Annotated in this window: 395 protein-coding genes and 18 pseudogenes (2 of these 413 only partly in view); 183 read left to right on the top strand and 230 right to left on the bottom strand. The window is 61.4% G+C overall.

Going from position 1 to position 461373, the window contains the following annotated elements; genetic code table 11:
• Positions 1–268 carry the 3' portion of an FUSC family protein gene (locus ABIE53_RS28565; protein WP_006046949.1) on the top strand. It extends 305 nt beyond the left edge of the window, so the window shows 268 of its 573 coding nt (coding positions 306–573); its start codon lies off the left edge, out of view; its stop codon occupies positions 266–268.
• A gap of 22 nt (positions 269–290) precedes the next feature.
• On the opposite strand, the pseudogene ABIE53_RS32040 reads toward ABIE53_RS28565, so the two are convergent.
• Both ABIE53_RS32040 and ABIE53_RS28555 read right to left on the bottom strand, forming a co-directional pair.
• Positions 291–474 (bottom strand): annotated as a pseudogene (locus ABIE53_RS32040) (AraC family transcriptional regulator); the annotation flags it as partial.
• A 109-nt stretch (positions 475–583) separates the two neighbouring features.
• Complete coding sequence (locus ABIE53_RS28555; protein WP_006046948.1) at positions 584–1633, bottom strand: aldo/keto reductase; 1050 nt, start codon at positions 1631–1633, stop codon at positions 584–586.
• Between the two features lie 241 nt (positions 1634–1874).
• Here ABIE53_RS28555 and ABIE53_RS28550 point away from each other — a divergent pair, with 241 nt between their 5' ends.
• Together ABIE53_RS28550 and pdeR are read left to right on the top strand one after the other, a co-directional pair.
• Positions 1875–6593, top strand: a complete 4719-nt coding sequence (locus ABIE53_RS28550; RefSeq protein ID WP_192699034.1) for a DEAD/DEAH box helicase — start codon at positions 1875–1877, stop codon at positions 6591–6593.
• 275 nt (positions 6594–6868) lie between these two features.
• A complete protein-coding gene (gene pdeR / locus ABIE53_RS28545) occupies positions 6869–8872 on the top strand; it encodes a cyclic di-GMP phosphodiesterase (protein WP_192699035.1) in 2004 nt (667 codons plus the stop codon).
• Between the two features lie 73 nt (positions 8873–8945).
• Here the strand turns inward: pdeR and ABIE53_RS28540 are convergent, their stop codons facing one another.
• The 3 genes and pseudogenes from ABIE53_RS28540 to ABIE53_RS28530 form a co-directional block, all read right to left on the bottom strand.
• Positions 8946–9833 carry a crotonase/enoyl-CoA hydratase family protein gene (locus tag ABIE53_RS28540; protein ID WP_192699036.1) on the bottom strand — a complete coding sequence of 296 codons (888 nt, stop codon included), beginning with the start codon at positions 9831–9833 and terminating at the stop codon, positions 8946–8948.
• Between the two features lie 404 nt (positions 9834–10237).
• A pseudogene (locus tag ABIE53_RS28535) lies at positions 10238–11342 on the bottom strand (malate/lactate/ureidoglycolate dehydrogenase).
• Between the two features lie 91 nt (positions 11343–11433).
• On the bottom strand, positions 11434–12897 hold the full coding sequence (locus ABIE53_RS28530) for a M20 family metallopeptidase (protein WP_192699038.1): 1464 nt from the start codon (positions 12895–12897) through the stop codon (positions 11434–11436).
• A gap of 218 nt (positions 12898–13115) precedes the next feature.
• Here ABIE53_RS28530 and ABIE53_RS28525 point away from each other — a divergent pair, with 218 nt between their 5' ends.
• Positions 13116–13427, top strand: a complete 312-nt coding sequence (locus ABIE53_RS28525) for a superinfection immunity protein (RefSeq protein WP_192699039.1) — start codon at positions 13116–13118, stop codon at positions 13425–13427.
• 34 nt (positions 13428–13461) lie between these two features.
• On the opposite strand, the gene ABIE53_RS28520 is transcribed toward ABIE53_RS28525, so the two are convergent.
• The 3 genes from ABIE53_RS28520 to ABIE53_RS28510 all read right to left on the bottom strand — a co-directional run bounded on the left by ABIE53_RS28520 (position 13462) and on the right by ABIE53_RS28510 (position 16501).
• Entirely contained in the window at positions 13462–13731 is a 270-nt protein-coding gene (locus ABIE53_RS28520; protein WP_006046941.1) for a YodC family protein, read from the bottom strand.
• A 495-nt stretch (positions 13732–14226) separates the two neighbouring features.
• Complete coding sequence (locus ABIE53_RS28515) at positions 14227–15831, bottom strand: MFS transporter (protein ID WP_192699040.1); 1605 nt, start codon at positions 15829–15831, stop codon at positions 14227–14229.
• A gap of 31 nt (positions 15832–15862) precedes the next feature.
• The gene (locus tag ABIE53_RS28510; RefSeq protein WP_006046939.1) at positions 15863–16501 is read right to left on the bottom strand and encodes a TetR/AcrR family transcriptional regulator; all 639 of its coding nucleotides are present in this window, start codon (positions 16499–16501) and stop codon (positions 15863–15865) included.
• 450 nt (positions 16502–16951) lie between these two features.
• Here ABIE53_RS28510 and ABIE53_RS28505 point away from each other — a divergent pair, with 450 nt between their 5' ends.
• A complete protein-coding gene (locus ABIE53_RS28505) occupies positions 16952–19366 on the top strand; it encodes a two-partner secretion domain-containing protein (protein WP_192699041.1) in 2415 nt (804 codons plus the stop codon).
• A gap of 218 nt (positions 19367–19584) precedes the next feature.
• Positions 19585–21018 (top strand): DEAD/DEAH box helicase, encoded by a 1434-nt coding sequence (locus ABIE53_RS28500; RefSeq protein ID WP_192699042.1) that lies wholly within the window; start codon positions 19585–19587, stop codon positions 21016–21018.
• 76 nt (positions 21019–21094) lie between these two features.
• Here ABIE53_RS28500 and ABIE53_RS28495 read toward each other — a convergent pair whose 3' ends face one another.
• Entirely contained in the window at positions 21095–21976 is an 882-nt protein-coding gene (locus tag ABIE53_RS28495; protein ID WP_192699043.1) for a LysR family transcriptional regulator, read from the bottom strand.
• A gap of 294 nt (positions 21977–22270) precedes the next feature.
• Here ABIE53_RS28495 and ABIE53_RS28490 point away from each other — a divergent pair, with 294 nt between their 5' ends.
• The 3 genes from ABIE53_RS28490 to ABIE53_RS28480 are packed head-to-tail and all read left to right on the top strand — an operon-like array spanning position 22271 to position 24096.
• Positions 22271–22765 carry an SRPBCC domain-containing protein gene (locus ABIE53_RS28490; RefSeq protein ID WP_029965688.1) on the top strand — a complete coding sequence of 165 codons (495 nt, stop codon included), beginning with the start codon at positions 22271–22273 and terminating at the stop codon, positions 22763–22765.
• Positions 22766–22792: 27 nt separating this feature from the next.
• Positions 22793–23296: an SRPBCC domain-containing protein gene (locus ABIE53_RS28485; protein WP_053859191.1), complete on the top strand. Its 504-nt coding sequence runs from the start codon at positions 22793–22795 to the stop codon at positions 23294–23296.
• A gap of 5 nt (positions 23297–23301) precedes the next feature.
• Positions 23302–24096, top strand: a complete 795-nt coding sequence (locus tag ABIE53_RS28480) for an SDR family NAD(P)-dependent oxidoreductase (protein WP_192699044.1) — start codon at positions 23302–23304, stop codon at positions 24094–24096.
• A gap of 19 nt (positions 24097–24115) precedes the next feature.
• On the opposite strand, the gene ABIE53_RS28475 is transcribed toward ABIE53_RS28480, so the two are convergent.
• From ABIE53_RS28475 to ABIE53_RS28430, 10 genes are all read right to left on the bottom strand, one after another.
• Positions 24116–25294 (bottom strand): alpha-hydroxy acid oxidase, encoded by a 1179-nt coding sequence (locus tag ABIE53_RS28475; protein WP_192699045.1) that lies wholly within the window; start codon positions 25292–25294, stop codon positions 24116–24118.
• Entirely contained in the window at positions 25294–26964 is a 1671-nt protein-coding gene (locus ABIE53_RS28470; RefSeq protein ID WP_192699046.1) for a thiamine pyrophosphate-binding protein, read from the bottom strand. The genes ABIE53_RS28475 and ABIE53_RS28470 overlap by 1 nt, the downstream gene beginning before the upstream one ends.
• A gap of 72 nt (positions 26965–27036) precedes the next feature.
• On the bottom strand, positions 27037–28407 hold the full coding sequence (locus tag ABIE53_RS28465; protein ID WP_192699047.1) for an MFS transporter: 1371 nt from the start codon (positions 28405–28407) through the stop codon (positions 27037–27039).
• A gap of 113 nt (positions 28408–28520) precedes the next feature.
• Positions 28521–29327: an enoyl-CoA hydratase/isomerase family protein gene (locus ABIE53_RS28460; RefSeq protein ID WP_192699048.1), complete on the bottom strand. Its 807-nt coding sequence runs from the start codon at positions 29325–29327 to the stop codon at positions 28521–28523.
• Between the two features lie 6 nt (positions 29328–29333).
• A complete protein-coding gene (locus ABIE53_RS28455; protein ID WP_192699049.1) occupies positions 29334–30914 on the bottom strand; it encodes an AMP-binding protein in 1581 nt (526 codons plus the stop codon).
• Positions 30907–31440 carry a (2Fe-2S)-binding protein gene (locus ABIE53_RS28450; RefSeq protein ID WP_192699050.1) on the bottom strand — a complete coding sequence of 178 codons (534 nt, stop codon included), beginning with the start codon at positions 31438–31440 and terminating at the stop codon, positions 30907–30909. The genes ABIE53_RS28455 and ABIE53_RS28450 overlap by 8 nt, the downstream gene beginning before the upstream one ends.
• A complete protein-coding gene (locus ABIE53_RS28445; protein WP_192699051.1) occupies positions 31437–32258 on the bottom strand; it encodes an FAD binding domain-containing protein in 822 nt (273 codons plus the stop codon). Before ABIE53_RS28445 ends, ABIE53_RS28450 begins: the two co-directional genes overlap by 4 nt.
• Positions 32255–35296 carry a xanthine dehydrogenase family protein molybdopterin-binding subunit gene (locus ABIE53_RS28440; RefSeq protein WP_192699052.1) on the bottom strand — a complete coding sequence of 1014 codons (3042 nt, stop codon included), beginning with the start codon at positions 35294–35296 and terminating at the stop codon, positions 32255–32257. Before ABIE53_RS28440 ends, ABIE53_RS28445 begins: the two co-directional genes overlap by 4 nt.
• A gap of 4 nt (positions 35297–35300) precedes the next feature.
• Positions 35301–35915 carry a UbiX family flavin prenyltransferase gene (locus ABIE53_RS28435; protein WP_192699053.1) on the bottom strand — a complete coding sequence of 205 codons (615 nt, stop codon included), beginning with the start codon at positions 35913–35915 and terminating at the stop codon, positions 35301–35303.
• A complete protein-coding gene (locus ABIE53_RS28430) occupies positions 35908–37368 on the bottom strand; it encodes a UbiD family decarboxylase (RefSeq protein ID WP_085962904.1) in 1461 nt (486 codons plus the stop codon). Before ABIE53_RS28430 ends, ABIE53_RS28435 begins: the two co-directional genes overlap by 8 nt.
• A gap of 337 nt (positions 37369–37705) precedes the next feature.
• On the opposite strand from ABIE53_RS28430, the gene ABIE53_RS28425 reads away from it, so the two are divergent.
• Both ABIE53_RS28425 and ABIE53_RS28420 read left to right on the top strand, forming a co-directional pair.
• On the top strand, positions 37706–38626 hold the full coding sequence (locus tag ABIE53_RS28425) for a LysR family transcriptional regulator (protein ID WP_006046919.1): 921 nt from the start codon (positions 37706–37708) through the stop codon (positions 38624–38626).
• Between the two features lie 24 nt (positions 38627–38650).
• The gene (locus ABIE53_RS28420; protein ID WP_192699054.1) at positions 38651–40102 is read left to right on the top strand and encodes an aldehyde dehydrogenase family protein; all 1452 of its coding nucleotides are present in this window, start codon (positions 38651–38653) and stop codon (positions 40100–40102) included.
• A 5-nt stretch (positions 40103–40107) separates the two neighbouring features.
• Here the strand turns inward: ABIE53_RS28420 and ABIE53_RS28415 are convergent, their stop codons facing one another.
• On the bottom strand, positions 40108–40230 hold the full coding sequence (locus ABIE53_RS28415; protein ID WP_192699441.1) for a hypothetical protein: 123 nt from the start codon (positions 40228–40230) through the stop codon (positions 40108–40110).
• Positions 40231–40272: 42 nt separating this feature from the next.
• Positions 40273–41217, bottom strand: coding sequence for an AraC family transcriptional regulator (locus tag ABIE53_RS28410; RefSeq protein WP_192699055.1), 945 nt, complete (start codon positions 41215–41217; stop codon positions 40273–40275).
• 185 nt (positions 41218–41402) lie between these two features.
• Between ABIE53_RS28410 and ABIE53_RS28405 the strand changes: the two genes are divergently transcribed.
• The 3 genes from ABIE53_RS28405 to ABIE53_RS28395 all read left to right on the top strand — a co-directional run bounded on the left by ABIE53_RS28405 (position 41403) and on the right by ABIE53_RS28395 (position 44791).
• Positions 41403–41864: a (2Fe-2S)-binding protein gene (locus ABIE53_RS28405; RefSeq protein ID WP_029965711.1), complete on the top strand. Its 462-nt coding sequence runs from the start codon at positions 41403–41405 to the stop codon at positions 41862–41864.
• Positions 41865–41866: 2 nt separating this feature from the next.
• On the top strand, positions 41867–44074 hold the full coding sequence (locus ABIE53_RS28400) for a xanthine dehydrogenase family protein molybdopterin-binding subunit (RefSeq protein ID WP_192699056.1): 2208 nt from the start codon (positions 41867–41869) through the stop codon (positions 44072–44074).
• A 345-nt stretch (positions 44075–44419) separates the two neighbouring features.
• Positions 44420–44791: a YciI family protein gene (locus tag ABIE53_RS28395; RefSeq protein WP_029965714.1), complete on the top strand. Its 372-nt coding sequence runs from the start codon at positions 44420–44422 to the stop codon at positions 44789–44791.
• A gap of 156 nt (positions 44792–44947) precedes the next feature.
• On the opposite strand, the gene ABIE53_RS28390 is transcribed toward ABIE53_RS28395, so the two are convergent.
• From ABIE53_RS28390 to ABIE53_RS28380, 3 genes and pseudogenes are all read right to left on the bottom strand, one after another.
• The gene (locus tag ABIE53_RS28390; protein WP_192699057.1) at positions 44948–46021 is read right to left on the bottom strand and encodes a porin; all 1074 of its coding nucleotides are present in this window, start codon (positions 46019–46021) and stop codon (positions 44948–44950) included.
• Between the two features lie 186 nt (positions 46022–46207).
• Positions 46208–47649: pseudogene (locus ABIE53_RS28385) on the bottom strand (MFS transporter).
• A gap of 240 nt (positions 47650–47889) precedes the next feature.
• Entirely contained in the window at positions 47890–48813 is a 924-nt protein-coding gene (locus tag ABIE53_RS28380) for a dihydrodipicolinate synthase family protein (protein ID WP_029965717.1), read from the bottom strand.
• 182 nt (positions 48814–48995) lie between these two features.
• Between ABIE53_RS28380 and ABIE53_RS28375 the strand changes: the two genes are divergently transcribed.
• The gene (locus ABIE53_RS28375; protein WP_192699058.1) at positions 48996–49940 is read left to right on the top strand and encodes a LysR family transcriptional regulator; all 945 of its coding nucleotides are present in this window, start codon (positions 48996–48998) and stop codon (positions 49938–49940) included.
• A gap of 46 nt (positions 49941–49986) precedes the next feature.
• Here the strand turns inward: ABIE53_RS28375 and ABIE53_RS28370 are convergent, their stop codons facing one another.
• From ABIE53_RS28370 to ABIE53_RS28345, 6 genes are all read right to left on the bottom strand, one after another.
• Positions 49987–50835 carry an isocitrate lyase/PEP mutase family protein gene (locus tag ABIE53_RS28370; protein WP_053859201.1) on the bottom strand — a complete coding sequence of 283 codons (849 nt, stop codon included), beginning with the start codon at positions 50833–50835 and terminating at the stop codon, positions 49987–49989.
• Positions 50836–50973: 138 nt separating this feature from the next.
• Complete coding sequence (locus ABIE53_RS28365) at positions 50974–51399, bottom strand: OsmC family protein (protein WP_029965723.1); 426 nt, start codon at positions 51397–51399, stop codon at positions 50974–50976.
• Positions 51400–51647: 248 nt separating this feature from the next.
• Positions 51648–52202, bottom strand: a complete 555-nt coding sequence (locus tag ABIE53_RS28360; protein WP_107707397.1) for a carboxymuconolactone decarboxylase family protein — start codon at positions 52200–52202, stop codon at positions 51648–51650.
• Between the two features lie 56 nt (positions 52203–52258).
• Positions 52259–53587 carry an aspartate aminotransferase family protein gene (locus ABIE53_RS28355; RefSeq protein WP_192699059.1) on the bottom strand — a complete coding sequence of 443 codons (1329 nt, stop codon included), beginning with the start codon at positions 53585–53587 and terminating at the stop codon, positions 52259–52261.
• Positions 53588–53592: 5 nt separating this feature from the next.
• On the bottom strand, positions 53593–54666 hold the full coding sequence (locus ABIE53_RS28350) for a C45 family autoproteolytic acyltransferase/hydrolase (protein WP_192699060.1): 1074 nt from the start codon (positions 54664–54666) through the stop codon (positions 53593–53595).
• Between the two features lie 109 nt (positions 54667–54775).
• Positions 54776–55630: a MurR/RpiR family transcriptional regulator gene (locus tag ABIE53_RS28345; protein ID WP_006046906.1), complete on the bottom strand. Its 855-nt coding sequence runs from the start codon at positions 55628–55630 to the stop codon at positions 54776–54778.
• Between the two features lie 180 nt (positions 55631–55810).
• Between ABIE53_RS28345 and ABIE53_RS28340 the strand changes: the two genes are divergently transcribed.
• Positions 55811–57379, top strand: coding sequence for a sensor domain-containing diguanylate cyclase (locus ABIE53_RS28340; RefSeq protein ID WP_053859224.1), 1569 nt, complete (start codon positions 55811–55813; stop codon positions 57377–57379).
• Positions 57380–57717: 338 nt separating this feature from the next.
• On the opposite strand, the gene ABIE53_RS28335 is transcribed toward ABIE53_RS28340, so the two are convergent.
• Entirely contained in the window at positions 57718–57975 is a 258-nt protein-coding gene (locus ABIE53_RS28335; RefSeq protein ID WP_029965734.1) for a hypothetical protein, read from the bottom strand.
• A gap of 270 nt (positions 57976–58245) precedes the next feature.
• On the opposite strand from ABIE53_RS28335, the gene ABIE53_RS28330 reads away from it, so the two are divergent.
• Positions 58246–58554 (top strand): hypothetical protein, encoded by a 309-nt coding sequence (locus tag ABIE53_RS28330; RefSeq protein ID WP_081652968.1) that lies wholly within the window; start codon positions 58246–58248, stop codon positions 58552–58554.
• 101 nt (positions 58555–58655) lie between these two features.
• Here the strand turns inward: ABIE53_RS28330 and ABIE53_RS28325 are convergent, their stop codons facing one another.
• Positions 58656–60938: an amylo-alpha-1,6-glucosidase gene (locus tag ABIE53_RS28325; RefSeq protein ID WP_006046807.1), complete on the bottom strand. Its 2283-nt coding sequence runs from the start codon at positions 60936–60938 to the stop codon at positions 58656–58658.
• Positions 60939–61325: 387 nt separating this feature from the next.
• Here ABIE53_RS28325 and ABIE53_RS28320 point away from each other — a divergent pair, with 387 nt between their 5' ends.
• A complete protein-coding gene (locus tag ABIE53_RS28320) occupies positions 61326–61727 on the top strand; it encodes a hypothetical protein (protein WP_006046806.1) in 402 nt (133 codons plus the stop codon).
• 110 nt (positions 61728–61837) lie between these two features.
• On the opposite strand, the gene ABIE53_RS28315 is transcribed toward ABIE53_RS28320, so the two are convergent.
• Both ABIE53_RS28315 and ABIE53_RS28310 read right to left on the bottom strand, forming a co-directional pair.
• Positions 61838–62890: a rod shape-determining protein gene (locus tag ABIE53_RS28315; protein ID WP_114157175.1), complete on the bottom strand. Its 1053-nt coding sequence runs from the start codon at positions 62888–62890 to the stop codon at positions 61838–61840.
• A 203-nt stretch (positions 62891–63093) separates the two neighbouring features.
• Positions 63094–63753 carry an alpha/beta hydrolase gene (locus ABIE53_RS28310; protein ID WP_029965739.1) on the bottom strand — a complete coding sequence of 220 codons (660 nt, stop codon included), beginning with the start codon at positions 63751–63753 and terminating at the stop codon, positions 63094–63096.
• A 324-nt stretch (positions 63754–64077) separates the two neighbouring features.
• Between ABIE53_RS28310 and ABIE53_RS28305 the strand changes: the two genes are divergently transcribed.
• Together ABIE53_RS28305 and ABIE53_RS28300 are read left to right on the top strand one after the other, a co-directional pair.
• A complete protein-coding gene (locus ABIE53_RS28305) occupies positions 64078–65670 on the top strand; it encodes a DHA2 family efflux MFS transporter permease subunit (protein WP_006046803.1) in 1593 nt (530 codons plus the stop codon).
• 92 nt (positions 65671–65762) lie between these two features.
• Positions 65763–66677: a glutaminase gene (locus tag ABIE53_RS28300; RefSeq protein WP_192699061.1), complete on the top strand. Its 915-nt coding sequence runs from the start codon at positions 65763–65765 to the stop codon at positions 66675–66677.
• A gap of 143 nt (positions 66678–66820) precedes the next feature.
• Here ABIE53_RS28300 and ABIE53_RS28295 read toward each other — a convergent pair whose 3' ends face one another.
• Positions 66821–67702, bottom strand: a complete 882-nt coding sequence (locus ABIE53_RS28295) for an NmrA family NAD(P)-binding protein (RefSeq protein ID WP_192699062.1) — start codon at positions 67700–67702, stop codon at positions 66821–66823.
• 296 nt (positions 67703–67998) lie between these two features.
• Here ABIE53_RS28295 and glmS point away from each other — a divergent pair, with 296 nt between their 5' ends.
• From glmS to ABIE53_RS28260, 7 genes are all read left to right on the top strand, one after another.
• Positions 67999–69837, top strand: coding sequence for a glutamine--fructose-6-phosphate transaminase (isomerizing) (gene glmS, locus ABIE53_RS28290; RefSeq protein WP_192699063.1), 1839 nt, complete (start codon positions 67999–68001; stop codon positions 69835–69837).
• A 133-nt stretch (positions 69838–69970) separates the two neighbouring features.
• Positions 69971–71503: a N,N-dimethylformamidase beta subunit family domain-containing protein gene (locus ABIE53_RS28285; RefSeq protein WP_192699064.1), complete on the top strand. Its 1533-nt coding sequence runs from the start codon at positions 69971–69973 to the stop codon at positions 71501–71503.
• A gap of 478 nt (positions 71504–71981) precedes the next feature.
• Positions 71982–72719 (top strand): AraC family transcriptional regulator, encoded by a 738-nt coding sequence (locus ABIE53_RS28280; RefSeq protein WP_192699065.1) that lies wholly within the window; start codon positions 71982–71984, stop codon positions 72717–72719.
• A gap of 12 nt (positions 72720–72731) precedes the next feature.
• The gene (locus tag ABIE53_RS28275) at positions 72732–72944 is read left to right on the top strand and encodes a hypothetical protein (RefSeq protein WP_029965746.1); all 213 of its coding nucleotides are present in this window, start codon (positions 72732–72734) and stop codon (positions 72942–72944) included.
• A 158-nt stretch (positions 72945–73102) separates the two neighbouring features.
• On the top strand, positions 73103–74056 hold the full coding sequence (locus ABIE53_RS28270) for a GlxA family transcriptional regulator (protein ID WP_006046796.1): 954 nt from the start codon (positions 73103–73105) through the stop codon (positions 74054–74056).
• Between the two features lie 48 nt (positions 74057–74104).
• Positions 74105–75409, top strand: coding sequence for a flippase (locus ABIE53_RS28265; protein WP_006046795.1), 1305 nt, complete (start codon positions 74105–74107; stop codon positions 75407–75409).
• Between the two features lie 36 nt (positions 75410–75445).
• Positions 75446–76405, top strand: a complete 960-nt coding sequence (locus ABIE53_RS28260; protein WP_192699066.1) for a glycosyltransferase family 2 protein — start codon at positions 75446–75448, stop codon at positions 76403–76405.
• A 90-nt stretch (positions 76406–76495) separates the two neighbouring features.
• On the opposite strand, the gene ABIE53_RS28255 is transcribed toward ABIE53_RS28260, so the two are convergent.
• The 5 genes from ABIE53_RS28255 to ABIE53_RS28235 all read right to left on the bottom strand — a co-directional run bounded on the left by ABIE53_RS28255 (position 76496) and on the right by ABIE53_RS28235 (position 80622).
• The gene (locus tag ABIE53_RS28255) at positions 76496–77650 is read right to left on the bottom strand and encodes a lipase family protein (protein WP_374710210.1); all 1155 of its coding nucleotides are present in this window, start codon (positions 77648–77650) and stop codon (positions 76496–76498) included.
• Positions 77637–78191, bottom strand: a complete 555-nt coding sequence (locus ABIE53_RS28250; protein ID WP_376916744.1) for an LssY C-terminal domain-containing protein — start codon at positions 78189–78191, stop codon at positions 77637–77639. Before ABIE53_RS28250 ends, ABIE53_RS28255 begins: the two co-directional genes overlap by 14 nt.
• Positions 78139–78891 carry a hypothetical protein gene (locus ABIE53_RS28245; RefSeq protein ID WP_376916463.1) on the bottom strand — a complete coding sequence of 251 codons (753 nt, stop codon included), beginning with the start codon at positions 78889–78891 and terminating at the stop codon, positions 78139–78141. Before ABIE53_RS28245 ends, ABIE53_RS28250 begins: the two co-directional genes overlap by 53 nt.
• Positions 78888–80177: an LssY C-terminal domain-containing protein gene (locus ABIE53_RS28240; RefSeq protein ID WP_192699068.1), complete on the bottom strand. Its 1290-nt coding sequence runs from the start codon at positions 80175–80177 to the stop codon at positions 78888–78890. The genes ABIE53_RS28245 and ABIE53_RS28240 overlap by 4 nt, the downstream gene beginning before the upstream one ends.
• Positions 80178–80274: 97 nt before the next feature.
• The gene (locus ABIE53_RS28235) at positions 80275–80622 is read right to left on the bottom strand and encodes a hypothetical protein (RefSeq protein ID WP_107707407.1); all 348 of its coding nucleotides are present in this window, start codon (positions 80620–80622) and stop codon (positions 80275–80277) included.
• 554 nt (positions 80623–81176) lie between these two features.
• On the opposite strand from ABIE53_RS28235, the gene ABIE53_RS28230 reads away from it, so the two are divergent.
• Positions 81177–81530: a BON domain-containing protein gene (locus ABIE53_RS28230; RefSeq protein ID WP_192699069.1), complete on the top strand. Its 354-nt coding sequence runs from the start codon at positions 81177–81179 to the stop codon at positions 81528–81530.
• 38 nt (positions 81531–81568) lie between these two features.
• Here ABIE53_RS28230 and ABIE53_RS28225 read toward each other — a convergent pair whose 3' ends face one another.
• The 3 genes from ABIE53_RS28225 to ABIE53_RS28215 form a co-directional block, all read right to left on the bottom strand.
• A complete protein-coding gene (locus ABIE53_RS28225; protein ID WP_006046788.1) occupies positions 81569–82402 on the bottom strand; it encodes a class II glutamine amidotransferase in 834 nt (277 codons plus the stop codon).
• Between the two features lie 139 nt (positions 82403–82541).
• Positions 82542–82907 carry a DUF2964 family protein gene (locus ABIE53_RS28220; RefSeq protein ID WP_307259017.1) on the bottom strand — a complete coding sequence of 122 codons (366 nt, stop codon included), beginning with the start codon at positions 82905–82907 and terminating at the stop codon, positions 82542–82544.
• Positions 82908–82928: 21 nt separating this feature from the next.
• Positions 82929–83948 (bottom strand): hypothetical protein, encoded by a 1020-nt coding sequence (locus ABIE53_RS28215; RefSeq protein WP_006046786.1) that lies wholly within the window; start codon positions 83946–83948, stop codon positions 82929–82931.
• Positions 83949–84308: 360 nt separating this feature from the next.
• Here ABIE53_RS28215 and ABIE53_RS28210 point away from each other — a divergent pair, with 360 nt between their 5' ends.
• Together ABIE53_RS28210 and ABIE53_RS28205 are read left to right on the top strand one after the other, a co-directional pair.
• Complete coding sequence (locus ABIE53_RS28210) at positions 84309–85724, top strand: DUF3300 domain-containing protein (RefSeq protein WP_192699443.1); 1416 nt, start codon at positions 84309–84311, stop codon at positions 85722–85724.
• A 12-nt stretch (positions 85725–85736) separates the two neighbouring features.
• Positions 85737–86660, top strand: coding sequence for a DUF2950 domain-containing protein (locus ABIE53_RS28205; RefSeq protein WP_192699070.1), 924 nt, complete (start codon positions 85737–85739; stop codon positions 86658–86660).
• 173 nt (positions 86661–86833) lie between these two features.
• On the opposite strand, the gene ABIE53_RS28200 is transcribed toward ABIE53_RS28205, so the two are convergent.
• The 10 genes from ABIE53_RS28200 to ppk2 form a co-directional block, all read right to left on the bottom strand.
• Entirely contained in the window at positions 86834–87451 is a 618-nt protein-coding gene (locus tag ABIE53_RS28200) for a PqiC family protein (RefSeq protein ID WP_006046783.1), read from the bottom strand.
• The gene (locus tag ABIE53_RS28195) at positions 87448–89067 is read right to left on the bottom strand and encodes a PqiB family protein (RefSeq protein ID WP_029965767.1); all 1620 of its coding nucleotides are present in this window, start codon (positions 89065–89067) and stop codon (positions 87448–87450) included. The genes ABIE53_RS28200 and ABIE53_RS28195 overlap by 4 nt, the downstream gene beginning before the upstream one ends.
• Entirely contained in the window at positions 89042–90331 is a 1290-nt protein-coding gene (locus ABIE53_RS28190) for a paraquat-inducible protein A (RefSeq protein ID WP_006046781.1), read from the bottom strand. The genes ABIE53_RS28195 and ABIE53_RS28190 overlap by 26 nt, the downstream gene beginning before the upstream one ends.
• Positions 90328–91803 (bottom strand): efflux transporter outer membrane subunit, encoded by a 1476-nt coding sequence (locus ABIE53_RS28185; protein WP_192699071.1) that lies wholly within the window; start codon positions 91801–91803, stop codon positions 90328–90330. Before ABIE53_RS28185 ends, ABIE53_RS28190 begins: the two co-directional genes overlap by 4 nt.
• Before the next feature lies 1 nt (position 91804).
• Entirely contained in the window at positions 91805–95050 is a 3246-nt protein-coding gene (locus ABIE53_RS28180) for an efflux RND transporter permease subunit (protein ID WP_006046779.1), read from the bottom strand.
• Positions 95051–95062: 12 nt separating this feature from the next.
• Positions 95063–96328 (bottom strand): efflux RND transporter periplasmic adaptor subunit, encoded by a 1266-nt coding sequence (locus ABIE53_RS28175; RefSeq protein WP_006046778.1) that lies wholly within the window; start codon positions 96326–96328, stop codon positions 95063–95065.
• A gap of 177 nt (positions 96329–96505) precedes the next feature.
• Positions 96506–96892 carry a response regulator transcription factor gene (locus ABIE53_RS28170; protein WP_029965773.1) on the bottom strand — a complete coding sequence of 129 codons (387 nt, stop codon included), beginning with the start codon at positions 96890–96892 and terminating at the stop codon, positions 96506–96508.
• Positions 96893–97078: 186 nt separating this feature from the next.
• Positions 97079–97708 (bottom strand): response regulator transcription factor, encoded by a 630-nt coding sequence (locus tag ABIE53_RS28165; RefSeq protein WP_006046776.1) that lies wholly within the window; start codon positions 97706–97708, stop codon positions 97079–97081.
• On the bottom strand, positions 97705–98916 hold the full coding sequence (locus tag ABIE53_RS28160) for an ATP-binding protein (protein WP_310075256.1): 1212 nt from the start codon (positions 98914–98916) through the stop codon (positions 97705–97707). Before ABIE53_RS28160 ends, ABIE53_RS28165 begins: the two co-directional genes overlap by 4 nt.
• Positions 98917–99679: 763 nt before the next feature.
• Entirely contained in the window at positions 99680–100501 is an 822-nt protein-coding gene (gene ppk2 / locus ABIE53_RS28155) for a polyphosphate kinase 2 (protein WP_192699073.1), read from the bottom strand.
• A 228-nt stretch (positions 100502–100729) separates the two neighbouring features.
• Between ppk2 and ABIE53_RS28150 the strand changes: the two genes are divergently transcribed.
• The 3 genes from ABIE53_RS28150 (at position 100730) to ABIE53_RS28140 (ending at position 101882) form a co-directional block, all read left to right on the top strand.
• Positions 100730–100912 carry a hypothetical protein gene (locus tag ABIE53_RS28150; RefSeq protein ID WP_192699074.1) on the top strand — a complete coding sequence of 61 codons (183 nt, stop codon included), beginning with the start codon at positions 100730–100732 and terminating at the stop codon, positions 100910–100912.
• A 7-nt stretch (positions 100913–100919) separates the two neighbouring features.
• A complete protein-coding gene (locus ABIE53_RS28145; RefSeq protein ID WP_192699075.1) occupies positions 100920–101381 on the top strand; it encodes a VIT1/CCC1 transporter family protein in 462 nt (153 codons plus the stop codon).
• Positions 101382–101624: 243 nt separating this feature from the next.
• The gene (locus tag ABIE53_RS28140; protein ID WP_006046771.1) at positions 101625–101882 is read left to right on the top strand and encodes an RNA recognition motif domain-containing protein; all 258 of its coding nucleotides are present in this window, start codon (positions 101625–101627) and stop codon (positions 101880–101882) included.
• Between the two features lie 28 nt (positions 101883–101910).
• On the opposite strand, the gene ABIE53_RS28135 is transcribed toward ABIE53_RS28140, so the two are convergent.
• Entirely contained in the window at positions 101911–102498 is a 588-nt protein-coding gene (locus ABIE53_RS28135; RefSeq protein WP_006046770.1) for a BPSL1445 family SYLF domain-containing lipoprotein, read from the bottom strand.
• A 161-nt stretch (positions 102499–102659) separates the two neighbouring features.
• A complete protein-coding gene (locus ABIE53_RS28130; protein WP_044020158.1) occupies positions 102660–103100 on the bottom strand; it encodes a glycine zipper family protein in 441 nt (146 codons plus the stop codon).
• Positions 103101–103622: 522 nt separating this feature from the next.
• Between ABIE53_RS28130 and ABIE53_RS28125 the strand changes: the two genes are divergently transcribed.
• The 5 genes from ABIE53_RS28125 (at position 103623) to gad (ending at position 111189) form a co-directional block, all read left to right on the top strand.
• Positions 103623–105374, top strand: a complete 1752-nt coding sequence (locus tag ABIE53_RS28125) for a SulP family inorganic anion transporter (RefSeq protein ID WP_192699076.1) — start codon at positions 103623–103625, stop codon at positions 105372–105374.
• A 163-nt stretch (positions 105375–105537) separates the two neighbouring features.
• On the top strand, positions 105538–106125 hold the full coding sequence (locus ABIE53_RS28120; RefSeq protein ID WP_006046767.1) for a hypothetical protein: 588 nt from the start codon (positions 105538–105540) through the stop codon (positions 106123–106125).
• A gap of 194 nt (positions 106126–106319) precedes the next feature.
• On the top strand, positions 106320–108011 hold the full coding sequence (gene aspT, locus ABIE53_RS28115; protein WP_192699077.1) for an aspartate-alanine antiporter: 1692 nt from the start codon (positions 106320–106322) through the stop codon (positions 108009–108011).
• Between the two features lie 56 nt (positions 108012–108067).
• Positions 108068–109723, top strand: a complete 1656-nt coding sequence (locus tag ABIE53_RS28110; RefSeq protein ID WP_029965785.1) for a bifunctional aspartate transaminase/aspartate 4-decarboxylase — start codon at positions 108068–108070, stop codon at positions 109721–109723.
• Between the two features lie 107 nt (positions 109724–109830).
• Positions 109831–111189 (top strand): glutamate decarboxylase, encoded by a 1359-nt coding sequence (gene gad / locus ABIE53_RS28105; protein ID WP_376916454.1) that lies wholly within the window; start codon positions 109831–109833, stop codon positions 111187–111189.
• A gap of 45 nt (positions 111190–111234) precedes the next feature.
• Here the strand turns inward: gad and ABIE53_RS28100 are convergent, their stop codons facing one another.
• From ABIE53_RS28100 to ABIE53_RS28075, 6 genes are all read right to left on the bottom strand, one after another.
• Positions 111235–112380 (bottom strand): AI-2E family transporter, encoded by a 1146-nt coding sequence (locus ABIE53_RS28100; protein ID WP_192699078.1) that lies wholly within the window; start codon positions 112378–112380, stop codon positions 111235–111237.
• A 193-nt stretch (positions 112381–112573) separates the two neighbouring features.
• Positions 112574–112846: a hypothetical protein gene (locus ABIE53_RS28095; protein WP_192699079.1), complete on the bottom strand. Its 273-nt coding sequence runs from the start codon at positions 112844–112846 to the stop codon at positions 112574–112576.
• 164 nt (positions 112847–113010) lie between these two features.
• A complete protein-coding gene (locus ABIE53_RS28090) occupies positions 113011–114351 on the bottom strand; it encodes an ArsB/NhaD family transporter (RefSeq protein ID WP_192699080.1) in 1341 nt (446 codons plus the stop codon).
• A 17-nt stretch (positions 114352–114368) separates the two neighbouring features.
• Positions 114369–114545, bottom strand: a complete 177-nt coding sequence (locus ABIE53_RS28085; RefSeq protein WP_376916451.1) for a hypothetical protein — start codon at positions 114543–114545, stop codon at positions 114369–114371.
• A gap of 52 nt (positions 114546–114597) precedes the next feature.
• Complete coding sequence (locus ABIE53_RS28080) at positions 114598–115407, bottom strand: transporter substrate-binding domain-containing protein (protein ID WP_376916449.1); 810 nt, start codon at positions 115405–115407, stop codon at positions 114598–114600.
• Positions 115408–115771: 364 nt separating this feature from the next.
• A complete protein-coding gene (locus tag ABIE53_RS28075; RefSeq protein ID WP_029965792.1) occupies positions 115772–116656 on the bottom strand; it encodes a LysR family transcriptional regulator in 885 nt (294 codons plus the stop codon).
• 122 nt (positions 116657–116778) lie between these two features.
• Between ABIE53_RS28075 and argC the strand changes: the two genes are divergently transcribed.
• The gene (argC, locus tag ABIE53_RS28070) at positions 116779–117705 is read left to right on the top strand and encodes an N-acetyl-gamma-glutamyl-phosphate reductase (protein ID WP_192699082.1); all 927 of its coding nucleotides are present in this window, start codon (positions 116779–116781) and stop codon (positions 117703–117705) included.
• 92 nt (positions 117706–117797) lie between these two features.
• Here argC and ABIE53_RS28065 read toward each other — a convergent pair whose 3' ends face one another.
• Entirely contained in the window at positions 117798–119192 is a 1395-nt protein-coding gene (locus tag ABIE53_RS28065) for an MFS transporter (RefSeq protein ID WP_192699083.1), read from the bottom strand.
• 130 nt (positions 119193–119322) lie between these two features.
• Between ABIE53_RS28065 and ABIE53_RS28060 the strand changes: the two genes are divergently transcribed.
• A complete protein-coding gene (locus ABIE53_RS28060; protein WP_192699084.1) occupies positions 119323–120237 on the top strand; it encodes a LysR family transcriptional regulator in 915 nt (304 codons plus the stop codon).
• Positions 120238–120294: 57 nt separating this feature from the next.
• Positions 120295–120612: a YnfA family protein gene (locus ABIE53_RS28055; protein WP_029965799.1), complete on the top strand. Its 318-nt coding sequence runs from the start codon at positions 120295–120297 to the stop codon at positions 120610–120612.
• 80 nt (positions 120613–120692) lie between these two features.
• On the opposite strand, the gene ABIE53_RS28050 is transcribed toward ABIE53_RS28055, so the two are convergent.
• The 3 genes from ABIE53_RS28050 to ABIE53_RS28040 all read right to left on the bottom strand — a co-directional run bounded on the left by ABIE53_RS28050 (position 120693) and on the right by ABIE53_RS28040 (position 123883).
• On the bottom strand, positions 120693–121148 hold the full coding sequence (locus ABIE53_RS28050) for a TIGR02594 family protein (protein ID WP_006046753.1): 456 nt from the start codon (positions 121146–121148) through the stop codon (positions 120693–120695).
• A gap of 11 nt (positions 121149–121159) precedes the next feature.
• Positions 121160–121825, bottom strand: a complete 666-nt coding sequence (locus ABIE53_RS28045; protein ID WP_310074990.1) for a M15 family metallopeptidase — start codon at positions 121823–121825, stop codon at positions 121160–121162.
• An 804-nt stretch (positions 121826–122629) separates the two neighbouring features.
• Complete coding sequence (locus tag ABIE53_RS28040) at positions 122630–123883, bottom strand: LysR family transcriptional regulator (protein WP_192699086.1); 1254 nt, start codon at positions 123881–123883, stop codon at positions 122630–122632.
• 140 nt (positions 123884–124023) lie between these two features.
• Between ABIE53_RS28040 and ABIE53_RS28035 the strand changes: the two genes are divergently transcribed.
• The 5 genes and pseudogenes from ABIE53_RS28035 (at position 124024) to dld (ending at position 130538) form a co-directional block, all read left to right on the top strand.
• On the top strand, positions 124024–124875 hold the full coding sequence (locus ABIE53_RS28035) for an amidohydrolase family protein (RefSeq protein ID WP_029965805.1): 852 nt from the start codon (positions 124024–124026) through the stop codon (positions 124873–124875).
• Positions 124876–124886: 11 nt separating this feature from the next.
• Positions 124887–125819, top strand: coding sequence for a substrate-binding domain-containing protein (locus ABIE53_RS28030; protein WP_192699087.1), 933 nt, complete (start codon positions 124887–124889; stop codon positions 125817–125819).
• Positions 125820–125909: 90 nt separating this feature from the next.
• Entirely contained in the window at positions 125910–127262 is a 1353-nt protein-coding gene (gene dctA / locus ABIE53_RS28025) for a C4-dicarboxylate transporter DctA (RefSeq protein WP_192699088.1), read from the top strand.
• A gap of 136 nt (positions 127263–127398) precedes the next feature.
• A complete protein-coding gene (locus ABIE53_RS28020; RefSeq protein ID WP_310074986.1) occupies positions 127399–128436 on the top strand; it encodes a porin in 1038 nt (345 codons plus the stop codon).
• Between the two features lie 361 nt (positions 128437–128797).
• Positions 128798–130538: pseudogene (dld, locus tag ABIE53_RS28015) on the top strand (D-lactate dehydrogenase).
• A gap of 86 nt (positions 130539–130624) precedes the next feature.
• Here dld and ABIE53_RS28010 read toward each other — a convergent pair.
• Complete coding sequence (locus ABIE53_RS28010) at positions 130625–130894, bottom strand: hypothetical protein (protein ID WP_006046744.1); 270 nt, start codon at positions 130892–130894, stop codon at positions 130625–130627.
• Positions 130895–131108: 214 nt separating this feature from the next.
• On the opposite strand from ABIE53_RS28010, the gene ABIE53_RS28005 reads away from it, so the two are divergent.
• Both ABIE53_RS28005 and ABIE53_RS28000 read left to right on the top strand, forming a co-directional pair.
• Positions 131109–131930 (top strand): PadR family transcriptional regulator, encoded by an 822-nt coding sequence (locus tag ABIE53_RS28005; RefSeq protein ID WP_192699090.1) that lies wholly within the window; start codon positions 131109–131111, stop codon positions 131928–131930.
• Positions 131931–131977: 47 nt separating this feature from the next.
• Positions 131978–132832 (top strand): siderophore-interacting protein, encoded by an 855-nt coding sequence (locus ABIE53_RS28000; RefSeq protein ID WP_192699091.1) that lies wholly within the window; start codon positions 131978–131980, stop codon positions 132830–132832.
• Positions 132833–133000: 168 nt separating this feature from the next.
• Here ABIE53_RS28000 and ABIE53_RS27995 read toward each other — a convergent pair whose 3' ends face one another.
• Entirely contained in the window at positions 133001–133438 is a 438-nt protein-coding gene (locus ABIE53_RS27995) for a winged helix-turn-helix transcriptional regulator (protein WP_232292199.1), read from the bottom strand.
• Between the two features lie 96 nt (positions 133439–133534).
• Between ABIE53_RS27995 and ABIE53_RS27990 the strand changes: the two genes are divergently transcribed.
• The 4 genes from ABIE53_RS27990 (at position 133535) to ABIE53_RS27975 (ending at position 136995) form a co-directional block, all read left to right on the top strand.
• Positions 133535–134419 (top strand): alpha/beta fold hydrolase, encoded by an 885-nt coding sequence (locus ABIE53_RS27990; protein ID WP_192699092.1) that lies wholly within the window; start codon positions 133535–133537, stop codon positions 134417–134419.
• A gap of 36 nt (positions 134420–134455) precedes the next feature.
• On the top strand, positions 134456–135571 hold the full coding sequence (locus ABIE53_RS27985; protein WP_192699093.1) for an NADH:flavin oxidoreductase: 1116 nt from the start codon (positions 134456–134458) through the stop codon (positions 135569–135571).
• Between the two features lie 132 nt (positions 135572–135703).
• Positions 135704–136318: a hypothetical protein gene (locus tag ABIE53_RS27980; RefSeq protein ID WP_114157143.1), complete on the top strand. Its 615-nt coding sequence runs from the start codon at positions 135704–135706 to the stop codon at positions 136316–136318.
• Positions 136319–136419: 101 nt separating this feature from the next.
• Positions 136420–136995, top strand: coding sequence for a DUF308 domain-containing protein (locus ABIE53_RS27975; protein WP_192699094.1), 576 nt, complete (start codon positions 136420–136422; stop codon positions 136993–136995).
• Between the two features lie 92 nt (positions 136996–137087).
• Here the strand turns inward: ABIE53_RS27975 and ABIE53_RS27970 are convergent, their stop codons facing one another.
• From ABIE53_RS27970 to ABIE53_RS27950, 5 genes are all read right to left on the bottom strand, one after another.
• Positions 137088–138509 (bottom strand): amidohydrolase family protein, encoded by a 1422-nt coding sequence (locus tag ABIE53_RS27970; RefSeq protein WP_053859253.1) that lies wholly within the window; start codon positions 138507–138509, stop codon positions 137088–137090.
• Positions 138510–138522: 13 nt separating this feature from the next.
• Positions 138523–139371, bottom strand: a complete 849-nt coding sequence (locus tag ABIE53_RS27965) for an ABC transporter permease (protein ID WP_374710209.1) — start codon at positions 139369–139371, stop codon at positions 138523–138525.
• A gap of 2 nt (positions 139372–139373) precedes the next feature.
• Complete coding sequence (locus ABIE53_RS27960; RefSeq protein WP_029965821.1) at positions 139374–140171, bottom strand: ABC transporter ATP-binding protein; 798 nt, start codon at positions 140169–140171, stop codon at positions 139374–139376.
• 3 nt (positions 140172–140174) lie between these two features.
• Positions 140175–141209 carry a Rieske 2Fe-2S domain-containing protein gene (locus ABIE53_RS27955; RefSeq protein WP_114157139.1) on the bottom strand — a complete coding sequence of 345 codons (1035 nt, stop codon included), beginning with the start codon at positions 141207–141209 and terminating at the stop codon, positions 140175–140177.
• A 70-nt stretch (positions 141210–141279) separates the two neighbouring features.
• Entirely contained in the window at positions 141280–142251 is a 972-nt protein-coding gene (locus ABIE53_RS27950) for an ABC transporter substrate-binding protein (protein WP_192699095.1), read from the bottom strand.
• Between the two features lie 552 nt (positions 142252–142803).
• Here ABIE53_RS27950 and ABIE53_RS27945 point away from each other — a divergent pair.
• From ABIE53_RS27945 to ABIE53_RS27935, 3 genes are all read left to right on the top strand, one after another.
• Positions 142804–143772: a helix-turn-helix domain-containing protein gene (locus ABIE53_RS27945; protein WP_310074973.1), complete on the top strand. Its 969-nt coding sequence runs from the start codon at positions 142804–142806 to the stop codon at positions 143770–143772.
• A 176-nt stretch (positions 143773–143948) separates the two neighbouring features.
• Positions 143949–144545 carry a tetratricopeptide repeat protein gene (locus ABIE53_RS27940; protein WP_006046730.1) on the top strand — a complete coding sequence of 199 codons (597 nt, stop codon included), beginning with the start codon at positions 143949–143951 and terminating at the stop codon, positions 144543–144545.
• Between the two features lie 84 nt (positions 144546–144629).
• Entirely contained in the window at positions 144630–145457 is an 828-nt protein-coding gene (locus tag ABIE53_RS27935) for a hypothetical protein (protein WP_006046729.1), read from the top strand.
• Between the two features lie 80 nt (positions 145458–145537).
• Here the strand turns inward: ABIE53_RS27935 and ABIE53_RS27930 are convergent, their stop codons facing one another.
• The 6 genes and pseudogenes from ABIE53_RS27930 to ABIE53_RS27905 form a co-directional block, all read right to left on the bottom strand.
• A complete protein-coding gene (locus ABIE53_RS27930; protein WP_192699096.1) occupies positions 145538–146698 on the bottom strand; it encodes an enoyl-CoA hydratase/isomerase family protein in 1161 nt (386 codons plus the stop codon).
• Complete coding sequence (locus tag ABIE53_RS27925) at positions 146695–147513, bottom strand: enoyl-CoA hydratase (RefSeq protein WP_192699097.1); 819 nt, start codon at positions 147511–147513, stop codon at positions 146695–146697. The genes ABIE53_RS27930 and ABIE53_RS27925 overlap by 4 nt, the downstream gene beginning before the upstream one ends.
• On the bottom strand, positions 147513–148445 hold the full coding sequence (gene mmsB / locus ABIE53_RS27920) for a 3-hydroxyisobutyrate dehydrogenase (protein WP_192699098.1): 933 nt from the start codon (positions 148443–148445) through the stop codon (positions 147513–147515). Before mmsB ends, ABIE53_RS27925 begins: the two co-directional genes overlap by 1 nt.
• A gap of 27 nt (positions 148446–148472) precedes the next feature.
• Positions 148473–149982 (bottom strand): annotated as a pseudogene (locus ABIE53_RS27915) (CoA-acylating methylmalonate-semialdehyde dehydrogenase).
• Positions 149983–150084: 102 nt separating this feature from the next.
• The gene (locus ABIE53_RS27910; protein ID WP_107707436.1) at positions 150085–151788 is read right to left on the bottom strand and encodes an AMP-binding protein; all 1704 of its coding nucleotides are present in this window, start codon (positions 151786–151788) and stop codon (positions 150085–150087) included.
• A 95-nt stretch (positions 151789–151883) separates the two neighbouring features.
• Entirely contained in the window at positions 151884–153017 is a 1134-nt protein-coding gene (locus tag ABIE53_RS27905; RefSeq protein WP_107707437.1) for an acyl-CoA dehydrogenase family protein, read from the bottom strand.
• Positions 153018–153227: 210 nt separating this feature from the next.
• On the opposite strand from ABIE53_RS27905, the gene ABIE53_RS27900 reads away from it, so the two are divergent.
• The 4 genes and pseudogenes from ABIE53_RS27900 to ABIE53_RS27885 all read left to right on the top strand — a co-directional run bounded on the left by ABIE53_RS27900 (position 153228) and on the right by ABIE53_RS27885 (position 158285).
• Positions 153228–154265 carry an AraC family transcriptional regulator gene (locus ABIE53_RS27900; RefSeq protein WP_192699100.1) on the top strand — a complete coding sequence of 346 codons (1038 nt, stop codon included), beginning with the start codon at positions 153228–153230 and terminating at the stop codon, positions 154263–154265.
• A gap of 88 nt (positions 154266–154353) precedes the next feature.
• Positions 154354–156111, top strand: a complete 1758-nt coding sequence (locus ABIE53_RS27895) for an NfeD family protein (protein WP_192699101.1) — start codon at positions 154354–154356, stop codon at positions 156109–156111.
• Positions 156108–156882, top strand: a pseudogene (locus tag ABIE53_RS27890) (slipin family protein). The gene ABIE53_RS27895 and the pseudogene ABIE53_RS27890 overlap by 4 nt, the downstream one beginning before the upstream one ends.
• Positions 156883–156983: 101 nt before the next feature.
• On the top strand, positions 156984–158285 hold the full coding sequence (locus ABIE53_RS27885) for an NCS2 family permease (RefSeq protein ID WP_006046719.1): 1302 nt from the start codon (positions 156984–156986) through the stop codon (positions 158283–158285).
• Positions 158286–158315: 30 nt separating this feature from the next.
• Here ABIE53_RS27885 and ABIE53_RS27880 read toward each other — a convergent pair whose 3' ends face one another.
• Positions 158316–158606, bottom strand: a complete 291-nt coding sequence (locus tag ABIE53_RS27880; protein ID WP_006046718.1) for a DUF1488 family protein — start codon at positions 158604–158606, stop codon at positions 158316–158318.
• A gap of 436 nt (positions 158607–159042) precedes the next feature.
• Here ABIE53_RS27880 and ABIE53_RS27875 point away from each other — a divergent pair, with 436 nt between their 5' ends.
• Together ABIE53_RS27875 and ABIE53_RS27870 are read left to right on the top strand one after the other, a co-directional pair.
• Positions 159043–161031 (top strand): sigma-54-dependent Fis family transcriptional regulator, encoded by a 1989-nt coding sequence (locus tag ABIE53_RS27875; protein WP_192699102.1) that lies wholly within the window; start codon positions 159043–159045, stop codon positions 161029–161031.
• A gap of 79 nt (positions 161032–161110) precedes the next feature.
• Positions 161111–161428, top strand: coding sequence for a 2Fe-2S iron-sulfur cluster-binding protein (locus tag ABIE53_RS27870; protein WP_192699103.1), 318 nt, complete (start codon positions 161111–161113; stop codon positions 161426–161428).
• Positions 161429–161448: 20 nt separating this feature from the next.
• Here ABIE53_RS27870 and ABIE53_RS27865 read toward each other — a convergent pair whose 3' ends face one another.
• Both ABIE53_RS27865 and ABIE53_RS27860 read right to left on the bottom strand, forming a co-directional pair.
• A complete protein-coding gene (locus ABIE53_RS27865; protein WP_107707443.1) occupies positions 161449–161652 on the bottom strand; it encodes a DUF1653 domain-containing protein in 204 nt (67 codons plus the stop codon).
• A 32-nt stretch (positions 161653–161684) separates the two neighbouring features.
• On the bottom strand, positions 161685–162329 hold the full coding sequence (locus ABIE53_RS27860) for a helix-turn-helix transcriptional regulator (protein WP_006046714.1): 645 nt from the start codon (positions 162327–162329) through the stop codon (positions 161685–161687).
• Positions 162330–162837: 508 nt separating this feature from the next.
• Here ABIE53_RS27860 and ABIE53_RS27855 point away from each other — a divergent pair.
• The 4 genes and pseudogenes from ABIE53_RS27855 to ABIE53_RS27840 all read left to right on the top strand — a co-directional run bounded on the left by ABIE53_RS27855 (position 162838) and on the right by ABIE53_RS27840 (position 165723).
• Entirely contained in the window at positions 162838–163119 is a 282-nt protein-coding gene (locus ABIE53_RS27855; RefSeq protein WP_029965846.1) for a hypothetical protein, read from the top strand.
• A gap of 125 nt (positions 163120–163244) precedes the next feature.
• Entirely contained in the window at positions 163245–163517 is a 273-nt protein-coding gene (infA, locus tag ABIE53_RS27850; RefSeq protein WP_006046712.1) for a translation initiation factor IF-1, read from the top strand.
• Positions 163518–163961: 444 nt separating this feature from the next.
• Positions 163962–164538: pseudogene (locus ABIE53_RS27845) on the top strand (ANTAR domain-containing response regulator).
• 9 nt (positions 164539–164547) lie between these two features.
• Positions 164548–165723, top strand: a complete 1176-nt coding sequence (locus tag ABIE53_RS27840; RefSeq protein ID WP_192699104.1) for a CmpA/NrtA family ABC transporter substrate-binding protein — start codon at positions 164548–164550, stop codon at positions 165721–165723.
• 47 nt (positions 165724–165770) lie between these two features.
• Here the strand turns inward: ABIE53_RS27840 and ABIE53_RS32035 are convergent, their stop codons facing one another.
• The 3 genes from ABIE53_RS32035 to ABIE53_RS27830 are packed head-to-tail and all read right to left on the bottom strand — an operon-like array spanning position 165771 to position 167889.
• Positions 165771–166313, bottom strand: coding sequence for a sensor histidine kinase (locus ABIE53_RS32035; RefSeq protein ID WP_502922751.1), 543 nt, complete (start codon positions 166311–166313; stop codon positions 165771–165773).
• 8 nt (positions 166314–166321) lie between these two features.
• A complete protein-coding gene (locus tag ABIE53_RS32030; RefSeq protein ID WP_502922750.1) occupies positions 166322–167197 on the bottom strand; it encodes a sensor histidine kinase N-terminal domain-containing protein in 876 nt (291 codons plus the stop codon).
• Complete coding sequence (locus ABIE53_RS27830) at positions 167194–167889, bottom strand: response regulator (RefSeq protein WP_006046708.1); 696 nt, start codon at positions 167887–167889, stop codon at positions 167194–167196. The genes ABIE53_RS32030 and ABIE53_RS27830 overlap by 4 nt, the downstream gene beginning before the upstream one ends.
• A 115-nt stretch (positions 167890–168004) precedes the next feature.
• Here ABIE53_RS27830 and ABIE53_RS27825 point away from each other — a divergent pair, with 115 nt between their 5' ends.
• The 4 genes from ABIE53_RS27825 to ABIE53_RS27810 all read left to right on the top strand — a co-directional run bounded on the left by ABIE53_RS27825 (position 168005) and on the right by ABIE53_RS27810 (position 173185).
• Positions 168005–169093 carry an ABC transporter substrate-binding protein gene (locus ABIE53_RS27825; protein WP_006046707.1) on the top strand — a complete coding sequence of 363 codons (1089 nt, stop codon included), beginning with the start codon at positions 168005–168007 and terminating at the stop codon, positions 169091–169093.
• A 112-nt stretch (positions 169094–169205) separates the two neighbouring features.
• Entirely contained in the window at positions 169206–170975 is a 1770-nt protein-coding gene (locus ABIE53_RS27820; RefSeq protein ID WP_006046706.1) for an ABC transporter permease, read from the top strand.
• Complete coding sequence (locus ABIE53_RS27815; RefSeq protein ID WP_192699105.1) at positions 170968–172035, top strand: ABC transporter ATP-binding protein; 1068 nt, start codon at positions 170968–170970, stop codon at positions 172033–172035. Before ABIE53_RS27820 ends, ABIE53_RS27815 begins: the two co-directional genes overlap by 8 nt.
• A gap of 46 nt (positions 172036–172081) precedes the next feature.
• Positions 172082–173185 (top strand): porin, encoded by a 1104-nt coding sequence (locus ABIE53_RS27810; RefSeq protein ID WP_192699106.1) that lies wholly within the window; start codon positions 172082–172084, stop codon positions 173183–173185.
• Between the two features lie 205 nt (positions 173186–173390).
• Here ABIE53_RS27810 and ABIE53_RS27805 read toward each other — a convergent pair whose 3' ends face one another.
• From ABIE53_RS27805 to ABIE53_RS27780, 6 genes are all read right to left on the bottom strand, one after another.
• Entirely contained in the window at positions 173391–174335 is a 945-nt protein-coding gene (locus ABIE53_RS27805) for a CopD family protein (RefSeq protein WP_192699107.1), read from the bottom strand.
• Entirely contained in the window at positions 174335–174709 is a 375-nt protein-coding gene (gene copC / locus ABIE53_RS27800; protein ID WP_192699108.1) for a copper homeostasis periplasmic binding protein CopC, read from the bottom strand. Before copC ends, ABIE53_RS27805 begins: the two co-directional genes overlap by 1 nt.
• A gap of 64 nt (positions 174710–174773) precedes the next feature.
• On the bottom strand, positions 174774–175133 hold the full coding sequence (locus ABIE53_RS27795; protein ID WP_192699109.1) for a copper-binding protein: 360 nt from the start codon (positions 175131–175133) through the stop codon (positions 174774–174776).
• A gap of 66 nt (positions 175134–175199) precedes the next feature.
• Positions 175200–176495, bottom strand: a complete 1296-nt coding sequence (locus ABIE53_RS27790) for a copper oxidase (RefSeq protein WP_192699110.1) — start codon at positions 176493–176495, stop codon at positions 175200–175202.
• A 2-nt stretch (positions 176496–176497) separates the two neighbouring features.
• Complete coding sequence (locus ABIE53_RS27785) at positions 176498–177913, bottom strand: TolC family protein (protein ID WP_192699111.1); 1416 nt, start codon at positions 177911–177913, stop codon at positions 176498–176500.
• Entirely contained in the window at positions 177910–178194 is a 285-nt protein-coding gene (locus tag ABIE53_RS27780; RefSeq protein WP_192699112.1) for a hypothetical protein, read from the bottom strand. Before ABIE53_RS27780 ends, ABIE53_RS27785 begins: the two co-directional genes overlap by 4 nt.
• A gap of 264 nt (positions 178195–178458) precedes the next feature.
• On the opposite strand from ABIE53_RS27780, the gene ABIE53_RS27775 reads away from it, so the two are divergent.
• The 4 genes from ABIE53_RS27775 (at position 178459) to ABIE53_RS27760 (ending at position 182206) form a co-directional block, all read left to right on the top strand.
• Positions 178459–178683, top strand: coding sequence for a hypothetical protein (locus ABIE53_RS27775; RefSeq protein ID WP_157140563.1), 225 nt, complete (start codon positions 178459–178461; stop codon positions 178681–178683).
• 233 nt (positions 178684–178916) lie between these two features.
• Positions 178917–179588, top strand: coding sequence for a heavy metal response regulator transcription factor (locus tag ABIE53_RS27770; RefSeq protein WP_006046695.1), 672 nt, complete (start codon positions 178917–178919; stop codon positions 179586–179588).
• Entirely contained in the window at positions 179585–180985 is a 1401-nt protein-coding gene (locus tag ABIE53_RS27765) for a heavy metal sensor histidine kinase (RefSeq protein ID WP_192699113.1), read from the top strand. The genes ABIE53_RS27770 and ABIE53_RS27765 overlap by 4 nt, the downstream gene beginning before the upstream one ends.
• Before the next feature lie 33 nt (positions 180986–181018).
• The gene (locus tag ABIE53_RS27760; RefSeq protein WP_192699114.1) at positions 181019–182206 is read left to right on the top strand and encodes a permease; all 1188 of its coding nucleotides are present in this window, start codon (positions 181019–181021) and stop codon (positions 182204–182206) included.
• Positions 182207–182277: 71 nt separating this feature from the next.
• On the opposite strand, the gene rhaS is transcribed toward ABIE53_RS27760, so the two are convergent.
• The 6 genes from rhaS to rhaM form a co-directional block, all read right to left on the bottom strand.
• Positions 182278–183285, bottom strand: coding sequence for a rhamnose ABC transporter substrate-binding protein (gene rhaS, locus ABIE53_RS27755; protein ID WP_006046692.1), 1008 nt, complete (start codon positions 183283–183285; stop codon positions 182278–182280).
• Positions 183286–183350: 65 nt separating this feature from the next.
• The gene (locus ABIE53_RS27750; protein WP_006046691.1) at positions 183351–184367 is read right to left on the bottom strand and encodes an ABC transporter permease; all 1017 of its coding nucleotides are present in this window, start codon (positions 184365–184367) and stop codon (positions 183351–183353) included.
• Positions 184360–185424: an ABC transporter permease gene (locus tag ABIE53_RS27745; RefSeq protein WP_107707456.1), complete on the bottom strand. Its 1065-nt coding sequence runs from the start codon at positions 185422–185424 to the stop codon at positions 184360–184362. Before ABIE53_RS27745 ends, ABIE53_RS27750 begins: the two co-directional genes overlap by 8 nt.
• On the bottom strand, positions 185421–186950 hold the full coding sequence (locus tag ABIE53_RS27740) for a sugar ABC transporter ATP-binding protein (RefSeq protein WP_192699115.1): 1530 nt from the start codon (positions 186948–186950) through the stop codon (positions 185421–185423). Before ABIE53_RS27740 ends, ABIE53_RS27745 begins: the two co-directional genes overlap by 4 nt.
• A 56-nt stretch (positions 186951–187006) precedes the next feature.
• Positions 187007–187900, bottom strand: a complete 894-nt coding sequence (locus ABIE53_RS27735) for an amidohydrolase family protein (RefSeq protein ID WP_107707458.1) — start codon at positions 187898–187900, stop codon at positions 187007–187009.
• A gap of 37 nt (positions 187901–187937) precedes the next feature.
• Complete coding sequence (gene rhaM / locus ABIE53_RS27730) at positions 187938–188261, bottom strand: L-rhamnose mutarotase (protein ID WP_114157115.1); 324 nt, start codon at positions 188259–188261, stop codon at positions 187938–187940.
• Positions 188262–188399: 138 nt separating this feature from the next.
• Between rhaM and ABIE53_RS27725 the strand changes: the two genes are divergently transcribed.
• On the top strand, positions 188400–189395 hold the full coding sequence (locus ABIE53_RS27725; RefSeq protein WP_006046686.1) for a LysR family transcriptional regulator: 996 nt from the start codon (positions 188400–188402) through the stop codon (positions 189393–189395).
• A gap of 15 nt (positions 189396–189410) precedes the next feature.
• Here the strand turns inward: ABIE53_RS27725 and lra1 are convergent, their stop codons facing one another.
• The 16 genes from lra1 to ABIE53_RS27645 all read right to left on the bottom strand — a co-directional run bounded on the left by lra1 (position 189411) and on the right by ABIE53_RS27645 (position 203935).
• Positions 189411–190193, bottom strand: coding sequence for an L-rhamnose 1-dehydrogenase Lra1 (gene lra1, locus ABIE53_RS27720; RefSeq protein ID WP_053859279.1), 783 nt, complete (start codon positions 190191–190193; stop codon positions 189411–189413).
• A 42-nt stretch (positions 190194–190235) separates the two neighbouring features.
• On the bottom strand, positions 190236–191414 hold the full coding sequence (gene rhmD / locus ABIE53_RS27715) for an L-rhamnonate dehydratase (protein ID WP_006046684.1): 1179 nt from the start codon (positions 191412–191414) through the stop codon (positions 190236–190238).
• A gap of 48 nt (positions 191415–191462) precedes the next feature.
• Positions 191463–192791, bottom strand: coding sequence for an MFS transporter (locus ABIE53_RS27710; protein WP_192699116.1), 1329 nt, complete (start codon positions 192789–192791; stop codon positions 191463–191465).
• Between the two features lie 88 nt (positions 192792–192879).
• Entirely contained in the window at positions 192880–193632 is a 753-nt protein-coding gene (locus tag ABIE53_RS27705; RefSeq protein ID WP_192699117.1) for an SDR family NAD(P)-dependent oxidoreductase, read from the bottom strand.
• Positions 193633–194705: 1073 nt separating this feature from the next.
• The gene (locus ABIE53_RS27700; protein WP_192699118.1) at positions 194706–195125 is read right to left on the bottom strand and encodes a hypothetical protein; all 420 of its coding nucleotides are present in this window, start codon (positions 195123–195125) and stop codon (positions 194706–194708) included.
• Between the two features lie 301 nt (positions 195126–195426).
• Positions 195427–196266, bottom strand: coding sequence for an oxidoreductase (locus ABIE53_RS27695; protein ID WP_192699119.1), 840 nt, complete (start codon positions 196264–196266; stop codon positions 195427–195429).
• A 244-nt stretch (positions 196267–196510) separates the two neighbouring features.
• On the bottom strand, positions 196511–196765 hold the full coding sequence (locus ABIE53_RS27690) for an SRPBCC family protein (protein ID WP_310074935.1): 255 nt from the start codon (positions 196763–196765) through the stop codon (positions 196511–196513).
• A 148-nt stretch (positions 196766–196913) separates the two neighbouring features.
• Entirely contained in the window at positions 196914–197885 is a 972-nt protein-coding gene (locus tag ABIE53_RS27685; RefSeq protein WP_376916423.1) for a patatin-like phospholipase family protein, read from the bottom strand.
• A complete protein-coding gene (locus tag ABIE53_RS27680) occupies positions 197875–198546 on the bottom strand; it encodes a Rossmann-fold NAD(P)-binding domain-containing protein (protein ID WP_192699121.1) in 672 nt (223 codons plus the stop codon). Before ABIE53_RS27680 ends, ABIE53_RS27685 begins: the two co-directional genes overlap by 11 nt.
• 11 nt (positions 198547–198557) lie before the next feature.
• The gene (locus ABIE53_RS27675; RefSeq protein WP_192699122.1) at positions 198558–199568 is read right to left on the bottom strand and encodes an AraC family transcriptional regulator; all 1011 of its coding nucleotides are present in this window, start codon (positions 199566–199568) and stop codon (positions 198558–198560) included.
• A 376-nt stretch (positions 199569–199944) separates the two neighbouring features.
• Positions 199945–200208, bottom strand: coding sequence for an EexN family lipoprotein (locus ABIE53_RS27670; protein WP_192699123.1), 264 nt, complete (start codon positions 200206–200208; stop codon positions 199945–199947).
• 54 nt (positions 200209–200262) lie between these two features.
• Positions 200263–200592, bottom strand: coding sequence for a type 2 periplasmic-binding domain-containing protein (locus ABIE53_RS27665; protein ID WP_192699124.1), 330 nt, complete (start codon positions 200590–200592; stop codon positions 200263–200265).
• 116 nt (positions 200593–200708) lie between these two features.
• Positions 200709–200807, bottom strand: coding sequence for a helix-turn-helix domain-containing protein (locus ABIE53_RS32025; RefSeq protein WP_374710208.1), 99 nt, complete (start codon positions 200805–200807; stop codon positions 200709–200711).
• A gap of 248 nt (positions 200808–201055) precedes the next feature.
• Positions 201056–201604: a kinase inhibitor gene (locus tag ABIE53_RS27655; protein ID WP_192699125.1), complete on the bottom strand. Its 549-nt coding sequence runs from the start codon at positions 201602–201604 to the stop codon at positions 201056–201058.
• Positions 201605–201823: 219 nt separating this feature from the next.
• Positions 201824–202849 carry an alpha/beta hydrolase gene (locus tag ABIE53_RS27650; RefSeq protein ID WP_192699126.1) on the bottom strand — a complete coding sequence of 342 codons (1026 nt, stop codon included), beginning with the start codon at positions 202847–202849 and terminating at the stop codon, positions 201824–201826.
• 30 nt (positions 202850–202879) lie between these two features.
• Positions 202880–203935 carry an NAD(P)-dependent alcohol dehydrogenase gene (locus tag ABIE53_RS27645; RefSeq protein ID WP_192699446.1) on the bottom strand — a complete coding sequence of 352 codons (1056 nt, stop codon included), beginning with the start codon at positions 203933–203935 and terminating at the stop codon, positions 202880–202882.
• Positions 203936–204101: 166 nt separating this feature from the next.
• Here ABIE53_RS27645 and ABIE53_RS27640 point away from each other — a divergent pair, with 166 nt between their 5' ends.
• A complete protein-coding gene (locus ABIE53_RS27640; RefSeq protein WP_192699127.1) occupies positions 204102–204455 on the top strand; it encodes an AraC family transcriptional regulator in 354 nt (117 codons plus the stop codon).
• Positions 204456–204638: 183 nt separating this feature from the next.
• Here the strand turns inward: ABIE53_RS27640 and ABIE53_RS27635 are convergent.
• Positions 204639–206080 (bottom strand): annotated as a pseudogene (locus ABIE53_RS27635) (IS1182 family transposase).
• 70 nt (positions 206081–206150) lie between these two features.
• On the opposite strand from ABIE53_RS27635, the pseudogene ABIE53_RS27630 reads away from it, so the two are divergent.
• A pseudogene (locus ABIE53_RS27630) lies at positions 206151–206668 on the top strand (helix-turn-helix domain-containing protein); the annotation flags it as partial.
• Positions 206669–206755: 87 nt separating this feature from the next.
• Here ABIE53_RS27630 and ABIE53_RS27625 read toward each other — a convergent pair.
• The 17 genes and pseudogenes from ABIE53_RS27625 to ABIE53_RS27545 all read right to left on the bottom strand — a co-directional run bounded on the left by ABIE53_RS27625 (position 206756) and on the right by ABIE53_RS27545 (position 223664).
• Entirely contained in the window at positions 206756–207493 is a 738-nt protein-coding gene (locus tag ABIE53_RS27625; protein WP_192699128.1) for an IclR family transcriptional regulator, read from the bottom strand.
• A gap of 96 nt (positions 207494–207589) precedes the next feature.
• Complete coding sequence (locus ABIE53_RS27620) at positions 207590–208834, bottom strand: MFS transporter (RefSeq protein ID WP_192699129.1); 1245 nt, start codon at positions 208832–208834, stop codon at positions 207590–207592.
• 40 nt (positions 208835–208874) lie between these two features.
• Entirely contained in the window at positions 208875–209297 is a 423-nt protein-coding gene (locus tag ABIE53_RS27615) for a nuclear transport factor 2 family protein (protein WP_192699130.1), read from the bottom strand.
• On the bottom strand, positions 209281–209565 hold the full coding sequence (locus tag ABIE53_RS27610) for a hypothetical protein (protein WP_192699131.1): 285 nt from the start codon (positions 209563–209565) through the stop codon (positions 209281–209283). The genes ABIE53_RS27615 and ABIE53_RS27610 overlap by 17 nt, the downstream gene beginning before the upstream one ends.
• Before the next feature lie 92 nt (positions 209566–209657).
• On the bottom strand, positions 209658–210113 hold the full coding sequence (locus ABIE53_RS27605) for a YciI family protein (RefSeq protein ID WP_192699132.1): 456 nt from the start codon (positions 210111–210113) through the stop codon (positions 209658–209660).
• 198 nt (positions 210114–210311) lie between these two features.
• Complete coding sequence (locus ABIE53_RS27600; RefSeq protein ID WP_192699133.1) at positions 210312–211325, bottom strand: zinc-binding alcohol dehydrogenase family protein; 1014 nt, start codon at positions 211323–211325, stop codon at positions 210312–210314.
• A 91-nt stretch (positions 211326–211416) separates the two neighbouring features.
• Positions 211417–212103, bottom strand: coding sequence for an SDR family NAD(P)-dependent oxidoreductase (locus ABIE53_RS27595; protein WP_192699134.1), 687 nt, complete (start codon positions 212101–212103; stop codon positions 211417–211419).
• A gap of 630 nt (positions 212104–212733) precedes the next feature.
• Positions 212734–213048 (bottom strand): NAD(P)-binding domain-containing protein, encoded by a 315-nt coding sequence (locus ABIE53_RS27590; protein ID WP_376916417.1) that lies wholly within the window; start codon positions 213046–213048, stop codon positions 212734–212736.
• Between the two features lie 129 nt (positions 213049–213177).
• Positions 213178–213803: pseudogene (locus tag ABIE53_RS27585) on the bottom strand (DUF3363 domain-containing protein); the annotation flags it as partial.
• A gap of 75 nt (positions 213804–213878) precedes the next feature.
• A pseudogene (locus tag ABIE53_RS27580) lies at positions 213879–214375 on the bottom strand (ATP-binding protein); the annotation flags it as partial.
• A 41-nt stretch (positions 214376–214416) separates the two neighbouring features.
• A complete protein-coding gene (locus tag ABIE53_RS27575) occupies positions 214417–215778 on the bottom strand; it encodes an IS110 family RNA-guided transposase (RefSeq protein ID WP_171800825.1) in 1362 nt (453 codons plus the stop codon).
• Between the two features lie 429 nt (positions 215779–216207).
• Positions 216208–216570: pseudogene (locus ABIE53_RS27570) on the bottom strand (ATP-binding protein); the annotation flags it as partial.
• Complete coding sequence (gene istA, locus ABIE53_RS27565; RefSeq protein WP_445376134.1) at positions 216567–217634, bottom strand: IS21 family transposase; 1068 nt, start codon at positions 217632–217634, stop codon at positions 216567–216569. The pseudogene ABIE53_RS27570 and the gene istA (ABIE53_RS27565), both read right to left, overlap by 4 nt.
• Positions 217635–217718: 84 nt before the next feature.
• A pseudogene (locus ABIE53_RS27560) lies at positions 217719–218392 on the bottom strand (DUF3363 domain-containing protein); the annotation flags it as partial.
• 561 nt (positions 218393–218953) lie between these two features.
• Positions 218954–220282 carry an alkyl sulfatase dimerization domain-containing protein gene (locus tag ABIE53_RS27555; RefSeq protein ID WP_310074915.1) on the bottom strand — a complete coding sequence of 443 codons (1329 nt, stop codon included), beginning with the start codon at positions 220280–220282 and terminating at the stop codon, positions 218954–218956.
• 346 nt (positions 220283–220628) lie between these two features.
• Positions 220629–221801 carry a multidrug effflux MFS transporter gene (locus ABIE53_RS27550; RefSeq protein ID WP_374710213.1) on the bottom strand — a complete coding sequence of 391 codons (1173 nt, stop codon included), beginning with the start codon at positions 221799–221801 and terminating at the stop codon, positions 220629–220631.
• 819 nt (positions 221802–222620) lie between these two features.
• The gene (locus ABIE53_RS27545; protein WP_310074912.1) at positions 222621–223664 is read right to left on the bottom strand and encodes an SMP-30/gluconolactonase/LRE family protein; all 1044 of its coding nucleotides are present in this window, start codon (positions 223662–223664) and stop codon (positions 222621–222623) included.
• Positions 223665–224230: 566 nt separating this feature from the next.
• On the opposite strand from ABIE53_RS27545, the gene ABIE53_RS27540 reads away from it, so the two are divergent.
• The 7 genes from ABIE53_RS27540 to ABIE53_RS27510 all read left to right on the top strand — a co-directional run bounded on the left by ABIE53_RS27540 (position 224231) and on the right by ABIE53_RS27510 (position 233751).
• Positions 224231–225400 carry a porin gene (locus ABIE53_RS27540; protein WP_192699137.1) on the top strand — a complete coding sequence of 390 codons (1170 nt, stop codon included), beginning with the start codon at positions 224231–224233 and terminating at the stop codon, positions 225398–225400.
• 313 nt (positions 225401–225713) lie between these two features.
• Entirely contained in the window at positions 225714–226904 is a 1191-nt protein-coding gene (locus ABIE53_RS27535; protein WP_192699138.1) for an ABC transporter substrate-binding protein, read from the top strand.
• A gap of 86 nt (positions 226905–226990) precedes the next feature.
• The gene (locus ABIE53_RS27530) at positions 226991–227908 is read left to right on the top strand and encodes a branched-chain amino acid ABC transporter permease (protein WP_192699139.1); all 918 of its coding nucleotides are present in this window, start codon (positions 226991–226993) and stop codon (positions 227906–227908) included.
• Positions 227905–229692 (top strand): branched-chain amino acid ABC transporter ATP-binding protein/permease, encoded by a 1788-nt coding sequence (locus tag ABIE53_RS27525; RefSeq protein WP_192699140.1) that lies wholly within the window; start codon positions 227905–227907, stop codon positions 229690–229692. The genes ABIE53_RS27530 and ABIE53_RS27525 overlap by 4 nt, the downstream gene beginning before the upstream one ends.
• Before the next feature lie 15 nt (positions 229693–229707).
• Positions 229708–230418 (top strand): ABC transporter ATP-binding protein, encoded by a 711-nt coding sequence (locus ABIE53_RS27520; RefSeq protein WP_192699141.1) that lies wholly within the window; start codon positions 229708–229710, stop codon positions 230416–230418.
• Positions 230419–230607: 189 nt separating this feature from the next.
• Positions 230608–232095 (top strand): aldehyde dehydrogenase, encoded by a 1488-nt coding sequence (locus ABIE53_RS27515; protein ID WP_192699142.1) that lies wholly within the window; start codon positions 230608–230610, stop codon positions 232093–232095.
• A 63-nt stretch (positions 232096–232158) separates the two neighbouring features.
• Positions 232159–233751 carry a GMC family oxidoreductase gene (locus ABIE53_RS27510; protein WP_192699143.1) on the top strand — a complete coding sequence of 531 codons (1593 nt, stop codon included), beginning with the start codon at positions 232159–232161 and terminating at the stop codon, positions 233749–233751.
• Between the two features lie 986 nt (positions 233752–234737).
• Here ABIE53_RS27510 and ABIE53_RS27505 read toward each other — a convergent pair.
• The 5 genes and pseudogenes from ABIE53_RS27505 to ABIE53_RS27485 all read right to left on the bottom strand — a co-directional run.
• Positions 234738–235683, bottom strand: a pseudogene (locus ABIE53_RS27505) (XdhC family protein); the annotation flags it as partial.
• 85 nt (positions 235684–235768) lie between these two features.
• Entirely contained in the window at positions 235769–236536 is a 768-nt protein-coding gene (gene istB, locus ABIE53_RS27500) for an IS21-like element helper ATPase IstB (protein ID WP_192699144.1), read from the bottom strand.
• A 12-nt stretch (positions 236537–236548) separates the two neighbouring features.
• Positions 236549–238072: an IS21 family transposase gene (gene istA / locus ABIE53_RS27495; protein WP_192699145.1), complete on the bottom strand. Its 1524-nt coding sequence runs from the start codon at positions 238070–238072 to the stop codon at positions 236549–236551.
• Between the two features lie 45 nt (positions 238073–238117).
• Positions 238118–238309 carry a hypothetical protein gene (locus ABIE53_RS27490; RefSeq protein WP_192699476.1) on the bottom strand — a complete coding sequence of 64 codons (192 nt, stop codon included), beginning with the start codon at positions 238307–238309 and terminating at the stop codon, positions 238118–238120.
• Positions 238310–238561: 252 nt separating this feature from the next.
• Entirely contained in the window at positions 238562–238834 is a 273-nt protein-coding gene (locus ABIE53_RS27485; protein WP_310076521.1) for a DUF4148 domain-containing protein, read from the bottom strand.
• A 365-nt stretch (positions 238835–239199) separates the two neighbouring features.
• Between ABIE53_RS27485 and ABIE53_RS27480 the strand changes: the two genes are divergently transcribed.
• The gene (locus tag ABIE53_RS27480) at positions 239200–240105 is read left to right on the top strand and encodes a LysR family transcriptional regulator (protein ID WP_192699146.1); all 906 of its coding nucleotides are present in this window, start codon (positions 239200–239202) and stop codon (positions 240103–240105) included.
• Between the two features lie 35 nt (positions 240106–240140).
• On the opposite strand, the gene ABIE53_RS27475 is transcribed toward ABIE53_RS27480, so the two are convergent.
• Positions 240141–241088 carry an AraC family transcriptional regulator gene (locus ABIE53_RS27475; protein ID WP_192699450.1) on the bottom strand — a complete coding sequence of 316 codons (948 nt, stop codon included), beginning with the start codon at positions 241086–241088 and terminating at the stop codon, positions 240141–240143.
• 438 nt (positions 241089–241526) lie between these two features.
• On the opposite strand from ABIE53_RS27475, the gene ABIE53_RS27470 reads away from it, so the two are divergent.
• The 6 genes from ABIE53_RS27470 to ABIE53_RS27445 all read left to right on the top strand — a co-directional run bounded on the left by ABIE53_RS27470 (position 241527) and on the right by ABIE53_RS27445 (position 249978).
• A complete protein-coding gene (locus ABIE53_RS27470; protein WP_192699147.1) occupies positions 241527–242552 on the top strand; it encodes an alpha/beta hydrolase in 1026 nt (341 codons plus the stop codon).
• 381 nt (positions 242553–242933) lie between these two features.
• Positions 242934–243545: a (2Fe-2S)-binding protein gene (locus ABIE53_RS27465; protein WP_192699148.1), complete on the top strand. Its 612-nt coding sequence runs from the start codon at positions 242934–242936 to the stop codon at positions 243543–243545.
• Positions 243545–245806 (top strand): xanthine dehydrogenase family protein molybdopterin-binding subunit, encoded by a 2262-nt coding sequence (locus tag ABIE53_RS27460; RefSeq protein ID WP_192699149.1) that lies wholly within the window; start codon positions 243545–243547, stop codon positions 245804–245806. Before ABIE53_RS27465 ends, ABIE53_RS27460 begins: the two co-directional genes overlap by 1 nt.
• A gap of 47 nt (positions 245807–245853) precedes the next feature.
• Positions 245854–247209 carry a c-type cytochrome gene (locus ABIE53_RS27455; RefSeq protein WP_376916405.1) on the top strand — a complete coding sequence of 452 codons (1356 nt, stop codon included), beginning with the start codon at positions 245854–245856 and terminating at the stop codon, positions 247207–247209.
• Positions 247210–247524: 315 nt separating this feature from the next.
• Positions 247525–248574 (top strand): NAD(P)-dependent alcohol dehydrogenase, encoded by a 1050-nt coding sequence (locus ABIE53_RS27450; protein WP_192699151.1) that lies wholly within the window; start codon positions 247525–247527, stop codon positions 248572–248574.
• Positions 248575–248739: 165 nt separating this feature from the next.
• Positions 248740–249978, top strand: a complete 1239-nt coding sequence (locus ABIE53_RS27445; RefSeq protein WP_192699152.1) for an MFS transporter — start codon at positions 248740–248742, stop codon at positions 249976–249978.
• A gap of 70 nt (positions 249979–250048) precedes the next feature.
• On the opposite strand, the gene ABIE53_RS27440 is transcribed toward ABIE53_RS27445, so the two are convergent.
• Positions 250049–250711, bottom strand: coding sequence for an NADPH-dependent F420 reductase (locus tag ABIE53_RS27440; protein ID WP_192699153.1), 663 nt, complete (start codon positions 250709–250711; stop codon positions 250049–250051).
• A 355-nt stretch (positions 250712–251066) separates the two neighbouring features.
• On the opposite strand from ABIE53_RS27440, the gene ABIE53_RS27435 reads away from it, so the two are divergent.
• Entirely contained in the window at positions 251067–251966 is a 900-nt protein-coding gene (locus ABIE53_RS27435; RefSeq protein WP_192699154.1) for a LysR family transcriptional regulator, read from the top strand.
• Positions 251967–252224: 258 nt separating this feature from the next.
• Here ABIE53_RS27435 and ABIE53_RS27430 read toward each other — a convergent pair whose 3' ends face one another.
• The 6 genes from ABIE53_RS27430 to ABIE53_RS27405 form a co-directional block, all read right to left on the bottom strand.
• On the bottom strand, positions 252225–252356 hold the full coding sequence (locus ABIE53_RS27430; RefSeq protein ID WP_192699155.1) for a hypothetical protein: 132 nt from the start codon (positions 252354–252356) through the stop codon (positions 252225–252227).
• Positions 252357–252562: 206 nt separating this feature from the next.
• Positions 252563–254068 carry an amidase gene (locus tag ABIE53_RS27425; protein ID WP_192699156.1) on the bottom strand — a complete coding sequence of 502 codons (1506 nt, stop codon included), beginning with the start codon at positions 254066–254068 and terminating at the stop codon, positions 252563–252565.
• Positions 254069–254574: 506 nt separating this feature from the next.
• The gene (locus tag ABIE53_RS27420; RefSeq protein WP_192699157.1) at positions 254575–256074 is read right to left on the bottom strand and encodes an aldehyde dehydrogenase family protein; all 1500 of its coding nucleotides are present in this window, start codon (positions 256072–256074) and stop codon (positions 254575–254577) included.
• Positions 256075–256156: 82 nt separating this feature from the next.
• Positions 256157–257179 (bottom strand): zinc-dependent alcohol dehydrogenase family protein, encoded by a 1023-nt coding sequence (locus tag ABIE53_RS27415; protein WP_192699158.1) that lies wholly within the window; start codon positions 257177–257179, stop codon positions 256157–256159.
• Positions 257180–257251: 72 nt separating this feature from the next.
• Positions 257252–258061 carry an SDR family NAD(P)-dependent oxidoreductase gene (locus ABIE53_RS27410; RefSeq protein ID WP_192699159.1) on the bottom strand — a complete coding sequence of 270 codons (810 nt, stop codon included), beginning with the start codon at positions 258059–258061 and terminating at the stop codon, positions 257252–257254.
• A gap of 220 nt (positions 258062–258281) precedes the next feature.
• Entirely contained in the window at positions 258282–259616 is a 1335-nt protein-coding gene (locus tag ABIE53_RS27405; protein WP_192699160.1) for an MFS transporter, read from the bottom strand.
• A gap of 515 nt (positions 259617–260131) precedes the next feature.
• On the opposite strand from ABIE53_RS27405, the gene ABIE53_RS27400 reads away from it, so the two are divergent.
• The 3 genes from ABIE53_RS27400 (at position 260132) to ABIE53_RS27390 (ending at position 264580) form a co-directional block, all read left to right on the top strand.
• Entirely contained in the window at positions 260132–260890 is a 759-nt protein-coding gene (locus tag ABIE53_RS27400) for an SDR family oxidoreductase (protein WP_192699161.1), read from the top strand.
• Positions 260891–261865: 975 nt separating this feature from the next.
• Entirely contained in the window at positions 261866–263188 is a 1323-nt protein-coding gene (locus ABIE53_RS27395; RefSeq protein WP_192699162.1) for an MFS transporter, read from the top strand.
• Positions 263189–263221: 33 nt separating this feature from the next.
• Entirely contained in the window at positions 263222–264580 is a 1359-nt protein-coding gene (locus ABIE53_RS27390) for an MFS transporter (protein WP_192699163.1), read from the top strand.
• 294 nt (positions 264581–264874) lie between these two features.
• Here ABIE53_RS27390 and ABIE53_RS27385 read toward each other — a convergent pair whose 3' ends face one another.
• From ABIE53_RS27385 to ABIE53_RS27365, 5 genes are all read right to left on the bottom strand, one after another.
• Positions 264875–265477, bottom strand: a complete 603-nt coding sequence (locus tag ABIE53_RS27385) for a VOC family protein (protein ID WP_192699164.1) — start codon at positions 265475–265477, stop codon at positions 264875–264877.
• Between the two features lie 94 nt (positions 265478–265571).
• Positions 265572–267671 carry an acetate--CoA ligase family protein gene (locus ABIE53_RS27380; RefSeq protein ID WP_310076518.1) on the bottom strand — a complete coding sequence of 700 codons (2100 nt, stop codon included), beginning with the start codon at positions 267669–267671 and terminating at the stop codon, positions 265572–265574.
• Positions 267672–267833: 162 nt separating this feature from the next.
• Positions 267834–269300, bottom strand: a complete 1467-nt coding sequence (locus ABIE53_RS27375) for an NAD-dependent succinate-semialdehyde dehydrogenase (protein WP_192699165.1) — start codon at positions 269298–269300, stop codon at positions 267834–267836.
• A gap of 10 nt (positions 269301–269310) precedes the next feature.
• Positions 269311–271128 (bottom strand): thiamine pyrophosphate-binding protein, encoded by a 1818-nt coding sequence (locus tag ABIE53_RS27370; protein ID WP_192699166.1) that lies wholly within the window; start codon positions 271126–271128, stop codon positions 269311–269313.
• 62 nt (positions 271129–271190) lie between these two features.
• Positions 271191–272558 (bottom strand): MmgE/PrpD family protein, encoded by a 1368-nt coding sequence (locus ABIE53_RS27365; protein WP_192699167.1) that lies wholly within the window; start codon positions 272556–272558, stop codon positions 271191–271193.
• Positions 272559–272770: 212 nt separating this feature from the next.
• On the opposite strand from ABIE53_RS27365, the gene ABIE53_RS27360 reads away from it, so the two are divergent.
• The 5 genes from ABIE53_RS27360 (at position 272771) to ABIE53_RS27340 (ending at position 276950) form a co-directional block, all read left to right on the top strand.
• Positions 272771–273517: an SDR family oxidoreductase gene (locus tag ABIE53_RS27360; RefSeq protein ID WP_192699168.1), complete on the top strand. Its 747-nt coding sequence runs from the start codon at positions 272771–272773 to the stop codon at positions 273515–273517.
• A 117-nt stretch (positions 273518–273634) separates the two neighbouring features.
• Entirely contained in the window at positions 273635–274885 is a 1251-nt protein-coding gene (locus ABIE53_RS27355; RefSeq protein ID WP_192699169.1) for a thiolase family protein, read from the top strand.
• Position 274886: 1 nt separating this feature from the next.
• Entirely contained in the window at positions 274887–275756 is an 870-nt protein-coding gene (locus ABIE53_RS27350) for a MaoC/PaaZ C-terminal domain-containing protein (protein WP_192699170.1), read from the top strand.
• 97 nt (positions 275757–275853) lie between these two features.
• Entirely contained in the window at positions 275854–276243 is a 390-nt protein-coding gene (locus ABIE53_RS27345; protein ID WP_192699171.1) for a carboxymuconolactone decarboxylase family protein, read from the top strand.
• Positions 276240–276950 (top strand): NIPSNAP family protein, encoded by a 711-nt coding sequence (locus tag ABIE53_RS27340; RefSeq protein WP_376916396.1) that lies wholly within the window; start codon positions 276240–276242, stop codon positions 276948–276950. Before ABIE53_RS27345 ends, ABIE53_RS27340 begins: the two co-directional genes overlap by 4 nt.
• Before the next feature lie 183 nt (positions 276951–277133).
• On the opposite strand, the gene ABIE53_RS27335 is transcribed toward ABIE53_RS27340, so the two are convergent.
• Both ABIE53_RS27335 and ABIE53_RS27330 read right to left on the bottom strand, forming a co-directional pair.
• Positions 277134–277703: a VOC family protein gene (locus tag ABIE53_RS27335; RefSeq protein ID WP_192699173.1), complete on the bottom strand. Its 570-nt coding sequence runs from the start codon at positions 277701–277703 to the stop codon at positions 277134–277136.
• Between the two features lie 111 nt (positions 277704–277814).
• The gene (locus ABIE53_RS27330) at positions 277815–279218 is read right to left on the bottom strand and encodes an MmgE/PrpD family protein (protein ID WP_310076517.1); all 1404 of its coding nucleotides are present in this window, start codon (positions 279216–279218) and stop codon (positions 277815–277817) included.
• 487 nt (positions 279219–279705) lie between these two features.
• Here ABIE53_RS27330 and ABIE53_RS27325 point away from each other — a divergent pair, with 487 nt between their 5' ends.
• From ABIE53_RS27325 to ABIE53_RS27310, 4 genes are all read left to right on the top strand, one after another.
• A complete protein-coding gene (locus tag ABIE53_RS27325; protein ID WP_192699174.1) occupies positions 279706–280878 on the top strand; it encodes an acyl-CoA dehydrogenase family protein in 1173 nt (390 codons plus the stop codon).
• A 159-nt stretch (positions 280879–281037) separates the two neighbouring features.
• Positions 281038–282387: an MFS transporter gene (locus tag ABIE53_RS27320; RefSeq protein ID WP_192699175.1), complete on the top strand. Its 1350-nt coding sequence runs from the start codon at positions 281038–281040 to the stop codon at positions 282385–282387.
• A gap of 11 nt (positions 282388–282398) precedes the next feature.
• Positions 282399–284021: a GMC family oxidoreductase gene (locus ABIE53_RS27315; RefSeq protein WP_192699176.1), complete on the top strand. Its 1623-nt coding sequence runs from the start codon at positions 282399–282401 to the stop codon at positions 284019–284021.
• Between the two features lie 98 nt (positions 284022–284119).
• Entirely contained in the window at positions 284120–285598 is a 1479-nt protein-coding gene (locus tag ABIE53_RS27310) for an NAD-dependent succinate-semialdehyde dehydrogenase (RefSeq protein WP_192699177.1), read from the top strand.
• 71 nt (positions 285599–285669) lie between these two features.
• Here ABIE53_RS27310 and ABIE53_RS27305 read toward each other — a convergent pair whose 3' ends face one another.
• The 12 genes from ABIE53_RS27305 to ABIE53_RS27250 form a co-directional block, all read right to left on the bottom strand.
• The gene (locus tag ABIE53_RS27305) at positions 285670–286605 is read right to left on the bottom strand and encodes an electron transfer flavoprotein subunit alpha/FixB family protein (RefSeq protein ID WP_192699178.1); all 936 of its coding nucleotides are present in this window, start codon (positions 286603–286605) and stop codon (positions 285670–285672) included.
• 36 nt (positions 286606–286641) lie between these two features.
• Positions 286642–287391: an electron transfer flavoprotein subunit beta/FixA family protein gene (locus ABIE53_RS27300; RefSeq protein ID WP_192699179.1), complete on the bottom strand. Its 750-nt coding sequence runs from the start codon at positions 287389–287391 to the stop codon at positions 286642–286644.
• 366 nt (positions 287392–287757) lie between these two features.
• The gene (locus tag ABIE53_RS27295; RefSeq protein ID WP_374710236.1) at positions 287758–288054 is read right to left on the bottom strand and encodes a putative quinol monooxygenase; all 297 of its coding nucleotides are present in this window, start codon (positions 288052–288054) and stop codon (positions 287758–287760) included.
• A 37-nt stretch (positions 288055–288091) separates the two neighbouring features.
• Positions 288092–288949 (bottom strand): SMP-30/gluconolactonase/LRE family protein, encoded by an 858-nt coding sequence (locus ABIE53_RS27290; protein WP_192699181.1) that lies wholly within the window; start codon positions 288947–288949, stop codon positions 288092–288094.
• A gap of 95 nt (positions 288950–289044) precedes the next feature.
• Positions 289045–289824, bottom strand: a complete 780-nt coding sequence (locus ABIE53_RS27285; RefSeq protein ID WP_192699182.1) for an SDR family NAD(P)-dependent oxidoreductase — start codon at positions 289822–289824, stop codon at positions 289045–289047.
• Between the two features lie 380 nt (positions 289825–290204).
• Complete coding sequence (locus ABIE53_RS27280; protein ID WP_310076516.1) at positions 290205–291425, bottom strand: porin; 1221 nt, start codon at positions 291423–291425, stop codon at positions 290205–290207.
• Between the two features lie 217 nt (positions 291426–291642).
• Positions 291643–293022, bottom strand: coding sequence for an MmgE/PrpD family protein (locus tag ABIE53_RS27275; RefSeq protein WP_192699184.1), 1380 nt, complete (start codon positions 293020–293022; stop codon positions 291643–291645).
• Positions 293023–293089: 67 nt separating this feature from the next.
• On the bottom strand, positions 293090–293866 hold the full coding sequence (locus tag ABIE53_RS27270) for an enoyl-CoA hydratase-related protein (RefSeq protein WP_192699185.1): 777 nt from the start codon (positions 293864–293866) through the stop codon (positions 293090–293092).
• A 10-nt stretch (positions 293867–293876) separates the two neighbouring features.
• Entirely contained in the window at positions 293877–294638 is a 762-nt protein-coding gene (locus ABIE53_RS27265) for an SDR family NAD(P)-dependent oxidoreductase (protein ID WP_192699186.1), read from the bottom strand.
• Positions 294639–294701: 63 nt separating this feature from the next.
• Positions 294702–295946 carry an ABC transporter permease gene (locus tag ABIE53_RS27260; protein ID WP_376916389.1) on the bottom strand — a complete coding sequence of 415 codons (1245 nt, stop codon included), beginning with the start codon at positions 295944–295946 and terminating at the stop codon, positions 294702–294704.
• The gene (locus tag ABIE53_RS27255; RefSeq protein ID WP_192699187.1) at positions 295927–297495 is read right to left on the bottom strand and encodes a sugar ABC transporter ATP-binding protein; all 1569 of its coding nucleotides are present in this window, start codon (positions 297493–297495) and stop codon (positions 295927–295929) included. Before ABIE53_RS27255 ends, ABIE53_RS27260 begins: the two co-directional genes overlap by 20 nt.
• 32 nt (positions 297496–297527) lie before the next feature.
• Entirely contained in the window at positions 297528–298505 is a 978-nt protein-coding gene (locus ABIE53_RS27250; RefSeq protein ID WP_310076514.1) for a sugar ABC transporter substrate-binding protein, read from the bottom strand.
• A gap of 487 nt (positions 298506–298992) precedes the next feature.
• On the opposite strand from ABIE53_RS27250, the gene ABIE53_RS27245 reads away from it, so the two are divergent.
• Together ABIE53_RS27245 and prpC are read left to right on the top strand one after the other, a co-directional pair.
• Positions 298993–299859 (top strand): IclR family transcriptional regulator, encoded by an 867-nt coding sequence (locus ABIE53_RS27245; RefSeq protein ID WP_192699188.1) that lies wholly within the window; start codon positions 298993–298995, stop codon positions 299857–299859.
• Between the two features lie 734 nt (positions 299860–300593).
• Entirely contained in the window at positions 300594–301757 is a 1164-nt protein-coding gene (gene prpC / locus ABIE53_RS27240; RefSeq protein ID WP_192699189.1) for a bifunctional 2-methylcitrate synthase/citrate synthase, read from the top strand.
• 433 nt (positions 301758–302190) lie between these two features.
• On the opposite strand, the gene ABIE53_RS27235 is transcribed toward prpC, so the two are convergent.
• Positions 302191–302904 (bottom strand): H-NS family nucleoid-associated regulatory protein, encoded by a 714-nt coding sequence (locus ABIE53_RS27235; protein WP_192699190.1) that lies wholly within the window; start codon positions 302902–302904, stop codon positions 302191–302193.
• Positions 302905–303247: 343 nt separating this feature from the next.
• On the opposite strand from ABIE53_RS27235, the gene ABIE53_RS32020 reads away from it, so the two are divergent.
• The 3 genes from ABIE53_RS32020 (at position 303248) to tnpB (ABIE53_RS27220) (ending at position 304360) form a co-directional block, all read left to right on the top strand.
• The gene (locus ABIE53_RS32020; protein ID WP_374710233.1) at positions 303248–303421 is read left to right on the top strand and encodes a hypothetical protein; all 174 of its coding nucleotides are present in this window, start codon (positions 303248–303250) and stop codon (positions 303419–303421) included.
• A gap of 337 nt (positions 303422–303758) precedes the next feature.
• Positions 303759–304154, top strand: a complete 396-nt coding sequence (gene tnpA / locus ABIE53_RS27225; RefSeq protein ID WP_171800717.1) for an IS66-like element accessory protein TnpA — start codon at positions 303759–303761, stop codon at positions 304152–304154.
• Positions 304151–304360 carry an IS66 family insertion sequence element accessory protein TnpB gene (tnpB, locus tag ABIE53_RS27220; protein ID WP_192699191.1) on the top strand — a complete coding sequence of 70 codons (210 nt, stop codon included), beginning with the start codon at positions 304151–304153 and terminating at the stop codon, positions 304358–304360. Before tnpA ends, tnpB (ABIE53_RS27220) begins: the two co-directional genes overlap by 4 nt.
• Before the next feature lie 31 nt (positions 304361–304391).
• On the opposite strand, the gene ABIE53_RS27215 is transcribed toward tnpB (ABIE53_RS27220), so the two are convergent.
• The 3 genes from ABIE53_RS27215 to ABIE53_RS27205 all read right to left on the bottom strand — a co-directional run bounded on the left by ABIE53_RS27215 (position 304392) and on the right by ABIE53_RS27205 (position 307788).
• Entirely contained in the window at positions 304392–306485 is a 2094-nt protein-coding gene (locus ABIE53_RS27215; RefSeq protein WP_192699192.1) for a recombinase family protein, read from the bottom strand.
• 286 nt (positions 306486–306771) lie between these two features.
• A complete protein-coding gene (locus tag ABIE53_RS27210) occupies positions 306772–307236 on the bottom strand; it encodes a helix-turn-helix domain-containing protein (protein WP_120296684.1) in 465 nt (154 codons plus the stop codon).
• Positions 307237–307410: 174 nt separating this feature from the next.
• On the bottom strand, positions 307411–307788 hold the full coding sequence (locus tag ABIE53_RS27205; protein WP_376916384.1) for a DUF5372 family protein: 378 nt from the start codon (positions 307786–307788) through the stop codon (positions 307411–307413).
• Here ABIE53_RS27205 and tnpB (ABIE53_RS27200) point away from each other — a divergent pair.
• The 3 genes from tnpB (ABIE53_RS27200) (at position 307710) to ABIE53_RS27190 (ending at position 316134) form a co-directional block, all read left to right on the top strand.
• Positions 307710–307874 (top strand): IS66 family insertion sequence element accessory protein TnpB, encoded by a 165-nt coding sequence (tnpB, locus tag ABIE53_RS27200; protein ID WP_376916738.1) that lies wholly within the window; start codon positions 307710–307712, stop codon positions 307872–307874. The two genes, ABIE53_RS27205 and tnpB (ABIE53_RS27200), sit on opposite strands and share 79 nt — an antisense overlap.
• A 51-nt stretch (positions 307875–307925) precedes the next feature.
• Positions 307926–309524 (top strand): IS66 family transposase, encoded by a 1599-nt coding sequence (gene tnpC / locus ABIE53_RS27195; RefSeq protein ID WP_171800719.1) that lies wholly within the window; start codon positions 307926–307928, stop codon positions 309522–309524.
• A 1345-nt stretch (positions 309525–310869) separates the two neighbouring features.
• Positions 310870–316134, top strand: coding sequence for a hypothetical protein (locus tag ABIE53_RS27190; protein ID WP_192699477.1), 5265 nt, complete (start codon positions 310870–310872; stop codon positions 316132–316134).
• 333 nt (positions 316135–316467) lie between these two features.
• Here the strand turns inward: ABIE53_RS27190 and ABIE53_RS27185 are convergent, their stop codons facing one another.
• The 3 genes from ABIE53_RS27185 to ABIE53_RS27175 all read right to left on the bottom strand — a co-directional run bounded on the left by ABIE53_RS27185 (position 316468) and on the right by ABIE53_RS27175 (position 319319).
• Positions 316468–316812: a hypothetical protein gene (locus ABIE53_RS27185; protein ID WP_006046681.1), complete on the bottom strand. Its 345-nt coding sequence runs from the start codon at positions 316810–316812 to the stop codon at positions 316468–316470.
• Positions 316813–316958: 146 nt separating this feature from the next.
• Positions 316959–318218, bottom strand: coding sequence for an MFS transporter (locus tag ABIE53_RS27180; RefSeq protein WP_192699193.1), 1260 nt, complete (start codon positions 318216–318218; stop codon positions 316959–316961).
• 198 nt (positions 318219–318416) lie between these two features.
• Entirely contained in the window at positions 318417–319319 is a 903-nt protein-coding gene (locus tag ABIE53_RS27175; protein WP_053859282.1) for a LysR family transcriptional regulator, read from the bottom strand.
• Between the two features lie 114 nt (positions 319320–319433).
• Between ABIE53_RS27175 and ABIE53_RS27170 the strand changes: the two genes are divergently transcribed.
• Together ABIE53_RS27170 and ABIE53_RS27165 are read left to right on the top strand one after the other, a co-directional pair.
• Positions 319434–319859, top strand: a complete 426-nt coding sequence (locus ABIE53_RS27170; RefSeq protein WP_192699194.1) for a (R)-mandelonitrile lyase — start codon at positions 319434–319436, stop codon at positions 319857–319859.
• On the top strand, positions 319837–320649 hold the full coding sequence (locus ABIE53_RS27165; RefSeq protein ID WP_192699195.1) for a carboxymuconolactone decarboxylase family protein: 813 nt from the start codon (positions 319837–319839) through the stop codon (positions 320647–320649). The genes ABIE53_RS27170 and ABIE53_RS27165 overlap by 23 nt, the downstream gene beginning before the upstream one ends.
• Positions 320650–320673: 24 nt before the next feature.
• On the opposite strand, the gene ABIE53_RS27160 is transcribed toward ABIE53_RS27165, so the two are convergent.
• The 8 genes from ABIE53_RS27160 to ABIE53_RS27125 all read right to left on the bottom strand — a co-directional run bounded on the left by ABIE53_RS27160 (position 320674) and on the right by ABIE53_RS27125 (position 329417).
• Positions 320674–321258: a cation efflux transmembrane domain-containing protein gene (locus ABIE53_RS27160; protein WP_192699456.1), complete on the bottom strand. Its 585-nt coding sequence runs from the start codon at positions 321256–321258 to the stop codon at positions 320674–320676.
• Between the two features lie 28 nt (positions 321259–321286).
• On the bottom strand, positions 321287–322333 hold the full coding sequence (locus ABIE53_RS27155; RefSeq protein WP_192699196.1) for a LacI family DNA-binding transcriptional regulator: 1047 nt from the start codon (positions 322331–322333) through the stop codon (positions 321287–321289).
• Positions 322334–322379: 46 nt separating this feature from the next.
• Positions 322380–323585, bottom strand: a complete 1206-nt coding sequence (locus tag ABIE53_RS27150) for an ABC transporter ATP-binding protein (RefSeq protein ID WP_192699197.1) — start codon at positions 323583–323585, stop codon at positions 322380–322382.
• Between the two features lie 4 nt (positions 323586–323589).
• The gene (locus ABIE53_RS27145; RefSeq protein ID WP_192699198.1) at positions 323590–324507 is read right to left on the bottom strand and encodes a carbohydrate ABC transporter permease; all 918 of its coding nucleotides are present in this window, start codon (positions 324505–324507) and stop codon (positions 323590–323592) included.
• On the bottom strand, positions 324507–325457 hold the full coding sequence (locus ABIE53_RS27140; RefSeq protein WP_114157106.1) for a carbohydrate ABC transporter permease: 951 nt from the start codon (positions 325455–325457) through the stop codon (positions 324507–324509). The genes ABIE53_RS27145 and ABIE53_RS27140 overlap by 1 nt, the downstream gene beginning before the upstream one ends.
• Before the next feature lie 7 nt (positions 325458–325464).
• Positions 325465–326703, bottom strand: coding sequence for an ABC transporter substrate-binding protein (locus ABIE53_RS27135; protein WP_006046671.1), 1239 nt, complete (start codon positions 326701–326703; stop codon positions 325465–325467).
• A gap of 89 nt (positions 326704–326792) precedes the next feature.
• On the bottom strand, positions 326793–328187 hold the full coding sequence (locus ABIE53_RS27130; RefSeq protein WP_192699199.1) for a GH1 family beta-glucosidase: 1395 nt from the start codon (positions 328185–328187) through the stop codon (positions 326793–326795).
• Between the two features lie 240 nt (positions 328188–328427).
• A complete protein-coding gene (locus ABIE53_RS27125) occupies positions 328428–329417 on the bottom strand; it encodes a LysR substrate-binding domain-containing protein (RefSeq protein WP_192699200.1) in 990 nt (329 codons plus the stop codon).
• 75 nt (positions 329418–329492) lie between these two features.
• Between ABIE53_RS27125 and ABIE53_RS27120 the strand changes: the two genes are divergently transcribed.
• Together ABIE53_RS27120 and ABIE53_RS27115 are read left to right on the top strand one after the other, a co-directional pair.
• The gene (locus ABIE53_RS27120; RefSeq protein ID WP_192699201.1) at positions 329493–329891 is read left to right on the top strand and encodes a nuclear transport factor 2 family protein; all 399 of its coding nucleotides are present in this window, start codon (positions 329493–329495) and stop codon (positions 329889–329891) included.
• Between the two features lie 98 nt (positions 329892–329989).
• Positions 329990–330262, top strand: a complete 273-nt coding sequence (locus tag ABIE53_RS27115; RefSeq protein WP_006046667.1) for a hypothetical protein — start codon at positions 329990–329992, stop codon at positions 330260–330262.
• Positions 330263–330338: 76 nt separating this feature from the next.
• Here ABIE53_RS27115 and ABIE53_RS27110 read toward each other — a convergent pair whose 3' ends face one another.
• Positions 330339–330659 carry a hypothetical protein gene (locus ABIE53_RS27110; protein ID WP_029965897.1) on the bottom strand — a complete coding sequence of 107 codons (321 nt, stop codon included), beginning with the start codon at positions 330657–330659 and terminating at the stop codon, positions 330339–330341.
• A gap of 619 nt (positions 330660–331278) precedes the next feature.
• Between ABIE53_RS27110 and ABIE53_RS27105 the strand changes: the two genes are divergently transcribed.
• Positions 331279–331605, top strand: coding sequence for an H-NS histone family protein (locus ABIE53_RS27105; protein WP_006046665.1), 327 nt, complete (start codon positions 331279–331281; stop codon positions 331603–331605).
• Between the two features lie 28 nt (positions 331606–331633).
• On the opposite strand, the gene ABIE53_RS27100 is transcribed toward ABIE53_RS27105, so the two are convergent.
• Positions 331634–332086, bottom strand: coding sequence for a low molecular weight phosphatase family protein (locus tag ABIE53_RS27100; RefSeq protein WP_244231069.1), 453 nt, complete (start codon positions 332084–332086; stop codon positions 331634–331636).
• A gap of 205 nt (positions 332087–332291) precedes the next feature.
• Positions 332292–332990 (bottom strand): J domain-containing protein, encoded by a 699-nt coding sequence (locus tag ABIE53_RS27095; protein WP_192699202.1) that lies wholly within the window; start codon positions 332988–332990, stop codon positions 332292–332294.
• 446 nt (positions 332991–333436) lie between these two features.
• On the opposite strand from ABIE53_RS27095, the gene ABIE53_RS27090 reads away from it, so the two are divergent.
• The 5 genes from ABIE53_RS27090 (at position 333437) to ABIE53_RS27070 (ending at position 338097) form a co-directional block, all read left to right on the top strand.
• The gene (locus ABIE53_RS27090; protein ID WP_006046662.1) at positions 333437–334096 is read left to right on the top strand and encodes an NADPH-dependent FMN reductase; all 660 of its coding nucleotides are present in this window, start codon (positions 333437–333439) and stop codon (positions 334094–334096) included.
• Positions 334097–334478: 382 nt separating this feature from the next.
• Positions 334479–334694: a hypothetical protein gene (locus ABIE53_RS27085; RefSeq protein WP_029965901.1), complete on the top strand. Its 216-nt coding sequence runs from the start codon at positions 334479–334481 to the stop codon at positions 334692–334694.
• A 151-nt stretch (positions 334695–334845) separates the two neighbouring features.
• The gene (locus tag ABIE53_RS27080) at positions 334846–335769 is read left to right on the top strand and encodes a hypothetical protein (RefSeq protein WP_029965902.1); all 924 of its coding nucleotides are present in this window, start codon (positions 334846–334848) and stop codon (positions 335767–335769) included.
• Positions 335770–335780: 11 nt separating this feature from the next.
• Positions 335781–337235, top strand: a complete 1455-nt coding sequence (gene iaaH / locus ABIE53_RS27075; protein WP_192699203.1) for an indoleacetamide hydrolase — start codon at positions 335781–335783, stop codon at positions 337233–337235.
• 73 nt (positions 337236–337308) lie between these two features.
• Positions 337309–338097 carry a CDP-diacylglycerol diphosphatase gene (locus ABIE53_RS27070; RefSeq protein WP_376916373.1) on the top strand — a complete coding sequence of 263 codons (789 nt, stop codon included), beginning with the start codon at positions 337309–337311 and terminating at the stop codon, positions 338095–338097.
• 43 nt (positions 338098–338140) lie between these two features.
• On the opposite strand, the gene ABIE53_RS27065 is transcribed toward ABIE53_RS27070, so the two are convergent.
• From ABIE53_RS27065 to ABIE53_RS27040, 6 genes are all read right to left on the bottom strand, one after another.
• Positions 338141–338947, bottom strand: a complete 807-nt coding sequence (locus tag ABIE53_RS27065) for a MetQ/NlpA family lipoprotein (RefSeq protein WP_374710202.1) — start codon at positions 338945–338947, stop codon at positions 338141–338143.
• Positions 338948–338961: 14 nt separating this feature from the next.
• Positions 338962–340035 carry a formylglycine-generating enzyme family protein gene (locus ABIE53_RS27060; RefSeq protein WP_192699206.1) on the bottom strand — a complete coding sequence of 358 codons (1074 nt, stop codon included), beginning with the start codon at positions 340033–340035 and terminating at the stop codon, positions 338962–338964.
• Positions 340036–340072: 37 nt separating this feature from the next.
• On the bottom strand, positions 340073–342043 hold the full coding sequence (locus ABIE53_RS27055; RefSeq protein WP_192699207.1) for an arylsulfatase: 1971 nt from the start codon (positions 342041–342043) through the stop codon (positions 340073–340075).
• A 132-nt stretch (positions 342044–342175) separates the two neighbouring features.
• Positions 342176–342607 (bottom strand): hypothetical protein, encoded by a 432-nt coding sequence (locus ABIE53_RS27050; RefSeq protein ID WP_192699208.1) that lies wholly within the window; start codon positions 342605–342607, stop codon positions 342176–342178.
• A 213-nt stretch (positions 342608–342820) separates the two neighbouring features.
• Complete coding sequence (locus ABIE53_RS27045; RefSeq protein ID WP_502922749.1) at positions 342821–344005, bottom strand: porin; 1185 nt, start codon at positions 344003–344005, stop codon at positions 342821–342823.
• A 46-nt stretch (positions 344006–344051) separates the two neighbouring features.
• On the bottom strand, positions 344052–344723 hold the full coding sequence (locus ABIE53_RS27040) for a response regulator (RefSeq protein WP_192699210.1): 672 nt from the start codon (positions 344721–344723) through the stop codon (positions 344052–344054).
• A gap of 504 nt (positions 344724–345227) precedes the next feature.
• On the opposite strand from ABIE53_RS27040, the gene ABIE53_RS27035 reads away from it, so the two are divergent.
• From ABIE53_RS27035 to ABIE53_RS27025, 3 genes are all read left to right on the top strand, one after another.
• Entirely contained in the window at positions 345228–346259 is a 1032-nt protein-coding gene (locus ABIE53_RS27035; protein WP_192699211.1) for a fatty acid desaturase, read from the top strand.
• Between the two features lie 79 nt (positions 346260–346338).
• Positions 346339–346980: a TetR/AcrR family transcriptional regulator gene (locus ABIE53_RS27030; protein ID WP_192699212.1), complete on the top strand. Its 642-nt coding sequence runs from the start codon at positions 346339–346341 to the stop codon at positions 346978–346980.
• Between the two features lie 205 nt (positions 346981–347185).
• Positions 347186–347581: a VOC family protein gene (locus tag ABIE53_RS27025; protein WP_192699213.1), complete on the top strand. Its 396-nt coding sequence runs from the start codon at positions 347186–347188 to the stop codon at positions 347579–347581.
• A gap of 34 nt (positions 347582–347615) precedes the next feature.
• On the opposite strand, the gene ABIE53_RS27020 is transcribed toward ABIE53_RS27025, so the two are convergent.
• Positions 347616–348314 carry an SDR family NAD(P)-dependent oxidoreductase gene (locus ABIE53_RS27020; RefSeq protein WP_192699457.1) on the bottom strand — a complete coding sequence of 233 codons (699 nt, stop codon included), beginning with the start codon at positions 348312–348314 and terminating at the stop codon, positions 347616–347618.
• A gap of 126 nt (positions 348315–348440) precedes the next feature.
• On the opposite strand from ABIE53_RS27020, the gene ABIE53_RS27015 reads away from it, so the two are divergent.
• On the top strand, positions 348441–349370 hold the full coding sequence (locus tag ABIE53_RS27015) for a LysR family transcriptional regulator (protein ID WP_192699214.1): 930 nt from the start codon (positions 348441–348443) through the stop codon (positions 349368–349370).
• A 48-nt stretch (positions 349371–349418) separates the two neighbouring features.
• Here ABIE53_RS27015 and ABIE53_RS27010 read toward each other — a convergent pair whose 3' ends face one another.
• Positions 349419–350597: a GGDEF domain-containing protein gene (locus ABIE53_RS27010; protein WP_192699215.1), complete on the bottom strand. Its 1179-nt coding sequence runs from the start codon at positions 350595–350597 to the stop codon at positions 349419–349421.
• A gap of 329 nt (positions 350598–350926) precedes the next feature.
• Between ABIE53_RS27010 and ABIE53_RS27005 the strand changes: the two genes are divergently transcribed.
• Complete coding sequence (locus tag ABIE53_RS27005) at positions 350927–352129, top strand: hypothetical protein (RefSeq protein ID WP_192699216.1); 1203 nt, start codon at positions 350927–350929, stop codon at positions 352127–352129.
• A gap of 56 nt (positions 352130–352185) precedes the next feature.
• Here ABIE53_RS27005 and ABIE53_RS27000 read toward each other — a convergent pair whose 3' ends face one another.
• The 3 genes and pseudogenes from ABIE53_RS27000 to mhpT all read right to left on the bottom strand — a co-directional run bounded on the left by ABIE53_RS27000 (position 352186) and on the right by mhpT (position 356345).
• Positions 352186–353892 (bottom strand): tannase/feruloyl esterase family alpha/beta hydrolase, encoded by a 1707-nt coding sequence (locus ABIE53_RS27000; RefSeq protein ID WP_192699217.1) that lies wholly within the window; start codon positions 353890–353892, stop codon positions 352186–352188.
• 10 nt (positions 353893–353902) lie between these two features.
• Positions 353903–355046, bottom strand: a pseudogene (locus ABIE53_RS26995) (porin).
• 57 nt (positions 355047–355103) lie between these two features.
• Complete coding sequence (gene mhpT, locus ABIE53_RS26990; protein ID WP_310074803.1) at positions 355104–356345, bottom strand: 3-(3-hydroxy-phenyl)propionate transporter MhpT; 1242 nt, start codon at positions 356343–356345, stop codon at positions 355104–355106.
• Between the two features lie 443 nt (positions 356346–356788).
• Here mhpT and ABIE53_RS26985 point away from each other — a divergent pair, with 443 nt between their 5' ends.
• The 3 genes and pseudogenes from ABIE53_RS26985 (at position 356789) to ABIE53_RS26975 (ending at position 361142) form a co-directional block, all read left to right on the top strand.
• Positions 356789–357625 (top strand): p-hydroxycinnamoyl CoA hydratase/lyase, encoded by an 837-nt coding sequence (locus tag ABIE53_RS26985; protein ID WP_192699219.1) that lies wholly within the window; start codon positions 356789–356791, stop codon positions 357623–357625.
• Positions 357626–357720: 95 nt separating this feature from the next.
• A pseudogene (locus tag ABIE53_RS26980) lies at positions 357721–359175 on the top strand (aldehyde dehydrogenase).
• 77 nt (positions 359176–359252) lie between these two features.
• Complete coding sequence (locus ABIE53_RS26975; protein ID WP_192699220.1) at positions 359253–361142, top strand: feruloyl-CoA synthase; 1890 nt, start codon at positions 359253–359255, stop codon at positions 361140–361142.
• Positions 361143–361217: 75 nt separating this feature from the next.
• Here ABIE53_RS26975 and ABIE53_RS26970 read toward each other — a convergent pair whose 3' ends face one another.
• The gene (locus ABIE53_RS26970; RefSeq protein ID WP_006046634.1) at positions 361218–361907 is read right to left on the bottom strand and encodes a hydrolase; all 690 of its coding nucleotides are present in this window, start codon (positions 361905–361907) and stop codon (positions 361218–361220) included.
• A gap of 436 nt (positions 361908–362343) precedes the next feature.
• Here ABIE53_RS26970 and ABIE53_RS26965 point away from each other — a divergent pair, with 436 nt between their 5' ends.
• From ABIE53_RS26965 to ABIE53_RS26950, 4 genes are all read left to right on the top strand, one after another.
• Entirely contained in the window at positions 362344–364599 is a 2256-nt protein-coding gene (locus ABIE53_RS26965) for a hybrid sensor histidine kinase/response regulator (protein ID WP_192699221.1), read from the top strand.
• 317 nt (positions 364600–364916) lie between these two features.
• Entirely contained in the window at positions 364917–365933 is a 1017-nt protein-coding gene (locus tag ABIE53_RS26960) for an ATP-grasp fold amidoligase family protein (RefSeq protein WP_192699222.1), read from the top strand.
• Between the two features lie 235 nt (positions 365934–366168).
• Positions 366169–367170 carry a glycosyltransferase family 2 protein gene (locus ABIE53_RS26955; protein ID WP_006046631.1) on the top strand — a complete coding sequence of 334 codons (1002 nt, stop codon included), beginning with the start codon at positions 366169–366171 and terminating at the stop codon, positions 367168–367170.
• 54 nt (positions 367171–367224) lie between these two features.
• Complete coding sequence (locus tag ABIE53_RS26950; protein WP_192699223.1) at positions 367225–368448, top strand: acyltransferase family protein; 1224 nt, start codon at positions 367225–367227, stop codon at positions 368446–368448.
• A gap of 18 nt (positions 368449–368466) precedes the next feature.
• Here ABIE53_RS26950 and ABIE53_RS26945 read toward each other — a convergent pair whose 3' ends face one another.
• A complete protein-coding gene (locus tag ABIE53_RS26945; protein ID WP_029965944.1) occupies positions 368467–369318 on the bottom strand; it encodes an alpha/beta fold hydrolase in 852 nt (283 codons plus the stop codon).
• A 124-nt stretch (positions 369319–369442) separates the two neighbouring features.
• Between ABIE53_RS26945 and ABIE53_RS26940 the strand changes: the two genes are divergently transcribed.
• Positions 369443–370264 (top strand): LysR substrate-binding domain-containing protein, encoded by an 822-nt coding sequence (locus ABIE53_RS26940; protein ID WP_171800019.1) that lies wholly within the window; start codon positions 369443–369445, stop codon positions 370262–370264.
• A 68-nt stretch (positions 370265–370332) separates the two neighbouring features.
• Positions 370333–371253 (top strand): ATP adenylyltransferase family protein, encoded by a 921-nt coding sequence (locus tag ABIE53_RS26935; RefSeq protein ID WP_192699224.1) that lies wholly within the window; start codon positions 370333–370335, stop codon positions 371251–371253.
• Positions 371254–371291: 38 nt separating this feature from the next.
• Here the strand turns inward: ABIE53_RS26935 and ABIE53_RS26930 are convergent, their stop codons facing one another.
• Positions 371292–372533, bottom strand: coding sequence for an NAD(P)/FAD-dependent oxidoreductase (locus ABIE53_RS26930; protein ID WP_192699225.1), 1242 nt, complete (start codon positions 372531–372533; stop codon positions 371292–371294).
• 28 nt (positions 372534–372561) lie between these two features.
• Positions 372562–373362 (bottom strand): ABC transporter substrate-binding protein, encoded by an 801-nt coding sequence (locus ABIE53_RS26925; RefSeq protein ID WP_006046625.1) that lies wholly within the window; start codon positions 373360–373362, stop codon positions 372562–372564.
• 238 nt (positions 373363–373600) lie between these two features.
• On the opposite strand from ABIE53_RS26925, the gene ABIE53_RS26920 reads away from it, so the two are divergent.
• Together ABIE53_RS26920 and ABIE53_RS26915 are read left to right on the top strand one after the other, a co-directional pair.
• Positions 373601–374569, top strand: coding sequence for an ornithine cyclodeaminase family protein (locus ABIE53_RS26920; protein ID WP_310074792.1), 969 nt, complete (start codon positions 373601–373603; stop codon positions 374567–374569).
• Positions 374570–374675: 106 nt separating this feature from the next.
• Positions 374676–375320, top strand: coding sequence for a helix-turn-helix transcriptional regulator (locus ABIE53_RS26915; protein WP_006046623.1), 645 nt, complete (start codon positions 374676–374678; stop codon positions 375318–375320).
• Between the two features lie 18 nt (positions 375321–375338).
• Here the strand turns inward: ABIE53_RS26915 and ABIE53_RS26910 are convergent, their stop codons facing one another.
• The 11 genes from ABIE53_RS26910 to ABIE53_RS26860 form a co-directional block, all read right to left on the bottom strand.
• Positions 375339–376346, bottom strand: coding sequence for a vWA domain-containing protein (locus ABIE53_RS26910; RefSeq protein WP_006046622.1), 1008 nt, complete (start codon positions 376344–376346; stop codon positions 375339–375341).
• Between the two features lie 44 nt (positions 376347–376390).
• Positions 376391–376966 (bottom strand): hypothetical protein, encoded by a 576-nt coding sequence (locus ABIE53_RS26905; RefSeq protein WP_006046621.1) that lies wholly within the window; start codon positions 376964–376966, stop codon positions 376391–376393.
• Positions 376963–377952: a vWA domain-containing protein gene (locus ABIE53_RS26900; RefSeq protein ID WP_006046620.1), complete on the bottom strand. Its 990-nt coding sequence runs from the start codon at positions 377950–377952 to the stop codon at positions 376963–376965. Before ABIE53_RS26900 ends, ABIE53_RS26905 begins: the two co-directional genes overlap by 4 nt.
• Entirely contained in the window at positions 377949–378884 is a 936-nt protein-coding gene (locus ABIE53_RS26895; protein WP_006046619.1) for a hypothetical protein, read from the bottom strand. The genes ABIE53_RS26900 and ABIE53_RS26895 overlap by 4 nt, the downstream gene beginning before the upstream one ends.
• The gene (locus ABIE53_RS26890; protein ID WP_192699226.1) at positions 378881–379750 is read right to left on the bottom strand and encodes a DUF58 domain-containing protein; all 870 of its coding nucleotides are present in this window, start codon (positions 379748–379750) and stop codon (positions 378881–378883) included. The genes ABIE53_RS26895 and ABIE53_RS26890 overlap by 4 nt, the downstream gene beginning before the upstream one ends.
• Before the next feature lie 3 nt (positions 379751–379753).
• Complete coding sequence (locus ABIE53_RS26885) at positions 379754–380773, bottom strand: AAA family ATPase (protein ID WP_006046617.1); 1020 nt, start codon at positions 380771–380773, stop codon at positions 379754–379756.
• A 53-nt stretch (positions 380774–380826) separates the two neighbouring features.
• Positions 380827–381813 (bottom strand): LysR family transcriptional regulator, encoded by a 987-nt coding sequence (locus ABIE53_RS26880; RefSeq protein WP_029965957.1) that lies wholly within the window; start codon positions 381811–381813, stop codon positions 380827–380829.
• 12 nt (positions 381814–381825) lie between these two features.
• On the bottom strand, positions 381826–382593 hold the full coding sequence (locus ABIE53_RS26875; protein WP_051153870.1) for a hypothetical protein: 768 nt from the start codon (positions 382591–382593) through the stop codon (positions 381826–381828).
• 122 nt (positions 382594–382715) lie between these two features.
• Positions 382716–383627 carry a substrate-binding domain-containing protein gene (locus ABIE53_RS26870; protein WP_006046614.1) on the bottom strand — a complete coding sequence of 304 codons (912 nt, stop codon included), beginning with the start codon at positions 383625–383627 and terminating at the stop codon, positions 382716–382718.
• A gap of 28 nt (positions 383628–383655) precedes the next feature.
• Positions 383656–384075: a c-type cytochrome gene (locus ABIE53_RS26865; RefSeq protein WP_006046613.1), complete on the bottom strand. Its 420-nt coding sequence runs from the start codon at positions 384073–384075 to the stop codon at positions 383656–383658.
• Positions 384076–384181: 106 nt separating this feature from the next.
• The gene (locus ABIE53_RS26860; RefSeq protein ID WP_006046612.1) at positions 384182–386002 is read right to left on the bottom strand and encodes a methanol/ethanol family PQQ-dependent dehydrogenase; all 1821 of its coding nucleotides are present in this window, start codon (positions 386000–386002) and stop codon (positions 384182–384184) included.
• 547 nt (positions 386003–386549) lie between these two features.
• Between ABIE53_RS26860 and ABIE53_RS26855 the strand changes: the two genes are divergently transcribed.
• From ABIE53_RS26855 to ABIE53_RS26815, 9 genes and pseudogenes are all read left to right on the top strand, one after another.
• The gene (locus ABIE53_RS26855) at positions 386550–386966 is read left to right on the top strand and encodes a 4a-hydroxytetrahydrobiopterin dehydratase (protein ID WP_006046611.1); all 417 of its coding nucleotides are present in this window, start codon (positions 386550–386552) and stop codon (positions 386964–386966) included.
• 192 nt (positions 386967–387158) lie between these two features.
• Complete coding sequence (locus ABIE53_RS26850) at positions 387159–388187, top strand: beta-ribofuranosylaminobenzene 5'-phosphate synthase family protein (RefSeq protein ID WP_006046610.1); 1029 nt, start codon at positions 387159–387161, stop codon at positions 388185–388187.
• A gap of 285 nt (positions 388188–388472) precedes the next feature.
• Positions 388473–389414 (top strand): NAD(P)-dependent methylenetetrahydromethanopterin dehydrogenase, encoded by a 942-nt coding sequence (locus ABIE53_RS26845; protein ID WP_006046609.1) that lies wholly within the window; start codon positions 388473–388475, stop codon positions 389412–389414.
• A gap of 87 nt (positions 389415–389501) precedes the next feature.
• Complete coding sequence (locus ABIE53_RS26840) at positions 389502–390731, top strand: ATP-grasp domain-containing protein (RefSeq protein WP_192699227.1); 1230 nt, start codon at positions 389502–389504, stop codon at positions 390729–390731.
• Complete coding sequence (gene mch, locus ABIE53_RS26835) at positions 390694–391743, top strand: methenyltetrahydromethanopterin cyclohydrolase (protein ID WP_192699228.1); 1050 nt, start codon at positions 390694–390696, stop codon at positions 391741–391743. Before ABIE53_RS26840 ends, mch begins: the two co-directional genes overlap by 38 nt.
• A pseudogene (locus ABIE53_RS26830) lies at positions 391740–392817 on the top strand (ATP-grasp domain-containing protein). The gene mch and the pseudogene ABIE53_RS26830 overlap by 4 nt, the downstream one beginning before the upstream one ends.
• Complete coding sequence (locus ABIE53_RS26825; RefSeq protein ID WP_006046605.1) at positions 392801–393844, top strand: triphosphoribosyl-dephospho-CoA synthase; 1044 nt, start codon at positions 392801–392803, stop codon at positions 393842–393844. Before ABIE53_RS26830 ends, ABIE53_RS26825 begins: the two are co-directional and overlap by 17 nt.
• Before the next feature lie 146 nt (positions 393845–393990).
• Positions 393991–394500, top strand: a complete 510-nt coding sequence (gene fae / locus ABIE53_RS26820) for a formaldehyde-activating enzyme (protein WP_006046604.1) — start codon at positions 393991–393993, stop codon at positions 394498–394500.
• Between the two features lie 94 nt (positions 394501–394594).
• Positions 394595–395002 carry a hypothetical protein gene (locus ABIE53_RS26815; RefSeq protein ID WP_006046603.1) on the top strand — a complete coding sequence of 136 codons (408 nt, stop codon included), beginning with the start codon at positions 394595–394597 and terminating at the stop codon, positions 395000–395002.
• A 93-nt stretch (positions 395003–395095) separates the two neighbouring features.
• Here the strand turns inward: ABIE53_RS26815 and ABIE53_RS26810 are convergent, their stop codons facing one another.
• Positions 395096–395647, bottom strand: a complete 552-nt coding sequence (locus tag ABIE53_RS26810) for a dihydroneopterin aldolase (RefSeq protein WP_006046602.1) — start codon at positions 395645–395647, stop codon at positions 395096–395098.
• Between the two features lie 412 nt (positions 395648–396059).
• Here ABIE53_RS26810 and ABIE53_RS26805 point away from each other — a divergent pair, with 412 nt between their 5' ends.
• From ABIE53_RS26805 to ABIE53_RS26795, 3 genes are read left to right on the top strand one after another with little or no spacing between them, the layout of a single operon-like run.
• Positions 396060–398198 (top strand): sigma-54-dependent Fis family transcriptional regulator, encoded by a 2139-nt coding sequence (locus ABIE53_RS26805; protein WP_192699229.1) that lies wholly within the window; start codon positions 396060–396062, stop codon positions 398196–398198.
• Positions 398195–398773, top strand: coding sequence for a flavoprotein (locus ABIE53_RS26800; RefSeq protein WP_006046600.1), 579 nt, complete (start codon positions 398195–398197; stop codon positions 398771–398773). Before ABIE53_RS26805 ends, ABIE53_RS26800 begins: the two co-directional genes overlap by 4 nt.
• 48 nt (positions 398774–398821) lie before the next feature.
• The gene (locus tag ABIE53_RS26795; protein ID WP_006046598.1) at positions 398822–400204 is read left to right on the top strand and encodes a DUF6513 domain-containing protein; all 1383 of its coding nucleotides are present in this window, start codon (positions 398822–398824) and stop codon (positions 400202–400204) included.
• 47 nt (positions 400205–400251) lie between these two features.
• Here ABIE53_RS26795 and rpe read toward each other — a convergent pair whose 3' ends face one another.
• The 8 genes from rpe to ABIE53_RS26755 all read right to left on the bottom strand — a co-directional run bounded on the left by rpe (position 400252) and on the right by ABIE53_RS26755 (position 409294).
• Complete coding sequence (gene rpe / locus ABIE53_RS26790; RefSeq protein ID WP_006046597.1) at positions 400252–400965, bottom strand: ribulose-phosphate 3-epimerase; 714 nt, start codon at positions 400963–400965, stop codon at positions 400252–400254.
• Between the two features lie 15 nt (positions 400966–400980).
• Positions 400981–402018 carry a class II fructose-bisphosphate aldolase gene (fba, locus tag ABIE53_RS26785; RefSeq protein WP_006046596.1) on the bottom strand — a complete coding sequence of 346 codons (1038 nt, stop codon included), beginning with the start codon at positions 402016–402018 and terminating at the stop codon, positions 400981–400983.
• Between the two features lie 21 nt (positions 402019–402039).
• Positions 402040–404109, bottom strand: coding sequence for a transketolase (gene tkt / locus ABIE53_RS26780; protein WP_006046595.1), 2070 nt, complete (start codon positions 404107–404109; stop codon positions 402040–402042).
• 69 nt (positions 404110–404178) lie between these two features.
• On the bottom strand, positions 404179–405051 hold the full coding sequence (locus ABIE53_RS26775) for a phosphoribulokinase (RefSeq protein ID WP_006046594.1): 873 nt from the start codon (positions 405049–405051) through the stop codon (positions 404179–404181).
• 69 nt (positions 405052–405120) lie between these two features.
• Positions 405121–406236: a class 1 fructose-bisphosphatase gene (locus ABIE53_RS26770; RefSeq protein ID WP_006046593.1), complete on the bottom strand. Its 1116-nt coding sequence runs from the start codon at positions 406234–406236 to the stop codon at positions 405121–405123.
• Positions 406237–406261: 25 nt separating this feature from the next.
• Positions 406262–407236 (bottom strand): CbbX protein, encoded by a 975-nt coding sequence (gene cbbX / locus ABIE53_RS26765; RefSeq protein ID WP_006046592.1) that lies wholly within the window; start codon positions 407234–407236, stop codon positions 406262–406264.
• A gap of 3 nt (positions 407237–407239) precedes the next feature.
• Positions 407240–407668 carry a ribulose bisphosphate carboxylase small subunit gene (locus ABIE53_RS26760; protein ID WP_006046591.1) on the bottom strand — a complete coding sequence of 143 codons (429 nt, stop codon included), beginning with the start codon at positions 407666–407668 and terminating at the stop codon, positions 407240–407242.
• A 126-nt stretch (positions 407669–407794) separates the two neighbouring features.
• Complete coding sequence (locus tag ABIE53_RS26755) at positions 407795–409294, bottom strand: form I ribulose bisphosphate carboxylase large subunit (RefSeq protein ID WP_006046590.1); 1500 nt, start codon at positions 409292–409294, stop codon at positions 407795–407797.
• A gap of 489 nt (positions 409295–409783) precedes the next feature.
• On the opposite strand from ABIE53_RS26755, the gene pqqA reads away from it, so the two are divergent.
• The 3 genes from pqqA to ABIE53_RS26740 all read left to right on the top strand — a co-directional run bounded on the left by pqqA (position 409784) and on the right by ABIE53_RS26740 (position 411338).
• A complete protein-coding gene (gene pqqA, locus ABIE53_RS26750) occupies positions 409784–409858 on the top strand; it encodes a pyrroloquinoline quinone precursor peptide PqqA (protein WP_013342881.1) in 75 nt (24 codons plus the stop codon).
• 99 nt (positions 409859–409957) lie between these two features.
• A complete protein-coding gene (locus ABIE53_RS26745; protein ID WP_006046588.1) occupies positions 409958–410542 on the top strand; it encodes a DUF447 domain-containing protein in 585 nt (194 codons plus the stop codon).
• 52 nt (positions 410543–410594) lie between these two features.
• Positions 410595–411338, top strand: coding sequence for a (5-formylfuran-3-yl)methyl phosphate synthase (locus ABIE53_RS26740; RefSeq protein ID WP_006046587.1), 744 nt, complete (start codon positions 410595–410597; stop codon positions 411336–411338).
• 77 nt (positions 411339–411415) lie between these two features.
• On the opposite strand, the gene ABIE53_RS26735 is transcribed toward ABIE53_RS26740, so the two are convergent.
• The 3 genes from ABIE53_RS26735 to ABIE53_RS26725 all read right to left on the bottom strand — a co-directional run bounded on the left by ABIE53_RS26735 (position 411416) and on the right by ABIE53_RS26725 (position 414360).
• Positions 411416–412006 (bottom strand): amino acid kinase family protein, encoded by a 591-nt coding sequence (locus ABIE53_RS26735; RefSeq protein ID WP_006046586.1) that lies wholly within the window; start codon positions 412004–412006, stop codon positions 411416–411418.
• A 144-nt stretch (positions 412007–412150) separates the two neighbouring features.
• Entirely contained in the window at positions 412151–413290 is a 1140-nt protein-coding gene (locus ABIE53_RS26730; protein WP_192699230.1) for a hydantoinase/oxoprolinase family protein, read from the bottom strand.
• Positions 413287–414360 carry an ATP-grasp domain-containing protein gene (locus ABIE53_RS26725; RefSeq protein WP_006046584.1) on the bottom strand — a complete coding sequence of 358 codons (1074 nt, stop codon included), beginning with the start codon at positions 414358–414360 and terminating at the stop codon, positions 413287–413289. Before ABIE53_RS26725 ends, ABIE53_RS26730 begins: the two co-directional genes overlap by 4 nt.
• A 13-nt stretch (positions 414361–414373) precedes the next feature.
• Between ABIE53_RS26725 and ABIE53_RS26720 the strand changes: the two genes are divergently transcribed.
• The 12 genes and pseudogenes from ABIE53_RS26720 to ABIE53_RS26665 all read left to right on the top strand — a co-directional run bounded on the left by ABIE53_RS26720 (position 414374) and on the right by ABIE53_RS26665 (position 425938).
• Positions 414374–415162 (top strand): HisA/HisF-related TIM barrel protein, encoded by a 789-nt coding sequence (locus ABIE53_RS26720; protein ID WP_006046583.1) that lies wholly within the window; start codon positions 414374–414376, stop codon positions 415160–415162.
• A 356-nt stretch (positions 415163–415518) separates the two neighbouring features.
• Positions 415519–416928 (top strand): molybdopterin-binding domain-containing protein, encoded by a 1410-nt coding sequence (locus tag ABIE53_RS26715; protein ID WP_044020004.1) that lies wholly within the window; start codon positions 415519–415521, stop codon positions 416926–416928.
• Complete coding sequence (locus ABIE53_RS26710) at positions 416925–418637, top strand: formylmethanofuran dehydrogenase subunit A (protein WP_006046581.1); 1713 nt, start codon at positions 416925–416927, stop codon at positions 418635–418637. The genes ABIE53_RS26715 and ABIE53_RS26710 overlap by 4 nt, the downstream gene beginning before the upstream one ends.
• A 46-nt stretch (positions 418638–418683) precedes the next feature.
• Positions 418684–419643 carry a formylmethanofuran--tetrahydromethanopterin N-formyltransferase gene (gene fhcD, locus ABIE53_RS26705; protein ID WP_107707606.1) on the top strand — a complete coding sequence of 320 codons (960 nt, stop codon included), beginning with the start codon at positions 418684–418686 and terminating at the stop codon, positions 419641–419643.
• On the top strand, positions 419640–420500 hold the full coding sequence (locus ABIE53_RS26700) for a formylmethanofuran dehydrogenase subunit C (RefSeq protein ID WP_006046579.1): 861 nt from the start codon (positions 419640–419642) through the stop codon (positions 420498–420500). The genes fhcD and ABIE53_RS26700 overlap by 4 nt, the downstream gene beginning before the upstream one ends.
• A gap of 14 nt (positions 420501–420514) precedes the next feature.
• Complete coding sequence (locus ABIE53_RS26695) at positions 420515–421081, top strand: cytochrome b (protein ID WP_006046578.1); 567 nt, start codon at positions 420515–420517, stop codon at positions 421079–421081.
• The gene (locus ABIE53_RS26690) at positions 421078–422058 is read left to right on the top strand and encodes an alpha/beta fold hydrolase (protein WP_310074776.1); all 981 of its coding nucleotides are present in this window, start codon (positions 421078–421080) and stop codon (positions 422056–422058) included. The genes ABIE53_RS26695 and ABIE53_RS26690 overlap by 4 nt, the downstream gene beginning before the upstream one ends.
• Positions 422055–422975: a pyrroloquinoline quinone biosynthesis protein PqqB gene (pqqB, locus tag ABIE53_RS26685; RefSeq protein WP_006046575.1), complete on the top strand. Its 921-nt coding sequence runs from the start codon at positions 422055–422057 to the stop codon at positions 422973–422975. The genes ABIE53_RS26690 and pqqB overlap by 4 nt, the downstream gene beginning before the upstream one ends.
• A 43-nt stretch (positions 422976–423018) precedes the next feature.
• Positions 423019–423758 (top strand): annotated as a pseudogene (pqqC, locus tag ABIE53_RS26680) (pyrroloquinoline-quinone synthase PqqC).
• Entirely contained in the window at positions 423755–424024 is a 270-nt protein-coding gene (pqqD, locus tag ABIE53_RS26675; RefSeq protein WP_006046573.1) for a pyrroloquinoline quinone biosynthesis peptide chaperone PqqD, read from the top strand. Before pqqC ends, pqqD begins: the two are co-directional and overlap by 4 nt.
• 4 nt (positions 424025–424028) lie before the next feature.
• Positions 424029–425273, top strand: a complete 1245-nt coding sequence (pqqE, locus tag ABIE53_RS26670; protein ID WP_006046572.1) for a pyrroloquinoline quinone biosynthesis protein PqqE — start codon at positions 424029–424031, stop codon at positions 425271–425273.
• 2 nt (positions 425274–425275) lie between these two features.
• Entirely contained in the window at positions 425276–425938 is a 663-nt protein-coding gene (locus ABIE53_RS26665; RefSeq protein WP_006046571.1) for a response regulator, read from the top strand.
• On the opposite strand, the gene ABIE53_RS26660 is transcribed toward ABIE53_RS26665, so the two are convergent.
• A complete protein-coding gene (locus tag ABIE53_RS26660) occupies positions 425908–426942 on the bottom strand; it encodes a histidine kinase (RefSeq protein ID WP_044020000.1) in 1035 nt (344 codons plus the stop codon). The two genes, ABIE53_RS26665 and ABIE53_RS26660, sit on opposite strands and share 31 nt — an antisense overlap.
• A 202-nt stretch (positions 426943–427144) precedes the next feature.
• On the opposite strand from ABIE53_RS26660, the gene ABIE53_RS26655 reads away from it, so the two are divergent.
• Positions 427145–429535 (top strand): TonB-dependent receptor, encoded by a 2391-nt coding sequence (locus ABIE53_RS26655; protein WP_175130843.1) that lies wholly within the window; start codon positions 427145–427147, stop codon positions 429533–429535.
• Positions 429536–429584: 49 nt separating this feature from the next.
• On the opposite strand, the gene ABIE53_RS26650 is transcribed toward ABIE53_RS26655, so the two are convergent.
• Positions 429585–430724 (bottom strand): YVTN family beta-propeller repeat protein, encoded by a 1140-nt coding sequence (locus ABIE53_RS26650; protein WP_006046566.1) that lies wholly within the window; start codon positions 430722–430724, stop codon positions 429585–429587.
• A 197-nt stretch (positions 430725–430921) separates the two neighbouring features.
• Between ABIE53_RS26650 and ABIE53_RS26645 the strand changes: the two genes are divergently transcribed.
• From ABIE53_RS26645 to gph, 3 genes are all read left to right on the top strand, one after another.
• Positions 430922–431638 carry a MotA/TolQ/ExbB proton channel family protein gene (locus tag ABIE53_RS26645; protein ID WP_006046565.1) on the top strand — a complete coding sequence of 239 codons (717 nt, stop codon included), beginning with the start codon at positions 430922–430924 and terminating at the stop codon, positions 431636–431638.
• Positions 431639–431796: 158 nt separating this feature from the next.
• The gene (locus tag ABIE53_RS26640; RefSeq protein WP_006046564.1) at positions 431797–432573 is read left to right on the top strand and encodes an HAD family hydrolase; all 777 of its coding nucleotides are present in this window, start codon (positions 431797–431799) and stop codon (positions 432571–432573) included.
• Entirely contained in the window at positions 432570–433322 is a 753-nt protein-coding gene (gene gph, locus ABIE53_RS26635) for a phosphoglycolate phosphatase (RefSeq protein ID WP_006046563.1), read from the top strand. Before ABIE53_RS26640 ends, gph begins: the two co-directional genes overlap by 4 nt.
• A gap of 128 nt (positions 433323–433450) precedes the next feature.
• Here gph and ABIE53_RS26630 read toward each other — a convergent pair whose 3' ends face one another.
• Positions 433451–434602 carry a porin gene (locus ABIE53_RS26630; protein ID WP_006046562.1) on the bottom strand — a complete coding sequence of 384 codons (1152 nt, stop codon included), beginning with the start codon at positions 434600–434602 and terminating at the stop codon, positions 433451–433453.
• A gap of 526 nt (positions 434603–435128) precedes the next feature.
• Between ABIE53_RS26630 and ABIE53_RS26625 the strand changes: the two genes are divergently transcribed.
• Entirely contained in the window at positions 435129–435407 is a 279-nt protein-coding gene (locus ABIE53_RS26625) for a DUF1488 family protein (RefSeq protein WP_006046561.1), read from the top strand.
• Between the two features lie 30 nt (positions 435408–435437).
• On the top strand, positions 435438–436229 hold the full coding sequence (locus ABIE53_RS26620; protein WP_006046560.1) for a phosphate/phosphite/phosphonate ABC transporter substrate-binding protein: 792 nt from the start codon (positions 435438–435440) through the stop codon (positions 436227–436229).
• Between the two features lie 44 nt (positions 436230–436273).
• Here ABIE53_RS26620 and ABIE53_RS26615 read toward each other — a convergent pair whose 3' ends face one another.
• The 4 genes from ABIE53_RS26615 to ABIE53_RS26600 all read right to left on the bottom strand — a co-directional run bounded on the left by ABIE53_RS26615 (position 436274) and on the right by ABIE53_RS26600 (position 442003).
• Positions 436274–438301, bottom strand: a complete 2028-nt coding sequence (locus tag ABIE53_RS26615; RefSeq protein ID WP_192699232.1) for an acetyl/propionyl/methylcrotonyl-CoA carboxylase subunit alpha — start codon at positions 438299–438301, stop codon at positions 436274–436276.
• Positions 438302–438373: 72 nt separating this feature from the next.
• Positions 438374–439159 carry an enoyl-CoA hydratase/isomerase family protein gene (locus ABIE53_RS26610; protein ID WP_006046558.1) on the bottom strand — a complete coding sequence of 262 codons (786 nt, stop codon included), beginning with the start codon at positions 439157–439159 and terminating at the stop codon, positions 438374–438376.
• Positions 439160–439187: 28 nt separating this feature from the next.
• Complete coding sequence (locus tag ABIE53_RS26605) at positions 439188–440795, bottom strand: carboxyl transferase domain-containing protein (protein WP_006046557.1); 1608 nt, start codon at positions 440793–440795, stop codon at positions 439188–439190.
• A gap of 26 nt (positions 440796–440821) precedes the next feature.
• Positions 440822–442003 (bottom strand): isovaleryl-CoA dehydrogenase, encoded by a 1182-nt coding sequence (locus tag ABIE53_RS26600; RefSeq protein ID WP_006046556.1) that lies wholly within the window; start codon positions 442001–442003, stop codon positions 440822–440824.
• A gap of 275 nt (positions 442004–442278) precedes the next feature.
• On the opposite strand from ABIE53_RS26600, the gene ABIE53_RS26595 reads away from it, so the two are divergent.
• The 9 genes from ABIE53_RS26595 (at position 442279) to ABIE53_RS26555 (ending at position 450332) form a co-directional block, all read left to right on the top strand.
• On the top strand, positions 442279–443037 hold the full coding sequence (locus tag ABIE53_RS26595; RefSeq protein WP_006046555.1) for a TetR/AcrR family transcriptional regulator: 759 nt from the start codon (positions 442279–442281) through the stop codon (positions 443035–443037).
• Positions 443038–443149: 112 nt separating this feature from the next.
• Entirely contained in the window at positions 443150–443572 is a 423-nt protein-coding gene (locus ABIE53_RS26590) for a MarR family winged helix-turn-helix transcriptional regulator (RefSeq protein ID WP_006046554.1), read from the top strand.
• 82 nt (positions 443573–443654) lie between these two features.
• Positions 443655–444077 carry a MarR family winged helix-turn-helix transcriptional regulator gene (locus ABIE53_RS26585; RefSeq protein ID WP_006046553.1) on the top strand — a complete coding sequence of 141 codons (423 nt, stop codon included), beginning with the start codon at positions 443655–443657 and terminating at the stop codon, positions 444075–444077.
• 86 nt (positions 444078–444163) lie between these two features.
• Positions 444164–445264 (top strand): HlyD family secretion protein, encoded by a 1101-nt coding sequence (locus tag ABIE53_RS26580; RefSeq protein ID WP_006046552.1) that lies wholly within the window; start codon positions 444164–444166, stop codon positions 445262–445264.
• Positions 445265–445271: 7 nt separating this feature from the next.
• Positions 445272–446888, top strand: a complete 1617-nt coding sequence (locus tag ABIE53_RS26575; RefSeq protein ID WP_006046551.1) for a DHA2 family efflux MFS transporter permease subunit — start codon at positions 445272–445274, stop codon at positions 446886–446888.
• A 10-nt stretch (positions 446889–446898) separates the two neighbouring features.
• Complete coding sequence (locus tag ABIE53_RS26570; protein WP_006046550.1) at positions 446899–448332, top strand: efflux transporter outer membrane subunit; 1434 nt, start codon at positions 446899–446901, stop codon at positions 448330–448332.
• 55 nt (positions 448333–448387) lie between these two features.
• Positions 448388–449638, top strand: coding sequence for an NRAMP family divalent metal transporter (locus tag ABIE53_RS26565; protein WP_006046549.1), 1251 nt, complete (start codon positions 448388–448390; stop codon positions 449636–449638).
• The gene (locus ABIE53_RS26560) at positions 449635–450003 is read left to right on the top strand and encodes a hypothetical protein (protein WP_198143895.1); all 369 of its coding nucleotides are present in this window, start codon (positions 449635–449637) and stop codon (positions 450001–450003) included. Before ABIE53_RS26565 ends, ABIE53_RS26560 begins: the two co-directional genes overlap by 4 nt.
• Positions 450000–450332 carry a hypothetical protein gene (locus ABIE53_RS26555; RefSeq protein ID WP_006046547.1) on the top strand — a complete coding sequence of 111 codons (333 nt, stop codon included), beginning with the start codon at positions 450000–450002 and terminating at the stop codon, positions 450330–450332. Before ABIE53_RS26560 ends, ABIE53_RS26555 begins: the two co-directional genes overlap by 4 nt.
• 66 nt (positions 450333–450398) lie before the next feature.
• On the opposite strand, the gene ABIE53_RS26550 is transcribed toward ABIE53_RS26555, so the two are convergent.
• Positions 450399–451304, bottom strand: coding sequence for a LysR family transcriptional regulator (locus ABIE53_RS26550; protein ID WP_006046546.1), 906 nt, complete (start codon positions 451302–451304; stop codon positions 450399–450401).
• 146 nt (positions 451305–451450) lie between these two features.
• Between ABIE53_RS26550 and ABIE53_RS26545 the strand changes: the two genes are divergently transcribed.
• The 3 genes from ABIE53_RS26545 to ABIE53_RS26535 are packed head-to-tail and all read left to right on the top strand — an operon-like array spanning position 451451 to position 455289.
• Complete coding sequence (locus ABIE53_RS26545) at positions 451451–452899, top strand: M20 family metallopeptidase (RefSeq protein WP_192699461.1); 1449 nt, start codon at positions 451451–451453, stop codon at positions 452897–452899.
• Positions 452896–454188 carry an MFS transporter gene (locus ABIE53_RS26540; protein ID WP_192699233.1) on the top strand — a complete coding sequence of 431 codons (1293 nt, stop codon included), beginning with the start codon at positions 452896–452898 and terminating at the stop codon, positions 454186–454188. The genes ABIE53_RS26545 and ABIE53_RS26540 overlap by 4 nt, the downstream gene beginning before the upstream one ends.
• A 42-nt stretch (positions 454189–454230) precedes the next feature.
• Positions 454231–455289, top strand: a complete 1059-nt coding sequence (locus tag ABIE53_RS26535) for a serine hydrolase domain-containing protein (RefSeq protein ID WP_175130842.1) — start codon at positions 454231–454233, stop codon at positions 455287–455289.
• Positions 455290–455355: 66 nt separating this feature from the next.
• Here the strand turns inward: ABIE53_RS26535 and ABIE53_RS26530 are convergent, their stop codons facing one another.
• The 3 genes from ABIE53_RS26530 to ABIE53_RS26520 form a co-directional block, all read right to left on the bottom strand.
• Positions 455356–456147 carry an SDR family NAD(P)-dependent oxidoreductase gene (locus tag ABIE53_RS26530; protein WP_006052123.1) on the bottom strand — a complete coding sequence of 264 codons (792 nt, stop codon included), beginning with the start codon at positions 456145–456147 and terminating at the stop codon, positions 455356–455358.
• 118 nt (positions 456148–456265) lie between these two features.
• A complete protein-coding gene (dctA, locus tag ABIE53_RS26525) occupies positions 456266–457624 on the bottom strand; it encodes a C4-dicarboxylate transporter DctA (protein ID WP_006052122.1) in 1359 nt (452 codons plus the stop codon).
• Positions 457625–457774: 150 nt separating this feature from the next.
• Positions 457775–458941 (bottom strand): mandelate racemase/muconate lactonizing enzyme family protein, encoded by a 1167-nt coding sequence (locus tag ABIE53_RS26520; protein ID WP_006052121.1) that lies wholly within the window; start codon positions 458939–458941, stop codon positions 457775–457777.
• 119 nt (positions 458942–459060) lie between these two features.
• Here ABIE53_RS26520 and ABIE53_RS26515 point away from each other — a divergent pair, with 119 nt between their 5' ends.
• On the top strand, positions 459061–460023 hold the full coding sequence (locus ABIE53_RS26515) for a LysR family transcriptional regulator (protein WP_006052120.1): 963 nt from the start codon (positions 459061–459063) through the stop codon (positions 460021–460023).
• 28 nt (positions 460024–460051) lie between these two features.
• Here ABIE53_RS26515 and ABIE53_RS26510 read toward each other — a convergent pair whose 3' ends face one another.
• On the bottom strand, positions 460052–461373 hold the 3' portion of the coding sequence (locus tag ABIE53_RS26510; RefSeq protein WP_053859365.1) for an MFS transporter. It continues 10 nt past the right edge of the window; only the last 1322 of its 1332 coding nucleotides appear in the window; its start codon lies off the right edge, out of view; it ends in the stop codon at positions 460052–460054.

Genomic DNA, 461373 nt, shown 5'->3' with positions numbered 1-461373 from the left:
GCTCGGCGACGGCTATTTCGCGGCCTACGCGGCGACGGTGGCGGCGGCCATCGTGATCTGCTGGATCGTCAACGTGGGCAGCGCGGCGCGGCTCGGCGGCATCACCGCGACCATCATGCTGCTGGTGCCGGGCATCGGTCCCGCGTGGGACAGGGCGATCCTGCGCCTCGGCGAAGTGACGCTCGGCACCGTGTGCGCGTTGCTGGTCGCATGGTTGATGTCGGTTGTCGAAAAACGCGTGTTCGGCGCGGGCGACGATGGGCGCTGAGGGCCAGGGTTCGCCGTCCGCGCTAGTTAGTTGCAGAGCCGGCGCCGCTGTAGTACGGCAGACGCCGGTAGCGGCACGGCGTCACGCCGACGTTTTGCTGAAACGCCTTGCCGAACGCCGCTTCCGATTGATGGCGCATCGTTTCGCCGATTCTCGCGGCGCTGCGCTGCGGTCCGGCGCTGCAGGTCGCAGGCGATCGTCGATCGTCATACGGACCTGCGTGCGGAAAGCCGTGCAACGGATCGCGCAGCGCGTTCAGCAGCAAGGCCGACGAGCCCGGCGTATCGACGAAGCGGCCGCACTTCACGCAAAGCGTCACACCAGACGGCGCGCTTCCTCCAGTTGCTTGCGGCGCGCCTCGCCCTGGCGCGCGAGCATCCAGCCCGGATACTCGGCGGGCAGCGCGCTCACCTGATCGAGCTTCGCCAGGTCGTCAGCGGTGAGCGCGACGCCGGTGGCCGCGATGTTGTCGTCGAGTTGCTCGACTTTCTTCGCGCCGACGATCACCGACGTCACCACCCGCTGATGCAGCAGCCACGCCAGCGCGATCTGCGCGACCGACACGCGCTTAGCTTCGGCGATCTCGCGCATCGCGTCGATACAACCGTACGCGCGCTCGCGATCGACCGGCGGGAAGTCAAACGTGGTGCGACGGCTGCCCGCTTCGCCCTGCTGCTCGCGGCCGTATTTGCCGCTCAGCAGCCCGCCCGCGAGCGGACTCCATACCATCAGTCCGAGGCCCTCGCTTTGCAGCATCGGCACGAGTTCGCGCTCGAGGTCGCGGCCCGCGACGGTGTAATAAGCCTGAAGGGTTTCGAAGCGCGCGAGCCCCAGACGCTCGGCGATGCCAAGCGCCTTCACGATCTGCCAGGCCGCCCAGTTCGACACGCCGACATAGCGCACGTGGCCGTGCTGCACGAGCGTATCGAGCGCGCGCACGGTTTCCTCGATCGGCGTGGCCGGATCGAAACCGTGAATCTGATACAGATCGACGTGATCGAGTTGCAGGCGCTTCAAACTGGCCTTCACTCCGTCGATGATGTGATACCGCGACGCGCCCCGCGCATTCGGAAACTCTCCCGTCGGGCCGAACACCTTGGTGGCCACCACGACCTTGTCGCGCGGCACCTTGAGATTTTTTAGCGCCTGGCCTGTGATCTGCTCGGACAGGCCTTCGGCATAGACGTCGGCGGTGTCGATGAAATTGATGCCCGCGTCGAGCGCCCGGCCGACCAGCCGCTCGGCGTCCGCCTGCTGCAAATCGCCGATCTGCTTCCACATGCCTTCGCCGCCGCCGAAGGTCATCGTGCCGAGGCACAGTTCTGAAACGAAGACGCCGGTGCGGCCAAGCTGGTTGTATCGCATTGTCGAAACTCCGTTGTGGTGAGTGGACGGGTTAGCCGTAAAGGGTACTGCAAATGGGTGGGGTCGGTTGGGTGGCGGGCGCAGCAGAGTTTGCGGTTGAAACATCGACCGATGCAGCATTTGGCAAACCCCATCAAAACCTGCGAGACTGATTTCCCCATCCCGCGATTGCGGTTTTCTCGCAACGCAGGGGGTGTTCCGTCGTCTGGATATTGGGCATCGCGTCCCCATCTAAGCGAATATGACTTCAGCCGCCACCGCCACCACGACAGCCACCACGCCACCCGCCACCCCGCCCGTTGCGCATGCAGCCGAGCACGGCGGCCCGCTCGCGGCCTTCCACCCCGTGGTGGCCGGCTGGTTCCTGAAGACCTTCCCCGCGCCGACCGACGCGCAAGCCGCCGCGTGGCCGCAGATCCGCCGTGGCCGCTCGACGCTCGTCGCCGCGCCGACGGGTTCCGGCAAAACGCTCACCGCGTTCCTGTCCGCGCTCGACGATCTCGTCCAGCAAGGTCTCGCGAACCACGGCGCGCTGCCCGACGAAACGCTGGTGGTCTACGTGTCGCCGCTCAAGGCGCTTTCCAACGACATCCGCCTCAACCTGCAGATACCGTTGCAAGGCATCGCCGCCGAACTCGACGCGCGCGGGCTGCCGCCGCTCGACATCCGCACCGCCGTGCGCACCGGCGACACTACGCAGCAGGAGCGCAACGCGCTCCGAAAGCGCGCGCCGCACATTCTCGTCACCACGCCGGAATCGCTATACGTGCTGCTCGGCTCGGACTCGGGCCGGCGGATGCTGTCGACCGTGCGCACGGTGATCGTCGATGAAATTCATGCGCTCGCGGGCAGCAAGCGCGGCAGCCATCTCGCGCTCAGCCTCGAGCGGCTCGACGCGTTGTGCGGGCGCCGTCTGCCGCGTATCGGCCTGTCCGCGACGCAAAAACCGGTGAGCGCGGTTGCGCGATTTCTCGTAGGCGGCGCGAGTATCGACAGCGACGTTCCGGCTGATTGCGCGATGATCGACGTCGGCCATATCCGCGCGCGCGATCTCGCGCTGGAAATCCCGCCCGTGCCGCTCGAAGCGGTGATGCCGAACGAAGTCTGGGAGCGCGTCTACGACCGGCTCGCCGAACTCGTCGCGCTGCATCGCACGACGCTGATCTTCGTCAACACGCGGCGCATGGCCGAACGCGCCGCGCGTCATCTGACCGAGCGGCTCGGCAAGGAGGCCGTCGCCGCGCACCACGGCAGCCTCGCGAAAGAGCATCGCTTCGACGCCGAACAGCGGCTCAAGCGCGGCGAACTGCGCGTGCTGATCGCGACGGCGTCGCTGGAACTCGGCATCGACATCGGCGACGTCGATCTGGTCTGCCAGATGGGTTCGCCGCGCGCGATCGCGCCGTTTCTGCAACGCGTCGGACGCTCAGGCCACCAGGTCGGCGGCATGCCCAAAGGCCGGCTTTTCCCGACTTCGCGCGACGATCTGATCGAATGCGCCGCGCTGCTCGATTGCGTGCGGCGCGGCGAACTGGACGCGCTGCGCATTCCGCGCGCGCCGCTCGACGTGCTCGCGCAACAGATCGTCGCCGAGGTGTCGAGCGCCGAATGGAGCGAGGACGCGCTGTTCGACCTGATGCGACGCGCCGCGCCCTACGCGGAACTCACGCGCGAGCAGTACGACGCGGTGCTGCGCATGCTCGCCGAGGGCTACACGAGCCGCAACGGACCGCGCGCCGCCTACCTCCATCGCGACGTGGTGAGCGGCACGTTGCGCGGGCGGCGCGGCGGCAAACTCGTCGCGGTCACGTCGGGCGGCACGATTCCCGAGAACGCCGACTATGCGGTCGTGCTCGAGCCGCAAGCGATCAACATCGGTACGGTCAACGAAGATTTCGCGGTCGAAAGTCTCGCGGGCGATGTGTTCCAGCTCGGCAACGCGTCGTACCGGATTCTGCGGATCGAAAGCGGCCGCGTGCGCGTCGAGGATGCGCAAGGCCAGCCGCCGAACATCCCGTTCTGGCTCGGCGAGGCGCCGGGCCGCAGCGATGAATTGTCGTTGGGCGTCGCGCGGCTGCGCGAGCAGATCGGGCGGCTGCTGGAGGCGGACGAGCCGACGGCGTCGGCTGCGCTGCTCGACGCGGACGAGGCGGCGACGGCCTCCGCGGCGCCGCTCATTGCGCAGTCGCCGAAGACGCGAGCGCGGTTGCAAAGCAAGCGGACAACGAATGGCGAATCGCCCGCCGAAGCCAAGCAAGCCAAGCAAGCCACAGAGGTCACAGAGGTCACAGAGGTCACAGAGGTCACAGAAGTCACAGAAGTCACCCAGCCGACACAAACCCCCAACAACCCCATGCCCGCGCGCCTCGAACGCGCGATCGACTGGCTCATCGCCGAGCTCGGCCTCGACGAAGCCGCGGCGCGTCAGATCGTCGACTATCTCGCACGGGCGCGCGCCGCGCTCGGCGTATTGCCGACGCATGACACGCTCGTGATGGAGCGTTTCTTCGACGAATCGGGCGGCACCCAGCTCGTGATTCATGCGCCGTTCGGCAGCCGCGTGAATCGCGCGTGGGGCCTCGCGCTGCGCAAGCGCTTTTGCCGCCAGTTCAACTTCGAGCTGCAAGCGGCCGCGACCGAAGACGCGATCGTGCTGTCGCTGACCGGCAGCCACTCGTTCGTGCTCGACGAAGTGTGGCGCTATCTGCATTCGGCGAGCGCCGAACATCTGCTGATCCAGGCGCTGCTCGACGCGCCGCTTTTCGGCGTGCGCTGGCGCTGGAACGCGACGACCGCGCTCGGACTGCCGCGCTACACCGGTGGACGCAAGACGGCGCCGCAATTGCAGCGCATGCGCAGCGAGGATCTGCTGACGAGCGTCTTTCCCGAACAGGCCGCGTGTCTCGAGAACGTGGTCGGCGAGCGCGAACTGCCGCGTCATCCGCTAGTCGATCAGACCGTCGACGACTGTCTGCACGACGCGATGGACAGCGAGCGGTGGATCGCGCTGTTGCGCCGTATCGAAAGCGGCGAGGTGCGGCTCGTCGCGCGCGATCTGCCTGCGCCCTCGCCGCTTGCCGCCGAAATCCTCAACGCGAAGCCGTACGCTTATCTCGACGACGCGCCCATCGAGGAGCGTCGCACGCAGGCCGTGCTCAACCGCCGCTGGACCGATCCGTCGAGTGCCGACGACCTCGGCGCGCTCGACCCCGACGCGATTGCGAGCGTGCGCGACGAAGCCTGGCCGCAGGCGCGCAGCGTCGACGAAATGCACGAGGCGCTCACGGGCCTCGCGTGCATCACCGAGGCCGAGGCACGCGGGAACGAAGGCTGGCCGCAATGGCTCGAGTCGCTCGCGCAGTCGGGCCGCGCGACCCGCCTGCAGATTGCCGCCGACGCCGCCGACGCCGCGCTGTGGCTGCCCGCCGAACGGCTCACCTGCTTCGCCGCGCTTTATCCGGAGCCGGACGGCCCGCGCTTCGCGCCGCCGCTGAGCGCGCCGAAGGGCTACACCGACGAGTGGACCGCCGACGACGCCCTCGTCGACGTGCTGCGCGCGCGGCTGACCGGCTTCGGCCCGCTGCCCGCCGCTGCGATTGCGGACACGCTGCGGCTGCCGCAGACATCGGTCGAACAGGCGCTCATCCGCCTCGAAGCCGAAGGCTATGTGATGCGAGGCCGCTTCACGCCGCAAGCGCTCCAGGCACCCGACGCACCCGGCGACGAATGGTGCGAGCGGCACCTGCTCGCGCGCATCCACCGCTACACGGTCAAGCGCTTGCGCCGCGAAATCGAGCCGGTCGAACGCCACGACTTCATGCGTTTCCTGTTCGAGTGGCAGCATCTGACGCCGGACACGCGCAGCGAAGGCCGCGATGCGCTCGCGGCCGTGCTCGAACAACTGGAAGGTTTCGAAGCCGCGGCCAGCGCCTGGGAGGAAGACATTCTGCCCGCGCGCGTGAAGGCATACACGAATACTTCGCTCGACGAACTATGCCGCGCCGGCAAGATCGTCTGGACGCGGCTCACCGAGCGCTCGCGCAGCGCAGCGGGCCCCGTGCGCGGCACGCCTATCGTGTTGCTGCCGCGTCCACAGGTGCGCGTGTGGAGCGCACTGATCGATCCGGCGCGTCAGCCGGAGTTGTCGCCGCGTGCGCAAGCGGTTCACGACGCGCTGTCGCAACACGGCGCGATGTTCTTCGACGAATTGCTGCACGAACTTCGCGTCTTGCGTATCGAACTGGAAAACGCGCTCGGCGAACTGGTGGCGGCCGGTCTCGTGAACTCGGACAGTTTCGCGGGCCTTCGCGCGCTGCTGAAGCCGGCCGCCAAACGCAATGCTTATTCCGGCAGCCGGCGTGTGCGCTCGACGGCGCTGATCGGCGGAATGGACGATGCCGGGCGCTGGGCGCTCGTCAACCGCCCTGTTCCTGCGGCCGTCAGCGCGAACGAGGCGCCGCCGCAATCACTGCAAAGTCCGCGGCGGCGCACGTTGCCGCCCGAGATCGTCGAACATGTCGCGATGACGTTGCTGCGGCGCTACGGCGTCGTTTTCTGGCGCCTGCTCGAGCGCGAAGCCGATTGGCTGCCGCCGTGGCGCGATCTGCTTCGTGTGTATCAGCGGCTCGAAGCGCGCGGCGTGATTCGCGGCGGCCGCTTCGTCAATGGATTGGCCGGCGAGCAATTCGCGTTGCCCGAAGCGATTCCGTTGCTGCGCGAAGTACGAAGGCATGCGAACGATGGTGCTTTTGTGTGCGTCGGCGGCACCGATCCGTTGAATCTGGCGGGCACGCTGCTGGTCGGGGAACGGGTGCCGGCTGTGGGCGGCAACCGCGTTCTGTATCGTGACGGCGTCGTCGTGGCCACGCTGGTCGCGGGTGCGTTCTGTTTCGACGCGTCGCTTGAGGCAAGCCCGGCTGAGCGCGAGCGCGCGCGGAGCTGGCTGACGCGGCGCTTCTGATGCCTGGCGCCGCGTAAGCGGCGTAAGCAGCGTGAGCCGCATCAGCCGCGCGCCCCATGCCCCATGCGCGACGCCCCGATGTAAAGAATGCCTCACCACGCACCTCCCCACTCCCTTTTACCGATCGACGCGCGCGCCACACAACCGCGCGTCCTTCATTGTTTTATGGCCCGAATTTCAGTGGCTTCGCTACAATGGGCCCGTCTTTAAGTATGATGAAGACTGTCTGCCGCTATCCGCCATCAGGGCCGAACGGCACACCGCCCGGGGATTCCATGAATGACGACCAACACGAGCAGGTGCTTTTTGCGCAGTTCGGCACAAGCAGCCCTTGCTGGCGTCTGTCGAGCGACAGCAACGCGCTCGAACTGACGCCAGTCACCGGGGACGTGCCGGCCAACGTGGCCATTCCGCTGAATCCCCAGCAGGCATCGCAAATCCGTTGCCTCACGGGCATCACCTCGCATGTGGTTCTCGACGTTCGCCTGTTCGGCGAGCCGCTGCGGCTGCATCTCGTCGGCAGAAAAATCAACAGCATCAGTTGGGCGGGCACGGCCTCGGCTTATGACGACACGGAGTCGGTCGCGCGCGATCTGATGCACGGTTTGTCGTTCGCCGAGCAGGTCGTCTCGGAAGTGAATTCAGTGGTCGTGATCGTCGACCGGCATGGGCAAATCCAGCGCTTTAACCGCCTCGCCGAAGAACTGACGGGCGTGAAGGAAGAGAACATCATCGGGCGCAATGTGTGGGCGCTGTTCATGTCCTCGGAAGACGGCGCGGCGTCGAGTCAGAACATTGCGGGCTTCTTCAATCGCGGCGTGTCGTACGAAGTCGAGCGGCGCGTGAAGACGCTGCACGGCGAGCGGCTCTTCCTGTTTCGCAACAAGTTCGTGCAAAGCGGCAGCGGCATCGACGAGCAATATCTGATCTGCTCGGGCACCGACATCACCGAAGAACGTCTCGCGCAGGAACGCCTGAGGCAACTCGCCAACACCGACTCGCTCACCGGCCTGCCGAATCGCAATGCGATTCAGGACTACATTCGCACCGCGATCGAAGAAGCGGCGCCGGGCGAATCGGTGGGCGTGCTGTTTCTCGATCTCGACAACTTCAAGAAGGTCAACGATCACTACGGTCACGTATTCGGCGACCGTCTGATTCGCGACGTGTCGGCCGCCATCGGCATGTGCCTGAACGAAGGCGACACGCTCGCGCGGCTCGGCGGCGACGAGTTCATCGTGCTTGCGGCAAAAGGCACGGCGCACGAACTGGAAGCGACCGCGCAGCGCATCCTCGAACGCATGCGTACGCCGTTCAGCCTCGGGCTCGTCGAAGTCTATACGGGCTGCTCGATCGGCATCGCGCGCTATCCGGAACACGGCGACAACCTGGAGTCGCTGATCCGCTCGGCCGATACCGCCATGTACGTCGCCAAGGACGAAGGCAAGCGCACGCATCGCGTGTTCTCGCCGGAGATGAACCGCAAGGTCGCCGAGTACATGTGGCTCGACACGAACTTGCGGCGCGGCCTCGACGAAGGCCAACTGACGCTGCACTATCAGCCGAAGCTGGTGCTTTCAACCGGCGTGGTGCAAGGCGTCGAAGCGCTGGTCCGCTGGAATTCGCCGGAGCGCGGGCAGATCATGCCGGCCGAATTCATTCGTTATGCCGAGGAGTCGGGACTGATCGGCGTGCTCGGCCGCTGGGTCATGGAAACGGCCGCCAAACAGGCCGCGAAATGGAAAGCGGACGGCTACAACCTGCGCATCGCCATCAACGTGTCGGCGCGGCAACTGGTGGACACTGCCGTGGTCCGGCACTTCACCGAAGCGCTCGCCGCGGCCAATCTCGAACCGTGCCTCGTCGATGTCGAGTTGACCGAGAGCTGCCTGATCGAAGACGAAGCCGCGGCCATCGACCTCATCAAGCACTTCCGCCAGATCGGCGCGCAGGTGCATCTGGACGACTTCGGCACCGGCTATTCGTCGCTGTCGCAACTGGGCCGCATTCCGCTCGACGTCATCAAGCTCGACCGCAGCTTCGTGCGCTCGATCAACGCCGACACGAAAGCGCAAGCGCTGGTGCGCTCGATGGTCGTGGTCGCGCAGGAACTCGGCTTCAAGGTGGTCGCCGAAGGCATCGAGACCGAATCGGAAGAAGCCTTCATGAAGGGGCTGGGCGTCGAGTACGTGCAAGGCTACCTGTACGCTCACCCGATGCCCGCCGCCGATTTCGAGCGCTGGTTGCAGGACCGGCAGAAGCTCAGGCTGATCGCCTGAGCCTGTCAGCCGCGACGGGCACGGCGGGCCGCATCGCGATTGAGTGCGCTTGAATGCGCTTGGTGCGATAGAGTCAGCCGAAATTGGCCGCGCTCGCGGCCGTCTGCCGCAGGTTGGACGTGCGGCGGTTTTGCAGCATCACGAGCCGTTCCATGAAGGCGAGATCCTTCTCTTCGATCATGAACGCGGCGTCGACCCAATCCTCGGTGATCTCCATCAACTCGGCGCGCGGCAGTTGCAGCACGCGCTGACGTGCACGCAGCATCGCGCGGATGCCGTTCATTTTCGGCTTGAGCGTGTCCATGAACGTGCGGGTCGCCACATACGCGTCGCCGGGTTCGAACAACTGATCGACGAGCCCTTTTTCCTGATGCCACTCGGCCGTATGCGATTCGCCGCCGCCGATCAGTTCCTCGGCGAGGCGCATGCCGGCCTTGCGCGCGACGAGCGAATAGCCGCCCATGCCGGGGAACAGATTGAAGGCGATTTCGGGGAAGCCCATGCGCGCGTCCGACTGCGCGAGCAGGAAGTGATGCGCGAGCGCCGCCTCGAAGCCGCCGCCGAGCGCGGTGCCCTCCACCATTGCAATCGAGATCGCGCCGGTGTCGAAACCGCGCGCCGCCGCATGAACGCAGTCGACGCAAGCGCGTGCGTAGGCCATCAGCGCCTGACGCTTGCCCGAGCGGATCGCGTCGGCGAAGAAATCGAGGTCGCCGCCCACGTTGTAGATGTTCGGAATCAGCGAACCCGTCACCCAGAAATCGATCGGCAAGCCCGACTCGCGCGCTGCCTGCGCGAGCCCGAGAATGTCGTGCACCAGATCGAGATTGAAACAGGGACGCGGCTGCGCACGCAGCATCATCCACATGACATTGCGGCCTTCTTCGTAGTAAGCGGCGATTTGCGACAGATTGCCGGCTTCGAGGAACGGGCGGCAGGCGTGGTGGTTATGCAGATTCATTTTGAACGGTCCTTTAAGGTTAAACACTGATATTGCAGTGCGAGCCTAAAACAGACCGGAATCCGATGGGAGCGGGATAACCAACAGAGCAACGCAAGGAAATGTCAAACCCTTGCGCGGCGGGCGTCGCAGCGGGGCCATTCCGTGCCGTGACGTGCGCTGGCGCGCAAACGCTTGCGCGGCCAAAATGGTGCGAGATAGCGCGATGTTTTGCGCTATCGATGGAATGGCCCGGTGGCGCGTGTGAGTGGAAATGCGCGTTGAAAAGGTGAAAGAAAAAGCAATAAAGGCCGATTAGACGAGCCAGTCGAAATTGCTGCTTGCGAATGGGGTTTTGTTGGTGGGGTGGCAGACGGAATATGTATATTGCATGAATGCGCAACCGCTCGTCGGCATGATGAAGGCTATTGGAGCAACGCCGACCAGCGCGCGGCTTCATCCGCGCTCATCCCGACCGCGAGTGCCGCCGCGGAGATCTGCGTCCACGTGGCGGCGTCGACGGGAATGCCGTTGGCTTCGCGCTCCGCGCGCGTGACGCGTTCCGGTTCGCCCGGCTCATAGATGCGCTCGGTGCCCACCGCGAGCGGCGAAGCCTTGACCCATGCGATGAAGGCGTCGGCTTCGGCTTGCGCGTCGGGGGCATCGAACGCGGCCGGATCGACGATGACCGACAGCATGCAGTTGATGATCGCGTTAGTCGTGCCGAGCGTGTCCGCATGCGTGGTGAAGCCGCCCGCGAGCGCGCCGCTGAATATCTCGCACATGGCCGCGAGCCCGAAGCCCTTGTGGCCGCCGAACGGCGTCAGCGATCCGAACGGCGCCTCGTGCATGACCTTGGGATCGGCGGTCGGCACGCCTTCATGGTCGATGAGCGCGCCGGCCGGCACCTGCTTGCGCTGGTTATACGCGACCCGCGTCTTGCCGTAAGCCACGGTGCTGGTCGCGAAGTCGAGCACGAGCGGCGGCTTGCCGGGCCGCGGATAAGCCGCGCAAAAACGGATTCGTGCCGATGCGGCGGTCGGCGCCGCCGAACGGCGCGACGAGCGGATCGCCGGCCACGTTAACGAAGTGAAACGACACGAGCCCCGCACGCGCGCACTGCTCGGCCCAGTGACCGATGCGGCCAATGTGATGCGCGCCGCGCAAGCCCACCGCGCAAACGCCGATGCGCTGCGCGCGAGCGATGCCCGCTTCCATCGCCTCGAAGGCAACCACCTGGCCGAAGCCCTTGTGGCCTTCCACGGTGAGCACGGCGCCCGCGTCCTTGACGACTTCAGCATGCAGATTCAGTTGCAGTTGCCCGTCGGCCAGCGAAGCCGCATAGCGCGGAATCATGCCGACGCCGTGCGAGTCGTGCCCCGTGAGGTTCGCCGCCACCAGATGATCCGCGACCAGCTCGGCTTCGCGCGGCGCGCTGCCGGCCCGCTCCCAGATCGCCCTCACGTAGGCGTGCAGTTGGTCGGCCGCGATGCGGGGCGTGCTGGATCGAGCGAGATTGTTATCGGTCATGCGAAGTTGGGCGCTCGAAATCGAGCGCTCGAGTTGGGCACTTATCGGCAGCGAAATTCGCGACGAAGATCAGCAACGAAAATCCGCCCCCTCAAGGCGCGGCTGCAATCACCTCAGCCACCGCCGCCGTAAGTTTCCTGCCATACGGCACATGCAGAAACTCATTCGGGCCGTGTGCGTTCGACTTCGGTCCCAACACGCCGCACACCATGAATTGCGACTTCGGGAAGCCCGCCTTGAGCACGTTCATCAGCGGGATCGTGCCGCCCTGCCCCATGTAGGCGACATCGGCGCCGTAATGCTCGAGCGATGCGTCGTTGAGCGCGGTGGCGAGCCACGGCGCGAGGTCGGGCGCGCTCCAGCCGCTCGCCGCGCCCGCGTCCGGCTTGAACGTCACCTTCGCGTTGTACGGCGGGTCGAATTCGAGCAGCGCCTTGAGTTCCGCGACGGCCTTCTCCGCTTCGATCAGCGGCGGCAGCCGCAGCGACAGCTTGAATGCGGTACGCGGACGCAGCACATTGCCGGCGTCGGCGAGCGCGGGCAAGCCGGCCGCGCCGGTCACCGACAGCGACGGACGCCACGTCGAATTAAGCAACGCCTCTTTCGGATCGGTCGTGGTGGGCAGCACCTGACGGCCGTCCTGGCCGCAAGCCCACGGCAGCTTCTTCCACACATCGTCGCCGAGGATTTGTGCAGTGGCTTCGGCTTCACGCAGACGGTCGGCGGGAATCGGGCTGTGAAAACCCTTCGGCAGCAGCGTGCCGTTAGCGGCGTCTTCAAGCCGGTCGAACAGTTGCCGCATGATGCGGAAGCTCGACGGCGCGATGCCGCCGTAGCCGCCCGAGTGAATGCCTTCGTCGAGCACCTGCACCTCGAGATCGCCGGCGACGAGTCCGCGCAGCGACGTCGTAAGCCACAATTGATCGTAATTGCCCGCGCCCGAGTCGAGGCACACGACGAGCCCGACGTTGCCGAGCCGTTCGCGCAGCGCGTCGACGTAAGGCAGCAGATCGTAGCTGCCGGACTCCTCGCAGGTTTCGATCAGGCCGACGCAGCGCGGCCGCTCGACGCCTTGCGCGTCCAGCGCGGCGATCGCGGTGATGCTCGCGTAGATCGCGTAGCCGTCGTCGGCGCCACCGCGCCCATAGAGCTTGTCGTTCTCGAGCTTCGGCGTCCACGGACCCAGGTCGCTGCGCCAGCCGTCGAACTCCGGCTGCTTGTCCAGATGGCCGTACAGCACGATGGTTTCGTCGCTGCCGGAACGCGTGGCCGGCGTCTCGAAGAAAATCACCGGCGTGCGGCCCGGCAAGCGCACGATCTCCAGCTTCAGGCCGCGCACCGGCTGCTGCTCGACCCATTGCGCGGCGTCGGTAATCACGCGCTCCAGGTAACCGTGCTTGACCCACTCGGGATCGAACGCCGGGCTCTTGGCCGGCACCGCGATGTAGTCGGTCAGCGCGGGCACGATCTCGTCGTTCCATTTGCGGTCCACGAACTCGCGGAGTGTGTCGGGATTAAGGCGCTGCGTCTGCTGGGTCGTATCGTCGGAGATCATGGTCGCGGTCCGTAACGGTTTCGTTCACTCGAAACGAACATGATAGTCCTGATGGCGAATGTGCTGAAGGGCTCGTCGCTTATCGGTGCAACGCAGCGCGGGGCTGCACGCGCGGAAGCCTTTCAACGAAGCTGCACGTGGCAAACAATCGCGCGACAATCGATGTGAGGTGCCTACGTCGCGTAAGACACGCAGGTCGCGTTTCGGGGAGGCGGCATATGAATGAGCGTGTTGCCATTCAGATCATCGCCGTGGTGATCGCGCTGGCGCTGTATTTCCTGCCGGCGATTCTGGCCGACCGCCGCAAGCGCGTCGACGTGCTGACGCTCGCGCTGTTCAACGCGTGCATGGGCTGGACGGTGCTTGGCTGGCTGCTCGCGCTCTACTGGGCGTTGCAGCCGAACCCGCCGAAGGATCTCGCGGGCGAGGTGGTGGAAAAACGGAAGCTGGTGTGGATGCGCGCGTTTTCGTCGGCGCTGCTGCTACGCGTGCAAAGACGCGACACGGCGCGCGATCATCCCGACAGATAACAAGCGCGCAGCCGTGCGCTCACAGACGACGGCCTTACGCCGCGCGGCCGATCCGGTTCCACTGCACGGAGCCGGCCGGAATACAGCGCGGCTCGGCGCGCACGCTGGAAGGCGAAAACATCTCGCGACGCAGTTCGCCGTGGTCGTCGAACCATTCGCAGATCAGCCACTCGCCAGGATTGAGCGCCACCGGTCCCGCATACGTGACAGTCATGCGCGGGCCTCCGTCTTTCAACGTGACGACGTCGCCGGCGGTGAAGCAGGCGGGCGGCGCGGCAAGTGCGTCAATGGTAGCGGTTAGCATTTTCAATCCTCTACGGAACCGTTGGCAGTATTTGAATGATTGCGCCAGGCATCGGTCCGACTTGTTCAGGACCGACTGAAGAACACCTCTAAAGCGCGTTCAGATTAACAATCGAAATTAAAGACGGCAAGCGCTTTTTATTGAAAGCGATTTCATAGCGACGATAAAGACATTATGACGCACTGCAATTGCGGGTTAAACCGGAGGCGCTCCCCGCAAGGCCCACGGACAGCCGTGTGCGGGAGCGCACAGACCGCAAGAATTACTGCCACGGGCCGTGGTGCGGGTAGAAAATGCATGGCCAAAAATGCTTCATAAGTGAAACAGATTTCGGCGCGGATAACGACGCGATGCTATTTGCCAGCGATTCTCAATTACCTATGAATGACTCGCTCATCGGTAAATGCGCTGCAATTAAAAATGAAAACCGTGTGAAACAGCTTAATAATTTTCGCGATGTTATAGCGATGAAAACGATTACCTGGCGCGTCGTTTTCAAAGCGTGCGCGCCGAGCGCCGCAACACGAGCTGCTGATGGCGCACGAGCAGCACGCTCAAGCCGATGCAAACAAACATCAGCACCGCGTTAATGGCCAGGCTCAACTGGAACGCGTGGGCGTACGCGGCCGGCGTCGGGCCTGCGCCGCTCCCGCCGAGCGCGCCGAAGAATGCGCCGCTGATCGCTGCGGTGCCGAACGCCGAGCCGATCTGCAAGGTCGATGAAACCACGCCCGACGCAAGCCCCGCTTTTTCGGGTGCGACTTCGAGCAGCACGATGCGCATGATCGACGGCAGCAGCAAACCATGACCGACGCCCGCGCACACGAGACCCGCGTAGAACGCGAGGTCCGGCGCGGCGGCTTCGCTTGCGGCCCAGCCGGTTATCGTGAAGCCTAGCGTCATCATCGAAAAGCCCAGCGTGAGCACATGCCCGCCGATGCGCTTCACGACCGCCGGCGAAGTCAGCGGCCCGATCACGAAGCCGATCGCGAACGGCATGATGGCGATACCGGACGCGAGCGGCGTCCAGTGCAGGCCGGTTTGCAGATAGATGCCGTAGGTCAGGAAAAACGCGCTGTTGCAATAGAACAGAAACGCGAGCACGAGGCCGAGCGCGAACGCGCGATTGCGGAACAATTGCAGATCGACGAGCGGATGCCCGCCGCCGCGCTCCACGCGCTTTTCGGTGGCGACGAAGAGCGCGAACGCCGGCACCGCGAGAGCGAACATCGCGAAGGTCCATGCGGGCCAGCCGGCTTCGCGACCGTGCGTCATCGGATAGATCACGAGCAGCAACACTGCGGAAAGCAGCGCGACGCCCTTCATGTCGAGGCCGGTGCGCGTGGCCGGCTGGTTCTCGGGCACGAACTTCCAGGTGCCGAAAAACGCCGCGACGCCGATCGGAATATTGATCAGGAAGATGATTCGCCAGTCGAGGCCGAACGGGTGATAAGTGATCAGCGCGCCGCCGCCGAGCTGCCCGACGATCGACGAGAGGCCGAACACGAAGCCGTAAAAACTCATCACGCGGGTTTGCTGATGCAGCGGCACGACGGCGCGGATCGTGGCGAGCACTTGCGGCGCCATGATCGCCGCGGCCATGCCCTGGACGATGCGCGAGATCACCAGCATGTGGCCGCTCGTCGCGAAACCGCACAGCGCCGACGCGATCACGAAGGCGGCCATGCCCGTCATGAACATGCGGCGCCGGCCGAACAGATCGCCGAGCCGTCCGCCGGTGATCAGCAGCACCGCGTACACCGACGCGTAGGCGGACACGACGAGCTGCAGTTGCGCGTCGGTCGCGTTCAGGCCGGTGCGAATCGACGGCAGCGCGAGGTTGACGATGAAGTAATCGAGCGGCGCGAGAAAAGCGCCGACGAACAGCACGGCCAGCGCGAGCCCCTGGCGCGCGAAGCGCGGCGCGGGCGGGTCGGCGGCGGGCGCGGTGTGCGCGGTGTGCGCGGCGCTCGCCGCAACCGAGCCGGGACACACGGCGACACGCGAGGCGCTGCAACCTGCTGCGCGTGACACGCCGGCCAAAGCAGCGGACGAAGAGGACGAGATAGACGAAGACGGCGAAATAGGCTCAGATTTCATGACTGATCGTTCAATAAATCGGCAAAAAAATTTAGACGAGGGCTCGCATCGCGACATCGACGATGCCGGTCAGCGCGTCTTCCTTATGGGCGACGCGGCCCAGCACACGCAGACCCTGCATGACGCACAGCAGGAAATCGCCGACGGCTTTTTCGTCGAGCGTGGAATTGAATGCGCCGCTTGCCTGACCGCGGATCACCGATGCGGCCAGCAACGTAGCCATGCGGCGCTGGATGGCGGCGACGCGGCTGCGCAACTCATCGTCGCCGGGCTGCATTTCGAGCGTGGTGTTGGTGATGAAGCAGCTCCGCTCGCCGGACAACCCGCACGCGACCCGCGCGTAATGCAGTAATGCGTTGCGCAGCGCCTCTTCCGGCGGCACCGGCGCGTTCAGCCGCTCGGCGAGACGCGCCACCGAGCCCTCGGCGTAGTGATCGAGCGCGGCGAGCATGATGCCGTGCTTGTCGCCGAATACGCCGTACAGACTGCCCCGCTGCAGACCGGTGGCTTTGCAAAGGTCGTCGATGGAGGTGGCGTGATAGCCGTGGTTCCAGAACACCTGGCTCGCGCTCGCGAGCACGGCGTGCGTGTCGAACTCGCGCGGACGACCGCGCGAGCCGATAGGCCCCGCCTTCTTCGGCGACGAATGGGGTTGACCGGTTGGCTTCATGCAACCGATATTATGACTAACCGTTCAACAAATCAACCCGGAATCTCGTAGGCTGCACGGCGCGTGCATTGTCACTTGTCCCTGCACAATAGACCGCAAAAATTGAGCAATAGACTCGCAAACGCCGCTGGACTGCCGCGCAGTAGACCTCGAAAAATGAAAGCTGTTTTGAATCTTTAGTGGTCGGCTGCTTTCGCGCAGGGTCGACCATGGATACTCACCGTTGCAATAGTTCCAGACGTCTTTGCCTCGCCCGCAGAGCCGCACCGACGCTCGATCAGCGTCTTTGGCTCTTGCGACAATAAGGCGCAAATAAGGCGCAAAACGCAGAGATATCGGCAGGCATGCACAGGGCCAGCAGCTATTCTTCAGACGCTGTGACCAACGCATTTGCGCTCGGCTCTGCGGGTCATCTGCAGCCCTTCCGCTCGTACGCGGAGAAGGGGGTGTATGTCACGTCCAAAACTTGCTCGGCCTGCGCGACGCACACTGCGGCGTCAACATTCAAACGCAGCCTTCCTGCTGGCCATCGGCATTTCGCTGAGTGGGCAGTCCCTGACACCTGTGGCGCTCGCGGCGGGCGGCCTTCCACAAGGCGGCACATACGTGGCCGGCACCGGCGCGATCGCAAGCCAGGGCAACGGCCTCCTGATCACGCAGCCAGGTTCAACGCGCGGGGTGATCGACTGGAACAGCTTTTCGATCGGCAAAACCAACAGCGTGACGTTCGATAACGGCTCCGGCGCGACGCTGAACCGGGTGACGGGTGGTTCACCCTCTGCCATCCTCGGCAGGCTCGGTGCGACGGGCAGCGTCTATTTGATCAATCCGCAGGGAATCGTCGTCGGACCATCGGGCGTTATTACGACCGGCGGACGTTTCGTTGCGTCGACGCTGGACATCTGCAACGACGCGTTCATGCAGGGCAGCGGATCGCTCACGCTGTCGGGCACCTCGAACGCATCCGTGATCAATCTCGGCAAGATCAGTTCGAGCGGCGGCGACATATTCCTGATTGCGCGACACGACGTCGTCAACGCCGGCACGGTCGCAGCGCTCAACGGCACGGCGGAGCTGGCCACGGGCGAGCAGGTGCTGCTGCAGGATTCGGCCGGCAGCAAGCAGGTGTTCGTGCAGACAGGCAGTCAGGGCACGGTCTCCAACAAGGGGCGGATAACCGCCGCGCAGATCAGTCTGCAGGCCGCCGACGGCAACGTGTATGCGTTGGCGGGAAGAGGCACGCGTATCCGCGCGACGGGCACCGCGAGCCGCGACGGGCATGTGTGGCTCGTTGCCGACAGCGGCCGTGTCGGGCAGCTCGGCAAGATCGCCGCAAGCAACGCCGACGGCAGCGGCGGAACGGTCGACATGCAAGCGGCGCAACTGGAATTGGGCGGGCACGCGGTGGTGCATGCACGCCAGTGGAATCTCTCGACGCCTGCTTTCACAATCGACGGCGCCGCTGCGCATGCGTTGCGGCGCAGCCTGAACTCGGGCACCTCTGTCGATATCACCGCGACGGGTGCCAACGGCGCGACGGGCGACCTGGGTGTCGCATCGAGCGTGCGCTGGCACGGTCCCGCTTCTCTCACGCTTGCCGCCTACCACGACGTCTCCATAGCGACGAGTACCACCCTCGCGAACGACGGCGCAGGCAATCTGGCCTTGCGCGCCGACGCACCGGGCATCGACAACGGCGGCAGCGTCATCAACAACGGCACGATCGACTGGTCGAAGAGTACGGGCATCGTCCGCGCGCTCTACGACATGAACGGCAGCTATACCGCCGGGACAAATCTCGCAAACGCCGCATGGACAGCGGCTCCGTATAGCGGTCTCGTCACGCAGGTGACCGGCTATAAGCTGGTCAATTCGTTGACCGACCTGCAGAACGTCTCGCTCGACCTCGCGGGCAACTACGCACTGGGCAAGGATCTCGACGCCAGTGCGACCGATACCTCATTCGCTTTCTCTTCGCTCGGCAATGCCACCACTCCCTTCTCCGGACAATTCGACGGCATGGGCCACGTTATAGACAGGTTTTCACAGCGCGAACAAGGTTCGCCGGTGCCGGGGCTGGGACTGTTCGGTGTGATCGGGCCGATGGGAGTCGTGCGCAATGTGGGGATGACGAATGCGAAGCTCAGCACGTATGTCTATTTTCCAGCGGGAATCGCGTTCGGCATTCTGGCCGGCCTGAACCAGGGCATGATCACGTACGCCTATACGAGCGGGACGCGCGGCACCGCATCGTTCGAAGGTGCGACGAGCGGTGGACTGGTGGGACGCAACGACGGCCTGATCGAGCGCTCGTGGAGCAGCGCGTTCGTCGGGTCGGCCGGTTTGCTCGGCGGACTGGTCGGCCTCAATGAAGGGACAATTCTGCAATCCTATGCAACCGGCGTTGCGAGTGCGGGCAATCACGGCGTGGCCGGAGCGCTGGCAGGCTTCAACGGCGGTAGCATCTCCCAGTCGTATGCAACGGGCACCTCGTATGGCAGTCTGAGCACCGGCGGCCTCGTCTATGAGAACGCCGGCACAATCGAGCAGTCGTTTGCGGCCGGGCTGGTGCAAGGTTATTGCTGCGCGCCGCCGGATACGCCTACCAGCTTCGGCGGCATCGCGGCGTACAACCACCCGGACCCCAACGAGGGGATCTCCGCCAACGTCTACTGGGACAAACAGACGACGACCCGCAGCGTCAGCGCCGGAACCGGCCCGCAACTGCCGGCATCCAACGGCCTCACCACCGCGCAGATGAGCGATCCGGCAAGCTTCGTCGGCTGGGACTTCGGACCGACCGGCGCGTGGGTCATGCCGGCCGGCGCGAGTCACCCTGTCCTGCGCTGGCAACCGAGCCATTAACCGGGCTATTGGCCGACCTATTCACTTTCGCACCGAGCCGCCCTTCTTCCGTCCTGGCGGGATGTGGCTGGTTGCGGCCAGTGGCGCCTTTGCTGTTGATGCAATTGCGCTGCCACTGGCGGCAGTACTGCTCAACGGTGTCTCGTAGTACAGCTTGCCAGCGCGGCGCAATCAGGCGGTAACCGCTAGAATCTGCGGTTTTAGACAGGAATATGCCAATGTCTTTTGCGTCGCTTGGCCTGATCGATCCCTTGCTGCGTAACATGCGGGACCTCAATTACCAGACACCTACGCCGGTGCAGGCCAAGGCGATTCCTGCTGTGCTCAGTGGCAAGGACGTCATGGCTGCGGCACAAACCGGTACTGGAAAAACGGCGGGTTTTGCGCTGCCGCTGTTGCAACGGCTGGTGCAACAGGGCCCGGCGGTGTCGAGCAACCGCGCGCGTGTTCTGGTGCTGGTGCCCACCCGTGAACTGGCTGAACAAGTGCTGCAAAGCTTTATCGATTACGGTAAAGGCCTCGATTTACGATTTCTGGCCGCCTACGGCGGTGTGAGTATCAACCCGCAGATGATGAAGTTGCGCAAAGGCGTGGACGTGCTCGTTGCCACGCCGGGCCGTTTGCTCGATCTTAATCGCCAGAACGCAGTGCAGTTCGATCAGGTACAAACGCTGGTACTGGATGAAGCCGACCGCATGCTAGATCTGGGCTTTGCGCGCGAGCTCAACGCTGTGTTCGCTGCGTTGCCCGCAGAGCGCCAGACGTTGCTGTTCTCCGCCACGTTTACGGATGATATCCGCGCCCTGGCGGCGGGCATTCTGCGTGGCCCCGTCGACATCAGCGTCAGCCCGCCCAATGCCACGGCCAGCAAAATCAGGCAGTGGGTGGTGCCGGTGGATAAAAGGAACAAGCCTGATCTCTTCATGCACCTTGTGGCTCAGAACAACTGGGAGCACGCGCTGGTGTTCGTCAAGACCCGCAATGGCGTGGATTACCTGGCGGCCATGCTGGATGAAGCGGGCTATGCGGTCGACACCATCCACGGCGACAAACCGCAACCCGCGCGCATGCGTGCGCTCGAGCGCTTCAAGACGGGCGAAGTCAATATGCTGGTCGCCACCGATGTGGCTGCGCGCGGGCTGGATATCGACGACCTGCCGCTGGTGATCAACGTTGATCTGCCGATCGTGGCGCAAGACTATGTGCACCGCATTGGCCGTACCGGCCGCGCTGGCGCCAGCGGCGTAGCGGTGTCCCTTGTGTGTGCCGACGAAGCGCCGCAACTGGCCGCGATTGAAGCGCTGATCCGGCAAACGCTGCGCCGTGAAGAGGAGCCGGGTTTTGAAGCCGAACACCGCGTGCCGCAAACCAGCGCGATGGGCGAGACCATCAAGAAACCAAAAAAGCCCAAGAAGCCCAAAGCGCCACAGGCTGCGCCGGGCGCCAGCCAACTGACGAGCAAAAAGCCGCGCCCGCAAATTGGCGAAAACAAACGCAAGCCTGCGGCGCAGCGCGCAGTGGCCGCGGATAAAGCCACAAGGTTGTCCAGCGGTAGTCCATTCAGCGTGCAAAAGCCGCGCAGCAAAGCCGCTGCGAATTCAGCCAAGCCGGCTGGCAAACTCGCCGGTGGCCGCGGCAAACGCCAACCCTGATCCGTGGGGATGAGTAACCGCAGCCCTGGAACAGCGTGGCGGCATGCGGCCAGCTTGCAGGCAAACCGTCCTGGAGCTAGATCCGCTCCGCGAGCGCACCGGCCAGAAAATCCGTCGCACTGCGCACGCGGGTCGGCACAAACCGTCGCTTGGGCCAGATCAAGCTGACCTCCCTTGGCTGCTGCACGAAATCGTCCAGTACGGTGACGATGTCGGATTGCTGGAACTCGCCCACCAGCGAAGCGCGGTGGAACATGCCGATGCCGACGCCGCCCAGCACGCCCGCAAGAATCGTCTCCACGCTATTGGACGACAGATTGCCCCGCACCGGCAAATTGAACGGCCCCTGCGGCCCGACGAACGGCCAGTCCGTCATCTCGCCATAGACCAGACAGTTGTGATCCGCGAGATCGGCAGGAGTACGAGGTACACCGTGCTGCTCGAAATAACGGCGCGATCCGGCGCACACGAGTGAGGTGGCAGCCACACGACGCACCACCGAATCGGGGTCTTCAGCGGGACTCACGCGAATCGCAAGATCGATCCTGTCTTCCACCATATCCCGAACGGCGTCCGACAGCACCATATCGATCCGCAAGCCAGGATGTCGCGCCAGCAATTCGGGAATCAGTGGAAGCACGTGCAGGCGACCGAACGTCGACGGCGCCGCGATCCTGATGAGGCCCGAAACCTCGAGCGTGGTGCTAGTCAGCTCGCTATCCGCCACCTGGATTTCGTCCACCAGTGGACGCATGCGGTCGTAGTACAGCCGCCCCTGATCGGTCAGCGTCACCTTGCGCGTACTGCGACGGAGCAGCGCCACGCCGAGGCGCTTTTCCAGCGCGTTCACGGCCTTACTGATGGCGGACTGCGACTCGCCAATCCTTCGCGCGGCTGCGGAAAAGCCGCTTGCCTCCACGACGGCAAAAAATGCGTTCAATTCGTCAAACCGATCCATCCCGCGACTCCGGCTACGTCCATTCGACAACTAATTCCAGTTTGGAATAGATTCTATGATAGTTCGCGTGATTATCATTCGATTCGGCGCAAATTACTATTCTCCGCAAGCTAACTCAAAGCAGGAGAACAAACATGACCTGGGCTCGCTCCGCGTAGGCGGCTCGCTCGTACAGGCGAGAGGCCGCAACTGGGCGCCGCTCATCTTCCAGGATCTCATCAAACCCGAGTGAGTCCCGCGCCGGGCCTCACTCGGCAGCATCACAATCCATCGCTCACCCGTTAGAGAACCACCATGTACGAAACAATCAAGTGGCCCGAGGAGATGAAACCGAGCCGCTCTCCGATCCATTTCACCAACGAGCTCGAGGTCTCGGCATCCGTCGAAACAATCTGGTCCCTGCTCACCGATTTCAACTCCTGGCCAGCTTTCTATCCCGGTGTTCAGCACGTGCAGCCGCTTGACGGAGGCGATCACTTTGGCCTTGGTACGACATTCGAGACGAACCTCGCCGGGCAGGACGTCTTCGCATCCGTGCAGGAGTTCGAGCCGATGACCCGCATCGCGTGGGGCGGCTATCCAAAGGTCTCCACAGCGTCCAGGGCCTACCACGCCTGGATCATCACGCCTACCGCAAGCGGGTGTCATCTGTGGACCGAAGAGACGATGCAGGGACCGCACTGGCTGGAACTCGCGAAGCAGGCACCCGATGCGTTCTGGCTCACCCACGAGAAGCTGCTCAGGAACCTCGCCCAGATCGCCACTGCGCGTGAGCATTCCCGCGGCTAACCCAACCGAAAAAGAGGGATTCGATACATGATCGACAAAGTCAACTGGCCGGAACGCTATGACCCGCGTACCTCGGCAATTTACGCGCTCAACGACATCGACGTGAAAGCGCCACCGGAAGTGGTCTGGAAACTGCTCGTCGACGCTGAGCGCTGGTCGCGATACTTTCCGGCCGAAGATCAGGTCCGGATATTGTCCGGCGAGTCGGAACTCGCGCTCGGCACACGCTACAGCCGCGTGACGGTCGGCTATCCGATGTCACTGGTCGTCACTGAATGCGTGCCGAATCGCCGGCTCGCGTGGGCCACAACGGTCGATGGCGATGAAACGGGTTCGAGCGCGTATCACGGCTGGGTGATCACGCCGACGAAAGAAGGTTGTCACCTGCTCACCGAAGAGACACAGCAAGGCCAGTTCTTTGTGGAACTGATCGGTAGCAGGCATCCTGGCGCGCTCTATCGCTATCACCAGGATTGGGTCGAATGCCTCGCCCGGGCCGCCGAAGCAGAACTAGAAGCAGAACGGAGATAAGCGCTATGAAGATCGAACTCAATGGCCGCAAGGCAATCGTTACGGGCTCCACTGCCGGCATCGGACGGGCGATTGCCGAAGGGCTCGCGCGCGCCGGCGCTGCGGTCGTACTTAATGGCCGAACCCAGGAGCGGGTCGATGCTGCGCTGCGCGAGATGCGCGCCATTCTGCCGAATGCGGAATTGACCGGCGTGGCCGCCGACGTTGCGACAGCCGGAGGCTGCGCGGCCCTGTTTGCACACGCGCCGGAGGCCGACGTTCTTGTCAACAACGCAGGGACAGCGCGGCTGAACGACTTCTTCGCACAGGACGACAGCGAATGGCTCGACCTCTTCCAGCTCAACGTGATGAGTGGCGTTCGCACCGCCCGCTATTACGTGCCCAAAATGGCGAAGCAGGGCTGGGGGCGCGTCGTGTTCGTCAGTAGCGAGTCAGGGCTGAATATCCCGAAAGAAATGATCGACTACGGTGTGACCAAGACCGCGATGCTCGCGGTGTCGAGGGGGCTGGCCGAACTGGTTGCCGGTACAGGCGTGACCGTCAATGCCGTGCTGCCCGGCCCGACCAACTCTGAGATCCTTTCGAACTGGATGATGGCGACCGCGCGAGAGCAAGGGATCACGCAAGAGCAGGCTGAACAACAGTTCCTGAAGAACTCGCGGCCCACATCGCTGATCAATCGTTTCGCCACTACGGACGAAGTTGCGAACATGGTTGTGTATGCATGCTCTGAGCAGGCGTCCGCAACGACGGGTGCAGCGTTGCGTGTCGATGGGGGCGTGGTTCGTTCAATTGCGTGATTGCATGGGCAGATATTCACTATCCATGAGCCGCATGCCACGACTCACGCGAAACCTGCACAACAAAGTCCCTATTGAGCTTCTCGATCCTCGGACATCCCAGCAATGCGAGGTCTACGTCGATCTCTCTTCTTAGCAACTGCAACGCATGCCGAACGCCCGCATGACCGCCGACGGCCAGGCCGTACATCGCTGGTCTGCCCACGAGGACCAGACGCGCCCCCAGCGACAGCGCCTTTATAACGTCTGTGCCGCGGCGAACGCCACTATCGAGGATAACCGGCATGTCGCCGGCAACGGCAGTAATGGCCGGAAGCGCATCGAGCGTGGCAAGCGCGCCGTCGAGCTGCCGCCCGCCGTGATTTGAGACAATAATGCCGTCCGCGCCTGCCTGTTTGGCCCGCAGGGCATCGTCGGGATGAAGGATTCCCTTCACCACCAGAGTCCCTTTCCACTGACTTCGAATCCAGTGGATGTCGTTCCAGCAGAGCGCTGCACGGCCACTGCGGTGGTCGCCGGTCGCGCCGGTGATGATCGGTCCGCCCCGGTTGGCCGTGAAGTTTTCGAAATGCGGAACACCTTGCGTAAGCAACGTGCGTCCAAACGTCGACAGAAGCCATCTGGGCCTTGCCAAACCACCATAGACCAGGCGGCGGCTTAGCCGCAGCGGTACGCTGAAACCGTTGCGCAGTTCGTTTTCCCGTTGCGCGGCCAATGGCACGTCAACAGTAATCACAAGAACACCGAACCCGGCCCTTTCGATACGCGCGAGCAATGGCGTGATCGTCGATCGGTCGGCACTCAAATACCCCTGATACCAACTGCCGGGTGCTGCCATTGCCACCTTTTCCAGGGGAACGGTCGACGCTGCGCTCAGAACGAAGGGCACTTTCGCGTCGCGAGCGGCCGCCGCAAGTTGCAGGTCACCCTCATAGGCACAGAGCCCGGCGAGCCCCATCGGCGCTATTCCCACCGGCGACGTGTAACGTTGCCCAAAAATCTCCACTTCCTGCGAGCGCTCGGCGACGCCAGTGAGCATTCTCGGTACGAGTACCCAACGATTGAAAGCCGTGCGGTTTCCCACTACGGCGCGGTGGTCTTCCGCGCCACCGCTTACATAGCCGAAGATGCTGGCCGGCAGCCGCCGGGACGCGCTTCGCTCCAGGTCCGCGATCGACAGGTGATTGCTGAGACGCATCAGACCCCCGGACCGATAATCATATTTGGCGTGAGCAGGTTGGGATCGGTGCGCAGGACGAGAACTGCCGGGCGGCCTGCCTCGCGTGCGCGTTGGAATGCGTCTGGAAAGTCCACCGTGCGCTCAACGCTTTCCGCGTAAGCACCATAAGCGCGGGCAAGTCCGACAAAATCGGGACTCTGCAATGTCGTGCCAATGACCCGCCCAGGATAGTGACGATGCTGATGCATTCGAATGCTGCCGTACATGCCGTTATCGACAACGATCACAATGACTCGCGCATCGTACTGCACGGCAGTTGCCAGTTCCTGACCGGTCATGAGGAAGCATCCATCTCCGGCGAAACAGACCGCAGGCCGATCAGGTTTCTGAAGCGCCGCGGCGATGGCGGCGGGCAATCCATATCCCATCGCGCCACTCGTTGGAGCAAGCTGAGTGCGCCAACCGCGATAACGGAAGAATCGTTGAACCCAAAGAGTATAGTTGCCCGCGCCGTTGCTTACGATCGCATCCTCGGGCAACGCTTCATCGATGTGAGACACGACAGCGCCCAGATCGATTGAACCGCTATTAGGGGGAGGCGCGCGTCGAGCCTCATAGTCGGCGTGCGCGGCTTGCGTCCATTCGGCCCACACGGGCTTGTTCGGCGATTCAAGCCTGGCGACGGCCCGCGCAAATTCCGCCATGCCCGAATTGATGGGAAGATCCGCCCGGTACACACGTCCCAGCTCGTTCGCGTCGCGATGCACATGCACGAGCTTGACTGCCGGCGTTGGGATAGAAAAAAGCTCGTAGCCGAGTGTGCTCGTCTCGCCGAGGCGAGGTCCAATCGCAAGCAGCAAATCCGCTTCCCGTAAGCGCGCGGCAAGCGCCGGATCCATTCCCAGACCCGCTTCGCCGGCGTAATGTCGATCGCGGTTGTCATACAGGTCTTGTCGCCGGAATGTGCAGACAACCGGCAAATCGAACCTGGTCACGAACTGGCGGAGATCGTCGCAGGCCTCGCGGCTCCAGGCCCCGCCGCCGAGAAGAACGATCGGCTTGCATGCCTCGGACAGCAGCTTCTCAACGCGGGCCAACTGTTCGCTCGCCGGTTGCATGGTGATCGTCTGATAAGGGAGTGGCGGCACGACCTTTTCTACTGGTGCCCTCTCAACGAGCATGTCTTCCGGCAAGGCGATCACCACAGGCCCCGGACGACCCGACGTTGCGACGTGGAAGGCGCGGCTGATCAACTCGGGGATCCGGGCTGCCGAATCGATTTGAGTGACCCACTTGGCCACCTGACCAAACATCTGCCGGTAGTCGATCTCCTGCCACGCTTCCCTCTCGAGCGTATCGCGTGCGACTTGCCCAACAAAAACGATCATGGGCGTGGAATCTTGCCGCGCGGTGTGTATTCCGATTGATGCGTTTGTCGCTCCTGGCCCTCGCGTCACGAAACAGACGCCTGGTCGATTGGTCAGCTTGCCATGCGCCTCCGCCATGTTCGCGGCTCCACTCTCGTGCCTGCAAACCACGAGCTTGATGTCATCTGCGACATCGTACAGAGCGTCCAGCACCGCCAAAAAGCTCTCGCCTGGAACGGTGAAGATCGTGTTGACCGACTGCGCACGCAATGCATCGACCAGGATGCGTGCGCCGGTAATGTCCCGGTTTTCGTTTGCCATACGTATCTTTTGAAAAACAGTCAGAGTTTCGTCAGTCGCCCGTCCAGCACCAAAGCTTCGCATCGCTAATCGTCATGCTCCAGGCATGCCGGCTTCGCTTCTTCGGCTCGCCTCCAGGTTGCCTCGTGTTTCCGGGACGATGAATGCCCCGACGAGGAAGAGCGCCGAAACACCGAGAAGAAACCACGACAGCGTCGCGGGCAACTGCTGCTCGTTTGCTGAGAGAAGCGAGACGAACGTCGGCATCATGCCGCCAAGCGCAAATCCGATATTCCACGAAAGCCCGGTGCCGCTCGCCCGAATCGCTGTTGGGAAGCGCTCATTCAGAAAGATCAGCAGCGGCGCGTAACTTGCCCCGCCGAGAACTGCGAGGAGCAGCGTGTAGCCCGCCAATAGAGGCACGCTGTCTGTCTTCGTCATCAATATGTACAGGATGGGAAGAAGTGCAATGCGCAGAACGCCCGCTCCGATGAATACTTTTTTGCGGCCGAAAAAGTCACTCGCCGCACCGATTGCTATCGCTGCTGCTATTGAAAGCAAACCGGTCGCCATGAGAATGGTTGAAGTCGTACCGTTCGGCAGGTGCTTGACGACCTTCAGGAAGGTCGGCAAATAGCCAGAGCAGAGGTAATAACCCGCACCGCTTGACGTTGTCATGATGACGTTGACGATCATGACCCGGCGATATTCGGAGGAAAAGAGCGTTCGCAGCGGCGAAGATTGCTTCGACACGGCGGCCTTGCGTGCAGCCTTTCGCGCATGCTGCTCTTTCCAGAACGGAGACTCCTCGAGTCTCAGGAACAACAGCGCGCCGAGGAGCGAGGTTATCAATCCGGCAAAGAACATGACGCGCCATCCCCACACTTCGAATTGCGGACCCGGAAACAGCGCCGACGCGATGAAAAAGACAATAGAGGCAAGCAGTCCGCCGATGCCCGCCCCACCCCCGCCGATCAGGCCCGAAACCGCGCCTCGCCAGTGAGGCGGCACGGATTCCGTCCCCAACGTGTGCGAGGAAGCAACGACACCGCCCACAAACACGCCCTGCACCAGGCGAAGAAGCACAAACAGGATGGGCGCTATGACACCAGCCTGTGCAATCGTCGGCAGCGTCCCAAACACGGCCGTGCTTATGCCCACGCCGAACACGGCAATCTGCATTGCACGCTTGCGCCCATTCCGGTCCGCGTACGATCCAAAGAGAGCGGAGCCGATGGGCCGCATCAGCAGCGTCACGGCGAACGACGCATACACGCCTGCGAGAGACAGCGTTGGATGATCCGATGGAAAGAACAGTTTGCCGACGACAGGCGCGACATACAGCAGAATGAACAGGTCAAACAGGTCGAGCGCCCATCCAAAACAGGATGCGGCGGCGGCTATAACAATGCTTCTATTGCTTTGCGTCGCCGTATTCCGCGCGCCAGCTAATGTCGTTTCCATCAATTGTCTCCTTCAATGTGCGTCGCCAGAAACGTCAAGGTGTTGCCGGTAGCCGTTGTCCGCGGCGTCATGTTTGTTTGTTGTTGTGCTGCGGATGGCTGAGTGCTTCGGGCCTAGCTGCCGCGAAACACCGGTTTGCGCTTGCCGTGGAAAGCCTCCACTCCCTCGCGGAAATCGTCCGACGCGCGCAGCCGGCTATAGCAATGCCCTTCGAGTTCGATCGCAATCGAGAGCGGCGAGTCTTCCGTATCGTTCAGCAGCTTCTTCGCGGTGCGTTGCGCAAGCGGCGAGAACGCGCGCAGTTCGTCGACGAGCGCATCGGTCGCCGACTCCAGTTCCGCATCGGCTACGCAGTCCACCGCGATGCCCCAGTCGTACGCCTGCTTGCCCGGGATGCGGCGCGAGCGCATCACGATGTCCTTCGTGCGGCCGATGCCGACCATCGACTGCAAACGCGCCGAGCCGCCCGAGCCGGGAATCTGGCCGAGCTTCTGCTCCGGCAGCGCATAGAAGGTCGTATCGGTGACGATGCGGAAATCGCATGCCAGCGACAACTCGAAGCCCACGCCGAAGCAGAAGCCGCGATTCGCCGCGATCACCGGTTTCGAGCAGCGCGCGGGCGCCGCGATATTCCACGCGAGCTTCGATACGTGTTCCGGCGACGCTTCCAGAAAGCCCTTGATGTCGCCGCCGCTCGAGAAGTGCTCGCCCTTCGCGCGCACGACAATCACGCGCACGCGGTCGTCCTCGTCGAGGGCTTCGAACACGGCGCGCAACTGGTCGCGTGCGTGCATCGAAATGACGTTGAACGGCGGACGGTGCAGCACGATGTCCGCGCGCTCGCGCTGCGCGTCGATATCGACCGAGAAGCCGTCGAGGTCTCGCAGCAGCGTCTGGCCGCGATGGTTGAGATCGCTCATTGTGGGTTACTCCTTGGTGATTGTGGTTTCTGCAGGTCGTGCGGCCTGCGTATTCGAATCGGTCGTGTACTCGCCCGCTTGCAGCTTGCGGCGCAAAATCTTGCCGACCGGCGACTTCGGAATGTCGTCGACGAAAACGTAATCGCGCGGACGCTTGAAGTTGACGAGATCGGACTGGCGGCACCATGCATCGAGCGATTCCGAATCGACGTACTCGCGGCGCTTGATGAAAGCAACCACGCGCTGACCCCAGCGCTCGTCCTTGACGCCTGCGACCGCGACTTCGTCGACGGCGGGATGCAGCGACAACACCGATTCGATATCCACCGGCGAGATGTTTTCTCCGCCGCTGATGATCATGTCGTCGACGCGGCCCGTCACATAGAGATCGCCGTCGCGGTCGAGATAGCCTGTGTCTCCGGTGAAGTACCAGCCGTCGCGCAAGCTCTTCGCATCCGCGTCCGGACGATGCCAGTAGCCTTCGAAAGCTTCGTCGCCGAGCAGGTCGACGATGATCTGCCCTTCTTCGCCGGTGTCGGCGATCTCATCGGGCGAAAGAGCATCGAGCTTCACCACGCGCAGCCGCGTATTGATGCCCGCGCGGCCCGCGCTGCCGGGTTTCCTGGTTGCATCCTGATCGATGCTGAACGTGTAGACCTCGGACGAACCATAGTGGTTGACGAACAGCTCCGGCTCGAACCCGGCCGAGAGGCGCTTGAGCAGGCCGTCGTTCATCGGTGCGCCGGCGAAGCCGAGCTTTCTGACCGACGAGGTATCCGTGTTCGGGAACGCGCTGTCGGCAAGCAGATCGTGATAAAGCGTCGGGACCAGATAGAGGCAGGTGAGCGCGTGCTTCGAGATGCATTCGAGCGCGAGCTTCGCGTTCCAGCGCCGCACGCAAACGAAAAGGCCATCCACGAGCGCCATCGCGAGCAGCGAGCGCACGCCCATCGTGTGATAGAGCGGCATCACGCCGAGCGTGCGTTCGCCGCGCCGGTACAGGTTCTGCGCGACGTGTGCGAGCGCGCCCGCGCGTTCGTGCCGATGCCGGCGCGGCACGCCCTTCCCTTTGCCCGTCGTGCCCGATGTGTAGAGGATCAGCGAGATGTCGTCGGCGGTGGCGTGCGTCGTGTCGCTCGCAGCGCCGCTGCGCGTTCGTTCGACGATGAGCGTATCGAAGGCGGCGGTGCGGCCAGGAGCATCGTCGAGTCCGATACGCGGCACTTTTTGTGCGGCGGCGCTCTGCGCGACGGTAGCGGCGCTGACGGGTTCGTAGACGATCGCCTTCGCTCCCGAGTCGGTCACGCAGTAGTCCAGTTCGTCCGGCTTCGCGCGCCAGTTGATCGGCACGATGACGATGCCTGCAAACTGTCCGGCCCAATGCAGCGTCGCCATTTCCCAGCGGTTTTGCAGCACGACGAGCAGCCGGTCGCCGCGTTGCAGGCCCAGTTCGCGCAGGCCATCGGCGACACTCAGGATCATGCGATGCCACTGCGCGTACGTCAGTTGCACATCGCCATCGACGAGCGCGAGCGCGTGCGGGCTGCGCTCGACGCTCTGCAGGAACGTGCGTCCGAGATCAAGCATGTTCGACCTCCGTCGTGCCTGCCTCGGCCCGGCGGCGCGCCGCAACGTCGAGCACCGCGGCCACGATGGGTGTGTAACCCGTACAGCGGCAGATATGACCCGACAGCATCTGCCGCACCTGCTCTTCGGACGGATCGGGCACGCGCCGCAGATAATCCGCGCACGACATCAAAATTCCCGCCGTGCAGAAGCCGCATTGCAGCGCGTGATGCCGCTGGAATGCCTGCTGAAGGTCGCCAAGCGTCTGATCGGGCGCGAGGCCCTCGACGGTATCGATACGCCGGCCATCGGCCTGCACGGCAAGCATCAGACACGAGCGCGCCGCGACGCCATCGACCTGCACGGTACATGCGCCGCATACGCCATGCTCGCAGCCGACGTGCGTGCCCGTCGCGCCGAGTTCGTGCCGAATGAAGTCCGACAGCAGTTCGCGCGGCTCGCAATGGCCGCTTCGTTCGCGGCCGTTCAGCGTCAGCGCGATCCGCTGCGCTTCGCCGTGCCGCATGATGGTGTCCGTCTTGCTCACTTTGCCTCCTCGATCACGCGCCATCCGAGTTGCCGCACCAGATTCCGGCGATACTTCGCGCCGATGTGCGCGTCGTCCTGCGCGTTCAGTTTCCAGCTCAAATCGTTCAGTGCACCGCGCAGGTCGTCGCCCTGCAGACGAGGCCATTGCTCAGTGACCGGCCGGTCCGCGACGCCGCCGACTGCGATACGGATCGACTCGTCGGTGACGACCGCAGCACACGCGACGATCGCGAAATCGCCGTGCCGCGCGGAAAATTCCGTGAATGCATAGCGCTCGCCCGGGCGGCGCAGCGGAAAGCGCACCGCTTCAACAAGTTCATCCGGCTCGCGCGCGGTCATCAGCATTCCCTGAAAGAAGTCCTGCGCGGCGAGCGTGCGGCGCTTTCTTCGCGAGCGGAGCATCACGTCGCCGCCAAGCGCGGAAAGCACGAGTGGCAACTCCGCGCTCGGGTCCGCATGCGCGATCGAACCGCACACGGTCCCGCGATTGCGAATCTGGAAGTGCGAGATATGCGGGAAAGCCATCGCGAGCAGCGGCGCTTCGTCGGTGAGCGTGCTGCGCCATTCGACGCTGCCTTGCGTCGCCGCGGCGTTCACGACGAGATGCCCCGCTTGCGTGTCGACGCGCACGGCATCGAGCTCCGCAGTACGCGAAATGTCGATGAGCACCTTGGGCTGTGCGAGCCGCATATTGAGCACGGCCATCAGCGACTGGCCGCCTGCCAGCACGCGCGCGTCTTCGCCGTATTGCGCGAGCGCGTCGAGCGCGTCTTGCGCGGTCATCGCGCGCAGGTAATCGAACGGTGCGGGCTTCATGCGGGTCTCCTGAAACGGGCGACGAGTCTTGCGATCCACGATCCATGCGCTCCTACCGGCTCGCCCGCCGCCTGCCGTCCGAGCGATTCGAACAACTGCTTCAGCACGACCTTCGCCGCGCCTTCGAGCATGCGCGCGCCGACCGCGGCGACCTTGCCCGACACCTGGGCTTCGTAGTCGTACGTGAGCCGCGTGCCGCTGCCGTGCGGCGTCAGTTCGACGAGACCGTTGCCGCGCGCGCTGCCGAGCGGCGAGATGCCCGCACCCGCGAGACGCAGGCGACACGGCGCATCGATCTCCGACAAGCCGATACGCGCTTCGAAACGGGCCTTGATCATGCCGACGCCGACGGTCACGTCCGCGCGATACTGGTTGGGCGCCGTTTCTTCGAGCGCGTGGCAGCCGGGAATGACGTTCGCCAGCGCCTTCGGATCGAGCAGCACGGCGAACACGGCTTCGGGCGTCGCGGGCAGATCGACCGCGCCCTGCGCCGTCAGCGCGCGTCCGCCGCCCGGCGTCGCGGGCTTCGTGGCAGGCGCTTCGCGATATTCCGGCCGCGACGGTTCGGGATCGTCGATGCCGATCATCGCCATCACTTTGGGCGGCGTGAGCGGCAAGCGAATGTCTTCGACACCGAGCGCATCCGCCACCGCATTCGCGATGCACGGCGGCGTGCTCATGTTGTTGCCTTCGCCGAGGCCCTTCGCGCCGAGCGGCGTGAAAGGCGAAGGCGTTTCCAGATGCACGATGAGCGGATCGGGCACTTCGCATGTCGTCGGCATCAGATAGTCGGCGAGCGTGCCCGACTGGAAGCTGCCGTCCGCGCCGTAGCGGAACTCTTCCATCAGCGCCGCGCCGACGCCTTGCGCGAACGCACCGCGAATCTGGCCATCGGCGAGTGCGGGGTTCAGGATGGTGCCGGCGTCGTGCACGGTCACATAGCGGTCGATGCGCACGCGTCCGGTCGTGCGATCCACTTCGACACCGCACATGTCGAATGCGAAGCCATACGCGGCCGATGTATTGATGCGGTCGTGTTCGTCGGGCGCATCCATGTGCGGCGGCGACCAGAACACGGTTTCGCGCAGGCCCGGCTCTTCGCCTTCGGGCAAGAGCGCGGGCGCCCAGTGCGGCGCATTGCTCGCTGCGCGCGCGAACGGCAACGCGCGGTCGGCGGCGTCGCGCGGATAGACGCGCCCGCCTTCGAAGCGCACGTCGTTCGCCGCGCAGTCGAACTGCCTGGCGAGCACGCGCGCGAGTTTGTCGCGCACGCGCGTCGCGGCGAGATGCACGGTGCCTGCCACCGCGCCCGCGAAGCGGCTCGAATAATTGCCCGCCGCGACGGACCAGGCGTCCTTGTGCGTATCGAACTCGACATTGACGACGATGTCCTTCGGATCGAGCCCGAGCACGTCGGCCACGACTTGCGCGCACACCGTCATGTGGCCCTGCCCCGCGGGCGTCGACGCGATGGTCACCACCACGCCGCCGAGCAGATCGACGCTGACCGTCGCGCTCGCGATCGCGCCGTTCTTCGGTCCGGCTTTTTTGCGCGCGTCGGCGGGCATCACAGTCGTGATATAGCCCATGTTGGAGACCGACGGCTCCACGATCGCCGCGAAGCCTATGCCATAGAACCGCCCTGCGCGTCGCGCGGCGTCGCGGCGCGCGACGAGTTCGTGGTATCCACCGTCGTCGATCGAACGGCGCAGCGCTTCCTGATAGTTGCCCGAATCGAGCAGCGCGCCCGCTGCCGCGCGATAGGGGAAGGCATCGGCGGGAACGAAGTTGCGGCGATAGACGTCGAGCACATCGAGCTTCAACTCGATGGCGATGCGCTGGATCAGCCGCTCCAGCGCGAAGTACACCTGCGGTCCGCCGAAGCCGCGCACGAGTCCGGTCGGCGTCTTGTTGGTCAACACGACGCGATTGCGCACGAGCAGATTCGGGATGGCGTACGCGCCCGTCAGACAGCCGTGCATCCGGTAAAACGTCGCGGGCTCGGGCGCGCGCACGTAGCCGCCGACGTCTTCCAGTTGATCGTAGGACAGCGCGACGATGCGGCCATCCGCTTCGACCGCCGCTTCGATTGTCGAGAGGCGCGCGGTCGCCGATGTGGCCGCGCTCAAATGCTCGAGCCGGTCCTCGACCCATTTCACCGGCGCGCCCGCCTTGCGCGACGCGAGGCACATCAGCACCACGTACGGAAACACGGCCTGCTTCACGCCGAAGCTGCCGCCGGAATCGCGCGGTGCCTTATGGCGCAGACGATTGGCGGGCACGTTCAACGCCATCGCCATGACGGCGTGCAGCGAGAACGGCCCCATGAAATTCGACGTGACGTCGTAGCCTTCATCGCCGGAAAGGTACTCGGCGATGACTACGCCGCACTCGATCGGCGCACAGGTATTGCGCGGATAATGCGCGACCAGCTTCACGCGATGCGGCGCGCGTTCGAAGGCCGCTTCGGGCTCGCCGTAGCGGAAGTGCCGGTCGCTGATGACGTTGCTGCCTACGCGCTCGTGCAGCGCGGGGCCTTCGTTGCTCACGGCCTGTTCGATCGACGTCACGGGATCGAGCATCGCATAGTCGACCTTGATGAGATCGAGCGCGTCTTCAGCGAGCGCACGCGATTCGGCCATCACGACCGCGACCGGCTCGCCGACATAGCGCACGCGGTCCATCGCGAGCGCCCACTGCTCCATTGGCGACTTCACGCCGACGACGAAGGGACGCGACCACGCACGCAGATCGTCGCGCGTTAGCACGGCGCGCACGCCGGCGACTTTGGCTGCGGCTTGCGTATCGATCGACAGGATCTCCGCGTGCGCGTGCGGCGAACGCAGAATCGCGGCGTGCAGCGTGCCCGGCTTCACAGCGATGTCGTCGCCATAGCGACCGCGGCCTGTCAGGATCGCAGGGTCTTCGAGGCGCTGCATCGAGCGCCCGATGTGACGCCGCGGTGTGCTCGCGTCGCGCGTCCCGTTGTCGGCGACACGCGCGTTTATGTCGGCAAATGCGGTTTCGCGCTGATTCATGACGTTACTCCTCACGCGCGGCGCGGCCGCCGAATTCGTCGGCAAGACCGTTCCAGCGGCGCGCAATTTCCTCATGGTCGATACCGAACAGATCGAGAATGCGCCCGACCGTGTGATCGACCACGTCCTCGATGGTCTGCGGATGCGCATAGAACGCGGGCACCGGCGGCATCACGATCGCGCCCATTTCCGTGGCGAGCGTCATGTTGCGCAGATGCGCGAGATTGAGCGGCGTTTCGCGCGCGACCAGCACGAGGCGGCGGCGCTCCTTGAGCATCACATCGGCGGCGCGGGTGAGCAGGTTGTCCGCGAAGCCGTTCGCGACGCTCGCAAGCGTTTTCATCGAACACGGCACGATCACCATGCCTTCGGTCAGAAACGATCCGCTCGCGACCGCGGCGCCAATGTCGCGTACGTTGTGCACGACGTCGGCGAGCGCGTCGATGTCGCCGCGCGCGAGGCCGAGTTCCTGCGCCGCCGTCACCGCGCCGGATGCGGACACGACCAGATGCGTTTCGTGCGTGCCGAGGCGGCGCAACGCGGCGAGCAGGCGCACGCCGATCACAGCGCCGCTCGCACCCGAAATACCGACGACGATGCGCTTCTTGCGTTCAGTCATGATCGCGCGACAAGTAGGCGTCGAACGCGCTGTTGTCAGCGGCGACGAGTGTGTGCAGATCCACCGAGTCTTGCCCCGGAATGCGCACGCGTGTGAACACATGCGCGGGATACACGACGGGGCGCGTCGCATCGAGGCCCATCTTCGCGCTCACGCCTTGCAGATGCGACGGTGCGTCGTCGGGTTGGCCGACGGTCGTCGACGGATCGAGCGGCGAACCCTGCGCGCCTTCGATCACAACGAGATCGCGGTCGGCCTGGAAGCGCGTCGCGATGGCCCATTCGATTTCGGCGGGATCGTGCACGTTCACATCGGTATCGACAACGACGACCTGCTTGATGTCGTAATGCGCGCCGAACGCGCACAGAATGACGTTCTTCGCTTCGCCTTCGCGCTTCTTGTCGAACTGCACCCACAGGTGATAGCGGCACACGCCGCCGACAGACAGATGAACGTCCTTCACCGCCGGATGGCTGCGCTGCAGATGCGCGAGCAGCGTTGCTTCGCGCGGAATCGCGCCCAGCAGCAGATGCTCCATTTCCGCAGGCACGATCGTATGAAAGATCGGATCACGCCGATGCGTCACCGCGGTCACCTCGATGACTTCGCGCGCTTCCCTCGCGCTGTAGTACTTCGGGAACTCGCCGAACGGGCCCTCGGGCTCGCGGACGTTCGGCAGAATCCGCCCTTCGATGACGATCTCCGCAAACGCCGGCACGTGCACACCATTCGTCACACATTGCGCGACCGGCAGCGGCGCACCATGCAGCGCGCCCGCAATTTCCAGCTCGTCATGATCGATGGGTGTGATCGCTTGCGACGCAAGCATCGTGAGCGGATCGACACCGATCGCGATTGCTACGTCGAGCGCGTCGCCTGCAGCTTCTGCCTCGCGATGAAATGCGTAGAGATGCCGCGGCAGCAGCAGGATCGCCATGCGATTCTGGCCATGCACCTGAATGCGGTTGATCGAAACGTTCTGCACGCCGGTGCGCGGATTGCGCGCGATCACGAGGCCCGCCGTAAGGTAGGGGCCGTTGTCGTACTCGCTGTGCGTGGGAATCGGCAGCAGCGCGTGAAGATCGATGCCGCTCGTATGCACCACTTGCTGACACGGCGCCTCTTCACGTCCGACGACTTTCGATTCGAGCGGCGCGGCGGCCGCAGCGGAGAAACGCGCGAGCAACGCGGATTCGTCGACGCCCATCGCTTCCGCAATCCACGCACGCTTCGACATGAAACCGCTGACGACGGGCACCGCATGGCCGCCCGGCTGCGTGAAGAAGGCCGCCTGCGTGCCGTCCAGGCACTTGGCGATCGCGGCGAGTTCGTGCTCGAGCGCAACGGGCTTGTCGATCGCCGCGACGCGGCCGCTCCGACTCAGATGTGCAAGCCAGTGACGCAAGGTGCGCGCAGGCCCGACGTCGTTCGCCGGGGCGCCCAGGGACGTCATCGGCGAGCTTTCGCGTGAATTCATTTTGAGTCTCTCTCCATTGCTGCCGGCCTCGGAGGTGCTAACACCGGCAGATTGAAGAGCAGAATATCGACGCCACGGTATAAGCGATAATATTAATTTTTGAACCTAGGCATCAGAAGTACTGATGTCCGTACGGATACTGATGCAAGACAGTCCCCGTTTTGATACCAAGTAAAAAAGGGAAGACGGACCGGGCTTTTGATACACGCCAACGGTACGAATCGCAGCACACCGGCAAACATGTTGATACCTCGACTCATCGCGTATCAGCGCATATGATTGGCGAAACAGGTATCACGACGAGCGCTGCCCAATGGATCTCAAACAAATTCAGTACTTCATCGCTCTCTTCGAAGACGGATCGGTAACTCGTGCGGCCAAACGGCTAAACATAGTTCAACCGGCTTTGAGCATGCAGATCGCCAAGCTCGAAGACGAGTTGAAGCAGACCTTGTTCGAGCGCGGCGCACATGGAATGACTCCAACTGCTGCCGGCCGTTTGATGTATCGCCTTTATTTGCCGATCATGCGCGATCTCAAGCAAGCGCAGACACAACTGATGCAGCGCGATGAGGTCGTGTCTGGACACGTTTCCCTGGGACTGATTGCGTCTGTCAGCGAGAGCGTGCTTGCGGATGCGCTTTCGCGCTTTCACGAGCAGTACCCGCACGTCGAAGTAACGGTAGCCGACGGCTACAGTGCGACTTTTATCGATCTCGTGACAGGCGGACAGCTTGAAGCCGCGTTGATCAACCGGCCACGCGCCCGCTTATCTCTCGACTCGGAGCCATTGCTGGACGAAGAAATGGTGTTGGCAACCGGCGTGAATGGCGGACCCACATTGCCGCCCGTCATTGAGCTCGCACAAGTGCAGGAACTGGATCTTGTGTTGCCGACAAAACGTCACGGCTTGCGCGGCGTGCTCGACGCGGCCGCGCAATCCGCAGACGTGCTTCTGGCGCCCCGTTTCGAGATCGATGTTCTGAGCGCCATCGTCAAGCTCGTCGAAAACACGGGGTTCGCCACGATCCTTCCGCGCATCGTGGTCGAACGTTCGGTGCAGCGCGGCACCATGCGCGCGCATCCGATTCTTGCGCCGCGAATCGTGCGGCACATCGTGCGAATCAGTCACCCTCGCCGTCCGATAAGTGCCGCTACGGAAGCGCTAACAGCGATCATTGCCGACGAACTACGGAAGGTATCGGCCGGCGCATCCGACCCTGTCGATTCTTAACAACCACGCCCACTGGATAGTTAAATGGAAAGAGACGCTATGAATTGGATCGCCGGCGAATGGGCCGGCAAGCCCGTGCTCGCAAGCTCCGATCCTTCGAACGGAGAGACGCTCGGCCGGTTCGTCAGCTCGAACACGCAAGACGCGGACGCCGCCGTCGCGGCTGCCCGCCATACGTTCGATCACACAACGTGGGCACAGGATGCCCGTCGACGGCAGGATGTTCTGCTTCGCTGGGCGCAAGCTCTCGAGTTGTCGGTGGAACCGCTAGCGGAATTGCTGACGCGTGAAAACGGCAAGACTATTGGGCAGGCGCGAGGAGAAATGCGCGCCGCAATTTCCGAAGTGCGCTACTACGCGGGACTCGCGCGCCACATTGCCGGTCACGTCATCGAGCCCGAGCCAGGCACCATCTCGACGATGTTGCGCGAGGCCGCCGGCGTTGCTGCGATCATCGTGCCGTGGAACGCTCCCGCCGTGCTGCTCGTGCGGCCCCTTGCGCCCGCCCTCGCTGCCGGATGCACGGCCATCGTCAAGCCGGCTGCCCAGACGTCATTGATCACCGCGGCAATGATCCGTTGTCTCGACCAGCCGGCGCTTCCCGCCGGTGCTGTCAATCTGCTTCTCGAAAACGGCGCAGAAGCCGCTGCGCGACTGGTCGAGTCCGCCGATGTCGATGTGATCAGCTTTACGGGTTCGACGGAAGTCGGCAAGCGAATCATGCGCGCCGCTGCAGACAGCATGAAGCGATTGTCGCTTGAGCTAGGCGGCAAATCGTGTTGTCTCGTCTTCGAGGACAGCGACGTTAAGGCCATTGCACCTCGTCTTGCCCGGGCCGCGACCATCATCTCCGGACAACAATGCACCGCTGCACGGCGAATACTCGTGCATGTGTCAAAGGCGGACCAAATGCGAGACGAACTCGTCAAAGCACTCGCAAGCCTCAAGGTTGGCCCAGGGATCGATCCAGCTTCCGACATTGGCGCGCTGATCGATGTTGCGTCCCGCGACGCTGTCCAGACCACGGTTGAACGAGCGTGTGACCTTGCAGATCGCGTGCTCTTGCGCGGGACTTCGAGCGGACCGGGCGCCTTTCTGTCACCGACGCTGGTCGAGCACGGAGAACCTCACGCCTTCTTTTGCCAGGACGAGATCTTTGGCCCGTTCGTCACGTTAGAGACCTTTGAGACCGAAAAGGAAGCCGTTGAAAAGGCAAACAACACCGTTTTTGGCCTGTCCGCGAGCGTGTGGACCCACGACTCCGCTCGGGCTTTCCGGATTGCGCGTGCGCTGCGTGATGGGACCGTCTGGATCAACGACCACAACAGGTTGTTCGCAGAGGCCGAAACAGGCGGCTATCGGCAGAGCGGACTGGGCCGGTTGCACGGCTACGACGCGCTAGCGGACTTCACGGAGATCAAGCATATCTGTGTCGGTGCAGGAGTCGTAGAAGGCATCGAAGTGCTTGGCTCGTGACGGAATCAGATAACCGTTGACCTCGATTGCAAAAAAGCGCGATGACCAAAATCAGAACACGGCACGTAAATATGGGCCCCGCGTGCATCAGGATGGGCGGGCTTAAGGGAATGCGTGACGGTCTGGATCGGCCTGCTTTTCCAATACGGACGGACTTAGCCGTCGCCAGCCTACTCTCCGAACCCCACCATGTTCCGGCGCCTTAGCTGCGCCACATCGCGAAGTGGAGGCGCCCCAAAGAGCCGGCTATATTCGCGGCTGAATTGGGAAGGGCTGTCATACCCGACCCTGATCGCCACCGACCCAACATCGCCGTTCTGCCCAAGTAACATTCTCCGGGCCTCTTGCAGTCGCAACTGTTTCTGATATTGCAGCGGGCTCAGCGTCGTGACGTTCTTGAAGTGGTGATGGAGCGACGACACGCTCATGTTCACGTGCTGCGCGAGCATCTCCATCCGCAAAACCTCGGTGTAGTGATTCTGGATCCACTCAATCGCCCGCGCGATCCGGTTCGTCGGACTCCCGTTGACGGCGATATGCCGCAGCCGCTTGCCCTGCTCGCTTGTCATCAGCCGATAGAGCAGCTCCTTCACGATAAGCGGCGCGAGAACCGGGATGTCATTCGGAGTATCGAGCAATCGCGCGAGCCGCAGCGCCGCATCGAAAACCGGCGCCGACAGCGAGCCGACCGCGATGCCTTCGCCCGCCGACGCGGCGCCCGGTTCCGGCAGACGCACTTGCGTCGCCAGTTCGGCGATGCACTGCGGATCGAGTGCGAGCTTCACGCACAGGTACGGCGCCTCGGACGACGCTCGCGTGACCCGCGACGTCATCGGCAGATCGACGGACGTCACGAGGCAATGCAGATGATCGTAGTCGTAAGCCTGCCCTCCGACCACGACCCGCTTGGCGCCTTGCGCCGCGAATACCAACGCCGGACTCGCCACGCCGCAGCCGAGATCGACGGGCGTGGAGTACCGGTAGAACGCCAGCGAGGGAATCGCCGTCTGATGCGCGCCGTCCACGGGCGCGAAGCGGCTGACGAGCGCGGCAAGCTCGCGGCGTGCCGTTTCGCGCGACGCCGAAGCATCCAGCCAGGAAGAATTCTGTTTCATGCGCGTTGAGCTCCGTTGACGGAACCGAGCATAACCAGGCGCTGCCGCGCAACGACGGTTGTGCTGCTCCATTTGCAGCATTGTTCAATAATTTTGCAGGATTGTGTAAGCGCAACGGCACGCACTCGGTCACACTGCCGCGTACACCCGGCGCCAAGTTCGGGCCTTCCCCACGGAGAGGTTCCATGTCCACATCGTTTGTCCTGAACGGCAAGAACGTTACGCTCGATGCCGATCCCACTACCCCGCTTCTCTGGGCGATTCGCGAGAACGCGGGCCTGCACGGCACGAAGTTCGGTTGCGGCATGGCGCAATGCGGCGCCTGCACGGTTCATCTGGAAGGCGAAGCCACGCGTTCGTGCGTGCTGCCGCTCGCCGCCGTCGCGGGTAAGCGCATCACGACTATCGAAGGTATCGAAAGCCGGCCTGCGAAAGCGATCCAGGCGGCATGGGTCAAGCTGCAGGTGCCGCAGTGCGGATACTGTCAGTCTGGTCAGATCATGTCCGCGACCGCCTTGCTCGAACGCAACACCACGCCCACCGACGCCGACATCGACGCCGCGATGAACGGCAATCTGTGCCGCTGCGCGACCTACGCCCGCATACGCGCGGCCATTCACGAAGCCGCCGCCACCCTGAAGGCCTGACCATGACGACCGATCTCGATCTCCCGGATGCCGTGCGCCCGTCGCGCCGGACCTTCCTCAAAGCAGCCGGCGCAGTCGCGGCAGTCGGCCTCACCATCGGCTTCGAATGGGCGGGTACGGGCCGCCGCGCGCTCGCCGCCACGGCGCCCGAGGCGGCGTTCGCACCCAACGCCTTCCTGCGCGTCGCGCCGGACAACAGCGTGACCGTCATCGCGAAGCACGTCGAGATGGGCCAGGGCGCGTACACTGGCATCGCGACGATCGTCGCCGAGGAACTGGATGCGAACTGGCAGGACGTCCGCGTCGAAAGCGCCCCCGCTGACGCGAAGCGCTACGCGAATCTCGCGTTCGGCATGCAGGGCACGGGCGGCAGTTCGGCGATGGCCAACTCGTGGATGCAATTGCGCGAAGCCGGCGCGAAAGCGCGCGCGATGCTGGTCTCCGCCGCCGCCGCGCAGTGGCGGACGCCCGCGTCCGAGCTGACGACGCGCGACGGCAGCGTTCATCACGCGGCCACGAACCGGACCGCGACGTACGGCTCGCTCGCGTCGGCCGCGGCCCGGCTACCGGTGCCGGACAAGGTCGCGCTCAAATCACCGAAGGATTTTCGTTTGATCGGCCACCAGGCGCCGCGCGTCGACGTCCCTCCGAAAACCGACGGCACCGCGCAGTTCACGCTCGACGTGACGTTTCCCGGCATGCTGGTCGCGTTGCTGCAGCGTCCGCCTCTCTTCGGCGCGACGGTCAGATCGTTCGACGCGTCGGCTGCGAAAGCCGTGCCGGGCGTGGTTTCGGTCGTGCAGGTGCCGGGCGGCGTAGCGGTGGTCGCGAAGGGCTTCTGGGCGGCCAAGCAGGGCCGCGACGCCCTAAAGATCGAATGGGACGATTCGAAGGCCGAGAAGCGCAGCTCGGACGCGATCATGGCCGAATACCGGCAGCTCGCCGAACAGCCCGGCGCATCCGCCCGCAAGGACGGCGATGCGACGCAGGCGCTCGCGGGCGCAGCGAAGAAGATCTCCGCCACCTACTCGTTCCCCTACCTTGCTCACGCGCCGATGGAGCCGCTCGACGCCGTCGTCAAGCTCACCGCCGATAGCTGCGAGATCTGGGCCGGCGACCAGTTCCAGACCGTCGACCAGGGCAATGCCGCGCGCACGGCCGGGCTCGCTCCGGAGCAGGTCAAGATTCACACGCTGTATGCGGGCGGCAGCTTCGGGCGGCGTGCGAACGCGCGGTCGGACTATATCGTCGAGGCCGTGTCGATCGCCAGGGCGCTGGGCGCGAACGGCACGCCCGTCAAGCTGCAGTGGACCCGCGAGGACGACATCCACGGCGGCTTCTACCGGCCGATGTACTTCCACAAGCTCGACGCGGGCCTGAGCGCGGACGGCAAGCTGGTCGGCTGGCGGCACAGGATCGTCGGCCAGTCGATCCTCGGCGGCACGCCGTTCGCGAGCGCCATGATCAAGAACGGCATCGACGCGACCTCCGTCGAGGGAGCCGCCAACATGGCATACGCGATTCCGAACATCTCGGTCGAACTGACGACCACGCAGACCGGCGTGCCGGTGCTGTGGTGGCGGGTGGTCGGCAGCTCGCACACGGCATTCGCGGTCGAGGCGTTCATTGACGAAGCCGCCCATGCAGCGGGCAAGGACCCGTTCGTGTTCCGCCGCGATCTGCTCGCGCACGAACCGCGCATGCGGGCCGTGCTCGAACTCGCCGCGCGAAAAGCGGGCTGGGACCCGGCCAAACCGTTGCCGAAAGGCCGCGGACGCGGCATCGCGGTGGCCGAGGCGTTCAAGACGTTCGTCGCGCAGGTTGCGGAAGTCTCCGTCGACAAGGACGGTAACGTGAAGATAGAGCGTGTCGTCTGCGCGGTGGATTGCGGTACGCCCATCAATCCCGACATCATCGCAGCACAGATGGAAGGCGGGATCGGCTTCGGTCTCGGCGCGGTGTTGCACAGCGCGATCACGCTGAAGGACGGCAAGGTCGAGCAGAACAACTTCGACGGCTACCAGGTACTGCGAATCGCCGAGATGCCCAAGGTCGAAGTGCATATCGTGCCCTCGGGCGAGGCGCCCACGGGTGTAGGCGAGCCGGGTGTCGCGCCAGTCGGGCCCGCGGTCGCGAATGCGATTTTTGCAGCCACCGGCGAACGGCTTCACAGCTTGCCGTTTCCGGCCGCTGCGAAGAAAAGCGCCTGACGGTCGATTCTTCCGCCCCTTTGGTGCCGAGTGTTCGGCCTGTCCTACGTAAGATGACGTCGCGAACGTTTCCATACGTGGCTCCGTTCGTGCCTCGCTCAAAGGGGTGGTTGGAAAATCAGGCGGTAGCGTCGCTGAATGCACCGTTGACGAACGATGAGCGCGTTGAACAGCGTCGCGGTATCGGTCGCACCTTGGGACTCACCGGAGGGCGCCGACGGCTGGCGGCACGGATCAAAGTTCAATGTTCGACTTGCCAGCGCAGCACCGGATGCGTGGCGCCGGCCGGCATCGTTCCCGACCATCAGCTTCGTCGTCAGTACATACCCACTCAAAGGACCTCCTATGAAATACCTCGGATTGGCCTACTTCACCCCCGAAAGGTTTGCCGCGATGCCACCGGACGACGTCAAGGAACTGGTGAGCCGATGCCCCGCGTTGGACGAGAAGATGCGTGCTACCGGCAAGGTTCTGATTTCCGCGTCGCTTGGCGATCTGGACGGCTGGAGGACACTTCGCCCGCGCAGTGGCAAAACGCAAGTGACCGATGGACCGTACACCGAGTCGAAGGAAGTCGTGGGCGGCCTGTTTATCATCGAAGCGGATAGCCTTGACGAGGCGTTGCGCATCGCGTCCATGCACCCGGCCGCCACTCTGGGCGAGGAAGGCGGATGGGCCGTTGAACTTATCCCCATGGATTTCTACCTGGCTCGATAGCGGCCGCAGCGCCTGTCTCAAGAATGAGTGGGCGCCTTTCTCCACAAACACCTTCCAGGCTTCGTCGTTTCTGCCCCGCAGTGCGCGTTCCCTATCGGACCGGGAGGAATGGCGCGCGCTGGGTCCAACCAAGCAGGTAATGCGGACCAGGTCAGGTTAGAAGGTATGACGAACGCCGACCGCAAAAGTATTGCCGGTGGGGTGCGCGCTCAGCTTGTCGTAAGAGTAGATCGCGTAGATGTCCGTCCGTTTGGACAGGACGTGGTCGTAACCAAGAGACGCCGTGTTGCGAAGGCTGTTGGTCGCAGCCGTACGCCCGGATCGTTGCGTGCGTGCCCACTCGGCAAGCAGGAAATCAGCAGGTGAAAAGGGAATCGACAAACCGGCCTCGTACGTGTGGCTACCAGTAGGTGTACTCACGTCGCTGGTCATCGCCCACGCCCCAAACAGCGTCACGACCTTGAAGTCGTACGCTGCACCCGCGAGATAGGCGTACTGCGCGCCCACCGGCCCCGCCGCGGTGTACCGTACGCGTTGGCCGGACAGTACTGCCGTGAGGCCGTGTCCCTGATAATTCAGGTGAACACCGACATTACCGATGCCAGGCGAACCCGCGACGCCACCGAGACCGTAGATTACGGTCGCGCCGAAGCCCTTGTAGTTTGGCGTCGTGTATTTGGCAGTGTTATTCCACACCGTATCTCCGATGATCGTGCCGCCATAGTTGGTCACGAATGTCTGCAGCACCAGCGGAGAAAAGACGGTCGACGATCCGAACGGATTGACCATGGATTCTGCGGTATACGTCGGATTTCTTTGCCGTCCGAAGGTCAACTGGCCGAAGTCGCCCTTGAAGCCCACATACGCATTGCGTGACCAGAACGGGTCCGCCGCACTGCGACCCTGCGCGCCGTTTTGCGGTTGGAAAAAGCTCTCAAGGGCAAAGATGGCGCTGACACCGCCGCCAAGGTCTTCCTTGCCGCTGATTCCCCAGAACGAAGTGGTAAGTCCGCCGCTTCCCATCAGCGCAGTAGATTGCGGCGTGTCGCTACGCTTGACGCTTCCGACGTAGGTCCCCACGATCCCGTAAAGCTGGACCTGTGAGCCGCTATCTGCCCGTGCGTCGACAGGAGTGAATGCCAGACCGGAGCAGAAAATCGCCGTCACTCCAAGCGTACCGGCAACTTTCCGCGCTTGAAGGCGGACCATGACCCGTTGTGCCTTTTTCATTTCGGTTGTCTCCATTCATTGTTTTATGAGCGACCTTTTCCACGGTCGTCCTCTCAGTACTACTGATGGACCACCATGAATCCGTAGCGCTTGTTGCAAGCGCGTCGCTGAAGCTAACGGTGTGACCGGGGAGGAAGCTCCTTCCCTTGAGTCATCTCAGGAAGGAGCCGTCAGCAATGCAGTTGACTACGGGGAAATCTCTTCGAGCGCGCGATTGGTCGTCTCCACCATTCGGCCGGCGACGAGGAAGCCCACTGCACTGACCACGGCAAACATAATGAATACCGCCGCGATGCCTTTCCCTGTCAATACGACGCCGACAATCGCTGGCGCAGCGGCAGACGCTGCTCGCAGCCAGGAAGTAGCGAGACCCGTGCCGATCGCGCGCATCCGGGTCGGGTAGATTTCAGGCGTGTACAGGTATAAAAGAACCGTTGTAGTTGTCATCACCGCGTAGGCCGACGATCCTAGCAACATCACCGACCATGCGCTGCCAGCGCCATGAATGCCGAGAACGGCGAGCAGAATTCCGCTGATGACAAAGCAGGCCATTGCCCAGCGGCGGCGCCCCACTCGATCGATCAGCAACGCGCACGCGAGCACCCCGCACGTACTCAGGACATTCGAGATCGACGCCATGTGAAGCGACTCTTGCAGCGGCAGATGGTAGACCGTCCTGTAGAGGCTCGGCAGCCAGTTGTTGATGCCGTTCGCCACGAAATAAGAACTCGCCCAGAGCAACCATACGACGACAGTGCGTCCCCGGTAGAACGGCGAGAAGAGTTCTTTCCACGTTCCCTTCTGCTTCGACTCGAGTCCGTTCAAAAGACCCACCACGCGCTCGTCGACCTCCGCCTTTTGCGTCCGCGTATCGAGGTTGCGCTTTCTCGTGCTGGCCTCCAGACGCTCGATGATACGTTCAGCCTTATCGAAACGTCCCCTTGAAATGAGCCAGCGCGGCGATTCTGGAAGGCGTGCAATCAGGATCGCTACGACGATGCCGGGAATTCCGCCGATCAGGAACATGTACTCCCAGCCGAAGCGCGGGACGATGAACGCACCGAGCTGCGCGGCCGCAAGGAGACCCAACGGAAAAATGAGTTCGTAAAGGATGAAGAACCGTCCTCGGCCATGCGCCTGGGACAGTTCGTTAATGTACGTTGCGGCCACGGGCACTTCTCCGCCCACTCCGATACCTTGCAGAAAGCGCATCAAAAAGAGCATATGAAGGCTGCCGGTGAAGGCGCACACGACGCTCATTACCGACATGACACCCACCGTTACTGTGGCGCTCGGCACCCGTCCAATACGTTCGGCAAGCCAACCGAAAACCAACGCTCCTACGACTTGCCCGAGATAACCGGCGGCGATCAGCACACCGATCTGGCTGGCAGAAAGATGCCAAAGACCGACCAGGACGGGAAGCACGAAGCAAGCGAAAGCGCGTCGAATGCGTCAAAGAGCGTCGCGCTGCCCATGACGATACGTGCCCTCGTGTGCCACTTGCAGAACGGCACGTTCTCGATGCGGAACAGCAGATTCGCCGCACGCAATTGCTCGCTCATGGGACGCGTTTCGCTCTGCGTGTGGCTAACGGCGTCGCTATAAGCGGTCGAAGGGGTGTTCATGCTGTCTCCTGGAAAGGTGCATTTTATGGGCCCTCGATTTTCTTCTTGTCTTGAAGCACCGATTCGCGTTTCTTCGTTATCGTGTCGCGACGTCGGAGCTTTCCGGTCGTTTGCCGATCCTGTTATGGGCGACGCGCGAAACGAGGTTTCGCGTGCCGCCGTTACTGCTCAACGCTGACAGCGAAGCAAGAAGGCGCTTCGCTATCGTCATAACGGCTGCTGGTTCGCCGCTTCCTCCTGTCAGTCCACGAGGCCCGCCGACCGAAGCGCGTCTGCGATCTCAACGTCCGCGCCTTCCGCGAGCGGCAGCAACGGCGAGCGCACCGTGGCGTGCTCGAGGATGCCGCGGGCCACGAGGCCGTGCTTGAGTGCAACGGTGCCTTCCATATGCGAGCCACGGTGGTACACATTGCGCGTCACGGGCAGCAGCCGATCATGGATCGCGCGAGCCGCCCTGTAGTCTTTCGCCTTGCCTGCCTTGATCAGTTCGATGAGCGGCTCGGGGGCCAGGCTGCCGTAGCCGACGAGCGCACCGTCGACGTCAAACATCGTGTGGAGCAGATACTCGTCGTGGCAGGTCAGGATTTGCAGTTCCGGCCGCTCGCGACGGATGATCGGAATTTCAACGTCCCAGCGACGCATATTGCGCACGCCGTTTTTCATCGCAAAGACGCCAGGTTGCGCGGCGATCTCCAACTGCGTCTCGAGGTTGTAGGTCGCCTTGGTGGCGTCCGGGTACTGGAACAGGATGAGCGGCAGGCCGCTGCCTTCGTGGATGGCGCGGTAGCGGTCTTGCGGTGCGCCCTTCTGGTAACCGAAGCGCAGCCAGCCGTGCGACGGATACACGAGACCGGCCGACGCGCCCGCCTCGACCGCGCGCTTCGCCTCTTCGACGGCCACTTCGGTGCCTTCCAGCGTGATGCCGGCGATGACCGGGATCTTGCCGTCAACGGATTTCACGAAGCTCCGGATAACCTCGGCCTGTTCTTTCTGCGTGAGGAACGTGCCTTCGCCTGCGTGACCGAGAACCGTCAAACCTTTTACGCCTTCGATGCTGCCAAGCCAGGCGCCCAGCCGTTGAATTGCTGCGTGGTCCACCGCTCCATCGCGGGTGAAGGGGGTAACGGGTGCCGGGACCAAACCGCGCAGATCGATCGCTTTCATGACGTCTCCAAATGTGAGCTTTTCCGCTCCTCTTTCGTAGAGGAGAGCCCGCTGCTCGTGTCGCATCAAGCTCGAACAACGGTGCATGCGTTGCAGTGTAGGGATGGCCGACTCATGCGAGAACTGCCGGGCGACACATTTCAGCTATACTGATTTGACATATCCGGTTGGGAGCCTGAGCGGTGGACTACGCGGCCTGGAAGCTATTTATCGACGCGGCAGAACTGGGGAGCCTAAGCAAGGTTGCCGTGGCGTACGGGACCAGTCAGCCGCACATCAGCCGCCAGATTGTCGAGCTCGAGCAGTACTGCGGCGGCCGTTTGTTTCAGCGCACCGGGCGAGGCGTGGTATTGACCGAGCTGGGCGCGCGTATTGCCCCGCGCGTGAGGACGTGGCTTGCCAGTACGGAACAGTTGTCCAGCGACATCCGCAGTACGGCGGGAGAGCCAATCGGCGTGGTGAGACTCGGGATCTTGCCGTCCACCGCTCATCCCCTTGTCAGCACGCTTTACCATCGCCTTCGAGAGCGTTATCCGCTAGTGCAATTACAGGTGCGCGAAGGTCAAGGTGCGTTGCTGGAAACCTGGCTGGAACAAGGCAGTGTCGATCTCGCCATCCTTTTTCGAAACAGCCCGACGCCGAGAAACGGTGACGAGTATCTCGTTGAGGCGGCGACCTACCTGGTCGGCGCGGAAGGCGATCCGTTGACCAAAGACTCCACGGTCGAGTTTTCCAGGCTCGACGGGATTCCTCTGGTGTTTTTCTGCCGCCCCAATAGCTGGCGCGACCGGCTCGAGCAACTTGCTGGTGAACGCCGGGTGTTTCTTAACTTCGCGGCAGAAGCCGACTCTTTGAGCCTGCAGGGACACATGGTGGCCGATGGCGGCATCTACGCGTTGCTCGGACCTTACGCCATCGCCAATCTGCAAAAGGAATGCCGGCTGCAGGCGTCGATGGTGGTTGAGCCGGCCGTGCCGCGCTTTATCGCGCTAGCTATGTCGCCCCATGGCGAACTGACGCTGGCTTGCCGCACGGTCATGCAGCTCACCAGGGAAATCGCACGCTCGCGCAACCTCTCTTCGGAGTTCCAGCAGGGTGTATCCGCGGCCTTCGTGCGATCCATCTGAGGGCGACCAGGGCACTGGATGAGTTGGTGATGCTACGCGTGCCTTGTCACCCCGGCGTCGGCCACTTTCGCTCGGCCGTTGCGAAGGACTCGTTGAGTTCGTTGCCGCTCGCCGCGTCCTTCGTGTAATTGAACGTGCCCTCGTCGCGAATCTCATGCGCAGCGCGCAAGAAGGCGCCGAGCGCCGCGCGCGCCAGCGAACCGCCGACGCTCACGCGGCGCACGCCCATCGATTGCAATTCATCGACGCTGAGCAGCACGCCCTGCAAGCCCATCAACACGTTGACGGGACGTTCCAGTGCGTTCACCACGGCGGCGATTTCCTCGCGCGTCTTGAGCCCCGGCGCATACAGCACGTCGGCGCCCGCTTCCTGATAGGCGAGCAGGCGGCGGATCGTGTCGTCGAGGTCCGGACGCCCGCACAGGTAGTTCTCGGCGCGCGCGGTCAGCGTGAAGGGAAACGGCTGCGCGCGGGCCGCTTCCACCGCGGCGCGCACGCGCTCGACGGCGGTCTCGAATGGATAGATGGGCTCGTCGGCGCGGCCGGTGGCGTCTTCGATCGAGCCGCCGACCACGCCCGCCTGCGCCGCCAGGTGGATGGTCTTCGCGCACTCCTCGGGCGCGTCGCCGAAGCCGTTCTCCAGATCGGCGCTGACGGGCAGATCGGTGGCTCGCGCGATTTCGGCGAGGTGGACCATCATCTGCGCGCGGCCTACTGCGTTATCCGGCAAGCCGCGCGAAAACGCGTAGCCGGCGCTGCTGGTGGCGAGCGCCTTGAAGCCGGCCAGCGCGAGCAGCCGCGCCGAGCCGATGTCCCACGGGTTAGGAATGACGAACGCTTCTTGCGCTGCGTGCAGCGCCTGGAATTGCGCCGCTTTTTCGGCCTGGTTTTTCATCGCGGATGCCATTGAGAAGCGCCGCGCCGGCGCAAGATGCCGGCACTGCGGCGCGGGTTGCCGGGAAGTTTTGAAGCGCGGCGAGGCGATGCAATGCGCGCCGGCATCGCTCGCCGCTAACCGCGTGCCGAGGTCCGCTCAGGTTTCGAGCTTCGCGTCCATCGTGATGGTCGCGTTCAGCACCTTCGACACGGGACAGCCCGCCTTTGCGTCCGCGGTGGCTTTGTCGAACGCAGCCTTGTCGCCGCCGGGAATTTTCACCGCGACGTCCAGATGCACGGCGGTGATCGTGAAGCCGCCGCCGTCCTTGTCGAGCGAAACGGTTGCGGTCGTGCCGATACGTTCCGGCGTGATGCCCGCCTTGCCCAGTTCCGCCGACAACGCCATCGAGAAGCAGCCCGCATGCGCGGCCGCGATCAGCTCTTCCGGATTCGTGCCGATGCCGTCCGCGAAGCGCGTGGAAAACGAATATTGAGTCTCCTTGAGGACGCCGCTGTCGGTGGAAATGGAGCCCTTGCCGTCTTGCAGACCGCCTTGCCAGACTGCTGATGCCTTGCGCTTCATCGTTCTCTCCTGTTTGTGCCCTGCTTCGCACGCTGCACGACTGATCGCGAGTACCGCCGCGGCGGTCCAGCCCGAAGTTTCCGCGGCTTGAGGCGTCGGTCGCGAGTGCGGCGCTGCGTGACGGGCGCGGACGTGGACCGACCTTCATCATAGGCGGTTCCGTGTGCCAATGCCGTGAAGGTGTCCATGCGCCCGCGACGGCCTGGCGCGATACGGCCGCCAAGCCGTCACGCTGCCGACGAAAAAAACTATTCGGCGAACGGCAGACTCTGTTGCCCGTTGGCGCGCATGTCGAACACGTTGAGCGTCATCGCGACGAGCGCGTAGTAGCCGAGAAGCCCGACGAGATTGATCACGACCTCATGCCCGAAGCGCGCGAGCGCCCTCGCATACGTCGCGTCGGACACGCGCTTCGTGTCGTAGAGCTCGCTTGCGAAGTCGTAGATAAGCGCGTCGTCCGCGTCTTCGAAGTCCGGCTGCAGTCCGTTGCGGATTGCCTCGGCGTCGGCTTCGCGCACGCCCGCTTCGAGCGCAATCGGATAGTGAATGTACCACTCGGCCTGCGCCCGCCAGCGCGCCGCCGTCACGAGAATCGCGAGTTCGGACAGACGCAGCGGCAAGCCCGTGCGATAGCGGCAGAACGCGCCCAGGCGCTGCGCCTGCTGCGCGAGTTCCGGGCTATGAATCCAGCCGAGAAACGGTCCGTTCAGGTTGCCGCGCGGCCCGGACAAAATCTCGTCGAGAACGGCCTTTTGTTCGGGCGTCGCATCGGATAGCTGGAAGGCGGGCAGGCGCTCGGTCATGGTGGTCTTTCTCTCTCTGGTGAAATGAAGGCAATCGCGGCGGGCGTGGCCTGCGCTCAGATCGCGGCCAGCGCGCCGTCGATCGCATCGGCGAGGCGGCTCACGATTTCGTCGATGTCGCGCGCGGTGCAGATAAACGGCGGCGCGAGCAGCACATGATCGCCGATCTTGCCGTCGACCGTGCCGCCCATCGGATACACCATCAAGCCGCGCGCGAATGCTTCGCGGCGAATCGCGGCATGCAGCTTCAGGCTTGCGTCGAAAGGCGCCTTGGTCTCGCGGTCGCTGACCAGTTCGACGCCGACAAAAAGCCCGCGCCCGCGCACGTCGCCGATATGCGGATGCTTCGCATAGTGCTCGCGCAACAGCCCGCGCAATTGCTCGCCGCGCGCGAGAACGTTGGGCAAGAGCTTGTCGTCGGCGATCACGCGCTGCACTTCGAGCGCGGCGGCGCACGCGGTCGCGTGACCGATGTACGTGTGGCCATGCTGAAAAAAGCCCGTTCCGCCGACGATAGCCCGATAGATCCGCTCGCTCACGAGCACAGCGCCGATCGGCTGATAACCGGCGCCGAGTCCCTTGGCGATGGTAAGGATGTCCGGCGCGACGCCGTCTTCCTCGCATGCGTACAGGTAGCCGGTGCGGCCCATGCCCGACATGATTTCGTCGAGAATCAGCAGCACGCCATAGCGGTCGCACACCGCGCGAATCTTGCGGAAGTATTCGCGCACCGGCGGCACCGCGCCGGCAGTCGCGCCGACCACCGTTTCCGCGACGAAAGCCGCCACCGAATCGGCGCCGAGTTCGAGAATCTTCTGCTCGAGTTCATTGGCGAGGCGCTGGGCGAATTCGATGTCGGTTTCGTCCGCGCGCTGCTCGCGATATGCGTAACACGGGCTCACGTGATGCGCTTCGATCAGCATCGGCAGGAACGGCTCACGCCGCCACGCATTGCCGCCAATCGCGAGCGCTCCGAGCGTGTTGCCGTGATAACTCTGCCGCCGCGCGATGAAATGACGCCGGCCCGGCTCGCCCTTTTCGACGAAGTATTGGCGCGCGAGCTTCAGCGCGGCCTCGATTGCCTCCGAGCCGCCCGACACGAAATACACGTGCTCGAGACCTTGCGGCGCAGCGGCGACGAGCCGGTCCGCGAGTTCCTCGGCGGGCTGCGTCGTGAAGAACGACGTGTGCGCGTAGGGCAACTGTTGCGCCTGCCGTTTGATCGCGTCGATCACGCGCTGGTTGCTGTGGCCGAGGCACGACACGGCGGCGCCGCCCGATGCGTCGATATAGCGCTTGCCGGTGGAGTCGATGATCTCGATGCCGTCGCCGGCAACGGCAATCGGCAACGACTGCTTCGGCGAACGATGAAATACGGTGGACATGGTTTTCACTTATGAAGAATGGCGGCGTTCGATGAGGAAGCGGACTGAGGTGCCGTGCGGGGAATGAACGTGTCGAAGACGCGCTGGCCGTCGCGCACGACCTGCATCGACACGCCTGCATTGCCGATTTCGAAGAGCGCGGTGGCCAACGTGTTTTCGTCGTCGGGATCGGAGGGATCGTCGCGATAGATCGGCAAGCCCGCAGCCGCGCGATCGTGCAGCATGGCCAGCAACGCGTCTCCATTCAGCGGACCGGCCGCGGCGCGTAACAGCGCATCCACGCGAAGCTGCCTGTCGCGCGACGACTCGGTGACGATCTGCGCCTGCGTTTCGCAGCCCGCGTGAATCATATGGTTCGCGTGACCGGCGCGCGTGCCGACGCTTTGCACCGAGCAGCGCTGCGCGGTGGCCTCAACGCTGAACACGCGCGGGTCTCCGGTGCAACCGAGCGTGTGATGAAAGCCGCTCGCAGCCGGCGCAGTGCGCAGCGTGTGCAGCGCTTCGTCGAGCGAGCCGGCGTCCAGAACGGCGCGCGCCAGAATCATGCGCGGCACGCCGACCGTGGGCGTGCGAATACGCAAGTTGTTGATCGTCTGCACGAGGCCGGCGCGGTTCGCCGCGAACGTGTGTCCGGGCAGCGAGCCTGGGTAATAGAAGCTCACGAAGCCCGGCTTGCCGATGGGCTGCACGTCGACCAATACACAGCGCTCGCGCAGGAAAGGATCGCCGTCTTCGTTATGGGCGATGAGGCGTGCATCGGCTTCAATGGCGGTGAGCGTCGTGCAGCCGTCCGGCGCGTGATGAATCAGTTCGCCGCGGCAGTTCCATAGCAGGACGTCTTCGACAGGCCAGCGCAGGGCCGCCGCCATGCCTTCGAGTTCGGTCAGCAACGCAGGAAAGTGGGCACGGGCCGCGTCGCGCAGCGCCGCTACGAAGGACGCGCCGCGCCATCGGCTGACCGCGCGCCACGCGCTGCTTTGTGCCATGTAATCGGCGAACACGGGCCTTGCCAGTTCGCCGAGGGCGTAGCCGATTTCATACGGCTCGCCTTTTATCTCCACTACTTGCAGATTTCGCATGAATCGCACCGCTCCCGCTCACTCAACAATCGGTACGCATTTATACGTTGAAACAACATTTGTTGTCAAACAGGATAAAACGACACCACCGGTCGTCGAGGAACGGAAATCAAGGCACGTAAGCGCCCTTCGCGTGCAGCGATTGTTCGGCGATGCCGAGTTGCTCGACGGCGTCGGCGCCTTCGAGTGCGAGCAGATGCGCGACCAGCGATTCGGCGATGGCCGTGGCCGCCACGAGCGACGGAAAGAACGAGGGGCTTTCGTGCGAGAAGATCAACACCTTGTCCGCATTGAGCGCGATGGGCGACACGGCGCTGTCGGTGATCGCAATGAGCTTGCTGCCCTTTTCGAGCGCGGCTTCGGCGACGCGCGCGGCTTCGACGGAATACGGCGCGAAACTGATCACGATGGTGGCGCTGTCGCGCTCCACGGTGCGCAGTTGCATTTCCAGCGTGCCGGCCTCGCCGTTGAGCAGCGACACCGACGAGCGAAAGAACCGGTAGCCGTACACGAGCCCGAAGGCGACGGAGTAGCACGAGCGGAAACCGGCGACATGAACATGCGGCGCGCGCCGCAAGAGCCGCGCCGCCTCGACGATTGCGCGGCCGTTGTGCGCCGCGGTGACTTCGAGATTGTGCTGCTGCGCGACGAGCAGATCGTTGGCGAGCGCGTCTTTCGATTTGACCAGCGAGCGCGCGCGGCTTGTCAGCGGCTCGGGCCGCGTGCGCACGCGTGCGACGAACAGGTTGCGCAATTCGTTCCAGCCAGGAAAGCCGAGCTGCTGCGAAAGACGCACGAGCGACGCCGGCTGCACCTGCGCGCGCTCGGCGACTTTGCGCATCGACGAGACCGCGACTTCGTCCGGATGATCGAGCAGGAAGCCCGCGCCCATCTGGAATTGCGGACTCAGTTCGGAGAAGCGCGCCCGGATCAGGGCGGCGAGCTGGTCGAAACTGTCTGGCATGCGATGGTCCGGCAAAGGGTTGTAGAGGCGACAACAAATGTTACCACCGGGGGGTGGGCACAGAAGCGCGGTGCGCCTTCTAAACCATCCCCCCTCCGGGCAATTCCCCATAAAGAACCGCCGTCGTCCGCCGATAAGACAAGGAACCTAGCTCCGCCCCGCACTAATTCGAGCGGTCTCATGGCAGTCAATCTTTCCGTTTCTGAGTCGATCCTCGCGACGCCGCCCGAACTCGGCGCAGCCGTGTGTCCGTCTATCCGCGCCCGTCTGTTGTCGACGCTTTTCGACAACCGGCGGCCCCTTGTCATGTCGATCGTCGCCAGCGCGTTCGTCGCCGCGGCGGCTTATGTGCGCCTGCATCAGCCGTGGACGATCGTCTGGCTGTTCGCCGACGTCTGGCTATTGCTAGGACGCCTGAGCATCATCCACGCTTACGTCGCGCATAGCCGCAAGGGACCGGCGAATCCGGGCCCGTGGGCCGCCGCCTACGCGCCGTTGTGCGTCGCGACGAGCCTCATGCTCGGGCTTGGGACGATGGGCTGCGTGCGCACCACCGACACCACGCTCGCAGCGCTCGCCATCATGGTCGCCTCGGGCATCCTCGGCGGCGTCGCGTCGAGGAACGCCGCGGTGCCGCGCCTCGCGATCGCACAGATATGTGTGGTGTCGATACCGATCGGCGTCGGCGCGCTGCTCTCGCCGACCGATGGTTCCTGGATACTCGTGCCGCCGCTGCTTCTGTACGTCGGGGCGATGACGTCCATCGTGCGGCGCCACTACCGCGGGCTCGTCGCGCTGATGACCGCCGAGCAGAATCACGCCGAACTCGCGGCGCGTTTCGACGCCGCGCTCACGCACATGCCGCACGGTCTGTGCACGCTCGATCCCGCGGGCAAGGTGGTGATTGCGAATAGCCGCACGGCGCAGTTGTTCGGCACGAGCGTCGATATGCTCAAGCTGAATTTACCGCTGCCCGAGTTCATCAGCCATGCCGGTTTTGCGCAGTTCGACGACGCGCTGCGTCAGCAGTTCGTCGAACGATGCACCGCCTGGCTGCAGGAAAAACGGCGGCCGCTGGCGCTCGAATTGCGCAACGGACGTCAGTTGGAGTTACGGCGAAATCCGGTGCCCGACGGCAGCGCGGTCGTCATCATCGAGGATGTGACGGAACGCCGCCAAAGCGAAGCCAAGGTGCTCTATCTCGCCCGCCATGATTCGCTGACGGGACTCGCGAACCGGCGCGAACTGCGCGAGTGTCTCGACCGAATCCTGTTGCGGAGTCACACGCGGCGCGAAACGCGCACGGCGGTGCTGTACCTGGATCTCGACGGCTTCAAGCAGGTCAACGATCGGCATGGCCATACCGCCGGCGACGAGGTGCTGGAGACGGTCGCGGCGCGCTTGCGGCAGACGCTGCGCCACGGCGAATTTGCGGCGCGCCTGGGCGGAGACGAGTTCGCTGTCATCGTCGAAGAGGCGACGCTGAGCGCGATTGTGGCCATCGCGCAGCGCGTGATCCGCGAAATCGCGAAACCGTATGCGCTCACGGCGGGCGGCACGATCAGCCTCGGCACGAGCATCGGCATTGCGCTGGCCGAGCCGCACGAACCCGTCGACAGTCTCATCCGGCGTGCCGACGAGGCGATGTACAGCGCGAAGAACGCGGGTAAAGGCACCTATCGGATTGCTCGGAACGACGGCGAGTTGGAGACGGACGCGGATTACGACGCGAGCGTCGGCGCGGCGTAGAGCGGTGCGGCGTAGCGACGGGACGCGCGGTTTGGCGCGAGGGCTGTAGCTGCGGCGCGGCGAGATTTACGTCGTTCTGGCTCGGGCCGCTTGGTTCGGCTCGCCAGGCTCGATGCGCTTGAGTCCGCTCGGGTGCGCTCGGTCCGCTCGGTCCGCTTCGTCCGCTTCGTCCGCTTCGTCCGCTTGGTCCGCTGGTCCGCTCGGTCCGCTCGGTCCGCTTCGTCCGCTTGGTCCGCTGGTCCGCTGGTCCGCTGATCCGCTTCGGTCGACCCGGTCCGCTCGGTCAACGTTCGTCCGCGTCTATCCGCATCAGTCCGGCTACGTCCGCCTCACCCCACCTACTTACTAGCCGCCCCCTCGGACGCCGCTGCGCCCATCGCCCCCTTCTTCTGCTTTTTCATGGGTTTGTGCGACGAGCCCATGCCGTCGGACGGCGAGGCCATCGTCCCGCTTGCATTCGGCGTCGGCATGCCGTTGCCGCCCTGCCCCGCGCCGGCACCGCCGCCGGCGTTCGTTGCCGCTCCTTCCGCGTAGACCGCGCCCGACAAACCGAGCATCAACGCCGACATCACGACGCCTTTCGTAGTCACTCGCATGATGGCCTCCTCCATTGCAATGCGCTGGTTGCAGCCCGTGTGCAACACCTGGCGCATGCAGCGACGCAATCCGCGTGCCGCCGCCCGACGCGCAAGCGGCCAAAGCCCGCCGGTCGGCGGCTCCGGGCGAGCAGGAAAAACGGCGTATTTCCCCCGGATTGACCCGCCTCGCCGCGTGCACTAACAATCCGATATGCATATCGGCGACGCTTATCCGGCGATGCCCGCCAGCGACGCCGCGCGCGAACGCCGAAGTCAGTGGAGGACGCCATGATGCTCACGAGACTTGCCGCCGTCGCAGCGTGGACCCTCGTGATTGCGGGAACGGCCTACGCGCAGGGGACGGACGCAGGCGCAGGCCGCTCGCGTTCCAACGCCGGCTCGACGGGCGGCGCGCGGCCGCAAGCGCCGCAGTCCGCAGCGCCTCCCACGCCGGCGTCCCTACCGACGACCGGCAGCACGTCGCTCTTGCCCGGCGCGGGCCTCATCATCGCTCCCGAGGACGGCGCGAGGCCGCCACGTCCCGAGGCGTCGCCGGGCACGCCTGCCAACCCGAGCGGCCTCAAAAAGCCCGACTGAGAATAGGCCAATTGGAGGCCAATCGAAGGCTTAACGAATGGCTCCATCGAGCGGACTGGCCGCCAAGCCGGATCACCGCACCGCCGCCCTCACCCGCCCCCTCACAACAACGCAACCACCCGCACGTCGCCCTGTTCCGCGGACGCCACCACCTTCTCGCCGATGCGGCGGAACGTGATCGACACTGACGCGTCGCCGACCCGCAGATCGCCCAGCTCAAGCCAGTCGATGCCCTCGGGCAGCATCGGCTGCTCGATCAACACCTCGCGGCGTTCGGCGTCGATGGTGATGCCGAGACACGCCTCGAGCATCATGAACGGCGAGCCGGCCGCCCACGCCTGCGGCAGACACGCGACCGGGTAAGCAGTCGGCGGCTCGCCGCGCCGGCGCGGGAATCCGCAGAACAGCTCCGGCAGACGCATGTCGAAATTGACCGCTGCCTGAAACAGCGCCTGCAGCAGCCGCACCGCCGCCGCCTTGCCGCCGTAGCGCGACAGGCCGCGCGCGCAGATCGCGTTGTCATGCGGCCAGACCGAGCCGTTGTGATACGCCATCGGATTGAACCGCGACTGGCTCGCGGCGAGCGTGCGCACGCCCCAGCCGGTGTGAAAGAGCGTCGAGTCCAATGCGCGCACCACCGATTCGCCGCGTTCGCGCGAAGGCAAACCGAAAGCCAGCAGGTGCCCCGCATTCGACGCCATCACGCGGCACAATTCGCCGTGGCCGTCGAGCGCGATGCCGTAGAAGCCCGACTCCTCCATCCAGTATTTTTCTTCGACGCACTCGCGCAGCTTTTTCGCCCGCGCCTTGTATTGCGCGGCGGCGTCGTGCATGCCGCGCAGCTTCGCGTAGTGGGCCATCGTGTCGAACGCGGCGCTCGCATACGCTTGCACTTCGACGAGCGCGATCGGGCCATCGGGGAAGCGGCCATCGGCATGGAACACCGAATCGTGGCTGTCTTTCCAGCCCTGGTTCGCGAGGCCGCCGTCCGACTCGCGCTGATAGTCGAGCAGCCCATAGCGGTTTTTGTCGCACACGCCCGCGACCCAGCCCGCCGCGCGCTCGAGCGCGGGCCACAATTCGTCGATCAGACCGACGTCGCCCGTGCGCGCCGCATACGCGCCGGCCAGCACGATGAAGAGCGGCGTGGTGTCCACGCCGCCGTAATACAGCGCGAACGGCACTTCGCCGGTGGCGGCCATTTCGCCCTTGCGCATCTCGTGCATGATCTTGCCGGGCGCGGCATCGCGAAACGGCGAGTTCTCCTGCGCCTGATGCTCGGCGAGAAAACGCAGCACGCCTGCGGCCAGTTGCGGCTGCAACCACAGCGTCTGCAACGACGTGATCACCGCATCGCGGCCGAACGGCGTGGAGAACCACGGAATGCCCGCATACGGATACGGGCCGGTCGCGAGGTCGGTGGTCAACAGGCCAAGGTCCGCGAGCGAGCGGTCGATCCACGCATTGAAGAGCGGATTGCTCGAGCGCACGCGCGCGGTCACGCGCCGCCGCTCACGCATCACGAGGTGCGCGTCGACCAGCGCCGCGCGCACCGCGGCCCGGCCGACCCGCGGGCGCTCGGTGTCGATCTGCGACATATGCGCTTCGCTCAGCGGATGAGTCGGCGACGACACGCCCGCGCTCGGCGCATCGGGCGTCTTCGAGACCACCTGAACCGAGACCGACAGATAGATCGACACGCACGCCTGCGCCGGCAGCGTGACCGTGTAGTCGGCGCGATCCGCAAACAGCTTGTCGGGCCGCGGCGCGAAGGCGATCTGCACATTGCGCGCCACGTCGTCGAGGCCGAGATAGCCGAGCAGCACTTCGTCGTTCTCGACGCGCGCCGGCTCGATACGCCCCTGCTTCGCGCGGCTCAGGCCGCGCACCTCGAACATGTCGCGGAAGTCGCTGGCAAAGGAAATGGACAGCGGCACGACGGCGTCGCTCGTGCCGTAGTTGGTGAGTTCGATGGCTTCGTTCAACACCGTGCCCGACAGCACGCGCACGCGCTCGACGTGGATCACGCCTTCCGGCGTGCTGGCGCCGCCGAGCGGCGGCAACGGGCGGTTCGTCAGATGCGCGGTGAACGACGTGTTGTCGCTGCTGACACTGCCCGAGAGCAGCGACGGCGCGCGGCCGCCGAACGTCAGGCGCAGTTGCGAGAGGACGCGGGTGTCGTTGACGAAGAGGCCGTCGTCGACGCCCGTAATATCGCCGAGAGGATCGTTGACGATGAACGTGTCGCCCGACTTCAGCACATGCTGCGTGGCGCTTGCAACGTTGAGATTTTCCGTCGGGATGAATACGCCGTCCGGCTCGGATTCGCGGTGATCGATTCCGCCCGAGTGGGACAGGCCGCCGAGGGCTTCAGGCTGCTGCATCAGGGTCGCTCCTATGGTTCGCTGCTGCGTATGCTTCGCTTGCGGTTGCCGCCGGTCGGTGCCCGTTCGTGCTCATTGGTGCCCGTTAGTGCCCGGCCGCTTCCGATTGTAGAAGCTCTCGTCTCGTCAGACGAACTTATCGCAGGCGAGTTTCGGTTTTTTTTCAGTGGCATGCGACGTGCAGGCAGGCGCGATGTAAGGGACGAGATGGGCCGCTAACCGAAACAATGTTTTGCTGGCGCGGCACTGAGTGCTTGAGGGGTGCGTCTGCGATACTCGCTTCGTGTTTCGCTTGCCCGGCGAACACATCGCTGTCTTTGGCCCGCTGTAGAGGCGGGCCTTTTTTAATCAGCCAGAGCAGTCAGCCGAAAGAACAGGAAGAACCGAATGAACGCCTCTCTTGAAACGCTTTTTCCGGACCACGTCCATCGCGACGACAGCGCGGTTAGCGCGCTGAACCATCAGGACATCGTCGTCGCATTGTCGGCGGCTTTGAAGACGCAGGATGTCGCGGTGCTGCATATGCTTTATCCGCGCACCGACGCGCGCACGCATCGCAGCCTCGATGCGCTCGTCGATGTGTTGCATGGACACGGTCTGCATGAAGTCGCCGATCTGATCGCGCACGAAGCGCACTATCTGCTGTTCAAGGACCCGGCGAAGGCGTGGAAAGCCTTCCACGAAATTCGCAACGACTCGCTCGCGATCGGCGTGCATCTCTACTATCACGGTCTCGTCGGCGAGGCAGCGGAACTCGCGCTCGACAAGGATGCGCATCGTAAGGGCTGACGAAGCCGCGCGGAACGCTCAGCGGTGATTCGCCGCGCGAGCGAGTGAGCGTGCGTGCGTGCCTATTTATGCAGGCACTTTCGCTTGCTGCCGCCTGATCGACCTTCGACTCATTCGCAAGCGAATTCGTCGAGCATGCCGGTCGCGGCCGCGGCGCCCGCGCCGCGCACGGCGCAGGTCAGCGGTTCGTCGGCGACGCGCACCTCGAGACCGAGCTCGTTCGTGAGGCGCCGCTCGAGATTGCCGAGCAGCGCGCCGCCGCCGGTCAGCACGATGCCGTTGTGCGCGATATCCGTGATGAGTTCGGCCGGCGCCATTTCAAGCCCGCGCTTCACCGCGCCGATCACCTGGCGCAGCGGGCCTTCGATCGCATCGGCGATATCGTGGTTGCTCAGTTGGACCGTGCGCGGCAAGCCGTCGTCGACGCTGCGCCCGGTCGCGTTCATGTGCTCGGCGGGCACGTCGCGCACGGCCGTGCCGATGTTCTTCTTCACGTGTTCGGCGGTCTGCTCGCCGAGCAGCACGCCGTACAGATTGCGCACGTAACTGACGATGGCCATATCGAAGCTGTCGCCGCCCACGCGGATCGAGCCGCTGTACGCGGTGCCGCCGAGCGAGAGCACGCCGACTTCCGTCGTGCCGCCGCCGATATCGACCACCATCGAACCGGTCGCCTCCGTCACCGGCAAGCCCGCGCCGACCGCCGACGCCAGCGATTCGCCGATCAGGCTCACCTTCCACGCGCCGGCCGCGACGGCCGCTTCCTTGATTGCGCGGCGCTCGACCTGGGTCGCGCCGGCCGGCACGCACAGCGTGAACGCGGCGCGGCGGCTGAAGAATTGCCGCGGACGCGCCATGTCGACGAATTGCCGGATCATGTGCTCGGCGGCGGAAAAGTTGGCGATCACGCCGTGGCGCATGGGCCTCACGGCTTCCAGATTGCGCGGCGCGCGGCCAAGAAGCTGGCGCGCCTCGGCGCCCACCGCCGTCACGCGTTTCGGACCGCCCGCATGATCCTTCTCGAAGCAGACGACCGACGGCTGATTCAGCACGATGCCGCCGTCGTCGGTATAGATCAGGGTGTTGGCAGTGCCGAGGTCAACGGTCACAGCCTGGCGGAACAGTCGATCGAAAAGCGGGTGATGCGGCGTCGGTGTGGCCATAAGAAGGCTCTGTTATGTCGCTCGGTAGCGTCGCGCTCGCGTCGCCGATTCGCGTCGTTATTCCATGCGCGGCAGTGTGAAAATGCGCCCCGTCGCCCAGCCCGCGAGCATTGCGCAGTCCCGCGACGGGCGTGATTTTCGTGCTATGAGCAGTTAACGGCAAGCCGATCAATAACTTTAGCCCCGCTTTTCGTGCGGACGTATCAATCGCGCGACAATGCGCCGAGCGTGCGCTCCAGCGCGGCCTCGCCGAGCGCGACGCCGTCCGCGCTGATCGTATGGCCGACGCCCGGCAATGCGTACGCATCCACCGTGTAGCCCGCCGCGCTGAACGCGTCGGCTGCATGTTCGAGCGCCTGCACCGGGATCACCTCGTCTTCCTCGCCGTGAATCAGCGTGAGCGGCGTGCCGTTGCGCGCGAGCACGGGCGACGCGAGCCGCCCCGAGTACGCGACGACGCACGCGGCGCCTTCCGCGCTCGTCGCCACATGATGCAGCGCCATGATCGAACCTTGCGAAAAGCCGACTAGCGCAAGGCGTCCGAAAGCAAGCTGCCAATGCGCGAGCTCCGCTTCGAGCATGCGCCGCATGGCCGCGTACGCGGTCGTCGCACGCGCCTCGCGGTTGGCCTCGTTGATGTCGCGCAGACTGAACCACTGACGGCCGCCGAAGCCGCCGTCGAAGGGATCGGTGCCGTCGAGCGACGTGAAGGCGATGTCCGGCAGACGCTCGCTCCAGATGTCGGCGAGCGGCATGAGGTCGCGCGCGTTGCTGCCCACGCCGTGCATCAGGACCACGAGCCCTTTGGCGGGCGCCTGCAGCGGCGCACGCCGCCAGCCATGTTCGAATTGTTCCCAGGCCATATTGCTTTCCTTTCCTTTTTGCTTCAATTGATTCGCGGTTGGTTCGCCGTTGGTTCGCCGTTGGTTCGCCGTTGGTTCGCGGTTTGATCACGTTTAAAGGCGATTGATCGCGCGGCGCTCGACGTCGCGCTATGCGGTTTGGTTCTGTCCAGCCGCGAGCATACGCTGTCGGCTTCGTTCACGGCGCGTTGCAATGCCCGCAGCGGCGACGTCGAAAGATGATTACAGGTATGCTTTTGCGAGCATCCAGCGGACCCGCCGCGTAATACGGCCACACGCAAAGCCGAGCGCGAGGTCCGCGGCATATCGATCCGGGAGAATGTTTTGAGCCAATCCACGTCTGCGGAGTCGCCCGCGCCCGCGCCCACGTCCGCGCCGCCCGCGCCTCCGCCGCCGCTGAAAGGCGGCCAACTGGTGCTGGCGACCATCGCGGTCGCGCTTGCCACCTTCATGAACGTGCTCGACACGTCGATTGCGAACGTCGCGATTCCGACCATTTCGGGCAACCTGGGCGTGTCCGTCGACGAAGGCACGTGGGTCATCACCGTGTTTGCCGCGGCGAATGCCGTGTCAATTCCGCTCACCGGCTGGCTCACGCAGCGCATCGGCCAGGTGAAACTGTTTGTCGGCGCGATCCTGATGTTCGTGATCGCGTCCTGGCTGTGCGGCATTGCGCCGACGCTGCCGATCCTGCTGCTCGCGCGGGTCTTTCAGGGCGCGGTGGCGGGCCCGCTGATTCCGCTGTCGCAAGCCATTCTGCTCGGCTCGTATCCGAAGGAAAAAGCGTCGACCGCACTCTCGTTATGGGCGATGACCGCCACCGTCGGTCCGATCGCGGGTCCTGCGCTCGGCGGCTGGATCACGGACAGCTATAGCTGGTCGTGGATCTTCTATATCAACATTCCCGTTGGACTATTCGCAGCCGGCGTCACGTGGATGATCTATCGCACTCGCGAATCGCCCACGCGCAAACCGCCTATCGACGTGGTCGGCCTCGGGCTGCTGATTACCTGGGTCGCGTCGCTGCAGATCATGCTCGACAAAGGCAAGGATCTCGACTGGTTCGCGTCGCCCGTCATCGTGATTCTCGGGCTGACCGCGCTCGTCAGTTTCGCGTTCTTTCTCGTGTGGGAATTGACGGAAGAAAATCCAATCATCGATTTACGGCTCTTTCGCGAGCGCAACTTTCTTGGCGGCACGATTGCCATTTCCGTCGCCTATGGCGTGTTCTTCGGCAACCTCGTGCTATTGCCGCAATGGATGCAGGAGTACCTCAACTACCGTTCCGTCGACGCTGGCCTCGTCACCGCGCCGCTCGGCATATTCGCCGTGATTCTCGCGCCGGTGATGGGCCGCGTGCTGCCGCGCTCGGACGCCCGCATCATTTCGACGATGGCGTTTGTCGGCTTCGCAATCGTCTTCTATATGCGCTCGAAATACGTGATCGAAATCGACACCTGGCATCTCGTGATACCCACGTTATTGCAGGGTATTCCGATGGCATTGTTCTTCGTGCCGCTGACGTCGATCATTCTGTCCGGACAGCCGCCCAACAAGATTCCTGCGGCGGCCGGCCTGTCGAATTTCGTGCGCGTGTTTTGCGGCGCGGTGGGCACCTCCGTCGCGGGCAATGCCTGGAACAATCGCACGGTACTGCATCATGAACGGCTCACCGAACGCGCTTCCGTCGACAACCCGTTGTTCAATCAACAGATCGATTCGACGCAATCGCTGCTGCATCTGAATACGCAATCGGCGCACGCGCTATTCGATTTCACCGTGAATACGCAGGCCGCGATGATGGGCCTGAACGACATCTTCTTTGTATCGGCGGTCATCTTTATTCTGATCATTCCGCTGATATGGATTACGCGGCCCGCCAAAGGCGGCGGCGGGGATGCAGCCGGCGCGCATTGACCGTATCACGCGTATCGCACGTATCGCAGAGCGCAATCGAACCGTTCGCGGATGCTTGCCAGTAGAATCGCGGCTCCACCGGATTGAGCCTCATGAACTACGCATCCATTCTCGAGCAGATTCATCGCGACTTGCGGCCTTATCTCGGCACGGGCAAAGTTGCGGATTACATTCCGCAACTGGCTAAAGTCCCCGCCGAGAGCTTCGGCATGGCAATCGTCACGGCGTCGGGCGAAGTATTCCGCACCGGCGAAGCGGACACGCGCTTTTCCATTCAGAGCATTTCGAAGCTATTCGCCTGCACAATGGCGTTCCGTCTGCTCGGCGACGCGCTATGGCAACGCGTGGGCCGCGAGCCGTCGGGCAATGCTTTCAATTCATTGGTCCAACTCGAGGCGGAGCACGGCAAGCCGCGCAATCCGTTTATCAATGCGGGAGCGCTGATCGTCACCGATGTACTGTGCCGGCGTTTCGTGCAAGCCGAAACCGCACTCGTCGAATTCATGCGGCGCGTAACGGGCGAGACGAGCATCGACTACGATTCGCGCGTCGCTCAATCGGAATTGCAGCACGCTCACCGCAATCGCGCGATGGCGCATTTCATGGCGAGCTTCGGCAACATGGAGATGCCGCCGGAAGTCGTGGTGGACGCGTATTGCCGCCAATGCGCAATCTCCATGAGTTGCGTCGAATTGGCAAAAGCCGCGCTCTTTCTCACCAATCACGGCGTTGTGCCTTCCACCGGCGAGCGGATTCTCGACACGAGTTCCGCGAAACGTCTTTCGGCACTCATGCTGACTTGCGGCACTTACGACGCCGCGGGCGACTTCGTGTACCGCGTCGGCTTGCCCGCTAAAAGCGGCGTGGGCGGTGGGATCGTCGCGGTGCTGCCCGGAGAAATTGCGGTATGCGTATGGTCGCCGGGACTCGACGCAAACGGCAATTCATTAGCCGGTGTACTCGCGCTCGAATGGTTGACGACGCATACAGGCAAGTCGATCTTTTAAGCGCGAATGAGCGGCGGCGTACAGACATCAACGATGAATAACGAGTAAGCGAATAGCGCGGTGCCCGGTTTGTTTTTAAACGCAAGCGTTGCGTCGCGCTATTCGTTATTTGCTTTTCGTCTGTAGTTCGCAGCTTAGGGTAATTATCGAGCGCCGCGCCTCACGAGTTCGGCCAGTACTGTCCGATAAGCGGTCTCGCCGATCACATGCTCGTTCGCGCCGCCCTCGAAGTCGATCCATCCGGAGTTAAAGCCGTCGAGCATTTCAATGCGCGGCGTCGGCCACGCCGTGCCTTGCGACTGGAACCGCGCTTCCCATTCGGCGCGCGGCACCGCCTGAGCCTTCACGTCGCGCTCCAGTACACTGCCCAGCAACGCCGCGATCTCATGCTGCGTGTAACGCTGCGGCCCTTCTATTTCGATGACGCGCCGCCCCTGCCACGTCTGCGTGAGCGTATCGGCAATCACGCGGCCGATGTCCGCCGTCGCGACCATCGGATAAGCGCGCTCGAGTGGCCGCAAAAAGCCCGGCATGACGCCCGTATCGCGCGCCGGTGCAATGTCCCATAGCGAGTTCTCCATGAACCACGCGGGCCGCATGATCGCAGTGGGTATGTGCAAAGCGGGCAGTTCCGCCAGTGCCTGCTCCAGAATGTGCACTTGAGCAATGAGCCCGAGGCCGGATTCACGGTGCCCGCCAACCGACGACAATGCCGCCACCCGCTCCGGCCGCGCATCGACTAGCGCTTTTTTCAGCACTGCAACTGCCCGATGTGCGTTCGGATAGCCGGGCTGCGGCGCGAAATTCGGCGCGAGCATTACGAACACGCCTGCGGTTCCGCGAAATGCTGCGGCGAGCGCGTCGGCGTCTTCGAATGATGCAATGGCTATTTCGGCACCGCGCTCACGCCACTGCGCGGCCTTCGTCCCGTCGCGCAATACCGCACGCACCTCATGTCCCGCAGCCAGTAAAGCGCGCGCCGCCGCGCCGCCCACCTGCCCTGTCACACCGGTAATGGCATACATATCGATCGCTCCTTGAATGGTTAATGCGGTAGTGCGACGCATTCTCGCTGTTTAACCGTCATTTCACGAGAGCATGAATGTCATTTGTCTAATGACGAACCGGCATGCATATGTTTCAGGAATGTTGCGCGCGAAACCAACGTGCTCGTTACTTGCTCGTTAAGCGGACAACCGTTCAACGTTTCGCGCCGCGCTCGACTCGCGCCGCCTCGCGATGTCTATGCTTGGTTGCAATGCAACAGATCGAACAGCGCCAGTACTTTCGTATGAATCGCTGCGGAATCAGGAGACCTTCCATGTGCGGAATCGTAGGAGCAGTGGATCGCCGCGATGTCACTTCCACGTTGACCGAGGGCTTGCGGCGACTCGAGTATCGCGGCTACGACTCGTGCGGAATCGCGGTTCTTCAGCAAGGCGCACTGCGTCGAGTGCGCAGCGTCGCGCGCGTCGCGAGTCTCGCGGCAGAAGTTGCCGAAGCTAACCTGTCGGGAATGATCGGTATCGCACATACACGTTGGGCGACTCATGGAGCGCCTGTCACGAGGAATGCCCATCCGATCTTTTCCAGCGGCGAAATCGCCATCGTGCATAACGGCATCATTGAAAACCACGAGGCGTTACGAGAAGAACTGGGAGTACTCGGCTACGTGTTTGAGTCGGACACCGATACGGAAGTTGTCGCGCATCTGATTCATCATGCGTGGAAAAAGCAAGGCGGAGAACATGAAGGCGATCTGCTTTCTGCCGTGCGCCATGCGCTCGAACGGCTTCACGGCGCTTACGCAATTGCCGTATTCGCGAGTAGCGATCCGGGCCGGGTGATCGGTGCACGGGCCGGTTCTCCGCTCGTCGTCGGCCTGGGAGAGCAAGGCAACTATCTCGCGTCCGACGTCATGGCGCTTGCCGGGACGGTGGAGAACTTCATTTATCTGGAAGAAGGCGATATAGCGGAATTGACACTGGACGGTGTACGGGTCGTCGATCGCGCCGGCCATGCGGTGCAGCGCGAAACCAAATTGCAGCGATCGAGCATGAGCGCAGTGGAACTCGGCCCGTATCGGCATTACATGCACAAAGAGATCTTCGAGCAGCCAAGTGTCATTGCAGACGCAATTGAAAACGTTCACACCATTACCGCCGACCTATTCGGCGCGGGGGCGCGGCACGCGTTTCGCGAAATCGACTCGCTTCTGATAGTGGCGTGCGGCACGAGTTATTACGCGGGCATGACAGCGAAGTACTGGTTCGAATCGCTCGCCAAAGTACCGGCGCAAGTGGAAGTCGCGAGCGAATACCGGTATCGCAGCAGTGTGGCGAGTCCCAATACGCTGGTCGTGGTCGTATCGCAATCGGGCGAAACCGCCGATACGCTCGCCGCGCTCAAGCACGCTCAATCTCAGGGCCATCGGCACACGTTGGCTATTTGCAATGTCGCAAGCAGCACGATGATGCGGCAGGCGCAGTTCCAGCATTTGACTAGCGCGGGACCGGAAATCGGCGTTGCGTCGACAAAAGCCTTCACAACGCAGCTAGTTGCGCTGTTCCTGCTCGCATTGACGCTCAGCAAACAGCGCGGGCGCCTTCCGGCCGCGCAAGAAGCGGCGTTTCTCGATCAACTGCATCGCTTGCCGGCGAAACTGAACAGCGTGCTCGCGCTGGAAACACAAATCGTCGCGTGGGCAGAAGCGTTCGCGCGTACAGAACATGCACTCTTTCTCGGCCGCGGCCTGCATTATCCGATCGCGCTGGAAGGCGCATTGAAGCTGAAAGAGATCTCGTACGTGCACGCGGAAGCCTATCCCGCAGGCGAATTGAAACATGGGCCACTTGCACTGGTGACGAGCCAGATGCCGGTCGTCACGGTGGCGCCCAACGACGCGCTGCTCGACAAGCTGAAATCGAATATGCAGGAAGTCAGGGCACGCAGCGGCCAATTGTATGTATTCGCCGATGCGGATTCACGAATTGCGAGTGGCGATGGACTTCGCTTGATCCGCATGCCCGAGCACTACGGCAGCCTGTCGCCGATCCTGCATGTCGTGCCGCTGCAACTGCTTGCGTATCACACCGCATGCGCACGCGGAACCGACGTCGACAAGCCGCGAAATCTCGCGAAGTCCGTCACTGTCGAATGAGGCATAGCGCACAGACGCACTGCGCGCATGGGTGTACAAGCAAACGGTTGCGCGGACATAAACCGCGCGCCGCAATGTAATCGGAACTCATTGGCGGGCCACTGCCTCGCTTATTCGCGCAAGGAAAGCGAACATGCAGATCTATCCGATTCATCCGAGCTTTACTGCGGGAGCCAGCTTTGAACTCGCGGTGCAGCCCGGCAGGCGCTTTAGCATCGCCATTTATCAGCAGCAGGACGACGACTCGCTCACGAGCCTGTGCGGCGTGGTGGTTACAGGTAAGAACAATGTGACCGCCAATCTGCTGGACGGCAAATACGTATTCCAATCTACAGGCAATAGCGCGGCAAAGCGCTTCGACGAGGATTGGAATTGGCCGACAATCGACATTCGCCCGAACGTCGCGAACTTGCACAGCGGCGCCTATGTGGCGATCGCCTATGAAGTCGACGCCGCAGGAAAGCCGACCCAGGAACTCGGGCGCGCGTGCGCCGCGCATCGGCCGATCTTCGCAGCACGGCCCGACAGCGACAGCATGGCGCTTGTGATCGCGCGCCCACGCACGCCCACCGCCACGCTCGCGTACATCATTCCGACGGCCACCTACCACGCCTATAACTCCACGGGTGGCGGAAGCTTCTACGACGACCGCATTCACCGTTATCGCGCCGCAAACAAAGTGAGCTTGCTTCGCCCCGGCGGCGGCCTCGGCGCACGGCTCGGCGAACCGGACGACCCCTACGACACACGCTCAACCCGTCAGCAATTCGCTCACTGGGACGCGAAGTTTATCCGGTGGCTGCGCAACGAAGGCATTGCCTGCGACTTTTATACGGATCTCGACTTGCACAGCGCCACTGCGCTAGACCTTACGCGCTACCGCTGCATGCTGAGCGTCGGTCATCACGAGTACTGGAGCGAGGAAATGCGCGCACATGTCGCGTATTTCGTCACGCAGGGCGGAAACGTCGCTGTTTTCAGCGGCAATACGTGTTATCGGCCTGTGAGGTTTATCGGCGCTGAACCGGGTCAACTCAGCGAGATGCGCAAGCTTGCGGACAACTGGGATGTACTCAAGGAACAGATCGATCTTGATCCGCGCGTAAGCGGCAATGAAAGCCATTTGATTGGACTGACCTATAAGCACGGCGGCGGCCACTGGGGCACGTGGTCGCGGTGGCGTCGCCGCTGGGTGAAGTGCGAGCGTCAGGCAATTGGCTTTACCGTCAAACGGCCGGACCATTGGGTATTTGCAGGAACTCAACTGCAACAAGGTGAAAGCTTTGGCGCAGAAGATCGGCTCGTCGGCTATGAAGCGGACGGCATCCCGCCGGACTGGCCCGACGATGCAATCGAAAGGCTTGCGGTTACCGAACGGCTCACAGGATGGGAAATGGGCGGTGCTGGCGCGATCGGCTTATTTCGTCCACTGCTGCGAGACGGCCGCCGCAGTGCGGGAGAAGTCTTTAATGTGGGTACGACAGACTGGGCTCGTGTGCTGACGGACAGCACGGCGCAGAGCCATGACGTCGTGCAGCAGATCACCCGCAACGTGATTCGCCAATATACCGGCGCGCAGGAGATAAACCCATCACAGCAGAAGCGTCCGCTGCACGAAGCGGCCGATGCAGGCGGCGAAGCCGCGTTGCAAACCGACGCGGGTTGAGCGCAATGATGGTCATGAACGCAGTGACCGTTGCGCACACGATGTTGTCCGCTCGTGACGCGCTTGAGTCGATGCTTCAAGCGTGTGAACAAACGCTTTCTACGGTATTTAGCAGCGCTTCTCAGAACTTTCGAAACGGGCTTCATTACGCGTTTTTCTTGCCACATTTCTTATCGGTTTAACGCCTTTGACACAGTACTCGAACCGGCGGTTGAACCGTCCGGCGCCCGCGCTCGTTCGTCGCGCGGCACGCCATCGAGCACCTCTACGTTGTCAGCCAAGGTTGGCCGGTGGAGGCTGAATTTAGGTGAGCACGCAACCAGCCTTACAGCGTATCCTTCCATTCAAATCCCAAACGAAGAAAGATTGCGTAAGCATCGTCTTCTCCAACGCTTCTTCGCTCGCGCCCAACACAAGCACTGTCATACCTGAGCGGCATTACCAATAACTCGTTAGACCTTGAACACCAGGAGACAGCATGAATAAAATCGGCCCCGCTAGTTGCCTCCTGCCGACTGACAAAGCGGCACAAGTACTTCGTCTAATTAATACGAATGCACATATCGACATCGTTTCAAGCCGCGATCTTCAATCCGGCGAAAACGAAATGCATCTCGATCAATCGGCTACTGCAAACGCGATGTCTATTCCTCGCGCGCCCGAGCACGCCGATAAGATGCAAATGCTGATTGCGCCGGATACGGATGCAACTCTCGCCTCTATCGTAAGGTCCAATTTGAATTGTCAAGATTTAATTGCGCCGGTATGGATCCTGGACCACACAGTTCAGGGCGCCGTGATTGCACGCGCCGCCGAAATACGCATCAGCTTCTTTCCGCAGGCAGATGATGCAAGCGGCGCAACGTCCGTTAAGCCGAAGCGCGAAGACGAGAAGATTCACGCGCTCGCGCAGTGGCTCACTGAAAACTGCGAGCACGACATTTCGATTGCCGAAGTCGCTCAGCGCGCCGCGATCAGCGAACGAACCTTCTTGCGCCGGTTCCGGCAACAGATCGGCACGCCGCCTTCCGAATACCTGTTGAGGGCTCGGCTCGACCGGTCGCGCAGGCTGCTAGCCGACTCCGATCTTCCGGTCGACAAGATCGCTCGGCGCAGCGGCATGGGCAACGGGTCGCAACTCGCGAAGCTCTTTCGCAAGCGCTTCGGAGTCTCGCCAACGGAGTTTCGGCGCCGCGCCCGCACGGGTTCCGCCTAAGCGAGTGCGACCATGGAAGAAGGCCGGCCGCGGGGTCACTGGCGAGACCAGCCCTTGGCTTCGCGTGCCGAAAGGTTTGCGTTCACCGTGATATTGACTGGCTTTGCAACGGTTTATGTCGTGGCGGTGATTGTCGTTTTTCTGGTGGTGGCGATTGTATTGATTCCGGTGCGGATTTTCTGCTCCATTGCCGACGCTATCCGGGCCGCAAAGCGGCGCGGATAACCGCGGCTTCAGAAGATCCGCGCATTGGCGAGGCGCGACAAGCAATTGGCGGCTGCGCCGCCGATTAGCGGACTTTTACCGAATCCGCGCTCACTACAATTCAGGCTGTTGCCAGACTTTTAGTGCATTTGATAAATATATTGGGAGCCCTAATCGTGATGGATCTCGTTGAACTCTCCAGGCCGCACGTCGATGAGAAGCCCGACTGTCTGGAACCGCCGAGGCACATTGGCCTTCTCGTGTCGCAGAACTTCTTCACGGCAAGTACTGGCGCGATTGGCGATGCTTTTCGCCTTGCGAACATGGCGCAACTGCATCGTGGCGAAGACCCGCCGTACCGGCTTACGGTATTGTCAGAAGAAGGCGGCGTCGTCACGAGTTCGTGCGGCATTTCGATCTTCACGGAACAACTGAGCCGTTACAGCGTGGGCGATTTTCACGCGTTCTTCGTGGCGTGCCGCGACACGGCGGCGCCAACGGAACCGAATGACCGGCTGCATTCGTGGATCACGCGTCACGGCGCAATGGCATCGCTTCGCATCACGCAAGGGTCGAAGCTCGCAGTGGTTTACAAAAACGCTTCACGGCTGGCAGTACCCGTCTTTCTATTCGACGATGACTTCGTGGCGTCCCGCATCAACGGCGCAACGCCCGCCGAGCTGGCGCTTTCGCAGATCGAGCGCGACCTCGGTCCGCAGATCGCCAGAAAGGTCGCGCTTGAACTGCAGACGAATGCGATCAAGCACACAAGGCCACGCGAAGGCGACGCCAAATCGCTCACCACCGCAAGCAAGGTTCGCGAGTCGGCCCGCTGGATCCAGGAGAACTACAGCAAGCCGATTTCCGTTGCGCAGGCAGCCGAATCCGCGGCAATGAGCAAGCGCAATTTCCGGCGCCGTTTCAAGCAGGAGTTCGGTATGACGCCGCTGGAGTACCTGCTGCGCACGCGCTTCGACGTGGTCCGGACAATGCTGAGTTCCACCAATATCCCGGTTGGGAAAATTGCGCGGCGGTGCGGAATGGGCGACGGTAATCGTCTGGGCCGTCTCTTCAAGGAGAGGTACGGCATGTCGCCCACCGAATTCCGTGCACAGCGGCATTTGAGCCTGTAGAGCGGCTTGACGCATGAGGAAAGCCACTATTGCACCAGGCGTATTTTTATGACGACTCCGATTCGCAACACGCTGTTCTATCTGATTCTGATTCAGGGCGGCAATTACATCGTACCGTTGCTGATGTTGCCGTACCTGGGTCATGTACTCGGTGCAAGAGAGTTCGGGGTGTTGGCCTATTGTCAGGCTGTCGCGCAATACATGGTGCTGCTGACCGACTATGGCTTCAACTTCACCGCAACACGACTCGTATCGGTCAAACGCGGCGACGCTCACGGGCTCGCCGAGGTCTATACGAGTACATCGGCCGCGCGGCTCGTACTGGTTGCAGCGGCGCTGCTTCTGATCGTAGCGGGCATTGCATTCGTGCCGGATCTGCGAGATCACGCCGATGTACTGGGCGCGCTATTTCTCGGCATCGTCGCCAACGCGGTTACGCCGGTATGGCTGTTTCAGGGTCTGGAACGTATGCGCGCGTTGGTGTTGCCGACGTTTGTTTCGCGGCTTCTCGGTCTCGCCTTCGTCTATCTTGCAGTGAAAGGTCCGGGCGATGCCGCGCTTGCCGCTTTGGGCGTCAGTCTCGGCAATGTACTGCTCGCCATTTGTGCGCTGTGGATTCTTCATCGCAACAGGCTGGTGAAACTCGTCGGCATATCCACGAGAAAGATTGTCGACGCGCTGAAAGACGGCTTTCCGTTGTTCCTCTCTTTTGTATTGATCAGCTTCTATGTGAACTTCAACTCGATTCTGCTGAACTACTTCCACGGACCGGAAGTGGTCGGTCAGTTCGCGATGGCGGACAAGATTCGCGTGGCCGCGCAGGCCATGTTCATGGTGATCAGTCAGGCTTTCTATCCGCGCATCAGTCAATACCACGCGACCGATCCGCAAGCCGCGCAGCGCCTGATGCGAATGGCGATGCTCGCCGTGTTCTCGACATCGATCAGCCTTTTTGTCGGCATCGAATTGCTCGCGGCGTGGGGTATCGAAACATGGGTTGGGCCGCAGTTTCATGCGTCCATTCCTCTCCTGAGACTCGAAGCCGTCTTGCCGCCCATCATCAGCGTCGCTGTCGTATTCGGCGATCTCGGGTTGCTCGCTCAAGGCCGCGCGCGTTCGCTCACGAATGTGTTTCTCGGCGCGACGGTTCTGCATCTTCTCTATGTGGTTCCGCTCACCCGCTACGGCGGCGCGAAAGGAACGATCGTCGCCGTAATCCTGACCGAGGTGGTCGGCGCGGTGGCCTTCATGTGGCTGTATTTCCGCGGCGTTGCACCTGCCTCGCGAGGCGCGGCGCTCATGCCGGTTGCGTCCGGGGCGCGTCAGGAAGCGCGCGGCGCGGATGCCGGTTGAGTTGCGGTTCTGCTTATCAAACAATCGAGGTGCCTTATGCCCGCTTTTTCCATCATCGTGCCGGCCTACAACGTTGAGCACTATCTCGACGAAGCGCTCGCGAGCGTTGTGGCCCAGTCCTTCACGGACTTCGAGCTGATCCTTGTCGACGACGGCTCCACGGACGGCACCGCCGCGATTGCACAGCGCTATTGCGACAGCGACTCGCGCTTTCGCTACGTCTATCAGCCGAATCGCGGGCAATCCGCGGCACGCAATCTCGGCACTTCGCTGACCACGGGCACGTATGTGTACTACATGGACAGCGACGACCTGATCGACATCGACACGTTGAGCGTCTGCCACCGCGAATTCAGCAATCCCGAGATCGACGCGGTGATGTTCGAAGCCGCAGTATTCCCGAACGATGCGCCGATGTACAAGCAGGAAGTCAACGGCTACCGCCGGCCGCTCGGAAGCGCGACGTTGTGGTCGGAAGAGTTCGTCGTCGAATCGTTGCGGCAAGGGCGCTATTTTGTTTCGCCGTGCTGCTTTATCACGCGACGTTCGGCCATCGGCAATCTGCGTTTCATAGAAGGCATCGTGTATGAGGACAATCACTTCTTCGCTGCGTTGTTGCTACAGCAACGACTTAAGCTGGCAGTGCTGAACCAGGCGCTCTTTAAAAGAAGATTGCGCATGGATTCGACGATGTTCACGACGAAGACGCTGCACCACTACAACAGCATGTACCGGTTGCTTCACGAGGTGTCGGCGCTGTCTTTCATTGCGCTCGATCCACCGGAGCGCGCGCGCATCAAGCAGGAGATCATCGGCAAGACGCTCGGCGATCTGCATTTTGCAAGCGCGCTGGTCGGCCCCGATCTGAAGCTGCGCAGCATGAACGTGGCGGCGACATGGTATGTGGCCACGCATATCTCGCCGCGGCTTTTTTCGGCGAAGCGTCTGTTGCTCGCGCTCGTGCCGGAACTGTATCGGTTGAAGCCGGAAGTTTGAGTTGCTTTAAAGCTGAGTCGCTTTTAGAGCGCGGCTCCGCTACTTTGCTGCGCCGCGCGCTAATAGCGGTACTGCATAAAGGCACTGCCTTCACATTCCGGAAGTTGCCATATCCTCTTCCACGAAACGCAGAATCGCCTCTGTCAGTGCCTCGCGAGGGTAGGCATTTTGCGTGACGAACAACGATGCGATCGTCGTGTGCGTTCGAGAGACAGGCACGGCCAGTGCCCAATGATCCGCATTGACGTAACCCATCAAGACGCTGCCGGGCACGACCTGATCGTAGAAGATCACCTGGCTGTCGTTGCGGGCGTCGACTCGTGAGAGTTTTTCGTAGCTCGATTCGAGTATCGACGAAATGCGCTCCGGCTGCGGAAAGGTCACGAGCGAGTAGTAGCGCAGATCGCGCGGAAGCGGATGGTTGGCCATCCACGCCCTGCGCGTGACGGGCCGCAGGCTTTGCACAGCGCCGCCGTCTCCCGAGTGGCAAGCCGCGCCCGGAAAGTGCCGCAGCATGTCCGCCTGGTATTGCTCGGCGTCGTTGGCAAGCGGCGATCCGCCAACCGCCCCCGCCGCGCTGACGACAGCCGCCACGCGGCTGCGAATCTCCGGATACGCGACGACGGCCTCGAGAATATCGGCCGCGCCCTTCGAGTAGCCGATCAGCACCAGTTGCGCTGCGCCTTCGGACATCGGCATGGCCATCACGGCGTCGCGGATCTGGCGTGCATTGTTCGCCGAGCCCGACAGCCCGTCCACGTTCAGCATGATCCCGTCGTAACCGGATTGCCGCAGGTTTTGAACGACGGTGTTCGGAGGATTCAGCCACGGCCTGAAGCAGTCGTACCCGATGCCGGGCACCACTGCCGCGATGAGGTGGCGTCCCGATCGCCCGAGATCGACGGGCGCACCTGTACCGGCAGGCTCGGCGCCCACGCGTGTGAGTGCGTCTTCGCAAGGACGGTAGTCAGGCAGCGCTGAGCCGTGCGCTTCGAGCACCGCACAGTAGATCTCGCGAAAGCGGGCCCGCTTGTCTTGCACGCCGGCCTGCGATGCCTCCACGAGAGCGAGGGGCGGCGTCTCCGTCGAGTAGGGAATGAGCGGCTTCGTTGCGCATGCAGCGAGCGCGAGAATGGCCGCTAGCGCCGCGCCGTGGATGCAGTGCCTGCTCCATGCCCGCCGATGCACAACGCGCCGGCGCACGGCGCCGCTTCGCTGCTGACGGAGCGCCTTACTTACCTGCATCGCCACTCTCCCGGTTCGTGGAAGACTCGCGCTGCTCGAGGTATGGCACCCACTGGAGCAATTCCACGTTCGCAAAACTGAGCGGACGAGTGGCAAAGAACATCACGGCGCGTAGTCCGTCGGTGTGATACGGCGCGCCGTTCAGCGTTGTCCGCGGGTGTGCCTGTGGCGATGGACCGACGCCGTACACAAAACCGAGCTTGTCGAGACCGCCCGAATACATCATGTCCTGGATGAGAAAGTTCCTGGCCTCGTCGACGTCATCATGAAGCGTGTCATCCGCCGTATCGTGATGCGCGAAGCGGCCCCCGACAGGACGTCCGGCTTGCGCGACATACACCGGGTCGCCGTTAAAGCGAATGGGCGTGAGCCACGCACGCAATGACGTCGACAACGCACCCGCCTGGGCCTGCTTGCGCAGCACGACGTCGGGCGTGCGTCCAAATAGCCACTGCGAATAGTCGCTCTTTCGCATCTCCCGGCGATAGCTACGGCGTACCATCGCGGCGCCGATGTCTCCCAGTTTGCCGATCACGATCACATTCAAAGGATCGCCTTCGGTCTCGCCATTCTCGCTCGTCGCGCAGCGCGGCATCCGTTCGAGCGCGGCCCGCAGCGACGCGAGGTCGTGGTAGTCGGTCAAAGCCGCCTGCTGGTACTGGAATGGAGTGAAGCGCGAAACGCGGGTCGGCGGCATCGTCCGGTACGGGTAGAAACAGCGAGAAAGGAATCAGTGTTCTGCTTGCGAAAAGATCGATGTTGACGAGCTTGATCTGCCGGTCCGGGTTGGCGAATAGAAAGCCGCTGCGCGTTTCTCCAGCCGGGACAGGATTTTTGAATCCGAGCTTGTTCAGGTGGCTGTCGATGTCCGCGTTCGTCGCGCCGCCGAGAAGCGTGTGCATCGACCATGCGACTTCGAGTGGCGAAAAGTAGTCCGGGTCGGTTCCGGAGTGCAGCAACCATAATGCTTGCGGTGTATGGTTCTCGACTTCGATCCAGAGCGGCTGAATGTTGCTGCTGCCAATGTCGGCGCCGATCATGCGCCTGCTGTCGTCGGCGCCTAGAACGGCTACGCTGACGCGCGCGCCTTGCCTCGTGTCGCTCACCGCACGCTGACGCAGCGGCGCGTCGTCGGGGCTGACGGGCGCGGTCCAGGTCGCACAGCCGCCACAAACGAATAGAAGCACAACGCTGCCGGCAACGCGCGTCAACGCACGCCAAAGCGTTGACCATTCGTTCATTGATCTGCTCCCGCGGGCACGGCGTTGAACTTTGCAACCGACTCCCATGGAAAAAATTCGATACCCGAGAGCGAGGTGGGCTGCCGGTCGAATACAAGGACCTGGCGAAGGCCGTCGGTGTAGTACGGGTCCGTAGTCAGATTCTGGCCCGGTGCGCTTTGCGAAGCTGCGCCGACTCCTTTCACGAAGCCGATCTTCTGCAGGTTCTGTGAATAGGCCATGTCCTCGGTCAGCGCAGTACGTGCTTCGTCGACATCGGGATCGATCTTGTGCGTCGTCAGCGTGGGTGAGTGAAATGTCAGACGCACGCCGATATCCCGGCTGATCTGACCGACCCACACGGGCTTGCCACGGTAGCGCATCGGGCTGAGCCACAGCCGCAAGTGATTGCGCTGGTGGATGGTGTCGCGCGCCTTCTGCAATGCGAGGTCCTGCGCCCGCCCGAACAGATAGAGATCGCTCACGGGTGCATTGACATAGCGCTCGCCGGAAAATGCGGACGTGACGGTCTTCATGATCGAGCCGGACCATTTCTGTTCGGTCGGACTCCAGCCTCGTCTAACGAGTGCGGGAAATGCGTCGTCGAGACCGCCCACGATGACGAGATTGAGCGGGTCGCCATTCTTCGCGCCGTCCTCGCTGGTTGCGCAGCAGGGAAGCGATTCGAGCGCGGCGCGCAATGCGCCGTCGTCGGTGTAGTCCACGATCCTCCCCGGCGGATAGACCTCACGGCGAAACACCGCGCTAACGTGGTAATCCGCGTAAAAGCCGGGCACCACCATGAGGAAGGAAAATGTTTGCGCCCGACCGCTTGCGACAAGATCAAGCTGAATGAGCTTGGCGCCCTCGGAGAGATTGGTCAGGATATAACCGGACACAGTGTGGCCCGGCAACACGGGGTTACGGAAGGCGAGTGCGCGAAAGCGTCGCTCGATGTCATCGCCTGCCACTGAGGATTTGCTGCCGGCGAATGCTTCGGCCGCTTCGGAGGCGGGAAAGAAGTTGGGGTCGAGGCCCGGCGACATCAGAAAGTAGCTGGACGTGTCGTCGTTTTGCACCTCGACCCATACGGGCTGAATGCCCTTTTTTGCGAGCGCTACGCCATAAACGCTCTCGCTCTCTTCGGCCGAAAGCACCGAGCCGGAAACACGGAGTCCTCGTTCACTACGCGTGACGGCGCGGCTTTGATAGTCGAGTCCGCCGGCGCCCGGCAACGTAATAGCGCAACCGCATAGCACGAAAGCAACGACAACTGCAGGCAGCAGTCGATTCACGATGTGATCCATCGCGTCACCCATTTGCCGCGACCCGGGGCGGCGTTCCCGTCAGTGAACCGGGGTGAATGCTTCTGGAGGCAGAGTCATTTGAGTACCTGTTCGCCGCCTAAAGGCAGCCTCCTACATCTCCCATCGCATTGCTGCCTCCCCCGCTACCTGCACGGAAGCCGACCGACGTTTTGCTATTACCCGTCCACGATGGCCGCACCACGGCGGCTGCGCCACCCGGAGGCTGCTGACCTGGCACATAGACATCCATGGCCTGGTCGTTCGCCACGATCACCTGCGATATGACTTGTTGTTGCGACCGGTCGGCCCAGTCCTTCGCGATGCATTGCGCGACGACAGGAGCAGACCGTTGGCTTTCTCCGACCGCTTGCGCGCCCGGCGGCATGGGTTGGTTTGCACAGGCTGACACAGCAACGGTCACGAGAAGAAGCGATAACGGTTTCATTTTTCACGTCCGGTTGAATGTTGCTTTTGAAAAGGCGCGTGGATCAACGCCGCGGTGGTCCTCGAGTTACTGTTGACGGGCCGGCTCCAGAGCATGGGCACTGGATACAGTTACCGTCGCGGCGGATTCAGAGGGTGGTGGCAACGCGACCTCGCTACCCGCGATAGAGCCAACGGCAGACGGCGTCACGGCAGCGACGGCGGCAGGCGGTTCCGGTGTACGCGGAGCCGCTATAAGAAAGCCACTCGATGTCAAAAAGATTGCGAGTAACAGGACAAATTCCACGGCCACTCCAGTTCGATATCATTGCAGGCTCGCATGGCACCTGTGAGTACTTGGCAGCTCATCGGTCCATCCGCTCGCTCTTTACAAGCTTAACCAGCCGATATACCAGGCCAATAGGACCTTGGTCCTACACTTCGCGGGGCGGGTTTAAAAACTGGGCCGCGTAGCGCCTTTCAAGCTGCGTAGTTATTTGCAGAATGACATTTGATCGGCGCGCAACGTTGGCTATCTTTGATTCACGAACGTCGGAATCAACAGGAGAGGCAATCATGAAAACACCGCACGCCGTGACTTGTTTTGTCTTCGCGGGATGTGTCGCGTTAATGCCAAACGTCCATGCGCAAACCGCCAACGCCATGCCGGTGGCGTCGAGTCCCGGCGCAGGTTCAGGCAGTGCCACGCAGGCGGACAAGAAGCTGGCCCGCGACGTTCGCAAGGCGTTGTCCAGAGCGCGCAACTTCAACGTATCGAACGTATTCGTCAAGGCGCGTGGCGGTGTCGTGACATTATCCGGAAGCGTGCCGGACGGTCCTCAGATCGAGCAGGCAGCAGAGGTGGCGATGAGCGTGCCGGGTGTAACGTCGGTGAGCAACCATCTCTCGCTTTACACGAAAGGGTATTAACGCTTCGCCGCGGACAAGCGCGGCGCTTGCGACGATCGTCAAGCCGCTCGCGGCTCGAATGCAAACCGCTCGACCTCGCCGCCGCGCGCAACCACCGCCGTGCTCTCCGGAATCTCCTGCCACCAGCCCGGCAAATCGGCGAGCGGCTCCGACACGACCAGAAACGCGTCCTGCCCGGCCATCGCAATGCGCGGATCGTCGGGATACAACTCGTGCATTTGACGGAACGACGTATTGTGAAACAGCGTGCGGGACTGCCGTTCGCTCGAATAACGCACAGCGATAATCTGCTCGCCGTCGGTTGCACAGACGGTCATGTTCAGCGGCTCTTCAACGCCGTGGCGGCGGCCCGTTTCTTCGACGAACGCGACCATCCTCTCGAGCGCAGTGACGGGCGCGAGTTCCAGACCAAAGGTTAGCGCGAGGAAGAACAGCACTTCCGAGTCGGTCGAGCCCTCGATAGAAGCGAACAGTTCGGGCGCAATCGCGACCATCAGGTCGCGGCGCACGGCCGGATACTTGCGCACTACTCCGTTGTGCGCGAACAGCCAGCGGCCATGACGAAACGGATGACAGTTGGTCTCCTGTGACGGCGTGTCGGTCGCGGCCCGGATGTGCGCCATGAACATCGGCGCGTGGATTGCCCGCGCCGCTTCGCGCAGGTTGCGGTCGCTCCATGCCGGCTGAATGCAGCGGTAGCGAAACGGAATGTCGGTCGGATGGCCGTACCAGCCGATCCCGAAACCGTCGCCATTGGTGGTCGTGTGGCCGAGACGCGAATGAAGGCTTTGATCGATCAGCGAATGCTTCGCGTTGAAAAGCACGGTTTCAAGCTGAAGGGGATTGCCGGAATAAGCGAGCCAGCGGCACATGAGATGTCTCCGTGTATCGGATACGCGTTGATTCCGCCAGCCAGTTGCAGCGGAGCGCTATCCAGAACGTCATCAAGAAGGGAAAGAACACACCGCCCGCGCCACTCGGGTGAGAAGCTGGTCCGCAGCACGCACAGTGCTATCGTGAGACCGGCTTCTTTTTGCTGGAGAGGCCTGGAACGGATATCAGGTTGAGCGCAATCACCGCGATCGCGATACCCAGAAAAACCGCGAGTACGCCATAGCGGAATTCGGGTTGGCGGTCGTACAGCAAGCCAGTGATGGTCGCATAGAGACCAGCCAGCCAGATAGCGACGCCGACCAATGCGATCGCAACCCGTCTTTCCGATTTTTTCATCACGACCTCGGCAATCAGCGCTGGTTCTCTAAACATATTAGTGCGGCGGAGCCATGTTTTCCAGAACTGGTCGTATACGTGCCGAAGAAAACCAGCGCCGTTCAACGCGAGGGCCGTGCAGCGGTGGCAGGAAGACACGAGTCGCATTCTTCTCGCCGCCCCGCTGCGTTAAAAACTCACAGCGAAGCCGATCGAAACGCCGTGCACGTTGTGCCCGAAAACATATCTTGCGATCAACCGTGTGCGGGTAATGACAACGGGATACCTGCTGCTATCGAGTTCAAGTCCCACACCCAATGACGTCAGGTCGTTGAATCCGAGCACGCCTGCGCTGTCCCCGAAATAGTGCGAATAAGCGGTTTCGAGCACGTAGCGCACGGGCCGGTCCAGTGCGTGCCAACCGGTAGGCGCGCGCCAGCGGGCCCACAGGCTGAACTGCTGCGCGGTCGCCGAACCCTGCACCGCCTCGGACGAGCCACCGAAACTGCGAAGGTAGATATCGGTCGCACGCAGTTCGACGTCGATTTCATAGTTCTCCCGATAGTGCTCGTAATCGAGCATGAGCGAGCCGCCATAGCCGTATGCGTCGAGTGAGCCGTTGTCGAGAAACTGCAGATTGCTGTCCGTGACGCGATTGATAACCGTCTGCCCTACCCTCAGATCGCTCGAAACGCGCCCAATGGTGCCGTTCAGTATCGGCCGAAAAACCAGCTCGTCTGTGATGTGGAAGTCCCACCCGATGCCCGCCGTCGTGCTGAACGTGTTCCAGCGCGTCGGCAACGGCCGCTGTTGCGCGCCATCCGTGGCGACAAATGTCGGATCGTAGCGGCTATACGCCAGCGTGCCTTCCAGATACAACGGAAATGACTTGCTGAGCGTGAAGCCACCGCCCAGTTGTGTCTGGCCGAATCCGGGATTGCCAGTGGTGCCGCTATTGATCGAAAGCGAACTGGTGGTCACATCGGGTACTGTTGTGTAGCTCATGACGGCGAGTACCGCATCTGCGTGCCGTTTCACGTTACCGCCTACAACGGCGCGGCTCGACAGCGCATCCGGCGCGACCTGCGCGCGGGACTGCAAGGAGATCACAATCAGGACGATACCCGCGCACGTTATCGCCCTACTGTTCGCACGGTGGCGGCGCGCGCGCAACTGGTTTGAAGCCGACTTCATGGCTGTGCTGCGCATACGCACTCCAGTTCGTATCGGCACCTCTCGGGCCGGCGGTACATTTCAGACATCGTCATGAAAAATCCGCCAATCGCCCGTGAAGCCATTCGATGAATGAACGGCGACCGTGTCACGCTCTCGCAATTGCCCCGAGCGCCGCATCGATTAACGAAGCGTAGCGGCTCGCGGTGAATAAAACTTCGCGATCTGCCGCATGAAATCGGCAAATGATGTCGGCATTAAGGTTCCAACATCCCGGGGATGTTCTAAGATTGTATTAAGCACTATTTCGTGTTCAGCATAGTATCTGCAATTCACCGTCGTTCACAACCGGCCCGATTATTTCGGACACCTTCTTACCATCCCGAAGGAGCGGCCATGTTCCTGTGGAATCAACGATGGAGCACGGCGCTATGCCGGTGGTCACTGGTCGCCCTGACCGTCGCCATGACGACAGGTATCGCGCATGCGCAAAACGACGCTGCACCGCCAACGCAGCCCTTCAAGCCCGAAGAAATAGAGGCGCTGGTCGCGCCGATCGCTCTCTATCCGGACTCGGTGCTGTCGCAGGTGCTCATGGCCTCGACGTATCCGCTCGAGATCGTGCACGCGGCGCGCTGGGTCAAATCCAATCCGAAAGTCAAGGGCGACGCCGCCGTGAAAGCCGTCGAGAATCAGCCGTGGGATGTCAGCGTTAAATCGATGGTTGCCTTCCCGCAAATTCTCGAGCCGATGAACGACAAGCTCGACTGGACGCAGAAACTCGGCGACGCATTCCTGGCACAGCAAAAAGATGTACTTGATGCCGTTCAGAGACTCCGCGCCCGCGCCAAGGAATCGGGCAACCTGAAGTCGAACGAACAGCAGAACGTCGTGGTGGAGCAGGCGCCCGCCGGTGGGCAAACCATTGTCAAAATCGAGCCTTCGAACCCGCAGGTCATTTACGTACCCGCGTATAACCCGACTGTGGTCTACGGCTCGTGGAGCTACCCGACTTATCCGCCGACCTACTGGCCGCCCTACCCAGCCTACTACCCGGGCGGCGCGCTGATGACGGGCTTCGCATGGGGCGTCGGGCTGGCGGCCGCCGGTGCGATCTTCGGGAACTGCAACTGGGGAGGCGGCGACGTCAACATCAACGTCAACAAGGCCGCCAACATCGACCGCAACTTCGATCGCACCAAGGTCCAGGGCGGCGGACGCTGGCAGCACGACGGCAGCCATCGTCAGGGCGTCGCGTATCGCGACAATGCCACTCGCGACAAGTATTCGCGCAACGTCGGTGGGGCCGAGGGGCGTAACGACTTTCGCGGCCGCGACTCCGGCAACGGCGCACGTGCCAATACTGCCGACCGTGCGAACGCCGGCGATCGAGGCCGAACCGGCGACCGCACGAACGCAGGTAATCGTGATTCGGCAGCGGACAGATCGAATGCGGGTAATCGTGATTCGGTGGCGGACAGGTCGAACGCGGGCAATCGCGGAGGAACAGCTGACAGGTCGAACGCAGGCGATCGCGGCGGCGTCTCGAACCGCCCGAGCACCGGTGAAGTGTCCCGCGCCAGCGACCGCGCAGGCGGCGCAGGCGGCGGCGTAGGCGCAGGCAGCGCAGGCGGTGCTGCCGGCGGAGGGCGCGACAATGCCTTCCAGGGCGTAGGCGCGGGCGGCGCAACTCAGCGCAGCGCCGATCGCGGGCGTTCCAGCATGCAAAGCTCGAACTTCAGCCGCCCAAGCGGCGGAGGCGGAGGCGGAGGTGGCATGCGCGCGGGCGGTGGGCGCGGTGGAAGACGTTAGGGAGACCACAACATGTCATCGATGTCACGAATCCGGCGGCTCACCGCAAACAGCGCGTTGCGCATCATCACGTTTGCATGTGCAATGGCTCTGGGCGGATTGCCCTCGGCGCATGCGGAGCAAGACTTCCGTTCTCCCGATGCCGCGATGAACGCATTGGGCGAAGCGGTCAGCCGCAACGAAGAAACGGCCCTGCAATCCATTCTGGGTCAGAACTTCCGCACGCTCATTCCACCCGTCGGCGCCGAGATCCGCAGCCGCTTTCTCGATGAATGGGCTCAGTCGCATACAGTGCAGCAGATCGACGATCGTCATGCGCGCATTGCGGTCGGCACCGACAACTGGACTTTTCCCATCCCACTCGTGAAGCGGACAACAGGATGGCAGTTCGACATGAAGGCGGGCGCCGAAGAAATGCGGGAACGCCGGATCGGCCGCAACGAACTTGCCGTCATCCAGACGATGCTTGCTATCTATGACGCTCAGCATGACTACGCGCTCACGGACCACGATGGCGACGGCCTGCTTTCCTATGCGTCGAAGCTCGCGAGTTCGCCCGGAAGACAGGACGGCCTCTACTGGCCGACGCAGGCAAACACGCCGGCCAGCCCGTTGGGACCCGCGTTCATTCAGGCGCGCGCACGTCAGTCAGCGGATGCCGGTTATCACGGCTACCAATACAGGCTGCTGACCTCGCAAGGACCGCACGCACCAGGCGGCGCTTACGACTATCTCGCGCATGGCAAGCTCTATGGCGGCTTTGCTGTCGTCGCGTGGCCCGTGCGATACGGCGACACGGGTATCAAAAGCTTCATGGTCAGTCATGCGGGCCAGGTCTACGAGCGTGACCTGGGTCCGGACAGCGCGGCCAAAGCGGAGGCGATGACGTCGTTCGATCCCGGACCCGGCTGGGCAGAAGTGCAGCCACAGCGTTGATAATCAGCCGGACCTGGCGTTCGGCCGCCACAATCGTCAGGCCCCGCTCTGTCGAGCAAATTGCGCGATACGTCGCGTGACTGGCGCAGCCGCCGCACAGCTTGGCGACGCATTGCCGGCTTCTGTTCGCTGCAACGCTCGTGAATGCACAGCACACCAGGCCGACGCATTTCCTATTGAGGCGCGCTCGTCTGAATGGCCGCGGCAATCTCGCGGCTCACGCCGCCGAGCGCCCGGTCGCTGGCCGACACCAGGGCCTCGTAACCCGGCGTGCTCATCTCCTCACGCACAAGCGACTTTCCGGCAAGGGGCACGGCTTTGCCCGGGGGCAGCACAGTCCACAGCGCCTCGATCGTGACCGATTCGCCCAGCATTGCATCGAAACGCATCACGTCCACCCGCACGCGCCACGTACGCGTTGCATCCAGACCGGTATCGAAGATCGACGCCCGTTGAGATCCAAGCAGCGTCGCCAGGTTGCCGGCGACCGCACGCGCGATGCCGCCCTTGAGCGGCTGCCCCCAGCGGGCAAACTCGTCGAGCGTCACCTGGTTACTACCGAGGCGCGTCACGATCTGCGGCCTGTCCAGTATGTCCGGCACGGTGACCGGACTCACCACCACGTTCACCGGCGTGGCCGGCGTAAGCGGCCCGAGCGTGCGGTCAGGGCCGAGCGTGTAGAAGCTCGCCGTAGCCGACCTGCCGCACGCGCCGAGCAGCGAGCCTGCGAGCACCGGCAGCACGATTAGTGCGGCTAACATCGCGACGATAAACAAAGGCCCGCGTCTCATGGCTGATCCTCCCGCTTGCCGCGCACCAGCGCCTCGGGGTGGCGCTCGAGGTAATCCGCGAGCGTGCGCACGGCGGCCGCCGTTTGCGCGAGCTGGTTCATCGCGTCGCCGACATTCTGCTGCAACGCCGAGTCCGGCTGCAGCGCGCCGTTCGCGGAAGTCATGGTTCCCTGGGCTGCGGTCAACGCGTCTCTCGCTGACGGAACCACGTCCTTGTCGACGTGCGTAAGCAGCGAATTCGCGCTTTGCAGGGTCGCTTGCGCGTTCTTGCCGATCGCTTCGAACGGAATGGTGTTCAGTTTCGCCACGAGCCGCGACATGGAATCCTGAAGCGACTGCAGCGTGTTGGGAACGGTCGGGTATTGAGGTGGATTTTTGTTCCAGTCTATTTTGCTCTTCGGGGCATCGGGGAAGAAGTCCACTGCGAGGTAGCGCTGCCCGGTCAGCAGATTGCCGGTTCTCAATTGCAGGCGCAGGCCCTTGGAAACGAGGTAATCGGCGAAATCGCGCGTGTTCTTCACCACTGGCCCGCCCGTCGGTCCACTTTCATAACGGTTCGTGAAGCGTTCGGGATAGAAGGCGACCTCCACCACGATACTGAGCTTTCTCGCCTCGCGGTCGAACCGGGTATAGATGCCGCTCACCTCGCCGATCGTGATGCCGCGAAAATCGAGCGGCGCGCCGACCGTCAATCCACGCACCGAGTCGTCGAACTCGGCGACGAACCGGGTGACAATGCGGTCTTGCCGCTTCATGGCTTCGCCGAGGTTCTCGAACAGCGTGAACGATGCGCCGGCCGCGGCCGGCGGCTCGTTAAGCGAATGCTCGAGCGTGTCGAAAGCGACGCCGCCCACCAGGATCGACACGAGCGATTGCGTGTTGATCTTCACGCCATTGGTGTCCAATGCAATGTCCACGCCGCTCGCATGCCAGAAGCGCGTGTCCGGTCTCACGAACTTGTCGTACGGTGCATTGACGAACACGTGCAAGGTCACGCTTCTGCCATCCGGATCGAGAGCGAAGGAGGTGATCTGTCCCACCTGCAACCTGCGGTAAAAGATCGGCGTGCCGGCATCCACCGAGCCCATGTCCTTGCTTTTGAGCACGAAAGCGCGCCCTGGAATATCGCTTGCGATGACGGGCGGCGTCTCGAGCCCGGTGAATTGCTGGCGCGCCTTGGGCGAACCTCCCGCATCCATTCCGACGAACGAACCGGAGAGCAGCGTGCCAAGGCCCGATACCGTGCCGCCGGAAATGCGCGGGCGCACGACCCAGAAACGCGTGTCGTCCACGAGCAGATCGGACGCGTCCTTCACGACCTCGGCGGTCGCGATCACATGCTTGTGGTCTCTCGACAAACTGACTTCCTTGACGACGCCGATATCGACATCGCGGTATTTGATCCTGGTCTTGCCCGCCTCCAGCCCTTCGCCAGTGATGAATGTGATGGCAATCTTCGGCCCCTCGTCGAGAACCGCCTTCACGGCCAGCCATCCGCCGATCAGCACGGCGACGATCGGCACGAGCCATACGACTTGCAGCCGCCAGCGTGCGCGCGGCGCAGCCACGGCTTCCGGAAGATCCGGCAGCTCAGGTGTGTTTCCGGATTCCGGCATGATCTTGCGTGGCCTCGTCCCAGATCAGACGCGGGTCTAACGACATGGCGGCGAACATGGTCAGTACGACGACCGCGCCGAACGCGACGGCGGCCGGTCCTGCCTGGATCGTGGCGAGCGCCTTGAACTGGACAAGAGCGACCAGCATGGTGATGACGTAGATATCGAGCATCGACCACCGTCCGACCAGTTCGACCACCCGATAGATGCGCGCGCGCTGTTCGGGATTCCAGCGCGAATGAAACTGTATCGAGAGTGAGAGAAACGCGATCGCCAGTATCTTCAGCATCGGCACCGCGATGCTCGCGATGAACACCACGAGCGCGAGCAACCACGAGCCCGATGTCCAGAGATAAACGACGCCGCTCATGATGGTGTCTTTCGCGGCCCCGAAAAGCGAACTCGTGTACATGACCGGCAGCACGTTGGCGGGAACGTACAGCACCATTGCAGCGAATAGAAACGCCCAGGTGCGCGCGAGGCTGTCCTGCTTGCGACGATGCACCGAGGCTCCGCAGCGCGGACACGACAGCTCGTGCGCATGGGCGGGCGCCCTCGCAAGCAGGCCGCAGTCGTGACATTGCACCAGCCCGCACTCGGCCGCGCTCAGCCAGCCGCGCAGCACGGAACGCTCGCCAGACGCGTTGCTGCCGCCCTGCTCCAGCGCGCCGATGTGCAGCCACAGGCTGCGTGGATCGAAGGCCGCGCCCACCGCGGCGAGCGTCAGCGTGAGCGCGCCGAACGACCACAGGCCGATGCCCGGAACGACGCTGGCAATGTGGGAAAGCTTGACGAGCGCGACCAGCAGTCCAAGGATCAGCACCTCGATCATGCCCCACGGCTGAACCAGACGGGACAGCCGGAACACGACGCCGGCGGCCCACGGCACGCGATTCAAACGCAACGGCACGAGCAACCACAGCACCGTCGCAATGTGCAGGATGGGCGTGAGAATGGTGGTGGCGAAAACGAGCCCGGCGATCGGCCACATTCCGTCCCTGTACAGCACGCGGACCGAGCCGATCAGCGTGGTGTTGACCAGCGTGCCGTTCACCGAGAGCCCCACGATCGGAAACGAGTTGGCGATCACGAGCAAAACGGTCGCGCCTAACGAGAGCGCGAACGCGCGGCCGAGCCAGTCAGCCCGATTGCGGTAAAGCTCGCCATGACAGCGCCGGCACCGGAGCACGCCGCCTTCGGGAACACCTGCATCCCGTTGCAGCAGGTCGCATTCGTGACAGGCGAGAAGAGTGGCGCGCGTCATCGTTGGGCCTCGGCTGTCGGCGCGCCCGCTATCGGCTGCGGGACAGCGGGCGGCTGCGTCAGTTCCTGTGCCTTGATAACCCAGCCGCCGCCCATTGCCTTGTACAGATTCACGAACGACGTCAACTGGACGCCTTGCGTCTGCGTGTAGCTCAACTGCGCGTTGAAGAGACTCCGCTCTGCGTCGAGCACCTCGATGTAACTCGTATATCCGCCTTCGTAGCGCAGCCGTGCGAGGTGTGCGTACATGGCGAGCGCGTTCACCTGGTCGCCCTGCACGCTCAGTTGTTCGCCCGACTTTTGCAGGTTGATGAGCGCATCGGAGACTTCCTGGAACGCGACCTGAATCGCCTTTCGGTAGGCGAAAAGCGCTTCCTGTTGCCGTGCCTCCGCCTGATGCACTTGCCCTTCGATATTGCCGGCCGTGAAGATCGGCAACGACACCGCACCGGCGAACGACCATATGCGCGCGGGTCCGGAAAACAGGCTGGCGAAGTCGGTGCTGAGCGAGCCGAACAGCCCGGTCAGCGAGATCGACGGGAAATACAGCGCACGCGCCGCGCCGATCAGCGCATTTTGTGCGACCAGATTCTGCTCGGCCTGCAGCAGATCGGGGCGGCGTTCGAGCAGATCGGACGGCAGACCGGACGGGATTGTCGGCGCGGCCAGCGCATCGAGATCGTGGCCGCGCACGATCGGTTCGGGATTGCGTCCCAGCAGCACGGCGAGCGCATCTTCCTGCACTGCGATCTGCGCTTCGAGTTGCGGAAGCGTCGCGCGGGCCGCCTGATATTCGGACTGGCTCTGCGCCAGTTCCAGTTGCGATACCTCGCCGCCCTTGAAGCGCAACGTGAATACGTTGACCGAGTCGGCGCGGCTCTGCACTGTCGCTTTGGCGATGTCCAACTGTTTGTCGAGGCTGCGCAGATTGATGTAGGACGAAGCGACGGAAGCCACGAGAGAAAGAATCGTCCCGCGGCGGCCCTCTTCGCTCGCGAGCAGATTCGCGCGCGCGGCTTCGCTTTGACGCCTGATTTTGCCGAACAGATCGATTTCCCACGACGCCGACACGCTCGCATCGACCTGGTTATAGACGGCGCCGACACCGGCCGGCAGCGGCACCGCGCCGCTCTGCGACGCGCGCTGGCGCGACGCATCGAAGTTGGCTCCCGCTTGCGGAAAGAGCCCGGAGCGAGTCGTCACGAACTGACCGCGAAATTCTTCGACGCGTGCAGCGGCGATCTTGACGTCGAGGTTATCGGCGAGCGCCGCGGCGATCAGTTCGTTCAGAACGGGGTCCTGAAACTGCTCCCACCAGACGGTGTTCGCGGTCTCGGCGGTTTGTTCCATGCTGAAGCGGAACGTGGCCGGCACCTCGGTTTTTGGCCGCTCGTAGTTCGGCCCGAGCAGACAGCCGTAGAGGCTGGTCAGCACAAGAACCGCGAGCAGGCGCTCGAATGCCGGTCCACGCATGTCAGTCGTCCTCGTGCCTGGCTGAAGGCGTGGCGTTGGGCGCACCGGGACCGCCCGCAGCGGGCACCACGGGCACCACAGGCGTTACGGGCACCGGGGTGCCGGCGTCCGCCCCCGGCTTGGTCTTCGGTCCGCTCTTGCGTGACGACCACGATTCGAGCACGTAATAGAACATTGGGATGAAGAACACCGCGATAACGGTTGCGCCGAGCATTCCGCCGATCACGCCGGTGCCGATCGAATGCCGGCTGTTCGCCGACGCGCCCACCGCGATGGCGAGCGGAACGCAGCCGAGAATGAACGCGAGCGAGGTCATGACGATCGGGCGCAGCCGCTCTTCGGACGCGCGCACGGTCGCATCCAGGACCGACGCGCCCGCCTCCCGGTTGATCACCGCGAACTCGAAGATGAGAATCGCATTCTTCGCCGCGAGCGCGACCAGCATGGTGAGACCGATCTGGAAATAGATGTCGTTTTCGAGGCCGCGCATCATGATCGCGAGGAATGCCCCGAACAGCGCAAACGGAACCGCCATCAGCACGCCGACCGGCAGCGACCACTTTTCGTACTGGGCGGCGAGGATCAGGAACACCATGATCAGGCCGAAGATGAACACCGCGCCGGAGGTCCCGCCGGACTTGCGTGCTTCATAAGCCTCACCGCTCCACGCTACGCCGTAGCCGGCGGGCATCTGCGCGGCGAGTTCTTCCAGCGTGCTGATCACCTGGCCCGAACTGTAGCCGGGCGCCGCATTCGCCGTGACCAGAACCGCCGGGAAATTGTTGAAACGCGTCAGCAGATCGGGACCCGTGACGTATCGGTAAGTCGCGACCGCCCTCAGAGGAATCATCGATCCGCTCTTGCCGCGCACGAAGATCTGATCCAGGTCCTGAGGCCTGAGGCGGTATACCGGATCGGCCTGCAAGATGACCTGCCACAGCCGGCTGGAGCGGTTGAATTGCGAGACATAGAGGGAGCCGAACATCGTCTGCATGGAGCTGTAAATGTCTTCAATCGGCACGCCGAGCGTCTGCGCCCTCTCACGGTCCACCTCGACCAGCAACTGCTGCGACGAAGCGTTGAACGTCGTCGTGACGCGCGAAAGTTCGGGGCGCTTGCGCGCCTGCTCGATGAATTGCTGAACGACGCCGGCGAGCTGATCAATCGTCGCGTCGCCCTTGCTCTGTATCCAGACTTCGGTTCCGCCCGTTGTGCCGAGGCCTGGAATGGATGGCGGATTGACCGGAATGACGAGCCCGGCCGTCACTTTCGACAAGGTCCGGTAAGCGTCCGTCAGCACCGCTTTTGCGTTTTGCGTGCTGCGGTTCGCGCGCGTGTAGCGCTCGTCGAAACCCTTCAGGCCAACGAAAAAGGTGCTGGCATTATTCTTGTTCTGCACATCCAGCAAGCTGTAACCGTCGACCGTGGTGATGCTGCCGACCGCCTCCTGCTTCATGAAGTACTCGGTAACCTGGTCGGATACCGACGCCGTGCGATCCAGGCTCGCGGCATCGGGCAACTGGACCGCGCCGAGCAGATAGCCCTGGTCCTCGGGCGGCAGGAACGCACCCGGAATGGCTTTAACGATCACCACGGTCAGCGCGATCATCCCCACAAAGATCAGCAAGCCTAGTACGAAACGCTTGATGATGAACTGGATCGCGCGCGAGTAGCCGCTTGTCATTCGCGCGAACGCATTCTCGAACCAGCGGAAAAAACCCTTCTTCTCCTTGTGCGTGCTCTTGAGCAGCACCGCGGCCAGCGCCGGCGACAAGGTCAATGCCACGAGACCGGAGATGACCACCGAGATCGCAATCGTGATAGCGAACTGCTTGTATAACTGACCGGTGATTCCGCTCACGAACGCCACTGGCACGAACACCGCGCACAGCACGAGCACGATCGCAATGACCGGTCCCGCAACCTCGTCCATCGCCGCCTTGGCAGCTTCCTTCGGAGGGAGCTTGTGGACCGTCATGTTGCGCTCGACGTTCTCGATCACCACGATCGCGTCGTCAACCACGATGCCGATCGCGAGCACCATCCCGAAGAGCGTCAGCATGTTGATCGAGAAACCCAGCAGCGCCATGCCCATGCACGTCCCGACAATCGAAATCGGCACCGCCAGCACCGGGATGAGCGTCGCGCGAAGGCTTTGCAGGAAGATGTACACGACGATCACGACCAGCACCAGCGCTTCGAAAAACGTGTGGATCACGTCGGAGATGGACGCTCGCGTGAACTCCGTGGTGTCCATCGCGATGTCGTATTTGATGCCCTCCGGGAACGACTTGCTGAGTTCCGCAAGACTCGCGCGCACCTGCTTCGACACATCGAGCGCGTTTGCGCCGGGTTGCTGATAAACCGCGATGATCGTGGCGGGCTTGCCCTGGAAACGGCTGCGGATCGAATAGTCTTTTTGCCCGAGTTCGGCCCTGCCTACGTCCTTCAGCCGCACGATCGCCGAACCTTCGCTGGCCGCGCGCAGGATGATGTTTTCGAACTGCGCCGGCTCGGCGAGACGGCCGCTCGTCGTCACCGCGAACGACTGTTCGACGGGCGATCCCGTAGGCGACTGCCCGATGCGGCCGACCGCGAACTGCTGGTTCTGGTTCTGCACCGCGGTTTGCACATCGGTCGCCGTGATGGCGAGCTGCGCCATGCGGTCGGGCTTTAGCCACACTCGCATCGCGTAGTCAGGCGTACCGAAGATGCTCGACTGGTTGGCGCCGGGAATGCGCTTGAGTGCATCGAGCACATAGATGTTCGCGTAGTTCGCGATATACGTGCTGTTAAAGCGCTGGTCCGGCGAATAGATGGCGATGACCATCATGAATGCCGACGACTTCTTCTGCACCTGGACGCCCTGCGCCTGAACCGACTGCGGCAGTTGCGGCAGTGCCAGGTTCACGCGGTTCTGTACGTCGACCTGCGCGAGTTGCGGATTGGTGCCGATTTCGAAGAACGCGTTAATGGTCAGATTGCCGGTCGACGAACTCGACGAGTTCATGTAAATCATGTTGTCCGCGCCGTTCACCTGCTGCTCGATCGGTGCGGCCACATTGTTCGCGACGACATCGGCGCTCGCTCCCGGATAGGTCGCGGAGATCGTGATCTGCGGCGGCGTGATATCCGGATACTGGGCGACGGGCAATGAGAACATCGTCAACGCGCCTCCCAGCGTGATGACGATGGAGATCACGGACGCGAAGATCGGCCGGTCGATGCAGTAGTGGGAAATACTCATCGTTGCCGTCCTTTATTGCGTGCCGCCGGCGCTTGTCGGCCGCTGGACGATTTTTAGCGGCACGCCGGCCGTCACGCGGATCGCGCCGTCGACGACGACACGCTCGCCGGCCTTCAGTCCGTCCGTGATGAACCAGTCGTCGCCTTGCCATTCACCGACTTCGACGACCCGCTGATGGCCCTTCGATTCGTTGTCTACGACCCACAGAAAGTGGCTCTTCGAGCCTTGCAGCACCGCGCGCTGAGGCACGAGAATCGCGTTGGGCCGGATCGCGCCGGCCACGCGCGCGCGCACGAATTGTCCGGGACGCAGGACGGACTTCGCATTGTCGAACACGGCCCGCACGAGGAAGGTTCCCGTTTCTGTGCTGAAAGCAGGATTGGCAAAGTCGATCGAGCCTTGCTCCGGATACACCCCGCCGTCGGCCAGGACCAGCGACACCGTGAAGCCGTTATTCGGAGGGAAGCGCAGACGTCCGGTGGCAATCTGATCGCGGTATCTCAGCATTTCATTTTCGGAGATGCTGAAGTTGACCCACATCGGGTCCAACTGATAGACGGTCGTCAGCAATCCCGATTGCGTCGCCGTAACGTAGCTGCCATCCTGTTGCCGCGCGAAGCTCGACAGGCCGGTCAGCGGCGATTTGATCGTCGTATAGCTGAGGTTCAGATTCGCGGTGTCCACTTCGCCTTTGGCGGCGATAACCGCCGCGGCGGCTTGCGCCTCGCCGCCGACCGCGTCGTCGAGATCTTTTTTGCTCAACGCGTTCTGCGCCACCAGCGGTTGCACGCGCGCCAGGTTGGCCTTTGCCACCTGGTGCCGCGCCTGCTGCTGCGCCAGTTGACCTTTTGCGGTACGCAGCGCGGCCTCGAACGGCTTGGGGTCCATCAAAAACATGGTCTGCCCCGTCTTCACCAGCGAGCCCTCGACGTACGCGCGCCGATCGAGAAAGCCGTCGACCCGCGCGCGTATCTGAACTTCACGCGAGCTCTCTGTCTGCGCGGTGAATTCAAACTGCACAGGCGTGTCGCGCGGCGTCACCGTCATCACAGTGACTTCGGGCGCACTCGGTTGCGGCAATGCCTCGCTCTTGCCGCAGCCCGCGACGAGCGCGAGCAGCGCAAGAGCCAGCATCGACATCAGCAACGGGATCAGCAACTGCCGCAGTGTCGACTGCGAATGCCGGATAGGCCCAGCATCGTCGGGCGTGCCCGTCAGCGCTCGAGAAAGACGCACCGGCAGCCCTGGCAGCAAGCAGGTAACGGAGGCAGTATTCATCGCATGCTCCGGCTAAATGCGTCCGGGGTCTTTATCACCGTATTCTCCGGATGGCGTCAGCGCGGCTGACGGCTGCGGGAATTCCAGTTTGGTCATCGCGCAAAGGCAGGGCAATGGGACTTTGGTCTCATATCGCGGCGCGTGCGCCTCTGCGTAGCAGACGCGGCAACAGCGGCGTCAGGGCGTGAGCGGAATGCCCAGCGCCATCTGGACCGTGCGGATCAGGACCGAACCGTTGAATGGTTTGCGCAAATAGCCGACTGCGCCTGCGGCCAGAACCTGCTCCCGCACGGCGGCATCGTCGTGAGCCGTTATGATGACGACGCGAATCAGACTTCCCGCCAGCCGGCGCTGCACATCGAGTCCGCTGATGCCGGGCATCTGAACGTCGAGAACCGCGCAGCCAGGACGGAATGACGGAACCGACGACAGCCTGTCGAGGAACTGTTCCCCTGTGGTGAAGACCTCGGCCTCCATGCCAACCGACCTCAGCAGGCGCTTGATCGCCCTTCCGACCGACTCTTCATCGTCGACCACGGCCGTTGTTGGTGTGGCATTACCCATATGGTGTGTCGGACCTTTCAGACGGTGCGGCAAAAAGGCGATTGAGTAGAGAAGCGTAGCCGTCCGGCGCGTAGACGGAAATAGGACTTTGGTCTCGTCTCTGACGGATTGCGAAGGATTACGAGGAATTGCAACGATTTGCGGATAGGCAGAACGCCCGTACACGGATGACACGCGTGCGTTCCGCTAGCGCCCGGGGTCTGCGCTCTGTGCCAAACGAGCCTTCTCGGCAAGACGGACGAGCTCAGCAAGCGAACCGGCTTTCATCTTTTCCATCACACGTGCGCGATGGATCTTGATGGTCTTTTCCGCCGCCCCGAGTTCGCTCGCCACCTGCTTGTTCAGATAGCCTTCCACCACGAGCATCATCACCTCGCGCTCGCGCGGCGTAAGCTGATTCAGGCGGCTATGGATGTCGGCGAGTTCCGCGCGCGCCGCGAAAATGCGCCGTGCCCGTTCTAGCGCACGTTCGAGCACGTCGAGCAACACGGCGTCATGGACAGGCTTCGGCAGGAAGTCAGCCGCGCCGGCCTTCATTGCATCGATGGCGGAATCCAGGTCGCCATGACCGGAGATGACGATGACCGGCACGCACTCGTGCAACCGGCGCTGGAGCGCGAGTCCGCTCAGATCGGGAAGTTGCAGGTCCAGCAAGAGACATGCCGGAGATGCTTCCAGATCGGCGTCTTCGATAAACGCTTCCGCACTGGCGAACGTTTCCACGCGATGCCCCGCGGAGCGGATCAGTCGTGCCAGAGCAGTGCGGACGTGTTCGTCGTCATCGACGATGAACACCACGGGAGCGGAAGCGTTCACGACGTATAGCGAGAACCGGATGCCAGGCCTTCAGCGCCGCCCGCCGATGGAAGCAGGATGTGAAATGTTGCACCCCCATCATCGTTGTTGTCGGCCCACAGACGGCCGCCATGCATCGAGATTATCGAACTGCTGATCGACAGGCCGAGGCCGAGCCCATGCATCTTCGACGTGAAAAAAGGTTTGAACACGTCGCCGACCTGGTCCGCATTGAGCCCCTGCCCCCGATCGTTCACGGTGATGCTGACGCCTGCCTGCTGAGGCGCTGCCCTGATTCTCACCGAGACCACGCGATGTTCCGCACTGCACTGTTCGACGGCGTCGAATGCGTTTTGCAACAGATTGATCATCACCTGCTGCAACTGCGTGTTGTCGCCGCGTACTTGCGGCAAATGCTTCTCGACGTCGAGCGTGACGCTTACGCCAAGTGCGAGCGCACTGCGGCGCATCAGGTGGGTCGCGCCGCGCACGAGCGTATCGATAGCGAGCGGCCGCGTTTCGGGCGTCGCGCCTCTGACCAGTTGGCGCAGTTTGCGAACAATTTCAGTGGCTCTGAAGCTGTCGTCGACGATGTCCGCGAGCGCTTCCCGCAAATTGTCAGGGTCGCTTACGGGCGACTGGAGAAATCGCTGCGCCGCCTGCGCGTTGCCGAGAATCGCGGTGAGCGGCTGATTGATTTCATGCGCGAGAGCCGCCGCCATTTCGCTCAGATCCGACACGCGTGCGGGTTGCACACTCTTCAGGTCGTCTGCGGAGGCGTGCGCGTGTTCGCACGGATCGACGATAGTCACGATCCACGGCGATGCGCCCGCTTCATATCGCGTGCATTGCACGCTGACCGGACGCTCGCCACCGTCCCTGCACCGGGCGACCGCCATGCGTCGCTCGCCTGCGGTCCCAGCGCGCGAACCCGGCACGAAGGCGCCCGAGGGTATGGCCTGCTTATCTGTGTCGTCGGCTGCGTCGTCCGCGGTGTCGTCCGCCATGCGCGGACACAACTGCATGAAGGACAGGCTGCACAGTTCGTTTGTCGTATACCCGAAGAGCGCCGCCGCCGGTTCATTGACCTGCATGACCCGATAGTCGTCATCGACGACCATCACCGCAACCGGCATCGCATCCAGCAGCGGCCTCAGATCGGCGCCTGCGTAGGCAGACGGCGCGTCGTTCGCGCGGCGGTGCCACCAGGGTATATATCCGGCTAGCACAGCGCTCAATCGGCTCGCCCGTCCGGCTTGAGCTACCGCGGAATGCCTGTGCGCGCGTGTGCTGCGCGGGTCCCGACGCACGGCATTCTGACCCGCTGCCGACCGGTCGCGAGGGAGGTGGAATCCTGCGTCGTGCAGATGCATGGGTGTCCTAATTGTGCCCGCCATAAGCTCGAGCGCTGAACCGGAAGCGGCGGCGCGAACCCGCCCTGGAGAAATGAGCCGCTCAACTGCTGCCACGACTTCGGACACTACGTTGCGATGATGATGCCTGAGACCATTCATGATCGAACTCTCCGTAGGATGCCTTACGGTGTCGAGCAGCAACGTCGATTTGCAGCAGTTTGCAGCCGATGCTTGCCGCGTGGCCGCGAACCTTCTCGCTGACGAGCCAGCGCACCGACCTGTGAATTCAGCAGTGATCCACTAATAGCGAAGTATTCGACCGCAGGCCCGGCTAAGACGATGTTCCGTCTGCGCGTCTTTTGAGAAAGATATACTTAAGCGTAATGAAATGACAGGCTTGTTGTCAGATTTTCCCTAATATTTGACTGACCCTCGATCTCGAGCAAGTAAAAAAGACTGAATGATTCAGCGGGTCTATTAAGGCTGTCCGCACATAGCCTGAACGCCGTTGGAATGACGCGCCGCATTGCGTTTCAGGGCTGGAATACGGGCATGAAGCGCCGTCACACCACCGAAGGTTCGAAGCGCTGATATATTGTGCGCAAGTCGTCTGGATACGCAAACCGTATAACCCGTGTCAGAATTTTTCGGGTACATATTTATACGGATAAGCGGGCTCCTGATAGCTCTTCGCCTTCTGTCGCGACGGCAATTGAATTGCTTCCCGTCGCACGGCCTCATACGGAATCTGACTCAATAGATGGCTAATGAGATTCAGGCGTGCCCGCTTCTTATCGTTCGAGATCACGACATGCCACGGTGCGAATTCGGTATCGGTCATCGCGAACATATCGTCGCGGGCGCGTGAATAATCGTACCAGCGCCGGTACGATTCGATGTCCATCGGAGAAAGCTTCCAGATCTTGCGCTCGTCCTTGATGCGCGCTTCGAGCCGCCGCGTCTGCTCCTCGGGACTCACCTCCAGCCAGTACTTGAGGAGAATCACGCCCGAATGAATAATCGCGCGTTCGACGAGTGGCACGACGCGCAGAAACTCCTGCACCTGTTCATCGGTGCAAAAACCCATGACGCGTTCGACGCCTGCCCGGTTGTACCAGCTTCGGTCGAACAGCATGATTTCTCCCGCTGCTGGCAGGTAGGGCAGATAGCGCTGAATGTACATCTGACTCTTTTCACGCTCGGTGGGTGCAGGCAGTGCGACGACCCGGAAGACGCGCGGACTGACGCGTTCTGTAATCGCTTTAATGGTGCCGCCCTTGCCCGCGCCATCGCGGCCCTCGAAGATCACGCATATTTTCGCGCCGCTTGCTTTCGTCCATTCCTGAAGCTGGACCAGTTCGACATGAAGCCTCGCAAGCTCCTTCATATACGCCTTGTTGTCGAGCTTGCGCGCACGTCCGGCGTCTTCGACGTTGCTGGCATCGGCCATTCTGGACATAGTCTCGCCTCCATATTCTGTGCCCACGCGGCACCGCTTGCCTTCCCGACTATCGACGCCGGATAAGACGCGGGCAATAGGACCTTAGGCCGATGTTGGCGAGCGGCCACCATGATCCAATGCATGGCGTAGCCGGTTCAACGCAGCGCGCATCTGTCGATAGCGCGAATAGCCGCGCCCGAAGAAGCCGTCAGGTAATGAACAATGAACAATCGGTAAGAGGTGTTCATGGAGCAGGATAAGCGTGTGCCGTTGCTCAATCTCATCGATCGCGTCTCCGAAATCCTGTTCGGCCTGCTCATGGCCGTGACAATTATGGGCTCCGTATCGATAGCTTCCACCTCGCGCGACCCGGCCCGTGCGGCGACCATTGCCGCCCTCGGCTGCAATATCGCGTGGGGACTTTGTTGACGCAGTCATGTATCTGATGCGGACCGCGACCGAACGCACGCGGATACGCCGCATCGCACACAAGGCGCTCGGCGCGGACGCGAACGGCGCACGCCGACTGATTGCCGATGAATTGCCGGAGCACGTGCGGGTCATTACGGGCGACGACGAACTCGAAGGTATGCGCAGGCGTTTGCAGACGATCGAGCCGCTTCGTCGTCACGCACTCGGGCCGCGGGACTTTGTTGAAGCCGCCGGCATCTTCGCGCTCGTGGTCATCGCCACTTTTCCGGTCGTCGTCCCTTTTCTGCTGTTGAGCGACGTGAAGGCCGCCATGAACACGTCACGGGTAATCACCGTCGCCATGCTGTTCGTGCTTGGCGTCGCGCTGGGTCGCTACGCGGAATATCTGAAGCCGCTGCGCACGGGCCTTGCTATGGCCTTGCTCGGCGTCGTGCTCATCGCGGCGGTGAAAGCGCTGGGAGGTTAGCGTGGCTGCATCGGGACAGAGGCCATGCGGAGAAACCGGCGCATTAGAGCGACCGCCGTGCGCGTGTAGGACTTTGGTCTAATTGCCAGGGTCAACTGCCGCCTTCAGGATCAAAGCGATGGCGAGCCGCCCACCGCTGATCCCGCGCTGATCCCGCGCTTGGCCCGAGAGCCGCCGTATAGCGGCGGCGGCGTCAACCTCATGGCCCGACCGATGAATTGACGGACACTCAAGGAGCGCATCATGGCCGATCTCTGGATAGGAAACGTCGAAGAGAGCACTTCGGACGACGAAATCAGGGACTTTCTTATCAAGTACGGATTTCCGCCGTTTGATCAGGTCATGCGCTATCACGGAACCGGAGCGCGGCCCGCGCTCGTGCTCACCTTCCACGACACTCCGCCGGACGCATTGCGCCGCCTGCAGTCCCGAATCCACAACATGTTCTGGAAGAGCCGGACCATCGTCGCGCAGGTCATGCCGGAGCACGACGACAGCTAGGAGAAGCCGCGCACGTGGCGCGGCGCGTTCATATCGTCAGCCGGGTCACTTTCGCGCCGTTGACCGACGCATCGGCCATCAGACCGACATTGGTCAGCACGAGCGCCACGACTTGCGACGACGCGGACGTCGTATCGATAGCCCCGTTGGCACCGACCTTGGCGATCGACACCCCCACATCGCCACCCGCCGACCAGCCTGCCGAACTTTGGAACGCCGCGAGCGAATCCTGGGTCATGAAGAGGAAAATGACCGCGGTCGACTGTGCCCCTGCCTGGAACCCAAACGACGCTCCCGCCACGCTGAAGTAGCCGGCCGTCTTGCCGCCGGAACGCAATGCGCCCTCGCCATACTCGGCGCCGACGATAAACGCCGCCTTCTTCACGTCCGGGAACACGAGGATGCCTTGAGCCTTCGACATGAGCTCGCGCGAACCTTGCACCGTCGATGACAGCCGGCTCAACGTGCCATCGACGCTCGCATCTATCGCCTGGCGCTTCGAAGCATCGGTCTCGCCACTCTTGCCGCTGCTGGACGTCATCGTGCAACCGGCAAGAACCAGAGTCCCGGCGGCCGCGGCAGCAGTAGTCGTCAGCACAAAATGCCGTCTGTTCATTGTTCACCTCCATAGTGTTGCCGTGGCGAAACTTTCCGTGCCCGATTACATGATGTCATGGCGGCCGAATCGGCGAATCGGACTTTGGTCTTACAGCGCGCTCGTATCCGCGTCGCGGGAGGCGCGCAACTGGTTGTGTCGCTTAGGATGCCTCTTTCGCCTCATTTCACCGAATATCCTCGCCCTTGCATGCATGCGGCCCACGCCCGATCATAAGTATCGATAGCCCCTTGCGATTGAGCCTGAGTGGAGGCCGCTGCAGCCCGTTGATTGTTGCGAGCCCGCGCGCCGCCGGCCATCGTGCCACCCGCTGCACCGATTGCGGCGCCCTTGCCCGCGTCGCCGGCAATCGCGCCTATCGCTGCGCCTCCAGCGGCGCCGCGCGCGGCGCCTCTAACACGCTCGCCGCCGCCGACCGCAGGTCCCGAAGGTGGTGGCGGGCTGGTGTTCACCGTCGCTGGATCGATGCCCGTGTTGCTCTTGGCCCACGAATAGCATGCGCCGTCGTCCTTCTGCTGCTGTTGCTGGCTTTGCCCTTTGGCGGGATAGGCAACCGGCTTGGCCTGCACGGCGGAGCCAAACAACACTCCGCTCGCAAGCACCGCGCAAAAGCAGCGTTCCCTGTAAGTGTTCACAGCGACTCCTCGATTGGGCGCGCGATGACGGCATCGGATTGCATCTGCCGGTGCGTGCCGCGCCGTCGGATACAGCGGCCCGCATGCGGCGCCGTCGACGCATATCGTCATGGACGCTGACGAACCTCACCGCCGCGCCGAAGCCCATCGACCGTCGGCCGCCGTCAGCGTGTCTGTGCGACTCGTCCCTATCCGTCACGCACGCGCGCAGGTCGCGCAGGCGCGCCGCGAACCTGGGAACGCACAGTCCTGCTTCAAAGATTGTGTCGCCTGCCGGGCGAACACAATCGGACCATGGTCGTATCCGTTCGACGATGCCATCGGACAGCCGCAATCTGCACCAGGACCAAAGTCCGATGTGCACCGGTTCTCCCCCGCACTATGCTGAACAATCGGTACATGATCGTCGCCGTGAATGGGTGACGCCCGGACGGCTCTGTTCGCGCCCCGCTACGAGCTCGAACCGGCTCCGCGAAAGGAGACCTCGCGATGAGCGACCCGCCTCGCCCACAGCCATCCATGTTGAACCCGGAGCGTGTCGCCGGCTGGCGTGCGGTATTTCCCGTCGCGCAGTGGCTTCCTGCCTATCGGGCCGAGTGGCTGAGGCACGACGCGATTGCGGGCGTGACGCTTGCGGCCTACGGCATTCCCGTGTCGCTCGCGTATGCAACGCTTGCCGGGTTGCCGCCCCAATACGGCATCTACTGTTATCTGCTCGGCGGCCTCTGCTACGCCATCTTCGGATCCTCGCGGCAGCTTGCGGTCGGACCGACATCGGCCATTTCAATGCTCGTCGGCGTGACGGTCGCGGGCCTCGCAGGTGGAGACCCTGAGCGCTTCGCGTCCATCGCGGCGCTGACGGCAATACTGCTGGGAGCGATGTGCGTCGTCGCATGGATACTTCGGCTCAGCTCCCTCGTCAACTTCATCAGCGAAACGATTCTGCTTGGCTTCAAGGCCGGCGCGGCGCTCACGATCGCGCTCACGCAGTTGCCCAAGCTGTTCGGTGTCCAGGGTGGAGGCGAACAGTTCTTCGAGCGCATCGTCGTGCTCGCCCGGCAACTGCCCGATACGAATTTCACGGTGCTCGCGTTCGGGCTAGCCGTCATCGTCCTGCTGCTGCTCGGAGAACGGCATCTGCCGGGGCGCCCTGTCGCGCTGCTGCTAGTCGTGGCCTCCATCATCCTGATGTCGGTCACACCGCTCGCATCGATGGGCGTCAAGGTCGTCGGTGCGATCCCACAGGGCTTGCCCGCGTTTCATGCGCCGGGCCTACGCTTGCGCGACGTGGACGGAGTGATTCCGCTCGCCTTCGCCTGTCTGCTGCTCGCTTATGTAGAAAGCGTCTCCGCCGCGCGCGCCATCGCGCACACGCGAGGCTATGAGATCGATCCGCGTCAGGAATTGCTGGGCCTCGGCGCTGCGAATCTGGCGGCTGGCTTTTTTCAGGGTTTCCCTGTGGCCGGCGGACTCTCCCAATCGTCGGTGAACGACAAAGCCGGCGCAAGGACGCCCCTCTCGCTCGTGTTCGCTTCCGTGACGATCGGGCTTTGCCTGATGTTCCTGACAGGACTCCTCGCCAATCTGCCTAACGTGGTTCTCGCGGCGATCGTGCTCATCGCGGTTAAAGGTCTCATCGACGTCGACGAACTGCGCCACGTATGGCGCGTCAGCCGCTATGAATTTCTCGTTGCGATGGTGGCTTTTGCCGCGGTGCTGTTGCTTGGGATTCTGAAAGGCGTCATTTTCGCCGTGCTCGTCTCCATGTTGCTGCTCATCAGACGCGCTGCCTGTCCGCACGTCGCGGTTCTGGGCCGCATTCCCGGCACGCGCCGCTATTCGGACATCGAGCGCAATCCCGACAATCAGCCAGTACCTGGCGCATTGATGTTCCGGGTCGAAGCATCGTTGCTCTACTTCAACGCCGACTATGTTCGCGCCACGGTGTGGGCACATATTCGCGCTTCCGCGCAGACACACTCGCTCGTGATATGCGATCTCTCCGCTTCGCCGTTCGTCGATCTTGCGGGCGCGCGCATGCTGTCGGCGTTGCACGCCGAACTGGCAGCGGCCGGCATACGCCTGCGGCTCGTCAGTGCTCATGCAAGCACGCGCGATATCCTGCGCGCCGAGGGAGTGGAACAACAGGTGGGTTATATCGGACGGCGCGTGTCGGTGGCCGATGTCATCGACGAGTGGCGTGGCGTTGCCAGCGCCGGCGTTACCGCGCCGCCCAACTGACAGCCACAGGGAGGAACTGCAAACAGACAGAAGAAGGCGTCCAACGATCCGGCATGCCAATGCCTTGCTTGCCCTGCTTTGCACCTGGTGGTCCAAGGCATGGCGGATTCCCGGCATGTCCGGACTGTCAACGAAAGAGTGTCCTCACCCAATGGAGAATTCAATGAAGCACAGAACAGCGCTACTCATCGCCACGATGATCGCCATCGCCCCGACAGCGTGGGCACAGACGGAAAATGTGGAGACGATGAAAGCTCCCGGCCACGCCAGCATTAAAGGCACCAGCCGGATGACGGCGACCGTGGACTCCATCGATGCTGCGACCCGAACTGTCACGTTAAAGACGCAGCAAGGAAAAATGGTCGAAGTCGAAGTCGGCCCCGAGGCGCGCAACTTCGACCAGTTGAAGGTAGGCGACGTGGTGACAACGGTCTACCGCGAATCGCTAAGTCTCAGTCTCAAGAAAAACGGCACTGAGCCTGCGTCGATTTCGGAACAGCCTTCAATGGAGCGCGCGGCCAAAGGCCAAAAACCCGGCGGCACATTAGGGCGACAAGTCACAATCGTCGCCGACGTAATCGCAGTTCACCCCAAAACCAAAACCGTCACGCTGAAGGGTCCGAAGGGCAACATAGTAGACCTGGTTGTCGAAGATCCGGAACAGATCGCGAACATTAAAAAGGGCGATCAGGTGGAGGCCGTGTATACCGAAGCGCTTGCCATCTCTGTCGAACCGGCCGTCAAGAAGTAGTGCTCTTGCGCTGACTTGGAGTCTCGCAAAAAACGGCAAAGCCGACGAAACTGCACCAAATAGGACCAAGGTCCGATACATCGCGAAATGTCGGAAATGTAATCTTGATAGGGTCGCGAAAACAAGGCGTCGCAGAGAAACTGTATCGGACCAACTGCTTCCTTTGGACGGAGTACTTTCCATCAGGAGTGCGTATGTCATGGCTCTCGGAAACACTACGCAGTTACCCGGAAATTGCAATTTTCCTGTCTCTTGGAATTGGCTATTGGGTCGGCGGAAAAAGCTTCAAGGGATTTAGTCTCGGCGCGGTGACGGCAACACTTCTCGCCGCCATAGCGATAGGCCAGCTAGGCATTACTGTTTCGCCGAATGTGAAGTCAGTTTTCTTCCTGATGTTCCTGTTCGCAGTGGGATACGGCGTGGGTCCGCAATTCGTACGGGGCATCGCGAAGGACGGCATTCCGCAAGCGCTTTTCTCCGTGGTTCAGTGCCTGCTATGTCTGGCGGCGCCTGTGGTCGCGGCAAAAGTCGCGGGTTACAGCATCGGCTCGGCTGCCGGGCTGTTGGCCGGCTCGCAAACAATCTCGGCGTCGATGGGCCTTGCCACCGACGCCATCAATCGCCTCGGCTTGCCGGCGGACGAGAGCAAGGCGCTTCTCAATGCCATGCCGACCGCCTATGCCGTCACCTATATATTCGGCACGATCGGCTCTGCACTGATACTCGCCACGCTCGGCCCCCGGCTATTGCGCATCGACCTCGTGGCCGCCTGCAAAGAGTATGAAGCAAGCCTTGGCGCCACGCGCGAACTGGGCGGCGCTGGTCAGGCATGGCATAAATTCGAATTCCGCGCATATCGTGTTCAAAGCAACGGGCCTGCCGCAGGGTTGACAGTTGCACAGGCCGAAACAATGGCTGCGGTAAACAGCAGGCTTTTTATTGAACGCATCAGACGCGACGGCCAGATACGGGACGCCACACTCGATCTGGTTTTACAACCCGACGACATCGTCGCGGTGGCGGGACGCCGTGAACAACTTGTCAACGCCATCGGGCCCGCGGCACTGGAGATCGATGATCCCGATCTTCTCGCGGTTCCTGTCGAAGGCGTCGACATCTACGTGACCAGCAAGGCAATCGACAACAAGACGCTGCAGGAACTGAGCACACTCCCCGCTGCAAGAGGAGTGTTTTTACGGAAGATCAAGCGCGGGCCGACTGAGACGCCCATTCCGATACTGCCCAACACCAGGTTGCACCGCGGCGATGTGATCACCGTCGTCGGACGCACGCAGGATACAACCGCTGCAGCCGAGGCCATCGGCGTGCTTGACCGGTCGACAAGCGTAGCCGATATGGCTTTCGTCTCGCTCGCCATTGCGGTGGGCGCCCTGGTCGGTGCAGTGGTGATCCGTGTCGGCGCGATTCCAATTACGTTGTCGACGGCGGGCGGCGCGCTCATCGCCGGCATCGCATTCGGCTGGTTCCGTGCGATACATCCGACGTTCGGCCGCATTCCCGAACCGACGATCTGGTTCATGAACTCGGTGGGGTTGAACGTGTTTATCGCGGTGGTGGGCATCACCGCCGGTCCCGGTTTCGTCGCCGGATTGCAGCAACTCGGCGTCAGTCTGTTTCTTTGGGGCATCGTCGCAACATCGGTCCCGCTGATCCTCGGCATGTTCATCGCCAAATACATATTCAAATTCCATCCCGCGCTGCTGTTCGGCATCTGTGCGGGTGCCCGAACCACGACGGCAGCGCTCGGCATGGTCTGCGATGCGGCGAAAAGCCAGGTGCCCGGTCTGGGATACACCGTCACCTACGCGGTCGGCAACACACTCCTCACGATCTGGGGGATGGTGATCGTGATAGTCCTTTCATGACAGCGCAATGCGTGCGTGGCTACCTGAATACGCAATACTCGATCTGGAGGTAAGTGATGGAGAAGTCCCGCAAATCGGCGGCAGGCGATACTTCGAAACTGGCCGCACTCAGCCCCTTCGAGCTGAAAGATGAACTCATCAAAGCCGCTGGCGGCAGCGCGGTAGAACGCCCAGCGAATCTGGCCATGCTCAACGCGGGCCGCGGCAACCCGAACTTTCTCGCGACAATTCCGCGCCACGGTTTCTGGCAACTCGGTCTCTTTGCGATGCGCGAGTCGGAACGTTCATTCGCGTACATGCCCGAGGGCGTCGGCGGATTTCCGAAGCGAGATGGGCTCTCCGAACGCTTCGAGCTGTTCGTGCGTGAGAACAAGGGCACGCCGGGCATCGACTTCCTGGCGGGTGCCGTTTCCTATGTGCGCGACCAGCTCGGGCTTTCCGCCAACGATTTTCTGTATGAGATGTGCGAGGGCATTCTCGCGTCGAACTATCCGGTGCCCGACAGGATGCTGAAGCTGTCGGAAATCATCGTCGGACAGTATCTGCGACGCGAGATGATCGGCAAGCATCCGTTCGTCGGCGAATTCGACCTCTTCGCGGTTGAAGGCGGGACGGCGGCAATGACCTATATCTTCAACACGATGCGCGAGAACCGGCTCATCAAACCGGGCGACAGGATTGCACTCGGCATGCCGATTTTTACGCCTTACATCGAAATTCCACGGCTAAACGACTATGAGCTCGACGTAGTCAATCTGAACGCCACGGTAGAGAACAACTGGCAGTACTCGAATGAGGAACTCGACAAACTACGCGACCCAACGGTGAAGGCATTCTTTCTCGTCAATCCGAGCAACCCGTCGTCTGTCAAGGTCAGCGACGACAGTCTCCGGTATATCGCCGACATCGTGAAAGAACGCCCCGACCTGATTCTGCTGACTGACGACGTGTACGGCACATTCGCCGATGACTTCGTGTCGCTCTTTGCCCTCGCGCCTCACAACACGATTCTCGTCTATTCGTACTCGAAGTACTTCGGCGCGACGGGCTGGCGGCTTGGCGCGATCGCGACGCATCGAGACAATGTGCTGGACCGTCTGCTCGCCGAATTACCGCAGGACGTCAAAAAAGTGATGCATCACCGATACGAGTCGATCACGACCGAGCCCGACCAGCTCAAGTTTATTGACCGCCTGGTGGCCGATAGCCGTACTGTGGCACTCAACCATACGGCCGGGTTGTCGACGCCGCAGCAGGTTCAGATGGTGCTCTTCTCGCTGTTTTCGTTAATGGATACGCCCGACGCGTACAAGAACGCATTGAAGCGGCTCATCCGCAACCGCAAGAAAGCACTCTACGACGAGATCGGCATTTCATTCGAGGATAGCGATCCCAATCAGGTCGATTACTACGCGGTTCTCGACCTCGAGTATCTCGCCGAGCGGGCGTACGGTCGCGAGTTCGTCGAATGGCTGCTCAAGAATACCGCGCCCACTGAGCTGCTGTTCCGTCTCGCGCGTGAAGCTCGTGTCGTGCTGCTGCCGGGGCGCGGCTTTGGGACGATGCATCCATCGGGTCGCGTTTCACTCGCCAATCTCAACGAGTCGGACTACAGACAGATCGGCAAGGCCGTACGGCACATGCTTTCCGAGCATGTCGACCGATACAACAGTGAAACAGGCAACACGCTCGACCGGAATAAAACCTTATAGATCCGTCTCGAGCCGCACCGCAATGTCTGCGCGCGGGTCCGCAAGCAGCCGACCCGCGTCCGCTATTCCTGTTGAGGAGACGCATATGACTACGCCCCCCCGAGAAGATGACCCCGTATGACGAATTCAACCTGGAGGTGCCTGAAAACGCATTCCCGCAACAGGGTATGTCGGCGAAAGCGGCAGCAGCGCTCGTGATCAGCGACGAATGGACCGACGCGAATCCGATGCTGAACATGTCGTCGTTCGTGACGACATGGGCCGAGCCCGAAGCGGCAGAAGTTGCAAAACGCAACATCTTCAAGAACTACATCGACCACGACATGTACCCGCAGGTTTTCGCAACCGAAACGCGCATGGTGAAGTGGCTGCATCAACTATGGAATGGCCCGGCAGGAGTCGAGCCGTACGGCACGGCTACCATTGGATCGTCGGAAGCCTGCATGCTCGCCGGGCTCGCACACAAGTGGAACTGGCGCCAGAAGCGCGAGCGTGAAGGCAAGGATGCGACCCGGCCTAATATGGTGACGGGCGGCAATGTGCAGATTGTGTGGAAAAAATTCCTGCGCTATTTCGACGTCGAGCCCCGCATCGTTCCGCTCAGACCGGGCAACTATCGGCTAACCGCGGAGCAACTGGACAAGTATGTCGACGAAAACACGATCGCCGTAGTCGCCATTGCCGGCCAGACTTTCACTGGCGAAGACGACGACATCAAGGGCATTCATGACTGGCTCGACGCCTATGAGCAGAAGACCGGCATTTCGGTTCCGATGCATATCGACGGCGCGTCGGGCGGATTCGTTAACCCGTTCCTTTATCCCGACTACGAATGGGACTTCAGGTTGCCACGCGTGCAATCGATCAACGCGTCCGGTCACAAATACGGACTGGCGCCGCCCGGACTCGGCTGGGTGGTTTTTCGGGAACGCAAAATATTCAACGAAGACCTCGTCTTCTACGTCAACTACCTGGGCGGCGAAATGCCGACCGCCACGTTGAACTTCAGCCGCAACGCTTTCCAGGTCGCGGTTCAGTACTACATGTTCTTGCGTTTGGGGTTCGACGGCTATAGACGAATCATGAAGCACACCTTGAACAACGCCATCGCGCTGCGAGAAATGATCGTGAAGAGCGGCTATTTCACGATCATGAACGAGACGCAACGCATCCCCGTTGTCGCCGTGACGTTGGACAAACGAATCACGAACTTCAACGAATTCGACGTTTCGAACAAGGTTCGCGAAAAAGGCTGGGTGCTGTCCGCCTATTCAATGCCGCCCGATGCCGAAGAGGTGAAGAGCCTTCGGATCGTGGTGCGGCCTCACATCAACCGCAACTCCGCTTTGCTGCTCGGCGGCGATATCATTCGCGCCTGCAGATTCCTCGCGGAACACGGCGGAAACGCGACCCCGCCCAGGCTGCACACGCACAGCGTGGAAACGTCCTCTACAGTGAAATGCTGAAGTGCTTATCGCGACGTGGACGCGAGCCGGCGCCGTGTGGCAGCGTCACGAATGCTTCGGTACTTCGGCTCCCTCTGTCTGCGCGAGGCGCGCGGGCTCGTTCTCGTCGATCCGCTCGGCCTGCGGCTGGTCTTTTACCCATCGCCAGAACAACTCGTAACCGACAGCAAGCATGACGGGGCCGATGAACAGCCCAATGACGCCGCCTGTCACCATGCCGCCCAGCGCGCCGATCAGCACCACGGGCATCGGCACCGCGACGCCTCGGCCCAGCAGCAACGGCTTGAGCACGTTATCGGCCAGGCCCGCGACGAACACATACGCGGAGAAGGCGATCGTCGCCGTGCTGACGCCTTCCGTGAGCATCACGAACGCGATCACCGGAAGCGTAATCAGCGTGGCCGGCAATTGCATGATGCCGATAAGCAGTACGCCGAGCGCCAGCAAGCCCGCGGCCGGAATACCCATCACCACGAACCCGCCGCCGATCAGCAACATCTGGATGAACGCGATGCCCACCACGCCTTGAGCGACCGCGCGAATCGTCGCCGTACAGAGATCGGTGATCTGCGCGCCCCGCTCAGGGCCGGAGATGCGCGACGCAATCTGCTGCGCGCTGCGGTGGCCCCTTTCGCCATACGCCATGAGAATTCCCGCGACGATCAGCGCGACGAAGAAAATGAGCAGTCCCGCGCCTAAGCCTGTGACGGTGCCGAGCAACGCACGGCCGGCTTCTTTGAGTTGCGGCGCGAACCGCTGCGCGAGGCCCGTCAGGTCTGTCGAGGCCTGCTGCCAGAAGTCGTGCACGTGCTGGCCGACCAGCGGCCAGCCTGCAACCGATTCTGCCGGCGGCGGAATGTGGAAGCTGCCGCTTTTCACCACCGCCATCACATGCTCGATCGAATCGGCGACCGCGACGCCCAGCAGATAGCTCGGCACCAGAATGACGCCGAACGCGACGAGGACGATCAGCGTGGCAACGAGACCGTCCCGGTTGCGCAAGCTCCTGCGCAACCGGATGTGCAACGGATAAAGCGTGATCGCAAGGATCAGCCCCCAGACCATCAGGTCGAGGAACGGAACGACGATCCGGAAGCAAAATACGGCAAGAACAGTGATCAGCCCGGCGCGAATCAATACGTCGAGCATTTCCCGGGATAGCGTTCTGTGAACGGTCGGTGTGGGCAGCATCGGGTTATCTCCGCGCAGGAATAGCGCAATGCACGCGTGCGCGAGAAGAAGCGTCAGGTTCAGGATCGCAGCACGGGATTGGCCGAAAGCGGCATCGTCCAGCGGAACAGGCGCAAGCGTCGCTCGCTGCCACAGCGGAGGCAATACGCGACGCTGTAACGCAGCGTCGGGCCGTCGCTCTTCACTGCCGCTACTACTGGTCCACGCCCTGACGCGCAGCGGCTACAGCCACGTCGCGTTTCTTTTTGGCGTCGCTTTTCTTATGGTCAAAGACCTTTTTGGCAGCCGCGACTTCCCTGTCGTACTCGCGATTCGCCGCAGCGACCTGCTGGTGCATTTTCACGATTTCATCGGGATGGTCAGCCGCTGACTGTGCAGTTGTTCCAGAAGCGCCTTGCGCCCAGACACCAGGAACGGATGCCAGTGCAAGAGAAGCGGCCGCCGCGACCGCGATCAGGTGTTTCATGACGGACTCCAGACGTTATGCTCGCATCGTTGAATCTGCCGATTAAAGCCGGCGAGCTTCCAGCCTATACACGTCCAGACGAAAGTTGTATTGGACTTTGGTCCCATGATCGGGCTGCCTGGCTGCGCATTCGTCTTCCTGGCACGCGGCGGTGCGTGTGCGCGTCACCGCATGAAATGCGCGAGTGCGAACACATAGACCGCCGACGCCGCCAGTTGCGCAACGGTGACAGGCAGCCCGTAGCGCAGAAAGCGGACAAACGTAATGGGCTTGCCTTCGCGTGCGCAGATTCCCGCTGCCACTATGTTGGCCGCGGCTCCGACAAGTGTCGCGTTGCCACCGAGCGTCGCACCGAACATCATGCCGACGAACACTGCAATCGTAGGCGCAGGCCACTGCGTGAACTGATCCGAGAGCGCGACTTCGGGCACGAATTCCGCCGCCACCAGGTAGCCCTTCACCATCACGATAGACGCCGCCGCTACGGGCACGTTGGCAAGCAGTGACGAAAGCAGCCCGATGCCCGCGATCATCGCGAGCGCGACGAGCGTAAGGCGCGTGCCGAACAACTCGTACAGCTTGACCGACATGACCTGAAGAAGCCCCGTCTTCGCCATCGCCTGAACCAGACAGAAAATGCAGGCGAGGAACAGCAGCGTTTTCCAGTCGACATCGCGCAGCACGTTGTCGGTCGGTTCGACTTTCGCCGCGTAACCGACGAGTAGCGCCAGCGCACTGGCAATCAGCGCGACCATGGGTGGGACGAGGCGCGTCGGCAGCGCTTCGCCGAACACGAACAGCACCATCATTGCGGCCAGCACCGCGAGCGACAGACCGGCGTATGCGGGCCTCGCGATGCGCGCGCGCTGTTCCGCAGGCGGCAAGGTCCGCCGCACTCGCCAGATGTCGGGCATCAGGAACGGCAACAACGGCACCACGACGGCGAGCGCCAGCAGGCCGCCAAGACTCACGTGCTTCAAATAGTTGCCGAACGTCATGCCGATCGAGCTGCCGACCAGAAACGTCGCCGGATCGCCGACCAGCGTCAGCAGTCCGGCGGCATTGCTGACGATCGCCGTGAGGATCATCGGCAGCACGATATCCACTTCGAGTGCCACCGCCACGCGAATGATGATGGGTGCGAGCAGGATCACCGTCGTGGCATTCGGCAGCAACGCGCACAAGGGCGCGACGACAACGATGAGAAGCAGGAGAAAACGCCTGCCGCTGCCGCCGGTCGCCCGCAGATACACATCGCCGATCAGATCGAACACTCCGGTGGTCGAGAGGATGCGCGCGACGACCATGCCGCCGAACAGAAGACTGATCGGCCCGGCGGCGATTCGCACCGCAGCGAGAAGATCCTGCTCGTCGAGAATGTTCAGCACGATCAGCACGCACATGCCGACGAGCGCCGCCACGGCCATGTCGATCACATTGAACGCGATTGCGAGTATCACTGCCGCGAACACGCCCACCACGATATAGACCTGCATTGCGCTCATGCCAGCCCTCGCGCGATTCAACGAATGGGCGGCGCGTACATCAGGCCGCCACGGGTCCATAAGTCGTTCGTTCCGCGCGCGAGACCGAGAGGACTGTGCGCGCCGACGTTGCGATCGAACATCTGCCCGTAATTGCCCACGCTTTCGAGAGCTCGCACGGTCCAGCCTGGCTCAACGCCGATTGTGCGGGTCACCGTGTCGTCCGGCACGAGAGCCCTGGATACCGATGGATTGCGCAGGCGAATCTCAAGGTTCTCCCGCGTCACGTCCATCTCTTCGGCGGCTATCAACGTCAGCAGCACCCAACGCACGAGCGTGAGCCATGCCTGATCGCCCCCGCGCACGACAGGCCCAAGCGGCTCTTTCGAGATCCGCTCGGGAAGGATCGCGAAAGCCTGCGAGCCGCCCGGTGCGTGCAGAAGCAGCGCGGCAAGGTACGATGCGTCCGCTGTGTAGGCGGCGCAGCGGCCCGCCGAAGAATGCCCGCCTCGCCTCGTCCGCGGAACCCGCCACGAGAGGCTTGATGTCCGCCCCGCTTGCATCCGAATACGCGATGAGATGGCTAAGGGTAGACGTGTCTTTCTGTACGCACACCGTTGCCCCTTTCAACGCGCCAGCCGATTGCGATGCGCTTGCGGCCGGAACCATGAAAGCCTGGTTGTCGTAGAACAGCACGCCTGCGAACTGCGCCTTGAGTGCGCCTTCGCGCAGCAAAGTCCAGGTGGTGTTGCGGGAGAGTACGTCGATTCGCCGCGTCTCGAGCGCGGGAAATCGCTCCGACGCCTTCAACGGCACGAACGCGACCTTGCGGCTATCGCCAAGCGCCGCTGCTGCCAACGCGCGGCAGAAGTCGACATCGATACCCGACCATTGTCCGGCGGCGTCCTGAGAGGAGAAACCCGCGACGCCTTCGCTAACACCGCAACGCAGGACGCCACGAGTCTTCACGCTCGCCAGGGCTTCGCCATCGGCGGCATTCGAAATTGAAGGCACGCTCGCCAGCGAGAGCCACAGACCCAGCAGTACTGCACCGGCAATCGGACTCGCGGCCGCCATGATTGTGTCCTCTTGCTGCCTGTAAGAGACCATCAATGCAGATGCGGTCCGACGGCAACCGCTGACTATCTGTAATCGGCGGCGTATTGCAGCCGGACACCGCGAGTGACAAAGCAATCGACAAAGCAACTGAGGGCGCAGCGAGATGGACGCGCATGCGGATTCCTTCCGGAGCGTGCATGACTGGCGCGAGCCGGCGGTCTGGTCCTGTACGTTGAGCAAACTGCGTGCGACGACAGTGCGAAAGCAGATGTGCTTCCAGCCTATATGGGTCTATACGAATGTTGTATCGGACTTTGGTCCGATGACGGGATAGTCGCGTGCTGTCCCGGCGAGGCCGAACCGAAACGGCACTGACAACCGCCTACGCTAATCGCAGATCCCACAAGACATCGAGTACGTGTTGAGTGGCACGCTCAACGTGCCCGGCACGGTGTGCAATGCCGAGTCGGCGCCACAACGCCGGGCGCAGCGGACGCATGACGACGCGCCTGTCGGGTAATGGCGTGGTGGCCTCGTGAGGCAAAAGCGCCGCGCCGTAACCTGCCGCGACCAGACTCTTGATTGCGTCGTTGAAGTTGAGCTGAATGCGCGGCGCAGGATGATGCCCCGCGGTCGCAAACCACTCCGCCGTTAAGCGCGAGAGCCGCGTGGTCGCGTCATTGAGAATGAGAGGCTGTGCGGCAAGCCATGCAGGCGTCACACGGGCGGGGCAGCGCCAATGCGCCGGCACGAAGGCCATCACGGGGTCGCGCCGCCAGGCCTTTATCGCGAGTCCGGCCACGGGGGGCTGAGGCAGTGCGACCAGCCCGACATCCAGCGTTCCATCCGCCAATCGGGACAGCGTCTCACGCGATGTGAGCACCGCAAGCTGAATATCGATCGCGGGATTGCGCTGGCGCAGCGCCTCCAGCGCTTGCGGCAACAGGTACGCGATCACACCGGTCGACGCACCGAGCCGCACGCGCCCTTCGAGCCCCTGCACCTGGCGTTGAATATCGTCCAACGCCTGCTCCGCATCGGCCAGCAGTCGACGCGCGCGCTCCACCAGCACCTCTCCTATCGCCGACGGCCTTACCTGCCCGCGCTTGCGTGACAGGAGCGGCGCCCCGATGCGGTCCTCCAGTTCGGCGATATGGAGGCTGACCGTCGGAGGGGCGAGATTCAATGCGCGCGCTGCGTCGGCAAATGAGCCACGCTCGGTTATCGCAATCAAAGTGCGCAGGCGGTCCAGGCTGATCTCTCGCATGTCGGCGTCCCGATTCAGGAAAACTGAACTTTATGGTCATCAAATTCAACTTTCCCTATTCTATCCGCTCAGGGAACATAGGGCTCATTCTTCCCTTAGCCACCACTCGGAGTATTCCGCGTATGAGCGCTCCCCTTGTTTTCATCGATGGCGACCAAGGCACTACCGGACTGCAGATCCACGAACGGCTGCGCGATCGGACCGACATCTCGCTGTTCACGCTCCCCGCCGCCGACCGCAAGGATGCGCGCCGTCGCGCGGAAGCCATCAACGCCTGCGACATCGCCATTCTCTGTTTGCCCGATGCCGCCGCACGCGAGGCAGTGGACGCCATCGTTAATCCTGCCGTGAGAGTCATCGACGCAAGCTCGGCGCACCGGACACAGCCGGGCTGGACATACGGCTTCCCGGAAATGACGCCGGGACAGGACGAGCGCATCGCGAGCGCCCGTCGCGTCACCAATCCCGGCTGCTATCCGACGGGGGCAACCGGATTACTGCGTCCGCTGTTGCAGGCTGGGCTCATACCAGACAGCTACCCCATCAGCATTCATGCAGTGTCCGGCTACTCCGGACGCGGTCGTGCCGGCGTGGAGCAACACGAGGGACAAGATGCCGTCGACGCGCCTCCGTTCCAGGTGTACGGCCTGGCGCTCGCGCACAAGCACACCCCGGAAATCCAGACGCACGCAGGACTCGCGCAGCGGCCCATCTTCGTCCCTGCGTATGGTGCTTTTCGCCAGGGCATTGTGCTGACCGTGCCGCTCCAGTTACGGCTGCTCGGACCTGATGTGGACGGCGCGAAGTTGCACGCATGCCTCGCACGCCACTATGCGGACGCAGCGCACGTCGATGTCTTGCCGCTGCTTGAATCGGGGGCCTTGACGCACCTGGATCCGCAAGCGTTGAACGGTACGAACGACATGCGCTTAAGCGTATTTCCTAACATGGAACACGGACATGTCCTGCTGTCCGCGGTTTTCGACAATCTTGGCAAAGGCGCGTCGGGCGCTGCGGTTCAGAACCTGGACCTGATGCTGGGCCGGTAATAGTCGCCGATGGCTCGAGCTAACGGTCGGTCGGCCGCAAGTGCGTTCAACGAGTGTCGGGAATCTCGCGGTCGCATTGTCATGACGCAGCTTCAACCAGCGCATCCCGTGACGGCAGACTGGCGTTGTTCAAGCCGCGTCCTGGCCACCACGAGGCTTAAGAGCGTCGTCGCAAACGCGAGAGTCACCGCGATATGCAGCCCTGCAACGATATCGTTGGACTCGGGCCTGACCAGCGAGCCGAACACTCCGACTCCGACCACGCCGCCGATCTGACGCGCGCTATTCAGCACCCCCGACGCGATCCCGACGCGGGACGGCCCGGCATGCGTGAGCACCGCCGTGTTGATCGATGGGACCGCGAGCGCAACTCCACTGCCCACAGCCAGTAACGGCAACGCTATCGCCAGCGCGCTGCTGTCCGCGTGCACGAACACGAGCGCAAGGTAGCCGAGCGCCGCCAATGCTTGACCATAGAGCATCGGCAGGCGATAGCCGAAGCGCGCGGTGAGCCTGCCGGATACAAGGTTCGCGACTGTCACTACGGCAGTCATCGGCAGGAACGCGAGGCCGGTTTCCAGCGGCGTGTCATGGCGCACGCTCTGGAAAAACAAACTCATCGCGAACATCAGGCCGTAGTACCCGAAGTTCAGCGACAACCCCGTCAGCGCGCTCACGCTCACCGCGGCGCTGCGAAACAGCGCGAGCGGCAACAGCGGTTGCGCAGATCGCGCCTCGACGGTGATGAACAGCGCAGCCATGACGACCGATATCGTGAGCCCCGACAGCACAATCGTGCTCGTCCATCCAAGCCGGCCACTCTCGACGACCGCACACGTCAGCGCGGCCAGTGTGACAACGGCGAGCGTCTGCCCGGCCAGATCGATTCGACGCGCTGCATGACGCAGCGTTTCGGGCGCATGAGCGAGCGTCAGCCAGATGCCCGCCACGCCAATCGGCACGTTGATCAGAAAGATGGAAGGCCAGCCGAACCGGTCGACCAGCAACCCGCCCACCAGCGGCCCGGCACCGAGCGCTAACGCCGCCGTGCCCGCCCAGGCGCTGACGGCCTTGGCGCGAGCATCGGCGTCCGGAAACGCCGCGCCCAGCAGCGCCATGGACGACGGCACGCACAGCGCCGCGCCCACGCCCTGCACTGCACGCGACGCCACGAGCATGCCCGCGCCATCCGATAGCGCGCAGCCGATCGACGCACACGTGAAAACCGCGAAGCCGCCAACGAAGACGCGCCGCGCTCCCAGACGATCCGCTAATGCACCGGCCGTGAGCAGCAAGCTCGCGAACGCGAGGGTATATGCGTTGACGACCCACTCGAGCGCCGTCGAGTCGATCTGCAGGCCGTCGCGCATCCTCGCTAGCGCAACGTTCACGACCGTGACGTCGAGACAGATGATGACGAAGCCAAGGCTGGTCGCGAGCAGCGCGAGTCTTGGAGACCGGTTGGATGAGTGGATGGGTGTGCGCATGATGTCCGTGCATGGAATGGCGCGAAGCGAGCCGGACTGGCCCGCGCGTCGAGCGTGGACACACTCTATTACCTTCGCAAAAATTGATAAACGCACGACGAATGGCAACAGAACCAATTATTATGGGGGAATGGATCTTCTCAAAGCGATGACCGTATTCGTGCGGGTGGTGGAAACCGGCAGTCTGACGGCAGCCGCGGTAGCGTGCGAGCTCTCGCCGACCATGGTGGGCAACCACCTGCAGGCACTGGAGACGCGGCTCGGCACGCGCCTCATCCATCGCACGACTCGCAAGCAGCAGGTCAGCGCGTTCGGGCAGGCGTATTACCAACGTTGCGTCGAGATTCTCGGGTTGATCGACGATTCGGAGCAGCTCGCGCTCGACCATCTTGCGACGCCGCGCGGCCGCCTGCGCGTCACCGCACCCATCGTGTTCAGCAACGAATGCCTGATTCCGGCGATCGCGGATTATTGCGCGCGTTATCCCGAGGTGAAGCTCGACATTGTCGCCACGGACGCGCTGTCCGACCTTATGGACGATGGCTTTGAAGCGGCGATCCGTATCGGTGCGCTGGCCAACCCGGAGCTGGTCGCACGGCCTCTCACGCCGTACAGGCTGGTGCTGTGCGCGTCGCCGGCTTATCTGAAGGCGCATGGCAGTCCCGCGACGCCCGATGAACTCTCGGCGCATCAGTGCCTGACGTATGCGTATCCGCCGCGTTCGGAATGGCACGCGGCACAGGCCGAATGGATCTTGCATGGACGGGACGGTCGCGCGAGCGTGCCAGTAGATGGCCGCCTGAAAATCGACAACGCCGAGGCGTTGCGCAAGGCCGTTTTGCGTGGCCTCGGTATCGCGATGCTGCCGGCAATTCTCATCGACGAAGATCTGCGCGCGAAGCGGTTGCGCAAAGTACTGCCTGAGTATTCGGCGCCCGAGCGGCAGCTAAGTCTGCTTTATCTGCGCGAGCGGCAGATGTCGCTTAAGCTGCGAAGCTTCATCGATTTTGTGGTCGAACGGTTTGGCGCGGATGAGGACCGCTGAGTCTACGTTGCGGAGTGTCGCAGTCGTTCGTCACCCGCCTTCCTCTCCAATCGACCCATGAAAACACTGCTTCTCTATATCGCTACGGCAATGGCCGAAATCGTTGGCTGCTATCTGCCGTATCTGTGGCTCAAAGAGGGAAAGAGCGCGACTCTGCTAATTCCGGCCGCCTTTTCTCTCGCAATGTTCGCCTGGCTGCTGACGTTGCATCCATCTGCTGCGGGTCGCGTTTACGCCGCCTATGGTGGCGTTTATATCGGTGTCGCGCTCATCTGGCTTTGGGCTGTAGAAGGGATGAGACCGACGGCCTGGGATTGGACAGGTGTATCGTTTTCACTGATCGGCATGGCGATTATTGCTTTCCAGCCGCGTTGATCGTGCGCTTCGCGCAGACCGCTTCCGCATAGTGGCGTTGCCGATCACCATTCAGGTGACGCCCGGAACGCGGCCTTCACTTACGGCCAGCGATATGCCAACACGCGGTCGAGCGGATAAGCTAACTCACGCACCTCTTCAAGCTGATTGCCTCCGAACAGGTAAACGTTCTGGGCGTCTGATCTGAGAAAGAACCCTACATGCCCCTTCCATTCAACGGCATCGTCGGCAGTCAACACTGCCACGCAGCCGTAGATCGGTGCGGCGAGCTCGTTTCCCCAAGTTAGCCAGGAACGGGCCAGGGCCGACCGAGTTCCTTCAATGCCCGATTGCTTCATGCACCAGTTGAGAAATGACGAACACCATGCGATCTTGTCGTCGTAGCCTGCCAATTGGGTGGTTTCGTTATACTCGGCAATCCTCGGGTTGCATTGACCCGCGCCGTAGCGCTTGACACCTCGTTCCTTGAACGCGATATCCATCCAGACGGGCGCAAATCCGTTCGTTGCTTGCTCGTCGCGATACCCTTGAATCATCCGCGTGCTCCTCACAGACGCTCTTCTTCGACTGGGCCATAGATGGCACATGGCTCGTCAGAAATTACCGCCCAATATCGGTCGCCGTAGGACCAGTGCCACCATTCCGACGGATAGTTGACGAAACCCGCGGCAATCATAGCCGTCGCCAATAACTGACGGTTAGCCTGCGCCTGCCGGCTAATGAACTGACAGGCTGTGTAACATGCGCCCGATGACTCTTCGTCAGTGGCGTTCAACACGCTTCCCATATTCAACTCGACGCCCTCTTGGGTCGCAAGTGTCAAGTCGACGGCGGCGCCCGTCGGATGCGCGGCCACCTCCGGCGGAGCGGCATAGCGACTTGTCAGTTCGATCAAAAGAGCATCCGACGCCGACGGGTATTGCATTCGGAGCGCGGACAGGCGACGGTCGAAGTAGGATCGCTGAAGCGATAGCGGCCGGTATCCTTCCTTGACTAACAATCGCAGGCCTTGAATGGAAAGCCTCTGCGCTGCGAACATTAGCCGTTCAGCGACGCCAACGCGAACCTTCAGGAAATGTCTGCTCGGGTTAGAGACGACGCTACGCGTGCGATCCACTAGCACCAGATCGCCGGTGTCACCAGGATCGACAAACCGTTCGCCCGTGTCGATCAATTCGACGGACGCAACGACAGGATCGGAAAGTGAGATCACGAGAGGAACCGGATTCGAGTGTGGAACGGCCCAATGACATGACTCGAAATTGTCAGCTATCTTTCTGCTAATGTCGAGCGGCCAGTATTGGGCCGCTGACTGTCTTATGCGAGAGACATTTGTCGACCAGGAGTCGAACGAAGCAAAGGAGCTAGAATGCGGTCCGCCTGCTACTTTAGAGTGCCTGCCAGAACGATTGGAGCAATATACTGGTTCTGGTGTGACAGGCAAAATATCAGGGTGATCCATTGACAAAACCGGCTAACTCCCCAACTCAAAAAGTCGAAAATTCTCGCCAGTGCGTCTCAAGGAACACCGCATTTTTGATCGTTATGGCGCAAGCTGTAATGGTGCTAGCGATTGGCGACATTGCGTATTGGCTGGTTAGCTGCACCGAGCCAGGCCTGTACGACAGACTTTTTTGGGCCGCTTTCTTCACGGCAGTACTCGTCCCAGTGAGCTTTGTCCAATTCCAGCCGGAAGCCGCGATATATCTTGCGCGGTTTCCTTCTCCTGCTCGCGCTGCTTACGCGTTTGCGATGGTGGATACCGGTTAGAGGGCTGCCGGTTGGCATCTTCGTCGCCGGAGCGTGCGGGGTTTTTCTCGCGCTCTGTTTCAGATGGGATGCTGCTTGCCGCTTGTGGTAGTCACAAGCGTGCGCCCGACGCGCAGTACTTGCGGGAAATTTCTCGCGGTGTCGCAGTGCGTACGACGATTGATTGCGGACATGCATACGTCTGCTTTGCCTGGTTAGCTGCGCATCCGCGAGCCCGCCCGGTCTGTGGACTCAAAGTTGTAACGCATTAGTGCTTCCCGCAGTGTTCCGCCTTATCGACGGAGCACTCCTGCCGCAGATACTCGATGAAGCCCGACTGCACCGCTGTGCCGAGCCAGTCCGCCCGCACCGTGTAGCCGACCGCACGATCGGCTTCCGGCGTTTTCAACTCGAGCGCAACGATCTCGCTGCCCGGATAGGCCTCGCGAATCTGCGAACGCGATAGCAGTGTGATGCAATCGCTTTCCACCAGCATCGCCATCATCATCGCAAGAGAACTCGTCTCGACGACGACCGGCGGCCTGATCGGCAACCGCGCGAAGATCGAATCGATCACCGAGCGGCGCGGTACATTCTGCTGCGGGACGACCCACTCGTAATTGGCGATGTCTCGAGGCGCGATAGACTTTTTACGCGCGAGGCGATGCCCTTTACGCACCGCGACCACGTACGGGTCGGCAAACAGCTCGGTCTCCCGAACGGCTCCGGTGAGACGTGGCTCACGCAACCCGCCGACGATGATGTCGATCGTGCCCATCCGCAGATCACGAAGCAGCGCCGCGTGCGAGCCCTCATCGACAGTGACGTGCGCGGACGGATAGCGCTCGCGCAACCGCTGGATCACACGTGCGACGAGACGCGGCGGCATCAGCGGCAACACGCCGATCGCCACCTTGCCGCTCAATTGTCCCCGGGCGTATGCGATCTCCTCGCGCGCCTGCGCAATTTCATAGAGCGCGAGGCTCAGGCAGCGAGCGAATTCGAGTCCAGCGGCATTGGCCGACACGCTATGCACGCGTCGCCGATATAACGACACACCGACCGTCTGCTCAATCTGCCGCGCCGCGCGATGCACGGCGGGCTGCGAAATGCCAAGCTGCTGTGCCGCTTCCGACGCCGATCCGGCGCGTGCGATCGCGATATGACAACGGACTTGCGTATCGGTCAGATGGCGGCAGACGTTGCGCGCATTCATGGCCGACGAATTTTGCCCCGTCAGGCCCATGACCGCGCGCTCCATCTGATCGAGCATGCGCCGTACGCGCCGTTGCAGTATCGCGCCTTGCGCAGTCAATTCGCAGCCGCCAAAACCCCGCTCGAAAAGCACGCCGCCGAAACTCGCCTCCAGCTTGCTGATTGCCAGGCTGACGGCCGGCTGCGTGCGGCCCGCGCGCGTCGCAGCCTGGCCGATGCCGCCTGCCTCGCACACTGCATCGAACAGAAATAAGCGCCTCAGCCGCGTCAGATCGTCGTCGGGCGATTCGTCCGGGTGCTTCGCCATCGCCTTCCCCATGCCCCGTGAAAGCCGTCAGCTTAACTGGAATTTATGCCCTATGCCGAAGTTCGTATTAAGGGGTTTTGCTTCAGCAGGCTTACAGTTGAGCCCATTCGATCGAGACGTTTTCAGCAAGGAGCCCGTTTATGTCCGTCGTTATCGACACTCACACGCACGCCATTTCCCCGGATAAGCAACGCTATCCGCTCGCGCCCGTCGGCGGTCACCAGTCGGAATGGTCGGCCAAGCGCCCTGTCAGCTTCGAAGGCTTGCTTGCGTCGCTCGACGAGGCCGGCATCGACCGGGCGGTGGTCGTGCAGGCATCGACGGTTTATGGCAACGACAATAGTTATGTGGTCGACGCGGTGAGAAACCACCCGGACCGCTTTGCGGGCGTGTTTTCGATCGACGTGCTGGCAAGCGACGCCGTGATGCAGATGCAGCGCTGGCTCGACGCGGGCCTCTCCGGCCTGCGCCTGTTCACGACCGGCAGCACGATGCCGGGGCAAGCAGGCTGGCTCGACGACGAGCGCTCCTTCCCGGTGTGGGACTATGCGCAGCGCCATAACGTCTCGATCTGTTTGCAGATGACGGCACAAGGCATTCCGGCGCTGCTGAATATGCTGGCGCGCTTTCCGGATATCCGCGTCCTGCTCGATCACCTTGCGCGGCCCGACTTGGCGGGCGGCCCGCCGTATGAAGCCGCCGCGCCGCTCTTTAGCCTCGCTTCGCACGAGGGCGTTTATCTGAAGCTCACAAACCGCACGATCGCCGAAGCATCTCGCGGCGCGTCGACGCCGGACGCATTCTTCCCGCGTGTGCTCGACGCGTTCGGTGCACATCGCATCGCATGGGGCTCGAATTTCCCGGCCGCCGAAGGCACGCTGCCGCAACTGCTTGCCGATGCGCGCAATAGCCTTGCGATGCTGCCCGCCGACGCGCGCGACGCAATCTTCGGCGGCACCGCGCGCGCGGTCTATCCGGTGCTCGCCGCTTGAGAATCGACTCAATGACACAAGAACATACGGACGCGAGCACTGAGATGCCACCGCTCGAATTGAAAATTGCACTGAAGACTTACCCGCACACGCGGCCGCTGAAAGATGGCGAACTCGCCGATCCCAACGTGCAACTGATGTTCGAGGATATCGAACCGATTCACCGCGCCTTCGCACCGATGGCGCGCCGCCAGGCGTATGACGTCAGCGAAATGGCAATCGTCACGTATTTGCAGGCGAAAGCTTATAACAAGCCCGTCGTGCTGCTGCCCGCTGTAGTCGCCGCGCGCTTTCAGCAAGGCTGCATTATTTATAATGCTCAACGCGGCAAGCTCGGCGTAAGCAACCTGGTGGGCAAGACAGTCGGTGTGCGCTCGTATTCGCAAACCACCGCAATGTGGGTGCGCGCAATTCTCGCGAACACCTATGGCGTGCCGCTCGAGGAAATCGACTGGATCACGACCGAGGGCGCGCATCTGGAAGAGTATCGCGATCCGTCCTTCGTGCGTCGCGCGGAGCCGGGCAAGCAGCTATTGCCGATGCTGCGCGCGGGCGAGATCGACGCCGCCATCCTCGGCAACGATTTGCCCGACGAAGCCGGCCTTGAACCCGTGATCGACGATGCGGCCAGCGCCGATCTCGCGTGGTACGCGATTCATCGCTACGTGCCTCTGAACCACGTCGTGGTAGTGACGCAATCGCTTGCGGATACACATCCGCGAGCGGTGCGCGCAGTCTACGACCTGCTGTGCCGCGGCAAAGCGTCAGTGGCCTCGCACAACGCGGGCAAACCCGACAAGCTGCTGTTCGGCTACGACGCGTTGCGAGGCCCGCTTGAGGAAACAATCGCGTTCTGCGAGCAACAGCAACTGCTGCCGCGTAAGCTGAGCGTCGACGAAATTTTCGCTGACAGCATCGATATTCTCGGCAGCATCGCGAGCTGAATAACGGCTCTTTCAACGTTTTCGAGCGGACTCCAGTTCGCCAAAGCTTCACCGCAGCCCATCGTGGATGGGCCTAAGCAAGGAGACACCATGAGCTTGCCTCGCACGGGCGCCATGAAACCAAAGCCACGTCCGCCGTTCTATCGCGACCTGTCATTCCTGGTGCTGGCCGGCATGGCGCTTGGAATCGCCACGGGCTACTTCTTTCCGAAGTTCGGCATCAATCTGCAGCCCGTCGGCGACGCCTTTATCCGCATCATCCAGATGCTGATCGGGCCGATCGTCTTCTGCACTGTATGCAGCGGCATTGCGGGCGTCAAAGACTTCGGGAAGGTCGGCCGCGTCGCGATCAAGGCCCTCTTCTATTTCGAGGTGGTGACTTCTCTCGCACTGGTGCTGGGGCTTGTAACGATCAACGTGCTGAAGCCGGGCGTCGGCATGAACGTCGACATGCATAGCGTGCACTCGGCCGCCGTCGATGCCTATGTCGCGAAAGCTCATCACGTTGTCACCACGAGCGACTTTCTGCTCAATGTCATTCCGCACACGGCGATCAGCGCATTTGCTGGCGGTGACGTCCTGCAAGTACTGTTCTTTTCGGTGCTATTCGCCTTTGGGCTGGCCGCAATCGGGGAACGCGCGCAGCCCGCGCTCGACTTCATCGATTCGGTATCCGGTGCGCTGTTCTGGGTAATCGGCCTGACCATGAAGATCGCACCACTCGCAGCGTTCGGCGCCATCGCCTTCACGGTGAGCAAATTCGGTTTCGGCACGCTGCTCTCGCTCGGCAAGCTAGTGCTGGAGTTCTATCTGACGTGCGCGCTCTTTTTCCTGCTGATCCTGTGGCCCATCGCAAAGGTAAACGGCTTCAGCCTTTTGCGCCTGATGCGCTATATCGGCGCAGAACTGCTTCTCGTAATCGGTACGAGTTCTTCAGAAACCGTGTTCCCGCAACTGATCGACAAGCTCGAACGCCTTGGCTGCGAGAAGTCGGTGGTTGGCCTGGTGCTGCCAACTGCCTATACGTTCAATCATGACGGCACGTGCCTTTACTTCGCCGCAGCCGCCGTGTTTCTCGCTCAGGCAACCAATACACCGATGAACTGGCACGATCAGTTGGTGTTGCTTGCGGTGCTGCTGCTCACGTCGAAGGGAGCCGCCGGCGTGTCGGGCGCTGCAATCGCAGTGCTTGCTGCAACGCTGGCTGCGTCGAACACGATTCCGGTCGAATCCATCGCGCTGATTCTCGGCGTTCACAAGGCCATGTCCAGCGCGTTCGTCTTCACCAACATCGTAGGCAACAGCGTAGCCACTATCGTGGTGGCGAATTGGGAAAAGGCACTGGACCGCGTCGCCTTGCGCCATGAACTGAAGACGGGCTTCAACCCCGCCGAAACCGCGCACTCGCTCGAACAGCCGGGCAGCACTTCAGCCGGCCACTAACGCAGGACCGGCGGTACGTCCGCGTTGTGCCGGCCGGTCCCGGCGAGTAGATCAAAAGTAATCCCAATAGGCAATTTGATTAGGGTTACGTATCAAGCAGTACATTAAAAACACAACGAAAATCAGGAGACAAGCGGTGGACAAGGTTTGGAAAATCATCGGATTGGGCATCTCGGCCACTGCGGGCGTATTGGCAACGAATCCCGCACACGCGCAAACGAGCGTGCAGTTATACGGAACGGTGGATGGCGGGATACGTCATCAGACCAACGCCGCAAAAGGCGGCGGCTCGGTGACGACAATGAACTCGAATGGCTACTACAGTTCGAACAAGCTCGACTTTCGCGCGAAGGAAGACCTTGGCGACGGCTGGAACGCGCATTTTCTGCTGGAAAGCGGCTTTAACGTCGGCAATGGCCAGTTCGATAACACCACAGGCACCGAATTCAATCGCCAGGCGTTTGTCGGCATCGGCCATACGAAATTCGGCTCGCTCGATCTCGGCCGGCAGTACACCATTGCGCACGACATCATCAGCATTTACGATCCGTTCGGCTTTCATTTCACGCCGATCATTCCGCTGACCACGGCCTCGGACGGTACTCGCAACAATAATGACCTCAAATACAAGAACACGTTCGGGCCGCTGCTGTTCGAAGTGGACAACTCCTTCGGCGGCGTGGCAGGCAATTTCAGCAGCGGCGCAGCGCGCGCCGTGGGCGTGAGCTATGCGACAGGTCCTGTTGCGATCGGCGGCGTCTATGGGCATCGCAGTGTACTGACTGGCTCGACCTATCTGGGCGACAGCTACTACATGGTCGGCGCCAACTACAAGATCGGGCCGGTGCGTTTGTCGGGCGGTTTCATGTCCGAGGACTTGCAGAATCCAGCCACGCCCCACCAGGTCACGAACAATGGGTTCGGCGGCCTCTCGTGGACCATCACGCCGACTCTGGTTTTCCGCGGCAGCTACTACCAGACCACGGTAACGAACGACAAGTCCAGCCGGCGCGGACTCTCAGTGCTCTCGCTTGGCTACCTGCTGTCCAAGCGCACCACGCTTTACAGCGAACTCGACTACACCTCGTACAAGCATGCGGTGGTGAGCACGCTCAACCCGGCCGGCGTGAAGAGTCAGACCGCGTTCACCATCGGCATCGACCATTTGTTTTAAATGATCTGCTTCACCGAGTGCTTTCTTCGGAGGCGCCCAAGACGCTGCTGACTCAGACCTACTCGCTTCCATTCGATCGGATTGTTCAATGCCTTGAGATATCGACTATTGATATCGTGGATATCAATGCAGGCTCTGTGGCTGCCGCCTGTTAATATCTATCTCAACCATAGGCGCAAGCATGCAGCGCGCCGTTCCGGTCATACGAGCAATCGTCGATTCAGGCGTGCCACGACACGCACTACGAGATCATGCAACTCATTCGCGACGGCAATGCGCGCAAAGCCTGCACCGAACTGCGCAACCACATTCGAAGCACGGAGGACTCGTATATCCGTGCAAGCATCAGCGGAGAAGCGCCATGAAGCACGATCTTGTCCGTCTGCTCGGCGACATCGTCGGTAGCCAGTTCGTCTTTACGGGCTCGGCTGAAACGCGGCGCTTCCGCCAGGGATATCGCTATGGCAGCGGTCCACTATTGGCTGCTGTGCAGCCTGGCACATTGGTCCAGATGTGGCAGGCGCTAAAGGCGTGCCATGATGCGAATGTCATCGTCATTTGTCAGGCCGCCAACACCGGCTTGACCGGCGGATCGACGCCGGCTGCGGACGGCTACGATCGTCCGGTCGTCGTGATCAATACGATGCGGCTGCGCCGGCTCGACGTGATTCGCAATGGCGAACAGGTCGTTTGTCAGCCGGGCGTTACCCTGGACCAACTGGAAAGGCGTCTCGCACCGCTCAAGCGCGAGCCCCATTCTGTGATCGGATCGAGTTGCATCGGCGCGTCCGTGACGGGAGGCGTTTGCAACAACTCGGGCGGGTCTCTCATTCGCCGCGGTCCCGCGTTTACCCAGCTTTCGATACATGCCCGCGTCACCGCCGACGGCGAACTGAAGCTGGTAAACCACCTGGGAATCGATTTGGGCGATTCCGCCGAAGCCATACTTGGCCGCCTCGACGCAGGCGAACTGCCGCACGATGTTCCGCCAGCGATGGGACTTCTCGCGTCCGACCACGAATACAGCACCCACGTGCGGGATATCTCGGCATCGACTCCCGCGCGCTTTAACGCAGACCCGCGCCGCCTTTACGAAGCGTCGGGCTCGGCCGGACACCTCGCGGTTTTTGCCCTTCGGCTGGACACATTCGCGGCGGACGAGCGCACCCAGGTGTTCTACATCGGCAGCAATGACCCGGCCGAGCTCGAATCAATCCGCCGCGATATTCTGGGCGGTTTCCAGAGTTTGCCGATAGCAGGCGAGTACATACACCGTGGCGCGTTCGATATCAGTCGCCGCTACGGGAAAGACATGTACCTTTACATTCGGGCTTTCGGCACCGACAAAGTGCCGCTAGCTTTTGCGGCGAAGAGCCGGTTCGACGCCGTGACTGAGAAGATGGGTCTTGGTACGGCCATCAGTGACAGACTGCTGCAGGCAGCGAGCCGGCTTTTGCCCGAGCATCTGCCGCGGCGACTCATCGAGTACCACGATCGCTTCGAGCATCACCTGTTATTGAAGATGGGCAATGAAGGTGTAGACGAAGCGCGTACTTATCTGAAGTCGCGCTTTCCGACGGCTCAGGGCAACTACTTCGAATGCACGCGAGAAGAAGGCGACGCGGCGTTTCTGAACCGCTTCACGATTGGTGGCGCAGTGGTCCGCTATCGGGCCGTTCATTCTCGGACCGTCGAAGACATCGTGGCGCTCGACATCGCGCTGCCGCGTAATGCAACCGACTGGTTCGAACAGTTGCCGCAGCAGATTTCGAAGGACATCGAGTTCACCATGTATTGCGGCCACTTCTTCTGCCATGTGCTGCATCAGGAATATCTGGTGAAGAAGGGTGTGGACTGCGACCGCATCAAGGACGACATTCTCGCCCTACTGCGCCGCGCGCGGTGCGGAGTATCCGGCGGAGCACAACGTCGGCCATCTGTATGAGGCGAAGGAGTCGCTGAAGCAGTTCTACGAGGAACTCGACCCGACTAACTCCTTCAATGCGGGCATCGGGAAAACCTCGCGGCTCTTCAACTGGGGAAGATCGCCGTATCGCTGCGGTTGCGAGGATCGGCCCGCTGTAAGTCAGCAGACGCTCTAGCGTAGCGTTACGCGAAGACCACCAGATTTTTTGCGCGCAAGGACGGTGCTGCCGACCTTGCGCCGGCCCTTGCGTGCGCAAGTCGCTTACACACCCAGAATCCTGCCGACCGTTTCGTTAAATTCGGCCGTCGCATCAGCGATAGCCTGGTCGGCCTCGTCGTCGAGGTTGTCGACGTTCTCGTCGATCACCTCCTGCAGGCTCAGGTAAGCCGCGATGATGCTGTCCAACTGGTCGCTCGCGGCCCGGGCGTAGACGGCCTCGCCAAGCGCCTCCATGAAATCGCCACGGCTTCCTCCGATCAGGCCATCCGCGTTGTTTTCCAGGTCGTCCTTGAACTGTTCGACGTCTGCCATGCTTTTCTCCAGAAGGTCAGGTGCAGCGTTGCCGGAATGAGCGTTCGCACGCAAGGCGCGCGCCTGGCCGTACAGTCTCGCGACCGTCACGCCAGCGACGCGCGCGGACCTTGTTGCGTCCTTGCATCCCGATAGCGTCCAAAAGAAAGTTTGACAAACCATCTTTAGATATATATCTTACGACACATCTTAAGACATAAATGGAGGACGCAAGATGCGTCATCACCATCGTTTTGACCGCCGTCACGGCGCGGCTCACGCTTCTTTCGACGCCGGCTTCGAGCGCCCCTCGCTCCATGCGCTGTGGCACGCGTTCGCTCATCACCACGCAGTTCGCAGCGAAGACGCCGAGCGCGTCGGCAGCGCGCATCGCTTTTCGCCGTGGGCGTTCTGGCATGCAATCGGACGTCATCACGAGCATCGCGGCGGACGCGGCGGGCGCGGTCCGTTCGGCGGCAGCCCTGGCGGCTTCGGCGGCGAAGGCGATGGCTTTCCGCGCGGCCGCAAGTTCAGTTCCGACGATCTGCAACTGCTGCTGCTCTCGCTGATCGACGCGCAACCGAGCCACGGCTACGAGCTCATCAAGGCGCTGGAAACGCGTTCTAACGGCTTCTATAGCCCGAGCCCCGGCATGGTGTACCCGGCGCTCACGTACCTCGAAGAACTGGGCTACGTCACCGTGCGGCTCGAAGGCAACCGCAAGCGCTACGAACTCGCGCAAGCGGGACGCGAGTACCTCGCGGCCAACCGCGAGCGCGTCGAGTTGATGCTCGCGAAGCTGAGCCACATCGCGCGCAAGATGGACTCGGTGCGCCGCGCGTTTGCCGGTGAAGAACCGGCCGACGTGAGCGAAGGCGGCTGGCTGCCCGAGCTGAACGCCGCGCGCCGCGCGCTGAAAAATGCGCTGCTGCGCCGGGACAACGCATCGGCGGAAGAACAGCGCCGCATCGCCGCGATCCTGATGCGAGCCGCGAAGGAAATCGAAGGCGAACAGGATTCGGGCAGCGGCAAAAGCGGTGATGCGGCCACTGCGTGACATCGACATCGACATCGACACTTCGACCAGACAGGAGTAACAACTCAATGCCGACTCAAGAAAAACGACCCGACCTCGCCGTAGAGCGCGTGCGCCATCCGCTCAGGTTCCGTCTGCTGCAAGTGAAGAAAGTGCAGGCGCTCACGCCGCATCTGATCCGCGTGACCTTCACGGGCGAAGACCTGCACGACTTCGTGTCCGCTTCGTTCGACGATCACATCAAGGTCTTCTTCCCCGAACCGGGCGCCGACAAACCGGTGCTGCCGCAAGCCGGCCCGGACGGTCCCGTGTTCCCCGAAGGACGTCGCCCGACGGCGCGCGATTTCACGCCGCGCCGCTTCGATCGCGACGCGCGCGAACTCGATATCGAATTTGCGATGCACGAAGCCGGTCCCGCGGCAACGTGGGCGGCGCAGGCGAAAGCCGGCCAGTACCTGGGCATCGGCGGGCCGCGCGGCTCGCTCGTGGTTCCCACGGCTTTCGACTGGCACCTGCTGATCGGCGACGACACCGCCCTGCCCGCCATCGCGCGCCGCCTCGAGGAATTGCCGGCCGGCAAGCGCGTGGCCGCGGTGATCGAAGTGGCCGATCCGTCGGCTCGCATCGAATTCAGGACCGACGCCGAACTGCACCTCGTGTGGTGTTATCGAAGCGAACGCGAAAGCGGAAGCGGAAGCGGAAGCGAACACTGCACGCGCGGCGAGGCGTTGCTGCAAGCGGTGCGCGCAACCTATCTGCCGGATGACGGCGAAGGTTATGTGTGGGCCGCGGGCGAATCCGCGACGATCCGCGCGATTCGCTATCACCTGTGCACCGAACGCGGCGTCGACAAGTCGCGGATTCGCGCGGCGAGCTACTGGAAACAGGGCGCCGTGGCCGTGCATGAAACCATCGACGACTAGCCCATCGGCGACTAAAAGACGACCAGGAGACGATCCCGGCACCACGTGCCGGCAAAGACCCGTGCTTTTCTCGACTTCGCGATCGAACGAAAACTGCACTAGAAACAGGTCCCCACTCAACTCGCAACGGCGCCTCAATCATCGAATAAGCGCGCCGATCTTCTCTCCCTATTGCTCTGCCGGCATCTGTTGATCGTAGGCTTTTTGCGCCTGATCGATCTCATGCAAATGCTTGATCGACCATTCATAGACTGCTCCGAACGGAACCTGCAGGGTACGCCCGAGTTCTGTGATCGAGTATTCCACCGCGACCGGCGAAGTATTGAGCACATTCCGCGCGACGAGGCCATTGCGTTCGAGACGCCTCAACGCCTGCGTAAGCGCCTTATGCGTGATTCCTTCCAGCCTGCGCTTGATCTCGTTGAAGCGAGTTGGCTTCCTGGTCAGCAGCGTGAGAATCATCACTGACCACTTGTTCGCCACCTGATCGAAAAACGAGCGTGCGGCGCAATCCGCAAAGAAAACCTCGTCAACCTCGCAAGTCATGTCGGTATCTTCCTGTATATCTGCGCACCTGAAGGTGCGTAATTGACCGTAGATATCCAATGTATAACATGGAGTCCGGTCAACTGCTTGGAGCTCGGCGTCACACAGCCCAGCGAGCCAGGCGTTTGATGTACTCGTGATAAATAAGGATAGCGAATGAAAATGATGGAACACGAACTGTCTCGACGCGACATGTTGAAGGTCGCCGGTGCGGCAGCGATTGCGACCACTCTCGGGAACCATGAAGCCTTTGCTGCAACGAAATCGCCGGCCACACTGTTCGCGACCGAGGTAGGTACGGGAAAGAACGTCATGTTTCTCCACGGCTGGACTTGCGATTCGCATGACTGGAGCTGGCAACTGCCGCTCTTCGAAAGCAGGTATCGCGTCGTCGCTGTCGATCTGCGCGGGCATGGCAGATCGGAGCTGATGCCGCCTGGCGCTTATCGGCCCGCCGACTACGTCGCGGACGTCGAGGCATTTATCGCAACGAGGTATCCCGGACAGAAGTTCATTCTCGTCGGGCATTCGATGGGTGGCCAGATCGCAGCCCGGCTTGCCGCGAAGCGCCCGGATCTGGTCAGCGCGGTGGTGTCCGTCGATGGCGCGCTCGGTTTTTCCGGCGCCGCCGCCGAACTTTTTGCAAAAACCACGCATGATTTGAATGCGGGCGATCCCGGCATCGTGGTCCCGGCCTTGTTCCAGCTTGTCTATGACCGCATCACTGAGCCGGCATTCAAGCGTTGGCACGCGAGGCGCGTCCAGGGCATGCCAGTGCATGTCGTGCGCGAGTCGTTCGGTCCGCTGTTCTTCGGCAACGATCAGGTCGGCATTGGAGAAGCGAGCGCAACGTTGTGCAAGAGCCTTACCGTTCCCTTCTATCAGATGTGCCGCGACCCCGAGCAGGCGAACCGCATGCGCTCCTGGTTCTCGCATTCGAAATCGAAGGTGGATGTATGGACCAACACGGGCCATTGGATCATGCAGGATCGCGCGGACGACGTGAACACCGCGATTACCGCATGGATCGACGCCCTATAGCCAACGGCCTTTGCCAACTCGAATCCGGAGAACCCGATGCCCGATCTCGACATTCTGCTCACCCCTTATCGACTCAATGCCCTCACCGTGCCTAACCGGGTAGTCATGGCTCCGATGACACGGTCTTTCTCCCCAGGCGGCATACCGAGCGCCGACGTCGCCGCGTACTATCGGCGACGTGCGGCGCACGGCGTCGGTCTCATCATCACCGAAGGAACCGGTGTTGGTCGCGCGGCCGCGCTCGACGATCCGGACGTCCCGCGCTTTCATGGCGAGGCGGCGCTGGCCGGCTGGAAGAAAGTGGTCGACGAGGTCCACGCGGCTGGTGGACGCATTGCGCCGCAACTGTGGCACGTGGGACATAAGCCTTCGAATGGAGCGGGCGAGCGGGCGTTGTCCGCTCATCGCTATGAGAGCCCGTCGGGTCTCTCCATAACCGGCGAACGCGTGACTCAGCCGATGAGCGAGTCAGACGTCGCGGACACAATCGACGCATACGCGCGAGCCGCAGCGGATGCAGAGCGGCTCGGCTTCGACGGCGTCGAACTGCACGGCGGGCATGGCTACCTGATCAATCAGTTTTTCTCGGAGGATCTCAACCAGCGCGGCGACCGATATGGCGGAGCGACGCTCGTCGAACGCTCACGCTTCGCTGTGGAAGTGCTGAAGGCGATCAGGGCGGTGGTGACACCGGGGTTTCCAGTGATTCTTCGCCTCTCGCAATGGAAGCCGAAGGACTTCCGCGCACGGCTCGCGGGGACGCCAGCAGTGCTCGAAGAGTGGCTTGGCCTGCTTGTGGATGCCGGTGCGGATGCTTTCCACCTCTCCCAGCCGGCCTACTGGCAGCCCGCGTTTCCCGAAGCCGACGCAAACCTGAACCTGGCCGGCTGGGCGAAAAAAGTCACGGGCGTCACCACCATTACAGTGGGATCGGTGGGACTTGGAAGCGACGTCTACGACTCCTTTGCGGGCAAGGACGCGCAATCCGCTCCGCTGGACGACCTGTTAGCGCGACTGGAACGAGGAGAGTTCGATCTGGTAGCGGTCGGACGCGCGTTGCTAAAGGACGCGGCATGGCTCGAGAAGATCCGGCAAGGGCGCATCGACGAGATTGGGAACTTCACCCCGGACGCTTTCTCGACCTTGGCCTAGGAAACCGCTGATGGCACCGACCCGCAACCCTACGCGATCGGGCGGAGTTGCAGAGGGTCGGTCATCTGACCGATGCCGCCGGAACGAGCAAGATGCGATGCTTACCACCGATCCTAACCAGACGGAGCATCCATGTCATTTCGTTTTCAAGTTGTCGTTTCACTAATCGCGCTGGCGTTCGCCAACGCATCGTTCGCACAGACTTCCGCTGACAAGCCTGAACGGATCAGGGGCACCATTCAGTCGTACTCCGGCGGCGTTCTCCAGGTGCACCGGCGTAGCGGCGAAACGGTCGGCATTGCAGTAGTCGATGCAAGCGGACTGAACGCGGTGAAAGCCATACAGCTTTCCGATATCAAACCCGGCGCCTATGTTGGAGCCGCTGCGATGCCCGGCGCGGACGGCAAGCTGGAAGCGAAGGAAGTTCTGGTATTTCCCGAAGCCGCACGCGGGATGGCAGAGGGCCATTTTGCATGGGACCTCGGCGCTGGCAGCTCGATGACGAACGCCAACGTCGACACCATCGTGCAAGGTACAAGCGGCCGTGACCTGAAGCTCTCGTACAAGGGTGGCACCAACACGGTCACCGTGCCTGCGAACGCACCGGTAGTGACGCTCATTCCCGCGACGCGCGACGAACTGACTGCGGGCAAGCGGGTGTTCGTGGTGGCAACGCACGGCAAGAGCGGTGCGTACAACGCTGTGCAGATCATCGTCGAAAAGGATGGCGTGGCTCCGCCGATGTAAGGCGGTTCGAGCCGCGGTTCGCCCGCCGATTGCGGCGCTCAACCAGCGGCTCGCGCATCGCCGGTCGACGGGTGCGATCGTGACAATCAGGAGAAGTTGCTATGAATGAACGCCAGATGAGTGGCATAGCCGCTCGCGACGAATGGTGGCTCATGCGCTATTACTTCGTTCGGACTGCGTTTTCCGCGCTGTGGGTCGCGCTCGCTTTTTCGGTCGGGCAGCGTTCTCCGGAGGCGACGGCAGTGCTGCTGTTCGTCTATCCCGCGTGGGATGCGCTTGCCAACTACTTCGATATGTCGCGCAGCGGCGGAATGACCGAGGGCCGCACTCAGGCAATCAACGCCGTCATCAGCGTGGCCGCGGCGGTGGCGGTCATCGTGGCCTTGAATGCGCGCATGCACTGGGTGCTCGGCGTCTTCGGGGTGTGGGCGATACTCTCCGGGCTTCTGCAACTCGGCACCGCTGTGCGGCGCTGGAATCGCTTTGCCGCGCAATGGGCGATGGCTCTCAGCGGTGCGCAGTCGGCGCTGGCAGGCGCGTACTTCATCGTGCAGGCTCGCGCGCCCACGCCGCCGGCAATCTCGCGGGTGGCGGCGTATGCCGCGGTGGGCGCGATCTATTTTCTGGTGTCGGCGTTATGGCTGTACGTGCGTCGACTGCGCCGCGAGACCGCGTGACTGTGTCGTCGATCCCCGCATGCTGCCGCCGGCTTCGCGTGATCGACGCGACGGGCCCCGCCGGTTGAGACGCCGCGCGACATGCGCCGGCGTCAGGCCACCTCCGCGATCATCGCCCTGACTTCCCGAGCCGCTTCGCGGCGCAGCGCGCCGAGATCGACATCCGGCAGCACGTCGTTTCGCACGATGCATTGACCCGCGCAGAAGAGCGCGGCGAGTTCGGGGCGCCCGCCCGAAACCACCGGCCCTATCGCCACGTCATGCAGGCCGAAGTAGCGCGGATCGTCGAGCCGGTAGACGGCGATATCCGCTTGCGCGCCCACTTCGATTCTGCCGACGCCTTCGAGCCCGAGCACGCGCGCGCCACCCGCCGTGCCCCAGTGCACGACCTCCTCCACCGACGCCGCATCCGCTCCGCCTTCGAAGCGCCCTCCCCGATATTCGGGCTGTGCCGCCATGCCGCGCCGGGCCCGTTGCGCAAGCCACGCCATGTGGACTTCGGAGATCATGTCGGCGGCTTCGTTGGAGGCCGCGCCATCCACGCCGATCGAAACCGGCACGCCCGCATCCGCCAGTTCACGTACCGGCGCAATACCGCTGCCTAGCCGTCCGTTCGATTGCGGACAATGCGCAATGCCGGTTCCGGTCGCGGCGAGCAGATCGATCTCGCTGGCATCGAGCTTGACCAGATGCGCATACCACACGTCTTCGCCGAGCCAGCCGTGCTCGCGGCAAAACTCGACCGGCGTGAGCCGGTGCATCGCCTGCGCACTGTCCTGATAGTTGACGGTCTCCGAGAGATGGCTGTGCAGACGCAATCCGAGCCTGCGCGCCTCGCCCGCAATCGAGCGCATCTCGGCGGGAGAGACGGAAAACAACACCGTGGTCGGCGCGGCGACCACGCGGCGCATCGAATGCGGCGAGGCGTCGTGAAAACTGGAGGCGAGACGTTGGAGATCGCTCATGAAGGCATCGATCGATTCGGGACGCATCGCGGTGGGCAGCCCGGCTTCGAGCTGACGCGTGCGCGTCGCGCCGCCGCGCAGCAGCACGAAGCGCACGCCGAGCTTTTGCGCTTCCTCGAACAGAATGGCCGAGCTGTCGAACGGCATGTCCGGGTAGTACACGTAGTTGTGGTCCGCGATGGTCGTGCAGCCCGAGCGGACCAACTCAATCATGCCGATGCGCGCAGCGAGCCGGAAGCGCTTTTCGTCGAAGCGGGCGCGATACCGGTATGGCGTAGCCGCGAGCCACGGCGTGAGCGATGCGTTGATGCCCGCCGGGTCGCCCTTCAGCAGCGCCTGAAACAGATGATGATGAGTGTTGACCCACGCGGGATAGACGACGCAGTCAGTGGCGTCGACGATCGCTTCGCCGGGCATAGGGGCAAGCGCGCCGACGGCCCGAATGCGCGTGCCTTCGATACGGATATCCGGGCCGGCCGCGCGCGCCGGTTCGTTTGCGCCGCCGCCCGTCATGATGGCCGCCGCGTTTCGAATCAGAGTAGTCGTCATGCGGTGTCGTTCCTCATAGTTCGCTTTCATGCCAGCCGCGCAAGCCCAGGCGCGAGACCCAGACGGTGATGCCGAACAGCACTACGCCCGTGACGGTAATCAGCATCAGCGCGGCAAAGAGGCGCGGAATGTTCAACTGGAAGCCTGCCTGCAAGATCTGATACGCGAGCCCGGAGCCGGTGCCGCCCGTGCCCGCGACGAATTCCGCCACCACCGCGCCGATCAGCGACAAGCCGCTCGAAATGCGCAGTCCGCCGAAAAAATACGGCAGCGCGCTCGGAACGCGCAGGCGCGTGAGCGTCTGCCAGCGCGTCGCGCGATTGATACGGAACAGGTTGACGAGCCCCGGATTGACGCTGCGCAAACCCAGCGCCGTGTTCGAGATGATCGGAAACAGCGCGACCAGCGTCGCGCAGATCACCAGCGCGAAGGTCGTGTCCTTCACCCAGATAATGATGAGCGGTGCGATGGCGACGATGGGCGTCACCTGCAGCAGGATCGCATACGGAAAAAAGCTCGCCTCGATCAGCGGACTCTGCGCGAACACGAGCGCGATCGCCACGCCGAGCACCGTTGCGAGTGCAAAGGCCAGCAGCGTGATCCTGAGCGTGGCAAACAGCGCGGCGAACAGCATCGGTGCATCGACGACAAGTTGCCGCGCAATGTCATGCGGCGCGGGCACCAGATACACGGGCACGTCGAAGACGGCGCACGCCGCCTCCCACATCGACAGCATCAGCACGCCGACCACCCACGGCGCGAGTGCCTTCATCGCGCCGGGACGCTGCAACAAGGGCCTGCGCCGGTTGACGGCTTTCCGCTCGTTCGCGGCAGCCCGGTTGACAATGGTTTCGCTCGTCATCGTTACGCTCCTTGCAGTTGATGCGCGTCGGAGATCAGATCCGATAGCGTCTTGCAGTGCGCCAGAAACGGCGCGGACACGCGATACGCTTCGTCGCGCGCCTCCTTGCCGTCAATGGGCACGTCGGCGATCACGCGCCCTGGGCGCGCCTGCATCACCACCACGCGGCTCGACAGATACACCGCTTCGTAAATGCTGTGCGTGACGAACACCACCGTCATGCCGCGCGACTGCCAGAGCTTGCGCAGATCGGCATCGAGCTTGTTGCGCGTGAATTCGTCGAGTGCGCCAAACGGTTCGTCGAGGAGCAACAGGTCGGGCTCGGTGACGAGCGCACGCGCCAGCGACGCGCGCATCTGCATGCCGCCCGACAACTCGCGCGGACGCGCATCGCCGAAGCCCGCCAGGCCCACGTTGGCGAGCGCATCGGCCACGCGCGCGTCGGCTTCCTTGCGCGGCACGTGTGACAGATCGAGCGGCAACCGGACGTTCGCGGCAATGCTGGCCCACGGCATCAGCGTGGCTTCCTGGAACACCATCGACATGCGGCGCCCCTTCGTGCGCACCGTGCCGGTCATGGCGAGCGGCTGGCCCCACCAGCGCATGTGGCCGTGCGTGGGGCTTTCGATGCCCGCGAACATCTTGAGCAGCGTGCTCTTGCCGCAGCCCGACGGACCGAGCAGCGAGACGAACTCGCCCGCGCCGATATCGAGCCGCACGTCGGTAAGCGCGGTGGTGCCGTTCGCATAGATCTTGTCGACGCGCTGCACCGAGAGCGCCGGATTGTGCTGTTCGTTCATGGCTCACACCTCCGCATCGATACGAAACACTTCCTTCTCGCCGTGATCTTCCAGCAGCTTGAGCAGCATGCGGCGCATCAGCAGGCCGGGCTGGTCGGAGACCATGTGGCATTCCTGCTGACGGCTCACGTCGATACAGGCGTCGTAATCGGTGGCTTCGAGAATCTCGCGGTCTTCGTCGGTGATCGGGCGGTCCCAGTCGATCAGCGCCTGTGTCGAGCATTGCTCTTCGGTGTCGTTGCGATAGAGCCATTGCACGAGCATCATCGTTTTATCGTCGATGGGCGTCGCGCAGTTATAGATGATGTGGTGAATCCCACTCGCCGGATACATGCAGCCGAAGCGCCGCGCGAAGGGCATGAACCAGCGGTTCACGAGATGCCGCTCGGTGATGTCGTCGGTCGTGCCGGTAATGCGAAAGCTCGCCTGCGGATTGCGGATAGGCACGCGCGTCTCCGCTTCGAAGCCCCATTCGCCTGGACGGAATTCGTATTTCGACGGCCTGGGCTGATCGAACAGCCCGAAGTTCGACTTATGCACGAAGCTAAAATGCGCGTTGTCGAACGAGTTCTCCATCATGCGCAAGGGGCTCGTGTTCCACTGCTCGTAGAACTGCAAAATGCGGCGGTAACCGGGCGCGGTCTCTTCCGGAAACTCGGGAATGGGCTGCAGCGGCTCGTCAAGCGCGACCCACGCATAACCGTAGCGTTCCTCGCAACGGTACGACTGCACGACGGCACGCGAGGGAATCTCGCCCGCGCCGTTCTGCGGAATCTTCACGCACTGGCCGGTGCAGTCATAGGTCCAGCCGTGATAGCCACAGGCGATGTTGCCGTCCGAATCCACGAAGCCCTTGGAGAGCTTCGCCGTGCGATGGCAGCAGCGGTCGCGCAAGGCGTGCGGCTTGCCGCCCGCTCCTTTCCACAGCACGATGTTTTCGCCGAGCAGCGTGAACGGCTTGGGGCCATCGTCGAGATGAGACATGGGAACCACTGCGTACCAGAAGCGGCGCAGCACTTTTTGACGGGTGACCAGCATAATGTTGTTCCTCGATTTGTGTGGGCGCTTTGCCGGATGTGCTTGAGACATCACCTTCAAGGCATCACCTTCAAGGCATCACCTTCGCGTTCTGCACATACTTCAGCGTGTAGGCGCTTTTATAGTCCGTGCCCGGCTTGAGCAGCTTCGCTGACACCATGTAGTCATAGGTCTTCTTCCAGCGGGCATCGGTCATCGCGCCGATGCCGAGCGTGGCCGCATCGCCGCCGGTCACGAGCTTGAGCGTCTTCAGTTGCGCGACGCCGAACGCGAGCTGCGCATCGGTCATCTCCGGGTTGTCCTTTCTGATGAGCTCGTTGCCCGGCGCAGGATTGGACAGATAGCTCTTCCACCCTTCCATCGAAGCCTTCACGAAACGCGCGACCACGTCCGGCTTCGCGTCGATGCTCTTCTTCATGCCGACGATGGTCGTGTTGTAGGGCGGATAGCCGTCGTCGGCGAACAGGAAAAAGTGCGTCTTGACGTTGGCGCGTTCCGCCTGAAACGGTTCGGAAGACGGATAAGCCTGCATCGCGACGTTCCTGTCGACAAAGAACGGTTGCAGGTTGAAGGTGTAAGGACGCGTCTGGCCGTCGGTGTAGCCGTACTTTTCCTTGAGCCACGGCCACCACGAGGTGCGGCCCGAGCCGGCGACCAGGATCGTCTTGCCCTTGAGGTCGCCGAGGCTCTTCACGTCGTCGTGTGTGAGCATGCCTTGCGGGTCGAACTGGAACGAAGCGGCGACGGTCTCGACAGGAATGCCTGCCTCGATCGAGGACAGCACCTGAAAGTCATAGCCGAGGATGAAATCCGCCTGCCCGCCCACCAGCAGTTGCATGCCGTTGACCTGCGGGCCGCCCATCCTGATGGTGACGTCGAGTCCGGCTCTCTTGTAGAGGCCGGTGGCGACAGCCTGATAGAAGCCGCCGTGCTCGGCCTGCGCGTACCAGCTTGTGAGGACGGTGATGTGGTCGTCGGCGTGAGCGGCAAGCGCGGCGAGACCGAGAACAGCGGTGCAAAACAGGCGACGAATGAAACGCATGAATGGCTCCCGAATGAGGACATTGGAAGACCATGAGGACGTTCGAAAGTCAGGGGCGATACTGCGTGTCCTGTCGTTGAAATCGGGCGATTTCATTCGAACGCCGACACAGTCGACGTGGGTGCGCGATGCACCCCAGGAGCAATGCCCCACGCCGAAGCGAACCGTTCGCCCGGCGCTAGCCGCTTATACTCCGCACGACGGTTATGCGAGAAGCGTGCCAGGCGATCGAGGCCATGAAATGTGGGCTTACGCCTGGCCGAATGCATGGCCGCATGCGTCGTCGCGGGGCATTCGCGCCCCGCGATCGCGCACGACAGCACCGTGAGCGTGGATTTAATCGGGACTCACGCAAAACATTAATAGGCGCTTAGACGAATCACACCTCTTCTCCATATAAGGCATGATTGTCGAAAACGCGTGCAACACTGAATCAAAAGATCCGGCAATATGACCCTTCACTCCCGGAGTTCGAGATTGAATCCATATTTCTATCGCTTTTGTACTGAACCGTACCCGAATGAGCAACGATTTGAAGTATGGCGTGACGAGGTGAACGCGATATTCGACGTCGATATCGAAAAGTCGGTTTCTTCCAGTTTCAATTACGATCTTTCCACCGGCTATATCGGCTCTCTATTGATGGGTTGCGGCACCTGGGCCGGACAGCAGGAACCGGTCGCCTATGGCGTAAAGCGGTCAGCGCAAATGATCCGCAGGGACGGCCTCGATCATTTTTATCTCTGCCTCGGCATTACTCATTCTCTATCCGGATATGCGGCTCGCACGCCGATCGAAGCAGAGCCGTCGAAAATCTATGTACTCGATCTGGCCCGCGAACTCGATTCGGAAATCGTAGCCGGTGACACGGTTATTCTGACGATCGCCCGCGATCTGCTCGAGCCGCGCATCCGCTCGGCGAATCTGCATGGCGCCGTGCTGCAAGGCCCGATGAGCGCCTTGCTCGGCGACCACATGATTTCGCTGCGGCGCCAGTTGCCGTACCTGTCGCCCGCCGACATGCCCTATATCGAGCAGGCGACACTGGCGATGGTCTCGGCGGCGCTGGCGCCATCGGCTCAAACGCTCGCCGATGCCGAAAACGAGATCAACCACGCGCTGCTGGTCCGCGTGCGCCGTTATATCGATGCGAATCTGACGGCCGCGCAGCTTTCTCCGCAGCAGATCTGCCGCGACGTGGGCATTTCGCGCGCTCATCTGTACCGGCTGTTCGCGCGCGAGTCGGGCGTCGCCGCGTATATCCAGCAGCGCAGGCTGGCAAAAATCCGCGAGATACTGGAAAGCCCGAAGGGCCGGAAACAGCGGCTTTCCACGCTGGCGTTCCAGTACGGTTTCAAGAGCGAGTCGCACTTCAGCCGTAGCTTTCGCCAGGCGTTCGGCTGCTCGCCGAGCGACGCCCGCGAGCGGGGCGCAGCGGAACCTGCGCAGCCAGCCGCGTCTCGCCGCGGCGGCCACTCGCCAGGCTCGCTGCGCGACGTGCTGGACAAGCTCGACAAGTGAACATGCACTGAGACGCACACACAAGTAATAGAGACGCTCAGGCAAAAGCGCGCAACGCGCAACTGCTACTATTTTTCCGCCTGTCTTAGTTATGAAGATACGCGTCAGGAAAACCCAACGCTAACCTCGGCTTGCGTTTCCTGGCGCGATTTCACAATCAGAACCGGGGATCACAAATGGGGTATCGCCAATTGGCGCCATCGGCCGTCCTCATTCTGGCGGCCTGTGCGCATGATCAGTCGGCGAGTCAGTTCGTGCGCATTTGCGACGACAGTGGATGTGCCGAGCGGCCAAAAAGTCAGATTGCCTTAGACGCTTCGCGCAACGGCCACGATTCGGCCGAAACAGATTCGGACCGGCGCATCGCCGCGCTGGTAAAAGCCGGGGAGACCAACCCGCGTGCAGCTTACGACCTGGGCCTGCGTTATTTTCGCGGCGACGGCGTGCGTCAGGACAGTTATCAGGCGCTCAAATGGATGCGCAAGGCGGCCGAAGGCGGCGACCTGCAAGCACAGAAAGCACTGGGCCGTTTTTATCTGTTCGGTCTCGAAGAGATGGGACCCGATCCTCGTGAGGCCGAGAAGTGGCTGATGATCGCATCGGAACGCGGCGATAAGGAGTCGGGAAAACTACTCGCGCAAGCGCGAGCGGCCAAGCAATCCGATCAGGATTACTACCGGTGGCAGACAGAGGCGCGTGCGCTTTACGGCAACTGGTATGCCGATTATCCCTACCAGGGCTATTGGCAAGGCCGGGGCTGGTACTGGTATTGACGCATCTGGAAAAGAACATATCCGCTCGGCCATCTCATTGATATTCCGTCAACTGCATCACGCATCCTCCAAGAAGATCAAAACATGAAGCTCAATTCGACATATCGGAGCGCCAAGGGCGTCTTCTCGATCATTTTGATCGGATCTCTAAGCGCCTGCGGGGGCATGGTATCCACTGGCGGACAAAGCGCGGGTGTCTCCGGTGCAGCCGGTGGCTCGACAAGCGCGGGCGCCGACGAAACGCTCGAGCGCTGCAAGGCGCCGCTCGGCACGATTGCGGTCGACGACGGACGCAATGCAGACTGGTTCGGTCCATTCGGCAGCGCGACTCAGGTCACGACGATCGAACCGCTGCTGCGTCTTGCAGTACAGCAATCGAACTGTTTTGTGATCACGTCGATTGGCAATCAGAAGACCGATGCACGGCTGTCGCGCATCACGGGTTTGCAGCGCAATTCCGGCGAGTACCGCGCCGGATCGAAACAGCAGAAAGGTCAACGGGTCGCGGCAGACTACTACATGGAACCGCAGATCATTATCAACGACTCGGCGATTGGCGGCGTCAGCGGCGTGCTGGGCGGGTTGATCGGCGGCAATGCGTTGGGCAAGATCGCGGGCGGCATGCAGTCGAAGGCGTCGGTGGTCACGCTGACGCTCTTCGATGTGCGTTCGGCGCTGCAAATATCGGCGGCCGAAGGCAACTCGACCGCGACCAACTATGGCGCGGCGTTGGCCGGCCTCGGCGGCGGCGCAGGAGGCGGACTGAGCGGATTCTCAAGGACGCCGGAAGGCAAGGCGACGGTCGCGGCGTTCATCGACGCATACAACAAGATGGTCGTCGCGCTCCGTAGCTACAAGGCGCAGGACGTCAAGGGCGGCCTGGGAAGAGGCGGACAGTTGCAGGTGAACTGATCGCGTTTTCCGTTCCGTGATGCCGCGTTGGCCGCCGCGGTCATCGCGGCTCATGGTTGGTCGTGAATCTGGCTGGTGCATCAATTCGTATCGACACCCAGATCGCCCAGCGGATGCGCCTCCCGCTTCCACGGCGAAGTCAGAAAATGCCTGACCCGCTCGGGCCGCACTTCGGCGAGCGTGGCCGGCGCCCAGCGTCCCTTGCGGTCCTTGTCGATCAACTGCGCGCGCACGCCTTCGCAGAAATCGCCCTCCTCGATCGCGCGTTTGACGATTCCGAGCTCCATCCGGAAGCATTCGGCGAGTGTCATCTGCCGGCCGCGCAACAACGCCTCGCGCGTCACGTAAAGCATGGTCGGCGAGTGCGCGACGAGCGCATCGTAGGTGGATTGCAGCCATTGCTTCACTTCACGCGGCAAGTCGCGTTCGAGATCGTGCCGCAACGTCGCGACGATTCTGTCGACGGCCGAACGCCGGTCGAAATGCCGTAGAACCTGCGGCGTCAACTGCGCCAACGCGGCGTGCGGCACGATGTTGCAGGGCGGCTCGAACACGCCGCGCAATGCGCTCATCAGATCGCCGTCATGCGGCATGCGCCGCAAGCGCTCTTCGAAAGAAGCGAGCCAGTCGGCCGGCACGCACAGATCGGCGAGTTGCAGCCGCAACGCATCGGCGCCGGACAGCGTCGCGCCCGTGAGGCCGACATACAGTTCCAGTTCCGCGGACATCGCGGCGAGAAAGCGCGTCGCGCCAACGTCGGGCAGAAAGCCGATGCGCGTCTCCGGCATCGCGATCTTGCTGCGCTCGGTGACGATGCGCAGCCGCGCCGCCTGGCCGAGCCCCATGCCGCCGCCCATCGCAATGCCGTCGAGCAGCGCGACGACCGGCTTCGTAAAAGTATGCAGCGCGTAATCGAGCCGGTATTCGTCGATGAAAAATGCAAGCCAGCGGTTGTCGCCGTTCTTCGCGAGCCGATGCACCTCGCGCACATCGCCGCCCGCACAAAAGCCCTTGTTTCCCGCACCTTTCAGCACGAGCGCGACGATGCCGTCGTCGTTGCGGCAATGTTCGACCAGCATCGCAAGCTCGCGAATCATCGCGTGCGATAGCGCATTCAGCGCAGCGGGCCGGTTTAGCGTGATGATCGCGACGCGGTTGACGACGCGAAAGAGGATCTCGCGTTCCGGCTCTGCGCCGGCTTCGGATGCGAATTCTGATGCGACGCTTTGCAAGGCGCTCATCGTTGCGTCTCCTCGTTTGCGCGGGCGGCATCTACGCTTTGCATGACCTCCCAGCGCGGCGCGCGTTTTTCGAGGAACGCATTGACGCCTTCGCGCTGATCGGCTCCGTCGAACAGATCGACGAAACGTTCGCGCTCCAGCGCGAGCGCAGCCGAACGCGGCACGCCGTTGCGCGCCTGATGAATCAGCGTCTTGCTGAAGCCGACCGCCTGCGGGCTCAGCCCTGCGACGCGCGCCGCCATAATCAGCGCGGCCTCGCGCGCAGCGCCCTTTTCCACGACCTCTTCGACGAGACCGATGCGCAACGCGGTCGCCGCGTCGACGCGTTCGCCGGTGAGAATCATGCGCTTCGCCCAGCCTTCGCCGACGAGCCACGGCAGCGTCTGCGTGCCGCAACCGCAGGGCAGCAAGCCGACCGCGGTCTCGGGCAGCGCCATCACCGCGTGATGTTCGGCGATACGGATGTCGCAAGCGAGCGCGCATTCGAGCCCGCCGCCCATCGCATAACCGTTGATCGCGGCGATCACCACGGGCCGCGCATTCTGCAACGTTTCGAAGGCGGCGCCGAAGCGGGCCGCCGCGACACGCGCCACGTCGCGATTGCCGTCGGCGAAGGTGTTGAGATCGGCGCCCGCGCTGAAGAACTTCGGGCCCTCGCCCGTGATGACGATCGCACGAACGCGCGCGTCGCCGTTCAGACGCTCCACGGTCTGCTGCAATTGCAGCAAGCCTTCGGGCGTGAACGCATTCGCAGGCGGGCGCTTGAGCGTGAGTTGCGCGACGGTTCCGTTGTGCGCGTAATCGAGTTCGATCATTACGCGTCTCCCTTCGTGCTGTCGTTGCCGCTGCCGTTGTCACTCAAGCTCCCTTGACGATAAAGCTTGATGACCGCCGAAAAGTCCAGACGTCCCGCGCCTTTTGCGCTCATCGTTTGATAAAGCTGCTGCGCGAGCGCGCCGAGATAGACGGGTTGACGCGCGAATTTGGCCGCATCCGTCGCGAGGCCGAGATCCTTCAGCATGAGATCCGTGCCGAAACCGCCGCTGTATCCACGCGAGGACGGCGCGCTGTCGATCACGCCCGGCATCGGGTTATACGTGTCCGAACTCCAGCAGCGCCCCGTCGACGTATTGACGATGCCGGCAAGCACCTTCACGTCGATGCCGAGCGCTTCGCCGAGCGACATGGCCTCGGCCACGCCCGCCATCGTGACGCCGAGCACGAGGTTGTTGCAGATCTTCGCGACCTGGCCCGTGCCCGTGTCGCCGCAATGCACGATGTTTTTGCCCATCGCCGACAGTACCCGCTTCACCGCTTCATACGCGCTCGCGCTGCCGCCGACCATGAAGGTCAGCGTGCCCGCGGCCGCGCCGCCGGTCCCGCCGGACACGGGTGCATCGACAAACGTATTGCCGTGCTGCCCCGCGAGTTCCGCGAACGCTTTCACGCTGGCGGGATCGATCGTGCTCGAATCGACGATGGTCACGCCTTTGGGAACGCCCGCGAGCACGCCGTCGTCAGCCGTCAGCACACTGCGCACATGCGCTGCCGCGGGCAGCATCGTGATCACGCATTCGACATCGGCGACCGCCGCTTTCGGCGAAGCGGCCGCCTTAGCACCCGCATCGACAAGCGCCTGCACGGCTTGTGCATTCAGGTCGAAAACGTTGACCGCATGGCCCGCCTTCAAGAGGTTGTGCGCCATCGGCGCGCCCATGTTGCCGAGTCCGATAAAGCCTATTTTCATGATGCCGTCTCCGTGTTTGCGGCTCGCTCAGCGCAGGCTGATCGTGGTGTTCACGCCGTCGTTGATCGTGTCGTCGTCAAACCAGCGCGCGGTGACGGTCTTCGTTTGCGTATAGAACTGCACGACCTGTTTGCCGTACGGACCCAGATCGCCGAGCTTGGAACCGCGCGAACCCGTGAAGCTGAAGAACGGCACGGGCACCGGAATCGGAATGTTGATGCCGACCTGGCCGACGTCGATTTCGCTCTGGAATTTGCGCGCCGCCGCGCCACTTTGCGTGAACAGTCCGACGCCGTTACCAAACGGATTGCGGTTGACGAGCGCGATCGCGTCGTCGAGCGTCGCGGCGTTGAGCACCAGCAGCACCGGCCCGAAAATCTCTCGTGCGATAGATTTCCATCTCCGTGCTGACGTCGCTGAAAATCGTGGGGCCGATGAAATTGCCCTGCTCGTAGCCGGGCACTTTCACGCCGCGGCCGTCGAGCGCGAGCGTCGCGCCTTCCTTCACGCCCGCTTCGATCAGCCCGAGAATGCGCTGCTTCGCGGCGCGCGACACCACGGGACCGACATCGGTATTCGGCTCGTGGCCCGCGTTGACCTTGAGCGTCTTCGCCCTGGCGACGATGTCCGGCAGCCATTGCTGCGCCGCGCCCACCAGCACGACCACCGAGGTCGCCATGCAACGCTGCCCCGCCGCGCCGAAGCCCGCACCCGCGAGCGCATTCAACGCTTGCTCGCGATTCGCGTCGGGCAGCACGACGGCGTGGTTTTTTGCGCCCATCATCGACTGCACGCGTTTGCCGTGCTCGCTGCCGAGGCGATACACGTGCGTGCCGACCGCCGTCGAGCCGACAAACGAAATCGCCTTCACGAGTTCATGTGTGCAGAGCGCGTCGACCACGTCCTTGCCGCCGTGCACGACGTTCAGCACGCCCTTGGGCACGCCTGCCTCGAGCGCGAGTTCGACCAGTTGCATCGTCGACAACGGGTCCTGCTCCGAAGGCTTCAACACGAACGTATTGCCGCAGACGATCGCCATCGGGAACATCCATAGCGGGATCATCGCGGGGAAGTTGAACGGCGTGATGCCCGCGCATACGCCGAGCGGCTGACGCAGCGTGTAAGTGTCCACGCCGCCCGCGACGTTTTCCGCGAATTCGCCCTGCTGCAAGGTGCCGATCGAACACGCATGCTCGACGACTTCGAGTCCGCGAAAGACGTCGCCTTCCGCGTCGGCAATCGTCTTGCCCTGCTCGGCGCTCAGTGTCTTTGCAATGCGCGGCAGATGCTCGCGAATCAACGCCTGGTACTTCAGCATGATGCGCATGCGCGCGCCGATCGGCGTGTTCTTCCATGTGCTGAACGCGGCATGCGCCGAGCGGATCGCTTCGTTGACTTCGTCGGCGGTCGCAAACGGCACGCGCGCCAGCACCTGTTGCGTCGCCGGATTGACGATGTCGCGCCATTCGGTGGTTGTCGATTCGACGAATTCGCCGTTGATCAGCAGCTTGACGGTATCCGGGGCAATTGCGCTCATGCTGGAAACTCCTATGCGGTGAATCGGTGGCTCGGTGGTGTGCATCGTGGCTCAGTGGCCGACGCACAGTAAGTACGATCGAATAAAAACGCTTGACGACGCCTAGCGCAGATCGGGGAAATCTTCTTCCCAGTACTCGTCGGGTAAGCGTGCCGGCTCGGCTTGCCGCTCCATTTCACGGCGCCGCAACTCGACGCGGCGAATCTTTCCGGAGATGGTTTTCGGCAGCTCGCTGAATTGCAGACGGCGAATCCGCTTATACGGTGCGAGCTTTTCGCGCGAGAACGCGAACACCGCGCGCGCGAGTTCGGGTCCGGCTTCGTAGCCCTGGCGCACGGTGACGAACGCCTTCGGCACCGACAGGCGCAGCGCGTCGGCGCTCGGCACGACCGCCGCCTCGCCGATGGCCTCGTGCTCGATCAACACGCTTTCGAGTTCGAACGGACTGAGCCGGTAATCGGATGATTTGAAAACGTCGTCGGCGCGGCCGACGTACACGTAGTAGCCGTCATCGCGTCGCAGCGCCACGTCGGACGTGCGGTAGAAACCGTTGCGCATGGCCTCGGCGGTCGCCTTCGCGTTGTTCGCGTAGCCGGTCATCAGACCGAGCGGACGGTCCTTGCCATCGGCGCCGATCGGCAATGCGATTTCGCCTTCGGTGACAGGGTGATCGTCGGCGTCGATCAGTTCGATTTTGTAGCCCGGCAACGGACGTCCCATCGAACCGGCCACAACCGGTTGGCCCGGCGAATTGCCGATCTGGCAAGTGGTCTCGGTTTGCCCAAAACCGTCGCGTATCGTGATGCTCCATGCGTGCTTCACGCGCTCGATAATCTCCGGATTGAGCGGCTCGCCCGCGCCGACAATCTCGCGCAGCTTCACCGGATAATCCGCGAGCGGCTCCTGCACGAGCATGCGCCAGACGGTCGGCGGCGCGCACACGGTGCTCACGTTGAAACGCACCAGCACGTTCAGCGTGTCTTTCGGCACGAAGCGCGCGAAGTTGAAAACGAACACACAGGCCTGCGCATTCCACGGCGCAAAGAAGCAGCTCCACGCGTGTTTGGCCCAGCCCGGCGAGCTGATATTCCAATGGATGTCGTTCGGTTGCAGGCCGATCCAGTACATCGTCGACAGATGGCCAACCGGATAGCTCTGATGCGTATGCTCGACGAGCTTGGGCTTCGACGTGGTGCCGGACGTGAAGTAAAGCAGCAGCGGATCGGTGGCGCGCGTGATGCCTTGCGGCGTGAATTGCGGCGATGCGTCATACGCGGCCGCAAGATCGATCCAGCCGTCGCGCGGCGTGCCGACGGATAGACGCGTCAACGGCACATCGAGCGAATCGAATTTGGACAGCTCCGCGCTGTCCACCACGACGAAGTTCGCGCCGCCTATCTGCACGCGGTCGCGCACGTCGTCGGCGGAAAGCTGCGTGGTGGCGGGCAGCACGATCGCGCCGAGCTTCATTGCGGCGAGCATCACGTCCCACAGTTCGACGCGGTTCGGCAGCATCAGCAGCACGCGGTCGCCGCGTTGCACGCCCACGCCGCGCAGAAAGTTGGCCATGCGCGCGGAGCGCTCCGACATTTGCGCGTACGACAAACGCAGGCCCTCGCCTGCCGGATCGTCGACGATCCACAACGCCGGGTTGTCGTTATCGCGCGCGATGACGTCGAAGTAGTCGAGCGCCCAGTTGAACTCGTCCAGCACCGGCCACGCGAACTCGCGGTATGCGCGCTCATAGTCGGTTCGATGGCGCAATAACAGATCGCGTGCGTCGACAAATGCTTTCGCTGCAGTCATGGTCGTCTCCTGATGGGCGCGGTATTGGTCCGCGTTTGCTCGGGTTTAGTTTTATCCGCAAGCTATTTTGCGCTCAAACTCGGCTCGCGCAGCGTTCAAACGTGACGCGCGATCACCATGCGCTGCACTTCGCTGGTTCCTTCGTAAATTTGCGTGATGCGGGCGTCGCGGTAATGGCGCTCCACCGCGTAGTCCTCGAGATAACCGTAGCCGCCGTGAATCTGGATCGCGTTCGAGCAGATCTGCTCGGCCATTTCCGACGCGAACAGTTTCGCCTGCGATGCCTCCGACAAACACGGCTCGCCCGCCGAGCGCAGCCGCGCTGCGTGATGCACGAGCAGGCGCGCGGCGTTCAGGCGCGTGGCCATGTCCGCGAGCATGTTGGCGATGGTCTGATGATCCTTCAGCGCCTTGCCGAACTGCATGCGCTCGCTGGCATAGGCGCGCGCGGCGTCGAACGCGGCGCGCGCAATGCCCACGGCTTGCGCCGCGATGCCGATGCGTCCGCCCTCCAGGTTCGACAGCGCGATACGCAGGCCCTCGCCCGCTTCGCCAAGCAGATTCGCTTCGGGCACCGCGCAGTCGTCGAGCGAAATCGGGCAGGTGTCGGACGCGCGAATGCCGAGCTTGTGTTCGGGCTTGCCGACGTTGAAGCCCGGCGTATCGGTCGGCACGATAAACGCGGACAGGCCGCGCTTGCCGCGATCGGGGTCCGTGACCGCGAATACGATGGCGATGTCGGCGCGCGCACCGTTGGTCACGAACTGCTTGCTGCCGTTGAGTATCCACTTGCCGTCGCGCAGCACCGCACGCGTGCGCAGGTTGTTCGCCTCGGAGCCCGCCTGCGGCTCAGTCAGACAGAATGCGCCGATGCGCCGGCCGGTCGCGAGGTCCTGCAAATAGCGGTCTTTCTGCGCGTCGCTGCCGAAATTCAGAATCGGTCCGCAGCCGACGGAGTTATGCACGCTCATCAGCGTCGCACACGCGGCGCAGCCCGCGGCGATTTCTTCGAGCGCGAGCGCGTAGGCCACGTAGTCGGTGTATGAGCCGCCCCAATGCGGCGGCACGATCATGCCGAGAAAGCCGAGCTCGCCCATTTGTCTCACGACGTCCGCGGGCAGTTGCGCGTCGCGATCCCATTGAGCGGCGTTCGGCGCAAGGCGCTCGCTGGCAAAGTCGCGCGCCGCGTCGCGGATCATGCGTTGTTCTTCGGTGTAGAAACTGTCCATGAGCGTGAGTCCTGTGCTTGCGTTCGAAGCAAGTGTAGGCAAGCCGGCCGCCGGCTTCGATGCTCAGCGCGATCATTATGTGTGAGCGCATTTGCCATACTGATACCATGCAGTGCGGCAACGGCCGCGTTTTTGCCGCATTAGAGCTTTTCTGATAAGCAAAACGTTGAGCGCGATTGCCACTTCAACTACCCTGCCGAACCATCGCCGATGAAAACCGAAAAAGGCACCATCTCCGTTGCGCTGGTCAACGAAACGCTTGCGCTCGCGGCGGCGCGCGGTGTGGATGCGCTGCAGCTTGCAGAAGCCGCCGGCATCGCCGCGCCGATGCTGGCGTCGCCGAAAAGCCGCGTGTCGTCGGCGCAATACGGCGCGTTGTGGGTCGGCATCGCACGCGCGCTCGACGATGAATTCTTCGGCCAGGACTCGCATCGCATGAAATTCGGCAGCTTCATCGCGATGACGCAGACGGCGCTGACGGCGCGCAACGGCGCCCAGGCGTTGTCGCGCGCAATCGGTTTCATGCGGCTCGTGCTGGACGATCTCGGCGCGCGCGTCGAGACCGACGCGGAGCGCGTGCGCCTCACCTTCGTCGAACGCGAGGGAACCCGGCCGCCCACGATGTTTGCGTACGCGACGTATTTCATCGTCGTTTATGGGCTGTTGTGCTGGCTGGTCGGGCGCCGCATTCCGCTGATCGAAGCGCGTTTTCGCTGCGCCGAGCCGCCCGCCGCGCACGAGTACCGGCTGATGTTTTGCGACGACATCGCGTTCGACCAGCCGGAGTCTTACGTGGATCTCTCGCCGGCATTTCTCGAGCTGCCGGTGATTCAAACGGCGAACTCGGCGAGGCCGTTTCTGCGCGATGCGCCGGCGAGCTTCGTCGTCAAATACCGCAATCCGGGTTCGCTGGCCGCGCGCGTGCGCAAAACGCTGCGCGCGTTGCCGATGGCGAGCTGGCCCGCCGCCGACCAGATGGCCGCGCGCCTGAACGTCGCCGAGGCGACCATGCGGCGCCGTCTGAAGCAGGAAGGCCATACGTATCAGTCGATCAAGGACGACCTGCGGCGCGACGTTGCGATTGGCGAATTGCAGCAGTCGCGCCGCACGATTGCGGACATCGCGGCGTCGGTGGGCTTTGCGGAGCCGAGCGCGTTTCATCGCGCGTTCCGCAAATGGACCGGCATGCGGCCCACCGACTATCGTCCGGCGCGCGCGGACCTCACGCGGCGCGCGGAATCGGACTAAGCTGTAAGAAGCAGGCCAGTCTTCCTGGAGGGTCGGCCCGCGCCGGTCCGTCTTCGTATCCGTCGACGGCACGCGGCGCCCGTTAGCCATGAGCACGTCTTCACGTCGCCCGTTCCGGCAGTCTGGCGCGCGCCGGCCGTTTATCCGCGGCGGTGTCGCGCGCCGGTTCCTGCGCGGCATGACCGCGTTCGGGATGCTTTTGACGTTCGCGGTTGGGGGTCTGTTTGGGCCTGGGTTCGTACCTGGCTTCGCGTCGGGCGAAGATGCGGCTGTGGCCCAGGCTGCGCCCGTCAGTGGACAGAACGCCGCCGCGCAAGCGCTCAACAGCGTGGTCGTGATTCCCGTCAGCGGCGCGATCGGACCGGCGAGCGCCGACTTCATCGTGCGCAGTCTGCAACGCGCCGCCGACAGTCACGCGCAACTCGCCGTGCTGCAACTGGATACGCCGGGCGGACTGGATACGTCGATGCGGCAGATCATCAAGGCGATCCTCGGCTCGCCGGTGCCGGTCGCGACGTTCATCGCCCCGAGCGGCGCGCGGGCCGCGAGCGCGGGGACCTACATCGTCTACGCGAGCCATATTGCGGCGATGGCGCCGGGCACCAACCTCGGCGCGGCCACGCCGATCCAGATGGGCATCGGCGGCACGGAGCCTTCGGGAGGCAGCACGCCGCGCCTGCCGGGCACGGGCGATCGCACGCCGCAAGCGCCGGCGCCGGCGCCGGGGGCCGGCGGTTCGGCTAGTGGCGTTGGTGGCGCCAGCAGCGCAAGCGGCGCGAGCGCCACGACAAGCCCGGCATCAACCAGCTCCCCCACCACACTCCCGCTCGACACCCAATCGACGGAACTGCGCAAGCAGGTTCACGACGCCGCCGCCTATATCCGCGGCCTCGCGCAAATGCGCGGGCGCAACGCCGACTGGGCCGAGCGCGCGGTGCGCGAGGCGGTGAGCCTCACCGCCGCCGACGCGCTCGCGCAGCACGTCGTCGACCTCAACGCGCGCGACGTGCCCGATCTGCTGCGTCAGCTCGACGGCCGCACCGTCGCAACGAGCGCGGGCAACGTCAAGCTCGCGACGGCGCATGCGCCCGTCGTCACGCTCGAAGCCGACTGGCGCAGCCACTTCCTCGCGGTCATCACCGATCCGAACGTCGCGCTGATGCTGCTGATGCTCGGCATGTACGGCCTCTTCTTCGAATTCGCGAACCCCGGTTTCGTGCTGCCCGGCGTGGTCGGCGCGATCAGTCTGCTTATCGGGCTGTTCGCCATGCAGATGCTGCCGGTCAACTACGTCGGCCTCGGCCTGATCTTTCTCGGCATCGCGTTTCTGATCGGCGAGGCGTTTCTGCCGACCTTCGGTTCGCTCGGCTTCGGCGGCATTGTCGCGTTCGTGATCGGCGCGTTGATGCTGATCGACACGGACGTGCCCGGCTACGGCATCCCGCTGCCGATGATCGCCGCCGTCACCGTATTCAGCGTGCTGTTCGTGCTGGGCGTATCGCAGCTCGCGCTGCGGGCGCGGCGCAGGCCGGTGGTGACGGGTTCCGAAGGGCTGATCGGCAGCGTCGGCGTGGTGCTCGAAGGCGGTCTCGTGGCCGCCTCAGACGCGGCCGCAGACCCAGGCGCGGCACACAGCAACCTGGCCGGCTGGGCGCGGATCAACGGCGAGCGCTGGCAGGTGTCGAGCGCGGTTCCGCTCGCGGCCGGCGACGCGGTTCGCGTGACCGCGCGCCAGGGGCTGACGCTCACGGTGGAGCCCGTCGCCGCCGCGCAGGCGCTCCAACAACAGCAAGCACAGCAACAACAGCAACAACAACACCCCTCTCTCGGAGGAAAAACCTCATGATCGGTTTCACATTCGGCTTCAGCAGCATTCTGATTCTGCTCATCGCCGCGCTGATTGCGTCGTCGATAAAGATCTTTCGCGAGTACGAACGCGGCGTCGTGTTCATGCTCGGGCGCTTCTGGAAGGTCAAGGGGCCTGGGCTCGTGCTGATTATTCCGGTCGTGCAGCAGGTGGTGCGCATCGACCTGCGCACGGTCGTGTTCGACGTGCCGCCGCAGGACGTGATCACGCGCGACAACGTTTCGGTCAAGGTCAACGCGGTGGTGTACTTTCGCGTGGTCGATCCGGAGAAGGCCGTGATCCAGGTGGCGCGCTATTTCGAGGCGACCAGCCAGCTATCGCAGACCACGCTGCGCGCGGTGCTCGGCAAGCATGAACTCGATGAACTGCTCGCCGATCGCGAACAGCTCAACGCCGACATCCAGAAAGTGCTCGATGCGCAGACCGATGCGTGGGGCATCAAGGTCGCCATCGTCGAGATCAAGCATGTGGACATCAACGAAACGATGATCCGCGCGATTGCCCGTCAGGCCGAAGCCGAGCGCGAACGTCGCGCGAAGGTGATTCATGCGGAAGGCGAATTGCAGGCGTCGCAGCAATTGCTGCAGGCCGCGCAGACGCTCGCGCGCGAGCCGCAAGCCATGCAGTTGCGCTACCTGCAAACGCTGACGACGATTGCCGCCGACAAGAACTCGACCATCGTGTTTCCGCTGCCGCGTCGATATGCTGAACGCCGTGGTGGACCGTCTGACGAAGCCACGCGAGCCGTAAGCCGCGCGCACCGTTGCCTGGCGACATCGTAAATTCGCTTGCGGCTGCGCCCCACGCGCTGGCAAGGTATCATCTCGCCCCTACGACGAGAGACCCGCCATATGGATTCCATAAAACGCTATTTCGGCCTCGACGCCGCCGGCACCAATCTGCGCACGGAAGTGCTGGCCGGCCTGACCACTTTTCTGACGATGGCCTACATCATCTTCGTGAACCCGGCGATTCTGGGCGACGCGGGGATGCCGAAAGACGCCGTGTTCGTCGCGACCTGCCTCGTCGCCGCGCTGGCCTCGCTGATCATGGGTCTGTATGCGAACTACCCGATCGCGCTTGCGCCGGGCATGGGCCTGAACGCGTACTTCGCGTACACGGTCGTCAAGGGCATGGGTTTTACGTGGCAAGCCGCGCTCGGCGCGGTGTTCATCTCCGGGTGCCTGTTTCTCGTCGTCACGCTGTTTCGCGTGCGCGAGGTCATTGTCACCGGCATTCCGCACTCGATACGCATCGCCATCACCGGCGGCATCGGCCTCTTTCTCGCGATCATTTCGCTGAAGACGGCGGGCGTCGTGGTCGGCAATCCGGCTACGCTCGTCACGCTCGGCGATCTGCATAACCCGCATGTGGTGCTCGCGATCATCGGCTTTTTCGCGATCGTCACGCTCGACTATCTGCGCGTGCGCGGCGCGATCCTGATCGGCATTGTCGGCGTGACCGTATTGAGCTTTTTCTTCGGCGGCAATCAGTTCCACGGCATCGTGTCCGCGCCGCCGTCGATTTCGCCGACGCTGTTCCAGCTCGACATTCGCGGCGCGCTGTCCACCGGCGTGCTGAACGTGATCCTGGTGTTCTTCCTCGTTGAACTGTTCGATGCAACGGGCACGCTGATGGGCGTGGCCAATCGCGCGGGTCTGCTGGTGGAAGGCAAGATGCATCGGCTGAACCGCGCGCTGCTTGCGGACAGCACCGCCATTCTGGCGGGCTCGATGCTCGGGACGTCGTCGACGACCGCGTATATCGAAAGCGCGTCGGGCGTGCAGGCAGGCGGGCGCACCGGCGTGACGGCGGTCACGGTGGCCGTGCTGTTCCTTGCCGCGCTGTTCTTCGCGCCGCTCGCGGGCGTGGTGCCCGGCTACGCGACGGCGCCGGCGCTGCTCTACGTGTCGTGCCTGATGCTGCGCGAAATGCTCGACCTGCCGTGGGACGACGCAACCGAAGTCGTGCCGGCCGCGCTCACGGCTCTGCTGATGCCGTTCACTTACTCGATCGCGAATGGCGTCGCGTTCGGCTTCATCTCGTATGCGGGACTGAAGTTGCTGACCGGCCGCGCGCGCCAGGTGAAGCTCGTCGTGTGGATCATCGCGGCGATCTTCCTGTTCCGCTATTTCTACCTCGGCAGCGAGTAAGTTCTTGCGAACCGCGGCGTGCCGATGCGCTCAGGCACGCCAGTTCGCTTCATAAAAGCGCACATAGCCGCTGCGCAGCACAACGCATTGCGCGCTCGTCTCAGAGAGCAGACGACGCGTGGCGGCTTCGATGCGCTCGCGGTGCGTGTCGAACGCGCCGACCATGTCTTCCAGACGCGGCGACGCGGCGCCGAAATGATCTTCGAGCGCTTCCGCGGTGATCATGCACTCCACCCTCTGCCCATCGACCAGCGCCGGAAACGCCAGGGTGAGTTCGCGACCTGAATACTCAGGATTTTCATTCGGGAAAAGGATCTGCATGGGAGTCACCTGGAAGTTAGGCGCCGCGCATGATTCGCATGGGTAATGCGCACGCCGGTTACATCTGATCGCGCCCCGGGCTGCCTCCTCCTTGTCCAATGCCGGCGACGCGGGCTCGTCATCCGTCGCATGCGGAAACGCGCCATTCGCACGTCGCGAGGATGATTTGATTCACTTTAGACGAGTTCCTGCGCGGCGCAAGTTTTCCTTTACGCCGCTTGATCCAGGTGCGAAGTTGCCCGCGAATTGCGCACGCGATTGCGCACGAAGCGTGCATGGCGCTTGCGTTCCTACCGACCCGCGCCGGGTGTTTTCCCTGCGACGCGCGCGGCTTCGGCTCCTGTAATATCGGTGTTCGCCCGCAAGCGCGCATGCTGCGCTGCGGCATCGAACGGCGGGCAACGCACCCGCCGCATCCGAATACCGGAGACATGCCTTGAGCCATCGCCCCGCCACGCCGTCCCGCATCGGTCGGCCCGATGTCATCGCGCAAGCTCATGCGCGCTCGCTCGAACTCGGGCTGCGCGCGTCGGAAATGCCGGATTTTCAGCCGCTGCGCCGGCCTGCGCTGCGCGAACTGGTTGAGTGCAATCAGTCGCTGTATACGCATGCGCTTCCGGTCATGGAAACGCTGCATGCGCAGATCGTCGACACGCAAAGCATGGTGCTGCTCACCGACAGCCAGGGCGTGATCCTCCATAGTCTCGGCGACAGCGATTTCGTCGCGAAGGCGAATCGCGTCGCGCTGTGTCCGGGCGTGTCGTGGGCCGAGGCCGACCGCGGCACGAATGCAATCGGCACGGCGCTCGTCGACGGACAGCCGACCGTGGTTCACGCCGACGAACACTTCCTGCACGCGAACCGCATTCTCACCTGCTCGTGCGCGCCGATTGCGGATCCGTTCGGGCGCACCATCGGCGCGCTCGACGTGAGCGGCGACACGCGCGGCTTTCATAAGCACACACTGGCGCTCGTTAGAATGTCGGCGCAGATGATCGAAAATCATCTGTTCTCCAATCAATTCGCCGATGCGTTGCGCGTGCACTTTCACGCGCGCGCCGAATTCATCGGCACGCTGTTTGAGGGACTCGCCGCGTTCGCCGCCGACGGCACATTCCTGTCGGCCAACCGCAGTGCGCTGTTCCAGTTCGGACAAGCGCTCCCCGCGTTGCAGGTGCAGCCGTTCGAGGCGCTGTTCGGCGCCGCGTTCGCCGACGTGTTGCAGCGGATCGCGCGCGCGCCGGGCGACAATATCGTGCTGACGTTGCCGAGCGGCGTGCGGGTTGTCGCGCGCGGCGAGTATTCGGCGCAGCGTTATGTCGCGCCGGCAGCGGATGTTGCCGGCACGGCGCGTGGCTTGACAACGCATGGCGCGCGTCACGCGGCGCGGATTGTGGAATCGCCGTCCAATGTCACGCCAGCCACACTTGAAACACTCGACACCGGCGACGCGCAAATGTCCGCGATTCTGCGGCGCGTCGGCAAGGTGCGCGGTCGCGACATTCCGATCCTGATCCTCGGCAAAACAGGCACCGGCAAGGAATGGCTCGCGCGCGCGATCCATCACGATTCGCCGCGGCGCACGGCGCCGTTCGTCGCGTTGAACTGCGCGTCGCTGCCCGACAGTTTGATCGAGGCCGAGCTGTTCGGCTATGAAGACGGCGCGTTCACCGGCGCAAAAAAACGCGGCAGCGTCGGCAAGATCGTGCAGGCCGACGGCGGCACTCTGTTCCTCGATGAAATCGGCGATATGCCGCTCGCGCAGCAAGTGCGGCTCATGCGCGTGCTGCAGGAGCGCAGCGTGGTGCCGCTCGGCGGCACGCGCGCCATTCCAGTCGATCTGCGGATCGTGTGCGCGACGCACCGCAATCTGCGCGCGATGATCGAGGAAGGCACCTTCCGCGAGGACCTGTACTACCGCATCAACGGACTCGTTGTGACGTTGCCGGCGCTGCGCGAGCGCACGGATCTGGAAGCGCTCATCGCGCGTGTGCTGGAACTTCAGTGCGAGGGCGACGGCGTGCCGCGCCGCGTTTCGCCGCAAGTGCTCGAGCGCTTCATGCAATGCCGCTGGCCCGGCAATCTGCGGCAACTGGCGAACGTGCTGCGCACCGCGAGCATCATGGCCGAAGGCGCGGATCAAATCGAACTCGACGATCTGCCGGAAGACTTTCTGCATGATTGCGCCGATTCGGCGGCGAACGACGACTCGCGCTCGTCTCTGCGAACCTGCGACGACGCGACGGACGGCAATCCAGGTAGCGCTCAGACGCCCGCGCCGTCGCGCATGGAAGACTGGCAGGCCACGTTGATCGCGCAGACGCTTGCGCGGTTGGACGGCAATGTGTCGGCGGCGGCACGCGAACTGGGACTCGCGCGCAATACGGTGTACCGCTATTTGCGGCGGGCCGGCACGACTCATTGAAGCGTCGATACAGCGACGGCCGCCAGGAAAGACCGCGCGACCGTGTAAAGTGTGACGAGCACAGTGACACATTCACACGATGTCCGATTCACACCGCCCACCTGTCGTGCGCGTCGAGCCGCTTGGCCGCAGCTTCGAAGCGCCCGATTCGCTCACCATTCTGGAAGCCGCCGGCTTCGCCGATCTGCGCTTGCCGCGTTCATGCCGCAACGGCACGTGTCGTACGTGCATCTGCAAAATGACGGCGGGACAGGTGCGCTACACGATCGAATGGCCAGGTCTTAGCCGCGAGGAAAAGCAGGAAGGTTATATCCTGCCGTGCGTCGCGATTGCCGAAACCGATGTGGTGATCGAAGCGCCGGACGCTGTGGAGCTGCAGTCGTCGTCGCCGCGTTGAGAGAAGCGAGGCTTATCCCCTCAATCGATCCTGGCGAAGCGCGGCATCGTCGCGCCTTCATGCTCGATCTGCTCGAAAAACACCGACGCCGGACGTGTCCAGATCGTGCCGTTGCTCGCCTTGTAGACGATCATCGTGACAGTCGGATCGGATTCGAGCGTCGCCTCGCATATCAGTTCGTAGAGGCCGCCTTTGTAATGGCGGTAGCGCGTGATTTCAGCCATCGAATTCTCCTTGGGTTGGACAGTGCCACGACTCAACCGCCTTCCTTCATCTGCTTGAGGATTTTGTAGACGGTTGCGCGGCCCATCGTCAGCACGGCGGCCACATAGTTCGCCGAACTGCGGCCGCGAAACGCGCCTTGCGCATGCAGCGCCTCGACGATCTCGCGCTTGTGTTCGCGCGTGAGCGCGTTGATGCCGATCTGCCGCTCGCGCAGCCACGTATGCAGATACGTGTTGATGCGGTCCTGCCAGTCGTCGCGGAACAGGTCTTCGGCGGGTGCGTCGGTCAAATTGCCGCCGCGGATGAACAGGTCGAGCGTGGAACGCACGTCTTCGAACACCGCGATATTGAAGTTGATGCACAGCATGCCGGCCGGCTTGCCGTTGTCGTCGAACAGAATGTTGCTCACGCAGCGCATGCGCCGGCCGTCCCAATTCAGCTTCTCGTACGGGCCGATGGTGCGCCCGCGCGCCGCATAGTGCACTTCGTCGAGCACCGAGGGACCGCCCACTTCGAGCTTCGACAGATTGTTCACCAAGTACGCGATGGTCTGGTCGCGCAGATCGTGGATCACGACTTCGGCGCACGGATAGAAGAGCGCCGCGATGCCGTCGGCGATGGGAGCGTAGCGCTCGAGCAGCAGGTCTTTCACGGGGGTCGCGGTTGTCTGGCGCATTGGATGACGATGTGACGGTGTTCGGGGGCGCGTGCTGCCTCGCGCGGCAACTCGCCATTGTAGCGACCGGCCGGCCCCTCTGTTCGTGGATGGAACTTTTTACTATCCAATCAGACGTATTTAGTGCATCATATTGGAATAGTTGTATTCCGCATTCGCAGCCTGGCTGTCTCATACCGCATCTGCGCAACACCCCCGACTGTTCGACCGCCGCCCGTCGGCGATCCCGTCACTCCGGCAATGCGCCGCCAGCATTAGCCGTCGCGAGTTGTGTAGCTGAGTTGTTCAGCTGAGTTTCAGCTTTCACCCGCCTGGTGTCCGCGCGACATCAGCGTGTTTCTTCTCCATCGAATCCGCGAATTTACGCGGCGCGCTCAAGCCCTCGCTATCGGGCCTGCGCTAACTTTTTCAATGGCGGCGCGCCTTTCCGGTGCTGCGCTGCCCGGCCTGCGGTGCCGCGCGTAACACGCGTGACATGCCGGCCACGTATTACAGGACATCTATGCTAATGAACTCGGCAGTCAAGACGTACAAAGGTTATGAGATTCACCCGCTCGTCTATCCGCGCCGCCCCACCGACGGCCAGACGAGCCGCAATCCGGACGCGGGCTACGACGCGTCGGTGCGCATTTGCCGCGTGGGCGCGAATCCGGCCGCCGAGGGCCGCGTGTTCCGCCTGCAGTATCTGTTTCCGTTCGACGGCACGGGCAAGGCGCGCATCGCGTGCATGGCTCACGCCGAGCAACTGATCGACGGCCGCGTGGACGGCCAGTCGGTCGCCGATCTTTGAGCGGTCACGGCGGCGCATAAGCCGTTGCCGCACGGCGGGCCTGCCGCCCGCTTGCAACCGTATCTGATGCAGCGCCGCCCGCAAGGCGTCGCGCAAACCCTTATCCCATCGACCAGGAGTTATGCATGGCGAAAGAAGAACTGCTTGAACTTGACGGTATCGTCGACGAAGTACTTCCGGACAGCCGTTACCGCGTGACGCTCGACAACGGCGTCGTGGTTGGCGCTTACGCGTCCGGACGCATGCGCAAGAACCACATTCGTATTCTCGCGGGCGACCGCGTGACGCTGGAACTGTCGGTCTACGACCTGACCAAAGGCCGGATCAACTTCCGTCACAAAGACGAGCGTGCAGGCGGCGGCGCCGCGCGCAGCAATTCGCAATTCCGTCGCCGTTAAGGCGAGCGGCACGCGCCGGCGGTTTTTTGCGCGTGCCTGCGTGGGCCTCTGCCTTGCGGCCCTGGAGTAACGTTGTACGCGAAGCCATTGGCGCGCCTTCTCGAGTTCGGCCCGGTTCGAACCTGAGCGGCGCGCAGCGGCGGCGCTTTTTAGGCGTTTTTTAGCCGATCTCTTGTCGCGACGCTCGTCGCGATGTCTTCCGAGTTGTTGCCTGCTGCCTCGCGGTTCTTGTCGCGGGTTCTGTTCGTCTCGCCTTCTTAAGAATTCTCAAGAATCGCCCGCTGTGCGCCGCTTCGGTGCATCCGCGACGCATGCCCTTTCCCGGTGCGCCACTCGTCACGAAAAAGCTCGGCCTCAGTGCGTAATCCCTTCGTACACAAGGCTTCGCGGCCACTGGCATCCAAGTTGCTTTAACGATGTTCAGCCGTCGATTGCCACTACCCCATGCTGCGTGTCCTCCTCGTCACCGATACCGATAAGCCGATAGGCGACCTACGTGACGCGCTCGCCAGGCTCGGTTACGAGATGCTGGCCAGCACCGCGACGCCGCACGCGCTGCACAGCGCGGTTCAGAGCGAGCGGCCGGACGTCATCATCATCGATACCGATTCGCCCTCGCGCGACACGCTCGAACAGCTCGCGGTGATGAACGCGACCGCGCCGCGTCCGGTGCTGATGTTCAGCCACGACTCGAACCAGCAGTTGATCCGCGATGCCGTCGGCGCGGGTGTGACCGCGTATCTCGTCGAAGGGCTCGAAACCGAGCGGCTCGCCCCGATTCTCGAAGTCGCGCTCGCGCGCTTCGCGCAGGGAATCGCAACTGCGCGAACGCCTCGCCCAGGTCGAGAACGAACTCGCGGAGCGCAAGCTGATCGACCGCGCCAAACGCCTGCTGATGGATCAGCAGAAAATCACCGAGCACGCCGCCTACGCCACGCTGCGCAAACGCGCGATGAACCAGGGTGTGAAGCTCGCCGAGGTCGCGCGCGCGGTCGTCGCGGCGGCTGAATCGCACAAGTGAAGCATGCCCATGAACTCCGTTAGCTCACTCGTATCCTCGTCGGCTTCGTTGTCGGCTTCGTCGTCCACATCCGGCCAGCTCGAGAAAACGCACCTGCGCCTCGGCTTCGTCGCGCTGTCCGACGCCGCCCCGCTCGTCGCCGCCAAGCTGCTCGAATTCGGCCACGCGCATGGCCTCACGCTCGAACTGTCGCGCCAGCCGTCATGGGCCGCCGTGCGCGACAAGCTGCTGTCCGGCGATCTCGACGCGGCGCATACGCTCTATGGCCTCGTCTATGGCGTGCAACTCGGCCTGGGCGGTCCGCAAACGGACATGGCCGTGCTGATGGTGCTCAACCGCAACGGCCAGGCGGTGACCTTGTCGAACCGTCTCGCCGATGCGCTCGCCGCACACGGCACGTTGCCGAAGGCGCTCGCCGCGCTCGGCCGCAAGCCGGTGTTCGCGCAGACCTTCCCGACCGGCACGCACGCGATGTGGCTGCATTACTGGCTCGCCGCGCAAGGCGTGCATCCGCTGCGCGACGTGGAAAGCGTGGTGATTCCGCCGCCGCAGATGGTCGCCGCGCTTGCCGAAGACGGGCTCGACGGCCTGTGCGTGGGCGAGCCGTGGAATGCGATGGCCGAAGCGCAAGGCGTCGGCAGAACGGTCGCTTATACGAGCGAAGTGTGGCCCGACCATCCCGAGAAAGTGCTCGCGTGCCGGCGCGATTTCGTCGACCAGAATCCGAACACGGCGCGCGCGCTCGTGCGGACGATGCTCGAAGCGTGCCGCTGGCTCGACGGCCCCGGACATCGCCACGAGATCGCGCGCTGGCTCGCGCGGCCGGAATTTATCGGCATCGACGAAGCATTGATCGCCGCACGTTTCGGCGACGCGATTCCTGAGTCAGTGCCGCACGGTTTGCCGGTGCGTTTCTTCGACGATGGCGCGGTGAACTATCCGCAGCCATTCGAGGGCGCCTGGTTTCTGACGCAATTCGAGCGCTGGGGAATGATCGACGCACGCGCCGATTACGCGCAAATCGCCGAGCGCATCAATCAGACGCAGTTGTATCGCGAGGCGGCCGCGCAGGTGAAAGTCGCGGTGCCGGCGCAAGAAACCACGCAACGGTTCATGGACGGCGCCACATGGAATAGCACGACGCCGGCCACGGGTTTCGCACGCAGTTTTCCGATTCACAGATAACGCATCGATAACCCACGGGCAACGCAGCGATAACGCACGAGCCCGCCTCACGCCGCCCCTTGCACAAGCGCAGGAAACCACACGCTCACCACCAGCCCGCCGCCGCGCGCATCGCCCAACTCGACGCGCGCGCCATGAACCCGCGCGATCTCGCGCACAATCGACAACCCCAACCCGCTGCCCTCCACCGCCTGCGTCGCCTCGCTGCGGTAGAAGCGCTCGAATACCGCATCGCGTTCGCTCGCGGCAATGCCCGGCCCGTTGTCGATCACCTGAAGCAAGGGCTCGCCGTGCTCGCACGCGACCCGCACGGTAATGACCGAGCCATCGCCCGAATAACGGATCGCGTTGTCGATCAGATTGCCTACCAGTTCCGCGAGCAGATCGGATTGCCCCGTCACGTCGACGCGCGTCTCCTGCTCGAAGCCGAGGTCGATGCCGCGCGAGCGCGCCACCGGCGACCAGTCGAGCGTCACGCTGCGCGCGACCTTGTGCAGCGGCACCGCGGCATGCCTGACCGTGTAGCCGCTGTCCGCATCGAGCCGCGACAGCGACAGCAACTGCTGCACGATACGCACCGCCTGCTGCACCGCGCGGTTCAGCCGCGCCGCAAATGGACGCCGTGACGCCTCGGGCCCGCATTGTTCGCATCGACGCCATCGAGCCCGCGCTGCGCCAGTTCGGACTCCGCCTGAATCACCGCGAGCGGCGTTTTCAACTGATGCGCGGCGTCGTTGAAAAAGCGCCGCCGCGATAGCTGCATCTTCTGCGTGCGGCCAATGTACTGGTTGATCGAATCGACGAGCGGCGCGACCTCGCTCGGCAAGCCGACGGTATCGAGCGGCGTGGGATCGTCGTCGGCGCGCGCCGCGACTTTCGCCGACAGACGATTGAGCGGCCGCAAGCCGCGCGCGACACCGAGCCACACGATGCCGAGCGCGAGCATCACCAGCAAGCCTTCCTGTTGCAGCGAGCCGGTAAGGATCTCGCGCGCCAGCGCCTGGCGCGCCTCGATCGTTTCGCCGACTCTCACCAGCACCACGCGCGTTTGCGCACTCGGCACGTCGTGCACCGGCAGCCGCAGCATCGCGATGCGCAGCGGCCGGCCGCGAAATACATCGTCATAAAACTGCACGCTGTACGGCTCGGCCGGCACCTTCTTCGTTTCTGGCAGATCGGGATAACCGGTTACCACACGGCCATGTTCCTCGCGAATCTGATAGTAGATGTTGCCGCCGCCGTTCGATTCGAACATCTCGAGCGCGAGATAAGGCAAGTCGACTTCGATGCGACCGTCGCGCAGACGCACGCCGTCGCGAATCGAGCGCAACGAAAATTCGAGCGTGCGATCGAATGCCGCATGTGCCGCGTTCATTGCGCGTTGATAGGTGAGCCAGGCATCCAGCGCGAGCAGCAATAACAGCGGCACCAGCAGCCATAGCGCGACCCGCACGCGCAGATTCGGCCGCGTCATGGCGTCCTGGCTTCGAGCAGATAGCCGAGCCCGCGCAGCGTGACGATGCCGACCGAACTGCGCTCGAGCTTCTTGCGCAAACGGTACACGTAGATTTCGATCGCATCGGCATTCACCGATTCGTCGAGCCCGAAAATTTTCTCCGACAGCGTTTCCTTGTTGATCGCGCGGCCGTTGCGCAGGATCAATACTTCGAGTACCGAACGTTCGCGCGGCGTGAGCGCGAGCGGTTCGCCGTCGAGCGTGAAGCCGCGATCGACGCTGTCGTAAACCAGCGTGCCGCATTGCGCGACCGATGCCTCCTGACCATGACCGCGGCGCAGCAGCGCACGCGCGCGCGCTTCGAGTTCGGTGAGCGCGAAAGGCTTCGCGAGATAGTCGTCGGCGCCGAGATCGAGGCCGCGCACGCGCTCTTCCACCGAACCATGCGCGGTCAAGATGAGCACCGGCACGGCATTGCGCCGCGCGCGCAAACGGCGCAGCACTTCGAGCCCGTCGAGCTTCGGCAAACCGATGTCGAGGATCACGAGTGCATAGTCCTGTGTGCGCAATACGTGATCGGCAGATTCGCCGTCATGCATGCAGTCGACAGTGAGTTTGGCATTGGTCAGCGCGTCGGTTAACGAGCGGGAAAGAATTGGATTGTCTTCGACAAGCAGCACACGCATGAACAGAATCCCAGGGAAATCCATGAGGCGAATTCGTCCATTGTGACGCATTTCCCTCGCAAATTGAAAGCGTTCAGAAAGCGCGCGTCTCTTACCATTCGCCTTCACAAAATCAACATGATGTTTTCTGGAGGAAGACGTGCATATCTCTTTAAAGCTTCTCGCCGCCGCTGCCGCATTCGCCGCACATTCGACGTGGGCAGCGTTCCCAGCCGGCTATCCGGGCGATTATCAGGCCACTGTCGACGCAGCGAAAAAAGAAGGAAAACTGATCGTCTACTCGGTCACGGACACCGCGCTCGTGCGTCCGCTGATCAAAGACTTCGAAAGCCTGTACGGCGTGAAAGTCGAGTACAACGACATGAACAGCACCGAGCTGTACAACCGCTACATCAGCGAAAACGCGGCGAGCAGCACGAGCGCCGACGTGCTGTGGAGCTCGGCCATGGACCTGCAGGTGAAGCTCGTCAACGACGGCCTGATGGCGACTTACGAATCGCCCGAGGCGAAGCAGTTGCCGCAATGGGCGCAGTACCAGAAGCAGGCGTACGGCACGACCTATGAACCGCTCGCGATCGTCTACAACAAGCGCCTCTTGTCCGCGGGCGAAGTGCCGCAGACGCGCGCGGACCTCATCAAGCTGCTGCAATCGAAGCCCGATCAGTTCAAAGGCAAGGTCACGACGTACGACATCGAGAAGTCCGGCGTCGGCTTTAACTATCTGACGCAGGACGCGCGCGTGAACCCGCAGGTCACGTGGGATCTCGTCAAGGCAATGGGCGCGACCGGCCCGAAACTGCAATCGAGCACGGGCGCGATGATGGAGCGCATTTCGTCGGGCGAGAACCTGATCGGCTACAACATTCTCGGCTCGTATGCGCTCACCAAGGCCAAGAAAGATCCCTCCATCGGCTATGTCTATCCGAAGGACTACACGCTGGTGGTGAGCCGCCTCGTCACCATTTCGAAGAAGGCGAAAAGCCCGAACGCCGCGAAGCTGTGGGTCGACTATCTGCTGTCGCAGCGCGGCCAGACCCTGCTCGCGAATCAGGCGAGTTTGTTCTCGATTCGCTCCGACGTGGAAGGCGAAACGTCGATGGCCGGCCTCACGAAGCAGCTCGGCGATTCGCTGAAGCCGATTCCTATCGGCGCGGGCCTGCTGGTTTATCTCGACCAGTCGAAGCGCCTTGAATTCCTCAAGCAATGGCAACAGTCGATCAAGCGCTAAACCGTCGCGCCTGACATAGAGGCGCATACGTTCGCGCCGCCACGCGCGAACGTCTCTGCTTTTTCGTTGAACACCTGCCGATATGCGGCTTTTGCGCCGCAGGGGGACACTCATGCTTTTTACTAGCGCAACCGGGCCTCGCGACGCCGCGCCGCTCGCGGCTGACGACGGCCCCATCGGCGCATTGCCGCGCGGCCGTCTGCAACCGTTGGCGGGGATGCTGCGCTGGCTCGTCGTCGCCGTGCTGACGGTCGCCGTGGCGCTGCCGCTCGGCTTCATCCTGTTTCAGAGCGTGCTCAATGCGCCTTTCTTCGACGCCAACCGCACGCTCGGCCTCACGGGTTTCGAATTTATCTTCAGTGATCCTGATTTCTGGTCCGCGCTGAAGAACTCGTTCGTGATCGCGAGCGGCATGCTGTTCATCTCGATCCCGCTCGGCGGCATTCTCGCGTTCCTGATGGTTCGCACCGACCTGCCCGGCCGCCGTTGGCTCGAGCCGTTGCTGCTCACGCCTGTCTTCGTTTCGCCGATGGTGCTCGCGTTCGGCTACGTCGTCGCGGCCGGCCCGGTCGGCTTCTATTCGGTCTGGTGGAAGACGCTGTTCGGCAGCGCCGAAGCGCCGTGGACCGTCTACTCGATTCTTGCGATCACGGTAATCGTCGGCCTCACGCATGTGCCGCACGTGTACCTGTATTCGTCGGCGGCGCTGCGCAATCTCGGCTCGGACGTCGAAGAAGCCGCGCGCGTCGCGGGCGCGCGCCCGTTTCGCGTCGCGCTCGACGTGAGCCTGCCGATGACCTTGCCCGCCCTGCTCTTCGCCGGCGTGCTGGTGTTCTTCCTCGGCTTCGAAGTGTTCGGCCTGCCGCTCGTGCTCGGCGATCCCGAAGGCCACCTCGTGCTCGCCACTTATCTGTACAAGCTCACCAACAAGCTCGGCGTGCCGTCGTATCACCTGATGGCCGCGGTCGCCGTGTGCATTGTCGCGATTACGTTTCCGCTCGTGCTGCTGCAACGCAGCCTCCTCAAGCGCGCGAACCGCTTCGTCACCGTGAAAGGCAAGGCCGGACGTCAGACCGTGCTGCCGCTTGGCGCATGGCGTTGGGTCGCGCTGGCGATCGTCGCGCTGTGGCTCTTGTTGACCGTGTTCGTGCCGATCTCGGGCATCACGCTGCGCGCGTTCGTCACGAACTGGGGCGAAGGCGTGAATCTCGCCGACGTGCTCACGCTCGCCAACTTCACCGAACTGTTCGAACAGGACAACCTGGTTCGCGCGATCCTCAACACGCTCGGCATCGGCATATTCGGCGGCGCGCTCGCGGTGGGCTTCTATTCGCTCGTGGCGTTCGCCGGCCATCGCCGCAACGACTGGGCGACGCGCCTGCTCGATTACCTCGTGCTGCTGCCGCGCGCCGTGCCCGGTCTGCTCGCCGGCCTCGCGTTCCTGTGGATCTTTCTCTTCGTGCCGGGTGTGAAAGAGCTGAAGAACTCGATGTGGAGCATCTGGATCGCGTACACGGTCGTCTGGCTCGCGTACGGCATGCGCCTGATCCAAAGCGCGCTGCTGCAAGTCGGCCCCGAACTCGAGGAAGCGGGACGCAGCGTCGGCGGCACGCGTTCGCGCGTCAGTCTCGACGTGACGCTGCCGCTCGTGCGCTTCGGCCTGCTCGCCGCGTGGCTACTGATCTTCATGATCTTCGAGCGCGAATATTCGACCGCCGTCTATCTGCTGTCGCCCGGCACCGAAGTGATCGGCGCGCTGCTCGTGTCGCTGTGGGCGACCGGCGCGGTCGATCAGGTCGCGGCGCTTTCTGTCATCAACATCGCGATGGTCGGCGCCGGGCTCGGCGTGGCCCTGCGCTTCGGAGTGAAACTTCATGGATAAGCTCTCGGTCGACAACCTCTTTCTGAGCTATGGCGACAACCCGATTCTCAAGGGCGTGTCGTTCGAACTGAATCCGGGCGAAGTGGTGTGCCTGCTCGGCGCGTCAGGCAGCGGCAAGACGACGCTGCTGCGCGCGGTCGCCGGTCTCGAGCAGCCTTCGTCGGGGCGCATCGAACTCGACGGCAAAGTGTTCTTCGACGGCGCCACGCACGCCGATCTGCCGGTCGAGCAGCGCTCGCTCGGTCTCGTGTTTCAGTCGTATGCGCTGTGGCCGCATCGCACCGTCGCGGAAAACGTCGGCTATGGATTGAAGCTGCGGCGCGTGTCGGCGGCCGAGCAGAAAAAGCGCGTGCAAGGCGCGCTCGATCAACTCGGTCTCGGTCATCTGGCCGCGCGCTATCCGTATCAACTTTCCGGCGGCCAGCAGCAACGCGTCGCGATTGCGCGCGCGCTCGTCTACAACCCGCCCGTCATTCTGCTCGACGAACCGCTGTCGAACCTCGACGCCAAATTGCGCGAGGAAGCGCGCGCCTGGCTGCGCGAATTGATCGTGTCGCTCGGTCTCTCGGCGCTTTGCGTGACGCACGATCAGACCGAAGCGATGGCGATGTCCGACCGCATCCTGCTGCTGCGCAATGGCCGTATCGAACAGGAAGGCACGCCCGCGGAACTGTACGGCGAGCCGCGTTCGCTTTACACCGCGGAATTCATGGGCAGCAACAACCGTATCGACGCGCGCGTGGCCGCCATCGACGGGGAGCGCGTGACCTTGGCCGGCGACGGCTGGCAATTGCAGGCGCAAGCGCGCGAAGCGCTGAGGGCCGGCCAGCAGGTGCAGGCGGTGATTCGCCTCGAGCGCGTGCAGGTCGCCGACGGTCCGGGCGCGAATCGCCTCGAAGCGGACCTGATCACGTCGATGTATCTCGGCGACCGCTGGGAGTACCTGTTTCATTGCGGCGAGCTGCGTCTGCGCGCATTCGGCAACGTGCCGCGCGCGGCCGGGCGCCACTGGATCGAATTCCCCGCGAACGATTGCTGGGCGTTCGCCCACGCGAGCTGACGCACTCACCCACCGAAGTAAAAAAACCAGCTACAGGAGACTGTCGATGAAGTTGAGCATCAAAAGAACGACCTTCGGCGCGAGCCGCGCAGGCCTCGCGTATTTCGCGGGCTTTGCGGGACTCGCCGCATTCGCGACCGGCGTGCACGCGCAATCGAGCGTGACGTTGTACGGCATCGTCGATGCGGGCGTCGAATACGTGAATCATGCGAGCGCGGACGGCGGCGCAACGCGTCTCGTGTCGGGCGGCAAGAATACGTCGCGCTGGGGCCTGCGCGGCGTCGAGGATCTCGGCGGTGGATTGAAGGCCGTGTTCCAGTTGGAAAGCGGCATCAACATCGCGAATGGCCAGTTCGACGACGGCCCCGGCGCGATCTTCGACCGGCGCGCGACCATCGGCCTGAAGAACCGCTTCGGCCAAATCACGCTCGGCCGCAATTTCACGACCACGTACGACTACATGCTGCAGTTCGACCCGATGGGTTATGCGCCGAACTACTCGTGGGCGACCTCATCGACGGCAACGGGCGGCCGCAAGGACGGACTGTTCTCGCGCTCGGCCAACGCTGTGCGCTACGACGGCACTTTCGCCGGGTTTAAGTTCGGCGCGATGTACGGCTTCGGCAATGTGCCCGGCAGCATGAAATCGAGCTCGAAATACGACTTCGGCCTCGGCTACGAGAACGGCCCGTTCGCCGCCGTGGTTACCTTCGACCGTCAGAACGGTGCGAACGACAGCGTCACGCCCGCGGACACCACCAACTACATTCAGGGCATTCATGCCGGCTTGAGTTACGACTTCGGCCCGGTCAAGGCAATGGCCGGCTATCGCAACTATCGGCGCACCTTCCACACGGCCACGCCGACGCTGCGCAGCGACATGTACTGGATCGGCGGTCAATACGAGGTGACGCCGTTCTTCTCGCTGTTCGGCGCTGTTTATCATCAGGACATCAAGAACGCGAGCGACGCCGACCCGACGCTCTTTTCGCTGCGCGGCCAGTACGCGTTGTCGAAGCGCACGGTGCTGTATCTCGCGGGTGGGTATGCGATGGCGAAGCATGGCAACGCCGTCAGCCTGTCGCGCGATCTGACCGGCGCGGCGGATACGCAAGCGGGTGTGACGGCGGGTATTCAACATCGGTTTTGAGCGGCCGAGTTTAGTTCGCGTGTGACTTGCGACGCGAATACATGGCGCTCCGCCGCGATCAGCGCATCGTGGCGGAGCAAAAAAAGGCCCGACGCGCGGCCGAGCCTGTAAAAGATGGAAGCGCCGGTGCACGGCGATGATTCGACAAGACATGAAGCCGCTGCACAGACACCACCATCTGCGTGGACTGGTAAAAAGTTTTCCGTCAGGAAGAAGTCCCCGGTAAAGGACTCGAAACGAGAACCGCGGCGACAATAAGCACACCGGCCAGCACGACCGACTCAACCTGAAGTACTCGCGCAAAGCGCCTCAATGCAACGCGCGACTGCATCGCATGCGAGCCCTTCAATGACATGAGTACTTTCGGCATTTCAACGATCCGGTTATGTCCTCCAAGCGCCGCTGCAATCAGCACAAGCGCGAGCTTCAGCACAAGAACCTGCCCGTAAGTCGACGTCCAGAGATTGACGGGACTGTTCACGCCGCGCCAACCGTTGTACGTGCCAGTGATAGCCAGCATCGCGAGCGCAACAGTGGCTGCGTTTGAAAGCGATTGCACGAATGCCGCGCTATTGGGCGCGTCGTCTTCCGGGGCCTTGCCTATTCGCGGCACGACGATACTGGCCGCCACAAGCACGAGGCCGACCCATACGCTGATAGCAAGCACGTGTACCCAGTCGGCCCATACCGGCGGCGAAAAAGTACCGGCATCGACCGGATGTCCCGTATTGCTTCTCGCCAGGGCCGCGCCCGCAGTGGCGAATGCAATGACGACTGCGTATGGCCCGCGCTTATGCACGTTCGCCAGCAGAAGCACAAGAACGACGAGCAGTAGAACGCAGTTCACGAGCCAGGCATGACCGAACCCGGTCTCCTTCAGCATCGATACGACTGCCGGCCCGGCTTCAAACAAAGACGATTCACTCATTAGCGCGCAGTGAGCCCAGAAAGCCGAAAAGCTCGAAAGCAATACAACTAACGCCGAAATCCTCATGGTCGTCAGGAGTCGCCGACTGACGCCCGACTGCCATCGCGACGCGCGTCGCGACAACCACATGTCACTGAGCATCGCTCCGATAAGCACGGCAAAGCTCACGTTTTGCAGCGCTACCGATATCAGCCGGACAACGCCGAGGAAGCCTTCGTTCATCACTTCACCGCGAATGTGTAGATGCCTTTGGTCTTGTGCGCGTCATGCGTCATCACAGCCCATTGCACGGTGTACGCACCCGAAGCGAGCTTCGGGATCGCGACGGCCAGTACGCGCGGATTGGCGGCGTCGACGGTTGCTTTTTCTTTAGTAACGGGCGCGCCGCTCGCATCGGCGACCTTGATGGTGCTGAACGAAGACTCAAGGTCCTCGTTGAACGTCAGCCTGAGTAAGTCGGGCGATACATCGACTGTGCTGCCGGCCGCCGGCGTCGCCGTTTCCAGCTTGCCGTGCGCAAACGCGAGCGCGGGTGAAAGCACGAGTGCAGTGGTTGCCACCGCACCAAAGAACGTTTTTCGCATGTTGGTATTCATGATGTTGCCTCCCGGAATTTAACGAGGGCGCCGTGCGTGCGTCATGGGCGGCGCCCATTGCACGTCACTGCTTTTGCAGGCTCGTCACGGTCAGTGAGCCATCGACTTCTTCGGCGACGAAATCGATCTTGTCGCCGACGTTCACCTGAGACAACATCGCCGGGTCTTTAACCTTGAAAACCATCGTCATGGCTTCCATGCCAAGGTTCTCCAGGGGACCGTGCTTGATGGTGAGTTTGCCCGCGGCGGTATCCACCTTTTTAACTTCGCCATGCGACATGCTTTTGTTCGCGTCCGCGTTCACGTCCGCGCTTTGCTGTGCGCCACTCGCCATGTTCATGCTTCCCATATCGGCGGCTGCATAAGCGGTCGCGGAAACCGAAACAGCACAACACATTGCAATGAAAGCCACTACGTTCTTCATACGTTCCCTCAACAGTCAAAGTGATAAAAAATCCGGCCGAGTCCAATCATCCGGCTTCGGGCTAATTCAGCTTTCCGGCATTTCGCCGGTGTACTCGTACGCGACGGTTCCCTTCGGGTGTTTGAACCAGCCGGGGTCGCGATAATCGTTGCGGCCGAGACCGTCGCGCACTTTCACGACGCTGAACATGCCGCCCATTTCCAGCGGGCCAAATGGTCCCGTTCCCGTCATCATCGGCAGCGTGTTGTCCGGTAATGGCATTTCCATATTGCCCATCGCGCCGCCCGTCGCGCCCATCGCCATGTAGTCCGGCACCAGCTTGTTGATGCGCTTCGCGAGATCTTTTTGCGGTACGCCGATCAGGTTGGGAACCTGATGCCCCATTGCATTCATCGTGTGATGCGACTTGTGGCAATGAAACGCCCAATCGCCGGGCCGGTTAGCGGTGAACTCGATCGCGCGCATCTGCCCGACCGCGACGTCGGCGGTGACTTCGGGCCAACGCGCGGACGGAGGAATCCATCCGCCATCGGTTCCTGCCACCTCGAAGCTGTATCCGTGAAGATGGATCGGATGATTGGTCATCGTCAGATTGCCGAAGCGAATGCGCACCCGGTCGCCGGTGCGAACGGGCAATGGATCGATGCCCGGAAACACACGCGCATTCCACGTCCACATGTTGAAGTCCGTCATTTCGTTCACGCGTGGCGTGAAGCTTCCTGGGTCGATGTCGTAGGCCGACATCAGGAACACGAAGTCGCGGTCGACCGGCATGACGCCGCGATCCTTCGGATGAACGATGAACGTGCCCATCATGCCCATCGCCATCTGCACCATCTCGTCGGCATGCGGGTGATACATGAACGTGCCGTGTTTCTCGAGCTGAAACTCGTAGACGAATGTCTTGCCAGGCGGAATATGCGGTTGCGTCAGACCGCCGACGCCGTCCATTCCGCACGGCAGCAGCATCCCGTGCCAGTGAACGGTCGTGTGTTCCGGCAGCTTGTTGGTCACGAAGATGCGGACCTTGTCGCCTTCCACGGCCTCGATGGTCGGGCCAGGCGCCTGGCCGTTATAGCACCACAGGTTCGCCTTCATGCCCGGCGCCATTTCGCGCACGACCGGCTCGGCGATCAGATGAAACTCCTTCCATCCGTTCTTCATGCGCCACGGCAGCGTCCAGCCATTGAGTGTGGCAACGGGCGTATAAGGCCGGCCATTGGGCGGGACGAGCGGCGGCTGCGTGGCGGTTTTTTGCATCGTTGGCGCTTCTGGAAGCGAAGCCGCGCCCGCCTTGCTGACCAGCGCTGCACCGAGCAGCGCAGCGCCTGAGCCGCCAAGAAAATTTCGACGTGACACCATGTTCATTTACCTTCTGAATTCGTCGGCGACGCCGGTTGAGTTGCGGACATCGCGGCAAGCGGCGGCAGACGGCCACCAAGCGACTGCTGCAGGTCCGTCTCGGCAACCCAGTAATCTTTCAGCGCATCGATATATCCGTTGACGGCCGCGACCTGATCGCGCGAATCGGCGAGCAGTTCGAACACGCTCGCGAGCATGCCGTTGTAGCGCAGCAGCATTTCGTCAGAGATGGTCTTGCGCACGGGCACGACTTCGTCGCGGTAATGCTTCGCGACGTCATAGCTCGTGACGTAAGCGGAATACGACTCGCGTACTTCGGAGCGTGCATCGATTGCCGTCTGTGCAAGCCGGTTAGCCGATTGCATGTAGATGGCTTCGGCGCGCGCGGTCTTTGCACTGCCCCAATCGAAGAGCGGAATCTCGACGCTGATTTCGTAGCCGCGCTCATGTCCCTTGTCGGTCTCGAAGTTGTTGAGATAACCGACGTCGAGTGCATTGACGAAGCGCGTTGCTTTCGTCAGTCCCAGAGAACTGGCAACGCTTTCCGTTCTCAGCTTCGCGGCCTGAATGTCCAGCCGATTTCGCATCGCAAAGCTCTCGAGATCGTCGAGTTGAGGCTTTTCCTTTGGCAGTTCCGGCAGACGGTCGGGCAGTTCGAATTGCGTTCCCGAACCCCATAAGCCGATCGCGCGCGTGAGCTTCTCGCGCGCCATGACTGATTGCTGCCGGGCTTTTGCGAGTTGCGCGACGGACTCGGCATAAAAGGCCTGCTCGCGCGCGTAGTCGAGTCTGCTGAAGTTGCCCGCCTGGCGCATGCGCAGCGCGAGTTCCGCGCCGGCTTCGGCCGAGTCCTTGACCTGCTCCGCGTAGAGCGCAGCCTGTTGCGCAGCCACCGCGTTCACATAAGCCTTGCGGGCGTCGGCGGCCACGGCAAGCATCGCATTGGCCGTCTCGAGCTTCGTCTGCTCGAACCGCCGCCCTTCGACGCGTGTCGCCAAAGGCAGCGTAAGCAGACCGAGCACGCCCATCGAGAAGGTACGGCTAATGCCGAATCCATCGCTCCAGTGCGTTCTGCTGAACGTGAAGCCTGGATTCGGCAGACGGCCCGCCTGCACGAGATCGGCCTCCGAGACGCCCAGCTCTCCGTAAGCCGCCTGAAGCCTGCGGTTGTTCAGCAACGCGAGTTGCACCGCGTCGTCCATGCCGAGCGGCTTTGACAGGAGTTCCCGCGTGCGCTTGAAAACGGCTTCGCGGTCTTCGTCGGTCTTCACATAGACCGCATCCTTGCCGAGCCGCTGCGATGCAGTCGTCGATACGGCGCCGAAGCCGCCGTCGTTTGAAAACGTTGTGCAGCCGGTGAGCAGAATCGCCGCGACGGCGATGTACGCGACGCGGGTCTGCGCGAGGTGACGCATCATTTGGAGTCACCTCCATGCTCGGATGCCGCATTCGCGTGCTGCCCGTGTTTCGCGTGTTTCGCACCGGTCGCTGCCCGGCTCGGTGCCACTTCGCGATTGAGCTGTTGCCAGCTCGGCGCTTCTCCATCGTGCCAGGGCTTGTAACCGTCGAATGCCGACGACGTTGCAGGCGGCGGCACCGAAGCTCCCGCATCGGCCGGGTCCGGCAAGGTCGTCGCGGCGTGCGCGAGCAGCGGCAACGCCGCGGCCGCGCCAAGCAGCGCCACAGAAATTTTTTGCATGAGTTGTTCTCGTCGTGAATCATCCGGAGGCCGGTTGCCGGTCTCCAGGAACATGCCCGTTGCAGCGAACGGCTGCGAGGGCGCGGACTAGACGAGAATCGAGCGGGGAGGTCGTTCAATGCCGCCCGTCAGGAACGACACGACGGGCGCGGAAGAAGACGGGGACAAGAAGAAGTGAGCGGTTTCAGCCGTGGGCGGCAGGATCGGCACGAACAGCATGACTGCACCGGAACAGCACGATGCGCAGGTTGCGCACGCGTGCCCTTGATGACCATCGTGGTGATGATCGCCGCTTGCGTGAAGATGCTCTGCACCGGACATGGCTGCATGATGCTCGCCGCCTTCCGGCGCAACATGCGCACTATGATGATGCGCCTGGCCGACGCCACATTTCATCGCGACGGCCGCGAACGACTGAGCCGGAAGGCTCAGTGCAAGCAGAACGACGATGAAGAGTTTGCGCCAGTAGTACATGGGGCCGGAGTCTAGCACGCGATTTTGGGCGGTTGTAAGCTGAAACGTGTCAACGCGTAACGGCACGGCCGACGCTCAGGACCAAAGCTTACTGCGGGCCTTCTGACGCCGCGATGGCCACGAGATGACTGATTTTTCATGCTCGCGAAGATGAAAAAAATGTCATGCTCCCGTCATCTCACGACTGCCGAGCCATGTCTAAGCTGACCACACTCCCCTCCTTCCGCGAAAAGATGGACCGTTGACCGATGCGCATACTCATTATCGAAGACGAGCCGAAGATGGCCGCCTATCTCAGGAAGGGACTGGTCGAGGCGAGCTTTACGGTGGACACTGCCGACAACGGCGTCAACGGTCTGTTCCTCGCGTTGCACGAGGAATTCGATCTGATCGTACTCGACGTGATGCTTCCCGGAATAGACGGCTTCGAGTTGCTTCGGCGGCTGCGTAAGGAGAAGCAGACGCCGGTTCTTCTGCTGACCGCGCGCGACACGGTCGCGGACAAAGTCGAAGGTCTCGAGTTGGGCGCGGACGATTATCTGTCCAAGCCTTTCGCCTACGCCGAGTTCCTCGCCCGAATCCGTTCGCTGCTGCGGCGGGCGCCGCGCGCGGTCAAGGACGTGCTGCGCATCGCCGACATGGAAGTGGACTTCATCAAGCGACGGGTGAAGCGCGGCGATCTGCGCATCGACCTGACAGCGCAGGAGTTCTCGCTATTGCAGTTGCTCGCTGAAAGGCAGGGCGAAGTACTGACGCGCACCTTCATCACGTCGCAGATCTGGGACATGAATTTCGACAGCGATACCAACGTGGTCGATGCCGCCGTCAAACGCCTGCGTGCAAAAATCGACAACTCGTTCGAGACGAAGCTGTTGCACACGGTCCGTGGAATGGGCTACGTACTCGAGGATCGTTCGTGACCGCGAGAAAGGCTCCCTACTCGCTTCTCAAGCGATTGACCGCTGCATTCGCGGTAGCGGCGCTTATCGTATTTGCGCTCATGGGTGCATTCCTTTATCGCTCGCTATCGCAGGAATTGCAGCGGCGCGACGACATTGAGATTATCGGCAAGCTCGCGCAGTTTCAGCAGTTCGTGCGCGATGCCGGATCGATTCACGCAGTTAAAGCGGCGCCCGCAATTTTCCATGAAGTGCTGCTGTCGCATCCCGGCGTCTATCTCGGCATTTTCGACGCGCAGAATCGCGTGCTGGTAGAGCACGTTGGCCAGGAACATCTTGATCTTGCGGCTGCGTTTTCCGGCAAGCACGCTGGCGGCAGTCCGTTCACCTGCGAGATCGCGTCAATAGGTTCATCGCGCTGCATCTTCTCCGGGGCAACGCTGCCGTCGCATGAAACCGTGCGTGTGGTGCTGGTGCGCGCCGCCTCCGACCGGCAATCGCTTCTCAACAGCTATCGCGTCGACGTGCTGATTGCCGTCGCGCTCGGCGCCGCGCTCGTCAGCACCGTTGGCTATGCCGTTACGCGGCGAGGACTGTCGCCGGTTAAAAGCATCGGCCGTCAGACTTCACGCATCGAGGCGCACAATCTGAGCGAGCGGCTCGATATACACGGCGGACCCGTCGAGCTTCAGGCTATTGCGCTATCGGTCAATCGGATGCTCGACCGGCTGGAACGCGCATTCGTGCGTCTGTCGCAGTTCTCATCCGACCTCGCACACGACATGCGAACACCGCTCGCCAATGTCATCAGCTCGTCGCAGGTCACGCTGTCTCGCACGAGAACCATCGACGAATACGAAGCACTGATCGACTCGAATATCGAAGAGTGCGAGCGGCTTCAGCGGATGATCGAGAACATGTTGTTTCTCGCGCGCAATGAAAACGCGCAGCAGCTTATTCACGTGGTCAAGTTGGACGCGACGAGCGAATTGAGTAGGCTCGCATCGTATTTTCAGGGCCTCGCGGAAGAAGCCGGCGTGAATCTCGCCGTGGATGGAAATGCACAATTATCCGCGGATGCGACGCTGTTCCGGCGCGCTGTCAGCAACCTGATGTCCAACGCACTCGACCATGCTTTTGCGGGCTCTTGCGTCGAGTTGCGCTCGTTCGAATCGCCGAAGTACTCGGTCGTCGAAGTGACCAACCGGGGACATGCGATTGCGCCCGAACACGTCGAGCGGATTTTCGAACGTTTCTATCGCGTCGACGCGTCGCGGCACCGTTCAGCCCGAAATGCGGGTCTCGGCCTTGCTATCGTCAAATCGATCATGGAATTGCATCGTGGCAAAGTCGAGGTCGCGAGCAATGACGAGCGCACCACTTTCACGTTGTACTTTCCGCGTCCGGTCGACGTATAGCCAGTTCAGAAGTTTTCCAAGCAGGAGGTTGCGATGCAGATAGTTACTGCTCTCGGTCACGCGCTATGGATGGCTTTCACCATGCTGTGGCAGATCTTCTGGGGCCTCAGTCTCGGCTTTCTTTTCTCTGCCGTGATTGAAGTCATCGTCTCGAAGTCGGAGATGTCGAAGCTTCTGCCCGATTCATCGGCCAAAACGCTGACCGTCTCCGCGCTGTTAGGCGCCGCGTCGTCCTCGTGTTCTTATGCGGCAGTTGCGATGGCCCGCTCTATTGTGCGCAAGGGCGGCGACTTTACCGCCGCAATGGCGTTCCAGTTCGCCGCAACCAATCTGGTGCTTGAACTCGGCGTTTTGATGTGGGTACTCATTTCGTGGCAATTCGCCGCCGCTGAGTTTATCGGCGGCCCGATCATGATTGTCGTTATGGTGCTCTTCTTCCGTTTCTTTCTTAAAGACTCGCTCAAGCGCGACGCGATCGAGCAGGCGGACAAAGGTATTGCCGGCAGTATGGAAGGCCATGCGGCGATGTCGATGAGCGAACAGCAAGGCACCTGGAAAGAACGCCTGTCGTCCAGAGAGGGATGGATAGCGATCAGTCACAGCTATGCGATGAACTGGGCGATGTTGTGGCGCGACATCGGCGTTGGCTTACTCGTCGCGGGAGCTTTGGGCGCATGGGTGCCCGACAGCTTCTGGCAGAAGTTCTTCCTCGTCAGCCATCCAACGGCCGCGATGATTTGGGGCGCGTTTGTCGGGCCACTCATTGCCGTCGCGTCGTTCACGTGTTCCGTAGGCAATGTGCCGCTTGCAGCAGTACTTTGGAATGGAGGCATCAGTTTCGGCGGCGTCGCGTCTTTCATTTTTGGCGATCTCATCATCCTGCCTATTCTGAATATCTACAGAAAGTACTATGGTGGACGAATGACCGCTTTTCTCGCCGTGACGTTCTACCTTGCGATGGTGTCGGCGGCACTCGTTGTCGAAGCTCTGTTCCAGGCGCTAGGCTGGGTTCCGCACGAGCGGCATACGGCTGTCGTGGATGCAGCGATTACCTTCAACTATACGACGGTACTGAATATCGTCTTTGGGATTGTGGCTGTCATTTTGACGGTGATCTTTTTTAAAACCGGCGGGCCAGAGATGATGCGCATGATGGAGGGCGGTGCGCACCATCATGCGGACCATTACGGCCATCAGCACCATCACGGGCGCTCGGAATGACCTTCAGAGAGCGCCCAGCGGGGCGTTCTCTGCTCTGATTCACGAATCTATCGCGTTGTATTCGCCCCGCTCTAGAAATTGAAGTTGTCGATATTGCCGGCATCGAATGTGGTCGGCGGTCCGAGAATGATCTCGCCTTGCGGGCCGATGGTGCGCTTGCCGAGTTTGCCCGCATCGAACGACTCGCCCTCCTTGCCGCTGATCGTGCCCGACGCGAGCGCCGCCGCTGCATAGCCCGCGAGATAACCCAACTGGTTCGGGTCCCACAACTGGAATGCCTTCACGGTGCCGTTCTTCACGAACGCGCGCATCTGGTTCGGCGTGCCAAGACCGGTCACCGCCACCTTGCCCTTGCTCGACGACGACGAGATATAACGCGCCGCCGCAGCGATGCCCACCGTGGTCGGCGCGACGATCGCCTTCAGGTTCGGATACGCCTGCAACAAACCCTGCGTTTCGACGAACGACTTCTGGTCGTCGTCGTTGCCGTAAGCGATCTTGACCAGCTTGATCTTCGAATACTCGGGCTTCTTCAGTTCCTCCTGCATCCACTTGATCCACGTATTCTGATTGGTCGCATTCGGCGTGGCCGACAGCACCGCGAATTCGCCCTCACCGCCTATCAGCTTCGACACGAGTTGAATCTGGCCGCGGCCGATGCCTTCCGCGTTCGCCTGATTGACGAACAATTGACGACCTTCAGGCGCCGTGTCCGAATCGAACGTGACGACCTTGATGCCTTGCGACATCGCCTTCTTCAGATACGGCACGACCGCGTTCGCGTCGTTGGCGGCGATCACGATCGCGTCCTGACGCTGGGTGATCAGCGTGTTGATGTATTGCACCTGCGACGACGCGCCCGCATCCGACGGACCCACCACCTTGCCCACGCCGCCGAATTCCTTGATCGCGGCGAGGCCGCCGTCGTCGGCGATCACTTCATACGGGTTGTTGATCTGCTTCGGCAGGAACGCTATTTTCAGGCCGCTTTTCAGGCCCGCGGCGGGCGCCGCGCAACTGATCGCGAGCAATGCGACGCACAGCGCGGCCGCGCCGGTGTGACGAAGAGGTTTGAACATGAGGTGTCTCCTGCTTGTTGTTGGACGTGGTGATGTCCGGGTTTGGTGGTCAAGCAATGGTCACGTTACGGGGAAGAAACCGACTTCGCGATGAACCGCCGGTCGCGTGCCGCGCGCCAGCGCGCAACCAGATTCGGTATCAGCACCGACGCAAGCAGCAGCACGCCGGTGACGATGGTGAGCGTCTCGCTGGACACGTCGTCGAGCGTCAACGCGTTTTTCAGCACGCCGATAATCAGCAGCGACAGCAGCACGCCGATCATCGAGCCGCGTCCGCCGAAAATGCTCACGCCGCCGAACAGCACGGCCGCGATCACCGACAACTCGAAGCCTTCGCCGTTATCGCCGCGCGCGCTCGTGAAGCGCAGCGTGTAGACCACGCCGGCCAGCGCGCTCATCAAACCCGACAGCACGAACAGACGCAGCCTGATCTTCGCGACCTCGATGCCGGAGAACGCGGCCGCGGTCGGATTCGCGCCGATCGCATAGAGGCTGCGGCCAAACGCGGTAGCCTGCAGCAGCACCGTAAACAGCACGGCGCCGACGATCACGATCGCAAACGGCAACGGGATGAAAGTCGCGCCGAGCGTGTCCATGCCGAACGCCGTATAAGCAGGCGGAAAATCGGCGACGGCCTGATCGCCGAGCAGCACATACGCGAGCCCGCGAAACAGCGCGAGCGTGCCGATCGTGACCGCGAGCGACGGCAGGTTCAGCTTCACGATCACGAGGCCATTGAGCAGCCCCGCGACCGCGCCCGCGACCAGCACGAGCGCGATCACGACCGGCATCGGCAAGCCCATATGCCACAGCACGCCCATCAATGCACTCGATGCGCCGAGCACCGAGGCCACCGACAAGTCGATTTCAGCGGCGACGATAATCAGCGTCATCGGCAGCGCCATCAACGCGATCTCGGTGAGATCGGCCAGCACGTTGCTCAGATTTGCGCCGGTCAGGAACACGGGCGACAGCATGCGTCCCAGTGCAAGCGACAGTATCAGCACGATCACCAGCAGCGCTTCCCATTGCAGCGGCGTTTCGCGTTTGCGCGTGAGCAGCGCGGAATCGGGTTTAGCCATGATCGCGTTTCCTCATCATGCGTTTGGCGACGGAGCGCGCCAGCAACGTATCGGCGGTGATCGCGGCGACGATCAGCGCGCCTTCGATCGCCTGCTCCCAGAACGGCGAAACGTGCAGCACGACAAGCGCAATGCTGATCACGCCGAGCACGAGCGCGCCCAACGTTGCACCGAGTATCGTGCCGACGCCGCCTGTAATCGCCACGCTGCCGACCACGGCCGCCGCCACCACTTGCAGTTCGATGCCCTTCGCGGTGCTCGCATCGACGGTGCCGAAGCGCGCGAGCCACAATGCGCCCGCGAAGCCGGCAATCGCGCCGGACAGCAGAAAGCCCGCCATCACGCGCCGCTCGACATTCACACCGGCAAGACGCGCCGCTTCAGGATTCGAGCCGATCGCATAGTGCTCGCGTCCGCCGCGAAACTGCTTGAGGTAGATCGCGAGCGCGAGCAGCACGACGGCCGCGATCAGCGCGAGCGTCGGTATGCCGAAGAAAGTGCCTGTGGCAAGGCGCGAATACGCTTCGGGCAAGCTCGTTGCGTTGATCTGTCCGCCATGCACCCACGCATAATCGGCGCCGCGAAAAATGTACAGCGTGGAGAGCGTCGCGACGAGCGACGGCACGCGGCCCACCGCCACGAGCAACGCGTTGATGCCGCCCGCGACGAGGCCAATCGCGAGTCCCGCCGCGAGCGCGACGATTACCGGCATCTGCGGAAACGCAACGTAGAGGCTGCCCACTGCATACGCGCTGATGCCGACCGTCGAGCCCACCGACAGGTCGATATGACGCATCAGGATCACCACGGTCATGCCCGCGGTCAACAGGCTGATGATCGACACGTTGAGCAGCACGTCACGCAGATTCTGCAAGTTCAGGAACTGCGGCCTCGCGAGCGCGGTGCCCACGATCAGCAGAATCAGCACGACGAAGAGCGTCGTCTCGCGGCTCTTCGCGAGGCTCGCGACGAAGCCGCCTGGCGTACTCGCGGAGCGCTTCGAAGATGGCGGCGGCGTCTGCACCGGCGCGGCATGAGTCGATGAGTGGCGCATTATGCGGCCCGTCCCAGCGGTGGAATGGGTTGTCCGAGTGCCGCGGCCATGATGCGTTCCTCGTCGGCCTCGGCGCGCGCGATCTCCGCGCTGATGCGTCCTTCGTGCATCACCAGCACGCGGTCGGCCATGCCGAGTACTTCAGGCAATTCGCTCGAGATCATCAGCACCGCCATGCCGTCCTGCACGAGTTCGGCAAGCGCGCCATATACCTCGGCTTTTGCGCCGACGTCGATACCGCGCGTGGGTTCGTCGATGATCAGCACTTTCGGGCCCGTTGCGAGCCACTTGCCGAGCACGACCTTCTGCTGATTGCCGCCCGATAACGTGCCCACTGGCGCATGCGGATCGCCTGCTTTCAGACGCAGCCGCGTGCCCCACTTGTTCGCAAGCTGCGTCTCGCTGCGCGTCGTGATGAGACCGTGTCTGACGAGCCGGCCGAGCACCGTCATCGACGCATTGCGCGCGATGCTCAGCTCCAGCGCGAGCCCTTGCTGGCGTCTGTCTTCGGGCACGAGCGCGAGTCCCGCGCGCACCGCGCCGGCTGCGTTGCCTGCGGCAAGGCGCTTGCCGCCGACCAGGATTTCGCCGGCATCCAGCGGGTCGATGCCGAAGATCGCGCGCGCGACTTCGCTGCGCCCCGCACCGACGAGACCCGCGAGCGCGACGATTTCGCCTGCGCGGACATCGAACGAAATGTCCTTGAAAACGCCGACGCGCGTGAGGCCGCGAACCGACAGACGCACTTCGCCGGGCGGCCGCTCCGCTTTCGGATAGAACGTTTCCAGATCGCGGCCGACCATTTTTGCCACGATGGCGTCGGTGTTCAGATCGGCGGTGAGGCCGTCGAACACCTTCGCGCCGTCGCGCATGATGGTGACGCGCTGCGTCAGCGCGAACACCTCGTCGAGCCGGTGCGTGATGAAAAGAATCGCCACGTCCCGCTCGCGCAGCTTGCGCACGATTGCAAAGAGCCGTTCGACTTCGGGCAGCGACAACGCGGCGGTCGGTTCGTCCATGATCAGCACGTTCGCGTTCAGCGACAACGCCTTGGCAATTTCAATCACCTGCTGATCCGCAATCGACAAACCGCGCACCAGTTGATCGGCACGCAGATCGACACCGAGCGACGCGAGCAGGCCGTCCACTTCGCGGCGCATCGCGTCGTACTGAATGCGGCCGATGCGGTCCACGGGCTGCCGTCCCATGAAGATGTTTTCCGCAATCGACAGGTCGAAGAACAGCGTCGGCTCCTGGTAGATCACGGCGAGTCCGGCATCGCGTGCTTCGGCGGGCGTCGCAAAGCGGCGCGGCGTGCCGTCGACGAGCATCTCGCCGCTATCGGGCTGATGCACGCCCGCGAGAATCTTCACGAGCGTCGACTTGCCCGCGCCGTTTTCGCCGAGCAGCGCATGCACTTCGCCGGGCCACAGCACGAGATCGCCGTCGGACAGTGCGCGCACGCGCCCGAACGATTTGCTCGCATGCCGCAATTCGAGCCTCGGCTGAGCGGTTGAGGGTTGCTGCACTGCGTGTCTCCTTCGTTTGCGTTTATCGGGCGCTTTTGTTTTTTTGCCGCGGTTTTTCAGATCCGATAGAAGCGCTCCGCGTTGCCGCAAAAGAGCGCCTCTTTCTCCGCGACACTCGCGCCTTCCACAATCGCGGCATACGCATGCCACAAATCCGTATACGACCCGAACAAACGGTCGACGGGAAAGTTCGACGCGAACATCGCGCGCTCGGCACCGAACGCGTCGATTGTCTCGAGCACATAGGGCCGCAGGCTTTCCACCGTCCATTGATGATCGAACATCGCGAGTCCGCTGATCTTCACATACACGTTGCTGCAACCGGCGAGCATGCGCAGGCCGTCGCGCCACGCGCGATAACCGGCGACGCTGCTTCGGTCCACGAACATGCCCGCATGATTGACGGCGAACAGCGTGTCCGAATGCGCGCGCGCCAGAGCGGCGGCCTCTTCCATTTGCGACGGATACAACTGCAAATCGAACGACATGCCGTGACGGCGCAGCAACGCAAAGTTCTCGCGCCACTGCGGCTCGCGCATGTAATGGCGGCCGACGTAATCGAACAATCTGTTCTCGTGCACATTGAGAATCTGCCGCACGCCGCGCGTATTCGCAAACGACGCATGCGCTTCGAGCACCGCGGGCGCATTCGGCGAAGCGAGATCGACGGCGGCGACGATCGCGTTCGGCATGCCGCGCGATTCGGCTCGATCGGCGATGCCTTGCAGCCAGCGCGTTTCCTCGACGGGATCGGCGGGATCATGATTGGCTTCGACATGCACGAGTTTTTTCACGTCGATGTCGCCCGCTTCTGCAAGCAGGTTATCGAGCAGATAGTCGTGCTTCAAAGCGCGCGCGTCGCCGACGAACGACACGCCCGGATTTTCCAGCCAAGGGTAACGGTGCGTCTTCAGATCCCACAGGTGGATATGCGAGTCGACAACCTGCATGCGATGCCTCCGTCTTTATAGCGTGGCAAGCAATCAATTAGCTGAGCGAACTCAGACGAAACACCTGTTCGAGCGGCTGCTGAAGCGGCGTGTGGTCCGCGGCGGTATGCATGATGTCGGCCATGTAATCCCACCATTTGCGCATGACTTCGAGTTCGGGAAGCGCGTCCATCGTGTGATGCGTGGTGCGCGTGAGCACGGCAAAAAGATGATCGGTGCCGGGATCGAAGAAGATGCGGTACTCGTGCACGCCTGCGTTGTGCAATGCGTCAACCAGTTCCGGCCAGATCTGTGCGTGCCGGCGCTCGTATTCCTCGCGCATGCCGGGGTTGAGCACCATCCGGAAAGCGATTGTCTCCATTGCGGCTGTCTCTTCGTTGTCTGTTCGTTATGGGCGCTTTCGCGGCGAAGCGCCTGCAAAGACTATAATTCGAGCGTCGATAGCATCTCAATCCGTTGTTGGGATTGGGCGATCCACAATCCGAATCGCACCGGGATCATGAGCCAACTCTCAGCAACCGTCGCACTCGTCAATCGGCTCAAGTTCAAGCACCTCGCGCTGCTCGTCGCGCTCGACGACGCGCGCAATCTCCATCAGGCCGCCGAAGCCGTCAACGTCGCGCAGCCGAGCGCGAGCCGCATGCTCGGCGACATCGAGGAAGCGTTCGGCTTTCTGCTGTTCGAACGCAATGCGCGCGGCATGACGCCCACGCCGCTCGGCGTCGTCACGCTGGCCTACGCGCGGCGCGCGCTCGCCGAACTCACGCGTTTCGCCGAAGACCTCGAAGTCAAGCGCCGCGGCGGACACGGCCAGTTGACGGTCGGCGCGATCATGGGCGCCGCGCCCGATCTGATGGCGATGGCGGTGGCCGCACTCAAAACCGAAAGCCCCTTGCTCAACGTGCGCATACTCGGGGAAACCAGCGACCAGGTCGTGCAGTTGCTGCATCGCCGCGAAGTCGATCTCGCGCTTGGACGGCTGACGAGTCCCTTGCAACACAACGATTTCAGTTTCGAGCCGCTCGCGCGCGAAACCTTGATGCTCGTAGTGCGCTCCGTACATCCGCTCGCGAGCCGCGCGCGCATCACGTTGCGCGAACTCATCGACTGGCCGTGGGTTGCGCAGCCTGTCAGCAGCCCGGCGCGCGTGCTGTTCGAGGAAGAACTCGCGCGTGCGGGGCTCGCGACGCCCGTCAATCTCACCGAATGCGCGTCGATCTTCGCGACGCTGCAATTGCTCGAGAACTACGATGCGGTCGCGATGCTGCCGGAGTCGGTCGTGCGCGATCACCTGCGCGGCAAACTGCTGGTCGCATTGCCGCTCGAAATCGGCAAGAGCCTTGCGGGTTTCGGCATTCTCACGCGCAAGGAAGAACCGCTCGCCGAGCCGGCGCTGCGCTTCATCGAACTGCTGCGCGGTTTCTCGCGGCGCCTCACACGCGATGGCGGCACCACGTCCACGCTGGCCGCGAATGCTTCCGCACCGGTTAGCTGAAATCGGCATCGCGCGTCATTGCAGATTGACGAACAGCCCGCCGTCGACCAGCAGCGCCGCGCCCGTCACATAGCGCGCACGGTCGGACGCGAGAAACACCACGCAGTCCGCCACGTCGTCGGGACGGCCGAGGCGCCCAAGCGGAATGCGCTTTTCGAAGTAGGCTTTCTTCGCTTCGTCGGCGAGGTCTTCCGCGTTGAGGTCCGTCGCGATCGTGCCTGGCATCACCGAGTTGCAGCGGATGCCATACGGTCCCAATGCAACCGCACACGACTGCATCAGCGAGTGAACGCCGGCCTTGGTCGGCGTGTAATGCGTCTGCATGCCGCCGCCGACGAGCGCGCTGATCGAACTGGTCGCGACAATCGCGCCGCCCGTGCCCTGCGCTTTCATTTGCTGCGCGGCGGCTTGCGTGACGTAGAACGCGCCATTCAGATTCACCGCGACGGTGGACTCGAGTACTTCCGCCGGCATGTCGAGAAACGCATGGAACGGGCAGATGCCGGCGTTGCTCGCGAGCACGTCCACCTTGCCGAACGCCTGAACGGTTTCGCGCACCAGTTGCTGCCCTGTCTCGCGCGCGGCGACATTGCCTTCAATCGCGATCACGCGCCGCCCGAGCGCCTCGATTTCCTCGACCACTTCGGCGACCGCCGAGCGGCGTCCGTACGACGCGTCGTTATCGCCCCAGTAGTTGATCGCGACGTCCGCGCCTTCCGTTGCGCAGGCAACGGCTATCGCGCGCCCGATGCCGCGCGAACCGCCGGTGACGATCACGACCTTGTCCTTGAGCAGCACGTCATTCTCCTTCGCTGATTGAATCGAAAGAAGCGCAGCGCATTAGCGCGGGTAAGGCCGCACCAGCGCGCATTCCGGATTGAGCCGCACGCCGAAGCCCGGCGTGTCGGGCACTTTCATACGTCCATTGACGGGCACCGGTTCGTCGAGCAGAAGCGGCGTGAACATCGGCACGACTTCGTCGGCTTTGGGCGCCATCATCAGAAACTCGGAGAACGGCGAGTTATGACGCGTGACGACGAAATGATAGCTATACACCGACGAACCATGCGGCACCACCATCACGTTATGCGCATCCGCCAGCGCCGAGATCTTGATGAGCTCGGTAATGCCGCCGCACCAGCCCACGTCCGGTTGAATCAGATCGCAGCATTGCATCTCGAGCAGCATGCGAAAGCCCCAACGCGTCGCCTCATGTTCTCCCGTCGACACCATCATGCCGCGCGGCACGTTGCGCCGCAGTTCGGCGTAACCCCAGTAGTCGTCAGGCGACAGGCACTCTTCTATCCACTTGAGTCCGTACTCGTGCGCGGCATGCGCAAGCCGCGTCGCATACGGCACGTCGAGACTCATCCAGCAGTCGTACATCAGCCAGAAGTCGTCGCCGACGCGGCTGCGCATGTCGGCAAGTTTCTCGAGGTTGAGCTTGAGTCCCGCTTCGCCTTCGGCGGGACCGTGCTGCAACGGCAGTTTTCCGCCGATAAAGCCCATTTCTTTCGCGAGATCGGGACGCGCGCCGGTTGCATAGAACACGAGTTCGTCACGCACCGGACCGCCTAATAGCTGATACACCGGCTCCTTGCGCACTTTCGCGAGCAGATCCCACAGCGCGAGATCGACGCCGGAAATCGTATTGAGCACCACGCCTTTGCGCCCGTAATAAAGCGTGGCGTAGTACATCTGATCCCACATCTTCTCGATGTCGGTCACGAGCTGGCCTTCGAGAAAACGCGCCAGATGTTTTTCGACGATGAATGCGCCGATCTCGCCGCCCGTCGTCACCGCGAAGCCGACTGTGCCGTCGCTCGCTTCTATTTCGACGACCAGCGTGCCGAGTACATTGATGCCGAACGACTGACGGCTCTGACGGTACTCGGGATAACGCGCCATCGGCGTCGAGATGTGATCGTCGATCCAGTGTCCGCCGGGTTGGTCGTGATAGTCCGCTCCGCCGCCGCGGACGATGAAGGCACGCACGTGCCGGATTGTGGGCATGGCCATGAGAGAGAGGCTCCGTGATGGGCGTCGAAGGTGTCGCCGGGAATGCGCCTAGCGGGCGCGATGCAGCAGGTCGTGAAATGAATCGGCAGGCTGCGCGCCGTCGCGGCGCAACAGCGTGCCGATCAGCAGCGCAGCGAGCAGACTGGACGCGCCGAGCACGACCAGTCCCGCCGATGTGGAGGAAAACGCGCGTTCGGCCGCGGTGCGCAAGCTCGGCGCAATGAAACCGCCGAGGCTGCCGAGCGAGTTGATCAGCGCGATGCCGCCCGCGGCGGCCGCACCGGTCAGGAGGCGCGTCGGGAATGTCCAGAACAGCGGCTGGGCGGCAATGAAACCGCTTGCCGCACAGCACAGCGCAATGAGCCCGATGACCGGGTTATGCGCGAGCCCCGATAGGCCGATGCCGAGACCCGCCATGACGAGCAACGCGGAAGCCCAGCGACGATGCCCGCCCGTCCGATCCGCGCGGCGCGGCACGTACCAGGTGACGGCGAGCGCACACAACCACGGCAATGCGGCGACGAGTCCGACGTGAAAACCCACGGTCGTTCCAAGCAAAGCGGCCACCTGTTGCGGCAAATAGAAGATCACGCCATAGACGCTCATCTGAATCAGCAGATAGATGAGCGACAACAGCAACACGCGGCGATCCACCAGCGCGGCAAGAATGCGACGCGGTCCATGTGCCGAGGCTGCGCGCGCGTCTTCATCGAGCGCCGCGCGCAAGCTCGTGCGTTCGTGCGAATCGAGCCAGCGTGCGTCGTCGGGACGATTGTCGAGATACCAGAAAGCCCATATGCCGACGAGCGTGGCGAGCAAGCCTTCGACGAGAAAAAGCCACTGCCAGCCCGCGAGGCCGAACGCGCCATGCAGTTCGAGCAGCGAGCCCGACAACGGACCGCCGAAGATAAACGCCAACGGCGCGCCGAAATAGAACATGCCGACGGCGCGGGCACGCGCACGCTGCGGAAACCAGTGTGCGAGGTAATAGATGACGCCGGGAAAGAAGCCTGCTTCGGCGACGCCTAATAGAAAGCGCAGCGTGTAGAACATCGTCGCGGTATGCGCCATGCACATCGCCGCCGAGACGAGTCCCCACGTCACCATGATGCGGCACATCCATGCTCGCGCGCCGACGCGATGCAGCAGCAAATTGCTTGGCACCTCGAACAATGCATAGCCGACAAAGAAAACGCCCGCGCCGAACGCAAAGGCCGCGTTCGAAAGCCCGGTGTCGTGCTGCAGCGCCTTCTGTGCGAAGCCAATGTTCGCGCGGTCGAGAAATGCCAGCACGTACATCAATAGCAGGAATGGCAGCAGCCGGCGCATGACCTTGCCGGTGATCGCCTCCAGCGAAGCGCTCGCTTGCGGGTCCATGTCATCTCCTTCGCGCAGCTCGCGTTCGCGGCCTCGCGGTTCTTGTGTGATGTGACGCGTGCGCCTTGAGCGGCGCCGCGTTGGACGCTCAGTAAGTCGCGCGTCCGCCCGACAGATCGAATACCGAGCCGGTGCTGAATGCGCAGTCTTCGGAGGCGAGCCAGAGAATCAGCGACGCCGCTTCTTCGGGGAGAAGAAAGCGGTTCATCGGGATCTTTGAAAGCATATAGTCGATGTGCTGCTGCGACATTGAATCGAAGATCTCGGTCTTTGCGGCTGCGGGCGTGACCGCGTTGACGAGAATGTTCTTCGTCGCCAGTTCCTTGCCGAGCGATTTTGTGAGGCCGATGAGCCCCGCCTTCGACGCGCTGTAGTGCGACGCGTTCGGGTTGCCCTCTTTGCCCGCGACCGACGCGATATTGACGATCCGCCCATAGCCTTGCTTGAGCATCTGCGGGACGACGGCGCGGCAGGTGAGATACGGGCCGATCAGATTGACGTCGATGACGCGCCGCCACATCTCCGGCTCCAGTTCCCATGTCGTGCCGTTGCCGCCGGTAATACCCGCCGAATTAATCAGCACGTCGATCGCGCCGTGATCGAGAACGGTCTGCGCAACCGCACGCTGGACGGCCGCTTCCTGGGTAAGTTCGACGGTGACCGCGGTCACCTTGCCGAGTGCGCTGAGTTCGCGCTGACTGCGCGCGAGCCGCTCGCCGTCGATGTCCCATAGCGCGACCGATGCGCCCGAGTTCAGCGCCCGTTGCGCCACCGCATAGCCGATGCCGCGCGCGCCGCCCGTGATGGCGACAACGCGTCCTTCCAGATCGATTCGGTTCATTCGCGTCTCCAGCGTCCGTGTTTTCGTAGTGGGCTTTACGCCAATATACGGGCGCCGTGATGCGGCAACAATCCGAGAAATGGAAAGGTCGATAACAAAACTGGATCGGTGGGAGGGCCGTGCGGACGCGCGGCACGATTGGTGGTTCTTCGCAAAAGAAATGTGTTCTGTTGCAAACAAACCTGTTCCAAGCTTTTAGTGCAAACAAATCTGTTCCTGCGCTATCTTCCTGCCGCGACCCTTGCAAACAAACCTGTTGCCAGCCACCCAAACCTTTGTTTTTATAGAGTATTTTTAGCTCAAGTATAAATCATCTGAGAGGACTGCAAGGTCCGGGGAGGACGAGCGGCCGGCCTTTAGGAAGAGTCGCCATGAAGGCAGTCCGACGAACTGCCAGACGGCGCCCAATGAGATCAATGGTTTGCGAGAATTAATGCAAACAAATCTGGTCGGCGAGTTGGGGTTTGCAAATAAAAGATGTTCTGGTACGGTCGAAGGACTTCGATAACCCCGGTGCTTCTCGACATCCGCTCCTCTTTACGCGCAGGCGGCTGGAAAAAAACTGCCGCAGCCCGGAAGCACCGCCCCACAGGCGCAACTTGCAGCGCTCGTACACTAAGAAAGCTCGTGTTCCGCACAATTGTGAGACGGCGGTGGCGGCATGGATGCAAAAATGCGAGCCGGGATGGCTCGCATCAGATGGAAGAAATACAAGGAGGCGATGCAACCCGGCGTTGCCGCACGCGCCAATACGTAGCAGCGATACCCCACGCCCGCATGCCTTCAGAGTATTGGGCTACAGGTTCCTACTAGCGCGGTAGAACGGCGTTGAAAGTTCACGCGACCGCGCCAAATCGGGAGCTACACCAGCGTGCAATCATCAGCTCACTAAAACCAGTCGCCAGGATCAACCAGCGCGCGCAGAACCTGTAACACTTCCAGCTTTGTCTGACCTGCTGCCACAACATGCAGCAATGCGTCATATTCGAATCTCACGGACACGCTCGAGCGAGGATTGAGCATTATGCAATCGGACCATTCCTCGCCGCGTCCTTCAAGCACTGCAGCATAGCTTAGAAGCCAGTAAAGCAGCACTCGGCGATAGTCGGCCATCGAAAAATTCTTGTGCCGCACTTGATTTCGATAAGCGTCCGGTCGAACGCAAAATCACCCCGCCCTGGAGATACCCATCCAAGTCCGGGAATCTTCGGTCCAGTCGTAATGGTCTTGCCATTAGCGACCTCTAAGAGAGTGCTAGTCAGATTCTGGGCAATCTTCTCGGCAATGAGCCAGTCCTGTTGTGCAATTTCAGCAGGAATCTCTGCGTCGAAATACCTCCGCTGCCGGCTCAAGGCGCTTGCTTTGGCCTCCTCCCACTGCAATGAGCCTGTGGCTAGCTCACTCTCCCCACAAGCGATACCGAGCTCGAACAACATCGCATTTTGCAACGTACTGGTTTCGATGAGCGCCTGGCTAGGAGGAGGCGTCGACAAGAGCGTCCGACTCTGGTTGAGATGAACGACAACGCCCGTGGTTAGCTGTGGGAACACGACCTCAACGAGCCCAGGAACGTTGCGTGCGACAGTGCGAGGATCGCAGGAAGGCATTGGCAAACGTGTCCTTCTAGATCTGTGTCTCGATCCCCAACTTCAGGGATGCCGTCATATTCGAGGACAGCTGCCGTCTAGCCGCCTCTCCCTGATCTCCGAACGAATACGAGGCCAGCCACAGCGAGCGTTCGGTTTCAAACGGCAGCCGGTTCCCATGCCCGGGAACTGCTCATCTAGAACCGTCTTAAACGCCTTTACGCGGAATCCCCGTAGCCATGCGAATGAAACTGTCGAAGGCCCGGTCGGAGAGCAGGCGGCGCAGAAAGATCATGGGTTTGGCACCGAAGCCGACGGCATAGCGCGTCTTTGGACGGCGGGCGCTGAGTACCTTGCCGATCGTATCCGCGATCAAATCAGGCGGTGACATGCGCTTGCGGTTGGCTTCGCTCACCATCGTCTTGAGCAAGGCATTGGCCTGTTCGGCATAAGCGCCCTCGCTAGAAGTCTCGCGCAGCTTGTCCGCAGCAATTCCGGCCCACTCGGTATTGATGCCGCCTGGTTCAATGACCACCACGTCGATGCCAAGAGGCTGCACCTCCAGGCGCAGGCAGTCGCTGATCGCCTCGAGCGCAAACTTAGTGCCGTGGTACCAGGCGCCCAGCGGCGTGTGGACCTTGCCGCCCATCGAGGTGATGTTGACGATGGTTCCCGAGAGCCGCTTGCGCATGTGCGGCAAGGCCAACTGAATAAGGCGCACGGCACCGAACACGTTGACGTCGAACTGTGCGCGGGCCTCATCGAGGGGTACGTCCTCTACGGCACCGTAGGAGCCGTAACCGGCGTTGTTGATCAGGACGTCGATACGGCCCGACTTGTCGATGATTTCCTGGACGCCCGCCTGCATCGAGGCGTCATTCGTCACGTCCATAGCCAAGATGTTGATGCCAGTGCCCGCCAGGGCACGCATCCGGTCTACGCGGCGCGCTGCGGCGTAAACCGTGTAGCCGAGGGCCTTCAACTTGAGCGCGGTGGCTTCGCCGATGCCGGACGATGCGCCTGTGACGAGAGCAATTTTCGTATTCATGCCTAACATCCTTGGTTCGAGAATTTGATGTGCAGGGCGCCTTGGGGCTTGATTCCCTTCTGTGCTACCACTGTACGCAGCGAGCGGCGTCAGCTCCCTAGCGATTCGCGCCAGTCTCCAAGCAAACCATGCCAAACTCAGTTGCTAACGTCAGCGGGCACTTTGCAAATAGCTTCGCAAGGCCTTGACCGTTCCATAGGACCTATCTACCACCATCTGATTGGCCAACCAGTTGGCGTAACGTTCACGCCACCAGCGTTGGCATCCACTTGCGGAATGCATCCGCGTCGCGCAGGACCCGCACGACGCTGTCGGGAGTCGCTTCGAGTTGGACCTCGCCCCTGAATTCCTTTAGGGGCGAGTCCGGGACGGCGCGCACGTAGACCTTGATGCCCTCAGAATCCTTGGCGGGCGACCAACCGTCCTGCGCGAAAGATGGCTGGGCCAGGAACAGGGCCGTCAGGGCGGCGGCAGAGAATCCGGCGTGCTTGATGTTCATAGGGAGCTTCGGTGTGGCGGTGACACCACGACCATAGAGCTGAACTTCCGCCGCCAACCTGCCGATCGCGCCACTTTGACAGCAATCCGTGTCAGCCCCTTCGATTGAAAGGACTCGTCGACGCGCCTGCCGATAGCCTACTGCGCGTTCAGGGGCCCACGCCATGGTGTCGCATGACAGCTGACAGTGTCGGCAAGGCAGCGACTGCTGCCTCATAGCCCCGCTGCCTGGCGGCTTCCCGGCCGGCCGCATCATCAAGCCCGGCCGATGTGATGGCCGGCGCAATCAGAACATCGGCCGATGCCGTTTCCGGACCCGAAAGCAGGCAACTCTGTGTCTGGGACACCCTCAGCCACATCGACATTGCGGATTTTGATGGGTATCGCGGACCATTACAGTAGATGTCCACGGCGATAACCACGTCGGCGCCCAAGGCACGGGCTGCGCGCACAGGTACCAGTGAGGCGACGCCACCATCGACAAGTACGTGGCCGCCGGATTGCACGGGTAGAAATACGCCAGGAATAGCCGCCGACGCCCGCAGCGCCTCGCCGGCATCTCCTTGGGTGATTACGTAGGGTAAGGAGCGGTCGATGTCCGTGGCCACGGCGGCGAACTGCACTGGGAAGCGTTCGATCGGCTGATACCCGACCAATGTGTTGACCCAACGTGCCAACGCCTCGCCCTTGACGAAGCCCGGCCCATGCAGGGTCACATCGGCCAGCGATGTCACGCGCATGGAATTGGCTAGCTGCCAGAGTTGGTCCGGGGAGGTGCCGGAGGCATAGGCTGCCCCGATGATGGACCCGATGGAGGTTCCCACCACCAGGTCAGGACGAATGCCTGCCTCTTCCAGTGCTTGCAACACTCCTATGTGCGCATAACCACGCAAGCCGCCTCCGCCGAGCGCGATGGCCACCCGGGGTGACGTCGCCTGTCGTTCGGAAACTGAGGCCATTGGCTGTGTTGACAAGCCCCCCGCCACCAGCCATGCCCCTTTCAAGGCCTCGCCCCGTTCAGGCGTCCCCGCGCAAGCGGCAAGCAGCACGACCGTCGGCAGCAGTGGGAGCGAGCGGCGCGGCACCCGTTTCATCAACGAGTTGGCCGGCTCAATACTCACTGCCGACCTTGGCAAGCACATTCGATGCGAGTACTACCACGCCCTGCGCTGTCGGAACAGTCTTGACCAAAGAAAGCGCCACAGCACTCGCGTGTACCGGCCGGTAGGCGCCGGGAAGAATAGGAGCGAGCACCTTTGCGATCGGGATCGAAATGATCTCCCCGATGCGCGGCGGTTGCCCCAAGCCGTCCCGGTAGTCCAGCAGCAGAGAAGGTCGGGCAATCACCAGCGCCGAGAGATCCATCGCCTTAAGCGCATCCTCCAGCTCGCCCTTGACACGGTTGTAGAACATGGAGGATCTCGCGTTGGCTGCGGCCGCACTGACCAGACCAATGCGTCGCGCCCCCGCTTGAACAGCCGCCCGAGCCACCGCCAGGTTGGCCTGCAGGTCGACGGCGCGGAAGGCCTCTTGGCTGCCCGCTACTTTTATCGTGGTGCCCAAGGCCAAGTACACCTCGTCGACCTGAGGCAGTTCGGGTAAATGGCCGAAATCCACGATGCGGACATCAAGCTTTGGGTGACGCACATTCAGTGACCTGCGGCTCAGGGCATGTACTGCCGAGATTGTGTAGTCGGCGAGCACCGCCTGCAGCATCAAACCACCGACCAAGCCCGTCGCACCCGCGAGCAACACCGTTCGTTGTTCAGCATGCGTGGCCATGGATGATTTCCTCAGTTCAAATGCATGGCATTGCGGGCACTGTCGGGCGTCTGCCCAGTCCAGTCCTGGAATGCGCGATAAAAGGAATTGGGATCCTCGAAGCCCAACAGGAAGGCAATCTCGCTACCGGACATCTTGGTGTTAGTCAAGTAGTGGCGTGCTAGGTTTTCTCGGGTGGCATTGACCATCGCGCGGAAGTTCTCTCCCTCATCCTCCAGGCGGCGCTGCAGCGTGCGCTTGCTCATGCCAAGGCGTTCCGCGGCCTTCTCGATGGTGGCCGCACTACTTGGCAGCAGCTCCAGCAGAATTGCACGCACGCGTTCGGCTGTCGTGGCGGTCGCATCCAGTTCGCTAAGCCTGCGGCGCAAGTCAGGCTCGAAAACGCGCCACATGCCTGCGTTGACGGTGAGGAACGGGCGCAACACATCCGCAGCCGAAAAGGTGATGCTCAGCGTAGTCCCCTGTTGCACGGGAACGCCAAAGAAGTTCTCGTAGCGCCGCGAATAAGGGCTCGGAGGGAGTTCTGGAAGCGCTACGCGTACCGCCTTGACCGGCTCGCGGGTAGCGAGCCGAGCAAGCCGCACGTAGAACGCGATTTCGGCCACTTGCAATGAAAACGGCACCTGCATTTGTCCGGTCAGCCAGCGAGGCAAAACCGTCAATTCCCCGCCATTGCCTACCTCGACTTCGAGACTCATGGGCGCCAAAAGCTGCTTGTATTTCGCCAAGCGCTGCAACGCTTGCATCAGATTGGCGCTGCATAGCGCTGCGAACAGAGGCGGATCGAAAGATTCCACCGAGACAGTCTCAACGATGCGCAACGGAAACATGACGTCACCGGCCTCCGCCTCCAAGGACCGCCAAAAACGGAAATACCCGTCCGTAGTTAGCCCATGTCCCTCACGCGAAAGCAGGTCTTCAGGAAGGCCAGCCCTACGCAGCACATGGCTGGGCTGGATACCGAAGTCCTTAAGCAAGGCTTGCCACCCGATATCCACCGAAAACGTTTGATTGCGTGTCATTGGGATACTCCCGGCTGGGCTCTTCAACGTTGAAATAGAACGTTAGAAGGTTCACTATATAGACCACAGCCCGCCAGCACAATGCAAACGGCGCCACACGCCATTCAATCAGCGCCACCTATTTTCGTTGGACGTGGCCTCAACCTCGTTCTGTTGGTCGCCTCCTATTTCTCCAGCGCGACACGCGGCACAACGTCGTGCCGTAGTCGTGAGGATCGGAGTCAGGTCACGGTGGGTCAAAGACCGATATCGGCAGAAACTCAGCGGAGAAAACAAGGGTTCGTACGAAAAAGAATCCAATAAGAACGCCGCAAGCGATGACGCGTTGCGACGTGTTTGGAAATCAATAGGAAATCCTGTGGCTATACATTCGCGACTAGAACTTGGTTGGGTTCTCCGGCGGCGTATAGGGCACCTTGCCATCACCATAGAAGCGCTTGCGAGTGGCTTCGGCAACCCGATTGCAAAGTTCATCGCCCAGCTTGGCGCGTTCCAGCTTGCACTGCTGGCGCAGTCCTCTCAGCCGCTCGGGGTTGGAAGCGAGTTCCTCGACGATCGGCAGGATAGTCTTTTGAGGTGCTTCGGACTGGCCGCAGGCTGCCAACATTACGGCCAGTACGAAAGAGGTCACCTTCTTCATGACTTCGGCTCCTCCGCTAGAAGGGAATCAAGGTCCGGCGTAGACCTATTGGCTTCAGGTGAGTCGATGGCCTGTACCCGCTCGACGAACCGCGCCAGTATTTCCGAAGGCTCGCCTGCCGAGTGCAACAGGTAGGTCGTGAGCATCGGCGATCGGCCGGTCAGTGGACGCGCGACAACGCCTTGTTCCCGGCTGGCTGCGATATGCCCGGCACCGGTCAGACCCAAGGCGAAGCCTGCCGATACCAGGACCAAGGTCATCATGCAGCCCTTTGATTTGCTGCGACAAAGGCACCTCAAAGAATCGAATTTCGACCTCGGGTTCTTCCTGCCTGCAGAGTGCAAGCAATGCCGGTAGGCGCGAAGGCGTGATGCCGTCGGACACGGCGACGCGCAACTGCCCGTGAAATCCGTTCGCTGCTGCCTTTACGCTATCGCGTGCGTGCTGTAATGAAGTGAAAACACGCGGAACATGCTCCAGAAATAGCTTCCCTGCACGGGTCAGGCGGGTGCTCGTGTGGTCCGCGCAAATAGCTGGGTACTGAGCTCTTCTTCCAGCTCCTTAATAGCGCGCGACAGTGGCGACTGCTCGATGTGCAACCGCTCGGCAGCACGGGCGAAGTGAAGTTCTTCAGCAACGGCGCAAAAAACAGCGCAGATGGCGCAATTCCATAGACCACCTCCATTGCTAGGCCGTCGCCTAGTGTCCTGATCAGTTCATTTTCCCGTGATGCTGGAAATTCGCTAGGGCATGGAACAGGACGAAACTACTCAGATAGAATAGATCAGGACGACTAAAATTCACTTTAGTAAAAAGCCCGCGAAGCACACGGGCGAGGTTTTACTATTTATCGCGTCGAAATGGGAACCAGCTCGGAAGTTGCAATGCTGTTTACATTGAGCAAATATCCCACCAGTGCGCCGCTGGACCCACTATCAACAGGCAGTCGCTGGACCTTGAGGGCCCAAACCTTGAAATGATAATGATGGGACTTGTCTCCGAGCGGAGGACATGGGCCACCGTAGCCTGGGCTGCCGAAATCCGTCCTGCCTTGTACGGCCCCCGGAGGGACTTTTGATCCATTCCTGTTTCCGGCGTCCGCTGGAAGGTCATGAATCTCCTTAGGTATATTCACGACCGTCCAGTGCCACCAGCCGCTGCCTGTTGGAGCATCGGGATCAAACATGGTCACAGCGAAGCTCTTGGTGCCTTCTGGCGCTCCAGACCATGAAAGCGCTGGTGAAATGTCAGTACCGGAGCAACCTGATCCATTCTGCACATAGGCATTATCAATCTGTTCACCATGCTTTATAACATTGCTTGAGAGCTTGAAATCTTGCGCATGCGACGCCAAGGAAGCCAAAGAAAAAGCGACCCCAATGATTAATCTATTCATATTAAATTTCCACCGTAGTGAAGCTCACAAAGAGCGATTCGACATATAAACTTTCTGGCACACTTAGAAGCCATCTGAATAGCTTGGTCATGGCAATGTCGAACCAGGCAGGGCATTTGAGCTGCTTGCGCTGTCCATCGGAGAGTGAGTCATGTGAGGCACTGAGATGTCGGTGCCTCGCGAAGGTCATGACGGCATGCACCGTTGTGACCTGCTTGCTTACTTCAGGTTCTTCTGGAAGAAGTCCGTCAGCTTGCCGAATGGAATAAGGTCAGTGCGGTCGTAGAGATCAACATGCCCGGCGTTCGGAATGACGACCAGCTCCTTGGGTTGGCCAGCCCGCTTGTATGCGTCTTCGCTGAACTCGCGGGAGTGGGCTTCGGACCCCGTGATGAACAGCATCGGCCGCGGCGAAATCGTCTCGATGTCGTTGAACGGGTAGAAGTTCAGTTGCTTCACTTCCGCGGTGATCGGGCGATTGGTCGTGAGATACAGCGAAGAACCCTTCGGGACGTATGCGCCGCGCTTGGTGCGGTAGAAGTCGAAGAACTCGCGCTCGATCGCGCCAGCGTCCGGGCGCAGCGTTTCGAGCATGCCGTCGGAATACTTCTTCTTACCGCCCAGGAACTCCACGTACCGCTGTTCCGCAGCTGCGGCGATGAATTGCTTGCGCTGCTCAATCGATTGAGAGTGATTGAGGCCGTTGCGGGTTACGCTACCCATGTCGTACATGCTGACCGTGGCGATCGCCTTCAAGCGAGGGTCGATCTTGGCTGCGCTGATGGCATAGCCGCCGCTGCCGCAGATGCCGAGGATACCGATCCGGTTCCTGTCGATGAATGACCGCGTGCCCATAAAATCCGTCGAGGCCATGAAAACCTCGGTGTAGATGTCGGACGAAACCGCATTACGCGTACCCGAACTTTCGCCCCAGAAGGAAAGATCAGGAGCCAATGTCACGAATCCTTGCTCGGCAAGCTTCTGCGCATACAGATTCGCGCTCTGTTCCTTTACTGCGCCATTGGGATGGCCCACGATAATGGCTGGATACTTCTTACTGCGATCCAGCCCCTTGGGCACAAACAGATTCGCTACGATATCCATCTGGTATTGATTTTTGAATGTGACTTTCTCCACAGTCACCTTGTTACTCTTGTAGAAGTTGTCTGCACCATGGGACATGTCTTGCCCCATAGCGGTAAATGAGCTGGCCACTAGGGCCAGCATAAGAACGATCGTCCTCATACATATGTCCTCATAAATTAGCCCGAAAAATCAGGCGGAAAGTGTGGCGTTGTCGATTACGAAACGGTACTTGACGTCTCCTTTCGACATCCGTTCGTAGGCATTGTTGATTTCATCGGCGCGGATCATTTCGATGTCGGCGACGATGCCGTGCTTTGCACAGAAATCCAGCATCTCCTGCGTTTCCGGAATGCCGCCAATCATTGAGCCGATGATGGAGCGGCGCTTCATGATCAGGTTGAACACATTGGGCGACGGATGCGGCGTCGCCGGGGCGCCTACCAGCACCATCGTGCTGTCGCGCTTGAGCAGCACCAGCAGTGCATCGAGATCGTGCGGCGCCGCCACGGTATTCAGGATCAAATCGAAACTTTTGACATGCGAGGCCATTTCCCCAGCGTTACGGGAAACCACGACCTCGTCGGCACCGAGTGCTTTGGCTTCTTCGCGTTTGGATTCGGACGTGGTCAGTGCCACGACGTGCGCGCCCATCGCATGAGCCAGCTTGATGCCCATGTGCCCCAGACCACCGATACCCACGACGCCGACCTTCTTGCCAGGCCATGCCTTCCAGTGACGCAGCGGCGAATAAGTGGTGATACCGGCGCACAACAGCGGGGCCACTGCCGCCAGTTGTTCCTCGGGGTGACGGATACGCAGCACGTAGTGCTCATGCACGACGATTTGCTGCGAGTAGCCTCCCAAGGTATGACCGGGTGCGTCCGGAGTCGGAAAGTTGTAGGTGCCGATTAGTCCGTCGCAGTAATTTTCCAAGCCGACGTCACAGTCGTTGCAATGCCTGCAGCTATCGACGATGCAGCCGACACCAACAAGATCGCCGATGCTGAAACCGGATACATGCGCACCGACAGCCGTCACGCGTCCGACGATTTCGTGGCCTGGCACGCAAGGAAACTGGGTGCCTGCCCATTCAGCGCGCACCTGGTGCAGATCTGAATGGCAGACACCGCAAAAGGCAATGTCGATTTGCACATCGTGCACGCCAGGCGAGCGGCGGTGTATTTGCAGCGGCTCCAAGGGTTTGTCACCTGCATGGGCGCCATAGGCTTGAATCAAGACGGGGATTCCTTCTTACTTGCGATAGAGGGTATCTTCGCCTCGCCCCCCCATACAACCGATAGAGCAATTCGCTGGTTTTCTTGCCTATTAGTATGGATGTCGCATACTTTAAGTGGCGGAAGGGTATCCATTCGGTAGACTGGCCGACAATCGCTATGGCAACGAATCGCAAATGACAGCTCAACACGAATCCATCGTTGCAACGCTGGCGACGGCCATTGGCTCTTACGCCACCGTTGCAACGGGCGATGTGGCAACGTCGATCAGTGGCCGTACCTTTTTCCGGCGTGACTTGCCGTCATCGCCGTCCATTTGCATGGTCGAACCCAGCATCGTCTTGGTGGCCCAGGGAGAGAAACGGACGTGGGTGGGCGGCGAGGCCTATCACTACAACACCTCTCGCTCCCTGCTCACTTCATTGGACGTCCTCGCCCATTCCGAGGTCTTGGACGCCAGTCCGGATTGGCCGCGTCTTGCATTGACTTTGAAAATCGACTTGCGAACCGTGGCCGAGTTGATCGCTTAAGGTTATCTGCCGACCTAGGCTGTGTGGAAACGCCAAGAAAATTTCAATGCACGCGGTTCTGACCTCGCTTCGCACGTTTGGCGGTTTGCCTGTCGACCGTTTATTCGGCGATGACGAACTGCTGAAGGGGGCAAGCGCCCTTTAACTGGCGATTGTGAGCCTGTTTTCAAGGTCGGTGGGTGCTCAGACACCCACCAGCCGCATCGCTTTCATTGTCCTTTTGAACCCCAGATTCTCAGCACTCGCGTGAGGTTGTAGGCAAGCACATTCAGCTCATCTCGGTCCCCACGTTCGGTAGTCTGCGTGTGAGGAGGTGCGTGTAACCCATCCAGTGCTTGAATGTCCCGAAGACATGTTCGACGGTGCGTCTGCGTATCGTCATTGCGTCCGGCGTTCTGTCGAGTCGACGTTGAACACATTCCAGCACCGACTCGTGCTCCCATCGGGTGATTCGTCGATACGGACTTGGCCTGCATTGCGATTTTATTGGGCACTGAGGACAGGCGCTGCTCCAGTAACGGCGCAACTGCATACCGTGCCCCTCCCGGGTGAAACGGTAGATTGCCCGTTCACCGGCTGGACACTGGTACTGGTCGTCCCGCGCAATGTAGATGAAGTCAGCCCTATCAAATCGACCATGGCACTTCGCGCTCGATGTCGTGGGTTTCGGCAGCATTACCGCGATCCCTGCGTCTGCGCACTCTTTGATCTGACGCCCACTGTAGTAGCCACGATCGGCGACTGCCTGCAGTCTGGTCCTACCCATCGCATCGCGTGCAGCTTTCGCCATGGGGCTGAGTTGCGCCCGGTCGCTGCCAGAGTTTGTGACCTCGTGAGCAACGATGAGGTGGTGTTTGGCGTCTACTGCCACTTGTACGTTGTAACCCACCATTCCGAGCCTTTGCCGCTCGTCGCCATGGAGCGCGCGTCGGGATCAGTCATCGAGAGTTGGCCATCAGGCTGCGTCTTGAGTTGCTTCTTGATCTGATCGAGGTTTCGCATCTGCTCGCGCAAGCGTGCGATCTTGTCCTGCAATCGGTCGTCTTCGCTTCCAGCTCAGCGGGTTGCGTACGATCGGCAGTCTCCAGCGCGTTCAAATACCGCTGGATGCTCTCCTCGATCTGCTTCTGGCGCTTGTCGACCTTACCGTCTGTAAAGTTGCGATCGCGAGGGTTGACTGCCTTGAACTTGCTACCGTCGATGGCAACGAGCGCTTGAGAGAACAGCTTCAGTTCACGGCATAAGACGACGAAGCGGCGACATACGTTACGGATACCGGTGCCGTTATCACGACGGAAGTCAGCGATGGTCTTGAAGTCCGGCGTCAGACGGCCCGTGAGCCACATCAATTCAACATTGCGTTGGCATTCACGTTCCAGGCGGCGGCTCGACTGGACCCGGTTCAGATAGCCGTAAATATAGATCTTCAGCAGCATCCCCGGATGATCGGACGGGCGACCTGTAGTCGACGGCATCGCTCCATCGAAGCCCAGTGATTCAAGGTCAAGCTCTTCAACGAACGCCTCGATGATCCTGACCGGATTGTCCTCGGCAACAAAGTCATCGAGGCACTCTGGAAGCAGCGTCACCTGCTTGCGATCTTCACCTTCTATGAATCGCTTCATCCGGTCACCCAAGCTGAATGAGTTAATCCAGTTTAGGCAATCATGGTGTTTTCACACACCCTCGACCCGTCGCGATCGGCCCAATGGCACAGGGCTCGGTATCGGCGAAGCAACGCCGAGCCTCCTGGCACCGCTTGCTCGTCTTTTAGCGTTGTTGGAAGAGCCCGAGGCGATCCCCGCGCTCGCGCCGCTCATCCAACGCGAAATCCATTACCGGTTACTGACAAGTGATCAAGCTTCTTTCTTGCGTCAGGTTGTATCTATCGACGGCCAAGGGCATCGCATCGCAAAAGCCATCGAATGGCTGAAATTGCACTATGCCGAACCGTTCAGCGTTGAAGAACTCGCTGCCCGCGTGCAGATGAGCACGCCGACCTTTCATCATCACTTTCGCCATCTGACCGAGATAAGTCCCTGGCAGTACCAGAAGTGGCTGCGATTGAACGAGGCGAAACGATTGATGCTGAATGAGCATATGGATGGTGCAGTGCCGCGTTCAAGGTAGGCTACGAAAGCCCTTCGCAGTTCAGCCGCGAGTACAGCCGCCTGTTTGGAGCGCCGCCGAAACGCGATATTGCAGCGTTACGTGCAATGGACCCGCCCAGCCCAGCCAAGCCAAGCGTAACGGCAGAGCCTCATAGCCTTTGTTGCGGCAGACCTTGGCGTATGCCGGACTTAGAACCAGCCTTGGCCCATCGGGCGTACCTTGTCCAGTTCCTCACGGATCTGCTGGGCAATCTCGATTAGACGCAACTCCGGCAGGCGGTTTGTTGGCCCTGCGATGGCGATGGCGGCGCGTGGAGTGACCGCGAGCGCGACGCAAGAGATTCCTGCGTTCTCACTGTCCAAGTCGAGTGCGAAACCTCTGCGCTGCGCGTCGTCGATCTCCTTGGCGTGGTGTTTCCACCCGGCGGGATCGTGGCCACGGATAAAATGGGCAAGGTCGGCATCCGCCGCCAGCAGCGCATGGCCAAGCGCCTGCCCGAGCAGCGCGGTCCGCTCTCCAGGTTTGACCGCCAGGTGCAGCGGCTTGTCTGACTGCACCGCATCTACGCACAGGTAGTCGCTGCCGCTGACCAAGCCTAAAAACGCCGACTCGCCAGATGCAGCGCTTACGGCCTGTAGGACGGGCCGGATGCGGGCGCGCAACGCGTGCTCGGCCTCTGCATCCGGCCGCAAAAGTCCGTTGAGTTTGCCGGTCAGGCGATAAGCCGCACCCTTCCTGTCCTGCATGATGTATCCGAGCCCTTCGAGGGACGCGAGCAGATTATGAGCAGTGCTGCGGTTAAGACCGATACCATCCGCGAGTTCGCTCAATCGCACGCCCTCCGGTTGCTTGGCGATGCACTCCAGCAGGTCGAAGGCCCGCTGTACGGACTGAATTATGCGGCCGGACGATGTCGTTGATTCCATAATGCTGAATTATGCTGACGTACATCAGCAGAAGCAACAGCAATATGGGACTCGACGTGGCCTGGCTGCCGCTGACACCAAAGACAGGAATGCTCTTTAGATGACTTCGTTGGGAGCCGTGAACGTGTTGCGCGGAATCGGACGGCGGCGTTCCAGCACGGCAATTATCACCACCGGCACGAATGTGAGCACGCCGAAAATGACACCCACCAGCGGAGGGGCGAGCACGCCAAGCTGCGTTTCGATAAGCATGCCGGTAATCCAAGTGCCCAAGGCGGTGCCCACATTGAAGAAGGACACCACCATCGACGATGCCAGAGAAGGGGAATTGCCGCCGTAGCCGACGGCCAGGCTGGTAAGCACCGGGTTTGCTGCCAGACCAACCAAGCCTAGCAACGTGAACATGATCAGTGCGGCGGCGGGGATCGACGAAAATGCGAGCAGGCCTGCCGAGGCAAGCGCCGAGATGCCGGCAGTGAACATCGGCATTGTATGCGGATGGCGGTCGCCAATCCGGCCGCCGAAGATCGACCCGATCAACGAGGCCACACCGAACAGGGCCAGTGCGATGGGGATGAACTGGTTTGCCAGACCCGTGTGCTCGGTCAGCAAAGGAGCGATAAAGCTGTAGACAGAGAGCGCGCCAGCGTTGACGGTGACACACCCCAGCAGCGAGAACCATAGCCGAATCGAGCGCAATCCTGCGAATTCGTCGCGGATTCGCGGGATCGTCCGCCCCAGCACCTCTGCGGGAACGAGTTTGACGATAGCGATGGCAAGGACGACGGCAATGATCGCGAGTGCCCAAAACGGACCCCGCCACCCAGCGATCTGCCCGGCGATCGAGCCGAGAGGTACGCCTAAAACGTTAGCAAGCATGCCGCCGCCGATCACGATGCCTAACGCCCGCCCACTAGCAGCGGAGCCCGCAGCCTTGGATGCAACAACAGCGGCGACGGTCCAGAACGAACTTGTAGCAACAGCGCTGACCACGCGACTGATAAGCAGTACCGTGAAGTCTGTCGTGAACGCTGCAATCAAATGCCCTATCGCGAATATGACGAGGGAGAGCAACAGTGTGATCCGCTTCGGCATCCGCAAGGTGAACAACGCCACCGCTGGGGCGCCGAAGATCATTCCGATGGCAAACAGCGTAATCGCCGTGCCTACCTGAGCGATCGATACGTTGTAGTCGGCAGCGATCTCGGGCAACAAGCCGGCGACGATGAACTCGGACGTTCCCATGAGAAACGTGCCTACTGTCAGAACATAGACGACCAGCGGCAGGTGCGCCGTTGTAGATGAGCCTGACGTGGACGGAGAGATAGATGCTTCAGCCATGTGTGTTCTTATTTCCTATCGAGCTCAAGATTTATTGGCTTCACCGGCCGTCTATGTGGACGTGCCGCTCCACGAAATGCCATTGCCCGTTGCGGACAGCAAAGCGATCCTCGTAGCGTCCTCGCGCAGCTAACTGAACCGCCGAGCCTTCCGCCAGATGCGACACAATGAAATACGACATACCGCCCGCCGTCTGCCCGCTGTCGGCCACGTCAATGAGGATGTTGCCGATAAAGTGCTGCGGACCGAGATAGGCCTCGTGCGCTCGAGCGTTCTGGCGTAACCACGCGAGTGTTTCCGCCGCCCCGTGGCAAGCCACGGTCGGGGAACTATGCCAGGCCGCATCCTCGAAGAACGCGGCCACTGCTTCCAAGTCACCTGCATCGAGCCGGTAGCAATAGGTATGGATCAGACGCGCGATCTGATTTTCAGCTTCGCGGCGGTCTTCACGAGAAATCATCATGGTGGCCTCTCACTTCGATCATTGAATTCGGCGCAGCGACGCGTTCGCCGCGGCGCTCTAATGTCACGGCCATGCGGACCTCAGGCTGCATATGTTCCCGAAATCCACGAGCAAAGTGACAGATCAATTCGCTTGATTTTCTTGCCTTATTGCAAGAGCAATTGGGAGACGTAAATTTTGGCCGCAGGTCGCATTCGATCAGCGCGACAAAGCGATCGCCAGGCAGCTTCTGGTTCTGATAGATGTCATGCCGCAGACCAGGCGGCATGATGTTCCAGCGAAACGCGCGTCTTGGAGAACAGTAACGTGCGCCTGTGACGACCTAGGCGCGTACAGCTATAGGCAGACAAAGCCAAGCAGCTATTTTCCTTGGTAGGCTTTGATACTGGTGACCTGCCAGCGGCGTACGCTCGCGCTTAGCACGCCACTTTTCACGCCTGGATCTTGGTTAACCCATTGTTTCGCCGCTTCGATATTCTCAGCTTCGAACACAACCATGCCCAGCACCTTGTCCTCGGTGAGTGTGCCGAGCAATCCACCGGCCAGAAACTTGTGCCCGAGAGTTTGGCCGTACGCGATGTGTTCCTTGATGTTGGATTGCTCAGCAATGCTCTTGCTACCTTGATAGGCGGAACCGCGTTCGTAAATGACCGCGAAAACGCCAGTCTTCGCAGCGGCCACGTCCTGTGCAACGGCGACGGGCGCGAAGGTGGCAACCGCGCCGAAAGCCGCGAACGCTGCAAGAGCCAGGGTCAAAGTTGCGCGCCGGCCGGTAAATCTGCCTGCACGAATCACCTTGGCAATGTGAATATTCATGCCAGTACCTCCGTCGATAAGGTAAACGCGGTCGTATAAAGGATCTATCCGCTCCAGATATGATCCGAGCACTGACAAGCGAAGCGATAGATCAATTCGCTCGATTTATTGCCTGATTGGAAGCACGTTAGCAGCAATCGTGTACTTCAATTGCGTCTCGTCGGGCGCCAGTTCGTCGAAGGGCCGAGCACACCACGATCAGAAGCCCTCAAGTACGATCTTGCCGCGCGCTTTGCCGCTCTCCAGCAGTTGGTGCGCCCGCTTGAGGTTCGTCGCATTGATCGAACCAAAGGTCTCGGTCAGCGTCGTCCGAATCTTGCCGGCCTCGATCAGCTCGGCCACTTGCCGGAGGATGGCACCTTGTAGACCCATGTCCTCCGTCTGCATCAGGGAACGCATAAAGACCGCTTCAAGGTGGATCGAAATGCACTTCCATTTGAAGGGATTGGCATCGAACACTTTTGGATTGTCGATATAGCCGTAGCGTCCTTGGGGCGACATCAACTTCACGATGTCGTCGCGATACTCAATGGAACCGGCTGTTGCAAAGACAAAGCCAGGCGCGCCAATGCCTAGGGCTTCGATCTGCTGGGCCAGCGGCTGGCTGTGATCAACAACATGATGCGCGCCGAGGCTGGCGCACCATTCCTTGGTTTCCGGGCGTGATGCGGTAGCGATCACCGTGAGATCGGTACAGGCGCGAAGCAGTTGGATCGCCATCGATCCTACTCCGCCGGCGCCACCGATGATGACCACGGCCTGAGCCGCTCCGGGAACGGGACGTGTCACGTCCAGACGCTCGAAAAGCATTTCCCAGGCTGTAAGCGAGGTCAGCGGCAAGGCGGCCGCCTCGGCATTGGACAAGGAGGCAGGAGCCTTCGCCGCGATGCGTGCATCAACAAGGTTGTACTCGGCGTTCGATCCCTGCCGCCGTATGGCGCCGCAGTAGTACACCCTGTCTCCGATCTCGAAACCTTGGACGAGTGAGCCCTTGTCTACGACGATGCCAACGGCATCCCATCCCAGGACACGAACTTCGCCGTCAGTCGGTGCGGCGTTGCGACGGATCTCGTAGTCGATCGGGTTGACGGCCGTAGCCGCGATTTCGACGAGCAGATCGTGGTCCGTGGGGATGGGTTTCGGGAGCGTAACGTCGATGAGGGCGTCTTCGCGGTCGATCGGCCCAGTCTGTTTGTAGCCTACGGCTTTCATGATTCTCCCTTGATCGTCTGGTGACAAGAATTGATGCGCAGCCTGATCGGACTGATTGAACTGCGCCGCCAATCGCAGCGAGGTTCAGGCTTCACCAGGGCAGGCTCTTGCCGTCTTGATAAAACCCGCTGGTGCCGGCATCAGCCGACAGGTTGACCACGTACTTGATGCTGGCCGCTCCTTCGGCCACGGGGCGGCCGCCTTCGCCACCCAGATCGGTAGCAGTCCACCCGGGGGAGGCGGCGTGGACAGTAATGCCTTGATCGGCGAGTTCTGCGGCGAGGTTCCGGGTCAAGGCGTTCAGCGCCGCCTTCGACGTGCTGTAGCCGGGGACACCAGCAGTCATGTTTTCCAGCGAACCCTTTTCGCTCGACACGTTGACGATGCGGGCGCCTTGCGCTTTGCGCAGCAGCGGCAGCATCGCCTGCGTGACACGCCAGGCGCTAAAGAAGTTGATATCCAGAGCCTGCTGGACTACCGCAAGGTCGGCTGTGGAAGCCTGCTGCGCGTAGTCGAAGACCCCGCCCACGTTGTTGACCAGCACGTCGAGACGACCGAATTCGGCTTCGATTTTCTTCGCTGCCGCGTCGACGCTTAACTGCTTCGAAACATCGATCTGAACCGCGCGAGCATTGCCGCCGATCTCCGTGGCTGCCTTGGTGGCGGCGCCAATGTCGCGGACGCCGAGCAGCACGGTGTCGCCATCTGCTGCGAGTTGGTTGGCGAGTTCGCGGCCGATACCGCGGTTGGCGCCTGTGATGAGAATGATGCGAGCCATATCTGTTCCCTTGTCGAAATGGATGGGTGGTAAGGAGCCAGTCGCGGAGCACTGACATAGCGCCGTACGCCGAACTGCCGGCTCCAATCTTACTCGATAATCCTACAATAACAAACTATCCCAAATTATTGTTGATCCAATTCAATATTGTGGAACTTTGGCGAGCGCCAGGTACGTGAGCTCCCCGATTAGAACGGGCTGTGCTCCCAGACCTGAGCACGGCATTCGACGAGCTCGACGCCTCCCCCGCTCAACCGCAGCAAGCGTCTTTGCGTGCAGTCGGGCTATCCGCCGCGCGCCGTTCGCTGCGTCACTTCCACCGGCTGAACCGATAGATCCATTTCGGCCCTTCTTCGTGCCCATAGGCGAGCACTGTTGCGAGCATTCCGAATGGCTCGGCGAGGCGCGCAACACGCAGGGAGCCCGCGTCCACAGGCTCGACCCCGATTTGCGCAAGAAGCGCGGTAGCGTTCCTTGCTGTGTATGTCGTCGCCGCAGTACACAATGTTGGGACGCGGCCACGGACCCCGCGCCTCGAACACGTCGAGCAGCAGTTCGCTGGGTGTAGCTTGGAATGAGGCGACGACATGGGCGGAAGGCAGTCGGCGCGCGATGGACTCAGCACCGGAGTCAGTGTGAGCAATCACAAGGTCGCTGTTGCTGGCATTCAGCGGCATGGTGCAAAAGCATGAGCTTCGCGGACAGGTCGCCAGCCTGGACGAGCACATCATCAAGATCCAGCCAATGCACTGCGAGAAGCACCAGGTCCGCGTGCTCGGCAGCTTGCCGAGGTGTACCGGCCTTGGCATGGCCACTCGCCGCTACCAGGCCAGCCAGCTTCTGCTCACTGCGCGAGTAGCTGAATGTCACTTCGTGGCCGAGTTTGGAAAAAATCACCCCTCGTTGGCCGCCCATGCCTTCCGAACCAAGGATTCCGATCTTCATCTCATTGCCCCAGTGGAATTTACGTTGAAAGTGCAATCTTTCTCTTGAATTAAAAAATACTGGTACAGCAATTCGGCCGGATTTATTGCCTATTACTATGATGTTTAAGATTCACGGATTTACTCTGAGCTAGGCGATCCCCGGCCCGCGCTGCCGTCCAATTTCCCAGGACACACCGCCCCCGCGCACAGTGCTGCAATCTGCTGCCCCAGCCGTTGCTCGATCACCGGCCGCCACGGCACGAGACTGAACCCCATGCCGTCATCGAGCATCGCGTAGCGCCCAGTGGCGAGCATGTCGCTGCGCCGGTAGATGCCAGCCACGCGCTGCCCGTCGGTCACGGGGCGATGCTCCGGGCCGGTTTCGACGGCAATGTTCTTGGCGGCCTGCGCCAGTTCCCGGTTGCGCAGCGTCCCCAGCAGGTTCCGGGCGAGGATCACGCGCTGCCCGCGCCGCTCAGCCAGCCCCTGCTCGGCCAGAAAATCGGCGCGTTGCTGCATGGCCTGCTTGGCGTCGCCACCAAAGCCCAGGTCGCCCAATCCCCGGCCACCGCCGATCAGTTGCTGGTCGAGCCAGGTGGCTCCAATCACGTGGACCTGCCGCTCGATAGGCAGGTGCGACTTCAGTTCCACGGCCACGCCGCCCAGGCGCTGTGCGTCGTGCTGGCGGCCACGCTCGGCCAGATCGTCCGGCACTTTCCGTAGCCCTTCGGCCACGCGCTCGACGATGCCGGCGCGGCGCAGGGCTTCCAGCTGTCAAACGCAATCTCAAGTTGATACAGCTTCGGACGCAAACGCAATTTGAATTTGATACACCCGCGGATACGGTTATTAGCTGAGTGCTGCCTCCTTCGAATTGCGTTTGCGTTTGACGTCGTCCGCGTCGGTTAAGTGCAGCGGTGGGATGCGGTTGATCTGCCCGCCTGGCGTTTTTCCTTCAGCCTGTACGAGTCGCCAGAGATCGGCACGACGTGTGCGTGATGAAGCAGCCGGTCTAGGAGCGCCGCCGTGAGCGTTGCATCGTCAGCGAAGGTCTGGTCCCATTGGCCGAACGGCAGATTGCTAGTCAGGATGAGACTGCCGGTTTCATACCGTTTGGCGACCACCTGGAAGAGCAGGTTCGCCTGCTCCCGGTCCATGGGCAGGTATCCCATCTCGTCGATGATGAGAAGCTTGTAGGGCTTCGTAGTCCGCTTGATGGTGTCCTCAAGCTGGTTGCGGCGCAACGCTGTCGTCAGTTGCATCAGCAGATCGGCGGCAGTGATGAAGCGGGTGCGAAACCCGGCCTGCGTTGCACGATATCCGAGCGCAACAGCAAGATGATCTCGTACCGACTGTCAACGCTTGCTCGCGGTCTTCGAATGACGTTTTACGCCGGTTCTGGCATGGGCTGATTCCTTCGAGACTGGCGAACTTCGAGCGGCACTGTGAATCGCTCAGCGACGATGCGTTTGCCTTGCTGGACGGTGATCGCGTTTCCCTCCTGATCCCGAAGTACATACGGCTCTCCAGTCTTCAGGACACGATAGATTCGGTTGACCAAACGCGTGGCAACAGCACATATGGCCTGCTTGTGGTGATGCCCCTTATTCACCATGAGGCGCCAGTACACGGCGGCGAGATCTGGATCGATCTTGCGTGCGACGTCTGCTGCGATATACAGCGCCCGTTTGACGCGATCACTGCCGCTCTTTGTGAGCCTCTGCCCGGGCTTCTCAATGCCACCGGAAGAATTCCTGGTCGGGAACATACCGCAGAAACCACGGATGTGATCCTCGTTACGGAAGCGCTTCGCGTAGCCGAGTACGCCAATGAGCAGCGGAGCCAAAGTCGCCCCAATGCCAGGAATGGATCGAAGCGCATCGGAAGGATGCACCCGCTGATAGATCTGCTCTACCTCACGCTCGATCGCGCGGACGTGACAGTCCCACAGGTGCAAGTGTTCGACTTCCTGTGCCACCTCGAATTGCAGCGCAACGAAATCGACACTATCACCATGAAGCTCAATGGTCTCCTCGGCAACTGACTTAAGTTTCTCGACCAGCGAATCGATGAATGGACCGCTCTTGGGATGATTCCCCGAGGCGTGCCGCGAGAGGAACCGGGCGAGCACATCGCGTCGCATGGCGACAACCTTGCGCGGATCGAATAGCTCGCCGAGGATTGCCAACGTGAGCTGCGTCACTGTATCGGGTAACGCAGGCTCAAGAGTCGGGCAGGCCCAGCGGATAAGGTCAAGAACGCGGCGCCGCGAGGAACATACCAGTTCCTGATATCGGTGACGTTGTTTGGTCAGTCGTTGTAGTGCATGTTGCTCGGGGCCGGGCACATGAACGGGGTCGAGGCCACGACCGCCAAAGCCGGGTATTGCGCCCAATACATGCGCGTCGGCCGCATCGGTCTTGGCATGCTCGCTGAGGTATTTGCGTAACGCCTTCACGCGCTGACCCTTCACGCGAATGACCTTGATTCCGGCACGCTGCAGCCAGTTCGCCACCGGAAACCATGCCATTCCGGTTGGTTCCATCACTGCAGTGATCGGCGTTTCCGCGCTGACGCCGCTCTTAATGGCTGACACGAAACGCCTTAGGTCGGTTGAGGTCAAACGAAAGCGGATCGGTTTGCCAATCGCACGTCCATCATCGAAGACCTGCGCGACCTGTACCGCACTGATCGCCAGATCGATGCCGACGGTTCGGTGACGCACCGGTGCATTGCTGATAGAAGCCATGAGTTGTTATTCTCCTTATCGACGAATCAGAGGGCTCGATGCTGGGCAGCACTGCCAGGTGTTTCATTCGTGGCCGCTTGAACTTTGCAGATTCATGCGCCACCATCTCGTTACTCTTGCCTGCGCCAGCCCGAACCCGGCAACCATGGGCTTCACATCGTCGGGACGAACTTTGCGGGCTCTCCCACGTTCTTAAGGTCGCTGGGCTCGGTGCCCGCAGGCAAGGGTACCAGCGAGTGTGCGGGCGGAGTTGAACGACGAGTCCGGATCGACGGAAGCCCGGCCTCATACTCTTGGCCCTCGGCGTTCGCCCTGCGCCCAGATTCAAATCAAATGCAATTGAATTCGATGGTGCGAAGTCGACCCGCGATCACTTCGTCGAGGCGCCCAGCAGCTCCATCATCGACTTGCCCCTCGGCGTCAACCCCGCACCGCTATAGATACCTGGGTTTTGCCAACGCCACTGGGTCCGAGGAGCACGACATTCTCGGCACGCTCCACAAAGGCAAGACTGCCGAGTTCGAGAACCAGAGCTTTCGGTACGCCGAGCGCAAACTCGAAGTCGAATTCATCAAGCGTCTTGATTGCCGGGAAGCCAGCAAGACGCGTCAGCATCCGGCGCATTCGCTCCGCGCGTGCCATCGCCTCGTCCTTCAAGGCCTGTTCGAGGAAGTCGAGATAGCCCAGCTCGCGCTTCGCGGCCATCTGGCCGAGGTGCGCAATCTGTGTCGGCAAGTGCAGCAGGTTCAGCTGCTTGCACAACACAGTCAGTCGTTCGAGCTGTGGAGTCATGCGCTTACCTCCTGTGCACGGCTGAACGCGTCGTAGACCGACAACGGGTGCTGAAACGGTTTGTTCCACTCCGGGCTTGTGTGCCGTGATGCCGGTTTCGGCTGCTGATGTGGCGTCGCGCCCGTTCTAACCGATCGTCCCACGTAGGGTGCAGGCAGTGGCAGAAGATGCGGCCGCTCCTCGAGCAACACCTCGGCCGGGATCCGTTTGGTCGTGCCGTGCACACGGACGTTAGCGACGTCGCGCAACCACAGTCTGACGCGCTCATTGCACAGGCCGCATTCGGCTGTGAGCCCTGCCTGTTTGAGCATTGAAACCAATGGGACCCAGAAGCTGTAGCGCAGATATCCGTTCATACGCTCGACCTTGCCCTTCGTCTTCGCGCGGTATGGCTTGCACACGCGAGGTACGAACCCATGGTGTTTGGCGAAGTCAGCGAACCCCGGATGATATCGGTGCTGCTTCTTGCCATAGGCATCGCGCTTCAAGATCACCGTTTTCATATTGTCATAAACGATTTCTCTGGTGACGCCGCCGAAGGCTTCAAATGCCCGCACGTGGCAAGCCAGTAGCGTTTCGATGCGCATGTCGGTTACAAACTCCGCGTAGCTGACGCGGCTGTAGCCCAACGTCGCAACGAACGCCGCGAGCATGCCGAGTTTGTGGCCCGGCTTACGAAACTCAATCCAGTCCATCTGCATCTGATGTCCCGGCTCTGTCTCGAATCTCACCACCGGGTCGAGGCGTCCAGCGGGTCGAAGCTTCTGCAGATACTCCTGCACGCGGCGTAACCCGCCCGTGTAGCCGCGCTCCTCAATCTCCCGCTTGAGCACCGTCGCCGGAATCCAGTCCGGCTTCACTGCTTCAACGCGTTCCTGCAGATACCCTTTGAACGGCTCAAGCTTGCCGGCGACAGGCTGACGGGCCTTACGCAGCGGTGGCCCCGATTCCAGATACTTCCTGACGGTGTTGACTGCCATGCCGGTCTCGACCGCGATGTCCCGGAGGCTGTTTCCCTGGCGACGCAGAATCTCGATTTCCATGTACTCCTCGTAGCTGATCACGGGCCGCCCAAAAAAAGCAACCCTACAACGAGGTGTATCAATTCCTAACTGCATTGCTGTATCAATTTACAACTGCGCGCGACACAGCCGGCGAACGTGGGCCGCGACGACTTCCTGCGGGTTGGGCCAGCCTTGGCTCGGCCTTGCTCGATCGCCAGGTGATGATCGGTGCGGTACAGGCCATCGCTCGCCAGCGCGGCAATGTTCTTGTCGGCCGCCCGCACCTCGGCGAAACCGCGCACCTCCACCACCGCGCCAGTGGGATAGTTCGCCAGTTCGTCGCGGGCGTTGAGCGCGACGTAGTGGGCCTTGCCGTCCACGCCGTCTATGACCAAATAGCAGCGGTCGTGCAGCTCGTCGGCCAGCCCCTTGGCAGCCACGCGGCCGATGACGGTTCGGCCTTCGTCGCTCGGCTCGAACACCGCCAGCTCGCGTGGCTGGCCGCTCATGGCCCGCTGCATCGTGCGGATGATGTCGCCACGCTCTCCCAGGGCACGCAAGGTCTTCTCGGCATCGGCATGGACGGCCCAGGTGCCCGGTTGCATCTCGTCGGCCAGGCCCAGGCGCTGCAAGCGTTGCAACCGGCCGATCAGCAGCAGGCGCTGGCGTTGAAGCCGGGGTTCGTTGAAGCGTTCGAACTGCACCCGGCCATCCTCGCCGGCCTCGCGTTGCAGCGTGCGGTCGAGGCTCGTCCAGCGCTCCTGTTCCACCTCGCGCTGCAAGGTCTGCTGGATCTCCAGTTCGGTGCGCGGGCCGATGTGTGGCTTTTTGCTGGTGGCTATCAAGCCATAGCTCAGTTGACCGTCCAAGGACCGAATCCAAAATTGCCGGGCTCCAGAAGGCGAGAGATCTCAGGCAACGAATCGCCAGTGTCACCGAACAGCGGGACCAGCTGACAAGCCTTCTTGTGGCGGCTGATGCGCAGGCAGTCGAACTTGGTCTGTAGTGCGAGCGGCTTAGGGCTTTATTGCCGGAAAGCAATGTCACCGCGCTACCGGAGAGGAAAAAAGCGCCGTTAGGTCGACGGCAGCGGCCTGACATTCGCGACCAGGCTTCCGCGCAATGGCCAATCGTCCTGGCGATCGCGGTCATCGCAGTAGCGCCGTTGCTCTCCATCGTGGACCGGCGAAGAGGCCAGTTATAGAGAAGGCTGCCGGTGGCGAAGACCCGGCTAACATGAGTGGGTAGAGAACCGCCGAAGTTGGAGCGTGTCTAGGCGGGCGTCTGGTTTCAACCCGAAAAATGTTAATTGGAATTGTTTTGGCGCAGACGGTGCCCCACGAGTTCGACCAGCCCGCGTGACTCATGAAGAATGAAATTCACTTGGGTTGTTTGTCTTGAAGGGATTTCTCTAAGCTCTGTGCCACCGTCAAGTAATAGTTGCGAGCGGTCGCATTCATTTGGCGCTCGCCGAGCTCCCGGAGCGCACGTATCTTAATTGTTGTTGCGGCGGTGTTCTGTGGCTCAAGGGCAAGAACGTAATCAGCCTGCTCCGCTGCCCACTGAAATTCGCTCGCCGAAAGGGATGCTTGGGCGTTCCCCAGCATCTTCGCAGTGCCTCCGGCCATTGCAACGAGCTTTGTTGCACGTTCCTCTTCAGTCAGCGGGAAGATATGCGTCGGGTTGCCATCAAACCAGCCGGCGTTCTGCAAATAGATCCCACGCACTGCCCAGGCGACGCTCCCATAAAACTCCTGAAGATATGGATGCTGCGCCAGTTCGGCAGGTAGCCTTATCTCCTGAACCAATTCGTCGGGCGTCTTGCCGTTGCGGATCCCTTCCATCGTCTTGTCGTAGACGAACTTGATGCCGTCCCTGTAAGCCATGAGTGCTTCCCTCGCTGTGTCTGCCCCGCTGATCGTGCCCATGTGGCCAGGCACGATGAACTCAGCATTGACGGCGATCAACTTATCCAGGCTGATGATCCATTTCTCGACAGGGCGGATCGGAAGACCTCTTAGTGGCGCTATGTTGGGGAACGTCTTTAAGAAAACGTCGCCGACGATTAAGACCTTGCGATCCGGCAGCCAGACCGAGATGTTCTCGTCGGCTTCGCCGGGAGTGAGGATCAGTGTGATCGGCACGCCGGCAATCGTTAGACTTTCGTCGTCGCCATTGAAGGTTTGGGTGGGCGGTAAAAACCCTTCCCGAGTATGGGGAGTGATCCTGCCGTATTCCAACTGCGTGCCGACGTTGATGAATTGATCGTCGGGCAGAGCGGTGCCGAACACATCGCCACCGTCACGCCGTCCACGACCTGTGTCAGGCTTAGCTGTGACCAGAAGCTTATGGCTGTAAATTTCCGGCTTGTCACCGCCTGCGAATACCGTTGCACCGCCAGTGTGATCAGGGTGATTGTGGGTATAGATGATGGCACGCACAGGATGGGTCATCCGATCGCCGAAGGCGTCAACAATCGCCTTGGCGTCGACCGGATTGGCGGAGGTGTCGACAATGATCGAGCCGCCATCGGCCTGAATCAAGGTGACATTGCTGGCGGAGTAACCGACGGCCGTGTAGATGCCCTCGGTAACTTTCTCGATGCGTTTGCGGAATTCCTGAGAATGCGCTTTCAGCTTGTCGCGCCCAGAGGATTCGTCGGCAGCGAAAGCCGGTGCCGTCATGCCGAAAGTTATGACGGTAGCCAAGACCATTCCTACCTTGTGTTTCACTGACCCTGACATACCTATCATCACCTCCCAAATGGACAGTTCGCCCCATCTGTCAATCATCGATGACAGATGTAGAGTTTCCTGTGCGTACACTTGTGGGACAGTGGAAGCGCCCATGATGGCAACGGCTGACGCCCAGTACGATGCTTCGAATCTTCACTCTCATGTCAACGATTCTCCTGCTTGATTCAGCATGAAAGGAAACCGAAAAACAGATCAGCGTATCTTGCCTTTGGAATGCCTGGAAATAATGTCATACGCCCGTCTGCAAATGCTGACCACTGAATTCCATTAAGGAAATCAGAAATTCTTCGTATTGTCCTCAGTTTCCGGACGAAGCTCGCCCCGCTCCCCCAAGCAGGCTAGCACTGATTGCGCATCCGACGGTCATAATCCCAATCACGCTTCCCAACGGCAATAGCGTACCATCGGCGAGCAGGCCGACCATGGCAGAGCCTACGATTCCGAGTCCATATTGCGCAGCACCGACCAAAGCTGAAACCGTTCCTGCTCGAGAAGGAAACGTCGCGAGCGCGCCGGCGATCGAATTAGCGACAATGAACCCATTGGCCGAAACTATAGTGAAAAGAAGCGCGACCAACAACGGCAAACCTCCCCATTGCTCGAGGCATACAAAAACGAGTATTACACCTGCGAGCCCTACTCCGATCGAACCGCAGCGCAATAGTCGATCCGAACCAAAACGCGCTACAAGACGCGAATTGATCTGGTTAGTTGCCATTATCCCCAGGATACTAATCGCAAACAGGAGAGCGTACTGCTCGGGAGATGTGTGATAGTACGTGATGTACGCAAAGGGGGTGCCCGCAATATAAGCGAAGATGGCGCCGTAGAAAAATCCCCCGGCACCCAGGTACCCAAGAATTCGGCGATGTCGAATGATATCGAAATACGCTGTAAATGTGCTGCTAGGTGATGCGTAATTCCGTTTCGACCGGGGAAGCGTTTCAGGAAAGCTAGCGAGGGAAGCGAGCGTAAAGATCCCAACTCCAACAAGTGTCCAGAAGATCGCGTGCCACGATGATACGCGCAAGATGAGACTGCCAATCCATGGACCGATTAGAGGCGCTATCGCCATTACCGTCATGAGCGTCGACATCATCTGTGCGGCACGATGCCCAGTGTATAAATCTCGTACCATAGCACGGGAGAGTACGACGCTCGCGCATGCTCCAAGTGCCTGGACGATGCGCCAGCAAATAAGGCCACTGGCGCTCGAAGATAATGCGCAACCCACACAGCCCACGATGAATAGAAGTAGGCCAACCGCAACCGGAGATCGTCGGCCGTACCGGTCGCTAACTGGTCCCCAGAAAAGCTGTCCCGCACTGAACCCGACAAGATACCCAGAGATAGTTAGCTCAAGATCTCCCTTGTTGGCATGAAGCGCCATCGTCATCGTCGGAAGAGCCGGGAGATAGAGATCAGTCGAGATTGAAGCGAACGCCATCAGCATGCTAAGAACCAGAAGCACTCTGAGGCTACCCACACCATCAGAACGGCGGACGCCTGGTGGCGAACCTGAAGTATGTTTACAAGCCGTTGTTCCGCTTTTACGGGCGGAACTTTCCTCACGGCATGTCGACGGTTCGGTCATTGATCGTTAGCCAATGGAAGAGTTGTCACGCGATTCGCGCGTTCGCAATCGGAGTCTCTCTCAAAAATACATAGGTTGCTTCTGCACCGCGGTTCGCGCACATCACATGCATCACGCTGCTTTCAAGTATGACCTGCCTATCGCCGTGGCATTCACCGGCACAGTAATTGACCCTCGACATCCCTCGAGTCCCGACCGCGGCGGGTTACTGCACATCGCGCGAACGCGTATTCGCCTCATCGTTGTCGCTCATCGCACCAAGACAAGATGGCCACTGACTCTCGAGCTTGGCCATCGCACAATCCTTCTTACGTCGTGCACGCATCGGTAACATTTGTTTCAGACAGAATGTGACCTAGTTTCGCCGCATTCAGACTTCTCTCCGTCGACCGCAAAAGTATCGCTCGCGACTCTTCCGAATCGCAGCATCGAAGTCGCTCTCCGTTGCGAGATGCTTATGATCAACGCTCACCAGCCAGCCTTGAGGTGACCTGCACCAGCGGATGCGCCCTTCCTCATAAAGCTCCGAGAACCAACGCCACAACGATGCATCTTCCTTATCAGCGTGCTTCGCAGCGCGCGTCCGAACGGTATCGAAAGAAACGGACATATTTTGCATGGCCAAGTAAGGGACTTGTCGCGACAGCAAACCACCGCAACGTCTCCGATCTGGGTTGCTCAGCTACAGATGACGGGTCACTGATGTGAGTAAAGAAGCAGTGCTTTCGCCACCGCCCTGGTTCGAAAAATTGTCGCGCCCCTTCCGCCTTTTGCATCATTCGCGACAATGTACAATTCGTCGGTCCCAGGCTTGATCGCCATACTGGTGGACAAGAGGTTATGCCCTTTTCGTCGCCCAGGGATTAACACCTGACAGATGGGAATCCCCATTTTATTGAACACCAATACCCGCCCCTGAGAATACATCGCCACGTAGAGATTGCCGGAACTATCTATCCGCATTGAGTCGGGCGACGGGCCCGTGAACTGATACGTGATAGCGGTCCCAAATGCCGCAACGGTGGTCGCATCCAACAACTGCACACGATGCAGCAGCCCTTTGCTGAACTCTGTCACCCACAAGGTCTTCCCGTCGGGGCTGAGTGCGACGCCGTTGGCCGCTGCCAGATGCGGGAGAATAGGCGTCACACTCTCCAAGTCAGGGGGGACGTAATACACGCCGCCCGTCGGCTCGGTAGTTGAACCACGGAAGTCGGTGAAGTAGAACCCGCCGTTGCCGTCGAAAACCAGATCATCAACGAGATATCCCTTATCGGCGCTGATGACCGTCTGTAGTTGCTTGCCCTCGGGCGAAAACATGACGAGAGAACCGGTGTCTTTGAAGTTTCCAAGGCCCGCGACGAAGAGTCGCCCATCCTTGTGGATTGCAAGACCTGCTGAACCGTGCTTGTTCGGCCCTACCACAGTGGTCAACTGTCGATCCGGCGACAAACTGAATACCCGCCCGCCAAAGACTTCAACGAACAGTAGATTGCCCCTACGGTCAAACGACGCTCCCTCAAGGTTCAAACCCTCATCCGACACCTTGTAATAGGGCTCTGCCACGACCGTTGGCAATGACCGCTCCGCTGGCGGAATAGGCACCGGCTCATCCATAGTGACTGCGGAATCGCTCGCGGCAGAGCTTGCCGCGAAACAAGGAATCGCCACGCTGCATCCCAGCATGACCGCCACCAGAAGTGTTGTCCCCCTGAAGGTACCCCGAAACCCCATACTCATCTAGAGCCTCTCCTCTTCGCCAGACTTGTTAAGTTAACGCGCAATCAAGCGGACGATGACGCTTAGACCTTGGTAAGTCGCCCCTCACACCGGAAAGGATTCGAACGTGCAAGCGGCCGCGACATCGGTCCCACTCTGTCCGGGAATCGCTCACACTGCTATTAGTCCCATAGTACGGGATTTATCGACACGAGTAAAGGAAGATCATCTAGGGTAATGTACCCCCCGGCGGGCGACTTATGCATGGTTGCGTCGTCGGCGTTCCGCAGACCTTGCGGCCACACGTGTGCACGGAATAGGCGATGCGGGGCCGTCATCGCTGCGCATAAGTGGGCCTCAACCGTCAACGCTTTACGGACAAACCCTACTTGCTTATCAGGCGTTATACGTTAATTATTCTCGCTATTCGGGATTGCATAACAACGCACGGCTGGTATCAAATCCTCAGATCTTGAGAGCAACCGCTTAACTCGTTGGCGGCGCTTCACAACGAGGAGATCCACAGGACCGTCCTTTCACACGACGTGACTCGGCGACTACAACAAAACGTTCCAAACAAAATCGAGATGAAGCTTAAAAAATCCCTTTTCTGCGCCGCAATCTATACGTTCGGGGTGACGGCCCACGCTCAAAGCTCAGTCACGCTATACGGAATCTTGGACGAAGGACTCATGTATTCGAGTAACGTCAACGGCGGAAAGCGCGTTTATATGGATGCGCTCGGAGGGATCCACGGCAGCCGTTGGGGTTTCGTCGGGAAGGAAGATCTTGGTGGAGGTCTGCAAGCGATATTTCAGCTCGAGTCCGGTATCAACCTCAACAATGGTGCCTTCGGTCAAGGCGGAACGGCCTTTGGCCGACAGGCATACGTTGGGCTGAATAGCCAACAGTATGGCAGCCTGACGTTTGGCCGACAGTACGACATGATCTTCTATTTTCCCGAGGCGCTGACCGCAGCGGGGCTGATCGGCTCAGTCGTCTTCGGACATCCTGGCGACCTTGACAACACAGCCAATTCAGTCCGCCTCAACAACGCGATCCGCTACATGAGCCCCAAGCTCGGCGGCTTCTCGTTCGGCGGCGAGTATAGCGTCGGCGGTGTGCCCGGAAATACGACAGCAAACAGCGGCTACTCGGTTGGTGCCGGCTACTCATACGGTCCAATCCAATTGGGCGCCGCGTTCGAGTATTTCAAGAATCCGACCTCCTCCACCCCTGGTTCTGGGTTTTTCACAGCCTATGCAAACGGTGTGTCACTGCTGTCCCAAGCGTTGAACAAAGGCTACGCGAGTGCGAGCGCTTATCAGCTTGCAGTCGTAGCGGGCACTTATACGATTGGGCAGACGACACTGATCGCGTCCGCCTCCAACGTCCAGTACGCCAATTTAGGCGGGACCCTGCAAGGAGGCACGGCACGTTTCAACAACGTTGACGTCGGTGCGCAGTACAAGCTCAGTCCGGCATTCATTCTCAGCGCGGAATACGAGTACTTGATCGGGAAAGGTGTTCATACGACAACGGGTTCTGTCGTAGGGAACCAGCATTTCCATCAGATCGCCGCGATGGCCGATTACCTCTTCTCGAAACGCACGGACGTATATCTCGAGGGCGGTTGGCAACGAGCATCCGGTACATCGTCAATTGGAACCCCGGCAGTAGCCGACTTCACCAACCAGGGCGATTCCTCGAACAATCACCAGTTCCTTGCTCGTCTCGCGCTTCGGCACAAGTTCTGAGCAATCACTATCGCTGCACTTTAGCTGTCCGACGGGCAATTGATAACCACGCACCTCGTCAACGGTCTGCCGATGAGTTCGCGAGTTTTGAGCGTTCCGCGTCTATGCCTTGCGCGCTCCGGACCGCGCGGGCACGCAGTCTAGGTGCCGACGTGTTGGAATTTTGAACCATATCCATCCCACGAATGAAGGTCGGGCTAGCAATGACGCCGTAATCCCTGCAATTGCCATCCGCAGGACGCTTTCAGGCGGCGGCCAACGGCGCCATTGGCGAAGGACCCTTGTTCCACAGGCACACTATAGGAGTCTGTCTATGACCTTTTCAAGCCTTGCCAAAAAGCTTCTTTCAGCACTCGTCCTGAGCGCAATTTCGGCCGGAGCTTACTCGCAGACGATCAAGGTCGGTTGGAACGGAGACATCTCTGCGTCGCCCTCCGCGCAAGCCGGCCAAGGTGCGGTTCTCGGGTTGCAGGCGGCTATCGACGATGTTAACACTGCAGGCGGTGTATTGAATCGCAAGTTGGAGCTCGTTGTCCGCGACGACCTCTCGCAGCCATCCAAGTCGATTCAGAACATGTCTGACCTGATCGACAATGAAAAGGTTGTCGCGGTGTTTGGTCCCACCAACTCGGGCAACGCGCTTGCTTGGAAACAAATTCCTAATCAGAAGAAGATCCCGGTAATAGGCACGAATGCGACAGCGACAGACATCACAAAGCCGATGGGCTCCGAGAATTACATGTTTCGGGTGTCGGGCGTCGATAGGGAGCAGGCAGCTGGTCTGATGGCATATGTCAAAAAAGGCGGCACATCCAAAAAGGTCGGCTATATGGCCGAGACGACAGGTTACGGCCAAGGAGGCCTGAAGGACGTCCGGGAAATCGGTGAACTCCAGGGAATAAAGCCTGTAGATGTAGAGAAGTTTGCAGTCAGCGATACCGATATGACTTCCCAGCTTGGCAAGTTGAAAGCGGAGGGCGTGGATACGATCGTTGTCTGGGCGCAGCCGACCCCGCTCGCCCACCTCTTCCGAAGCATGGAAAAGATTAATTATTTCCCGATGACCCTGACATCGTGGGGCGCAGATCAACAAGCTTTCGCAGACACGGCAGGCAAAGCCCTTGCGGAACGGCCTCTTTTTATGCGCACGATTTCGGAAGACCTGTCACCGCGGCAGAAGAAGCTGTTCGATCGGTTATCGCCAAAGCTTGGATCCCCGAGTGCTTTTAGCAACGCCGCTCAAGCCTACGACTCGGTGATGTTGCTCTCGAAAGCTATCACCCAAGCGGGAACTACCGATGGTCCGAAAGTGCGAGAAGCGCTGGAAACCCTCCAGAGTCCCTATGAAGGCGTGATGAAGACCTACGTTAAGCCATTCTCCAAGACGCAGCACGAGGCACTGGGTTCGACGGATTACCTGTTCATCAAGTGGAAGGATGGAAAGCTGGTTCGTTACAGCGACAACGTCGTCAAGTCCCTTAAGGACAATGATTATAAGCGGTAGCTTCTCTCAACGTTCCAGATAAAGGTCCCGCCAAAGCTCGAAACTATGCATCCGGATACACCGGTTTCCTACAGGAGGAACCAAAGATGACCGAACTGTTGCAGGCACTGATAAGTGGCCTTGCGGTTGGAGGCGCTTACGCGCTGGTTGCGTTGGGATTCAACATTACGTTTACAACCACGAAAACCCTCAATTTCTCTCATGGAGATTTTGTGTCGGCCGGTGCGTTCGCAGGATTGAGCGTCTTACTAATCCTTCTCGGCAAACCGATCAATGCAAGCCTGAGCGGTGAGATATTGCATGGCTGGCAACAGGGGTTAGCAGTGCTTGTAGTGATCGGAGTCGTGGGCCTGTTAGGCGCACTCATCTACGCCGTGGCAGTTCGTCCGTTCGCCGGCAAAGTTGGGATGTCATGGGTAATGAGCACGATTGGCTTTGGCATCATCTTGCGGAGCTTAGGCCTAGCGATTTGGGGACCCGGCACGATGACGGTACCGCCGCCCCTCGGCGACAGCGTTATCCGATTTTTTGGAGCTGGTATCAGGCCACAGGAACTTCTCGTGCTTGTGGTCGCGCTACTGGTCATGATCATTTTCGACATGGTCATGCGCAAGACGATGATCGGAAAGGCCATGCGCGCCGTCGCACATAACAAACAGGTAGCGAGCTTGATGGGCATCAATGTGACAGCGGTGATGGTTGGTGCATTCTTCGTCAGCTCGGCGCTCGCTGGACTAAGCGGCATTTTACTCGCACCGATCACTTCGGTTTCGATCTTCATGGGTTTGATGATAGGACTCAAGGGGTTCTCCGGGGCCATCATTGGTGGTTTGTCGAGCCCTCGTGGCTGTGTTTTCGGAGGCTTCCTGCTCGGCGTCCTTGAGTCACTGGTCAATCTGTGGCAAGCGCAATGGCGCGAAATCGTCGTTTTTCTGCTAGTGATCCTCGTTCTCGCAATCCGTCCAAACGGCCTTCTAGGCGCGAAATTCGTGGAGAAGGTATGAAACACACGAATCATCTCGCAGCGTGCTTCCTTATCGCAGGCGCAGCCGCCGGTCTAGCGTGGTTTTTAGACAACGACTATTACTTGCGCATCATGTTCATGATGTGCGTGTACTACATGTGCTCGGCAGGCATGAATGTTCTTGTTGGTTACGCCGGTCAAAAATCATTAGGGCAGGCGGGATTATTCGCAACTGGAGCCTACACAGCCGCGCTCCTGACTACGAGCCTCGATCTGAATCCCTGGCTTGCGCTCGCCGTCTCCGCTCTCACCGCGGGTCTATGCGGCATTCTGATTGCGCTACCGTCGCTCCGTGTCAAAGGTCCGTACCTTGCGATGGTCACCCTCGCCTTTGGCATCGTTGTCGAAAAACTCGTATCTGAATGGACGGAGGTCTTCGGTGGCCCACAAGGGTTATACAGTATTAAGCCACTAACCCTTTCGGGTATCCCGTTCTCAAACCTGCAATGGGTCTTGTTTGGAATAGGCCTGTGTTTAGTGACACATCTGTTGCTCCGGAATTTGCTTCGCGGACGTTTCGGCAGGGCATTGCTGTCCCTTCAAGCCGACGAAATCGCATCTGCAGCTGTGGGCGTAGATGTGTACAGAGCCAAAATGCTCGCTTTCGTTATCGCAGCGGTGACTTGCGGAATCGGCGGCGCCCTCGTTGCCCAGCAGAACCAGTACTTCAACTCGGACTTCATCAACTTAGATCTGTCGATCTTCATTCTGCTCGTTGTGCTTTTCGGCGGATCGCAGTCGCTCATCGGGCCGCTGATTGGCAGCGTGCTCCTGGTGTTAATCGATGCCCTCCTGGCTCGCTGGCCGTCGCTGCAGCACTTCGTGTACGGAGCGCTTTTATTGTTTGCTCTGTACATCATGCCGACGGGTCTGGCTGGAGTGTTGTCTGGCATCTTGCGCAAGCGTGCGCCCGTGAGGTTGTCAGACAAAGTGGTCAAGACGTCTCTCGTGTGGGTCCCTCCAGTGATGGCTGCTCACGAGCGTGGATCCAAGTTACTTGAGGTGGACCAGGTGTCGAAATCATATGGCGGCGTGCATCCGGCTCAAAACGTCTCATTTTCCCTGCAGTTTGGACATATCCACGCCTTAATCGGCCCCAATGGAGCCGGAAAAAGCACGATGCTCAATATGCTGACCGGAGTAATTGATCCTGACAAAGGCACCATCTGGTTCTGCGGGGCGGCGATCGGTGGTGAACAAGTACATGCGATTTGTGAACGAGGAATCGGGCGCACGTTCCAGAATCTGCGTTTGTTCGGCGAATTGTCGGTACTGGACAATGTAATGTTAGGCCGACACAGTCGAATGAAAAACGGCTTCTGGTCATCGCTACTGTCCTTGCCGGTGGCGCGGACTGAAGAGATGACCGCATGTGCGCAGGCACTCGCCATCCTCAAGCTGGTCGGATTGTCTAGCCTTTCCGATGCCCCTGCGGGCTGCCTTCCTTATGGTCTCCAGAGGCGCGTTGAACTAGCGCGCGCGTTGGCAACCGAGCCTCGGCTTCTTCTGCTAGATGAACCTGCCGCGGGACTTAACCCGCAGGAAACCGCCGAGTTAGGCGAGCTCCTGGTACGCATTCGTGATGTCGGCGTCACTATCTTGATGGTCGAGCATCACATGGATCTGGTCATGTCAATTTCAGATCATGTGATTGTCCTCGACTACGGAGTGAAGATCGCCGAAGGTACACCTACCGACGTGCAGGCGAATTCTCGCGTGATTGAGGCCTATCTTGGCGTCGATGCCAGCGCAGAAGCGGCGTAAGCAAACGAGGGAAATATGCTCACCTTAGAATCTGTTCAAGTCTCGTATGGCGCTATCCAGGCTCTACGCGGTGTATCGCTAGCGGTCAAGGAAGGAGAAGTCGTCACCATCATCGGCGCGAACGGGGCCGGAAAAAGTACGTTGCTGAAGTCTGTCGTCGGCCTGGAACCGCTTGACGGCGGCCGAATCCTGATTGATGGGCAAGACGCCAGTCGTGTGCCAGCACATAGACGCCTTGGTATGGGCGTCGCGTTGTCTCCCGAAGGGCGTCAAGTATTTTCTGATCAAAGCGTGAGAGACAATCTCATACTCGGAGCATATGCCTCCCACCATGACCAAGACGCGCTAGAGCGAAGAATGGAGCGCTTCTTCACGATGTTCCCGCGCCTCAGGGAGCGCCAGACACAACTCGCAGGGACTCTCTCCGGCGGAGAGCAGCAGATGCTCGCCATCGCTCGCGCACTGATGAGTTCGCCCCGCCTCTTGCTCCTGGATGAACCTTCACTCGGGCTCGCACCTCTGGTAATCCAAGATATCTTCCACACCATTCGAGAGCTTCGAGACCTAGGCTTAACGATCTTGCTCGTAGAGCAAATGGCGAATCAGGCTCTAGCCGTTGCAGATCGCGCCTACGTTCTCGAAACCGGCAGCATCACTCTTGAAGGAACTGGCCGCGAGCTTTTAAAGGCACCCAAGGTGCGCGCAGCCTATCTTGGCGCACATTGAACGCAGTCCGATTGCACAGCAGATCAAGCGTTCCAGGTACATCGCCAAAATCCGGATGATATGTGCTTCAACTGTTGCGGGTGAGCGTAGCACTCGAAGAACGTAGGGGGCCTACAGGACTTGACTCTCCTGCCCCTTCCGACGAACAGATATTCGGTCTTTTCTATCCGTTAAACGGGAACTCGAACTATGAAGACTTATCAGCATTGGATCAACGGAGAACACGTCGCTCCTTCCAGTGGTCAATGGCTGGATACGTTGGATCCTTACCACGGCACAGTTTGGGCACGCATCGCTCGAGGGAATTCGCGGGATGCAGACCGCGCGGTGACTGCCGCTCGACACGCGATGTACAGCGGCCCGTGGGCCACAATGACGGCATCGCAGCGTGGACAGATTCTGCGACGCATTGGTGACTTGCTCGCAGCCCCTCACAACGCTCAGCTTCTGTCAGAGATCGAATCGCGTGATAACGGCAAAATCTTGGCCGAAATGCGGGGCCAGTTGAAGTACCTACCTGAGCACTGGTACTACTTTTCCGGCTTGGCCGATAAGCTCGAGGGCTCAGTGATCCCGGTCGATAAGGCCGATATGCTCGCCATGACTCTGCGCGAGCCGGTCGGCGTCGTCGCTGCATTGACGGCATGGAATTCGCCACTCGCATTTTTCGCCCTGAAGTGCGCCCCGGCACTCGCCGCTGGGTGCGCGGTTGTGCTTAAGCCGTCCGAGTTTGCTTCGGCAAGCTCTCTTGAATTCGCAGCTTTGACAAAGCAGGCGGGTCTTCCCGACGGCGTAATCAATGTGGTCACAGGCCTTGGCAAGGAGATCGGGTCTCCCCTTGTAGAGCACCCCGACGTTGCGAAGGTCACATTCACAGGATCTGACAAGACCGGCGCCATGGTCTACGAGGCAGCAGCTCGCGGCATGAAGCGTGTCTCCATGGAGCTTGGGGGTAAGTCGCCCAACATCGTGTTCGAGGACGCCGACCTCGATGAAGCATGCGTCGGCGTAGTCGCAGGCATCTTCGGCGCTACGGGACAGATGTGCACAGCGGGCTCGCGGTTGTTGGTACAAAACTCGATCAAGCCGGAATTTACAGAACGCCTGCTGACAATGGCGGGAAATTTGAAGCTGGGCGATCCAATGAGCCCAGAAACAGAAATCGGCCCGATTGCGACACCACCTCAGTTCGAAAAGGTGATGCAGTACATTGACCTTGCGAAATCCGAAGGCGCTCGTTGCATCCTGGGTGGTGCAGCGGCTACTGGACCGGGGCTTAAAGGCGGCATGTTTGTCCAACCCACGATTTTCACTGACGTCACAAACAAAATGCGCATCGCACAGGAGGAAGTGTTTGGGCCAATGTTGTCAATCATCGGGTTTGATACTGAAGATGACGCCATCGACCTGGGCAATGATATTATCTATGGGCTCGCAGCCGGTGTGTGGACCCAAAACATGGGACGTGCTCTGCGTATGTCAAAGGCTTTGCGAGCAGGCATGGTCTGGGTAAATACTTACCGTGCCTATAGCTGCATGGTACCCATCGGTGGCATGAAGCACTCGGGCCTCGGCCGTGAAAGCGGACTCGAAGCGGTCAGTGCGTACCTCGAGACCAAAAGCGTCATGATTTCAGCAGCGCCTTCTGCTCGCGAGAACGCGTTCCTTCAGCGTTGAGGATAAAAAAGCACAATGGATCAAATCCATTCGCCGCTGGTCGATCACCGCTGAGAGAGTAAAATGGAGAGCTTTGATTACATTATCGTTGGAGCCGGTTCGGCTGGTTGCGCAGTGGCCGCCCGGCTCAGCGAGAGCGGGCGAGACACCATCCTTGTTCTGGAGGCGGGACCACGAGATTCATATCCGTGGATCCATATCCCGCTGGGTTTCGGCAAGACCTTCTTCAATACAAAGGTTAACTGGTGTTTCTCCACGCAACCGTCTTCCGAACTGAATAGTCGCGCGCTCTTTGCGCCTTGCGGGAAGGTTTTGGGCGGTTCCAGTTCAATTAACGGTCTTGTGTACTCGAGGGGGCAAGCACAGGACTTTGATAGCTGGCGAGATGAAGGAAATGTAGGCTGGGGCTATGACGACGTCCTACCGTTCTTTCGTAAATCGGAGAATCATGAACACGGTGCGAATGCGTTCCACGGTGCCAACGGGCCACTCAGTGTGTATGACGTGATGGAATGCCACCCGCTGAGCACCGCGTTCGTCGACAGCGCAGCGGCTGTCGGCTTTGTTCGGAACCCCGATTTTAACGGAGCGTCTCAGGAAGGCGTGGGTTCCTTCCAAGTGACTGCACGCAATGGGAGGCGGGTAAGCAGTGCGGTGGCATTTCTGCGTCAGGCAGAACGCCGACCGAACGTGCACGTGAGAACCAACGCAGAAGTGGAGCGACTCACGATTGAGAGCGGCCGGGTTACAGGACTCACCTACTCTTCTCACGGTAAATCGATTTCAGTCCAGGCCAGGCGAGCGGTCGTCCTCTCGGCGGGTGCATTAAATTCTCCCGCCATTCTTCAGCGCTCCGGGATCGGCCGAGCCGAGTGGTTGCATGACGCTGGCATCAAGCTAAAGCATGAACTGACGGGAGTCGGCGCGAATCTTCAGGACCATCTCCAGGCACGTCTTGTAATTCGCAGTCGGCGCCTCCCTACTCTCAATACGCAAATGCGTAGTCCGGTGGGCGTCGTCAAAATGGGGGTGAAATATGCGTTACTCCGGCGCGGGCCCCTGGCTTCTGCTGGAGGCCAGACAGGGGGATTCATTCGCACTCGCGCCGAACTGGATAGACCGGACATCATGTACTTCGTGATGCCGTTTACGAGTGCGGACCTTCGAAATGGACTGGATCGTTTTCCTGGATTCACGATTGCCAGTTGTCTGCTCCGTCCCGATAGTCGCGGTACCGTCCGCCCGCAATCTCCTAATCCGAAAGACGCGCCACTGATCGAGCCAAACTATCTCGAAGCTGAAAGCGATCGGACAACCATGTTGGCTGGTCTTCGCGCGGCACGCCGGATCGCGGCTGCCGAACCGCTGCGGGGAGAAATCGAGTGCGAAGAAAGACCGGGGCCGAACGTTGAGTCAGACGAGGAGTTGCTGGGCTATATCCGCGCCACAGCCAGTTCGGTTTACCATCCTGTTGGAACGTGCAAAATGGGTTCAGGCGAAGATGCTGTTGTAGACGCGAAGTTGCGGCTGCACGGACTTGACGGATTGCGCATCGCGGACGCGTCAATCATGCCGTCTATTGTCTCGAGCCCTACGAATGCAACTGCAATCATGATCGGTGAACGAGCGGCGGCGTTTCTGCTGGAGGACATGTAAAGCAATCACTGCTTTCGCAGGATTATTCGGATGGCTGGGGCGGAAGGAGTGGTTGCAGGCGGTCGGCTTTCGCCCCAAACTGCTCATCAGTGCCCGCCTTCGGGCTTGGAGCCAGTCGGCCGCCCTTAGTGAAAGCGTCTAGCTCCACTTATTGCATCGCACGAGGCATCCCCGGTGATCCTGATGCGTTGCACTCTCGCGTCCGATGGCGACTGCGACGCGTCGTCCCGGTTCCCTCTGATTCGGCGGGTCTCGGAAAAACGGTATCGACGAGATATGCCTATTCTACGCATCCAGCGGTGAATGTCAGTCCGTCGCGAGCGACCACGCTCTTCTGCTGCCCTTCGGGATTTCGGCAGTCAACGCACCTTATTAAACACTCCGGCTCATAGAGCCTAGTAATCAGGCGGCCCTCATCCAAGTGAAGATCGAGGGTAAAATTTTGGTGATGCCGCAGTTCCACCAGTCGCGGTTCAAGCCGTTTCCCAACTTTCGCATTTCGAGGACTTTTCTGCATAAGGAGCTTGCCATGCTGCGTCTGACGATCACTCACAGCTATTTTCACCGTCGACTATCGAGCAGGCTCGGAACAGTTGCAGTTTGGATCTTGCTGTTGCTCGTGGCAAAAATCTCCTGCGTTAGCCTACTGACACCACTCGTATCAGAGCTACGCGGATATATCGATACAGCCGGAGCGACACTGTCCGTCTCGGGTTTATTTGCTCTAGCGGCAAGTGCGCTCAGCGCGCCTATTGAGCAACGCCTTCTGCGCGTGTTTTCCTGGAACCGACGGGTCCTACGTGGCTATCGGCCAATGCGGTCATGCAATGGAACTACTGGCCAAGATCGAGCCGAATGTCGAACGTGGTCAACGTGAGATTGTTGGTTCCCGTGTGAAACGAATCGCACGTTATTTTTTGACGCACGATCTCCTCAGCCCGGTGTCGGACAAAGATGCGAGATGAACTCGCCCACATCTGCTGGGCGCTCACATCTAGTTGATCTTTGGCCCTGGCGACAGACAACCATAACCGCACGTCGTTTTTTGCAGCGATAACTTCCGCCATTATGCTCACCCCGATCTCGGCCGGCGTCTTGCTGCCCATGTAAATTCCAACTGGTTCCCCGAGACGCACGAGCGATTCCTGAGTTTGTCCGCAGTAGGTCATCAACCGCTCACGCCGTGCCTTGCTGTTCGATCGGGACCCAATGGTACCAATGAAAAACGCGGGGCTGCGCAAAGCCTCAAGGAGTGCGAGGTCATCAAGCTTCGGATCGTGGCTCAGCGTGAGAATGCAAGTTCTATGGTCCGGCCGAAAGGCTGTGACTGCATCGTCCGGCATATACGTAAGTCTTTCGACGCCGGCGACACTCCAAGATTTCATATATTCAACTCTCGGGTCGCTGACCGCAACCTTAAACCCGTTGAACAATGCCATCGTCGCAAACGTACTCAGCAAGAGCGCCTGCTCCGATGAGCAACATCCGAAACGCGGGGCCATGAGTAGTCGTCAGGGTCTTTCCGTCGAACGATAAAGGTTCCGAGACTGTCGGATAGTCAAGATGAACACGTCCGTCGAGCAAGCGCACTGAGCGGCTGACGAGCCCACCCGCCTGCAGCCGTTCAACAAGGCATTGGAGCACCTCCAGGGATGGCGCGAACTCCAGGACAAGCTCAATCGTGCCGCCACAGGGAAGGCCGAAACGGTGTGCCTCGTCCGCCGGCACGCCGTAACGCACTGTGTCCGTAGCGAGCGACGGCATCCCAACGCCGCGATTTACGGTGGTATAACGATCTATCAGATCGTCTTGGACGCAGCCTCCGGATACGCTCCCGACTGCTTGCCCGTCTTCCCGCAGAACCATCATGGCGCCAACCGGGCGTGGAGACGAACCCCACGTCCGAGTCACAGTCGCGAGCATGATGCGTATTTCGGCGAACGTGACCGCCGATTTCGGGAACGTGACCGATTCGGCAAGGTCGGGCGTTGCGCGGTGTCGATTGTAGATTTCCTCGCTAGTTTTGGTCGAGTTCTGGTTCCAGCACGCTGGGCTTCGGAGATGCTTTTCTCAGCGATTCACCCGTCAGTTTGATGCGGTGATGACGCTGCATGAGGCGATCAAGCATTGCGTCGGCGATGGTCTCGTCGCCTATCCAGCCATGCCAGTGTTCAATTGGTAGCTGGCTGGTCACGATCGTGGCTTTGCCGGCAGATCGGTCATCAATCATCTCGAGCAAATCGTTTCGAACCATCGCGTCGAGCGGAGCCATTCCCCAATCGTCCAGCAGGAGAACATCAACGCGAGCAACCTGCAGCAACCATTTGGTGAAGCCGCCGTTGCCGTGGAGGACGCGCAGTTCCTCGCCGAGGCGCGGCACGCGTAGGTACAACGCGGAGTGCCCGCGTCGGCAGGCATACTGCGCGAGGGCGCAAGCGAGCCATGATTTACCCGCGCCGGTTGGGCCGCTAATGAGCAGGCTGTATCCCGACTCGACCCAGTCGCCGAGAGCTAGGCTCGTGAGCGAACGTGGGTCCACGCCTCGACCAGCGCGAGTGTCGAGATCTTCGATGACGGCCTGCGGATACTTCAGGCGTGCTTGCTTGAGCAGTCGGGTGCGGCGACGATCATCGCGCCAACTTGCTTCCCGGTCGACCAGCAACGACAGGCGTTCCTCGAAGCTTAGGGCCGCCGTTCCGGGCTGCGTTAGTTGCTCTTCTAATCCGTCAGCGAACCCATCCAGCTTAAGGGCGCGTAGTTGGCTCAAGGTTTGTTGCATCATCATGGCGGGTTCTCTTTATTGGTAGTAGCTGGGGCCGCGTACATGCGCGTGACTCGGACTGACCCATTCGACAGGCGTGGTCGCAGCCGCGCGGTCGCGGTTGTTGACCAGGATGTCGCGCACGTGGCGGTAACGATGCACACCCAGTTCGAGCGCCAACGCACACGCCGCTTCGAGACGGTCGCGACCATAGCGACGTGAGAGCGAGAGCAACCCAAGGCACGCCCGATAGCCGTGCTCAGGATGTCGCTGTTCCTGCAAAAGCCGCGCGACGAGAGCGCCGGTGGCGCCGCCAATCTGCTGACCCCAGTGGATAAGCCGCTGCGGAGTCCATTCGAGATGGGCGCGGTGTGCCGCCGGCATGTGCTCGACGACGGTGGTGTAGCCTCCCACGCGATCGTTGCGGGCATGGCTGGCCACACGGCGACCGCGATGCAACAACTCGATGGCACCCGCTGTGATGCGCGCATCGAGCTTGAGTCCAACGAGCGCGTGCGGAACGCTGTAGCGATGTTTATCGATCTCGATGTGGTAGTCGATGTGGACCGTCACCGCTTTGAACCGCGCGAGTTCATACGGCTGCGCCGGCAGCGGCTGCAAGGCCGACGCGTCCAGTTCGGTGAACGCGCTGGCGCGGCATCCCGGCAGCTTCTGAAACGGGCGCTCGTTCAAGTTCTTCAGTAGCGGGCGGATCGCGTCGTCCACCGACTGGACCGACTCGAACTGGCGATGACGCAGGCGTGCCATGATCCAACGTTCGACCACCTGAACCGCCACTTCAACCTTCGGCTTATCCTGCGGGCGATAAACGCGTGCAGGCAGAAATGAGGTGCCGTAGTGACGCGCGAAGTCCAGCACGGTGTCGCCCGCGCGAGGTTCATAGCGATCGGGATCGGCAATCATCGCGCGCGGGTTGTCCGGCACGATCAGTTGTGGGACGCCGCCGTAGAAGCTCAGCGCGCGGGCGATACCACTCAGCCAGTCCTCCATCGTCTCGGCCGGCGTGGCGCATGCGAATGTATAGCTCGATGCGCCCATGGCGGCCACGAAGATGTGCGCGCGGCGCCCTGTGGTCAACGGCAATGTGGGACCGGCGAAGTCGACGAATAGCTTCTCGCCAGCACGGTGGATCTGCCGCATCGAGCGCTTCAGCCGTTTCGTGAACGCCTTATAGTGCTCGCAGAACTGTGTATAGCGGTAGGTCTTCCGATTCGCGAACTCCGCTTGATATTCCTCCCACAACAACGTCAGCGTCACACCCTTGCGGCGCAGCTCTTGATGAATGCGACCGTAATCGGGCTGGGCATAGGCTGCTGGTCCGGTGGGCTTGCCAAGAAGCCGTCGCTCGAGCTCGCCTTCGTCCATATCACAGGCGCTCGCCCAATCCAGCCCGGCGGCACTCGCCAGTCCGACGTACTTCGTGACCACGCCCTTGGAAATGCCAAGCGACGCGGCGATTCGATCATGCGAGAAACCGCCGTCGAACTTAAGTCGTAAAACGTCCTTGATCATGCGCATATTCATCCGGTGCGCGGGCATGCTCTCTCCGGCAAAAGCCGGCAAGCATAGCTCGCGTGGTTGATGTCATGCGCAACGCCCGTCCTGTCGTCCGGTCCATTCGGTCACGTTCCCGAAACGGCCGGTCACGTTGCCGAAATCGCCGGTCACGATCCCGAAACGGCCGGTCACCTTCGTCCGAAATACGCACATGATACGGTGTCCCGCCTCAAGCCAGTCCCGCGAGGTCTTAAGAACCAGCATGTCAAGATTGTCCACGTCAAAATCCTGTTACAGCAGCTACTCCGGTGACGAAGGATCCGCTATCCTGGAATCGGACGCGGGACTCGTATCGGATCCTTTGACAGGTGATTTGTCGTCGCGATGGACAGCGAATGAATGGGTCCGGCCCAAAGCCCAAAATTGGGATGAGCCGGACCGTGAAGTTGACGAGATTTTCGTGTGCCCCCGTGTAGCGCGTCGGAGGATGACAGGGATAACTCCGCAATTTGGCACAAACCCGCGCGAACTTTAATCGCAATGACTTGCGTCATGCGATGCCAACTGATTTACGTGGCTTGATGTGCCTCGCTCTGCCACAACCTTAGCCGATGCAGACTGAGCGTCATCCACCCAGGTCCTCGGATTCTGGCGAGCCGGATTGAAGCCGGCAGCTGAATATTGAACCATCTCGTCTCGGACCTGTGCACGCGTCAAAGCATGCTCAGGTAGCGTCTGCGCGAACGTCGAAGCGGAAATTAACAATCCGACGGCCGAAATCAGACAATGCAGTTTATGTTTCAAAGTGACCTCTCCAGATACGTAGAGATCTTCGCCAGACAACCTTGTGGCCGACGTAAGACCAAATTAAGATGAGTGCCTCGGCAGAGCTGCTATCGCCTCCGGGCGAACTGATTCAAGACTCGCCTCTCTTGCGCTGAGGTGGAACGGCAGACATCGGTAGCTACTGTACAGTCCAAGCAAGGTGCCGGTAAGCTTCGAATCTCGCTAACACCTATAGACAAAATTCATCAATCGAGCGCTACCGCCGAAGCGGCGGGCTGATGCCGCGGTACAGATTCCGCTGAGCCTTAAATGACGGACAACACGACGGATGTCGAGCATCTCGATGCTCGTATCAGAATTTTCCACACGAGGGCCCAGTAGGCATGTATGACAACACCCTTCGAGACTCGTTTAGCGGCCTCACTGCGTTTATCACGGTCGCGCGCGAAAAAAGCTTCACACGGGCTGCGGCTCAGTTAGGGCTTTCGCAGTCGGCTGTAAGTCACTCGGTTCGCACACTGGAACAAACTCTTGGCGTACGCCTGCTCGCTCGAAACTCCAGAAATGTGTCTGCAACAGAGGCCGGGGAACGGTTGCTTCGCACTGTGGCGCCCCAGTTCGAGGAAATCGACGCTGAATTGCAGGCGCTCTCGGAATTGCGAGACAGCCCATCTGGGACCATACGGATCACAGCTTCAGACCACCCTATCCGCTCGGTCCTTGCACCAAAATTGAAGAAATTCCTGCCACAGTTTCCAGGGATTAAGCTAGAGCTATCCGTCGACAACGGCCTTACCGACATCGCTGCAGCCCAGTATGATGCGGGCGTCCGGCTTGGAGAATCGGTTGCACAGGACATGATAGCCGTGCGCATCGGGCCCGATCTTCGCTTCACAGTCGTCGCTACAAGAAAGTACTTCAGCAATCGCGCAATGCCGCGGAAGCCCAATGATCTGATGGAGCACAACTGCGTGAATCTCCGATTGCCCACATACGGCGGTATTTGGGCATGGGAGTTCGAAAATCGAGGCCGACAGATAAATGTACGGGTTAGCGGACAAGTCATGTACAACAGCATCTATGATTGCCTAGATGCAGCAGTCGCGGGACTTGGAGTCGCTTACGTGCCAGAGGACATGGCGCAGCCATATGTGAAAGCGGGGCACCTCATCCCGACGCTCGAAGAGTGGTGCCCGTTATGGGCTGGGTACCATCTTTACTATCCGAGTCGAAGACAACCGTCTGGCGCAATGTCGGCTCTGATCGCCGCGTTGCGACACACGCCATAACATCATCGGGCTTCGATGCACGTCTTACAACGCGTTCACCTGCTCCGTTTCGACTGCGCGGTATTCCTTAACGCAGCGATGTCTCGCTTGGGCGGTGCGCCGTACAGGCGACTGTATTCTCGATTGAATTGGGACGGGCTTTCATAGCCAACCTGGAAAGCAGCACTTGCCGCGTCCAGATGCTCATTCAGCATAAGTCGCTTTGCCTCATTCAGTCTCAGCCACTTCTGATACTGCAAGGGGCTCATCGACGTCAGTTGCCGGAAATGATGATGGAATGTCGGCGTACTCATCCGTACCCGGGCCGCCAGTTCCTCAATTCGGAGCGGTACCGCATAGTTCGCCTTTAGCCAGGCAATCGCCTTCGCAACCCGATGGCCTTGAGCATCCACTGATGCGATTTGCCGAAGCAGTGCGGACTGATCGCTCATCAACAGGCGATAGTGAATTTCGCGCTGGAGTAGCGGCGAAAGCACAGGAATAGCATCCGGCTCGTCCAGAAGATCCAGCAAACGACCCAATGGGTTCAGGATAGCCGGCGTTACTGAACTGATTCCAACGCTCTTGCTTGCCGCGCGAGGTCGCGATAGCGGCAGCCCGCACTGCGCAATTAACTCAGCGAGAACCCGCAAGTCAAGCATTAAGGTTAGTCCCAAACAGGGCCGCTCTGGGCTGGCAGCGACCACTTCAGACGTTGCTGGCAGGTCCAGTGAGGCAATCAGGAACCGCGAGGCGTCGTAGGGATACGCTTCGCCGCCTACAAGCATCTGCTTAACTCCTTGTACAACCAGAACAATGCTGGGCTCGATGATGCACGGCGACGGCTGAGCCGGCGCTTCCCGTCGAAAGAACGTGAGATTCGGGATCGGTGTCGCGCAATCTCCTGCAGGCTCCATCGCCCACTTGCCGATGACGCGAGCCAGCATACCGTGCTCCTCCGCAAGCGGCGCAGCGTCGCCACGCTTGACTTTGTGATTTGACATCCCAGCAAAAACCTCCTTGACTCGACTGTACTCCAGCGACGGATGTTTTGTACCTGCTGCATCGAGACTCATCGGATTAGGCAACAAAACGAGCGGATTGCTATATCAGTTCTCGGTGAGCGACAGGAGAATGTCTTCTATTCGGGATACCGTGACAAGCAACGACCGTCGGTTCACTCCTGTGGCCGGACAGCAACCGGACGACGCTCGATCACGACTCACCCGTGCACTGATGCATGGACGTCGGCAGCGAAACTCGAAAGTCAGAAGCGCATCTGTGATTTTTCCGGGGAGTTGCATCACCACATGCCATAACTCAGCCGTGACGACAGGCTTGATGCAAGCCCTGATCGACGTTTGGAGAAAGGACATCGCGTAGCGTTACGTTTTCTTCGTCTCGAGCGTTGCCCAATTTTTTGTTCACATAAGAAGGCGTCTATGAGAAAGCTTCTACTGTTTTTTACGCTCCTGGTGAGCTCATTTACTGCGATGGCCCAAGATATGTCGAATGGCGCGGACAATTTCTACAAGAGCGACAAGCTGACTGTTGAGAAAGTCACTTTAAAAAACCAGTATCAAATGAAGATTGTTGCGAATCTCTTCATTCCGAAAGGTTTGGATCGCAGCAAGAAGTATCCGGCGATTGTCGTCGGCCATCCCAACGGTGCTGTGAAGGAGCAAAGCGCGAACCTCTATGCACAGAAGCTTGCCGAGCAAGGGTTCGTGACTTTGGCCCCCGATCTCTCGTTCTGGGGCGAAAGTGAAGGTCAACCGCGTAATGGCGTCTCGTCCGACATATATACCGAAGTATTCATGGCCTCGGTTGATTTCCTCGGCACCCGACCTTTCGTCGATAGGAGCAGGATTGGCGCTCTCGGCATCTGCGGGAGCGGCAGCTATGTCGTCAGCGCGGCGAAGATCGACCCAAGGATGAAAGCCATTGCTACGGTCAGTATGTACGACATGGGTGGCGTCAACCGCAACGGGCTAAATCATTCCCAGTCGCTCGAACAGCGAAAGCAGTTTATTGCTGCGGCTGCGGAGCAACGTTACGTGGAGTTTCAGGGCGGCAAGAAAAAATACGTTGATGGAATGCTCGAAACGCTGAGGCCGGGCGCTAGTCCTATCGAGCGGGAGTTCTTCGATTTTTACCGTACTCCCCGAGGCGAAGTTGTTCCTAAGGGATCGTCGCTCTACCTCACTACCAATCGCCCGATTACTGCGGAGGTGAAGCAGATGAACTTCTACCCGTTCAACGACATTTTGACCATTTCGCCCCGCCCGATGCTGTTTATTGCCGGCGAGAAGGCGCATTCTCGAGAATTTAGCGAGGAAGCGTACAAACTTGCTGGTCAGCCCAAGGAACTGGTCATCATTCCAGGTGCCGGTCACGTAGACCTGTATGACCGGACAGATCTGATTCCGTTCGCCAAGTTGACCGACTTCTTCCAAAAGAACCTTTGAAAGCCGGACTTCGTTAGCGAACTTTGACTGATCGCGCGACATCGTTCCCGGTGTCGCGCCATTCTCATTTCACAGCTTGAAAGATGCGAAAAACCAGGGCGGATCCGTTGCAGCGCGACCGCCACCGCCGCCTCCGCAGGGTTTTTTTATTTATCGACTGGGTTCATAGGGCCTAGTGAAACTGAAGTGATGTCGTTGCGTTCTGGCGTGTTACGTTTCGTGCGCATGGATCATGCGTCGATCCCGGATATAGGAATGGCGCGCACCTAAGTCTTGTGTCGCCGCTGATGAGTCTTATCGAAGCAGTCAGATCGCGCGAGCGGCACACTCTGCGGACAAGTTACGGCGTCAATCTCTCGAAGCAATTAGTTTTCGAAAATCATGGAACTTCAAATCAACGATACGTCCTGCCATGTCGAGGCAGATAGCGACACTCCACTTCTATGGGTGCTTCGTGATGAACTAAGACTAACAGGCACGAAGTATGGTTGCGGCCTCGCTCAGTGCGGAGCCTGTTCTGTATTGATCGATGGCGCGGTGGTGCGCTCTTGCGTTACGCCCATTGACGGCCTGACGGGCCGCAAGATAACGACGATCGAGGCGGTCGAGGCCGACACCGTCGGCAAACGTGTCGTCGCGGCTTGGGTCAAGCATCAAGTCCCGCAATGCGGCTACTGCCAGTCCGGCCAGGTCATGGCCGCGACTGCCCTCCTGAAGCAGACACCGCGCCCCACCGACGAAGAGATTGCGGGGGCCATGCTCAACCTATGTCGTTGCGGAACATATAACGCGATCCGTGCAGCGGTCCGCGATCTGGCGGGCGTCGAGGTCAGTGCTCCTGCACCACCAACACATGCCTCCATTGAAACGATATCGCCCCTCGGAGACGGCGTGCGCGTTGCTGCATCCGCTGCTGTTCTTCTCGGCATTGGTGCCGCAACTCTAACAAGTGCGTCGGGTAATCCTGGTGACAACGAACGGGGAGAAAATTGATGTCGAAAATGGTATTCGAGCCCGTGAGCGACGAAACGTTCCCGACCACGGAGACCCCGGTCAATATATCGCGGCGGCGCTTTCTGCTGGCGTCGGCAGGCATTGCGGGAGGCGCTCTCGTTCTCGGTTTTGGTCTTCCCGTCCGAGAGGCGCGCGCTCAGGCGGCTACTAATCTACCAATAAAGCGAGTTGCGGCATTCCTGGAGATACGTCCCGACAATACGATCCGCTTCCAAAGCCCATTCATCGAAGGAGGTCAAGGCATTTTCACCGCCATGGCGCAAATCATCGGCGAGGAACTTGACGCGGATCCCGCAACGTTCGTGGTGGAAAACGCGCCCCCTGGAAAGGACTATCAGATCATGGATAGCGGCGGACGGTACACTGGCGGGAGTTCCTCAGTCCGCTCGAGCTATCAGACGATGCGCCGGCTGGGCGCACTGACACGCGGGATGCTCCTTCAAGCGGCCGCCCGTCAATTGCACGTTCCCGTCAGCCAACTTACTACGCAGCCGGGGCGAGTCGTCCATAGCGGTTCAAATCGCTCACTCAGCTACGGGCAATTGGCTTCGTCAGCTATCAACCTGCCGGTTCCTGACCCGGATAGCGTAAAGCTGAAGGACCCAACTCAGTTCCGCTGGATCGGCAAGCCCATCGAACGCCTGGATGTACACGAGAAATCAACGGGTAGAGCGATCTACGCTATCGATACTCACGTTGACGGCATGTTGCATGCATCCGTGCAACACGCACCTAGACTCGGGTTGACGGTCGGCTCGCTCCGTAACGAGAGTCAGGTCAAAGCAATGAAAGGCGTCCATTCCGTCCATCGACTGGATGGCGCGGTGGCAGTCGTTGCTGAACGGTGGTGGGTTGCAAAACGCGCGGCGGAGGCCTTACAGGTTGATTGGCGCGAGCCGGGGCCAGACTCAACGCTCCGGTATATGCCGGCCGATTTCTCGACGAACGCGTTCCGTGAACAGCTTGCAAGTGCATCGGGCTCAGGTGATACGGCAGAGACCGCTGGCGACGTTGGGAGCGCGATGAAACATGCGCACGCGACCGTCAGTGCGACTTACCATAGTCAGTACCTCAACCATGCGCAGCTGGAGCCGCCGTCATCCCTGGCGCGGTTCAATCCCGACGGTACGCTCGAGGTATGGCTGCCTAACCAGGCGCCAGACCTCTTTCTGGCGGACATGGCTAAACGAACCGGACTCGATCCGCAGAAAATCATCATCCATTCGCCAATTCTTGGCGGCTTCTTTGGGCGGCACTTCATCTACAACACTGCGAGCCCGTATCCTCAAGCAGTCCAGCTGGCGAAAGAAACCGGCCGCCCTGTCAAGGTCATCTGGAGCCGTGAAGAAGAGTTTCTTCGTGACATCTTGCGTCCCATGGCCGTCGTCCAGTTTCGTGCAGGGCTCGATGCGAACGGCATGCCTGTCGCCCTTGAAGCGGTCAGCGCGACCGAGGGTCCTACGGAGGGTATCAACAACAAACGAGATACCAAGCTTGACCCGACTGCTCTGGAGGGCTTGACTGGCAAGGCCTACGCAATCCCGCACCGGCGCATTGCTCAACTGTATGTTAAGACGCCCGTCATGCTTGGCTACTGGCGCTCCGTTGGAAATTCCCATAACGACTTTTTTTACGAGACGTTTCTCGACGAGATGGCCGACAAAGGCGGACAAGATCCCTACGATCTTCGACTCAGACTCTTGCAGGGTAATCGCCGGTTGACCAACCTTTTGCGCGCGGTCAGCGAGCTTGCTGGCGGATGGCAACGTGGTCCGTTCACAGCGAAAGATGGGACGCGACGTGCACGCGGCATTGCCATGGCTTCCCCGTTCGGTTCGCAGACGGCCGCGATCGCAGAAGTTTCTATCATGGACGGCCAAGTCGTAGTACACGACATATGGCAAGCAATCGACCCGGGGAATATCGTTAATCCTGCCATCGTCGAGGCGCAAGTAAGTGGCGGGGTTGCGCTCGGACTGTCGCAAATTCTCGTCGAAGAAGCTGTATACGAGAACGGCATGCCGGTCGCGAGAAACTATGACATGTATCCCATCCTGCCACCTCGGCGGATGGCACGTGTACACGTCCGCGTTGTTGAGAGCGGAGAAAAGATGGGAGGCATCGGCGAACCACCGGTTCCAGCCGTTGCGCCAGCCGTCGCCAACGCAGTCTCCCGATTGACAGGCCAGCGAGTTCGAAGCATGCCGCTCTCCCGGTACTCCTTCAAAAACCAAGCCTAGCCGCACATCCGATACTTTTGTGACAACAAATGACTAAACGCCGGTCAATGAAACTTTTGGCCGCGCTGCTGGTGTGCTGCCTCATGGTAGCGGCCGGTGTAGCGCGATTCGTGACTCTGACTCCCGCCTCCGCCTTCGATGGCGTTAGAAGCATTCAAACACCAGCGTCCGCGCTCATTCGACACGGCGAGTACGTCGCCAGACTTAGCGATTGTGTCGCATGCCACAGCACGCCACGCAGCGCGCCGTTCGCCGGCGGCCTGGAAATGGCAACGCCAATGGGATCCATTTTCGCTACGAACATCACGCCCGACAAGGAAACTGGCATCGGCGAATACAGCCTGGCAGACTTTGACAGGGCCGTTCGACATGGTGTGGCACGGGATGGACATCGACTTTATCCGGCGATGCCTTACCCATCGTATGCGAAGCTCAGCGACGACGATATGCGCGGGCTTTATGCCTATTTCACGCAGGAGGTCACTCCCGTTAGGCAAAAGAACAGGGCGACGGAGATACCTTGGCCATTGAGCATGCGTTGGCCACTAGCACTCTGGACCGCCGCTTTTACGGAGTTCGGTGCATATCGACCGAAGACGCATGCAGACGCGGACCAGAATCTCTGGAATCGTGGCGCCTATCTGGTCCAGGGAGCTGGTCACTGCGGGAGTTGTCATACGCCGCGTGGCTTCCCGATGAACGAAAAGGCCTTGGACGACGGCGATCCTCTTTATCTGTCGGGCGCGCTTCTCGACGGCTGGTATGCCCCGAGCCTCAGAGGCGACGTCAACACGGGGCTTGGCCGGTGGAGCGAAGAGGACATTTACAGATTTCTGAAGCTTGGGCGGAACCCTCATGCGGTGGTATTCGGCTCAATGACTGAAGCTTTCAATAACTCTACTCAGTTCATGACAGATGGAGACCTTAAGGCCATTGCACATTATCTTAAATCACTTCCTGGGGATTCCGGGCGGGACGGATCGCCATGGTCATACGACCCGACGATGAAGGACGCCCTGACCGTTGGAGTATGGCTTAAAAAGCCGGGTGCGCAGACGTTCATCGCTAAATGCAGTGCCTGTCACGGCCAAGACGGCCGCGGTCAGGGTGAATGGATTCCGGGACTTGCTGGGAGCGCGTCGTCTATGGCCAAAGAAAAAGCGTCTAGCATTAACGTGGTCTTGAACGGATCGGGACGAGCCGTTGCGAATGGCGTCCCAGACGCCTACCGCATGCCGCCTTTCCGGAATCAACTCTCGGATCAAGAGATTGCCGATGTCCTCACCTTTGTGCGGACGTCCTGGGGCAACAGGGGCGGCGCAGTGGCGTCAGATGAGGTGAGAGACCTTCGACGACGGACCACTTCAGCAAGCAGCAACGTCGTCGTCCTGCAGATGCGTTGATCCGGCGCAACCAAGCTTGAACCCGGACCAAGAGTGGCTCGCGGTTCGGATAGCCGCTGGTCATGCGCCCGAGAACAACGCGGGCGCCGCTAGTGCTGCCACGGCGGATAAATGCTCGCGAACACAGCGAACGACGCACCTCAATCGACCGTTGTCCGCACCGAGCGATGTAATCGCTGCTCCAGGCCGCAATCTCGATTTATCAATCCTGCACATAGCCTCATTCGGCTTATGCGTCTTATCAGATGGAGCGAGGAAGCTTACATTATCGGCAATGGTCTTTGAAACGTACCGTGTTGTTAGAGGAGAAGATTCATGGCTGTTAAAGCATATGGCGCTTACGCTGGGGACGAGCCACTGCAACCGCTTGAGATCAGGCGACGTGTGCCAGGCGCTCATGACGTCCAGATTGAAATCGCGTTTTGCGGCATCTGTCATTCAGACCTTCACCAGGTCCGAGCAGAATGGGCGGGGACGCAGTTTCCCTGTGTACCGGGTCACGAAATCGTCGGGCGCGTATCAGCTATTGGCGAACACGTGTCGGGACTGAAGGTTGGCGACCTTGTCGGCGTCGGTTGCATCGTTGATAGCTGTAAACACTGTGACGAATGCGATACCGGACTCGAGAATTACTGTGATGGCCTTGTCGGAACCTACAACTTCCCGACCTCCGACGAACCTGGCTGGACACTTGGCGGATATTCTGAGCGAATCGTCGTTCATGAACGGTACGTGCTCCGAATCCGCCACCCGGAAGAACAGTTAGCGGCGGTCGCGCCATTGCTTTGCGCCGGGATCACAACGTACTCACCGCTGCGTCACTGGGAGGCCGGGCCGGGAAAGAAGGTCGGCATCGTCGGTATCGGTGGCTTAGGGCACATGGGTATCAAGATCGCCCACGCGATGGGCGCACACGTGGTGGCATTCACCACGTCTGAGTCGAAGTGCGAAGACGCGAAAGCCTTGGGTGCAGACGAAGTCGTAGTCTCACGCAATCCCGATGAGATGGCAGCTCACTTGAAGAGCTTTGACCTGATTCTTAATACGGTAGCGGCACCGCACAGTCTCGACGACTACCTGACGCTTCTAAAGAGAGACGGTACGTTGACGCTGGTAGGCGCCCCGGCCACCCCGCATCCTTCTCCAGAGATTTTTAATCTGATCATGAAGCGACGATCGGTGGCAGGCTCAATGATTGGCGGAATTCCAGAAACTCAGGAGATGCTTGATTTCTGCGCAAGACATAACATCGTCGCCGATGTTGAGATTATCAATGCTGCTGAAATCAACACCGCCTACGAGCGGATGCTGAAGGGCGACGTCAAGTACCGCTTCGTGATCGACAATTCAACTCTGCTTGTCTAGAACACGAACTCGTCGGCGGGTCTCCGGCAATCCTACCTAACGGCGCCCGTCCGACTTAATCAGACACTACCCGGCCCATCTGCACGCGATTTCGAGCAGCCCGACTTACTTTTCTCGAGTTCGGCCTTCCGGACCATCGAAAAAACACTACCTTGTTTGTGACGTATGACCAAGTCTGAAGTTTGTCCGTGTCATCCTGAATTGTTCAACGGCACGCCGGCATGGGGTGCCGTGCTGGCAATGTCACTTGGTGCGTTCGCCCTAGTCGCGTCTGAATTCATGCCAGTCAGCCTGCTGACTCCCATCGCCACCGATCTCGACATCAGCGAAGGGCAAGCGGGGCAAGCGATCTCCGTTTCAGGGGCGTTTGCATTATTTACGAGCCTCTTCATCTCTTCGCTGGCAGGACGCCTCGACCGGAAAGTACTTCTGCTTTCGCTGACGCTTCTGATGATCGTATCGGGAACGGTCGTGGCGTTCTCCCCAAATTATGAAACATTCATGATTGGACGCGCGCTTATTGGCGTTGCGATTGGTGGCTTCTGGTCGATGTCGGCAGCGACGGCCATGCGGCTTGTGCCGAGTCACCAGGTTCCCCGCGCCTTAGCAATCCTCAACGGAGGAAACGCGCTTGCAACCGTGATTGCCGCGCCTCTCGGAAGCTTCCTCGGCGCCCTCATTGGCTGGCGCTGGACGTTTTTTTGTGTCGTTCCGATTGCTGCCGTCGCCCTCGCCTGGAAGCTCATTAGTTTTCCGTCAATGAAAACCGCAGGCGGTCAACGTATTGGAAATGTTTTTCGCTTGATGAACCGCCGTCCTGTCGCACTGGGAATGATCGCTGTCAGCATGTTCTTCATGGGGCAATTCTCCCTCTTCACGTATCTGAGGCCCTTCCTTGAAGCAGTAACCGATCTGAGCGTCTCGGCCCTTTCGCTTATGCTGCTGCTTATGGGAGTGGCCGGGTTCGTAGGAACAACGTTTATCGGAACGTTCCCGAAAGAACGTCTCTATCGAACGCTGGTCATCATCCCTGCACTGATGGCTCTAATCGCACTAGCGCTGATTTTTATCGGGAGCTCCGCAGGCGCCACCGCTGTCGTCTTGGTCGCTTGGGGCTTGATCGCCACGGCCGCGCCTGTGGGGTGGTGGACCTGGCTGGCAAGGACTTTGCCCCAAGACGCTGAAGCTGGTGGCGGGCTGATGGTGGCGATTATTCAACTTGCAATCACACTAGGCGCAACGATGGGTGGGGTATTGTTCGACCTCGTGGGCTATAAAGCAACGTTCGGTACGAGTGCGGGGATTCTTGTGATCGCTGCAGTGCTCGCAAGACTGGCAGGCCACGATGCTGTCAAAAGAATGGCACCGGCCCGTGGATCAGAGACGAAGCGGCATCCAGGGTAGCTACGCGGCACGTCTGCGATCCGGTGTATGCAGCAAACACGACTTCAGTCCCGGTTGTGAATTTGCAGCGTCACTTCGGTTGGCAAAAAAGTCGATCGAAACGGCCAATTCGGTAGGCCCATGCTGGGCCTTCGTCCGTCTCGTAGGCCAAAACCCCCGCCAACATACCGAAAGGCTCGATATAGCGGGCGATCTGCAACGGACCTGCATCAACAGGATCGAATCCGACCTGCACAATCAGATCTGAAGCGACCGACTTGCTGTTCGAATCGTTTCCGCAAAAAATAAGGCTTGGTCGTAGTGACTCGCTCCTGCGTTCGAAGACAGGCATTAACACCTCGCTAGGGACAGTCTGAAAAGCAGCGACCACGTGCGCATCAGGTATCTTTTGCGAAAGGACCTCAGCTCCCGAACACGTGTGACCGATAGTTAGTTGAGTGTCTTCAGCATTTAGCGGATTGCAGCAGCTAATAACCGTCTTTCCCGCCAGACTGCCAGCCGAAGATAGCACTTCATCGATATTCAGCCAGTGTACGGCGAGTAGTACGAGGTCCGCGTCCTGCACTGCATCGCGCGGATTGCCTGAGCACGCGGAGTCACCGGCATCACGAACCAGTTGGACAAGTTTTTGCTCACTGCGAGAATAGCTGAATGTCACCTGGTGGCCCACTCGGGCGAACATTGTGCCAAGATTGCCACCCATGCGGCCAGAACCCAAAATCCCAATTTTCATCTTTCGACTCCTGGATAAGATCATCGACGCGGCAGTTGAAAAAGCACGAGTAGTCTACCGATGCAATAGTCGTGTCTCGCCATGCCCACAACATGCGAGGGAACGAACGGCGTCGTCACGCAGCAGTACATTAGGTAGGACCTGTTCACCTCATCGTGGTAGAAGCCATCCCTGCTCTGAAATCATACAATGCCTTCGATTAGAAGCCGACCATGCCAGTAGAGTAAAGCGGCCTTCTTTGTATGCCACTATGAATGAGATTCATAAGTACATACGTCGCTCAAGAACGAACCTTGATATATGGCCACCGCATCCATGCTAGACTCACTCCCTCATCATGCACCCCGATCGATAAATGCCTCGGGAAAACTACAGCGAGCTTCTTGCGCTAATCTCAGTCGCCCGCGAGCGCAGCTTCACACGTGCTGCCGCCAAGCTGGGCATGTCGCAATCCATGCTCAGCCATACGATTCGCAAACTGGAGGCGCGGATTGGAGTGCGGTTGCTCACGCGGACCACACGTAGCGTCTCCGTTACAGAGGCCGGTGAAAGGCTGCTACGTGTAGTTATCCCAAGATTTGAAAGCATCGAATCTGAGCTAGAATCGGTCGCTGAATTGCGTGACGTACCCGCGGGGACGATTCGGGTCACAGCCACGGATCACGCAATCGACACATTGCTATGGCCGAAACTTTCCGAAATTTTGCCGACGTATCCGCAGATTCATGTCGAGCTAAGCGTTGACTATATGCTGACCGACATTGTGCAAGGTCGATACGATTTCGGCGTGCGCTTGGGAGACGAATTAACTCAAGACACATCGGCCGTTCGCATTGGTCCCGATCTTAGATTTGCCATCGTAGGGGCGCCTTCGTATTTCGCGTCGCGTCCCATGCCGACAAAGCCGGAGGACCTTCTGAATCACGAATGCATCAATCTTCGGCTAGCCACCAGAGGGAATCTCTATGCGTGGGAACTCAGAAATGGTCATCGAGAAATCAACGCCAAGGTAAGTGGTCGACTGGTGTTCAATGGTATCTATCAAATACTGAACGCCGCGCTCTCAGGCTTCGGTTTAGCCTATGTACCCGAGGATTTGGTCCAACCACACCTCACTGCCGGCAGATTGATTCCCGCGCTTAAAACCTGGTGGCGTAAGGTTCCCGGTTATCACCTTTATTACTCAAATCAGCGGCAAACGACACGAGCGATGCAGGTCCTGATTGAATCATTACGCTTAACAAACAGGGCATAGTTGCCTGGCCATCCAGCGGGCCGTTTTTTAACTTGCGCCTAATGCCCGCACCCCAGAACTTCGTGCCCGGCTCGCATCGGTACCCGAACTGCGTTAAGAAACGCCAGTGCCATTGTTACTAGCTGGCGATTGGTTGCGACGACGATTCGATGTCCCCGTTTTCGTGCCGTTGGCTTCCGTCGTCGGCCATCCTCTGCTTGCGACGCCGCGTTAAGTGGGCCCTCGCGCCGCGCGACCCTGCAGTTTCCGGCAGTTACATCAAGTATTGACGTAAACCGTCTTCGTATAGAGATAGGTGTCCAGGTGTGCACAACCACGCTTCGCGCCGTAACCGCTATGCTTGGTCCCACCGAAACCGACGAGCGGATCCGTTACTCCGTAGCAATTCATCGTAACGGGTCATGTTCGGCGTCTACCTACCGGATGGCGGCATGAGCGAGGAGCATAGGTGCCACCTATCTGATCCGGCGCCACAGTGCACATCGATAGCACAACTAACGATCACCGTACCCATCGGCGGAACTCGGGTGGATGACGTCGGTGCGAATTTTTAGGACGGGCCTGCTCCGCATTTCAATTTTCACCGTTGTTTGTGATCAAACGATGGCGGCCTGCAATGCCATGCCCGCCTGCAAGCAAAGCGCGTCCGCGTTTGGACGCCCGACAATTTGGATGCCGGTGGGCATGCCTGACCTCCCCAAGCCCGCCGGCAGCATGAGAGCCGGAAATCCCGTGAGGTTGAAGATATTCGTGTTGCGCGGGATTACCTCATAGATATCCAGAGTCTCGCCGTTCACCTCGGCCGTCATCGTCTCGAGGAAGCCGGCCTCGCTCCCCACTCCTGGCGTGCAGACGAGATCAACGTTGCTCATCGCGTCTAGGAGGATGCGTTGTGCCGCCACGCGGGCTTGCAGGGCCTTCGCATAGTCCACAGCGGTTATCTTCAGCCCTGCCTGCAAGCGATCCGAAAGTACTGCATCCACATGGTCCGGATTGTCTTGGCGGGCCGCGTGAAGTGTTGCCAGCTCCGCCATCATGATCGTCCACCCCGATTTGTACAGCGGCGCGATGTCGAGATACGGCAGTTCGACGACGTTCGCCCCCAGCCTCGCCAAGGTCGAAAGCTCAGCCTGCCAGTTCGAGAGGACCTGGTCGTCAACCTTCTCGATGAACCAGTTGACCGGAACGCCAATTCGCAAGCCACGGATGTCATGGTTTCGAAGCGCGTCCTGGCAAGCTTTGTCCAAGTCCCGATCGTATGTTGCCGTCATGAAGGACAATGTCGCAGCTATGTCCGCGACCTCTCTTGCCATCGGGCCGCAATGATCGAGCGTCCAGGACAAGGGAGCTATGCCGTCGCGCGACACTAGATCGCGGGTCGGCTTGAACCCGCTGATTCCACACCAGCAGGCGGGCACCCGTATCGATCCGCCTGTGTCGGTGCCAAGCGCCAATGGGACAAGGCCCGCAGCGACCGCAGCCCCCGAACCTGTGGAGGATCCGCCGGTCCAACGCGCTGCGTCGCGCGGATTTCTGACCGGGCCGTATCGGAGGTTGTGTGGCGAGCCGAGCGCAAATTCCGACGTGGCGGTGATTGCAAAAGGTATCGCACCCGCCTCACGCAAACGGCTCACGACCAATGCGTCACGGGAGGCGATACGGTCTCCCGTGAAAAAGGAACCGCACGTTATTATGGTATCCGCGACATCGATAATATCCTTGACCCCAAACGGCACCCCTTCCAACGGACGCGCGGTCCCGTTCCGCCAGCGTTTTGAACTCTCTGCGGCAGCCACATCAAAATCTCGCGCGAACCGCAGGATTGCCTCGGCATTCGCGCTCGTTCGAATTCTGCCCTGCAACCGGTCGACTACCTCGACCGGCGATACAGACCCCTTCGCGTATTGGCTGAGCAGGGCGAGCACACCATCGTTATGGCCCTGTCTCGTCTCTCTTTTCTCATCCCCCTCGCGCGCCTGGCCAAGAACATCAGCCATCCGAGCTGATGCGCAGCAGCGGTCGGCGACGGTCGGATCCAGAAAGGCGAATGGATCAATCAGAGCCGCCTCGGGCAGCGGATATATCTCTTGAATCTTGGGCACGAACGAGTTCCTCGGTGACTATCGGGACAGAATGTGAATGCCGGGTCGGAATGGCTATCCGGCTCTCTCCAGCGTGGCGTATCTCGATCGACAACAATCCATAATCTAGGATATTAGATATACTTTCACTAAAAAGACGGGGTCAACCTTCCATTGCCCTCGCTGCATCCGCTTAAGTGTCCCGCTCAACCTCGGGGGCCAAGGGATAGGTCGCATACGACTAAGCGGGCCCCCCCCCAATGGGGGCTGTTGTGATTCTCTTCCCGCAAATCGCTGGAGGTCCAACGAAGGATCGACCTTGAGCACATGGTCTGCGACCTGCGCTCGATAATACGCGTGGCGCAGGGACGACCCAGCGCCGTCATCTAGGATGGGCGCACGTTGTAGTCAACCTGCGAGTCCCCGTTTTCATGCGGTTGGCTTCCGTCGTCGGCCATCCTCTGCTTGCGTCGCCGCGTTAAGTGGTCCCTCGCGCCGCGCGACTCATGCAGTTTGCGGCAGTCACATCAAGTATTGATATAAACCGTCTTGGTATAGAGATAGGTGTCGAGGTGCGCACGACCACCCTTCGCGCCGTAACCGCTATGCTTGGTCCCACCGAAACCGACAAGCGGATCCGTTACTCCGTAGCAATTCACCCACATCATACCCGTATGAATTCCCTTGACGACCCTGAGTGCGGTCGAAAGGTCCCGGGTCCACACCGCACCTCCCAAACCGTATTCTGTCTGGTTCCCAAGTGCGATAGCCTGCTCGGCTGTGTCGAAAGGGATCACCGAAAGGACGGGACCAAAGATCTCTTCCTGCGCGATCCTCATTCCGTTGTCGACGTCAGAAAATACTGTTGGAGAAACGAAATATCCCTTCGCCAGTGAATCACCAAGGCGCTCACCGCCGCATATCAGTTTGGCACCTTCACGAGACCCAAGGTCGATGTAAGACATCACGCGTTCCAGTTGCCGCTCGGAAATCAGGGGTCCGAGTTGTGCGTCGACGTCCAAGCTATGTCCCACTCTGACAGAGCGCGCGAACTCTGCAACGCGCGCGCAGAATTCCTTTACGATCGGGCGTTGTACGAAAACCCGGGTTCCGGCGTAGCAAATTTGCCCCGAATTGGCGAAGACCCCCATCGATGCACCAGGGACCGCCTTGTCCAGATCCGCGTCGGCGAAGATGATATCCGGCGATTTTCCACCGAGTTCCAGTTGTAGTTTCTTGATGTTAACAGCCGACGCTTCAATGATCTTTCGACCTGTCACCGTGGAGCCGGTGAACGCGATGCGATCCACTCCTGGATGCCGGGCCAAGGCTTCCCCCGCGACTCCGCCCATTCCCGTGACTACGTTCACCACACCCGCAGGAAGTCCGGCCTCCTTGAGCAGTTCAACTACGCGCAGCATGCTCAAAGATGCATCCTCGGCCGGTTTGAGCACGATGGTGCATCCAGTGGCCATCACGGCACCCAACAACCACCACTGACTGACGAGTGGACCGTTCCAAGGGACGATCCCTCCCACAACGCCAACAGGAGCCTTAAGCGACATTGTGACAACTTCACCCGGCAGCCCGTTCTGCAACGTCTCTCCCGCAATCGTTGCTGTCTGTGATGCGAAAAAGAGGATGAACTTCAGCATCGTGGCTTTGGAGGCACGTGTGCGGGAGATTGGCGCGCCCATGTCCATCGACTCGATTTCTGCTAGTTCATCGAAATTCTTCTCCATAAGGTCGTGGACCCGATAGAGAAGCACCTGCCTCTCATACGGGCTCCACTGGCTCCAAGGTCCCTCAAAAGCCGCTCGCGCGCAACGGACCGCACGGTCAATGTCCGCCTCGCCTCCCTCGGCCAAACGACCAAGTACTTCACCGGTGGATGGGGTTCGCGTGTCGAAAACCTTTTCAGAGACGGCGGAGACCGCTTCGCCGCCAATCCAAAGTCCATGCTTTTCGCGAGATAGGAATTTTTTCGTCGCGTCGCTGAGAGGAGCAAGCGAAGCTTGTGAGTTCATGGATTCTCCGAAATTAAATAGAATTGTCGCTAGGTATCGGTTTTTTGACGGCCTGGTGGGCGTAAATGCTCCGCGCTTGCGACTACATCAAGAAGACGCCCTTGCCACCACTCTGCAAATCAAATTTCCGATAAGCCTCTTCAGCCTGATCCAGTCTCCACCGGTCCGTAAAAAGCGCATCCAGATCGAGGCCCCGTTCCAGGACAAAGTCCGCGCACGCCTTCTGGGCCTGGATGGACATGGTCCATGACGTTAAAATGCGCAGTTGTGTGCGAAGGAGATTCGCAAGCGAGAAAGTGACTTCTGCACCAATGCCGACGAGGCACACAGTTCCCCACGGCCGTACGCAACCGAGGGCGTCCCGCCCAGCCGCCGCCGCACCTGCAGTCTCCAGCGCCATCGTTGCGCCTCTTCCGCCCGTCAGTTCTTTGATAGCTTCCGTAACGTTTAGCTGACGTGGGTCAAGTACGTGATCCGCGCCGAAAGCCTTTGCAGTAGCTCGTCGGCTCTCATCGATGTCCAGACCGATGACGCGCGCTCCTTGCGCCTTGGCGAGAAGCGTGGCGGAAAGTCCAACGGGTCCTTGGCCGAAGATAGCGATCGTGTCCCGCCCGGTCACACCCATTCTTTCAAACGCGCCCCAAGCAGTTCCGGTGCCGCAGGAAATAGCGGCCCCTGCAGCAAAGCTGAGACGTTCATCAAGCGGCACCAAGGTGCCTGCCGGGACCTTCATATACGGTGCATGGCCCCCGTCCGAGTCGATTCCATACACCTTGACCGGGACAGCTCGACACATTTGCGGCCACCCCGCGCGACAGTCTTCGCAGCCAGAACAACCGTAGTAGTGATGCACCATCACCCTGGCACCGATGCGTGCATGAGGACTTATCACCCCTGGCCCAACTGCGACGACCACCCCGCAAGGCTCATGTCCCCCAATCAACTGACCGGCGACCGTGTTGGCCGGCCGGCGGTAGAGGTGAAGGTCACTTCCACACATTCCCGAAGCCTTCATCTCGATGACGACCTCTCCCGGGCCCGGTGTCGGGTCCGGGACTTCAACGAGCGCAACTTTACGGTCACCTTGAAAGACGATGCCACGCATAATAGGGTCTGCCTCCTCTTTAGTTCCTAAATCAGATGTTCATTCAAGTCTGTGATCAAACAAGTCGTTTCTCTAGCGGGCTGACCATCCCCCGTCAATTGTCCATGCAGCTCCACGCACTTCCTGGGCTGAGGGACCGCAGAGAAATCCAATTACAGAAGCGACGTCAGCACTTGTGATGTAATTGGCCGACGGTTGTCGTGTTGCCATTGCTGTTTCCTGCACGGTTTCGATTGACACTCCACTTTCGCTGGCTTGCCGACGATGTCCATCGAGTACCCGCTCAGTGCTGACCAGGCCCGGACAGACTGCGTTGCAGGTGATGAGAGTACCGGCCGTCTCGAGAGCCACGGTCTTTGTCAATCCGATCAGCGCATGCTTGGTAGCCACGTATCCCGCCCTGTTTGGAACTGCAACGAGCCCAAGCACCGACGCCACGTTGACTATGCGTCCCCACCCACGTGCGCGCATGATAGGGAGAGCACAGCGTATCGTATGGAACGGGCCGCTCAAATTAAGAGCTAACTGCTTGTTCCATACATCTGCGTCGAAAGCCTCTATCGCCGAGTCGGCGTAGGCGTAGCCTGCGTTGTTAATCAGAATATCTAGACTATCGCGTCCGTGCTCTCGAGCCGCCTCCACGAGTTCCCGAACAGCGTCCGGTCGAGAAACGTCCGCGTCGCTATGGGCCACCCTGACGCCATATCGCTCCGACAAGCGATTCCGCAAGCTTGCGATTGCTTCGGGGTTTCCAAAACCGTTCAGCATGATGTCTGCTCCCATCCCCGCGAGCGTTTCAGCGGTCTGCAGTCCGATGCCGGCTGTCGACCCCGTGATAAGGGCACAACGGCCTATAAGCGGTCGGCCATGATCAAAGGTCATTCGGCAATCTCTCCTTTAGTTTTTGACTCGTGACGTCAGCTGGGGGGACACGTCCTGGCTCGCGACCTACTTGGTCGCAGGAATCCAATGATTTGCCGGGGCCGTTCCTCGTGGTTAGCACTGCTTCCGTTGAGTCCTACAGCACGGACCATCCAAGGGTCGTCCGATCGCGACAGCCCTTCATTTTTCGGGCTATCGCAACCCTTGGCCGGCGGGCTCGTCACTCTAGGGGAGTATGAGCGGTTTCTTTAAGCGACAGCAAAAACGGAAGAGAGATAAGCGCCGAGGCAATTGCGAACATACTGGGTGCTATATCCGAGCCTGTAAGCTTGATGAGCGCTTCTGAAATCAGAGACGCAAAGCCGCCAAAAACGGCCGCTGATACGCCAAAACCAATCGAAACGCCCGTGGTACGCAGACGGGTCGGAAACATCTCTCCCATAATCGCCGGTCCGATGCCTGCGAAGATCCCGGCCAAGACTCCGCAAAAGAGAATGGCGAGAAAGATCAGGCCCAAAGACGAGCTGTTCTGAAAAAGCAAGAACAAAGGATACGAAAGAATCATTACGCATAACGTGGCGACGATGTAGAGCGGCTTTCGACCGACCACATCCGCAATTATCGCAGCAATGAAGATGAAAATAATCTCGGTAAGCAGACCGGCAGATGTGATCCAGAGGGAAGCCGACCGGTCCACCTTGCCATGAACTATCAGATAAGTCGGTACGTATACCAAAAAGACGTAGAAGTTTGCTACCCATACAGCCGTCACCCCCACTGTCTTGATGCCGAGCTTCCAGGTCATTGCACGGTCCGATGCACTGAGCTTAGTGCCTTCACCTTTGGCGGCTTGGACTTCGAGAAACAGCGGAGTTTCATCGGCCTTCGAACGCAACCACAGAGCAACCGGTGCAATAACCAGCCCGCCAAAAAGGAATGGGATACGCCAACCCCAACTTTCAAGCGCCGCTGAGCCCAAGGTACCCGCCAAAATAGCAACCATGAGCGACCCGAGCAGTGTTCCGGTCGTAGCGCTTGCGTGCGACAAGCCGCTATACAAAGCGCGTTTGTTAGGTGGCGACCACTCAATCAGAAAAGTAATTGCATTCCCCATCTCCCCGCCCGCAGTAAAGCCTTGTACAAGGCGGCATACAATCAGCAAGATCGTAGCGGTTAGCCCGATCGTTTCATAAGTGGGAAGAAGACCGAGTATCAGCGTGCTGACGCCCATGAGGGGCATCGAGACCAATAGTGCGAACTTTCGACCCTTCAGATCGCCAATACGACCAAAAACAATGGCTCCGAGGGGCCGTGCCAAGAGCCCGACGCCATACACGGCGAACGTTTGAATAAGAGCCGTAGCTGCGTCGCCATGCGCAAAAAACTTTCGGGAAATGATCGTCGCAAAAAATGCGTAGCTCGCGAAGTCGAAGAACTCGAGCCCGTTTCCGATAACTGTCAAAAAAGCGGCTCGCCTGCCTGCCGATAAAGCATCATCGGAGGTATAGGAATTGCCGTCAGCAAGTACGTTCGTGTCTGCAATATTCCTTGTCATCTTCAATGTCTCCTCCGTTGGGCACCGCGCGGATGCCTCGATGTGTTTTTCACTGATACTTCGGTAACGGCGTAGTAACCGGCCCTCCAATTCTTCATGGATGTCGCTGGTCCGACTGAACGGACAACGGCAAGCAGAGCCGACCGAAACTAGGGTAATCCGCTCTCCGGCCGATGGCAACAATAAATCTCGCCATTTAGTACTTTTCTCTATGTTGCCGATTCGCAACGCCGTGCATTTCGGGCTGCGCTGTCGGTCTTGTGCACTGGCGGCTTCGCACCCGGGCCGCGGGTTCAACGCTGTAAGTCCCGGATCGGCGCCGGCGGGGAGGGCGTTGCAGCTAGCCTACGCAGCCAAATGCATCGTGTCGCCGGGTGCTCGACCGGGCCGGCCAGAAGCGCACTCTGTCGTATCGGCCACCGAAATATTGAAAAGTTCCGCAATGTGAGATAATGTTTAGCAATCGGCCCGATCGATACGATGTGATAGTCAACAGAAATGACGGAGGAGCAAGCATGGACCTTGGAATTTCGCGAAAGCGCGCACTTGTTACTGGCGCAAGTAAGGGGTTGGGCTTCGCGGTTTGTGAAGCGTTGGCGAAAGAAGGCGTAAACCTGATGTTGTTCGCGCGTAGCAGTGATCAACTGGCATCGGCTAAGGCCGACTTGCAAAAGCGCTTCCCCGTCGAAGTTGATACGTTTGCCGGCGACATGACGAGCAGTGACGACATCAAGCGTCTGGCACTTGAACTGCGCGCGAAGGATGGTCCCGATATCCTTATTCTGAATACAGCTCGTCCCCCGCATCCTTTACGCGAGTTTCTCGCCGAGACCGAGCCAGAAAGGTGGGACATCGCTTACCGGACGCAACTGCTAGGAGCCTGCATGGTGCTCCAGGAAATCGCCCCACAACTTATCGACAAGGGCTGGGGACGCATCATTGCGATCACATCAGCTACGGTCAAACAGCCTCTTCCCCTTCATGCGCTTTCCACGGTTTTTCGTGCGGGGCTCATGGGCGGTCTTAAACAGCTTGCGAATGAGATCGCGCCAAGCGGGGTGACCGTAAATTCTGTCAGTCCTGCGGCGATCCGCACTGAGGCGTTCGCGGAGACCTTCGATATGTCAGAGCGCGCAAAGCTGTCTCCGATGAAGCGGCTGGGTACGTTAGAGGAGTTCGCGGGAACGGTGGCATTCCTTGCTTCGCAGCAGGCGGGCTACATTCATGGAACGAACATTCAGGTAGACGGCGGGGCTAATGGCTCCATATTTTGAGTTGGGTTGCACCCTGCGGTAGAAACAACCGTAGTCAATGCTTCCGTGTGCGAACGCGCTAGCCTCACTTTGACCGTGATCAGCCGGAGCGAACGCGACTGTTCCGGCGTCTCACATGCTCCGCGGCGGCCGTTCGCCCCGGAAATACAATCTGCCAGGCAGATTGAGACATCTTCAGACCGAAGGTCACTACGCAATGCCCGAGTCCCTTGAAATGGACGCGGGTCTCAACGCACACCGGCGCCGACGCCGATTTCGTCCCATCTCTCGATATGCCGCCGGCGTCGCCGATGCAGGCCCTGTCCCAGCTGTTCCAGCGATCATGCGCGAGGCAATCCGGACGCCGCCGTGTCCAGCATCCGTGGCCCCCATCGTTGCGAGCGCTCTCTACCGCGATGCAGCTGCACGTCATCGTGTTTCATGGCACGAACGATCGGCCTCTCATCTGTGGCGAGAGCCTCCAAAATCCAACCTTGCGTATCTCGTAAGTTAATGCCACCATACGAGATAAGTTTACTACCTTTCGACTTTCCGCTCGGTTGAGCGCCCGGTGCCTCGGAATATGGGCGTGATCCGGCGCGGAAAGCTCTGTAGGCATTCTTGAGCACAACGTCAGTGGAGATGGCAATGAACGCATGCGAGAGATCGCTCCGCACTTCTGTTCAGAAGTGGTTCGGATATAAAGCTGAGGCTAGCTTCCAGGTCCTTGAGTTCGGCCGCACCCTTTCGCGGAAGCGCTTTGTCCGTATCGGCATTTTGAAGCAGGAAGACCCATTAGCCATCGTCTTCTTCCGACATGATGACGGCTCGTGGAACGTCTTTCCTCCGATGCCTCGGACCCTAAGCATGCAAATCTAGCTGTCCTGTCGTCTATTAGCGCAGGCGAACGCAACCACACCTTTAGAACACGTTAAGCCTGCTGCGGAGACGGTCGGTCCGCGCCTTATAAAAAGATCAAACTGTTGGAGGCAGAACATGCACCGTGCTAACCGCCGAAGTCTCGCAGGTGGGGTTATCGGAACCTTCGTTGAATGGTATGACTTCGTCATTTACGGACTTTCAGCTCCGGTTCTCGCGGCGCATTTTTTTCCCAAATCAGTTCCTACTGCGGCGCTCCTTGGAACCTTCGCAATTTATGCGATCTCGTACTTCGCTCGTCCGTTAGGCGGCATCGTCTTCGGGGTCGTGGGAGACCGAATTGGGCGCGTAAACACACTCAGTACAACGGTGTTGCTCATGGGCGGGGCAACGTTTGGTACCGGTCTACTGCCCTATTATGAACAGGTTGGAATTGCTGCGCCGGTGATGCTACTCGCCTGTCGCGTTCTCCAAGGATTCTCTGCAGGTGGAGAAACGAGCGGAGGATTCACTTATGTCATTGAGTGCGCACCAAAACATCGTCGTGGGCTTTGGGTCTCTTTTGGCATTTGTGCGGCAGTCCTGCCCGCTGTTCTGGTCAGCTTAACCATCCTTCTTGTGAAAGCCGTGATCGGATCGGACGACTACTTTGAATGGGGTTGGCGCCTGCCTTTCCTTTGCGGTGGTCTGCTGTCACTGGTCGGACTCTGGCTTCGCCGAAGCCTGCAAGATTCTGATGAATTTGCTCTTGCCGCTTTTCAACGAATTCGAGGCGTTGGTCCTCGCCACCGGATCAAGGCTTCAACAACACTCGTAAGCACGATCCTGATTGCCGTACAGGCGGTGTCTGGTCCACTGCTGGTGAGTTATATGTATTCGTACCTCACGCAGGTCAGTAAGTTGAGTGCCAGCACAGCCATGAAGACGAATATCGCCGCGGTCCTGTTGCTAGTCATTGCCCTCCCTTGCTTCGGGGCACTCTCCGATCGCATTGGGCGCAAGGCCATGATGGTGTGTGGTGGGTTCTGGTTGGTATTGACCGCCTACCCCGCAATGAGCCTCGTATCCTCAGGAACGGTGTGGTCGGCGTTCGCTGGCCAGGCACTCATCGCTATCGGTCATGCTATGTTCGGTGCTGGCGGCTTTGTTGCAGTTTTGGAACTGCTGCCAACATCTGTACGTTACACGGGACACGCCATTTCCTACAACATGGCTTATGCGATTTTCGGTGGTACTGCGCCGATCGTCTTTCAAACACTCGTCACCACCGTAGGCACACCGACCGCACCATCTTATTACGTCATTGCGATTGCGGCTCTGGCACTCATCGTTATTCGGTTTACGCCTGAAACCCAGAACGTTCATCTACGCGATGCTGTGGAGGCGGAATCCCAGACAGATAACCGACCGGGCAAAGGTCCGGTGCACGTCAGTCAGTGATCAAAAACCGATAACCCAACCTCAGATGTCAATATGGCAAATACCGTCCAGATCGAAAAGATAGTTGATGAGCAGCAGATGACGGCGTTCCAGATCTGGATGCTCGCCTTCAGCTTCCTCGTGCTCATCGTCGATAGTTACGACGCGTACTCGATAGCATACGTTGCGCCATCGATCATTGCCGAATGGAAAGTCCCCCGCGTCGCGTTCACCTCGGTATTTACGGCCAACGTTGCAGGTTTGGCTTTCGGTGCAATCCTCTTTGGTATGCTCGCAACGCGCATCGGGAGCAGGCGCGTTCTCTTTACGAGCATGCTTCTTTTCGGATTTTTAACGCTAGCCAAGACGGTTGTGAGTTCTGTTCTTTGGCTTGCGATCTTTCAATTCCTGGCGGCGCTCCCCGTCGGCGGAATCTACCCTATTGCGCTATCGATCGTAGCAGAGCATACGCCACTGCGGCGGCGCGCAGCCATGCTAGTCATCGTAGCACTAGGTTTCGCGTTCGGCGCCTCGTTGGCTGGTTTCATTGCCGCTCCAGTAATTCAACATCTCGGCTGGCGGTGGATGTTCTACATCGGTGCGGCGTTCCCAGTAATCTTGACGACCGTTGCCGCGCCATTTGTGCCGGAATCCTTGCGACGACTTGTACAAGAAGGTGCGTCGCGTGCACGAGTGCTGATAGCGGTTCGCCGTATCGCCCCATCGTTCACCCTCCCAGCAGACGCGAAATTTGTAACAGCTTCACCTGACCAGCACGCCCCTTTCAGGCAGTTGTTTGCCGGCGGCCGGGCGCGAATGACGATCCTTCTCTGGACTGGCTTCATTACAGCATACCTGGTCTACTACTTCCTCTTTAGCTGGATTCCAGTCCTTTTGAACGCCGCTGGAATGTCGATCAACCAGTCACTGATGGGTGGAGCCGTGTACCCCGCTGGTGGGTTCATCGCTGGTTTGCTATTTGCCTATCTCAGCATGAAACGGTCCGTTCCGGTAATCACTTGTATGTACTTCGTGGTGTCCGCGCTGAGCTTGGTGTCGCTCGCGTACGCCAACGCAACGATAGTCGCTCCCATACTGTTCGTTGTTGGTGCAGGCTCAATTGGCGGCATTCTCGCCGGAAATGCTTTGGTCAGCCTTGCCTACCCTGCGGAATTGAGAACGACTGGGCTCGGTTGGGCTTTCGGACTTGGTCGATTTGGTTCAATGCTCGGCCCCTTGGTCGGCGGCGTCATGCTTGAACTGAGGCTTCCGCTCGGAGCAATGTGCATGGTTCTGGCTGTGCCTGCATTGCTCAGCGCGATCGCGTTCTATCTTGTAGGTAAGGTCAACGGGTTGCCAGGAGTTCAGCAGGATCCTGCGCTCGCCTACCGGACCGTCGACGCACGGGATTGACGATCGCCATTCGTGGCCGCCACGATTGCAATCATCTTGCGGGCGAATATCGTCGAACCAACTTCGCTGACTCGTGAGGTCTGCGCTCAAATCCCGGCGGCGGCGCTATAGCCTGCTGGCCGGGGGGTGCGCCCCCTCCATGAGTGTTGCTTTCAGCCTCCGCGTCCCGGATACCGACAGGCGGACAGTATTTGGCTGTCTACTGTACAGCGGACTTTGTCACGTACCGAGGACGCGATGCGTTCGAAGAAAGCGGCGAACGCACAAAGAGTTGCAAAAGCTCAGACAGACAGTTCAGGACTTACAGTCTTCAGAGGCCATGTACTCTGCGCGCGTGCGAAACCATCGCACTGGGCGAGTTCCGTCCCAGTTATCGGCGAGTGCCTTCAGCCCAGCGAAATGTTTGGCACGCTCGGGAGTCATCGGCGCTATTTCAAACATTGCCCCGATGTGTGCGGGCCCATTGTGATAGGTGACCTTGTTGCCTCCGTCGGAGGCCTGAATGACCAGCACCTCTTCGAATCCACATCGGTCCAGCTCGAGCCGTGCTTTTTCACAGTCATCTGGCCAGAATCCAATGTGATGCAGACCCTGACGGCCTCCGTCGAGAAAGTCTGTGTAGGGTGACGCCGCAGAATTAATTTGCTCAATGAGCTCAATCTGCGTGTCTCCTATGTATGAAAATCCAATCAGAATCTTGACCGGACTCTCCTTGCCGCGATAGAAGAAGTGCCGATCACCGAGATCTTCTATCACGATAAATGGGCCGACCCTGACGGTTTCTGTCCAGAATTTCAGCGCTTCTTGAAGATTTGGCACGACAAATGAAAGCTGCATCCGCTCCCCCAGCAAGTTCGGCGCGGCTTCGCCATTGGTAATTGTCCAGAGAGATTCCATCGTTATGCTCCATCTGCGACGAAGCCGGGAGGGCCACGCTCAGGTCTTTCCGAGTAGCTCCATCCCGGCGTCTGCTAGTTTATTGAAGTATCGCTTATGTCTCGCGCGCGCGCAGAACTATGAGCCCATCAACAGCGACAACACCCTCTCCTTCGCGTCGAACCAGCAACGGGTTAATTTCTGCTTCACTTACATCCTGTTCTGGTAGCCGGGCGAGCTGCGACATGGCAGTGATGGCTGCCGCCAGAGCCTCGCAATCGCCTTTGGGCAGCCCTCGGTAGCCACGAATGATTGCCAAACCCTTTACCTCGTCGATCATCCTTCTCGCTTCTTCGAGCCCGACCGGCGCCATACGAACCGAAATGTCTTCGTAGATTTCCGCGAGTACGCCACCCACTCCCAATACAACGACGGGACCAACCTGAGGATCGCAACGGTATCCCAGAATCACTTCAGCCAGGCCCTTCTCCATGCGTTGAACGAGAATGCCATCGATCAAGACATCAGGATGCCGCTCATTCACGCGCGTAAGAATCGATTGGGCCGCCCTCGAAAGCTCAGAAGCGTCCTTGATGTTCAACACGACTCCGCCCGCATCGGTCTTGTGGGGAATATCTGCGGACAGGACCTTTGCTACGACAGGAAATCCCAGACTGACTTCATCTCGAGGGTCATGGATGATTTCGCTCTGCGCTGACGGCACCCCAAGCGCAGAGAATACGGCGCAGGCTTGGGTTTCATTCATCTTTTGGCCTCGCAACTCTGAAACGGATGCCGAAACCGCGGCGAGTTGTGCGACAGGTGGCGCGGCGACATCAACAGGGGACGTCCATTGAGACCACGCTCGGATCGCATCCGCACACGCCTCCGGGGTGCGGAATCCGGCTACCCCCGCATCAGCAAGTTGCTTCAAGGCCGTTTCGGCATGCGGAGCAATGAACATAGCCAGCGGCTTGCCATGACGGTCCGCACGCGTGACAGGACCAACAGAAATTTCGGGTTGAAACTGGGCCGAACTACCAGCGATCGCGAGCACCAGGTCACAATGATCCGACGCCAGCATTTCGCTCACCACTGCACCGTAGACTTCCTCCTTGGTGCCGGCGTGTGTGAGATCCGTGAGCCGGTTGCGGTTGATCTTGATACCCTTCTTTGCGAGGTTCTCCACCACAGTTTCGCTAGGCGATACGACGTCCACCCCCAGCGTACCAAGGCGATCGGCAACGGTAGCTGCCCCTCCGCCCGTAGTTGTCATGACCGCGACGCGATGACGTGCGCTCGGGCGCTGCCCGGACAACATGACCGGCAGTTCGAACAGCGACTCGAGGCTGTCCACACGCAGAATTCCATTGGCTCGGAAGAATGCGTCTGCGACCTCGTCTGCGCCCGCCATCGCTCCTGTATGCGACGCCGCAAGGTCGCGGCCGACTTCGGACCGACCTAACTTGTAGACAATCACCGGCTTGCCCGCCGCCACCGCGCGTCGCGCGGCGAGCGCTAGCCGCGGTGCATCGCGAATTGTCTCAAGGAACAACAGGATTGCTCCGGTCTCCGGATCATCTACGAGCCAGTCGGAAATCTCACCCACGGAAAGATCGCATTCGTTCCCGATCGAAACGACACGCGAGAAGCCTACCCCACGACCAAGTCCTCGCGAGATCAGGCCACCGGTCATGCTCCCCGATTGTGAAATGACAGCAAGGGGACCGGGCGTAATGTCCAGTCTCTCGAGCGCAGCGTTAACCGTCAGCGCACAGGAAGGGGTACTGCTGTAGATACCACTGCAATTCGGCCCAAGGAGACGCACTCCTGACTCATTCGCCAGCCGCAGAAGTTCGGCCTGTCGATGCTGCCCCTCCTCTCCCGCTTCGGCGAAACCATCAGTGTAGATTGTCGCGATGGGCACATTGCGCTCCGCGCACTGTGCAACGGCGTCAGCCACTGCATCCGCCGGAACCATGATGAAGGCCTGGTCGATTGTGCCCGGCACGTCGCGCAGTGTGGGATAGGCTCGCTCCCCGAAAATCTCGTCGTACCGCGGGTTAATTGGAATCACGCGTCCCGGATAGCCATGCGTTCGCAGACTCCTCTGCGGACGTGCGGTGTGCTTCTTTGCATCTCCGGAGGCACCAATCAACGCGATGGTGCGCGGAATGAAAAGAGCCTCAAACAACTTACGATCATGCTCGCTCACGATAAGCCTCGGTGTCTAATACGGGCGCTTACCTTTGCCGCGACGGGTGCATGAAGCTGCGCCCGCGCAGTGTGTCGGCAAGCGCGCAAAAGTTGAATAGATCGTAGACGCTTGCCCCTGGCCGTCTTTCTCGGTCGTGAGGCAAGCTGTATGAGCCATCTCCTAGGCCTGCATGCCGCCAAGGCAGATATACTTCACATCAAGGTAGTCTTCGATTCCGTAATGAGATCCTTCCCGTCCAACGCCTGATTCTTTGATTCCACCGAAAGGGACGGCCTCATTGGCCATGAGGCCTACGTTCACGCCTACCATTCCTGCCTCCAACGCCTCGGCGACCCGCCAGATCCGCGCAACGTCGCGGCTATACAGGTAGGACGCGAGCCCAAATTCAGTATCGTTCGCAGCTTCGATCAGTTCGCGCTCATCAGTGAAACGGAACAGCGGCGCCAGCGGACCGAACGTCTCTTCTTTGGCAACCTTCATGCTGGCGTTGGCATCGGCGATCACAGTAGGCTCGAAGAACGAACCTCCGAGGGCATGACGCCGCCCCCCGACCAGCACGCGCCCGCCCTTCGCAGTCGCATCAGCGATGTGCTCCTCTACCTTTTCGACGGCACGAACGTCGATGAGCGGGCCAACGGTCACGCCATTTTCAGCGCCATCGCCAATCCTCAGCGCTTGTACCTTCGAAACCAGCTTTTGCGCGAACTCGTCGTACACACTGGCGTGAACATAGAAACGATTGGCGCCGACACAAGCTTGACCGACGTTGCGAAACTTGGAGGCAACTGCGCCGTCGACTGCTGCGTCGATGTCAGCATCTTCGAAGATGATGAACGGGGCATTCCCGCCAAGCTCGAGAGACACTTTCTTAATCGTGCCAGCGCACTGCTCCATGAGCTTCCGACCGATCCCTGTCGACCCTGTGAACGTAAGCTTCCGTACAATCGGGTTGGTGGTCAGTTCGCGCCCAATCGGCTCGGCTGATCCTGTAATGACGTTGAAAACTCCTGGCGGAATGCCCGCTCGCGCAGACAGTTCTGCAAGGGCGAGTGCGGAAAATGGCGTATTGTTTGCCGGCCGCAAAACCATCGTGCATCCAGCAGCTAACGCGGCTCCCGCCTTTCGCGTGATGATCGTATTTGGAAAGTTCCAGGGCGTGATTGCAGCGCACACGCCGACTGGCTGCTTTACGACTACGACCCGCCTATCCGCCGCAGGCGCTGGAATCGTCTCACCGTACACCCGACGCCCTTCTTCTGCGAACCACTCTATGAATGCGGCCCCGTTGACTACCTCGGATCGCGCCTCCTTGAGAGGTTTGCCCTGCTCCGCGGTAAGAATCGCAGCGAGGTCTTCTTGGTTCTCGATGATCAAATCGAACCATTTGCGCAGCAAGCGACCGCGCTCCTTCGCTAACATGCCACGCCAAGCCCGGAACGCGACGTTGGCCGCTTCGATCGCCCGACGCGTCTCCGCGGCAGCCAGATTTGGAACGGTGCCGACGATCCCGCCAGTGGCAGGATTGGTCACCGGAACAGTCTTACCTTCGTCCCCGTCGATCCATTGACCGTCTACGTAAGCTTGCGTACGCAGCAAACTGGAATCTTTCAAGACAAACCCGCTCATAGCAACCTCCTCACTGTTCCGGCTTGGTGAAGGTGGGCATCACGAAACCATGGTTTTCCTGACCCGCGATAGGACCCGGCTTCCACGTATCGTTAAAATCCTTCGGATACGGGTACCAAGCCGACCGATACTGAGGTGTCTCGATTTCGGTCGCAACACTGATCACAGTAGGCTGGCCGCTCGCTAGGGCTGCCTCGAATGCAGCCTTGAATTCCTCGGCTTTGTTGACGCGCACCCCGACGCAGCCCATGCCTTCTGCCATCTTGGCAAAATCCGGCCCCCACAGTTCGCTCTCGCCCTTCTTGCGGTAGTCGCAGAGCGATTCGCGGCCGTAAATCTTGAACATAGCTTCACGCTCAATCTGCAGCGACTTGTTGTCGAAGACCACTGCAATCACCGGGAGCTTCTGCTCAACAGCCGTGAGCATGACCGTGGAGCGCATGATAAAAGCGCCGTCGCCCAAAAGCGCAACCGCCGGCTTGCCGCCGCTAGCCAAACTTGCCCCAATCGCCGCTGATGCGCTCCAACCCATGCGATGCATAAAGCTGCTGTGATAGACGTTACGCGATGAGGCACGCACGAACGGCGGACCGTAGCTGAGCATGTGGCCAGTATCGAAGAATACTGACATTTCAGGACATTTTTCTTCGATGACCTGACTCACATCTTCGCAGACGCGCGCATAGTGGAGCGGCGAGATGTTCGATGTACGCAGCGGCTTGACCGCCTCGTTAAAGGCATCACGCTCCTTGTCGAGTTCTGCTGTCCAGTCTACGTTCTCCTTAATCCCAGCGTCCTTCGCCGCTTTGGTGAAGGCTTCCAGCGCGAGACGCGCGTCAGAGTTCAAGGCTACATCGGTCGGATAAGCACGCCCCAATTCGTTCTCGTCGATGTCGACGTGAATCAGCTTGGCATTGCCGGGGATGTCAAACAATGTCCAGCCGCCAGTATCAATGTCCGTGAAGTGAGTCCCGATCCCGATAATGAGGTCGGATCGACGCGCCATGTGGTTGCCATGCAGGGTTCCGGCTCGACCCATGACGCCCGCCGAAAGCCGATGCTTTTCAGGGAATGCTGCCTTGCCTGCAGAGGTCGCAACGACCGGCGTCCCCGTCGATTCTGCGAAATCGAGGAGCGCTTGGTGCGCGCCACTGTTGGCGATACCGCTACCAAATACCACCAGCGGTCGCTTGGCCTTTTTCAGCATGCCAATCGCTTCCGCCACACCATCAATATCCGGGCCGGGACGGCGGATGCGCATATAAGGACGCGGATCCGGCAGGCTATCCTCATCGATCAACGCGTGCTGGATGTCAAACGGGATCGCCATAACCACCGGCCCAGGGCGCCCCGTCAAAGCCGTCTTATACGCGCGCAGGAACATGTCGATGCAGGTGTCCGGTCGTGTCGCCATGACCGCCTTCTTGCATATGGGCCGGATGGCTCCGGCGAAATCCTCGGGCCCTTCCCGATAGGCCTCCTCAATACCACCTCGGTCGAACCAATGCGTCGCACCGACGCCGACAAGCGCGAGCATTGCGATGGATTCGTAGAATGCCGTCGCGATCGCGGGCATGATATTGGCGTTGCCGGGACCCACGCTCGTGGTCACAATTGGGAGCGGGCCGCCTCGTTTGAAGCGCCAATAACCGTCCGCCAATTCCACCGCCTGGTCTTCCATTCGAGCGCTGATACATTCGATCTTGGTCTCGTAGACCAGTGCATCGAGCAGTCCCCAGTTACCATGTCCATTGAGGCCGAAGACGAACTCCGTTCCCATCTGTTCAAGCAGTCGCGCAATGGCTGCCGATACCGTAATTTGTCCCATGATTTCGTTCTCGTTTCGCTAGTCAGTGCTGCCAACCGCTGGTCGGGGCAGCGGGATGGATATCACTCGTTAAAGATCGACGCGCAGGTTGGCAACTGCTTGGCAGAGTCCAACGAATCGATTTTTTGCAGCAGTTCAAACAACTCACGTGCTTGCGTTTCGTTGTGGGTCTTTTCTGTGCACTCAGCAAACTTGCCCCAGAGTTCCTCCGTCGTGAGAGGTTCACCGGCATATCCTGGAATCGTAGAGATCGGACCGCTCTTAAGAACCTCGCCACTTTTCAACGTCATCGTGACCGACTCGGTCGGCGAGAACACCGGGTCGCGTGGATCAACCTCGTCCACCGGCTTTAGCTTGACCTTCGAGAAGAACGCCTGCATGTCGGGGCGTTGAACGACTTCATCGGCCGTTTCAGCGACACCAAGCTTGCCGAGAATGACGGCCGCGGCGATAGCGTACTCTCCGCTGAACTGCGCCTGGAATCGGTCTTGCGGATTGTGATGAACGAGCACTGTTACCTGGTTCCGGCCCATTTCAACTTCGACAGACTCGATTTCGTTCGGGTCGACTCGACGACCGTTGAGCATTTTCAGAGTCGCGTGAAACGAACGATGCTCGAAGAAGCACGTTGGGTGCATCTTGAACTGCAACTTGTGCTTTGGCAGATACCACTCCTCGCCAAGCTTGGACGGCGACTCACGATCCGGCGTGCCGTTAGAGGAAAATGCCGTCAGGAATCCCTGTTCGTTCTCAAACGCATCGGGGCCGCCTGTCATACCAGCGTCCGCGAGACGAGCCGCGACCACACCGTTGCGCGAAGCCATGCCCGAGTGGTAACCCTTCGTCATCGAACCGAAATTTGAGAAGAGACCGCCCGAATGACTGGCGGCAATAGCCAGCGCCATGGAGGCTTTGTTCGCCGGCAGGCGACGGAGCACGGAGCACGCTGCGGCAGACGCAAGCGCACCAAAAATGGAAGTCGGGTGCCAGCCAGCCTTGTGATAGTGCCTGTTGCGGCGCCACATCTCGCACCAGACTTCATAGCCTGCAACGAATGCCGTGGTCATCTCCTTTCCGGTTGAACCCAGCACTTCGCCCTCCGCAAGGATGGCTGGCACCAAAACACCTGCGGGATGTCCCGACAATGATTGCGCGCCGTAATCGAGACAGTGAGCAATTGCTCCCCCGAGTAGAGCCGCTTCTGGACCGTCCACCAAGTGTGAAGACAGGCAGACGCGCGATTCCTGTCGGCCAGCTGGCTCTACCAGTGTCTTCCTCAATATGGCCGAAATCGGCTGGTCGATACCCGCCATGATCACCCCGATCGTGTCCGTAAAAGCGTCGCGCACGGTGGGCAATACTTCTGTAGGAACCTTTTGGTAAGTAATGTTGGCAAGAAAGCGACCCGCTTGGGCGGTTAGTGACTTCATAGCGCAGGGCCTTTTTTAAAAGTTCATCGGAACGGCGATTCGTCAATTTATCCCACAGTGCTGGATTTCTGTCAACGAACAGCCGAATGCGTGTTTTCACCTAGTTTGGTCGCACTCACCGATCCGGCTGGCAATCATTGCCCACTTTTCCCAATTGCGCATCATAAACAAATCCCGTATTGTGGTTTATATTAACACAACAGGAGGCGATTATGGACTTAGGATTGAACGGCAAGGTCGCAATTGTCACGGGCGCGGGACACGGCCTCGGAGCGGCAATCGCCGCCCGATTCGCCCACGAGGGCGCCGCCGTAGCACTGGTAGATATCGATGAATCAGCTGCAGAAGCTCAGGCGTCAACGCTAATGCAGTCAGGCGCTCGCGTTCTCGCGCTAGGCGCAGATGTCACAAACGAGACGGCTGTCGCGGCGATGGTTGGTCGGGTCGTCGAACATTTCGGCGGCGTCCACGTTCTGGTCAACAACGCTGGCTTCACGCGAGACATGCGCATCACGAAGATGAAAGTGGATGACTGGGACGCGGTTGTCGACGTCATTCTGAAGGGCGCATTTCTCTGCACCCGCGCGGTCATGCCTCACATGACCGAGCAGCGCTGGGGGCGCGTTATCAACATCTCGTCGCGTGCCCACTTGGGGAATCCGGGGCAGGCTAACTATTCCGCCGCGAAGGCAGGCGTGATTGGCTTCACTCGCGCGATGTCGCTCGAAGCAGGACGTTCGTTCATCACCGTCAATGCGGTCGCACCTGGCATTATCGACACAGAAGCCGTACGCAGACTGGCGCATTACGAAAAGGTGAAGGAAAACGCAGAGAAGACTACCCCTATCCCGCGGCTCGGCCAACCCGAAGACGTGGCCGATGTTGTTGCCTTTCTCGCATCTGAGCGAGCCGCGTATGTGAGTGGCGACGTCTTGCACGTCAGCGGCGGCCGATACTGAATTCAACCCGCGGAAACCAGTTTCCCGGCTATTCCTATCCCGCAAGTGAGACGGACAGCGTTCTAACTCACAAGCTGGTCCATCTGAGTTTGACGAAGTGAATCTTTGGAGCTATTGATGAGTGAAGCCTACATTGTCGGCGTTGGAATGACCCCACTTGGCAAACACTGGGACAAAAGCGTAAAGCAGTTGACCGCTCAAGCCGTCGACCTCGCTCTCGCCGACGCAGGCATTGCCAAAGACGCGATCGAAGTTGCATGGTTTTGCAACACGCGCCAGGGCGTGCTGGAGGGACAACACAATATTCGTGGGCAGTGCGCTCTGCGCGCTCACGGATTCGAGCGCCTGCCCATCTTCAACACTGACAACGCGTGCGCCAGCTCCAGTTCGGGTCTGGCGCAGGCTTGGGCCGCTGTCAGATCGGGAACCTACGATGTAGCCCTGGTTGTCGGTACGGAAAAGATGAACTTCCGTGACAAGAATCAGGAGATGTTCGAAGCGTTCAAGGGGAGTTGGGACCGCGAACTGGCCGACGCACAGATGGCGAAGCTACTGGCAATGGGTGATGGCCTGCCTCTTCCAGAGGAGGCACGCGATGCCGGCGGCCAGCGATCGGTTTTCATGGACATCTACGCTGCGCAGGCCCGTTATCACATGGCGCGGTTCGGGACGACCCAGCGCCAGATCGCCGAAGTCGCAGCCAAGAATCACTGGCATTCCCAATGGAACCCTAATGCTCAATATCGCGAGCCGATGACGGCGGATGAGGTCTTGCAGGACAAGCTCATTTCTTGGCCCATGACGCGCTCCATGTGCGCGCCGATGAGCGATGGGTCCGGAGCGATCATTGTTGTGTCGGAAAAGGCTCTACAGCGCTTCGACCGGAAGCGCGCTATTCGGATTCGCGGGATTGGCGCCAGTAGTGGATCAAACCGGACGCCGGATCAAGTCGAGCATCATCTTACGCGACATGCCGCATTGCGCGCGTACGAGTTCGCTGGTCTCGGCCCTGAGGATGTATCAGTCGCTGAATTGCATGACGCGTCAGCATTTGCCGAAATCCTCCAGAGTGAAAACTGTGGTTTCGCACCATACGGCGATGGCGGACCTCTCGTCGAGAGCGGTGCCACCCGCCTTGGCGGCCGGCTACCGATCAATGTTTCGGGCGGTCTTTTGTCGAAAGGACATCCCATCGGCGCGACTGGCGCAATTCAGATCCACGAGCTCGTGACGCAGCTTCGCGGCGAAGCCGGTGAACGCCAGGTGGCTAACGCACGTATCGGCCTGGCCGAAAACGGCGGCGGGTTCCATGGGCTTGAAGAGGCCGCGTGTGTGGTCACACTGCTTGAATCCCCGGGGAAACCGTGACATGCCTATCGACGCGGAGAAACTTCTGGGCTATCGCGTACCTGAAGTCAGACAAACTTACACCAGTCACCAGAGTGCGTTCTATGCCTTAACAACAGGGATGGCGCAGAATCCGCTAGATCAGCGCCACCTCGACTTTGTGGATCCAAATCGAGGCGACGCACAACGCGTGCTCCCGTCGATGGCATTGGTATTGGGCTACCCCGGCTTTTGGCTGGTGCACCCTGATACCACCGTTGATCCGACACGGGTTTTGCACGGAACTCAAGAGATCGAGTGGCATCATGCGCTTCCGGCTTCTGGTGAGGTCATCGGGAGAACTCGGGTGACCAGACTGGTGGACCGCGGCGAAGGTAAACATGCCATGGTTCAATCCCAACGAGAGGTCGTGGATGCGCACACCGGTGAACGTTACGCGACGCTGAGACAGGTCCACGTCCTGCGTGGTCAGGGTGGCTTCGGCGGAGACTCGTCGTCGCTTCCACCCGCGCACGTCATCCCTGATAGCGCGCCCGAAATGACCGCGGAAGTGCAAACCCGTCCAGAACATGCTCTGTTCTATCGTCTAAATGGCGACCTGTTTGCATTGCATGCGGACCCAGAGATGGCAGCTCGCGCCGGATTTCCTCGGCCGATTCTGCACGGCATGTGTGTGGCAGGCATTGCCACTCAGGCGTTGATGCGCCTTCTAGCAGCGGACGACCCTCTTCGCATGCGGTCCCTTCAGTTGCGGTTTTCTGCTGTCGTGTACCCGGGCGAAACCGTCAAAGTCGAGGCGTGGCGCGACGGATCCTTCAGAGCACGCGTGGCGGAGCGCAATGAGGTTGTCTTAGATAACGGGCATGTCGAAATTGAATCAATCGCCCGTTGAGAACGACAGCGACGAATGGATGATCCGGACTGACTTATGCTGAAACTCTGAGCAGATTGTCGGCTCCGACAGACACGACAAAAGAGGAGATTGACAGATGCCATCGGCCAACGAAAGGTCACGAGAGGTTCTCGAATCTGTAGAAGGAGATCGTGGGGTTGCCCGAGAGTGGGTGCGGATACTAGCCGAGCGCGACCCGGATCTGCTCGAAAAGCTTCACGGGTCGCTTATGCATGTGGTCACTACGAGGGATAGCATTCCGCGCAAATACAAGGAACTCGTTATGATCTCCCTCAACGCGGCCTCATTCTATGAATACGGAGTCCGCCTGCATACGCGCACGGCCCTGCAGCATGGCGCGACAGAAGACGAACTCCTTGAGGCCCTGGAGATCGTAAGCTTGACCAATCTTCATGGCATGACTTCAATGCTCCCAAGCATGTTCGAAGAAATCGCTCACTTCAAGAAAGACCGCACCGATAATTGATTGACGAAGATCTTCCAGGTGCGTTGAAGAATGAGAAGGAGATTTGTGGAATGAAACGGAAAGCCATTGTCGATCTACGCATTTACACGATGCGACAGGGAGGAGTCCCGGAGTTTCTGAGGCTCGCAAAGGAAATTGTTGTCCCCGTCCAGTTGCGACATATCGGTCCGCCGGTTGCTTACTACGTGACCGAGATCGGGCCCCAGCAAGAAGTCATGCATCTCTGGGAGTACGACGACTTGGGCGACATGGAGGCACGGAGAAAGGCGAGAAATGGTGACCCTGACTGGCCTCAGTACGCGGTAGCGTCCGATGGTCTGATAACGAAGCAAGAAACTAGCATTCTGCGACGACTTTCATTGCCAGATGAAGATGGACTCGTAGATAGCACCGCAAGCAAGCCCGTTGTCGAATTCATCGTGACAACAGTTCAACGAAGCAGGATTATCGAGTTCCAGCGGGTTCTACGGCAAAAAGCGTTGAAGATACAACAGCGTCACGTGTGCCCTCCAATCTCACTCTACAGAAGCGAAGTCGGCCACTTGAATCAAATTGTTCAACTTTGGGGCTTTGACAACTACGCCGACCTGGAAGCCCGCCGGCTCGCGAGAAGCCGGGACTCGGAATGGAACGAATACCTTGAAGCTGTCGAACCGATGATCGTAGATGAACATATCAGGATTCTGCGTCGAGTTCCGGTTCTCTGAGGGATCTCCACCACTCTCTTGCTCGTCCCCGAGTGTCATAGAGCCCGCCTCCGCTCAATTGCAGTGCGGTAAGTGGGCTCAATAACTTCACGATGCACTTTTGGTCAGACTATCGACAGAAAGACTGATTGATATGTCTGTTGACGTGGGATTCACGGACGTTCGTCGAAAGACGAAGCGCCGTCAGACCTTGTAGTCCTCGGACGACATGTAGTCTGAACGAGTGCAATACGTCCGAATCGGACGGCTTCCGTCCCACGTCTCGGCAAGTCTCTTCATGCCGCCATAGTATTTTTCGCGCAGCGGCGTCATTGGGAGCACCTCCACCATGACCCCGAGATGAAAAGGACCATCGTAATAGATGAGATTCTTCGCACCGTCAGCCGCACGAACCGACGAGACCTCCCTGAAACCCTTTTCTTCCAGATTTTGACACGCTCCTTCGAACTCATCAGGCCAAAAGGCAATATGATGAAGCCCTTCCCGTCCGCTATCGAGAAACTCCCTATAGGGCGACGGCGCCGCGTTCCTCTGTGCGATGACCTCGATCTGTACATCTCCAAGATAGGAATACGCGATAGACATCTCTACCGGGCTTTGAACGCCACGATGCACGAACAGCCGGTCCCCCAGCGATTCTTCAATCACAACAAACGGCCCTACTTTCATCGTCGCCGTCCAGAAGTGCAACGCCTCTTCCAAGTGCCGTACAACAAACGCTACCTGCATTTTCTTACCGAGCAGCGTCGGCAAGATTACTCCGTCACCAGCCGAAATCACGTCGAAGTCCTCACCTGAAATTAAAAGTGTTCACGCCGTAGCACAGGAAGTATCGTGGCTGCGCTGCGGCTGCCAGCGAACAATCTAGTCGCGACGGAGTAAAGCCGTAAGGTCTGTCACAGGTCTGCTTGGATCCAACTGCTCGATCAGAACAAACAGTTCCTCCGCCCGCTCCACACCGATAACCTCATGTGTCAGGTCATCGAGCTTCCTGCGATGTTCTTGTGGCGTGAATGGGTTACCAGGCATTCCTTTCGCAGACTCGATGAATATTTTCTGGGTCGTACCATCGCTGTAATGCACAGCGACTTCTGCGACGAAGTTGTAGGGGTAACGCCGGTCAAGCTCCGCGGAGCGCTGAACTTTAATGCGCCGCGCAAACTGCACGACATCCGAATCCTCGGGGATGAATAACTTGCCCTCGAGAAATGCGCGATGTGTCGCGTTGCCATTGCCCTTGCCCAAAGCGGCCAGCGCCATCTGCAGCGCAAGACTGAATTGCAGTTCTTCGATGTTGCGCGGACCGTGAGTTTGAGCATGTGGGTTGTCACCGAGCGCAGCCGTCATCGTCTGAACGTACGCATCCACGGCTACGATTTCAGCAGCCCGATGTTGGACGCGCTCCATCGCCTCAATGTATCCGTGATGTGCACCGCAACAACAGTACGCTTTCAGCCAAGCGTCGTTGATCCTCAGCCGTTGTCCGGGCTCGAAAGCAGCGATTGCGTCGGCGTCGACCGCAGGTCGGCGGATGAAAGTTTGGAAGAAGCCCTTTCTGCCAGTGAGATAGCGGGACGGTCCGGTAATACCCGCACGTGCAAGGCCTACGGATTCGATACCGTTGCGTGCAGCGATCCCAGCATGCACGCGTTTGATGGACCCACCGCTCGCGGTGTATTCCGTCGTACCCGAGGCGTGGCTTAGCGCAATGGCCAATGTGTGTAACGCGCGTTCGGCGTCGAGTCCGTGCATCCGTGCGGCGGCCGCAGCAGAGCCGAAATTGCCAAGGACCGCATGCGCATGCCAGCCTGCGTTCACCAGATCCGGCGCCGCCAATCGACCAATGCGGGCGTAGACTTCGTATCCGGCAACAATAGCCTCGACCACCTGTCCGAGCGTAGCGCCGATTTCCTCGCCGATCGCGATTGCCGTAGGCACAACGCTACAGCCAGGATGTCCGTTACTTGCCACATCGTCGTATTCGAACCCATGTCCGTATGACGCGTTCAGATAGGCTGCGTCTGCGGCGTCCATTCGCGTAGATTCCGCAATGACACTGGACGAGCCGGGCCGCGGCTTGCGCAGAGAACTCCGTAAATCTTGCGACCAGGGCAGCCGCACTGCTCCGATTTGACACGCAAGCTGATCCTTCAACAATGCTTTCACCGCCGTCAGCGCACCGGCATCGACGTCCTTCAAACTGAAGCCGACAAGAAAACGCGCAACTGCCTCCTCTAAGGTCGACTCTTCAACTCGTGTCTCACTCACAAAGCACCTCACATTAGTTATCCAACCGGGGAACAATCGGCGCGCTTTCCGGACGTCCGGCCTGAACGCCCTTGGTTCGCACCCGGGCACCGACACCGCACCTAGCAATTGTCCCGCAATGTCGGATTCAGTTCAACTCCTCGCCCCCGGCCGCCGCAAAGTCTGTCGGCGCGATTGTCCCGCCTAGCCTCTGTCAAGATACTTGGGCAACCTATCAGGGTTGCGTCCAATTGAATGTTATCCGATATTGTGGGATAACATAACGAAAGCACAGTTTTTTCATCGCGACCCGACCCCTCTCTTGCCTTTGCTGCTTTGGCAAGAGGGACGCTACGGTCAATTCGGCACCCCGACCTTGAAGCCATGCTTGAGCGGTGAGGGAGTGGTCAGGCTCTGCTGACCGTCTTGTGCGACTACAGAAGGTTTTTTTCAACTTGTCTGCCTGCGAAGGTGAGCCAGACGGACAAAACGCAATAGGAGATTCATCTTGGACTTCAAGTTAACGGAACCTCAGCAGATCTTCCGCGACTCAGTGCGTACTTTCGCCCAACGTGAGTTGGCAGACGGAGCCCTTTCCCGCGCCCACTCAGGCGAGTATCCGTGGGAGATCGCGTCGAAGATGGCGGAGACCGGCCTGATCGGGATTACGATTGATGAGAAAGACGGCGGGATCGGCGGCACCCTGATGGATGCTACTCTCGCCATTGAGCAAATCGCAGCGGTGTGTCCGCGCAGCGCCGACGTAATCCAAGCCGGCAACTTTGGCGCCGTTCGCGTTCTCGCACAATTCGGGACCCCAGACCAGAAGGAGCGCTATCTTGCGCCGTTGCTGGCCGGCAAGGGATTGATCTGCGTAGCGATGACCGAACCTGGCGCAGGTTCGGCGATGACGGAACTCACGACGACTGCCAAACCGGACGGTGACGGCTACCGGATTACCGGCAGCAAGATCTTTACCACGCATGGCCTACACGCGTCGGTATTTCTCGTATACGTACGGTTTGGCCCGGGGCTGGACGGCATCGGCTCCGTTCTTATCGAACGAGGCGCTGAAGGTTTCACTTTTGGCAAGCCCTCGCGTTTCCTCGGCGGAGAAGACTGGAATCCGCTTTTCTTTGACAACGTCTACGTCCCGAAGGAAAACGTGCTTCTCGGGCCAGGCGGCTTCAAGCAACAGATGTCGGGATTCAATGTGGAGCGGATTGGCAACAGCGCCCGATCCCTTGCGCTCGGCCGCTATTCGTACGACTTTGCGCGTGAACATGCATTGACCCGAAACCAGTTCGGAAAGCCATTGTGCGATTTCCAAGGCATTCAATGGAAGTTCTCGAACATGAAAATTCAACTCGATGCCGCACAACTGCTGCTTTACCGGGCTGCTGTGAATGCTGATAGCGGCTTTCCTTCGGCAGAGGAAACCGCAATTGCGAAAGTGATGTGCAACCGCGTTGGTTTTGAGGTCGCCAATGAGGCTTTGCAGGTTATGGGCGGTATGGGCTACAGCGACGAGACACTCGTCGAATACTGCTTGCGGCGTACACGCGGATGGATGATTGCCGGCGGCACGATCGAGATGATGCTCAACCGAATCGCCGAAACTATCTTTGATCGCCGTTTTCCGCAGCGAGCTCCAAAGAGCGCTGACCACTCCGTTAAGTAGCATTTCCGCATCAGGCCACTCGGCACGTGGCCGCTGCCGCACCCTGCTCGTTTAGCGAGGCATGCTGAAAAGGCCGGGCTCGTTCAGACAAACTGTGCAGCCACTCCCGATGCGAGATGTCCGATTCGTCCGGGAGAGGCGACACACAGGAGGAGACAAGTGAAACGGCCAACAACGAAGCGCACCTTAAGCGCTGCCTCAATCGGGAACTTCGGTGAGCTCTATGACTTCGCCGTATTCGGGTTCTCAGTACCTTTTATCGCGGCACATTTCTTCCCAGGGAGTGACCCTAACGCCGCGATACTCAATACCTTCGCTATCTATGCTGTCGCATTCTTCGCGCGGCCAGTCGGTGGTCTTATGTTCGGCTATCTTCTTGACCGAGTCGGTCGAGTCAAGGTACTGGCCATCACCATCTGGCTGATGGCGGGTGGAACGGCGATGATCGGCATGCTACCCACGTACGAAAGCATAGGTATCGCGGCGCCTGCCCTGCTCGTAGCGTGTCGATTCGTACAAGGGCTTGCAGTTGGAGGAGAGACCACGGGAAGCACGAGTTTTGTGCTCGAATCGGCTCCAGAGAAAAGAAGAGGGTTCTGGGTCGGGATCGTCTATTTTTTTGGCAACATCCCCAACGCTTTTGTCGCATTCATGCTTATTGGGCTTCAATTGCTGACCGGCAAAGCGGCCTACATCGACTGGGCGTGGCGAATTCCATTTTTGATGGGTGGTCTGATTGGCATTGTCGGCTATTGGGTTAGACGCAACCTCGAGGACCCGGAGGAATACAAGCTGGCGGCGAAAAAAGACCCTTCCGCGACCCCGCTGCGAGTCCTCACGCGATCCGGCTTGAAGTCGATTCTTTGCGTTTCGATGATCATGTCGCTACAGTCGGTAGCCTCGTATTATCTGCTCGGATTCACGTACACCTTTCTTGTCAAACAGGCAGGTCTCGAATCCAAGATGGCGCTCCTATCCAACGCTATTGCCATCGCAGCATATGCGGTCACGATCCCGATTGGTGGAGCCCTTAGCGACCGGTTTGGCCGGAAAACCGTGCTCACTGGCGGGGCGCTATGGATTGCCTTGATTGCCTGGCTTTCGATCCGCCTTGCCTCGAACGGCACCCTTCTGGATGCGATCCTCGGCCAGGCACTCATCGCCATCGGCATCGGATTCTATGGAAGTGCCACGTTCGTTGCTTCGGCCGAATTTTTTCCGACTTCATTCCGCGCGACGGGTCATGCTATCGCCTACCAAGCGACGGTGGCGATTTTAGGTGGGACTTCGCCGCTCGTCTGTGCATGGTTGGTGCGCGCTCTTCACTCACCTCTTGCTCCCGGATGGTACGTAACCGCTGTCGCTGCCGCGACGGTCGTTTTGGTCAGGTTCATACCGGAAACCAAGGACGTCGACCTCCGAACGTCTATCGGAGGCATTACGCCCGACAGCCAGTCACAATTCTGCCCCCAGCCCGCTGCCTCGCGCAGCACGGGAGACGCCCAGTAATGAGCACATCTATGGAAATTTACGACTACATCATCGTTGGCGCGGGCTCCGCCGGTTGCGTTGTCGCGCGCGAACTTTCCAGCAACCCCGAGAACAAGGTACTGCTCCTTGAAGTGGGTCCCGACTCTGATCGCTTCTGGGTTCACACGCCAGCCGGTATGGCCAAGCTCTTTTTCGACAAGGAGCTCAACTGGAACTATTTTACGGAGCCTATGCCCGCACTTCGCGGACGCAAAATGTACTGGCCTCGCGGGAAGGGCCTGGGAGGATCAAGTTCTATCAATGGGATGATATACATTCGCGGGCATCCGTATGACTTCGACAACTGGGAAAAACTTGGCAACCCAGGATGGCGTTACGACGATGTGCTTCCGTACTTTAAGGCAATCGAACACAATGAACGCGGTGCGGATGCATATCGAGGCGCAGAAGGTCCCCTGTGGGTCAGCGACCCCGCGGTGAAAGTATCGAGCTCATTCGATTTCATCGAGTCCGCATGCAGGCATGGAATCGAAAAGACCGATGACATCAACGGCAAAGTCCATGATGGCGTTGGCTTCATGCAGCATACGATTCGTGACGGACGCAGACAGTCTGCCTATTTCGCCTTTCTGCAGCCCGTCATGAATCGACCGAACCTCACAGTGCGAACTGGCTGTCGGGTTCATCGCCTACTCTTGGCAAACGGAGAGGCAACCGGCGTCGAGATCGAATGCGAGGGAACAAAGTACACTATTGTGGCTGCCAAAGAGGTGATCCTCTCGGCCGGCTCGTTAAATTCGCCTCAGTTGCTGATGCTCTCCGGTCTTGGGCCGGCCGAAGAACTTCAATGCCATGGAATATCGACCGTGCTGGATTTACCAGGGGTCGGCAAAAATCTTCAAGATCATTTTTACGTTCACACTGCCTATCGGTCGACCGGCTCGAGTTCATACAACAGCAAAATAAGAGGGATGTGGAAGTATCTCGAGGGAGCCCGTTATCTTCTGACAAAGGGCGGCTACCTCGCGTTGGGAACCTCGCAGGTTGCTGCATTCATCAAGAGCAGTCCAGACGTTGACTATGCCGATCTTCAGATCAGCTTTCGCCCAATGACCTTCAACTTTCATCCAAACGGCCACGTTGAGGTTGATCGAGATCCAGGCATTGGCGTGTCTGTGTTCATTCTGCGTCCGAAAACAACTGGGAGTGTGACGCTGCACTCTGCAAACCCAGCGCAAGCCCCGAAGCTCACTCCGAACTTTCTGACGGACGACGAGGATATTCGTGCAATGATTAGCGGCGTAAAGCAGATTCGCCAAATCATGGCATTAAAACCTATTGCATCGCGGGTTCTGAGCGAGCAGTTGCCGGGACCACATATTCAAAGCGACGAGCAACTGTTTGATTTCATGGCAGAGACCGGAAACACCGCATCTCATCAAACCAGTACGTGCAAGATGGGTAGGGACTCCATGTCAGTGGTTGATGAACGACTGCGTGTGAGAGGCATTAAACGGTTACGTGTTGTCGATGCATCCGTCATGCCGCATGTAACGTCCGGAAATACCAACGCGCCCACGCTTATGATCGCAGCCAAAGGAGCGGCCATGATCATGGAGGACGCGTTGGCGCGGCGACCAATCAGCGCATGATTGACGGTGCATCATCACAACGTTGAAACCGCCCGAGGCGCCACGCATGACACAATCGGCTACGTGGGTGGTTTCAGCGTATCAAGGAGGTATCTTAAATGACGAAGCAGACAGAAAATTCCCCAACCGTGGGAACCGAGAAAGATTACCCAAAAATCGGCCTGTTCCTGAATGGTGAATGGATCTACGATCGCGAATCCTATGCCGACGTCATCAACCCGAGCAACGAGCGTAAACTGGCACGCGTGCCTAAAGCTTCGGACGCCGATCTGCAGTGCGCGCTGAAAGCCGCTGAGAAAGGATTTGTCATCTGGCGGGATACCCCTCCGCAGCAGCGCGTGGCGATTATTCAAAAAGCAGTGAAACTCGCTCGAGAGCGCATAGACGCGATTGCAACGATCCTTTCACTTGAGAACGGCAAACCTTTCGACCATGCGCGGGCCGAAATCGATCGATCGATGAATTTCTTTGAGTGGGAGATGGGCCAGGCGCTGCGCGCTTACGGAATGATTGTACCTGGCGCGCCGCAGATGCAGAAGTTCATCATCCGACAGCCTATCGGCCCTGTATTCGCAGTCACGCCCTGGAACGTCCCCATGAGCTCAGCTGCCCGCAAGACCAGCGCGGCTCTGGCGGCCGGCTGTTCCGTCATCCTTAAGCCGGCAGAGGAAACGCCGGGGACCGCGTGCGAGCTTGTGAGATGCTTTGAGGAGGCAGGCTTACCTCCCGGCGTTCTTAACCTGGTACTCGGCGATCCAGCGCATATCTCTTCGACACTTATTGCTTCTCCTGTGATTCGCATGGTGACGTTTACGGGCTCCGTTCACGTCGGAAAGCATCTTACTCAACTCGCTGCCCGCGAGATGAAACCGGTCTTGATGGAATTGGGGGGACATGCACCGGTGCTGGTTGGCGCAGACGTAAACGCAACCGAAGTCGGCAGGATCTCAGCACTGGCGAAAACGCGAGCCGCCGGGCAGATTTGTGCATCACCCTCCCGATTTATCGTGCATCGTAATTCCTACGCCGACTTTGTGTCCTCATTCGCCGAGACTCTAAATGAACTGCGCGTCGGGGACGGTTTGGAGCGCGGGGTCGAGATGGGGCCGGTTGCGAATGTACGACGGTTGGCTGCGGCGCAGGCTTTGGTCGACGATGCGAGAAATCGGGGAGCGACTGTTGCGGCTGGAGGGCAGAGACTGGGCGAACAAGGCTATTTTTTCGCACCTACACTCCTTACCGACGTGCCGCTCGATGCGGACGTCATGACTATCGAGCCCTTCAGTCCCGTTGCCGCCTGCGTCGCGGCTGAGAGCCTTGATAAGGCCATTTCCATCGCAAATAGCCTTCCCGTGGGCCTGGCGGCATATGCCTTCACCAACTCGCTCGAGGAAGCGGAACAGATTGGGCGACGACTGGAATGCGGGGTTCTATCCATCAACCACTTCGACACGCCCGACGCGGATACCCCGTTCGGTGGTGTCAAAGAGACCGGTATTGGACGCGAGGGTGGCCCGACGAGCCTTGATGCCTATCTCGTCACGAAGACCATTCTGCAAAACACCGTGAAGGTCTGAGTTCTTTGCTCCGACATCTTCTGGCAGCGAAATCGCAACACCTCATGGGCTGCGATTTCGCTGATTCTTGATTACGAAAGTTCGTTGACAAACTCGGGGATAGCGGAGAAAAGGTCTTGCACCACGCCGAAGTCCGCGACGCTGAAGATCGGCGCTTCTTCGTCCTTGTTGATCGCGACGATGACCTTCGAGTCCTTCATGCCCGCCAAGTGCTGGATCGCACCCGAAATGCCGACCGCGATATAGAGCTGCGGCGCGACGATCTTGCCCGTCTGACCGACCTGATAATCGTTCGGCACGTAGCCCGCATCGACGGCTGCACGCGACGCGCCCATGGCTGCGCCGAGCTTGTCGGCCAAAGGCTCGAGAACCTTCGTGTAGTTCTCGCCGCTGCCCAATCCACGGCCGCCCGACACGATGATGTTCGCCGACGTCAGTTCCGGACGGTCCAGCTTCGTCACCTCACGGCTCACGAACTGCGAGATGCCGGCATCGGCTGTTGCATCGATCTTCTCGACAGAGGCGTTGCTGCCTTCTGCTGCGACCGGGTCGAAGCCCGTCGCACGCACCGTGATGACTTTGACCGGATCGGCGGATTGCACGACGGCAATCGCATTGCCCGCGTAGATCGGGCGCTCGAACGTATCGGCGCTATCGACTGCCGTGATGTCGCTGATCTGTGCAACGTCGAGTTTCGCAGCGATGCGCGGCGCGATGTTCTTGCCGTAGGCCGTTGCGGGCGCAAGGATGTGCGAGTAGGTCTTCGCAATGTGCAGCACCGTCGCTTCGACGTTCTCCGCGAGGCCTTCGGCCAATTGCGGCGCATCTGCGAGCAGCACCTTTGCCACCCCTGCGATTCTTGCAGCAGCATTGGCAGCGGCCTGCGCGTTGTGGCCCGCCACCAGCACATGAATGTCTCCACCGATCTCCTGCGCGGCAGCCACAGTGTTCAGCGTCGCCGCCTTGATCGACGCGTTGTCATGTTCAGCAATTACCAGAATCGTCATTTGATAAGTCTCCGCTATTCCGTGATCCGTCCGCGATCAAAGCACCTTGGCTTCGGTCCTGAGCTTGTCGACCAGCGTCTTCACGTCAGGCACCTTCACGCCGGCGCTACGCTTCGGCGGTTCGCTGACCTTCAGGGTCTTCAGACGCGGCGTCACATCGACGCCAAGGTCTTCCGGCTTCGCGGTCTCGAGCGGCTTCTTCTTCGCCTTCATGATGTTCGGCAGCGTCACATAGCGCGGCTCGTTCAGGCGCAGATCTGTCGTCACGACTGCTGGCAGCGTGAGCGACAGCGTTTCCGCGCCGCCATCGACTTCGCGTGACACGATTGCCTTGCCATCCGCAACCACAACCTTCGATGCAAACGTCGCTTGGGGCAAACCAGCCAAAGCAGCCAGCATCTGACCGGTCTGGTTCGAATCGTCATCGATCGCCTGCTTGCCCAATATGACGAGCGAAGGCTGTTCCTTGTCGACAAGCGCCTTCAGCAGCTTGGCCACGGCCAGCGGCTGCAGGTCTTCATTCGATTCAATCAGTATCGCGCGATCCGCGCCGATTGCCAGCGCCGTGCGCAGCGTTTCCTGGCATTGCGTCGCGCCCGCCGACACGACGATCACTTCCGTCGCCACGCCTGCTTCCTTCAGACGCACGGCTTCTTCAACGGCGATTTCGTCGAACGGATTCATCGACATCTTCACATTCGCGAGATCGACGCCCGTATTGTCCGACTTCACGCGGACCTTCACGTTGTAATCAACCACTCTTTTTACTGCTACAAGGACTTTCATATAGATTTCTCTTCTCTGATACATTGTATTGAAGCACGGTCCGGGCGCCCATTCTCACAGTCCATTACAACGACAGAGACAAAGCTCTCGACAGGAAACGGTTCGACTTAGCCTCAGAATATCGGGCAAACCGAAGTCTTCAACTCGCGGATCCTGTTGACCTCTCGCATTAGCGACCTTGGCGGCTATGCGCATTGCACACGTTCGCTCTCGCAAGAGAGCCGCCAACGCGTCCTCCAAGACTTGAAAGTCGGCGTCCGGGATGAAGCCACCGAACCTTTCAGGAATTTGTGCTGGGTTGCTCGCCCTCATGCGCCGCCTCCATGTTCGCGCAATGGAATTTGTTTCAATCTGGAAGTGCATTCCCTATATGACGGTCACTCCGGAGACGTCCAGGACGACGTACTCGCTATCAAGTACGTCGAATTTGCGCAAAGCAGCATGCCATGACGGGACGTCCGGGTGCTCGATATGTCGTTCAAGGCATTGTCGGTCGTCCCAGAGTTCAGACACTCGGATTACACCGGCTTCGAAGCAGTCCTCTGCCACGTCATATGCAATGCATCCCTCATGCAGTCGCGATGCTTCAACCAAGGTTCTCAGGTGCGGCATCAGCTTTTGTACTTGCTCCGGGAGGACTTTGAGCGTCCCGATAACGGCCACCTTGGCTTTCGTGATTGCGCTCCGGTGATTGATCGCATCATCGTCCACGCGAGAAGCCTATCCCGGGTACATCTACTTGGACCTGAAATAGTGCTCCAAGGCGCTTTCCCGCGCCCATGTCGTCAATGGATCCGGTATAGGCACTGCAGAAAAGCGTTTTTCCGTCCGTGCCGCCGAGGACACATGCAATCGCGTGGGGTCCGCAGGTAATCCGGTCCGTCACCTCGCCGCCGTCCAGGACCCGCACAAACTCACCTGTGTTAAAGCTTGCCGCCCAGATCGCGTTTTCCGCGTCAGCACAGATGCCGTCCGGCTGCCGGTTGCCCAGATCAGCGTATAACCGCGCGTTAGACAGGGTGCCATCTGGGCTACGGTCAAACGCTGTGAGTCGCGACACCCACGTCTCAGCAACTACCAGGGTACGCCCGTCGTTAATAATCACCATACCGTTCGGGAACTCGAGACCGCTCGCGGCTACGTGAATGGCCCCGTTGGGGTCAACGACATGCATATCGGTCGGCTTGCTGGGCGCTCCGCCATGATGATCGTAACCAAAATTTCCGGTATAGACCCAGCCTCGCTCGTCAACCACCAGGTCATTCAGATCTCCCACGGCGATGCCTGACAAGTCTCCATGCACCATTGGCGCGCCATCCACCAATTTCAAAAGCTTGCGATCCTGCATCGAAACGACAATGGGCGTCCCGTCTGGCAAAAAGCCAATGCCGGCCGGTCGATGCGGCACGTCACACAAGTGCGTACGCGTTCCATCCGGCTGAACTGTGTATAGCTTCTTATCGAACACATCGGAAACCCACAGTCGATTCTGGTGCCAACGAGGTGCTTCGAGAAATGCAAAATCATCGACCCACAGAGTTGGATGGTAGTTTGGCATGGTACTCGTCCCCAAAAACAGTTTGTCCGACGACCGAGTCCGGCTAACGCGACTCTCTTCGCCCCATGCTGCGGCGCTTAGTCGCTGGCCGTATTTCAGATACCTGTCGACTGGCCTCCATCGACGACCATGGCATGACCTGTGGTGAACAACGACTCGTCCGAGCACAGGAACAACACGGCTGCAGCAATTTCTTCAGGCTTACCCATCCGTCCAATAGGCTCTTGGGCGACAACACGGGCGATTCCTTGGGGCGTATCTCCGGTAATGCGCGACATCATTGCTGTGTCGGTGATGCCCGGGCACAGCGCATTTACACGGATATTCGATTTAGCGTATTCAAGCGCGGCGACCTTGCTGATGGCCGTAACACCGAACTTCGATGCACAGTAGGCACCCTGCCCCTGGATGGCCATGAAGCCTGCAGTCGACGACGTGTTGACGATGACACCACCCTTGCCGTTTCGAAGCATCAGCTCGACCTGATACTTCATGCAGATATAGACACTGCGGAGATTCACCCGAATTACGCGATCCCACTCCTCTTCGGGCGTTTCATTCAGTTTTTTAACCTGGTGTTCGATTCCCGCATTGTTGAAGGCGATGTCGAGGCCTCCGAATGCCTCCATTCCCTTCGCCAGCGCAGACTTAACATCTCCTCCATCAGCCACGTCGCAGCGTACGGCGATTGCACGCGCGCCAGCTTCCTCGACCAGTCCCGCAGTGGCCCGATTCGATTCCTCGGAAATATCCGCGAGCACCAGGTTCGCACCCTCACGAGCGAAAGCGAGTGCCGCGGCGCGCCCGATCCCGCTACCCGCCCCGGTTACGAATGCGACCTTATCGGTGAAGCGCTTATGCTGGGTTGCAACCATTTTCATCTCCTTGACTGTTGAGCTAGGCCCACGAATTAGTCGCCGCAGGACCCTCGATGGATCTGGTGGAAGCGCAAACGGTACGCGCAACAAGTGCGGTAGACAGGTCGCACCGGCTCGGTACGACCGCATGACGCTTACTTTACTCTCATAATACGAGATTTTATTACACTCTCGATTGACGTTACACCAGGGGATTTCCAGCAGTTGGGGGGCGCGGCGCTTGGAACGCGGGAGCGGTCGCGTCACGACAAGCGCCGCATATGGGCTGTAACTACGATGATCTCCCCCCGCTGTCTCTGTGAGACGGCGAAGCATGTGAGCGAACTCGGCCCCATTTCTGGGTTTGCGAGTTCGTCCTGGTCAGGTATGCACGAAACTTAAAAGCGGTGAACGATTCCAACGATCCCCGCGAACATGCTGCGTGAGGACGACGGCGTTGAGTTGAAGCCGTCCCCGATCGTCGCAGTTGCGTCGATCACATTGCCCGCCCCGTTTGTTCCAAGGGTCTTCCCGTTTGCACGCGTGAACGCCTGCAGTGCGTAGAGTCCAGTGCGCTTGGAAAGCGCATAGTATTCGCCGAGACTAACTTGCTGATACTGGGCGCTGTCTGTAATGCCGTTCGCTTTTGTCGCGCGGGTGTAGCTGTAACCTGCAGCAAGATCCCAAGCGACCGTCGGCTTCCAATGCAGCGCCAGCCCTCCTGTATTGAAGATAGCCTCATCGTGATAGCGAGACCCTATTCCCGGGATGTATTGGACGTTGGTGTAGACCGCTCTGACGTCAAACGTGCTGCCAAACGCATAGCTTGCACCGACCGCGAAGCGTTGCTGGCCCTGTGCAGTCTGATATCCGTTCGTCAACGCAGATACGCCCGCTTGCGCACCGGCATTGGAGGTAGTCGATTCGGCGCCGAATGGACCGCCTCCCAAGGTCGAGTTGTTGATCCTCGAGATACCGACACCGAATCCGATGGGCCCTTGCATGTACTGGACCGCCGCACTCCAGGTCGAGCCGCGGTTAATGCTGCCCGGTACACCACCCAAAGAGTACGAGCCGCTGACCGTGATACCGTATAGTTGCGGTGACATGTACAGGAGCGTGTTATTCGTGCGATACCCTGTATCTAGCCCATCAACGTCCCCCGGGTGAGCGCCGGAAAATCCCGACAAAAATTGCGTCGGGCCGAACGGGAACATCAACTGATAGTATGACTGGTACTGACGGCCTGCGGTCAGTGAACCGTATGTTTGATTGGTCACCCCGACAAACGCCTGGCGGGAGAACATCAGGCCGTTTGTCGCGAGAGCACCTGTAGCACTGTTGAATCCTTCTTCCAGAGTGAAGATGGCCTTAGTGCCACCGCCCAGGTCTTCTGCGCCCTTGAAACCAAATCGGCTTCCGTTCCATACGCCATTTGACATCTTGACGGCTGAGTGTCCCCCGGCCGTGGATCCAAGGCTGGTCTGGCTGCTCTGGTAGCTGAAGCCGGTGTCAACAATGCCATAGAGAGTAACGCTCGATTGTGCGGCAGCTGACGAACATACGCCAACTGCAATACTTGCCAGAGCCAATTTAGTCTCAACGCGCTGAATTTTCATAGCAGTCCTATTTTTTAACATGAACTCATTTAATTAAACCACCCATCAGACTGGGCAAAGTTTTACTGCCATCACAACACTTCAATCGTCTTGACGACAGCCTTTTTAACCGCGACGTCAAGGACCGATGTCCACATCGCAAGCGAAGCAATTGCAATGTACTGATTTAGCCCTGCATTCTCTCTTCACATTCCTGGCGGGGACACGTTGTGCTTTTTCAGGCAAGTGCTTTTATCAACTCGGTTGAATCATCCATCTGATCAAGCGACTTGGCCATCTCCACTGCACGCTTACTCACAGCGGCAGAAATCGGATTCGCCGCCAACGATGCACATTCAGAAAATTTTCTCCCAATGAGGTCCCAGTCCATCGGTCTGTCTTTCCCGCCCGGCGTCCCCTCTCCAGAACCGGTCAGAATCGCGCCGCTCTTGGTTACGATATCCACGCGCGCGTTAGGCATGTCACCCCTCCAGTCGAAGCCGGGGTCATCTACCGGGACAACTTTCTGGGCCGCTGCCAGCACCGCCTCGTCCCGAAGCCCGTCCGCCGTAAATTGTCGAATTCTCATTTCGCCATACACCGCGGCCGCGGCAAGGCAAAACGGAATGCTAAAGCGTGCATCCATCGCAGAGGCTGGACGGCGTCGCGCCTCCAGTGGGTACGACATTTGTTGTGCGAAATCGCCCACATACGGGCGAATCTCCGCGATGTCGCCCGCTTTTAGTTCATGCTTTCGGATGAGCTCTAGCGTGGCATGGATATATGTATGCGAGATGCCGCACGTCGGCCAGGGCTTGTATTGAATCGTGCTACCCTCGAAGCGGCTGCCCAGCCCATTCAGTATTCTGGCGCGATCATATTCGCCTTGAAAGTAGACGTTCATCACCCCGGCTTTCCCTTCGAAGACACTCTGTGTCCCCGTCACACCTTTCTGAGCAAGCCATGCTGAAAGAACCGCGCTTTTGGCCACGAACCCTGCGTACAATTCTCCCAGATCGCTGTTCGTGCCAAAGCGCATCTCAAGGGTGCCGCATGAGCCGAGGCTTGCAATGCCTAGAGCATTCGCGACCTGCTCCTTGTCCAGGCGAAGTACGTACGCCACGGCCGCCGTGGCGGAGAAGACGCCCAGCACTGTGGTGACGAGCCAGTCCAAACGCTGTTGAAGGCTGCGACGCATCCGGAAAAACAGATCCTGACCGATGGCAACCGCGCTGATCAGCTGCTTCCCGCTGATACCACCGACATGCTCAGCCGCAGCAAACACTGCCGGGATGAGGTAGCTGCTTGAGTGATTGCCATCTGGTCCCATATCATCAAAGTCCAGACAGTGCGCCATAGCCCCGTTTGCGAAAGCAGCCATAAGCGGAGGAGCGCGGTCGCCGAAGCCCAGAATGCTGCACTCCGGCTGCCCCCCACTCTCGCGGACGATCTCGACGACGCTTTGAATCGCTGGAGCGGATCCGCTAGCCGCCAGACACACACCCAGCACATCAAGTATGCTCTTCTTGGCCGCCTCAATAGCATCATCCGGAAGATCTTCGAAACGGCAGGCCGATATGTAGGATGCGAATTCGTGTGAAAGATCTTTGGATTCCATTGAATTTATTCGCTGTACAAGATGGTTCAGTATCGAGCAATGTCGCGTAAGGCGCGGCTGCCACCGTTCATCGTCCCTGGAAGCTAGGGGTTCTTTTGTCCAAAAACGCTGTCATGCCTTCTTTCTGATCTGCAGAGTCGAACAACACCTGGAAGGCTCTTCGTTCAAGCATCATCGCCGTCTCGATTGGAGCGTCGGCTCCGACGTGCACAACTTCCTTAATTGCACGCACAGCGAGGGTAGGCATTTCCGCGATCGTGCTGGCGACTTCCAGCGAACGCTTGAGTACGCTCCCGTCCGGCGACAGTTCGGACACGAGGCCTGAGGCGTAAGCCGTACGGGCATCGATTCTTTCCCCAGTGAGCAAAAGACGTAGCGTTTGATACTTCCCGATCGTTCTCACCATGTGCTGGGTGGCGCCCGCGCCAGGCATCACCCCGAGCCGAACCTCAGGTTGAGCAAACTGCGCGCTTTCACCGGCGATAATGATGTCGCAACTTAAGGCAAGTTCGCATCCACCGCCGAGAGCATAGCTTTCGACCGCGGCAATTACCGGCTTGCTGCACCGCCGAACCGCTTGGAACATCCTGTCGGTAGCCCTCAAGGTGTGTTCGATTGGTGTCAGTGCTTGCATTTCAGCAACGTCACTGCCCGCAACAAACGAAGATCCGGCGCCCGCAATAACGATTACGCGAACCTGAGTGTCCCTGTCGAGGGCTTCGATAGCATCAGCCAACAGCTGCTTGATTTCGAAGTTGAGCGCATTACGGCGTTCTGGTCGATTGATGGTTATCAAAGAGACACCAGGCGCGGATTGCTGGATTTCGACGAGTGTTTCGTTCATTCTTTTACCTTCAGCGGTAGCTCGCCGTCATCCCGCCGTCAACGACGACGGTTGTGCCGGTGACATAGCTTGCAAAGTCCGAAAGGAGGAAGAGCGTGACGTTCGCAACTTCTTCTGGTGTACCGATGCGCTTCAAGGCAACGCCTTCGGCGATGTTTTGAAACGTGCCACGATTCCGATTCTGGATTGGCGTATCAATGACACCCGGTGCGACGGCATTTACCCGAACGCCGAATTCACCCAGATCAATTGCCATCGCGCGAGTCATGTTGATCATGGCCGCCTTCGAAGCGACGTAGCTAACTCGACTTTCCCTCGCCGACAAGCCACCGATGGATGCAATGTTAACAATGGAGCCTCGCTTAGCTTCGGCCAGTTGCCGCGCTGCTGCGCGACAGAAATACATTGCGCCATTCAGGTTGACGTCCAATACCTGCTGCCAGCTTTCATCCGTGAGGCTTAAGATGTCTGCCGGGTTAACAATGCCAGCGGCAGCCACTGCATGCGTCGCGGGGCCATGAGTGCGCGCGATGTTTGCAAAACATTCGTCGACCGCACGTGAGTTCCGGACGTCAACCAGGTAGCAATAGCGAGCGCTTCCCTCCGAGTCGTGATAGAGCTTTTCTGCCGCTGCGTGCAGCTTCTGCTCGTCCCAATCGAGCAGGAGCGGAGTTGCTCCTTCTGCGCGCAACCGCTCGCACACAGCGAGGCCAATGCCGGACGCTGCACCCGTCACAGGTACGACAGCCGATTCCATGTTCCACGTGCTCATTCAGATTTTTGCCTTTAAGAGGATGAAATGAATTTCAGATTTGCCGCGTCACGAAACTCGTTCTCACTTGCCCCGCCGACGTGTTCCACCGACTGTATAAATCGCAGCGGCTGCTACAACGACCGTTCCTTCGAGGAGACCTTGATAGTTCACGCCGAGGTTCAAAATGTTGAATCCATTGGTCAGTGTGAAAAGCAACAACGCACCGGCGACGGTCTTTCCGACACTTCCTGCGCCCCCGAATAATGAGGTGCCGCCAAGAATGGCTGCAGCAATGACCGTCAGCTCCGCGCCAGTCAACGCTGCTGGATTGACAGAGCGCAGACGGCTTCCGAAGAGGATCCCGGCGAACCCAGCCGCCGCACTGCAAAGAACGAACGCGGCAAGTCTGTACCGTACGACGTTGATGCCCGAAAGTCTTGCAGCTTCAGGATTTCCACCCACCGCATATACACGCCTTCCGACCATCGTGAACGACAGGACAAACCAGACGACAGTCGAGAAAGCGACCATATAGATCACGATTTTAGGAAGAGCGAGTTGCTGCCCACCGGCCCAGGCCATCGCCAGCAGGCACGCGGCACAGACGCCCATGCCCACTGCAACTGGCGAGACTCCTCTGCCGCCCCGACGCGCCTTAAGAAGCATCCAGAGGCTCACGGCAGCTAACAGCAAGCCAATCACTGCGACCGCAGTTCCGATGGGCCAACGTCCGGTCTCGAACGCCCGCATAGCGCCGATCACGCGTGGATTGTCAACAGAAACGGTTCTACCGTCTGTCACGATCAGAACCACCCCACGCAAGGCTGTCATCGTTCCGAGAGTAACGATAAAAGCGTTAATACCTAGATATTGAACGATTACCCCGTTCAACAGGCCGGCACCGACCGCGACGAGCATTGCGACCAGACAAGCGGGTACGAATCCGATTGAGTCGGCGAGTCCCACCATGACGGCAGCCGAAAGCGCGGCAACCGATCCGACTGACAGATCGAAGTTTCCGGTGATAAGGATGACAGTCATCGCTACCGCGATGATCGCCATTAGAGAAGACTGCTGCAGAACATTCGACAGGTTCTGAAAGCTCAGATAACTCACGTCGCCAGAATATGCAGCGGCGACAGATAGCAAGGCAACAACAAGGGCCAGCGCGTAATACACGCCCATTTCGCGGAGCCCTAATACGCGACGCCAATTTGTCGTTGCTGCGCGCGAATCCGATGGCGCATTATCGGATGAAATGACCTTATACATATTGTCAACCTCACGTTGTGATTGAGGCAATGGGTTACGAAAGGGATTGCGCACGATGCTCCATTGACCCATTGCCTGCATCATCACCCAGTGCACCGGAGACCTGTCCGCCCGCGAGCAGGACGAGCTCATGTTCCGACGTCTCGTGACCCACTCGCTCTGCAACGCATTTGCCATCGCGCATGACAACAATCCGGTCCGACACGGCCAGCAATTCTTCTAATTCGGAAGACACAATAATTACCACCATCCCGGCGTCTGCGAGGTCTCGCACGAGGCGCAGGATATCGGTCTTTGCGCCAATGTCGATGCCCGCGGTCGGCTCATCAAGGAGTAGCACCCTGACATTCCCAAACAACCACTTCGCGATGGTCACCTTTTGTGCGTTGCCGCCACTCAACTCAGTGACAAGGACATCTGGAGACTGTGCCTTGATCTTCAGGCGCTCGATGGCCTCATTCGCACGCTGCATTTCCCTCTCGCGCACTGGCAAGCAGTTTCTCCATGAAACACCGCCAAGCGCCGGCAGCGTTGTATTGCGCCAGACCTCGAAGCCAGGAATTAGGCCCTGCCCCATCCGATCTTCCGGCACCAAGGCAATACCCGCACCTACAGCGGCGACCGTCGAACGCGCAATTGGAGTACCAAGGACCTCGACTGCGCCTGTCGCGTGCCGATCTGCTCCGAAAATGGCGTGCAACAGTTCCGTTCTTCCTGAGCCCAGCAGCCCCGCAATGCCCAGCACCTCGCCGGTCCGGAGAGCAAGAGAGACAGGCGAAAGCTTTCCAGGAGAACAAAGATTCTTGATATTGAGAACCACCTCTGCGTCGTCCGAAAGCTTTTTCGGTTCGGCTCGTACCATTGCCACGATTTGACGACCGACAATTGCTTCTGCAATACGTGCCTCGTCAAGGTCGCAGGTCTCCGCGCGCATGACCGCCTCGCCATCCCGCAGGATCGTGACGCAGTCCGTGAGAGATATCACTTCATCAAGGAAGTGCGAAACAAAGAGGATCGCTTTCTTTTCGACCCCAGCGAGACGACGGACCGTCTGATACACAACCTCGCGCTCTTCCATTGCAAGGGATGCCGTAGGTTCGTCCATGACAATCAGTTCTGCGCCGCTTCCCAGTGCCTGGAAGATTGCCACCATCTGGCGTTGGCCAATAGATAGGTCACCGACCTTTGAGTCGGGGTTCAGCCAGTAGCCCACTCGCTCACAAAGGTCGCCAAATGCCTTGCGAGACGCCATAGTCTGGCGCCAGCCTCCTTTCGCGCCCAGGAAAACGTTCTCGAGCACCGACAACGTCGGAACGATAGGGATGTGCTGATGAATCGTTGCGACACCCATATCGAGTGCTTCCTTTGGACTAGAGCACTCGACTACAGAGCCTTTCCAGAGGATTCTTCCGCCAGTAGCAGCGAATGCACCGGACAGAATTTTGATCAACGTTGACTTGCCGGCGCCGTTCGCACCGAGCAAGCCATGAACCTTTCCGCGCTCGACGGAAAGATCTACACCACGCAGGGCGACCGTCCCATTCGGAAATGTCTTCGCGACTCGCTCAAGCTTCAGGAGCGGCGCTTCCTCGCTAGTCGTCATACCATGTCTCCAAACCCCGGGCGCACCGTTTTCTAGAACTGAGGCACACACTCGGATAGGTTGTCCTTGGTCACCCCGACCTGCTTATATGTGATCAGCTGAGCTTTTGGCGAGCTCTTGTTTGTAGCCGCGTCGTAAAGCGCCTTGGCTGAAAGCCGACCCATCGTTTCTGGCTTGGAGCAGACGGAGCCTGACATCTCACCAGCTTTGATGGCATCAATGCCGCGCCTTGAACCGCCGTCAGCCGCAACGACTTTTGCGTGAGCGCCCATATTGCGAATCGCACGACTGCACCCGAGACCCAAGTCGTCGTACTGGGCGAAGAAAAGGTCTACATCAGGATGAGCGGTGAGGATATTCTGGCAAACGGCTTCGCCCTTCACTTCCGTCCAGTCCGTCGGCTGAGAGGCAACGATCTTGTACTTGACGCCGGCTCTCTTCAGACCTTCCTCGAACCCTTGACTACGCTGCTTCACCGCGGCCACGCCAGCCGACCCTTCGACAATTCCGATTTGCGCGACGCGGTCCTTTGGCAGGAATTTCGCTGCCATCTGACCCGCGATCACGCCGCTTTCCACGTCATCGCGAGTAACAAGGGCGGTCAGTTTCGGATAGACATCCTTTAGCGGAACCTTCTCGGGATCGCCCACCTGCACACCCACAGAGACGAACGGGATGTTGCTTTCATTTGCGCGATCGATCCATGTCTTCGCTACCACAGAGTCGAGAAGGATAGATCCGATGCCGTCCACCTTCCGCGTGATGAGATCGTCGACTGCGTTGCCTTGCTTCTCAACGCTACCTTTCGGATCGAGAACAACGGACTTGACGCCGAGCTCCTTCGCCTCGGCCTGAAATCCCCGCACCTCTGCGGCGTTAAACGGGTACTCCATGTTCGCGGCCACGATGGCAATCGTGACTTCCTTCGCCACGGCTGTACCTGCCATCAAGGTGAGCGCTACGGATGCGCTAGCCATGCCGAACCGCTGAATTGCCGATGAGAATTTCATCTGTCTCCTCCATGGTTTTAGGGGCGAGATAGTTCGCTGCCAGCACTGGGAATCACACTTCGAGGCTCCCGGACCGGCCATGGCCTGTATTAAACCTAGTACATAAACTAATCCCGTCATTTGAGAGTTTATACAACACCTCGACGGATGCAACTAGGGGTTGTCACCGGGTACAAGGCGCTGGCAGAGCAGGAGATGATTGGAGAAAGTCAAGCACGAAGGGGCTGTGTGGCGGCAGCCGGGGCGGATGTCAGCTACCGGCCGGCGCCGCGCCCGGCCATGGTTGTTGACACCTCTGTGGGGCGCTGTGCTCCGCGGCACGGACCAGAAGGACGCGAACGCTCGGAGGGCCGGATGCTCGCCGGACAGAAACAGACGGAAAATTTAAGCGTTTAGATTATGTTAAAATCTCAGTACCCGGGAATTGCTAAGACACATCACGGCGGCTCCCCATCGTTTTATATAAATCCAGCCGAAAGATCGAATCATGGACACCAAGCGTTCGCTGAAGAAAAATAAACCTCTCTCGGTTGAGCCTGTGGACACGATAGAGGACGGGGCGGCACTCGCTGCATCAAACAGCTTGGCGCGAACCCTCGGGATTCTGAACCTTTTCACACCGGCCGCGCCCCTTTGGTCGACTGAAGCGATCATTCAGTCCCACGGGATGTCTCGGTCTTCGGGATATCGGTACATCAAGGCGCTGGCGGACGTCGGGTTAATTGCTCCAGTGTCCAATGGCTACTACATCCTCGGCCCGAGAATCGTCGAACTCGATCGGCAGATTCGGCAATGCGATCCCTTGTATATCGCAGGTGGGCCAGTAATGAAGGAACTGGTGACAGAAACCAAGCACTCGGCGCATCTGTGCGCGTTGTTTAGCGGAGCAGTGCTTTGCGTTCGGGAACGGCTGACGGATGACAGCCCAGCGAACCTGTTCACGCGCGGCCAGACGCGCCCGCTCTTTCAAGGGGCCGCATCCAAGATCATCCTCCCTTACCTGCGTCCTCACCAGCTGCGCAGTTTGCACGCCAAGCATGCTTCTGCAATTGCGGCCGCCGGACTGGGATCCGACTGGTCGGCCTTTCGCGCTACGCTCGCGAAAATCCGAACCGCGGGCTATACGATGACGGTTGGTGAGTTCAACCCTGGGGTTATCGGTATCTCAGCGCCCGTCTTCAACAGTGAAGGACACATCCTTGGAAGCATTGGCATTGCGGGTGCCGAGTCTCACTTCACACGCGCAGAGAAGGATCGCTGCGTGACCGCCGTCATTCAGGCTGGTGAGCAGATCAGTGAGCGCATTGGCGCCATCAGCGTCGGTATTGACAGGCCGGCACGGGCCGTTGGCTGATCAGGCAATCCAATCATTCAGTTGCTTCCAAAGGCGGCTTTGATTGCTCGTCAGCGATGCCCGCCGCCAGGCGCCGACGATCCGTTATTGTTTTGAGTGGACGAGGCGCTGACCATTTAACAGGTCAGCGCCTCGTCGAGATTCGAATCGTCCGGGCGGAAGGACGCGCTACCCCGATGTCGACCTGCCAACGCCCTAGAAGATTTCTAGCGTTGCGAACACCGCGTCTGCGGAGATATCTCTGGACGGGTCCTGAAATTCGTTGATGGCGAAGATCCACAGTAAATATCGGCGAAGTGTACCGGGGCAAAGACGCATTTCTGACATGTAAGTCCTTCGTGCTGACATTAGCGCGCTCCTCTCTTCCTGCTGCCTGCAAGACCGCTTCCCGCCGACAGAACGCAAGCGAAGACTAGCGCAAAGTCCCTTCCTCGCTCAATAAATATTTCCCCGCCCGGTGAGCTTTTCTTACATATAACAATGGCCGGCCGCGAGAGATCGGCCCGAAGTCCTCTCGTTTTCGGGCGGAGATGTCTACGATCTCGGCAAATCTTCTGTTGCACAAAATCTCACAATACAAGACAATATTTTAAGCCATCCTCAAGAACGTCGATGCGGTCGGCCGCCTGACCGCCGATCGCTGGTCGTTGACGAACGCTGGTTTCGCGGTAGCGGGCGGCTTGGTGGGCAAACTCGTGCGCCGCAGGGCGCTCACTTGTTTTCGAGGGAATCAAATGACCGAAGCGCAATCTGTTACTCCAACGACTCCGAAACCAAAGAAATCCGTCGCACTGTCCGGCGTCACTGCGGGCAACACGGCACTGTGTACCGTAGGTAGAACCGGAAATGACTTACATTATCGGGGCTACGACATTCTCGACATTGCCACCACTAGCGAGTTCGAGGAGATTGCGTACTTGCTCGTACACGGCAAGTTACCGAACATCGCGGAATTGAGGGCATACAAAGCAAAGCTGAAGGCGCTGCGCGGCTTGCCCGCAAACCTCAGAGCCGCATTGGAATGCATTCCAGCGTCGGCACATCCGATGGATGTGATGCGCACTGGTGCCTCGCTTCTTGGGACGATCCTTCCGGAGAACGACGATCACAATATTGCGGGTGCGAAAGACATCGCCGATCGTCTGATGGCCTCGTTTGGCTCGATGCTGCTCTACTGGTTCCACTTTTCGCACAACGGCAAGCGCATCGAAGTAGAAACCGACGACGATTCTATTGGCGGCCACTTCCTTCACCTGCTGCATGGAACAAAGCCGCCGAAGGCGTGGGTCGACGCGATGCACGTTTCCCTTAACTTGTATGCCGAACACGAGTTCAATGCCTCAACGTTCACTGCACGCGTGGTAGCCGGCACGGGCTCTGACATCTACTCGGCTATCACCGGTGCAATCGGCGCGCTTCGAGGTCCAAAGCACGGTGGTGCAAACGAGGCGGCATTTGAAGTGCAAACCCGTTACCAGACGCCGGATGAAGCTGAAGCGGACATTAAGCGTCGCGTTGAGAATAAAGAAGTGGTAATCGGCTTCGGACATCCCGTATACACGATCTCCGATCCCCGAAACAGCGTAATCAAGGAGGTCGCAAAAAGTCTCTCGAAGGACGCGGGCGACACCAGGCTATTCGATATCGCTGCGCGAATCGAATCGGTGATGTGGGACGCTAAAAAGATGTTCTCGAACCTTGATTGGTTCAGCGCCGTGTCGTACCACATGATGGGCGTGCCCACTGCCCTGTTCACACCGTTGTTCGTGATCTCGCGAACTTCCGGCTGGAGTGCACACATTATTGAGCAACGAGTCGATAACAAAATTATCCGCCCCAGTGCGAACTATGTCGGGCCGGAAGATCAACAGTTTGTTTCGCTGGAAACCCGTGCATAACGCCGGTTGCAACTTCTTGGCGACAGTATCGAGGCCTCGATTCATCTGGAGGTCAAGCTCAACGGTCTTCCTGGCCAGTGCTTAACCATCTCCTGAGGATTTGTCCCGCCGCTTGGCGGGATTTTTTTCGTCAAGTGACTCAATGGGCGTAGCGAAGGGACGAACACGGGAACACATGGGTCTGCTGTAATGCAGCATGGGTCTAACGGGACGCGCAATCGCGCAGCGCACGAACCCCATCCCTACGCCAGCCATTCTCCTGGCTCTGGCACCAAACGCCCCATAGAGGAGGCTGTGGTTCCGATTATTTGCGGTCGCAGACGCCGTTGTCCCTGAATATCTCAAGATCGTTGTCGCTTGGTACCTTTCCTCGACCGAACTGCTCGCTGCTGGTCACAGCGAGCAGTTTGTTGACCGCTGAAGCCGAAGCCGTTCAAGCCCCCACTGCACCAGTGGCTGTCGAAGCCGGTTCAGCAGCCGGCGTAGCCGCAGTCGCATTAGCAGAATGTTTTTTTACGGCAATTTTCTTTGCAACCGGTTTGCTGGCTGCAATCTTTTTCGCCGGCGCTTTCTTCGCTGCCGTCTTTTTAGCCGGTGTCGCAGCCTTTGTCGGAATAGCAGCCTTCGGCTCGGTCTCGCCTTCAGTCGGCCCTGCAATCAGAAACCTGCTTCGATCTTTCGCATCAGCAATCCACGCCGGAGCCCGTCCACGTCCGCTCCAGGTTGCGCCCGTCTTGGGGTCAGCGTATAGAGCCGGCTGCGGACCCCGGACATAGTTGCCCGCCTTCGCTTTTGATTTGCCGATAGTCGTCGGCGCAGCGGGGGTGCCATTAATCAAAAATTTGTTGCGGTCTTTCGCGCCCGCGATCCATGACGGTGCCCGACCGTAACCACTCCACGTGGCGCCCGATTTCGGGTCTTGATATCGTGCTGTCGGGGCCTGCTTTGCCGATGCAACCTTGGCACCAGGTTTGGGACCACGTTTTCTGCCGCCACTGTGCGCATCAATGTCTGCGGTCGTAAGGCCGTGCTTCTCCATGATGCCGCGAATCTTTTCAATGACCGCAGTTGCGTCCTTTTTGACAATCGCTTCGGCCTGTGCCTGCAGTTTCGCGATTTTTGCCTGCAGGTTTTCGAGTGTCGCCATGCTTTTTCTTCCCTCTCTATCGTAGCGATTGCCGCACTATGCCACACAATGAAGGGATAACGCCATTTGGCTACGATTCGCAAAACCAGCGCCACCGTGCATGGTAATCTGGTGGCAAGGGGGTTGCGAAGTCCGACGGACGCCAGTGAATTTTTTGTCGGCAAAAAGGAAATAAAATGGACGAAAGAAAGCGTGACAGCGTAAGCGCCTTTTTGCGGCGCCGCATGGCGGAAGTTGATATTGAATAAGCGATATTGCAACAGCAATTGCTGAAGACCAGGTTGGACGAAAATCTGCTCGATACCGAAGCGCTACAGGCGATACCTGGACCGGCGAAGGCGAATTGCCCCAATGGCTTCAGCAGGCTGTCAGTGCAGGTCAATCATTCGAACATTTCGCCATCAATCAACTGTCAGAGAATGCTCGCGGGGAACGGCATCGGATCGATCGGAGTCAAGATCCCTTTGCCGGCAGTAGACTCGCTACAGCCCAACCAGATTCAAACGGGCAATATTGACAGTCTCAAGTAATCCCGCTGCAGCCTCTCGCCTCTTTCGCGGCCAATAGGACGTGCGATCACGTCGAAAACATCCGAGCAATTCACGTCGGAAGGGCTCAGCGATTTCCGGCGCTGCGTGAACACGCCTCCACAGATGCCTTTCGCACTCCGGTGCGGCAAACCGATAGGGTGGCGGGCCCACTGGCCCACTAGCGCACCACACCTCTGTACGCTACATGAACGCCATGCCAGGCAGCCGCATGGTAACCGTCCGACCGTGACCGTATAGACACCTGATGAAGGCGTCGCCATGCTTCCCTGGGGCACATATGTCACTGTGCCCATAAAGGAAATCATGGACACAGTGACCGAATTCACCGAAGTCAAAGGCGCACGCAAGTATCGGCGGCGTACAGCGGACGAGAAGCGCCAGATCGTCGAGGAGACGTTATCCAGTGGACGTTCGGTGGCGGAGATTGCACGCAGTCACGAAGTGAACGCGAATCAGGTGTTCGACTGGCGTAAGCAGTATCTGGATGGACGGCTCGGCGCCGACGAGCGCGGATGTGCCTTGCTGCCTGTCACGGTAAATGAGGCCAGCGACGGGGGTGTGGCCGAACCGGCTGCATCTACGCCTGCCGCACCGGCACCCGGCACGATCCGGATCCAGTTGCCACGAGGTGAGGTACACGTTGAAGGAAGCGTCGATCCCAATACGCTGCGCGTGGTGATCCAGTGCCTGAGCCGATGATCGGTCCGCTGGCAAACACGAGAATCTGGGTCGCCGCCGGATTTACGGATATGCGCTGCGGCGTCGACGGCCTGGCCGCGAAGGTGCAGACCGTGCTGGCGAAGGATCCGTTCTGCGGACACATCTTCGTGTTCAGGGGCAAACGTGGCGACCTCATCAAATGCCTGTACTGGCGCGACGGTGGGCTATGCCTGTTCGCCAACTAACTGGATTCATACTACAACTCCTTTTCTTGGATCAGAGGGTTTTGGATGCTGCGCTCGCTCGCGCCACTGTCGCGCGGTCAGTGAGTCGATCCCATCTGCTGCTGTGCTTCACAGGCGGGTGAGAATCCGGGACTTCATAGAGGAACGCATAATCGTTATAGGCGTGTCGTTTGACAAGGCCGTATTCGACCCACCTGGTGAGGGTTGCTTCGTGGATGCCGAGTCGAGCCGCAGCCTCCAGTTTTGTGAGCATGCCGCGGTCGCGCAGTCTTTCGCGGCGGGATCGAAGTCCGTTTCGCTGTGCGATGTATGAGACGCGCAGAGCGTCGAACCGAATGTTGCTCTTACCTGGACGGACACAACCGCCGGGACGGATGCCCCGATCATTAAGGAGCTGCGCAATCTGAGAGCATGTATGGTCATCGAGAAGCTTGTCGATGAGCTCGAGGACCTCTGGCTGAGTTTTGACCTGTTGTGCAGATGTTTTTGGATTCTGTGCCGTGAGCGTTTCACTCTTGCCGGCCTTGAAGCGAACGTGAATCTTTGTTGTCCCTTCGTCTGGAAGTTTGACCAGTGTGATGTCCTCGACGATGTAGGCTAGCAGCCGCTTTCGCTCTCGATTCGCCAACGATGAGTCACGCCACAGTGTTTTGAAGTCCGCTGTCATTGCGATGAGCCGGTCGCGGATCGCATCGTCGAGTATAAGACGCTCCTGCTGCTGGCTACGCTCCCTTTGTTCTCTCGCGTCGGCCAATATGCGCAGCTTGTCGTTCCATTCTTGCTCCAGTGTGTCGGCGACCAGTCGGTTGCTTGGGTCGACCAGCATGAAGCGTCGTTGCGCAAGATCTGCATCGAACCGGGCGCGTTCGATAGCGCGCAGGCGTAATCGATCGGCTTCATCGTGACGCGCTTCGATTTCCCTGCGTATCTCCCATGCCAACTCAACGGCAGCCGGAGTCATCGACGCGACGATCAATGCGCCAACTGCTTCATCAATCGGCGCTCCGGCAATTGACTGACAGGTAGGTTCGCCACGAGCGCCTTGTGCTCGGTCGCAGACATACCAGGCTTCCTGTCGTCCGCGTCGCGTAGCGTATCGGAGCCGGAGATATCGGCCACAACGTCCGCAAACGGCGCGGCCCTGCAGAAGAGCAGCTCCCTCGCGAGGCGGCGACGACCGCGCGACTTTATACCCGCGACCATTCGTCTCCAGAACAGCAAGGTTCTGCTCATACCGCTCCCAGGTAATGTATCCGGGATGGGCGTCCGGAATGCAAGCAAGCCAGTCATTGCGATCACGCTTTCTTGGCACTTTCCGCCCGTCTGCGAGTTTGCGATAGTGCCTCCGGCCGTAGGCGTAAGCGCCTGCGTAGCGCGGATTGTTCAACATGCGAAGTGCCGTCGACGCGGTGAGGTGCTGGAAGACCAGGAACTTCGCGTTGCGCATACGGGATGGAAACAGGAGGCCCTCCTTTTTGAAGACCTTGACTGTCTGGCTGGCAGAGCCGACTCGCAAGAACGTCTCAAAGAAGTATGTGATGGTCTCTCGGACTTGGGAATCTGGGTCAAGCACTACGTTGCCAAGGTCGTCATATACGAAGCCGGTCGGTAGCACGCACCGATACTCGCCTCGATTCACCTTGTTTAGAATGCCGCCTCGTAGGCGCGCTTTGAGAACATGAAGCTCCGCTTCACTCATTGTTCCTTTGAGCCCAAGCAGGAGCCGGTCATTGAAGCTTGCTGGATCGTATATCCCGTCTTCGTCGAGAATCAGCGTATCAGCGAGCGCGCAGATTTCCAGAAGTCGATGCCAGTCAGCATTGTTTCGGGCCAGGCGCGACACCTCCAGGCCCATGACGATGCCTGCGCGGCCCATGCCCACGTCAGTGACCAATCGTTGAAACCCCTCCCGCCAGGATGCCGATGCTCCAGACTCCCCTTGGTCGCTATCGATAGTGACGATCTGTTCGTCACGCCAGCCGAGCGCCGTCGCACGTCCACGCAGGGCATATTGTCGCTTTGTGCTCTCGACGTTCTCGAGAACTTGCCGCATCGACGACTGCCGGACGTAGAGGTAAGCGCTCCGTTCGAGGTGGTGAGGCTGAACTTTAAGGGACGCGTTCATGGTGTTCTCCGCTCATTGACCGTCACAGCCATGCCTGCAAGTACGTAGATAAAGCCTTGACGCTCGATGGGCTGAGCGTTCGACGATGACCGAGTAACATTTGGTTCGGGCGGCGCACGCCCCGGAACCATCATGCGTGCCCACGCCCACATCCCTCGCGTAAGGAAGACGCTGAGTCCGCGCCGGGCTTCTATAGGCAAGACCTGACCAAGAGCAGCGGAACGCATCACCTCGTATTGCGCGGCAATCGGCGCCGACACGGTCGACGGCCAGGCACAGCATCCCGCTATTCCACCGTTTTTTTTACACCGAACGCTCGCTCGATCGTTCTCGGATGTACATCCAGACCAAATTCTTTGCGAACTAGCTTTGCCAGTTCGCGCGCCCGAAGTGGTTCTCCGGGCGTGTGTTGTAACTTGAGGAACGCCAACACCTCGCCCTGGATCTTGTGCGGACCATGCGGCCCTCGTTTCCTCGGAACCAGCCCTGCAATTCCTCCTTGCTCGAAGTCCGTTCGCGCCTGATAGAAGGTTGGCCGCGAAACACCATATTCATCGGAGATCTGCGTTATGGAGGCCTTCTCAACAGAGACGCGACGCAACATCTCATATTTGACCTGCACGGCGTCATGGGGATCGAAGAATCCACCCTCGTGGAACTTGGCATCGAGAACGTTCGACGGCGTTGGATTCAGCGTACCGTCCTCCGCGAGGACATCCGTCTTCGAGCGCTTGCGTTCACTGGGCGGCACATTCACTCCAAATAGTTGCAATCCGATGTAATTAAATTATGCCGCGAAATATGCTTTGTCAAGTTCTAAGGCGTCACGCTTATAAGCCTATTTATGCTGCATCATTTCCAACGTAGAAGACATAGCGTTGATTTCAGCGGCGTTAATTATCTTACATGTGCGGCAAAAATCCCTTTACGGCCAAGTACCGCTCCCGGCACGCCTGTACGAAAGACGTCTCACGAGTAGCGCAAGCTCCATCAAGTCGTTGACCGTCAACAAAGCGCGCGCTCGTCCCATGGAGATCTCGGGATCAGGTTCGCTCAAATCGGTCCACTTCGGAGGAACGGAGCAATACCTCTTGTCGTCGATGCGCAGCAGCAGACGTCGGCCGGACCGGTTATAGCGCTCACCGACACAGAGAAGTTGCTGTCCGCTGAACGGGTGGAACGGGTGGATGATGCGGACAAGATGTTCTGTCGCAGCCCCAGAGCCTGTATTTCGAGGTATGTTACAAACGACTGGAGCGTGGGCGCTTTGCCTGGCCTCGTGCTGACGGCGGTGTTGTTTCACTGACTAGCGCGCAACTCGGCCTGCTGCTCGAAGGGTTTGACTGGCGGCAGCCTGTCGATGCAGCCCGACCCTGCAGCGCTTTGTAAACGTATGTGACAACGCGCGCGTAGCGCAATGCACGCGCGTAAACTGCCTGCATGGCATCCAGCAATGCTTCCCTCCCGGACGACATCGAGGCCTTGAAGGCTCTCGTGCTCGCGCGTGAGGCGGCGTTACGCGAGCGCGAAGGTGACCTCGCGAATCTGCGCAACACCGTGACGACGCTGCAGAAGACGCTCTCGGACCGGGCGCTGGAGATTGAGCACCTGAAGTTGTGGATCGCGAAGCTCCAGCGCATGCAGTTCGGGCGCAAGTCGGAGAAGATTGATCGCCAGATCGAACAGCTGGAATTGCGTCTCGAAGATCTGCAGGCCGACGATGGCGCGGCGACTGTCGATGCACCGAAGCGGCCTCATCCTGAAGCCGGCAAGCCGACTGGACGCAAACCACTGCCGGAGCACCTGCCGCGCGAAGACGTTGTTCACCAGCCCGATGATGCGTGCTGCCCACGGTGCGGCGGCGCACTTGGCGATCTCGGTGAAGACGTAGCCGAGCAACTCGACTACGTGCCGGGGCATTGGCGAGTGATCCGTCATCGGCGGCTCAAGAAAGCCTGTACCTGTTGCGACTGCATTGTGCAGGCGGCTGCGCCCAGCCGGCCAATCGATCGCGGCATGCCGGGCCCCGGATTACTCGCACACGTTCTGGTCAGCAAATTCTGCGACCACCTTCCCCTGTATCGGCAGTCAGTGATTTACGCGCGTGATGGCGTGGAGCTCAGCCGTTCGACCCTCGCGGACTGGGTCGGCCAGTGCAGTGCTTTGCTCCGACCACTCGTAGAGGTCATTCGCCGGTACGTGATGGCCGCCTCGAAGATCCACGCAGATGACACGCCGGTACCTGTGCTCGAACCCGGGAACGGCAAGACCCGTACCGCACGTCTCTGGACGTACGTTCGGGATGACCGGCCAGCCGGCTCGAAGGACGCGCCGGCGGTCTGGTTCGCATACAGTCCCACAAGGGGTGGTGAATATCCACAAGCCCATCTGAAGGACTTCAGGGGAACATTGCAGGCCGATGCGTTCGCGGGGTACAACGCGATCTACGAGGGTGGTGATGTGCGCGAGGCTGCATGCATGGCGCACGCGCGCCGCAAATTCCACGATCTGTTCGTCGCACGCAGGAACGAGGTCAACACTGAAGCGTTGCGCCAGATCGGCGAACTGTATGCAATTGAGGCCGCGATTCGCGGCAAGCCTCCCGATGAGCGACGACGTGTCAGGCAGGAGCAGGCGCGCCCGCTACTCGATGCCTTCGAGATCTGGCTGCGTTCGACATTGAGTACGGTGTCGCAGAAAGGCGATACCGCCAAAGCCATCAACTACGCACTGAATCAGTGGGCGGCGCTCACGCTGTACGTCGATGACGGCAGCGTGGAAATCGACAACAACGCCGCTGAACGCACTTTACGTGCCGTCGCTCTCGGCCGAAAAAATTTCCTGCACTTCGGCTCCGACAGCGGAGGCGAACGCGGCGCCGCAATCTACACTCTGGTCGGCACCGCCAAACTGAATGGCCTTGATCCCGAGGCCTACCTGCGCAACGTCATCGCTCGCATCGCCGAGCATCCCGTCAATCGCGTCGACGAACTTCTGCCATGGGTCGTTGCCGATCAGCTTCACTTCGGCGTCGCCTGAATTCAACACGCTACGTTCAACTGTTCGATATCAACACGCTGTCAAGCACGGCTGCGGTCGGACGCTTACGCCGCATGTGAGGCTCCGGCCATCCTTGCAGGTAGTTCGAGAACGTGACGGCCGCCTCGCGCCGAAACACAGACATCTGTGCCGGCGCGCGGCAGACGCTCAGTCAAATTCTGCCCGCGACGGGTGATCACTCCCACCGCGCACGCACACTCCAGCCTCGACGTGATGCGTACTTCGGACACACTAATGCCCTGGAGCAAGATCGCCAAGAATCATTCCGGCAGCAGGCTTCGAAATGCGGACGGTATGTCAAATGAGTCATCGGCTTCCGTTAGCTCCGGAGGTGGTCCCGAACGTTCGGAATGCGTGTGAGTCTCCTCTGGAATAGAACGCGCCAAGCCACCAAGATGCTCAAAGACGATTTCATGATTTATCGAAAAGGTGGTATCGCAGTAGTCCGCCAACATCATCAACGTCATTTGAGCACGATTTCCAGCACCATCGATCTGAAACGCCTGGTCCTTGCCACCGCTTGATGTACCCGTGAGTCGCAGGGCGTCATCCCATATGTAAACAAAGTCCTGTCGCGTCCTAATACGAGGACCGCACTAGGCTGACCCGGCCGCGTCCTATGGCCAGTTGCCTAGACGTCGGGCCGCGCGCTCAGTAGTACGGCTCTGCTCTTCGCGCAGTATTGGAAGCTATCAAAATCTGGAAATCGACCGGCTACATTGGTATTTACATCACCGGAGACGACACCACTCAAGCCCAGGCCGCCGAGCTAAGTTTTAGCGAAGCGGACGGGGCCTCGTTGCGCTGCGAACGCCGGCTGAAAAGCAGACTGAGGAAAGTATCGACATTTCTCTATCAATGTTTGGTGCCACCATTGGTGCAGGGATACCTACAATCCTCGGAATACGCGAGTTGCCAAGCGAATTTGACATCCTATCGCAGAATGTGCTCTTGACAAGAAGGTACTGTCAGTTTATTCGAAACAGGCGCGCGCAAAAGCGTTGCAAAGGTTGAAAAGCAGGTTTGTTGGGCGTAGTCCCCCAGAAATTGATGGATGAGAGACAGGAATGCGTTCCTATGGGTGGTCTAGGGGTGCGGGTGAGTTTTGACACAGACTCAACACTCCGATGGCGCCCAACGCTGGGGGCACAGGTACTCCTCTGCTATTTTCTATGTCTCTATCCGCTCGGGGATCTCAAGGACACCAACCAGCTGGATGCCGAAGAACACGGTTCAAGCCCTTTATAATGCTGCGAGAAGGGCTGCCCCTGCTTCTGGCCGACAGTTCTGACGATAACTAAAAGCTACAAGCATTCGAAAGCTAATGGCCACAACTAAGAACACACCGCAGCCGAAGGCGCCCCGCGGCGGCAGCGCGAACCGCGCCGCCGCAACGCTACGGTCGACGAGCGGCGCCGGGTTCGAGTTCGAGGACCTGATAAGCGCCTGGCAGTTGGTGAAGGCCCTGTCAGGTGAGCAGGCACCGGGTATCGGTGGCGTGGTCACGCAGGTCCAAGCCCAAGTCTCGACCTTGGGGTGGCGCATCGACGACCTCCTGCTGACAGCCGAAGGCCCCGCGCCGCGGCGGCTTGCGATCTCTGCTAAGGGTAATTTGCAGGTGACCGCGGCCGGCCTCCCCGCTGACTTCGTGGCGCGCGCTTGGGAACAGTGGCGCGACCCGCATGGGCCGTTCAACCGCGCGGGCGACGGATTGGCCTTGGTCACGCTCGGCACCCACCAGGCGTTCGCCCCGGCGTGGACCGAAGTGAAGAACGCGTGCAGTGGCAAGGATACCGCGCTCGCTATGAGCCGCATCCACAGCAACACGAAACAGTCGAGCGTCTTCGACAGCGTCCAGAAGCCCGGCGGCGCGTCAGACGAGGAGACCATCAAACTCATTCGCCACCTGCATGTACTGCCGACCGACTTGCAGTTTGCTCACTCCGAGAACGAGAGCCAAGCCATCGCGCAATGCCGTCGCTTGCTCGCGTCTGGCCGTGACGACGAAGCTCAAGTTCTTTGGAAGAGCCTCGTCAATGTCGCCAAGGAGGTGCGCCTTCGCAGCGGGACCATTACTGTCCAGGGTTTGTTGTCCTTGCTCCGGGACCAATTTGGCCTCCGCCATCATCCGGACTTCGAGCGTGATTGGGAGACGGTCTTCAACATCACCGCGGACTACAAGGCTCGGATCGAGACGGAGTTATCTTCTGGCTACGCCGTCCCGCGGACAGCGGAGAAGGCGTCGCTCCAGGCTGCTGTCGCCAACCAGCTGAGTACCGTGGTCTTTGGGGAATCGGGCTCGGGCAAGTCTGCGCTGGTCAAGTCTGTGTTGGACAGCGCGTACCCATACTGGAACCAAGTGTGGGTCGGTCCGGAAGAACTGAAGACGGCGCTTACCGCCGCGCGCCGCAGCGCCCTCCCTCTGACGCACGAGCTCTCGCTGGTACTGAACGCTACGGTGAAGCCTCGGAATGTGCTGGTCATCGACTCTGCAGAGCGCATCGAGGCCGGCGAGTTCGCCGTCATCCGCCAGTTACTTCAGGCTATCTTGCCGAGCGACGGCGAACAGACTGAGGGCGCGTGGCGGGTCATCATCGTCACGCAGACGCAGAGTTGGGTCGAAGGCGAAGAGACGATACTCGGCGGGCGGAAAGTGCATCTCGTCGAGGTCGAAACGCTCAAGAGCGATGCCGTGAAGATGGCGCTTCTGGTTTCGCCCACCTTGAGCTGGTTGGCCGCGCACGACGACACCATTGCGGCACTGACGAACCTGCGGACATTGGCGTGGGTTACCAAGGCGGGTGCGGCGCTGGCGTCGAACGCCGATGGACTAGCGTCTAACACCGCCATCGCCGACCGTCTTTGGAAGTATTGGACGAAGAACCGCGCCGACGTGCAGGCATTGATGATGCGCCTTGCCCAGCGAGAAGCATCGTTCGAGCGGAGCTTCGCGCTGACCGACTTGGAGCCGGCGGATACGGCGACGTTCGCACAGCGACCCGATGACCTCCCGCTGCGCCTGAACGAGCGGACCAACCGCATTGAGTTCGAGCACGATCTCGCGGCGGATTGGGCGCGCTTCCAGTTTTTGAAGCAGATCTGGACTGACACGCCGCAGTGGGCCGCCGTAGCCAGCAATCCGCTGTGGACGAACGCACTCCGGATGCTTGGCCAGTTCTTGCTACGACAGCCGGCGGAGACTGGCACGGCCTGGGACGTCGCCTTCGGGCCCGCGGAGGCCGCGAAGAACGAGCTGGCAGGCGATATCCTCCTTGATGCGCTCTGCTTGGACCCCGGCGCTGAACGCTTCCTGACCGAACGCGTCGACCTCCTGCTCGGCGACGGAGCTAAACACCTCACGCGGCTGCTTATGCGCTTCCACCACACCGCGACCGTGCCGACCGGCGGCGGAATGCGTCCGAACACGGCGGTCGACTTGTACATGGAAGCGCAGTATCGCTCGGTTGTCTTGGGCCGTTGGCCGCCCGTTCTCCGCTTCCTTATCGCGCAGCGAGAACGAATGGCTGGGCTGGTTTCACCTGCTGTTGCTAAGGTTATCGAGACCTGGCTGACGAGGACGCCGCACACGCTGAGCAACGGCAATCCGACGCCGTTCCGCCTCGAGATGGTGGAGATGGCGCTCGCCATGGCTCGGACCGTGCAGGTCGAGAAAGGCCACGGCATGATGTACCTGACGCGTGAGCCGTTGCTGTACACCGCACCACTGTCTGGCGCCGCAGACCTACCAACCGAGGTCGGGGCCTGGGCGCTCGAACTCGCGGGACGCCGACCGGTCGACGCTGACGTTAACCGGCGCATCGCTGAAGTTCAGTTAAAGAAGGCGAAGGCTCACGCCGAGCTTCTAAAGACGGGTACCGAATACAAAGCGCGGCACGAAGAACGGAAGCAGATGCCGCGCTCCCTCGGGTCGTTCCTCGAGCGATTGCCGCCCTGGTCGCTAGGTGCCAACGACAAGGTCGACATGGATTTCCGGACCGCCTGTCTCAAGGAGAACGGCATCCAGCATCTCATGCGTGCGCAGCCTGGGCTGGCGGCCGAGGTCCTGCTTGCGCTCATCATCGAGGACCAGCCGGAACGGAGGTACCGATCCGAGCCATTAGAAATGGATCTCGGCCTCGAATACTCTCAAGACGCGTACCCGACCGCATTCTGGAAAAGCCCGTTCTTTCCTTTCTTTCAACTGGCCCCGGAAACAGCGCTCTCCTCGCTTATCGTGCTGGTGAACTTCTGCACAGAGCGCTGGGTCGCCGAGGTCATGAAAGGGCGAACCGGCGGAGCTCCTGGAGTGATACTGCAATTTCCGGACGGCTCGGAAAAGACGTTCCTTGGCTGGTGGCAGGTATTCGGCTGGCCGCAGCAGAACTCGATGCGCAACGGAAACCTGTTCTGCGCACTCGATGCGTTGGAGCGATGGCTTACACTGCGGCTTGACGCAGGTGAGGACATCACCTTTGATATCGAGAGACTACTCAGCGAGGGAAACTCCGCGGCGATCGTCAGCGTGCTCGTCAACGTCGCCAAGTATCGGCCGTCGCTCCTGACGGGCCCCCTCGCGGCCCTGATTACTTTCCCGAAGCTGTTCGATTGGGACCGTGACCGCGTGACGCAGGTAGGCTACAACTTCATCGGCTGGAGCTGGCTCCAGGGCGGTCAAGCGATGTTCGACTTCGCGCGTGATTGGACCTTGGCGCCCCATCGCAAGCAGAAGTTCCTCGATGTCGTTGTCGAACTCCTGTTGGCCGACGGCAACGTTGCCCGGCGTCTTCAAGCGCTACTGCCTACCTGGGCCCTGCCTGAAGACCCGAAGGAGGCGTTGGAGTTCAAGCTGCTCTTCGCCGCGCTCGACCGGGCCAATTATCAGACCGTCACCGACCCGGCGACGGGCTTGGAGACCAAGGTCATCGCGTATCCTGAAAAACTCCGCCTCGAAGTGTTGTCGTGGCAGACCAACAGCGCGCCAACCCTCGAGTACCTTCTCCTGCCAGACCGGTGCGAGCAGAGGCTCCAAGGCGGTCAGCCGCTCACCGACGAGGAGGCCTCATACCTCTTTAGTCTGCTCCAGGAGTGTGACGCCGGCGCGGACACCCAAGATGAGGACGCGAAATCGAAATGCCGTTTTGCCTCAGCCGGCACACTCGTCGCATTGGGCGGCGCTTGGCTCGCCCGGAACCCCGAAGTCCAGAAGCGCGCGCTCGAAGTTGTGCGCGCCGGTGTGGCGTCGGTCGCATCGACAGGAGAAGATATTCGCCGGCGGCGCATGGAGAGCCTCCGCGACCAGCTGAAGTTCGTCGCCTACGCGGTCATGCACCTGTGGCTCGCTGATCGAGATGGCGTTCAGGAATGGGAGGCCGGCGTCCTGCGCCTTCTGACGAGCGGCGACACGCGAGCGGCCGCCGTTGTGGTTGGCGTCGCCTACGCCAATCGAGAGCAGCTTGGCACAGCATGGTGGCGGCTGCTCCGCGCCGGGCTCTTATGGTCGGGCCTGATCCTGCTCGCCCCGCACCACGGCGATGGCGACGATGCGGAGCGCGCCTGGAGGGTGTGGCTCGCGCGGCTTCGGCGCTTTCCGCTCCGTGGACCGAGCGCGACGCCAGATGAGCTCGATTTCAAGCGTGTCGTCGCGGGCCGAGAACGTTTGGACTTCCAGCGCCGCACGCGGCTCTACAATGCCGGCGACGAGACTTGGCGCGGAAAGCCGGAGCGCGAACAAGGCGGTTCGCTAGACGATCACTTCCTCGCGCTACTGTTTAACTGGCTAATCGCAGACGATGGCACCGGCGACCGTGATCTCGACACGCGCTTGGCGCTGCGCATCTGGGATTACGACGCCACGCGCGCGAAGGCTCGCGACAAGAAGTATGGCGTGTACGACTTGCCGAGCCAGAACCTCGGCTACGACATCCTTCAGAAGCTGGGAGCGCTGTCTATCGCGGCGCCCGTAGGGGAAGAGCGCGCAGTTTGGGAACCGGTTCTTGCCCACGGACCGGCTGCCCACTATGCGCTGCAGCACTTCATTCGCGGCTTGTTCCTGCGCCTCGGGAAAGGTGACGACCCGGTGGCATTCGAGCGCGTCTGGCGGGCTACCGCGGAATATGGCCTCGCAGCCGATTGGTCTCAATCTGGCCTCTGGTTCTACGGCGAACGCTTGATTTGCGACCTGCTTGGCTTCGGAAACGAGGACACCCTGTCCCGGCTGAACCCGGGCGCGGCCTTGCGGATGGAGGATCTCTACAACAGCTGGGCCGCCGCACACCTGGCTCTCGACGAAGAATGCGTCACCCGTTTCTGCCGCTTCCTCACGACAAAGTTCGGAGCCCCACTTCGGCTTGACGGGCTTCGCTTGCTCGCCGCCATGCTGAAGGAAGGCGAGCCTTCCAGTCGCTGGTACCGCGACAGTACTGGCGATGCATTGGTGGCGTTGGCGGCGGCGGCACTGAGTTCCGACATGTCGGCCCTGTCGCAACATGTTCAGGCGCGGCAGGCGCTGATCGAGATAGCTGCTGCCCTTGCTGCGATGAACGTGCCAACCGCCCTAGCTATCCAAGAGCGCATTAAGCAGCTGCGATAGCTGTCGACAAAGGCTTTACGGCGTTAGTGCGACGAGCGTTCGCTCACGCCCTCAAATCATGGCCAACTCAATCAGGTTCCCGACGCAACTAGTCCGGTTGGCGGTCACTTTTAGACGCAGAGTGCGCGCAGCTTTCCGGGCATCAGATCAGATTTTGTTTTCAAAGAGGGGCGATCCGGATCGTCCAGTCGGCTCAGATCTATTTGCAATCCGCGCTTGAAGATTATACCCAATAGCTCAACCAAATCAGGCACTTAAACGGATTCTCGAGAACAGGTTTTATTTACGAAGAACCATTGGCGAAGTCCGCAGGAAGAGACAGTATGAATCCGGTCAGATCGCTTCCTGGCACAGCGCCATCATGCGCTGAACCATCGTGCTCGCTTCGTTCAGTTCCATTTCGCTCGTAAAGAGCGCCTGTACATTCGACAGGCGCACGGCCACGCCCGCGTCGATCAAGTCCTGGCTTGCGATTTTCAAGGCGAGTTGCCCGATGCGCACACGCTCGAGCCAATGCATGGTCGTTCTATTTTTTGCGAGCCATTGGCGGCAGCACTGAACGACGTGATCCACGCGCCACTCGGCGCTAAGCGCATACGATGCCGCCGCGATCGCCACGAGAAAGCACAGCAACTCCGCACGCGTCGCCGGAGTGTGTGTCGAGTCGACTTTTTTCATCCGCGTGATTTTTCCACCTGTCCTGTTCAACTGTGAGCACTTCGACTCGCACTTGCCGACCGTATCCGGCCGTATAAATAGTCAGCTTCGTGAATTGAGGGCGCGCGCGTCGAAATCAACACCCGCGCCTTCTGAATGACCAAAAGCTACACGCGGCAGTTGCATTCGGTGCACGCCACCGCTTCAGGCGCAGGCTTCCTCTCGCCGCTTCTACCGAAGCTCGCGAGCGCCGCAAGTCCGAGCAACGCGAGGCCGCTGCCGAACAGAAAGTCCGTCGCAATGCCCACGTGATCGACCACGATTCCGCCGACGAGCGAACCCACCGCAATCGCCACCTGAATGATGCTCACGAAGAGCGCGGAGCCGGCTTCCGGAGAATCGGGCGTCGCGCGCTGAATCCAGATGCTGAAGCATAGCGGCAGCGCGCCGAACGCCACGCCCCACGCGAGTACGAGCGCAATGACGCCGGGCGGCGAATGCTGTAATACGGGCAGCAGAACAAGCGCGAACAGGAGCAGCGAGATCATCGCACCAAGGGAGATTTTCAGACTGCGCGTAACCGTCGACGAAACAGCGAAGTTCGAAAAGAAGCCGATGATGCCGAAGCCGAGCAGGAGCCAGGTAATGGTCGGCATCGTCAGGTTCGCATTGCGCAGCAGGAACGGCGTGATGTACGTGTACGACGAAAAATGCGCGCCGAACACGAGGCCCACCATCATCATGCTGCGGCGCGGATGCGGCCTGCGCAGCAGCGAAACGAGATCGTGCAAACGCAATGCGGCGTTCGAGGGCAGCGACGGCACGAACAGGAACTGCGCAATCAGCGCACTCGCGACGAGCCCGCCCGTTGCCATGAACGACGCGCGCCACGACGCGAAACTCGCGATGAACGTGCCGAGCGGCACGCCGATCACCGTTGCACAGGCGACGCCGGTGAGGATCGTCGCCATCGCGCGCGCCGAGTCTTTCGGCAGCACGAGACGCCCGGACGCGGCAGTGGCGAGCGTCCAGAAGCCGCCGAGCGCGGCGCCGAGCAACGCGCGACCCACCAGCATCACAGTGAAATTCGGCGCGAACGCCGAAATCAGATTGGATGCCAGCAATAAAGCCGTGAGCAACAGGAAGACGCGCCGCCGATCCATGCGGCCCGCGACCAGCATCAGGCCAGGCGCAGAAATCGCGGCGATCACGCCGGGCACCGTGACCATCAAACCGGCCGTGCCAGGCGACACGCCGAGATCGGCGGCGACGCGCGGCAAGAGTCCGACCGGCAAAAATTCCGTCGTCACGAATGCAAAGGCGCCGATTGCAACGGCCACAACGGCGAGCCATGAACGCAAGGGCGACGACGCTCGGTCGTCGTCGGGCGCGACCTCGCTCGCCGGCAAATTATCTTCTCTCAACATGGGTGACGCATGCTCCATCGTGATTCGTTGAAATCAAGGAAACCTCGCGAACAAAGGGGTTTTTTCATTGCCTCGCTGTCCGGTATCCTTCAGCGCAATTGAGCAAGATACAGCAGTTTGGCGGACTTCGTTTGGACACGAACGCTCTCGCGGCAAGCGTCGCGAATGACAAACACGCCGCGCGATTGAGCACTGTCCTTATCGAGTTCGCCCCGTAAAGCCGGCCTTCAGTGCATCGACGACGAGTTCAACCGCCCTCGACGACTTATGGCGGCTCGGATAATAAACATGGTGGCCGACAAATGTCGGAAACCAGTCTTCGAGAACCCAGGCGAGACGCCCGGCCTCGACATGCGGCTCCACCAGTTTCTTCGGCACGTACGCAAGCCCGAAGCCGGCGAGCGCCGCCTCGACCATCTGATAGACGTTATTGAAAGTCAGTTGTCCCTCTACGCGAACCTGTAGCTCGCGCCGCCCCTTACTCAACTCCCAGGCCAGCAACGAGTTCATGGTCGGCAGCCGCAGATTGATGCAGTTGTGCCGAGTCAGATCCTGCGGTGTTTTCGCCACGATTCTCGACGCGAGATATTCCGGCGATCCGACTATCGACATCGTCATATCGGGCGCAATGCGCATCGCGATCATGTCTTTCGCGACCTGGTCGCCGAGGCGCACGCCAATGTCGTACCCGTCCGCGACCAGATCGGAAAGCCCATAGTCGTACACGAGCTCGATTTTGATCTCCGGGTATTGGTGCAATAGCGTTTGTACTCGCGGCCAGACGTATTCGTTTGCCGCGTAGTCCGTCGTCGTGATCCGAACGCTTCCGGCGGGCCGGTCCGTCATTGCACGCAGCGATTCAAGCTCTGCCTCGATGTCCCTAAGGCGCGGTCCGATTGACGAAAGCAGCCGCTCGCCCGCCTCTGTCGGCGCGACACTGCGCGTCGTGCGAGTGAGCAACGGCACGCCCATTCGCGCTTCGAGCGCGCGCACCATGCGACTCAGAGCCGATTGCGACATGCCTAGCTGCGCGGCTGCACGCGTGAAGTTCCGCTCATGCGCGACTCGCATGAACGCGGCCAGTTCGTTGAAGTCTTCCATCTCGATTCATGCACCATTGCATAAGACCATGCCAAGTTTGCCACCTAGTCGCATGAATGGCGAGACGTTACATTGATGTAATGCACCGACCCACCTCGACGGAGAAGCAGCACGATGGAATTGAAGCGCGCGGGCTCGCAGCCCTCTATTAAAGGCCCTGACGAATGGTTCACCGGCACTGTCCGCATCGATCCTTTGAATGCTCCGCCGCCGCCTGCACGCGTGTCGTGCGCCAGCGTCACGTTCGAGCCGGGCGCGCGGACCGCGTGGCACACGCATCCGCTTGGCCAGACGCTGCTCGTGACGGCCGGTTGTGGCTGGACGCAATGCGAGGGCGAGCCGCGTGCGGAGATTCGTGCCGGCGATGTGATCTGGTGCCCGCCCGGCCACAAGCACTGGCATGGCGCGACATCGACTACCGCGATGACTCACATCGCAATTCAGGAAGCGCTCGACGGCAAGAACGTCAATTGGCTCGAGAAGGTGACGGACGAGCAGTACCTCCAATCGGTCGGCGATGCGCAACACCGCCAGCCATAACCTCGTTCTCCGCCGGCCTGCGTTAATCGCGGCACTGAGCGCGTCGCTCTTTGTCTGCGCCTGCGCACCTATTAAAGGGAGTGGAAGTATGCAACAAGCACCGTCCGTTGCGGACTTGAAATCGGTATCTCCAGCGTTCGCGCGATACACCGCGAACACTGTGTTCGACGGTCTATGGAAGCGGCCGCTGCTCTCGCCGCGCGACCGCAGCATCGTCACGCTTTCGGTAATGATCTCGCGCGGGCAGACTGCCGACATGCCATTTTACTTCGGGCTTGCGCTAGACAATGGCGTTAAACCAGCCGAGATCTCGGAGATGATCGCGCATCTGGCGTTCTATTCCGGGTGGGGCAATGCAACCGCTGCATCGAGCGTGGCGACGCGCATCTTCGACGAAAGAGGCATTGGACCGGATCAGATTCCTGATGCCGACGTGACGTTACTGCCTTTAAACGAAAGCTCGGAACAGCAGCGCGCGCGGATGGTCGAGGAGAACTTCGGCGAAGTCGCGCCCGGTGTCGTTCAGTACACGACCGATGCACTGTTCCGCGATTTGTGGCTGCGTCCGGGACTCGCGCCGCGAGACAGGAGCCTCGTGACAGTGAGCGCACTGGTTGCAAACGGTCAGGTCGCGCAGATTCCGTATCACCTGAACCGCGCGATGGACAATGGGCTCACAAAGGAAGAAGCGTCCGAGGCATTGACCCAATTGGCCTTCTACGCGGGATGGCCGAATGTATTCTCGGCAATGCCTATGTTCAAGGATGTGTTCGCAAAGCGTGCGGTGTGACGGATCAATTGCGGCGCTGCCCGCTCATGTCTGCGCAGACCGATGCTCGTCCCTCGCAGCGAGCCAAACTTCCTTCGCGGCATCTGCATTGACAATGGCGATTCCGAGTCCGACCAGAAGGTCGGGCCAGCCAGAACGCCAGAACAACGTGACGAGTCCCGCGAGAATGATCGCGATGTTCGCGAAGGCGTCATTGCGGGCCGACAGGAACGCCGCGCGAGTAAGGCTGCCCGAATGGTGCCGGAATCTGGCGAGTACAACCGCACACGCGAGGTTGACCGCTAAAGCTCCGAGTCCGGTGCCCGACAGCAGCCAAGGCTCCGGCGGTGTCGGTGCATTGAACTTCTGCCATGCGGTCCAGAGCAGCGCCAACGCAGGGACTAATAGAATTGCCGCGAGCACCATGCCGGCACGCGCTCTATTGCGCACGGACCATCCGAGAGCGGCGAAAATTAAAAAGTTGACCGCGGCGTCTTCGAGAAAATCGATGCTGTCGGCGAAAAGCGAAACCGATCCAATTCTTCGCGCCACGAAGAACTCGACGAAAAAATACGCGGCGTTTGCCAGAGCGACGCCGGCCACGACCCGACGCAGTAGCGGCTGCGTCATTGCAGATGATGCGTTCGGCTGCATCGCATCAAGCCTGCGTCGATTCACCGGTGGGAACAGCCTCCACTCCACGCGCCGGCCCCACCGACTCGCGCATCGTCACGCTGACCGGAAACTCGCGGAATATCTCCCACGTGGTTCGATAGCACTGGTTGATGAGCCAGCGCACCGCGTTTTGCGTCAGTTCGGCAGTCGGAATATGCACCGATGTGAGGCCGGGCGCGGCATAAGCAGCGGAGTAATCGTCGTCGTAACCGATCACCGACAATTCGTGCGGCACTGAAACGCCCGCCTGATGAAAACGCGCGAGCGCGCTAACAGCCATCGTGTCGTTTGCGCAGAAGAGACCCGTAAAACGCTGCTTCGAATCAAGCAGTTTTTGCGCGGCCGCATAGCCGCCTTCCGGCGAGAAGTCCGATTCGATCAAGGTCACGTCGCCGCGCGCAATGCCCGCGCGCGCGAGTTCGGCAAAAAAACCTTCGAGCCGCGTCATGTTGTCCGACGCGGTAAAAGGCCCTGAAATCACGGCGATTTCGCGATGCCCGTGGTCCAGCAGTGTGCGCGCAGCCAGCTCGCCGCCATGCCGATGATCCGCGCAAAACGACGCTTCTGGAAACTGATCGAACGCGCGATTCAGAAAAACCATTTTCGGGTGCATCCGATGCAGCATGATGAGGTCTTCGTCATGCAGATCGTGGCTGATTACCACGACGCCATCGCAGTCGCGGCCAATCAGAAAACGCACGGCCTCGATGGCCTGCTCGCGCGGCGACACTTCGCCGCAGCCGGTTGCCACGACCACATGACGTCGCACGGCGCGCAGTTCAGTGTCGGTCTGCTTGAGGATCGTGCCGTAATATGAGCCGAAAAACGTCGGCACGAAAATGCCGATCATGCCGAGCGACTGCGTCGCCATTGCGCGGCCGATGGACGATGGGCGGAAATTGAGCTGCTCGATTGCGGCCCGCACGCGCGCGGCCGCGTCGCCGGAAACCGGCCCTTTGCCGGAAATAACGCGCGATGCGGTCGACATGCCGACACCGGCCAGCGCCGCGACATCTTTCAGTGTTGCCACACGGTTCTCCGTCACCCAGGCGGGTTTCATCCTACTCTGACCGGCGCTATAAACGCGCGCCGCCCGCTGCGTCGAAGAGCGAGACGTGTGTGCTGTCTAGCGAGAACGATACGGTGTCGCCCGGCATCAACGGCGCTTTGCTCTGATCGATCGACGCGATCTGCGCTCCATGATAGTCGAGCCAGACGACGCGGTGGTTGCCCATCGGCTCGACAAGCGAAACTTTCGCGCGCTCGCCGGCCTGCTCGCCGCTCTGCGTTGTGTGAATGCGCACGTCTTCCGCGCGAACACCGAGCACGCATGACTGAGGCTGCGCTCGTGCATCGCTACGCGGATTCGTGAACGCATATTTCGACACATCGAGCCGCCAGTGCGCAGTGCAAAAATGCAGCGCCCCGTCGGGCTGCTCGAGCGTACCGTCGACGAGATTCATCGCCGGTGTACCGAGAAACGTTGCAACGAACAGGTTGGCGGGCCGCGCATAGACTTCGGCGGGCGTGCCGAACTGCTGGATCGCGCCGCCGCGCATCACGGCCATGCGCGTGGCGAGCGTCATCGCCTCGACCTGATCGTGCGTCACGTAAATCATCGTTGCGCCGAGCCGCTGATGCAATTGCTTGAGTTCGCGGCGCAATTCGGTGCGCAGTTTCGCGTCGAGATTCGACAGTGGCTCGTCGAATAGAAACACGTCCGCTTCACGCACGATCGCGCGGCCAATCGCGACTCGCTGCCGTTGTCCGCCCGATAATTGCGCCGGCTTGCGCTTGAGCAGCGGTCCGAGTTGCAGCATCTCGGAAGCGCGCGCCACGCGCCGCGCGATCTCCGCCTTCGGCGTGCCGTTGATACGCAACGCAAACGACAGATTACGCTCGACGCTCATCGTCGGATACAACGCGTACGACTGGAATACGAGCGCAATGCGGCGATCTTTCGGATCGGCCCACGTCATGTCCTCGCCGGCAATTTCAATGCTGCCCTCGCTCACGTCGATCAGCCCCGCGATGCTGTGAAGCAGCGTCGATTTACCGCAGCCGGAAGGCCCGAGCAGCACGACGAATTCGCCCGCCTGAACGTCGAGATCGAGGTTTTCGATCACGGTATTCGCGCCGAGCCGGATAGTCAGATCGCGCACCGCGACGTTTGCGGCGTGCGCGACGTCCGCCGCACTCGCCACGCCCGGCGCCTCACTGTTGCGCGGCACGCTGCCCAGCGGACTGGTCAGCGCGTTTGTCTCTTTCGCCCCGTATGTCATCGCCCTATCCTTTGACCGCACCGGACGCAATGCCGCGCACGAACCAGCGGCCGGAGATGAAGTACACCGCGAGCGGCACCAGCGAAGTCAGAATGGTCGCCGCCATGTTGACGTTATAAAGCCGCTCGCCGGTCGTCGTATTGATGATGTTGTTCAGTTGCACCGTCATCGGCAAGTTTTTAGTGCCGGCAAACACGAGGCCGAGAATGAAGTCGTTCCAGATACCCGTCACCTGCATGATGATCGCCACGACAATGATCGGCGTCGACATAGGCAGCATCAACTGGATAAAGATACGCCAGAAACCGCCGCCGTCGATGCGCGCGGCCTTGAACAGTTCTTGCGGAATCGACGCGTAGTAGTTGCGAAACAGCAGCGTCATGACCGGCATGCCGAAGATCGTATGAATCACGACGATGCCCGGCAGCGAACTGAACAGATGCACGCTCGCCAGCACGCGCACAAGCGGATACACCATCACCTGAACCGGGATAAAGGCGCCCATCAGCAATACGCCGAACAGCACGCCGGCACCGCGCGGCCGCCAGAAAGACAATGCATAGCCGTTCACCGCGCCGATCGCGATAGAGAACACCGTGCTCGGCACGACGATACGCACGGAGTTCCAGAAGCCGACTTGAATACCGTTGCAATCGAGACCGGTACATGCGGACTGCCACGCGGCGCTCCATGCTTGCAGCGTGAAATGCGTGGGAAAAGCGAGCAGATTGCCGAGGCGGATTTCGCTCATCGGTTTAACCGACGTCACGAGCATCACATAAAGCGGCAGTAGAAAGAACAGCGCGGCGGTGAGCAAAAATGCGTACACGCCGACGCGCGCCGGCGTGAGCGCCGCGCGGCGCCGGTGCTTCGGCATGGGTCGCGGCGTGCCGCTCTTCAGTGCAGAGCCGGGCGTGTTCATCACACCTCCTTGCGTAATGCCGCACGGCTGCGCGCATAGAAGAACGGCGCGAGAATCGCGAGCACGGTCGCGAGCAAGACGATCGACGCCGCCGACGCGAGACCGATATTCGCGCGACCGAACAGATAGTCCATGATGAACTTCGCCGGTACTTCGCTCGCGGTGCCGGGGCCGCCTTGCGTCATCGCGACGACGGCGTCGTAGAGCTTCACGACCATCACGAACAGCAGCACGAAGGCGGTCGAGATCGACGGCCCGAGCATGGGTACGACGATGCTTGCATAGACCCGCCAGCGCGGAATGCCGTCGATACGCGCGGCTTTCCACAACTCGTCGTCGATGCCGCGCAAGCCCGCGAGCAGCAAAGCCATCACGAGTCCGGAAGCCTGCCACACGGTGGCAATGACGATCGTATAGATCGCCCAGTCCTGATCGACGATCCAGTCGAAGCGCGCATGCACGAAACCCAGCTTGTGCAGCACGGCCTGCGCGCCGAGTTGCGGATTCAGAATCCATTGCCAGACGAGACCTGTCGCAACGAACGACATCGCGTAAGGATATAAAAACACCGTGCGCAATGCGCCTTCCGCGACCACGCGTTGATCGATAAAGATCGCGAGCAGCAAGCCGATCACCATGCACGCGACAATAAAGCACGCGCCGTAAATCACGATGTTTTGCAGCGACAACAACCAGCGGCCGTTGTTGAAAAGCCTCGCGTATTGCGTGAGGCCCGCGAAGTCGCCGGACGGAAACGTGCGCGAGTTGCTGAGCGACACGCGCGCGGTCCAGATCATCGTGCCGAGATAGGCGAACACGACGGTCAGCGCCATCGGCAGCAATGCAAGCCATGCTGCCAACGAAAAGCGCCTTTTTAGCGGCTTTTTCGCGGGGTTTTTACGCAATCCCGAACGCGAGCGCGACGACGCATGCAGCTTGAGCGCGTGCATGTCGAGCCTAGCTCTTGAGCGCGCTTGCGAACGCCTTTTGCGCGTCGTCGACCGACTGGTTTTTATTCCAGAAGTTAGTGACGACGTCGATCAGCGCGCCTTGCATATCCGGCGACAACAGCATTTCCGGATTCGGCAACTGGCGCGACTTGTCCTTCATGATCGCAATGCCCTCCTTCGCGCAGATGTCGAGCGTGCCCGCGTCCACGTCGGGGCGAATCGGAATCGAGCCTTTCCTTGCGCTGAATGCGACTTGCGCGGACGGCGAGGTCATCACCGTGGCCAGAAGATTTTGCGCTTTCACCGTGGCGGCGTTATCGCTTTTCGGAAATACGAATACGTCGCCGGCGACGAGATACGGCGAATGCGGACCGAAGCCGGGGAAACAGCCGAATTCCTTACCCGCGCTCTGCTTCGCCGCGGAGAACTCGCCCTTCGCCCAATCGCCCATGATCTGCACGCCGGCCTTGCCGGAAATGACCAGTGCCGTCGCATCGTTCCAGTTGCGGCCGGGCGAACCGGGGTCGACGAAATCGTGCAGGCGCTTGAATGCAACCAGTACTTTTTTAAACGCGTCGGACTTCACCGCATTGGCGTCGTGATCGCGATACACCTTCAGGTAGAGGTCGGGACCGCCTACATCGGCGAGCACGGCGTCGAATGTGATCTTTTCCTGCCAGGGCTGGCCGCCGAACGCGAGTGGAATGATGCCTGCGGCTTTGAGCTTGCCGAGATCGGCAATGAACTCGTCATAGTTTTGCGGCTCGGCGGTAATGCCGGCTTTCTGGAATGCGGGCTTCGAGTAGAAGAACCACGCGGGCATATGAATGTCGACCGGCGCCGCATAGTAATGGCCTTTTACTTTGATGCTGTCGAGTATCGATTGCGGGAATACGCCGTTCCAGTTTTCTTTTGCGGCGACGTCGTCGACATTGTTGAGCAGTCCCTGATCGATCAGATCATGAAACTGCTTCGACGTATTGAACTGCGCGGCCGTGGGTGGATCGCCGCCGACAATGCGGTTGATCGCCGTGGAGCGCGCCTGGTCCGCGCCCGCGACCGCGTTATCGACCCACTGGCCGCCGGCTTTGTTATACGCATCGGCGAACTGGCGAATCGCGGCTGACTCGCCGCCCGAGGTCCACCAGTGAATCACATTCGCCTTCAAAGGCTCGGCGTGCGCGACGATGCCATACAACGCGAGTGCTGCAACCATCGCCCGCAAGACCGTTTTTCTGCTGTTCATTCCGTCTCCTCCAAAGGCTCACGCCCGTGTTCCAGGTCGACATGCAAACCAGCTTTCGTTGCCTATATGTGTTGCTTCAGACGCGTTGCTTATATACGTAGATTCCGTTCCTTGCGCTCTTTCAGGAAGCGCGACACCAGTTCGGCACTCTGCTTTATCGTGCGCTTCTGCGTCGCGTAATCGACATGCACGATGCCGAAGCGGCGCTCGTATCCGAATGCCCACTCGAAGTTGTCCATCAGCGACCACAAGAAATAACCGCGTATGTCGACGCCCGCCTTGATGGCTTCGTCGACGGCCGCAAGATGGCGCTTCAGAAACGAAATGCGTTGTGTGTCGTCCACGCGGCCGTCGATCACTTTATCGTCGGAGGCCATGCCGTTTTCGGTGATATAGACCGGCGGCAAGTTCGCATACTCGCGCCTGAAGCTGATCAGCAGATCGCGCAAACCGTCGGGATACACTTCCCAGCCCATCTGTGTACGCTCGACGCCTTGCAGCGGCACGTCCTTGAAGCCGTGAGCACCATCGCTCGCGACATTCGTGCGGAAGTAATAGTTGATGCCGAGAAAATCGAGCGGCGCGGAAATGGTCTGCATGTCGCCATCGAGTATCAATGGCTCGGTGCCTGGCCACAGTTCGAAAAGCGCCTGCGGATACGTGCCTTTTAGCAATGGATCGAGAATCCACGCATTGTGCTGAACCTCGAATAGATGCGCGGCGCGGCGATCGTCGGCACTATCGCTATTCGGCGTGCCGCGCCCGATGTTCGCGACAATGCCCTTTTGCGAAGCCGGATCGTTCGCGCTCAATACAGGTACGGCGAGACCGTGCGCGAGCAGCAGATGATGCATCGCCTGCGTGGCAAAGCGCGCGTTGGCAAGACCCGGCGCATGGTGGCCATTTCCATAGCCGAGATACGCGGAACACCAGGGCTCGTTGAGCGTCGCCCATGCATCGACGGTGCCGGCCAGTTCGCGGCTCATCAAATCCGCGTAATCGGCGAAACGGTACGCGGTTTCGCGATTCAGCCACCCGCCGCGATCTTCCAGATGCTGTGGCAAATCCCAGTGATAAAGCGTGACGAACGTCGTGATGCCCTTCTCTTTCAGACGCGTCAGCAGACGCTTGTAGAAGTCGAGTCCCTGGCGATTGGGCGTGCCGTCCAGATGCATCACGCGCGGCCACGCGATCGACAATCTATAGCCTTCGAGCCCGAGCCCCGCGAGCATGTCGACATCCGCTTCCCAACGATGATAGTGATCGCAGGCCACTTCGCCGCTGTCGCCGGCAAGCACCTTGCCGGGCGTCGCGCAGAAGGTGTCCCATATCGAAGGCAGGCGGCCGTCTTCTTTGACGGCGCCTTCGATCTGATACGAGGCAGTGGCCGCGCCTAATAGAAAGTTCTCGCGCCACAAAGTCGAGTCGGCGGGCGGCGTGAACGGATCGGCGGATGAATGAGAGGAAAGTGCGTCGTGTGCCACGGATTCTCCATGCAAGCGAGTTGCTCGGCTGAACTGACTGAACCGGGTACGGCAATGACGAAAAGCGACAGCGTTGGACGTCGAAAGACCCGAGACTGGAAGCGCTTCCACACAAGCGCCCGCGAACAATATCAGTGGGCTCTTTGGCGCAGCAATCAGGGTTTGTCTGGAGGGGCGCTGGCACGCGCGCTTAATGCATGTGCGATGCATGTGCAATGCATCGCGACGCGTGGCAATGCATTAAAGCGGAAGCTTTGCGCGCGTGGTCAAAGACGAAGACGGTATCGATTGTTCTTCTTCCGCCATCGTCACGAGAACATCGGCAAGCGCGCGAATCTTGTGCTGCGGCGCGCGTTGCGACGGATAGACGAGAAAGTAGCCGAGGCCGTTGCGCGCGACGTGATCGAAGGGCGTGACGAGCACCCCGGCTTCGATTCGGTCTCTTGCCATCCGCGTATCGCCGATAGCGACACCGTGCCCTTGCGCGGCGGCGGTGAGTGTCAACTCCAGTGTGTCGAGAACCAGTCCCTTGTCGGGATCGACATCTTTAGCAAGCGCACTATCGAGCCAGCATCGCCATTCGTCATGACTGGGTCCGGGATGCAGCAACGTGATGCGCGCGAGGTCGGCTAAACATGTCAGCGATGCGGCCACCTCCGGCGTACACATTGGAGTCAGCGTCTCTGCAAACAAAGGTATCGCATTCAGGCCGGCCCACTGTCCGCTGCCGCGCACGACAATCGCGTCGATGTCGGGCGTAGTGAATTCCGGCGTGTCGTCGGATGAAGTCGAGATGCGCAACTCGATTCCCTTGAGCGCGCTATTGATCTCGGAGAGCCGCGGCAGCAGCCATCGAATCGCAAACGTCGACGGTAGCCGCAGCGTGAGAACCGCGCCCGTTGCAGCGTGTAGATCGGCATGCTCGACGAGCCGCGCAAGTACATCGACTGCGACGGCCTGCAGCGCCTGTCCCTCGGCGGTCAGTGTCAGCCCCGACGCATGGCGCACGAAAAGCGCGCAGCGATAGTGCGCTTCCAGTTGCTGAATCTGGCGACTCACCGCGCCTTGCGTGCGGCACAGATGATCCGCGGCTTTGCTGATGCTGCCGAAATGCCCGGCCGCCACGAATGACTGCAATGCCGCGAGTGGCGGCAAGCGGCGCGTGAGGTCGGCAAGCGGATATGCGAGCGCGGCATACCCGGCTTGCAAATTTTTCGATGGTTCGGTCATCGGTGCATCGCTATGGTGTCGATACCGGATGCCCGTTTGTTCAGACGGGTCGGATTGCCAATAAGGAGGACGATCGTGAATTCATCGTCGAAAGAACTATACACGGAGCAGATTCGTACTTACCTCGCAGCGCTGGAACGCGGCGACGTCGGCGCGATTTGCGCATTGTTCACACCGGACGCGCAAATCTTCTCGCCGTTTCTCGGCTGGATGAAGCCGGCGCCGTTCTTTGCAAAGGTCAATGCGGCGTCTGGCAAAAGCACGATCACACCTATCGACATTTGCGTGAGTGCGACTGGATCTCCGCGCGCGACGGGTTACTTCATCTACGACTGGGGACTGAAAGACGGTTCGGCGGTGCGCTTTGAATGCGTCGATGTATTCGAATTCGATGAGAACGCAATCATCGAACGGATGATCATCGTCTACGACACCTATCCGATTCGCAGCACGGTCGGCGATAAATACGCGTAGAGGAAAGACGCACTAGACACGCTAACGCGCTGGGCATGGTGCTTGCTGACGGGAAACCACATCCAACGTACTCATTGCTCGATTAGAGGACATTGAACATGGTGAACAACCGCCCTTGCACCGCGACCTGCGTTATCGACGGCATGCCGGTTACTCTGACTTTCTATCCTGATAGCGGCATACTGCGAATCGCCGATCCGTCGGGCGCGTGCATCAAGGAAACGCGGTGGCACGCGTCGTGGCGCTCGCTGCTGGACGAGTTCCGCCGCTTCGGCGAGCGCGCGGCGATGCAAGGGCCGGGCGTGGAGGCAATGGTGAGCCGCATCGTCGACAGCACCGATCACTCGACGACGCAATCCGCTTTGGCATAAAAGAACCGCGAGGCAGCGGCGTCGAAACCCGCTGCCTCATGCACTGCTTCGAATAGCAACGCCGAGCGCCTTTATTTCACTGGCCAAAGTAAATAGTGCATTGCGGGCCGCCGGAGCAGCGCATATTTTGCCGGCTGCCGGCTTCTGAGTGCCCTGCCGCGACGCCTCCATAGGAAACGTTTTGCGTCGGCTGCGAAGCGCCTCCGGTGGGCTCGCTCAACGACATGTCGGTCGTGGCCTGTGCCGATTCGTTCGCATGGTTCATCAGCCTTTCGCTGGCGGGCGTCGCCGTCGATGTCCCAACGCCAGGCTCGCTCGTCATGTCGCCTGCGCTCGCGGCGCGCGGCGCGAGAAAAAGAAGAGCGCTCACAAACACCATCAGTAATCGTAGTTTCATGTCCAGACTCCTTGAATCCGGCGCAGCAGTGTCGTCCCTCCTCGAGAATCGATCCGTGTAAAAAGCCAGCGTGGCCAAGCCTGGGACCAACGAAAAACCAGTTGTGACGCGGGCCTGCTGCATGGACTCGTCGAATGAAACGGATAGCGAGTCGCCCGCACCTGGCGGCCGGCGTACCTGCGCCTACGATGATTGGCGCTCGGACGCCGCAGCCGGAAAAACACGGATTGTCCTCTCCGCTATTTCTTTTATAGTTCGGCCGGCGCGGAATTCAATCCGGCGACGCGGAACCGGTGAACGATCCCGGTTGCGCAGCCGGCAGTCCCAGTCGACGCTTAAATGCGAGAAAATCAGTTCAAACGGTGCGTGCATTACGCTCGCAGTGCGTTATGATGACGACATAACCACAAGACTGGCCCCGCACATGCACCGTTGCGAAACGGAGCGTGCACATGAGACGGCCGCCCAATGTCAGTGCATCGCCCCCATCGTTTTTTCCAATTTCGATTAATGACCTCACCGCGGACGGACGCCATTTAAATGGACTCCAATCTTTCGCGGGTTTTCCTCGCAATCTGCATTTGACAGAACGCTGACGCTTTAGAAGGACGAATATCTTATGGACGAAAGGAAGCGAGATAGCATGATTGCGTATCTCCGCCATCGCATGGAAGAGTTTGGCATCAAGCCGGAAGACCTTGCCGCCGTGCTGGCATCCGAACCGGTCGCGGAAAAGAACGCACGCTACCGCAGCGCGACGGGAGACAGTTGGGACGGCCAGGGCGAAATGCCTCAATGGTTGAAGCAGGCCATTAGCGCAGGACAATCTATCGACCACTTTGAATTATCGGCGCCGCCCGCGCCCACGCCGCAGCCGAAAAAACGCGTCGACTGGAAAAACGACCCGTTCGCAGGCAGTCCGCTCGCGCGCTCGAACGAACACTAAGCGGCAAGCGCCGCGCTAACGCGGCACATCACAGGTTGGCAAACTGGCCGGTGCACGAGTGCTTGCACTGCGTCGCGGCGTCGCTCGCTCTGGGCACGGCATACTGCGGCGCGTCGATAAAGGCGCTCAACTGACGCACGATTTGCCAGAACACCTTGTCGAATAAACGAGCCCGTTCGGGTTCGGTGACGTCGTCCGCGAGCGGATTGGCGAGATTCCATTGAGAAAGCGCGGGACTGCCGGGAAAGACCGGCGCATGCGGCGCAGCGACGCCCGAGTCGAGCGCGACGACGAAATCCATGCGCGGCGCCCATTCGCCGGTGAATTCAAGCCAGCTTTTCGGGCATAGCACGCCGAGGTCGGAAACGCCCGGCCGCAATTGCGTTATCGCAAGCGGATGCACTCGCGCGGCCGGTTCCGGGCCCGCGCTGAAAGCCTCGAACCGGTGTCCGGCCAGTTCCCGCAACAAAGCTTCGGCCATGATGCTGCGTGCTGAATTCTCTCGGCAGAGAAACAGCACTTTATATTTCTTGGTCACGCTTACCCCGTACCGTGTTTTTAGTCTCTTGTATGTGCGATTGTGCCCGCAGAGTCTTGCGCCCCCGTGACACTACGATGTCTTTATTCCGCGCGCTACGGGAATTTGCCCCTGGAGCGGGCGGATCAAGAAACCGCCGACCGGATGATCAGAAGCGCAGCCCGTTGAGGAACTGGAACCAGAGACTGGACAAGCCACCGGCTGTATCGGCTTCTTTCGCCGTTTCTTTAGCAGGTTCTTTAGCGGTCTCTTTTGCGGCACGCGCGCGACGACCGGCAGTGTCTTCCGCGCCGGCGCCCATCGTGGCCGATTCCGGCGAGCCGGCGGCACTTGCGTGCGAGGCGGCATCCGCCGCTTCCGCGGCCTCTGTAGAAGCATTATTGGCCGCCGCCTCGCGCCTCGAAGCGTGCAAGGCGGCCACACTGTCGGCAATCTGCGCGGCGCGCCCCGCCTCGCATTGACGTCCGAGCAATACGCCGAACACGACATCGCGGTTGTGGCCTTCGTCGGCAAAACGCATGGCGAGCGACACGATCTCGGCGTACGCGGCCTCGTCCGCGGCACGCGCCGCCGCCTCGCGCTCCGCCTGCGCCTGTTGATGGCGCGCGCGCTGCGCTTCCCATTCGCGCATCTGCTCGGTGTACACGGCGTCGTAAATCTTGCGCTGCGCCGCGTCGGAGAGGATCGCGTAGGCGTCCCTGATCTCCTGAAACGTGGCGCGCGCAACTTCCTCGGAACCCGCGTTGCGGTCCGGATGCCACTTCATCGCGGCCTTGCGGTACGCGCGTTTGATCTCTTCGTCGGTGGCGTGCATGGGCACGCCGAGCGTGTCATAGAGAGTTGCCATTTGCGTGCTGGACCTTGCCGGGTATCGTGTCGCGGATCATCGTAGCACGCGATAAACGGCGCGATCGTGAAGCGGCGCGCATGCGCCTGACTGCAGAACGCGCCAATAGAGCCCACGAAAAATGCCAAAAAAAAGGCCTCGCCAGCAATGTGGCGAGGCCGAGTCCCATGTCAAGGAGTGTCATGGAGGAGACGCTTCGATCATAGCGGCCTGCCCGCTCCAACCTAAACAATTGTTCGCCATATGCTTATCGGCGCGGCATGGTCGGCGATCGCGGCATCGCGGCCATCGCGGCATGCACGTCGCGGTTATATCGTTAGAACAAAAAGTCGCTTCGTGCTGCGCGCCCCGCTGATTAAGATGGTGCTTCATAGTCCGGTTCGCCCCGGCGCGCTTGTGCGCAACCCGCGCGAAGCGCCGTGAGCCGCTACCGAAGGAGCATTTCGTTGACCAGTTTCGATCATCACCGCCGCCCGCTCGTCGTCGGCATTGGCGGCACGACCCGCGCAGCTTCGTCGACCGAACGCGCACTCGGCTTTGCGCTGCGCGGCGCGGAAGCCGCGGGCGCCAGGACCCGGCTCTTTGGCGGCACGTTTCTGCATAGCCTGCCGCACTATGCGCCCGAACACAGCGAACGCACCGACGAACAGCTCGAACTGATCGAAGCCGTGCGCCACGCCGACGCGCTGATCATCGCGACGCCGGGCTATCACGGCGGCGTCTCCGGTCTCGTCAAAAACGCGCTCGACACGCTCGAGGAACTGCGCGCCGACGAGCGTCCGTATCTCGACGGCCGTGCGGTTGGCTGCATCGTCACGGCTTATGGCTGGCAAGCGGCGGGTTCGGTGCTGACCTCGCTGCGCTCGATCGTCCACGCGTTGCGCGGCTGGCCGACGCCGTTCGGCGCGGGCATCAACACGCTCGAGACGCGCTTCGATAGTGTCGATACCTGCTCCGACGCGAAGGTCGTCGACCAGCTCGCCACCGTCGGCCAGCAAGCCGCGCAATTCGCGCTTGCGTTCACCGCTCATCGTGCGCCAGGTCCGAGCGCATCGGGCGTTCCGGTTCAGCAAGCACAGTCCGCGCGTCTGCTGCATGCGGTTTAAAGCTCGGGCTCGAAGTCCCCGTTAGAAAGTTATCGTTTACAGCGCCCCTCGTTTCGCGTCGTCTCGCTACGCGAAACCAGGGGCGCCTGCATTCGTGCGCATGGTGCAGATCATGTGGACCGTGCGGCACATAACAGACTCATCGGCCGCCTGGCGCCATAGTGTCTGCGAACCCACCAAACGCGCCGTTATCCGGTGTTCCGAAGAGCGTTGCGGAACTCCCCTGATTTGCTTGCGAAGAATGATTGGTTCACGGGCCCTTCAGTGCGGCCTACGCTTGAGCCAGCCCGCAGACTCATCCGCCGCCTGATGCAAACGCGCATGCCACGCGTCATCTGTACCGGCTTCCTGTAAAAACGCGGGCATATCCACTGCCACGATCATGAATTCACACATCCGCTATAAAGGCTACGAAGTTGCGCCGGCCGCGCAGCGTTTGCCCAATGGGCTGTTCGCCGCCAACCTGACCATCGAAAAAGCCAGCGCAAGCCACGGCCCGGCCTATTGTTTCGACGCGCTCGACTATTTCTTCGACGAAGAACATGCGCTCGCCTATGCATTCCGCTGGGGACGCATGTGGGTCGATAATCACCAGTGAGTTATTCGCAGTGACCCATCGGCAGTACCCCAACGCCAATGAGGCGGCATCCACGCTGACGCGCGCCCGCGATCGTGCACCGTAGACGCCGCGTTGCGGGGCAATGTGACAGAATAGGCGACACATCGAGTTCGCTCTCTGTACGCTTGCCATGTCCGACACATTGACAGATGTAGCCGAAGACCCCAGCCTGCGCCACTGGACATTCACGGGCACTGCCCGCGTGAAGATCGGATCGGAGGCGCACAAGCACATGTTCTGCCGCATGCTGCTGGAGACTCACGATCCCTACAAACCCGCCGTGATCGACTGGCCGGCGCTGCCGCCCGACGCGCTCGCGCGGCTCTGCTCGCTGCCGATCTGGGACATCGCCGTGCAAACGGAAGGCCGCGCGTCGATCAACGTTCACACTTACGCCGCGCAATTGCAGGACCCGCTGCTGCGCGAAGCCATCACGATGGACGGCGACGAAGAAGCCCGTCACAAGCGCGTGCTCGCGAAGCTGATTGCGGCCTACGGCATCGAGATCGCGCCCGAGCCGAATTATCCGGCGCCGCGCGATCCCGAATGGGCGTGGATGCGCACAGGCTACAGCGAGTGCATCGACAGTTTCTTTGCGTTTGGCCTGTTTCGCGCCGCGCAGCAATCCGGCTATTTTCCAGAAGCGCTCGTCGAGACTTTCGAGCCCGTGATTCAGGAAGAAGCGCGTCACATTCTGTTTTTCGTCAACTGGGTTGCATGGCATCGACGTAACATGCCGCTATGGCGCAGGCCGTGGCACGCATTGCGTGTGGCCGCGATCTGGGTCGTGCTGATCTGGGATCGCGTGGCGATTGCGAGAGGCATCGACGCAAACGGCGTGGCACGCGATTCGAATTTTCTGCCCGCGAACAGCAGCGTGATCGGCAAGGGGCTGGACACGCCCGAACTCATCGAGCTATGTCTCGCGGAAAACGAGCGCCGCATGAGCGGCTACGACGTGCGGCTGCTGCGTCCGCGACTCGTGCCCGCGCTTGCCAGATTCGCGCTGCGCTTTTTTATCCGACGTTCGCGCGGCCCGGACACTGAACCATAAGGAGAACGGCCATGACATGGACCGTCGATGAACAGCTCGCGTTGAGCGCAACCAAAGCCGTCGCCGCGATCCAGTCGGGCCGGCTCAATGCAACCGATTATGTCGCGACGTTGCTCGCGCGCGCGGCCGCACTTCAGACGCTCAACGCGCTGACCGTGATCGATCTCGACGGCGCGCTCGCCGCGGCACGGCGCATCGACGCGCTGCCCGCCGAAGCAAAAGCGCAACTGCCGCTTGCCGGCCTGCCGATCGTCGTGAAGGACAACATCAATACGATAGGGTTGCCGACCTCGGCGGGCACACCGGCTCTCGCAGGCTTCGTGCCGCAGACCAATGCGCGTTCGGTGCAACGGCTTCTCGATGCGGGCGCAATCATTCTGGGCAAGGCCAACATGCACGAACTCGCGTTCGGCATCACGAGCAGCAACCTCGCGACGCATGCGGGCCCTGTGCGCAATCCGTACGATCCTGCGCTGATTCCGGGCGGCTCGTCGGGCGGCACTGCGGCGGCGATTGCCGCGCGGATCGTGCCCGCGGGACTCGGCACCGATACCGGCGGCTCGACGCGCATTCCCGCTGCGTTGACGGGCACCGCGGGCTTTCGTCCGTCAGTCGGCAATGGCGGCGCCGAGCGGCGCTATGACGACGCGTACGGCGTCGTGCCGATCAGCCACACGCGCGATACGGTCGGTCCGATGGCGCGCAGCGCAGCCGACATCGCATTGCTCGACGGCGTGATTACCGGCGCCGGTCCGCTGCCCGCCGTCGCGCTGAACGGCTTGCGCATCGGCTTGCCCGCGCCGTTGTGGGCAGGACTCGAACGACAGGTTGAGGACGTCGCGCGCGCGGCGCTCAAAAAGCTCGAAGCAGCAGGCGTCGTATTTGTACCGGTCGCGATGAGCGAACTCGCGGATCTCAACGGCATGGTCGGCGGACCGATCGCGATTCATGAAGCGCGCGTCGACCTGCAAGCGTGGCTCGCGGCCAATCAGGCGCCGGTGCAAACCGTTGCGGAGATCGCGGCCCGCATCGCGAGTCCGGACGTGCGCGCGATCTACGACGAAGTGCTCGCCGGCACGCTCGACTCGCACTATGAGGCAGCGCTCAATCACTGGCGGCCGCTGTTGCAGGCTTATATCGCCGCCACTTTCGCCGACGAGCGTCTCGACGCGCTGCTGTTTCCGACCACGCGGTTGGCCGCTGTGCAGATCGACGAGATCAACGGTTCGTCGACGGTGTCGATAGACGGCGCGCCGCCCATCGACACGATGGAAGCCTTCTTGCGCAACACCGATCCTGCGAGCACATCCGGCATTCCTGGCTTGTCGTTGCCTGCGGGAATCAGCGCGCAAGGCTTGCCCGTCGGCCTCGAAATCGACGGGCCGCTCGGCAGCGACCGGCGCCTGCTCGCCATCGGCGTTGCAATCGAACAGATACTCGGCGAAATACCGCCGCCCGTGTTATAGACCCGACACAAGATGCCGCTAAAAAAAGCTCTGATTCACGCGCCGACCGACACACTGGCGAATCCGCAATCCGTTGTTCAATCTCATCACCCGCAGTCCTGCAAATCGCGGCGCGCGCCATGTCAGGCGAGCCGCGGCGCTGCTTGGCATAGCGCTTGCCGCCGCGGGCTGCGCGCGTCTCGCGGCCATCGATTCCAACGCGTTATGGAAGATCGTCGATATTCGCTGCGTGCCGGCAGAACAGGCGACCGGCACGCCGGGTCAATGCACGGCGGTGAACCTCGAGAAACGCTACGCGATCCTAAAGGATATTGTCGGACGCTCGCAGTATTTGCTGATTCCGACGGATCACGTGAGCGGTATTGAAAGTCCGCAGGTGCTCGCGCCGCATGCGCCAAGCTATTGGGCCGACGCGTGGGCCGCGCGGAGCTACGTGAACGGCGCCGTCAAACGGCAACTGTCCGATAATCAGTTAGGGCTCGAAATCAATTCGCAATTTCGCCGCACGCAGAACCAGTTGCATATTCACATCGACTGCATGCGCGCCGATATCAGCGACGCACTCGCGCGGCACGCGAAAGACGCGCCCGGCACATGGCATTGGGACACGCTCGACGGCGACCGATACCGGATCATGCGCGTGACCGCGCTGACCGGCGCGAGCGATCCGTTTCGCCTCGTCTCGCTTGACAACCCGGACTCCGACGCAATGGCGATGCAAACCATCCTCGTGACGGGCGCGGGGGCGTCCGCGGAGAAAGACGGCTGGCTGGTCGTGAACAGCGGCCTCGATGCGGATAACGGCAGCGGTTCAGCCGAGGGCTTGCTCGATCATGCGTGCCGTGTGGCGGACGCGTCGTAGCCGTCTCAAGTGTTGCTGTTGCGGCATATGAGCACGCACGCCATCACCAGGGCCGGCGCACCGAATCCTGATAGTGCGTGAGAATGAAATGCGCGACGTCGTCCGAGTGATACGCGGCCACCAGTTGCGCGACCCACGGCTGGCCGCGATCGGCGTCGCGCACGGTCAGCACGCCGGCATAGGGCGAGCGCGCGTCTTCCATGCCGATGCTGTCGCGCGCCGGATAGAGTCCCGCCCGCTGCGCCCTCGCACTGTCGATCACGACAACGGCCGCATCGTTCAGCGCCGTTACGAGCCGCTCGCGCGGCAGCGCGCGCAGCTTCAGATTGAGGCGGTTGGCAGTCACATCGCGCAGCGTCGCGTGAAGACCGGCGCGGTCGTTGAAAGTCAGCAGCGTGTAGTTTTGCAGCAGGATCAGCGCGCGTGCCATACCGTCGCGATCGGCGGGAATCACGATGGACGCGCCTCGCTGAATCTGCGTGAGGCTCGTCAGCTTGCGCGAATAAAGCGCCATCGGCAACGTGACGGTTGTTGCTACTTCAGAGAGCGCGTAGCCGTGTTTGTCGCGTGACGCTGAGAAGGCAGGACCGTCCTCGAAGCTCGCGGCGTCGATCCGATGCGCGGCGAGCGCGGCATCGATCCGCGCACCGTCGTCGAATGTCACGACGTCGATGTCGAGTCCACGCGACGTCGCGATGCGCCGCACTTCGGCCATGATTTCAGCGTGCGTGCCGCGCGTTACACCGACTTTGACGGCGGCTTTGATATCGCTGTTTCTTGCTTCAGGCTGCACGCCATACGCGGCGATTGCCGCCCCGCCGAGCAATGCGGCAGCGATCGTGGCACGCATATAACCTCGCAGTGTCATCCGTCGACATCCCGCAAGAGAGTTCTGAAGCCGATATGCGACGCCGGCAGATCCGCTTCCTGCTGTTCACGCGACGAGGCGCGATAGCGCACGCAGTAATCGCGCGAGCAGAGGAACGAGCCGCCCTTGATGACCATCGGCGTGTCGTGCCTGCGCGTGGACGGCGCGACCGCCGCGGTATCGCCGTTCGTATGCGGCTGATGCGCGCCGGTGTAGACGTCCTTGGTCCACTCCCATGCATTGCCGATCATGTCGTACAGCTTGAAGCCGTTCGCCGCGTAGCAGCCGACGGGCGCGAGACCCACATGCCCGTCGTCGTTCGTATTGAGCACGGGGAATACGCCTTGCCAGTAGTTCGCGGCGGGCTTGCCCTGTGCATTGCGCGGCGCCGTGTCGAGATCGGCGCCTTCGTTGCCGCCCTTCGCCGCGTATTCCCATTCGGCTTCCGTCGGCAGATCGCGGCCGAGCCACCGTGCGTACGCCAATGCATCGGCTTGCGTGACGAGCGTCACGGGCTGGCTCATCAGACGGTCGATGCCGCTGCCCTCGCCTTGCGGATGCCGCCACGACGCGCCCTTCACCCACGTCCACCATGCGAGGTCGCGTGCGTCCATTTCCGCGCGCGTCGGCGAGTGGAATACGGCTGCGCCGCCCTGCTTTTCCGCGTCGGTGACGTAGCCTGTCGCGTTGACGAAAGCGGCGAACTGCGCGTTCGTTACGTCCGTCTGATCGATCCAGAAGCCGCCGACGCGCGTGCGGCCGTCGCCCGCCGGGCGTTCGTCCTGATAGCCGCGCGTGCTGCCGAGCACGAATGTGCCGCCATGCAGATGCACCATGCCGGCCTTCGGATCGTCACGCCATCCGGCGGGTAAGCCGGCGTAGCGCTCGCACTGTGTTTCGGAGCCGAGCGGCGCGAGCGAACGCGCGCGGTTCAGCTCGTCGAAACCGCTGGTTCTTGCAGGCCACGCTGCCGCCACCGCGAAAGCCGCGCCGAAGGCCGCAATGAAGACCGCGACGAAGAGGCCGCCAAATGCAGCAAGTGTTCTTGCTCGGATGCGCGTCCTACTCATGATGCTGTGCCCGACATGATTGCACTCACGCGCTCGCTCAGTAGTAGCCGCGCGGCCGCAACGGTTCGACACCGCCCACGCCGGACATGTAGGCATTCCACTGCTGCACGAGTCCGTCGATGATCGAAGGATTCTGCGCGGCCACGTCCGTCGTTTCGCCGCGATCCGAGGTCATGTCGTAAAGCTGCCAGTGACCATCCACGGGACCGAGCGGCGGCTCCGTCCACAAGGCTTTCCACTTGCCGTCCGCGCTGCGCAGATAGCCGCGGCCGTACGCTTCATCGCCGAACGATGCCGTGTGCACGTCCGCATTCGACTGATCGGTCAGGACAGGCAGCAACGATTGCCCGGTGATGGGATACACATAGCGGTTGTTGTAAATCACCTTGCCCTTGTTCTGATCGACGCCTGTCAGCGAGTTGATCAGCGCAGGCGCGGGCTGCGTCGGCGGCGTGACGCCCGCGACGGCAAGGAACGTCGCCGTGTTGTCGGTGACGTGCGTAAAGACGCGCAATGCCGGCTTCTGCGTGGTCTGGCCAGGCAGGCGCACGATCAGCGGCGTCGATACTCCGCCTTCCCCGGAATAGCCCTTCGTCAGACGGAACGGCGTTGCGCTGACTTCCGCCCAGCGCAAGCCGTATTGCAGACGCCGCGCGTTCTGCAGCCCGTTGTCGGTGCCGAGCGTCGAATAGACAGGCTCCGCGGCATTCGCCGTATCGGTCGCGCGCGGGTCCGCGCCGGAATCGATCGGCCAGCCTTCGGCGCCGTTATCCGACTGGAACATGATGAACGTGTTGTCGTATTCGCCGATGTCTTTCAAATGCTGGATCAACAAGCCGATGTTGTGGTCGAGGTTCTCGACCATGCCGGCATAGATCTCCATATAGCGCGCCTGCGCTTTCTTTTCATCCGCGGAAAGGCTTGCCCATGACTTGTTCACAAAGCCCGGACCATAGTCGGAATACCCTTGCGCTGCACTATGAACGGCGCTCACGTATTTCGCGTTGGTGGTGCCGTTATTCGCGCTGGCCGGCGTCGCCGTCAGCGTTTCTGCGGCACCCGCGTAGGGATTGAAGTCGGCGGGAATAATGCCGAGTGCTTTTTGCCGAGCGATGCGCGCCGCGCGAATGACGTCGTAGCCGGCGTCGTACTTACCGGCATAGTTGTGCAGATACGGTTCCGGCACCTGCAAAGGCCAATGCGGAGACGTGTACGCGGCATAGGCAAAGAACGGCTTGCCGTCTTTTCGATTTGAATCGATGTAGGAAATAAGCCTTTGCGTGTAGAAGTCCGTCGAATAGAACACGGCCGGATTGCCGCCCGCGCCGCCGGGCTGACCCGGCTGTCCGGGCTGCACGTACTGCCCGTCTTCCGTATAGTTCTTCGAGCCCGCGGGCTCATGCGCGAAGTGATTGGTCGCCGCGCCGCCGAGCAGCGCATAGCTATGCTCGAAGCCCCATTGGTCGGGCGTCTGTCCGCTGCCCGTTGCACTGCCGGCAATGCCCGAGCCGATATGCCACTTGCCCGCCATGTACGTGTGATAGCCCGCGTCCTTCAGCAGTTGCGCGACCGATAACGCGCGGTCGTTCAGATAGCCTTCGTAGCCTGGCAGACCTTTGCGTTCATCGGTCGGCACGCCCATGGTGCCTTCGCCGACCAGATGGTGATCGGTGCCGGAAATAAGCATCGCACGCGTGATCGCGCAAACGGTGCCCGTATGGTGGTTCGTGAGAATGCGCCCGGATTGCACGAGCGCATCGAGATTCGGCGTATTGATTTCGCCGCCGAACGCGTGAATATCCGAGTAGCCCAGGTCGTCCGCCATGATGTAGAGAATGTTCGGGCGCTTCGCGGCGACAGGCGCGGAAACCGGCGGCGTGGGAGACACACCGTCCGAACAGGCAGAGAGCGCGATGACGCTGGCAATGACACCGGCAACGGCCGCACCGACTGCCCGCAGCCTGGAAACGGTTGGGAACGTGGATCGCTGCGACCTGGAACTCTGCATTGTTATATGACCGTGGTTGTCCGAGCCCGAAATGGTAGCAACCGGCCATTTGCCGCCCAACCAAGGTTTACTGAAAAGCAAGCGAGTTTCCGTGCTAAGGGATTGCCGCGTGTTTCGCGGCCTGGCGCGCGATCAATGATAGGTCGTCGTGGACGACTGCAGTTTCGTCAACACGCCGCGCTGAAAACGGAACCAGCCTTGCGAGCCTTGCATCACGACCTCGTCGCCTTGCCAGAACACGCGCTTGACCGTCATGCGTACACCGACGCGCTGCACCTGCGGCGGACGACGCCGGAAGTCGTACAGCACCGGGCCGGAGTCGGTTTGCACAAGCATGCGCGTGAGCGTGTCGTTTGCGCTGCTTACGTCGTCGAAATGCGCGAGAGTATTTGCGGCAAAGCGATCGAGAACTTCTCTATCAAGCAGTACGGTGAAATCGCGGCCGTCGTGCGCGAATTGCAGTTTTCCAGCGGGTGTATCGAGCGGGCCTGGGTCGTTGCTTTGTGCATGAGCAGCGGTGGCGAGAGAGACGGCCGCTAATGCGGCAACGAACAGTCGTTTCATGTTGTCTTTTAGTTAGGCAAGATGTGCGGACGGTGGAGTGTGAGTCGCGATTTGTTTATTCGCTTACCACCGCCATCATACCTTTCTGAAAGACCACGCCTGTTTACGCGATCGATGCGTGTCGACGTTTCTTCATCTCTTCATGCGAAGGGCAAAGGAAGCGGCGAACGGACTTATCCGCCGCTTCGTGCTTCCTGCTTCCTGCTTCGTGCATCAAAAGCGAGTGCGGACGCCTGTCGTCAGTTCAAGCTGATTCGACGCACCGAACGTGCTGCCGACCGTATAGCCGCCATGCAGCTTCATGTAGTCGCCGGCAAGGTACACCTCGGTACGCTTGGACAGGTGATAGAACCCGGACCAGTAGAGCGTCTCCTTGTAGCCGTTGTGCAGACCGGAAGTCGGATCGAACGCGCCAATGTTCGCGTTCGGAATATTGCCGTCGGCGTTATACGCTGCATTCTTCACGCGCATCTGCTGATAGCCGAGTTCGTAATCGAACGGGCCTTTCGGCGCCAGCTTGAGCGATACGGTCCACGCGTTGTCCTGACGCTGACCCAGCGCGCCCTGGTTGCCCAGGTAGCGGAAATAGCCGGCGTTGGCGCGCAGAATTCCAAATGTATAGTTTCCACCAACAGAATACGACTGGTTCGTGATGCCCGCGCGATTCACATGGCTATAGAACGCGGACACGTTGAACGGGCCGCCGTTGTAGCCCAGTGCCGCCTGATAATTGGAGTTCGAGCCGAAGCTCGTCGAATTGCCGAACGCGTAGCCCGCGCTCGCGAAGATGCCGTTATTGAAGAGTTTTTTCCACGCAACGCCGTTGTTATAGCGCGTACCCGTCGCGCTGCCCGCATAAAAGATCATCTGCTTGAAGTTGTTGGCATTCGTCCAGCCGCCCTCCTCGGTAGTGAGGCGCGCACTGCCGTACGGGTCGCCATAAATGGCGGCTGCATCGCGAGCAATGGTGTTCTGAAAACCCGCCGTGATCTTGCCGAAGCTGTCGTTCTCGATACCGACCCACGCGTCGCGGTCGAAGATCTGACCCGGATCTTCCATCTCGCCGTTAGCTACCACGTATTCGCTTTCGAGCCGGAAGATGATCTTCGAGCCGCCGCCAATATCTTCCGCACCCTTCAAGCCCCAACGGCTGCCGCTGAACCACGGCTCGCCATCGATACCCATGCCGATGACGTGCGCGCCGTTCGCATTGGCATGCGACTGATAGGTCGGCACGCTCAGGTCCATCAATCCATAAAGCTGCACGCTGGACTGAGCGTGAGCGCCGGTTGCCCCGCAAGCACCGGCTGCGACCGCGAGAGTCAGGTATCGTTTCTTCAAGTTCGTCTCCTCAAGTTGCTGCGTTGAAAATCTGATTGTTCTGGTCGTGATTTGGATAACTAAGCAGATTTGCCGATATTTCGGATTACGGCGCTTGCGACTATTAGAAATGCTTCGCGCGGAGAATGTAGCCGAGACCTCGCAGCGTCATGATCTGCGCACTCGACCTGGCGAGATGCTTGCGCAAACGGTGAATGTAGATGTCGATGGCGTCCGCGCTTGGCTCGTCGTCCAGGCTGAAAACGCTTTCCATCAGCACGGACTTCGACACTGTCTTGCCTTGCCTCAGCATCAATGTTTCGAGGACGGTATGCTCGCGGCGCCGCAGCGCGAGGCGCTCGTCGTTATGAAAGAACTCCCTTGTATCGGAGATGTATTGCAAGTCGCCACAGGTGAGGCACGACGACATGCCGCCCGATTGCCGGCGAATCAGCGCCTTGATACGCGCGACGAGCTCGCGCACATCGAATGGCTTGACCACGTAGTCGTCGGCGCCTGCGTTGAAGCAATCCACTTTGTCGTCGGTCGAACCATGCGCGGTCAGCATGATGACCGGCACCGTGTCGCCGCGGCGGCGCAATCTTGCGAGCACTTCTTTGCCGTCCATTCGCGGCAGCCGAAGATCGAGCACGACGACGTCGTAGTGTTGCGTCGTCAGCATGGTGTCCGCGCACTCGCCGTTAGGAACGCAATCCACCGCGAAATTAGCGAGGCGCAGAAGATTGACGGTCCAGTGTGCAAGCTCGCTGTTGTCTTCAACCAGTAGTAGCTTCATCGGACCTTCCATTGATTAGTCGACCAGAAGGCGCTCGCCATATCGCGTGAGTTTCTTTCAGAAAGTCGCGCTCCCGCGTCACGCAGACAGCATGCTGTAAGCGGACGACTGCTTGCATCCTGTGGTGCCGGTTCTCAACGTAGCCTCGTCGTACTGCTTCGCTCCGCCTCGTTGCAATCACGCCGCGATTATGGGAGGGCAAATCCTTCTCTCCGCTTTCATGGCGACCCGTTTTCCTTAGGGGAAATCCATGATGCATAGTGAAGCAATTGCACAATTCGCGATTGCGCGGCGACTTTTTGAACCGTTGGGCCGGTCGTCGAACAATGTTTCTTAAGATTCCTTAAGGGTGAGGTCGCGGGTACAAAGACGCGGAGCTGAGTCGTTGGTCAGCCGAACGGTTCTTTCGCAGCCGTAGCGCAATGCAATCCCGAACAAATTGGTTCCGGCGTCGTCTATTGGCCTTTAGCATCGGTCCAAACTTGCATCCGATCGATTCAGCCGATGGCGATTTACCTCGACGACACCCAGCGCAACGCAATCGCCAGGCTCTCCATGAGCCGCGCCTGGCGCACACAATGGCCGACATGGGCGCTCATCGTCGCGATCTACGGCGGATGGTTCGGCCTCGCGACGCACGCTCGCGTGCTCGGCTTGCCGCTCACCACGGCGCTGCTTGCTCTCGTGAGCGCGTGGTACATGTCGTTGCAACATGAATTGCTCCACGGCCACCCCACGCGCTCGGCGCACCTGAATGCACTGCTTGGCTTCGCGCCGCTGGCGGTGTGGTTTCCGTACCGCGTCTATCGTGACTCGCATCTTCAGCATCACGACGATCCACAACTGACGAAGCCAGGGCACGACCCGGAAAGCTATTTCGTCGACGGTGAAGTGTGGGAACGCGCCGGCTGGGCGATGCGCGCGCTTCTCACGTGCCGCAACACGCTGGCCGGTCGCCTGCTGCTCGGACCGGCTTTCGCCATTGCGGCGACGGGCGTTGATGCGCTGCGCAAAATCAAACGCGGCGATTGGCGCGACGTGCCCGCCTGGCTTGCGCACTTCGCCGCGCTCGCCGCGCTAACCGCGTGGCTGCAATACGTTTGCTCGATTCCGGCGTGGGTATTTATTCTCGGCGTCGGCTATGGGGCACTGTCGCTTGGCTCGCTTCGCTCGTTCCGCGAGCATCGCGCTGCGCACGAGTGCGCACATCGCACGGTTATCAATGAAGCAGGCCTGTTCTGGCGGCTGCTTTATCTGAACAACAATTTCCATCTCGTCCACCATGACTTGCCGCACGTTCCGTGGTTCGCGCTGAGGGCGGTCTATGAGGCGTCCCGCGAGCAGTACATCAAGCGGTCGGGAGGATTTCTGGTCGCGGGTTATGGCGAATGGGTAAGGCACAACGCCTTCGTCCCGGCTGAGAACCCGGTGCATGACCGGCCGCGCGGGTTTGCGCCTGCATTCAAGGAACCTGCGATGTATGCAGGGAAGGCGCTGCTCATCGCTGCATCGCGCGATGAATCCGAGAACCGTTAGCTGCCGGAACCGAAAATAGTCCCGCTTTTCGTGGCGCGGTAGAATCCGAGCTAACACTCGCTTCCTGCCACGCCGCACCATGAAAACTGCCAGACGTCCCTCGTTAAAACCGCGCAAGCTTCCCCAGCAATCGCGCGCGCAACAAACCGTGGCGACGATACTCGAAGCCGCGGCGCTCGTTCTCGAAACCAAAGGCTCAGACGGCCTCAACACCAATCTGGTCGCACAGCGCGCCGGTGTCAGCGTGGGCACGCTGTATCAGTACTTCCCCAACAAGGACGCGCTCATTGTCGCGCTGAGCAAACGCGAGCTGGCCGTGTTCCTTGCGGAAGCGGAAGGCGCGTTGAACGAGCCGACGGGTCAGAGCGCATTGAAGCACCTGATCACCGTCTCGGTACGCCAGCAACTGCGCCGTCCAGCGCTTGCACGCGTGCTCGATTTCGAGGAAAACCGCCCCGCCATTGCCAAAGAACTGGCCAGGTCCAAAGCGGCATTTCGCGCGGTCATCGAGCAGATTCTGGCGCGCGACGACATCCCGCCGCAGCCAGACATGCAGATCGCCACGGATGATCTCGTCGCCATCGTTCGCGCGATCGTGGACGGCGCCGGAGAGCGCGGCGAAACGGACCGCGCAGCGCTGGAAAGGCGCGTTGGGCGCGCGTTGTGGGGCTATCTGGGCATCGTGGATAGTCCTCTTCCGAAGCCGCGAAGCCGCAAATAGAGCGTGGACAAAATACGAGTACTCGCTCAGCTTGCTATCTACTCTTCGCCCGAAAGCCTTTGCCAGCGGCGGACCAAGCGCTGCCAAAACGCGCTCTCTAATGCGAGTTTCAAAACTGAGCGCTTGCTCGCAAAATAGGTTCTGTGAAGCGCGGCAACGTTCGCGCGCTCCACCGCACCTATTAACGTTTTCTGCGAGTTCGATCATGAATCTTCACAAAGAAGCCAAGCTCAACCACCTGAGCTTTCCCACTAACGACGTCGCTGAAACGGCCGCCTTCTTCGAAAAGTACCTGGGCTGCGAGGTCGCCGCTGCCGGCGAGCATCGCCTGCTCAAACGCGACGGCTTCGACATCGTGCTCGAGCATGTCAGCGAAGAGACGCCTGTCTGGCCTAAAAACTTCCACTTCGGTCTCGAAGTCGCCACCCTGAACGATCTTCACACGCTTCACGACGAGTTCCTGAAGGGCGGCGTTCAGATGGAAACAGGCGTCTTCAACAACACACGCGGGTCGCGGTTCTTCTGCCGCGCGCCCGGCGGCGTGCTCATCGAGATCAATACTCGCGAGGACATGCAGGAGCAATGGCGCAACCTGTTCTAGCGTGAATGCGAAGACACACGCGACCGTCCGGCTTTCACCACGGCACGACTCGCCCGAGATAATCGAGGTAATGCAAACCGCCGCGGCCTTCGTAAGCCTCCATCGTATCGAGCAGATTCGGAATGCTCTCTTCGATACTCAGGCGCGCTTGGGGGCCGCCCATGTCCGTGCGTACCCAACCCGGCGCCATCAGCAGCAGGGTTCGCGGATCATTGGCATGGCGTGCAGCAAAGCTACGCATGAACATGTTCAGCGCGGCCTTGCTGCCGCGGTAAACCTCGTAGTTCCCGTTCACGTTGTTGGTCACGCTGCCCTGGCCCGAAGACATCACGCCGATGGTGCCGCCCGGTTCAACCAGATCGTGCAAGCGCTCGATCACCCGCATCGGACTGAGCGAGTTGGTCACCATCACGCGCACGAATTCCTCGGTCGATACGTCCGCGATCGTTTCGCGATCGTCGTTCTTGACGCCGGCATTCACGAAGAGCATATCGAGTCGACGGCCTGCAAGGCGCGCGCGCAAATCCGCAATCTGCTCAGGCACGGTTATATCGAGCGTTTCGATTTCGAGTGCTCCTTGAAGATCGCGAAGCTTCTGCATCGAATGGGCGCGGCCGGTGGCAATCACGCGCCAGCCGCGTTTCAGATATTCGGCGGTCATCGCGAGCCCGAGGCCACGCGATGCACCGATAAGAAGAACCGTCTTTTGCCGATTGATGGTTTCCACAATCATCTCCCCGTCGTTAAGCAATTCGATCGGGAAAATATAATCGCTCATGACAACTGCCGGAAGGCGCGACGGATGCATTCATAACCTGCGGCAAACGCCTCGTCCCGCACGCGAATGTTACGATCGGACATGCTCGAAACCGACCTCAATCTATTGATTGCGCTTGAAACGCTGCTCGACGATGGAAGCGTGGCCGGCGCTGCCCGCCGCCTGGGCCTGAGTGCCTCGGCAATGAGTCGAACGCTTGCGCGGCTTCGTGCCACGACTGGCGATCCGCTGTTGGTGCGCGCGGGGCGCGAGATGGTGTTGACGCCGTATGCCGAGGCCATTCGCGAACGCACGCGAAGTGCTCTTTATGAAGCACGCGCCGTTCTTCGTCCGTCGCATACTGAACCCGACTTGTCGACGTTGCGGCAGACCTTCACCATTCGCGCCAACGACGGCTTCGTCGAAGCCTTCGGCTCGCCGCTCATCGCCGCGGCAACAAAAATTGCGCCGCATGTCCGCTTGCGTTTTGCATCGAAGCCGGAGAAGAACGCGAACCCGCTGCGAGACGGTTCCGCTGACCTCGAAATCGGCGTGCTCGGCGAGATGGGTCCGGAAGTGCGCTTACAGGCGCTATTCCGCGATCGTTTCATGGGCGTCGTCAGAAAAGGCCATCCGCTCGAACGGGACGGCGAGATTACCGCTGAACGGTATGTCGCGTTCGGCCACGTCGTGGCGTCGCGACGCGCAAACGCAAGCGGTCCTGTCGACGACGCGTTGGCGCTCCTCGGCCTCGAACGCACCATTGTCGCGGTGGTGCCGGGCTTTCCCGCCGCGCTCGCCGTCGCGCGCACCTCCGATCTCGTCGCGCTCGTACCGGCTTCATTCGTCGGCGCTCACACGGCATGCCGCGAAGGCGCTGCAAGCGCCGATATCCACGCGTTCGAACTTCCCGTTGCAACGGAGCAGATCACCGTCTCGCAGATGTGGCATCCGCGTGTTGAAGTGGACCCGGTTCATCGTTGGCTGAGGCAACTGGTGTTGTCGGTATGTCGCCAACAGGTGCCGTTGTAAAGCGGCCGATTGCGGGTCGACGGCGCCCGGAACACCACACGCAACACGTCATCTTGCAACCGTAAGATGCACCACCTTCCCCGCCTCTTCCACCCGATTCCCACCCAGCGACTTCGCGCGATAGAGCGCCCCGTCCGCAGCGGACAGCAGTTCGGCAAGCGGCTGACCCGCGTGCGTCGAATGCGCGAGGCCGATGCTGACCGTGGCCCGCACTTCAGCGCCGTTCACGCGATGCGAGACCGTCTGCGCGAAGCACTCGACAATCGCCTCGCCCACCGCTTTCGCGCGCGCTTCGTCATGGCCTGGCAACAGCGCGGCGAACTCTTCTCCGCCGATGCGCGCCAACACGGCACCGTGGCCCACCACGCGGCGGGCCACTTCAGCAAACGACCGAAGCACTTCGTCGCCGGCATGGTGACCGTAGCGGTCGTTGAGCTTCTTGAAGTGATCGAGGTCGAGCGCAAGCAGCGACAAGGGCCGGTTCTTGCTGCCCTCGCCGAGAACGCGTTCGCCTTCCTCGAAGAACCATCTGCGATTGCCAAGACGCGTCAGAAAATCGGTTTGCGATTCCTGCAAGAGCCGGCCATGCGTTTCCTCGCGGATGAGCTTGAGTAGAGTCATCGGCAGAACGACCGAATAGAGCACGCCTTCATACATGGTTATCGCGCTCGCGATCAGCAACAGGTCATTGCCGTACCGCGCGACGAGCCACGGCAGAGCGAGCGCCCGCATCGCATAAGTGAGCGCGTGAATGCCCGTCACGGCGACGGCGATATAGCGCGATTGCAGCGCTTTGAAGTCGTCGCTTCGAAGCAGTTCGCGCGACGTCATGCCGCTCGCGAGCGCGATCGGGATCGCGCTAACGTAGGCCCAGACCGTGCTCTCCCAATGCGCGCCGCTCGCCATCCAGACGAGCGCCATCACGACGAGCAGTCCGAAAGACGCGGCTCGATATTGCCGTCCGTTCAGCAACGCGACACCGTGCAGCACCAGCAAATAGCCCGTCAAAATGACCAGATTGCTCAGCGCGGAGCCCCACGGGCCGGGCACGTCGCGACGAAACACTGCCGCCGCGCAACCGATTGCGAGCGTCGCATAGGCGGCTGCCAGTACTCTCAACTCCGTGCTGCGCTTCGGATGACTGCGGTGCTCCCACAGCGTCATTCCGGAACTGGCGAAAAGCGTTCCGATGATCAGGAGATAGAGGGTAAGAAGATCGACATGCATCGCTGACGGAAGGGTTCAACGCCAGCAGATTGCGGCGGCTGCGGCATTTTACCGTGCCGCCGCATTCCCCGATGCAGGTGAGCTAAATGACGCCCGGTTTCTCCCGACACACCAAAATGCGACATAAAAAGTCGCAAAACGTTGTTATTCAATCCGTTTATTTCGCAAATGCATCTGCTAACCTCAAATTGCCGATTTGTATGAGCGGGCGCCTGTGCGCCAGCTTCGCCATTCCGTTGCAGCCGGTCTGCGCAGCGAGGGGCATGCCGCGCAGTTAACGCGGCGTCTGCTTCCACGTATTCAATTTCAACCAAGGCATGGAGCACGCAATGTTGGAACGGCTGTATTCACGATCCGCCCTGATTGGCGCCTTACTGATTCTTGCCGGCTGCGGCGGTGGAGGCGGCGGCGGAGCCTCGAACCCCGGAGCCAACGGTGCGGGCGCCGCGGCACCCGCGCCCGCTGCATCGGGCACGAATGTGACGACACCCACGCTGGCCGCCGCGACGCCCGTGATCGACGGCACCACGCTTGGCGATGCGAACTGGCCGACAGGCTCCACGTCTTCGGGCGGAACCGGGCAGCCGGTCAGCGGGCTTAACTGCGCGGTGCGCAGCACGGCTTACACGTACACGCATCTGTCCATCTATCAGAATGGCCGCCTGCTCGCGGTGCCGGCCAACATCGGCACGGTCGGTCCGACGATGGCCGCGCAAACGGGTTGTGCGTATCCGCTGCATACCGTCGATGCAAGCGGCAAGATCCATATGGATACGACGACCGGCGCGTCGTACACGCTCGGTCAGTTCTTCGCGATCTGGGGCGAAACACTGGGCGCGTCGAGCGTCGCCGGGCTGAGCGGATCGCCGGTTACGATCTATGTGAACGACGGCGGCACGCTGTCGAAATACACGGGCGATCCTGCGAGCCTCGTGCTTCCGCCACATGGCGAAGTCACCGTGATGGTCGGCACGCCGCTGACGCAGATTCCCACTTACACATGGACCGATCCGCCGCCGTTCGATCCGAAGCCGATCACGTTGGCCTACGGCGGTGTGGTGGGCACGACGTTCTGGCCGAACGGCAATACGTCGACGGGCGGCACCGGCGCAGCGGTCGACGGATTGATCTGTGCCGCGGGCATGGCCGAGCTGTATCACGTGCACGCGCATCTCGCGATCATCAAGGACGGTCAATGGCTCGCGCTGCCGGCCAACGTGGGCATTCTTTCGCAGTGCAACTACGAGATGCATACGCACGACCAGACCGGCATCATCCATATCGAAACGCCGACGCTCAAGACGTTCACGCTCGGTCAGTTCTTCGACATCTGGGGGCAGCCGCTTTCCAGCACGAATGTCGCGGGCATCACGGGGGACGTGGTGGCGTATATCAACGACAACGGCGATTCGCGCCGCTATATGGGCGACCTGCGCAACATCGAGTTGACTTCGCTGCGCGACGTCACGCTGCAGATCGGCACGCCGCCGATAAGCACACTCGCGACTTATTCGTGGTACGAGCCGCAGTGATGTGACGGCATTTCTGTGTGAACGCGGCGCCGACGCCGGCGCCGCGCGATCACACATCAACTACACGAAAAGCTGGCCGCTGAATTCACATCCCCGCTCTTGTAGCGCGCGACCTTCGGATAAGGACACAGCGGCCGCGTGCGGCCCGCGCCCCAATTCGCCGGCACTTCGCTGTTCGGTAGCGCGTTGCTCGCGTCGCGCGCGGTCGCGATCACGCTATCGGGCGCCTTGCCCTGCTCTACCCACGCGATCATCGGCGTCAGCATGTCGAACTGGTCGGCGGCGGGACCACCCGAACAATGGTTCATTCCGGCGACGGTATAAAGCCGCGCGAAACTGCTCGCATCGCCGCCATTGGCCGCCATCAAGCGTTGATACCAGTCGGTCGTATCGTTCGATGAGAACACGGGGTCGCTCGTGCCGTGATACACCATCAGCTTCGCGCCGCGTCGCTTGAGTGCACCGAGGTTCGTTTCATCCGGCGGCGTCATGAACGACCACGACGATTCCGAGTAAGCGCCGCTCGTCGCGAAGATTTTCGGTGCGTCGGTATCCATGCTGAAGTTCAGCGCATAAGCCGACAACTGCGCGAGCAACGACGCGCTTTGCGGCGGCGTCGTAAATGTGAACGCAGCCGCGGCGGGATCGAGCGTGATCGAATTGGTCTGCTTCCACTGCGCCCAGCCTGCGCCGCTCACGCCGACATCGTACGGAAAGCTCGCGTAAAGCGCCGTGCCCGCGCTGTTGCGCGCGCCGGAGAACACATTGCCGATTGCATCCTTCTGCGCGGTGGTCAGGCATGTGCCGTCGCGCACGTCGCCCGAGCAGGTCGGCACGTCCGCAGCGAGGCTGAAGTTCGCCTGGCATGCCTTAATATCCTGCACCATGCCGTCCGCGGCGCCATCGAGCGCATCGCACTTCGCGATGATTCGCGAGGCCACCAGTTGCCGTTCCGCAGCGGTAAAGCCGGTCTTGATGTCGGGCAGGCCATTCGCGGTCGTTGCGGTCGCAACCTTGGCGAGTTGCTGCGCGCCCCACATTTCGCCGATAGCCGCCTTCGGCAAATGAAAGCCCGGATCGCCGGAAATGATGCCGTCGTATTCCGCCGACGACCTCGCCGCCGCCACCATCGCGTGACGCCCGCCGTTCGAGCAGCCTTCGAAATAGCTGCGATCCGGCGCCTTGCCGTACGCGGTGCGAATCGCCTGCTTGGCCATCGGCGTGAGCGTGGCGACCGCGTTATAACCGTAGTCGATGCGCGCTTGCGGATCGAGGCCGAACAGCGGATTCTGCGACGACGAGTGGCCGGCGTCCGAGCTGATCACGGCGAATCCCATGTTCAGCGCGTCGTTGAGCGGACCGCCTCCGCCGATCTCGCCCGTCGCCGTCACGACGTTGCCGTCGAGCCCGCCGTTGGCCTGATAGAAGAAGCGCCCATTCCATGCAACGGGCAGACGCATTTCGAAGCCGATCGCATACGTTTTTCCGTCGACGGCACTCACGCGCTGATTCATCTGCCCTTGCACGAGGCAATGTTCGGCAATCGGTTTGCCCGCCACCTTCAGTGTTCCAGCGGGCACGTCCTGCACGGAACTGAAGGTGGTGTTCGCGAACGACAACTTGCTGGCCAACGCCGCGCAATTGCCGACGAGCGCCGCGGGTGTCGCGGCGCTCAGACGCGGCAACGTCGACGTGTCGTCCGTCGAGCCGCCGCATGCACTCAACGTGGCCGACACACATACCGCAATCACAGACTTTCTCATTCGATGTCTCCTAGAATGCGTGCTTGATGCCGAGCATCACGCCGGTTTGTCCGATGCCCGCCGCGGGCGTGGTGCCGCCACCGCCGCCGCTTACCGAATAGCGCGCCTTCGCGCTATTCGCGAGATACGCCGCTTGCGCGTACACCGACGAGCGCTTGCTCAGCAGATACGTGGTGCGCAACGTGCCCATCGTCGCGCGCGAATCGTGCGCACTGTTGATGATGCGGAACACTTCTCCATCGACGACAAACGCGGGCGTCACGAAGTACGACGCGCCCACGAAGAAAAGATCGGAGCGCACGTTCGGCACCGTCGGCGAATCCGTTACCACGCGACGGCCCAGCCAGCCCGCGCCGACTTTCGCGCCTGCGTATTGCGCGTAGGCGCTGACATGCGTGCGCGCGTCCTTGTCCGCGCCGTTGGAGAGCACTGTGGGGCGGCACGCCGTCGAAGAAATTCGCCTGTCCACTCGCACCGCCGCGCTGCTCCTCATACGATGCCGCGACGCCGAAGTACTGCGCGTCGTACTTGAGCATCACCGACCAGTCGCGACATTCCGTTGGGTGCCCGGCGACCGAGCCCGCGCATGTGCCCTGCCCCGGCGAATTGCCGGTGCCCGCCGAATCGCGGCCGAACGAGTAGCCCGCGCCGAGCGTAAAGCCCTTGTACGTGCCCATGTAAGTGACCGAATTGTCGGCGCGCGCATTCGGCACATAAGCGTCGAGCGAACCCATGCCGTAGATGTCCGGTCCGATAATGTCCGCGCCTTGCAGCGCGAGATACGTCATCGTGTATTGCCGGCCGAATGCAAGCGTTCCATAAGGCGCCTTGAGGCCGACGAAAGCCTGTCGTCCGAACAACCGGCCGCCCTGTCCCGAACTGCCGTCGCGAACGTTGAAGCCGCTTTCGAGTGTAAACACGGCGCTATAGCCGCCGCCCAGATCTTCGACGCCGCGCAGGCCCCAGCGTGACGGCAGCTCGCCCGTCACGGCAGGCATGCGAAACACGTGACCGCCCGCGGCGTTCGCATGCGATACGTATTCGATGCCCGTATCGACGATGCCGTAGAACGTGACGCTCGACTGCGCGAACGCCGTCGTGCTGAGCGCACAAAGCGCGCTCGATACCAGAAGCCGGGTCGTGGTTGTTTGCATCGCGATTGTCTCCAAACGTAGTGTTGTTATTTCAATGTCGATACTCAGGATGGCTTATCAGTCCGCCGCACGCGGCTGGCGAATCAGCAACAACGCCGCTGCCGCCGCAATCAACGTGACGGGAATGCTTGCACCGATGACCGTCGACGAACTGCGGCCCATCGCGAGCAGTTGGCCTGCGGCCAGCGGCCCGACCACCGAACCCACGCGGCCCACGGCCACCGCTGCGCCGACGCCGGTGCCGCGCATTGCCGTCGGATAGAACGCGGCGGAAAGCGCATACAGCACCGATTGCCCGCCGATCACGAACATCCCCGCGCAGAACGCGGACACGGTCAGCGCCGCAAAGCTGGGCGCGATCGACAACGCCGCGAGCGACGCGATGATGCCGACGTACATACCGGACACAACAACGCCGCCGCGCAGACGATCCATCAACATGCCGATGAAGAGCGCGCCGAGTCCGCCGCCGATGTTGAAAAAGATCTGCACGTAGCCCACTTCCGCGCGGGCGAGTCCGCGCGCCGCCATCAGCGAGGGCAGCCAGTTGAGCAGGAAGTACAGGACAATTAGCGTGCAGAAGTAGCTGACCCAGATTTGCAGCGTGGAAAGCCCGCGGTTCGCGCCGAACAGCACTTCTCCGATCGGCGCCGGTTTTGCATTCATGCCATGCGACGCGCGCTGGAATGCGCTCGATTCGGGCAGGCAGGCCAGCAGCAGCGGCACCAGAATCAATGGCCCCGCGCCGCCCACATAGAAGATGTGACGCCACTCCGTATCGCCGATACTGACGATGCCGACGATCGAAGCGATCACTCCGCCAAACGGAATGCCGCAATACATCACGCTGACGGCCGTGTTGCGCGACTTAGGCGACACCGCTTCCGACGACAGCGCGATCAGGTTCGGCAGCGCGCCGCCAAGACCGATGCCCGTCAACACGCGCACGAACACCAGCATGCCGAAGCTGCTGACGAGCGCCGTCGCGATCGACAACAAGCCGAACAGACACGCGCATAGAATCAGGATGCGTTTGCGGCCGATACGGTCCGCGAGCCGTCCGCCGAGCATCGCGCCGGGCAACAGTCCGAAGGTGCCGGCACTGAACGCGAGCCCCATTTGCGCGACGCTCAGGCCGAATTCGCGCGCCATGCGCGGCGCCGCGACGCCCACCGATTGAAGGTCGAGTCCTTCGAGCAGGGCAACCGCAAAACAAAGGCTCAATGTCACGACGGCGCCGGTTCGCGCGGCGGGCTGCGTGATGCCGTCTGCCGGCAAGGCTGTTCGGGTGGATTTCATGTCTGTCTCCTTTCGACCGGAGCCGACGCGCGAGCGTCTTACCGCGGTCTCATGCAAGTTGATTGCTGCTTGTTATGTCGATGTCCGCCGATCTTCAACGTCGTATGTATCAGGTCACCTGAGATTCAGAGCGAAGAAAAGCGCGTTCGGGAGAACGCGCAGAAGTTCGCTGCGATCGAGCATATTAAATATCAGGCACCCTGACAAAACAAGAACCGCGTGTTTGGTGAATACCCCAGGTATCGAGCGCAATGACGAAACGCAACGGCAGCGCCAAGGGTTTTCCCCGATCACATAGCGATTGTGTCGCAGGCCGCTTGATACTAGACTTGTATCAGGCTACCTGATATGAAACGCCGCTTCGGACGCAAGCGGAAACGCTACCGGGTACTCGCACATCACGACACACATTGATACGCGCAAAAAGCGCTGGAGCTACGAACATGGCAAGTTATGAGGGTCGCTGGAAAACGGTCGACGTAAAGGTCCAGGAAGGCATTGCATGGGTGATGTTCAATCGTCCCGAGAAGCGCAATGCAATGAGCCCCACGCTCAACAGCGAAATGGTGCAGGTTCTGGAAACGCTGGAACTGGACGCCGATGCAAAAGTACTCGTGCTGACCGGCGCGGGCGATGCATGGACGGCGGGCATGGACCTGAAGGAGTACTTCCGCGAAGTCGACGCGGGCCCGGAAATCCTTCAGGAAAAGATTCGTCGCGACGCCTGTCAATGGCAATGGAAGCTCTTGCGCATGTACTCGAAGCCGACCATCGCGATGGTCAACGGCTGGTGTTTCGGCGGCGGCTTCTCGCCGCTCGTCGCGTGCGATCTCGCGATCGCAGCCGATGAAGCGGTGTTCGGCCTCTCCGAAATCAACTGGGGCATTCCGCCGGGCAATCTGGTGAGCAAGGCGATGGCGGATACGGTCGGACATCGGCAGGCGCTCTACTACATCATGACCGGCGATACGTTTGACGGCGCGCAATCCGCGGCAATGGGCCTCGTCAACAAGAGCGTGCCGCGCGAGCAGTTGCGCGCGGAGACGGTCGCGTTGGCGGGCAAGCTGCTCGAAAAGAACCCGGTCGTTCTGCGCGCCGCGAAGCATGGCTTCAAGCGTTCGCGCGAACTGACCTGGGAGCAGAATGAAGACTATCTGTACGCGAAGCTCGACCAGGCGCAATTGCGCGATCCGGAAAAAGGCCGCGAGGAAGGACTGCGGCAGTTCCTCGATCAGAAGTCGATCAAGCCGGGGCTTCAGGCATACAAGCGCGGCGAATGAAACGTGAATGAAGCGCGAATGAAGCTAGTCTGCGTGCCGGCGCTTTCGACGCACACGGCACGCAAAGCAGGAACAACATGAAGGAGACAGCCATCGTGAACGAAGTAAGCATGTTGATCGGCGGCAAGAACTATCCGGCGTCGAACGGCGCGACGTTCGAGCGCATTAACCCCGTCACCGGCGAGGTGGCTTCGCGTGCGCCGCGGCCGCGACGCTCGCCGATGCGGACGCCGCGGTTGAGGCCGCCGCGGCCGCGTTTCCCGCGTGGTCCGCATTGCGGCCCACCGAGCGCCGCGCGCGTCTGCTAAAAGCCGCTGACATCATGGACGCGCGAGCCGGCGCATTCATCGAATGCGGCATGGCGGAAACAGGCGCAATGGCGAACTGGTACGGCTTCAATGTGCATCTCGCGGCCAACATGCTGCGCGAAGCGGCCGCCATGACCACGCAAATCGACGGCAGCGTGATTCCCACCGACACGCCCGACAACATCGCGTTGGCCGTTCGCCAGCCGTGCGGCGTGGTGCTCGGCATCGCGCCGTGGAATGCGCCGGTAATTCTCGGCACGCGCGCGCTCGCCATGCCGCTCGCGTGCGGCAATACGGTCGTGTTGAAGGCGTCGGAAGCCTGCCCGGCCGTGCACAGAATGATCGGCAGCGTGTTGCATGAAGCGGGCCTTGGAGACGGCGTCGTCAATATCGTGACGAACGCGCCGGAAGATGCAGCCGCCATCGTCGAACGATTGATTGCGCATCCTGCCGTGCGGCGCGTGAACTTTACCGGCTCGACTCACGTGGGCCGCATCATCGCGATGCATGCCGCCAAGCATTTGAAGCCCGCGTTGCTCGAACTCGGCGGCAAAGCGCCCGTGCTCGTGCTGGACGATGCGGATCTCGACGCGGCCGTCGATGCGATCGCATTCGGCGCGTTCTTCAATCAGGGGCAAATCTGCATGTCGACCGAACGCGTGATCGCGCATCGCAGCGTGGCGGATGCGCTCGTCGGCAAGCTGGCCGAAAAGACCCGCCAACTCGTTGCGGATGCACCGAACGCGCATGGTGCGGTACTTGGAGCGATGGTCAGCGCCCAGGCCGCGCAACGCGCAACGGCATTGGTCGACGATGCGCGCGAACATGGCGCGACGATACTCGGCGGCGGCGCATTGAGCGGCGCGATCATGCAGCCCACTATCGTCGATCGCGTGAAGCCCGGCCATGAAGCTATACGCCGAGGAATCGTTCGCGCCGGTCGTGACCGTGCTGCGCGTGGACAGCGACGACGAAGCCGTGCAACGGGCGAACGACAGCGAGTTCGGTTTGTCGGCGGCCGTTTTCAGCCGCGATATTGCGCGTGCAATGAGCGTCGCCAAACGCGTTGAGTCGGGCATTTGCCACATCAACGGGCCGACTGTGCACGACGAAGCGCAGATGCCGTTCGGCGGCGTGAAGGGCAGCGGCTATGGACGTTTCGGCAGCAAGGCGTCGATTGCGGAGTTCACCGACCTGCGCTGGATTACGATTCAGACAGGCCCGCGCCACTATCCGATCTGACATGCACGCCGTGTATCGGGATCATTCGAATCCGCGTTCTTCGCAACAGACGAAAGACGGCAGGAAGGAGACAATCAGTGAATTTTCAGCCGACGCAATCCAGTGTCGACAATGAAACCTCCGTGCGTTATCGCGACGTGCGGATCGGTTCGGCGCCCGCACGCGTTCGCCGCGAGGCAGACGTCTGGTACATGGAGTCGACCGCGCAACCCGGCGCGTACCCGAAGCGTCTGACCGACCGGCTCGCGAGCGGCGCGCAACAGCATCCCGATCGCTGGCTCGTCGCGCGCCGCGGCGCGGACGGCGCATGGCACGGCATCAGCTATGCGCAGATGCTCGAGCACGCGCGCGCAATCGGCCAGGCGCTGCTCGATCGCAAGCTGTCGGCTGAGCGGCCCGTCGCGATTCTCTCGGGCAACGATCTCGAACACATGATGATCGCGCTCGGCGCAATGTGGGCCGGCGTGCCGTACGCCCCTATTTCGCCGGCCTATTCGCTCGTTTCCAGCGATTACGGCAAGCTGCGCCACGCGCTCGAACTGCTCACGCCCGGCCTCGTGTTCGCGACGGACGCCACTGCGTTTGCCGCCGCGATCGACGCAACTGTTGCCGCCGATGTCGAAGTCGTCGCGGCCACCGGTTCGTGCGGGCGCGCGATAACGAATCTGTCCACGCTGCTCGACACTGCGCCCGCAACGGTCGATGCCGCGCACGAAGCCATCGCCGCGGACAGCATCGCCAAGTTTCTCTTCACGTCCGGCTCGACGATGTTGCCGAAGGCCGTGCCGACCACGCATCGCATGCTGTGCAGCAATCAGCAGATGCTGCTCGAAACGTTTCCGCAATTCGCCGACGAGCCTCCCGTGCTGGTCGACTGGCTGCCGTGGAATCACACCTTCGGCGGCAGTCATAACGCGGGCATCGCGCTCTATAACGGCGGCACGCTTTATATCGACGACGGCAAACCTGTCGGCAAGAAATTCGACGAGACGCTGCGCAATCTTCGTGAGATTGCGCCGACAATCTACTTCAACGTGCCGAAAGGCTGGGAGGAATTGACGAGCGCGCTCGAAAGCGACGCAACACTGCGCGAGACGTTTTTCTCACGCGTGAAGGTGTATTTCTTCGCGGGAGCCGGACTTTCGCAGGCGGCGTGGGATCGTTTGCAGCAGGTCACGGAGCGCCATTGCGGCGAGCGCATTCGCATCATGGCGGGCCTCGGCATGACGGAAACGTCGCCGTCGTGTCTCTTCACCACGCTCCCCACGATGTGCGCGGGCTATGTCGGCGTGCCCGCGCCCGGTTGCGAAGTGAAACTCGTGCCCGTGGCGGGCAAGCTCGAAGCGCGCTTTCGCGGACCGCATGTGATGCGCGGCTATTGGCGCATGGACAGCGCGGCCACTGCGAAATCGTTCGACGAGGAAGGCTATTACTGCAGCGGCGACGCGCTCAAATTCGTGGACCCGCAGCAGCCGGAAGTGGGTCTGATGTTCGATGGCCGCATCGCCGAAGACTTCAAGCTGAGCTCGGGCACGTTCGTTAGCGTGGGGCCGATGCGGGCGCGCGTCATCTCAGCCGGCGCTCCGTATGTGCAGGACGTGGTCGTGACAGGACTCAATTGCGACGATGTCGGCATGCTGGTTTTTCCGCGACTCGACGATTGCCGGCGGCTCGCGCAACTGCCTGAGTCGGCGAATGCGTCCGAGATCGTGAATGCGCCGGCGGTGCGGCAGTTCTTTGTCGAATTGCTCGAGCGGCTCAATCGCGAATCGACGGGCGGCGCAACCACGATCGCGCGATTGCGTCTGCTCGACGTCGCGCCATCGCTCGATCTCGGCGAAATCACCGACAAAGGTTCGATCAACCAGCGCGCAGTGCTCACGCATCGCGCCGAGCTCGTGCAGGCGCTGCATGATTCCGTTCGGCGCGATCCGGACGCGATTTACGCGCCGCACGTTTGGGTGTAAAGCCAAACGACGCGGCGCGCGGACTACGAGACCGTAGGAGCCCCGAGGGCCGCAAGCCGCGGCCCATTCGCTTACTTACTTGCGTGCCGGCACGGGCGCGAGCACCTCATGCGTTCCGGCCGCGCGCTGCGCCGCCTTGTGGACCATCGTGTACGCGTAGTCGACGCCCATACCGTACGCGCCCGAGTGCTCCTTGACGATGCCCATGACCGCGTCGTACGTCTCTTTGTGCGCCCAGTCGCGCTGCCATTCGAGCAGCACCTGTTGCCACGTCACCGGCACCACGCCGGCCTGAATCATGCGCTGCATCGAATATTCGTGCGCTTCTTTCGACGTGCCACCCGATGCGTCCGCAACCATATAGATCTCGTAGTCGCCTTCGTCCATCGCGCACAGCGAGAAGGTGTTGTTGCAGACTTCCGTCCACAGGCCCGCGACCACGACTTTCTTGCGGCCATTTGCGGCGAGCGAGTCACGCACTTTCTGGTCGTCCCACGAATTCATCGACGTGCGCTCAAGCACCTTGTGGCCCGGGAATACATCCAGCAACTCGGGGTACGTATAGCCCGAAAAGCTCTCCGATTCCACCGTCGTGATGGTGGTCGGAATATTGAACACGCGCGCGGCCTTCGCGAGGCCCACTACGTTGTTCTTCAGCACCTGACGGTCGATCGACTGGACGCCGAAAGCCATCTGCGGCTGCTGGTCGATGAAGATGATCTGCGAGTTCGCAGGCGTGAGGACTTGGAGTTTCGGATTAGCCATGGTTTTGTAGATCCTGAAGGTCGAAAAGGGGTCTGCTGACAGGTCGACTGACGGGTTGACTGTCAGCGGGAACGCGCGCCGCACTTGCTTCTGCTGCGAGGAACTGCAATGCAGTCTATCGGCGGCCCTCTGCGGAGTCCTTGTCCAGGTCCTTAATCGTTCTTAAAAATAACAAAGCGAAAGCTGGCGACATTAAAAGCCGACGAAAGCCCCGCCCAACAAGCCTGAAGCGCTTGCGGGCCGCGCCAGGCACAGGCCTTGCTGCCAATGCAGGTTGGGTCGGCGGCCGTTCCGTTAGAGACGCCGACCGTTTTGCGCTGCATCTGCCGAGCGCGCTTCTTCAGGAAAGCGCCATCGCGCTTTGCAACGCATGTTCCGCATTACAACCGGCGGGTAAATTCTTCGAAAGGAGAAGCTCTCGTCATGGCAGTCAAAGATGCTCACTAGCACCAACCCGTCTCACGAGGACACGCACGACACCGGCCATTTCGTCCAATTCTACGAATCCGACGCGAGCTTGACCGAAGACGTGGGCGTCTTTCTGCTGCGAGCACTCGACGCAGGCGGCAGCGCGATCGTCATCGCCACGGCCGATCACGTCGCGTCGCTCACTTCATGGCTCGATGCGCGCCTGACTGCGCCCGCGCAATCCGCCTCGCATGACGCGCTTATCCTGCTCGATGCCCAGGCTACGCTCGATCGCTTCATGGTCGACGGCTGGCCCGACGAGGCGCGCTTTATTTCGACGGTCGGCGCTGTCGTCGCCAAAGCGGCTCAGCGCGGACAGCCACTGCATGCGTTCGGAGAGATGGTCGCGGTTCTCTGCGAGCAAGGACTCGGCGATGCCGCGTTGCGTCTCGAGGAGCTCTGGAACCGCCTCGCCGCGCATCACAGCTTCTCGCTTTTTTGCGCCTATCCTGAGCACCTCTTTCCTGGTTCCGAGCAGACGCAACTGTTTCGCCACATTTGCCACGCACACCATCATGTTCTGGCCGGCAGCCCGTTGCGTGATGCCGGCAGCAAGGAACTGCATCTGCGACTCGCACTAGCCGAGCAGCGCGCAAGATCGCTCGAAGATGAAATGAACCGCAGAAGGACCGCCGAGCATCAGCGCGACGCCGTGCTGATGAACTCTCCGGTCGCGTCGGCGCTTCTTCTTGGCGACAAGCACACGTTCCAGCTCGCTAACCCGCGCTATCTCGACATGGTGAAGCGCGAGGATCTGCTCGGCCGCGCGTATCTCGACGCGTTTCCGGACGAGCGCGGCGGACCGATTGCCGCCGCGCTCAAGCACGTTTACGAACATGGCTTGCCGATCGTGCATGAGGAGTATCGAACCGGCAATATCGGCGATATCGGCAGCATCGGCAATTCGCTTTCGACACGCGTTTATACGCTGCATTTCGAACCGTTGCGTGCATCGTCGGGGAAGATCGAGGGCGTCATTCTCAGTGCGGTGGAAGTCACCGGCTACGTGCGTGCCCGCGAAACGCTCGAAAAATCGCGTGCGGACCGCGAGCTTCTGCTTGCGGAATTACGCAAGGCGAATGGCGCAAAAGACGAGTTTCTTGCGATGCTCGGACACGAACTGCGCAATCCGCTCGCGCCCATCGTCAGCGCGCTCGAATTGATGGAGCGGCGCGGCACTGATTCGGCCGCACGCGAGCGCGCGGTTATTCAGCGTCATGTCGATCATCTCGTGCGCCTCGTCGACGATCTGCTTGACGTTTCGCGCATCATCCGCGGCAATGTCGAACTGGACAAGCACCGGGTCGACGTGCACGAAGTCATCACGAAGGCCGTGGAGATGACGAGCGTACTCGTGCAGCAACGCGCTCATCGTTTGAAGATCGACGTCGATGAGGCGCTCGAATGTGTGGCAGACCCGATGCGGCTCGCGCAGGTCATCGCTAACCTGCTCATCAACGCTGCGAAATACACGCAAGCGGGCGGCGAGATCACGGTCAGCGCGATGGCCGCAGACGCTGACCATATCCGCATCCGCGTGTGCGATAACGGCATGGGCATTGCGCCAGACGTGTTGCCTCACGTCTTCGATACGTTCTATCAAGGCACGCAGACAATCGACCGCGCCGAAGGCGGGCTCGGTATCGGCCTCGCTCTCGTCAAGAACTTCGTCAAGCTGCATGGCGGACACGTGGAAGCAGCGAGCGGCGGCCCCGGTTGCGGCAGCGAGTTTACGATCGTGCTGCCGCGCGCGTCGTCGGAGACAACGACCGGCAATGCGAGCGAAGCCATCCGTGTCGCGGAGCCTGCGCCAGTCGTCGTGCCTCGTGATGAGCCAGACAGTTGCACGCAGCAACGGCGCATTTTGCTGGTGGACGATAACGTCGATGCCGCGGACGCGCTCGCGGAACTGCTCCGAAGCTATGGTCATTCGGTGAAGACCGTCTACGATCCAACGGCGGCGCTTGCAGAGGCGAATACTTTCAGGCCCACTGTATCCGTGCTCGACATCGGATTGCCGGTCATGGACGGCTATGAACTTGCCCGGCAGTTGCGACTGCGTTCGGGCAACCGGCCGTGCGTGCTGGTCGCGTTGACGGGCTACGGTCAAAAGGCAGACCGCGACCGCAGCCATGCGGCGGGTTTCGATCATCACTTCGTTAAACCGCTGAAGCCCGCGGATTTACTGGAAGTAATCGACAACGCATCAGACGCGTCGCTCTAAAGTCGATAGGCTTACGGCCTCCCTGCATTACGGCCGGCGAATTGAAAATCATTCGCCAATTAGCAGCTTTGCGCTGTTCGCTTCGGCCACTTTCTTTCGATTGCCAGACACCGTTATGCCTGGTGATTGGCCGTTGGCCGCGGCTGGCCTATCCACCTCCCACAAAAACGGCCGCTTTCACTGGATTAGGCCAAAACACCTTCGTTTAGCGACGCCTTCAATTGCGCAGGGTTCCGTGCGTTAACCTCGCATCGTGATACATCGGGAAGCCTGGCCGGGCTCTGATTGTCGCGCGAACTACTTACGGGACTCGAAAAATGACGACGACCAACTCAGTACAATTTCCGGGTGAAGCCGGTACTTCCGTACCGCAACAACCAGCCAGGTTAGCGGAAAGCACGGCTCCAGTGCGGCGGCAATCGACGCTGCGCAAGCTCAAGGAAGCAGCCAAGTCGCTACTGCCGACGCCCGTGTTTCTAAGCCTGCTGCATCACAAGGAAATAGGTCGTTATCCGAATCTGCTTCGCCCCACTACTTTCAACGAAAAGATCCTGCAAAAAAGCCTGCGGCCCGACCCGTGGTTCGCGGAGTTGACCGACAAGCTCACGGTTCGCGAGTATGTCGCGAGAAAGCTCGGAGAAGAACATGTTATACCGCTACTCGCGGCGCCCGAGATATTCACGAGAGAAGTATTCGATGCGTTGCCGAACTCCTTCGTGATGAAGGCGAATCACGGCAGCACCTATGTCGAAGTAGTGAGAGACAAATCGACACGCTCTTTCGAACAACTGAGCCAGCTTGCAAATCACTGGCTGACGCTCGACTTCTACAAGATCGCGCGCGAAAAACACTATCGCGAGATCAAGCCGCGCATCTTCTTCGAACGACTGTTGCTCGACAATAGCGGGCAGATACCGGCGGATTACAAGCTGCACTGCTTCGGCGGGCGAAGCGGAAAGCCGCTCATTTATATTCTCGTGATCTCCGACAGGTTCGGCGCCGACACGCGCGGCGACATCTACGACACCGACTGGAATCATCTCGACATGGCCATTGGCGCGTATAAGCCGAGCCCGAAGCCCGCGCCTCGTCCCGAGAACCTGGATGCGATTCTCGCCGCCGCGACCACGCTATGCGGCGATTTCGACTATGTTCGCGTGGATCTTTACGCGCCGGATAACCAGATCTACTTCGGCGAGCTGACCTTCACGCCGGGGGCCGGCGTGCTGCCCTTCACGCCCGACCGGATCGACTACGAGTGGGGTCAACTCGTGCCTGACGCATTCCTGTCGACCAGGCCGCCTTTACCGATGCATTCGGTCAGCGCTGCGTAACGCTTGCCGATTTTTTTCGGCAAATTTGTCGCTCGTCTGCGTGGCGTCTGGGCGCTTGCTCCCGGCTTTACCGAAGCCAAATCGAGTCGCTGCCCGCTGTGTTATCGACCGCACATATCGCATTACCGTTTGTTGGCGGCGCAACCAACGGAAAGGTAAATTGATTTGTGCTAGTTCGGCAAATGTCCCATGCGACCCGATGTGCGGTTGCGGTTCACGACAGTGGTGAATAAATATGCAAAACGTGACGATCGTCATCTGTAATTACAACTATGGCCGCTTTCTCGCCAAGGCAATCGACTCAGCGCTCGCCCAGGATTATCCCGCGACGCAGGTGCTCGTGATCGACGACGGATCAACAGACGGCTCTCGCGACATCATTGAAAGCTACGGCTCGCGCGTTAAAGTGTTCTACAAGCAGAATGGCGGCCAGGTCTCCGTCTATAACGACGCGGTCAATATCATCGACACCGAATTCGTCATGCTGCTCGATTCCGACGATCTGCTCTATGCGCACGCGGTGTCGAACGTGATGCGAGTGTTTGAAACGGGCAACTTCGTCAAGGTTCAATTCCGGCTCGACGTTATCGATCCGACCGGCAAACCTTCCGGTACTTACGTGCCGCATTCGGCGGCCCCGAGCGACTGCGGCAGCCTGCTGCGTCAGGGCTGGCTGTATCCGTCGCCGCCGGCATCGGGCAACGCGTACCGGACAAGCGCACTAAGGAAGATATTCCCCGTGCCGGAAGCCAACGTGAATCGTTACGGCGCGGACTTCTATGCGATTTACGGTGTCGCGCTGGTCGGAGCCGTCGCGACGATTTCCGAATCGCTCGGCGCATACCGCGTGCATCGCACCGAAAACTGCGGGATCGATTTCGCGAACTCGGAAAGCAACGACAAGGCACCCAAGGCGTTGACCAAACGCTGGGCGATTCTGCGGCAGATGGCGCGCGCGCGTTTGGGCATTGAACTCCCTCTTTGCTTCTATGACTTCTCGCTCGAAAAGTCGTACTTCTGTTCCGCCGTCTATCAGGCGCCGTTTGCGAAGCGCTGGCGATGGGTGAGCCGACAGTCGCATAGTTACTTCCGCTCGATCCTCGGCAATCCATTCTGGAGCTACAAGAAAAAGATCGGCACGCTGGCGCTCTCAAGCCTTTGCCTTCTACCCTTTTCCGCACTCTCCGATTTTGCCGTTCGCTATATTGCCAACCCTCTTGCCCGGCGTCGCCTTTAGTCATCCCAAACAAATTCCGATTGAGATCGCAACCCATCTCGCATGGACCTGATGATGAACAAGTTCGTTGGCCTCGACGTGCTGCGCTTTGCACTCGCCGTTTATCTGATGGTCTTTCACTCGATACATCAGTACCCACAGTACGTGACGTTGCCGTTGATCGAACTGGCCAATCTCGGCGGATTCGCCACCAGTTCGTTCTTCATTCTGTCGGGCTTTATTCTGGCCCACGTCTACTTCGGACGCACGACTGAACTGCGCGGCGGCACGCGTGAATTCTTCGTGAAGCGCCTGTCCAATCTTTACCCGGTGCATCTGATCGCGCTTGTGCTGGTGCTTCTGGTCTCCGTGGCAGGCACGCGTGGGTTTCAGCAGTTCGCAATCATGTCGCTCGACGATGCAGAGCATTTCGTTACGCTGAGCCCCGCGGAAACTTCCGTCCATTACGTGCTGAACCTCTTGCTGCTACAGGTGTGGTATCCGCTATATGGGTCGGTGAATCCGCCGTCGTGGTCACTGGCGACATTGTTCTTCTTCTATCTCGCCTTTCCATTCTTTGCGCCGCGCCTTCTCAAGGCCCGGAACAAGTACCGGCTCCTGGTCGTGCTGTGGGTTCTTTATCTGATTCCACCTGTCGCCGCCACGCTCATGCACTGGTACGGTCCAGCCGCGGTCGGCTTCGTCACGCGCAATCCGGTGCTGCGGCTGCCTGAATTTCTCGCGGGAATTCTCGTGTATGGACTGTTCCGCGAGGGGCAACTCAATGCGATATACGAAAGCCGGGCGAAGGTCGTTGCTGCATTGCTCTTCTTTGCGGGCTCGTTCGCGATTGCCGCGTGGCTCGAGTCGCACGGGCCGCTCAATACGCGCTATGTCGTTCACAACGGCGCATTGATGCCGGCCGAAGTGGTGCTCGTCATCGTCTTCGCGGGGCTCGCGGTTCCCGCGCGATTCGCGGCATTGTCGACTCGTCTCGGCAACTCGGCGCTGTCCATCTTTGCGATTCACGTCCCGATCTTTCTGGTTCTCATGAAAGTATTGAAGCTGCTTTCGATCGGAAAGTCGCCGCTATGGTGCGCTGCGCATTTCTCCGAATGCGTCGCGGCGTCGAAAGAAGTCATACCGAGCATGGCGACGTATCCGCTGTATCTGATCGGGACGGTCATCGCGGCTGTGTACTTTCAGGAGCGGCTGGTCGCGCCGTTAAGAGACTGGATTCGCGGCCGATTCCTCACGACGCGGCCGCGCGCACCGGCAGCCGGCGCCAGAAGTCTTTGAGAGAACTTTCGCCGCCGCTCAGAAGCTCGCAAACGAATGCACGAGCCGATTAAAGGCGCCCGCGTTCGACACATTCATGCCGTGTGACGCGCCCGCGATTGTCTGCTTGTCCGCGTAATCGATCCACTCCGCGAGCTTCTCGACGTTGTTGCGGAACATACGCGGGCTCCGTTGGCCCTCGATCAACAGCGTTCTGCATTGGATGCTACGCGCGGCCTCACGCGAATACGCGGGCAACGGATCGCGAAACTGCTTCGGCAAAGTCGCTGCGTTATCGGCGGCCATCGTGCGAAACGCAATCGAACTCTTGCGCCACGAGCCCGGCGCACTCACGGAGTCGACGAAAAGCTCGAGCCCCGCTTCGATCTCGCCGCCTTCGATCAACTCCGCCACGCGCGCGCGCAGCGCATTCGTCGCGGCCGGCAGCGCGGCCTCGGCCATGCCGTCCATCTGCAACGGACCGCCCGGATCGGCGAGCGTCAGCGTCTTGACAAGCCGCGGATGCTCGCGCGCCATGTGAAATGCGACGCAGCCGCCGCGCGAATGCCCGACCAGATGCACGGGCGCGATGTCGAGCGCCTCGATGAATTCCGCGAGTTCGGCGACATGCGTCTGCCAGCCGAATTCGCCCTGAATGCACGCCTCGCTCGCCGGCCAATAGTGGCTCAGGCTCACGGAGATGCAGCGAAAATGCTCCGACAGCGCCGCCGTCTGCGCGCTCCAGTAGCGGTAGTCGCACAGCGAGCCGTGCACGAAGACGAGCGGCTCACCCTGTCCGCACTCGACGTACGGCACGCAAATGCCCGACGCGATCGTCGCAAACGACAGCTCGGGCGCGGCTAGCAGGGAGAAATCGGTTCGGGCGTTCATACACTGGCTCCTTTGCCAGCACTATGCCGCACGTCAACATTTAAGAAAATCGCGTAATATTGATGGAATCCATCTACTTTTCTGATACCTCGCCTTGAAAGCTCTTGATCTCGACGTCATGACGATGATCGTCGCCGTGGCGGACGCCGGCAATATCAGCCGTGCGGCCGAAGTCGTGCACCGCTCGCAGTCGGCGGTAAGCATGCAGATCAAAACGCTTGAAACCGCGCTCGGCAAGCCGCTTTTCGTGCGCAAGCCGAGAAGCGTCGTGCCCACGCAAGACGGCGAAGTGCTGCTCGCCTACGCGCGCCGCATGCTGGCGTTGCGCGACGAAGCGTGGGCCGCCGTGGTCCGGCCCGACGTGACCGGCCGCGTGAGCATCGGCGTGCCGGACGACTACGCGTCGTCGTTGCTGCCGCCCATCCTCAAGAAATTTTCCGCGACCTATCCGAAGGTTGAGATTCGGGTGGTCGGCCTGCCGAGCGTCGCACTCGCGCCGATGGTGAAGGACGGTTCGGTCGATCTCGTCTGCGCGACGCGCGTGAAGGGTTTGGCAGGAGAGTTTCTGCGACTCGAGCCGATGGTGTGGGCCGCGTCGCCGAGCGCGCACGACATCTGGCGTGAAAGGCCCTTGCCGATCGCGGTGTTCTTGCCTGGCAGCGTCGCGCGCGAAAATGCGATCCGCAGCCTCGAACAGGCGCGAATCAGCTATCGCACGTCGTATGAAAGCCCGAGCCTGATGGGACTCGTGTCGATGGCCGAAGCCGGTCTCGCCGTCGTTCCGCTCGCGCAATGCGCCGTTCCCGCGCACTTCGCGCTGCTCGGCCAGGCGCAGGGCTTGCCCGAAATCGCGGCGCTCGAAGTGGTGCTCGCGCGCAGCACGGCATCCAAACGCCCACCCTGCGATTTTCTCGCGGAGAAGATCATTGCGGAGTTGAGGCGCTAGGTCGTCGTTCGCGCGACGAGTGTATAAAGTGAGCTACATGTCGCGCAAAACCGAAGCCGCTCATTGCCATGAACACGCCTTCTCGCGAATCATCCGGCACCTTGTGGTCCGCCATCGTGCGCCAAACCGCGCATGCACTGGCTTGCGGCGCGTTGCGTCGCATACAGACGCGCCTCGTGACGATTGAAGACGGCGGCGTGCGGTTCCTGATCCGCCAAGTGTCGAGCCTCGAACGCAAGGAGCAGCACGCGCAACAACGCAAGACGGAATCGTCCAGCAATCGCGCAGCCAATCCTTTTCTGCCCTGCGAGCCCGATCTCTTCGTCGCCGATTTATCGGACACGCATCTCGTCCTGCTCAACAAGTTCAACGTCATCGACCACCATCTGCTGATCGTGACGCGCCGCTTCGAGTTGCAGGAAAACCTGCTGAATCCAGCGGATTTTCGCGCGTTATTCGATTGCATCACGCAGTTCGAGAGCCTCGGTTTTTACAATGGCGGCCCGGCTGCCGGCGCGAGTCAGCCGCACAAGCACTTGCAGATCGTGCCGCTGCCACTCGACGAAAGCGCGCCTCATCTGCCGATCGAGCCGTTGCTCGCGGCCGCGCGCAACGACGGCGCGGTCTGCACTGTGCCCGGCCTCGGCTTTGTGCATGCGTTCGCCGCGCTTGATGAGAAGCTCGCGGATAGGCCGCAGGAACTGGCCCGCATTGCGTTCGATACGTATCTGCGTTTGCTCGACTCGAGCGGTTTGCACGCTGTGGATGTGGACGGCGAAGCGCGGCAGTCGGCGCCCTACAACCTGCTCGTCACCACGCGATGGATGATGCTCGTGCCGCGCTCTGTCGAAAGCACTGAGGGCATCGCAGTCAACGCATTGGGGTTTGCCGGTTCTCTTTTTGTGAGGAACGATGCGCAGATGCAAACGATCACGCGGCTCGGTCCAATGAATGTGCTGCAACGCGTTGCGGGAACGATTGCAGCGTAGACGTTGCATGCAAGCGGACGCAACTGAACGCGAAACGTCTACCCGAACCGCTCGACCCGAAACGGACGCGCATCCGCAAAAGGCTCTACGCCCGTCATCATTTCGGCGAGAAGCCGCCCGGTCACCGGACCGAGCGTCAATCCATGATGGTTGTGGCCGAAACAAAACCATAGACCTGTATGACGCGGCGCCGGTCCGATGATAGGCCGCATGTCCGGCGTGCACGGACGCAAGCCGAGCCACGGGTTCGCATCGAGCCGCTCGCCGAGTCCAAACACCGACTTCGCCGAGCGCTCCGCGCGTTCGAGCTGAATGCCGGTCGGCTTCGCGTCGCGCCGCGCGATCTCGACGCCTGTGGTGAGCCGCAAGCGCCCTTGCATTGGCGCGACCACGTACCCTTGTTCGGAGTCGACGTAGGGCATGGACAGCATGGGCTTCGTCGGCCGATAGTGCATGTGATAGCCGCGTTTTGCGCGCAGCGGAATGCGATAGCCGAGCGGTTCGAACACCTGGTCGGACCACGGACCGAGCGCGACCACGACCTCTTTTGCACTGATGCTGCCCGCCGATGTCCGCACGGTCCACGCGCCCGCTTGTGCTTGCAAGGTCGTCGCATCGCCGGTCAACAACGTGCCGCCGTCCTGTTCGAAGAGACGCGCGTAACCCTTCGTCAACGCCCCCGGATTCACGATGCTTTTCGGGTCCTGCCAGTGCAGCGCGCCGCAGAATCCATCCGCGAGACCGGGCTCGTGCGTCGCCAATACCGTTGCATCGAGCGCGACCACGCGCAGTCCATGCGTTCGCGCGATGGCCTCGGCGGCCGCCGCATTGCGCGCGAATTCCGCGGGCGTGCGAAACGCCTCCATCCAGCCTTTGCTGATCGCGAGATCCGCGAGACCGGCACGGTCGATCAACAGATCGTGCTCCGCGACGCTTTGACGAATCAGCGGCAGCATGTCACGCGCGGCGCTCATCAGCCGCTCGGGCGACGACTCCCACCAGAAGCGCGCGAGCCAGCCCGCGAACGACGGCAACGCGCGATAGTCCCAGTAAAGATCCGTCGACTGGTTGCGCGCATAGCGCAGCAGCGTGTCGAGATTACGCGGAAATGCGTAAGGCACGACCGACGACGACTCGATCAGCCCGGCGTTGCCGAAACTGGTTTCCTCGCCGGGCGCACGCCGGTCGACGAGCGCTACACGCCGGCCCCGGCTCTGCAAATGCAGCGCAGCCGACACGCCGACGATCCCGGCGCCCAGCACGATCACATCGAAATCCATAAGCTCGCTCTGCTGGCTACGCAATACATTACTTCGCGATGATGTCGCGATTGAAGTACTTCTGCGAAAGCGCGCTGAGCGTGCCGTCTTTCTTCAGCGCCTCGAGCGCCGCGTCGACCTTCTTCGCGAGCGCCTTGTCGCCCTTGCGCAAGCCGAAGCCGGTTCCTTCGCCGAGCGTGGCGGGATCGCTGAGCGGCTGACCGGCAATCGCATAGTCGTGGCCGGCCGGCTTCTTCAGGAAGCCGTCTTCCACCGTTTGCGTTTCCTGCACCGCGGCGTCGAGCCGGCCCGCGACGAGATCGGTGTACACCTGGTCCTGATCCGCGTACGAGACGACCGAGACGCCCGCGTTCGCCCAATGCGCCTTCAGAAAATCTTCCTGCGACGAACCTTGCAGCACGCCGACCCGCTTGCCCTGCATGCTCTTCACATCCGGCATCAGGCCCGAGCCGCGCTTCGCGACCATCACGATCGGCACGATATAGATGGGCCGCGTGAAGTCGATGGTCTGCTTGCGCTTGGCCGTGATGTTCATCGCCGAATTGATGACGTCGAACTTGCGCGCCTGCAACGCGGGAATCAGGCCGTCGAACGCGTTTTCGACCCACTCGCATTTCACGGCCATCTTCGCGCACACCGCATTGCCGACGTCCACGTCGAAGCCCTGCAATTGACCCGTGGCGGTCTTGCTTTCGAACGGCGGATAGGCGGCTTCAATGCCGAAGCGCAACGTGTTCTGGGTTTCCGCGCTGGCCGTGCCGACGGAGCCGACAGCACCGGCCACAACAGCAGCGGCGACGAAAAGAGAGAGTTGGAGCTTGCGGAGCATGGTGGTTCCCTGTCTGTTGGGGATCGCGAATCAGCGGCACGAATGGGCGTCGCCTGTCTGCCTGGAGAGGCCGCGCGAATGTCGGTGAAAACCCGCGTCCGCGCCCTCTCTGGAACAACAGTCTATTCTGGACTCGGGCAAAAGCAAGCGATTTTCAAAATAAAAGTCCAGTCTGGACTTTTTGACTTTAGAATGGCCGTGACGCGGGATACCGGCAAACGTTGCGGAGAGCAGGCACATGAGCACGACACATACGGACAAAGCGATTCCACTGATCGTCGACGAAGAAACCGTTCGCAAAGCGCTACCGCATCTCGACGTGCGCGGAGCCTTGACGCGGATGTTTCGTGCGCTCGCGAACGACGCGGCCGTGCAGCCGCCGCAAACGCTCACGCTCTTTCCGCGCGGCGCGGGCGACTTCATCACGTACCTCGGCGCGATGTCCGACGCGCAGGTGTTCGGCGCGAAGCTGTCGCCCTACATCGTGACCGGTTCGCAGCCGGTGATCACCGCGTGGACCGCATTGATGTCGATGCAAACCGGCCAGCCGCTCATGTGGTGCGATGCGGGGCTGCTGACCATCGAGCGAACGGCCGGCACCACGGCGCTCGCCGTCGAGCATATGGCGCCGCCCGGCGCGCGCACGCTGGCGGTCGTCGGCGCAGGCGCGGTGGCGGAGGCTCATATTCGCCATCTCGCGGCGCTGAGGCCGTGGACTGCCATTCGCGTCTTCTCGCGCGATCTGAAGGATGACGAGATAACGCAGAAGAAAATCACGGCGCTCGATGAGCGCATCCATATCTGCACGCGCATTGAAGATTGCGTGGCAGACGCCGACGTCGTCGCGCTGTGCACGTCGTCCGGTACGCCCGTGCTGGCGGACGGGATGCTCGGCAAGCCCGCGCTCATCACATCGATCAGCACGAACGCGGCAAACGCTCACGAGGTCCCGCCCGCGTGGATTCCCGCAATGGACGTGTACTGCGACTACAGACAAACCACTCCGGCAAGCGCGGGCGAAATGAAACTGGCCATTGAGCAGCACGGCTGGCAAGCACGCAACGTGGCGGGCGATCTGCCCGAACTCGTCGCCGGTATCGCGGCGCGGCCGTCCTATGAGAAGCACGCGTTTTTCCGCTCGATTGGGCTTGGACTCGAAGACGTGGCAATCGCATTCGAACTCTTCAGGCATCTGACCGCGCAATAGCGTCTATGCAGCGATGCCGCCTAAGCGGCCGCACGCGTCGCTCATGGCAAAATGACGCGCGAGCCGACGCGTTGTAGCCTCTGCGAAACCGGAACCCACCTGCCCTATGCGAAAGACCAAGACAACGGCCACGCGCCGCCTGCTTCTGGATCGATACAGCCGTGTCGCGGACGGCATCGCGCTGCTTTTTTTCCCCTACGTCGAGATCGTCATTCACGACCTGCACAGTCAGACGGTCGCGTACATCGCGAACAATCTGTCCAAGCGCGAGATCGGCGACGAGTCCGCGCTGGAGGAAATCGATCACACGGTCGAGTCCGGCACGATCGGGCCTTATGAAAAGATCAACTGGGACGGCAGGCGCATGCGCTGTGTGAGCACCGTGCTATTCGACGACGCGGACGTGGCGGTCGGCGTGATGTGCGTGAACTACAACATCGCCGTGTTCGAGGACGTCAAGCATGTGATCGACCGCGTGATTTCAGGCGCGGGCGTGGTTAAGCAACCCGAGGAACTCTTCAAGGACGACTGGCAGGAGCGCATCAACACGTTTCTTCACGCGTGGCTCCAGGAGCGTCAACTCGCGCTGAATTCGCTGACGCGCGACCATCGACGCGAACTGGTGGAAGCGTTGTGGGCCGAAGGCGCGTTCAAAGGCAAGAGCGCGGCGAACTATGTGGCGAGCGTGCTGGGAATGGGCCGCGCCACCGTCTATCAGCATATCCGCGATCTGCGCGGCGCGGCCGCGTAAGTGGGCGTATGCAGCGCGCTATTCGACCAGATCGCGGTTGTGCGCGGCGGCAGCCGCGGCGGCGTAGTGAGCGCTGTCGGCAGGCGATGAGCTAATCGCGCGAGCGCGCCGCGCCGGGCCAAAGATTCGCGCAACAGGCGTCGTACCAAACCGCATCGTCTCTAAAGAAACAGCAGTCCCCGGCAGAAAGCGCCAGACGAGCAGCAGCAGCGCCAGCACCGCGGGACACCAGCGCAAATCGGTCGGCACCGTTTCGCGGTGAGCGAGCCGCGTATCGAGCATCGCGTCGCGCAACGACTCCGCGTCCATCAAACGCCGATAACCGAAGCCGACCTGCCCGGCCACCGCGCTCAAATAATGCCCTTGCAACGCGGACCGTTCCTCGTGACTGGCCGCATGAGCCGCAGACGCATGCATCTGCGGAACCTGCACGACCTCGTCCGCCTGCCAGTAGCCGATGCGATTGCCGTGCGCGTCACTGCGCGGAATCGGCGCCGGCTGATCGCCGCCGACGCCGATCAGCCAGCCCTTCACGTGCGCGGGATTGATGTCCTGCTTGAGTGCATCGGAGGGCAGCAGCGGCGGCGCTTCCTGGCCATCGGTGACGAAGACGACGGCCGTGCTGTCGCCAATCTCCTGCGCCACGCGAACCGCCGAATAAACACCGCCCTCGGCGATGCGGCTGTAGTTCGTCCAGCGCATGTGCCCGTCGATCCGATCGAGCGACGCCAGCAGCGCATCGTAGTTGCCGCACACTTCGACGGGCGGCAGCAGCAGAAAACTACGCTGCCCGGTGAACGCGCTCCAGCCGATTTTCGACCCGCACGGCAGTTGCCCGAGCGCCTCGCGCATCGCCGCACGCGCGAACACGAGCCGGCTCACCGGCGCACCGTCGAGCATCGCATCTTCTACGTTCATGCTCTGCGTAATATCGAATGTGACGATGTAGCTCGACGTATTGCGCGGCAACGCGACCGGCGGCATCGCAAGCGCGAGAATCAGCAGCACGAGCGCGGCTGCCGTCATCCAGTGACGTCCGGTGAAAAAGCCTCGCATGGATGCGCGCAGGCTCACGGCAAGTCCCTGCTTTCGGGGTCGCGCACCTTGATGTCGTGCTGCTCCTTGACGTCAGGCGCACTTGACGCGGAACGCGTCTCGGGCGCGAGCCACAACGCACGTTCGAGGTTGTAGCGCGCGTCCCAATCGTCGGGTGCAATGCGCAGCAGGCTTCGATAGCGGGCTTTCGCTTCCTCGACCATCGCAAGCGATTCGACCGCGCCCGCAGGGCTATGTCCGATGCCCTGGCGCAGATACAGATTGCCGAGATCGAACAGCGCAGCGCGTCCAGTGTCGCTCTCGGGTTGCTCGCGAATCAGCGACTCGAAGAGAGGACCCGCCGTGTCGTAAGCGCCCTCTTTCGACAGCGCGATCGCGCGCGCGAGTCTGACTTGCGGCGCGTCGTCCATGCTGCCGGCGCTGCGCGGCGCCTGCTTCGCGGCTGCCTTGCCGGCGGTAGCGGTAGCGCTGGCGGCCACGACCTGGTTCACCTCCTCCGCGTGACGCAACCGCAGCCCGTCATAAGCGGCCACCGCTGCGCAGCACAGCGCGACGGCCCCGAAGATGACATGCACCGACGCGCGCTTCATGCCCACACCCGAACCTGAAAGAACCGCAATGCGATGAGCAGCACGCAACTCGCAAGCGCTGCCGCCAAGCAATACGAACTCAGATCCTCGCGCGGCAAACGCTCGACGAACGTCGTCTGCGCATTCTGCTGCCGGTTGATTTCGGCCATCGCGTCCCTCATTGCTTTTGCATTACCCGTCTGGAACAAACGATAAGGTGTCTTCAGCGAAAGAAAATAGCGGTGCAATTCCGCTTCCGCCGACGACTCGCTCGCCGGCACCTTCGCATTCAGGTCGGGACTGTAAATGCTGCTTCGCAAGTAGATGAAGTAGAGCGCGATGTCATTGCGCAGCAGGCCGTCTTCAATCAGTTGACGCACACGCGCGTTCAGCTTCGCGCCGCCGTCGGAGACGAGCACGATTGCGCGGCGGCTCGACGAATGTTGCTGATTGAATTCGCCGATCGCAGTCAGCAGCCCGAGATCGAGTTGCGTGTCGGGCATGCCGCGGCCCACGCTCGTACCGGCGATGGCGGCGTCGATCGCGCGATGGTCGTACGTGAACGGCATCGCCAGCAACGGGCTCGTGCCGAACATCATGAACGCGAGCCGGTCGTTCGGCCGCTGCGCGACGAACTCCGTCAACGAAGCGCGCGCCACCTTGTTCTTCGATTCGCCCGCGCTGACCTCAACGCCCTTGCTGTTGATCGGCTCGTCCATGCTGGCGCTGCGGTCCATCAGAATCAGAATCTGCGCGCCGCTGCCCGTGCGCAATACCTCGCGATGCGAGCGCCCAGGACCGGCCAGACCGACGACGATCGCGAGCATCGCCAGCACGGCGCTGCCCTGCGCGACGGCGCCGATCCAGCGTCCCGCGCGATCGTCCGGCAGCCACGCGATCCACGAAAACGCGAGCGTGTCGGCGCGGCGCGGCAGCAGCGGCAGCAATGCGAGCGGCAGCAGCGCGAGCAGCCAGGGATGAGCGAAGTCGAGCGCCATATTGTTCATCGCTGATGACGCTGTTCCGCGCGATACAGCGCCTCGCACAGCGTCTTGAGCGGATAGGCCTCGGCGGTCGACGCGCGCACGAAAAAGCGTTCCGCCGATTGCCGGTAGAACTGCTCCAGTTGCGCGCGCAACGGTTGCAAATACGGCGCCCGCGCGAACAGCGCCGGCAGCGAACCGCCATGCACGACATGACCCGCCGTTTCGTTCAACGCGCGATGCAGGCAAAGCCACGCATCCGTGGAGGCATCCATGCGCGGCTCGGGGTCGCGCTGCGCGCGTTGCATACGCCGCATTTGCCGCCACGCGCGCGCGAACGGCAGCCGCGCCGACTCGCGCGCATTGCGCCACCACCACCAGCCGGCCCACGAGAACAAGGTCAGCAACGACAAGCCCGCAGCGATGCCGGCCTGCCGGCGCAGCGGCGCAGTGGACAGCGGCAAAGCCTGGCGGTCGGGCCGCAGCGCTTGCAGATCGCCGGCATTGAACGGATTCGCAGGCGTCGCGGGACCGATGCTGATCGGCCACTCGGCGACGCGCAGCGTCGCGCCCGACGACGACGGCAGCGTCAACGCGGGCAACGCAATCTGCGTGAGCGCGGTCGGCACGTTGACGAGCTGATAGTCGATCGCCATCCAGCGGCGGCCCTCGTCGTCGGTCTCGGTGCGAACGCGCCGGCGCTCGAGCCACGTATCGGTGCGGCCGAGCGAAGGCGGCGTCACCGAGCCAATCTCGCGGTCGCCGTCTTGCAGCAGTATGCGTTGCGTGAGGACATCGCCGAGCAGATAGCCGAATGCGCGCGGCTCCTGCACGGTCGGCTGGAATACGGCGCCGCTCGCGGCTGCTGCGTTCGTGGACGGCAATAGCGAAGGCAGCAGCACGATAGCGACGATCGTCGCGGCCCGTATGCGGCGTAGCGTTCCCCCGAATCTCATGCAACGGCCTCCAGAAAGTGGCGCGACATGGCCTCCGGATCGAAAGCGCTTTCGATAAAAAACGGCTGGATCGCGCGCTTGCCGAACATCTGCGAGAGTTCGCCGCGGCGTGTTGCAACGCCTTCGCGCCAACGCTCCCGCACGCCGGCGCTCAGCCACAGCGTGCGCCGCGCGCCGGACTCGGCATCGCTGACCGCGAGCAGCGGACCGCCCGCGGGCGGCACGGTCTCCGCTGCGTCCCATATGACGATTGGCACGACGTACGAATGCACCAGCAAGTCGAGCGCGGCGGGTAAGGCCGCGAGCGGCCAGTGGAAATCGGAGACGATAAAGACCAGCGCCTGACGGCCCGCCAGCGTCGACGCGACGCGCCGCAGTGCGTCCGCACTTTCGCCGACGTCATTCGACGCCGCGCTCTCACTCCCGCGCAGCATCGTCGCGAGCAGATTGCCGATGCCGCGGCCCGAGCGCGCCGGCATGAAAAGATCGTCGCGTGAAGCATGATCGAAGGCGAGCATGCCCAACGGATCGCCCACACGAAACGCGCTATAACCCAATGCCTCGACGAAATCCGCGGCCACCTCCAGTTTCGTTTGACGGCTGCCGAAGCGCATCGACGCGGACACATCGACAAGCACCTGCACCGGCACCGCCGCGCGCTGCAAATGCACCCGCACGAGCCATTCGGAGCGCGCCGCGCGCACGCTCGCCCGCAGATCGAGACGGCGCGGATCGGGATAGTCGAAGAGGCGCCCGTGCATCGCGAATTCCTGGCCAGCGCCGAAGCTCGATCCACGATGCGAGCCGGGCCGAACGCCCGATGAGCGCATCGGCAAACGGTAGTGGAATTCCGCTATCTCGTTCATCGCTCAAGGCACCGCCAGTCTGCCGACGATCTGCGTCATCAACGCCTCCGAGAGTTCCTGGCGGCGCAATTCGTAGATCGGCGTGAAGAACACGCGGTGGCCCAGCGCGGGCAGCAGCACCGCGTGAATGTCCTCGGGAATCAGATGCGTGCGGCCCGCGAGCCACGCGACCACACGCGCCGCGCGCAAGAGCGCGCTCATCCCGCGCGGACTCGCGCCCGCCAGGATGAGCCGCTCCATGTCCACGCCGTCGAGCGCGATGCCGAAGCGCTGCGGCGTTTCGGTAGCCTGCCAGATGTCCAGCACGTAGCGCTCTATCGTCTCGCTCGATTGCACGCTGTGCTGGATCGCCGCGCCGATCTGGTTCAACTGCTCCCACGGCACGATGGCCGGAGAAAGACGCGCGAGCAGCCGGTCGACGTCGTGATAGTCGGCATCGAACACGAGCGCGCGGCGCACCTCGGTGTCGTCGGGCGTCGGCATGCCGAGTTCGAAGAGAAAACGGTCGCGCGCCGCCGACGCCAGTTCGAACGTCTCTTCCTTCTCGACCTTGTTGCGATCCGCGAACACCGTCATGTGCGGAAAACGATATTCGCGGTCGAACGCCCACACCGAACGCTCGGCCATCGCACGCAACAGCAGCGACTGCACCTGCGGACGCGCTCGATTGATCTCGTTGAAGAAGAACGTGGTGAGCCGCTCGCCGTGCCGCAGAAGCGGACCGGGATCGATACGCGGCCTGCCTTCGGCATCGACATAGGTGTGATAGACGAGATCGCCCGGCATCAGATCGATCGTGCCTTCGACGCGCTCGAACTCGCCGCCCACCACGCGCGCAAACGCGCGCAACACGGTCGTCTTGCCGACGCCGACGCCGCCTTCGAGCAGCACATGGCCGCGCGCAAACAGCGCCACGGTGATGAGCCGGATCACCTGCGACTGGCCGATCACCGCGCCCGCGACTTCTTCCTCGATATGCAGCGCGTGCAGACGCCAATCCTGAAGCTGTTCGCTGGAACCCATCGGTGCAATCTCCTATGGCGGGCACACACCGCGCCGCCGGCAAGAAAAACGCTTCACGCGGATGCGTCGTCGACTGCTTTTAACAGAACCTTCGATCTTCCCGGCGACGGCACGAACCCCGCATACTCGCGCTCCAGATAAGCTGCGGCCTCCTCGAGCAGGAACTGCCGGAAGATCATGCAGGTCGGCGAAAGCTGCTTGGCGCGCAAATGCACGATCTGCCACGTCCGCTCGATCGGCGTGCCGTTCACATCGAGCAGGGCGAGTTCGCCGGTACGCAGTTCGAGCAGCAGCGTATGCAGCGAAATGAGGCTCACGCCCATGCCCGCGATCACCGCCTGCTTGATCGTTTCGTTACTGCCCAGCGTGACGACTTTCGCGGGCGTGAACAAATGCTGGCGGAACATTTCCTCCGCGGCCATGCGCGTGCCCGAACCGGGCTCGCGCACCAGAAACGTATCGCCGCGCAGCTCCTGCAAATCGAACCGTTGTGCGCCGACGAGCGGATGATCGACCGGCGCGATCACCACTTGCGGATGCCATGCGAGCGGCTCGGTCGTCGTGTCCAACTCCGGCGGCGGCCGGCCCATGATCGCGAGATCGATCGCGTTGTCCTGCAACAGACGCAATAGCGCGTCGCGATTGCCGACCGAAAAGTGAACGTCGACTTTCGGGTAGATGCGCGAATACATCGCGAGCAGCTTGGGCGCGAAATACGTCGCGGAACTGACGATGCCCACCGCGATCGAGCCGCTGTCGGCCTGCTTGAGCGAGGTCATCGCATCTTCGGCGTCCTTGATCTCGCCGAGAATGCGGCTCGCGTGATGGCTGAACTTCTCGCCGGCCTCGGTCAATGCGAGCTTGCGCGCAATCCGTTCGAACAGACGCAGGCCCACGGCTTCCTCGAGTTGATGAATCTGCATCGACACGGCCGGCTGCGTCAGATGCAACTCCTCGGCCGCGCGCGCGAAGCTCGTATAGCGGCTCGCCACGACGAAAATCTGCAACTGACGCAGCGTGAGCGAGCGGATGAAATTCAAGGCCATGCGCCGCTACCGGCTCGCGCGCGGCGCGTTCGACGGCGTGACGGGCTCGTTCGGCGAACGCGGCGCGTTGTTCGGCGCGCCAGGCGCGTTCGGTGCATTCCCCGGCGGCGTCAGCTTGCGCAACACAGCCTGAAAACTGAGCGCGCGGCTTTGCAGCGGATGCGCGAAATCGTTGTTGGCGCCCGGCACTTCCGTGCGAATCATCGCGACCTGGCCCGGCACCGTACTCGCGATCAGAAACGTATAGCGCTTGCCCGTGTATTGCGGAAAACGCGCGGCGTTGGGATCGTCGAGATACGGCTGCACGACGATCTGCTGCGCCTTCACCGCCTTGCCGCCGATCTGGCTCGTCACCGTTTCGATCTTCGGCCCGGCGGCGAGCGCGAGCCGCAGGCGCTGCTGGAAATAGCGGCGTTTTCCGCCCGTCAACTGCTCCATCTCGGCGATGTCGCGCTCGAGAAAATAGATGATGACGGGATTGCACTGCAAGCCGCCGTTCGGCAACGGAACCGCGCCGCGTTTATCGGACACCTGGGCGTCGCCCTTCGCATTGTCGGCGCTCGTCACGAGTACCTTGACGGTGTCGCTGCCGTGCGCGGACGCGTCGGAGCTGAGCAACGCGTAGTCGAGTTCGGTTTGCTGCTCGACGCCGTGCAGATGATCGGTCGTAAAGATGAGGCGCTCGGCGGGCGAAATATCGCTCGCGCCCGGCGCGGATGCGGGTGCAGGCGTGGCCGCTTGCGCGTTGGCTACAACGACGCCCATCGCACCCATTGCGCCCGTCACGCATGCGATGCTCGCGGCGCACGCCGCGAGCACGCGCCGCCTGCCGTTGCTGATACCGCCGCTCACGCCGTCGTCAGGAATACCGCCGGGAAACCCACCACACTCCGCCGTCATGGCGACGCGTCCGCGGGTTTGCCCGCCGGTGCGTCGACCGGTTTCAGCAGCGGCACTTCATAGCTCGTGAGAATGCTGTCGATCTTGTCATGGTTCGCGCCGATCCATTGATCGACCTTGTCCTTCCACGCTTTCTCGCCGTAGCGCACGCCCATCGAAATCGTATAGTCGAAGCGGATGCCCGGCGTGGCCGGGAACGGCACGAGCTTCACCGAATCGCCGGAGCGCTTCGCGAAGTAACCGGCAATCGGCCCCCACAGAAACACCACGTCGACATTGCCCGCCTGCAGATCGCGTTCGATCATCTGGCCGGGATATTCCTGCGGGTCGCCGCTTTGCACCTGATACGACACCGCCTGATCGATCAGGTTATGACCGAGCAGCCAGTCGACGGCAGGCGTCTGCGTGAAGATGCCGAAACGCAGCTTATGAAGTTGATCGGGCGGCAGCTTGAGCAGATCGTCGGGCGTATTGATGCCGGCCAGTTCGGGCCGCTTCTTGAACACCATTGCATAGGTCGAGCGCAGATAGGGCTGCGTGGTCGATGTCATGTCGTAGCCTTTCGGCACGCCGATGATCAGATCGCATTTGTACGCGCCGGTATCGGCCACCTTCTCGCGCAACGTATGGCGCACGAAGCCCATGCGCTGCGGAAAATACGTGTATTCGAGCTTGTAGCCGAAGTCGCTCGCCATCTGGCTCGCGATGCGGTTCTCGTAACCTTCGCCCTTGTTGTTCGACAGGGGCATGTTGTTCGGGTCCGCGCAGACGCGCAGCACGCCGTCGGCGCCGTCGTTGTTGGGCAGCGCCTCGCCCTGGGCGCGCACTGCGCCGCTTGCGAGCGCCGCATAGCAAAGCGCGCCTGCCACGAGCGCCGCATGCACGTGCATTGAATGACGATGACGCATCGATCACCTCCTGAAGTAAAGCCGCACGCTATTTTGCGTCGATGGCCTGCAGATCGCCGGGCTTGATCTGCCCGTCCGAACGCCCTTTCAGATAGGCGTAAAGGTTCTCCCAGTTCTTTTGCATCATCTGGCTGGAACTGAAGTCGGGCATGCCTTTCTCGACCCGCCCGCCAAACACGGTGCGATGAAACTCGTTCTTGTCGAGCGTCTTGAACGCCTCGACGAGCGACGGCCCCACCATGCCCTGCTGCTGCGCGCCGTGGCAGCGTTCACAGGCAAGCGCGCGCCAGGTCTTCCATCCTTGCAACGTGTTGCTGTCCACCTTGCTGCCGTCGACCACCTTGTACGCCACCTGGGCAATCGCGGGATTGGTCTGAGCGTACGCGACAGGCAGCACGACGAAAAGGACCGGCAACGCCGCTCCCAACAAGATTGATCGGCCTTTCATATGCAGATGTCTCCTCGATCCTCGGGAAAGGGCCGCGCCGGCTGCTTCGTGCAGCGACGCGGACCCATGACTCAATTGAACCAACTGTTATTGAACCAGCCGTTGATTAACCGCCGGCACCGCCCGGAATGGCGAACACGAACAGCGTGCCGCCGAGCGCCGTGTACTTCGCGAGTTCGCGATAGCCGCCCACTGCGCCCAGACCTTCCGTCGACTTCTCGAGTCCTGCCGCCATGCCGATGCCGGCCCAGCCGCCGATGCCCGAGTACACGCCCACGTATTGCTTGCCCTGATACTGATACGTGAACACGTTGCCGATGATTCCCGACGGCGTCTTGAAGCGCCACAGTTCCTTGCCGTCCTTGATGCGGACTGCCTTCAGGTAGCCTTCGAGCGTGCCGTAGAACGCGATGCCGCCAGCGGTGGCGAGCGCGCCCGACCACACCGAGAACTTCTCCGGCTTGGACCAGACGATCTTGCCCTTCGCCGCATCCCACGCGATGAAGTTGCCCATCGCGTTGTTCTCGTTCGGACCCGGATACATCGACAGCGTCGCGCCCACATACGGCTGACCCGACACGTAATCGACATCGAACGGTTCGTAGTCCATGCAAACGTGATTCGTCGGCACGAGGAAGAGGCTCGAGTTCGGGTCGAACGCCGCGGGCTGCTGGTCCTTCGAGCCGAGCGCCGCCGGACAGATGCCCTTCACGTTGTGATCCGAACCGGCTGCCTGCGTCGAATACGCCGCGTTGCGAATCGGCTTGCCGCTCTTCAGGTCCACGCTGTCCGCCCAGTTCACGGCCGGATCGTACTTCTGCGCGACGAGCAGTTGGCCGCTCTCGCGGTTCAACGTGTAGCCGAAGCCGTTGCGGTCGAAGTGAACGATGGCGGGCACCTTCTTGCCGTCGATGGTCAGATCCGACAGGATCATTTCATTGACGCCGTCATAGTCCCACTCGTCGTGAGGCGTCATCTGATAGACCCACTTCGCCATGCCGGTATTCAGATCGCGGGCCATGATCGACATCGACCACTTGTTGTCGCCGGGACGCTGCGTCGGGTTCCATGTGCCCGGATTGCCGGTGCCGTAGTAGACAAGGTTGAGCTTCGGGTCCCACGCATACCAGCCCCACGTGGTGCCGCCGCCCAGCTTCCACTGATCGCCCTTCCATGACTTCAGCGACGAGTCTGCGCCAACCGGCACCATCTTGCCGTCGGTGTAGGTCATCGTCTTGTCGGGGTCCATCAGCATGTCCTTGTCCGGGCCCGTGCTAAATGCGGTCCAGACCGGCTTGCCCGTCTTGATGTCGTAGGCGATCAGGCGTCCGCGAACGCCGAACTCGCCGCCCGAGATGCCCGTCAGCACCTTGTCGCCGAATACGTGCGGCGCATTGGTGTTGGTTTCGCCGGCTTTCGGATTGCCGTTCTGCGCGCTCCACACGACGTCGCCGGTTTTCGCGTTCAACGCGACGAGCTTGGTGTCGGCCTGTTGCAGGAAGATCTTGCCGTCGCCATAAGCGAGCCCGCGATTAACGGTGTCGCAGCACATCACGGACACAACCGAGTCGTCCTGTTTCGGCTGGTACTGCCAGATGAAAGTCTGATCCTTGAGGTTGATCGCAATCACCTTGTTAGGGAACGGCGAGTGGATATACATGGTGTCGCCGATCACGAGCGGCGCGCCTTCATGGCCGCGCAGCACGCCGGTCGACATGGTCCATGCGACCTGAAGTTTGCCGACGTTGCTTTCGTTGATCTGCTTGAGTGGGCTGTAGCGGTGGTTGGCATAATCGCCTGCCTGAGCCGCCCAGTTAGACGGACTTTTCATGAGCCCGTCGAGCTGCGAATCGGCCTGTGCAACGATAGAGCTCAAGGCTGCCGACGCGAGGATCGCGAGCCCAAGAACCGTGGTGCGTAAGTTCATGTCTCCTCCAGAATGGTCTTGCTGTTCAACTCACGAATGACCCACGCTACCTCGCAGCACCGGGCGCGCCACCACGGAGCAGGGTAACGATCAACGCCATTCCCGATCGTTGTCGGGTTTTGCGGCGCATGTCGGCCAACGCATATTCCATGCCGATGCGGCAGCGGCGCACAGCGCAGGCGCTGTTACGAGGCGAGCGTCAAACGCCGCGCGGTCACATCGCATCAAGCCGCGCGCGGCGCGTCGGGCGTCGTCGGCCTTGGCATGTGACACGTGGATCAAACGGCAACGGCGGACGATCACGCTCGACGCCGCCCAACTGTGTCACGCCGTGACACCACCGATGCGCGGCATGTGGGACATACTGTGTCATGGCCCGATACGAAGCGTGTCCGTCGCGAGGCAGGCTGCATGCGAAGCGGTTCGCGCGATGCGTCGGGCCATCCGCCAGTCGCATGGCGCATCAATTGCAGCGCAACATGAGGCCGAGCGATCGATTCAACATTGCGATCCGACTTTGCGATCCAACATTTGCGGAGCAGCGATCATGGCAAGCACAGAAAAGGTCTATTCCGACGACGAGATCCAGCAACGTCTCGTCGGTCCGCTACAGCACTGGTACGTCGAAGACGGCTGGTTGCGGCGCAAATACCGCACCGAAGGCTGGAAGGGAACGCTGATGGTGGTAAACGCGGTGGGTCATCTCGCGGAGGCCGCCTGGCATCACCCGGATCTGACGGTCTCCTATGCATTCGTGATCGTGAAGCTCAAGACGCATTCGGCGAAGGGCATCACCGACAAGGACTTCGCGCTCGCCGGCAAGATCGAGTCGTTCATCCAGTGGCAGCCGGCCACCGAGGGCGGTCCACTGGAAGGCACGCCCACCGACGACCAGCGCTTCCGCTATATCAAGTACGACGCGCCGAAGCCATCGCAGGCGCCGGAAACATCGGAAGGCGGTTGACGCGACGCATCGCGCGGCAGCCTGGTACGCCTTTCGCTTGACGTCCTGCGCCGAGCGTCGCGCGATGGCGCTCATGGCCGCGCTCATGGCCGCGCTCGTGGCCACAGTCACAGTCACGGCCACACCAATGGCCGCGTGACGATTCCTCCCGCTCGAGCGCCATCGGGTCACGCATGAACAAGGACACTCGCGATGCAGCTTCACGTTCGCCGCCTTTCGCCTGACGCCACCGTGACGGTCGACGCCCCCGCGCGGCTGCATCTGGGCTTTCTCGATCCGAACGCGTCGCTTGGGCGCGCGTTCGGCAGCGTCGGACTGATGATCGACGGCGGCGGCACTCGCATCGAAGCGCGCTTCGCCGAGCGCGACAGCATTAGCGGCGCGCTATCGGACGCGGAGCGCGAGCGCATCGCGATCTGTCTCGAACGGCTGCATGCCGCGTTCGACCCCACGCCGGTCGCGATCCAGGTCACGCAGATGCCGCGCGCGCACACCGGGCTCGGCTCGGGCACGCAACTCGCGCTTGCGGTCGGCATGGCGTTCGTGCGGCTGCTCGGCCATCTGGCGACGACGGCCGAACTGGCGAGCCTGCTCGGCCGTGGCGCGCGTTCGGGAATCGGCGTGCTCGGCTTCGATTCCGGCGGCCTGCTGGTCGACGGCGGGCCGTCCGGCGATTTGCGGCCGGGCGTGCCGCCGCTACTTGCACGCCAGCCGTTTCCCGAGAACTGGCGCGTGCTGCTCGTCAGCGACACCGCGCGAGAAGGTCTGCACGGCCCCGAAGAACGGCGCGGTCTCGCGGCGCTCGCGCCGTTTCCTCAGCGACTCGCCGCGCATCTGTGCCACCTCGTGCTGATGAAAATCCTGCCGGGCGCCGCCGAACGCAACATCGTGCCGTTCGCGCACGGCCTCACGGAGATGCAGCAGACCATCGGCGAATATTTCGCGCCCGTGCAGGGCGGCGTGTTCACGAGCCCCGGCGTCGAGCGCGCGCTGCGCGCGGTGGCCGCGCAACGCACCGCGGGCATCGGCCAGAGTTCATGGGGTCCGACGGGTTTCGCGATCGTCGGCAGCGCGCGCGACGCCGAAGCCGCGCTCGCCACCGCGCGCGAAGCGACGCGCGGCATGCCGCAGATCGAATGCACGATCGTCGGCGGACGCAATCGCGGCGCCACCGTGCGCTCGAGCGAGGCGCGGCAGCACCACCGCATCGGCGCAGCATGAAGTGCTTTTACTCCGCGCCGCGATTCGTGCACCGGGCGGCTCACGAACGGGCTGCGCGTGCTGGCGATGCCGCAGCACCGCGCGCGACGCGACGCACGTCACGAACTCCCGGACGTCACGAACGCCATCAACGTCACCAGCGTGACGCGCGCCACGACATGCGACTCGCGCAAACAGCATGGCGTACCAGCCCGCGCCTTTTGCGTCCTCTCGACGGGAGCGCGGCTTCTCTCGGCCCTTCCCTTGCGCAATCCACGACATCGCCATTGAAACGAGCCCCCTGCCATGTCCGACACCACTGAAAAACCCGCCGAACGGCCGTACATCCTGCACATGCTGACGGCCACGCCGCAGATGAGCCCCTTCGACGTGAACATGGCCGCCGATGCCGGCTACCAGATCATCGTGCCGTACTGCAACGTCGACGCGGGGATGGTGGCGAACCTTACGCAGGACGCGATCTTTTCGCGCGGGCCGAAAGGCGTGGCGCGCACCGGCATCTTCATCGGCGGACGCGACGTGATGCTCGCCGCCGACATGCTCGACAGCGCGCGCCGGGCAATGGTGCCGCCGTTCGAGGTGTCGGTATTCGCCGACCCGAGCGGCGCGTACACGACCGCCGCCGCGCTCGTCGCGCTCGCCGAGCGGCATCTCGCGAAGGCGTACGGCATGGAACTGGGCGGCAAGCGCGTGCTGATTCTCGGCGGCACCGGCGCGGTCGGGCGTGTGGCCGCGGCGATGGCGGCGTCGCTGGGCGCCGACGTTTGCATCGCCAGCCACACCGACGCGGCGCGCGCCACGCGGGTGAGCGACGAGCTCAATCAGCGCTTCCAGATTGTGACGAAAGGCGTGGGCACGGCGACGTCCGACGAACTGCGCGCCGCGCTCGGCGAGGCCGAGATCGTACTGGCGACGGCTGTCGCCGGCGTGCAGGTGGTGAGCCGCGACGACCTCGCCCACGCGCGCCACCTGCTGATCGCCGCCGATGTCAACGCCGTGCCGCCCGAAGGCATTGCCGGCGTGAACGTGATGAACGACGGCAAGCCGATCGACGGCGTGCCGACTGCGGGCGGCGCGATCGGCATCGGCGCGCTCGCGATCGGCAACGTCAAGTATCAGGTCGAGCACCGGCTTTTCACGCGGATGCGCACCGGCGGCAAGCCCGTGTATTTGAGTTTTCCGCAGGCGTTCGACGAGGCCCGCGCCGTCGCGGCCGGACTCGGCTGAGCGGCGCGCCGTGCGACAGGATCTTGTCATGTCACGCTTGACGGACCACGACCACAACCGCGGCGTGGCGCCGTTGCGGGAGCAGCCATGACGGCGCGTACGTCTTTGGCGCGTGCGCCGTTTGTCGCGGTGGCTGGGCTGTCCGCGCGCATGCTTGCGCAGTCCGCCGCGCGCGCGGGCCTGCGCGTCGTCGCGCTCGATATATTCGGTGACCGCGACACGCGCGAGGCGTCGGAGCTGTGGTTCGACATCGGCGGCGGCCCGTTGTCGATCGACGTCGCGCGGCTCACGGACGCGCTCGCCCGCAGCGCGCGCTTGCCGGGCCTGATCGGCTGGATCGACGGAAGCGGGCTCGAGCCGCTTATCGCGCAGTTGTGCAGCACGCCGGGTCTGCCGCGCTTCATCGGCAATTCCGTCGACGCCAGCGCTCAGGTGCGCGATCCGCGGCGTTTTTTTGCGCTGCTCGACGAGCTGGAGATTCCGCATCCGCAGGTTGCGTTCACACGACCTCGGGAGGCGTACGGCTGGTTGATGAAACGCGCGGATGGCTGCGGCGGGACGCATGTGGAGCCGCTTGCGGCGGTTGCGGCGCGCGACCCGCTCACCCACGACACTCCGCCGCAAGCCTACTTCCAGCGCCAAAGCCGCGGCCGCCCGATGTCGGCGCTCTTCGTCGCCGCGCGCGGCAGCGCTCGCGTGATCGGCTTCGCGCAACAACTCACGTGCAGGATGGGCACGCTGCCCTTCGTGCATGCCGGCTCCATCGGTCCGATCGGCTTGCCGCCGGCCGTCGAAATGCGGGTGCGCGCGGCGATCGCCGCACTGTGCGCCCGAGTCGGACTCGTCGGCATCAACAGTTGCGACTTTTTGCTCGACGGCGAGTCGTTCGAAGTGCTCGAGATCAACACGCGTCCGTCGTCGACGATGACGCTCTACGAAACCGCGTCGCCCGAAGCCTGGCCGCGCGGCCTGCTCGCCTGTCATATCGACGCGTGCCGCCTCGGCCGCCTGCCCGCCGAGCCCGCGCGCGCGGCCTGCTGCGCCGGCCAGCAGGTGCTGTTCGCGCCGCATCCGTTCACGGCGTCCGAGGCATTCAGCGACGCCTGCCTGCGCGATCCACGCTGCCGCGACGTGCCGATGCCCGGCACGCGGCTCGAAGCCGGCCAGCCGGTCTGCACGCTGCTCGTGCGCGCAGCGTCCGTGGACGCGGTTCGGCACGCGCTCGACGCGCAGCACACGCTGGTTCTTGAACGAATCGAAACCTGCCATGAGCCCTTCCATGAGCCCGACCGTGCCATCCTCCACTGCCACACCTGACGATAACCGTCCACCGCTGGCAGCCGCGCTGGCAGCCGCGCTCAGCGTGAACGCGCTCAGCGAACGCCTCGTCGCGCGTCTCGTCGACGACGCGCCGCGCTTTGGCGCCGCCGTCAGCCGCACGGAGAACGGCACCGTGCTGGTCGACGCGGGCGTGGCCGCGCCGGGCAGCGTCGCGGCGGGCGTGCTGATCGCGCGCATCTGCATGGGGGGCCTCGGCCATGTGACCGTGCGCGAGAGCCTGGACGCAAGGCCGCTGTGGCCGAGCACGATCGAAGTGCGCACCTCGTGGCCCGTGCTCGCCTGCCTCGGCAGCCAATACGCGGGATGGAGCCTCGCCGCCACCAAGGAGCAGACCGGCGGCAAGAAGTTCTTCTCGCTGGGCTCGGGCCCGGCGCGCGCGCTTGCCGTCAAGGAACCGCTCTTCGCGGAACTCGGCTATCGCGACCATCACGACCGGGGCGCGCTGGTGCTGGAAGTGGACCGTCTGCCGCCTCAGGTGATCATCGACAAGGTGCTCGCCGACTGCGGTCTCGCGCCCGAGCGGCTCACGCTTGTCACCACGCCGACACACTCTGTCGCGGGAACGGTGCAGGTGGTGGCGCGCGTCGTCGAAGTTGCGCTGCACAAGACGCACGTGCTCGGCGTCGCGCTGGATGAAGTGGTCGAAGCCGGCGGCTCCGCGCCGTTGCCGCCGCCCGCGCCCGACGGCGTTCAGGCGATGGGCCGCACCAACGACGCAATCCTCTACGGCGGCCGGGTGCATCTCACGGTCAGGCACGATGCGGTGGCAAAACGGCTCGCCGCCGAGTTGCCCGCGTCGAACTCGCGCGATCACGGCCGCCCGTTCGCGGACATCTTCACGTCGTTTAACTACGACTTCTATCAGATCGATCCCGCGCTGTTCGCTCCCGCCGAGGTGTGGGTCAGCAGCCTGGAAAGCGGCGCGACGTATCACGGCGGCAGCGTCGGCGCGGACCTGCTGCACGCTCAATGGAGCGGCAAGCCATGAGCTTGCCCTTGCCGCTCGCATGCCCCAAAGCGGACGAAAAGGCCGAAAAGGACGACGGCGGCACGAACACGTCAGCCGCGCCGGCCCCGCTGCGCATCGCGATCATGACCGACGAAACCGGCTGGCACACCGGACGCCTGAAAAAAGCGTTTCGCGCGCGCGGCGCCGAGGCGCGCTGCGTCGACCTCGCCGACTGCCGGATCGATACGACATGGCAACCGCACGGGCTCGTGCTGCCCGGCTTCGGCCATACGCTGCCCGATGCGGTGTTCGTGCGCGGCATCGCCGGCGGCACGTTCGAGCAGGTCACGCTGCGGCTCGGCATCCTGCACGCGCTGCGCGAATCGGGCGTGCCGGTCTATAACGATGCGCGTGCGATCGAACGCAGCGTCGACAAATCGATGACGAGCTTCCTGCTGCATCGCCACGGCGTGGCGACGCCCGCGACGTGGGCGGGCGAATCGGCGGCGTTCGCGCAGCGCGTGCTGATGCGCGAGGCCGCGGCGGGCCGCCAGGTCGTGCTCAAGCCGCTGTTCGGCTCGCAGGGTCATGGGCTCAAGCGGCTCGGCGCGCGCCGCGCGGGCGTCTGCGCTGCTCGCGCCGCTGCCTTCGCTGAAACCTTATAGCCAGGTCGCGTATCTGCAGCGTTATATCGACGGCGGACGGGCCGGCTTCGACTGGCGCGTGCTGGTGATCGGCGCGCGCGCGGTGGCGGCGATGCGCCGCACCGGCGGAAAGGGATGGATTCATAACTTCGCGCAGGGCGCGACGTGCGAGCCCGCCGAGCTTGACGCGCCGCTCGCGCAAACCGCCGTGCGCGCCGCCGAGGCGCTCGGGCTCGACTATGCGGGCGTCGATCTGATTCCCGATCCGCACGACGCCGCCCGGCCGCTCGTACTCGAAGTGAACGGCGTGGCGGCGTGGCGCGGCCTGCAATCGGTGACGCCGATCGATATTGCGGCTGCGCTCGTCGACGATCTGCTGTTTCGCAAGCTGCCGGCGCAGCGCAGCACGTCCGCGCTTGCCGAAACCGGCGACGCGGCCGTGGTGGCGCTGCATGGGCGTCATGGTTGAGCCGGAATCCGGTCGCGCCGACGAGCCAGGCGGCTCGACGGGCCGCTGGTTGAATCCGGACGCTCATCGCGATGCCGACACCACGGCGCATGAGCGCATGCGCGCTGCCTTCTTGACCGCCTGCCGCCTCGACGTCGACACGCCGAAGCCCGGCAACGTCAGCGTGGACAGCGAAGGACACGGCATGAGCGCGGCGCAGTTCCTCGCGAGCGCCGACGCCGCCGCCGACGCGCTGCTCGCGCGCGGTGCGCCGGTCGGCCAGCGCCTGCTCGACGCGGTGACGCGCACGCGCGCGGCCGTCGGCTGCAATACGAATCTCGGCATTCTGCTGCTGGTTGCGCCGCTCGCGGCGGCGCTCGAACAGACTGCGCATCCGCTGTCGGCGCCCGCATGGCAAGCCGCGACCGAACGCGTGCTCGCGCGGCTCGACATTAACGACGCGCGCCTCGCGTACCGTGCGATCGCGCTGGCAAATCCCGGCGGTCTCGGCGACGCGCCTGAGCAATCGGTGCACGACGCGCCGACGGTCGGCCTGCGCGACGCGATGGCGCTCGCCGCCGCGCGCGACAGCATCGCGCGTCAGTATGCGGAAGGCTTTCGCGACATCTTCGAAACAGGGCTTGGCGCTTTGCGGGAAGTTTATGGCGAGCAAGCGCTGAACGCGGCGCGTGAGGTCACGCTCGCCGCCACCCTAAACCTATTCCTCACCTTCCTCAGCACGTGGCCCGACTCGCACATTGTGCGTAAGCACGGCGCGGCCGTGGCGCAGAGTGTCACGCTTGCGGCACGCGAACGGCATGCGCAATGGCGAAGCACGCTCGCGCAAGCCCGCCTCGGCGCGACCGGCGCATCGCTCGAAACACTCGAAGCGCCCTCTGCATTCGACCCACTGCGCGCATGGGACGCCGAACTCAAAGCCGCCGCCATCAACCCCGGCACGAGCGCGGACCTGACCGTGGCGACGCTCTTCGTTGCCCTTTGTCTCGACGACGAGAACAACACGAGCCGCACTCACAGCGCACCATAAGCGCCAACCCGCCACGCTCTGGCACGGAACCTGTTAGTGAATGCCATCGTGCATCAACCGCCGCCGGGCGTTCGCGGACCAGGAGCGTCGCGGGCGGCGTGTCAGTCAGTCGGCAAGTCCCCCATTCCACTCATCGGAGGAACAGCATGGCCAAGATCAATCGCGTCCTGATAGGAGAGTCGCTCGTCGGCGACGGCAACGAGGTCGCACACATCGACTTGCTGATGGGACCGCGAGGTTCCGCTGCGGAAACCGCATTCTGCAATGCGCTCACCAACAATAAGGATGGCTTCACATCGCTGCTCGCGGTCGTCGCGCCGAATCTGCTAGCCAAGCCGAACACGATCCTCTTCAACAAGGTGACGATCAAGGGCGCGAAGCAGGCCGTGCAGATGTTCGGGCCAGCGCAGCATGCGGTGGCGCTCGCCGTCGCGGACAGCGTCGAGGACGGCACGATCCCGGCCGACGAAGCCGACGACCTGTTCCTGTGCGTCGGCGTGTTCATTCACTGGCAGGCGGAGGACGACAAGAAAATTCAGGAGTACAACTATAAGGCCACGCGCGAGGCGATCCAGCGCGCGGTGAGAGGCGAACCGACTGCTGCCGAAGTGGTACAGAAGAAGAGCAGCGTCGCCCATCCGTTTGCACCCAACTGATCGATGGCTCGGGTCCGCGCGCACGCCGCCGCACAGCGCTGCCGCGCGGACCTTCGCAGTGCGCCACGGTGCAATTGCTTTGAAGAGGCATGAGATGACCCTACGATGTCGCGCGCTGGCGGCGTGTGCCTGCATCGCGCTCGCCGCACCGCTCGCCTGGGCGGACGGCGATGCGCCCAAAGCGGCTGGCCCGGCGGGAGGCTACAACTACCCGACGACAGGCCGCGTCGAATACGTGCTCGCGTGCATGGACGACAACGGACACGATTTCGCCAACGTCTACAAATGCTCGTGCGTGATCGACAGAATGGCGACCGCGCTGCCCTACGACGAGTTCGTCGATCAATCCACGTTTTCCCGATACGCGTCGCTGGGCGGCGAAGGCGGCGCGGAGTTTCGCGTCGACCACGCGAAGGCTCAGACGAAGAAATTCCGCGCGCTGCAGGCCGACGCTTATCGTAGCTGCGGGCTCGGCACCGACAAGACGGCGGCTTCGAAGTAGAAGAATCGCGGGCACGCGGCCCGCACTATGTTCGCCACAGTGTGCGCTACCGAACCGGCCATGCCATTGCATGCGGTTCGGCCGCGCGTCACGTCAATTCGGAATCAGCCCTTGACCTAGCGACGCATAATCCGCGAGACCGCCTTGCGCAGCCGCCGGCTTCGGCATGTCGCTGCGCTGCCGTTCGATCTGCACGCCGACCGCCGCGACGTCGTCGAATTTGGCCGGCTTGGCGAGCGCCACGCGTACCCAGTGCGCGCCGAAATCGTTGATGAGCAGGCGCGCCACCGCTTCGGCGAGCGCCTCCAGCAGACGCACGCCGTGCGATTCCAGCAGCGCATGCAACGCCGCGCGCACCGCCGCATAGTTGATGGTGTCCTCGATACGATCGGTCGCGCACGCGCGCAGCGCCGGTACGCCGATCGCCAGATTCATGCGCACGGGTTGCGGCACGTGCAGTTCGCTGCTGTCGATTCCTATAATGGTCTGACCGATAAAGTTTTCGATGAACACGACGTCCATGCGGCCCGCCGGCGGCGCTTCGGAAGGCGCGCCCCACGGCGCGCTCGCGCGTGGCGCGGCGGTGTCGGCGGTCGAGGCGGCGATTGGGAAGCTCGCGAGGCGAGCGATGTCGATACGGTCCATGGTGTACTCCGCCGCCTAGCGGCAACAAGTTAAATGATGCAACCCGGGTAAACGCAAGTAGTACAGGATGAGCCGCGCGCGCAGCACGGTGCGGCGTGCATTGATTAAAAGCAAAAAGCGGGCGCAGCCTGTACTATTGATGCGACTTCGTATTGAACACGAACGACATCGGGCGTACAGTTTTAAGCCAACGCCTGACAACGGTCGCAGGCAGCACCAGTAGCAGCATCCATAGCAGCACCCGTAACAGGCGAATTACTCACTGCGCATACGGACCCAGAAGCCGCGGCGCGAGGGGATGACATTATCGATAAAGCGGTACACGTAGACGCGCAACGCGAAGTCCGGGCGAGCAGCAATACGCAGGGCAACGCAGGGCGCGCATGAATGTGCCGCAACGGAGACGAACCCCATGTCGTTGCTCGCTGACAGCTCCATGCACGTCCGTGAAATTCTCAACGTCGTCAATCATCAGTTGGCGACGCGGCCGACGAGCGAGCCCGTCGCTCAATCGTGGGCACGCTGCGTCAATGAATTCCAGCTCGATCCTTCCCGTTTCGTCACGCCGCCCATCCTGACGGAGTACGAACTAAGCTCGCGCCGCGAGGCGATGGGCGATCTGATCGCGTGTTCGAAGCTGGAAATGACCACGCTCTATCAGCAGTTGGCCGACCCCGAACTCGCGGTCGTGCTGGTCGACGCGGGCGGCGTGATCGTGCATCAGGTCTCGTCGGTGCCGTTTGCAGAAGCCGTCGCTTCGGACGGCTTTCGCGTCGGCGCGCTGTGGAGCGAGCGCGAAGCGGGCACCAACGGAATGGGCACGTGTCTCGCCGAGCGCGATTGCATCGCGGTGTGCCAGCACGAACATTTCTATCCGCGCTATACGTCGCTCACCTGCTCCGCCGCGCCGATCTTCGACGACAGCGGCGAGATCGCCGGCGTGCTCGACGTGACAAGCCGCTCCAAACTGTTGCAGCAACACTCGCTGGTGCTCGTCGGCATGTCGCGGCAGATGATCGAAAACCGTCTGATCGACGCGCGCTACCGGCACGCGAACATGATCCACTTTCATAGCCGGCCGGAATTCGTCGGCACGCTGCACGGCGGCAAGCTCGCGGTCGCGGACGACAGCACCGTGCTCGCCGCAAACCGCAGCGCGCTTTTCCAGCTCGGCTTCCGCTCGCTTGGCGAATTGCGCGGACGGCGTATCGAAGAGGCGTTCAATGCATCGCTCGAGGACATGATCGCACGCAGCATTCGCGGCTCGTTCCATCCGGTCACCGTGTACAGCGCGAACGCGACCAATCGTTTCTTCCTGATCGCACAGGCCGCGCAAAACGCCTCGGGCCGCGGCGCGCGCGTCGCGGTGGCGGGTCCGGCATCTGCATCGACATCGGCATCGGCGCCGCGCGCGAGCGCCTCGGACAAGCGGCCGCCGCCCGCACGGCTCGACGAGATCGCGCACCTGGAATTCGGCGACCCGCGCATGGCCTCGCAGATTCAGCTCGGCGCGCGCGTCGTGCAACGCAAGATCCCGATCATCCTCAGAGGACAAACCGGAACCGGCAAGGAAGTCTTCGCGCAGGCGCTGCACAGCATCAGCCCGCATTCGTCGGGGCCGTTCGTGCCGGTGAATTGCGCGTCGCTGCCGGAGAACCTGATCGAAAGCGAACTGTTCGGCTATCGGGCCGGCGCGTTCACCGGCGCTCAGCGCGAAGGACGGCGCGGCAAGATCGTGCAGGCCAATGGCGGCACACTCTTTCTGGACGAAATCGGCGACATGCCGCTCGCACTGCAGGCGCGGCTTCTGCGCGTGATCGAAGAACACGAGGTCACGCCGCTCGGCGCCGAGACCACCGTGAAGGTCAATTTCCAGTTGATCAGCGCGAGTCACCGCAATCTGCTCGAACTCGTGCACAGCGGGCAATTCCGCGAGGATCTGTATTACCGGCTCAAAGGCGTCGAGCTGAATCTGCCGCCGCTCGCGGAGCGAGTCGACAAGCTCCCGCTGATTCATCATCTGCTCGCGGCCGAGACCGACGACGATCCGCCGGAGCTGACGAGGGAAGCCGAGCAGGCGTTGCTGAGCTATGCATGGCCCGGCAACATCCGTCAGTTGCGTCACGTATTGCAAATGGCGATTGCGTTATGCGACGGACAACCGATCCGCTGCGAGGATTTGCCCGTCGAAGTCACGCAGCGCGAACCGGAGGTGGCGTCGCCCGCCGCGCCACAGGCGGTGCAGCCCGCCCCGCATGCAGACGACGACCCGGACCTTTCCGCGCTGAACGCGATTCAGTTGAACGAACGCGAGACGGTTCTTGCAATGCTCGAGGAAAACCGCTGGAACGTGAGCAACGTCGCCAAGGCGCTCGGCATCAGCCGCAATACGCTGTACCGGAAGATGCGGCGCCTGCAGATCCGTCTGTCGCACGACGGCTCGGGCAACGACGGCCTGGAAGCCGACGACGCGGCCGACGAAATCACCTCCGATGCGGCCGCACCCGAAGGCTCGCCGGGCGATGCCGCGCATCGCGCCCATGACGCATGAGTCAGGCGCCGGCTCGTCATCTCGCGGACTTCAAGCCCGATGCGCGCTTTGCGTGGTGCGTGACCGGCTCGGGCCATCTGCTCGAGGAGTCGATCGAGCTCGCGCTCGCCTTGCCGCGCACCGACCTCTTTCTCTCGGCCGCCGCCGAGGAAGTGCTGCCGCTCTACGGCTGGAAGCTGCCGCGACTGCGTGAGCGCTTCAACGTGTTCCGCGACAAGAGCGCGAGCGGCGTGCCGGTTGGCATGCTGTATCACGGCATGTATCACACTGTGATCATTGCGCCGGCCACCAGCAACACGGTGGCCAAGTGCGCGTTCGGCATCTCCGATACGCTGCCGACCAACATGTACGCTCAGGCGGGCAAGCAGTGCATTCCGGGCATCGTCTTTGCATGCGATACCGAGCCGACCGTGGTCACGCAAAGCCCTAACGAATGGGTCGAACTGCGGCCGCGGGCGATCGAGCTCGACAATGTGGAGCGCCTGTCGCGCTTCGAATATACGACGGTGGTGCGCTCGCTGGATGAGTTGAAGGCCGCGCTGGATCAACGGGTCGCGATGCTCGATCTTGCATGAAAGCACTCTCACGCTAAAAACCTGCCCGGCGGCCCGGCGCGTACTGATATGGAACACATCCTCTTCCTGACAGGCCGGCTCGCCGAAAAGAGCCTCGTGCGCGTGCTCGAAAGCATGGCGCCGACGCCGTTCAGTTGGGAAATCCGCGAAATCGGTTTGCAGGTTGCGGCGCTGATGACGGCCGACATGATCCGCCGACGCGTGCCCGCGCCGCTCGCCGCGCAACGCGTGATCGTGCCGGGGCGCTGCCGTGGCGATCTCGCCGCGCTGAGCGAACACTACGGCGTGCCGTTCGAGCGCGGACCGGAAGAAGTGAAAGACCTGCCGCAATTCTTCGGCCGCGAGGCGAAACCCGTCGACCTGTCGCGCTACGAGACCGAGATTTTCGCGGAGATCGTCGATGCGCCGCGCCTCGATCTCGACGGCATCGCCGCGCGCGCACGCGACTACGCGGCGCAGGGGGCGGATGTGATCGACATCGGCTGTCTGCCGGAAACGCCGTTTCCGCATCTCGAGGATGCGGTGCGCCGTTTGAAAGCCGAAGGCTATCGGGTGAGCGTCGATTCGATGCGCACCGACGAATTGCTGCGCGGCGGCCGGGCGGGCGCGGACTATCTGATGAGCCTGAACCTCGATACACTATGGATCGCCGACGAAGTGCCGTCCACACCGATCCTCGTCGCGCGCGATCCGGGCGACCCTGCTTCGCTCGACGCAGCCATCGAACTTTTAGCCGCGCGCGGCCGCGCGTTTCTCGCCGATCCGATTCTCGATCCAATTCCGTTCGGTCTCGCGACGTCGATTGCACGCTATGTCAGGCTGCGCGAACGCTATCCGGACGTGGCCATCATGATGGGCATCGGCAACGTAACGGAGTTGACCGAAGCGGACACGAGCGGCATCAACGCGGTACTGCTCGGCATGGCCGCGGAGCTTCGCGTGAGGGCCGTGCTCACGACGTCCGTCAGCCTGCACGCGCGGCGCGCGGTGCGCGAAGCGGACGTCGCGCGCCGCGTGATGCACGCCGCACGCGAGGCGCACATGCTGCCCAAGGGCATCAACGGCGATCTCGCGACCGTTCACGCAAAGCGCCCTTTCCCCTATAGCGCGGCGGAAATCGACGAATTCGCGCGCGATGTTCGCGATCCTAACTTTCGTGTGCAGGTCAGCGACGAAGGCATCCACGTCTATAACCGGGACGGTCATCTCAAAGCCGGCGACCCGTTCGCGCTCTATCCCGACCTGCACCTCGAAGCCGACGGCGGCCACGCGTTCTATATGGGCGTACAGTTGGCGCGCGCCGAGATTGCGTGGCGTCTCGGCAAGCGCTTCGATCAGGACCAGCCGCTCGATTGGGGTTGCGCCGTCGAACGGCCGGAACAGGATCTGTCGGCATGGTGCGCGCCTGGCGAGACGATGAAAAAACGCTGACGCCATTCGGTTCGATTTCTCCCAAACCGAACAGCCGCCCGAGTTTTTCAGCGCACTTCCGCCAAAGCCCTTTCGTCCGATTCGCTCACTTGCGCAAGTTCGCCGCGCATGTCGCTGATCGCCCGCGCATAGTCGTCCGCGCCGAACACCGCCGAACCGGCCACGAACACATCGGCGCCCGCCGCCGCAATCTGCGCGATGTTCGACGCCTTTACCCCGCCATCCACTTCGATCAGCAACGGACGACCCGTGCGCTGCATCGTGGCGTCGACCCGTTCACGCAGCATGCGCAACTTCGCGAGCGTCTCGGGTATGAACGCCTGGCCACCGAAGCCGGGATTCACCGACATCACGAGCACCACGTCGAGCCGTTCGATCACATGATCGAGCACCGCGAGCGGCGTGGCCGGATTCAGCGCGAGTCCGACGCGCGCGCCCTGCGTCTTGATGAGCTCGATCGTCCGGTGCACATGCAGCGACGCTTCCGGATGAAAACTGATCGTGTTCGCGCCCGCTTCCGCAAAGGCGATGACGAGCGGATCGACCGGCATGGTCATCAGATGCACGTCGATCGGCACGCGCGTATGCGGCCGGATCGCCGAACACACGAGCGGCCCGACCGTCAGATTCGGCACGTAATGGTTGTCCATTACGTCGAGATGAACCCAGTCCGCGCCGGCCACGGTGACGTCGCGAATCTCGTCGGCGAGACGCGCAAAATCGGCGGACAGCAGCGAAGGAGCAATCAGAAAATCACGCATGATGTCTCCTTGCGTTCAGTGATAACGGCGCGCCATTGCCTCGAGCGGCAACGGCTTGATGCGCGGCGCCTGCCCCGCGCAACCGAACGCCTCGAAGCGCTCGACGCAAATGCCGCGCGCCGCCGCCGTCGCCGCCTTCAACGCGGCCCGCGGATCGAATTCGCCGCGCGCATTCGCCATCGACTTGCGCATCGCGCCGCTCATCGCGAGCCGGATGTCGGTGTCGATATTCACCTTGCGCACACCGTGCGCAATGCCGCGCTGAATTTCCTCGACGGGCACGCCATACGTCGTCGGAATCTCGCCGCCATATTCGCGGATCACCGCAAGCCATTCCTGCGGCACCGACGACGACCCATGCATCACGAGATGCGTATTCGGAATGCGCTCGTGTATCTGCACGATGCGGTCGATCGCGAGAATATCGCCGGTGGGCTGGCGGCTGAATTTATACGCGCCGTGCGATGTGCCGATCGCGATGGCGAGCGCATCGACGCCGGTTGCATCGACGAAAATTTGCGCTTCGCTCGGATCGGTCAGCAGAGCGTCGCGCGTGAGCTGGCCTTGCGCGCCGACGCCGTCTTCCTCGCCGGCCGTGCCCGTTTCGAGCGAACCTAAGCAACCCAGTTCGCCTTCAACGGAAACGCCGACCGCGTGCGCCGCTTCTACTACACGACGGCTCACGTCGACGTTGTAGTCATAGGCGGCGGGCGTTTTCTGATCGGGCAGCAGCGAGCCGTCCATCATCACCGATGTAAAGCCCGAGCGGATTGCCTGCTGACACACGGCCGGACTCGCGCCGTGATCCTGATGCAGCACGAGCGGAATGTCGGGATGCGCTTCGAGCGCGGCGAGCACCAGATGACGCAGATACGGCTCGCCCGCATACTTGCGCGCGCCAGCCGACGCTTGCAGGATCACCGGGCTCGCGGTTTCCTCCGCGGCCTGCATGATCGCGTGAATCTGCTCCATGTTGTTGACGTTGAACGCGGGCACGCCGTAGCCGTGTTCGGCCGCGTGATCCAGTAGTTGACGCAGTGCGATGAAGGCCATTGCAAACTCCTCGGGAACGAATCATTGGATTCTGTTGTGCCGCTCGTGCGAAGCGAAGCGCTGCACGACGCGGCGCGCTTCGTCGGCCACGGCTTGCGCGGTCAGCGCGAAATGTTCGAACAGCGCGGCAGCGGGCGCGGATTCGCCGAAGCTGTCGATACCCACGACGCCGCCTTCGAGCCCCACGTACTGCCGCCAGAACGCGCGCACGCCCGCTTCGACGGCGACGCGCGGCACGCCCGGCGGCAGCACCGCTTCGCGCCATGCATCCGGCTGCCGGTCGAATACGCTGGTCGACGGCATCGACACGACGCGTGCGGCGATGCCCGTTTCGGCGAGCAGCGCGAGCGAATCGAGCGCGAGCGATACTTCGGAACCCGTAGCAATTAGCACGACGCGCGCTTGTGCATTAGCCTCCGGCCAATCGCGCAACACATAACCGCCTCGCTCGATTGCGTCGATCTGTTCGCTGTCGCGCGCGACGAACGGAAGGTTCTGCCGGCTCAGCAGCAGGCACGTCGGCCCATTGCGTTCGATCGCGCTGGCCCACGCGCGCGCGGTTTCGACCGTATCGCACGGTCGCCAGACGTCGAGCCCCGGAATCAGCCGCAAGCTCGCCGCGTGCTCGACCGACTGATGCGTCGGCCCGTCTTCGCCAAGACCAATCGAATCGTGTGTGAACACGAAGATCGAGCGCGTCTTCATCAACGCGGCCATGCGCAGCGCGTTGCGCGAGTAGTCGGAAAATGTGAGGAACGTGCCGCCGAACGCAATCTGCCCGCGATGCAGCGCGATACCGTTGATCACCGCGCTCATGCCGAACTCGCGCACGCCGTAGTGCAGATAGTTGCCGCCGCGCAGGCCGCCTTCGTCCGCGTGGATGTCCACCGCCGCCTGCCAGTTGGTCAGATTCGAGCCTGTCAGATCCGCCGAGCCGCCGAGCAATTCCGGCAGCGCGCGAGCCAGCACGGCAATGGTCTGCTGCGAAGCCTTGCGCGTCGCGATGGTTTGCGCCGCGCTGTCGGCGTCGCGCAGCATCGCGCGAACGGCATCGTGCCAATGCGCGGGCAGCCTGCCTTGCGTCCTGCGCTCGAATTCGGCGGCTTCATGCGGATAGTGATTGCGATACGCTTCGAAGCGGCGTCTCCAGTCGGCTTCGGCCGCCTCGCCGCGAGCGCGCGCATCCCACTGCGAGCGAGCCTCCTCGGGCACGACGAACGGCGGATATGGCCAGCCGAGCGCGCGCCGCGTATTCGCGACTTCGTCGGCGCCCAGCGGCGCGCCATGCACATCGTGCGTGCCCGCTTTGCCAGGCGAGCCTCTGCCGATCACCGTGCGGCAGCAGATCAGCGTGGGCCGGCCGGCTGCATGCGCGTCTTGCAGCGCGCGGTCGACCGCGTCCGCATCGTGACCGTCGACGTCGCGCACCACCTGCCAGCCGTATGCGGCAAAACGCGCGGGCGTGTCGTCGTTGAACCACTGCGCGACATGGCCGTCGATGGAGATACCGTTGTCGTCATAGAGCACCGTGAGCTTGTCGAGCTTCAGCGTGCCCGCAAGCGATGCCGCTTCGTGCGAAATGCCTTCCATGAGGCAGCCGTCGCCGGCGAATACATAGGTACGGTGATCGACAATCGTATGGCCGGGCCGGTTGAACTCGTGCGCGAGCAGCGCTTCCGCGAGCGCCATGCCGACCGCGTTGGCGAGGCCCTGGCCAAGCGGACCGGTGGTCGTCTCGACGCCGGGCGTCACGCCCACTTCGGGATGCCCCGGCGTTTTGCTGTGCAATTGACGAAAGCGTTTCAGTTCGTCTATCGGCAGATCGTAGCCGGTGAGATGCAGCAGCCCGTACAACAGCATCGAACCATGTCCGTTCGACAGCACGAAGCGGTCGCGGTCGGGCCACGCGGGATTGCGCGGATTGTGTTTCAGATGCCGGTCCCACAACGCAACGGCGATCTCGGCCATGCCGAGCGGCATGCCGGGGTGGCCCGACTTCGCCGCTTCGACGGCGTCGATGGCGAGCATGCGCAGCGCGTCGGCCATTAGGCGGGTTTCAGGTAATGCAAGCGATTCTGCGACGGCGCTCATCGAATGTCTCCTTGGAACAGCAAGCCGGTGTTTCGCGTCGGGTCTTTGCGGCGGGGCCGCGGCTACGGCTTACGCTCGCGAGCGCCGGTCGATCAGTTGCAGAATCATCGGCGTGAAGATCAGTTGCATGGCGAGGCCCATCTTGCCGCCCGGCACGACGATCACATTCGGCCGCGACATGAACGAGTCGTGCAACATGGTCAGCAGATACTGGAAGTCGATGCCTTTGGGCCGCGCGAAGCGGATCACGACAAAGCTCTCGTCGGGCTGCGGAATCTCGCGCGCAATGAACGGGTTCGACGTATCCACGGTCGGCACGCGCTGGAAATTGACATGCGTGCGGGAAAACTGCGGGCAGATGTAGTTCACGTAGTCGGGCATGCGCCGCAAGATCGTATCGACGACCGCTTCATGCGAGTAGCCGCGCATGGTCTGATCGCGATGCAGTTTCTGAATCCATTCGAGGTTGATGGTCGGCACCACGCCAATCAGCAGATCCGCATGCCGCGCGATGTCGATGTGGTCGGTCACCGCCGCGCCGTGCAGACCTTCGTAGAACATCAGGTCAGTGTCGGGCTGCACGTCTTCCCAAGGCGTGAACGTGCCGGCATCCTGCTTGTAGAGACGCGTCTCCGTTTCGTCGTGCACGTAATGACGAAACTTGCCGGTGCCGGTCTCTCCGTAGCTCGCGAAGAGCGCTTCGAGTTCTTCCAGCAGATTCGCTTGCGGTCCGAAGTGGCTGAAGTTCGGCACGCCGTCGCGCTCGTGCTGCTTCATTGCTTCGCGCATGCCGTTGCGGTCGTAGCGGTGAAACGCGTCGCCTTCCACGATCTGCGCGTTGATCTTTTCGCGCCTGAAAATATGGGCAAAGCTCTTCATCACGGTCGTCGTGCCGGCGCCGCTCGAACCGGTCACCGCGATGATCGGGTGTTTGATTGACATGCGCTTGTCTCCGGATAGTAGTGTTGTGTTCGGCCGCTCTGCGTCAGTGCGAGCCTGCATTGCGCGCAATCAGGCCGTGAAGCCCGGCAGAAACAGCGAGCGTCGGCCGAAGAGCGGCGACGTGAACGGCTGGTCCTCGCCACGGTCGTACTCGCCGTGATAGCGGCCAATGCGCTCGACTTCGTTGCGCGAGCCGAGAATCACGGGCACGCGGCCATGCAATGTGTGCGGCACGACGTCGAGAATGCGTTCGCGGCCTGTAATCGAAAGACCGCCCGCCTGCTCGACCAGAAAGCTCATCGGATTCGCTTCGTACAGAAGCCGCAGGCGCCCGTGCATGCCGGGCGTTTTCGAGTCGCGCGGATACATGAACACGCCGCCGCGCATCAGGATGCGATGCACTTCCGCGACCATCGAGGCGATCCAGCGCATGTTGAAGTCCTCGGTCCGGCAGCCGGTGCGTCCGTCCTTGCACTCCTGCACATAGCGGCGCACCGGCGGCTCCCAGAAGCGTTCGTTCGATGCGTTGATCGCGAACTCCGCCGTTTCCGCGGGAATGCGGATGTTCGAATGCGTGAGCACGAAATTGCCGATGTCGCGTTCGAGCGTGAAGCCATGCGTGCCGTTGCCGACCGACAGCACGAGCATGGTCGAGGGACCGTAGATCGCATAGCCCGCCGCGACCTGCTCGCGGCCCGGCCGCAGAAAAGCGGATTCGCCCACGGGTTCTTCGGCGTCGGCGGGACGATCGTCCACATGACGCAGCACCGAGAAGATCGACCCGACTACGCCGTTGATGTCGATGTTCGACGAGCCATCGAGCGGATCGAATGCGAGCAGATAGTCGCCGCGCGGATAGTGCTGCGGAATCGTGTAGACGCGCTCCATTTCTTCGGAGGCCATCGCCGCGAGGAGACCGTCCCACTCGCAGTGCTGCACGAAGACTTCGTTGGTGGCGACGTCGAGCTTCTTCTGTTCCTCGCCATGCGTGTTGACGCTGTGCGCCGAGCCGTAATGCCCGCCGAGCGCGCCCTTGGTGAGCATCGCCGAAATCGACTTGATGGCCGCGGCCACGTCGATCAGCAGCGCGGAAAGGCCCGCGTTTTGCGCGGTTCCCGCCGCGCAAGGCTGGCGGTCGAGCGTGTCGATCAGAAACTTCGAAAGGGTCGTGCGTCCGTCTTGCATGGCGATCTCCTGAGGTTGTTCTGTTTCAGCCTGGCGGCGCGGGGGCGGTGTGGTGCGCTTCGGGCGCATCCGGCGCGTCGGGCGTATCTGCGTTCGACGCATGGGCGGACGCTTCGGCGAACACGCGGCTCGCGCGAATGTCCTCGGCCGCGATCAGCGTCAATGCGGCTGCGTCGATTGGCGCGCCGCCGTCGATCGCTCTCGCGAAAAGACGATTGGCCTGGCGCAGCCGCGAGCGGTCGAGCGCATTGCGCACCGAGCGCGCATTGGCAAAATTCGGCTGACGCGTGCGCAATGCGAGGTAGTCCGCGAAAGCGCGCCGCGAATCCGTGTCGAAGCGGTAATGCATCGTCGCGAGCATGCGCTCGGCAATGTCGAGCAATTCCGCGTCGCCGTAATCGGGAAACGTGATGTGATGCGCGATGCGCGAGCGAAAACCCGGATTGCTCTCGAAGAACACTTCCATCCGCGACGCGTAACCGGCGAGGATCACGACGAGATCGTCGCGCTGGTTTTCCATCGTTTGCAGCAGGATTTCTATCGCTTCCTGACCGTAGTCGCGTTCGTTCTCGGGACGGTACAGGTAATACGCTTCGTCAATGAACAGCACGCCGCCCATCGCGCGCTTCAGCACATCGCGCGTTTTTGGCGCGGTGTGGCCAATGTACTGGCCGACCAGATCGTCGCGCGTGACCGACACCAGATGATTGCGGCGAATGTAGCCGAGCCGGTGCAAGACTTCGGCCATGCGCAGTGCAACCGTGGTTTTGCCCGTGCCCGGATTGCCCGAGAAACACATGTGCAGCGTCGGCGCGCCGCTCGCGAGACCGAGCGATTCGCGCGCACGCTCGACCAGCAGATGCGCGGCAATCTCGCGGATGCGCGTCTTGACCGGCACGAGCCCGACGAGATCGCGGTCGAGTTCCGCGAGCACGTCGCCGATGCCCGAGTCGCGATACAGCGCGGCGAGATCGATATGGGGCGGCAGCGCGAGGTTCATGTGTCAATGCTCCGTGCCGTAGCGTTCGCCCGAAGGCCGGTCGCTCGCATAGCCCGCAAGGCCGTAGTGTTGCAAACGTCCTGGCCCGTCCTGACGCGTCAGACGGAAACCCGGCTCATGATCGGGACGATTGACGATGAACGACAGGCGCATCGTCTCGAAGCCGCGCACCGAATCGAACGCATTGACCTTGATGTAATGATCGGGCCTTGCCGCGCGGCACGCTTTTACTTCCTGCAGCACGCCGGCTGCATCGTGCAGGTCGAACATCGGGAGACCCCACATTTCCCAATACGTATTGCGCGGATGCGGGTCGTCGGTGAATTCGACGGAACAGGCCCAGCCCTGGCTCAATGCATAGTCGATCTGCAGACCGATTTCCTCGTCGGTCAATTCCGGCAGGAAGGAGAACGTGCCCTGTGTAATACGCATGACGTACCTCGCGATTGATTGACTGCAACGTTCGGACGGCGCAAGCGGTGTCACGCGCGGTGGGTCGGCACCGCTGCGAACTTGCATCCGTGATCTTTTGATGCGGGGTTTAAGCTGCTTAACGACCTAGGCTGCCGTCGGCGTGGCCGCGAAATCCGGCGAGTCAGTCGACGCGTAGTTGAAGGTCACGTCGCGCCACGTATCGAGCGCCTGCTTGAGCGGCCCGCACCAGCGCGCCGCTGCTTCCAGAATCTCCGGCCCTTCCTGACGGATGTCGCGCCCTTCGTTACGCGCCTTCACCATGCACTCGAGCGCGACGCGATTGGCAACAGCGCCCGCCTGAATGCCGCCCGGATGACCGATGGTGCCGCCGCCGAACTGCAGGATCGCGTCGTCGCCGAACAGGTCGAGCAGTTGATGCATCTGCCCCGCGTGGATGCCGCCCGAGGCCACCGGCATCACCTTGCGCAAACCGGCCCACGGCTGATCGAAGAAGATGCCGCGCGACAGGTCCACTTCGTTATGCGCCTCGCGGCACACGTTGTAAAAGCCCTGCACGGTCAGCGGATCGCCTTCGAGCTTGCCGACCGCGGTGCCCGCATGTGCGTGATCGACGCCCGCCATGCGCAGCCACTTCGCGATCACGCGAAACGAAATGCCGTGATTGCGTTGCCGCGTGTACGTGCTGTGTCCCGCGCGATGCAGGTGCAGAATCATGTCGTTCTTGCGCGCCCAGCGTGCCATCGACTGAATCGCGGTCCAGCCGATCACAAGGTCGATCATCACGATGCACGAGCCCAGTTGCTTCGCGAATTCGGCGCGCTCGTACATGTCCTCCATCGTGCCCGCGGTGACGTTCAGGTAGTGCCCTTTCACCTCGCCGGTTTCGGCCTGCGCGCGGTTCACCGCTTCCATCGAAAAGAGGAAACGGTCGCGCCAGTGCATGAAAGCCTGCGAGTTGATGTTCTCGTCGTCCTTCAAGAAATCGAGCCCGCCGCGCAAACCTTCATAGACGACGCGGCCATAGTTCTTTCCCGAGAGGCCGAGCTTCGGCTTCACGGTTGCGCCCAGCAATGGCCGGCCATATTTGTCGAGCCGTTCACGTTCGACGACGATGCCCGTCGGCGGTCCCTGGAAAGTCTTCAGATAAGCAACAGGTATGCGCATGTCTTCGAGGCGCAGCGCTTTGAGCGGCTTGAAGCCGAACACGTTGCCGATGATCGACGCGGTCAGGTTCGCGACCGAGCCTTCCTCGAAGAGATCGAGTTCATACGCGATGTACGCGAAGTACTGCGGCTCGCTCGCGCTCGACGCGGGCACCGGATCGACGCGATACGCTTTTGCGCGGTACATGTCGCACGCGGTGAGGCGATCGGTCCAGACCACGGTCCAGGTTGCCGTCGACGATTCGCCGGCCACCGCGGCGGCCGCTTCCTCCGGATCGACGCCCGGCTGCGGCGTGATGCGAAACAGCGCGATGACGTCGGTGTCTTTCGGCGTGTAATCCGGTTGCCAGTAGCCCATCTCGCGATACTTCATCACGCCCGCGGCATAACGCTCGCGAGGATCGCCCGCATTGCGCGGCTTGTGGAGGGACTCGATCGCCGGTTGACTGAAATCGTTCATGACGTATCCTCGATGGTGGACAGGCGCGCTGCCGGAAGAACGAAGCGCTTGTGTGCACTGTAGGCAAGGTCGTCATCGACGGGAATTCACGATTTTATTTGGCAGAGTTAAGCGATCGGTTATTCATCGCATAGGGTGGTGTGGGGTTTTGGCAGGTGAACTCAAATGCCGTCCTCACCGACCAGCACCAGACGCTAGTGCTCAGGACGAACCCTAAGTGACACCCGCACAAGGGTCTTTGCTGCGCGGTGGCACACTTTGCTGCATTATCGGAACAGTGCGCCGCACGAAATGCCGTCAGGCACCCACGCGGCGTGCGAAGCTACCGCCGCCGCTATCCGGCGAAAACCGTGTCGCGGCGCGGCATCGGCTGCATCGAGTGCGATTGCCATTGCGGCACGAACCTTGCGTAGCCGATGATGCCCATGAAGTCCGGCGCCTTGCCGGGCCGACGGCGTGACGCTGTATCAACCGATGGAGGAAGCACATATGCAATGGACGACTCCGAGCTACACCGATATGCGTTTTGGTTTCGAAATCACGATGTATATCGCTACGCGTTAAGCCCGCATGGGCCGCGTAATGCGGCCCCTCTGCGGACCGATTGTTAATCGTCAGCCATACGGGCGGCCTGACGTGCTGCCACGACATGCGTTCCCATCCATGATCCACGAAACGATCGTCACTACCGCAGCGAGCGATGGCCGTCCACATGTCGCGCCGATGGGAGCCCGTTACGAGGGCGACTTCGTCGTCCTGTCGCCTTTTCGTCCGTCCGTCACGCTCGACAATATCGTCGCCACCCGCGCGGCGGTTCTCAACTTCACCACCGACGTCCGCGTTTTCGCCGGCTGCGTCACGCATTGCGCAACCGACTGGCCGACGCTCGCCGCGAGCCGCGTCGCGAGCGTGAGACTCGCCGAATCGCTCGCGCACGCCGAGCTCGAACTGCACGAACTACGCGACGACAACGAGCGCCCCGTGCTGCGGATGAAATGCGCGCACCGCGAAACGCATGCGCCCTTCACGGGCTTTAACCGCGCGCAGGCGGCGGTCGTCGAAGGCTCGATTCTCGTGAGCCGGCTCTTCATGCTGCCGGCCGACAAGGTCGATCGCGAGATGGCCTATCTGCAGATCGCCATCGACAAAACTGCCGGCGAGATTGAACGCACCGCGTGGGGATGGCTCACTTCGGCGATCGCGCGACATCGCGAGCGGCTTGCGTCGCCCGGCGGCCAGGCCGCCTAGTTCGCTTATTTCGTATCCCTCCCGCTTTTTCCGCTTTTTTCGGAGAACACCGATGACGGCATTGCTTGCGAGCGTCCGCTCGCACGACGAAGCATTCGACGCGGCCCGCGCCGGCGCGGACCTGATCGACCTGAAAGAGCCGAACGCGGGCGCGTTGGGCGGTTTGTCGATTGGCGATATTGCGCGGATCGTCCGCGAGCTTCGCGCCCGCTATCCGGTCAAGCCGATCAGCGCGACGATCGGCGACCTTCCGCCGGAAGCGCTCGACGAAATCGCCGCGCGCGTGATCGATGTGAGCGATACGGGCGTCGATTACGTGAAGGTCGGCGTGACGCCCGGACCGGCCGCGCGCCGTTGCCTCGAACAACTCGCGAATCTGCCGGCTGCGGTCGTGCCGGTGCTGCTGTGCGACGGCGGCATGGAGGGTGAACTGGTCGCGCATGCCGCGTCGCTTGGTTTTGTCGGCGTGATGTTCGACACCTCGACGAAAGACGGCAGCACTTTATTCGATCATGTGGACAGCGATTCGCTCGCGCGTTGGCTGCGGCTCGTGCGTCAGCAAGGCGCGATGTGCGGCCTCGCCGGCTCGCTGGGCCTCGCTCAACTGGAACAGATTCGCGCGCTTGCGCCGGATGTGGCGGGTTTTCGCACGGCGTTGTGCGTCGATGGCCGGCGCTCGCGGCTCGATCCGCAACGCGTCGCCGATTGGGCGGATGCGCTGCATAGCGGATCGGGCGGCGTTCGCGGTACGGGTAGCGACGTGGATTCTGTGGTGGTGGGTACGCTCGGCGTTTAATGAGCGCGCGGGGCGACAACGGCTCGCTGCAAGAGCCGCATGTCGTGCAGGTAACGCATGCACCACTGCGGCAGCCTTCAAATCACCGGCGTATTCAACAGCCGGTCTCTCATCAATTCGACGTTGTCCTTGTTGAAAAGCTCGACCACGTAGTTCGCTTCGTTCACGTAATCGACGAAACGGCGGTCCACCACGCCCGACGCAGCGAGCGCGTCGAGCCGTTCGTTTCCCGCTATCGGGCACGACTTCACGACGATCAGGCGCTCGGCGTTGAGCATCGTCGAGAGCCAGGCGGCGAGGCTGTCCGAGGTCGTGTCCCAGTTGCTCATCGCGTCGGGCGTGTCGCGCATCAGCGCGGTCGGCACCCAGACGGCAACGTGCCCATCGCGCAGCGCGCGGCGGATCTTCGCCTCGCTCGATGCCAGCACGAGTTCGGGCAGCACGCCCTGCATCAGAAGCGCGTACTGGGTCATCGCGAGCAGACACATGTTGTGCGCGGCGAGGTCGTCGAAACACCACTCGCTCTGGTACTGGCGCACCTTGTCCGCGAAATCGCCGCCGCCGGGAACGATGACGATGCGCCCGCCCCCCACCTCGCATAGCTCCATGAGCCATTGGCGCAGCGCCGGCTCATGACTCAGGCTGCCCCCGATCTTGACCACCCACATGATCGTCGTCCTCGTTTGCGATTAACCTCGTTTGCTTGTCCGCTTCGCTGCCTGTTTGCTTCTATGCCGGTCCTCCTGTGGATGGTTTGTGCCGTTTGCCTGCGTTTTCCTCTAGCCACAATCACTGCATCGGCCGCGTCCCCTTCACGCGGCCCGAAAAGCCGCATCGACGCTCGCGGCGCCCTCGCCGGCCGTCACGTCGCCCGCTTTCCCATACCGCGCCGCTGCCAGCAAACCCACCGCGACGCTCGGCGCGCAGGTCGCCGCCCACTCCGCCTGATCCGCCGCGCCTCCCGCGAGCGTGCCGAAATCGATGTAGCCGCGCGCCTCCTCGCGTGCGAGCGCCGCCGCGAGAAAACGTCCGCAGCCCGCGCCCACCAGCGGCGCGGCGGCCAGTTCGGGATGCGCGGCCGTGACGCGCGTCAGGTTCGCGCCGATCTCGCGCAATTGCAGCTCGCGCCAGCGCAACGCGAACGCGCGCCATTCGGCGGGACTCGTTTCGTGCGCGTCACGGCCGATCATCCGCGCGATCCGCCTTCGGCTCGCCAATTCGGTTTTCGGGCCATTGTCGGCGCTCGGGTAGAGGTCGTATTGCGGCGCGAGTTCGCCCGTGAGCCGGTAGACGTCGGCGGTGCTCGCGAACCATTCGTTCATCACGTTGACGGCTGCGCCGCCGAATTCGATGCGCCGCGCGATGCCACACAGCGGCGTGCGCACCACGCCCTGATACACGAGTTCGCCGGTCGCGAGCCGCCCGGCATCCGTCGATGCGCGCGCAACCACACGCCCGTTCGCGACCGGAATGATGTCGGTCGTCGTGCTGCCGATGTCGATCAGCAACGCATTCGGCACGCGCGTCGCGAGCCAGTGCGCGGTCGCGAGCCAGTTCGCCGACGCGACGCTGCGCCAGCCGGCCGCGCACGTCTCGCGCGTCAACCAGCCCGCGTCGCCCGCGTAAAAAGCGACGCGCGGCCCGAGCCGCTGCGCAAGTGCGGCGGCGATCGCGCGCACGCCTTGCGAGCGGTCCTCGAAGAGGTCGACCATTTCGCCGGTCATCGTCACCGCATGACGCGCCGCGTAGGTCTTCGCGACCGGCCAGCGCTCGAATACAAGCTCGATCGTGCGCTCGAGATGTTCGAGCCCTTGCCACAACGGGCAGGCCCACTGGCCGACGTCGAGCAGCACGCCGCCGGCATCGCTCATCGACACCTTCACATGCGCGCCGCCGACGTCCCAGCCGAACACCGGCGAGCGGCCTACCGGTTCCATGCGCGGCGCGTTCATGGCTGCGCTCCGCAAGCGGAGTGAGTGTCGAACTCGCGCGCCGCGCTCGTGGTTTCGCGAGGTTCGCCAACCCGAACCCCATGCGCGCCCAGCAACACCGCGGAAAGGTTGCGCCCAAGCGCCGCCGACAAACCCGCATAAGCCACAGTCAGTCGCGGATTGACCTCGATGACCACAGGACCGCGCGACGGATGCCACACTACATCGATTCCGGCAAAGCCGCGCAGCCCCGGTATCGCCTCCGCGACGCGATGAGCGAGCTCGCGCAGCGTCCGACCCTGGTCGCTGGCCGTGTCGATCTGATTGACCGTCACGCCGTCGAATTCGACGATGCTCGCGCGCTGCCCCGGCGCCGTGCTCTCCGAGAGCCCAATCCGTTGCCGGTTGATGCTGACGAGTTCGACGCCTTTGCCGTCGCAGATCAGCGAAAGACTCAGCGGCTCGCCGTCGACCCACTCCTGCAACACCGGATTACGCGCCGCTGCCGCGCGCGCATCGTATTCGGTGCAGGCTTCGGCGAAATCGTCGAATACGAAGGTGTCGAGTCCGCCCGCGCCGTCGTCCGGCTTCACGACCCACTTGCGCCCCGCGTGGGCCATTGCATTGGCCGCCGCATGACCGGGCTCGATGGCCGGCGTGGTCGCAATGCCCTTCGCGGCGAGGCACGCGGCGGTCGCGCTCTTGCTCGACGTGACGCGGATCGCTTCCTTCGCGCAGCCGAGCCAGCGCGCCGCGCCGACCGCGTCGTACAGATGCAGCAGCAAGCCGTCGCATTCGGGCGCGACGATCCATGCATAGTCATGTTCGCGAGCCGCGCGCGCGACGAAAGCCGTCATCGATTCGCCCGGCGCGGCCATACAATGAGCGAGCGCGGGGTCGACGTTTTCAAAGCGCGAGGTTGCGAAGCTCACCTCGACATCGTCGAGTTGGCGCAGGTCCGCGACCAGCGCGTCGCGCATCACGCGGCCTTCGACGATCAGCGCGCTCAGGTCGGCGAGACTCGCCGCGCCGGCCAATGCCGGGTCGATGCCGCCGCCGGTGAGATACTCGAAGACAAAGATCTTGGTCAAAGGACGCGCCCCTATGCAGGTGATACCGGTTCTCGATCTGCTCGACGGCCAAGTCGTGCGCGCGGTGCGCGGCGAACGGAGCGCCTATCTGCCGATACGTTCGTCGCTTGCCGCCACCAGCGAGCCGCTTGCCATCGCCCGCGCGCTGCTTGCTGCAAGCGGCGCCCGCACGCTCTACATCGCCGACCTCGGCGCGATCCTTCAGCAGCGCGCTCACATCGAAACGCTTGCCGCGTTGCGCGCCGCGCTGCCCGGCATCGACATCTGGCTCGACGCGGGCTATGCCGACTTCGCGTCGATGCAGGCGCTGTTCGCGCGCATCGACGCAAGCAATCAGCACCCGCAGCACTCGCAACACCCACAGCACGCGCTCGCGACGCTCGTGCCGGTATTCGGCACCGAATCGTTGCAAGACATTCACGCACTGCGCGCCGCCGAAACAGCCGCGTCGCCAACCTCGCCAGCCTCGCCAACCTCGCCGATCCTCTCGCTCGACCATCGCGCCGGCCAACTGCTTAGCGCCGCTGCCGCTCACGAATGCCAGGAGCCCGCGCGCTCATGGTGGCCGCGCAGAGTCATCGCGATGACGCTCGATCAGGTCGGCAGCTACGACGGTCCCGATCTCGCCACCTTCGAACGCATCCGAGCCAGCGCGCCTGCCGATACTCAGGTGATCGGCGCGGGCGGCATTCGCGATCGCGGCGATCTGGCTGCTGCGGCCCGTACCGGCGCAAGCGCTTGGCTCGTCGCGTCGGCGCTGCACGATGGCCGCATCGGCCTGCCGCTCGCAGCGTCGACGTAGGCGAGCAAAACAAGTTCCATGCCAATCGGCGGAAGCGGTGCGGTGGTAAACAACGGCCAGGCTTTATCGTGCTTTCGCCGGCCACGGGTGACACTCTGCTCCAGAACGGCACACAACCTGTACGCGGACAACGCAGGCGCATAGCGCGGCGCGGCGCAGCGGGCGGCCTTCGCGAAGTCGGGCACGCTGTTCAATCGGCAGGCGTTTGTGGGTCTGAGTTCGGACACGGCGCGCCCTCGCGGCCGTTCGCCCGGCATACACATTCAAGCACAACGCGACCTAAGCACCATGCATTTGCACCGCACTATTGCCGCGCGATGAAACGCGTCGGCATGGAGCTTGCTAAAAGTCGCCCCATGCACCTCTCGCCCACCGATCCGTCGACGACCAGCCCCTCGGGCGCGGCCCCCTCGGCCGCCGCGTCGATCACGCGCGACTGGACCTGCCCGTTCTGTCCGCTGCTTTGCGATGACCTCGCGATCGAATCGCGTGACGACGCGACGCTCGCCGCGCAGAACACCGACTGCCCGCGCCTCCTGGAAGCGCTCACGCACTATGGCGCCGCGGATGCGCAATGCAGTGCGAGCATCGACGGAAACGCGGTGGACCTCGACGCGGCGCTCACGCGCGCGGCGCACATTCTGTCGTCAGCGCCGCGGCCGCTGTTCGGCGCATTGGCGACCGATGTGGCCGGCGCGCGTGCGCTGTACACGCTCGCTGCCGGCTGCGGCGCGATCCTCGATCATCGGCATGGCGATGCAATGAGCGCCGCGACGCTCGCGCTTCAGGACCGCGGCTCGTTCTTCACGACGCTTTCCGAAGTGCGGTCGCGCGCCGATTTGCTGCTGTTTTTCGGCTGCCAGCCATCGCGGCGCTATCCGCGCTTTTTCACGCGAACCATCGAGGGAACGACGACGCCGCGCGAACTCGTATTCATCGGCTGCGAAGCGGACCCGGCGGCGAGTGGACCTGGCTGCGAGCATGTGCGGGTCGAGTCGATTTTGCCCGACGCCGATCCGTTCGATACCCTCGCGCTGTGGTCGACGATCAGCGACCGCCGTCCGCCGACTTCGCTGCATCAGGACGTCGCCGATGCGCAAGACGCGCAGCGCACGCTTGCCGCGTTGCAGGCGCTACAGGCTCGCATCGATGCCGCGCGCTACACGGTGCTCGTGTACGAACCCGCGTCGTTGCCCGGCCCTCATGCGGCGTTGCTGATCGAAGCGTTGAACCGGATCGTGAAGGCATCGAATCTGAAGTCGCGCGCGGGCGGCCTCGCGCTCGGCGGCGATGACGGCGCGTTGACGGTCAACCAGACGGTGACATGGCTCTCGGGCCTGCCGCTTCGCACGCGCGTATCGACACCGGCGCGTATCGCGGGGACTACGCCGCTCGACTACGATCCGTATCGCTATCGCACGGAAAGACTGCTCGCGGATCGCGAAGTCGACGCGCTCTTGTGGGTCGCGAGTTTCGCGCCGCCCGCGTGGCCCGAAGCGCTTCCCGACGATGTGCCGCTCATCGTGCTCGGGCATCCGGCTCTCGCGCAGCGCGCGGCGGCTCGCGGCAAGAACACCGTGTTTATTCCGGTGGCGACACCGGCTGTGGACAGCGGCGGGCATCTGTTCCGGGTGGACAGCTCAGTCGTGATGCCGCTCACCGCCGCGCGCCGCGCTGCGCTTCCGTCGGTCGGAACGATTGCCGCAAAGCTTGGCGCGCTGCTGGCCACGCCGCTCGCCGCGTCTCACGCAGAGGCCCAGCCATGACGCTCATCCGCCTCAAGGGCGGCACCCTCTTCGATCCGGCCAACGGCGTCGACGGCGAGCGCCGCGACCTGGCAATCCGCGACGGCCGCATCGTCGACGTCCCCGCGAACGCTCCAGCCGACCGCGAATACGACGCGACCGGCATGATCGTGATGGCGGGCGGCATCGACATGCACTCGCATATCGGCGGCGGCAAGACCAATCTGTCGCGCCTCCTGCTGCCCGAAGATCACCGCGACGATCCCGTGCGCGACGCATCCTATGAATCCGTGCAGGACGCAAACGGCCGCTATCTGCGCCTGCCGTCTTGCGGCGTCTGCGCGCCCGGCACGCTCGCAACCGGCTACCGTTACGCCGAAATGGGCTACACGGCCGCATTCGAACCGGCGATGATCGCCTCCAACGCGCGCCACACGCACCTCGAGATGGGCGACACGCCGATCATCGATCACGGCGCGTACGTGATGCTCGGCAACGACGAACTGTTCCTGCAAATGCTGGCCGCGCGCGACGATTTCGAGCATCTGCGCGACTACGTCGGCTGGACGATTCATGCGAGCAAGGCGCTCGGCGTGAAGGTCGTGAATCCGGGCGGCATCTCGGCGTTCAAGTTCAACCAGCGCTCGCTCGATGTCGACGAACCGCACGTGCATTACGGCATCACGCCGCGCGAAGTGCTGCACACGCTGACACGCGCGCTCACCGAACTGCGCGTGCCGCATCCGCTGCATGTGCACGCGAGCAATCTCGGCGTGCCCGGCAACATCGATTCGACCATCGCGACGATGGACGCCGCCGACGGCCTGCCGATCCACCTCACGCATATCCAGTTTCATAGCTATGGCGTAGAAGGGCCGCAGAAGTTTTCGTCGGGCGCGCGGCGCATCGCGGAAGCCGTGAATGCGCGGCCGAATGTGTCCATCGACGTCGGTCAGATCATCTTCGGGCAAACCGTCACCGCTTCCGGCGACACCATGATGCAGTTCCGCAACGCGCCGCTCGCGCGGCCGCACAAGTGGGTGGTCGGCGACATCGAATGCGACGCCGGCTGCGGCGTGGTGCCGTTTCGCTATCGCGAGCAGAGCTACGTGAATGCGTTGCAGTGGATCATCGGGCTCGAAATCTTTCTGCTGGTGGACGACCCGTGGCGCGTCGCGATGACGACCGATCATCCGAACGGCGGACCGTTTACGAGCTATCCGCATCTGATTCGTCTGCTGATGGACAAATCGTTTCGCGACGAGCAACTCGCGAAGCTGCATCCCGACGCGCAAGTGGCGAGCGCGTTGCCGCAACTGACGCGCGAATTCTCGCTGTACGAGATCGCGACCATCACGCGCGCGGGGCCGGCGCGTCTGCTCGGCCTGAAGGACCGCGGCCATCTCGGCGTGGGCGCGGCGGCGGACATCGCCGTGTATCGCGACGATGCCGACCGCGAGCGGATGTTCACGTCGCCCGCTTATGTGTTCAAGGACGGCGAACTGGTCGCGCGCGACGGCACGCTGGTCTCGACGCCAACGGGCGGCATCCATTTCGTGTCGCCCGAATTCGACCGCGGCATCGAGAAGCGAATCCGCGCCTACAGCGAAGCGAATCTCGCGAGCAACTTCGCGCATGCCGCAATCGGCGACGACGAGATCTGCCACTGCTGCCGCGGCGGCAAGCTGTTGCCGGTCGAATGCTTCGCGAACGGTCAACGACATGGCTGAAACCGCTGACCCGACGACCGTCACCCCGAACCGTGACACGCACACGATGAGCGACACGCCGACCCTGCAGATCAACGGCACCACGATCGACGCCACCTTCGCCGAAGCGTTTCCGATGAAGGCGACGCGGCTCGTCATCACCGCGCATACGCCGGCGTGGGCGATGAACGCAGCGCACTCGCTGACGGGCTTCGCGACCTCGGTGATCGGCTGCGGCTGCGAGGCGGGCATCGAACGCACGCTCGAGGGCGACGACACGCCGGATGGTCGGCCAGGCGTCGCCGTGCTGCTGTTCGCGGTGTCGTCGAAGGAACTGGCGAAGCAGATCGAGCGGCGCGTCGGTCAATGCGTGCTCACGTGTCCGACCACGGCCGTGTATCGCGGCATCGATCCGCAAACGAGCCGCGCGCCGCTGTCGGACCTCGCGCCGCTCGGCAAGAACCTGCGCTTTTTCGGCGACGGCTGGCAGATTTCGAAGATGCTCGGCGACACGCGTTACTGGCGCGTGCCGGTGATGGACGGCGAGTTCGTCTGCGAAGAAACAGCGCCCACCGTGAAGGCGGTGGGCGGCGGCAATCTGATCCTGCTCGCGCGCGACATCGACGCGGCGCTCGCAGCCGCCGAGGCCGCCGTCGACGCGATGCGCCGCCTGCCGAGCGTGATCCTGCCGTTTCCTGGCGGCGTCGTGCGGTCGGGATCGAAAGTCGGCTCGAAGTACAAAGGCGCGACCGCGTCCACCAACGACGCGTTCTGTCCCACGCTCGCCGGCCTCTCCGCGCGCAGCGAGTTGAGCGCGGAAGTGGGCTGCGTGCTCGAAATCGTGATCGACGGACTCACCGAGGCGGATGTCGGCGCGGCGATGACGGCGGGCATCGTCGCGGCTGCGGGACTCGGGCGCGCAGGCGGCCTGCTGCGCATTTCCGCAGGCAATTACGGCGGCAAGCTCGGCCCGTATCACTTCCATCTGCATCAACTGGCCGGCGGCCTCGGCGGGAGCAGCGCATGAGCGTCGTGACGACATTGCGCGTGCGTACCGCACCGGGTTTTCGCGTCGATGCTTCGGCGTTGCTGCCCGCAACGTTCGCGGCGCTCGCGGTCGCGGACATCGAGCGCCTCGTGCTGCCCGCGGGCAACGATCGTTGCGTCGTCGGCGATGTATTCGATGTGTCGCGCAACGGCGACGCAGCGCCCGATGCAAAGGACGAGCAGAACGCACAGAACGCCGAAGCCGCGCTCGTGATCGAAGACGCCGTCCCGTGGCTCGACCGTCTCGGCGCACGGATGACGCAAGGCCATCTGATCGTGCGCGGTTCGGCGGGCGATCACAGCGGCTTCCAGATGGCGGGCGGCGTATTGCGTATCGACGGCGACGCCGGCCACTTCACCGCTTGCGAAATGCGCGGCGGACGGCTGACCGTCGCGGGCGATTGCGGCGATTTCGCGGCGGGCGCGCTCGCCGGCGACGTCGAAGGAATGACGGGCGGCACGCTGACGATTCACGGCAACGCGGGCGCGCGGCTCGCGGACCGGATGCGCCGCGGGCTCGTGCTGGTCGGCGGCGATGCGGGCGACTTCGCGGCGTCGCGGCTCGTGGCGGGGACCATCGGCATTGCAGGCCGGTTGGGCGCACACTATGCGTACGGTATGCGGCGCGGAACCCTGCTGCTTGCGCAGCGTCCCACTAGTCTGCCGCCCACTTTCGCCGACGGCGGCCGCGGCTTCGACGTATTCTGGTCCTTGCTCGTACGCAGTCTCGCGGGCGAAATCGCGCCGTTTTCGCAGTGGCGCGCGGCCGCGCTGCCGCGCCGTTATGCGGGCGACGCCGCCGTCGACGGGCGCGGCGAAATACTTGTGATGAGCTAACCAGGGAGGCAGAGATGACGACCGCGCATGCTTCTTCCGCACAACGCCGCGCCGACACGTCCACGCCGCGCTATGCCGGCTCGTTGATCGCGCTGCACTGGCTGATCGCGTTCGGCATCATCGGCCTGCTTGCGCTCGGGCTCTACATGGTCGGACTGCCAAAGGGCCTGCCGCTCAAGGCGACGCTGCTGAACCTTCACAAATCCATCGGACTCACAGTTTTCCTGCTGGTGCTTCTACGCATCGCGGCGCGGGCGGCCTTTCATCGGCCGCCCCTGCCGCCGATGCGACCGTGGCAACGCGCCGCCGCGCGCACTACGCAGGGCCTTTTATACGTGGCAATGGTCGTCATGCCTGTGTCGGGCTATCTGGGCTCGTCGTTCAATCGCTATGGGACGCGCTTCTGGGGCATTCCGCTGCCGAAGTGGGGTTGGGACGATCACGGCTTGCGCGAGCTGTTCTTCGGCATTCATGAGGTGACGGCGTATCTGCTGATCGCGCTGATCGTGCTGCATGTGGCGGGCGCGATCAAGCATCAATGGATCGACCGCGACAATCTGCTCGCGAGGATGCTGCCATGACGCGGGCGCGAACAACCGGCACGCTACGCACGCGCGACGCGCATCGCGTGTCGTTCACGGTTGCGGGCGCCGACGACGGCGTGCCGGTCGTCGTCCTGCATGGCGGCCCAGGCAGCGGCAGTCAGCCTGACGCAACGCGGCTCTTCGACCTGACGCGCTTCAGGGTCGTGCTGATCGATCAGCGCGGCACTGGAGCTTCGACGCCGCGCGGCGGCGTGCGCCGCAACCGCACCGACCGCCTGATCGAAGACATCGAAGCGGTGCGCGTGCGGCTTCGCATCGAACGCTGGGGCGTGCTTGGCGGATCGTGGGGCGCGGCGCTCGCGCTCGCCTATGCGGGACGGCATCCGCAATCGGTGACGGGCGTGGTGCTGCGCGGCCTTTTTCTCACGTCGATGCGCGAGGTTCGCGGCCTGTTCGTCACGTCGCAAAAACGCGCGCCGCGCGCATGGCAAAAGCTCTGCGCCGCTGCGCATTGCAAGCGGCCCGCTGCGCTGCTTTCGCAATGCCATGCGCGGCTGCAACGCGGCCGCGCAAGCGAGGCCCAGCAGCGCAAGCTCGCGCTCGCATGGCGCGGCTATGAAAACGCCGTGCTCGCGAGTGCGAACACGCGGCGCAGGCTCGTACCGGCCAGGCTCTCGCATAAGGACAGCCGCAAGCTCATCGGCAAGTACCGCATTCAGGCGCATTACCTGATGCATCGCTGCTGGCTCGGCGAAGCGCGGTTGCTGTCGTTCGCGCGCCGCGCCGCCGCGGCCGGCGTACCGCTCTTTGCAGTGCACGGTTCGCGCGATCCCGTGTGTCCGCCGGATAACCTGCGGCGCCTCGCGCGAGCGGTTCCCAATGCTCACATTGAATGCGTGCGCGCCGGCCATCTTGCAAGCGATCCCGCTTTGCATGCACGCGTGGCCGATGCACTGACAACACTGTTTCTTCCACTCACCGACGAGGGGCGCACGCTGCGCCGCGCGGCATGAAAATCAAGGTACTCGGCTCATCGGCGGGCGGCGGCTTTCCGCAGTGGAACTGCAACTGCCGCAATTGCGACGGCGTGCGGCGCGGCACGCTGAAGGCCACGCGCCGCACGCAATCGTCGATTGCGGTGAGCGCGAACGGCGAGGACTGGCTGCTCGTGAATGCGTCGCCCGATCTGCTCGCGCAGATCGCCGCGAACTCGGAGCTTCAACCGGCCCGCCGCGCGCGCGACAGCGGCATCGCGGCGGTGCTCGTCATCGACGCGCAGATCGATCATGTCACCGGCCTCCTGATGCTGCGCGAGCGCGACACGCCGCTGCCGCTCCATGCAACCGACGCCGTCTGGCAGGACCTGACGAGCGGTTTTCCAATCGCGCCGATTCTCTCGCACTACTGCGGCGTCGAGCATCGGCGAATCGCGCTCGACGGCGCGCCGCTCAGCGTCGACGCATTGCCCGGCGTGCAGATCGACGCGCTGCCGCTCACCAGCAAGGCGCCGCCCTACTCGCCGCATCGCAACTCGCCCGAGCGCGGCGACAACATCGGGCTCGTGTTCACGAACCGGCAGACCGGCAAGCGCGTCTTTTACGCGCCCGGTCTCGGCGAGATCGAACCGCACGTACTCGAGGCGATGCGCGCGGCGGATCTGCTGCTCGTCGACGGCACGCTGTGGACCGCCGATGAAATGATCCGCCTCGGCCTCTCGAAGAAAACCGCTGCGGATATGGGTCATCTGCAGCAATCGGGACCTGGTGGCATGATCGAAGTACTGGATTCGCTCGACGCGAAAAGCGCGCGCAAGGTGCTGATCCACATCAACAACACCAACCCGATTCTCGTCGAGGATGGCCCCGAGCGCCGCCTTCTCACGGAGCACGGCATCGAAGTTGCCTACGACGGCATGACCTTCGAACTATGAAGCGCGGCCACGCAGCACGCGTCGCGCAGGAACGGGAGATTGCATGAACGCGAAAGACACCTTGGGTACGACGCCAGGCAGCGAGCGCGCCCGCGACGAAGCCTGGACCCGTGAGGAATTCGAAGCGCAGTTGCGCGCGAAAGGCACGGCGTACCACATTCATCATCCGTTCAATGTGAAGATGAATAGCGGCGGCTGCTCGCCCGAACAGATTCGCGGCTGGGTCGCGAACCGCTTCTACTATCAGATCAACATTCCGCTGAAGGACGCGGCCGTGATGTCCAATTGCCCGGATCGCGAAACGCGCCGCCGCTGGGTGCTGCGCATTCTCGATCACGACGGCTACGGCGCGGCGAGGAAGGCGGCATCGAAACATGGGCACGCCTGGGCGATGCAGTGGGCCTCTCACGCGACGAGCTGTGGTCGCTCGAACACGTGACGCCTGGCGTGCGCTTCGCCGTCGACGCGTACGTGAACTTCGCGCGCCGCGCGCCGTGGCAGGAATCGGTGTGCTCGTCGCTCACCGAAATGTTCGCGCCGCAGGTTCATCGCGACCGGCTCGCGAGCTGGCCCGAACACTATCCGTGGATCGAAGCGTCCGGCCTCGCCTACTTTCGCTCGCGCATCACGCTCGCACAGCGCGACGTGGAGCACGGCCTCGAAGTCACGCTGAATTACTTCACGCGGCGCGAACAACAGGAACGCGCGCTCGAGATTCTGCAATTCAAGCTCGACATTCTGTGGACCATGCTGGACTCGATCGAAAAGGCCTTTCCGCAATGAACGACATGTCCAACGCCGATCGTCCCGCGCTCAACAAGCTGTTCCGGCTGCAATGGGAACCGGCGCAGAACGCGCATGTGCTGCTCTATCCGGAAGGGATGGTGAAGCTCAATCAGAGCGCGGCGGAAATCCTCAAACGTTGCGACGGCACGCGCGATATCGAAACGCTTATCGCCGATCTCGAGCAGGCGTTCAACGCAACAGGACTTGGCCCCGAAGTACGCGCATTCGTGACCGAAGCGCATTCGCGCGGATGGCTGGAGTAGCGCAATGACCGATCTCTCGCAACCTGCTGCCGACATTCACACTGAAGCACAGCCCGAAGCGACGCCCGCGAGCGTCGCGCCGCCGCTGTGGCTGCTCGCGGAACTGACGTATCGCTGCCCGCTGCATTGCGCGTTCTGCTACAACCCCGTCGACTACACCAATCACAATCGCGAACTCAGCACCGAACAATGGCTCGGCGTGCTGCGCGAGGCGCGCGCGCTCGGCGCCGCGCAATTGGGCTTTTCAGGCGGCGAACCGCTGATGCGCGACGACCTCGAAGTGCTGGTCGGCGAAGCGCGCAAGCTCGGCTTCTATACGAATCTGATCACCTCGGGCGTCGGTCTCACGGACAAGCGCCTCGGCGACCTGAAAGCGGCCGGGCTCGATCACATCCAGTTGTCGTTTCAGGACTCGACTCAGGAACTCAACGACTTCTTGAGCAGCACGCGCACGTTCGATCTGAAGCAGCGCGTCGCGGCATCGATCAAACAGCATGGGTTTCCGATGGTGCTGAACTGCGTGCTGCATCGCTATAACCTGCCCCACGTCGACAAGATCATCGACATGGCGCTCGCGATGGGCGCCGAATACCTCGAACTCGCGAACACGCAGTACTACGGCTGGGCGCATCACAATCAGGCGCAGCTCATGCCGACCCGCGAGCAGCTCGAGGAAGCAGAAGCGGTGGTCGAACGTTATCGGCGCACCCATGGCGATCGCTGCAAGATTTTCTTCGTCGTGCCCGACTATTTCGAGCGACGCCCGAAGCGCTGCATGAACGGCTGGGGCGCGGTGTTCCTCGGCGTTGCGCCGGACGGCGCCGCGCTGCCCTGTCACGCGGCGCGCGCGCTGCCCGGCCTCGTGCTGCCGAATGTGAAAGACATGCCCCTGCGAGAGATCTGGTACGAGAGCGACGCATTCAATCGTTTCCGCGGTCTGCAATGGATGAAAGAGCCGTGCCGCAGTTGCGACGAGAAGGAAAACGATCTCGGCGGCTGCCGTTGCCAGGCGTATCTGCTCACCGGCGATGCGGCCAATGCGGACCCTGTGTGCGACAAGTCGCCGTTGCATGAAAAAGTGGTCGACGTGACGCGTCTCGCGGCGGCGGCGCATGAACCACGAGAGCAGCCCATCATGTTCCGTAACGATGCAAACTCGCGCAAGCTGACGGGCGCGCATGCACCGCAAAACAAGGTGCAAAAAACGGCGCACGACGAGCCAAACGACAACGGCCACACCAGGGGTTGACCATGACAGCGGCGGACATTTCAGTGTTGCTCGTCGACGATCACGCCGTAGTGCGCGAAGGCTACCGGCGGCTACTCGAAGTGAATGCCGACGTGCACGTGTGCGGTGAAGCAGCCGACGCCGCTCAGGCCTATCAGCGCTTCTGCGCGCTGCGGCCCGATGTCGTCGTGATGGATGTCTCGTTGCCGGGCGCAAGCGGAATCGAAGCAATGCGGCGCATGCTCGCGCGCGAGGCCGATGCGCGCGTGCTGATTTTCAGCGTGCATGAAGAGGCGATTTTCGTGCGCCGCGCGCTCGACGCCGGCGCGCTCGGCTATGTGACGAAAGCCAGCGCGCCCGACGTGCTGGTCGAAGCGGTGCGCACGATCGCGCGGCGCGCCAGTTATCTAAGCCCCGACATTTCGCAGGCACTCGCGCTGCGCAATGCATTCAGCGAAGGCCCGCCAGGACGGCAGTTGTCCGCGCGCGAATTCGAGGTGTTGCGTTTGCTCGTGCAGGGCTACACGCTGCCGAGCATCGCCGAAAAATTGGGCCTCAGTCAGAAGACCGTGGCCAATCATCAGTCGGTGATCCGGCAGAAGTTCGGCGCGGACAACGGTGTGCAACTCGCACAAATGGCAAGCCGCCTCGGCCTTCAGTTCACCGGCTCCGCCAGTCCCGCTTGAGCGGGCACGCGCGCGCAAAACAGGAAGCCGCCTTCGGGCTTGCTCGCGACATGAAACTCGCCGCCTAGCGCTTCGACCCGCTCGCGCATGCCGATGAGCCCCAGGCCCGCGCGCGGCGCATCGAGGTCGACGCCGGGACCGTCGTCGGCCATCGTTACGACGATTTCGTCGATTGGCCGGCGTTTTAGGGCATTTTTCTGCGGCGCTTGCGCCTCGCGCGGCGCGCGCACCATGAACACTTCCACGCGCGAGTGCCGCGCGAACTTCGACACGTTCGTCAGCCCTTCCTGCACCAGCCGGTAAAGCGTGATGGTGAGCGCGTCGCTGAGCCCTGTGTAATCGCCTTCTATCGTTAGCGAGAACGACGCGTCGGGCAAGCGTTCGCGCCATCCGTCGATGCAATGCTCGAGCGCGCTCGGCAAGCCGAATTCGTCGAGACCGATAGGCCGCAAGCGCCGGATCATTCCGCCGATCTGCCGATACACATGACTCGCGCTCCGCATCAATTCCACCGATATGCGATGAATCTCCGGCTCGCGCGCGGCGGAGAGATCGCGGATACGTGCTGCGTCGAGTGAAATGGCGTTGAGGTACTGGCCGAGTTCGTCGTGCAGTTCGCGCGCGAGGTGGCGGCGCTCGAGTTCCTCTGCCTGCAACGCCTGGTTCGCAAGACGCCGGTTGTCGGCGAGCAGACGTTCGGCCTCTTCTTCGAGCACGCGCCGATGCGCAAGCTCGCTGCGCGTCTCGCGATAGCGGCGCCACGCGAACCACGCAAGCCCCAGCGACAGCACGCACAGCGTGAGCGGCAACTCGTCGAGTTGAAAGCGCTCGACGCCGCGCGTCCACCGATAAGCGCGCTCGCTCACATCGAACAGCGAGCCGAGCGCGGCCGCGAGCAAGGTCAGCGCGAGCACGCAGGCAAGATCGCGCGGCACCGCGGAATGCGGCGAATTGCGCGGCATATTGCGGCGCGTTTGATGAGGTTGGGTGGATTCGCTCGACATCACGTTTGCATTCTAGTCAGGCCAATCGGACACGAAGTTCGTCGCAACCAGTTTGGGAACGCTTCCTCGCGATTTCGGGAAAAGCTCCCGAGCCTTCACGCGAGCGCGCATGCGAAGCTTTGCACACCTTGAAAGAAAGCGCTACGTATGCCGCCACGCGGCTGCGTCCGAAGAAAGCGTCGATTCGGCAGGAGACAGAATAATGAATATCCCATCACGCGTGCGTCGCGGAAAACCCGGCCTCGGCTTCAGGCGGCGAGCCGGCATCACGCTTGGATTCGGCAGCGCGCTCGCGAGCATGTCGATAGGCGCATGGGCGCAAGCGGAGCCGGCGGCTGGCGTACCGGCTTCGGCTGCGGCTGCGGCTCCCGCTTCGGCAGCCGCCTCCGCGAAAGCCGCAGCCGATGCGCCAGACGATACGCCCTCGACCACGCTCGCGCCCGTGGTCGTGGTCGGCACGACGCCGCTGCTCGGCATCGGCACGCCGCTCGCGCAGGTGCCCGCCAACGTGCAGACCGTTCGCGCGCGAGACATCGAAGCGCAGCATCGCTTCAATCTCACGGATTACCTCGCGAAGAATCTGCCGAGCGTCGACATCGCCGATGCGCAAGGCAACCCGTATCAGATGAACGTCAACTATCGCGGCTTCACGGCGTCGCCGCTGCTCGGCACACCGCAGGGCATTTCGGTGTTCGTCGACGGCGTGCGCGTGAACGAGCCTTTCGGCGACGTGGTCAACTGGGACGTGCTGCCGCAACAGGCCATCGACACCATTCAATTGATTCCCGGTTCGAATCCGACGTATGGGCTGAATACGCTTGGCGGCGCGCTCGCCATCACGACGAAGAACGGCAAGACCAGTCCCGGCGGCGAGGCCGAAGTGGCGCTCGGCTCGTGGGGCCGCAAGACCGCGCAGATCGAACAGGGCGGCACGATCGGCCAGAACCTCGATTACTACGTGACCGGCAACGTCACGAACGACAACGGCTGGGCCGAGCAGAATGCGAGCCGCGTGCGGCAGATTTTCGGCAAGCTGCGCTATACCGATGCCGACACCACGCTGTCGTTATCCGCAGGCGGCGCGGACAACGATCTGCACGGCACGCAAACCATTCCGCGCTCATTCCTTGGCAATCCGAAGCAGCCCTATACGTATCCCGATCAGAACCTGAACAGCGCTGGCTACGTGACGCTGTCCGGCGAACACTACTTCAGCGATAACGTCGAGCTGAGCGGCAATGCGTACTACCGGCACTTCCGCAATAGCAATGTGAGCAGCAACACGAATCCGAACTTCGGTTCGATCGACGACGACGGCGACGTCGACACCACGCAGGCGACCAACGAGAAATCCGTCGTCTCTACCGATAGTTTCGGCGCGAGCCTGCAACTCACGCTGCTCGGCAAACTCGGCGGCATGCAGAACCAGTTCGTTGCGGGCGTATCCGCGGACATCGCGAATTCGCGCTACACGCAATCGTCGCAGGATGCGGTTTTCACGGCTTCGCGCGCGACGGTCGGCATCGGCGATTTCACGCAGGAAACCGCGGCGAAAACGCATAACGGCAACTACGGCATCTATCTGCAAGACACTTTATCGCTGACGAAGCAATGGACGCTGACGCTCGCGGGACGTTATAACTGGGCCGAAGCGACCATCGGCGATTCGAGCGGCCTTCAGCCGCAACTGGACGGACACCATACGTTCTCGCGCTTCAATCCGGCGGTCGGCATCAACTGGAATCCGACCTCGGCGTTCACGGCCTACGCAACCTACAACGAAGGCATGCGCTCGCCGACTGCGATCGAACTCGCGTGTGCAGACCCGGCCGCGCCCTGCTCGCTGCCGAACGACTTCGTGTCCGACCCGCCGCTGCAACCGGTGATCTCGAAGACCTTCGAAATCGGCGCACGCGGACGAATCGGCCAGACGACAAGCTGGAGTGCCGCCGTCTACCGAACCACGCTCGATAACGACATCGAATTCATCGCCAGCAATGGCGCGGCGAGCAATCGCGGCTTCTTTCAGAACGTGGGCCGCACGCGCCGGCAAGGGTTCGAACTCTCGGGACGCAGCCAGCTAGGCCCGCTCGCGGTGACTGCGAGCTACAACTACATCGACGCCACGTATCGCACCGCGTGGACCGAGAACAGCGCGAGCAATTCCAGCGCGGATGCGAACGGCAACATCAACGTGAAGCCCGGCGATCATCTGCCAGGCATTCCGGCGAACACGGTCAAGCTGCAACTCGACTACGCGGCGACCGCGAAGTGGAGAGTCGGCGCGAACCTCACGTGGCGCGGCGGCATCTATGCACAGGGCGACGAAAACAATCAGGACGTCAATGGCAAGATCGCCGGCTATTTTCTGATCGATCTCGACACGTCGTATCAGGTCACCAAACAGTTGCAGGTGTTTGCGAGCGTCTCGAATCTGCTCGACAAGCGCTATGCGAGCTTCGGTTCGCTCGGAGAAAACTTCTTCAACGGCCCGAACCATACGTTCGACGGCGGGAATCCGAGCAACGAGCAGTTCGTCGGACCGGGCGCGCCGCGCGGGTTCTGGGTCGGCCTGCGCTATGCGTGGAAGTAGGTGGAAGTGAGGGCGGTCATGCGTCGGCTCGCGCATGACCTCCGCGTGCTCAGTGCGATTCGATCGAGCCGTCGCTATGCGGATAGGTGACGATGCCCCACGCGAGCGGCAGTTGACCAATCTGCGTGACCGGCTGATAACTGCGCGCGTCGAGCACATAAACGGCATCGGAGCGCCCGCATGCGACCAGCAGCTTTGTGCCGTCGGGCGTAAAACTGAAGTGCCAGCAACGCTGACCGACCGGCACGTCGGCAAGATGCTCGTAGCTCTTGCCGTCGAATACCTGCACCGTCTTGTCGCGTGCCGCCGCGACGAAAAGCCGCTTGCCGTCGGGACCGTAGGCGACGCCGTAAGGACCCAGTTTGGTATCGACGGTCTTCTTCACCTTGAACGTGCGCGCGTCGATCACGACAAGTTTGCTCAGCGACTCCAGCGTGACCACGTAGTCCTTGCCGTCCGGCGACAGGCGAATGCCACGCGGACGCCCGCCCGCCGCGAGCTTCACGGTCCTCACGGGCGCGCCCGTGCGCGCGTGATAGACGGAGACAGTATCGTCGCCTTCGTTGGTGACGAGCATGTTCTTGCCGTCGCGTGAAAATTCGATGCCCTCGGTTTCGTGGCCGCTCGTCACCGAGCGCACCACGCGCCAGCTTTTCATATCGACGATAGCGATCTCGGCGGGCGGTTTGTTGGCGTCGTCATCGTCGTCGGCGTGGGGTTTGCCGGCTTGCGCTTCGCCTGGCTTCTCGGCTGGTTTCCCAGACTGTCCGCTCGCTGCAGGCGGGCCGCCGTCTTCGCCCGGCTCATACGTCACATACGCATAGCCGTTGTGCACGCGCACAAACTCCGGGTTCTGACCGATCTTCACCCGCTGCACGACTTCGCCTGAAGCCGTATCGATCACGGCAAGATCGCCCGTGTTCTTGTTGGCGACCAGCAGGCGCGAGCCGTCCGCATTGAGGCTCAGGCCGCGCGGGCCGTCCGCGCCTACGGGGAAGGTTCGGGTCAACGTCATCTTGTCGAGATCGATCACACCCACGCCGCCCTTCTCGCTCGTCACATAGGCGAGAGGCGCCGCGGCATGCGCCGAAGCGGCGCCGAACGCCGTCGCCGCGACCATACCGGCCGCGATCAAGGCTGAAACGATGGGGCGTCCCCGTGTTGTTTTGCGAAACCGTGTCTCCAGCATGTGTTCTGCTCCGTTGTAAAAGCACTGTGCCGCACAAGGCCGGCATTCAAGCAAAGTAGTTCATTAGAGGATCGTTTGACAACGGACGAAGGCGGGAGATTTTCCCGAATTGACCTGGCAAGGCCGCTAACGGTACTAAAACACCGGGCCGCGGCGGACAATGAACGCGGCGGCTCGACGAGTCGAAGGAAACGGTCATGCAGCACTATGGTCTCGCGAATGTCTGGCAAAGCGGCGATTTCATCACGCGCGCGATTCTCGGCATATTGTTCATCATGTCGATCCTGTCGTGGACGGTTATCGTCGTCAAGCTGTGGCATGTGCTGCGCATCAAGCGAGTAACCGGGCGCACCGACGCGCAGTTCTGGCAGGCCGACAACTTCGAACATGGGCTCAGGAACCTGGGCGGCCTTGCGGGCCACGGTAGTGAGGCATCGGCTGAGGCGCTGCGCGACAATCCGCTGCTCGCTCTCGCGATGGCCGCATCTGAGGCGGCTGCGCATCATCGCGACACCAGGCCGCATTTGCAGGATCGCATCGACGTATCGGACTGGATCGCGCGCCGCCTGCAAGGCAGCATCGACGACGCCGTCGCGCATATGCAAAGCGGCCTCGCGGTGCTGGCGTCGATCGGCAGCACCGCGCCGTTCGTCGGGCTCTTCGGCACGGTGTGGGGCATTTATCATGCGCTGATCGTGATCGGCGAAACGGGTCAGGCGTCGATCGATCATGTGGCCGGACCGGTCGGCGAGTCACTCATCATGACCGCGTTCGGGCTCTTCGTCGCGATACCGGCCGTGCTCGGGTATAACGGGCTCACGCGCGCAAACAAGTCGATCGTCACGCGGCTCAAGCGCTTCGCACATGGACTGCACGCGTACTTCGTGACGGGTCTGCAATTGCCGCACGGATGATGGACCGTTAAACGATGCGTTATCGCCCGTCAAAGAATCTCTGAATTCAAATCGCGTGCGCGCTCCGCTATCGTGGCTTGCATACCGGCGGTATGCAGTCATGCACTCATGCAGTCACGCATCGCGCCGGCTCTCCATCACTGCGAGAGGACCGGCCCATGCAAGCCCTGATCTTCGATGTCGACGGCACGCTTGCCGATACCGAAAGCGCGCATCTGCACGCGTTCAACGCGGCGTTCGCGCAAGCCGGTCTCGACTGGCACTGGGACGAAGCGCTCTATGTGCGCCTGCTGGAAGTAGCGGGCGGCAAGGAGCGTCTGCTGCACTACTGGCGCATCGTCGATCCCGAGGAGGCGGAAGGCCCCGGCGTGAGCCGCGTGATCGACGCGGTGCATGCGATCAAGACGCGTCACTATGCGGCGCATGTTCGCGATGGCGGCTTGCCGTTGCGGCCGGGCATCGCGCGCCTGATCGATGAAGCGCGTGCGGCCTCCATACCAGTCGCCATCGCGACCACCACAACGCCCGCGAATCTCGACGCGCTGTTGCACGGACCGTTCGGCCCCGAATGGCGCAGCCGCTTTGCCGCGATTGGCGATGCAAGCACGACGCAGTCAAAGAAGCCCGCGCCCGATGTTTATCTCGACGTGCTTCGTCAACTCGGCCTCAAAGGCCAGGACTGCATCGCGTTCGAAGATTCCGCGAACGGCTTGCGCGCGGCGCGTGCAGCGTTTGTTCCGACTATCGTGACGCCGACAGCGTACACGGCGCATCATTCCTTCGACGGCGCGCTCGCCGTGCTGCCTCATCTCGGCGATCCGCATGCGCCGCTCGCTTCGACGGCTGCGAACGAGAATGAGCGGCCCGCATGGGTGGATCTCGACACATTGCGCGGCTGGCATCGCAATGCGTTGAGCGAGGCTGCGGCCGTATGACGACGCCGCCGGTTTTTTCGCCTGAAGCGCTAACGCTAACGCAAGCGTTGCCGCGATCACGAACGCGCGCCGTGCTGATCGACCTCGACGGCACCATGGTCCACACAGCGCCGGATATTGTCGAAGCGGTGAGCTGCATGCTCGCCGATTTCGATCAGCCGCCGTTGCCCTTCGACACGGTCAGCAGTTTTATCGGCAAAGGCGTGCCGAACCTGGTTAAGCGCACGCTCGAAACGGCGGCGCTCGATGGACGAGTCGACATGGACGCCGCGCTCGCGGTGTTTGATCGGCACTATCGGCAGACGAATGGGCGCTTCGGTCATGTTTATCCGCACGTCGCCGCAGGTCTTCGCGAGCTCGCACGGCTCGGCTATCGGCTCGCGTGCGTGACCAACAAACCGGAGGCGTTGGCCGCACCGCTGCTGCGCATGACAGGACTCGCGCAAGATATCGACGTACTGGTCGCAGGCGATTCGATCGACAGCATGAAGCCTGCACCGCAACCGCTGTGGCACGCGTGCCGGTTGCTGGATGCAGACGTGGAATGCAGCGTTCTGGTGGGCGATTCGCCCGTCGATGTCAGCGCGGCGCGCGCGGCGGGCGTGCCGGTGTTTATCGTGCGCTACGGCTATGGCGGCCCGGATGGCGCGACGGCCTTGCAGTGCGATGCGTTAATCGATTCGTTCGCGCAGTTGCCCGATCTGCTTGCGCTGCGCGATGAGCGCTTGAACGCCGATGCAGGGTCGTAGTTCTCGCAGTCCACTATGAAAACGACCCGGACACTTACGCGTCCGGGTCGTCGGTTTCTCTGCTGCAAGCAAGCTCGCCAACAAGCTCGTCAACAAGCCGCTACAGCAGAATCAACCGCAGCGGAACATCAGAACTTATGACGGATACCGACGATCGCCAGCGCCTGCGAATCGGTGCCGTTGTAGCCATACGAACCGATCGAAGCCTGCGCGTCCTGCGTCGTGCCATCGGCGAGACGCTGCGTGCCGCTCGCGTGCTGATAGGCCGCGACCGCGTAGAAGTCCGTGCGCTTCGAGATGTTGTAGTCCGCGCCGATGCTCAACTGGTGGTAATGCGCCGACGTGTCGCCGGATGCAGCCGTGTACGCGTAGCCCAGACCCGCGACCAGTGCCGGCGTCGCCTGATACGCAACGAAGGCTTTACCGCTGTTGTACTTCTCGGTGCCGGTGAAAGTGGACGCGCCGTCGCTCTTCAACTGCGTGTTGCTATACGAAGCGCCGAGCGTGATCGGGCCGAGCGCGTATTGGCCGCCGATCTGCGCGATGCTGACCGATTTCGCCGTCACGTAGCCGTCGTTGATATGGCTGTCGAAGATCGAATCGGTCGTGCTGCTCGCCCAGCTCGAACGCGCGGTCGTGGACGATGCGTTGGTCGCGCGCAGGTAGCCGCCGGCGAGCGAGAACGGACCGTTCGAGTACGACACCGCGCCGCTATAGGTGTAACCCTGACCCGCCTGACCCGCGACGCCGCTGAATGCATACAGTGCTTCGAACTGCAGGCCGGCGTAGTTCGGCGACACGTATTTGACCGCGTTCGATACGCGCGCGCTGTTGTCGTTGTTGTCGACGTCGCCCGGCGTTGCGAAGGCGGAGCCGAAGAAGTTGTCGGCCGTGACGCCCTGCACCATGTCCGTGATCGGATCGTACTGGCGGCCGGCCGTCACCGTGCCCCACGTCGCGCCCGTCAGGCCGACGAACGACTGGCGGCCGAACTCGCGCGAGCCCTGACCGAGTTTGCCCGTGCCGACGTCGAAGCCATTTTCCAACGTGAAGATCGCCTTCAGGCCGCCGCCCAGATCTTCCTGGCCCTTCAGGCCCCAGCGGTCGCCGCTCAGATTGCCGTTGAGCATGCCCGCGAGATTGCTGCCCGAGCTGGCGTTATGCACATAGCCGATGCCGGCGTCGATCACGCCGTACAACGTCACGCTGTTCTGTGCATGGGCGGACCCCGCCGCGACCAGCAGTGCGAGAGAGGCGGAAGTCAATGCTGTCTTTTTCATCCTTGTTCCTTTATTCACGTTTCAGAAAGACATTGCGGACGCGCAGCATACCTTGATTAATTTAAAAATCAATAAAAGCGTTTGGAAATTCCAACACGATTAGTATCGCCAATTGATTACAAATAATTAAGGGCTATGTGCGAACACATAGCCCCGAGCCCGGCGCAACGACTTTCCCTGCGTGGAGACGTGGAGAAAGAACCGAACGGGATGCATTTAGCCAGCGCGATAGTGTGAAGTCAAGCGGCGGTCGATTGAGTTTCCTTTCCTGATCTTTTCACGCTCTCTTTATCGCGGCTTTATATTTCATTTTATTAATTCGCCTTTCCATTTCTAATTATCAAAGCGGGACGATCGAATCAAGAGAATCCCGGTTCAGTGACAGCCTATTGCACAACCATGGCCCGCGCGCCGCGCCCGTCGGCATGCACTGGCTTTTTCTCGCGAATGCTGGCTCTCCCACATACTGGCGGTGCGGAGCTTGTCATGCTGACGACTCAGGCGCGCGCGCGAAAAGGAGGTCGCCATGTCGGTCTATGTGGATGAAGGATTCCGGCCCTGTGTCACGGAGCGCGCAACGGTCGCGTTCAGGGTCTGCTGGGACGACCGGGCGCAGGTTTTCGAAGTCAGCGCGGACGCGCTCATTGCCTATTGCGGCGCGGCAAGCGCGCGCAAGAAAGACTTGCTGCTCGCGTTCGAGGGCGCGCAAAGCGAGATCCTCACGGTGGCCGCGCGCAAGTGGACGTTCCGGCCGACAGAGCCAGTGCCACTAGGCGTCGACGAATTCCGTATGATCATGCATTAGTCCACCCATTCGCCATGCAAGCACTGCGCCATGACCTGGATCGCCGCCCTGCCGATGTACAACGTCACGCCCTCGCTGGAAAACGAGTGGCGCGGGTGGCTTGCGGACGTGCTGCGCATGGTCAAGCCGGCGTGCCGCATCGTCGATCCCGATGAAGAATTGCACGGCTTCTGGCGGCGGCCCAATCTGCTGATTTCACAAACCTGCGGTTATCCGTTGATGCACGGTCTGCGCGAGCAGGTGCAACTCGTCGCGACGCCGCGTTTCGACGCGCCCGGTTGCGAAGGCGCGCATTACTCGAGCGTCATCGTCACGCGCGCCGACGCGCCGTTCGATACGCTCGCCTCGTGCCGCGGCGCGCGCGTTGCCTACAATCAGGACGATTCGAATAGCGGCATGAACGCGCTGCGTCATGCAGTGGCGCCACACTCGCAGGAAGGTGCGTTTTTTCGCGCAGCGCTGCGCACCGGCTCGCATGTCGGTTCGTTGCGGGCCGTCGCGGACAATCACGCGGACGTCGCCGCGATAGATTGCGTGACCTTCGCTTTCGTCTGCGATGAAATGCCGGAACTGGCGCGGCAGGTTCGACGCATCGGCATGACAGCGGCGTCGCCGGGTCTGCCGTTGATTGCGTCCGACACCGTGCCGGCCGCGACTGTTGAAGCACTGCGCGACGCACTGAACGAAGCGCTGGCATTGCATCCCGAACGCGCAAAACGCCTGCGTTTGCAGGGGTTTTCCGCGTTGCCGCTCGAGGACTACGAGCGCATCGCGCAGCTTGAGAGCGAGGCGCGCGCGGTGGGGTATACGCGGCTTGGTTGATACGGCGCCGATTGGCTCAGCCTGTCGGCGCGCTTATTCCCGCGCTACTGCACGTCCAGCACCAGAAGCTGCGCGCCGTCGGCAACCTGATCGCCCACCGCATACAGCACTTCCGACACAACGCCGGCCGCCGGCGCGCCGATGGTGTGCTCCATCTTCATCGCTTCCATCACGATGAGCGGCGTGCCCTTCTCCACCACCGTCCCCGGCTCGACGAGCACCGCGATCACCTTGCCCGGCATCGGCGCGGTCAGGCGGCCTTCGCCGTGTTCCGCATCCGCGGCGTGCGCGAGCAGGTTCTGCCACTCGAACGCCAGTGCGTGACCGAGGCAGAACACATGAAACGTATCGCCGTCGATAAACACGCGCCCCGTGGCCCGCGCGTCGCCGATGGTCGCGCGATACTCATGCAAGCCCGAACCGCTCGACCATGTGAAGCCTTCGCGCAGACCGTCGTGTTCGAGCGTTTGCGTGCCGCCGTCGCGCGCGAACGTGACCATGAACGCATTGTCGTCTTCGACACTGCGCCAGCCTAGCGTCTGCGCGTAGCCGCCATTCAGACGCCAGTGCGACAGCGCATCCCAGGGCGACGCGCCATGCGCGGTGCCGCCTTCGCGCGTGAGCAACGCGCCGCATGCGAGCGCGAGCGCTTCCTTGAAAGGCCTTTTCACAGGCGCGAACAGGGCCTCGTGATGCCGTTCGATCAGACCGGTGTCCAGATCGCCGCTCGCAAACGGCTCGCTTTCGACAATGCGCTGCAGAAACTCCACATTCGTATGCGGCCCGACCACTTCGCATGCGTGCAGTGCACGGCTCATTCGCGCGAGTGCTTCTTCTCGCGTCGCGCCGTGCACGATCAGCTTTGCGATCATCGGATCGTAGAACGGCGTGATCGTGTCGCCCTCGCGCACGCCGCTGTCGATACGTACCGGCGCTTTACGGCCCGGCTCGCCAAGGCCGGCCGCGTCGATCGCGAATTCCACGCCTTCAGGCATGCGCAAATGCTTGAGCGTGCCGGTGGACGGCAAGAAGCCGCGCGCCGGATGCTCGGCGTAGATGCGCGCCTCGATGGCATGGCCGTCTATCTTCAACTGATCTTGCGTCAGCGGCAACGGCTCGCCTGCGGCCACGCGCAGTTGCCATTCCACCAGGTCCTGGCCCGTCACCATCTCCGTGACCGGATGCTCGACCTGCAGACGCGTGTTCATTTCCATGAAATAGAACTCGCCGGTAGCCGTCATGATGAACTCGACCGTGCCCGCGCCGACATAGCTCACCGCGCGCGCGGCAGCGACCGCGGCCTCGCCCATTTCACGCTTTATTTCCGCGGACAATCCCGGCGCGGGCGCCTCTTCCAGCACCTTCTGATGACGACGCTGCACCGAGCAGTCGCGATCGAACAGATAGACCGCGCCGCCGTGACGATCCGCGAAAACCTGCACTTCGACGTGGCGCGGCCGCGTCAGATACTTTTCGATCAGCACGCGATCGTTGCCGAAGCTGCTCGCCGCCTCGCGCTTGCACGAAGCGAGCGCCGCCACGAAATCCTCGCTGCGCTCGACCACGCGCATGCCCTTGCCGCCGCCGCCCGCGCTGGCCTTCAGCAGAACCGGATAGCCGATCGAATCCGCCTCGCGATGCAATAGTTCGGGGCTCTGATCGTCGCCGTGATAGCCGGGCACGAGCGGCACCGCGGCCGCATGCATCAGCGCCTTGGCGGCGGCTTTCGAACCCATCGCCGCAATCGCTTCGACCGGCGGTCCGATGAATACGATGCCCGCCGCTTCGCATGCGTGCGCGAAGTCTTCGTTCTCCGACAGAAAACCGTAGCCCGGATGCACCGCCTGCGCGCCCGTCGCGCGTGCCGCTTCGATAATGCGCTCGATGCGCAGATAGCTTTCCGCCGCGCTCGCGCCGCCGATATGCACAGCTTCGTCGCACGCGCTCACGTGTTTGGCATCGGCATCCGCATCCGAATAGACAGCGACGCTCGCGATGCCGAGCCGCTTGCAGGTCGCCGCGACGCGGCACGCAATCTCGCCCCGGTTGGCGATCAGGATCTTGTTGAACATATGTTGTCTCGATCTCGGGATATTCTTCTGGTGAACGCCTCAAGGCGCCGCGCAATGTCGGTGAGCCGCACGTCAGTCGCGCCAGGCGGGCGTACGCTTTTCGAGGAACGACGCGACGCCTTCGCGGCCTTCCGCACCGGCTCGCGTGCGAGCGATGCGCGCCGCCGTGTCTTCGATCAATGCATCGTTCAGCTCGCGGCCGGCCATGTCCTGCACGAGTTGCTTGCACGCGCGCACCGCTTCTGGACCGTTGGCGCAGAGCGTTTGCGCGATCTGCTGCACGGTGGCGTCGAGTTGCTCCGCGCTGACCGCTTCGCTCACGAGCCCGAGGCGCAGCGCGGTCGCGCAGTCGAACTGCTCGGCGGTGATGAAGTAGCGCCGCGACGCCTGCTCGCCCAACGCGCGTATCACGTACGGCGCGATGGTCGCCGGAATCAGGCCGAGACGCGCCTCAGAAAGACAGAAGCGCGCGCTTTCCACCGCGACCACGATGTCGCACGCGGACAAGAGGCCCATGCCGCCCGCGTAGGCGTCGCCGTTCACGCGCGCGATCACCGGCTTGTTGCAGCGATAGATGGACGACAGCATGTTGGCGAGCAACATTGCGTCGGCGCGGTTCTCGTCGTGCGAGTAGCCGGCCATCTTCTTCATCCAGTTCAGATCGGCGCCCGCGCAGAACGCCTTGCCGTTCGCGGCGAGCACGACTGCGCGCACATCGTCGCGTGTGTTCAGCGCCGTGAAGGCCGACGTGATGTCGGCGATCATCGTTTCGTTGAACGCATTGCGCACGTCAGGACGATTCAGCGTGACGGTCGCGACGTGTCCGGCGATCTCGACATTCAGCGTTTCATAGTGCATCGTGGCGGCTCCCATGCGTCGCGCTCTGTCACATCCGGAACACGCCGAAGCGTGTGTCTTCGATCGGCGCATTCATCGCCGCCGACAAACCGAGGCCGAGCACGTCGCGCGTTTGCGCCGGGTCGATCACGCCGTCGTCCCACAGGCGCGCGCTGGCATAGTACGGGTGCCCCTGATGCTCGTACTGCTCGCGAATCGGCTGTTTGAAGGCTTCTTCTTCGTCGGCGCTCCATGAACCGCCGCGGCTTTCGATGCCGTCGCGCCTGACCGTGGCAAGCACCGACGCGGCCTGTTCGCCGCCCATCACCGAAATGCGCGCGTTCGGCCACATCCACAGGAAGCGCGGCGAATACGCGCGGCCGCACATGCCGTAATTGCCCGCGCCGAACGATCCGCCGATGATCACCGTGAACTTCGGCACCTTCGCCGTGGCAACGGCCGTCACCATCTTCGCGCCGTTACGCGCGATGCCTTCGTTCTCGTACTTGCGGCCCACCATGAAACCCGTGATGTTCTGCAGAAACACGAGCGGAATCTTGCGCTGGCAGCATAGTTCGATGAAGTGCGCACCCTTGAGCGCGGACTCCGAAAACAGAATGCCGTTGTTTGCAATGATGCCGACCGGATGCCCCCAGATATGCGCGAAGCCGCACACAAGCGTCGTGCCGTAGCGCGCCTTGAATTCGTCGAATGCCGAGTCGTCGACGATGCGCGCGATCACCTCGCGAATGTCGAATGGCTTGCGCGTGTCGACGGGAATCACGCCGTACATGCTCTTCACGTCATAGCGCGGCGGCTTCGGTTCCTGCAACGCGACCGGCACATGCTTCGTACGATTCAGATTGCCGACGATGCTGCGCGCAATCGCCAGTGCATGCGCGTCGTTCTGCGCGAGATGATCGACCACGCCGGAAAGACGCGTATGCACGTCGCCGCCGCCGAGGTCTTCCGCGCTCACCACTTCGCCGGTTGCCGCCTTGACGAGCGGCGGACCGCCGAGAAAAATCGTGCCCTGGTTCTTCACGATGATCGACTCGTCGCTCATGGCCGGCACATACGCGCCGCCCGCGGTGCACGAGCCCATCACCACGGCAATCTGCGGAATGCCCGCAGCGGACAGATTCGCCTGGTTGTAGAAGATGCGGCCAAAGTGGTCGCGGTCGGGAAACACGTCGTCCTGATTCGGCAGATTCGCGCCGCCCGAGTCGACCAGATACACGCACGGCAAGCGGTTTTCCGCGGCGATTTCCTGCGCGCGCACGTGCTTCTTCACGGTGACCGGATAGTAGGTGCCGCCCTTGACCGTCGCATCGTTGCAGACGATCACGCACTCGTGGCCCGCAATTCGCCCAATGCCGGTGATGACGCCCGCGCCCGGCGCGTCGTCGTTATACATGCCGTAAGCCGCGAGTTGCGAGAACTCGAGAAACGGCGTGCCCGGATCGAGCAGCTTTTCGATGCGCTCGCGCGGCAGCAGTTTGCCGCGGCCCGTGTGCTTTTCGCGCGCGGCCTGGCCGCCGCCCAGCGCGAGTTTCTCGACCTTCGCGCGAAGATCGTCGACCAGCGCCTCGAGCGCGGCCGCGTTGGCGCGAAAGTCGTCGGAGCGCGGATTCAGCTTGGATTCGATGATCGGCATCGCGTCGTTCTCCTCGTTGGCCCGGCTTACATCGTTTCCGCAAACAGCTCGCGGCCGATCAGCATGCGACGGATCTCGCTCGTGCCCGCGCCGATTTCATAGAGCTTCGCATCGCGCCACAGACGTCCAACCGGATACTCGTTGATATAGCCATTGCCGCCGAGAATCTGGATCGCTTCGCCCGCCATCCACGTGGCTTTTTCGGCCGTGTAGAGAATCACGCCCGCACAGTCCTTGCGAACCTGGCGCACGTGCTCCGTGCCGAGTGTATCGAGTTGACGGCCGACCGCGTACAGATACGCGCGGCACGCCTGCAACGTGGTGTAGAGATCGGCGACCTTGCCCTGAATCAACTGGAATTCGCCGATCGACTGGCCGAACTGCTTGCGGTCGTGGATATACGGCACGACCGCGTCCATCACCGCGACCATGATGCCGGTCGGGCCGCCCGCGAGCACGGCGCGCTCGTAATCGAGCCCGCTCATCAGCACCTTCACGCCGCCGTTCAGTTGACCCAGAATGTTTTCTTCGGGCACTTCGACGTCCTGAAACACGAGTTCGCCCGTATGCGAGCCGCGCATGCCGAGCTTGTCGAGCTTCTGCGCAACCGAAAAACCCTTCATGCCTTTTTCGACGATAAACGCGGTAATGCCGCGCGAATTCGCTTCGACGTCGGTCTTTGCATACACAACCAACGTGTCGCAATCGGGGCCGTTGGTGATCCACATCTTCGTGCCGTTCAGCACGTAGTGGTCGCCTTTCTTGTCGGCGCGCATCTTCATGCTCACGACGTCCGAGCCCGCATTCGGCTCGCTCATCGCGAGCGCGCCGACATGCTCGCCGGAGACGAGCTTCGGCAAGTACTTCTGCTTTTGCGCGTCGGTGCCGTTGCGATGAATCTGGTTCACGCACAGATTCGAATGCGCGCCGTATGAAAGACCGACCGACGCCGACGCGCGCGAGATCTCTTCCATCGCGACCATATGCGCGGTGTAGCCCATGTTCGCGCCGCCGTATTCCTCGGAGACCGTCATGCCGAGCACACCGAGATCGCCGAATTTGCGCCACAGGTCCATCGGAAACTGATCCGTGCGATCGATCTCGCCGGCACGCGGCGCGATTTCTTTCGCAGCGAACCCGGCAATGCTGTCGCGCAGCATTTCGATTTCTTCGCCGAGTGGGAATTGCAAACCGGGCAGGTTGCTCATTGCTGTGTCTCCAGAGTTCATTGGCGACCGGCTGGCTTTGCCGGCGAATTCGTGTGTGGCCACGTCTGCGGCCGTATGCGGAATCGCATCTTCCGATCTTTAAGGCGCGACGTTCAACGCGCATTTCACGCCAGATTCACGTAAGCGTCAATAGGTATTTTTGAGTGTCACTCAGAAAACGGGTTGACCCGGTTCATTGGCTTGCCGCTTGTGATAGCATCGAATCGACCGGGTTTTCCATACGAAGCTCGCCGATAAATTTGACCCCGACTCATATGACGGTTGCTATCAAGCCCGAACTGCCCGCGTCGCGCCGCCAGCCGGCCGGGCGCAAGTCGCAGCAGCGCGTGAAGGAAATCCTTCAGGCGGGCCGCGACGTGTTCTCCGAAAAGGGCTATGAACGCGCGACAACCGCGGAGATCGCTCAGCGGCTAGGCGTTTCCGAGGCCACCGTGTTCAGCTATTTCCGCGGCAAGCGCGAGTTGTGCGCGCGGGTGATCGGCGACTGGTACGACGAAATCATCGGCGCAATCGAATCCGGACTGCCGCGCGACGGCACCGTGCGTCAACAGTTCGCGTTCATCGTGCGCACGCATTTGCGGCTGATGCTCGTGAACGGCACCGACCTCTGCGCGCTCGTGCTCTCGGAAGGCCGCGCGCGGCATCATGAATTGAGCGAAGCGCTGACCGAATTGCAGCGCCGCTACACCGCACCGTTGATGCGCGTCCTGGCGCAAGGCCAGGAAAGCGGCCAGATTCGCGCGGACATGCCGTTGCGTTTATTACGCTCGATGGTGTTCGGCCCGATGGAACACGTGTTGTGGGACGCGACGCTGGCGAAGCGGCATACCGACATCGAAGCCACCGCGGATCAGTTGATCGAAGTCCTGTGGGCCGCGTTGACGCCGCCCGATCCCGCGGTGAATGCATTGCAGCAGTTCCGCGCGGAAGTGGCGGAAGCCAATCGGCGTTTCGACGAAGCCACGCGTGAAACGGCCGCGCGCGCTACGAACCCGGCGGCGAGTAGCGAGTAGCGCCTCCAGGCCGCCATCAGCACCGCTGTTGTAGTTCCAGCAATGCAGCGTTTCAACGCATCGACCGTTGATCTGCTTGACAGTGTGCTTATACACACATAGAGTGCTTCCCATGAACCGCCCTATCTCCTACGACGAATGCAACTGTTTTGCGCTGCGCCAGGCGGCACGTCATGTCACGCAAATCTATGAGCGCCATCTCGGCCGAGTGGGCTTGACGGCTGCCCAGTTCACGATTCTCGCCAAGCTCGCGCGCACGCCCAATTTGCCGATATTGGACCTGGCGGACGCCATGGTGATGGAGCGCACCACGCTCCTGCGCGCGATGAAGCCCTTGCAGCGCGACGGACTGGTGGTGGCCGAATCGGCGGAACACGACGGCCGCACGTTTCTGTTCAGCCTGACGGAGCAAGGCGAAGCCATGTTCGATCAGGCCGCCATTGCGTGGCGCGCCGCGCAGGACGAATTCGAACAGAAGTTCGGCCGTGCGCGCGCCAAAATTCTTCGTACCGAACTCTTTAGCATCACCGACTAATTAGCGACTCGCCTGCTCGTTCAAACAGCGATCAGCTCGCCCTTAAATGTGCATATGCACTAACTGATAAGGAAACGCGGAAATGCAAGAACTGTTCGACGACGATTGCTTCGCAATCCGCCAGGCTGCGCGCTATGTCTCGCAAATATACGACCGGCACCTCGCTCATGTTGGGCTCACGATTACGCAGTTTTCGCTGCTGGGAAGGCTTAGACGCACTGGCGCGATGACCATGAAGCAAATGGCCGAAGCCATGCGCATGGAACGCACGACCCTCGTTCGCACCGTTCAGCCGCTGCGCCGCAACGGCCTCGTGTCGAGCGACGCACTCGGCGCCGACGCGCGCGCGCTGACCGTCACGATCACGCGAGCGGGCGAAGAACGTCTGAAGGCGGGCGGTCAACATTGGCAGGCCGCGCAAGCCGAATTCGAGCATCGTTTCGGCGAACGGCGCGCGGCCGCATTGCGCGGCGAACTGTTTGCCGTCACCCACGATTCCAACTGAAGTCGCGGACACAGCGACATGCGGCTCGCGCAATCGTCGGGCCGCTTTTTTTCAACGTAAAGAGTGCATACACACAGGCCGACAACATGTCCACTACTCCATCGACTATCGCCCCGCCGAGCGCGGCGCAGACCGCGAGACCGGCACGGCGCATTCCGTGGATGCTGCTCGCGATCATCACCGTGCTTGCCGTGCTCGCGCTTGCGGTCTCGTACTGGTTCTTCGTCGGCCGCTTCTACGAGACAACGGACGATGCTTACGTGGGCGGCGACGTCACCGTGATGGCGCCGAAAGTCAACGGCTTCGTGACGAACGTGCTCGTGCGTGACAATCAGTTTGTCCACGCGAACGACGTGCTGATCCAGCTCGATGCACGCGATTACGACGCGCGGCTCGCGCAAGCCAGAGCGGAAGTGCGGAGCGCGCAAGCCGCGGTGATCGAGCTGCAGGCGAAGAAATCGTTGCAGCTCGCCACCATCAACCAGCAGGCCGCCGAAGCGCGCGCGTCCGGCGCCGAATTGACGCGCAGCGCCGCGGATCAGACGCGCTACCGCGAACTCGTGAAGGACGATGCGGTGTCGAATCAGGTCGTCGAACGCGCGGATGCCGATCTCGTCAAGGCACGCGCGGCGGTCGATCGCAGCGCGGCCGCGTTGACCGCGGCGCAACGCCAGATTGCCGTGCTCGATGCGCAGATCGGCGACGCCGAGGCGCGCATCGCGACAGCGCAAGCCGCCGAGCGCGTGGCGGCGTTGAACGTGGAGTACACGACCATTCGTGCGCCGATCGACGGCTATATCGGCAATCGCACCGCGCGTGTCGGCGTGCTGGCGAGCGCGGGTGTGCCGCTCCTGACCGTGGTGCCGTCGGGCGGATTGTGGATCGACGCCAACTTCAAGGAAGACCAGTTGAAGAAGATGCGCGTGGGCGACAGCGTCGACGTCGATCTCGACGCCTTCAGCACGCCCATCCACGGCGTGGTGGAAAGTCTCGCGCCGGCCACCGGCGCGACGTTCAGCGTGCTGCCCGCGGAAAACGCCACCGGCAACTTCACGAAGATCGTGCAGCGCGTGCCGGTGCGGGTGCATCTTACTGTGCCGAAGAACATGGAGGGCGCGTTGCGTCCGGGCCTGTCGGCCACGGTGAAAGTGCATGTCGATAGCGGCAAGACGCCGGCGCGCGGCTGAGCCCATCATGACGCAAGCTCTCGCCAACTCCGCCGGCCCTGCCACCCCCGCCACGCCCGCCGCCCCCGCCAATCCCGCCGAGCTGCCGACGCGAATCAAAGTCCTCGCCTTCACGCTGATGTGCGTCGGCTTTTTCATGGCAACGCTCGACATCCAGATCGTTGCGTCGTCGCTGAAGGACATCGGCGGCGGCTTGTCCGCGAGTCAGGACGAACTCTCGTGGGTGCAGACGTCGTATCTGATCGCCGAAATCGTGGTGATTCCGATGTCCGGCTGGCTCACGCGTGTGTTTTCCACGCGCTGGGTGTTCGCGTTTTCCGCGCTCGGCTTCACGATTGCGAGCATGTTGTGCGGCCTCGCGTGGGACATCAACTCGATGATCCTGTTTCGCGGCCTGCAAGGCGCGCTCGGCGCCGCGATGATTCCGACGGTGTTCACTACCGCGTTCGTGCTGTTTCCCGGCAAGCAACGGCTGATTGCATCGACCACGATCAGCGCGCTCGCCACGCTCGCGCCGACCATCGGCCCGGTGATCGGCGGCTGGATTACGTCGCAATGGTCGTGGCACTGGCTGTTCTATCTGAACCTGGTGCCGGGTGTCGCCGTCGCGCTGCTGGTGCCGAAATATGTGCACTTCGACAACGCCGACCTGTCGCTGCTGAAGAAGGGAGATTACTTCGGCATCCTTTTGATGTCAGGCTTTCTGGCTTGCCTCGAATACGTGCTGGAGGAAGGGCCGCGCAAGAACTGGTTCGGCGACGACGTGATCGTGACGTGTACGTGGATCACGGCGATTTGCGGCTTTCTGTTCATCGTGCATGCGTTCACCGCCAAAGAGCCGATCGTCGATCTGCGCGCGTTGGCCGTCCGCAACTTCGGCATCGGCAGTCTGCTGTCGTTCATTACCGGCATCGGCATTTTCTGCGCGGTGTTTCTGACGCCCGTGTTCCTGTCGCGTGTGCGTGGTTTCGATTCGCTGCAGATCGGCGTGGCCTTGCTATCGGTCGGCTGTTTTCAGTTGGCCGCGATGGTGGTGTACTCGGTCGTCGCGCGCTTCGTCGACATGCGGATTCTGCTGGTGATCGGTCTCGTGCTGTTCGGCCTCGGCTGCTATCTGTATGTGCCGTTGACCAGTCAATGGGGCTGGCGTGAGTTGCTGATCCCGCAGGCGTTACGCGGCATCGGCCAGCAGTTCTGTATTCCGCCGATTGTGACGATGGCGCTCGGTTCGTTGCCGATGTCGAGGCTTCGTTCCGCTAGCGGCCTCTTTAATCTGATGCGCAACCTCGGCGGCGCGATCGGCATTGCGGTGAGCAGCACGATGCTGAACGACCGCCTGAACCTGCACTACGAGCGGCTCGATGAACATCTGAACGCGGGGCGCCCGGTCGTCCAATCGGTGTTGCAACAGCAGACTGCGCATTTCGCGGCAGTCGGCGGCAACGCGTTGAACGCGGCCAACGCCGGACTCGCGCAACTGCACGCGCTGCTGATGCGCGAAGCGCTCGTGCTCACGTTCTCCGACACGTTCTTCGCGTTGTCGCTGTGTTTCGTGGTCGGGCTGTTGAGCGTGCTGTTATCGCGGCCGTTCGGTAATGCAGCGCCGCCGCCCGATGCCCATTAAGGAATTCGACATGAAACCGAACTTTGTCAAAGTACTGGCGAGCGCCGCGTTGCTGACGCTCGCGGCGTGCGCGGTGCAACCGGAAAAGCATGCGGATTTGCCGCTCACCGTGAAGACCGTCGCACCTGCCGCGTGGAATGTCGATGCGCCGCAAGACGCCGTGAGCGCCAACGCATGGTGGGCCCAATTCGGCGACCCCGTCATGCATCAACTGGTCGAATCCGCGTTGACCGGCAACCTCGATGTGCAGGCGGCAGTGGAGCGCGTCAGGCAGGCGCAAGACCTGGCGAAGCAGAATCGCGCGGCGCTGCTGCCTGAACTCAACGCGAGCGCCACCGCGTCGAACTCGCGCCAAAACACGCCGCCGCCCCTCGGCTATGTGCGCGAGGCCGGCGTCGGCTTGACGGCGAGCTGGACGCCCGACGTGTTCGGCGGCGAACGTCTCGCGGTGCTGGCTGCTCAGGCGCAGGTCTCGGGACGGCAGTCGGCATTGAACGAAGTGCGCCTCGCGCTCGCGGCGAATACCGCCGCAGCCTATATCGATCTGCGCTGGGCGCAAGCGCAGTTGCAGATTCTCAGCGACAACGAGACGATCCGCGCCCGCGCGCTGAAGCTCACGCAACAGCGCCTGCGCTACGGGCTGTCGACGCAACTCGACGTGGCGCGCGCGCAGAATCAGCTTGAGGATTTGCGGGCGCAGATTCCGCGCGTGCAATCGGCGGTACAGCATCAATTGAGTTTGATCGCGGTGTATTCGGGGCGCACGCCAGAGAGCGTCGATACGCTGGTGCTCGCCAGCGCGCGCGAGATTCCGGTGCCGACGCAAAGCGCGCCGCAGACGTTGCCATCAGAAGCGTTGTTGCAGCGGCCGGACGTACACACCGCCTACGCGACGGTCGAACAGCGCGCCGCGGAAGTCGGCGTGTCGAAAGCGCAGCGCTATCCGCAGTTCCGCCTCAATCTCGCCGACGGCCTGCTGGCCTCGTCTTATCTCGGCTTGCCGACGCTCACCGACAACCTGTTCAGTGCCGCGTTGAACGCGACGAGTCCGATTTTCAACGCGGGCCGCATCACCGCGAATATCGATGCGAGCGAAAGCCGCATGCGCGAATCGCAGCTCGCGTTGCAGCAGACCATGCTGCAAGCGCTAAAGGAGATCGAGGACAACCGCAGCGATCTGGTCAACGGCGCAGTGCAGGTGCAGCGCCTTGGCGGTGCGCTGGATGCGTCGAACCAGGCGCTGCGTTTATCGAGCGAACTGTATAAGGGCGGCGCGTCGAGCTTCCTGGATGTGCTCGCCGCGCAGGAGGCGTATCTGCGTGACGCGGAGTCGTTGAACCAGGCGAAACGCGAGCATGCGCTTTCGGCCGTCTCGTTGTATCGGTCGCTTGGCGGCGGCTGGGATGTGCATGACGCAGTCGCGGCAGTGTCGGCAAACAACTGATCGACCGATGCTTTTGCCTACGTAAAGTCATCACGCCGGGAACAAATCATGCTGCATGACGGCTGAGTTCCTGCCGGGCCGGGTGATGAAAAAACTGCTCGAAATCTGCCTCGGCGTCGTGACCGGCGTCGGCGGCTTTCTGGAGATGGGCTCGCTGGCGACAGCCGTACAAGGCGGTGCCGCGTTTCGCTTTCAGCCTGGCTGGGCCATCCTCGTCGGCACCGTGTGCCTCGTCTTTCTCACGGAGATGGCAGGCCGGTTCTCCGCGGTCAGCCGGCATACGATCGCCGACGGCATTCGCGACCGCTTCGGCGTGAAGTTCTTCCTGTTGCCGCTCATCGCGGTCGTCCTCGTCAATGCGCTGGTTATGTCGGCGGAAATAGGAGGCGTCAGCGTTGCGCTTGAGATGGCGACCGGCATCAAGCATCCGTGGTGGGCGTTTCCCGTTGCATTGCTTGCGTGGTGTGTCTTGTGGCGCAGCACCTTCGGTGTGATCGAAAAAGGAACCTCGCTGCTCGGCCTCGTCACATTAAGCTTTGTCGCCGCGGCTATCTTGCTCAAGCCCGACTGGCATCAGGTGGCACGCGGTCTCGTGCCCAGCGCGCCGCATCACGATCCCGCGAACTACTGGTTCACGGTGGTCAGCATTCTCGGTGCGTCGATCACGCCTTCGCTGTACCTGTTCTATTCGTCAGGCGCTATCGAGGATCACTGGGACCGCGGCTATCTCGGCGCGAATCGGGCGATTGCCGGTTTGGGCATGGCCTTCGGCGGCGGGATTTCACTGGCTGTTCTGATTGCGGCCGCCGTCGTTTTTCCGGCGCACGGCATCACGCGCGTCGACGATTATCAGCAGTTGCCGCTGACGCTCGTCGCGGTGTTCGGCTTCTGGGGTTTCGTGCTGTTCATCGCGTCGCTCGCTTTCGCGTGCTTCGGCGCGACGCTGGAAATGGCGCTCGAGCAGGCGTACTTCGTCGCACAGGGATTCGGCTGGAACTGGGGCAAAAATCGCAAGCCGCGCGACGACCCAGGGTTCAGCCTCGTGTACACCTGCGCGCTCGCAATCAGCGCGATCCCGATTGCCGCGGGCGCCGATCCGCTGAAACTGACGGTGTTCTCGATGGCGCTGAGCGCGTTTAGCCTGCCGCTCACGGTCGTTCCGTTTCTCGTGCTGATGAACGACGAGAGTTATGTCGGACGTCATCGCAACGGCGCGTTCTCCAATGCGGTAGTCACCGCGATCGTCGCGCTGAGCTTCGTGCTGGCAATCGTCACGCTGCCGCTGCAGATAGCCGGAGGCACATGATGGATCTCGTGCGGGATGTACTCGACAAACAACTGGTGGATCGGCACGGCGCGAAGATGGGCCGCGTCGATGGAATCGTCGTTGAGCTGCGCCACGGCCGGCCGCCCGAGGTGATTGCGCTCGAGACCGGCCCGATAACCATAGGGCGACGCATCGGCAAGCGTGCCGCGGCCTGGGTCACGCGTCTCATGATCCGTATCGGCGGCCCACAGAACGGCGAGCCGTACCGCATTCCGTGGAATCGCGTGCGCCGCATCGAGATCGATATCGGCGTGGACGCCGACGTGGCCGATACGCCGCTTGGCAGGCGGCAGAACTGGTTGCGCGAACATATTGTCGGACGCATTCCGGGGGCTCGGCGATGACGCAACTCAACATCGAACTTGTGCTCGGCCGCGAAGTGCGCTCTCGCGATGGCAAGCGACTCGGACACATAGAAGCAATCCATCTCGCACGCGACGGAGACTCGCTATTCATCAGCGAATTCCACATCGGCCCCGATGCGTTGCTTGAGCGTCTCGCGGTGGGATTATTGCCGCAGTGGCTGCGTGAAGTGGTCCATCGCAGGAATCAGTCGCGCCGCCATCGGCTTGCGTGGGACCAGATGGACCTTAGTGATCCGCGACATCCGCGGCTGATTTGCGACGAAGCTCAACTCATAAAGCACGCGCATGCAGGTGACGACCGCGCGTGAAGCCGTGTTGCGTTGAGTGTCCCAAGGAACGTCACGTCAACTCAACGAGGCGTCGAACGGCGCAAGTCAGTCGACCAGTTGCGGGTCGTCAATCGCGCCCGTCAGCAATTGAAGAAACGCCTGCATCGCGACCGGCAACGATCGGCCTGCCATCGTCTGAATCTGAAGCGTGCGTTGATGCAATGCAGGGTTGCGAATCGGCAGCGCGGCGAGGCCGTCCGCGGCGAGCCGGCTGCGCACCGTCAGCAGTCCGGTCAACGTCACCGCATCCGTTTGGCGCACGAAGCTTTGCAGCGCCGGGTGATAGTTGCTCACGAACACGGGATCGAACACGAGCCCTTCGAGGCTGCATGCAATGTCGAATAGCTGACGGATCGTCACGCCCGTGTTGTTGATCGCGAACGGCCACTGCAGAAGATCCGCGAGCGTCACGGAGTCCTGCTTGCAAAGAGGATGATCGCGCCGCAGAAGCGCAAAGATCGGCGCGCGCTGCGAGTACACCACGTTGATGTCTTTCTCGGGCGCGATGCTGAAGCACACGGCGATGTCGGCGGTGCCTTCGCGCACGCGCTGCGTCGCGGCCGACGGCGCGGCGACGTCGAGCTGGAAATGCGTCGCCGGATGCGTCTTCAGAAAGCGCGCGAACACCTGCGGCAAGAAATGCGGCGCGACGCCTTCCGAACTCGCGACGCGAATCGTCGCGCGTCCCCCGTTGGTCAGCCCGCGAATTTCTTCGGTCACGCGTTCGGCGTCGAGCAGGCTGCGCTGCGCGTGTTCGGCCAGCAAACGCCCGGCATCGCTCAATACCATGCCGCGCGGACGCCGCTCGAAAAGCGCCGCGCCCACCTCTTCCTCGAGCTTCGCGATCTGCCTGCTCAGCGCGGACACGGCCACGTACAGCCGCGTCGATGCCTGGCTGAGCGAACCGCTGCGAGCCACCTCCAGAAAATAACGCAGTGCGGTGTTGTCCATATCGGTCGAGCTGCCCTTTGCCGTTTCGGCAACGATCGGTGCCAAATATTGTAATTGTCCACAAATATCGTCCACGCCAGGATTGCAGATAACGCCTCATCAACCGTTAGCGCCGCGGCGCGTCATTGCGCCATTGGAGAACCATGTTGACACGCGACACCGCCATCCAGCAGGCCACGGATCAGTACGACTCCGGCCGTTTTCTCGACGACCTGCAGCGCCGCGTCGCGCTTCGCACGGAAAGCCAGGAAGCCGACAGCGGCGCGCGCCTGCACGCTTATCTGCGCGACGAAATCACGCCGACGCTGACGCAAATGGGCTTCACCTGCCGCATCGTCGACAATCCCGCTGCGGGCGCCGGGCCGTTTCTGGTGGGGCACCGCCACGAGGGCGACGGCTTGCCGACCGTGTTGACCTACGGCCACGGCGACGTGGTGCGCGGCTACGACGCGCAGTGGCGCGAGGGCCTGGGACCGTGGCGCGTGACGGTCGAGGGCGAGCGCTGGTACGGCCGCGGCACCGCTGACAACAAGGGCCAGCACAGCATCAACCTGGCGGCGCTGCAAGCGGTGCTCCGCGCGCGCGGCGGCAAGCTCGGCTTCAATCTGAAAGTGCTGTTCGAAACCGGCGAGGAAGTGGGTTCGCCGGGCCTGCACGCGGTCTGCGCGCAGTTGCGCGACGAACTGGCCGCCGAAGTGCTGATCGCCTCGGACGGCCCTCGCCTCGCCGCACAACGTCCGACGATTTTCCTCGGCTCGCGCGGCCTCGTGAATTTCCGCCTCGACGTCAAGCTGCGCGACGGCGGCCATCATTCGGGCAACTGGGGCGGCTTGCTGCGCAATCCCGCGGTCGTGCTCTCGAACGCGATTGCGTCGATGGTCGACGCGAACGGCCGCATCCTCGTTGAAGGCTTGCGCCCGCCGCCCGTGCCCGACGCGGTTCGCCAGGCGCTCGCCGACATCGCTGTAGGCGGCAATCCAGGCGAGCCGGAAGTCGATGCCGACTACGGCGAGCCTGGCCTCACGCCGACTGAGCGCGTGTTCGGCTGGAACAATCTCGAGGTGCTCGCATTCCGTACGGGTAATCCCGAGAAGCCGGTCAATGCGATTCCGCCGCACGCGTTCGCGTACATGCAGATCCGCTTCGTGGTCGGCACCGATTGGGAAAATCTCGAACAAATCCTGCGGCGGCATCTCGACGAGAACGGCTTCAGCATGGTCGATATCGACGTCGAACGCGGCATGCCCGCAACGCGCGTCGATCCTCTCGATCCGTGGGTCCAGTGGGCGTTGCGCTCGCTGCGGCAAACGACCGGCGTCGAGCCCGTGCTGCTGCCGAATCTCGGCGGCACCTTGCCCAACGACGCGTTCGCCGACGTGCTCGGCATGCCCACGCTGTGGATTCCGCATTCGTATCCGGGCTGCTCGCAACATGCGCCCGACGAGCATCTGCTCGGTCCGGTGGTGCGGGAAGGACTCGGCATCATGGCGGGGCTTTTCTGGGACCTCAGCGCGCGGGATGCCGACGCGCCTCATCGCGCGAAAGCTGGTGCATCGCAACTTCCACGAAACGTTGCACAAGGACAACCGTCATGAGCACCGATACCGCCACCGCAGCCGGCACGATCGCGGCGCCTGCATCGAACGCGCACCTGTCGCGTCTGATTCTCGCGACGTCCATCGGCAACGCGCTCGAGTTTTACGACCTCGTCGTGTACGGTTACTTCGCGACGGTTTTATCGCGGCTGTTCTTTCCGGCTCACGACAAGACCGTGTCGCTTCTGCTGACGCTCGGCACCTTCGCGCTGTTGTATCTGGCGCGGCCTGTCGGCGCGCTCGTGCTCGGCTCGTTCAGCGACCGCAAGGGCCGCAAGGCATCGCTGACACTCTCCATCGCGTTGATGACGCTCGGCACCGGGCTCGTCGCGCTGATGCCGCCGTATGCGGCGATCGGCGTGCTCGCGCCGATTGGCATCTTCGCGTCACGGCTTCTGCAAGGCTTTTCGGCCGGCGGCGAGTTCGGCAGTTCGACGGCGTTTCTGATCGAGCATGCGCCTCAGCGCAAAGGCTTCATGGCAAGCTGGCAGTTCTCAAGCCAGGGCGCAAGCACGCTGCTCGCGTCCGCGTTCGGCGCCGTGCTGACAAGTACGCTGACACAGGATCAACTCGAAGGCTGGGGTTGGCGCATTCCGTTTTTATTCGGGATGCTAATCGGTCCGGTCGGGCTTTATATCCGCCGACGCATCGACGAAACGCCGGAATTCGAGCGCGCTGAAAAAGCCGCCTCGCCCGTGCGCGAACTGCTGGCCACGCAGAAGTCGCGCGTGCTCGTGTCGATCGGCACGCTCGTGCTGACCACCACGGCCAACTACATGCTGCTTTACATGCCGACGTATGCGTCGCGTCAACTGGGCCTCGCGCCGTGGGCGGGTTTCGTCGCGACCTTGCTGGCCGGCTTCATCATGATGGTGCTCACGCCGATAGTCGGTCACTGGTCCGACAAAGTGGGCCGCACGCGCATCATGCTCGGCGCCGGCGTGCTGTTCCTCGTCACCGTCTATCCGGCCTTCATGCTGATGAACGCGCATCCGTCGCTCGTGACGCTGCTCGCCGCCGTCGTGTGGGTCGCGCTGCTCAAGGCCACCTACTTCGCGCCGATTCCCGCGCTGATGTCGGAGCTGTTCCCGACCCGCACGCGCACGACCGGCATGGCGCTCGGCTACAACATCGGCACCACCGTATTCGGCGGCTTTACGCCGCTCGCCGTGGCGGCGCTGATCGCGGCAACCGGCAACAATCTCGCGCCGGGTCTTTATCTGATGCTCGCGGCTGTCATCAGCCTCGGCACCCTCATATGGGCGCGTGCGCGGCTGAACGCGCGCTGATCGTCCAATCACGCTGAACCCGTTAATAGCAGGAAATCTGGAATGCAAGAAGATTTGCAACGAGCCGTGCAGTTTGCAGTTGAACATGAGTCGCTGTGGGATCGTCACGTCGACGGCGCATGGGGTGTGCATGTGAACGATCCGCCGCCGTGGAATCGCTTGCTCGGCCCCGTGCACGATCGCGGGCCGGTGTCGGGCGCGATCGCCGTCGACGGCCGTGTGCTGACCACCTGGGGCGAACCCGATCGCGCGGACCTGACCTTCAGCGTCGCGAAGATGTACCTCGCGTTGCTCGCAGGCGTCGCGCACGATCGCGGCTTGCTGCCCGATGTGGACGAGCCCGTGCGTCTGCGCGTGCCGAACATCGGTTTCGACGACGAGCACAACGCAGCCGTCACCTGGGCGCAACTGCTTCAGCAAACCAGCGAGTGGCAAGGCACCTATTTCGGTTTGTCCGACCAGGCCGATCACTATCGCGCCGTTAACTTCGCCGCACCGCCGGATGGCAAGAAGGGCGACTTGCGTCCGTTGCAGCGTCCCGGCACGTACTGGGAATACAACGACGTGCGGATCAACCAGTTGTCGCTCGCGCTGCTTCATCTGTTTCGTCGACCGTTGCCCGAGGTCTTTCGCGAAGCCCTCATGCGCCCGGCCGGCGCCAGCGAAAACTGGCAATGGGTCGGCTATGACAACGCATGGGTCGAGATAGACGGACGGCGCATGCAATCGGTGCCGGGCGGCACGCATTGGGGCGGCGGCATGTCGGTGAGCGCAAACGATCAACTCAAGGTCGCGCAGATGCTGCTCGACGAAGGCGTCGCGAACGGCCGCCGTGTTCTGTCGCGCGAATGGATCGCGCGCATGCGCACGCCTTGCGCGATCGCGCCGTTTTACGGCTATCTCGTGTGGCTCAATACGGACCGCAAGGTGTTTCCGAGCGTGCCGGCATCGAGCTATTTCGGCGTCGGCGCGGGCAGTTCCTTTACGTGGATCGAGCCCGAGCGACGCATGACCGTTGTGGTCCGCTGGTTGAATCCGGCTGCCGCCAACGAGTTCTTTGGACTGGTGCTCGATGCGGTCGATGCCGTCCACAGCGCGTGACATGTTCCGCCGCGAATCGCCAAGTCGAAGTGTGCAGAGGCCGGCGCGATGCCGGCCATCTGTCGTCTAGAACGCGCTCTTGATGACGCCCCCATCGGCGCGCAACGAAGCGCCGGTCGTGGCCGACGCAAGCGGACTGGCGATATACGCGACGAGGGACGCGATTTCCTGCGGCGAACCGAATCGCTTGATGAGCGATGTGGGACGCACCTTCTCGAAGAACTCCTTCTCGAATGCTTCGAACGATTTGCCGTCGGCCTTCGCGAGCGTCTCCACGAATTCGCCCACGCCGCGCGATTTGGTCGGCCCCGGCAGCACGCTGTTGACCGTAATGCCGGTGCCCGCGACGGCTTCGGCCAGCCCGCGCGAGACCGCGAGCTGCGCGGTTTTCGTCACGCCGTAGTGGATCATTTCGGCGGGAATCTGCACGCCGCTTTCGCTCGAAATGAAAATAATGCGCCCCCAGTTCGCCTGCTTCATCGCGGGCAGATACAGGCGCGCAAGGCGTACGCCGCTCAGCACATTGACGTCGAAGAAACGCTGCCAGTCCGCGTCGGGAATCTCTTCAAACGGCTTCGGCTCGAAAATGCCCAGGTTATTGACCAGAATTTCGACAGCGGGATAGCGTCGCGCGAGTTCGTCGGCTGCGGCGGCCGTGCTGAGGTCGCCAGCGAATCCAAGCACGTCGCCGCCGGTGTCCGCTTTCAGTTGAGCGACCACTTCATCCACCGACGACTGCGAGCGGCCATTGACGATCACACGAGCGCCTTCCTGCGCCAATGTGCTTGCGATAGCGAGGCCGATGCCGGCCGTGCTTCCGCTAACCAGCGCGAGTTTGCCTTTCAGGTTCAGGTCCATCAGCAATTTTCCTTTTCCGTGGATGAAATAGAAATGACGGCATCCGGTGTTGAACAACCGGATGCCGTCATGCTGATATTGACATACTCGCTATCTATTCGCGCTCGCCTCCACTAATTCAATGCGCGTTCGAACCAACCGGCGCTTCGCTCGCAGACGCTGGTTCCGCGGCCGGATGCGCGGCCGGCCGCAACTCTTCAATCTCGTCGGTGTTCTCGCGATTCAGCACCACACGGGCTCTATCCATATCGATCTGCCCTTCCCAACGCGCCACCACGACAGTCGCAACGCCATTGCCGATCAGGTTCGTGACCGCGCGCGCCTCGTTGAGGAAGCGGTCGACACCGAGCAGTAATACGAGCCCTTCGACGGGAATCTTGTGCATCGACGCCAGCGTTGCCGCCAATGCAACGAATCCCGCTCCTGCGACACCCGCTGATCCTTTTGACGTCAGCAACAGCACGGCGAGTACGAGCAACTGGTCCCAGATCGACAGATGAATGTTCATGGCCTGCGCGATGAACAACGCCGCCATCGTGAGGTAAATCGCAGTGCCATCCGCATTGAACGTGTAGCCGGTCGGCAGCACCATGCCGACTACCGGACGTGAGCATCCCATCTTCTCCATCTTGATGAGCATTTGCGGCAATACGGCTTCCGTCGACGCCGTGCCAAGCGTAATCAGAATTTCGTCCTTGATATAGCGAAGGAACTTCCAGAGCGAAAGTCCGCATAGCCGCATCACGAAGCCAAGCACGACAACGACAAAGAAAATCGACGTCAGATACAGGCAAAGCATCAGTTCGCCGAACGACGCCAGCGTGCCGATACCGTACTTCGCGATCGTGAACGCCATGCCGCCGAACGCGCCGATCGGTGCAACGTACATGACGATCCGCACCACCCCGAACATGCCCTGCAAGAACATGTCCAGCATGTCGACAAACGGCGCGGTCCGTGGGCCGAGCTTGGCAAGCGAGATGGCGAGAAGAACGGAGAAGAAAATGATCGGCAGCATTTCGCCATTTGCGAATGCCCCGACAATGCTGTTCGGAACAATGCTCATGAAGAACTCGAGCATGCCGTGTTGCTTCGCCGCGTGCGTGTAAGTCGCGATTGCCGCGCCGTCGATATGCGACGGATCGACGTTCATTCCGCTACCCGGCTTGATGACATTGACGACCACCATTCCGATCAAGAGCGCAATCGTCGATGCAACTTCAAAGTAAACAACGGCCTTCACGCCGACTCGCCCCGCTTCATGAAGATCGTTCATGCGCGCAATGCCGACCACGACAGAGGCAAAGATGATCGGTGCAAGCAGCATCCGGATCAGCTTGATGAAGAGATCACCCAATGGCTTGAGTTGCGAGCCAATGTCCGGATAGAAGTGCCCCACCAGGATACCGGCGACGATGCCGATGAGAACCTGCACGTAGAGCTTCGAGACGATTTTCCTGCCTTTCGATACCAGCATGTCTGTCTCCTGTGACTGGCGTCTTCTGGAAAGAGGACGTGCGGCCACAGCGGAGCAATCCGCCCTGGCGACCACGGCTCGCTTTCGCCTTCGTTGTATTTTTTATGTGTGCACCGACGGGCGCCGCCGATGCATTTTTACTGCGAGGTTTTATACGGACAGCTTGCGCATTTCGGCGATCAGATCGGACTTGCCTTCAAAGCCGATACCCGGCAAGTCCGGCATCGTGATGTAGCCGTTGTCGACCTTGACGCCATCGGGGAAGCCGCCATACGGCTGGAACAGGTCCGGATACGACTCGTTTCCGCCGAGGCCGAGTCCAGCCGCGATGTTCAGCGACATCTGATGGCCGCCGTGGGGAATGCAGCGGCTCGGCGACCAGCCGTGCTGACGCAGCATGTCGAGCGTGCGCAGGTATTCGACGAGGCCGTAGCTCAACGCGCAATCGAACTGCAGCCAGTCGCGGTCGGGACGCATGCCGCCGTAGCGAATCAGGTTGCGGGCATCCTGCATCGAGAACAGGTCTTCGCCGGTTGCCATCGGGTTGTCGTAATAGTTGCGCAGCGTGGCTTGCAATTCGAAGTCGAGCGGATCGCCCGGTTCCTCGTACCAGAACAGGTCGTATTGCGAGAGCGCTTTCGCGTACTGAATCGCGGTATCGAGATCGAAGCGGCCATTCGCGTCGACGGCGAGTTTCTGGCCGTCTTGCAGCACGCTGAGAATCGAGTCGATGCGGCGCAGGTCTTCATCGAGCGACGCGCCGCCAATCTTCTTCTTCACGACCGTATAGCCGCGGTCGATATAGCTGCGCATCTCGTCTTTCAGCTTCTCGTGATCCTGACCGGGGTAGTAATAGCCGCCCGCCGCATACACGAAGATCTTGCGATCCGGCTGGCCATTGCCATAACGGTCCGCGAGCAACTGGAACAGCGGCTTGCCTTCGATCTTCGCCACTGCATCCCAGATCGCCATGTCGATCGTGCCGATTGCAACCGAGCGCTCGCCGTGACCGCCGGGCTTTTCGTTGGTGAACATGGTCGCCCAGATCTTGTGCGGATCGAGGTTGTCGCCTGCATCGTTGACGAGAGAGGCAGGGTCCGCTTCGAGAATGCGCGGAATGAAGCGCTCGCGCATCAGCTTGCCCTGGCCGTAGCGGCCGTTCGAATTGAAGCCGTAGCCCACCACCGGCTTGCCGTCGCGGATCACATCGGTGATGACGGCGACCAGACTCAGCGTCATCTTGCTGAAGTCGATATACGCGTTGCGGATCGGGGAACTGATCGGAACGGTCTTTTCGCGGATTTCAACGATTCTCACGGCACAGTCTCCAGAGTTTTGGCAGAGGATTGCGATACGTCGATTGCAATATGTGACGTAGCTTAATCGCCGGAAACGCTGCTAAACTTCACTTCGATTCATTTCATTTTTCACATTCGGTGAATACTGCCACCCAACCCGCCACCGACTTCGAGTTTTTCATTCTGCTTGCGAAACTGCGGAGCTTGTCCGGGGCAGCGCGAGCGCTCGATCTGTCGCCGCCCGCCGCGACGAAGCGACTCGGCGTGATCGAGCAGCGCCTCGGCGTGCGCCTCGTGAATCGAACCACACGAAGCGTGAGTCTCACGCCCGAAGGCGAAACGTATCTGCGATATGCGTCGCAAATCGTCGGGCAAGTGCGCGAGATGGAAGAGGCGATTTCGGGAGCGAAGCGCGACCCGCAAGGTCTTCTGCGCATCAACGCGACGCTCGGATTTGGCCGCACGACGATTGCCCCGCTCGTCTCGGAGTTCGCGAAGCGCTTTCCGGCCGTCGAAGTTCAGTTCGAAGTAACGGACCGCCCCGTCGATCTGGTCGAAGGCGCGTTCGATATGGCAATACGATTCGGCGAACTACCGGACAGCCGGCTCAGCGCGCGGCGCATCATGAGCAACCGCCGCTTTCTCTGCGCATCGCCGAAGTACCTGGAGAAGTACGGCACGCCCGAGCGCGTTGACGATCTCGCCGAACACCGCTGCATCATCCATCGGCAAAACGACGATGCGTACGGCGTCTGGCGCTATATCGTCAACGACCATATCGAGGCGATCAAGGTAAAAGGCGCGCTGTCCAGCAACGACGGCGACATCGTGCTTCGCTGGGCATTGGACGGACATGGAATCCTGATCCGCTCCGAATGGGATCTGGCCAAGTACGTGCAGAGCGGACGGCTCAATCTCGTGCTGCCCAACACGGTGCTTCCATCGGCCGATCTGTTTGTCTATTACCCTCGGCAGAAGAACCAGACGGTTCGCGCGCGCGCCTTCATCGACTTTTTGGTCAGCCGGTTTCAGGCGCCGTTCACGCCGGTCGAAACAGGCGTTCAACCGCGTGAACGGAATAAACGAAACGCGCGCAAATGATGGCGACGTGCCTAGTGCCCTGAGCCACTCACGCCGTCGCTTGCTCTACTGCGGCCACGCTCTGTCTGTTTTTATCCATGAACAGCACGGCTATCGTGGCAATCACGGCCGGCGCCGCAATGGCGACGAAGTTCAGCTTCAGCGGCAACGCCATTTCCATCAGAATGCCGATGATGATCGGCGCGAGAATCGCCCCGCTTCGGCCAAACCCCGACGCCCAGCCGATTCCCGTCGACCGGATCGCCAGCGGATAAAACTGCCCCGCATATGCGTAAGTGAGAATCTGCGTACCGATCGTCGACGCACCGGCGAGTCCGACCACGAAGAACAGTACCGGCGTCGGCATCTTGAAGCCGAGCAACGTGATCGACACGGCGGCGAGCGCATACATGCAAGCCAGCACATGCTTGATGTTGAAGCGATCCGCGAGCCACCCGCCGCCGATCGCGCCGATCATCGCACCGAGGTTCAGCACCAGCACGAACGTCAGCGCCGAGCCGAGCGTGTAGCCGGCGCTCGCCATCAATTTCGCGAGCCAGGAACTCAGCGCGTAGACCATGAAGAGGCACATGAAGAAGGCGATCCACAGCATGACGGTGCCGAACGCGCGTCCATCCTGGAACAGCTTGCCGATCGGCGTCGCGCGCGCCGTGCCGCCATCGGACAAAACGAAGCGGTCGCCTTCCTGCGGAACGTAATCGGGCACGAGACGCGCGGCGATGGAGCGCAACGCGTCGGTGCGGCCCGTGCGAAGCAGGAACGCCATCGACTCCGGCATCATTCGCAATACGAACGGAATCAGCAGAACCGGCAGACCCGCGGCGATGAACACGGACTGCCAGCCGAAGCGCTCGATCAAACCTTTGCCCAGCAGCGCCGCCAGCATGCCGCCGACCGAATAGCCGCTGAACATCAACGTCACCATCGTGCTGCGGATTTTGCGCGGCGAGTACTCGGACATTTGCGCGACCACGTTGGGCATCACACCGCCGATACCCAATCCGGCGACGAAGCGAAACGCGCCGAACGTCACCGGGTCCCTGGCGAAGCCGGCCGCCGCGGTAAACACGCTGAACAGCAAGACGCAAGCAGCGATCGTCCAGCGCCGGCCGATACGATCCGCGATTGTGCCGAAGATCACCGCGCCGAACATCATCCCGAACAACGCGGTGCTGACCATGAAGCCGGCGCTGGTCGCCTTGATGCCCATCTCCTTCATGATCGACGGCAACGCGATGCCCGCGACCGCCAGATCGTAGCCGTCGAAGATGATCACCAGCGTGCACATGGCGAGCACGATTGCATGTAGACGCGTAAAGCGCGCGTCGTCGCCAAGCTTGTGAATATCGA

The organism is Paraburkholderia sp. OAS925 (assembly GCF_040543975.1).
Taxonomy (GTDB): domain Bacteria; phylum Pseudomonadota; class Gammaproteobacteria; order Burkholderiales; family Burkholderiaceae; genus Paraburkholderia; species Paraburkholderia graminis.
Note: the sequence above shows the minus strand (reverse complement) of the source record. Positions and strands in the feature narration are given on the sequence as shown.

Excerpts from the sequence above, each read along its gene's own strand:
- ABIE53_RS26860 (WP_006046612.1), bottom strand. The coding sequence starts at position 386,002 with ATGAACTTACGCACCACGGTTCTTGGGCTCGCGATCCTCGCGTCGGCA.
- ABIE53_RS27530 (WP_192699139.1), top strand. The coding sequence starts at position 226,991 with ATGACCGAACTGTTGCAGGCACTGATAAGTGGCCTTGCGGTTGGAGGC.
- ABIE53_RS26695 (WP_006046578.1), top strand. The coding sequence starts at position 420,515 with ATGACGACCGCGCATGCTTCTTCCGCACAACGCCGCGCCGACACGTCC.
- ABIE53_RS27460 (WP_192699149.1), top strand. The coding sequence starts at position 243,545 with ATGTCGAAAATGGTATTCGAGCCCGTGAGCGACGAAACGTTCCCGACC.
- ABIE53_RS27480 (WP_192699146.1), top strand. The coding sequence starts at position 239,200 with ATGTATGACAACACCCTTCGAGACTCGTTTAGCGGCCTCACTGCGTTT.
- ABIE53_RS28190 (WP_006046781.1), bottom strand. The coding sequence starts at position 90,331 with ATGACGCGCGCCACTCTTCTCGCCTGTCACGAATGCGACCTGCTGCAA.
- ABIE53_RS28065 (WP_192699083.1), bottom strand. The coding sequence starts at position 119,192 with ATGCGCACACCCATCCACTCATCCAACCGGTCTCCAAGACTCGCGCTG.
- ABIE53_RS27970 (WP_053859253.1), bottom strand. The coding sequence starts at position 138,509 with ATGACGACTACTCTGATTCGAAACGCGGCGGCCATCATGACGGGCGGC.
- ABIE53_RS27370 (WP_192699166.1), bottom strand. The coding sequence starts at position 271,128 with ATGGGACAAATTACGGTATCGGCAGCCATTGCGCGACTGCTTGAACAG.
- ABIE53_RS28270 (WP_006046796.1), top strand. The coding sequence starts at position 73,103 with ATGGATCTCGTTGAACTCTCCAGGCCGCACGTCGATGAGAAGCCCGAC.
- ABIE53_RS27650 (WP_192699126.1), bottom strand. The coding sequence starts at position 202,849 with ATGAGGACGATCGTTCTTATGCTGGCCCTAGTGGCCAGCTCATTTACC.
- ABIE53_RS27735 (WP_107707458.1), bottom strand. The coding sequence starts at position 187,900 with ATGCAGGTTGTCGACTCGCATATCCACCTGTGGGATCTGAAGACGCAC.
- ABIE53_RS27000 (WP_192699217.1), bottom strand. The coding sequence starts at position 353,892 with ATGAGAAAGTCTGTGATTGCGGTATGTGTGTCGGCCACGTTGAGTGCA.
- glmS (WP_192699063.1), top strand. The coding sequence starts at position 67,999 with ATGTGCGGAATCGTAGGAGCAGTGGATCGCCGCGATGTCACTTCCACG.
- ABIE53_RS28465 (WP_192699047.1), bottom strand. The coding sequence starts at position 28,407 with ATGGAAACGACATTAGCTGGCGCGCGGAATACGGCGACGCAAAGCAAT.
- ABIE53_RS27250 (WP_310076514.1), bottom strand. The coding sequence starts at position 298,505 with ATGAAATTCTCATCGGCAATTCAGCGGTTCGGCATGGCTAGCGCATCC.
- ABIE53_RS26950 (WP_192699223.1), top strand. The coding sequence starts at position 367,225 with ATGAACAAGTTCGTTGGCCTCGACGTGCTGCGCTTTGCACTCGCCGTT.
- ABIE53_RS26815 (WP_006046603.1), top strand. The coding sequence starts at position 394,595 with ATGACCCTACGATGTCGCGCGCTGGCGGCGTGTGCCTGCATCGCGCTC.
- ABIE53_RS27315 (WP_192699176.1), top strand. The coding sequence starts at position 282,399 with ATGGAAATTTACGACTACATCATCGTTGGCGCGGGCTCCGCCGGTTGC.
- ABIE53_RS27600 (WP_192699133.1), bottom strand. The coding sequence starts at position 211,325 with ATGAAAGCCGTAGGCTACAAACAGACTGGGCCGATCGACCGCGAAGAC.
- ABIE53_RS27020 (WP_192699457.1), bottom strand. The coding sequence starts at position 348,314 with ATGATTGTGGAAACCATCAATCGGCAAAAGACGGTTCTTCTTATCGGT.
- ABIE53_RS28345 (WP_006046906.1), bottom strand. The coding sequence starts at position 55,630 with ATGCCAGACAGTTTCGACCAGCTCGCCGCCCTGATCCGGGCGCGCTTC.
- ABIE53_RS26690 (WP_310074776.1), top strand. The coding sequence starts at position 421,078 with ATGACGCGGGCGCGAACAACCGGCACGCTACGCACGCGCGACGCGCAT.
- ABIE53_RS27885 (WP_006046719.1), top strand. The coding sequence starts at position 156,984 with ATGGATTCCATAAAACGCTATTTCGGCCTCGACGCCGCCGGCACCAAT.
- ABIE53_RS28320 (WP_006046806.1), top strand. The coding sequence starts at position 61,326 with ATGAACGCCTCTCTTGAAACGCTTTTTCCGGACCACGTCCATCGCGAC.
- ABIE53_RS27540 (WP_192699137.1), top strand. The coding sequence starts at position 224,231 with ATGAAGCTTAAAAAATCCCTTTTCTGCGCCGCAATCTATACGTTCGGG.
- ABIE53_RS28145 (WP_192699075.1), top strand. The coding sequence starts at position 100,920 with ATGTATCTGATGCGGACCGCGACCGAACGCACGCGGATACGCCGCATC.
- ABIE53_RS28255 (WP_374710210.1), bottom strand. The coding sequence starts at position 77,650 with ATGCAGGTAAGTAAGGCGCTCCGTCAGCAGCGAAGCGGCGCCGTGCGC.
- tnpB (WP_192699191.1), top strand. The coding sequence starts at position 304,151 with ATGATCGGTCCGCTGGCAAACACGAGAATCTGGGTCGCCGCCGGATTT.
- ABIE53_RS27060 (WP_192699206.1), bottom strand. The coding sequence starts at position 340,035 with ATGAGTAGGACGCGCATCCGAGCAAGAACACTTGCTGCATTTGGCGGC.
- ABIE53_RS27895 (WP_192699101.1), top strand. The coding sequence starts at position 154,354 with ATGAGCACGTCTTCACGTCGCCCGTTCCGGCAGTCTGGCGCGCGCCGG.
- ABIE53_RS26605 (WP_006046557.1), bottom strand. The coding sequence starts at position 440,795 with ATGCCGATCATCGAATCCAAGCTGAATCCGCGCTCCGACGACTTTCGC.
- ABIE53_RS27940 (WP_006046730.1), top strand. The coding sequence starts at position 143,949 with ATGGGGTATCGCCAATTGGCGCCATCGGCCGTCCTCATTCTGGCGGCC.
- ABIE53_RS28140 (WP_006046771.1), top strand. The coding sequence starts at position 101,625 with ATGGCCGATCTCTGGATAGGAAACGTCGAAGAGAGCACTTCGGACGAC.
- ABIE53_RS28445 (WP_192699051.1), bottom strand. The coding sequence starts at position 32,258 with ATGAAGCCCGCACCGTTCGATTACCTGCGCGCGATGACCGCGCAAGAC.
- ABIE53_RS28430 (WP_085962904.1), bottom strand. The coding sequence starts at position 37,368 with ATGACGTCCCTGGGCGCCCCGGCGAACGACGTCGGGCCTGCGCGCACC.
- ABIE53_RS27345 (WP_192699171.1), top strand. The coding sequence starts at position 275,854 with ATGCCATCGGCCAACGAAAGGTCACGAGAGGTTCTCGAATCTGTAGAA.
- ABIE53_RS27770 (WP_006046695.1), top strand. The coding sequence starts at position 178,917 with ATGCGCATACTCATTATCGAAGACGAGCCGAAGATGGCCGCCTATCTC.
- ABIE53_RS27830 (WP_006046708.1), bottom strand. The coding sequence starts at position 167,889 with ATGGATTTCCCTGGGATTCTGTTCATGCGTGTGCTGCTTGTCGAAGAC.
- ABIE53_RS27035 (WP_192699211.1), top strand. The coding sequence starts at position 345,228 with ATGGCGATTTACCTCGACGACACCCAGCGCAACGCAATCGCCAGGCTC.
- ABIE53_RS27050 (WP_192699208.1), bottom strand. The coding sequence starts at position 342,607 with ATGAAACGACTGTTCGTTGCCGCATTAGCGGCCGTCTCTCTCGCCACC.
- ABIE53_RS28505 (WP_192699041.1), top strand. The coding sequence starts at position 16,952 with ATGTCACGTCCAAAACTTGCTCGGCCTGCGCGACGCACACTGCGGCGT.
- rhaS (WP_006046692.1), bottom strand. The coding sequence starts at position 183,285 with ATGTTCAAACCTCTTCGTCACACCGGCGCGGCCGCGCTGTGCGTCGCA.
- ABIE53_RS28510 (WP_006046939.1), bottom strand. The coding sequence starts at position 16,501 with ATGAAGCCAACCGGTCAACCCCATTCGTCGCCGAAGAAGGCGGGGCCT.
- ABIE53_RS28030 (WP_192699087.1), top strand. The coding sequence starts at position 124,887 with ATGACACAAGAACATACGGACGCGAGCACTGAGATGCCACCGCTCGAA.
- ABIE53_RS28330 (WP_081652968.1), top strand. The coding sequence starts at position 58,246 with ATGATGCTCACGAGACTTGCCGCCGTCGCAGCGTGGACCCTCGTGATT.
- ABIE53_RS28235 (WP_107707407.1), bottom strand. The coding sequence starts at position 80,622 with ATGAAACCGTTATCGCTTCTTCTCGTGACCGTTGCTGTGTCAGCCTGT.
- ABIE53_RS27595 (WP_192699134.1), bottom strand. The coding sequence starts at position 212,103 with ATGGCTCGCATCATTCTCATCACAGGCGCCAACCGCGGTATCGGCCGC.
- ABIE53_RS27415 (WP_192699158.1), bottom strand. The coding sequence starts at position 257,179 with ATGCGTGGCATCGTCTTTCAAGGTGACCGTAAAGTTGCGCTCGTTGAA.
- ABIE53_RS26720 (WP_006046583.1), top strand. The coding sequence starts at position 414,374 with ATGCAGGTGATACCGGTTCTCGATCTGCTCGACGGCCAAGTCGTGCGC.
- ABIE53_RS28080 (WP_376916449.1), bottom strand. The coding sequence starts at position 115,407 with ATGGCGGCCGCGAGTCCGATTGCCGGTGCAGTACTGCTGGGTCTGTGG.
- ABIE53_RS27620 (WP_192699129.1), bottom strand. The coding sequence starts at position 208,834 with ATGGCTGAAGCATCTATCTCTCCGTCCACGTCAGGCTCATCTACAACG.
- ABIE53_RS28295 (WP_192699062.1), bottom strand. The coding sequence starts at position 67,702 with ATGTATGCCATTACCGGTGTGACAGGGCAGGTGGGCGGCGCGGCGGCG.
- ABIE53_RS27055 (WP_192699207.1), bottom strand. The coding sequence starts at position 342,043 with ATGCAGAGTTCCAGGTCGCAGCGATCCACGTTCCCAACCGTTTCCAGG.
- ABIE53_RS28200 (WP_006046783.1), bottom strand. The coding sequence starts at position 87,451 with ATGAGACGCGGGCCTTTGTTTATCGTCGCGATGTTAGCCGCACTAATC.
- ABIE53_RS27160 (WP_192699456.1), bottom strand. The coding sequence starts at position 321,258 with ATGACGCAGCCGCTACTGCGTCGGGTCGTGGCCGGCGTCGCTCTGGCA.
- ABIE53_RS28060 (WP_192699084.1), top strand. The coding sequence starts at position 119,323 with ATGGATCTTCTCAAAGCGATGACCGTATTCGTGCGGGTGGTGGAAACC.
- ABIE53_RS28470 (WP_192699046.1), bottom strand. The coding sequence starts at position 26,964 with ATGGCAAACGAAAACCGGGACATTACCGGCGCACGCATCCTGGTCGAT.
- ABIE53_RS26800 (WP_006046600.1), top strand. The coding sequence starts at position 398,195 with ATGAGTCAGGCGCCGGCTCGTCATCTCGCGGACTTCAAGCCCGATGCG.
- ABIE53_RS27610 (WP_192699131.1), bottom strand. The coding sequence starts at position 209,565 with ATGCCGCCTGGTCTGCGGCATGACATCTATCAGAACCAGAAGCTGCCT.
- ABIE53_RS26600 (WP_006046556.1), bottom strand. The coding sequence starts at position 442,003 with ATGAGCAACCTGCCCGGTTTGCAATTCCCACTCGGCGAAGAAATCGAA.
- ABIE53_RS28380 (WP_029965717.1), bottom strand. The coding sequence starts at position 48,813 with ATGAAAGCGATCGATCTGCGCGGTTTGGTCCCGGCACCCGTTACCCCC.
- ABIE53_RS26885 (WP_006046617.1), bottom strand. The coding sequence starts at position 380,773 with ATGGGTTCCAGCGAACAGCTTCAGGATTGGCGTCTGCACGCGCTGCAT.
- copC (WP_192699108.1), bottom strand. The coding sequence starts at position 174,709 with ATGAATACCAACATGCGAAAAACGTTCTTTGGTGCGGTGGCAACCACT.
- ABIE53_RS26895 (WP_006046619.1), bottom strand. The coding sequence starts at position 378,884 with ATGAGATTCGGGGGAACGCTACGCCGCATACGGGCCGCGACGATCGTC.
- ABIE53_RS26960 (WP_192699222.1), top strand. The coding sequence starts at position 364,917 with ATGACGACGACCAACTCAGTACAATTTCCGGGTGAAGCCGGTACTTCC.
- ABIE53_RS28275 (WP_029965746.1), top strand. The coding sequence starts at position 72,732 with ATGGAAGAAGGCCGGCCGCGGGGTCACTGGCGAGACCAGCCCTTGGCT.
- ABIE53_RS27880 (WP_006046718.1), bottom strand. The coding sequence starts at position 158,606 with ATGCAGATCCTTTTCCCGAATGAAAATCCTGAGTATTCAGGTCGCGAA.
- ABIE53_RS27275 (WP_192699184.1), bottom strand. The coding sequence starts at position 293,022 with ATGGAATCCAAAGATCTTTCACACGAATTCGCATCCTACATATCGGCC.
- ABIE53_RS26560 (WP_198143895.1), top strand. The coding sequence starts at position 449,635 with ATGATGGATCTCGTGCGGGATGTACTCGACAAACAACTGGTGGATCGG.
- ABIE53_RS26555 (WP_006046547.1), top strand. The coding sequence starts at position 450,000 with ATGACGCAACTCAACATCGAACTTGTGCTCGGCCGCGAAGTGCGCTCT.
- ABIE53_RS26715 (WP_044020004.1), top strand. The coding sequence starts at position 415,519 with ATGCACCTCTCGCCCACCGATCCGTCGACGACCAGCCCCTCGGGCGCG.
- ABIE53_RS27975 (WP_192699094.1), top strand. The coding sequence starts at position 136,420 with ATGAATGAACGCCAGATGAGTGGCATAGCCGCTCGCGACGAATGGTGG.
- ABIE53_RS26910 (WP_006046622.1), bottom strand. The coding sequence starts at position 376,346 with ATGACGGCAGCCGCGCTCGTGCTGCTGATTCTCGCGCTTGCGATGCCG.
- ABIE53_RS27675 (WP_192699122.1), bottom strand. The coding sequence starts at position 199,568 with ATGACACGCAATCAAACGTTTTCGGTGGATATCGGGTGGCAAGCCTTG.
- ABIE53_RS27520 (WP_192699141.1), top strand. The coding sequence starts at position 229,708 with ATGCTCACCTTAGAATCTGTTCAAGTCTCGTATGGCGCTATCCAGGCT.
- ABIE53_RS28280 (WP_192699065.1), top strand. The coding sequence starts at position 71,982 with ATGAATAAAATCGGCCCCGCTAGTTGCCTCCTGCCGACTGACAAAGCG.
- ABIE53_RS26740 (WP_006046587.1), top strand. The coding sequence starts at position 410,595 with ATGACGGCATTGCTTGCGAGCGTCCGCTCGCACGACGAAGCATTCGAC.
- ABIE53_RS28540 (WP_192699036.1), bottom strand. The coding sequence starts at position 9,833 with ATGAATCTGCATAACCACCACGCCTGCCGCCCGTTCCTCGAAGCCGGC.
- ABIE53_RS28285 (WP_192699064.1), top strand. The coding sequence starts at position 69,971 with ATGCAGATCTATCCGATTCATCCGAGCTTTACTGCGGGAGCCAGCTTT.
- prpC (WP_192699189.1), top strand. The coding sequence starts at position 300,594 with ATGACCGAAGCGCAATCTGTTACTCCAACGACTCCGAAACCAAAGAAA.
- ABIE53_RS27815 (WP_192699105.1), top strand. The coding sequence starts at position 170,968 with ATGGATAAGCTCTCGGTCGACAACCTCTTTCTGAGCTATGGCGACAAC.
- ABIE53_RS28420 (WP_192699054.1), top strand. The coding sequence starts at position 38,651 with ATGGAAAGAGACGCTATGAATTGGATCGCCGGCGAATGGGCCGGCAAG.
- ABIE53_RS28555 (WP_006046948.1), bottom strand. The coding sequence starts at position 1,633 with ATGCGATACAACCAGCTTGGCCGCACCGGCGTCTTCGTTTCAGAACTG.
- ABIE53_RS32030 (WP_502922750.1), bottom strand. The coding sequence starts at position 167,197 with ATGACGCGGCCGAATCTGCGCGTGCGGGTCGCGCTATGGCTGCTGGTG.
- ABIE53_RS26795 (WP_006046598.1), top strand. The coding sequence starts at position 398,822 with ATGGAACACATCCTCTTCCTGACAGGCCGGCTCGCCGAAAAGAGCCTC.
- ABIE53_RS27235 (WP_192699190.1), bottom strand. The coding sequence starts at position 302,904 with ATGGCGACACTCGAAAACCTGCAGGCAAAAATCGCGAAACTGCAGGCA.
- ABIE53_RS28050 (WP_006046753.1), bottom strand. The coding sequence starts at position 121,148 with ATGATTCAAGGGTATCGCGACGAGCAAGCAACGAACGGATTTGCGCCC.
- pqqB (WP_006046575.1), top strand. The coding sequence starts at position 422,055 with ATGAAAATCAAGGTACTCGGCTCATCGGCGGGCGGCGGCTTTCCGCAG.
- ABIE53_RS26745 (WP_006046588.1), top strand. The coding sequence starts at position 409,958 with ATGATCCACGAAACGATCGTCACTACCGCAGCGAGCGATGGCCGTCCA.
- ABIE53_RS27790 (WP_192699110.1), bottom strand. The coding sequence starts at position 176,495 with ATGGTGTCACGTCGAAATTTTCTTGGCGGCTCAGGCGCTGCGCTGCTC.
- ABIE53_RS28405 (WP_029965711.1), top strand. The coding sequence starts at position 41,403 with ATGTCCACATCGTTTGTCCTGAACGGCAAGAACGTTACGCTCGATGCC.
- ABIE53_RS28310 (WP_029965739.1), bottom strand. The coding sequence starts at position 63,753 with ATGGCCTGGGAACAATTCGAACATGGCTGGCGGCGTGCGCCGCTGCAG.
- ABIE53_RS27270 (WP_192699185.1), bottom strand. The coding sequence starts at position 293,866 with ATGAACGAAACACTCGTCGAAATCCAGCAATCCGCGCCTGGTGTCTCT.
- ABIE53_RS27950 (WP_192699095.1), bottom strand. The coding sequence starts at position 142,251 with ATGCGTTTCATTCGTCGCCTGTTTTGCACCGCTGTTCTCGGTCTCGCC.
- ABIE53_RS27410 (WP_192699159.1), bottom strand. The coding sequence starts at position 258,061 with ATGACCTTTGATCATGGCCGACCGCTTATAGGCCGTTGTGCCCTTATC.
- ABIE53_RS26700 (WP_006046579.1), top strand. The coding sequence starts at position 419,640 with ATGAGCGTCGTGACGACATTGCGCGTGCGTACCGCACCGGGTTTTCGC.
- ABIE53_RS27310 (WP_192699177.1), top strand. The coding sequence starts at position 284,120 with ATGACGAAGCAGACAGAAAATTCCCCAACCGTGGGAACCGAGAAAGAT.
- ABIE53_RS27420 (WP_192699157.1), bottom strand. The coding sequence starts at position 256,074 with ATGAACTCACAAGCTTCGCTTGCTCCTCTCAGCGACGCGACGAAAAAA.
- ABIE53_RS26620 (WP_006046560.1), top strand. The coding sequence starts at position 435,438 with ATGACCTGGATCGCCGCCCTGCCGATGTACAACGTCACGCCCTCGCTG.
- ABIE53_RS26900 (WP_006046620.1), bottom strand. The coding sequence starts at position 377,952 with ATGAACAATATGGCGCTCGACTTCGCTCATCCCTGGCTGCTCGCGCTG.
- ABIE53_RS27690 (WP_310074935.1), bottom strand. The coding sequence starts at position 196,765 with ATGAACATCAAGCACGCCGGATTCTCTGCCGCCGCCCTGACGGCCCTG.
- ABIE53_RS26530 (WP_006052123.1), bottom strand. The coding sequence starts at position 456,147 with ATGGACCTGAACCTGAAAGGCAAACTCGCGCTGGTTAGCGGAAGCACG.
- ABIE53_RS28125 (WP_192699076.1), top strand. The coding sequence starts at position 103,623 with ATGAGCGACCCGCCTCGCCCACAGCCATCCATGTTGAACCCGGAGCGT.
- ABIE53_RS27455 (WP_376916405.1), top strand. The coding sequence starts at position 245,854 with ATGAAACTTTTGGCCGCGCTGCTGGTGTGCTGCCTCATGGTAGCGGCC.
- iaaH (WP_192699203.1), top strand. The coding sequence starts at position 335,781 with ATGACATGGACCGTCGATGAACAGCTCGCGTTGAGCGCAACCAAAGCC.
- ABIE53_RS27935 (WP_006046729.1), top strand. The coding sequence starts at position 144,630 with ATGAAGCTCAATTCGACATATCGGAGCGCCAAGGGCGTCTTCTCGATC.
- ABIE53_RS26810 (WP_006046602.1), bottom strand. The coding sequence starts at position 395,647 with ATGGACCGTATCGACATCGCTCGCCTCGCGAGCTTCCCAATCGCCGCC.
- ABIE53_RS27655 (WP_192699125.1), bottom strand. The coding sequence starts at position 201,604 with ATGAATAGATTAATCATTGGGGTCGCTTTTTCTTTGGCTTCCTTGGCG.
- ABIE53_RS27670 (WP_192699123.1), bottom strand. The coding sequence starts at position 200,208 with ATGAAGAAGGTGACCTCTTTCGTACTGGCCGTAATGTTGGCAGCCTGC.
- ABIE53_RS28370 (WP_053859201.1), bottom strand. The coding sequence starts at position 50,835 with ATGAAAAACCAGGCCGAAAAAGCGGCGCAATTCCAGGCGCTGCACGCA.
- ABIE53_RS27440 (WP_192699153.1), bottom strand. The coding sequence starts at position 250,711 with ATGAAAATTGGGATTTTGGGTTCTGGCCGCATGGGTGGCAATCTTGGC.
- ABIE53_RS27795 (WP_192699109.1), bottom strand. The coding sequence starts at position 175,133 with ATGAAGAACGTAGTGGCTTTCATTGCAATGTGTTGTGCTGTTTCGGTT.
- ABIE53_RS28215 (WP_006046786.1), bottom strand. The coding sequence starts at position 83,948 with ATGCGCAGCACAGCCATGAAGTCGGCTTCAAACCAGTTGCGCGCGCGC.
- ABIE53_RS27785 (WP_192699111.1), bottom strand. The coding sequence starts at position 177,913 with ATGATGCGTCACCTCGCGCAGACCCGCGTCGCGTACATCGCCGTCGCG.
- ABIE53_RS27625 (WP_192699128.1), bottom strand. The coding sequence starts at position 207,493 with ATGGAATCAACGACATCGTCCGGCCGCATAATTCAGTCCGTACAGCGG.
- ABIE53_RS26920 (WP_310074792.1), top strand. The coding sequence starts at position 373,601 with ATGAGCACGACACATACGGACAAAGCGATTCCACTGATCGTCGACGAA.
- aspT (WP_192699077.1), top strand. The coding sequence starts at position 106,320 with ATGTCATGGCTCTCGGAAACACTACGCAGTTACCCGGAAATTGCAATT.
- ABIE53_RS27010 (WP_192699215.1), bottom strand. The coding sequence starts at position 350,597 with ATGCATGTCGATCTTCTTACCCTCTATCTCCTGATCATCGGAACGCTT.
- ABIE53_RS27360 (WP_192699168.1), top strand. The coding sequence starts at position 272,771 with ATGGACTTAGGATTGAACGGCAAGGTCGCAATTGTCACGGGCGCGGGA.
- ABIE53_RS27145 (WP_192699198.1), bottom strand. The coding sequence starts at position 324,507 with ATGAACACGCCCGGCTCTGCACTGAAGAGCGGCACGCCGCGACCCATG.
- ABIE53_RS26875 (WP_051153870.1), bottom strand. The coding sequence starts at position 382,593 with ATGGGTGCGATGGGCGTCGTTGTAGCCAACGCGCAAGCGGCCACGCCT.
- ABIE53_RS28150 (WP_192699074.1), top strand. The coding sequence starts at position 100,730 with ATGGAGCAGGATAAGCGTGTGCCGTTGCTCAATCTCATCGATCGCGTC.
- ABIE53_RS27680 (WP_192699121.1), bottom strand. The coding sequence starts at position 198,546 with ATGGCCACGCATGCTGAACAACGAACGGTGTTGCTCGCGGGTGCGACG.
- ABIE53_RS26805 (WP_192699229.1), top strand. The coding sequence starts at position 396,060 with ATGTCGTTGCTCGCTGACAGCTCCATGCACGTCCGTGAAATTCTCAAC.
- ABIE53_RS28495 (WP_192699043.1), bottom strand. The coding sequence starts at position 21,976 with ATGGATCGGTTTGACGAATTGAACGCATTTTTTGCCGTCGTGGAGGCA.
- ABIE53_RS26565 (WP_006046549.1), top strand. The coding sequence starts at position 448,388 with ATGACGGCTGAGTTCCTGCCGGGCCGGGTGATGAAAAAACTGCTCGAA.
- ABIE53_RS27400 (WP_192699161.1), top strand. The coding sequence starts at position 260,132 with ATGGACCTTGGAATTTCGCGAAAGCGCGCACTTGTTACTGGCGCAAGT.
- ABIE53_RS28075 (WP_029965792.1), bottom strand. The coding sequence starts at position 116,656 with ATGCGAGAGATCAGCCTGGACCGCCTGCGCACTTTGATTGCGATAACC.
- ABIE53_RS28055 (WP_029965799.1), top strand. The coding sequence starts at position 120,295 with ATGAAAACACTGCTTCTCTATATCGCTACGGCAATGGCCGAAATCGTT.
- ABIE53_RS27820 (WP_006046706.1), top strand. The coding sequence starts at position 169,206 with ATGCTTTTTACTAGCGCAACCGGGCCTCGCGACGCCGCGCCGCTCGCG.
- tnpC (WP_171800719.1), top strand. The coding sequence starts at position 307,926 with ATGGCATCCAGCAATGCTTCCCTCCCGGACGACATCGAGGCCTTGAAG.
- ABIE53_RS27180 (WP_192699193.1), bottom strand. The coding sequence starts at position 318,218 with ATGTTGAGAGAAGATAATTTGCCGGCGAGCGAGGTCGCGCCCGACGAC.
- ABIE53_RS27395 (WP_192699162.1), top strand. The coding sequence starts at position 261,866 with ATGCACCGTGCTAACCGCCGAAGTCTCGCAGGTGGGGTTATCGGAACC.
- ABIE53_RS28520 (WP_006046941.1), bottom strand. The coding sequence starts at position 13,731 with ATGCTAACCGCTACCATTGACGCACTTGCCGCGCCGCCCGCCTGCTTC.
- ABIE53_RS27780 (WP_192699112.1), bottom strand. The coding sequence starts at position 178,194 with ATGCAAAAAATTTCTGTGGCGCTGCTTGGCGCGGCCGCGGCGTTGCCG.
- ABIE53_RS26735 (WP_006046586.1), bottom strand. The coding sequence starts at position 412,006 with ATGTGGGTGGTCAAGATCGGGGGCAGCCTGAGTCATGAGCCGGCGCTG.
- ABIE53_RS27900 (WP_192699100.1), top strand. The coding sequence starts at position 153,228 with ATGAAAACCGAAAAAGGCACCATCTCCGTTGCGCTGGTCAACGAAACG.
- ABIE53_RS27185 (WP_006046681.1), bottom strand. The coding sequence starts at position 316,812 with ATGAAAAAAGTCGACTCGACACACACTCCGGCGACGCGTGCGGAGTTG.
- ABIE53_RS27265 (WP_192699186.1), bottom strand. The coding sequence starts at position 294,638 with ATGAGCACGTGGAACATGGAATCGGCTGTCGTACCTGTGACGGGTGCA.
- ABIE53_RS26655 (WP_175130843.1), top strand. The coding sequence starts at position 427,145 with ATGAATATCCCATCACGCGTGCGTCGCGGAAAACCCGGCCTCGGCTTC.
- ABIE53_RS27135 (WP_006046671.1), bottom strand. The coding sequence starts at position 326,703 with ATGAACAGCAGAAAAACGGTCTTGCGGGCGATGGTTGCAGCACTCGCG.
- ABIE53_RS27905 (WP_107707437.1), bottom strand. The coding sequence starts at position 153,017 with ATGGACAGTTTCTACACCGAAGAACAACGCATGATCCGCGACGCGGCG.
- ABIE53_RS28425 (WP_006046919.1), top strand. The coding sequence starts at position 37,706 with ATGGATCTCAAACAAATTCAGTACTTCATCGCTCTCTTCGAAGACGGA.
- ABIE53_RS27255 (WP_192699187.1), bottom strand. The coding sequence starts at position 297,495 with ATGACGACTAGCGAGGAAGCGCCGCTCCTGAAGCTTGAGCGAGTCGCG.
- ABIE53_RS27355 (WP_192699169.1), top strand. The coding sequence starts at position 273,635 with ATGAGTGAAGCCTACATTGTCGGCGTTGGAATGACCCCACTTGGCAAA.
- ABIE53_RS27105 (WP_006046665.1), top strand. The coding sequence starts at position 331,279 with ATGGACGAAAGGAAGCGAGATAGCATGATTGCGTATCTCCGCCATCGC.
- ABIE53_RS28240 (WP_192699068.1), bottom strand. The coding sequence starts at position 80,177 with ATGGATCACATCGTGAATCGACTGCTGCCTGCAGTTGTCGTTGCTTTC.
- ABIE53_RS26840 (WP_192699227.1), top strand. The coding sequence starts at position 389,502 with ATGACGGCGCGTACGTCTTTGGCGCGTGCGCCGTTTGTCGCGGTGGCT.
- ABIE53_RS27960 (WP_029965821.1), bottom strand. The coding sequence starts at position 140,171 with ATGAACGAACAGCACAATCCGGCGCTCTCGGTGCAGCGCGTCGACAAG.
- ABIE53_RS26915 (WP_006046623.1), top strand. The coding sequence starts at position 374,676 with ATGCGAAAGACCAAGACAACGGCCACGCGCCGCCTGCTTCTGGATCGA.
- ABIE53_RS27170 (WP_192699194.1), top strand. The coding sequence starts at position 319,434 with ATGGAATTGAAGCGCGCGGGCTCGCAGCCCTCTATTAAAGGCCCTGAC.
- ABIE53_RS27955 (WP_114157139.1), bottom strand. The coding sequence starts at position 141,209 with ATGCTGGTCACCCGTCAAAAAGTGCTGCGCCGCTTCTGGTACGCAGTG.
- ABIE53_RS28335 (WP_029965734.1), bottom strand. The coding sequence starts at position 57,975 with ATGCGAGTGACTACGAAAGGCGTCGTGATGTCGGCGTTGATGCTCGGT.
- ABIE53_RS28185 (WP_192699071.1), bottom strand. The coding sequence starts at position 91,803 with ATGCGTGGACCGGCATTCGAGCGCCTGCTCGCGGTTCTTGTGCTGACC.
- ABIE53_RS26590 (WP_006046554.1), top strand. The coding sequence starts at position 443,150 with ATGAACCGCCCTATCTCCTACGACGAATGCAACTGTTTTGCGCTGCGC.
- ABIE53_RS27575 (WP_171800825.1), bottom strand. The coding sequence starts at position 215,778 with ATGGCTTCTATCAGCAATGCACCGGTGCGTCACCGAACCGTCGGCATC.
- ABIE53_RS26940 (WP_171800019.1), top strand. The coding sequence starts at position 369,443 with ATGATCGTCGCCGTGGCGGACGCCGGCAATATCAGCCGTGCGGCCGAA.
- ABIE53_RS28440 (WP_192699052.1), bottom strand. The coding sequence starts at position 35,296 with ATGAATCAGCGCGAAACCGCATTTGCCGACATAAACGCGCGTGTCGCC.
- ABIE53_RS26640 (WP_006046564.1), top strand. The coding sequence starts at position 431,797 with ATGCAAGCCCTGATCTTCGATGTCGACGGCACGCTTGCCGATACCGAA.
- ABIE53_RS26945 (WP_029965944.1), bottom strand. The coding sequence starts at position 369,318 with ATGAACGCCCGAACCGATTTCTCCCTGCTAGCCGCGCCCGAGCTGTCG.
- ABIE53_RS27695 (WP_192699119.1), bottom strand. The coding sequence starts at position 196,266 with ATGAATACGAAAATTGCTCTCGTCACAGGCGCATCGTCCGGCATCGGC.
- ABIE53_RS27065 (WP_374710202.1), bottom strand. The coding sequence starts at position 338,947 with ATGCGTGCCACGATCGCTGCCGCATTGCTCGGCGGGGCGGCAATCGCC.
- ABIE53_RS28460 (WP_192699048.1), bottom strand. The coding sequence starts at position 29,327 with ATGAGCGATCTCAACCATCGCGGCCAGACGCTGCTGCGAGACCTCGAC.
- ABIE53_RS27985 (WP_192699093.1), top strand. The coding sequence starts at position 134,456 with ATGCCCGATCTCGACATTCTGCTCACCCCTTATCGACTCAATGCCCTC.
- ABIE53_RS28095 (WP_192699079.1), bottom strand. The coding sequence starts at position 112,846 with ATGAAACACCTGATCGCGGTCGCGGCGGCCGCTTCTCTTGCACTGGCA.
- ABIE53_RS26730 (WP_192699230.1), bottom strand. The coding sequence starts at position 413,290 with ATGAACGCGCCGCGCATGGAACCGGTAGGCCGCTCGCCGGTGTTCGGC.
- pqqE (WP_006046572.1), top strand. The coding sequence starts at position 424,029 with ATGACCGATCTCTCGCAACCTGCTGCCGACATTCACACTGAAGCACAG.
- ABIE53_RS27525 (WP_192699140.1), top strand. The coding sequence starts at position 227,905 with ATGAAACACACGAATCATCTCGCAGCGTGCTTCCTTATCGCAGGCGCA.
- ABIE53_RS27750 (WP_006046691.1), bottom strand. The coding sequence starts at position 184,367 with ATGGCTAAACCCGATTCCGCGCTGCTCACGCGCAAACGCGAAACGCCG.
- ABIE53_RS27965 (WP_374710209.1), bottom strand. The coding sequence starts at position 139,371 with ATGACGAGCGAAACCATTGTCAACCGGGCTGCCGCGAACGAGCGGAAA.
- ABIE53_RS27805 (WP_192699107.1), bottom strand. The coding sequence starts at position 174,335 with ATGAACGAAGGCTTCCTCGGCGTTGTCCGGCTGATATCGGTAGCGCTG.
- fhcD (WP_107707606.1), top strand. The coding sequence starts at position 418,684 with ATGAGCGACACGCCGACCCTGCAGATCAACGGCACCACGATCGACGCC.
- ABIE53_RS26665 (WP_006046571.1), top strand. The coding sequence starts at position 425,276 with ATGACAGCGGCGGACATTTCAGTGTTGCTCGTCGACGATCACGCCGTA.
- ABIE53_RS27290 (WP_192699181.1), bottom strand. The coding sequence starts at position 288,949 with ATGCCAAACTACCATCCAACTCTGTGGGTCGATGATTTTGCATTTCTC.
- rhmD (WP_006046684.1), bottom strand. The coding sequence starts at position 191,414 with ATGGCCATGCCCACAATCCGGCACGTGCGTGCCTTCATCGTCCGCGGC.
- ABIE53_RS28210 (WP_192699443.1), top strand. The coding sequence starts at position 84,309 with ATGTTCCTGTGGAATCAACGATGGAGCACGGCGCTATGCCGGTGGTCA.
- ABIE53_RS27445 (WP_192699152.1), top strand. The coding sequence starts at position 248,740 with ATGACCAAGTCTGAAGTTTGTCCGTGTCATCCTGAATTGTTCAACGGC.
- ABIE53_RS28340 (WP_053859224.1), top strand. The coding sequence starts at position 55,811 with ATGGCAGTCAATCTTTCCGTTTCTGAGTCGATCCTCGCGACGCCGCCC.
- ABIE53_RS26585 (WP_006046553.1), top strand. The coding sequence starts at position 443,655 with ATGCAAGAACTGTTCGACGACGATTGCTTCGCAATCCGCCAGGCTGCG.
- ABIE53_RS28350 (WP_192699060.1), bottom strand. The coding sequence starts at position 54,666 with ATGCGAAATCTGCAAGTAGTGGAGATAAAAGGCGAGCCGTATGAAATC.
- ABIE53_RS27470 (WP_192699147.1), top strand. The coding sequence starts at position 241,527 with ATGAGAAAGCTTCTACTGTTTTTTACGCTCCTGGTGAGCTCATTTACT.
- pdeR (WP_192699035.1), top strand. The coding sequence starts at position 6,869 with ATGAATGACGACCAACACGAGCAGGTGCTTTTTGCGCAGTTCGGCACA.
- ABIE53_RS28005 (WP_192699090.1), top strand. The coding sequence starts at position 131,109 with ATGCGTCATCACCATCGTTTTGACCGCCGTCACGGCGCGGCTCACGCT.
- ABIE53_RS26650 (WP_006046566.1), bottom strand. The coding sequence starts at position 430,724 with ATGCTGGAGACACGGTTTCGCAAAACAACACGGGGACGCCCCATCGTT.
- ppk2 (WP_192699073.1), bottom strand. The coding sequence starts at position 100,501 with ATGTCCAGAATGGCCGATGCCAGCAACGTCGAAGACGCCGGACGTGCG.
- dctA (WP_006052122.1), bottom strand. The coding sequence starts at position 457,624 with ATGCTGGTATCGAAAGGCAGGAAAATCGTCTCGAAGCTCTACGTGCAG.
- ABIE53_RS28455 (WP_192699049.1), bottom strand. The coding sequence starts at position 30,914 with ATGCTTGATCTCGGACGCACGTTCCTGCAGAGCGTCGAGCGCAGCCCG.
- ABIE53_RS28435 (WP_192699053.1), bottom strand. The coding sequence starts at position 35,915 with ATGACTGAACGCAAGAAGCGCATCGTCGTCGGTATTTCGGGTGCGAGC.
- ABIE53_RS27300 (WP_192699179.1), bottom strand. The coding sequence starts at position 287,391 with ATGAAAGTCCTTGTAGCAGTAAAAAGAGTGGTTGATTACAACGTGAAG.
- ABIE53_RS28265 (WP_006046795.1), top strand. The coding sequence starts at position 74,105 with ATGACGACTCCGATTCGCAACACGCTGTTCTATCTGATTCTGATTCAG.
- ABIE53_RS28300 (WP_192699061.1), top strand. The coding sequence starts at position 65,763 with ATGAACTACGCATCCATTCTCGAGCAGATTCATCGCGACTTGCGGCCT.
- ABIE53_RS28090 (WP_192699080.1), bottom strand. The coding sequence starts at position 114,351 with ATGAGCGCAATGCAGGTCTATATCGTGGTGGGCGTGTTCGCGGCAGTG.
- ABIE53_RS26760 (WP_006046591.1), bottom strand. The coding sequence starts at position 407,668 with ATGCGTATTACACAGGGCACGTTCTCCTTCCTGCCGGAATTGACCGAC.
- ABIE53_RS27465 (WP_192699148.1), top strand. The coding sequence starts at position 242,934 with ATGGAACTTCAAATCAACGATACGTCCTGCCATGTCGAGGCAGATAGC.
- ABIE53_RS26770 (WP_006046593.1), bottom strand. The coding sequence starts at position 406,236 with ATGCAAGACGGACGCACGACCCTTTCGAAGTTTCTGATCGACACGCTC.
- ABIE53_RS27115 (WP_006046667.1), top strand. The coding sequence starts at position 329,990 with ATGGTGAACAACCGCCCTTGCACCGCGACCTGCGTTATCGACGGCATG.
- ABIE53_RS26570 (WP_006046550.1), top strand. The coding sequence starts at position 446,899 with ATGAAACCGAACTTTGTCAAAGTACTGGCGAGCGCCGCGTTGCTGACG.
- ABIE53_RS27085 (WP_029965901.1), top strand. The coding sequence starts at position 334,479 with ATGAATTCACACATCCGCTATAAAGGCTACGAAGTTGCGCCGGCCGCG.
- ABIE53_RS27990 (WP_192699092.1), top strand. The coding sequence starts at position 133,535 with ATGAAAATGATGGAACACGAACTGTCTCGACGCGACATGTTGAAGGTC.
- ABIE53_RS27125 (WP_192699200.1), bottom strand. The coding sequence starts at position 329,417 with ATGACCGAACCATCGAAAAATTTGCAAGCCGGGTATGCCGCGCTCGCA.
- ABIE53_RS27405 (WP_192699160.1), bottom strand. The coding sequence starts at position 259,616 with ATGACAAGGAATATTGCAGACACGAACGTACTTGCTGACGGCAATTCC.
- ABIE53_RS27095 (WP_192699202.1), bottom strand. The coding sequence starts at position 332,990 with ATGGCAACTCTCTATGACACGCTCGGCGTGCCCATGCACGCCACCGAC.
- ABIE53_RS28365 (WP_029965723.1), bottom strand. The coding sequence starts at position 51,399 with ATGAAGCGCAAGGCATCAGCAGTCTGGCAAGGCGGTCTGCAAGACGGC.
- ABIE53_RS27590 (WP_376916417.1), bottom strand. The coding sequence starts at position 213,048 with ATGAAGATCGGAATCCTTGGTTCGGAAGGCATGGGCGGCCAACGAGGG.
- dctA (WP_192699088.1), top strand. The coding sequence starts at position 125,910 with ATGAGCTTGCCTCGCACGGGCGCCATGAAACCAAAGCCACGTCCGCCG.
- ABIE53_RS28530 (WP_192699038.1), bottom strand. The coding sequence starts at position 12,897 with ATGATCTCCGACGATACGACCCAGCAGACGCAGCGCCTTAATCCCGAC.
- ABIE53_RS27810 (WP_192699106.1), top strand. The coding sequence starts at position 172,082 with ATGAAGTTGAGCATCAAAAGAACGACCTTCGGCGCGAGCCGCGCAGGC.
- ABIE53_RS26890 (WP_192699226.1), bottom strand. The coding sequence starts at position 379,750 with ATGAACGAGATAGCGGAATTCCACTACCGTTTGCCGATGCGCTCATCG.
- ABIE53_RS26550 (WP_006046546.1), bottom strand. The coding sequence starts at position 451,304 with ATGGACAACACCGCACTGCGTTATTTTCTGGAGGTGGCTCGCAGCGGT.
- ABIE53_RS27110 (WP_029965897.1), bottom strand. The coding sequence starts at position 330,659 with ATGAAACTACGATTACTGATGGTGTTTGTGAGCGCTCTTCTTTTTCTC.
- cbbX (WP_006046592.1), bottom strand. The coding sequence starts at position 407,236 with ATGAACCTCGCGCTGCCGCCCCATATCGATCTCGCCGCGCTGTATCGC.
- ABIE53_RS27375 (WP_192699165.1), bottom strand. The coding sequence starts at position 269,300 with ATGAGCGGGTTTGTCTTGAAAGATTCCAGTTTGCTGCGTACGCAAGCT.
- ABIE53_RS27030 (WP_192699212.1), top strand. The coding sequence starts at position 346,339 with ATGAAAACTGCCAGACGTCCCTCGTTAAAACCGCGCAAGCTTCCCCAG.
- ABIE53_RS28475 (WP_192699045.1), bottom strand. The coding sequence starts at position 25,294 with ATGCGTCTCAGCAATCACCTGTCGATCGCGGACCTGGAGCGAAGCGCG.
- ABIE53_RS27870 (WP_192699103.1), top strand. The coding sequence starts at position 161,111 with ATGTCCGATTCACACCGCCCACCTGTCGTGCGCGTCGAGCCGCTTGGC.
- ABIE53_RS26905 (WP_006046621.1), bottom strand. The coding sequence starts at position 376,966 with ATGAAGCGCGCGTCGGTGCATGTCATCTTCGGGGCCGTCGCGCTGTGC.
- ABIE53_RS27245 (WP_192699188.1), top strand. The coding sequence starts at position 298,993 with ATGGACACCAAGCGTTCGCTGAAGAAAAATAAACCTCTCTCGGTTGAG.
- ABIE53_RS27005 (WP_192699216.1), top strand. The coding sequence starts at position 350,927 with ATGTTGGAACGGCTGTATTCACGATCCGCCCTGATTGGCGCCTTACTG.
- ABIE53_RS26825 (WP_006046605.1), top strand. The coding sequence starts at position 392,801 with ATGGGCGTCATGGTTGAGCCGGAATCCGGTCGCGCCGACGAGCCAGGC.
- ABIE53_RS27615 (WP_192699130.1), bottom strand. The coding sequence starts at position 209,297 with ATGATGATTTCTCGTGAAGACCGCCGCGAAGCTGAAAATCAGATCGCG.
- ABIE53_RS28390 (WP_192699057.1), bottom strand. The coding sequence starts at position 46,021 with ATGAAAAAGGCACAACGGGTCATGGTCCGCCTTCAAGCGCGGAAAGTT.
- ABIE53_RS28245 (WP_376916463.1), bottom strand. The coding sequence starts at position 78,891 with ATGAACGAATGGTCAACGCTTTGGCGTGCGTTGACGCGCGTTGCCGGC.
- ABIE53_RS28355 (WP_192699059.1), bottom strand. The coding sequence starts at position 53,587 with ATGTCCACCGTATTTCATCGTTCGCCGAAGCAGTCGTTGCCGATTGCC.
- ABIE53_RS27025 (WP_192699213.1), top strand. The coding sequence starts at position 347,186 with ATGAATCTTCACAAAGAAGCCAAGCTCAACCACCTGAGCTTTCCCACT.
- ABIE53_RS27435 (WP_192699154.1), top strand. The coding sequence starts at position 251,067 with ATGCCTCGGGAAAACTACAGCGAGCTTCTTGCGCTAATCTCAGTCGCC.
- ABIE53_RS26540 (WP_192699233.1), top strand. The coding sequence starts at position 452,896 with ATGAGCACCGATACCGCCACCGCAGCCGGCACGATCGCGGCGCCTGCA.
- ABIE53_RS27510 (WP_192699143.1), top strand. The coding sequence starts at position 232,159 with ATGGAGAGCTTTGATTACATTATCGTTGGAGCCGGTTCGGCTGGTTGC.
- argC (WP_192699082.1), top strand. The coding sequence starts at position 116,779 with ATGAGCGCTCCCCTTGTTTTCATCGATGGCGACCAAGGCACTACCGGA.
- pqqD (WP_006046573.1), top strand. The coding sequence starts at position 423,755 with ATGAACGACATGTCCAACGCCGATCGTCCCGCGCTCAACAAGCTGTTC.
- ABIE53_RS27365 (WP_192699167.1), bottom strand. The coding sequence starts at position 272,558 with ATGAAGTCACTAACCGCCCAAGCGGGTCGCTTTCTTGCCAACATTACT.
- rpe (WP_006046597.1), bottom strand. The coding sequence starts at position 400,965 with ATGCGTGATTTTCTGATTGCTCCTTCGCTGCTGTCCGCCGATTTTGCG.
- fba (WP_006046596.1), bottom strand. The coding sequence starts at position 402,018 with ATGGCCTTCATCGCACTGCGTCAACTACTGGATCACGCGGCCGAACAC.
- ABIE53_RS27350 (WP_192699170.1), top strand. The coding sequence starts at position 274,887 with ATGCCTATCGACGCGGAGAAACTTCTGGGCTATCGCGTACCTGAAGTC.
- ABIE53_RS27080 (WP_029965902.1), top strand. The coding sequence starts at position 334,846 with ATGTCCGACACATTGACAGATGTAGCCGAAGACCCCAGCCTGCGCCAC.
- ABIE53_RS26595 (WP_006046555.1), top strand. The coding sequence starts at position 442,279 with ATGACGGTTGCTATCAAGCCCGAACTGCCCGCGTCGCGCCGCCAGCCG.
- ABIE53_RS26575 (WP_006046551.1), top strand. The coding sequence starts at position 445,272 with ATGACGCAAGCTCTCGCCAACTCCGCCGGCCCTGCCACCCCCGCCACG.
- ABIE53_RS27860 (WP_006046714.1), bottom strand. The coding sequence starts at position 162,329 with ATGCGCCAGACAACCGCGACCCCCGTGAAAGACCTGCTGCTCGAGCGC.
- ABIE53_RS27430 (WP_192699155.1), bottom strand. The coding sequence starts at position 252,356 with ATGAATTGCTACGGAGTAACGGATCCGCTCGTCGGTTTCGGTGGGACC.
- ABIE53_RS27140 (WP_114157106.1), bottom strand. The coding sequence starts at position 325,457 with ATGCACGCGCTCAAGCTGCATGCGTCGTCGCGCTCGCGTTCGGGATTG.
- ABIE53_RS28035 (WP_029965805.1), top strand. The coding sequence starts at position 124,024 with ATGTCCGTCGTTATCGACACTCACACGCACGCCATTTCCCCGGATAAG.
- ABIE53_RS27515 (WP_192699142.1), top strand. The coding sequence starts at position 230,608 with ATGAAGACTTATCAGCATTGGATCAACGGAGAACACGTCGCTCCTTCC.
- ABIE53_RS27710 (WP_192699116.1), bottom strand. The coding sequence starts at position 192,791 with ATGGACCCGCAAGCGAGCGCTTCGCTGGAGGCGATCACCGGCAAGGTC.
- ABIE53_RS26870 (WP_006046614.1), bottom strand. The coding sequence starts at position 383,627 with ATGCGTCATCGTCATTCAATGCACGTGCATGCGGCGCTCGTGGCAGGC.
- ABIE53_RS27015 (WP_192699214.1), top strand. The coding sequence starts at position 348,441 with ATGCTCGAAACCGACCTCAATCTATTGATTGCGCTTGAAACGCTGCTC.
- ABIE53_RS28000 (WP_192699091.1), top strand. The coding sequence starts at position 131,978 with ATGCCGACTCAAGAAAAACGACCCGACCTCGCCGTAGAGCGCGTGCGC.
- ABIE53_RS27285 (WP_192699182.1), bottom strand. The coding sequence starts at position 289,824 with ATGGTTGCAACCCAGCATAAGCGCTTCACCGATAAGGTCGCATTCGTA.
- ABIE53_RS28400 (WP_192699056.1), top strand. The coding sequence starts at position 41,867 with ATGACGACCGATCTCGATCTCCCGGATGCCGTGCGCCCGTCGCGCCGG.
- ABIE53_RS28170 (WP_029965773.1), bottom strand. The coding sequence starts at position 96,892 with ATGGGTAATGCCACACCAACAACGGCCGTGGTCGACGATGAAGAGTCG.
- ABIE53_RS27150 (WP_192699197.1), bottom strand. The coding sequence starts at position 323,585 with ATGACATACGGGGCGAAAGAGACAAACGCGCTGACCAGTCCGCTGGGC.
- ABIE53_RS28175 (WP_006046778.1), bottom strand. The coding sequence starts at position 96,328 with ATGAATACTGCCTCCGTTACCTGCTTGCTGCCAGGGCTGCCGGTGCGT.
- ABIE53_RS26855 (WP_006046611.1), top strand. The coding sequence starts at position 386,550 with ATGGCAAGCACAGAAAAGGTCTATTCCGACGACGAGATCCAGCAACGT.
- ABIE53_RS26645 (WP_006046565.1), top strand. The coding sequence starts at position 430,922 with ATGCAGCACTATGGTCTCGCGAATGTCTGGCAAAGCGGCGATTTCATC.
- ABIE53_RS26535 (WP_175130842.1), top strand. The coding sequence starts at position 454,231 with ATGCAAGAAGATTTGCAACGAGCCGTGCAGTTTGCAGTTGAACATGAG.
- ABIE53_RS28225 (WP_006046788.1), bottom strand. The coding sequence starts at position 82,402 with ATGTGCCGCTGGCTCGCTTATTCCGGCAATCCCCTTCAGCTTGAAACC.
- ABIE53_RS26925 (WP_006046625.1), bottom strand. The coding sequence starts at position 373,362 with ATGCTCCGCAAGCTCCAACTCTCTCTTTTCGTCGCCGCTGCTGTTGTG.
- ABIE53_RS26710 (WP_006046581.1), top strand. The coding sequence starts at position 416,925 with ATGACGCTCATCCGCCTCAAGGGCGGCACCCTCTTCGATCCGGCCAAC.
- ABIE53_RS26955 (WP_006046631.1), top strand. The coding sequence starts at position 366,169 with ATGCAAAACGTGACGATCGTCATCTGTAATTACAACTATGGCCGCTTT.
- ABIE53_RS27100 (WP_244231069.1), bottom strand. The coding sequence starts at position 332,086 with ATGGCCGAAGCTTTGTTGCGGGAACTGGCCGGACACCGGTTCGAGGCT.
- ABIE53_RS27305 (WP_192699178.1), bottom strand. The coding sequence starts at position 286,605 with ATGACGATTCTGGTAATTGCTGAACATGACAACGCGTCGATCAAGGCG.
- ABIE53_RS28010 (WP_006046744.1), bottom strand. The coding sequence starts at position 130,894 with ATGGCAGACGTCGAACAGTTCAAGGACGACCTGGAAAACAACGCGGAT.
- ABIE53_RS28490 (WP_029965688.1), top strand. The coding sequence starts at position 22,271 with ATGTACGAAACAATCAAGTGGCCCGAGGAGATGAAACCGAGCCGCTCT.
- ABIE53_RS26610 (WP_006046558.1), bottom strand. The coding sequence starts at position 439,159 with ATGCACTATGAAACGCTGAATGTCGAGATCGCCGGACACGTCGCGACC.
- fae (WP_006046604.1), top strand. The coding sequence starts at position 393,991 with ATGGCCAAGATCAATCGCGTCCTGATAGGAGAGTCGCTCGTCGGCGAC.
- ABIE53_RS28485 (WP_053859191.1), top strand. The coding sequence starts at position 22,793 with ATGATCGACAAAGTCAACTGGCCGGAACGCTATGACCCGCGTACCTCG.
- mhpT (WP_310074803.1), bottom strand. The coding sequence starts at position 356,345 with ATGAAATCCACCCGAACAGCCTTGCCGGCAGACGGCATCACGCAGCCC.
- ABIE53_RS26625 (WP_006046561.1), top strand. The coding sequence starts at position 435,129 with ATGTCGGTCTATGTGGATGAAGGATTCCGGCCCTGTGTCACGGAGCGC.
- ABIE53_RS26755 (WP_006046590.1), bottom strand. The coding sequence starts at position 409,294 with ATGAACGATTTCAGTCAACCGGCGATCGAGTCCCTCCACAAGCCGCGC.
- ABIE53_RS28260 (WP_192699066.1), top strand. The coding sequence starts at position 75,446 with ATGCCCGCTTTTTCCATCATCGTGCCGGCCTACAACGTTGAGCACTAT.
- ABIE53_RS27215 (WP_192699192.1), bottom strand. The coding sequence starts at position 306,485 with ATGAACGCGTCCCTTAAAGTTCAGCCTCACCACCTCGAACGGAGCGCT.
- ABIE53_RS26630 (WP_006046562.1), bottom strand. The coding sequence starts at position 434,602 with ATGAAAAAGACAGCATTGACTTCCGCCTCTCTCGCACTGCTGGTCGCG.
- ABIE53_RS28110 (WP_029965785.1), top strand. The coding sequence starts at position 108,068 with ATGGAGAAGTCCCGCAAATCGGCGGCAGGCGATACTTCGAAACTGGCC.
- ABIE53_RS28500 (WP_192699042.1), top strand. The coding sequence starts at position 19,585 with ATGTCTTTTGCGTCGCTTGGCCTGATCGATCCCTTGCTGCGTAACATG.
- ABIE53_RS27865 (WP_107707443.1), bottom strand. The coding sequence starts at position 161,652 with ATGGCTGAAATCACGCGCTACCGCCATTACAAAGGCGGCCTCTACGAA.
- mch (WP_192699228.1), top strand. The coding sequence starts at position 390,694 with ATGAGCCCGACCGTGCCATCCTCCACTGCCACACCTGACGATAACCGT.
- ABIE53_RS26845 (WP_006046609.1), top strand. The coding sequence starts at position 388,473 with ATGTCCGACACCACTGAAAAACCCGCCGAACGGCCGTACATCCTGCAC.
- ABIE53_RS27640 (WP_192699127.1), top strand. The coding sequence starts at position 204,102 with ATGACAGCTCAACACGAATCCATCGTTGCAACGCTGGCGACGGCCATT.
- ABIE53_RS28230 (WP_192699069.1), top strand. The coding sequence starts at position 81,177 with ATGAAAACACCGCACGCCGTGACTTGTTTTGTCTTCGCGGGATGTGTC.
- ABIE53_RS26615 (WP_192699232.1), bottom strand. The coding sequence starts at position 438,301 with ATGTTCAACAAGATCCTGATCGCCAACCGGGGCGAGATTGCGTGCCGC.
- ABIE53_RS27840 (WP_192699104.1), top strand. The coding sequence starts at position 164,548 with ATGAACTCCGTTAGCTCACTCGTATCCTCGTCGGCTTCGTTGTCGGCT.
- infA (WP_006046712.1), top strand. The coding sequence starts at position 163,245 with ATGGCGAAAGAAGAACTGCTTGAACTTGACGGTATCGTCGACGAAGTA.
- ABIE53_RS27980 (WP_114157143.1), top strand. The coding sequence starts at position 135,704 with ATGTCATTTCGTTTTCAAGTTGTCGTTTCACTAATCGCGCTGGCGTTC.
- ABIE53_RS26775 (WP_006046594.1), bottom strand. The coding sequence starts at position 405,051 with ATGTCAATCAAACACCCGATCATCGCGGTGACCGGTTCGAGCGGCGCC.
- ABIE53_RS26970 (WP_006046634.1), bottom strand. The coding sequence starts at position 361,907 with ATGGCTAATCCGAAACTCCAAGTCCTCACGCCTGCGAACTCGCAGATC.
- ABIE53_RS27855 (WP_029965846.1), top strand. The coding sequence starts at position 162,838 with ATGAACTCGGCAGTCAAGACGTACAAAGGTTATGAGATTCACCCGCTC.
- ABIE53_RS27910 (WP_107707436.1), bottom strand. The coding sequence starts at position 151,788 with ATGACTGCAGCGAAAGCATTTGTCGACGCACGCGATCTGTTATTGCGC.
- ABIE53_RS27475 (WP_192699450.1), bottom strand. The coding sequence starts at position 241,088 with ATGTCAAATCACAAAGTCAAGCGTGGCGACGCTGCGCCGCTTGCGGAG.
- ABIE53_RS26930 (WP_192699225.1), bottom strand. The coding sequence starts at position 372,533 with ATGGATTTCGATGTGATCGTGCTGGGCGCCGGGATCGTCGGCGTGTCG.
- ABIE53_RS28550 (WP_192699034.1), top strand. The coding sequence starts at position 1,875 with ATGACTTCAGCCGCCACCGCCACCACGACAGCCACCACGCCACCCGCC.
- ABIE53_RS27925 (WP_192699097.1), bottom strand. The coding sequence starts at position 147,513 with ATGATCGAACTCGATTACGCGCACAACGGAACCGTCGCGCAACTCACG.
- ABIE53_RS27605 (WP_192699132.1), bottom strand. The coding sequence starts at position 210,113 with ATGAATATTCACATTGCCAAGGTGATTCGTGCAGGCAGATTTACCGGC.
- ABIE53_RS28040 (WP_192699086.1), bottom strand. The coding sequence starts at position 123,883 with ATGGCGAAGCACCCGGACGAATCGCCCGACGACGATCTGACGCGGCTG.
- ABIE53_RS27280 (WP_310076516.1), bottom strand. The coding sequence starts at position 291,425 with ATGAAAATTCAGCGCGTTGAGACTAAATTGGCTCTGGCAAGTATTGCA.
- ABIE53_RS27725 (WP_006046686.1), top strand. The coding sequence starts at position 188,400 with ATGAGCCAACTCTCAGCAACCGTCGCACTCGTCAATCGGCTCAAGTTC.
- mmsB (WP_192699098.1), bottom strand. The coding sequence starts at position 148,445 with ATGAAAATAGGCTTTATCGGACTCGGCAACATGGGCGCGCCGATGGCG.
- ABIE53_RS28135 (WP_006046770.1), bottom strand. The coding sequence starts at position 102,498 with ATGAACAGACGGCATTTTGTGCTGACGACTACTGCTGCCGCGGCCGCC.
- ABIE53_RS28360 (WP_107707397.1), bottom strand. The coding sequence starts at position 52,202 with ATGACCGAGCGCCTGCCCGCCTTCCAGCTATCCGATGCGACGCCCGAA.
- ABIE53_RS26965 (WP_192699221.1), top strand. The coding sequence starts at position 362,344 with ATGCTCACTAGCACCAACCCGTCTCACGAGGACACGCACGACACCGGC.
- ABIE53_RS26985 (WP_192699219.1), top strand. The coding sequence starts at position 356,789 with ATGGCAAGTTATGAGGGTCGCTGGAAAACGGTCGACGTAAAGGTCCAG.
- ABIE53_RS26935 (WP_192699224.1), top strand. The coding sequence starts at position 370,333 with ATGAACACGCCTTCTCGCGAATCATCCGGCACCTTGTGGTCCGCCATC.
- ABIE53_RS28120 (WP_006046767.1), top strand. The coding sequence starts at position 105,538 with ATGAAGCACAGAACAGCGCTACTCATCGCCACGATGATCGCCATCGCC.
- ABIE53_RS28325 (WP_006046807.1), bottom strand. The coding sequence starts at position 60,938 with ATGCAGCAGCCTGAAGCCCTCGGCGGCCTGTCCCACTCGGGCGGAATC.
- ABIE53_RS28515 (WP_192699040.1), bottom strand. The coding sequence starts at position 15,831 with ATGAAATCTGAGCCTATTTCGCCGTCTTCGTCTATCTCGTCCTCTTCG.
- ABIE53_RS27040 (WP_192699210.1), bottom strand. The coding sequence starts at position 344,723 with ATGAAGCTACTACTGGTTGAAGACAACAGCGAGCTTGCACACTGGACC.
- rhaM (WP_114157115.1), bottom strand. The coding sequence starts at position 188,261 with ATGGAGACAATCGCTTTCCGGATGGTGCTCAACCCCGGCATGCGCGAG.
- ABIE53_RS28525 (WP_192699039.1), top strand. The coding sequence starts at position 13,116 with ATGAATGAGCGTGTTGCCATTCAGATCATCGCCGTGGTGATCGCGCTG.
- ABIE53_RS27390 (WP_192699163.1), top strand. The coding sequence starts at position 263,222 with ATGGCAAATACCGTCCAGATCGAAAAGATAGTTGATGAGCAGCAGATG.
- ABIE53_RS27705 (WP_192699117.1), bottom strand. The coding sequence starts at position 193,632 with ATGAACCGAATCGATCTGGAAGGACGCGTTGTCGCCATCACGGGCGGC.
- istA (WP_192699145.1), bottom strand. The coding sequence starts at position 238,072 with ATGCCCGCGCACCGGATGAATATGCGCATGATCAAGGACGTTTTACGA.
- ABIE53_RS27545 (WP_310074912.1), bottom strand. The coding sequence starts at position 223,664 with ATGAGTATGGGGTTTCGGGGTACCTTCAGGGGGACAACACTTCTGGTG.
- ABIE53_RS27385 (WP_192699164.1), bottom strand. The coding sequence starts at position 265,477 with ATGGAATCTCTCTGGACAATTACCAATGGCGAAGCCGCGCCGAACTTG.
- ABIE53_RS28395 (WP_029965714.1), top strand. The coding sequence starts at position 44,420 with ATGAAATACCTCGGATTGGCCTACTTCACCCCCGAAAGGTTTGCCGCG.
- ABIE53_RS27175 (WP_053859282.1), bottom strand. The coding sequence starts at position 319,319 with ATGGAAGACTTCAACGAACTGGCCGCGTTCATGCGAGTCGCGCATGAG.
- ABIE53_RS28195 (WP_029965767.1), bottom strand. The coding sequence starts at position 89,067 with ATGCCGGAATCCGGAAACACACCTGAGCTGCCGGATCTTCCGGAAGCC.
- ABIE53_RS27165 (WP_192699195.1), top strand. The coding sequence starts at position 319,837 with ATGCGCAACACCGCCAGCCATAACCTCGTTCTCCGCCGGCCTGCGTTA.
- ABIE53_RS28220 (WP_307259017.1), bottom strand. The coding sequence starts at position 82,907 with ATGCGACTCGTGTCTTCCTGCCACCGCTGCACGGCCCTCGCGTTGAAC.
- ABIE53_RS28410 (WP_192699055.1), bottom strand. The coding sequence starts at position 41,217 with ATGAAACAGAATTCTTCCTGGCTGGATGCTTCGGCGTCGCGCGAAACG.
- ABIE53_RS27450 (WP_192699151.1), top strand. The coding sequence starts at position 247,525 with ATGGCTGTTAAAGCATATGGCGCTTACGCTGGGGACGAGCCACTGCAA.
- ABIE53_RS27190 (WP_192699477.1), top strand. The coding sequence starts at position 310,870 with ATGGCCACAACTAAGAACACACCGCAGCCGAAGGCGCCCCGCGGCGGC.
- ABIE53_RS27930 (WP_192699096.1), bottom strand. The coding sequence starts at position 146,698 with ATGAGCGCCTTGCAAAGCGTCGCATCAGAATTCGCATCCGAAGCCGGC.
- ABIE53_RS26850 (WP_006046610.1), top strand. The coding sequence starts at position 387,159 with ATGCAGCTTCACGTTCGCCGCCTTTCGCCTGACGCCACCGTGACGGTC.
- ABIE53_RS26580 (WP_006046552.1), top strand. The coding sequence starts at position 444,164 with ATGTCCACTACTCCATCGACTATCGCCCCGCCGAGCGCGGCGCAGACC.
- istB (WP_192699144.1), bottom strand. The coding sequence starts at position 236,536 with ATGATGATGCAACAAACCTTGAGCCAACTACGCGCCCTTAAGCTGGAT.
- ABIE53_RS28315 (WP_114157175.1), bottom strand. The coding sequence starts at position 62,890 with ATGGCCACACCGACGCCGCATCACCCGCTTTTCGATCGACTGTTCCGC.
- ABIE53_RS26660 (WP_044020000.1), bottom strand. The coding sequence starts at position 426,942 with ATGTCGAGCGAATCCACCCAACCTCATCAAACGCGCCGCAATATGCCG.
- gad (WP_376916454.1), top strand. The coding sequence starts at position 109,831 with ATGACCCCGTATGACGAATTCAACCTGGAGGTGCCTGAAAACGCATTC.
- ABIE53_RS28205 (WP_192699070.1), top strand. The coding sequence starts at position 85,737 with ATGTCATCGATGTCACGAATCCGGCGGCTCACCGCAAACAGCGCGTTG.
- ABIE53_RS28180 (WP_006046779.1), bottom strand. The coding sequence starts at position 95,050 with ATGAGTATTTCCCACTACTGCATCGACCGGCCGATCTTCGCGTCCGTG.
- ABIE53_RS27535 (WP_192699138.1), top strand. The coding sequence starts at position 225,714 with ATGACCTTTTCAAGCCTTGCCAAAAAGCTTCTTTCAGCACTCGTCCTG.
- ABIE53_RS28100 (WP_192699078.1), bottom strand. The coding sequence starts at position 112,380 with ATGCTGCCCACACCGACCGTTCACAGAACGCTATCCCGGGAAATGCTC.
- tnpA (WP_171800717.1), top strand. The coding sequence starts at position 303,759 with ATGGACACAGTGACCGAATTCACCGAAGTCAAAGGCGCACGCAAGTAT.
- ABIE53_RS28480 (WP_192699044.1), top strand. The coding sequence starts at position 23,302 with ATGAAGATCGAACTCAATGGCCGCAAGGCAATCGTTACGGGCTCCACT.
- ABIE53_RS26865 (WP_006046613.1), bottom strand. The coding sequence starts at position 384,075 with ATGAAAGGCCGATCAATCTTGTTGGGAGCGGCGTTGCCGGTCCTTTTC.
- ABIE53_RS27760 (WP_192699114.1), top strand. The coding sequence starts at position 181,019 with ATGCAGATAGTTACTGCTCTCGGTCACGCGCTATGGATGGCTTTCACC.
- gph (WP_006046563.1), top strand. The coding sequence starts at position 432,570 with ATGACGACGCCGCCGGTTTTTTCGCCTGAAGCGCTAACGCTAACGCAA.
- tkt (WP_006046595.1), bottom strand. The coding sequence starts at position 404,109 with ATGAGCGCCGTCGCAGAATCGCTTGCATTACCTGAAACCCGCCTAATG.